The 461373-nt window shown below is 45.0% G+C and carries 414 protein-coding genes, 29 tRNA genes, 7 rRNA genes, 1 other RNA gene, 2 pseudogenes and 1 riboswitch (2 of these 454 only partly in view); of the genes and pseudogenes, 196 read left to right on the forward strand and 257 right to left on the reverse strand.

Annotation, left to right across the window (positions count from 1 at the left end):
* Both DUN60_RS11095 and DUN60_RS11100 read left to right on the forward strand, forming a co-directional pair.
* Positions 1-28: the 3' portion of a LysR substrate-binding domain-containing protein gene (locus tag DUN60_RS11095; RefSeq protein ID WP_054547530.1), read on the forward strand. 923 nt of this gene lie to the left of the window's left edge; only the last 28 of its 951 coding nucleotides appear in the window; the start codon falls outside the window, past its left edge; the stop codon is at positions 26-28.
* A gap of 45 nt (positions 29-73) precedes the next feature.
* Positions 74-292, forward strand: coding sequence for a VF530 family protein (locus tag DUN60_RS11100; protein ID WP_054547529.1), 219 nt, complete (start codon positions 74-76; stop codon positions 290-292).
* 110 nt (positions 293-402) lie between these two features.
* On the opposite strand, the gene fusA (DUN60_RS11105) is transcribed toward DUN60_RS11100, so the two are convergent.
* Positions 403-2490, reverse strand: coding sequence for an elongation factor G (gene fusA / locus DUN60_RS11105; protein WP_004734469.1), 2088 nt, complete (start codon positions 2488-2490; stop codon positions 403-405).
* Positions 2491-2724: 234 nt separating this feature from the next.
* On the reverse strand, positions 2725-4107 hold the full coding sequence (radA, locus tag DUN60_RS11110) for a DNA repair protein RadA (RefSeq protein ID WP_054541846.1): 1383 nt from the start codon (positions 4105-4107) through the stop codon (positions 2725-2727).
* Positions 4108-4267: 160 nt separating this feature from the next.
* Here radA and DUN60_RS11115 point away from each other — a divergent pair, with 160 nt between their 5' ends.
* Positions 4268-6616 (forward strand): PilZ domain-containing protein, encoded by a 2349-nt coding sequence (locus tag DUN60_RS11115; RefSeq protein ID WP_114633965.1) that lies wholly within the window; start codon positions 4268-4270, stop codon positions 6614-6616.
* A gap of 89 nt (positions 6617-6705) precedes the next feature.
* Here the strand turns inward: DUN60_RS11115 and serB are convergent, their stop codons facing one another.
* Positions 6706-7686: a phosphoserine phosphatase gene (serB, locus tag DUN60_RS11120; RefSeq protein ID WP_114633966.1), complete on the reverse strand. Its 981-nt coding sequence runs from the start codon at positions 7684-7686 to the stop codon at positions 6706-6708.
* Between the two features lie 109 nt (positions 7687-7795).
* Here serB and DUN60_RS11125 point away from each other — a divergent pair, with 109 nt between their 5' ends.
* Entirely contained in the window at positions 7796-8407 is a 612-nt protein-coding gene (locus DUN60_RS11125) for a YtjB family periplasmic protein (RefSeq protein WP_017080011.1), read from the forward strand.
* A gap of 214 nt (positions 8408-8621) precedes the next feature.
* Here the strand turns inward: DUN60_RS11125 and deoD are convergent, their stop codons facing one another.
* The 7 genes from deoD to DUN60_RS24565 all read right to left on the reverse strand — a co-directional run bounded on the left by deoD (position 8622) and on the right by DUN60_RS24565 (position 15876).
* Positions 8622-9341, reverse strand: coding sequence for a purine-nucleoside phosphorylase (gene deoD / locus DUN60_RS11130; protein WP_004734474.1), 720 nt, complete (start codon positions 9339-9341; stop codon positions 8622-8624).
* 64 nt (positions 9342-9405) lie between these two features.
* On the reverse strand, positions 9406-10626 hold the full coding sequence (locus DUN60_RS11135; RefSeq protein ID WP_114634320.1) for a phosphopentomutase: 1221 nt from the start codon (positions 10624-10626) through the stop codon (positions 9406-9408).
* A 76-nt stretch (positions 10627-10702) separates the two neighbouring features.
* Entirely contained in the window at positions 10703-12031 is a 1329-nt protein-coding gene (deoA, locus tag DUN60_RS11140; protein ID WP_026012373.1) for a thymidine phosphorylase, read from the reverse strand.
* A 111-nt stretch (positions 12032-12142) separates the two neighbouring features.
* On the reverse strand, positions 12143-12919 hold the full coding sequence (deoC, locus tag DUN60_RS11145) for a deoxyribose-phosphate aldolase (RefSeq protein WP_004734477.1): 777 nt from the start codon (positions 12917-12919) through the stop codon (positions 12143-12145).
* Between the two features lie 523 nt (positions 12920-13442).
* Entirely contained in the window at positions 13443-14705 is a 1263-nt protein-coding gene (locus DUN60_RS11150; RefSeq protein WP_004734478.1) for a NupC/NupG family nucleoside CNT transporter, read from the reverse strand.
* Between the two features lie 204 nt (positions 14706-14909).
* Positions 14910-15740, reverse strand: a complete 831-nt coding sequence (locus DUN60_RS11155; protein ID WP_114633967.1) for a TatD family hydrolase — start codon at positions 15738-15740, stop codon at positions 14910-14912.
* Positions 15721-15876 carry a DUF5363 family protein gene (locus DUN60_RS24565; protein ID WP_167409362.1) on the reverse strand — a complete coding sequence of 52 codons (156 nt, stop codon included), beginning with the start codon at positions 15874-15876 and terminating at the stop codon, positions 15721-15723. Before DUN60_RS24565 ends, DUN60_RS11155 begins: the two co-directional genes overlap by 20 nt.
* A gap of 250 nt (positions 15877-16126) precedes the next feature.
* Here DUN60_RS24565 and DUN60_RS11165 point away from each other — a divergent pair, with 250 nt between their 5' ends.
* Both DUN60_RS11165 and DUN60_RS11170 read left to right on the forward strand, forming a co-directional pair.
* Positions 16127-18034 (forward strand): hypothetical protein, encoded by a 1908-nt coding sequence (locus DUN60_RS11165; RefSeq protein WP_114633969.1) that lies wholly within the window; start codon positions 16127-16129, stop codon positions 18032-18034.
* Positions 18035-18129: 95 nt separating this feature from the next.
* Positions 18130-18843 carry a hypothetical protein gene (locus DUN60_RS11170; protein ID WP_114633970.1) on the forward strand — a complete coding sequence of 238 codons (714 nt, stop codon included), beginning with the start codon at positions 18130-18132 and terminating at the stop codon, positions 18841-18843.
* On the opposite strand, the gene DUN60_RS11175 is transcribed toward DUN60_RS11170, so the two are convergent.
* The 6 genes from DUN60_RS11175 to ubiT form a co-directional block, all read right to left on the reverse strand.
* Positions 18840-19670: a LysR family transcriptional regulator gene (locus DUN60_RS11175; RefSeq protein ID WP_114633971.1), complete on the reverse strand. Its 831-nt coding sequence runs from the start codon at positions 19668-19670 to the stop codon at positions 18840-18842. The two genes, DUN60_RS11170 and DUN60_RS11175, sit on opposite strands and share 4 nt — an antisense overlap.
* A gap of 106 nt (positions 19671-19776) precedes the next feature.
* The gene (gene prfC, locus DUN60_RS11180; RefSeq protein ID WP_004734481.1) at positions 19777-21357 is read right to left on the reverse strand and encodes a peptide chain release factor 3; all 1581 of its coding nucleotides are present in this window, start codon (positions 21355-21357) and stop codon (positions 19777-19779) included.
* 173 nt (positions 21358-21530) lie between these two features.
* Positions 21531-21986 (reverse strand): ribosomal protein S18-alanine N-acetyltransferase, encoded by a 456-nt coding sequence (rimI, locus tag DUN60_RS11185; protein WP_029222735.1) that lies wholly within the window; start codon positions 21984-21986, stop codon positions 21531-21533.
* A complete protein-coding gene (locus tag DUN60_RS11190) occupies positions 21979-22377 on the reverse strand; it encodes a DNA polymerase III subunit psi (RefSeq protein ID WP_114634321.1) in 399 nt (132 codons plus the stop codon). Before DUN60_RS11190 ends, rimI begins: the two co-directional genes overlap by 8 nt.
* A 154-nt stretch (positions 22378-22531) precedes the next feature.
* Entirely contained in the window at positions 22532-23035 is a 504-nt protein-coding gene (locus tag DUN60_RS11195; RefSeq protein WP_004734484.1) for a GNAT family N-acetyltransferase, read from the reverse strand.
* Positions 23019-23546: a ubiquinone anaerobic biosynthesis accessory factor UbiT gene (ubiT, locus tag DUN60_RS11200; RefSeq protein WP_004734485.1), complete on the reverse strand. Its 528-nt coding sequence runs from the start codon at positions 23544-23546 to the stop codon at positions 23019-23021. Before ubiT ends, DUN60_RS11195 begins: the two co-directional genes overlap by 17 nt.
* A 258-nt stretch (positions 23547-23804) precedes the next feature.
* On the opposite strand from ubiT, the gene DUN60_RS11205 reads away from it, so the two are divergent.
* The 3 genes from DUN60_RS11205 (at position 23805) to DUN60_RS11215 (ending at position 27933) form a co-directional block, all read left to right on the forward strand.
* On the forward strand, positions 23805-25844 hold the full coding sequence (locus tag DUN60_RS11205; protein ID WP_114633972.1) for a sensor domain-containing protein: 2040 nt from the start codon (positions 23805-23807) through the stop codon (positions 25842-25844).
* A gap of 178 nt (positions 25845-26022) precedes the next feature.
* Positions 26023-27036 carry a ubiquinone anaerobic biosynthesis protein UbiU gene (ubiU, locus tag DUN60_RS11210; protein WP_114633973.1) on the forward strand — a complete coding sequence of 338 codons (1014 nt, stop codon included), beginning with the start codon at positions 26023-26025 and terminating at the stop codon, positions 27034-27036.
* A gap of 18 nt (positions 27037-27054) precedes the next feature.
* Positions 27055-27933 carry a U32 family peptidase gene (locus DUN60_RS11215; RefSeq protein WP_162808221.1) on the forward strand — a complete coding sequence of 293 codons (879 nt, stop codon included), beginning with the start codon at positions 27055-27057 and terminating at the stop codon, positions 27931-27933.
* Between the two features lie 84 nt (positions 27934-28017).
* On the opposite strand, the gene DUN60_RS11220 is transcribed toward DUN60_RS11215, so the two are convergent.
* The 17 genes from DUN60_RS11220 to rlmE form a co-directional block, all read right to left on the reverse strand.
* Entirely contained in the window at positions 28018-29355 is a 1338-nt protein-coding gene (locus DUN60_RS11220) for an MATE family efflux transporter (protein WP_114633975.1), read from the reverse strand.
* An 89-nt stretch (positions 29356-29444) separates the two neighbouring features.
* Entirely contained in the window at positions 29445-29852 is a 408-nt protein-coding gene (locus DUN60_RS11225; protein ID WP_004734490.1) for a MarR family winged helix-turn-helix transcriptional regulator, read from the reverse strand.
* A 169-nt stretch (positions 29853-30021) separates the two neighbouring features.
* Complete coding sequence (gene nlpI, locus DUN60_RS11230; RefSeq protein WP_004734491.1) at positions 30022-30945, reverse strand: lipoprotein NlpI; 924 nt, start codon at positions 30943-30945, stop codon at positions 30022-30024.
* A gap of 124 nt (positions 30946-31069) precedes the next feature.
* Complete coding sequence (gene pnp / locus DUN60_RS11235) at positions 31070-33190, reverse strand: polyribonucleotide nucleotidyltransferase (RefSeq protein ID WP_086048817.1); 2121 nt, start codon at positions 33188-33190, stop codon at positions 31070-31072.
* A 379-nt stretch (positions 33191-33569) separates the two neighbouring features.
* A complete protein-coding gene (gene rpsO, locus DUN60_RS11240; protein WP_004734493.1) occupies positions 33570-33839 on the reverse strand; it encodes a 30S ribosomal protein S15 in 270 nt (89 codons plus the stop codon).
* A gap of 218 nt (positions 33840-34057) precedes the next feature.
* Positions 34058-35011, reverse strand: coding sequence for a tRNA pseudouridine(55) synthase TruB (gene truB, locus DUN60_RS11245; protein ID WP_004734494.1), 954 nt, complete (start codon positions 35009-35011; stop codon positions 34058-34060).
* Complete coding sequence (gene rbfA, locus DUN60_RS11250) at positions 35011-35424, reverse strand: 30S ribosome-binding factor RbfA (protein ID WP_004734495.1); 414 nt, start codon at positions 35422-35424, stop codon at positions 35011-35013. The genes truB and rbfA overlap by 1 nt, the downstream gene beginning before the upstream one ends.
* Before the next feature lie 134 nt (positions 35425-35558).
* The gene (gene infB / locus DUN60_RS11255; RefSeq protein ID WP_004734497.1) at positions 35559-38249 is read right to left on the reverse strand and encodes a translation initiation factor IF-2; all 2691 of its coding nucleotides are present in this window, start codon (positions 38247-38249) and stop codon (positions 35559-35561) included.
* 22 nt (positions 38250-38271) lie between these two features.
* Complete coding sequence (gene nusA / locus DUN60_RS11260; protein ID WP_004734499.1) at positions 38272-39759, reverse strand: transcription termination factor NusA; 1488 nt, start codon at positions 39757-39759, stop codon at positions 38272-38274.
* Between the two features lie 35 nt (positions 39760-39794).
* On the reverse strand, positions 39795-40250 hold the full coding sequence (gene rimP, locus DUN60_RS11265) for a ribosome maturation factor RimP (RefSeq protein WP_004734501.1): 456 nt from the start codon (positions 40248-40250) through the stop codon (positions 39795-39797).
* A gap of 237 nt (positions 40251-40487) precedes the next feature.
* A tRNA-Met gene (locus DUN60_RS11270) sits at positions 40488-40564 on the reverse strand.
* 53 nt (positions 40565-40617) lie between these two features.
* A tRNA-Leu gene (locus DUN60_RS11275) sits at positions 40618-40702 on the reverse strand.
* Positions 40703-40718: 16 nt separating this feature from the next.
* Complete coding sequence (secG, locus tag DUN60_RS11280; protein ID WP_004734504.1) at positions 40719-41051, reverse strand: preprotein translocase subunit SecG; 333 nt, start codon at positions 41049-41051, stop codon at positions 40719-40721.
* Between the two features lie 310 nt (positions 41052-41361).
* The gene (gene glmM / locus DUN60_RS11290; RefSeq protein ID WP_017087432.1) at positions 41362-42702 is read right to left on the reverse strand and encodes a phosphoglucosamine mutase; all 1341 of its coding nucleotides are present in this window, start codon (positions 42700-42702) and stop codon (positions 41362-41364) included.
* Positions 42703-42723: 21 nt separating this feature from the next.
* A complete protein-coding gene (gene folP / locus DUN60_RS11295; protein WP_114633976.1) occupies positions 42724-43554 on the reverse strand; it encodes a dihydropteroate synthase in 831 nt (276 codons plus the stop codon).
* Positions 43555-43644: 90 nt separating this feature from the next.
* Positions 43645-45615: an ATP-dependent zinc metalloprotease FtsH gene (ftsH, locus tag DUN60_RS11300; protein WP_114633977.1), complete on the reverse strand. Its 1971-nt coding sequence runs from the start codon at positions 45613-45615 to the stop codon at positions 43645-43647.
* 107 nt (positions 45616-45722) lie between these two features.
* The gene (rlmE, locus tag DUN60_RS11305) at positions 45723-46352 is read right to left on the reverse strand and encodes a 23S rRNA (uridine(2552)-2'-O)-methyltransferase RlmE (protein WP_004734508.1); all 630 of its coding nucleotides are present in this window, start codon (positions 46350-46352) and stop codon (positions 45723-45725) included.
* A gap of 114 nt (positions 46353-46466) precedes the next feature.
* Here rlmE and yhbY point away from each other — a divergent pair, with 114 nt between their 5' ends.
* The gene (gene yhbY / locus DUN60_RS11310) at positions 46467-46763 is read left to right on the forward strand and encodes a ribosome assembly RNA-binding protein YhbY (RefSeq protein WP_004734509.1); all 297 of its coding nucleotides are present in this window, start codon (positions 46467-46469) and stop codon (positions 46761-46763) included.
* Between the two features lie 125 nt (positions 46764-46888).
* Here the strand turns inward: yhbY and greA are convergent, their stop codons facing one another.
* The gene (greA, locus tag DUN60_RS11315; protein ID WP_017084249.1) at positions 46889-47362 is read right to left on the reverse strand and encodes a transcription elongation factor GreA; all 474 of its coding nucleotides are present in this window, start codon (positions 47360-47362) and stop codon (positions 46889-46891) included.
* A gap of 513 nt (positions 47363-47875) precedes the next feature.
* Here greA and DUN60_RS11320 point away from each other — a divergent pair.
* Complete coding sequence (locus DUN60_RS11320) at positions 47876-48907, forward strand: porin (RefSeq protein ID WP_114633978.1); 1032 nt, start codon at positions 47876-47878, stop codon at positions 48905-48907.
* A gap of 111 nt (positions 48908-49018) precedes the next feature.
* A complete protein-coding gene (gene dacB, locus DUN60_RS11325; protein ID WP_114633979.1) occupies positions 49019-50452 on the forward strand; it encodes a serine-type D-Ala-D-Ala carboxypeptidase in 1434 nt (477 codons plus the stop codon).
* Positions 50453-50589: 137 nt separating this feature from the next.
* On the opposite strand, the gene DUN60_RS11330 is transcribed toward dacB, so the two are convergent.
* Entirely contained in the window at positions 50590-51435 is an 846-nt protein-coding gene (locus tag DUN60_RS11330) for a magnesium transporter (protein WP_114633980.1), read from the reverse strand.
* Between the two features lie 416 nt (positions 51436-51851).
* Positions 51852-53039 (reverse strand): tyrosine--tRNA ligase, encoded by a 1188-nt coding sequence (tyrS, locus tag DUN60_RS11340; RefSeq protein WP_004734518.1) that lies wholly within the window; start codon positions 53037-53039, stop codon positions 51852-51854.
* A gap of 129 nt (positions 53040-53168) precedes the next feature.
* Between tyrS and shyC the strand changes: the two genes are divergently transcribed.
* Positions 53169-54458 (forward strand): peptidoglycan DD-endopeptidase ShyC, encoded by a 1290-nt coding sequence (gene shyC, locus DUN60_RS11345; RefSeq protein ID WP_114633981.1) that lies wholly within the window; start codon positions 53169-53171, stop codon positions 54456-54458.
* Between the two features lie 77 nt (positions 54459-54535).
* Here the strand turns inward: shyC and DUN60_RS11350 are convergent, their stop codons facing one another.
* The 3 genes from DUN60_RS11350 to erpA form a co-directional block, all read right to left on the reverse strand.
* Complete coding sequence (locus DUN60_RS11350; protein ID WP_114633982.1) at positions 54536-57643, reverse strand: efflux RND transporter permease subunit; 3108 nt, start codon at positions 57641-57643, stop codon at positions 54536-54538.
* A gap of 10 nt (positions 57644-57653) precedes the next feature.
* Complete coding sequence (locus tag DUN60_RS11355) at positions 57654-58778, reverse strand: efflux RND transporter periplasmic adaptor subunit (protein WP_114633983.1); 1125 nt, start codon at positions 58776-58778, stop codon at positions 57654-57656.
* 339 nt (positions 58779-59117) lie between these two features.
* The gene (gene erpA / locus DUN60_RS11360; RefSeq protein ID WP_004734539.1) at positions 59118-59459 is read right to left on the reverse strand and encodes an iron-sulfur cluster insertion protein ErpA; all 342 of its coding nucleotides are present in this window, start codon (positions 59457-59459) and stop codon (positions 59118-59120) included.
* A gap of 296 nt (positions 59460-59755) precedes the next feature.
* Between erpA and hemL the strand changes: the two genes are divergently transcribed.
* Complete coding sequence (gene hemL, locus DUN60_RS11365) at positions 59756-61051, forward strand: glutamate-1-semialdehyde 2,1-aminomutase (RefSeq protein ID WP_004734538.1); 1296 nt, start codon at positions 59756-59758, stop codon at positions 61049-61051.
* Between the two features lie 141 nt (positions 61052-61192).
* Here hemL and DUN60_RS24895 read toward each other — a convergent pair whose 3' ends face one another.
* Positions 61193-61318 carry a hypothetical protein gene (locus tag DUN60_RS24895; protein WP_004734537.1) on the reverse strand — a complete coding sequence of 42 codons (126 nt, stop codon included), beginning with the start codon at positions 61316-61318 and terminating at the stop codon, positions 61193-61195.
* Between the two features lie 76 nt (positions 61319-61394).
* Between DUN60_RS24895 and DUN60_RS11370 the strand changes: the two genes are divergently transcribed.
* The 13 genes from DUN60_RS11370 to DUN60_RS11430 all read left to right on the forward strand — a co-directional run bounded on the left by DUN60_RS11370 (position 61395) and on the right by DUN60_RS11430 (position 82566).
* On the forward strand, positions 61395-62480 hold the full coding sequence (locus tag DUN60_RS11370) for an AI-2E family transporter (RefSeq protein ID WP_004734536.1): 1086 nt from the start codon (positions 61395-61397) through the stop codon (positions 62478-62480).
* 110 nt (positions 62481-62590) lie between these two features.
* The gene (rsmC, locus tag DUN60_RS11375; RefSeq protein WP_054547510.1) at positions 62591-63613 is read left to right on the forward strand and encodes a 16S rRNA (guanine(1207)-N(2))-methyltransferase RsmC; all 1023 of its coding nucleotides are present in this window, start codon (positions 62591-62593) and stop codon (positions 63611-63613) included.
* 216 nt (positions 63614-63829) lie between these two features.
* Complete coding sequence (locus DUN60_RS11380; RefSeq protein WP_114633984.1) at positions 63830-67219, forward strand: response regulator; 3390 nt, start codon at positions 63830-63832, stop codon at positions 67217-67219.
* Positions 67220-67929: 710 nt separating this feature from the next.
* Positions 67930-69612: an ABC transporter substrate-binding protein gene (locus DUN60_RS11385; protein WP_004734533.1), complete on the forward strand. Its 1683-nt coding sequence runs from the start codon at positions 67930-67932 to the stop codon at positions 69610-69612.
* A gap of 169 nt (positions 69613-69781) precedes the next feature.
* On the forward strand, positions 69782-70768 hold the full coding sequence (locus tag DUN60_RS11390; RefSeq protein ID WP_004734532.1) for an ABC transporter permease: 987 nt from the start codon (positions 69782-69784) through the stop codon (positions 70766-70768).
* A gap of 2 nt (positions 70769-70770) precedes the next feature.
* Complete coding sequence (locus tag DUN60_RS11395) at positions 70771-71796, forward strand: ABC transporter permease (protein ID WP_004734531.1); 1026 nt, start codon at positions 70771-70773, stop codon at positions 71794-71796.
* 2 nt (positions 71797-71798) lie between these two features.
* Complete coding sequence (locus DUN60_RS11400) at positions 71799-72782, forward strand: ABC transporter ATP-binding protein (RefSeq protein WP_004734530.1); 984 nt, start codon at positions 71799-71801, stop codon at positions 72780-72782.
* Between the two features lie 87 nt (positions 72783-72869).
* Complete coding sequence (locus tag DUN60_RS11405; RefSeq protein WP_017080764.1) at positions 72870-73865, forward strand: ABC transporter ATP-binding protein; 996 nt, start codon at positions 72870-72872, stop codon at positions 73863-73865.
* A 97-nt stretch (positions 73866-73962) separates the two neighbouring features.
* Positions 73963-75684 carry a glycoside hydrolase family 9 protein gene (locus tag DUN60_RS11410; RefSeq protein ID WP_114633985.1) on the forward strand — a complete coding sequence of 574 codons (1722 nt, stop codon included), beginning with the start codon at positions 73963-73965 and terminating at the stop codon, positions 75682-75684.
* 2 nt (positions 75685-75686) lie between these two features.
* The gene (locus DUN60_RS11415) at positions 75687-76571 is read left to right on the forward strand and encodes a glucosamine kinase nucleotide-binding domain-containing protein (protein WP_114633986.1); all 885 of its coding nucleotides are present in this window, start codon (positions 75687-75689) and stop codon (positions 76569-76571) included.
* A 12-nt stretch (positions 76572-76583) separates the two neighbouring features.
* The gene (locus tag DUN60_RS11420) at positions 76584-78545 is read left to right on the forward strand and encodes a beta-N-acetylhexosaminidase (protein ID WP_114633987.1); all 1962 of its coding nucleotides are present in this window, start codon (positions 76584-76586) and stop codon (positions 78543-78545) included.
* A 128-nt stretch (positions 78546-78673) separates the two neighbouring features.
* Complete coding sequence (locus tag DUN60_RS11425; protein ID WP_114633988.1) at positions 78674-81079, forward strand: glycoside hydrolase family 94 protein; 2406 nt, start codon at positions 78674-78676, stop codon at positions 81077-81079.
* 74 nt (positions 81080-81153) lie between these two features.
* Complete coding sequence (locus tag DUN60_RS11430) at positions 81154-82566, forward strand: phosphoglucomutase/phosphomannomutase family protein (RefSeq protein WP_114633989.1); 1413 nt, start codon at positions 81154-81156, stop codon at positions 82564-82566.
* A gap of 152 nt (positions 82567-82718) precedes the next feature.
* Here DUN60_RS11430 and DUN60_RS11435 read toward each other — a convergent pair whose 3' ends face one another.
* The 6 genes from DUN60_RS11435 to DUN60_RS11460 form a co-directional block, all read right to left on the reverse strand.
* Positions 82719-83747: an ABC transporter ATP-binding protein gene (locus tag DUN60_RS11435; RefSeq protein ID WP_004734523.1), complete on the reverse strand. Its 1029-nt coding sequence runs from the start codon at positions 83745-83747 to the stop codon at positions 82719-82721.
* Positions 83747-85372, reverse strand: a complete 1626-nt coding sequence (locus DUN60_RS11440) for an ABC transporter permease (protein ID WP_114633990.1) — start codon at positions 85370-85372, stop codon at positions 83747-83749. The genes DUN60_RS11435 and DUN60_RS11440 overlap by 1 nt, the downstream gene beginning before the upstream one ends.
* Positions 85373-85617: 245 nt before the next feature.
* Positions 85618-86631, reverse strand: coding sequence for a Fe(3+) ABC transporter substrate-binding protein (locus tag DUN60_RS11445; protein ID WP_017084266.1), 1014 nt, complete (start codon positions 86629-86631; stop codon positions 85618-85620).
* A 293-nt stretch (positions 86632-86924) separates the two neighbouring features.
* Positions 86925-88154 (reverse strand): ammonium transporter, encoded by a 1230-nt coding sequence (locus tag DUN60_RS11450; protein WP_017088370.1) that lies wholly within the window; start codon positions 88152-88154, stop codon positions 86925-86927.
* A gap of 27 nt (positions 88155-88181) precedes the next feature.
* Positions 88182-88520: a P-II family nitrogen regulator gene (glnK, locus tag DUN60_RS11455; protein ID WP_004738200.1), complete on the reverse strand. Its 339-nt coding sequence runs from the start codon at positions 88518-88520 to the stop codon at positions 88182-88184.
* A 259-nt stretch (positions 88521-88779) separates the two neighbouring features.
* On the reverse strand, positions 88780-89148 hold the full coding sequence (locus DUN60_RS11460) for a YacL family protein (protein WP_017088701.1): 369 nt from the start codon (positions 89146-89148) through the stop codon (positions 88780-88782).
* Between the two features lie 94 nt (positions 89149-89242).
* Here DUN60_RS11460 and DUN60_RS24675 point away from each other — a divergent pair, with 94 nt between their 5' ends.
* Complete coding sequence (locus DUN60_RS24675) at positions 89243-89398, forward strand: hypothetical protein (RefSeq protein ID WP_208638343.1); 156 nt, start codon at positions 89243-89245, stop codon at positions 89396-89398.
* A gap of 4 nt (positions 89399-89402) precedes the next feature.
* Here DUN60_RS24675 and acnB read toward each other — a convergent pair whose 3' ends face one another.
* The 4 genes from acnB to hrpB form a co-directional block, all read right to left on the reverse strand.
* The gene (acnB, locus tag DUN60_RS11465; protein ID WP_114633991.1) at positions 89403-91991 is read right to left on the reverse strand and encodes a bifunctional aconitate hydratase 2/2-methylisocitrate dehydratase; all 2589 of its coding nucleotides are present in this window, start codon (positions 91989-91991) and stop codon (positions 89403-89405) included.
* A gap of 272 nt (positions 91992-92263) precedes the next feature.
* Complete coding sequence (locus tag DUN60_RS11470; protein ID WP_114633992.1) at positions 92264-94597, reverse strand: patatin-like phospholipase family protein; 2334 nt, start codon at positions 94595-94597, stop codon at positions 92264-92266.
* Positions 94598-94635: 38 nt separating this feature from the next.
* Positions 94636-97035, reverse strand: coding sequence for a penicillin-binding protein 1B (gene mrcB, locus DUN60_RS11475; protein ID WP_114633993.1), 2400 nt, complete (start codon positions 97033-97035; stop codon positions 94636-94638).
* On the reverse strand, positions 97032-99470 hold the full coding sequence (hrpB, locus tag DUN60_RS11480; RefSeq protein WP_244212218.1) for an ATP-dependent helicase HrpB: 2439 nt from the start codon (positions 99468-99470) through the stop codon (positions 97032-97034). Before hrpB ends, mrcB begins: the two co-directional genes overlap by 4 nt.
* Positions 99471-99564: 94 nt before the next feature.
* Between hrpB and sfsA the strand changes: the two genes are divergently transcribed.
* From sfsA to panC, 7 genes and pseudogenes are all read left to right on the forward strand, one after another.
* Positions 99565-100326, forward strand: a complete 762-nt coding sequence (gene sfsA, locus DUN60_RS11485; protein WP_054547498.1) for a DNA/RNA nuclease SfsA — start codon at positions 99565-99567, stop codon at positions 100324-100326.
* A 135-nt stretch (positions 100327-100461) separates the two neighbouring features.
* Positions 100462-100908, forward strand: coding sequence for an RNA polymerase-binding protein DksA (gene dksA, locus DUN60_RS11490; RefSeq protein WP_017073117.1), 447 nt, complete (start codon positions 100462-100464; stop codon positions 100906-100908).
* A 199-nt stretch (positions 100909-101107) separates the two neighbouring features.
* Entirely contained in the window at positions 101108-101983 is an 876-nt protein-coding gene (gene gluQRS / locus DUN60_RS11495) for a tRNA glutamyl-Q(34) synthetase GluQRS (protein ID WP_114633995.1), read from the forward strand.
* Positions 101984-102166: 183 nt separating this feature from the next.
* Positions 102167-103522, forward strand: coding sequence for a polynucleotide adenylyltransferase PcnB (gene pcnB / locus DUN60_RS11500; protein WP_004735460.1), 1356 nt, complete (start codon positions 102167-102169; stop codon positions 103520-103522).
* Positions 103519-104004: a 2-amino-4-hydroxy-6-hydroxymethyldihydropteridine diphosphokinase gene (gene folK, locus DUN60_RS11505; protein ID WP_114633996.1), complete on the forward strand. Its 486-nt coding sequence runs from the start codon at positions 103519-103521 to the stop codon at positions 104002-104004. The genes pcnB and folK overlap by 4 nt, the downstream gene beginning before the upstream one ends.
* Positions 104005-104026: 22 nt before the next feature.
* The gene (panB, locus tag DUN60_RS11510; protein ID WP_054547495.1) at positions 104027-104821 is read left to right on the forward strand and encodes a 3-methyl-2-oxobutanoate hydroxymethyltransferase; all 795 of its coding nucleotides are present in this window, start codon (positions 104027-104029) and stop codon (positions 104819-104821) included.
* An 8-nt stretch (positions 104822-104829) separates the two neighbouring features.
* Positions 104830-105721, forward strand: a pseudogene (gene panC, locus DUN60_RS11515) (pantoate--beta-alanine ligase).
* A 107-nt stretch (positions 105722-105828) separates the two neighbouring features.
* On the opposite strand, the gene DUN60_RS11520 reads toward panC, so the two are convergent.
* The 3 genes from DUN60_RS11520 to DUN60_RS11530 all read right to left on the reverse strand — a co-directional run bounded on the left by DUN60_RS11520 (position 105829) and on the right by DUN60_RS11530 (position 109470).
* Positions 105829-106599 (reverse strand): ABC transporter permease, encoded by a 771-nt coding sequence (locus DUN60_RS11520; RefSeq protein WP_004735456.1) that lies wholly within the window; start codon positions 106597-106599, stop codon positions 105829-105831.
* Position 106600: 1 nt separating this feature from the next.
* Complete coding sequence (locus tag DUN60_RS11525) at positions 106601-107518, reverse strand: ABC transporter ATP-binding protein (protein WP_054547493.1); 918 nt, start codon at positions 107516-107518, stop codon at positions 106601-106603.
* A 320-nt stretch (positions 107519-107838) separates the two neighbouring features.
* The gene (locus DUN60_RS11530) at positions 107839-109470 is read right to left on the reverse strand and encodes a SulP family inorganic anion transporter (RefSeq protein ID WP_029222729.1); all 1632 of its coding nucleotides are present in this window, start codon (positions 109468-109470) and stop codon (positions 107839-107841) included.
* A 287-nt stretch (positions 109471-109757) separates the two neighbouring features.
* Here DUN60_RS11530 and can point away from each other — a divergent pair, with 287 nt between their 5' ends.
* The gene (gene can, locus DUN60_RS11535) at positions 109758-110417 is read left to right on the forward strand and encodes a carbonate dehydratase (RefSeq protein ID WP_004735453.1); all 660 of its coding nucleotides are present in this window, start codon (positions 109758-109760) and stop codon (positions 110415-110417) included.
* 94 nt (positions 110418-110511) lie between these two features.
* Here the strand turns inward: can and hpt are convergent, their stop codons facing one another.
* Complete coding sequence (gene hpt, locus DUN60_RS11540; RefSeq protein ID WP_004735452.1) at positions 110512-111042, reverse strand: hypoxanthine phosphoribosyltransferase; 531 nt, start codon at positions 111040-111042, stop codon at positions 110512-110514.
* Positions 111043-111379: 337 nt separating this feature from the next.
* Between hpt and DUN60_RS11545 the strand changes: the two genes are divergently transcribed.
* Positions 111380-111985 carry a LuxR/HapR/OpaR family quorum-sensing transcriptional regulator gene (locus DUN60_RS11545; protein ID WP_017079965.1) on the forward strand — a complete coding sequence of 202 codons (606 nt, stop codon included), beginning with the start codon at positions 111380-111382 and terminating at the stop codon, positions 111983-111985.
* Positions 111986-112178: 193 nt separating this feature from the next.
* Here the strand turns inward: DUN60_RS11545 and lpdA are convergent, their stop codons facing one another.
* The 5 genes from lpdA to ampD form a co-directional block, all read right to left on the reverse strand.
* A complete protein-coding gene (lpdA, locus tag DUN60_RS11550) occupies positions 112179-113606 on the reverse strand; it encodes a dihydrolipoyl dehydrogenase (RefSeq protein ID WP_004735450.1) in 1428 nt (475 codons plus the stop codon).
* A 242-nt stretch (positions 113607-113848) separates the two neighbouring features.
* Positions 113849-115726, reverse strand: coding sequence for a pyruvate dehydrogenase complex dihydrolipoyllysine-residue acetyltransferase (gene aceF / locus DUN60_RS11555; RefSeq protein WP_114633997.1), 1878 nt, complete (start codon positions 115724-115726; stop codon positions 113849-113851).
* 26 nt (positions 115727-115752) lie between these two features.
* Positions 115753-118416, reverse strand: coding sequence for a pyruvate dehydrogenase (acetyl-transferring), homodimeric type (gene aceE, locus DUN60_RS11560; RefSeq protein ID WP_054547490.1), 2664 nt, complete (start codon positions 118414-118416; stop codon positions 115753-115755).
* 62 nt (positions 118417-118478) lie between these two features.
* Positions 118479-119240 (reverse strand): pyruvate dehydrogenase complex transcriptional repressor PdhR, encoded by a 762-nt coding sequence (pdhR, locus tag DUN60_RS11565; protein ID WP_017629813.1) that lies wholly within the window; start codon positions 119238-119240, stop codon positions 118479-118481.
* A gap of 480 nt (positions 119241-119720) precedes the next feature.
* Positions 119721-120269, reverse strand: coding sequence for a 1,6-anhydro-N-acetylmuramyl-L-alanine amidase AmpD (gene ampD / locus DUN60_RS11575; protein ID WP_114633998.1), 549 nt, complete (start codon positions 120267-120269; stop codon positions 119721-119723).
* 135 nt (positions 120270-120404) lie between these two features.
* Between ampD and nadC the strand changes: the two genes are divergently transcribed.
* From nadC to yacG, 8 genes are all read left to right on the forward strand, one after another.
* Complete coding sequence (nadC, locus tag DUN60_RS11580; RefSeq protein ID WP_114633999.1) at positions 120405-121295, forward strand: carboxylating nicotinate-nucleotide diphosphorylase; 891 nt, start codon at positions 120405-120407, stop codon at positions 121293-121295.
* Positions 121296-121550: 255 nt separating this feature from the next.
* Positions 121551-122024, forward strand: a complete 474-nt coding sequence (locus tag DUN60_RS11585) for a pilin (RefSeq protein WP_054547487.1) — start codon at positions 121551-121553, stop codon at positions 122022-122024.
* Positions 122024-123709 (forward strand): type IV-A pilus assembly ATPase PilB, encoded by a 1686-nt coding sequence (gene pilB / locus DUN60_RS11590; RefSeq protein ID WP_054547486.1) that lies wholly within the window; start codon positions 122024-122026, stop codon positions 123707-123709. Before DUN60_RS11585 ends, pilB begins: the two co-directional genes overlap by 1 nt.
* A gap of 14 nt (positions 123710-123723) precedes the next feature.
* Positions 123724-124953, forward strand: a complete 1230-nt coding sequence (locus DUN60_RS11595) for a type II secretion system F family protein (RefSeq protein ID WP_054547485.1) — start codon at positions 123724-123726, stop codon at positions 124951-124953.
* Positions 124954-125020: 67 nt separating this feature from the next.
* On the forward strand, positions 125021-125890 hold the full coding sequence (locus DUN60_RS11600) for a prepilin peptidase (RefSeq protein WP_114634000.1): 870 nt from the start codon (positions 125021-125023) through the stop codon (positions 125888-125890).
* Between the two features lie 2 nt (positions 125891-125892).
* The gene (gene coaE / locus DUN60_RS11605) at positions 125893-126507 is read left to right on the forward strand and encodes a dephospho-CoA kinase (RefSeq protein WP_054547484.1); all 615 of its coding nucleotides are present in this window, start codon (positions 125893-125895) and stop codon (positions 126505-126507) included.
* Positions 126508-126533: 26 nt separating this feature from the next.
* Positions 126534-127274: a cell division protein ZapD gene (gene zapD, locus DUN60_RS11610; protein ID WP_017087400.1), complete on the forward strand. Its 741-nt coding sequence runs from the start codon at positions 126534-126536 to the stop codon at positions 127272-127274.
* Positions 127275-127355: 81 nt separating this feature from the next.
* Positions 127356-127553 (forward strand): DNA gyrase inhibitor YacG, encoded by a 198-nt coding sequence (yacG, locus tag DUN60_RS11615; RefSeq protein WP_004735515.1) that lies wholly within the window; start codon positions 127356-127358, stop codon positions 127551-127553.
* 326 nt (positions 127554-127879) lie between these two features.
* Here yacG and rplS read toward each other — a convergent pair whose 3' ends face one another.
* The 5 genes from rplS to ffh all read right to left on the reverse strand — a co-directional run bounded on the left by rplS (position 127880) and on the right by ffh (position 131494).
* Positions 127880-128233 (reverse strand): 50S ribosomal protein L19, encoded by a 354-nt coding sequence (gene rplS / locus DUN60_RS11620; protein ID WP_004735514.1) that lies wholly within the window; start codon positions 128231-128233, stop codon positions 127880-127882.
* Positions 128234-128292: 59 nt separating this feature from the next.
* Positions 128293-129033, reverse strand: coding sequence for a tRNA (guanosine(37)-N1)-methyltransferase TrmD (gene trmD, locus DUN60_RS11625; protein WP_004735512.1), 741 nt, complete (start codon positions 129031-129033; stop codon positions 128293-128295).
* 26 nt (positions 129034-129059) lie between these two features.
* Positions 129060-129614, reverse strand: coding sequence for a ribosome maturation factor RimM (rimM, locus tag DUN60_RS11630; protein ID WP_004735510.1), 555 nt, complete (start codon positions 129612-129614; stop codon positions 129060-129062).
* 24 nt (positions 129615-129638) lie between these two features.
* Positions 129639-129887, reverse strand: coding sequence for a 30S ribosomal protein S16 (gene rpsP, locus DUN60_RS11635; RefSeq protein WP_004735508.1), 249 nt, complete (start codon positions 129885-129887; stop codon positions 129639-129641).
* 212 nt (positions 129888-130099) lie between these two features.
* On the reverse strand, positions 130100-131494 hold the full coding sequence (gene ffh, locus DUN60_RS11640; protein WP_004735506.1) for a signal recognition particle protein: 1395 nt from the start codon (positions 131492-131494) through the stop codon (positions 130100-130102).
* A 200-nt stretch (positions 131495-131694) separates the two neighbouring features.
* Here ffh and DUN60_RS11645 point away from each other — a divergent pair, with 200 nt between their 5' ends.
* The gene (locus DUN60_RS11645; protein WP_017079954.1) at positions 131695-132489 is read left to right on the forward strand and encodes a cytochrome C assembly family protein; all 795 of its coding nucleotides are present in this window, start codon (positions 131695-131697) and stop codon (positions 132487-132489) included.
* A 127-nt stretch (positions 132490-132616) separates the two neighbouring features.
* Complete coding sequence (locus tag DUN60_RS11650) at positions 132617-133888, forward strand: HlyC/CorC family transporter (protein ID WP_004735502.1); 1272 nt, start codon at positions 132617-132619, stop codon at positions 133886-133888.
* A 205-nt stretch (positions 133889-134093) separates the two neighbouring features.
* On the opposite strand, the gene luxS is transcribed toward DUN60_RS11650, so the two are convergent.
* The 24 genes and pseudogenes from luxS to pncC all read right to left on the reverse strand — a co-directional run bounded on the left by luxS (position 134094) and on the right by pncC (position 153295).
* Positions 134094-134612 carry an S-ribosylhomocysteine lyase gene (luxS, locus tag DUN60_RS11655; protein ID WP_017079953.1) on the reverse strand — a complete coding sequence of 173 codons (519 nt, stop codon included), beginning with the start codon at positions 134610-134612 and terminating at the stop codon, positions 134094-134096.
* A 24-nt stretch (positions 134613-134636) separates the two neighbouring features.
* Positions 134637-135287 (reverse strand): transglycosylase SLT domain-containing protein, encoded by a 651-nt coding sequence (locus DUN60_RS11660; protein ID WP_029406196.1) that lies wholly within the window; start codon positions 135285-135287, stop codon positions 134637-134639.
* A 10-nt stretch (positions 135288-135297) separates the two neighbouring features.
* Complete coding sequence (gshA, locus tag DUN60_RS11665) at positions 135298-136866, reverse strand: glutamate--cysteine ligase (protein WP_114634001.1); 1569 nt, start codon at positions 136864-136866, stop codon at positions 135298-135300.
* Positions 136867-136965: 99 nt separating this feature from the next.
* Entirely contained in the window at positions 136966-139824 is a 2859-nt protein-coding gene (locus DUN60_RS11670) for a M16 family metallopeptidase (RefSeq protein ID WP_114634002.1), read from the reverse strand.
* Positions 139825-139833: 9 nt separating this feature from the next.
* The gene (locus DUN60_RS11675; protein WP_004741880.1) at positions 139834-140295 is read right to left on the reverse strand and encodes a YqaA family protein; all 462 of its coding nucleotides are present in this window, start codon (positions 140293-140295) and stop codon (positions 139834-139836) included.
* Between the two features lie 6 nt (positions 140296-140301).
* Positions 140302-141255: an NADP-dependent oxidoreductase gene (locus tag DUN60_RS11680; RefSeq protein ID WP_065205149.1), complete on the reverse strand. Its 954-nt coding sequence runs from the start codon at positions 141253-141255 to the stop codon at positions 140302-140304.
* A 171-nt stretch (positions 141256-141426) separates the two neighbouring features.
* Positions 141427-142557, reverse strand: a complete 1131-nt coding sequence (locus DUN60_RS11685; protein WP_004735495.1) for a sodium ion-translocating decarboxylase subunit beta — start codon at positions 142555-142557, stop codon at positions 141427-141429.
* 9 nt (positions 142558-142566) lie between these two features.
* Entirely contained in the window at positions 142567-144348 is a 1782-nt protein-coding gene (gene oadA / locus DUN60_RS11690; RefSeq protein ID WP_065205150.1) for a sodium-extruding oxaloacetate decarboxylase subunit alpha, read from the reverse strand.
* 31 nt (positions 144349-144379) lie between these two features.
* On the reverse strand, positions 144380-144637 hold the full coding sequence (locus DUN60_RS11695; RefSeq protein ID WP_010435831.1) for an oxaloacetate decarboxylase subunit gamma: 258 nt from the start codon (positions 144635-144637) through the stop codon (positions 144380-144382).
* Between the two features lie 375 nt (positions 144638-145012).
* A tRNA-Arg gene (locus tag DUN60_RS11700) sits at positions 145013-145089 on the reverse strand.
* Positions 145090-145190: 101 nt separating this feature from the next.
* Positions 145191-145267 (reverse strand) — tRNA-Arg (locus tag DUN60_RS11705).
* 83 nt (positions 145268-145350) lie between these two features.
* Positions 145351-145427, reverse strand: a tRNA-Arg gene (locus DUN60_RS11710).
* A 100-nt stretch (positions 145428-145527) separates the two neighbouring features.
* A tRNA-Arg gene (locus DUN60_RS11715) sits at positions 145528-145604 on the reverse strand.
* A 101-nt stretch (positions 145605-145705) separates the two neighbouring features.
* Positions 145706-145782: transfer RNA gene (locus DUN60_RS11720), tRNA-Arg, on the reverse strand.
* A gap of 84 nt (positions 145783-145866) precedes the next feature.
* Positions 145867-145943: transfer RNA gene (locus tag DUN60_RS11725), tRNA-Arg, on the reverse strand.
* An 84-nt stretch (positions 145944-146027) separates the two neighbouring features.
* Positions 146028-146104: transfer RNA gene (locus tag DUN60_RS11730), tRNA-Arg, on the reverse strand.
* Positions 146105-146189: 85 nt separating this feature from the next.
* Positions 146190-146282: transfer RNA gene (locus DUN60_RS11735), tRNA-Ser, on the reverse strand.
* Between the two features lie 48 nt (positions 146283-146330).
* Positions 146331-146407 (reverse strand) — tRNA-Arg (locus DUN60_RS11740).
* 46 nt (positions 146408-146453) lie between these two features.
* Positions 146454-146546: transfer RNA gene (locus DUN60_RS11745), tRNA-Ser, on the reverse strand.
* A gap of 476 nt (positions 146547-147022) precedes the next feature.
* A complete protein-coding gene (gene csrA, locus DUN60_RS11750; RefSeq protein ID WP_004415691.1) occupies positions 147023-147220 on the reverse strand; it encodes a carbon storage regulator CsrA in 198 nt (65 codons plus the stop codon).
* Positions 147221-147312: 92 nt separating this feature from the next.
* Positions 147313-148495 (reverse strand): annotated as a pseudogene (locus DUN60_RS11755) (aspartate kinase).
* Between the two features lie 220 nt (positions 148496-148715).
* On the reverse strand, positions 148716-151298 hold the full coding sequence (alaS, locus tag DUN60_RS11760) for an alanine--tRNA ligase (protein ID WP_114634003.1): 2583 nt from the start codon (positions 151296-151298) through the stop codon (positions 148716-148718).
* 323 nt (positions 151299-151621) lie between these two features.
* Positions 151622-152662, reverse strand: coding sequence for a recombinase RecA (gene recA, locus DUN60_RS11765; protein WP_004735435.1), 1041 nt, complete (start codon positions 152660-152662; stop codon positions 151622-151624).
* 138 nt (positions 152663-152800) lie between these two features.
* Positions 152801-153295 carry a nicotinamide-nucleotide amidase gene (gene pncC, locus DUN60_RS11770; protein ID WP_114634004.1) on the reverse strand — a complete coding sequence of 165 codons (495 nt, stop codon included), beginning with the start codon at positions 153293-153295 and terminating at the stop codon, positions 152801-152803.
* A 123-nt stretch (positions 153296-153418) separates the two neighbouring features.
* Between pncC and mutS the strand changes: the two genes are divergently transcribed.
* Positions 153419-155980 (forward strand): DNA mismatch repair protein MutS, encoded by a 2562-nt coding sequence (gene mutS, locus DUN60_RS11775; protein WP_114634005.1) that lies wholly within the window; start codon positions 153419-153421, stop codon positions 155978-155980.
* A 144-nt stretch (positions 155981-156124) separates the two neighbouring features.
* Here mutS and rpoS read toward each other — a convergent pair whose 3' ends face one another.
* From rpoS to rlmD, 13 genes are all read right to left on the reverse strand, one after another.
* Positions 156125-157105 (reverse strand): RNA polymerase sigma factor RpoS, encoded by a 981-nt coding sequence (gene rpoS, locus DUN60_RS11780; RefSeq protein WP_004735404.1) that lies wholly within the window; start codon positions 157103-157105, stop codon positions 156125-156127.
* 98 nt (positions 157106-157203) lie between these two features.
* A complete protein-coding gene (nlpD, locus tag DUN60_RS11785; protein WP_114634006.1) occupies positions 157204-158118 on the reverse strand; it encodes a murein hydrolase activator NlpD in 915 nt (304 codons plus the stop codon).
* A 34-nt stretch (positions 158119-158152) separates the two neighbouring features.
* A complete protein-coding gene (locus DUN60_RS11790) occupies positions 158153-158779 on the reverse strand; it encodes a protein-L-isoaspartate(D-aspartate) O-methyltransferase (protein WP_004735402.1) in 627 nt (208 codons plus the stop codon).
* The gene (gene surE / locus DUN60_RS11795; RefSeq protein WP_102436062.1) at positions 158780-159523 is read right to left on the reverse strand and encodes a 5'/3'-nucleotidase SurE; all 744 of its coding nucleotides are present in this window, start codon (positions 159521-159523) and stop codon (positions 158780-158782) included.
* 77 nt (positions 159524-159600) lie between these two features.
* Positions 159601-160647: a tRNA pseudouridine(13) synthase TruD gene (gene truD, locus DUN60_RS11800; RefSeq protein WP_114634007.1), complete on the reverse strand. Its 1047-nt coding sequence runs from the start codon at positions 160645-160647 to the stop codon at positions 159601-159603.
* A 22-nt stretch (positions 160648-160669) separates the two neighbouring features.
* Positions 160670-161149, reverse strand: coding sequence for a 2-C-methyl-D-erythritol 2,4-cyclodiphosphate synthase (ispF, locus tag DUN60_RS11805; protein ID WP_004735397.1), 480 nt, complete (start codon positions 161147-161149; stop codon positions 160670-160672).
* A 2-nt stretch (positions 161150-161151) separates the two neighbouring features.
* Positions 161152-161853, reverse strand: coding sequence for a 2-C-methyl-D-erythritol 4-phosphate cytidylyltransferase (gene ispD / locus DUN60_RS11810; RefSeq protein ID WP_114634008.1), 702 nt, complete (start codon positions 161851-161853; stop codon positions 161152-161154).
* On the reverse strand, positions 161853-162134 hold the full coding sequence (gene ftsB / locus DUN60_RS11815; RefSeq protein WP_114634009.1) for a cell division protein FtsB: 282 nt from the start codon (positions 162132-162134) through the stop codon (positions 161853-161855). Before ftsB ends, ispD begins: the two co-directional genes overlap by 1 nt.
* A gap of 411 nt (positions 162135-162545) precedes the next feature.
* A complete protein-coding gene (gene eno / locus DUN60_RS11820) occupies positions 162546-163844 on the reverse strand; it encodes a phosphopyruvate hydratase (protein WP_004735393.1) in 1299 nt (432 codons plus the stop codon).
* 81 nt (positions 163845-163925) lie between these two features.
* Complete coding sequence (locus DUN60_RS11825; RefSeq protein ID WP_114634010.1) at positions 163926-165566, reverse strand: CTP synthase; 1641 nt, start codon at positions 165564-165566, stop codon at positions 163926-163928.
* Between the two features lie 132 nt (positions 165567-165698).
* Complete coding sequence (gene mazG, locus DUN60_RS11830) at positions 165699-166514, reverse strand: nucleoside triphosphate pyrophosphohydrolase (protein WP_114634011.1); 816 nt, start codon at positions 166512-166514, stop codon at positions 165699-165701.
* Positions 166515-166807: 293 nt separating this feature from the next.
* Complete coding sequence (gene relA, locus DUN60_RS11835; RefSeq protein WP_004735390.1) at positions 166808-169033, reverse strand: GTP diphosphokinase; 2226 nt, start codon at positions 169031-169033, stop codon at positions 166808-166810.
* Between the two features lie 136 nt (positions 169034-169169).
* Positions 169170-170489 carry a 23S rRNA (uracil(1939)-C(5))-methyltransferase RlmD gene (gene rlmD, locus DUN60_RS11840; RefSeq protein WP_114634012.1) on the reverse strand — a complete coding sequence of 440 codons (1320 nt, stop codon included), beginning with the start codon at positions 170487-170489 and terminating at the stop codon, positions 169170-169172.
* Positions 170490-170654: 165 nt separating this feature from the next.
* Between rlmD and barA the strand changes: the two genes are divergently transcribed.
* The gene (gene barA, locus DUN60_RS11850) at positions 170655-173468 is read left to right on the forward strand and encodes a two-component sensor histidine kinase BarA (protein WP_065205671.1); all 2814 of its coding nucleotides are present in this window, start codon (positions 170655-170657) and stop codon (positions 173466-173468) included.
* A gap of 125 nt (positions 173469-173593) precedes the next feature.
* On the opposite strand, the gene acpS is transcribed toward barA, so the two are convergent.
* The 11 genes from acpS to rpoE form a co-directional block, all read right to left on the reverse strand.
* On the reverse strand, positions 173594-173974 hold the full coding sequence (gene acpS / locus DUN60_RS11855; RefSeq protein ID WP_017077798.1) for a holo-ACP synthase: 381 nt from the start codon (positions 173972-173974) through the stop codon (positions 173594-173596).
* A gap of 95 nt (positions 173975-174069) precedes the next feature.
* On the reverse strand, positions 174070-174807 hold the full coding sequence (pdxJ, locus tag DUN60_RS11860; RefSeq protein ID WP_009847651.1) for a pyridoxine 5'-phosphate synthase: 738 nt from the start codon (positions 174805-174807) through the stop codon (positions 174070-174072).
* A complete protein-coding gene (gene recO / locus DUN60_RS11865; protein WP_012604785.1) occupies positions 174804-175532 on the reverse strand; it encodes a DNA repair protein RecO in 729 nt (242 codons plus the stop codon). The genes pdxJ and recO overlap by 4 nt, the downstream gene beginning before the upstream one ends.
* 102 nt (positions 175533-175634) lie before the next feature.
* Positions 175635-176606: a GTPase Era gene (era, locus tag DUN60_RS11870; RefSeq protein ID WP_004735384.1), complete on the reverse strand. Its 972-nt coding sequence runs from the start codon at positions 176604-176606 to the stop codon at positions 175635-175637.
* Positions 176599-177276, reverse strand: coding sequence for a ribonuclease III (gene rnc / locus DUN60_RS11875; protein ID WP_004735383.1), 678 nt, complete (start codon positions 177274-177276; stop codon positions 176599-176601). The genes era and rnc overlap by 8 nt, the downstream gene beginning before the upstream one ends.
* A 26-nt stretch (positions 177277-177302) precedes the next feature.
* Positions 177303-178199 (reverse strand): signal peptidase I, encoded by an 897-nt coding sequence (gene lepB / locus DUN60_RS11880; protein ID WP_114634013.1) that lies wholly within the window; start codon positions 178197-178199, stop codon positions 177303-177305.
* A 97-nt stretch (positions 178200-178296) separates the two neighbouring features.
* The gene (gene lepA / locus DUN60_RS11885; RefSeq protein WP_017084320.1) at positions 178297-180090 is read right to left on the reverse strand and encodes a translation elongation factor 4; all 1794 of its coding nucleotides are present in this window, start codon (positions 180088-180090) and stop codon (positions 178297-178299) included.
* Between the two features lie 137 nt (positions 180091-180227).
* Positions 180228-180698 carry a SoxR reducing system RseC family protein gene (locus tag DUN60_RS11890; protein WP_017084321.1) on the reverse strand — a complete coding sequence of 157 codons (471 nt, stop codon included), beginning with the start codon at positions 180696-180698 and terminating at the stop codon, positions 180228-180230.
* The gene (gene rseB / locus DUN60_RS11895; protein ID WP_114634014.1) at positions 180695-181657 is read right to left on the reverse strand and encodes a sigma-E factor regulatory protein RseB; all 963 of its coding nucleotides are present in this window, start codon (positions 181655-181657) and stop codon (positions 180695-180697) included. The genes DUN60_RS11890 and rseB overlap by 4 nt, the downstream gene beginning before the upstream one ends.
* Entirely contained in the window at positions 181654-182277 is a 624-nt protein-coding gene (locus DUN60_RS11900) for a sigma-E factor negative regulatory protein (protein ID WP_114634015.1), read from the reverse strand. The genes rseB and DUN60_RS11900 overlap by 4 nt, the downstream gene beginning before the upstream one ends.
* Before the next feature lie 26 nt (positions 182278-182303).
* Entirely contained in the window at positions 182304-182882 is a 579-nt protein-coding gene (gene rpoE, locus DUN60_RS11905) for an RNA polymerase sigma factor RpoE (protein WP_004735377.1), read from the reverse strand.
* Positions 182883-183271: 389 nt separating this feature from the next.
* On the opposite strand from rpoE, the gene nadB reads away from it, so the two are divergent.
* Positions 183272-184888, forward strand: coding sequence for an L-aspartate oxidase (gene nadB, locus DUN60_RS11910; RefSeq protein ID WP_102518303.1), 1617 nt, complete (start codon positions 183272-183274; stop codon positions 184886-184888).
* 110 nt (positions 184889-184998) lie between these two features.
* Here nadB and DUN60_RS24975 read toward each other — a convergent pair whose 3' ends face one another.
* Together DUN60_RS24975 and DUN60_RS11920 are read right to left on the reverse strand one after the other, a co-directional pair.
* Positions 184999-185427 carry a protein YgfX gene (locus DUN60_RS24975; protein WP_339373951.1) on the reverse strand — a complete coding sequence of 143 codons (429 nt, stop codon included), beginning with the start codon at positions 185425-185427 and terminating at the stop codon, positions 184999-185001.
* Positions 185375-185635 (reverse strand): FAD assembly factor SdhE, encoded by a 261-nt coding sequence (locus DUN60_RS11920; protein ID WP_004735374.1) that lies wholly within the window; start codon positions 185633-185635, stop codon positions 185375-185377. The genes DUN60_RS24975 and DUN60_RS11920 overlap by 53 nt, the downstream gene beginning before the upstream one ends.
* Positions 185636-185802: 167 nt before the next feature.
* Here DUN60_RS11920 and ygfZ point away from each other — a divergent pair, with 167 nt between their 5' ends.
* From ygfZ to DUN60_RS11935, 3 genes are all read left to right on the forward strand, one after another.
* On the forward strand, positions 185803-186774 hold the full coding sequence (ygfZ, locus tag DUN60_RS11925; protein ID WP_065682872.1) for a tRNA-modifying protein YgfZ: 972 nt from the start codon (positions 185803-185805) through the stop codon (positions 186772-186774).
* Positions 186775-186778: 4 nt separating this feature from the next.
* Positions 186779-187240: an aminoacyl-tRNA deacylase gene (locus tag DUN60_RS11930; RefSeq protein ID WP_114634322.1), complete on the forward strand. Its 462-nt coding sequence runs from the start codon at positions 186779-186781 to the stop codon at positions 187238-187240.
* A 561-nt stretch (positions 187241-187801) separates the two neighbouring features.
* The gene (locus DUN60_RS11935) at positions 187802-188008 is read left to right on the forward strand and encodes a DUF1107 domain-containing protein (protein ID WP_004735370.1); all 207 of its coding nucleotides are present in this window, start codon (positions 187802-187804) and stop codon (positions 188006-188008) included.
* Positions 188009-188163: 155 nt separating this feature from the next.
* On the opposite strand, the gene DUN60_RS11940 is transcribed toward DUN60_RS11935, so the two are convergent.
* Genes DUN60_RS11940 through DUN60_RS11950 form a run of 3 tightly spaced genes read right to left on the reverse strand, consistent with a single transcriptional unit; the run spans position 188164 to position 191178 of the window.
* Complete coding sequence (locus tag DUN60_RS11940; protein ID WP_102548043.1) at positions 188164-189387, reverse strand: FAD-dependent 2-octaprenylphenol hydroxylase; 1224 nt, start codon at positions 189385-189387, stop codon at positions 188164-188166.
* Between the two features lie 12 nt (positions 189388-189399).
* Entirely contained in the window at positions 189400-190578 is a 1179-nt protein-coding gene (gene ubiH / locus DUN60_RS11945) for a 2-octaprenyl-6-methoxyphenyl hydroxylase (RefSeq protein ID WP_114634016.1), read from the reverse strand.
* A 24-nt stretch (positions 190579-190602) separates the two neighbouring features.
* Entirely contained in the window at positions 190603-191178 is a 576-nt protein-coding gene (locus DUN60_RS11950) for a YecA/YgfB family protein (RefSeq protein WP_114634017.1), read from the reverse strand.
* A 307-nt stretch (positions 191179-191485) separates the two neighbouring features.
* Between DUN60_RS11950 and zapA the strand changes: the two genes are divergently transcribed.
* The 5 genes from zapA to serA all read left to right on the forward strand — a co-directional run bounded on the left by zapA (position 191486) and on the right by serA (position 194863).
* Positions 191486-191794, forward strand: coding sequence for a cell division protein ZapA (gene zapA, locus DUN60_RS11955; RefSeq protein ID WP_004735366.1), 309 nt, complete (start codon positions 191486-191488; stop codon positions 191792-191794).
* Between the two features lie 11 nt (positions 191795-191805).
* Positions 191806-191988: non-coding RNA, 6S RNA (gene ssrS, locus DUN60_RS11960), on the forward strand.
* Between the two features lie 6 nt (positions 191989-191994).
* On the forward strand, positions 191995-192594 hold the full coding sequence (locus tag DUN60_RS11965; RefSeq protein ID WP_114634018.1) for a 5-formyltetrahydrofolate cyclo-ligase: 600 nt from the start codon (positions 191995-191997) through the stop codon (positions 192592-192594).
* A gap of 121 nt (positions 192595-192715) precedes the next feature.
* The gene (gene rpiA / locus DUN60_RS11970; protein WP_017077789.1) at positions 192716-193372 is read left to right on the forward strand and encodes a ribose-5-phosphate isomerase RpiA; all 657 of its coding nucleotides are present in this window, start codon (positions 192716-192718) and stop codon (positions 193370-193372) included.
* 261 nt (positions 193373-193633) lie between these two features.
* Entirely contained in the window at positions 193634-194863 is a 1230-nt protein-coding gene (serA, locus tag DUN60_RS11975) for a phosphoglycerate dehydrogenase (RefSeq protein ID WP_017077788.1), read from the forward strand.
* Between the two features lie 120 nt (positions 194864-194983).
* Here serA and DUN60_RS11980 read toward each other — a convergent pair whose 3' ends face one another.
* The gene (locus DUN60_RS11980) at positions 194984-195697 is read right to left on the reverse strand and encodes an oxidative stress defense protein (RefSeq protein ID WP_108123496.1); all 714 of its coding nucleotides are present in this window, start codon (positions 195695-195697) and stop codon (positions 194984-194986) included.
* A gap of 110 nt (positions 195698-195807) precedes the next feature.
* Positions 195808-196704, reverse strand: a complete 897-nt coding sequence (locus DUN60_RS11985) for a LysR family transcriptional regulator ArgP (protein ID WP_029222260.1) — start codon at positions 196702-196704, stop codon at positions 195808-195810.
* Positions 196705-196846: 142 nt separating this feature from the next.
* Here DUN60_RS11985 and DUN60_RS11990 point away from each other — a divergent pair, with 142 nt between their 5' ends.
* Positions 196847-197476 (forward strand): LysE/ArgO family amino acid transporter, encoded by a 630-nt coding sequence (locus tag DUN60_RS11990; protein ID WP_004735360.1) that lies wholly within the window; start codon positions 196847-196849, stop codon positions 197474-197476.
* Positions 197477-197585: 109 nt separating this feature from the next.
* Here the strand turns inward: DUN60_RS11990 and mscS are convergent, their stop codons facing one another.
* From mscS to tkt, 5 genes are all read right to left on the reverse strand, one after another.
* Positions 197586-198452 carry a small-conductance mechanosensitive channel MscS gene (gene mscS / locus DUN60_RS11995; protein ID WP_065205680.1) on the reverse strand — a complete coding sequence of 289 codons (867 nt, stop codon included), beginning with the start codon at positions 198450-198452 and terminating at the stop codon, positions 197586-197588.
* 378 nt (positions 198453-198830) lie between these two features.
* Positions 198831-199907: a class II fructose-bisphosphate aldolase gene (gene fbaA, locus DUN60_RS12000; protein WP_004735492.1), complete on the reverse strand. Its 1077-nt coding sequence runs from the start codon at positions 199905-199907 to the stop codon at positions 198831-198833.
* 155 nt (positions 199908-200062) lie between these two features.
* Complete coding sequence (locus tag DUN60_RS12005) at positions 200063-201226, reverse strand: phosphoglycerate kinase (protein WP_065102942.1); 1164 nt, start codon at positions 201224-201226, stop codon at positions 200063-200065.
* Between the two features lie 166 nt (positions 201227-201392).
* Positions 201393-202442 carry an erythrose-4-phosphate dehydrogenase gene (epd, locus tag DUN60_RS12010; RefSeq protein ID WP_114634019.1) on the reverse strand — a complete coding sequence of 350 codons (1050 nt, stop codon included), beginning with the start codon at positions 202440-202442 and terminating at the stop codon, positions 201393-201395.
* Between the two features lie 214 nt (positions 202443-202656).
* Positions 202657-204651: a transketolase gene (tkt, locus tag DUN60_RS12015; protein WP_114634020.1), complete on the reverse strand. Its 1995-nt coding sequence runs from the start codon at positions 204649-204651 to the stop codon at positions 202657-202659.
* Between the two features lie 377 nt (positions 204652-205028).
* Here tkt and metK point away from each other — a divergent pair, with 377 nt between their 5' ends.
* From metK to ruvX, 8 genes are all read left to right on the forward strand, one after another.
* Positions 205029-206183: a methionine adenosyltransferase gene (metK, locus tag DUN60_RS12020; RefSeq protein WP_004735487.1), complete on the forward strand. Its 1155-nt coding sequence runs from the start codon at positions 205029-205031 to the stop codon at positions 206181-206183.
* Positions 206184-206551: 368 nt separating this feature from the next.
* Positions 206552-207349, forward strand: a complete 798-nt coding sequence (locus tag DUN60_RS12025) for a DUF2189 domain-containing protein (protein WP_017087219.1) — start codon at positions 206552-206554, stop codon at positions 207347-207349.
* A gap of 78 nt (positions 207350-207427) precedes the next feature.
* Positions 207428-207928, forward strand: a complete 501-nt coding sequence (locus tag DUN60_RS12030; protein ID WP_114634021.1) for a SprT family zinc-dependent metalloprotease — start codon at positions 207428-207430, stop codon at positions 207926-207928.
* Positions 207929-208025: 97 nt separating this feature from the next.
* Complete coding sequence (locus DUN60_RS12035) at positions 208026-208757, forward strand: endonuclease (protein WP_114634022.1); 732 nt, start codon at positions 208026-208028, stop codon at positions 208755-208757.
* Between the two features lie 159 nt (positions 208758-208916).
* Positions 208917-209648, forward strand: coding sequence for a 16S rRNA (uracil(1498)-N(3))-methyltransferase (gene rsmE / locus DUN60_RS12040; RefSeq protein WP_065205683.1), 732 nt, complete (start codon positions 208917-208919; stop codon positions 209646-209648).
* 9 nt (positions 209649-209657) lie between these two features.
* A complete protein-coding gene (gene gshB, locus DUN60_RS12045; RefSeq protein ID WP_004735482.1) occupies positions 209658-210608 on the forward strand; it encodes a glutathione synthase in 951 nt (316 codons plus the stop codon).
* Between the two features lie 116 nt (positions 210609-210724).
* The gene (locus tag DUN60_RS12050) at positions 210725-211288 is read left to right on the forward strand and encodes a YqgE/AlgH family protein (protein ID WP_114634023.1); all 564 of its coding nucleotides are present in this window, start codon (positions 210725-210727) and stop codon (positions 211286-211288) included.
* Between the two features lie 55 nt (positions 211289-211343).
* Positions 211344-211766 carry a Holliday junction resolvase RuvX gene (ruvX, locus tag DUN60_RS12055; RefSeq protein ID WP_017075420.1) on the forward strand — a complete coding sequence of 141 codons (423 nt, stop codon included), beginning with the start codon at positions 211344-211346 and terminating at the stop codon, positions 211764-211766.
* 331 nt (positions 211767-212097) lie between these two features.
* On the opposite strand, the gene DUN60_RS12060 is transcribed toward ruvX, so the two are convergent.
* Positions 212098-213207, reverse strand: coding sequence for a PilT/PilU family type 4a pilus ATPase (locus tag DUN60_RS12060; protein ID WP_114634024.1), 1110 nt, complete (start codon positions 213205-213207; stop codon positions 212098-212100).
* Between the two features lie 14 nt (positions 213208-213221).
* On the reverse strand, positions 213222-214259 hold the full coding sequence (locus tag DUN60_RS12065) for a type IV pilus twitching motility protein PilT (protein ID WP_004735478.1): 1038 nt from the start codon (positions 214257-214259) through the stop codon (positions 213222-213224).
* A 26-nt stretch (positions 214260-214285) separates the two neighbouring features.
* On the opposite strand from DUN60_RS12065, the gene DUN60_RS12070 reads away from it, so the two are divergent.
* The 7 genes from DUN60_RS12070 (at position 214286) to hemW (ending at position 219141) form a co-directional block, all read left to right on the forward strand.
* Entirely contained in the window at positions 214286-214990 is a 705-nt protein-coding gene (locus DUN60_RS12070) for a YggS family pyridoxal phosphate-dependent enzyme (protein ID WP_114634025.1), read from the forward strand.
* Between the two features lie 84 nt (positions 214991-215074).
* Positions 215075-215893, forward strand: coding sequence for a pyrroline-5-carboxylate reductase (gene proC, locus DUN60_RS12075; protein ID WP_114634026.1), 819 nt, complete (start codon positions 215075-215077; stop codon positions 215891-215893).
* Positions 215894-215968: 75 nt separating this feature from the next.
* On the forward strand, positions 215969-216526 hold the full coding sequence (locus DUN60_RS12080; RefSeq protein ID WP_004735475.1) for a YggT family protein: 558 nt from the start codon (positions 215969-215971) through the stop codon (positions 216524-216526).
* Between the two features lie 29 nt (positions 216527-216555).
* Positions 216556-216846 (forward strand): DUF167 family protein YggU, encoded by a 291-nt coding sequence (gene yggU, locus DUN60_RS12085; protein WP_050621014.1) that lies wholly within the window; start codon positions 216556-216558, stop codon positions 216844-216846.
* A gap of 28 nt (positions 216847-216874) precedes the next feature.
* Positions 216875-217306 (forward strand): DUF4426 domain-containing protein, encoded by a 432-nt coding sequence (locus tag DUN60_RS12090; RefSeq protein ID WP_004735472.1) that lies wholly within the window; start codon positions 216875-216877, stop codon positions 217304-217306.
* Between the two features lie 48 nt (positions 217307-217354).
* Positions 217355-217954, forward strand: a complete 600-nt coding sequence (locus tag DUN60_RS12095) for an XTP/dITP diphosphatase (RefSeq protein ID WP_114634027.1) — start codon at positions 217355-217357, stop codon at positions 217952-217954.
* Entirely contained in the window at positions 217954-219141 is a 1188-nt protein-coding gene (hemW, locus tag DUN60_RS12100) for a radical SAM family heme chaperone HemW (RefSeq protein WP_114634028.1), read from the forward strand. Before DUN60_RS12095 ends, hemW begins: the two co-directional genes overlap by 1 nt.
* Before the next feature lie 61 nt (positions 219142-219202).
* On the opposite strand, the gene glsB is transcribed toward hemW, so the two are convergent.
* Both glsB and trmB read right to left on the reverse strand, forming a co-directional pair.
* Positions 219203-220123, reverse strand: a complete 921-nt coding sequence (gene glsB / locus DUN60_RS12105) for a glutaminase B (protein ID WP_009847707.1) — start codon at positions 220121-220123, stop codon at positions 219203-219205.
* A gap of 188 nt (positions 220124-220311) precedes the next feature.
* On the reverse strand, positions 220312-221031 hold the full coding sequence (gene trmB, locus DUN60_RS12110) for a tRNA (guanosine(46)-N7)-methyltransferase TrmB (RefSeq protein ID WP_029222028.1): 720 nt from the start codon (positions 221029-221031) through the stop codon (positions 220312-220314).
* A 165-nt stretch (positions 221032-221196) separates the two neighbouring features.
* Between trmB and mutY the strand changes: the two genes are divergently transcribed.
* The 16 genes from mutY (at position 221197) to DUN60_RS12190 (ending at position 227429) form a co-directional block, all read left to right on the forward strand.
* Positions 221197-222258 carry an A/G-specific adenine glycosylase gene (mutY, locus tag DUN60_RS12115; protein WP_114634029.1) on the forward strand — a complete coding sequence of 354 codons (1062 nt, stop codon included), beginning with the start codon at positions 221197-221199 and terminating at the stop codon, positions 222256-222258.
* Between the two features lie 28 nt (positions 222259-222286).
* Positions 222287-222559 carry an oxidative damage protection protein gene (locus DUN60_RS12120; RefSeq protein WP_004735465.1) on the forward strand — a complete coding sequence of 91 codons (273 nt, stop codon included), beginning with the start codon at positions 222287-222289 and terminating at the stop codon, positions 222557-222559.
* A gap of 69 nt (positions 222560-222628) precedes the next feature.
* On the forward strand, positions 222629-223762 hold the full coding sequence (gene mltC / locus DUN60_RS12125) for a membrane-bound lytic murein transglycosylase MltC (protein WP_017084369.1): 1134 nt from the start codon (positions 222629-222631) through the stop codon (positions 223760-223762).
* Between the two features lie 103 nt (positions 223763-223865).
* Positions 223866-223941: transfer RNA gene (locus DUN60_RS12130), tRNA-Phe, on the forward strand.
* Positions 223942-224015: 74 nt separating this feature from the next.
* Positions 224016-224091, forward strand: a tRNA-Thr gene (locus tag DUN60_RS12135).
* 7 nt (positions 224092-224098) lie between these two features.
* Positions 224099-224174 (forward strand) — tRNA-Phe (locus tag DUN60_RS12140).
* A 56-nt stretch (positions 224175-224230) separates the two neighbouring features.
* Positions 224231-224306: transfer RNA gene (locus DUN60_RS12145), tRNA-Asn, on the forward strand.
* A 70-nt stretch (positions 224307-224376) separates the two neighbouring features.
* Positions 224377-224452, forward strand: a tRNA-Thr gene (locus tag DUN60_RS12150).
* A gap of 7 nt (positions 224453-224459) precedes the next feature.
* Positions 224460-224535, forward strand: a tRNA-Phe gene (locus DUN60_RS12155).
* 56 nt (positions 224536-224591) lie between these two features.
* A tRNA-Asn gene (locus DUN60_RS12160) sits at positions 224592-224667 on the forward strand.
* A gap of 376 nt (positions 224668-225043) precedes the next feature.
* The gene (locus DUN60_RS12165; RefSeq protein ID WP_114634030.1) at positions 225044-226669 is read left to right on the forward strand and encodes a methyl-accepting chemotaxis protein; all 1626 of its coding nucleotides are present in this window, start codon (positions 225044-225046) and stop codon (positions 226667-226669) included.
* Between the two features lie 235 nt (positions 226670-226904).
* Positions 226905-226980: transfer RNA gene (locus DUN60_RS12170), tRNA-Phe, on the forward strand.
* 56 nt (positions 226981-227036) lie between these two features.
* Positions 227037-227112, forward strand: a tRNA-Thr gene (locus tag DUN60_RS12175).
* 24 nt (positions 227113-227136) lie between these two features.
* Positions 227137-227212, forward strand: a tRNA-Asn gene (locus tag DUN60_RS12180).
* A 36-nt stretch (positions 227213-227248) separates the two neighbouring features.
* Positions 227249-227324, forward strand: a tRNA-Thr gene (locus tag DUN60_RS12185).
* Positions 227325-227353: 29 nt separating this feature from the next.
* Positions 227354-227429, forward strand: a tRNA-Asn gene (locus DUN60_RS12190).
* A 349-nt stretch (positions 227430-227778) separates the two neighbouring features.
* Here the strand turns inward: DUN60_RS12190 and DUN60_RS12195 are convergent.
* The 15 genes from DUN60_RS12195 to DUN60_RS12270 all read right to left on the reverse strand — a co-directional run bounded on the left by DUN60_RS12195 (position 227779) and on the right by DUN60_RS12270 (position 243257).
* The gene (locus DUN60_RS12195) at positions 227779-228174 is read right to left on the reverse strand and encodes a DUF2391 family protein (protein ID WP_017079303.1); all 396 of its coding nucleotides are present in this window, start codon (positions 228172-228174) and stop codon (positions 227779-227781) included.
* A 1018-nt stretch (positions 228175-229192) separates the two neighbouring features.
* Positions 229193-229269 (reverse strand) — tRNA-Asp (locus DUN60_RS12200).
* A 30-nt stretch (positions 229270-229299) separates the two neighbouring features.
* Positions 229300-229415: ribosomal RNA gene (gene rrf, locus DUN60_RS12205) — 5S ribosomal RNA — on the reverse strand.
* Between the two features lie 42 nt (positions 229416-229457).
* Positions 229458-229534, reverse strand: a tRNA-Thr gene (locus DUN60_RS12210).
* Between the two features lie 72 nt (positions 229535-229606).
* A 5S ribosomal RNA gene (gene rrf, locus DUN60_RS12215) occupies positions 229607-229722 on the reverse strand.
* Between the two features lie 98 nt (positions 229723-229820).
* Positions 229821-232714, reverse strand: a 23S ribosomal RNA gene (locus DUN60_RS12220).
* A gap of 340 nt (positions 232715-233054) precedes the next feature.
* A tRNA-Ala gene (locus DUN60_RS12225) sits at positions 233055-233130 on the reverse strand.
* 21 nt (positions 233131-233151) lie between these two features.
* Positions 233152-233228, reverse strand: a tRNA-Ile gene (locus tag DUN60_RS12230).
* 67 nt (positions 233229-233295) lie between these two features.
* Positions 233296-234850: ribosomal RNA gene (locus DUN60_RS12235) — 16S ribosomal RNA — on the reverse strand.
* 425 nt (positions 234851-235275) lie between these two features.
* Positions 235276-235391: ribosomal RNA gene (gene rrf / locus DUN60_RS12240) — 5S ribosomal RNA — on the reverse strand.
* A 95-nt stretch (positions 235392-235486) separates the two neighbouring features.
* Positions 235487-238380: ribosomal RNA gene (locus tag DUN60_RS12245) — 23S ribosomal RNA — on the reverse strand.
* A 395-nt stretch (positions 238381-238775) separates the two neighbouring features.
* Positions 238776-240330 (reverse strand): 16S ribosomal RNA (locus DUN60_RS12250).
* Together the 16S, 23S and 5S rRNA genes with 4 tRNA genes alongside form the textbook arrangement of a ribosomal RNA operon.
* Positions 240331-240950: 620 nt before the next feature.
* The gene (locus DUN60_RS12255; RefSeq protein WP_054548294.1) at positions 240951-242204 is read right to left on the reverse strand and encodes a cyclic di-GMP phosphodiesterase; all 1254 of its coding nucleotides are present in this window, start codon (positions 242202-242204) and stop codon (positions 240951-240953) included.
* An 83-nt stretch (positions 242205-242287) separates the two neighbouring features.
* Positions 242288-242695, reverse strand: coding sequence for a VOC family protein (locus DUN60_RS12260; RefSeq protein WP_004735357.1), 408 nt, complete (start codon positions 242693-242695; stop codon positions 242288-242290).
* Between the two features lie 477 nt (positions 242696-243172).
* Positions 243173-243257 (reverse strand) — tRNA-Leu (locus DUN60_RS12270).
* 195 nt (positions 243258-243452) lie between these two features.
* Here DUN60_RS12270 and DUN60_RS12275 point away from each other — a divergent pair.
* Positions 243453-243929 carry an RDD family protein gene (locus tag DUN60_RS12275; RefSeq protein ID WP_054548293.1) on the forward strand — a complete coding sequence of 159 codons (477 nt, stop codon included), beginning with the start codon at positions 243453-243455 and terminating at the stop codon, positions 243927-243929.
* 63 nt (positions 243930-243992) lie between these two features.
* On the opposite strand, the gene lptG is transcribed toward DUN60_RS12275, so the two are convergent.
* Both lptG and lptF read right to left on the reverse strand, forming a co-directional pair.
* The gene (gene lptG, locus DUN60_RS12280; RefSeq protein WP_017078773.1) at positions 243993-245063 is read right to left on the reverse strand and encodes an LPS export ABC transporter permease LptG; all 1071 of its coding nucleotides are present in this window, start codon (positions 245061-245063) and stop codon (positions 243993-243995) included.
* A 3-nt stretch (positions 245064-245066) separates the two neighbouring features.
* Positions 245067-246167, reverse strand: coding sequence for an LPS export ABC transporter permease LptF (gene lptF / locus DUN60_RS12285; protein WP_004735336.1), 1101 nt, complete (start codon positions 246165-246167; stop codon positions 245067-245069).
* Positions 246168-246359: 192 nt separating this feature from the next.
* On the opposite strand from lptF, the gene pepA reads away from it, so the two are divergent.
* The 3 genes from pepA to DUN60_RS12300 all read left to right on the forward strand — a co-directional run bounded on the left by pepA (position 246360) and on the right by DUN60_RS12300 (position 251413).
* Positions 246360-247880 carry a leucyl aminopeptidase gene (gene pepA / locus DUN60_RS12290; RefSeq protein ID WP_004735335.1) on the forward strand — a complete coding sequence of 507 codons (1521 nt, stop codon included), beginning with the start codon at positions 246360-246362 and terminating at the stop codon, positions 247878-247880.
* Positions 247881-247986: 106 nt separating this feature from the next.
* Positions 247987-248436, forward strand: coding sequence for a DNA polymerase III subunit chi (locus DUN60_RS12295; protein WP_114634031.1), 450 nt, complete (start codon positions 247987-247989; stop codon positions 248434-248436).
* A 103-nt stretch (positions 248437-248539) separates the two neighbouring features.
* The gene (locus DUN60_RS12300; protein ID WP_114634032.1) at positions 248540-251413 is read left to right on the forward strand and encodes a valine--tRNA ligase; all 2874 of its coding nucleotides are present in this window, start codon (positions 248540-248542) and stop codon (positions 251411-251413) included.
* Between the two features lie 149 nt (positions 251414-251562).
* Here DUN60_RS12300 and DUN60_RS12305 read toward each other — a convergent pair whose 3' ends face one another.
* A complete protein-coding gene (locus DUN60_RS12305; protein ID WP_065207446.1) occupies positions 251563-252570 on the reverse strand; it encodes a M48 family metallopeptidase in 1008 nt (335 codons plus the stop codon).
* Positions 252571-253743 (reverse strand): YjgN family protein, encoded by a 1173-nt coding sequence (locus DUN60_RS12310; protein ID WP_017096066.1) that lies wholly within the window; start codon positions 253741-253743, stop codon positions 252571-252573.
* A gap of 331 nt (positions 253744-254074) precedes the next feature.
* On the opposite strand from DUN60_RS12310, the gene DUN60_RS12315 reads away from it, so the two are divergent.
* The gene (locus DUN60_RS12315; protein ID WP_114634033.1) at positions 254075-254479 is read left to right on the forward strand and encodes a DUF2061 domain-containing protein; all 405 of its coding nucleotides are present in this window, start codon (positions 254075-254077) and stop codon (positions 254477-254479) included.
* Between the two features lie 79 nt (positions 254480-254558).
* Positions 254559-255464 carry a bifunctional helix-turn-helix transcriptional regulator/GNAT family N-acetyltransferase gene (locus tag DUN60_RS12320; RefSeq protein ID WP_114634034.1) on the forward strand — a complete coding sequence of 302 codons (906 nt, stop codon included), beginning with the start codon at positions 254559-254561 and terminating at the stop codon, positions 255462-255464.
* A 93-nt stretch (positions 255465-255557) separates the two neighbouring features.
* Here DUN60_RS12320 and DUN60_RS12325 read toward each other — a convergent pair whose 3' ends face one another.
* Together DUN60_RS12325 and rraB are read right to left on the reverse strand one after the other, a co-directional pair.
* A complete protein-coding gene (locus tag DUN60_RS12325) occupies positions 255558-256355 on the reverse strand; it encodes a glycosyl hydrolase 2 galactose-binding domain-containing protein (protein ID WP_114634035.1) in 798 nt (265 codons plus the stop codon).
* Between the two features lie 125 nt (positions 256356-256480).
* Positions 256481-256897 (reverse strand): ribonuclease E inhibitor RraB, encoded by a 417-nt coding sequence (gene rraB, locus DUN60_RS12330; RefSeq protein ID WP_004735324.1) that lies wholly within the window; start codon positions 256895-256897, stop codon positions 256481-256483.
* Positions 256898-257474: 577 nt separating this feature from the next.
* On the opposite strand from rraB, the gene arcA (DUN60_RS12335) reads away from it, so the two are divergent.
* From arcA (DUN60_RS12335) to DUN60_RS12355, 5 genes are all read left to right on the forward strand, one after another.
* The gene (arcA, locus tag DUN60_RS12335) at positions 257475-258695 is read left to right on the forward strand and encodes an arginine deiminase (protein ID WP_004735323.1); all 1221 of its coding nucleotides are present in this window, start codon (positions 257475-257477) and stop codon (positions 258693-258695) included.
* Between the two features lie 156 nt (positions 258696-258851).
* Positions 258852-259856 carry an ornithine carbamoyltransferase gene (locus DUN60_RS12340; protein ID WP_114634036.1) on the forward strand — a complete coding sequence of 335 codons (1005 nt, stop codon included), beginning with the start codon at positions 258852-258854 and terminating at the stop codon, positions 259854-259856.
* A gap of 288 nt (positions 259857-260144) precedes the next feature.
* Positions 260145-261074, forward strand: a complete 930-nt coding sequence (pyrB, locus tag DUN60_RS12345; protein WP_004735321.1) for an aspartate carbamoyltransferase — start codon at positions 260145-260147, stop codon at positions 261072-261074.
* 12 nt (positions 261075-261086) lie between these two features.
* On the forward strand, positions 261087-261548 hold the full coding sequence (gene pyrI, locus DUN60_RS12350) for an aspartate carbamoyltransferase regulatory subunit (RefSeq protein WP_004735320.1): 462 nt from the start codon (positions 261087-261089) through the stop codon (positions 261546-261548).
* A 135-nt stretch (positions 261549-261683) separates the two neighbouring features.
* Positions 261684-262073, forward strand: a complete 390-nt coding sequence (locus DUN60_RS12355) for a RidA family protein (RefSeq protein ID WP_009847729.1) — start codon at positions 261684-261686, stop codon at positions 262071-262073.
* Between the two features lie 124 nt (positions 262074-262197).
* Here DUN60_RS12355 and DUN60_RS12360 read toward each other — a convergent pair whose 3' ends face one another.
* The 8 genes from DUN60_RS12360 to mlaF form a co-directional block, all read right to left on the reverse strand.
* Entirely contained in the window at positions 262198-262923 is a 726-nt protein-coding gene (locus DUN60_RS12360; RefSeq protein ID WP_004735318.1) for a 1-acylglycerol-3-phosphate O-acyltransferase, read from the reverse strand.
* Between the two features lie 149 nt (positions 262924-263072).
* A complete protein-coding gene (gene murA / locus DUN60_RS12365; protein WP_065207449.1) occupies positions 263073-264338 on the reverse strand; it encodes a UDP-N-acetylglucosamine 1-carboxyvinyltransferase in 1266 nt (421 codons plus the stop codon).
* A gap of 8 nt (positions 264339-264346) precedes the next feature.
* Complete coding sequence (gene ibaG, locus DUN60_RS12370) at positions 264347-264601, reverse strand: BolA family iron metabolism protein IbaG (protein WP_004735316.1); 255 nt, start codon at positions 264599-264601, stop codon at positions 264347-264349.
* 13 nt (positions 264602-264614) lie between these two features.
* Positions 264615-264923: an STAS domain-containing protein gene (locus DUN60_RS12375; RefSeq protein ID WP_004735315.1), complete on the reverse strand. Its 309-nt coding sequence runs from the start codon at positions 264921-264923 to the stop codon at positions 264615-264617.
* Entirely contained in the window at positions 264923-265552 is a 630-nt protein-coding gene (locus DUN60_RS12380) for an MlaC/ttg2D family ABC transporter substrate-binding protein (protein WP_162838730.1), read from the reverse strand. Before DUN60_RS12380 ends, DUN60_RS12375 begins: the two co-directional genes overlap by 1 nt.
* Positions 265553-265604: 52 nt before the next feature.
* Positions 265605-266096, reverse strand: a complete 492-nt coding sequence (mlaD, locus tag DUN60_RS12385) for an outer membrane lipid asymmetry maintenance protein MlaD (protein WP_054548285.1) — start codon at positions 266094-266096, stop codon at positions 265605-265607.
* A 2-nt stretch (positions 266097-266098) separates the two neighbouring features.
* Entirely contained in the window at positions 266099-266878 is a 780-nt protein-coding gene (gene mlaE, locus DUN60_RS12390) for a lipid asymmetry maintenance ABC transporter permease subunit MlaE (protein ID WP_054548284.1), read from the reverse strand.
* 1 nt (position 266879) lies between these two features.
* Positions 266880-267674 carry a phospholipid ABC transporter ATP-binding protein MlaF gene (gene mlaF, locus DUN60_RS12395; RefSeq protein WP_004735311.1) on the reverse strand — a complete coding sequence of 265 codons (795 nt, stop codon included), beginning with the start codon at positions 267672-267674 and terminating at the stop codon, positions 266880-266882.
* Positions 267675-267939: 265 nt separating this feature from the next.
* On the opposite strand from mlaF, the gene DUN60_RS12400 reads away from it, so the two are divergent.
* The 12 genes from DUN60_RS12400 to mgtE all read left to right on the forward strand — a co-directional run bounded on the left by DUN60_RS12400 (position 267940) and on the right by mgtE (position 277222).
* Positions 267940-268905, forward strand: a complete 966-nt coding sequence (locus DUN60_RS12400; RefSeq protein ID WP_004735309.1) for a calcium/sodium antiporter — start codon at positions 267940-267942, stop codon at positions 268903-268905.
* A 34-nt stretch (positions 268906-268939) separates the two neighbouring features.
* Entirely contained in the window at positions 268940-269911 is a 972-nt protein-coding gene (locus tag DUN60_RS12405; protein WP_054548283.1) for a KpsF/GutQ family sugar-phosphate isomerase, read from the forward strand.
* Positions 269911-270468: a 3-deoxy-manno-octulosonate-8-phosphatase KdsC gene (gene kdsC / locus DUN60_RS12410; RefSeq protein WP_004735307.1), complete on the forward strand. Its 558-nt coding sequence runs from the start codon at positions 269911-269913 to the stop codon at positions 270466-270468. Before DUN60_RS12405 ends, kdsC begins: the two co-directional genes overlap by 1 nt.
* Positions 270465-271028: an LPS export ABC transporter periplasmic protein LptC gene (gene lptC, locus DUN60_RS12415; RefSeq protein ID WP_004735306.1), complete on the forward strand. Its 564-nt coding sequence runs from the start codon at positions 270465-270467 to the stop codon at positions 271026-271028. The genes kdsC and lptC overlap by 4 nt, the downstream gene beginning before the upstream one ends.
* Positions 271009-271503 (forward strand): lipopolysaccharide transport periplasmic protein LptA, encoded by a 495-nt coding sequence (gene lptA, locus DUN60_RS12420; RefSeq protein WP_004735305.1) that lies wholly within the window; start codon positions 271009-271011, stop codon positions 271501-271503. Before lptC ends, lptA begins: the two co-directional genes overlap by 20 nt.
* A gap of 2 nt (positions 271504-271505) precedes the next feature.
* Entirely contained in the window at positions 271506-272231 is a 726-nt protein-coding gene (gene lptB / locus DUN60_RS12425; protein WP_004735304.1) for an LPS export ABC transporter ATP-binding protein, read from the forward strand.
* A gap of 54 nt (positions 272232-272285) precedes the next feature.
* Positions 272286-273746: an RNA polymerase factor sigma-54 gene (locus DUN60_RS12430; RefSeq protein WP_004735303.1), complete on the forward strand. Its 1461-nt coding sequence runs from the start codon at positions 272286-272288 to the stop codon at positions 273744-273746.
* Positions 273747-273818: 72 nt separating this feature from the next.
* Entirely contained in the window at positions 273819-274106 is a 288-nt protein-coding gene (gene hpf, locus DUN60_RS12435; RefSeq protein ID WP_004735302.1) for a ribosome hibernation promoting factor, read from the forward strand.
* A 1-nt stretch (position 274107) separates the two neighbouring features.
* The gene (gene ptsN, locus DUN60_RS12440; protein ID WP_004738707.1) at positions 274108-274569 is read left to right on the forward strand and encodes a PTS IIA-like nitrogen regulatory protein PtsN; all 462 of its coding nucleotides are present in this window, start codon (positions 274108-274110) and stop codon (positions 274567-274569) included.
* A gap of 1 nt (position 274570) precedes the next feature.
* On the forward strand, positions 274571-275440 hold the full coding sequence (rapZ, locus tag DUN60_RS12445; protein WP_114634037.1) for an RNase adapter RapZ: 870 nt from the start codon (positions 274571-274573) through the stop codon (positions 275438-275440).
* A 2-nt stretch (positions 275441-275442) separates the two neighbouring features.
* Positions 275443-275718 (forward strand): HPr family phosphocarrier protein, encoded by a 276-nt coding sequence (locus tag DUN60_RS12450; RefSeq protein ID WP_004735299.1) that lies wholly within the window; start codon positions 275443-275445, stop codon positions 275716-275718.
* 148 nt (positions 275719-275866) lie between these two features.
* Positions 275867-277222 carry a magnesium transporter gene (mgtE, locus tag DUN60_RS12455; RefSeq protein ID WP_004735298.1) on the forward strand — a complete coding sequence of 452 codons (1356 nt, stop codon included), beginning with the start codon at positions 275867-275869 and terminating at the stop codon, positions 277220-277222.
* Between the two features lie 163 nt (positions 277223-277385).
* On the opposite strand, the gene pmbA is transcribed toward mgtE, so the two are convergent.
* Positions 277386-278729 carry a metalloprotease PmbA gene (gene pmbA / locus DUN60_RS12460; protein WP_017086694.1) on the reverse strand — a complete coding sequence of 448 codons (1344 nt, stop codon included), beginning with the start codon at positions 278727-278729 and terminating at the stop codon, positions 277386-277388.
* Positions 278730-278847: 118 nt separating this feature from the next.
* On the opposite strand from pmbA, the gene yjgA reads away from it, so the two are divergent.
* Positions 278848-279372, forward strand: coding sequence for a ribosome biogenesis factor YjgA (yjgA, locus tag DUN60_RS12465; RefSeq protein ID WP_017083748.1), 525 nt, complete (start codon positions 278848-278850; stop codon positions 279370-279372).
* Positions 279373-279480: 108 nt separating this feature from the next.
* Here the strand turns inward: yjgA and thiQ are convergent, their stop codons facing one another.
* The 5 genes from thiQ to mpl form a co-directional block, all read right to left on the reverse strand.
* On the reverse strand, positions 279481-280185 hold the full coding sequence (gene thiQ / locus DUN60_RS12470; protein WP_020477151.1) for a thiamine ABC transporter ATP-binding protein: 705 nt from the start codon (positions 280183-280185) through the stop codon (positions 279481-279483).
* Positions 280185-281798 carry a thiamine/thiamine pyrophosphate ABC transporter permease ThiP gene (gene thiP, locus DUN60_RS12475; RefSeq protein ID WP_061023522.1) on the reverse strand — a complete coding sequence of 538 codons (1614 nt, stop codon included), beginning with the start codon at positions 281796-281798 and terminating at the stop codon, positions 280185-280187. The genes thiQ and thiP overlap by 1 nt, the downstream gene beginning before the upstream one ends.
* Positions 281799-281922: 124 nt before the next feature.
* Positions 281923-282915, reverse strand: a complete 993-nt coding sequence (gene thiB, locus DUN60_RS12480) for a thiamine ABC transporter substrate binding subunit (protein WP_114634038.1) — start codon at positions 282913-282915, stop codon at positions 281923-281925.
* Between the two features lie 53 nt (positions 282916-282968).
* Positions 282969-283088, reverse strand: a riboswitch (TPP riboswitch).
* Between the two features lie 43 nt (positions 283089-283131).
* On the reverse strand, positions 283132-283755 hold the full coding sequence (locus DUN60_RS12485; RefSeq protein WP_016787846.1) for a flavin prenyltransferase UbiX: 624 nt from the start codon (positions 283753-283755) through the stop codon (positions 283132-283134).
* A 38-nt stretch (positions 283756-283793) separates the two neighbouring features.
* Entirely contained in the window at positions 283794-285152 is a 1359-nt protein-coding gene (gene mpl / locus DUN60_RS12490; protein ID WP_114634039.1) for a UDP-N-acetylmuramate:L-alanyl-gamma-D-glutamyl-meso-diaminopimelate ligase, read from the reverse strand.
* A gap of 270 nt (positions 285153-285422) precedes the next feature.
* Between mpl and fbp the strand changes: the two genes are divergently transcribed.
* Complete coding sequence (gene fbp / locus DUN60_RS12495; protein ID WP_004735289.1) at positions 285423-286433, forward strand: class 1 fructose-bisphosphatase; 1011 nt, start codon at positions 285423-285425, stop codon at positions 286431-286433.
* Positions 286434-286523: 90 nt separating this feature from the next.
* Here fbp and DUN60_RS12500 read toward each other — a convergent pair whose 3' ends face one another.
* From DUN60_RS12500 to tamA, 3 genes are read right to left on the reverse strand one after another with little or no spacing between them, the layout of a single operon-like run.
* A complete protein-coding gene (locus DUN60_RS12500; protein WP_114634040.1) occupies positions 286524-286877 on the reverse strand; it encodes a gamma-glutamylcyclotransferase family protein in 354 nt (117 codons plus the stop codon).
* A gap of 49 nt (positions 286878-286926) precedes the next feature.
* A complete protein-coding gene (tamB, locus tag DUN60_RS12505) occupies positions 286927-290685 on the reverse strand; it encodes an autotransporter assembly complex protein TamB (RefSeq protein ID WP_114634041.1) in 3759 nt (1252 codons plus the stop codon).
* The gene (tamA, locus tag DUN60_RS12510) at positions 290682-292394 is read right to left on the reverse strand and encodes an autotransporter assembly complex protein TamA (protein ID WP_065207460.1); all 1713 of its coding nucleotides are present in this window, start codon (positions 292392-292394) and stop codon (positions 290682-290684) included. The genes tamB and tamA overlap by 4 nt, the downstream gene beginning before the upstream one ends.
* Positions 292395-292589: 195 nt before the next feature.
* Between tamA and msrA the strand changes: the two genes are divergently transcribed.
* A complete protein-coding gene (gene msrA, locus DUN60_RS12515; protein WP_017092969.1) occupies positions 292590-293219 on the forward strand; it encodes a peptide-methionine (S)-S-oxide reductase MsrA in 630 nt (209 codons plus the stop codon).
* 109 nt (positions 293220-293328) lie between these two features.
* Here msrA and DUN60_RS12520 read toward each other — a convergent pair whose 3' ends face one another.
* Positions 293329-293529, reverse strand: a complete 201-nt coding sequence (locus DUN60_RS12520) for a DUF1107 family protein (RefSeq protein ID WP_004735283.1) — start codon at positions 293527-293529, stop codon at positions 293329-293331.
* A 252-nt stretch (positions 293530-293781) separates the two neighbouring features.
* Between DUN60_RS12520 and DUN60_RS12525 the strand changes: the two genes are divergently transcribed.
* From DUN60_RS12525 to DUN60_RS12555, 7 genes are all read left to right on the forward strand, one after another.
* Positions 293782-294333 carry a YtfJ family protein gene (locus tag DUN60_RS12525; RefSeq protein ID WP_017078800.1) on the forward strand — a complete coding sequence of 184 codons (552 nt, stop codon included), beginning with the start codon at positions 293782-293784 and terminating at the stop codon, positions 294331-294333.
* 90 nt (positions 294334-294423) lie between these two features.
* Positions 294424-294714, forward strand: coding sequence for a DUF2607 family protein (locus DUN60_RS12530; RefSeq protein ID WP_017078801.1), 291 nt, complete (start codon positions 294424-294426; stop codon positions 294712-294714).
* A gap of 41 nt (positions 294715-294755) precedes the next feature.
* The gene (zrgA, locus tag DUN60_RS12535) at positions 294756-295493 is read left to right on the forward strand and encodes a zinc uptake protein ZrgA (RefSeq protein WP_114634042.1); all 738 of its coding nucleotides are present in this window, start codon (positions 294756-294758) and stop codon (positions 295491-295493) included.
* A gap of 139 nt (positions 295494-295632) precedes the next feature.
* Positions 295633-296349 carry an ABC transporter ATP-binding protein gene (locus DUN60_RS12540; RefSeq protein WP_019824198.1) on the forward strand — a complete coding sequence of 239 codons (717 nt, stop codon included), beginning with the start codon at positions 295633-295635 and terminating at the stop codon, positions 296347-296349.
* Entirely contained in the window at positions 296346-297605 is a 1260-nt protein-coding gene (locus DUN60_RS12545) for an ABC transporter permease (RefSeq protein WP_054548270.1), read from the forward strand. Before DUN60_RS12540 ends, DUN60_RS12545 begins: the two co-directional genes overlap by 4 nt.
* Before the next feature lie 14 nt (positions 297606-297619).
* Positions 297620-298135 (forward strand): DUF3299 domain-containing protein, encoded by a 516-nt coding sequence (locus DUN60_RS12550; protein ID WP_114634043.1) that lies wholly within the window; start codon positions 297620-297622, stop codon positions 298133-298135.
* Positions 298136-298486: 351 nt separating this feature from the next.
* Positions 298487-299395 (forward strand): TIGR03899 family protein, encoded by a 909-nt coding sequence (locus DUN60_RS12555; RefSeq protein ID WP_114634044.1) that lies wholly within the window; start codon positions 298487-298489, stop codon positions 299393-299395.
* Between the two features lie 165 nt (positions 299396-299560).
* Here DUN60_RS12555 and cysC read toward each other — a convergent pair whose 3' ends face one another.
* The 4 genes from cysC to cysD all read right to left on the reverse strand — a co-directional run bounded on the left by cysC (position 299561) and on the right by cysD (position 304353).
* A complete protein-coding gene (cysC, locus tag DUN60_RS12560) occupies positions 299561-300181 on the reverse strand; it encodes an adenylyl-sulfate kinase (RefSeq protein WP_114634045.1) in 621 nt (206 codons plus the stop codon).
* A 24-nt stretch (positions 300182-300205) separates the two neighbouring features.
* Positions 300206-301930 carry an SLC13 family permease gene (locus DUN60_RS12565; protein ID WP_017080873.1) on the reverse strand — a complete coding sequence of 575 codons (1725 nt, stop codon included), beginning with the start codon at positions 301928-301930 and terminating at the stop codon, positions 300206-300208.
* 65 nt (positions 301931-301995) lie between these two features.
* The gene (gene cysN / locus DUN60_RS12570) at positions 301996-303426 is read right to left on the reverse strand and encodes a sulfate adenylyltransferase subunit CysN (protein WP_017083766.1); all 1431 of its coding nucleotides are present in this window, start codon (positions 303424-303426) and stop codon (positions 301996-301998) included.
* An 18-nt stretch (positions 303427-303444) separates the two neighbouring features.
* Positions 303445-304353, reverse strand: coding sequence for a sulfate adenylyltransferase subunit CysD (gene cysD / locus DUN60_RS12575; RefSeq protein WP_004735271.1), 909 nt, complete (start codon positions 304351-304353; stop codon positions 303445-303447).
* A gap of 450 nt (positions 304354-304803) precedes the next feature.
* On the opposite strand from cysD, the gene DUN60_RS12585 reads away from it, so the two are divergent.
* The 11 genes from DUN60_RS12585 (at position 304804) to DUN60_RS12635 (ending at position 314757) form a co-directional block, all read left to right on the forward strand.
* Positions 304804-306780 (forward strand): bifunctional 2',3'-cyclic-nucleotide 2'-phosphodiesterase/3'-nucleotidase, encoded by a 1977-nt coding sequence (locus DUN60_RS12585; protein WP_114634046.1) that lies wholly within the window; start codon positions 304804-304806, stop codon positions 306778-306780.
* A gap of 284 nt (positions 306781-307064) precedes the next feature.
* Positions 307065-307652 carry a DedA family protein gene (locus DUN60_RS12590; protein ID WP_114634047.1) on the forward strand — a complete coding sequence of 196 codons (588 nt, stop codon included), beginning with the start codon at positions 307065-307067 and terminating at the stop codon, positions 307650-307652.
* Entirely contained in the window at positions 307649-308782 is a 1134-nt protein-coding gene (locus DUN60_RS12595; protein ID WP_114634048.1) for a D-alanine--D-alanine ligase, read from the forward strand. Before DUN60_RS12590 ends, DUN60_RS12595 begins: the two co-directional genes overlap by 4 nt.
* A 19-nt stretch (positions 308783-308801) precedes the next feature.
* The gene (locus tag DUN60_RS12600) at positions 308802-309344 is read left to right on the forward strand and encodes a DinB family protein (protein ID WP_114634049.1); all 543 of its coding nucleotides are present in this window, start codon (positions 308802-308804) and stop codon (positions 309342-309344) included.
* Positions 309345-309346: 2 nt separating this feature from the next.
* Entirely contained in the window at positions 309347-310096 is a 750-nt protein-coding gene (locus tag DUN60_RS12605; RefSeq protein ID WP_102340810.1) for an NRDE family protein, read from the forward strand.
* Positions 310097-310108: 12 nt separating this feature from the next.
* On the forward strand, positions 310109-310546 hold the full coding sequence (locus DUN60_RS12610; protein WP_114634050.1) for a YHS domain-containing (seleno)protein: 438 nt from the start codon (positions 310109-310111) through the stop codon (positions 310544-310546).
* A 10-nt stretch (positions 310547-310556) separates the two neighbouring features.
* Positions 310557-311000: a hypothetical protein gene (locus DUN60_RS12615; RefSeq protein ID WP_004735264.1), complete on the forward strand. Its 444-nt coding sequence runs from the start codon at positions 310557-310559 to the stop codon at positions 310998-311000.
* 12 nt (positions 311001-311012) lie between these two features.
* A complete protein-coding gene (locus tag DUN60_RS12620) occupies positions 311013-312767 on the forward strand; it encodes a lysophospholipid acyltransferase family protein (protein ID WP_114634051.1) in 1755 nt (584 codons plus the stop codon).
* A 71-nt stretch (positions 312768-312838) separates the two neighbouring features.
* Positions 312839-313405 carry a Crp/Fnr family transcriptional regulator gene (locus DUN60_RS12625; protein WP_114634052.1) on the forward strand — a complete coding sequence of 189 codons (567 nt, stop codon included), beginning with the start codon at positions 312839-312841 and terminating at the stop codon, positions 313403-313405.
* Between the two features lie 57 nt (positions 313406-313462).
* Positions 313463-313915, forward strand: coding sequence for a GNAT family N-acetyltransferase (locus tag DUN60_RS12630; protein WP_114634053.1), 453 nt, complete (start codon positions 313463-313465; stop codon positions 313913-313915).
* A complete protein-coding gene (locus DUN60_RS12635) occupies positions 313915-314757 on the forward strand; it encodes a DMT family transporter (RefSeq protein ID WP_114634054.1) in 843 nt (280 codons plus the stop codon). The genes DUN60_RS12630 and DUN60_RS12635 overlap by 1 nt, the downstream gene beginning before the upstream one ends.
* 66 nt (positions 314758-314823) lie before the next feature.
* Here the strand turns inward: DUN60_RS12635 and DUN60_RS12640 are convergent, their stop codons facing one another.
* Positions 314824-315408, reverse strand: a complete 585-nt coding sequence (locus tag DUN60_RS12640; protein ID WP_114634055.1) for a LysM-like peptidoglycan-binding domain-containing protein — start codon at positions 315406-315408, stop codon at positions 314824-314826.
* A 213-nt stretch (positions 315409-315621) separates the two neighbouring features.
* Between DUN60_RS12640 and bamJ the strand changes: the two genes are divergently transcribed.
* On the forward strand, positions 315622-316242 hold the full coding sequence (gene bamJ, locus DUN60_RS12645; protein ID WP_017078817.1) for a BamJ family beta-barrel-assembly machinery protein: 621 nt from the start codon (positions 315622-315624) through the stop codon (positions 316240-316242).
* 134 nt (positions 316243-316376) lie between these two features.
* Positions 316377-316871 carry a DUF2780 domain-containing protein gene (locus DUN60_RS12650; RefSeq protein ID WP_114634056.1) on the forward strand — a complete coding sequence of 165 codons (495 nt, stop codon included), beginning with the start codon at positions 316377-316379 and terminating at the stop codon, positions 316869-316871.
* Positions 316872-317232: 361 nt separating this feature from the next.
* On the opposite strand, the gene rplQ is transcribed toward DUN60_RS12650, so the two are convergent.
* The 37 genes from rplQ to fkpA all read right to left on the reverse strand — a co-directional run bounded on the left by rplQ (position 317233) and on the right by fkpA (position 338781).
* The gene (gene rplQ, locus DUN60_RS12655) at positions 317233-317613 is read right to left on the reverse strand and encodes a 50S ribosomal protein L17 (RefSeq protein ID WP_004729812.1); all 381 of its coding nucleotides are present in this window, start codon (positions 317611-317613) and stop codon (positions 317233-317235) included.
* Positions 317614-317637: 24 nt separating this feature from the next.
* Entirely contained in the window at positions 317638-318630 is a 993-nt protein-coding gene (locus DUN60_RS12660) for a DNA-directed RNA polymerase subunit alpha (protein ID WP_004729813.1), read from the reverse strand.
* 22 nt (positions 318631-318652) lie between these two features.
* Positions 318653-319273 carry a 30S ribosomal protein S4 gene (rpsD, locus tag DUN60_RS12665; RefSeq protein WP_004729814.1) on the reverse strand — a complete coding sequence of 207 codons (621 nt, stop codon included), beginning with the start codon at positions 319271-319273 and terminating at the stop codon, positions 318653-318655.
* Positions 319274-319304: 31 nt separating this feature from the next.
* Positions 319305-319694, reverse strand: coding sequence for a 30S ribosomal protein S11 (rpsK, locus tag DUN60_RS12670; RefSeq protein ID WP_004738778.1), 390 nt, complete (start codon positions 319692-319694; stop codon positions 319305-319307).
* 19 nt (positions 319695-319713) lie between these two features.
* A complete protein-coding gene (gene rpsM, locus DUN60_RS12675) occupies positions 319714-320070 on the reverse strand; it encodes a 30S ribosomal protein S13 (protein WP_004738779.1) in 357 nt (118 codons plus the stop codon).
* Positions 320071-320219: 149 nt separating this feature from the next.
* The gene (gene rpmJ, locus DUN60_RS12680) at positions 320220-320333 is read right to left on the reverse strand and encodes a 50S ribosomal protein L36 (RefSeq protein ID WP_000868186.1); all 114 of its coding nucleotides are present in this window, start codon (positions 320331-320333) and stop codon (positions 320220-320222) included.
* A gap of 41 nt (positions 320334-320374) precedes the next feature.
* Positions 320375-321709, reverse strand: a complete 1335-nt coding sequence (gene secY, locus DUN60_RS12685) for a preprotein translocase subunit SecY (protein ID WP_004736759.1) — start codon at positions 321707-321709, stop codon at positions 320375-320377.
* Between the two features lie 20 nt (positions 321710-321729).
* Entirely contained in the window at positions 321730-322164 is a 435-nt protein-coding gene (rplO, locus tag DUN60_RS12690; RefSeq protein WP_004736758.1) for a 50S ribosomal protein L15, read from the reverse strand.
* 5 nt (positions 322165-322169) lie between these two features.
* Complete coding sequence (gene rpmD / locus DUN60_RS12695) at positions 322170-322346, reverse strand: 50S ribosomal protein L30 (RefSeq protein WP_004736756.1); 177 nt, start codon at positions 322344-322346, stop codon at positions 322170-322172.
* Between the two features lie 7 nt (positions 322347-322353).
* On the reverse strand, positions 322354-322854 hold the full coding sequence (gene rpsE, locus DUN60_RS12700) for a 30S ribosomal protein S5 (RefSeq protein WP_004736754.1): 501 nt from the start codon (positions 322852-322854) through the stop codon (positions 322354-322356).
* Between the two features lie 14 nt (positions 322855-322868).
* Positions 322869-323222 (reverse strand): 50S ribosomal protein L18, encoded by a 354-nt coding sequence (rplR, locus tag DUN60_RS12705; protein ID WP_004736752.1) that lies wholly within the window; start codon positions 323220-323222, stop codon positions 322869-322871.
* A 9-nt stretch (positions 323223-323231) separates the two neighbouring features.
* Entirely contained in the window at positions 323232-323765 is a 534-nt protein-coding gene (gene rplF, locus DUN60_RS12710; protein WP_004736750.1) for a 50S ribosomal protein L6, read from the reverse strand.
* Between the two features lie 10 nt (positions 323766-323775).
* On the reverse strand, positions 323776-324168 hold the full coding sequence (rpsH, locus tag DUN60_RS12715; protein ID WP_004736749.1) for a 30S ribosomal protein S8: 393 nt from the start codon (positions 324166-324168) through the stop codon (positions 323776-323778).
* A 29-nt stretch (positions 324169-324197) separates the two neighbouring features.
* Positions 324198-324503: a 30S ribosomal protein S14 gene (gene rpsN, locus DUN60_RS12720; protein WP_004736747.1), complete on the reverse strand. Its 306-nt coding sequence runs from the start codon at positions 324501-324503 to the stop codon at positions 324198-324200.
* Positions 324504-324519: 16 nt separating this feature from the next.
* On the reverse strand, positions 324520-325059 hold the full coding sequence (gene rplE / locus DUN60_RS12725) for a 50S ribosomal protein L5 (protein WP_004736744.1): 540 nt from the start codon (positions 325057-325059) through the stop codon (positions 324520-324522).
* A 24-nt stretch (positions 325060-325083) separates the two neighbouring features.
* Positions 325084-325401, reverse strand: coding sequence for a 50S ribosomal protein L24 (gene rplX / locus DUN60_RS12730; RefSeq protein WP_004736742.1), 318 nt, complete (start codon positions 325399-325401; stop codon positions 325084-325086).
* Positions 325402-325412: 11 nt separating this feature from the next.
* Complete coding sequence (gene rplN / locus DUN60_RS12735; RefSeq protein WP_004736740.1) at positions 325413-325784, reverse strand: 50S ribosomal protein L14; 372 nt, start codon at positions 325782-325784, stop codon at positions 325413-325415.
* 162 nt (positions 325785-325946) lie between these two features.
* Positions 325947-326201: a 30S ribosomal protein S17 gene (gene rpsQ, locus DUN60_RS12740; protein WP_004736739.1), complete on the reverse strand. Its 255-nt coding sequence runs from the start codon at positions 326199-326201 to the stop codon at positions 325947-325949.
* A complete protein-coding gene (gene rpmC, locus DUN60_RS12745) occupies positions 326201-326392 on the reverse strand; it encodes a 50S ribosomal protein L29 (protein WP_004736737.1) in 192 nt (63 codons plus the stop codon). Before rpmC ends, rpsQ begins: the two co-directional genes overlap by 1 nt.
* The gene (rplP, locus tag DUN60_RS12750; protein ID WP_004736736.1) at positions 326392-326802 is read right to left on the reverse strand and encodes a 50S ribosomal protein L16; all 411 of its coding nucleotides are present in this window, start codon (positions 326800-326802) and stop codon (positions 326392-326394) included. The genes rpmC and rplP overlap by 1 nt, the downstream gene beginning before the upstream one ends.
* Before the next feature lie 11 nt (positions 326803-326813).
* Entirely contained in the window at positions 326814-327512 is a 699-nt protein-coding gene (gene rpsC / locus DUN60_RS12755; RefSeq protein ID WP_004736734.1) for a 30S ribosomal protein S3, read from the reverse strand.
* 18 nt (positions 327513-327530) lie between these two features.
* A complete protein-coding gene (gene rplV / locus DUN60_RS12760; protein WP_004736732.1) occupies positions 327531-327863 on the reverse strand; it encodes a 50S ribosomal protein L22 in 333 nt (110 codons plus the stop codon).
* Between the two features lie 10 nt (positions 327864-327873).
* Positions 327874-328152 (reverse strand): 30S ribosomal protein S19, encoded by a 279-nt coding sequence (gene rpsS / locus DUN60_RS12765; RefSeq protein WP_004736729.1) that lies wholly within the window; start codon positions 328150-328152, stop codon positions 327874-327876.
* A gap of 19 nt (positions 328153-328171) precedes the next feature.
* Positions 328172-328996 (reverse strand): 50S ribosomal protein L2, encoded by an 825-nt coding sequence (gene rplB / locus DUN60_RS12770; RefSeq protein ID WP_017076297.1) that lies wholly within the window; start codon positions 328994-328996, stop codon positions 328172-328174.
* Between the two features lie 14 nt (positions 328997-329010).
* The gene (gene rplW / locus DUN60_RS12775; RefSeq protein WP_004736765.1) at positions 329011-329313 is read right to left on the reverse strand and encodes a 50S ribosomal protein L23; all 303 of its coding nucleotides are present in this window, start codon (positions 329311-329313) and stop codon (positions 329011-329013) included.
* Positions 329310-329912 carry a 50S ribosomal protein L4 gene (gene rplD, locus DUN60_RS12780; RefSeq protein ID WP_004736764.1) on the reverse strand — a complete coding sequence of 201 codons (603 nt, stop codon included), beginning with the start codon at positions 329910-329912 and terminating at the stop codon, positions 329310-329312. Before rplD ends, rplW begins: the two co-directional genes overlap by 4 nt.
* Before the next feature lie 16 nt (positions 329913-329928).
* Positions 329929-330558, reverse strand: coding sequence for a 50S ribosomal protein L3 (rplC, locus tag DUN60_RS12785; protein WP_004736763.1), 630 nt, complete (start codon positions 330556-330558; stop codon positions 329929-329931).
* A gap of 14 nt (positions 330559-330572) precedes the next feature.
* On the reverse strand, positions 330573-330884 hold the full coding sequence (gene rpsJ, locus DUN60_RS12790) for a 30S ribosomal protein S10 (protein ID WP_004736761.1): 312 nt from the start codon (positions 330882-330884) through the stop codon (positions 330573-330575).
* A 445-nt stretch (positions 330885-331329) separates the two neighbouring features.
* Entirely contained in the window at positions 331330-332514 is a 1185-nt protein-coding gene (gene tuf, locus DUN60_RS12795) for an elongation factor Tu (RefSeq protein WP_012604914.1), read from the reverse strand.
* A 146-nt stretch (positions 332515-332660) separates the two neighbouring features.
* Positions 332661-334757 (reverse strand): elongation factor G, encoded by a 2097-nt coding sequence (gene fusA / locus DUN60_RS12800; RefSeq protein WP_114634057.1) that lies wholly within the window; start codon positions 334755-334757, stop codon positions 332661-332663.
* A gap of 166 nt (positions 334758-334923) precedes the next feature.
* Positions 334924-335394 (reverse strand): 30S ribosomal protein S7, encoded by a 471-nt coding sequence (rpsG, locus tag DUN60_RS12805; protein WP_017073678.1) that lies wholly within the window; start codon positions 335392-335394, stop codon positions 334924-334926.
* 103 nt (positions 335395-335497) lie between these two features.
* Positions 335498-335872 (reverse strand): 30S ribosomal protein S12, encoded by a 375-nt coding sequence (gene rpsL, locus DUN60_RS12810; protein WP_012604917.1) that lies wholly within the window; start codon positions 335870-335872, stop codon positions 335498-335500.
* A gap of 181 nt (positions 335873-336053) precedes the next feature.
* The gene (gene tusB / locus DUN60_RS12815) at positions 336054-336329 is read right to left on the reverse strand and encodes a sulfurtransferase complex subunit TusB (protein WP_114634058.1); all 276 of its coding nucleotides are present in this window, start codon (positions 336327-336329) and stop codon (positions 336054-336056) included.
* A gap of 8 nt (positions 336330-336337) precedes the next feature.
* A complete protein-coding gene (gene tusC / locus DUN60_RS12820; protein WP_114634059.1) occupies positions 336338-336694 on the reverse strand; it encodes a sulfurtransferase complex subunit TusC in 357 nt (118 codons plus the stop codon).
* Complete coding sequence (tusD, locus tag DUN60_RS12825) at positions 336691-337080, reverse strand: sulfurtransferase complex subunit TusD (RefSeq protein ID WP_054548206.1); 390 nt, start codon at positions 337078-337080, stop codon at positions 336691-336693. The genes tusC and tusD overlap by 4 nt, the downstream gene beginning before the upstream one ends.
* A complete protein-coding gene (locus DUN60_RS12830; protein ID WP_004729851.1) occupies positions 337074-337799 on the reverse strand; it encodes a helix-turn-helix transcriptional regulator in 726 nt (241 codons plus the stop codon). The genes tusD and DUN60_RS12830 overlap by 7 nt, the downstream gene beginning before the upstream one ends.
* A 205-nt stretch (positions 337800-338004) precedes the next feature.
* Complete coding sequence (gene fkpA / locus DUN60_RS12835) at positions 338005-338781, reverse strand: FKBP-type peptidyl-prolyl cis-trans isomerase (RefSeq protein WP_004729852.1); 777 nt, start codon at positions 338779-338781, stop codon at positions 338005-338007.
* 131 nt (positions 338782-338912) lie between these two features.
* On the opposite strand from fkpA, the gene DUN60_RS12840 reads away from it, so the two are divergent.
* Positions 338913-339890 (forward strand): WD40 repeat domain-containing protein, encoded by a 978-nt coding sequence (locus DUN60_RS12840; protein ID WP_026012360.1) that lies wholly within the window; start codon positions 338913-338915, stop codon positions 339888-339890.
* A gap of 5 nt (positions 339891-339895) precedes the next feature.
* On the forward strand, positions 339896-340123 hold the full coding sequence (locus DUN60_RS12845) for a SlyX family protein (RefSeq protein ID WP_004729640.1): 228 nt from the start codon (positions 339896-339898) through the stop codon (positions 340121-340123).
* Between the two features lie 143 nt (positions 340124-340266).
* Here DUN60_RS12845 and DUN60_RS12850 read toward each other — a convergent pair whose 3' ends face one another.
* The 5 genes from DUN60_RS12850 to kefG form a co-directional block, all read right to left on the reverse strand.
* On the reverse strand, positions 340267-341232 hold the full coding sequence (locus tag DUN60_RS12850; protein ID WP_114634060.1) for an isoaspartyl peptidase/L-asparaginase family protein: 966 nt from the start codon (positions 341230-341232) through the stop codon (positions 340267-340269).
* A 235-nt stretch (positions 341233-341467) separates the two neighbouring features.
* Entirely contained in the window at positions 341468-342064 is a 597-nt protein-coding gene (gene slyD / locus DUN60_RS12855) for a peptidylprolyl isomerase (RefSeq protein ID WP_017083786.1), read from the reverse strand.
* A gap of 94 nt (positions 342065-342158) precedes the next feature.
* A complete protein-coding gene (locus DUN60_RS12860; protein WP_086048637.1) occupies positions 342159-342359 on the reverse strand; it encodes a YheV family putative zinc ribbon protein in 201 nt (66 codons plus the stop codon).
* A gap of 169 nt (positions 342360-342528) precedes the next feature.
* The gene (kefB, locus tag DUN60_RS12865) at positions 342529-344325 is read right to left on the reverse strand and encodes a glutathione-regulated potassium-efflux system protein KefB (RefSeq protein WP_004729644.1); all 1797 of its coding nucleotides are present in this window, start codon (positions 344323-344325) and stop codon (positions 342529-342531) included.
* On the reverse strand, positions 344312-344896 hold the full coding sequence (gene kefG, locus DUN60_RS12870; protein WP_004729645.1) for a glutathione-regulated potassium-efflux system ancillary protein KefG: 585 nt from the start codon (positions 344894-344896) through the stop codon (positions 344312-344314). Before kefG ends, kefB begins: the two co-directional genes overlap by 14 nt.
* A gap of 174 nt (positions 344897-345070) precedes the next feature.
* On the opposite strand from kefG, the gene DUN60_RS12875 reads away from it, so the two are divergent.
* The 6 genes from DUN60_RS12875 (at position 345071) to crp (ending at position 350860) form a co-directional block, all read left to right on the forward strand.
* The gene (locus DUN60_RS12875; RefSeq protein WP_004729646.1) at positions 345071-346993 is read left to right on the forward strand and encodes an ABC transporter ATP-binding protein; all 1923 of its coding nucleotides are present in this window, start codon (positions 345071-345073) and stop codon (positions 346991-346993) included.
* Complete coding sequence (locus tag DUN60_RS12880; RefSeq protein WP_004729647.1) at positions 346990-347460, forward strand: TIGR02444 family protein; 471 nt, start codon at positions 346990-346992, stop codon at positions 347458-347460. Before DUN60_RS12875 ends, DUN60_RS12880 begins: the two co-directional genes overlap by 4 nt.
* Before the next feature lie 276 nt (positions 347461-347736).
* Positions 347737-348729, forward strand: coding sequence for a hydrolase (locus tag DUN60_RS12885; RefSeq protein WP_102441707.1), 993 nt, complete (start codon positions 347737-347739; stop codon positions 348727-348729).
* 99 nt (positions 348730-348828) lie between these two features.
* Positions 348829-349041 (forward strand): YheU family protein, encoded by a 213-nt coding sequence (locus DUN60_RS12890; protein WP_004729649.1) that lies wholly within the window; start codon positions 348829-348831, stop codon positions 349039-349041.
* A 77-nt stretch (positions 349042-349118) separates the two neighbouring features.
* Positions 349119-349988 (forward strand): phosphoribulokinase, encoded by an 870-nt coding sequence (locus DUN60_RS12895; RefSeq protein WP_004729650.1) that lies wholly within the window; start codon positions 349119-349121, stop codon positions 349986-349988.
* A 239-nt stretch (positions 349989-350227) separates the two neighbouring features.
* The gene (gene crp / locus DUN60_RS12900; protein WP_004729651.1) at positions 350228-350860 is read left to right on the forward strand and encodes a cAMP-activated global transcriptional regulator CRP; all 633 of its coding nucleotides are present in this window, start codon (positions 350228-350230) and stop codon (positions 350858-350860) included.
* Positions 350861-351044: 184 nt separating this feature from the next.
* Here crp and DUN60_RS12905 read toward each other — a convergent pair whose 3' ends face one another.
* The 18 genes from DUN60_RS12905 to pilM form a co-directional block, all read right to left on the reverse strand.
* Positions 351045-351836 (reverse strand): DUF1338 domain-containing protein, encoded by a 792-nt coding sequence (locus DUN60_RS12905; protein ID WP_004729652.1) that lies wholly within the window; start codon positions 351834-351836, stop codon positions 351045-351047.
* Positions 351837-352093: 257 nt separating this feature from the next.
* Positions 352094-353551, reverse strand: a complete 1458-nt coding sequence (astD, locus tag DUN60_RS12910) for a succinylglutamate-semialdehyde dehydrogenase (protein WP_114634061.1) — start codon at positions 353549-353551, stop codon at positions 352094-352096.
* 39 nt (positions 353552-353590) lie between these two features.
* Positions 353591-354610, reverse strand: coding sequence for an arginine N-succinyltransferase (astA, locus tag DUN60_RS12915; protein WP_102575424.1), 1020 nt, complete (start codon positions 354608-354610; stop codon positions 353591-353593).
* 107 nt (positions 354611-354717) lie between these two features.
* Positions 354718-355929 carry an aspartate aminotransferase family protein gene (locus tag DUN60_RS12920; protein WP_114634062.1) on the reverse strand — a complete coding sequence of 404 codons (1212 nt, stop codon included), beginning with the start codon at positions 355927-355929 and terminating at the stop codon, positions 354718-354720.
* A 465-nt stretch (positions 355930-356394) separates the two neighbouring features.
* Complete coding sequence (locus DUN60_RS12925; protein WP_114634063.1) at positions 356395-356973, reverse strand: aminodeoxychorismate/anthranilate synthase component II; 579 nt, start codon at positions 356971-356973, stop codon at positions 356395-356397.
* A gap of 188 nt (positions 356974-357161) precedes the next feature.
* Positions 357162-359753, reverse strand: a complete 2592-nt coding sequence (locus tag DUN60_RS12930; RefSeq protein ID WP_114634064.1) for an ExeM/NucH family extracellular endonuclease — start codon at positions 359751-359753, stop codon at positions 357162-357164.
* Between the two features lie 385 nt (positions 359754-360138).
* A complete protein-coding gene (gene trpS / locus DUN60_RS12935) occupies positions 360139-361155 on the reverse strand; it encodes a tryptophan--tRNA ligase (RefSeq protein ID WP_004729658.1) in 1017 nt (338 codons plus the stop codon).
* A gap of 176 nt (positions 361156-361331) precedes the next feature.
* Complete coding sequence (locus tag DUN60_RS12940; protein ID WP_054548214.1) at positions 361332-362018, reverse strand: phosphoglycolate phosphatase; 687 nt, start codon at positions 362016-362018, stop codon at positions 361332-361334.
* A gap of 119 nt (positions 362019-362137) precedes the next feature.
* Positions 362138-362812 carry a ribulose-phosphate 3-epimerase gene (gene rpe / locus DUN60_RS12945; protein WP_029222055.1) on the reverse strand — a complete coding sequence of 225 codons (675 nt, stop codon included), beginning with the start codon at positions 362810-362812 and terminating at the stop codon, positions 362138-362140.
* Positions 362813-363012: 200 nt separating this feature from the next.
* Positions 363013-363861, reverse strand: a complete 849-nt coding sequence (locus tag DUN60_RS12950) for a Dam family site-specific DNA-(adenine-N6)-methyltransferase (protein WP_065207402.1) — start codon at positions 363859-363861, stop codon at positions 363013-363015.
* 69 nt (positions 363862-363930) lie between these two features.
* Positions 363931-365448, reverse strand: coding sequence for an AAA family ATPase (locus tag DUN60_RS12955; RefSeq protein WP_114634065.1), 1518 nt, complete (start codon positions 365446-365448; stop codon positions 363931-363933).
* Positions 365449-365527: 79 nt separating this feature from the next.
* The gene (gene aroB / locus DUN60_RS12960) at positions 365528-366616 is read right to left on the reverse strand and encodes a 3-dehydroquinate synthase (RefSeq protein ID WP_114634066.1); all 1089 of its coding nucleotides are present in this window, start codon (positions 366614-366616) and stop codon (positions 365528-365530) included.
* A 24-nt stretch (positions 366617-366640) separates the two neighbouring features.
* Entirely contained in the window at positions 366641-367159 is a 519-nt protein-coding gene (aroK, locus tag DUN60_RS12965; protein WP_004729664.1) for a shikimate kinase AroK, read from the reverse strand.
* A gap of 176 nt (positions 367160-367335) precedes the next feature.
* A complete protein-coding gene (locus DUN60_RS12970; protein ID WP_054542267.1) occupies positions 367336-369054 on the reverse strand; it encodes a type IV pilus secretin PilQ in 1719 nt (572 codons plus the stop codon).
* 35 nt (positions 369055-369089) lie between these two features.
* Positions 369090-369611: a pilus assembly protein PilP gene (locus tag DUN60_RS12975; RefSeq protein ID WP_422641389.1), complete on the reverse strand. Its 522-nt coding sequence runs from the start codon at positions 369609-369611 to the stop codon at positions 369090-369092.
* A complete protein-coding gene (locus DUN60_RS12980; protein ID WP_004729667.1) occupies positions 369595-370224 on the reverse strand; it encodes a type IV pilus inner membrane component PilO in 630 nt (209 codons plus the stop codon). The genes DUN60_RS12975 and DUN60_RS12980 overlap by 17 nt, the downstream gene beginning before the upstream one ends.
* Positions 370217-370816, reverse strand: a complete 600-nt coding sequence (locus DUN60_RS12985) for a PilN domain-containing protein (protein ID WP_114634068.1) — start codon at positions 370814-370816, stop codon at positions 370217-370219. Before DUN60_RS12985 ends, DUN60_RS12980 begins: the two co-directional genes overlap by 8 nt.
* Positions 370800-371825 (reverse strand): type IV pilus assembly protein PilM, encoded by a 1026-nt coding sequence (pilM, locus tag DUN60_RS12990; RefSeq protein ID WP_114634069.1) that lies wholly within the window; start codon positions 371823-371825, stop codon positions 370800-370802. Before pilM ends, DUN60_RS12985 begins: the two co-directional genes overlap by 17 nt.
* A gap of 151 nt (positions 371826-371976) precedes the next feature.
* On the opposite strand from pilM, the gene DUN60_RS12995 reads away from it, so the two are divergent.
* On the forward strand, positions 371977-374538 hold the full coding sequence (locus tag DUN60_RS12995) for a penicillin-binding protein 1A (protein WP_167409363.1): 2562 nt from the start codon (positions 371977-371979) through the stop codon (positions 374536-374538).
* 112 nt (positions 374539-374650) lie between these two features.
* On the opposite strand, the gene oxyR is transcribed toward DUN60_RS12995, so the two are convergent.
* The gene (gene oxyR / locus DUN60_RS13000; protein ID WP_114634071.1) at positions 374651-375544 is read right to left on the reverse strand and encodes a DNA-binding transcriptional regulator OxyR; all 894 of its coding nucleotides are present in this window, start codon (positions 375542-375544) and stop codon (positions 374651-374653) included.
* On the opposite strand from oxyR, the gene DUN60_RS24755 reads away from it, so the two are divergent.
* The 3 genes from DUN60_RS24755 to DUN60_RS13015 all read left to right on the forward strand — a co-directional run bounded on the left by DUN60_RS24755 (position 375543) and on the right by DUN60_RS13015 (position 378268).
* Complete coding sequence (locus DUN60_RS24755) at positions 375543-375743, forward strand: hypothetical protein (RefSeq protein ID WP_114634072.1); 201 nt, start codon at positions 375543-375545, stop codon at positions 375741-375743. The genes oxyR and DUN60_RS24755 overlap by 2 nt on opposite strands.
* A gap of 22 nt (positions 375744-375765) precedes the next feature.
* Entirely contained in the window at positions 375766-376494 is a 729-nt protein-coding gene (locus DUN60_RS13010) for a glutathione peroxidase (protein WP_004729672.1), read from the forward strand.
* Between the two features lie 307 nt (positions 376495-376801).
* Positions 376802-378268, forward strand: a complete 1467-nt coding sequence (locus tag DUN60_RS13015; protein ID WP_114634073.1) for a dihydrolipoyl dehydrogenase — start codon at positions 376802-376804, stop codon at positions 378266-378268.
* 329 nt (positions 378269-378597) lie between these two features.
* Here the strand turns inward: DUN60_RS13015 and DUN60_RS13020 are convergent, their stop codons facing one another.
* On the reverse strand, positions 378598-378945 hold the full coding sequence (locus tag DUN60_RS13020; RefSeq protein ID WP_102370802.1) for a RidA family protein: 348 nt from the start codon (positions 378943-378945) through the stop codon (positions 378598-378600).
* Between the two features lie 87 nt (positions 378946-379032).
* Between DUN60_RS13020 and DUN60_RS13025 the strand changes: the two genes are divergently transcribed.
* A complete protein-coding gene (locus DUN60_RS13025) occupies positions 379033-379281 on the forward strand; it encodes a DUF3624 domain-containing protein (protein ID WP_102495480.1) in 249 nt (82 codons plus the stop codon).
* Positions 379282-379542: 261 nt separating this feature from the next.
* Here the strand turns inward: DUN60_RS13025 and argH are convergent, their stop codons facing one another.
* The 4 genes from argH to argC all read right to left on the reverse strand — a co-directional run bounded on the left by argH (position 379543) and on the right by argC (position 384896).
* Complete coding sequence (gene argH / locus DUN60_RS13030) at positions 379543-381417, reverse strand: argininosuccinate lyase (protein ID WP_004729676.1); 1875 nt, start codon at positions 381415-381417, stop codon at positions 379543-379545.
* A 348-nt stretch (positions 381418-381765) separates the two neighbouring features.
* The gene (locus DUN60_RS13035; RefSeq protein ID WP_009848894.1) at positions 381766-382977 is read right to left on the reverse strand and encodes an argininosuccinate synthase; all 1212 of its coding nucleotides are present in this window, start codon (positions 382975-382977) and stop codon (positions 381766-381768) included.
* Between the two features lie 113 nt (positions 382978-383090).
* Complete coding sequence (gene argB / locus DUN60_RS13040; RefSeq protein WP_114634074.1) at positions 383091-383879, reverse strand: acetylglutamate kinase; 789 nt, start codon at positions 383877-383879, stop codon at positions 383091-383093.
* 12 nt (positions 383880-383891) lie between these two features.
* Positions 383892-384896, reverse strand: a complete 1005-nt coding sequence (argC, locus tag DUN60_RS13045; RefSeq protein ID WP_017077605.1) for an N-acetyl-gamma-glutamyl-phosphate reductase — start codon at positions 384894-384896, stop codon at positions 383892-383894.
* Between the two features lie 153 nt (positions 384897-385049).
* On the opposite strand from argC, the gene argE reads away from it, so the two are divergent.
* From argE to DUN60_RS13060, 3 genes are all read left to right on the forward strand, one after another.
* Complete coding sequence (gene argE / locus DUN60_RS13050; RefSeq protein ID WP_114634075.1) at positions 385050-386186, forward strand: acetylornithine deacetylase; 1137 nt, start codon at positions 385050-385052, stop codon at positions 386184-386186.
* A 252-nt stretch (positions 386187-386438) separates the two neighbouring features.
* Entirely contained in the window at positions 386439-389075 is a 2637-nt protein-coding gene (gene ppc / locus DUN60_RS13055; protein ID WP_017091990.1) for a phosphoenolpyruvate carboxylase, read from the forward strand.
* A gap of 373 nt (positions 389076-389448) precedes the next feature.
* Positions 389449-389988, forward strand: coding sequence for a PadR family transcriptional regulator (locus DUN60_RS13060; RefSeq protein ID WP_065207413.1), 540 nt, complete (start codon positions 389449-389451; stop codon positions 389986-389988).
* 115 nt (positions 389989-390103) lie between these two features.
* Here DUN60_RS13060 and metF read toward each other — a convergent pair whose 3' ends face one another.
* From metF to DUN60_RS13075, 3 genes are all read right to left on the reverse strand, one after another.
* A complete protein-coding gene (metF, locus tag DUN60_RS13065) occupies positions 390104-391003 on the reverse strand; it encodes a methylenetetrahydrofolate reductase (RefSeq protein ID WP_004729683.1) in 900 nt (299 codons plus the stop codon).
* Between the two features lie 275 nt (positions 391004-391278).
* A complete protein-coding gene (locus DUN60_RS13070; RefSeq protein WP_004729684.1) occupies positions 391279-393690 on the reverse strand; it encodes a bifunctional aspartate kinase/homoserine dehydrogenase II in 2412 nt (803 codons plus the stop codon).
* A 2-nt stretch (positions 393691-393692) separates the two neighbouring features.
* Positions 393693-394874 carry an O-succinylhomoserine (thiol)-lyase gene (locus DUN60_RS13075; RefSeq protein ID WP_029224093.1) on the reverse strand — a complete coding sequence of 394 codons (1182 nt, stop codon included), beginning with the start codon at positions 394872-394874 and terminating at the stop codon, positions 393693-393695.
* Positions 394875-395082: 208 nt separating this feature from the next.
* Between DUN60_RS13075 and metJ the strand changes: the two genes are divergently transcribed.
* On the forward strand, positions 395083-395403 hold the full coding sequence (gene metJ, locus DUN60_RS13080; RefSeq protein ID WP_004729686.1) for a met regulon transcriptional regulator MetJ: 321 nt from the start codon (positions 395083-395085) through the stop codon (positions 395401-395403).
* A gap of 199 nt (positions 395404-395602) precedes the next feature.
* Here the strand turns inward: metJ and DUN60_RS13085 are convergent, their stop codons facing one another.
* Both DUN60_RS13085 and rpmE read right to left on the reverse strand, forming a co-directional pair.
* Complete coding sequence (locus DUN60_RS13085) at positions 395603-396892, reverse strand: malic enzyme-like NAD(P)-binding protein (RefSeq protein ID WP_054548226.1); 1290 nt, start codon at positions 396890-396892, stop codon at positions 395603-395605.
* A 331-nt stretch (positions 396893-397223) separates the two neighbouring features.
* The gene (gene rpmE / locus DUN60_RS13090) at positions 397224-397442 is read right to left on the reverse strand and encodes a 50S ribosomal protein L31 (protein WP_004729688.1); all 219 of its coding nucleotides are present in this window, start codon (positions 397440-397442) and stop codon (positions 397224-397226) included.
* Between the two features lie 332 nt (positions 397443-397774).
* Between rpmE and priA the strand changes: the two genes are divergently transcribed.
* The 7 genes from priA (at position 397775) to rraA (ending at position 405724) form a co-directional block, all read left to right on the forward strand.
* Positions 397775-399976 carry a primosomal protein N' gene (priA, locus tag DUN60_RS13095; RefSeq protein ID WP_114634076.1) on the forward strand — a complete coding sequence of 734 codons (2202 nt, stop codon included), beginning with the start codon at positions 397775-397777 and terminating at the stop codon, positions 399974-399976.
* Between the two features lie 240 nt (positions 399977-400216).
* Positions 400217-401221 carry a DNA-binding transcriptional regulator CytR gene (cytR, locus tag DUN60_RS13100; protein WP_004729690.1) on the forward strand — a complete coding sequence of 335 codons (1005 nt, stop codon included), beginning with the start codon at positions 400217-400219 and terminating at the stop codon, positions 401219-401221.
* Positions 401222-401343: 122 nt separating this feature from the next.
* A complete protein-coding gene (gene ftsN, locus DUN60_RS13105) occupies positions 401344-401883 on the forward strand; it encodes a cell division protein FtsN (RefSeq protein ID WP_029222060.1) in 540 nt (179 codons plus the stop codon).
* A gap of 228 nt (positions 401884-402111) precedes the next feature.
* Positions 402112-402660, forward strand: a complete 549-nt coding sequence (hslV, locus tag DUN60_RS13110) for an ATP-dependent protease subunit HslV (protein ID WP_004729692.1) — start codon at positions 402112-402114, stop codon at positions 402658-402660.
* 58 nt (positions 402661-402718) lie between these two features.
* Positions 402719-404059, forward strand: coding sequence for an HslU--HslV peptidase ATPase subunit (hslU, locus tag DUN60_RS13115; protein WP_004729693.1), 1341 nt, complete (start codon positions 402719-402721; stop codon positions 404057-404059).
* Positions 404060-404214: 155 nt separating this feature from the next.
* Positions 404215-405132: a 1,4-dihydroxy-2-naphthoate polyprenyltransferase gene (locus DUN60_RS13120; protein ID WP_114634077.1), complete on the forward strand. Its 918-nt coding sequence runs from the start codon at positions 404215-404217 to the stop codon at positions 405130-405132.
* Positions 405133-405205: 73 nt separating this feature from the next.
* Positions 405206-405724 carry a ribonuclease E activity regulator RraA gene (gene rraA / locus DUN60_RS13125; protein WP_004729695.1) on the forward strand — a complete coding sequence of 173 codons (519 nt, stop codon included), beginning with the start codon at positions 405206-405208 and terminating at the stop codon, positions 405722-405724.
* Between the two features lie 112 nt (positions 405725-405836).
* Here the strand turns inward: rraA and zapB are convergent, their stop codons facing one another.
* Entirely contained in the window at positions 405837-406079 is a 243-nt protein-coding gene (gene zapB, locus DUN60_RS13130) for a cell division protein ZapB (protein WP_004729696.1), read from the reverse strand.
* A 324-nt stretch (positions 406080-406403) separates the two neighbouring features.
* Between zapB and glpX the strand changes: the two genes are divergently transcribed.
* The 3 genes from glpX (at position 406404) to DUN60_RS13145 (ending at position 408644) form a co-directional block, all read left to right on the forward strand.
* Entirely contained in the window at positions 406404-407411 is a 1008-nt protein-coding gene (glpX, locus tag DUN60_RS13135; RefSeq protein WP_004729697.1) for a class II fructose-bisphosphatase, read from the forward strand.
* Positions 407412-407573: 162 nt separating this feature from the next.
* Positions 407574-408194 carry a helix-turn-helix transcriptional regulator gene (locus tag DUN60_RS13140; RefSeq protein ID WP_114634078.1) on the forward strand — a complete coding sequence of 207 codons (621 nt, stop codon included), beginning with the start codon at positions 407574-407576 and terminating at the stop codon, positions 408192-408194.
* Between the two features lie 102 nt (positions 408195-408296).
* Positions 408297-408644 (forward strand): DUF3135 domain-containing protein, encoded by a 348-nt coding sequence (locus DUN60_RS13145; protein WP_017077594.1) that lies wholly within the window; start codon positions 408297-408299, stop codon positions 408642-408644.
* Positions 408645-408778: 134 nt separating this feature from the next.
* Here DUN60_RS13145 and DUN60_RS13150 read toward each other — a convergent pair whose 3' ends face one another.
* A complete protein-coding gene (locus DUN60_RS13150) occupies positions 408779-409201 on the reverse strand; it encodes a DUF805 domain-containing protein (RefSeq protein ID WP_010435371.1) in 423 nt (140 codons plus the stop codon).
* A gap of 86 nt (positions 409202-409287) precedes the next feature.
* Entirely contained in the window at positions 409288-409635 is a 348-nt protein-coding gene (locus tag DUN60_RS13155; protein ID WP_017077592.1) for a 5-carboxymethyl-2-hydroxymuconate Delta-isomerase, read from the reverse strand.
* 249 nt (positions 409636-409884) lie between these two features.
* Between DUN60_RS13155 and tpiA the strand changes: the two genes are divergently transcribed.
* Positions 409885-410655, forward strand: coding sequence for a triose-phosphate isomerase (tpiA, locus tag DUN60_RS13160; RefSeq protein WP_004729704.1), 771 nt, complete (start codon positions 409885-409887; stop codon positions 410653-410655).
* Between the two features lie 159 nt (positions 410656-410814).
* Here tpiA and pfkA read toward each other — a convergent pair whose 3' ends face one another.
* The 3 genes from pfkA to DUN60_RS13175 form a co-directional block, all read right to left on the reverse strand.
* Entirely contained in the window at positions 410815-411777 is a 963-nt protein-coding gene (pfkA, locus tag DUN60_RS13165; protein WP_004729705.1) for a 6-phosphofructokinase, read from the reverse strand.
* 316 nt (positions 411778-412093) lie between these two features.
* Complete coding sequence (gene fieF / locus DUN60_RS13170) at positions 412094-413002, reverse strand: CDF family cation-efflux transporter FieF (protein ID WP_026012358.1); 909 nt, start codon at positions 413000-413002, stop codon at positions 412094-412096.
* 163 nt (positions 413003-413165) lie between these two features.
* A complete protein-coding gene (locus DUN60_RS13175) occupies positions 413166-413675 on the reverse strand; it encodes a CpxP family protein (protein ID WP_065207420.1) in 510 nt (169 codons plus the stop codon).
* Positions 413676-413862: 187 nt separating this feature from the next.
* Between DUN60_RS13175 and DUN60_RS13180 the strand changes: the two genes are divergently transcribed.
* From DUN60_RS13180 to DUN60_RS13195, 4 genes are all read left to right on the forward strand, one after another.
* A complete protein-coding gene (locus DUN60_RS13180) occupies positions 413863-414552 on the forward strand; it encodes a response regulator (RefSeq protein WP_114634079.1) in 690 nt (229 codons plus the stop codon).
* Positions 414552-415931 carry an envelope stress sensor histidine kinase CpxA gene (gene cpxA, locus DUN60_RS13185; protein ID WP_065682698.1) on the forward strand — a complete coding sequence of 460 codons (1380 nt, stop codon included), beginning with the start codon at positions 414552-414554 and terminating at the stop codon, positions 415929-415931. Before DUN60_RS13180 ends, cpxA begins: the two co-directional genes overlap by 1 nt.
* A 76-nt stretch (positions 415932-416007) precedes the next feature.
* Entirely contained in the window at positions 416008-416625 is a 618-nt protein-coding gene (locus DUN60_RS13190) for a superoxide dismutase (protein WP_054548233.1), read from the forward strand.
* Positions 416626-416702: 77 nt separating this feature from the next.
* Positions 416703-417182 carry a tRNA (cytidine(34)-2'-O)-methyltransferase gene (locus DUN60_RS13195; RefSeq protein WP_004729711.1) on the forward strand — a complete coding sequence of 160 codons (480 nt, stop codon included), beginning with the start codon at positions 416703-416705 and terminating at the stop codon, positions 417180-417182.
* A gap of 179 nt (positions 417183-417361) precedes the next feature.
* Here the strand turns inward: DUN60_RS13195 and DUN60_RS13200 are convergent, their stop codons facing one another.
* Complete coding sequence (locus DUN60_RS13200; protein WP_004729712.1) at positions 417362-417886, reverse strand: FxsA family protein; 525 nt, start codon at positions 417884-417886, stop codon at positions 417362-417364.
* A 284-nt stretch (positions 417887-418170) separates the two neighbouring features.
* Here DUN60_RS13200 and aspA point away from each other — a divergent pair, with 284 nt between their 5' ends.
* The 11 genes from aspA to DUN60_RS13260 all read left to right on the forward strand — a co-directional run bounded on the left by aspA (position 418171) and on the right by DUN60_RS13260 (position 432930).
* On the forward strand, positions 418171-419622 hold the full coding sequence (gene aspA, locus DUN60_RS13205) for an aspartate ammonia-lyase (protein WP_004729713.1): 1452 nt from the start codon (positions 418171-418173) through the stop codon (positions 419620-419622).
* A 181-nt stretch (positions 419623-419803) separates the two neighbouring features.
* Positions 419804-421111 (forward strand): anaerobic C4-dicarboxylate transporter, encoded by a 1308-nt coding sequence (locus tag DUN60_RS13210; RefSeq protein ID WP_114634080.1) that lies wholly within the window; start codon positions 419804-419806, stop codon positions 421109-421111.
* 542 nt (positions 421112-421653) lie between these two features.
* Positions 421654-423102 (forward strand): YfcC family protein, encoded by a 1449-nt coding sequence (locus tag DUN60_RS13215; RefSeq protein ID WP_114634081.1) that lies wholly within the window; start codon positions 421654-421656, stop codon positions 423100-423102.
* A gap of 814 nt (positions 423103-423916) precedes the next feature.
* Entirely contained in the window at positions 423917-425140 is a 1224-nt protein-coding gene (gene arcA, locus DUN60_RS13220) for an arginine deiminase (protein ID WP_114634082.1), read from the forward strand.
* 73 nt (positions 425141-425213) lie between these two features.
* On the forward strand, positions 425214-426125 hold the full coding sequence (arcC, locus tag DUN60_RS13225; protein WP_114634083.1) for a carbamate kinase: 912 nt from the start codon (positions 425214-425216) through the stop codon (positions 426123-426125).
* Positions 426126-426337: 212 nt separating this feature from the next.
* The gene (locus DUN60_RS13230) at positions 426338-427348 is read left to right on the forward strand and encodes an ornithine carbamoyltransferase (RefSeq protein ID WP_004729719.1); all 1011 of its coding nucleotides are present in this window, start codon (positions 426338-426340) and stop codon (positions 427346-427348) included.
* Between the two features lie 492 nt (positions 427349-427840).
* Positions 427841-428770, forward strand: coding sequence for an aspartate carbamoyltransferase (gene pyrB, locus DUN60_RS13240; protein ID WP_004729720.1), 930 nt, complete (start codon positions 427841-427843; stop codon positions 428768-428770).
* 15 nt (positions 428771-428785) lie between these two features.
* Positions 428786-429250 carry an aspartate carbamoyltransferase regulatory subunit gene (gene pyrI / locus DUN60_RS13245; protein ID WP_004729721.1) on the forward strand — a complete coding sequence of 155 codons (465 nt, stop codon included), beginning with the start codon at positions 428786-428788 and terminating at the stop codon, positions 429248-429250.
* Between the two features lie 326 nt (positions 429251-429576).
* Positions 429577-430065 carry an arginine repressor gene (locus DUN60_RS13250; protein WP_009844705.1) on the forward strand — a complete coding sequence of 163 codons (489 nt, stop codon included), beginning with the start codon at positions 429577-429579 and terminating at the stop codon, positions 430063-430065.
* Positions 430066-430240: 175 nt separating this feature from the next.
* Positions 430241-432088: a protein-disulfide reductase DsbD gene (locus DUN60_RS13255; RefSeq protein WP_114634084.1), complete on the forward strand. Its 1848-nt coding sequence runs from the start codon at positions 430241-430243 to the stop codon at positions 432086-432088.
* A 212-nt stretch (positions 432089-432300) separates the two neighbouring features.
* Positions 432301-432930 (forward strand): response regulator transcription factor, encoded by a 630-nt coding sequence (locus DUN60_RS13260; protein WP_004729724.1) that lies wholly within the window; start codon positions 432301-432303, stop codon positions 432928-432930.
* Here DUN60_RS13260 and DUN60_RS13265 read toward each other — a convergent pair.
* Complete coding sequence (locus DUN60_RS13265) at positions 432927-434678, reverse strand: potassium/proton antiporter (protein WP_054548239.1); 1752 nt, start codon at positions 434676-434678, stop codon at positions 432927-432929. The two genes, DUN60_RS13260 and DUN60_RS13265, sit on opposite strands and share 4 nt — an antisense overlap.
* 426 nt (positions 434679-435104) lie before the next feature.
* On the opposite strand from DUN60_RS13265, the gene DUN60_RS13270 reads away from it, so the two are divergent.
* From DUN60_RS13270 to DUN60_RS13285, 4 genes are all read left to right on the forward strand, one after another.
* Positions 435105-435371 (forward strand): DUF4212 domain-containing protein, encoded by a 267-nt coding sequence (locus DUN60_RS13270; RefSeq protein WP_004729726.1) that lies wholly within the window; start codon positions 435105-435107, stop codon positions 435369-435371.
* Positions 435372-435381: 10 nt separating this feature from the next.
* Positions 435382-437085, forward strand: a complete 1704-nt coding sequence (locus tag DUN60_RS13275; RefSeq protein ID WP_054548240.1) for a sodium:solute symporter family protein — start codon at positions 435382-435384, stop codon at positions 437083-437085.
* A gap of 210 nt (positions 437086-437295) precedes the next feature.
* A complete protein-coding gene (locus DUN60_RS13280; RefSeq protein WP_114634085.1) occupies positions 437296-437682 on the forward strand; it encodes a hypothetical protein in 387 nt (128 codons plus the stop codon).
* 12 nt (positions 437683-437694) lie between these two features.
* Entirely contained in the window at positions 437695-439080 is a 1386-nt protein-coding gene (locus tag DUN60_RS13285; protein WP_114634086.1) for a class II fumarate hydratase, read from the forward strand.
* Positions 439081-439161: 81 nt separating this feature from the next.
* Here DUN60_RS13285 and DUN60_RS13290 read toward each other — a convergent pair whose 3' ends face one another.
* Together DUN60_RS13290 and DUN60_RS13295 are read right to left on the reverse strand one after the other, a co-directional pair.
* The gene (locus DUN60_RS13290) at positions 439162-442593 is read right to left on the reverse strand and encodes a hybrid sensor histidine kinase/response regulator (RefSeq protein WP_167409364.1); all 3432 of its coding nucleotides are present in this window, start codon (positions 442591-442593) and stop codon (positions 439162-439164) included.
* Positions 442594-442703: 110 nt separating this feature from the next.
* On the reverse strand, positions 442704-443894 hold the full coding sequence (locus DUN60_RS13295; protein WP_114634087.1) for a 3-phenylpropionate MFS transporter: 1191 nt from the start codon (positions 443892-443894) through the stop codon (positions 442704-442706).
* A 232-nt stretch (positions 443895-444126) separates the two neighbouring features.
* Between DUN60_RS13295 and DUN60_RS13300 the strand changes: the two genes are divergently transcribed.
* The 9 genes from DUN60_RS13300 to fis all read left to right on the forward strand — a co-directional run bounded on the left by DUN60_RS13300 (position 444127) and on the right by fis (position 453931).
* A complete protein-coding gene (locus tag DUN60_RS13300) occupies positions 444127-445959 on the forward strand; it encodes a DUF294 nucleotidyltransferase-like domain-containing protein (protein ID WP_114634088.1) in 1833 nt (610 codons plus the stop codon).
* A gap of 11 nt (positions 445960-445970) precedes the next feature.
* Positions 445971-446603: a 3'-5' exonuclease gene (locus DUN60_RS13305; protein WP_114634089.1), complete on the forward strand. Its 633-nt coding sequence runs from the start codon at positions 445971-445973 to the stop codon at positions 446601-446603.
* Between the two features lie 218 nt (positions 446604-446821).
* Complete coding sequence (gene acs / locus DUN60_RS13310; RefSeq protein ID WP_004729734.1) at positions 446822-448771, forward strand: acetate--CoA ligase; 1950 nt, start codon at positions 446822-446824, stop codon at positions 448769-448771.
* Between the two features lie 322 nt (positions 448772-449093).
* Positions 449094-449543 (forward strand): type II 3-dehydroquinate dehydratase, encoded by a 450-nt coding sequence (gene aroQ, locus DUN60_RS13315; RefSeq protein ID WP_004729735.1) that lies wholly within the window; start codon positions 449094-449096, stop codon positions 449541-449543.
* 74 nt (positions 449544-449617) lie between these two features.
* Entirely contained in the window at positions 449618-450067 is a 450-nt protein-coding gene (gene accB / locus DUN60_RS13320) for an acetyl-CoA carboxylase biotin carboxyl carrier protein (protein ID WP_017083823.1), read from the forward strand.
* Between the two features lie 15 nt (positions 450068-450082).
* Positions 450083-451426: an acetyl-CoA carboxylase biotin carboxylase subunit gene (gene accC / locus DUN60_RS13325; protein ID WP_065207430.1), complete on the forward strand. Its 1344-nt coding sequence runs from the start codon at positions 450083-450085 to the stop codon at positions 451424-451426.
* A gap of 188 nt (positions 451427-451614) precedes the next feature.
* Positions 451615-452502 carry a 50S ribosomal protein L11 methyltransferase gene (prmA, locus tag DUN60_RS13330; protein ID WP_114634090.1) on the forward strand — a complete coding sequence of 296 codons (888 nt, stop codon included), beginning with the start codon at positions 451615-451617 and terminating at the stop codon, positions 452500-452502.
* Positions 452503-452642: 140 nt separating this feature from the next.
* Complete coding sequence (dusB, locus tag DUN60_RS13335) at positions 452643-453611, forward strand: tRNA dihydrouridine synthase DusB (protein WP_004729742.1); 969 nt, start codon at positions 452643-452645, stop codon at positions 453609-453611.
* 23 nt (positions 453612-453634) lie between these two features.
* Positions 453635-453931, forward strand: coding sequence for a DNA-binding transcriptional regulator Fis (gene fis, locus DUN60_RS13340; RefSeq protein WP_004729744.1), 297 nt, complete (start codon positions 453635-453637; stop codon positions 453929-453931).
* Between the two features lie 89 nt (positions 453932-454020).
* On the opposite strand, the gene zntR is transcribed toward fis, so the two are convergent.
* Complete coding sequence (gene zntR / locus DUN60_RS13345; RefSeq protein ID WP_114634091.1) at positions 454021-454461, reverse strand: Zn(2+)-responsive transcriptional regulator; 441 nt, start codon at positions 454459-454461, stop codon at positions 454021-454023.
* Between the two features lie 325 nt (positions 454462-454786).
* Here zntR and purH point away from each other — a divergent pair, with 325 nt between their 5' ends.
* Together purH and purD are read left to right on the forward strand one after the other, a co-directional pair.
* The gene (gene purH, locus DUN60_RS13350; RefSeq protein WP_114634092.1) at positions 454787-456379 is read left to right on the forward strand and encodes a bifunctional phosphoribosylaminoimidazolecarboxamide formyltransferase/IMP cyclohydrolase; all 1593 of its coding nucleotides are present in this window, start codon (positions 454787-454789) and stop codon (positions 456377-456379) included.
* 283 nt (positions 456380-456662) lie between these two features.
* A complete protein-coding gene (gene purD, locus DUN60_RS13355; RefSeq protein WP_114634093.1) occupies positions 456663-457952 on the forward strand; it encodes a phosphoribosylamine--glycine ligase in 1290 nt (429 codons plus the stop codon).
* 170 nt (positions 457953-458122) lie between these two features.
* Here the strand turns inward: purD and DUN60_RS13360 are convergent, their stop codons facing one another.
* Positions 458123-458821 carry a DUF1481 domain-containing protein gene (locus tag DUN60_RS13360; protein WP_114634094.1) on the reverse strand — a complete coding sequence of 233 codons (699 nt, stop codon included), beginning with the start codon at positions 458819-458821 and terminating at the stop codon, positions 458123-458125.
* A 47-nt stretch (positions 458822-458868) separates the two neighbouring features.
* Positions 458869-459141 carry a nucleoid-associated protein HU-alpha gene (gene hupA, locus DUN60_RS13365; RefSeq protein ID WP_004729753.1) on the reverse strand — a complete coding sequence of 91 codons (273 nt, stop codon included), beginning with the start codon at positions 459139-459141 and terminating at the stop codon, positions 458869-458871.
* 270 nt (positions 459142-459411) lie between these two features.
* Between hupA and DUN60_RS13370 the strand changes: the two genes are divergently transcribed.
* The gene (locus tag DUN60_RS13370; RefSeq protein WP_017077566.1) at positions 459412-460563 is read left to right on the forward strand and encodes a CNNM domain-containing protein; all 1152 of its coding nucleotides are present in this window, start codon (positions 459412-459414) and stop codon (positions 460561-460563) included.
* 80 nt (positions 460564-460643) lie between these two features.
* Here DUN60_RS13370 and DUN60_RS13375 read toward each other — a convergent pair whose 3' ends face one another.
* Positions 460644-461231 (reverse strand): YjaG family protein, encoded by a 588-nt coding sequence (locus DUN60_RS13375; RefSeq protein ID WP_054548251.1) that lies wholly within the window; start codon positions 461229-461231, stop codon positions 460644-460646.
* 71 nt (positions 461232-461302) lie between these two features.
* Here DUN60_RS13375 and DUN60_RS13380 point away from each other — a divergent pair, with 71 nt between their 5' ends.
* On the forward strand, positions 461303-461373 hold the 5' portion of the coding sequence (locus DUN60_RS13380; RefSeq protein ID WP_065207437.1) for a D-2-hydroxyacid dehydrogenase. The gene runs 856 nt beyond the window's last position; only the first 71 of its 927 coding nucleotides appear in the window; the start codon lies at positions 461303-461305; its stop codon lies beyond the right edge, outside the window.

Here is a 461373-nt window from a genome sequence, read left to right on the forward strand (position 1 = left end):
CCAACTTAAATGGTCTGATAATTCATAAAGCGAAACTGGTATACTGAGCTCAAATAAATGGCGAGAACATCTCATGACACAAGAAAATAACCCGCTTCACGGCATAACACTGCAGAAGCTACTGACTGAATTGGTTGAGCATTACGGTTGGGAAGAGTTGAGTTATATGGTGAATATCAACTGCTTTAAAAAAGACCCAAGCATTAAATCTAGCTTAAAGTTTTTGCGTAAAACAGACTGGGCTCGAGTGAAGGTTGAGTCGATTTACATTGAGCTAAAACAGAACTCTTAAGTCTTAGTCTTAGTCTTAGTCTTAGTCTTAGTCTTCCAAGAGTCAGATAACAAAAAGCCCCGCAAGCTTTCACTTGCGGGGCTTTTTTAGTTAATTTAGAAAAGAGCTAATTACTTACCAGCTTCTTTTTCTGCTTTAACTTTAGCGATTACTTCTTCTGCCACGTTCATTGGACATGGAGAGTACTGTGCAAATTCCATAGAGAATTGGCCACGGCCTGAAGTAATTGTACGTAGGTGACCGATGTAACCAAACATTTCTGAAAGTGGTACGTCAGCTTTAATACGAACGCCAGTTACGCCAGCTTGTTGATCTTTGATCATGCCACGACGACGGTTAAGGTCACCGATAACATCACCAACGTGATCTTCTGGAGTAAATACGTCAACGTTCATGATTGGCTCAAGAAGTTGCGCGCCAGCTTTAGGCATAGATTGACGGAATGCACCTTTCGCTGCGATTTCAAATGCGATTGCAGATGAATCGACTGCGTGGAAACCACCATCGTAAAGTTCAACTTCAACGTCTAGCGTAGGGAAGCCAGCTAGTACGCCGTTTTCCATCATGCCACCAAAGCCTTTCTCAACAGCAGGCCAGAATTCTTTAGGTACGTTACCGCCAACAACTTTTGAAGAGAACGTAAAGCCAGAACCAGGTTCGCCAGGCTTGATACGGTAATCGATCTTACCGAATTGACCAGAACCACCAGACTGTTTCTTATGCGTGTAGCTATCTTCAATTGCTTGAGTGATAGTTTCACGGTAAGCAACTTGAGGAGCACCAACTGTTAGGTCAACGCCGTAAGTACGCTTAAGGATATCTACCTTGATGTCTAGGTGAAGCTCACCCATACCTTTCAGGATAGTTTCGCCAGTTTCTTCGTCAGTTTCAACTTGGAAAGATGGATCTTCTGCAACCATTTTACCGATAGCGATACCCATTTTCTCAGAACCGCCTTTATCTTTTGGAGATACAGCGATAGAGATTACTGGAGTTGGGAATACCATTGGCTCAAGCGTTACTTGATCTTTAGGATCACATAGAGTGTGACCTGTTTGCACGTTCTTCATACCAACGATCGCAATGATGTCACCAGCTTGTGCGCTAGTTAGTTCGTTACGGTCATCAGCTTGCATCTCAACCATACGGCCAACACGCTCAGTTTTACCTGTGAATGAGTTAAGAATCGTGTCGCCTTTGTTCAATTTACCAGAGTAAATACGAACGAAAGTTAGAGCACCGAAACGGTCATCCATGATTTTGAATGCAAGCGCTTTAAACGTTTCTTCAGTAGAAACGATAGCGTGGTTGCCAGTTTCTTCGCCGTTCTCGTCCATTAGAGGTTGAGGATCAACTTCAGTTGGAGAAGGTAGGTAATCTACAACAGCGTCAAGAATGATTTGAACACCCTTGTTCTTGAATGCAGAACCACAGTAAGTTGGGAAGAACGCTAGGTCACGAGTACCTTTACGGATACAACGCTTGATGTCTTCGATAGAAGGCTCTTCACCTTCCATGTAAGCTTCCATTAGGTCATCGTCTTGCTCTACAGCAGTTTCGATTAGCTCTTCACGGTATTGCTCTACGTCGTCTACCATGTCCGCAGGAACATCTAGAATTTCGTAGTTTTCAGGAAGACCAGTGTCATCCCAAACGTATGCTTTACGGCTTAGAAGGTCTACAACACCCACGAATTCATCTTCGCGGCCGATTGGTAGAACCATAACTAGAGGAGTTGCACCTAGAACGTTTTTAACTTGATCAACAACGTTGTAGAAATCTGCACCCATACGGTCTAGTTTGTTAACGAAGATCAGACGAGATACTTCTGATTCGTTAGCGTAGCGCCAGTTAGTTTCTGATTGTGGTTCAACACCACCAGAACCACAGAATACACCGATACCGCCATCAAGTACTTTAAGAGAACGGTATACTTCAACTGTGAAGTCAACGTGTCCAGGAGTATCGATAACGTTTAGACGGTGACCGTTCCAGAAACAGCTTACAGCTGCTGATTGGATAGTAATTCCGCGCTCAGCTTCCTGTTCCATGAAGTCAGTAGTTGATTCGCCATCATGTACTTCACCAGTCTTGTGGATCTGACCAGTTAGCTTAAGGATACGCTCAGTGGTAGTTGTTTTACCCGCATCAACGTGCGCGAAAATACCAATGTTTCTGTATTTCGATAAATCTGCCATTGTCTTACTCTGTTAATAGGATATAAAATGCGCGCAGAGTATATCACAATCTGTGAAGACTGATAGCTTTGCATGCATTTGGGACTAAAAAACTTTGCCTTTTTCTAACATATAGAAAAAGGCAATCTGTAGAAACAATCTAAATGATTGTTAAGTTTAGTGCTAACTTAAAGCGAAAATAGCGTTTAAGTTAGACTGAATTTCTGCTGTATAGATTAGCTGAAGTGAGCTCAATTACAACTCATCAAAAGCATTAATTGCTTCTGATAATTTTTTCACACCATGGATCTGCATTCCTGGAATGCCCCCTTTTGGCATGTTAGCCGCCGGAACAATCGCTCTCTTAAAGCCATGTTTAAATGCCTCATTTAAGCGCTCTTGCCCGCTCGGTACAGGTCGAATCTCACCCGCTAGGCCGACTTCGCCAAAAACCACCACATCTTTTGGTAATGCGCGGTCTCTGAAACTAGAAAGTAGTGCCATCACCAACGCGAGATCGGCACTGGTTTCGGTTACTTTAACACCACCGACGACATTCACAAACACATCTTGGTCAGCCATTTGTAAGCCGCCATGTTTATGCAGCACGGCTAATAACAGTGAAAGCCTATTTTGTTCTAGACCAACAGCAACACGACGTGGATTAGCGAGCTGGGAATAGTCCACCAGCGCTTGGATTTCAACGAGAAGTGGACGAGTACCTTCCCACACAACCATGACCGAACTGCCCGAGGTTTCTTCTTCACCGCGAGACAAGAAAATAGCCGATGGGTTGCTGACTTCTTTTAGGCCTTGGCCTGTCATTGCAAATACACCCAACTCATTGACCGCACCAAAACGGTTCTTGTGACTGCGCAGCGTTCTAAAGCGGCTATCCGTTCCGCCATCCAACAACACAGAGCAATCAATAATGTGTTCCAGTACTTTTGGCCCCGCTAATGTGCCGTCTTTAGTTACGTGTCCCACTAAGAACACCGCAACGTTGTTCTGTTTCGCATAGCGCGTTAATGCCGTTGCCGATTCGCGCACCTGCGCCACACTACCTGGCGATGACTGAACATCAGCGACATGCATAACTTGGATTGAGTCGATAACCATGATTTTAGGTTGCTCTTTTTCGGCAATCTGACAGATCTTATCAACATTGGTTTCAGAGAGCATTTTGAGATGTTCTTTCGGTAAACCGAGTCGAGAAGCACGCATCGCGACTTGTTGCAGTGATTCTTCACCAGTGACATAAAGTGTTGGCAACTGAGAAGAGAGCTGACACATGGTCTGCAACAACAGCGTTGATTTACCGGCACCAGGGTTACCACCAATCAGAATCGCAGCGCCAGGTACGACACCACCACCGAGTACGCGGTCGAGTTCTTTGAAACCACTGCTAAAGCGCGGAACTTCTTGCAGGTTAATTTCCGATAATGTCTGAACGCTCGATTCTGTTGCCCCACCCGCGTAACCACCACTGAGTCGTTCATTACGCGCAACTTGAGGTGAAGCCGCCAGCCTAACTTCTGTAATCGTGTTCCAAGCACCACATGCATTGCACTGCCCCTGCCAACGTGGAAAGTCAGCACCACAGTCATTACACACATAAGCTCGCTTTGCCTTAGCCATAAAACCTCAATAATTTGCTTGGTAACTGGAAATGTTGCTATTTTGTGACCCTGTTGACCGTACGCATGAAAATAAAAGTTGCAGTGGGGCCACGAATACCTAAAGATCAAATACAACTTGTCGATAACAATAATGCACCGTCCATTCTAACAAGAAAAGTATGCAGCAATCTGAAATTCTATCTGTAGCAGAACGACTTATCCCGGCCTACCACGCTGAGGACTTTGAATTCCTTCTTTCTCAAATGACAGAAGGCGAATCGCCGTCTCTAAAGCTGCTTGTTAAAATGGAATTGAATCGTATCATGGCTCCGTGCACAAAGAGCATTGATTTACGCGGACGTATTGACACTGAATGTCGTCAATTTACGTTAGATGGTCGTAAACACTGGCTTGATGATATTGCTTTGAACGCGTATCAACGTGGTACTAAAAAGTTTAAAGGCTATACAGAGGGCGCGTGGGAGTTAGTGATGACTCCGCGAACTCAGCCACTTCGTAATATCGTTAAAACCTCGTCTCAACATAATCAAGATCTCACTAACGCTAATAGCCCGTATGAAGCGGAAGCCATTAACCTCGGTTACGACTTAAAGCGTCAAGAAAACAGACTCAAGATTAGCTCACAGGTTGAGATCATCACATCTAAAGGCCAAAGCCTACACGGTGTGACGGTTGATATTTCCCCGTCGGGTGCAAAATTCAAGGTACCGAGCGCTTTTAAGTACAACCTCGGTGAGATCATCAGCGTTAAGTTCACAGAGCTTATCGAAAAGTCGCAAGAAAACGATGTTTACCAAGCGGTCGAATTCCGCGTTCTGGGCATTGATGAGTCTTACGAGAATAACGCAGTCAAATTTTTAAGAACCATCAAGGTAAGCAATAACAATATTGTAGCCCGCTTGCTTGATGAGTCTTTGAATAGCTCAAGCAAGAAAACCAGCCATGAGAATCAAGATAGAATCATTCGAACTCGTACTCGAGGTATCGAACACACCTATCTCAAGCACACCTGTAATCTTCCTCTTTTCTTTAGCGGCAGTGAACTAAAGCTAGCTCTACTTACGGATAACAACCATCCGCTGTGGCAATACTGGCACGATGAGCGAAACCAACAAGCACTGGGTACCCTGTTCAACGAACAACGAATGAACTTGCTGGCTAAACCTGGCGTAAAGGGAACCAGTAACGTTATTTACTCGTTTACTCATGAGCATCAAGACAAGACCTTGTTCTACTCAATGATGCTTCCTGAAGCCTCTCGAGAGCAAAGACAGTTGTTTTGGCACATCGGTGGTAAACGTAAAAGCTGGAAGGCGTTCAAGTTCTCGGTGTTCGAACTTTCAGACACCGAGCGACAAGCCTTAGCCAAGCACTCGGATACGTTAGCTCAAAGCTCAGCACAACTGACGCATTGTGGGATTTTGCAAGAGATTGGCGATCACGAAAGTGCAGCTGACTATCTATTGAGTGAAAAACCGCGCATTCCAAGCAGTGAACTGAACCGCTTCCGTCATCCGCGTTCTGTAGTGGGGAATATTCAAAGTATCTACTTCGACTCTCAAACTCGTCGTAAAGAACCGAGGTATCAATTTAAGTCACCGTTACAGCTCACCTCACAAGATGGCGCTGCGGCTAACGGACATACCTTAGATATCTCAAAACGTGGACTCAGCATTGCTCTTGAGCATCCGATGGTACTCAAGATTAATGATCCGGTATTAGTAAACTTCAATGAACTGCAGCTCTACGACAAAAACCTGCCATTAAGCACCGTGCCTTACCACGTGATTCGAGTCAGCCCGAATGGTCGCAACGTGCAGTTGGTTATCGCCGAGAACACAAAGACAATGCGTACTATCGCCTTTCTCAATGGGCTTATCGATCAAAACCAAAGCAAGTTGATTAAGAAGAAAGAGATACTGCCAACACATTCTCTGCTCGAGTCTCTACACAACATTTTGCTGAGCAAGATGGTCAGCAACCCAATATTCATTGATAAACCGGGCTCAACACTGCGTTGTAAGATCATTGGCGTAAACTTCCCGCTGAATAAACACTTAGCACTGCTCGCTAAGCTTGGTCACAACCAAAAGTTCTCACTCGAACCTATTTTCAAAGGGCACTCTAACTCGCTGTTGGCTGAACCACTGAAAAGAATTGAAGGTGCTGAGCCTAAACACCATGATGTCTATATTGCTGCGGTTAAGTTTGGCGACAAGATCCAATCCGTACACACGAAGTTGGTCAAAGACTTCGCCTCGGCAAAGGAACGCATCTTATTCATCAAGAAAGCTCAGCATTTAGGTGACGTGTATGTACTACGAGTCACTACTGCACCTATTTTTAATCCGCTAACGAGTTTATTCCAGTCTGATTTAGAAGAGCTCTCACGCATCAGCATGCACCAAGCTAAGAAGCTAGAAAATGAGGTCACAGCTTTTATTGGTTATGGTGAGATAGAAGATATTACCGATGAAGTGTTGATTCGATTGGAGCTGACTCGCTAACCTACAGCGGCGTCTTAACTTGAACATGAAATAGAAAAAGCAGGCTGATAGCCTGCTTTTTTGTATCCGTTATACCGTCTTAAATATGACTAAGGCTTCGCTTGCCAGCTGATTTTTTGCTGCTTAGCTAACACACCCGACAAGATGCAAAGTACCCCGCCTAAACCGGCATAACGCACAGCAGTTTGAGCTTGTTGCTCTACTTTTGGTTTCGCATGGTAGGCGATGCCTAAACCTGCAGAACCCATCATAACCAAGTCATTAGCACCATCACCAACGGCAACAGTGTTATGCAGTTCCAATTCGTACTCTTCAGCCAACTCTACCAAGACATCCGCTTTAGTCTGCGCCGAAACAACATCGCCTAAGACTTCACCCGTCAATTTACCATTGATGATTTCAAGCGTGTTTGACTGAGCGTGGTCAAGATCAAGCGTATCTTTCAGATAGTCAGAGAAGTAAGTAAAGCCACCTGAAGCAATTGCCGTCTTCCAACCAAGCTTATTCAGAGTATTCACTAGCTCAACCAAGTCTGGCATGAATGGCAATGATTGACGCACTTGCTCCAAAATAGATTCATCCGCACCTTTCAGTGCGCCTACTCGTTGGCGTAGGCTCTGTTCAAAGTCGAGCTCACCTTGCATTGCTCGCTCTGTGATTTCAGAGACTAACTCCCCCACTCCAGCTAGCTTTGCAATCTCATCGATACATTCAATTTGAATCGCTGTGGAATCCATATCCATTACAATCAAACCTGGCTTAGATAGGTCTGGGACCTCGCTAAGGCAAGCATAATCAAGCTTTAAGGCCTGTAGGATTTCTTCGTGTGCTGGTGTTAGGTTGCCTGACATCAAAGCCACTTCATAATGCCCTACCTTCCACGTATCAAGAATGGTGTTGTAAGTGCCTGTGAAAAAATCGATGTCATCGAATGATTGTGGTGATAGATACTCACCGAATACAATCCAGTTGGCTTTGGCTTTAGCGAGTTGAGAAGCGAAACGAGTCTCGGGGAGTCGAGTTAATAATGTCGTATGCCTTTTTATCGGCAGATATTTCTGAGCGTCCATGTGTATGATTCCTAATTAACTATGCTAAACGTTAACCTATTGCAATTTGAAAACGCAAGTCTCAATATGTCTTAATCATAACATTTGTTTATTTCAGGCTTCGTGAAACATGAATGAATCATTGTTCTCAATACGTAACGCTTTACGAATGCTAGCCCTCATTTTGCTGGCTACTATGTTCGTTGTAACGATTAAAAATACAGTCGTGATCAGTAAAGGTAACGAGAAGATCCAAGCAAAGCAGCTAGAAACGCTGACTAAATTGCTTATCTCTCAGGCATCGCTCTCTGCCAGTAAAGCGATCACACAACAAGACCAAGAGCGACTGCTTGATCTCACCAATCAGCTGTCTCAGGATCGCTTGGTATTCGATACCACGATATACGATGCAGAGGGGATTCGACTGGCTTCGAGTGAAAAAGCACTCTCAGTACGCGAAGTTCTAGGCTTAGATACGCCACTTTCAACAGCAAGTATCGGCAGACAGCAATTAGTTGAACCTATCTACTCTCCAGAGAAAGCGATCATTGGATTCATTCGTGTGACTTTTGAAACGGGTAAGATGACGGCGATTTCTGATCACCATTATCGTAAAAGTGATCGCTACATGATCGGCATGGTGTTGATGGGGTTTGTCAGTGGCGTGCTGTTTGTCATGCTCATTCGTAGAAGAAAAACAAAGTCTGGTGAGAACTTGCTGCTTAAGAATGCAAACTCATAAGCTTTGTCATAGAAACTTGGAAACTTGCGCTCTTGGAAACACGAAATAAAAACCTCGGATTAGGCAAGGTGAATTATTTCGATTGAAATCACATAGCCTTCAGAATCCAAGAAATAGCGCTCAGTAATACATCATTACCAATAAAAAGCCCCGACGCTCAGGCAGCAACGGGGCTTTTTGTTATCTGTTAGCTTATCAAACTATAGAAAAATGATTATTCTTGGTCACCAAGCAGCACAGAGTCTAGTGCGATAACCATCATGTCGTTGAAGGTCGTTTGACGCTCATCTGATGTGGTTTGCTCACCAGTTTTGATGTGATCAGAAACAGTACAAATAGTCAGAGCTTTTGCGCCGTATTCAGCACACACACCATAGATACCTGCAGCTTCCATCTCGACGCCAACAATGCCGTACTTATCCATCACCTCAAACATCTCTGGATCTGGCGTGTAGAACAACTCTGCCGAGAACAGGTTACCCACTTTTACGTCTACACCACGCGCTTTTGCTGCATCTTCTGCCGCACGCACCATTTTGTAATCTGCGATAGCCGCGAAGTCATGACCTTTAAAGCGAATACGGTTCACTTTTGAGTCAGTACACGCGCCCATGCCAATCACCACATCACGCACTTTGATATCTTCACTCACTGCACCACAACTGCCGACACGAATGATCTTTTTCACACCAAAGTCTTTGATCAGCTCAGTCGCGTAAATAGAACAAGATGGAATGCCCATACCGTGCCCCATAACCGAAACCTTACGACCTTTGTAAGTACCCGTGTAACCAAACATATTACGAACATCACACACCTGAACCACTTCTTCTAAGAAGGTTTCAGCGATGTATTTAGCACGTAGCGGATCGCCTGGCATTAGAACTACGTCAGCGAAATCACCCATTTCAGCATTAATATGTGGAGTAGCCATTGAAAATATCCTTAATCTCAAAACAAAAAAGAAGAGAGAAGTTTCCCTCTCTCTTAGTTAACCATTACAGAAAGCTTGTACCGTATCCCATTGGCGATGTGCCAAAGTATGACGCTAAGCTTTGACCGATATCAGCGAAGGTATCACGACAGCCTAGAGAGCCTGCTGGAACCTTGTTACCGTAAACAATCACAGGGATATGTTCACGAGTATGGTCTGAACCCGGCCATGTTGGGTCACAACCGTGGTCTGCAGTTAGGATAAGCACGTCATCTTCTTTCATCATATCGATGATTTCATTGATGCGGCCATCAAAGTACTCAAGCGCAGCTGCGTAACCTGCAACATCACGACGGTGGCCGTATGCTGAGTCGAAATCAACGAAGTTAGTGAACACGATAGTGTTGTCGCCCGCTTCAGTGATCGCTTCTTTGGTTGCTTCAAATAGCGCTGGAATACCTGTTGCTTTGGTTTTCTGAGTGATACCACAACCTGCGTAGATGTCAGAGATTTTACCGATTGAGTGAACGTTGCCGCCCTTCTCATCAACCAATTTCTGAAGTACCGTCGCCGCTGGTGGCTCAACAGAAAGGTCACGACGGTTACCAGTACGTTCGAATTGACCTTTACCAGCACCAATAAACGGACGAGCGATAACACGACCAATGTTGTAGTCAGCTAGCTCTTCACGAGCAATTTGACAAAGATCTAATAGGTTTTGTAGACCGAATGTCTCTTCATGACATGCGATCTGGAAAACAGAGTCTGCAGAAGTGTAGAAGATTGGCAGGCCAGTCTTCATGTGTTCTCCACCTAGATTGTCTAGGATTTCTGTACCCGATGAGTGGCAGTTACCTAAGAAGTCAGATAGACCAGCACGCTCAAGGATGCGATCAGTCAGTTCTTTTGGAAAGCTGTTCTCTTTGTCGGTGAAGTAGCCCCAGTCAAACAATACCGGTACACCTGCGATCTCCCAGTGACCTGATGGCGTGTCTTTACCAGAAGACAGCTCAGCAGCATGACCGTAAGCGCCAATGATCTCAGCGTCTGCGTCCATACCTGGAGCAAAGCGACCTGTCGACTCTTTGTGAGCCATAGCTAAACCAAGCTTAGACAGGTTTGGCAGCGTTAGTGGACCTTTACGATCCGCGTTGTCTGCAAGGCCTTGATCACAATGGTCAGCAATGTGACCCATTGTATCCGAACCTACATCGCCGAATGTGTCAGCATCCGCTGTTTCACCGATACCGAATGAATCTAAAACTAAAATAAATGCTCTTTTCATTTTCTTCACCAACTTATTGCTCTTTGCACCAGAACTCTGTTTATCGGTATACACGAGGTATACCGATACCTGTTATTTACACGTCTTCAGAACGAATCTGACGGTAAACATCTGGCGTTGCTGTATATTCTCCGCCCACAGTGATTGCATTTTGTAATGCCGTCGCAGCTTCTTGCCACTGTTGTTCATTGCGAGCATGAATCATTGCTAATGGTTTATCGTCGCTTGCTACTTCGCCAAGGCGAATGAAGCTATCAAAACCGACTGCGTAATCAATGCTGTCTGTTGCTACGCGGCGACCACCGCCCATACCAACGACAGCCATACCAATTGCACGCGTATCCATCGCTGATACTACACCGCTTTCGAGTGCGTACACTGGTTTAACAATTTCTGCTTTTTCTAGATAGTTATCGTAGTTCGTTACGAAATCCACTGGACCACCAAGGCCCGCTACCATCTTACCGAAGCACTCTGCTGCTTTACCGTTATCCAGTACTGCCATCAGTTTTTCACGCGCTTCATCTGAATCTTTTGCTAGGTTACCCAGCACCAACATTTCCGCACACGACGCTAGCGTTATTTCCAACAAACGTGGATTACGGTATTCGCCTGTTAGGAATTGAACCGCTTCACGGACTTCAACTGCGTTACCCGCTGAAGAAGCCAGAACTTGGTTCATGTCCGTTAGGATTGCTGTTGTTTTAGTGCCTGCACCGTTTGCTACTGCAACGATAGATTTTGCTAACTCTTCAGATGCTTCATACGTTGGCATGAATGCGCCTGAACCGACTTTTACGTCCATTACTAGAGAATCAAGACCAGCGGCCAGTTTCTTAGATAGGATTGAAGCGGTGATCAGTGAGATGTTGTCTACTGTTGCTGTGATATCACGAGTCGCATAAACACGCTTATCAGCCGGTGCTAGATCGCCGGTTTGGCCGATGATCGCCACGCCAGCTTCTTTGGTTACGGCACCAAACACATCGTTGGTTGGTGTAATGTTGTAACCAGGGATAGATTCTAGCTTGTCTAGCGTACCGCCAGTGTGGCCTAAACCACGACCAGAGATCATTGGAACGAAACCGCCACATGCAGCCACCATAGGGCCAAGCATCAAAGAAGTTACGTCGCCAACACCACCAGTAGAGTGTTTATCAACGATTGGGCCATCAAAGTTCATGTGGCTCCAGTCAATCACCATGCCTGAATCACGCATTGCACACGTTAGTGCGATACGTTCTGGCATCGTCATTTCATTAAAAAAGATAGCCATTGCGAATGCGGCAATTTGGCCTTCAGAAACCGTGTTTTTAGCGACACCTTGGATGAAAAAGTTAATTTCTTCTGTGGTCAGTACTTCGTTATCACGTTTTCTGCGAATAATTTCTTGAGGTAGATACATTAGTGCCTCCCAAACTCTAGTGAGTATGGTGTGTAGGGAAAGAGGTAATATGGAGTGACTTAACGCCACTCCATCAAACAGACTTAATTTTTATATACCCGAATGGGTAAATTAGTATGCTGCTGGATCAGCAGTCTGGTCTGTCACTTCTAATGTATTAAGAAGGTTAGTCAGTAGGCTTGAAGCACCAAAACGGTAGTGCATGTTGTCTGCCCACTCAGCGCCTAGTAGCTCATCAGCCATTGCTAGGTAAGCTTGAGCATCTTCAGCTGTACGTACGCCACCAGCTGGTTTGAAACCAACAGTTTTAGCCACGCCCATGTCACGAATAACTTCAAGCATCATGCGCGCGAACTCAGGAGTCGCGTTTACTGGCACTTTACCTGTTGAAGTTTTGATGAAGTCTGCACCTGCTTCGATACAGATCTGAGAAGCTTTTTTGATCAGTGCTTCTTCTTTTAGCTCACCAGTTTCGATGATCACTTTAAGCGTGATGTCACCACAAGCGGCTTTACATTGCTTAACTAGCTCAAAGCCAACTTCTTCGTTGCCAGCAATAAGAGCACGGTATGGGAATACTACGTCAACTTCGTCTGCGCCGTACGCTACCGCTGCTTTCGTTTCTGCAACAGCAATTTCGATGTCGTCATTACCATGAGGGAAGTTAGTTACAGTCGCGATGCGTACTTCTGGAGTACCTTGCTCACGCAACGCCTTCTTAGCGGCTGGGATGAAGCGAGGGTAAATACAGATTGCAGCGGTGTTACCAACTGCAGTCTTCGCGTCATGACAAAGCGCCACTACTTTTTCAGTAGTATCGTCATCATTTAGCGTCGTTAGGTCCATAAGTTTAAGTGCACGTAGAGCTGCTGCTTTTAAATCGCTCATTTCTATCTCCGATCAATATATTCAAATAGTTAACTACTTCGCCACCCATCCAGTATAGATGGATATTTTAGTAATGCTCAGTAGTCACAAATGAACGGACTTGGTTCCCTGAAGACTTGATAACTTTCGCTATCAATTGCAATCCTTGTCACCGCACAGTACCAGTTTGGTCTATGGCACAACAAATCAGTCATGTTGTGTCTAACATCTATAGCGTATCGCTAAGTTTGGCTTAATCCCAGAAGAATAACCTTTAGATAAATCCAAGCAGTTACTTTCTTGCCAACAAGAGACATCCTGTCCCTTAAGCTTATACATTATAGGTATCCATCAATAAATTGTAGTGCTCCTTAGAACGCAAACGGTTTGTATCTCAAAAAAACATTCTAGACCCATTTTCGACTCCAAGCATTCACTCATGCTAATGCTCAAAATCACTAGGCCCAAAAACAAAAAAGCCCCGCAGCAATTTCTTGCTACGGGGCGATATTATTATGGCGTCTATATATCGATTTCTAACTGATTAGAAAGACAGGAAGAAGCCAGCAATTGTTGCTGCCATCAGGTTAGATAGAGTACCAGCCACAACCGCTTTAACACCCATACGTGCGATGTCGTGACGACGGTTTGGAGCAATACCACCTAGACCACCTAGAAGAATCGCAATTGAAGAAAGGTTTGCGAAACCACATAGAGCGAACGAGATAATTGCTTGAGTCTTAACAGACATTACTTGACCAGTCGCTTCAACGATTTGAGCGTTGTCACCGATGTATGGTACGAAGTTTAGGTATGCAACGAATTCGTTAACAACTGTCTTCTGACCAATGAAAGAACCAGCAATAGTTGCTTCTTCCCATGGAACACCAATGATGAATGCTAACGGTGCAAAGATCCAACCTAGAAGAAGTTCTAGAGTTAGGTTTTCCATACCGAACCAACCACCGATGCCACCTAGGATACCGTTGATAAGAGCGATTAGACCGATGAATGCTAGTAGCATTGCACCAACGTTAAGTGCTAGTTGTAGACCAACTGAAGCACCGCCAGCAGCTGCATCGATAACGTTAGCAGGCTTGTCGTCGCCACCGTCGATGTCTGAACCTAGGTTCTCGTCAACTTCATCAGTTTCAGGCTTGATGATTTTAGCGAATAGTAGACCACCAGGTGCTGCCATGAATGACGCTGCTACAAGGTACTCTAGAGGAACACCCATAGATGCGTAACCCGCTAGTACACCACCAGCAACAGATGCTAAACCACCACACATTACTGCGAATAGTTCAGAGTTAGTCATTTTAGGAACAAATGGACGAACTACTAAAGGTGCTTCAGTTTGACCAACGAAAATATTTGCTGCTGCAGACATTGACTCGGCGCGAGAAGTACCTAGAGCTTTCTGAAGACCACCACCAAGAACCTTGATTACAACTTGCATCGCACCAATGTAGTAAAGTACAGAGATAAGAGCAGAGAAGAAGATTAGTGTTGGTAGAACTTGGAATGCAAAGATGAAACCGATACCGTCAACTGAGAAGTTAACAAGGCTACCAAATAGGAAGCCAGTACCATCTTTACCGTAGTCGATCACGTTTGCTACACCAGCAGAGAAACCTGCAAGTAGATCACGACCCCAAGGGATGTAAAGTACGAATGCACCAAGTGCGAATTGGATAGCGAAAGCGCCACCCACTGTTCTGATATTAATTGCTTTGCGGTTGTCGGATAGTAGTACTGCGATTGCAATCAGTGCAACCATTCCGACGAGGCTCATAAACAGGCTCATAGTTTATGACTTCCTTATTAGTTATTTATTGGCGTGTTACAAAATGGGGCTATAAAGCGGAGGCAATTATACTCATGCGACCACTAATAAAGTAATGCCGTCCTCACACTTTCGTACAAGATTCATGTACCATTCACACGCAAATGTGAACCAAATCACAAGCTCAGTGCAATTTACGCAAACGATAAACAAAAACCTTCGATTTTATTCACATATACCGAATGCTCGATGGCTATTTTGCCAAATTTGCGCTGCAACCGATTGCTTTGGCTCTTTTCTAAGCAAAAATAGTTCATTTAAGATCGTAACTAAATGTTTGGAATGATTAACATTTCCTTGGTTTCCATACATGGGCATATCCGGTGCATCCGTTTCTAATACCAGGCATTCAAGAGGCAGTTTTGCGATGGTTGTGCGTGTTTTTTGTGCTCTGGGGTAAGTGATTGTTCCACCGACACCAATATAGAAACCGAGCTTGATCCACGCCAAAGCTTGCTGTTCACTCCCTGAAAAACCGTGAATCACCCCACCAAAAGTGAACTTGTGCTGCTTTAATAGTTCAATGAGTCGGTTATAAGACTTCCTCTCATGGATGATCAAAGGCAGCTCAAATGCCTTCGCAAGCTCCATTTGTTGGATGAAAAAGCGTTCTTGTTTCTCCCGCTCGACATCGACAAAAAAGTCGAGACCACACTCTCCTATCGCAACGCATTGACGGCTTTTTGATGAGAGTAATTGGCGAAGATCTGAGAATTGCTCGCCATTGGCTTGATCTAAAAAGTAAGGGTGAAAACCTAAGGCGTAGTAAACATTGGGGTAAGATTTGGCGATTTTATCGAGCTTCCTCCAGTTACTTTGGCCAATAGAAGGAATAAGAATCTTCTCGACTTGAGCTTGTTTCGCTTCTTTAAGATAGCTATCAATACTTTGATCAGGTGTAGCTCCCTGATCAATTACAATATTTTGCTCAAACGCCTCAAAATCCGCATGGCAATGAGTATCAAACAGCGGAAAGTCACTTATTCGCTGTGTCATCTTCCCTACTCTCTATTTGTTGTTCTTGAGGATCACGGCGATACACCACGCAACTGCGCTTGTTTTCAGGTGTTAAACCAAGCTCCTCGAACCACTTATCGTATTTCTTAATCCAAGCTTTTATCCAACTGAACATACTTACCTCAAGTCTTGCCTCAACATTCAAAAATAACAAATAAAACAAATAAAACAAAGCATCAAAACAACACATACAAATTACACTAAAGCTCAAAATACAACCTAAAAACCTTAAAATCATAAATTACATTTATATATCAACACTAGCTGGCTATATTGTTGAAAATCTCACCACAGCGAATAATAAACGCACTTGCCAAGGAGGCATTGATAGCAAGACGCTCCATTCAATAACGAGATCCTACTTTATGAAAGCATCACTCTTAGCCATTTCAATTTCTAGCGTATTAGCTGCACCTGTTTTTGCTTCTGCACTTCAAATTGACGTAGAACTAGCAAACCAACAAACACTTCAACTTATTGACGGCCAGATGAACGCTATCGATGCTTCTGTTCAGTATAAATTAAACGAACAATATGCCAATGCCACTCCAGGCACGACGGCTACAGTCGATGACGTAACTTACGAGAAACAATCTAACGGTACTTGGGCTGCAGTTGGTGCGGCTTCGGCAACACTGGTAGCAGGGCTTTTGAGCACGTCGTCTAGTTCCAATAGCGACAATGGTGTGGATTATCTTCCACAACACCCAGACGTTGATGTTGACGCTACACCACGTTGGTCTCCTGAATTCGGTGAAGACCGTCCCGAGATGGAAGAGCGTGACCTGACAGTTAAGATCATTAACGGCGAAATCCACGTTATCGACGAAAACACCAGCGAATGGGTCGGAACAGTTCAACGCAAAGATGGTGAGATCATTTTCCGTGGCAACGGAGACTTCGAAAAAACTCTAGTAAAAATTGAAGGTGACCTAGAAGCTAACGGCAGTGCAGCCATCGTTAAAGGTAATGGCGAATGGTTAGCAACTGTTGAGCGTGTGGACAGTGGTTTTGAAATCACGGGAAGCAATGGAACTATTGTCGTTGATAGCTTGCGTCCTAGCCTACCTGCGTCTCCTGAACATCCGGACATGGACTATGATGATACTCCACGTTGGTCTCCTGAATTCGGTGAAGACCGTCCCGAGATGGAAGAGCGTGATCTGACAGTTAAGATCATTAACGGCGAAGTACACATCATCGACGAAAACAGTAGCGAGTGGGTAGGTACTGTTCAACGCAAAGACGGTGAGATCATTTTCCGTGGCAACGGAGACTTCGAAAAAACTCTAGTAAAAGTTGAAGGTGACCTAGAAGCTAACGGCAGTGCAGCCATCGTTAAAGGTAATGGCGAATGGTTAGCAACTGTTGAGCGTGTGGACAGTGGTTTTGAAATCACGGGAAGCAATGGAACTATTGTCGTTGATAGCTTGCGTCCTAGCCTACCTGCGTCTCCTGAACATCCGGACATGGACTTTGATGATACTCCACGTTGGTCTCCTGAATTCGGTGAAGACCGCCCCGAGATGGAAGAGCGTGACCTGACAGTTAAGATCATTAACGGCGAAATCCACATTATCGACGAAAACACCAGTGAATGGGTAGGTACTGTCCAACGCAAAGATGGCGAGATCATTTTCCGTGGCAACGGAGACTTCGAAAAAACTCTAGTAAAAGTTGAAGGTGACCTAGAAGCTAACGGCAGTGCAGCCTTAGTTAAAGGTAATGGCGACTGGTTAGCGACAGTTGAACGAGTTGACAACGGTTTTGAGATAACTAGTGGCAAAGGAACTATTGTAATTGATAGCCCTCGCCCTACTCTCCCAGCCTCTCCAGAGCACCCAGATATGGACTTTGATGATACACCTCGTTGGTCTCCAGATTTCGGTGAAGACCGTCCCGAGATGGAAGAGCGTGACCTGACAGTTAAGACCATTAACGGCGAAATCCACATCATCGACGAAAACACCAGCGAATGGGTAGGTACTGTCCAACGCAAAGATGGCGAGCTCGTATTTATTGGCAACGGAGACTTTGAAAAAACGCTACTTCGTGTGGAAGGCGATGTTACTTCTGACCAATTCTCTTTAGTAAAAGGCAACGGTCAATGGGTTGCGACTGTTTCAAAAATAGATGATGGTGTACGTATTCAAACAAAGAATCACGACCATGTGTTTGATGGTTCAAACATCGACCGTAGCAAACTTCAATCTATCGACCCAACCAAGCTACAGAAAGCTAAATCAGCAATTCAACAGCGTTTACGCAGCTAATAGTTAGCCTGATTTAACCCGCTCACCCGATAATAGTTACTCCTATTATCGGGTGTTCTACTCACTAGCTAAGGAAAGCGATTCGGAATTTGAATATGAAACGCCTTCTATTAATACTTGCTTCAACCTTCCCTTTTTACTCATCTGCAAATGACACCCTTATTGAATCTATTGAGCGTTTTACTGATATTTTTTCCGTCAGCTTATCTCAAAATCCAGACAACGAGAAAACAGTTGCCACTCTTGATATAAATTATCAAATCAATGATAAGTTGCGTGTTTTTGGAGAAGTTGATACTCAAGAATACTGGCAAGCCGGTGTTGGCTACTCTTTCTGGCAAGGCGATACGTACTACACTGAAAATACGGTAAAAGTCAGTGAGCATGAAATCACAACGGGAATCTTTGCCGCGAAGCTAATCCATGAACAATGGACATTAATCGGAGATCTTAATTACAACTACATGGATAGAGATTTCGATGCTTGTCTTCCAAACTTATGCGTGGAATATAGAGCCTCTGATACATTCGATTATAGCGCTGGCGCTCTGTGGAGCCCGATTCAATATGCTGATTTTCTTTACAAATTCAACCAAGAAATCGGATTCAAAAAAGATACCCAAGACTTTTACATTAAAGATGGTACCGCTATAGGGCCTGGATATATCAGAAATGAAACTAGAACCAACATCCACTATCACGAGGTAGCTATATTCCTTAACTTGAAGTATGTAAAACCGTCCGTGACCTACACGATATACCCTGAAAATAAAAACTATGTGGAATTCGGTTTAGCCTTCGATTTCTAACTATTTAATAAGTGTTTAAGCTCATTTCGCAACTCTTGATGCTGCCCATTAGTTTGATACTTCTTGTGATAGAAAAACTCAAACTCCACCGGGCGCATCGCAAATGGAGGTTCATGAATTTGTAAACCGATGGTTTTAGCCAAATGGATCATGCTAACCGGAACCGCAGCAATATAGTCAGTTCCTTTTACTGCTAAGATCAAGTTAGTTAGATTTCGAACTTCAATTGCCACATCACGTGTGAAGCTCTTTTCGGAAAGAAAGTCGACTATTTGAGTATCTTGACGAAGTAACTTTAAGGTTACATGCCGTGCTGCAAGAAACTCATCCATGGAAATCTGCTCACCAAACTGACTAACCTCGGGATCGCTCATCAATAACAGTCTATCTGTTGTCGCAAATTCAGAAGATAAGCTAGCTTGTTTCGGTAAACCGGTATCTACCACTAAATCGACTCTATTTAACCGGATATCTTCAACGACGTTATCAACGGAAATTGGTGATTCGACTAATTGGACACCATGAAGCATTGGCATTTTATGTAATAAGTTAGCTGGCATATAAACAGTAAAATCACGCTTTCTTGATACTGCACCTTCCATCAACTCTAAAGCATCAGATAATTGACCAGCCAATTTGTGAGCCATTGAGGTTGGCTCTATTGATCGCCCTACTCTTACGAACAACGCATAGCCAACAACCGCTTCAAACCTCTTGATTGCAGCACTGACCGCAGGTTGAGTTAGCTCTAACGATTCGGCAGCTTTGGTTATCGATCTTTGTTGATATACAGAGAGGAATGGCTTTACTAAATTGAGATCAAACACGCTTTACTCCATCAAAACGGTGTACTCTTAGTGTAACAAAAAAGCCGAATGCTAGAAGCAATTCGGCTTTATTATTATCCAACAGTGTTATGTGGAACTGTCGCTATTAGTGCTCGCGCGTCGCTCGGAACTGAACGTCAGGGAAACGTTCAGAAGCTAGGTTCAAGTTCACCATTGTAGGTGCGATGTAAGACAGGTTATCACCACCATCTAACGCTAGGTTAGCTTGGTTCTTACGTTTGAACTCTTCTAGTTTCTTCACGTCATCACATTCAACCCAGCGAGCTGTTGCAACGTTAACACCTTCGTAGATAGCTTCTACGTTGTATTCCGCTTTCAAGCGCGCTACAACCACGTCGAACTGAAGTACACCAACCGCACCAACGATCAGGTCGTTGTTCTGCATAGGACGGAATACTTGTACTGCGCCCTCTTCAGAAAGCTGAACCAAACCTTTTAGAAGTTGCTTCTGCTTTAGTGGATCGCGTAGACGAATACGACGGAATAGCTCAGGCGCGAAGTTTGGAATACCAGCGAACTTCAAGCTTTCGCCTTGAGTAAAGGTATCACCAATCTGGATTGTGCCATGGTTATGCAAGCCAATGATGTCACCAGCATACGCTTTTTCAGCTCGCGCACGGTCGCCCGCCATGAAAGTTACCGCATCCGAAATACTTACGTTCTTGCCAGTACGAACATGATTCATCTTCATACCTTGGTTGTAAGTACCCGAAACGATACGCATAAATGCGATACGGTCACGGTGCTTTGGATCCATGTTTGCTTGGATCTTAAAGACGAAGCCAGAGAACTTCTCTTCTGTCGCTTCAACATCACGCTCGTTAGCTTGACGAGTTTGAGGACCCGGAGCCCACTTAGTCAAACCATCTAGCATGTGGTCAACACCAAAGTTACCCAATGCTGTACCGAAGTAAACAGGCGTTAGTTCACCAGCAAGGAACAAATCGAGATCAAACTCAGGACATGCGCCAATAACCAATTCAAGCTCTTCACGAACACTGCTCGCCAGATCTTCGCCAACAGCTTCGTCTAGTTCAGGGTTATCTAAACCTTTAATGATGCGAACTTCTTGGATCTCATGGCCGTGGCCAGATTCATACAAGATCGTTTCATCACGATGAATGTGATAAACACCTTTAAACTCTTTACCACAACCGATTGGCCATGAGATTGGAGCACAAGCCATACCTAGCTCGCTTTCCACTTCATCAAGCACTTCCATTGGGTCACGAACGTCACGGTCAAGTTTGTTCATAAACGTTACGATTGGAGTATCACGTAGACGCGTTACTTCCATCAGTTTACGAGTACGATCCTCGACACCTTTCGCAGCATCGATAACCATCAAACAAGAGTCAACCGCTGTTAGTGTACGGTACGTATCTTCCGAGAAATCTTCGTGTCCTGGAGTATCGAGTAGGTTTACTAGGCAATCATTGTATGGGAATTGCATTACCGACGTGGTTACCGAAATACCACGTTCTTTTTCCATCTCCATCCAGTCAGATTTAGCGTGCTGGTTAGAGCCACGACCTTTTACGGTACCCGCTTTTTGAATTGCGTTTCCGAATAAAAGAACTTTTTCAGTAATCGTGGTTTTACCCGCATCCGGGTGAGAGATAATTGCAAACGTTCTACGTTTGCTCACTTCTTGTTGGAAAGACATAGTCGCCCTTTGCTGATCTAAAGCGTAAAAAGGGCAAGTAGATAATACTTGCCCTTGAATTCTGTGTGCGGATTATACAGAAAGCGAGTCACTTTCTAAAGGGTCAGTTTACACCCTATTTTGTGGCTAATTCTGTGGTTAGTTACCTAGTCGGCTAAAAGACGTAACACGCCCTAACTAAACGACATAAAAAGATAGCTCATAATGATCGCATCTTCGTTGCCTTGCTTGGTTGGGTAATAGTTACGGCGGCGGTCGACTTCATTAAAGCCAGCCTTCTCGTAAAGATTAAAAGCATTCACATTACTTTCGCGAACTTCCAACCAAGCACTTTCCGCGTCAGCTTGTTCACACATATCGAGAAAGTGCTCAACCAAAGCCTTGCCGTAACCTTTACCTTGCTGCTTAGGGTCAACCGCTATCGTCAGCAAAGTAACCTCACCGACAATGTTCTGAGCATAGAAATAGCCGACAACCTTTCCATCGACTTCTAAAACACGGTGGCTGCCTCCACGACTATTAAGATCACGGATCATATTTTCAGACCAAGGATGAGAATGCGCGGTCTGCTCAATTTGCCAAATTGCGTCTAGGTGTTGTTCTGAAGTGGGTAAAAGTTGATTAGTCATAAGCACAAATTTGTTGCCATAAGTCGCGGCGATGTTGGTTATTACCGTTAATGTCAGACAGTAATGGAGATTGAAGTGTTTTTGCCTTCAGTTCATGGGCAGATTCGCAACCAGCAAACCATACCCATTCAACCGAACCTAAATCCACAGCAGACAAGTGTTGTGGTTGAAGGTGTAAAGCCTGAGATAAGTCGAGCTTGATACTTTTAAGTACGCGTTCAAACATCACGGCGAGATCTTCCTGAGGTTTTTCAGGCGAAACCAGTAGCAACTTACAGTCGCTCGATAGTGGAATCAATTCAGATTCGTAGCCAACCAAACGCTCTGGGTGACTAAGCTCCCATTGGCTGATGTCCATCTCTTGCAGGTATTGTGCGTGTGTTTGTGACATATCTAGCGGTGTAACCTTAGGTTTGTTGGTATTGCTCTTCTTAGAGCGAACTGAAAAGGAGCTCATTGGGGCTGATACTAACAAAAAATAAAGGAGCATCAAGCTCCTTTATTTAGACTAAATCAGTTTGTATCGGATTACATGGTAAATCAGCTTATAAGTCGTTGAACTCTGGGCTGTAAGCAATCTCACCAGAATGCCCAGCAAACACACCCTCTACCAACTCAATCGCTTGGAAAGCACCTTCAGGTACATCCCAAACACAACTCAGGCCAAACTCGCTCGCAGCCTTAAAACCAAAGCGGCCGTAGTAAGCAGGATCACCAAGCACAACACAGGCTGGGTAACCGAAATCTACCAATGTAGAAAATGCGTCTTCAACCAGTGATTTGGCAATACCCTGATTGCGGTACTCTTCTTTCACTGCAAGAGGCGCAAGTCCCTGCCAGTTATGATCGTCACCATGGAGAGTGATAGGGCTAAACATCAGGTGACCAACCACCTCGCCCTCATCAGAACAAGCCACCAGCGATAGCGTTAAATGGCTATTCTCACGCAAACTCATAACCAAATTAGCTTCTGCATCTGTTTCAAAAACAGATTTCAATAAACGATCAATGACAAGTATATCTGCCGGTGCTTCAGTTCGAATAAGCATTCATTACCTCACTTTGTGTATCTGGGGATTGTACTCCCTTCTGCACAAAATCAGCTAATTGATTTAACAAAGTTTTCATAGGAGTCGGCAATACGTCTAAATCTACGCTATCCATCAAGTTTTTGACTTCTAAACCAAGCTCGGTATCGCCCTCAATAGACAGTCTACGTTGAAAGAAAAGCGTATCTGGGTCTTCTTTACGCCCGGCAATCAGCACAAGATCGTTAAGGTTTCCGCTAAAGCTTACATCTTCAACAACCTCGTTATCAGCTACAACTAGTTGCTCATTTTGATAGCTAATACACCAACTTAACCCCATATCTTTTATTGAGACTTTAAGCCACTTGTCTTCTAAGAATTCAAAGTCACCGTCCTCTAAAGCTTCCTTAAAGACATTCTTAAGCGCCTCCAATAAGGCTCTTTTTTGTACTGTTTTAGGCAATAACTGGACTGGAGATCGCAAAATTGATGCGGCATTTTGAACTAGTTGAGTGCGAATCTTGTTTATCACGTGACTTATCCGTAACTTTGTCAATAATATGGAATGCATCATAGATGATGTTGAAATCTCAGTTACTGTTATGTATCAAATTAACTTCGGTTTGATACTCGACCTTTAATATCCTGAAAATCACAGTTATAGTAACTCAGGTCATGAGAATTACAGCGGATCGCTGCACTCACAGGTAAATATCGATAGCCACACAAAAAGTAATAAATATTTATCGATAGTGAATATTCAAGCTCTTGGAGAATTGGTAGTACTTTGATGCCTCCCCAGCAACTACAACATTGGTTTACCCAGCTAACAGCAAACAGTCCGTTCTTTTTTGCGGTACTTGACGCCCAACATAACTATTTTATGGTTAATGAGCGTTACTGCGATATTGCTGGTTTGAGTAAAACCGAGCTTGCTGGCATGAATGACCGCCAAACATTAGGTGAGCAATTCTACCAACATCTTAAGCCTTACTATGAGCGTGCATTCAATGGCGAAACGATTGAGGCCGAAGTCACTCTCAACGAAACTGACCTCGATACCAGCCTTCATTTCAGCCTATCTCCGCTGACGAATGGCAACAAAACCGACTACATTGTCTTTCATGCCTTCGACACATCAGAAAACCAAGTACTTGCTCGTTCTTTAGAAGAATCCGAAGCGAAATTCCACAAGCTATCTCACCTACTCCCTGACGGATTACTGTTAGTTGAAAGTGACTACATCTTGTCATCAAACCCAGCAGCAGCACGCTTGCTCGGCTTTAACTCCACCACCGAGTTAATTGGCGAAGAGTTGGGACGATTATTCATCGATGAACAAACCAAAACAGTCTTCAATAATAACCTCAGTTCTATTATTTCTGAGTCTGGTTTGGTTTGCTTAACGGGTGCCCGATGCGGCTTTGAACGTAAAGTTCAACTCAACATCGACTCCACCACTATTCTTGGAAGTAACACTCAGCTTGTGCTTATCCAAGATGCACAAGAGACCACAAAGCAGTATACGCCAGCAAACAGTGAAGATGCCTACATCGATGCACTGACCAAGCTCTACAACCGAGTTGGGTTCACCAAACGTCTTGAGCAGTTCATTCAAAACGATACGCCAGTTGTGATGCTCTACTTAGATATTGATAACTTTAAGAATATCAATGATTCACTAGGTCATCACATTGGCGATAAAGTGATTAAAGAGGTTGCTTCACGCCTAAAACGTTTACTGCCTCGTCAGGCCGTTATTGGTCATTTAGGCGGGGATGAGTTTGGTATTATCCTGCCAGAACCTGAACATCAGCGAACACCTGAAATGCTCGCTGAAAAGATCATTTCCCTGATCAATCAACCCTTCGATCTTCACCACTTTAGTAAGCGCTTAGCCTGCTCGATTGGCAGCGTGAACTTTCCTCAAGATGGCACCGATGCTCGTATCTTGCTGCAAAATGCAGACACCGCAATGTATGAAGCGAAAGATCGTGGACGTAACCGCCTGATCAAGTTCAACGAACAGATGAACAAAGAAGCGCGTATGCGATTGTGGTTGGAGATAGAGCTACAAAAAGCACTGCAACAGAATGGACTTGAGGTTTGGTATCAACCTAAGGTCAACGCGCGTGATTTCACCATCAACGGTGCAGAAGCTTTAGTGCGCTGGAAGCACCCAGTAGAAGGCTACATCAGCCCTGCCGCATTTATCCCTGTAGCGGAACGAGCTGGCCTTATTGAACAACTTGGCCGAGTGGTGATGCGTGAAGTATTTGCCACGGTTAAGCGTTGGAAGATGCAAGGTATCTTGCCAGGTAGAGTGGCTATCAACTTGTCTCCAGAGCAATTTGGTAACCCGAAACTGATTGATTACGTTGAAAAGTTACTTCGTTCAACAGAGCTTGACCCTAGTGCTATTACGTTTGAGCTGACAGAAAGCGCGGTGATGAGTGATAGTGAACACACACTTCAAATGCTTAACGCTATAAAGAAACTCGGCTTTGCTTTATCTATCGATGATTTTGGTACGGGCTACTCTTCTCTGTCTTATTTGGCTCGATTCCCAATTGATGAGCTTAAGATTGACCGTGCTTTCATCTCTGATATCGATACGCTACCAAAGCAAATCACTGTGATTGAAAACATCATCAACCTGGGTAAATCTCTCGATTTAACTGTAGTGGCAGAAGGCGTCGAAACCAGTGAACAAGCGACCCTGCTTTCTAACCTCAACTGCAGTTCAATCCAAGGCTTCCACTTCTATCGCCCACAACCGAAACAAGACGTCGAAGAGCTGTTTGCCCAAAATCGTCGCCATAAGAACTAGTACACGATTCAACTATCCCCCAGTCAAAAGCCACGCCAAAGAACAAAAGCCTTACTAGTCAGTACCCCAAACGGAGTAAAAGCAGATTTATCCATCTAAACCTGCCTTACATCAATTCCGTCATTCATAATTCTTCATAAAATACTCGCTTCAATTTCATTCTACTGGTAGTGAGCAAATGGAACTCTTATGCCCAGCGGGTAACTTACCTGCTTTGAAAACAGCTATTGATTGTGGTGCGGATGCTGTCTATATCGGATTCAAAGACGATACCAATGCCCGACACTTTGCAGGCCTTAACTTTGCGGGTAAAAAGCTCGATCGTGCTGTGCAATATGTGCATGACCGCAACAAGAAAATTCACGTTGCCTTAAATACTTTTGCTCACCCAAATGGCTTCGAACGCTGGACAAATGCCGTAGACAACGCCGCAGCACTAGGTGTTGATGCGCTGATCATTGCTGATATCGCAGTACTTGAGTACGCAGCAAACAAATATCCAGAACTAGAATTGCATCTATCGGTTCAAGCTTCTGCGACCAATGCGGCTGCAATCGACTTCTACCACAAGAACTTCAATGTAAAGCGTGTGGTATTGCCTCGCGTATTGTCGATTCATCAGGTCAAACAGCTTTCTCGTAATATCACTTCTGACGTTGACCTTGAAGTATTCGCTTTTGGTAGTCTATGCATCATGGCGGAAGGTCGTTGTTACCTCTCTTCATATATGACCGGCGAATCACCCAATACCGTTGGTGCTTGTTCTCCAGCAAAATACGTTCGCTGGCAAGAAACAGAAACAGGTCTAGAGTCACGCTTGAATGAGATTCTTATCGACAAGTACGTAACTGGCGAAAACGCGGGCTACCCAACACTGTGTAAGGGTCGTTTTGAGGCGGATATCGATGGCGAGCGTAAGCGCTACCATGCACTTGAAGAGCCAACTAGCCTCAACACGCTGTCTATGCTGCCTGAGCTATTTGCTGCCAACGTTGCCTCAGTGAAAATTGAAGGCCGCCAACGTAGCCCGGCTTATGTTGAACAAGTGACTCGTACGTGGCGTGCGGCCATTGATCGCTACTTAGCGAATCCAGAACAATACCAAGTGGAACAAGCTTGGAATGCGACACTGGCGAATGTATCTGAAGGCACACAAACCACCCTTGGTGCTTACCACCGTAAATGGCAATAGCGCCAAATGGAGAACTCAATGAAATACGCATTAGGCCCTCTACTTTACTTTTGGCCAAAACAAGACGTTGAAAGCTTCTATGAGCAAGCAAAGTCTAGCTCTGCCGACATCATCTACCTTGGTGAAGCGGTGTGTTCAAAACGCCGTGAGATGAAAGCCAAACACTGGATGGACATTGCCAAAGAGCTGTCGGCTTCCGGTAAGCAAGTCGTGCTATCGACGATGGCGTTGTTGGAAGCGCCAAGCGAAGTCAACATCATGAAGAAGTACATCGACAATGGTGACTTTGCGATTGAAGCCAACGACGTATCTGCCATTCAATTAGCCAGCGAAAGCAAAGTACCGTTCGTGGTTGGCCCTGCAGTTAACACCTACAATGCACGCACTCTGAACCTGTTTTTGAAGCAAGGTATGACGCGCTGGTGCATGCCTGTTGAGCTTTCTCGTGAATGGCTGAGCAACGTCATGACACAATGCGAAGAGCTTAATATCCGTAATAAGTTCGAAGTAGAAGTATTTAGCCACGGCTACCTACCACTTGCTTACTCAGCACGATGCTTTACCGCTCGCGCAGAAAACAAAGCCAAAGACGATTGCGAAACCTGCTGCATCAAATACCCTACCGGCCTACAAGTCGATAGCCAAGAAGGCCAGTCTGTCTTTAACCTTAACGGTATTCAAACTCAATCAGGTTACTGTTACAACCTAGTCAATGATCTACCTAGCATGCATGACTTGGTTGATGTGGTTCGTTTAAGCCCATTGGGCATCGATACCTTCTCTGAGATCAACAACTTCAAAGCCAATGAGCATGGCCAAAAACCAATGACCATTGAAAGCCGCCAATGCAACGGTTACTGGCACCAACTTGCAGGTTTAGACGTTAAGAACATCTAACTCCTCATTGAATCAATCAGTAACAGATACAAAAAAGGTCTAGCATTCGCTAGACCTTTTATCATTCAGTTTAAGAAAAGCGACCTATGCCGTCGCGGTTTCCAGCGGCGCAACATCGAGCTTCTTTACGTCTTTGTAGAGCATGATCATAACAACTACGCTTAACGCGATATTGGACAATGGATAGGCAATCCAAATCCCCGGCACACCGTACAATTTAGGCATGATGTACAAGAAAGGTAATTGGATAAGCATATTACCTATCGTCACAAACATCGCCTTGCTGCCTTTGTTCACCGCCTGATAGTAAGCACCCGCTACCACCAAGAAGCCATCAAGCGCCAGTGCAAACATGTGCAGTCGGATACCCAACACTGTGTACTCGACTAGCTGTGGTTCATCCGAACTAAACACAGAAACGAACTCACGTGGGAATGCGTTCAGCAGCAATACAAACGCGACACCGATCAATACCGAACTCACCATCGCAATCTTAAGTAACTTACGAATGTTTGCTTGATTACGCGCACCATGGTTGTAGCTTACTAATGGCTGCATGCCGTTGGCGATACCTTCCGCTGTGAGATAATAAACCGTCACTATGTAGCCCAAAATAGCGTAAGCACCAATCATCAGCTGATCGCCATATTGAGAGAACAAGGCATTGTGCAGCGCCACCATCATCGAACCATAAGCGTACATAAAGAAGCTCGAGGTACCAATGGCGAAGATGTCAGGAATCACCGATAACTTCAGTCTCAGTTCACTCCAACGTAAACGTAAGTTTGCTCGACGTGAGAAAAAGTAAGCCAACCCCAAACCCGTTACCACAAACTGAGCAATTGCGGTTGCCAATGCAGCACCCTTCAATTCCCAACCAAGCTGCGCGATAAATAGGTAATCCAATACAATGTTAATCACCGCACCGACAATCATCAGTATGGTGGCCAAGTTAGGACTGTCATCGTTACGCAGTAAAAACGGCATCGCGATAGAGCCTAAAGTGAAGACACTAGCGCCAATCAGAATATGTAAGTATTGCAGGCCTAGTTCATACACTCGCCCTTCAGCACCCTGCCAAAGCAAGAAGTTATCGGCAAACAGAAACAACAATCCAGAAACAATGGGTGTTATCGCCAACAGCAAGGTTAGGCCGGTTGCTAAGATCTGCTTAGCACCTTTCGTGTCTTTTTCGCCTTGACGGATCGAGACAAGCGCCCCCGTCCCCACTCCCACGAGCATACCAATACCGAGGATCGCCCCAATAACAGGCCACGCAACGTTAATGCCCGCAAGTCCATCGGCCCCCACATAACGGCCAATGAAAATACCATCCACCACTTGGTAAAGGCCATTAACTAACATGGCCGCTACGGTAGGTATTGTGTATCGCCAGAATTGACGACTAATTGAGTTACTCATTTCTTACTCTACTTTCTTCAGTGAGTCGCATACCAATGGGATATGACTCGTAAAACTAGTTAACAAGACTAACTAAATATCTAAATTATTTATTTCAAAGCCTTGTTTAATAATAGGTTCAGCTGGTGGGATTCTTGCTCAGACAAGCGACTTTCCAGTATCTGTGCCATGACCTGATAGATTTTACTTTCTTCTTCCAAACCGACTTCAGCTTTTTGGGTCAAAATCACCAGCTTAGATCTCGCATCTTCAAGAGACGCTTTGCGCTCAACTAGACCTTTTCTTTCTAGCCTTTGAACCATAGTCGTCGCAGAAGGTTTTGTCACCTGCATCTCAATAGCAAGGTCTGTTAGTCGAATAGGCTCTAACGATGCTTGAATGACCTTCAAATAATCGTACTCATTGAAGCTCAACTGGCAGATAGGATCTTCATTAACTTGAGTTCGCCATATCTTAGAAGCAAAGCGTTCAATTTTTTCTAGATTTTGGTCCAGCATAGATTTCCAACCACAGAATTTGCATTTAGTTAGCAAGGCTAACTATTTTAGTGTTGTTTAAATAAAAAGCAATCAAAAACAAGACCCCCGTTTATAAAAAAGGAGCATAAAAAAGGGCCATAAAAAAACCGCTGATAGGCAGCGGCTTTTCGGAATCAAAATGTATCGCTTACTTAGCGTTAGCTTCTTCTTCGGCCTCAGCCAACTTAACTTGTGCTAAATGCTCGGCTTTAAGCGTAGTGAAGATACGACTTAACTCTAAAAAAGAGTAACGGTGTTCTACGTATTCATACACGTTAAAAGAAACTGCTAACTTGTACAAAGAGATCGCATTCGCGTAATCACCATTCATGTGGTGACGCTTAGCAAGGTAGAAGTACGTTTCCGTCAGACGTTGAGCTAGGAGCGTATTGTCACGAGTCCCGGTTAGGATAGCTTTGAATGCCTGCTCTTCGGTAATATCGTCAAGCATGATCGCAACTAATACCCAGCCCCACTGTTCGTCACGGCTCTCGTAACGCTTTTGAAGATCAAGCTTTGCTTGTTCTGGCGTGAGTTCATGCTGAATGATGTAAAGCCACAGAGCGCGAAACGGATCGCTAGGATCATCAGCGTAGTGCTTCATCATCTCTTCGTTAGCTAAATCATAACGCTCGCCATAGTAGAGAGCGATAGAGCGATTTCTTTCTGCATATGAGTTTGCAGGATCAAGCTCTAACGTAGAATCAAAAGATTCATAAGCGGCATCAAACTCCCCTACCTGCGTAAAGTAAACACCCAAAAGATTGAAGATATCAGGTTGAGCGGGGTTCAATGAAAGAGACTGATTGAAATCAAGACGCGCTAAATCGCGCAGGCCAACGCTGTCGTAATAATTACCACGCTCGAACAACATTTTAGCTCGAACTTCATCGTTCAAATCTGGGCGTTGTAATAGCTGACTAAGACGCGCTATTTGCACTTCTTGCTGAACACTTGGTTGAAGCGGCACAGCCATTGGTGGATAAACCCAACGTGAGGTGTTATCTGATGTTGTCGCACAACCAGTTAGTACAAGCAGTAAACACATACTCGCGGTTTGAAACCATTTCACAAATAATTACTCCTGTTATGACCGCAATAAAAAAGGGGAGCGATATGCTCCCCTTTATAACATGCTTTTTTACCAATGGGTTAGAAATCACTAAAAAGCGATAGTCCCATTAATAGGCTAAGAATTACTCAGCAGCAGGTGCTTCGCCTTCAGCTGGCGTTTCAACTGCTTCTTTCATGCTCAGACGTACACGGCCTTGACGGTCAATTTCAAGAACCTTAACTGGTACTTCTTGACCTTCAGTTAGGTAGTCAGACACTTTCTCAACACGCTTATCAGCGATTTGAGAGATGTGTACTAGACCATCTTTACCTGGAAGGATAGTAACGAATGCACCGAAGTCAGCTAGACGAGCAACTTTACCTTGGTAAATGCGGCCAACTTCAACTTCAGCAGTGATCTCTTCGATACGGCGGATAGCTTCTTGAGCAGCTGCGCCTTCAGTAGCAGCAATCTTGATTGTGCCATCGTCTTCGATTTCGATTGTAGTTCCCGTTTCTTCACAAAGAGCACGGATAACTGCACCGCCTTTACCGATAACATCTTTGATCTTATCAGAGCTGATTTTCATTGTGTGGATACGTGGAGCGAATTCAGAGATGTCTTCACGAGCACCAGAGATAGCTTCATCCATTACAGAAAGGATGTGCTTACGTGCACCTTGCGCTTGGTTAAGAGCAATTTGCATGATCTCTTTAGTGATACCTTCGATCTTGATGTCCATTTGAAGTGCAGTGATACCAGCGTTAGTACCTGCTACTTTAAAGTCCATGTCACCTAGGTGATCTTCGTCGCCAAGGATGTCAGAAAGAACAACGAAATCGTCGCCTTCTTTAACAAGACCCATTGCGATACCCGCAACAGAAGCTTTGATTGGAACACCAGCATCCATAAGCGCTAGAGATGTACCACATACAGAAGCCATTGAAGAAGAACCGTTAGATTCAGTGATTTCCGATACAACACGAACTGTGTATGGGAATTCGTCAACAGAAGGCATTACTGCTTGGATACCACGTTTAGCAAGCTTACCGTGACCAATTTCACGACGCTTAGGAGAACCAACGAAACCAGTCTCACCAACACAGTATGGAGGGAAGTTGTAGTGTAGAAGGAAGTTGTCTTTCTTCTCACCCATTAAGCTGTCGATGATTTGTGCATCACGTTGTGTACCAAGCGTTGCAGTAACAAGTGCTTGAGTTTCACCACGAGTGAATAGAGAAGAACCGTGTGTACGTGGAAGAACACCAGTACGTACGTCTAGCGCACGAACCATGTCTTTTTCACGGCCATCGATACGTGGGTTGCCAGCAATGATGCGGCTACGTACTACGTTTTTCTCTAGAGAACCAAGCATGCCGCGGATTTCGCGCTCATCTAGGTTTTCGTCTTGTGCAATTAGAGCTTCAACAGTGTCGTTCTTGATTGCGCCAACTTGCTCGTAACGAGCCATTTTCTCAGTGATCTGGTACGCGTCAGATAGACGAGTTTCAGCTTGCTCAGCAACTTTAGCTTTAAGCTCAGTGTTAACTGCTGGCGCTTCCCAGTTCCAAGATGGAGTTGCAACTTCAGCTGCAAATTCGTTGATCGCTTTGATTACAACTTGTTGTTGGTCGTGACCATAAACAACAGCTGAAAGCATTTCTTCTTCAGATAGGTTATCTGCTTCAGATTCAACCATAAGTACTGCGCCTTCTGTACCAGACACAACTAGGTCTAGTTTAGAGTTTTCAAGCTCAGTATTTGATGGGTTAAGAACAAGTTCGCCGTCGATGTGACCAACACGTGCAGCACCGATAGGACCATTGAATGGAGCACCAGAGATAGCAAGCGCAGCAGACGTTGCGATCATAGTGATCATGTCTGGGTTTACGTCAGGGTTGATAGAAACAACCGTAGCGATAACTTGAACTTCGTTTTTAAACGCACTTGGGAAAAGTGGACGAATTGGACGGTCAATCAGACGAGCTGTTAGCGTTTCGCCTTCAGAAGGACGACCTTCACGCTTGAAGAAACCACCAGGGATTTTACCCGCAGCGTATGTACGCTCTTGGTAGTTAACTGTTAGAGGGAAGAAATCTTGGCCTGCAACAGCTTCTTTCTTAGCAACAACAGAAACGAATACTGATGTATCGTCCATAGTCGCCATTACAGCAGCAGTAGCTTGACGTGCCATTACGCCCGTTTCTAGAGTAACGGTGTGGTTACCGTACTGGAACGATTTTACAACTGGTTTTTCAAACATTGTATATCCTTAGCTCTAAAGTCATGACTTTAGATTAAGTGAAGATTGACTCAAGATATTACCAATCGCGACTAGTGAAAAGAGACTTGGGAATGATGCTTCTTTGTATGAGTTCATACGCCGAATTAAGACCAAATCCGCCTTTGAATAGTCGCGACCTATTGGCCGACATCTGTGACTGTAACGTCTTGAGAGGTTGATTGCCCAGCGTTGAAAACGCATAGGCGGGCGTAGTATAAACTATTTTTATTAGGAGAGATATTTCCTATCAGAAAAAGCCAGATGATATTCTGTGCATCCGGCCAAACATTTTCTTACAGGCACAAAAAAAGGAGCATAAATGCTCCTTTTCTTCAAACTGTCTTTGCAGACATCGCTATTAGCGACGTAGGCCTAGACGCTTGATTAGGTCTTGGTAACGAGTAAGGTTTTTGCCTTTCAAGTAATCAAGAAGCTTACGACGGCTAGAAACCATACGTAATAGACCACGACGGCTGTGGTGATCGTGTTTGTGCGCTTTGAAGTGACCTTGTAGGTGGTTGATAGAAGCAGTAAGTAGTGCTACTTGTACTTCTGGTGAACCTGTGTCGCCTTCAGATTGTGCGTATTCTGCAACGATTGCTGCTTTAGTTTCTGCATTCAGAGACATAAATCTCTCCTGATAAGAGTAAGTTTATATTTGTAGCAGCCAATCTCTGATTCAGCCGCTACGCGAGCCGAGGATTATAGGGAAGTTTACGAGTTGGTGCAATAACAATCGAACTGATGGAAAACGAAAAAAGCGAACCATTAAAATTAAGGGCTCGCTTTCTATATTATTTACTCGTCTTTCACGACTCAGCGCTAATATCTGACTCGATTTAAACGTTACGCTTGTGGCTCTTCATCTCTGAAAACAACCAAACGTTTCGGTGCAACTCGGCCATCTTCAGCAATTTGAGCAACCCCAACAAACAGCTTCTCTTCACCGCTTGTCATGCGAACGGTACCTTCAGCAGGAGCGCCTGCGACTTGAACGGGCATACCGTGCTGAACAAGATCAGTCAGTTCCGCATTCAAGTTAACTTCAGGTAAGTCTTCTACAGCGGTGTCCATTGGCATTAACAATGGATCAAGCAACTCTTTAGGTGCAATCTCTTGCGCTTGTGCTTGCTCTAGAATTTCGTTCAGCTGTTCCAAGGTAACCATGCGTTCATACGGGTACTTTGCAACACCAGTACGACGAAGCATTGTCACGTGAGCACCACAACCTAGCATTTCACCAAGATCGTCGGTAATTGTGCGGATGTAAGTACCTTTAGAACAATGTACTTCCATCTCAACTTCATCACCTTCAAAGCGAAGTAGCTCAATAGAATACACAGTGATCTTGCGAGACTCACGAGGCACTTCGATACCTGCACGTGCATATTCATACAAAGGCTTACCTTGATACTTCAATGCTGAGAACATTGATGGAATCTGGTCGGTTTCACCTTTGAAGCTTGCAATGCAGCGTTCAAGTTGCTCTTGAGTAACGTTGATTTCACGCGTTTCAACCACTTCACCATCAGAATCTGAGGTGTTGGTACGCTCACCAAGCTTCGCGACAACAACGTAGCGCTTATCAGAATCTAGAAGAAACTGAGAGAACTTCGTTGCTTCACCAAGACAAATTGGCAGCATGCCAGTCGCAAGAGGATCCAGAGCACCGGTGTGCCCTGCCTTCTCTGCAAAGTAAATACGCTTTACTTTTTGCAGTGCGTCATTAGATGAAATGCCTGTTGGCTTATCTAATAGAATTACCCCATTTATAGGGCGACCTTTACGACGGCGAGCCATTACTCTTCATCCTTAGACTGAGTTTCGTCAGTGCGGCCAGATTCTTCTTGCTTACGCTTGTCATCGTTCAGTACTTCACTTACTAGGTTAGACATACGCATGCCTTCTACCAATGTGTTGTCGTAAGTAAAACGAACTTCAGGTGTTAGACGGTGACGAATACGCTTGCCAAGAGCCATACGAACTGGCACTTCATGCTCTTTAAGAGCAGCAAGACATGATTCAGGTGTTTGCTCACCGATACATAGGAAAGTCACGAACACTTTTGCGTATGCAAGGTCACGAGACACTTCGACATCTGAAATAGTTACCATACCAATGCGTGAGTCACGAACTTCACGTTGGAGGATAAGTGCGAGCTCTTTTTGAAGCTGCTGAGACACACGTTGTGTGCGGCTAAATTCTTTTGACATTTTCTTTTCTCACTTAGAAAGATGGGGGGCTTGGTAATTACCAGCCCCCCATGGTGTATTCAACAACCGATTACTTATTACCTTTACAGGTAATGTTAGTAACCTTAGTCAATATGTCGAGTCGTACTGACTGATTAGTCTAGAGTACGTTTAACTTCAACAATTTCGAATACTTCGATCTGGTCACCAACGCGAACGTCGTTGTAGTTCTTAACGCCGATACCACACTCGTAACCATTTTTAACTTCTTGAACGTCATCTTTAAAGCGACGAAGTGACTCTAGTTCACCTTCGTAGATAACAACGTTTTCGCGAAGTACGCGGATTGGGCTGCTACGCTTAATCGTACCTTCAGTAACGATACAACCAGCGATTGCACCAAGTTTAGGCGACTTAAATACGTCACGAACTTGAGCAAGACCAATGATCTCTTGACGGAATTCAGGAGCAAGCATACCGCCCATCGCCTGTTTCACTTCGTCGATCAGTTGGTAAATGATTGAGTAGTAACGTAGATCTAGGTTTTCATTCTGAACAGTACCACGCGCAGTTGCGTCAGCACGAACGTTGAAACCAAGGATGATAGCGTTAGAAGCGGCTGCAAGAGTTGCATCAGTTTCCGTAATACCACCAACACCAGAACCTACGATGTTAACTTTAACTTCGTCAGTTGACAGTTTCAGTAGAGAGTCAGCAATTGCTTCTACAGAACCTTGAACGTCAGCTTTAAGTACAACGTTAAGTTCAGCAACTTCACCAGCCGTCATATTCGCGAACATGTTCTCTAGTTTCGCTTTTTGTTGGCGAGCTAGTTTAACATCACGGAATTTACCTTGACGGTAGTTCGCAACTTCACGCGCTTTACGCTCATCGCGTACAACCGTTGCTTCATCACCTGAAGCAGGAACGCCAGAAAGACCTAGAATTTCTACAGGGATAGATGGACCTGCAGTTTCGATGTCTTTACCGTTTTCATCACGCATTGCACGAACACGGCCGTACTCTTGACCACAAAGAACGATGTCGCCTTTGTTTAGAGTACCAGACTGTACTAGTACTGTTGCAACTGGACCGCGACCTTTATCAAGACGAGATTCAACAACAACACCAGATGCCATGCCTTCTTTAACCGCTGTAAGCTCAAGAACTTCAGACTGAAGAAGGATAGCTTCTAGAAGACCATCGATGTTTGTACCTTGTTTTGCAGAGATGTGAACGAAGATGTTCTCACCGCCCCATTCTTCAGGGATAACGTCGTATTGAGCTAGCTCATTCTTAACGTTGTCTGGGTTTGCACCCTCTTTGTCGATCTTGTTCACAGCAACAATCAGAGGAACACCTGCCGCTTTCGCGTGCTGGATAGCTTCGATTGTTTGTGGCATTACGCCATCATCAGCGGCAACAACAAGTACAACGATATCTGTCGCTTGAGCACCACGAGCACGCATAGCTGTAAACGCCGCGTGTCCAGGAGTGTCAAGGAACGTGATCATGCCGTTGTCAGTATCTACGTGGTAAGCACCAATGTGCTGTGTGATACCGCCAGCTTCGCCAGACGCAACGTGTGCTTTACGAATGTAATCAAGTGTAGAAGTTTTACCGTGGTCAACGTGACCCATGATAGTAACAACAGGAGCACGACCTTCTGCGACAGCATCGCTATCACGGTCAGCTAGCACTGCTTCTTCTAGTTCGTTTTCTTTACGTAGGATAACCTTGTGGCCCATTTCTTCAGCAACAAGTTGTGCTGTTTCTTGGTCGATCACTTGGTTGATAGTCGCCATAGCGCCCATCTTCATCATTACTTTGATAACTTCAGTTGCTTTAACTGACATTTTGCTAGCCAGTTCAGAAACAACGATAGTTTCGCCAATAGCAACATCAGATTTAGCAACAGTTGCTGACTTATCGAAGCCTTGCTGCATTGAAGTTGGTTTAGCAAGCTTACCTTTACCGCCACGACCACGTTGGTTACGACCACCACGGTTGTTGCCAGGTTGAGCTGCTGGAGCAGGTTTCTTCTTGCGACGACGAGGAGCTTTCTCATCTTTTTTATCAGCCGCATCTTCTGCTTCACGAGCATAAGTAGAAGTAGTCACATGGTAATCCGCAGATTTCTCTTGCTCTTTCTTCTTCTTCTCTTCTTCAGACCAACGTTCTTGGTTTTCTTCTGCTAACTTACGAGCTTCCTCAACAAGCTTAGCTGCTTCAGCTTCGGCTTTACGAGTTGCTTCTTGCTCTTGACGAGTTTTAAGTTCATCCGCTTCTTTTTTCGCTTGTGCGTTAGCGTCTGCATTTTTTGAATTCATGTCTTTTTTAGCCTTTTCAGCTTGTGCGCGTTGAGCCTTCTCTTCAGAATCACGTTTTGCATCCGCTTCACGTGTTACTTTTTCTTCGGCTTCGCGCTGTGCTTTCTCTGCAGCATCACGTTTCGCTTGCTCTTCAGCATCGCGTTGTGCTTTCTCTTCCACTTCACGATTAGCTACTTCCTCAGCTTCACGTTTCGCTTCATCTTCAATAGTGCTGCGCTTCACGTAAGTACGCTTTTTACGTACCTCTACTTGAACATCCTTACTCTTACCGCCTCCAGCGGCAACACTTAGCGTGCTGCGGGTCTTGCGTTGAAGAGTTAAACGAGTCGGTTCTGTTTCGCCTGAAGTATCGCCATGCTCCTTTTTAAGGTGCGTTAGCAATGTTTGCTTCTCTGAATCAGTCACTTGATCCGACCCTGCTTTCTTCATTCCTGCATCAGCAAGTTGTTCAATTAAGCGGTCAACTGGCGTACCAATCTCTTCACTCAGTGCTTTAACTGTTAATTGTGTCATACCGCTTTCTCTCCTTGCTGAATTATTCTTCGTCGCCGAACCAACAGATGTTACGCGCAGCCATAATCAGCTCGCCTGCTCGCTCTGCAGTTAGGTCTTCGATGCCTTCTAGTTCATCAACGCCTTGGTCAGCTAGGTCTTCCAATGTCGCAACGCCTTTTGCTGCTAGCTTGTAAGCCATTTCACGCTCAAGACCTTCAAGTGCAAGTAAGTCTTCAGCAGGCTCAACACCGTCGAAAGTCTCTTCTTTCGCTAGCGCTAGAGTAGTCAGTGCGTCTTTCGCGCGGTTACGTAGTTCTTCAACGATACCTTCGTCTAGACCGTCTACTTCAAGAAGCTCGTTCACTGGAACGTATGCCACTTCTTCAAGTGTAGAGAAGCCTTCTTCAACAAGCATTTGAGCAAAGTCTTCTTCAATGTCTAGGTGCTTCATGAAGTTTTCAATAGAAGCAACTGCTTCTTCTTGGTGCTTCTTCTCTAGATCAGCAACAGTCATTACATTCAGTTCCCAACCCGTTAGTTGAGAAGCTAGACGTACGTTTTGACCGCTACGGCCAATCGCTTGTGCCAGGTTATCGGCTTCAACAGCGATGTCCATAGAGTGTGCATCTTCATCAACGATGATTGAAGCAACATCAGCAGGTGCCATTGCGTTAATAACGAACTGAGCTGGGTTATCGTCCCAAAGAACGATATCGATACGCTCACCGCCAAGATCATTAGAAACAGCTTGTACACGTGCACCACGCATACCAACACACGCACCAACAGGGTCAATACGTTTGTCGTTTGTTTTCACAGCGATTTTAGCACGAGAACCAGCGTCACGTGCAGCACCTTTAAGTTCAATTAGCTCTTCACCAATCTCAGGCACTTCAACGCGGAATAGTTCAGCTAGCATTTCTGGCTTCGAACGAGTAACGAAAAGCTGGAAACCGCGAGCTTCTGGTTTAACTGCGTAAAGAAGACCACGAACACGGTCACCTGGACGGAAGTTTTCACGAGGAAGTTGGTCGTCACGAAGGATTACCGCTTCAGCGTTGTTACCTAGATCTAGAATAACTGTGTCACGGTTAACTTTTTTAACTGCGCCAGTTACGAGCTCGCCTTCGTTGTCAATAAACTGTTCAACGATTTGAGCACGTTCTGCTTCACGTACTTTCTGTACGATAACTTGCTTAGCCGTTTGAGTCGTAATACGGTCAAACGTTACTGATTCGATATCATCTTCAATGAAACCGCCAAGTTCGATCTCTGGATCATCGTACTTTGCAGCTTCAATAGAGATTTCTTTTGTTGGGAATTCAACTTCCTCAACAGCTTCCCAACGGCGGAAAGTTTCGAAATTACCCGTTTTACGGTCAATTTCTACACGAACTTCAATTTCTAATTCGCTTTTCTTTTTTGTTGCCGTTGCAAGCGCGATTTCAAGCGCTTCAAAAATACGCTCACGAGGAACTGCTTTCTCATTTGAAACAGCTTCTACTACCGCCAAAATTTCTTTGTTCATTAATCTAGCCTCTTAAGCTCTTCTCTCTAGGAGAACTAAAATTTAGGGATCAGGTTAGCTTTCGCAATATTGCTCAGGACGAATTCTTCTTCTTGTCCTTCAACCAATACTTTCACTGTCTCGCCTTCGATAGATTGGATATCACCTTTCCATTTACGACGGTTGCCGACAGCCATTTTCAAAACGATGCTTACCTCGTGACCAATAAATTGTTGGTAATGCTCTGCTTTGAACAGTGGTCTCTCTAAACCTGGTGAAGACACTTCAAGGTTATAAGCCACTGAAATTGGATCTTCAACGTCCATTACGGCACTTACTTGGTGACTAACCTCAGAGCAATCATCTACATTGATACCATTTGGTGAATCGATGTAAATACGTAGCGTTGAGTGCTCACCAGCACGAATAAATTCTAATCCAACTAACTCATAACCTGATGCTGCTACTGGAGCGTCAAGCATTTCAGTAAGTTGTCTCTCTAAACCAGTCATTTAACCACTCCAGAAACAAAAAAAGGGCTCAAAGCCCAATTTAAATTCCAAGCAAACATTATCATCTAAAGGCATTTACAAATGCTTAGATAACAAAAAACCCCGTATAAGCCGGGGTTTTTGTTGCTGGACCCTTATATGTTAAGTGTCATCACATTCGATATCACACTTAACTCACAGTGAGGTTCACACTGTGCAAACTTGCTACCAATACAAGCTATATAATAGCATTGAAATTGGTTGCGGGAGCCGGATTTGAACCGACGACCTTCGGGTTATGAGCCCGACGAGCTACCAAACTGCTCCATCCCGCGTCCGACTTGTGAGCATTATACGCCCAACAAGATGTTTTACAAGTTTGTAAACATGGTGCCGAGAGAGGGACTCGAACCCTCACACCCTAAGGCACTAGCACCTCATGCTAGCGTGTCTACCAATTTCACCATCTCGGCATCAAATCTTTGCAGCTTATTGTGGAATTTCGTCGCCTTGCGTCGGAACTTCACTCACTGCATCTTCAGCTTGCTGAATTACCTGACCTTGAGTCGGGTCAATCCATTGTGACTCAGTTTTATGTGTAGACATATTACCAAGCACTAAGCTAAGGATAAAAAATGTAGTTGCAAAAACTGCAGTCATTCGGGTAAGGAAATTTCCTGAGCCACCAGCACCAAACACAGTGTTTGAAGCGCCAGCACCGAAAGAGGCTCCCATATCTGCGCCTTTACCTTGTTGAATCAACACTAGGCCAATTACACCAAGCGCTGCCAACAGGTAAATCACAAGTAGAACTGTAAACATTTTTCCACCTATGTTCCTAATTGTTGAGCCAGCGCCGTTCAAAAAACTATTTTTAAGAACAAGGCTAGCGACCTCCTAACTGAAGGCCGAGCAATACTAGCGAATGCGACGATGGCTGACAAGGGGAATTTGCTAAAAAATAAGCCTTTACCAAGTGAATGGTTAAAAAAAGGTCAAAAGCGACACAAAACTCATTTACGTCTCTTTTGACCGTGATATCTCATAACCGTGATATCTTTTGACCGTGATATAAGTCAATCACTTCTAATCACAGGCGCTATTCGTTTCGCCGGTTAAGTAAAAGGTTAAATTAGCAGTTTGCTTTTACTGCATCAGCGATCTTAAGCGCTGAAGATTGAACAAGCTCAGCATCTTCGCCTTCAACCATGACACGCAGTAGTGGCTCGGTACCAGACTTGCGTAATAGCACACGACCTTTCTCGCCAAGCTCTGCTTCTACTTCAACAACCGCTGCTTTTACCGCTTCGGCTTCTAGTGGGTTTGAATCTCCGCTGAAACGAACGTTTTCTAGAACTTGAGGGTATAACGTCATGCCCTGAGACAGCTCATTCAGTGTCATTTCGCTATCAACAACTGAAGCCAACACTTGCAGAGCAGCAACGATAGCGTCACCTGTCGTCACTTTATCTAATAGGATAACGTGACCCGAATTTTCTGCACCGATCTTCCAGCCTTTAGCAAGAAGTTGCTCCATGACGTAACGGTCACCAACAGCGGCACGTACAAATGGAATACCTAATTGCTTAAGGCCATTTTCCATACCAAGGTTCGTCATTAGCGTACCAACAACGCCACCTTTCAACTCACCACGACGCAACGCATCACGAGCAATGATGTAAGCGATTTGGTCACCATCAACCTTATTACCTAGCTCATCAACCATGATGATGCGGTCACCGTCACCATCAAAGCCTAGGCCTAGAGCTGCTTTTTCTTCAAGTACTTTAGCTTGCAGAGCACGCACATCTGTCGCACCCACTTCGTGATTGATGTTAGTACCATTTGGCTCAACACCCATTGCAATCACTTCAGCGCCCAACTCTTTAAATACCGCTGGCGCAATGTGGTAAGTCGCACCATGTGCGCAATCCACCACAATTTTCATGCCCGCTAACGTCATTTTGTGTGGGAATGTACTTTTACAAAATTCAATATAACGGCCAGCTGCATCATTTAAGCGTACAGCTTTACCCAATGCAGAAGATTCCACGCACTCGATATCTTTATCTAGTTCAGCTTCGATAGCCAACTCAATGTCATCCGACAATTTGGTGCCTTCAGAAGAGAAGAACTTAATGCCGTTGTCATAGAAAGGGTTATGCGATGCAGAGATAACGATACCAGCTTCAGCACGGAAAGTTTGTGTTAAGTAAGCTACAGCAGGTGTTGGCATTGGGCCAGTAAACGTAGCCTGAAGACCCGCAGCAGCAAGGCCAGCTTCTAACGCAGACTCAAGCATATAGCCAGAGATACGAGTATCTTTACCAATGATCACTTTCTTGGTGCCCTGCTTCGCAAGAACACGACCTGCAGCCCAACCAAGCTTCAGAACAAAATCAGGTGTAATCGGGTATTGGCCAACTTTGCCACGTACACCATCTGTGCCGAAGTAACGTCTTTTATCAGACATATTGATTTTCCTTAATTATTATTAGTGATTGTTATTCATCACTTCGATTATCTTCATCGCTTCCAATGTATCTTCAACATCGTGAACGCGAATAATTTGTGCGCCTTTCATTGCAGCGATAGTCGCGCAAGTGACACTGGCTACCATACAATCTGCTGGGGCCTTGTCCAGTAGCTTAAAGATCATCGATTTTCTCGACATCCCAGCTAAAACTGGCAACCCAAGCGTATGAAATTTTTCAAGGTGCGCTAATAGTTGGTAATTGTGTTCAATGGTTTTACCAAAACCAAAACCAGGGTCCAGAATCAGCTGTTCTTTTGAGATTCCTACAGCCTCACAAGCTTCCACTCTTTCTTGTAGGAATGCTTCAACATCCATTAGAACATCGTCGTAAACTGGGCTAGCTTGCATGGTTCTTGGTTGGCCTTTCATGTGCATCAAGCAAACAGGAACATTAGCCTCAGCGGCAGCTTGTAGGGCACCTGGCTCTTGTAAAGCGCGTACATCATTGATCAAATCAGCACCCGCTTCAACAGCTTGGCGCATCACTTCCGCTTTGCTGGTATCAATAGAAATCCAAACATCAAACTTGGCACGAATCGCTTTAATTGCAGGAATAACTCGAGCGAGCTCTTCCTCTAAGGAAACGTCCGGTGCTCCAGGACGAGTCGATTCACCACCAATATCAATAATGCTAACGCCGGCTTGAATCATTCGTTCAGCTTGCAGCAATGCATTGTCTAATGAGTTGAATTTTCCGCCATCAGAGAAAGAATCAGGCGTGACATTGAGGATACCCATTACATGTGGGCGATCTAAAACGAGCGTTTTATTATTTGCTTTTAATATCATGAAAGGCAGGTCTTAAAGAGTAAAAAACACCTTGGGCTATAAACAGAAAAACCCTGAGCGTACTCAGGGTTTTAATTTATAGCTTAGCGATTAAGAATCTTTGTTTTGAGTATCATCTGATTCAGATTTAACGTCTTCAACTTTCGATTCTTCTGGGTCGGCTTTAGCTTGTTCTTCTGATTTAGCTTCAGTTTCAGGCTTGGCTTCTTCCTTTGCAGGTTCTGCTTTTGCTTGATCACCCCAACCAGCAGGCTCGCGAATCTCGTCTTTACGTTCCATCAAGTCATCAATCTGACCTGCATCAATCGTTTCAAACTTCATCAACGCATCTTTCATCGAGTGCATGAGATCCATGTTCTCTTCAAGAATCTGCTTCGCACGAGCATAGTTACGGTCGATAAGAATACGAATTTCTTCATCGATAAGTCGAGTTGTATCGTCAGAAACATGTTTCGCTTGGCTCATGCCACGACCTAGGAAAACTTCGCCTTCTTCTTCAGCATATAGAAGAGGGCCTAGTTTTTCAGAGAAGCCCCACTGCGTTACCATCTTGCGAGCAATATCAGTTGCACGTTCGATATCGTTAGACGCACCAGTCGAAACCTTATCTTTACCGTAGATAAGTTCTTCAGCAAGACGACCACCGTACAAGCTAGAGATCATTGACTCTAGGTGTTGGCGAGACATGCTTACGCGATCTTGCTCAGGTAGATACATAGTCACACCAAGTGCACGACCACGTGGAATGATTGACACCTTGTACACTGGATCGTGTTCAGGTACCAAACGACCAACAATTGCGTGGCCTGCTTCGTGGTAAGCTGTTGACTCTTTCACTTCTTCAGACATCACCATTGAACGGCGCTCTGCACCCATCATGATCTTATCTTTCGCAAGTTCAAACTCAACCATCGATACATTGCGCTTGTTACCACGAGCTGCAAATAGCGCCGCCTCGTTCACAAGGTTCGCAAGATCTGCACCAGAGAAACCTGGAGTACCACGAGCAATCAGAGATGGTTCAACATCACCTGATAGTGGAACTTTGCGCATGTGCACTTTAAGAATCTGTTCACGACCACGTACATCAGGTAGACCAACCACAACTTGACGGTCAAAACGACCAGGACGAAGTAATGCAGGGTCTAGCACGTCGGGACGGTTAGTCGCAGCGATAACAATAATACCTTCGTTACCTTCGAAACCATCCATCTCAACCAGCATTTGGTTAAGTGTTTGCTCACGTTCATCGTGACCACCACCAACACCAGCGCCACGTTGACGACCTACAGCATCGATTTCATCGATAAAGATGATACAAGGTGCTGCTTTCTTCGCTTGCTCGAACATGTCACGCACACGAGATGCACCAACACCAACAAACATTTCAACGAAATCAGAACCTGAGATAGTAAAGAACGGTACTTTCGCTTCACCAGCAATTGCTTTTGCAAGCAATGTCTTACCAGTACCAGGAGGACCGACCAACAGGATACCTGTCGGGATCTTACCACCCAGTTTTTGGAAGCGACTTGGGTCACGAAGGTAATCCACAAGCTCTTTCACGTCTTCTTTTGCTTCGTCACAACCAGCAACATCAGCAAACATCGTTTTGATTTGTTCTTCGCTCATCATTCGAGCTTTACTCTTACCGAAAGACATCGCGCCTTTACCGCCGCCGCCGCCTTGCATTTGACGCATGAAGAAAATCCACACACCAATCAGTAAGATCATTGGGAACCAAGAGATGAAGATAGTGCCAAGCAGGCTCTGCTCTTCAGGTGGTGTACCCTGAACTTTTACGTTTTGATTAATTAAGTCATCAAGTAGCTTTTGATCATAAACAGGCATGTAAGTTACATACTTAGAACCACCGCCACGACGTGTGAAAGTAATTTCGCTGTTATTGAACTGTGCGTCTTGAATCTGGCCTTGGCCAACTTCCTGTACAAACGTGGTGTAATCTACTGCTCTGCCGTTACTTTCCCCAGGGCCAAAGCTCTGGAAGACCGACATCAACACAACCGCGATAACAAGCCACAGAATTAAATTTTTTGCCATGTCACTCAAGGTGTAAGCCTCTCGATAACTAATTGTAATTAAAGGTAGGGTACTACAGTTTGTAACCTGTAGCCATGTTGTTAACTCTCACTCTTGGAAGAGAATCGTTAACCTTTGTAACCAGTTGCTACGATAAACACTTCACGAGATCGAGCTCGAGAAGAGTCGGGTTTTCTCACTTTGACTGTTTTAAACATCTCACGGACGTCCTTAACATATTGGTCAAACCCTTCGCCTTGGAATACTTTTACAACAAAACTACCATTGGTAGCTAGAACTTGTCGACACATATCCAAAGCTAATTCAACTAAATACATAGCTCTCGGCTGATCCACAGAATTGTTGCCTGCTATATTAGGTGCCATATCAGACATCACGACATCAACCATGTTTGGTTGTATACGTTCCAACAAGGCATCTAGCACAGCTTCTTCGCGGAAATCACCTTGTAAAAAGCTCACTCCAGCGATCGGATCCATAGGTAGCAAGTCACAAGCAATGATTTGACCGTTGTCTCCGATAATCTTAGCAGCATATTGAGACCAACCGCCAGGCGCTGCGCCCAAATCCACAATGGTCATCCCAGGAGTCAGCAATTTATCTTTCGTTTGAATCTCTTCCATTTTGAAATAAGCACGCGAACGATAGCCTCTTTTTCTTGCTTCATTTGCATACTTGTCGTCGAAGTGTTCCTTCAACCAACGGCCTGAACTGGCCGAGTGTTTCTGTTTGCTCATTGGATACCTAAATTGGAGGAAAGTACTAATTGCTGAATAAATTATAGTCTTCAGCTTTAGATGGCGTTAAAATAGGTTTTTTCAACCCTAATACTAAATAAAATTGGCCGCGTAATGAACCTAAGTACCAAACAAAAGCAGCATCTAAAGGGCCTAGCTCACAGTTTAAAACCTGTAGTGCTAATGGGCGCAAATGGACTTACTGAAGCTGTTCTAGCGGAAATCGAATTAGCTCTAGACCACCACGAACTGATCAAGATTAAAGTTGCATCAGAAGACCGTGAGACTAAGCAACTGATTATCGATGCAATTGTACGTGAATCTAAAGCTGAGAAAGTACAGACTATCGGTAAAGTTCTAGTACTGTTCCGTCAGTCAGAAGCACGTAAAATCGAGATTCCACGCAAATAAGCTAGTTTGACATCAAGCTAGCTCCACAATAAGAAAGCCACTGTGCTTATCTTTTAGTGTAGCGTGAGAAACGAAAAAGGTCGCATTAGCGACCTTTTTACTTATTAAAACCAAAGTAAATTCAATTAGATGTATTCTACTTTGTCTATTTCGAAATCTTTATCGCCGCCAGGTGTAGAGATAATAACCTCGTCACCTTCCATCTTACCAATAAGGCCACGAGCGATCGGTGATTTCACCGAAATGCGGCCAGTTTTGATTTCAGCTTCATCTTCAGAAACGATTTGGTAACGGAACTCTTCATCAGTATCTACGTCAATCAAAGTAACCGTAGTACCAAAGATAACCTTGCCTGTGTTATCCATTTGAGTTACGTCGATGATCTGAGCTAGCGATAGCTTGTATTCGATATCTCGAATTTGAGCTTCACAGATACCCTGCTCTTCACGAGCGGCGTGGTACTCTGCATTCTCTTTCAAGTCACCGAGTTCACGTGCTTCACCAATAGCTGCTGAAATAATAGGACGTAGCTTAAGTAGGCGATCTAATTCGTCACGTAGCTGCTGAGCGCCACGCACTGTCATTGGAACCTTTTCCATTTTTTACCTCTATGCCAAAGCTTTCTTTGGCCAACATAAATACACCCAACGCATTTATTGGGTGATAGAAACAAAACGATTTGGCTTAGTGTAAACAAACTTTATGGCTAAATCACCTTTATTCCACTTTGCGTTATAAAAGCTTTATCTAGGTCTAAATTACAGACATCACAAAAATGAATAATAACTCCCTCATCAATAAGCAGAGAGTTAAATACCTAAAAAAACAAAAAACAAACAAAATAAACACAGATCACACTTTTATAAAAAACACTTTAAAACATATACTTAAACAACAAGAGATATAATAAAACAGTGTTCATTTTTTAGTTTTATATCATTTTACTAACTGACTATGGAACTTTAGAGGTAAAAAGTAACCCATGGATTGCACTGGCATTTTTCAGACTTCTGTTCTAATCATGATTATGAAGCCTGATTAATACAGGCAATACACAAAAGGGTTCAAATCCTTGATAAAACTTCTATGGACAGTAATTAGGAAATAATAACATGAACAAGACTATGATCGCGCTTGCTGTATCTGCTGCAGCTCTTGCTACTAACGCAGTGGCAGCGGACGGTAAACAAGCTGGTGGTATTGACGGTACTTCTGTATACAGCTCAAACGGCACTTCTCTAGAGATCGGTGGTCGTGCGGAAGCTCGTCTATCTCTAAAAGATGGCAAAGCACAAGACAACACTCGAGTACGTCTTAACTTCCTAGGTAAAGTTGAAATCCAAGACGGCCTATACGGCGTTGGTTTCTACGAAGCAGAATACAACGCAAACGACTACGAAGGCGATGCTGATTCTATCGATCACCGTTACACATACGCTGGTATCGGCGGTACATTCGGTGAAGTAACTTACGGTAAAAACGACGGTGCGCTAGGCGTAATCACTGACTTTACCGATATCATGTCTTACCACGGTAACTCAGCGGCATACAAAATTGCAGCGGCTGACCGTACAGACAACATGCTTTCTTACAAAGGTGAATTCCAAGACCTAGCAGTTAAAGCAAGCTACCGTTTTGCAGATCGTACAGATTCAACAACTGACACTGGTTTCGATGACAACAACGAAGATGGCTACTCTCTATCTGGTATCTACGCAATCGGCGATTCTGGCGTTAAGCTAGGTGCAGGTTACGCTGATCAAGCAGAGCAAAACGAATACATGCTAGCGGCATCTTTCCGTACTGAAGCTCTATACTTTGCTGGTGTATTCACAGACGGTGAACTATCGAAAGACAACGGCGACTACACTGGCTACGAATTCGCAACTGCTTACACGCTAGACAAAGCTGCATTCACGCTAACGTACAACAACGCAGAAACAGATGGTGATACATCAGCTGATAACGTTGCTGTAGATGCGACTTACTACTTCAAGCCTAACTTCCGTACTTACATCTCGTACAACTTCAACCTAATCAGTGAAGGCGACAAGTTCGGTACAGCTGATACTGTAGTTAACCGTGGTGCAACTAAAGCACAAGCTGAAGACGAGCTAGCTATTGGTCTACGTTACGACTTCTAATTCTGATTATCTAATTGATTAATTAGTTAATTGAGAATCAAAACGCCCGCTATCTAGCGGGCGTTTTTTATATCTGTATACTGAAAACATCAGCCATCCAAGAAATCTTCTATGCGCCTTCTATCCACTCTACTTCTATGTGGCTTATCACTTGGTAGTGACTCACTTGCCGCTTTCGCCTACGACCCTTTAAATAAACTGCCTGATGGCAGTAGCACAAGTTTAATATTGGAATCCCTAAGTGGCGATTCAAATGAAATGAGCATCAACAGTGATGGCTTTTATCCACCTGCCAGCACTTTAAAACTGGTCACAGCTTTAGCAGCCAAGTTGGAATTGGGGGATGACTTTCAATACTCGACCAGCATAGCTCGCTCTAATAAAGATGTTGTGATCTCATTCAGCGGTGACCCAACGCTACAACGAGAACACCTAAAAAACCTTTTAGCTCAATACGCTAAGTCGCAATCTAAAACCATCAAAGGCAACTTATACCTCGATAACTCAACTTTTACGGGTTATCAACGAGCTGTTGGTTGGCCTTGGGATATACTAGGCGTTTGTTACAGCGCACCTTCTAGTGCAATGACCTTAGACAGCAACTGCGCACAAGCCTCTATTTATACGAAAGATAACGGCAGCACTCGTGTCTATATTCCCGCTCACTATCCGATAGACGTGACAACCACCGCAGCCACCGTAACTCGCTCAGGGCAAAAAGCCACACAATGCGACTTAGAGCTCATTACTACTCCAGACAACGCTTACAAGCTGTCAGGTTGCTTAGTTGAGCGTAAGAAACCACTGCCGCTCAAGTTTGCGATTCAAAATCCAGAGCTTTATACCTCTCAAGTCGTGACCTCGCTTCTTAAAGAGCTGAAAATCCAAGTTAAAGGCGATGTGATTGTTGGTAAAAAAGATAAATCAGGCAAGACCACATTAGTCGCTAGTCACAACTCAGAGAAACTTCCTGAACTGCTCGATACCATGCTAAAGAAATCAGATAACCTGATAGCGGACAACCTGACTAAAACACTGGGTGCAACGTTTTATGTCCAGCCTGGTAGTTTCAATAACGGCACCGAAGCGATAAAACAGATATTACTGACCAAGGCCAACATTGACCTAAACAAAGCACAGTTGGTTGATGGTTCAGGGTTATCGAGGAATAATCGCATGACCTCGCAAACTATGGCTCAGGTTCTGCGTTACATCTGGGATAACGACAAACAGCTCAACCTGATTGAGGCTATGCCTACATCTGGCACTGATGGAACGCTCAAGTACCGTCAGAGTATGAGAAAAGCACCAATCCAAGGTAATATTATTGCGAAAAGTGGGTCTTTGTTCGGTAGCTACAATATGGCAGGTTTTGGTTTAGATAAAGCGGGCAATCCAAACTCTCTGTTTGTGCAGTTTGTGCGTGATTATTTCCCGGAAGAGCAAGATCCAGACAAACCTGTAGAAGCACCAATCACCCAGTTTGAACGTGCTTTCTACAAAGATGTGGTCGAGTTCAGTCAAATACAGAGTCAATCTCAATAGCGGCTTACTTGTAAAAGGCTGTTAATTAAACAATAAAAAATGGCGCTGAAGATCGTATGATCTTCAGCGCCATTTTTGTTTCTAAGATGTTTTTCTTCGAAAGTGCTTTTTGTTTCCAGTATCTTTATTTAAAGGCGTTAAGCAATGCCCAAGAATGAATTCACTACCGTGAAGTAAATCCACATCCCCGAAATGTCGACTACTGAAGCCAAAACAGGGCTCACCAGCACCGCAGGATCTAACTTGAATAACCGAGCAATAATCGGCAATCCAGCGCCAAGCACGGTTGATATTGTCACTTGAATAAACAGAGCGACAGCAATCGCGTAAGCAATCATATTAATGTCGTAACCACCCGTTGATTGGTTGTCACTGAACAGTAAGATGCGGCCTATCATCACCAAGGCAATCGCAAGCGCCAAGCAGATAGCAACTCTAAATTCTTTCCACAGAACGTTCGCCCATTGGCGCTTCTTCAACTCTCCTGTGGCTAAGGCCCTGATGACCAAAGTCGCGGCTTGTGTTCCGGTGTTACCACCAGCAGCAGCAATTACAGGCATGTAAATTGCCAAAAGTACCAACTGACTGAGAATGTCTTCATACTGAGCAATGATAAGCCCAGAGACAATACCCAGCAGTGCTAATGCAATAATCCAACCGATACGCTGCCTAACATGGCTAAACACTCCAGTTGAAAGGTAACCTTGTTGAGGCTCAACCTCTGAGTAGATCAGCCCTAGTTGGTGAGCTAGATGTCGAGAGCGCTTCTCAAAGCCCTGCTCTTCTAGCTCACTAAGTAAAGTCTGAATAATACTGAGAGAGCATTGCCCAAGTACTAACACCGCATCTTCAAGTGGCATTCGGTTTAAAAGGTTAATTTGTTGCTCACGTCCATACTGTTGAAATGCATTCGATACAGCTTGGATGTCTTGCTCTGTGTACAAAGCTTCGATAGATAAAAAAGTGTTGTTCATTACCGTCATGGCGAATCTCCCGATTGGCAAAGGTAACGACCATCAAAACAAATAGCATAAGTTTATAGATTTATAGATTTATAGATTTATAGATTTATAGATTTATAGATTTATAGATTTATGCGCACCAAAAGCTGAAAGCTACTGGTGTGTCTACTTGTTAGAATCTAGTGTGTGGAAAAGAATGAGGGGGAAAAACAAAGATACCCTACCCGAACGGCAGGACAATAGATCAATACCGAGACGGGTTATTCTTCTCCATTCAAACTAGGAGGATGGTCGGTATTGTTCATAAAAATCTCCAGAATTACTGTCAATATGACAGCGCGCATAGTGTAGCAATGCACGTTCAAAAACTTCGTCAACTTTGTGTCAATAAAAAAGGCATCCGTGGATGCCTTTTGTTCAATTATTGATGTGCGTTATTACTTAATAGTAATACGAGCAAACTTACGCTTACCTACTTGGTAAACTGCAGTACCAGCTTCAGGTACGAACTTGCTGTCTTCAATCTTCTCGCCTTCAAGCTTAGCAGCGCCTTGCTTGATCATACGCATCGCATCAGAAGTAGAGTTTACAAGACCCGCTTCTTTTAGAACGTTAGCAATCGGTAGGCCGGCTTCGAATTCAAATTCAGGCATCTCATCAGGAACTTGGTTTTTAGCAAAACGGTTAACGAACTCTTGCTCAGCCGCTTCAGCATCCGCTTCACTGTGGAAACGAGCAATGATCTCTTTCGCTAGAAGTACTTTAACATCACGAGGGTTTTTGCCCGCCTCAACGCCAGCTTTCAGTTCCGCAACTTCTTCAAGTGGACGGAAAGACAGTAGCTCGTAGTAGCTCCACATTAGATCGTCAGAGATAGACATGATCTTACCAAACATCTCGCTTGGTGCTTCGCTAATACCGATGTAGTTGTGCGCAGACTTAGACATCTTCTTAACGCCGTCTAGACCTACAAGTAATGGCATCATCAGTACCGCTTGTGGTTTTTGACCTGCTGCTTTTTGCAGTTCACGACCCATTAGAAGGTTAAACTTCTGGTCAGTACCACCAAGCTCGACATCACTCTCTAGTGCAACAGAGTCGTGACCTTGTAGAAGTGGGTACATGAATTCATGGATTGCGATCGGTTGACCACCAGCGTAACGCTTTTTAAAATCATCACGCTCAAGCATACGAGCAACAGTTTGGTTAGAAGCAAGACGAATCATGCCTTCAGCGCCAAGCTCAGATAGCCACTCAGAGTTGAAACGAATTTGTGTTTTCGCAGGGTCTAGAATCTTGAATACTTGCTCTTTGTAAGTTTCAGCATTCTTCAATACGTCTTCACGGCTTAGCGGTGGACGCGTTGAGTTCTTACCTGATGGATCACCAACCATTGCAGTGAAATCACCAATAAGGAATGTCACTTCATGACCAAGCTCTTGGAAAGCACGAAGCTTGTTAAAGATAACCGTATGGCCTAGGTGGATATCTGGAGCAGTTGGATCGGCACCCAGCTTAATGCGTAAAGGACGACCTTCTTTTAATTTAGCAATCAGTTCGTCTTCTGGAATCAGTTCTTCTACGCCACGTTTGATCTCGGCTAGTGCAGCTTCAATACTCGCCATTCTTGTTCACTCCCACAGATTTGGCAAAAATATAATAATTAGACATCTTACTTGAATAGCGATGTATTTTGAAACCAGTTACACTATTCCGTCGTCGATTTTCATAATATTTACAGAACGAACCGGAACATGTTGTCTATTTTTGCACGCCTTCCTATTTTGCACCGGGCTTTTATCGCATTTTTTAGTGCCGTAATTTTCGTCGCGATCTTCTTACTCCCCGATGTCAGCAGTTTGCGTGACGATACGGGCGCTTTAGTGGTGGGGAAACATTACCCACTGACTATCAATGCATCCGCGCTTGTTAGCTCAAGTGACGCACCGCCGACGGCAGTGCTTAATTGGGAGAAATACACCGTTCGTTCTGGCGAAAGCACCTCTGTCTTATTTGAACGTATTGGCCTCTCATACCGCTTGCTGATCACGCTACTCAATACCAATAATGATATTAAGAAGCAGCTGTCTAACCTAAGACCTGGCGATGTATTGCAGTTTGGTTTTGATGAAAACAACGACCTTATTCAGTTAAAACGACAACTTAGTGCGTTTGAAAGCTTCAAGATCACGAAGTCTGGCGATTCTTTCTCATCAAGTTTCGACAAAAAAGAAGTGGCCTACCAGTACAACTATGCCGAAGCCAACATCACTTCTAACTTCTGGAATGCAGGGGTCAATGCAGGCCTAACTGCAAACCAAATTATGGAACTGGCGGGTATATTCGGTTGGGATATCGACTTTGCGTTAGATATTCGCAACAACGACAGCTTCAAAATCTTGTACCAAGAGAAAGTGGTTGAAGGCGAAGTTGTTGGTCGCGGTAAGATCATGGCGGCCGTATTCAAAAACCAAGGTGATTCATTTACCGCGGTATTAGATGATAAGAGTGGCAACTATTTCGATGAGAACGGTCGCGCAATGAAGAAAGCCTTCCTGCGCTCACCGATTGATTTCCGTCGTGTGACATCGAACTTTAACCCTAACAGAAAACACCCAGTAACAGGCAAGGTTCGAGCTCACCGAGGCACCGACTATGCAGCTCCTGTTGGCACGCCGATATGGGCAGCCGGTGACGGTATTGTCCAGAAGTCTGGTTATAACCAATTTAACGGTAATTACGTGTTCATTCGACACAGCAACACCTACATCACCAAGTACCTACACATGAAACGACGTATGGTGAAAACTGGTCAGCGCGTAAAACAAGGCCAAACCATTGGTACTTTGGGCGGTACAGGCCGTGTGACTGGCCCGCACTTACATTATGAATTCTTGGTTAATGGCGTACATAAAAATGCGCGTACCGTGAAATTACCGCAATCTAAGTCGTTAACAGGTAAAGCAAAAGCAACATTTATTGCGAACTCAGAAGTTCGATTGAGTAACCTAGAGCGATACGGCCAGTTACTAGCAACTAATTAGACTAATAGCCATATAAACCAACGAAAAGAGCGCCCACCAAGGCGCTCTTTTTATTTCCGTCGAACTAGGACTTATCTTTAACCGTCGTTGCTTGGGAGCACATCGGGCTTCTTATCTCGCCCTAGCATCAGCAAACAAGGCGTCAGCACCAAGGTAAGTACTGTCGCAAACGCCAAACCTCCAGCAATGGCTGTAGCAAGTTGCGACCACCATTGGGTACTCGGGGCACCAAACTCTATTTTCTGGTTAATCAGATCGATGTTCATTTCTAACACCATCGGCATCAAGCCTAAAATGGTGGTAACCGTAGTAAGCATTACTGGTCTTAAACGCTGAACACCCGTCCTGAGAATCGCATCTCGCTTGTCCAAGCCGCGTTTTATCAGTTGGTTATAGGTATCAATCAGCACAATATTGTTGTTTACCACAATTCCTGCCAGCGCTATTACTCCAATACCGGACATCACAATGCCAAACGGACGCTGGAAGATAAGCAAACCAACAAACACACCAACCGTTGAAAACAGCACCGCACTAAGAATCAAAAACGCTTGATAGAAGCTATTGAACTGAGTAATCAAAATCAACGCCATCACCGCCAATGCAACTAAGAAAGCACTTTGTAAGAAGGCTGACGAGTTTTCTTGTTCTTCATTTTGACCACGAATACGAAACTCGACACTACTTGGTAAGCCTAACTCACTTAACGCTTGCTCAATCTTTGGCAGTTCGAGTGCAAGATTATAACCCTCTTCCATATCCGCCATGATGTTCACGACACGCTTACCATCAAGGCGCTTTATCGTGTCCTGCTTATGGTCTGGCACAATCTGAGCAAAGTTAGTGATCGGCACCAAGCCTGCTGGTGTTTTAACTCTTAGTTGGTCAAAGCGTCCAATATCTCTTTTATCGCTTGGATAGCGCACCAAGATATCGACCTCTTCTGAAGAATCATCAGGGAGGTAATCGCCAATCTTTAGCCCGTTAGTGACGAATTGAACCGTATTACCCACCAAGGTCGCATCAGCCGAAAAACGCGCAGCATCATCTCTGCGAATATCCACTTTCCAATCGATGCCATCTTTACTCGCGGTATCACTTATATTGGTCAGCGCCTGATTGCCATCCGCCCAGTTTCTTACAACTTTTGCAGCCTGATTAAGCTGCTCTGGTGTTCTTGCCGACAGCTCAATCACTAAGTCATTCTCAACCGGAGGCCCTGCATCTGGAAACTTATATTCAATCTCGACCCCTGCGTATTGATCGGTGTGCACCTTTAATTCTTCAATGATCGCCTTAACACTCCGACGGTATTGCCAATCCACAGGGGTAATCGATATCAAACCAATCTGATCGTCCCCACCCGTTCGCGTGTAAACGGTATCGAACTCATCATGATTTAGCATCATCTGCTCAATATCACGCATGATGACATCTTTCTCTTGGATGGATAGATCACCATGAGAACGAACTTTGACGTTAAAGAATGGCGGATCAACTTCTGGGAAGAACTCTGCACCTAGCCCCGCTTTTGAATATGTAAAACCAACCGCAACCGCAAGTAATATCGCACTGAAAAGAATCTTAAAGGGGTGCTTAATCGCAATCGACAACGTGTGGTAGTACGCTTTGGTTAAGCCTGTCGCTTGTGAAAAGTCGCCATTATGCAGTGCCACCATTCGAGCTTGGCTTTTGGGCGATACATATTGAGGTTTACCAATCAAACCACCGAGTACAGGCACAAACAACAACGCCATAATCAATGAAGCGGTTAAGGTTGCAATCAACGTTAATGGCAAGAACTTCATGAATTCGCCCGTCACATCCGGCCAAAACAGTAACGGAGCAAATGCCGCCAACGTTGTCGCAGTAGACGCTGTTATCGGCCATGCCATACGCTTAGCGGCATCCCGGTAAGCGGCTTTACGTCCTTCACCTTCTTGCATTCGCCTGTCGGCAAACTCGGTAACCACAATTGCGCCATCGACCAACATACCAACCGCCATGATCAACGAGAACAGCACCACGATGTTGACGGTTAGACCAAACACAGACAACACCAACAACCCCGTGAGGAATGATCCAGGAATTGAAATTCCGACCAATAGCGCGGTTCGAACACCAAGAATGGCGATGATCACGATCACCACTAAAATGATGGCGGATAAGATATTGTTTTGCAGATCGTTGAGCATGATCTTCACATCTTTAGATTCATCCCAAGTGTATTTGACCAAAAGGTTATTTGGCCACTCAGCTTGCTGCTGAGCACCTGCCATTACTGCCTTGACTAGCTCAACGGTTTCAATGATGTTTTCACCCGCTCGCTTCTTTATATCCAAGACAACCGCGGATTTACCATCTAAACGGGCAAAGCTTTCAGGATCTCGAAACGCTCGGCGAACCGTAGCCACATCGCCAAAAGTGACCACCTGTTTACCATCCACTTTAATTGGTAGCTCAAGCACATCTTTTAGAGAGTTAAACACCGAAGGGACTTTGACCGAGAAACGTCCGTAACCCGTATCAACAAAACCGGCCGCCACAACTCGGTTATTCAAAGCAATCAGATTATAGATGTCCGCTTGATCTAGGCTGTAACTCTCCATCAATAATGGATCAACGATGATTTCTACTATGTCATCGCGATCGCCTGCAATATCGACCTCTAGAATTTGGCGATAGCTTTCGAGTTTATCTCCGAGCTCTCGAGCGATTTGTACTATGGTGCGCTCAGGCACGGTACCAAACAGAACCACTGACAACACAGGCTGCTCAGAAGCAAGCGTCACCTCATTCACGGTTGGCTCATCGCTGTCTTCTGGCAATTTGGGCTTAGCCAGATCAACGGCATCGCGAACATCAGCCATTGCTTTGGTGAGGTCAACACCGACATTAAATTCCAACACAACAGAGGCATGGCCTTCTGCTGCCGTTGCCGTCATTTCTTTTACGCCTTCAATAGACCTAAGCTCTTGTTCTATTGGTCGAACTAATAAACGTTCGGCATCAGTAGGAGAGATACCTTGATGCCCTACAGAAACATAGATAATAGGAATCGTGATGTCAGGGCTCGATTCCTTAGGGATCGTAATATAAGTCGCAGCACCCGCGACAAGGATTAACGCTAAAAGGGAGAGCATTGTTCGAGCACGAGACAAGGCTGCATCAATAATTGAATACATCGGCTATCTCCTACTCAGCAATTACATTAGAGAGTTCAGCGCCTTGCTCAACAGCAATCACCGAATCACCATCACGTACAAACCCTTGGCCTACTGTAATGATATCGACGCGTTGTCCAAGTCCTGTGAGCCAAACTCCATCTTGCTCTGCCTTTACTAGCTGAATGCCTACAAATTTCACGGTTGCTGAGTCATCGACTGAAACCAAAGTTTTGACCCCAAGGTTACCTGCCTCATCCAGTGCCAGCATGGCAGGTGTAATCTTGATTGCATCTCTTGTTTCTAGGTTGAGTGTTACTTCTGCACTGACACCTGCAGGTAATAGGCCTTTGGAGTTATCGATTTCAATCTCTATTGGGAAGGTATTAGTAGCAGCAGAAGAGATTCGAGAAACATAGCGTAAGCGGCCTTCCGCTTCTTCTCGCCCTAACAAGCGAACCAAAGCAGATTGATTGACTAACAAGTGTTGGATATGACGCTCACTGACATCGGCCTCAATAACCAAAGGATCGAGGTCAATCACGCCTGCGACCGGATCGCCAACCCCAACAAAGTCACCAAGCTCCACCATCAAATGTTGAACCACACCCGAAAAAGGCGAAGTAATCACAGTATTCTTTAAAGCCAGTTCCGCATTGCGCTTCATGGCCTTTGCTTCCGTTAATGAAGCCTCAGCGGTGGTATAAGCTATCTCACCTTGCAGCCCTCTTTTCTTCAAAGATTGCGCCGCTTTGAATTCTTTCTGCTTCAAGCGATATAACGCAGATGCTCGCTCTAGTTGAATCTCTAAATCACCTTTATCTATCTGGGCAATGGCTTGTCCAAATTTAACCGCATCGCCCTTCACAACGTTCAATCTAACAACCTTGCCCGCAACTTCTGCTCCCAAACGAGCATGCCTATCGGGCGCCGTTCGACCATAGAGATCAATCGTTTTAAAGGTCGGTGATGAAGTAAATGTTTGAAAGGAAACCTTAGCCAACGGAATTTCTGTCGCTTTTTTTTCAGGTGACTCTTCCGCTTGCCCCACTCCTAAACCAAGCCAAATCGACAACAGTACAACTAGAATCAGAGAAACCAACCACGGCTGCTTCAGTTTCTGAAAAAGTGGAGAGTTAGAAAATAGAGTGGGCATAGCAAATCCTTTTGTCCGATGTTATTAAGGCGCGCTAATTAGCTTAACACTGTCATATGCAACATCCTGATGCACTGCGGTAACCTTAACAGACCCACACCCAACGAAATTGGACTCTATCGACAGTTTAAAAAATATGGCGTTTACTATAAGTCAGGCAGATGAAATTAAGATTACACATTCCCAACTTAAATACCTCTTAGTGTGTATGGCTAGAACAGGTCGAATTACTGTCTGTTTTATATGATGTATTTCTTAAAAACAAAAACGCCGAGCATGAGCTCAGCGTTTAAAATATTTCTAATGTAGCTCTCAGTTCAAGCTACCTTTCAGTTCACGTTAGACGCTAAATGATGCACCACAGCCACATGTTGTTGTCGCGTTCGGGTTGTTCACAAAGAAACGTGCGCCTTCTAGGCCTTCAGTGTAATCAACCATGCCGCCCATTAAGTACTGTAGGCTCATTGGGTCAACAACCAGCGTAACACCGCTGTTTACAATAGTAGTGTCGCCATCATTTACTTTTTCATCAAATGTGAAGCCGTATTGGAAACCACTACAACCGCCACCTGTAATGTATACACGCAGTTTTAGTTCTGGGTTTTCTTCTTCAGCAATTAGCGTTTGTACGCGTGTAGCTGCTGCATCAGAAAAAGACAATGGGATATTTACTTCGCTCACGACAACCTCTCTTACCTGTGTCAAAAACAACATGATACAAATCTAATTCGAGACCATAGTTGTTGAGTATTTTCTTATATTCTAGTGATTATCTAATACCTGACTGAAACGTTCAAGTATTCACCACAGGATCGTTCCTTTTACTGTCGTAAACTCGCCCATATCTGACAATTAAAACGTGTAACCACACAAAACAACCAGATTCGGGGGATTATATCGGCGAAAGCATTCCTAGTTGGATTCTGGATAGGTACAATGCGTGCCAATTGGTCCGACAGTCAAAAGAGGATATATCAATGACCAAATCAGCAGAACTGTATCAAAAGGCACAGCAAACTATTCCAGGTGGCGTTAACTCTCCAGTGCGCGCTTTTAACGGTGTAGGTGGTTCTCCAATCTTCGTTGATAGAGCTGACGGCCCACTTCTTTTTGATGCTGATGGGAAAGCATATATCGATTACGTTGGTTCTTGGGGCCCAATGATCCTTGGTCACAACCACGCAGTTATCCGTGAAGCTGTCATTGATGCAGCGCAACGCGGCCTTAGCTTCGGTGCTCCAACCGAAACTGAAATCAAAATGGCTGAACTTGTCTCTGAGATGGTTCCATCAATGGAACAGCTACGTATGGTGAGCTCAGGTACAGAAGCAACAATGAGTGCGATTCGTCTTGCTCGTGGCTTTACTGGTCGTGACAAAATTCTTAAGTTTGAAGGCTGTTACCACGGTCACGCAGACAGCCTACTGGTAAAAGCAGGTTCTGGTGCACTGACTTTAGGTCAACCAAGCTCTCCTGGCGTACCAGCTGATTTTGCGAAACTAACGCTAACAGCAACCTTCAACAATCTAGATTCAGTACGTGAAATCTTCGCAGCAAACAAAGGCGAGATCGCTTGTATCATCGTTGAGCCTGTAGCGGGTAACATGAACTGCATCCCTCCAGTCGAAGGCTTCCACGAAGGTCTACGTGAAATCTGTGACCAAGAAGGTGCGTTGCTAATCTTTGATGAAGTAATGACAGGTTTCCGCGTTGCTGAAGGTTGCGCTCAGGCTTACTACAACATCAAGCCAGACCTAACGTGTCTTGGTAAAGTGATTGGCGGCGGCATGCCTGTGGGTGCTTTCGGTGGTCGTAAAGACGTGATGCAATACATCGCACCAACTGGCCCTGTTTACCAAGCGGGTACGCTTTCAGGTAACCCTGTTGCTATGGCAGCTGGTTACGCTTGTTTGAACCTTCTAAGAGAAGAAGGCAACGAAAAGCGTCTAGCTTCAAAAACTAAGCAGTTGGCAAAAGGCTTCAAGCAACTTGCTGACAAGCACGGCATCCCGATGCTAGTTCATCAAGTTGGCGGTATGTTTGGTTTCTTCTTCACAGACCAAGAAACAGTAACCTGCTACGAAGATGTAACTAAGTGTGATGTAGAACGCTTCAAGCGCTTCTTCCACCTAATGCTAGATCACGGTGTTTACCTTGCACCTTCAGCATTCGAAGCAAGCTTTACTTCTCTTGCTCATGGTTCAAAAGAACTGGATGCAACACTAGAAGCTGCTGACCGCTCTCTTGCGATCATTGCTGCTGAAAGCAAATAGTCGAAAGCACTTTATAAGTCGCTAACCGATTGAATTTAGGGCTGCATTAGATGCAGCCCTTTTTTATACATCACGTTCATTAGCCACAAATATGACAGCTTATTTAGCCGTCGATTAAGGTCAAAGCTGAACCAAAAGCGACTAACGTTCCCAGAAAAGAAAAACCAACAACATCAAGGTGCCAAGGAACATTCTGAACCAAGGGATCTCTTTTTTTGTTTGCTGTTCTTCATCTTGGCATTTCTTATCTTTATTACAGCATCCCATTATCAAAACTCCTCATTGCTAACTCTCTGTTTTGCAGCCATTATAAACTCAGAACGCAAATATAGAGACCATTAACGTGTCAGAAAAACTCAAAATCAATACCAGCCACTGGGTGATCATCATCGCCCTACTTGCGGCGGCTTATGCTTGTTACTTGCTTATAGAGCCGTACGTCAACTCAATCGTGATGGCCTTTATCATTTCACTATTGATGTTCCCAATCCATGAGTGGCTTGAAAAAAAGCTCCCGAATAAAGAAAATATCGTCTCTCTGCTGTCTTGTGTGATTCTGACTTTCATTATTGTTATCCCTTTATTGGCAGTATTCGCAGCAATTGTTCAGCAAGGTTCTCTGTTCTCTCAGAACACCTACCAATGGGTGACCCACGGCGGTATTCAGACTCTTTTTGCACACCCATTAGTGGTCAAAGCGCTGTCATTTGTGAATAACTACTTGCCTTTCGACAACATTGAGCCTCAAGCCATCGCACAGAAAGTCGGTGAATTTGCGACCAGCTTTGGCTCAAAACTGGTTGGTATCAGTGCAAAAATCCTTGGTGATGCGACCAATTTCTTGATGGATTTCTTCTTGATGCTGTTTGTTCTGTTCTTCTTATTAAGAGATCACGACAAAATCATCAGCGTTGTTCGTCATATTTTGCCTTTATCTCGTAGCCAAGAAGACAAATTGCTAACCGAGATTGAGCAAGTATCGAAATCAGCTGTAATGGGTTCATTCTTAACCGCAATAGCACAAGGTTTTGCGGGCGGTTTAGGTATGTGGATTGCCGGTTTCCCAGGCCTATTCTGGGGCACCATGATGGGCTTTGCCTCTTTCATCCCAGTTGTGGGGACCGCTCTAATCTGGATCCCTGCGGCGACCTACTTGTTCCTAACAGGCGATACAACGTGGGCTATTTTCCTAACGGTTTACTGTGTAGCGATTGTTGGTTCGATTGATAATCTGCTTCGTCCGTTGCTGATGCAAGGCAGTGCAGGCATGAATACCTTGATGATCTTCTTCTCACTGTTAGGTGGTATTCAATTGTTTGGCCTAATTGGTCTTATCTACGGCCCGCTAATCTTTGCGATTACCATTGTCCTATTCAACATCTACGATGAAGAGTTTAAAGACTTTTTAAACCAGCAAGACAAGAGTTAACGAACTTGACGTCAACTTGATTGGCGAACCCGTATTAAACACTTCAAGCTTTGGGCGGATTATGCGAAAATCCGCCCTCATTTTTTGCTAACGATTCAATAGAGTGTCCTATGTCAGCTTATATTGCCCCAAGCCAGATTGCTCAACGCCAACTCGCCTACTTTGAAGGCAAACATGTTTTAGTTGCAGGTGAGGCAGAAGACTTATTCCCTGTTGAATTAGCGAAACATTGTGAATCAGTCACCGTGTTTACCTCTAATTACAGCTACTACCGTCAATTAGAAGGCTGCAACACCATCCAACGTTTTTATGGTGCGGAGTTTACCGAAGAAACCAAAGCCGACTTAGTGATGCTGTACTGGCCAAAGGCTAAAGCAGAAGCGGAATTTCTGTTGGCGATGTTATTTGCCAAGCTAGGTAAAGATACCGAAATCGTTGTGGTTGGTGAGAACCGTTCAGGCGTGAAAAGCATCGAGAAGATGTTTGCTCCTTACGGTAAAGTCGTGAAATATGATTCGGCACGTCGTTGCTCTTTCTACTGGGGTCAATGCTTCGAGCAACCACAAGCCTTCAATCTGCAAGACTGGTTTAAAACCTATACGGTTAACATTGATGAGCAGTCACTGACGGTAAAAAGCCTTCCAGGTGTGTTTAGTCACGGCCAATTTGATGTAGGTAGCCAACTGCTACTTGATACTCTGCCAAAGCTGAAAGGTAAGGTACTGGATTTCGGTTGTGGTGCAGGTGTATTAGGCGCGGTAATGGCATCTCGCAACCCTGATATCGAGCTGGAAATGTGTGATATTAGCGCTTTCGCAGTAGCGTCGAGTCAAGCCACCTTGCAAGCGAATGGTTTGACAGGTCATGTGTTTGCTTCAGATGTCTATTCTGACACGTCAAAAGACTACCAATTCATCATCAGTAATCCACCATTCCATTCTGGTTTGGATACAAGCTACAGCGCGACTGAGACCTTACTTGCTCAGGCTCCTAAGCATTTGAAGCGTTCTGGCGAGATGATTATTGTTGCGAACAGTTTCTTAAAATACGTTCCAATTATTGAACAAGCGTTTGGAAAATGCGCGACTCTAAATAAGACCACTAAATTCGCGATCTACCACGCAAACAAATAGCCTATCTAGCACAGCGCAGGGTCATTATCTGCGCTGTCTGTTCATATTTTTGTCAAAACTCTATAAAAATGAGCTTTTGCACACGCTTTAAATACCACTTACTTGTCAAAGTAAAAAAACTCGTTAATTTCGTTAAATTGGAACCCGTTAATTCTATTCTCTGTACTTGTTTTCACCCCTTTTAGCAGTACATCAAAGGAAAGTAGTACCCAATTTATGTTTAGATTCTATCGTAAGCAGAAGTTTAAGCGCCTTCAAAATACCCTAATGCTGGCATTTCTTGTCCTCAGTATTACCCCAGTGACACTTATCGCGATATTTTTCCTCCAGTCGCACAGTCAGGATCTTCAGGAACAAAGTACTTCGCACCTTGTTTCGGTCCGTGATACTAAGCAACAGCAAATTGTCGATTACCTACAAGCTCAAGAGTCCCAAGTCATGGGCTTTGTTCGCTCAGAACTTGCCAATGCCAGTGGCGGGCGATTCTATGGTTTAATCAATGCATTCCAACGCTTAGGGTTAGATATTGACGAAGCACGCAGTAATGCGCAGCAGCGTTACATTCAAGGCTCTGGCGATCAAATCAAGACATCGATTCTTCCAGAATCTAGTAGCTTTATTGGCAGCGAACGTTATCGACTGCTTCACAAGCGCTACCATAACTCATATCAGGAATTGCTTAAGCGTTCAGACTTTGATGACATTCTATTAGTCGACATTAACGGTAACGTCGCTTACTCAATCTTTAAGCGTGATGATTACGGCACTAACTTGCTAACAGGTAAGTACAAAGATTCAAACCTAGGCGTTACCTTTCAACGCTTAGCAAAAGACGTAAAAGACAAACGTAAATCCAACGAGGACTATACGCCGGTTATCGTTTCTGACTTTAAAGATGAGAACGGTAAGCAGACGGCTTGGTTAGGTGCACCTATTGTTCAACAAGGCTACCTGCACAGTTACGCCATGTTTAGGCTGCCAATCAATGGGATTACTAAGCTGATTGCGGATCTCAACAAGAGTTCAAATATTCAAACACTGCTTGTGGGTGATGATCACCTGCCACGCAGCCTCGCCCATTCGCAAGAGTCGATTAATTTAAGCTTAGACGTTGTCGACAAAGCATTGGCTGGCGAAACAGCCGTTGGTACGTTCAACAACACTCAAGATCAAGCGATCATCGCAGCATATACCCCAATTGAGCTGAAATACGCAACATGGGCTCTTGTCGTAGAGCTGCCAGAAAAAGAGGCGTTTGCCCGTATTCATCAGTTAGAGAAGATCTTCGTGATCGTGATGCTAACGGCGATCATTCTTGTGTTTGTTGCATCGCATTATCTGTCCAATTTCATCACTTCCCCTCTCCTCAAGCTCACATGGGCTGCCGAGAAAGTCTCTGCTGGTGATCTTGATGAAACCATGATCAATACCGAACGCAAAGATGAGATAGGTCGACTCGCGGTTAGCTTCGAAAGAATGCAGCGATCGATCCGTGAAAAAATGCAACTCATCAAGAGCCAAAACGGTGAGCTTGAGGACAACCTTAAGACCATTCAAAAGCAAAACGAAGAGTTACAACTGGCGAACAAACTTAAAGATGAATTCTTAGCCACCACCTCACATGAATTGAGAACGCCATTGCATGGCATGGTTGGTATCGCTGAAGCGCTAATATCTGGTGCTAACGGCCCTATTCCTGCCAACCAGAAGTACCAATTGGATATCATCATCAATAGTGGTCAGAGGTTGGCTACACTGGTTGATGACCTGCTTGATTATCACAAGATGCGCTATGGCAGCTTGGATATTAAGAAGTCTGCTGTTGATTTATCTGCTGCCACCAGCTTAGTGCTTGAGTTATCTCATCACCTGTTAGGCAACAAACCGATCCGTATTATTAACCAAGTGCCAAGTGACTTAGGTTTAGTCTCATCTGATCCACAACGCCTTGAACAAGTAATGTATAACTTGGTCGGCAATGCTATCAAGTACACATCCGAAGGTAAGATTGTTATCTCAGCGAGTGTTATCGACGACAATATTCGAGTTCAAGTTGTCGATACCGGCCAAGGTATCCCAGCAGAGTACCTAGAACACATCTTTGAACCACTGATTCAAGCAGGACAAGACTCAAGTAACTATCGCCAAGGTGCTGGACTTGGATTGTCCATTAGTCGTCAGCTGATTGAGCTAATGGGTGGCTCACTGTACGTAAGTAGCCAACCTATGCTTGGCACTACATTCAGCTTTACATTACCTTTAGCTACTCAAGACGAATTGGATAGTTACAATGAATCAGGGAGCTACTCACACTTCCAAGCGCCTGATTTGATTGATAACACTCAGCAAGAAAACAGCGCTATCAGTGAAGACCCGAATGGCCCGTTGTTAGTAATTGCTGATGATGAGCCGGTAAACCTACGCGTGCTAGACAGCTTCTTGAAATTGGAAGGTTATCGAGTTCGCACCGCATGTGACGGCCCAGAAACGATTGAACTGATTGAGAAAGAGAAACCAGAATTACTTCTGCTCGACATTATGATGCCAGGTATGAGCGGCTATCAGGTTTGTGAAGCACTGCGTAAGCAATACGATCATGCACAATTGCCAATCATCATGCTCACAGCTCTTAATCAAGCAGAAGACCGTGTTCGTGGCTTTGAAGCAGGTGCCAACGATTACTTGTCCAAGCCGTTTAACAAACAGGAACTGGCGGCTCGAATCACAGCGCACTTATCGGCAAGTAAGGCTGAACAAAGACGCCTTGAGAATGACCAGCTGCAACTGGAGCTCAAACACCGAGCTATGGTTGAAGCGAACTTACTAGAAACTCAAGGACGCTTGCTAGAACAATTAGAGTCAGCACCAGAAGCCATCATCTGTATTCGAGAAGACCAACGCATTCGCTTTGCCAACGAAGCGGCTGCTAAGCTGTTTAGACGCGGGCAAGAACAACTCAAGCGCTCAATGGCCGACGAGATCATCGCGCCTAAATACCTGAAGGTGGAACAAGCTCACTACTGTGGTGATATTGATATCTATATAGACGACACACGTCAGCGCATTCCAAGTGATATCCTTAAGCTACCTGAAGGCTCAGGGCTCGACACCATGTATATCTTCAATGTCGGTGGTGGAGTTAACTCAAACCGAGTCAATAACCTTGAAACAGCGGTTGAGGCACTTTCAAGCTACGCCTTTGAAGGTGACAAAGATAAGCTTCAACAACTGAAGGAGCTTGGCGGTGAATTTACTCGCCTTGCAGATAAGGCAACCGGTGAAGGTAAAAACAAACAAGAGCTGATGCGTGAAGTACTAGTCGATGTCATGACCAATGCCATTATCTACTGGGAGTCTGTTACTGGGGAGACCAAGTTTGCTTTCGCAGAAAAGAGTGGCTTATGGCGAGTCTACTTAGACCGCAGTACCCTACAAACTAGAACGCTAGACAAATACCTACGAGTAGAAACTCTACCGAAAACACCTCGCTGGCGAACGGTACTGAGCTCTATCGAATTCATACTTGAGCACTGTAAAGAACAAACACCAGAAAGAACTCATATCGAGATGCTAAGAGATAAACTGCAGAAACTACTGACCAGCTAACCCTGAAGAAATATCACGATACTGTAAATAATGGAGCCCACCTAGCGTGGGCTTTTTTATGAGTATCATTCACGAACAAAGCACAATAACGTCTATTCAGATACACTTATTTCACTGTATTAAACAAGCAAAGTGACACGTTACTCAAGCTTAAACAATCATCAGTTCAATCACTCTTTGGAAGCTTTTTCTTGGCTGAATTTCACATTCCTCTGACTCTTTGTTGCAGTTTGAGAAGCGAGTCACAACAGAACGGCAGATTTAATTTTCTAGGGAAATTTAACGTAAAATCGGCAAGTGACCAAGATCTACAATTACACCATTCCAGGCTAAGGCTTTATAGTAAAAAGCCTATACAGTTAGTAACCACTTACAATTAACCAACACAGCAAAACCAAATGCGAGTCACATCACCTTAACAATTACGCACAAAAAACCATCAAAGCACCCCATTTTGACGTTAATGACGTGGGATTGTGTCTTTTTAACGTTTTTGACGGGAAACGAGTTTGATTAATTCATCGATAAGGTGTTTTCTTACTCCTGCCAAAGGCCTACAGGCCACTCTTACCACTTCTCAGAATCAACGATAAATCTGGAGCAATGAAGAAGAGGTAGGCCTTTAACTAGAGTGTGTATCTACTAAACAATTTAGCGACAGATAACATTCAATCCATTAGTGAAATGAAAGCAAATAGTAAGGAACAGCTATGCTTGCCAATATAAAAAAAACAGCAATAGCAACAGCAATTATTGCAACTGCTACAACAGGTTTTGCATCAGTAGCAACAGCTGCAGAACGCAGTGAGTTGACTATTCACCCGAAAGAGTACACTACATTCGTACGTAACTTTAACCCGTACCTTGGTGCTACCAACCTACATACTACAACCGACTTCCTTTATGAGCCGCTAGTAGTATTTAACGAAATGCACGGTAACACTCCAGTGTTCCGTCTAGCTGAAAACTTCACAATGTCAGATGATCTGATGAGCGTAGTTTTCGACATTCGTAAGGGTGTTAAATGGTCTGACGGAGAAACTTTCTCTGCTGATGATGTTGTTTTTTCTTTCAACCTTGTAAAAGAGAAACCAGAGCTTGACCAATCTGGCATCAACTCTTGGGTAACTTCTGTAGAAAAACTGAACGACTACCAAGTTAAGTTCAGCCTAACAGAAGCTAACTCGAACGTACCTTACGAGATTGCTAAAGTACCAGTAGTACCTAAGCACATCTGGAAAGACGTGAAAGATCCATCAACGTTTACCAATGAGAACCCAGTAGGTTCTGGTCCGTTTACAGAAATCGATACGTTTACAGCTCAGCTATACATCCAGTGTGCTAACCCGAACTACTGGGATGCAGACAACCTAGATGTTGACTGTCTACGTGTTCCACAAATTGCGAACAACGACCAGTTCCTAGGTAAAGTTGTAAACAGTGAAATGGACTGGACGTCTTCTTTCGTTCCAGATATCGATCGTACATACGCTGCAGCTAGCCCTAAACACCACTACTGGTACCCGCCAGCAGGTACACAGGCATTCATCGTTAACTTCAAGCACCCAGATGCTGCGAAGCATGAAGCATTGAGCAACGTTGAATTCCGTCGTGCTTTCTCTATGGCTCTTGACCGTCAAACTATCATCGATATCGCATTCTACGGTGGCGGTACTGTGAACGATTTCGCATCGGGTCTTGGCTACGCATTTGAAGCTTGGTCTGATGAAAAAACTCACGACAAGTACAAGGGCTTCAACACTTACAACGCTGAAGGCGCGAAGAAGCTTCTTGCTGACGCTGGCTTCAAAGATGTAAACAAAGATGGTTTTGTTGACACTCCATCAGGCAAGTCTTTCGAACTAATGATTCAATCGCCAAACGGCTGGACTGACTTCAACAACACAGTTCAACTAGCGGTAGAACAGCTAAACGAAATCGGTATTAAAGCGAAAGCTCGTACACCTGACTTCTCTGTTTACAACCAAGCAATGCTTGAAGGTACATACGACGTAGCATACACAAACTACTTCCACGGTGCGGATCCATACACGTACTGGAACAGTGCTTACAACTCATCACTTCAATCTGGTGATGGTATGCCTCGTTTCGCGATGCACTTCTACCAAAACGACAAGCTAGATGGTCTTCTAAACAGCTTCTACAAAACAGCTGACAAGAACGAGCAGCTAGATATTGCACACGGTATCCAGCAAATCATCGCTGCAGACCAAGTGACAATCCCAGTGATGTCTGGTGCTTACATGTACCAATACAACACGACTCGCTTCACTGGTTGGTGGAACGAAGAAAATCCAAAAGGCCGTCCAAACATTTGGGCTGGTATTCCAGAGCGTCTACTTCATGTACTGGACCTAAAACCAGTTAAATAAGTAATCGTTCAATCTTTGCGGCGTAACTTCTTACGCCGCTTATAAAAATCCCCACACTATCAATTGAAAGTATGGCGCTAGTCGTCAGGGGATTTTTCGTTCCAAATTTCGCTAGGAGCGACCTGAATCCAGAAACAGGGAAACAATCTGGGTGAGTAAGGTGTGAGTTATGGGTTATTTTTTAAGACGTTTGTCATTTTATTTTGTCGCGCTATTAGTTGCAGCGACGTTAAACTTTATTATTCCAAGAGCAATGCCTGGTGACCCAGTTACCATGATGTTTGCGAACGCTTCTGTTCAAGTTACTCCTGAGCGTATTGCGGCAATGAAAGAACTATTAGGCTTCGTTGATGGCGGCTTACTGGTTCAATACGGCGCATACATGAAGAACATTCTAAGCTGGGAGCTTGGTACATCAATTCAATTCTACCCACTTTCAGTAAATACACTGTTAGGTGGCGCATTCGGTTGGTCGCTATTCTTAGCAGGCACTGCCGTTATTCTTTCTTTCTCGATTGGCTCAATCCTAGGTATTTTTGCAGCGTGGAAACGTGGCAGTAAATACGATGCCTTTGTTACTCCAGGGATGCTTATTCTACAAGCCGTTCCTCAAGTTGTTATTGCCATGCTTGCGCTATTTACCTTCGCAATTGGTTTGAAGTGGTTCCCAACTGGCTACGCCTATACCGCTGGTACGATACCTGACTGGACAAGTTGGGCATTCATCAAAGACGTTGCTTACCACGCTTTCTTACCTCTGGTATGTGCTTCGGTTGTTCAAATTGGCGGCTTCCTAGTAAACATGCGTAACAACATGATCAACCTACTCGCAGAAGACTACATCACCATGGCGAAAGGCAAAGGCCTTAGCGAAAACCGAGTGGTATTCAATTACGCAGCTCGTAACGCGATGCTGCCAAGTGTGACGGCGCTTTCGATGTCTCTAGGTATGGCAATCGGCGGTCAGTTAATTATCGAAATCATCTTTAACTACCCAGGTCTTGGTAGCGTACTTTTCAACGCAATTAACGCTCGTGACTACCAAGTATTGCAAGGCCAACTGCTTATCATGACGCTATTCATGCTGTTCTTTAACCTAGTTGCAGACATGCTTTACGTTGTTCTTGACCCTCGTCTTCGTAAGGGTGGTAAATAATCATGAAAGACATTCTAAAACTCATTTGGCGCAATCCGATGGCCCTAACCGGTGTCATTATCCTAAGTATTTTTATTCTTGGTGCTATTGCGGCTCCATTGATCACCAAACATGTACCAGACAAGCGTACAGGTAACCCACACGAGTACCCTGGCTTCGTCGTAAAGTCTGCACAAACGAACCCTGACGGCTGGGTTGCTCAAAACCTAGCAGACGACCGTCGCACACTTATCATGTCTAAGAAGGCAGACCACGTACTAGGGACAACTCGTATGGGGCGTGACGTTTGGTCACAAGTGGTATACGGCGCACGTGTATCTCTGGCTGTAGGTTTTGGTGCGGGCCTTACCGTATGTTTACTAGCAACGGTTATCGGTGTTTCCGCGGGCTACTTTGGCGGCCGTGTCGATGACATTTTGACAGCCGCAATGAACATCATGCTGGTTATTCCTCAATACCCATTACTGTTCGTAGTTGCAGCCTTTATCGGTGAGGCTGGGCCACTCACCATAACCTTAGTTATCGGCTTTATGTCCTGGGCTTGGGGCGCGCGTGTTGTTCGTTCCCAAACGTTAGCACTGCGTGAAAAAGAGTTTGTAAAAGCCGCTGAAGTTTTGGGTGAATCTTCATTCCGTATCATCTTCGTAGAGATTCTTCCAAACCTTATCTCTATCGTTGGCGCGAGCTTCATCGGTTCGGTGATGTACGCAATCATGATGGAAGCTACGATTTCGTTCCTAGGTCTTGGTGACCCGAACACAATCAGCTGGGGCATCATGCTTTACAACGTTCAAACCTCTTCATCAATGCTGATTGGCGCTTGGTGGGAACTGTTGGCTCCTTGTATCGCATTGACACTACTTGTAACTGGCCTCGCTCTACTTAACTTCGCGGTCGATGAAATTGCCAACCCGCAACTGCGTTCTCACAAAGGCATGAAGCGTTGGAAAAAACTAGCGGCTCAAGATAAAGAAGAACGTGAACCAGAACTACCACCACAAAATGCACTTTGGAGCGGAGATAAATAATCATGTCTGAACCACTAATTTCAATCCGTAACTTATGCGTGGATTACATCACAGAGTCTGGCGATGTTCGCGCGTGTAATAACGTAAGTTTTGACATCGCTCCGGGTGAAGTCTTCGGCTTAGCTGGTGAATCTGGCTGTGGTAAATCAACCGTTGCTTTCTCTCTTATGCGTCTTCATAAGCCGCCCGCTTACATCAGTGGTGGTGAAGTCATCTTCAATGGTGAGAACATCCTTGAATACAGTGACGAACGTATGCAAGCGTTCCGATGGAGCGAGATGTCGATGGTATTCCAGAGTGCAATGAACGCACTCAATCCTGTACTTCCAATGGAAGAACAGTTCTGTGATGTGATTATGCATCACACCAACATGACTCGTGAACAAGCTAAGCAACGTGCTGAAGGTCTACTTGAAATTGTCGATATTCACCCGAGCCGATTGAGTGACTACCCTCACCAATTCTCTGGCGGCATGCGTCAACGCTTAGTTATTGCTATCGCTTTAGCATTGAATCCAAAGCTGATCATTATGGATGAGCCAACGACCGCGCTTGATGTGGTTGTTCAACGCGAAATTCTACAAAAGATCTATGCACTAAAAGAAGAGTTTGGTTTCTCAATTCTGTTCATCACCCATGACTTGTCATTGATGGTCGAGTTCTCTGACCGTATCGGCATCATGTACTCAGGTGAGCTTATCGAGGTCGCGAACTCTCAAGATATTCTAGAAAACCCTTACCACCCTTACACCAAAGGGTTGGGTAGTTCTTTCCCTCCACTAACAGGGCCAAAGACAAAACTAGCGGGTATTCCGGGCAACCCTCTGAACCTCTTAGAGATTCCTGAAGGGTGTCGTTTCCAAGCTCGATGTGACCGTGTACATGAAGCTTGTACTAAGGTGCCAACCAAGCTGCGCTCTATCGACCCGGGACACTTGTCTAACTGCCACCTGTACGGTGACCCAATAGTACAAAGAAAGCTATAGCTTGCACGCTGAATCAGCGTGGATAACGAATAAGGCGGCTCGACCGTCGAAAAGCAAGCAAAGCGAACAAGGATTCTGGAGACAATTATGAGCAAAGATTTCGGTCAATTATTGGTAGAAGGCAAGAATGTCGTAAAAGACTTCCCAATAAGCAGTACCACCATTCAAACCCCAATGATGCGTGCGATTAACGACGTGTCATTCAAGATGTACAAAAGCCGTGGCCTAGCGGTAGTTGGTGAGTCTGGTTCAGGCAAATCAACAACAGCAAAAATGATCGCAAAAATGTACGCGCCTTCGGGCGGTACGATCGAATACAAAGGTCGCGATATCCAAGAGATCTCAAGCAGAAAAGATCTCATGCACTACCGTGAAGGTGTGCAGATGGTATGGCAAGACCCGTTTGGTTCACTGAACCCAACACACAATATCTTCCACCACATCGCTCGCCCTTTGTTGATCCACAAAAAAGTATCTCCGGGCAACAAGAAAGAGTTACAGGAACGTGTATACGATCTTCTAGAGCAAGTGGGGTTAGTACCACCGCAAGCGACGGCAGAAAAGTACCCTCACCAACTCTCAGGTGGCCAGCGTCAACGTGTCAACCTTGCACGTAACATCGCGGTAGGTGCGGAAGTGGTTCTCGCCGATGAGCCAACCTCAATGCTTGATGTATCGATTCGAGCAGGTGTCTTGAACCTAATGGAAGAGATGAAATTTGAGAAGCAAATGTCTCTACTTTACATCACTCACGACATCGCAACGGCTCGTTACATCGCTGAAGATCTTTCCGTAATGTACGTTGGACACATGGTGGAATGGGGCGATACCGATGACGTTATTGCTAACCCTCAACACCCTTACACTCAGCTATTGGTTTCGGCAGTTCCAGATCCTAAGAAATCGATCCACGACCAACTAGCAGGTAACAAAGGGGAGATCCCACTTTGGACACCAGTATCAGCAGGTTGCCCATTTGCAGGCCGTTGTACTCACGCGATGGACAAGTGTAAAGAACAGCTGCCTGGGGTTACACAGTTAGCTGATAACCACTTTGTACGTTGTTACCTACACGAAAGCTAAGCAATAAAACCAAGTTAGGGTCTGCGGGCCCTAACTATTTATGTCCAAAAAATTCAAGTACCTAGCCAATAGAAACTAGGACTGTCGGAGAATATTGATGCTGTTATTGACCAACCATATTGGCTATGAATCCACAGGCCCAAAGCAAGCTATCTTACAAACAAAGAAAGCTCGTCTATCGAGCACTACGGCTTTACTCGTCTGTGCAGACAATCATATGACTGTCGGAAATTTTGATGTGGCTAAACAAGGCTACGTAGCCAATTGGCATCAAGGGCAATTCTTCACCATCGATTTCAGTTCATTCGCTGAACCTGGTCGCTACTACGTGCGCTTTGACAATCTGCGTTCAGAAGTCTTCGAGATTGGTAGCAACCTATTAATGAACCACACGTTTTCTGATGTGCTTCATTACTTTAAGTCTCAACGTTGCGGCGGTACTTTCGACAAGAAAGATCAACAGGCACAAATTCTGGGCACTGACAGATACGTCAATGTCCATGGCGGTTGGTACGACGCATCGGGTGACGTAAGCAAGTACTTTAGCCACCTATCTTATGGCAATTACCTCAACCCACAACAAATTCCAATGGTCGTTTGGAACATGCTAAAAAGCGTACGCTTGACTAGCCATAACCCAGACTTCCCAAAATTCTCCATGACTCGTCTAACGGAAGAGGCTCTGTTCGGTACCGACTTTTTAGTGCGTATGCAAGACGCAGACGGATACTTCTATATGACGGTATTCGACAAATGGAGCAAAGATATCAATCAGCGCGACATATGCGGTTATGCCACTCAAGAGGGTCATAAATCAACGGACTTACAGGCGGGCTTCCGACAAGGTGCAGGCGTTGCTATTGCAGCACTGGCTGCTGCATCTGAGCTTGAAACCTCTGGTAGTTACTCTAGCCAAACCTATCTTGATACAGCTGTGAAAGGCTATTGGCATCTTAAAGAACACAACCTTCAATACCTAAACGATGGCGAAGAGAACATCATCGATGAGTATTGTGCCCTACTCGCTGCCAATGAGTTGTACCGAGTGACACAAGATTCTCAATATCTATCAGAAGCAAGAACTTGGGCGACTCGTTTAATCTCTCGCCAACAGTCAGATAATTCATTTGAACACTTCTGGTCTGCAAATTCTGATGGCTCTCGCCCATACTTTCATGCAGCAGAAGCTGGCCTTCCTGTGATTGCGCTATGCGAATACATCGCCAACGAAACCAATGCTGAATTAAAAGAACAGGCTCGTACAGCTGTTGAGCAAGCTTGCCAGTTCGAAATCAACATTACCGACAAAGTCATCAACCCATTTGGCTACCCAAGACAATACGTTAAGTCTGTCGATGGTGATAAGCGTGATGCCTTCTTCGTCGCTCAACAGAACGAAACTGGTTACTGGTGGCAAGGTGAAAATGCTCGCCTTGGTTCACTCGCCACCATGGCGTACTTAGTTCAACCACACATTAAGGATGTAGACCTTCAGAAGCGCCTAATTCAACTTTCGCAAAACAGCCTTGATTGGATTTTAGGTCTCAACCCATACCATATGTGTATGCTCGATGGTCACGGCCATAACAACCCAGATTACCTACCACAGCTTGGTTTCTTCAATGCAAAAGGTGGTGTCTGCAACGGCATCACGGCTGGTTTCGAAGACGAGCAAGACATCGCATTCAACCCACCAGCACAGAAAGACGACATGCTTCAAAACTGGCGCTGGGGTGAACAATGGATCCCTCACGGCGCTTGGTTCCTATTGGCAACGGCTTCGCAATTCAACTTCCTAGCACAAAGTAAGGAGCAATAATCATGACTCTTTACTACGTAGGTATTGATGGAGGCGGTACATCTTGTCGAGCTCGAATTCGAGATGCCCAGGGCAAACTGATTGGTGAAGCGAAAAGTGGCAGTGCCAACATCCTATTGGGCGTGGATGTTGCGATGAACTCTATTGTTGATGCCATCACAAAAGCGGCACAACAAGGGCAACTCAACTCAGACCATTTTTCAAATATGCATGTTGGCCTAGCACTGGCTGGCGCTGAGCAAAAATCAGCATGGTTCGACTTCATGGCTCAACCACAGCCTTTCGCAAGCGTGGCGCTAAATACCGACGCTTATGGAGCTTGTATTGGTGCTCACAACGGCCAAAACGGCGCAATCATGATTGGTGGTACGGGTTCTTGTGGAATCTACCTAAAAGACGGTGAGCAACATGTGGTTGGCGGTCGTGAATTCCCGATTTCAGATCAAGGCGGCGGCGCAGTGATGGGCTTACGTTTGATTCAACAAGTCTTGCTTGCAGAAGACGGTATTCGCAGTAAAACCCCACTGACTCTACATGTCATGAATCACTTTAATAATGATGTGGATGCCATTGTGGAGTGGTCGAAAGGCGCGATTCCAAAGGATTACGGTCAATTCTCGCCAGTGATTTTTCAACTCGCTAACGAAGGCGATGAACTGGCTATCGAGATGCTCAAGCAAACCGCGGCTGATATCGAAATGTTTGTCTTGGCACTTCATCGAAAAGGCGCTGACAAGGTGTGCTTAATGGGAAGTATCGCTGAGCGTATTCTCAACTGGCTATCACCACCAGTACAACAATGGATAGTTAAACCTCAATTCGACGCTATTGAAGGCGCATTGATGTTTGCCGGGAAACCACAACACAACTTGTATCAACAGGCTTAGCAGGGAAGTTATATGAATTATCGCATCGACTTAGCTGTTCTTTCTGAACAAAAAAATAACTGCCGATTTGGCCTTACGGTACATAACTTAAGTGATCTTGACGTACAAGATTGGTCACTGCATTTTGCCTTTGACCGATTCATCCTTCCTGAGAGTTTATCGCAAGGTGAACTGACTCAAGTTGGAAGCTATTGCTCGTTCAAACCAAGTTCGCCAGTGTTAAAGGCCAATAACCATTACTACCTTGAATTCAGTATTCAAAGTGCACCATTTCGTTTCTATTCGGATGGCTTGAATGATGCCTTTATCCAATCACATCATGATGGAGAAACATCGGTACTGCCTGTCGCGATATCACCCATTGTACTGGCTTCGCCATACCGTGAACGCAATCAAATTCCTGAAGTAAGCGCAGCTGAAGTGGCATTGATTCCTCAGCCGAATCAGATCGAATTTCAGCAAGGTAGTTTCGCGCTAAGTAGATTCGCGCTAAATAACGACTGCAGAATTGAGGTTCAATCTCACCTTGCTGATAAGGCGGTATCTTGGCTGCAACAAGAATTGCTTTCTACCTTTGAACTATCTCTTTCGAACGCGCTTTCAACTGAACTTTCAAAAGACGAAAGTTGCGACATTCTATTTCGCAGCAACCCGACGTTAGACGAAGCCGAGTACAAGCTCACCGTCACGGCACAACAAATAATGGTTGAATCAGGTAGCCAATCGGGCTTCACACACGCTGTAGCAAGCTTAATTCAATTGGTACAACAACTGGATGCCGAGAACTTCTCTGTGCCATGTTGCAAAATCGCCGATCAGCCTCGTTTCAAATACCGAGGCATGATGTTGGACTGCGCTCGTCACTTCCACTCGGTAGAGCAAGTGAAGCGCTTAATCAATCAACTGGCGCACTACAAGTTCAACGTTTTTCATTGGCATCTAACTGACGATGAAGGTTGGAGAATTGAGATTAAGAGCCTACCTCAGCTTACTGAAATCGGCGCTTGGCGTGGTCCTGATCATGCACTAGAACCGCAATACACCCACATTGCTGACAATTATGGCGGCTTCTACACGCAACAACAGATTCGTGAAGTGATTGAATATGCTGAGCAGCGCAGTATCACGGTTATTCCTGAAATCGATATCCCAGGACACTGTCGCGCCGCGATCAAATCACTGCCAGACATGCTAGTTGAGCAAGCAGACACCACACAATACAAGAGCATTCAGCACTACAACGACAACGTGCTAAATCCAGGTTTACCGGGTACTTACCAATTCCTAGATGCCGTTATTGAAGAAGTGGCAGAGCTTTTCCCTAGCAAATTGATCCACATGGGCGCAGATGAAGTGCCACCAGGAGTGTGGAGCAACAGCCCTGCTGCTCAAGCTCTGATGAAAGAGCATCAATATAAAGACAGTAAAGACTTGCAAGGTCACCTATTCCGTTATGCCGAGAACAAACTCAAGCAACTTGGCAAGCGCATGGTGGGCTGGGAAGAAGCGCAACACGGCGACAAAGTCAGTAAAGAGACCATCATCTACTCGTGGCTCAGTGAAGAAGCGGCAGTGAATTGCGCTCGCCAAGGCTTTGATGTGGTGCTGCAACCGGCACAATTTACCTATCTCGACATGACCCAAGATTATGCACCGGAAGAACCGGGCGTAGATTGGGCTGCCGTAATCCCATTAGAACAAGCTTATACCTACGAAGCGCTTGCTGAAATATCCGACACCGACCCAATTCGTAAGCGGATCCGCGGAATTCAGTGTGCTCTATGGTGTGAGATCGTCACCAATCAAAAGCGTATGGATTACATGGTATTCCCAAGAATTAGCGCTTTAGCTGAAGGATGTTGGACACATAAAAACAACCGAAACTGGCTAGATTACTTGTCTCGCCTAAAGGGTCACCTGCCATTACTCGACAGACTCAATGTTGACTATCGCAACCCTTGGAAAGCTCAATAAAACAAAACCAAAGCACACTCACACCGAGTGTCAGCTTAACCCTGATTAAGGTGTTCAGTCAGATAAGACTCAGCATCACTATTTAAAAATTAGCTGCATAGATGCAGTTTGTTAAAAAGGAAATGACAATGAAATACGGCTATTTCGATAACGACAATCGCGAATACGTCATCACTCGCCCTGATGTACCAGCACCATGGACCAACTACCTAGGTACTGAAAAGTTTTGTACCGTGATTTCGCACAATGCGGGCGGTTACTCGTTCTACAATTCTCCGGAATACAACCGTGTTACTAAGTTCCGTCCAAACGGTACATTCGACCGTCCAGGACACTATGTTTATCTGCGTGATGATGAGACAGGTGATTACTGGTCTATCTCTTGGCAGCCAGTGGCAAAAAGCCTAGATGAAGCGAACTACGAAGTTCGTCACGGCCTGTCATACTCAAAATTCAAGTGTGAATACAGTGGCATTACAGCAACCAAAACGTTATTCGTACCTAAGGGCGAAGATGCGGAAGTTTGGGACGTCGTGCTGAAGAACAACACTGACAAGCCAAGAACCATCAGCACTTTCTCATTTGTTGAGTTCTCTTTCAGTCATATTCAATCAGATAACCAGAACCATCAGATGTCTTTGTACTCTGCGGGTACGTCTTACCAAGAAGGTGTGTTGGAATACGACCTGTACTACAACACCAACGACTTTGAAGGCTTCTACTACCTAGCATCAACCTTCTCGCCAGACAGCTACGATGGTCAGCGTGACAACTTCCTTGGCATGTACCGTGACGAAGCAAACCCAATCGCGGTTGAAAATGGCAAGTGTTCTAACAGCGCTCAAACCTGTTACAACCACTGTGGTTCTCTGCATAAGCAATTTACAATTCAACCGGGTGAAGAGGTTCGCTTTGCGTACGTACTAGGTATCGGCAAAGGCAACGGTGAGCGCCTACGTGAGAAGTACCAAGACACAGCCAACGTAGATGCGGCTTTCCAAGGTATCAAAGATCACTGGGATGAACGCTGCAACAAGTTCCAAGTTAAGTCTCCAAACGAAGGCTTAGACACCATGATCAACACGTGGACGCTTTACCAAGCGGAAACCTGTGTGGTTTGGTCGCGCTTTGCATCCTTCATTGAAGTCGGCGGTCGTACTGGCCTTGGTTACCGTGACACCGCGCAAGACGCGATCTCAGTGCCTCATGCCAACCCACAAATGACCAAGAAACGTATTATCGACCTGCTTCGTGGCCAAGTGAAAGCGGGCTACGGGCTACACTTGTTCGATCCTGACTGGTTCGATCCAGAGAAAGCCGACGTTGAGCCTTCAAAATCACCAACGGTTGTTCCAACGCCTTCAGACGACGACAAGATCCACGGCATTGACGATACCTGTTCTGATGATCACTTGTGGATCGTTCCGACCATCATCAAATACGTGATGGAAACCGGTGAACATGACTTCTTTGACGAAGTAATTCCATACGCAGACGGTGGCGAAGCGACCGTTTACGAACACATGAAAGCGGCACTGAACTTCTCTGCTGAGTACGTAGGGCAAACCGGTATCTGTAAAGGTCTACGTGCTGACTGGAATGACTGTTTGAACCTAGGTGGCGGTGAATCTTCAATGGTTTCATTCCTACACTTCTGGGCTCTACAAGAATTTTTAGACCTGGCTAAGTTCCGTAATAACGATGTTGATGTCGCTAAATACACAGAAATGGCAGCTAACGTTCGCGAAGCGTGTGAAACACACCTTTGGGATGACGAGGGTGGCTGGTACATCCGAGGTCTAACTAAAAATGGCGATAAGATTGGTACCGCACAACAAACTGAAGGTCGAGTTCACCTTGAGTCAAACACACTAGCGGTTCTATCTGGTGCGGTATCTCAAGAGCGTGGCGAGAAAGCGATGGACGCAGTTGATGAGAACCTGTTCTCTGAATACGGCTTACACCTAAACTCTCCATCATTTGCTACACCAAATGACGATATCGGCTTTGTGACTCGCGTTTACCAAGGCGTTAAAGAGAACGGCGCTATCTTCTCTCACCCGAACCCATGGGCATGGGTAGCCGAAGCGAAACTAGGTCGTGGTGACCGTGCGATGAAATTCTACGACGCACTAAATCCATACAACCAAAACGACATGATTGAAACACGCTACGCAGAACCATACTCGTACGTGCAGTTCATCATGGGTAAAGACCACCAAGACCACGGCCGTGCAAACCACCCTTGGTTAACAGGTACCTCGGGTTGGGCTTACTTTGCGGTAACCAACTTCATTCTTGGTGTTCGCACAGGCTTTGAAGGCTTAACCGTCGATCCTTGTATCCCAACTGATTGGCCAGAATTCGAGGTAACTCGTCAATGGCGCGGTGCGACTTACAACATCACAGTGCAAAACCCGAATGCAGTAAGTAAGGGCGTTGCCTCTATCACGATTAACGGTGAGCAGATTGAAGGCGCAATCCCAGTACAAGCAGAAGGCAGCGTGAACGAAGTTATCGTTGTACTCGGCTAATCACTTAATTTGATGAACAGCTCCTATCTCAAGTCTTTACTGGCTTAAGATAGTGAGACTAAAAGGATTTTCTAATGATTAAATTTGGTACTGGCGGCTGGCGCGCGTTTATTGGTGAAGAGTTCACTAGAGAAAACGTTCGCTTAGTGGCACAAGCACTCTCTAACATCATCAATAATGAAGATGCAGCAAAGAACGGCTTCGTTATCGGTTACGACCGCCGCTTCCTTTCAGATAAAGCCGCGTGCTGGTTTGCTGAAGTATTGGCAGCCAACAACATCAAAGTGAGCTTTATCGACAAGTTCGTTCCGACTCCTATCGTGATGTTCCAAGCGAAAGAGATGGGATGTGTCTACTCAGCCTGTATTACTGCTTCTCACAACCCAGCAGACTATAACGGTATAAAGATCTTCATTGAAGGTGGCCGTGATGCAGACGAGATCATCACAGAAAAGATCGAACAACAAATTTCGAACCTAACCAGTGAGGATGTCGTCAGAGTCGATTTTGAACAAGCATTGAACGACAAAGAAATTGAAATCATCAATCCGATGAACGCCTTTGTTGACTCGATCATTAATGCTATTGATATTGAATCGATTAAACAAGCCAACCTAAAAGTTCTGATCGATCCAATGTTCGGTGTAGCGAAAAACGCACTGCAAACCGTGTTAATCAGCGCTCGCTGTGATGTCGACGTGATCAACGATGGTAAGAACCCAGATTTCGGTGGTCTCATGCCATCTCCTAATGCAGCTACGCTCTACCGCTTGAAGCATTTGGTAGCAGCAGAAGGCTATGACATTGGTATTGGTACCGATGGCGATGCCGACCGTTTAGGCATCATCGATGAGAAAGGTCACTTCATTCACCCTAACGAAGTGTTACTGCTTCTTTACTACTACTTATTGGAATACAAAGGCTGGAAAGGCTCTGTCGTGCGTAACATCGCCACCACACATCTGCTCGACAAAGTAGCGGCAGACCATGGTGAGAAGAGCTTTGAGGTTCCTGTAGGCTTTAAGCATATCAGCTCTCAAATGGAAGCCGATGATTCACTAATTGGCGGTGAAAGCTCTGGCGGTTTAACTATTCGAGGTCACATCAAAGGTAAGGATGGCGTGTTCGCATCGAGCTTACTGGTTGAGATGATCAGTGTGACAGGTAAGAAACTCTCTGAGCTGCTTGATGAAATCTACTCTAAGTATGGCTATGCGTATACGGCAGAAGGCGATTGCAAGTTTAAACCTTCAGAGAAGGAAGCGCTCTACACCAAGATCTACGTCGAAAAACAACTGCCTGAATTTGAATACGAAATTGAAAAAGTCAGCTATGAAGATGGTGCCAAGGTGTACTTCAAGAATGGCGGCTGGGTGATTGCTCGTTTCTCAGGAACTGAGCCATTGCTACGAATCTTCGCTGAAATGGAAGATAAAGACACTGCAGAACATGTTCTTCAAAAAGTGAAAGACTTCCTCTCTCTATAGGCTTATAGAGCGCAGCAGTCTTGTATGGGACTTAACAAATCACTGCCTTGTTAACCCCTATAGATGAAGAACTTTTGCCCAGTACTTTCGATTAAAGTGCTGGGCTTTTTTATGGTTCATCACGAATTATCGGTACTATGAGTTGTACCTAATTAGAAAGCCAATACGCCTTTGGTATCCACTTTTACGTTGACCGGCATACCAACTTCAAGCGCTTCTGACGAGGTTGCCAATAGCTTTTGACCATGTGCTTCAATAACATAACGACAGTGGTCGCCCATAAATTGCTGTTCTAGCACTGAAATAGCACTGTCTTGTTCGTAACTAGCTTGGATATGCTGTGGTCTTAAAAGAAGCTCACACGCACTGCCAAATTCAATCTCCGTTTGTGGTTTAGCTTCAACCACACCTAAGCTGGTTTCAAACTCCAGCTCTGAAATACGCTGTGCATTGAGGTAACTGCCGCCGCCCAAAAAGTCTGCAACAAACTTACTCGAAGGGTGGAAATAAAGCTCCGATGCCGAACCATACTGTTCAATCACACCATGGTTCATTACTGCCATCTTGTCTGCAAACGCGAACGCCTCTTCACGACTGTGAGTCACAAAAATAGCCGTCACACCCTGCTTCTTAAATATTTTACGAATCTGAGAGATCAACTCATGGCGAACCTGAGTATCGATATTTGAGAAAGGTTCATCCAATAACAATAAATCTGGCTTGTATGCTAAAGAACGAGCAATCGCTACGCGCTGCTGTTGACCACCAGAAAGTTGATGTGGGTATCGGTCACCGAATTCATCTAAATGAACCAGCTCCAACATCTCTTGGACTTTCTCTTTCTTTTGCTGATCAGAGAGATCTTTAAGGCCAAAACCAACATTCTGGTTTACCGTCAGGTGCGGAAACAGGGCGTAATCTTGGAAAATCATACCGATGTTTCGTTGCTCTGGTGGCAACCAATTATCACCATCATCAATGGTTTGACAGTTCAAGCTCATGATTCCGCTACTTAATGGAAGCAGCCCTGCAACCGCCTTAAGCAAAGTCGTTTTTCCGCAGCCACTGGCACCAAGAAGACAAACGATTTCACCATGCTCAACTTCTAACGAGAGCGATTCCAAGATGGTTTGCGACTCATATTTACAAGTCAGATCTTTAATTGATAATGCACAACTCATTAGTGTTTCTGCTCCAAAGAACGGTTGACGATGATCAGAGGAATTAAACCCACCAACACCAATAATACAGCAGGCATTGCCGCCAACTCTAGGTGCTCATCTGAGGCATAGTTATAAACATAGGTCGCCAATGTTTCGAAGTTGAAAGGACGTAACAGCAATGCCGCATTTAGCTCTTTCATTGATTCGATAAACACCAGTAAACCTGCGATCAACGCGCCGCGTTTAATCAAAGGTAAATGAACACGACGTAACATCTGGTTGGTATTACAACCCATGGTTTTAGAAGCCATATCCAATGAAGGAGATACTTTACTCAAGCTACTTTCGATACTGCCGATCGCCACTGCCGAAAAACGCACGACCATTGCAAAGATAAGCGCAAACATGGAACCAGAGAAGATCAAACCAGGTCGCCCCCACTCCATCACTTTAGCGATGTCATTGACCAAGTGATCCATAAACAACACGGGTACCATCACGCCAATCGCTAACACGGTGCCTGGAACGGCATAGCCCATCGAAGCAATACGCATGTAAGACTGATTTTTCTTACTTGGGCTAACACGTTGATTAAAATTCACAATCATCGCAATGATTACGCCAATAATCGCCGCGACTACTGACACATAAAGGCTGTTAACCGCATACTCTCTGAATTCAGGCGTCCAGCTTTGCGCAAAGTATTTGTAGGCATAGATCATCAACTGACCGAGAGGAAACAAGAATGCAACGCACACTAATCCCCAACACCAGAACAGTGCCAACCATTTTTTCCAACCGGACAAGTCGTAGCGAAAGTCTTCACGACTGCTGAATTGATTCTGGAACAGTTTCTGTTTACGACGGCTATAGCGCTCTGAACTCAACAGTAGGATCACGATAACCAGCATAATTGCCGATATTTTCGCTGCAGCCGTTAAACTTGAGTAACCTAACCAGGTATCGTAAACCGCTGTCGTTAAGGTATTGACTGCAAAGTAACTCACGGTACCAAAGTCACCGATGGTTTCCATTGCGACAAGCGATAGACCTACCGCCATAGAAGGACGAACAAGCGGTAAAGAAATACGACGAAAGCTTTCCCAAGGTGAACATTTTAGCAACCGAGCGGATTGCAATAAGGAGACGTTTTGCTCCATAAAGGCCGCGCGGCACAACAAGTAAACATACGGGTAAAGAACGAGGGACAGAACAATAATGGCACCCGATAAGGTTCTAATATCCGGGAACCAATACTCACCGGGTCCCCACCCAGTCAGATCTCGCAGTAGCACTTGAACAGGGCCTGCAAAGTCGAACCAATCGGTAAAGATATACCCGACAATATAGCCTGGCATAGCTAATGGCAGTACCAGTGCCCACTGTAAAACACGCTCACCCGGCACACGGCACATGGCCATAATCCAAGCAGACGGAATACCAAAAACTAAAGACAGGAACATGGTTCCTATGACTAAAACCACCGTATTGTAAGCATAGGTGGGCATCACTGTGGACATCAGATGAGAAAATAGCTCATCTGTTTCTCCAACAGCCGTCGTAAAAATCGCTAAGATCGGTAAAACCAGCAATACTGCAATAATGCCGCTACTGGTGTTCCATAAATAATTCTTTTCTTTCATCGCCTAACTACAACGAGGCTTAATGAAACACAAATGCATTTGCAAATACATCTCATATCCTTTTAATGGTGGGGTTATTTATACCCATATACTGTAACGACTTCAAGGTGAGATGCTAATAACTCAAGGGATCAACGACGAGCTTTGTATCAAAAAGTGATTTTCCAAAAACAAACAACCCCAAGTGACCGAAAATGGCGACTTGAGGTTGTCATTTTACTTGGGCCGAAGCCTACAGTAATAAATTAAAGATCGAACTTAACTTCATCTAATAACTTGATTGCTGCTGCGTGGTGGTCAGCGATCTGGTCTAGAGAAATTGTATCAGCTTTGAATTCACCCCATGAAGCAACAAGCTCAGAAGGTTTAACGTCTGCTTTCACTGGGTACTCGTAGTTCACTTCTGCGTACATGCTTTGTGCTGTGTTACCAGATAGGAATTCCATTAGCTTAACGGCATTCTCTTCATTTGGAGAGTATTTAGCCATTGCCATACCAGAGATATTCACGTGAGTACCTGTTGTCTCTTGGTTAGGGAAGTTAATGTAAACAGCATCAGCCCAAGCTTTTTGCTCTTTATCGTTAACCATCTTACCTAGGTAGTAGCTGTTGCCAAGAGCAACATCACATAGACCTTCTTTAATCGCTTTAACTTGTGCGCGATCGTTACCTTGAGGCTTACGTGCTAGGTTTGCTTTTACGCCTTCGAGCCACTCTTTCGTTTCAGCTTCACCTTTGTGAGCGATCATCGAAGATACTAGAGAAACATTGTATGGGTGCTTACCGCTACGAGTACAGATTTTGCCTTTAAATTCAGGCTTAGTTAGATCTTCGTAAGTAAACTCTTCACCTAGACGACCAACACGATCACGTGAAGAATAAACGCTACGTGTACGAGTTGTTAGAGCAAACCACTCGTTAGCAGTATCTTGGTACTGAGCAGGGATGTTCTTTTCAAGTACATCACTTTCAACAGATTGAACTAGACCTTGTTTAGTGAGTTCAGATAAACGACTGATATCGACAGTTAATACAACGTCAGCTGGGCTATACTCACCCTCTTGAGCTAACTTCTCTGCTAAACCTTTTTTAGCAAACTTAACGTTTACTTTAATGCCAGTCTCTTTCGTGAATTCCTTGAACATAGGCTCAACTAGGAAAGGTTGACGGTAAGAGTATACGTTCACTTCTTCCGCAGCCATTGCTGTCGGGGCAATCACACTACACGCTAGAGCTGAAAGTGTTAGCAGTTTTTTCATTGTAAAATCCTTTATATCGAAATGATAATCTATATCAGTTGCGTTATTATATTCATCAGTAACATAATTACAATGATGTCCGACAAAAAATTCGTCTGCTCAGCACCATCAAGCTCGCACTTTTGTAACAATGTATTTCAGAGGGTATTCATATCATCTCCTATCCAAAATACTCGCTCACTCTTGAGAGATCATTGTTGCTTAGACATAAATAACAAGAAACCCCATAACCAATGGTTATGGGGTTTCTTAAACTAGCTTACTCTTTATCTACATTAAGCTTTATTCTTTGATTACTTTACTGATACAAATTCAGGGTAAGCGCCAACACCACAATCATGCATGTCCATGCCTTCCAATTCTTCATCTTCGGTTACACGGATACCAATTGTTGCTTTAAGCACTGCCCATACCGCTAGGCTAGCTCCGAACACCCATGCAAAGATTACTGCTGCACCCAATAGTTGAGCACCAAACGTTGCATCCGCGTTGCTTAGAGGCACAGCCATTAGACCGAAGAAGCCACATACACCGTGAACTGAGATAGCACCCACTGGATCATCAATCTTCACTTTATCTAGAGCAATGATGCTGAATACAACCAAGGCACCAGATACCGAACCAATCGCTACAGAAAATAAAGGTGATGGTGATAAAGGGTCTGCAGTGATTGCTACTAGGCCAGCTAACGCACCGTTAAGAATCATTGTTAAGTCAGCTTTACCCCAAGTTGTTTTACATACTAGTAATGCTGCGATTGCGCCTGCTGCTGCTGCTGCGTTGGTGTTAAGGAAGATCTGACCAACCGCTGTCGCGTTTTCAAAGTCTGAAACCATTAGCTGAGAACCGCCGTTGAAGCCGAACCAACCAAACCATAAGATGAATGTACCTAATGTTGCTAACGGCATGTTTGAACCAGGGATTGGGTAAATTTCACCATTTTTACCGTATTTACCTCGACGAGCACCGAGTAACAATACGCCAGCAAGCGCAGCCGAAGCACCAGCCATATGCACGATACCTGAACCTGCGAAATCACTGAAGCCTGCTTCTGATAGGAAGCCACCACCCCAAGTCCAGTAACCTTCCATTGGGTAAATAAACGCTGTTAGAACCACAGAGAAGATAAGGAATGACCAAAGCTTCATACGCTCAGCCACTGCGCCCGAAACGACCGACATTGCCGTTGCAACGAACACAACTTGGAAGAAGAAGTCAGATTCTAGTGAATGGTCTGCGCCTTCACCTTGAGTGCCAATTAAAGTACCAAATGAAGGTAACCAACCACCTTCACCGTTATCTACGTACATAATGTTGTAGCCAACCACTAAGAAAGTCGTACAAGCAATAGCGTATAAACAGATGTTCTTAGTTAAAATTTCTGTGGTGTTCTTTGAACGAACTAGGCCAGCTTCAAGCATTGCGAAGCCTGCTGCCATCCACATGACCAACGCACCTGAAATGAGGAAGAAAAAAGTGTCTAGTGCGTAACGTAGTTCCATTACTGTTGTCGTAAGTTCCATATTAAAGTCTCCAGTCCTTGTAATTCTTTAAAGTGCTTCAGCATCCATTTCACCAGTACGAATACGTACGGCTTGGCTTAGGTCATACACAAAAATTTTGCCATCACCGATTTTTCCGGTATGTGCTGCTTGGCTAATCGCTTCAACAACTCGGTCAACGTTTTCAGCTTGGGTAGCAATCTCTAGCTTCACTTTTGGTAGGAAATCCACTTGGTACTCCGCACCACGATACAATTCAGTGTGTCCCTTCTGACGACCAAAACCTTTCACTTCAGAAACTGTCATACCTTCAATACCCACATCAGAGAGCGCTTCGCGTACATCGTCTAATTTGAATGGCTTAACAATGGCATTTATTAATTTCATATTCGTTCCTTAAATTCTTCACTTAATCCGTTAATTCTCTTATTACAATCCAAGTAGCGTGCCAAAATGTTAAGTTATTGATTTTAAATAATATGTAAATGATAAGGTCATAAAAACGAAAAAGGCCGCACCAATATGGTGCGGCCTTTTCACTATCTTAATGCGTTGCGCTATTGTTGCTCCAGTTTTGGGCAACCAAGCCTTCAAAGCTCTAAATGACTCAAGAATAGGGGCTAACTAGCGAGTAGAAAGTTAGACCTTAATAGCCTAAAAAGTCCATCCAGCGTTCGATAAGTCGCTCGAAATCATCGATTCCACAGCTTGCTTGGCTTTCACAGTTATAGAAGTCGAATTCACTGCCCTCTTCCATCTCTTGCTCATGCGCTAACACGTTTTCCTGAATCGTTACGTCATCTTCATTGATAGCAAGGCTGATCTCTTTGCCAAGCAGCGTCACTTCATTACTCAGATCCTGTCGAGATTGTTCAATCAACGCCATCACATGATCCAGTTTCTGCTTATCTTTCCCGATCTCTTCTTGAAGCCAGCGGCCAACAATCTCATGACCCATGCTGCACTTTACATAGTACTCGCCCATTAAAGTGTTTCTTGTAAATTCGAATTCCATAAGGCTCCAAAGTTCTAATAAAAAGAAGGTTCAATAAATAGGTAGTAGCAAAAATGAGGCGAGAGTATATAGCTAAGTCTACGAGAGATCGAGTGTGTTTAATGCTGCACTAAACCACCAAGAACAAATCACCAAGAACAAACCACCAGCAACGCGCATAAACAAAAACGCCCTCTCACAAAGAGAAGGCGTTGTATTAGCAGCGAGTGCTTTACTGCAGCGCAGTAGGCACTTTATCGCAATCCATTAACCGCTTACGCAGGCTCTTGGAAGATAACCGTGTCTGCTTTTTCCGTGTACTGACCCATTTTATGGAAATTCAGGTAACGGTATGTATCTGCAGCGGTTGCATTAATCTTCTCAGCGTACGCTAAGTACTCTTCTTTAGTTGGGATACGACCAAGAATCGCACCAACAGCAGAAAGCTCAGCAGAAGCTAGATAAACGTTCGCACCATTACCCAAACGGTTCGGGAAGTTACGAGTAGACGTCGACATAACCGTCGAAGCATCAGCAACACGAGCTTGGTTACCCATGCATAATGAACAACCCGGAGTTTCAATACGAACCCCAGCACGACCGAAGATGCCGTAGTAGCCTTCTTCTGTCAGTTGGTCTTTATCCATCTTCGTTGGCGGAGCAACCCATAGGCGAGTATTTAGTGAGCCGTTAAACTCTTCTAACATCTTACCTGCAGCGCGGAAGTGACCGATGTTGGTCATACAAGAACCGATAAACACTTCTTGAATCTCAGTGCCTTGAACGTCAGAAAGAAGACGAGCATCATCTGGATCGTTTGGTGCACATAGGATTGGCTGATCGATGTCAGCAAGGTCAATCTCGATAACATGAGCGTATTCAGCATCTGAATCAGCAGCAAGCAACTCAGGGTTCGCTAGCCACTCTTCCATTGCCGTAATACGACGCTCAATAGTACGAACATCACCGTAACCTTCAGCAATCATCCACTTAAGCATAACGACGTTCGAGTTCAGGTACTCTTCGATAGACTCTTGAGAAAGCTTAACAGTACAACCAGCCGCAGAACGCTCCGCAGATGCATCTGAAAGTTCAAATGCTTGCTCAACAGACAGGTGGTCAACACCTTCAATTTCTAGTACACGACCAGAGAATTCATTGATCTTACCGGCTTTTTCAACAGTCAGTAGGCCTTGCTTGATACCGTAAAGAGGAATTGCATGTACAAGGTCACGTAGCGTGATACCCGGCTGCATTTCGCCTTTAAAGCGAACCAAGATTGATTCTGGCATATCAAGAGGCATAACACCTGTTGCTGCAGCAAATGCTACTAAGCCAGAACCTGCAGGGAACGAGATACCTAGAGGGAAACGAGTATGTGAGTCACCACCGGTACCTACAGTATCAGGCAGAAGCATACGGTTTAGCCATGAGTGGATAACACCATCACCCGGACGAAGTGAAACACCCGCACGGTTCATGATGAAATCAGGCAGTGTATGGTGAGTGTTTACATCAACTGGTTTCGGGTATGCAGATGTGTGACAGAAAGACTGCATCACAAGATCCGCAGAGAAACCAAGACAAGCTAGATCTTTCAGCTCATCACGTGTCATAGGACCCGTAGTATCTTGAGAGCCTACTGTTGTCATTTTAGGTTCGCAGTACTGACCCGCACGCACACCTTCAACGCCACACGCTTTACCTACCATCTTCTGAGCTAACGTGTAGCCTTTATCAGAAGCAGAAGGATCGATTGGTTTAGCAAACAGATCGGTTTCAGCTAGGCCTAGAGCATCACGAGCACGGCCCGTTAAGCCACGACCAATGATCAGTGGAATACGACCACCAGCACGTACTTCATCTAGAAGTACTTTGCCTAGCTCAAAGCTTGAGATATCTGCACCGTCTTTACGAACAACACCTTCATAAGGATAGATATCAATCACATCACCCATGTTCATGTCTTGTACGTTCAGCTCAATTGGTAGCGCGCCTGAGTCTTCCATTGTGTTGTAGAAGATCGGAGCAATTTTACCACCAAGACAAACACCGCCAGTACGCTTGTTCGGTACGAATGGGATATCTTCACCCATGAACCAAAGTACTGAGTTTGTCGCTGATTTACGTGAAGAACCAGTACCAACAACATCACCAACGTAAGCCAGTGGAATGCCGTCTTTTTGCATTTCTTCAATTTGAGTAATTGGACCAACGTTACCCTGCTCATCAGGAGTAATACCATCACGTTCCATCTTCAGCATCGCTTTTGCGTGTACTGGGATATCAGGACGTGACCATGCATCTGGCGCTGGAGATAAGTCATCGGTGTTCGTTTCACCAGTGACTTTAAATACTTTAACGGTAATTTTTTCCGCTACTTTGTCTTTAGCTGTAAACCACTCAGCATCAGCCCAAGATTGAAGCACTTGTTGTGCTGAAGCATTACCTGCTTTTGCTTTTTCTTCTACATCGTAGAATGCGTCAAACATCAGTAGAGTATGAGAAAGCGCTTTAACAGCGATAGGAGCAAGCTCTGCATCATCCAGCAAAGAAACTAGAGATTCGATGTTGTAACCACCTTGCATTGTGCCAAGTAGTTGTGCAGCTTTTGCTTTGCTTACTAGTGGAGATTCAACTTCACCTTTAGTGATAGCCGTTAGGAAGCCCGCTTTAACGTAAGCAGCTTCATCTACACCTGGTGGAATTCGGTTTTCTAGTAGGTCAAGAAGGTATTCTTCTTCACCTTGAGGTGGGTTCTTTAGAAGTTCAACTAGGCCAGCGACTTGCTCAGCATCTAGTGGTCTTGGAACAACTCCCTCGGCAGCACGTTCTTCGACGTGTTTACGGTAGGCTTCAAGCACGACTTTTTTCCTCTCATTGCGGTTCACTTCTTATCTTCATAATTATTAGTAAAATAAAGAAGTGAACATCCTTGGAAACTTGGCTCTCCATTGCCATTTTTGTCATTCAATTTGTATTGATGAGCGGCATCATAGAGGCCAAACTGTGGGCGGTAGAATAGCAAATTTAACGTTAAATTAAAATCTTATCATTTTGACCAACATAGCAAGTTAAGACGAAAGTCCTACGATTTTTGCCTATTTAGTCGGAAAAAGAGCTATCCCACGCATGTTTATTTGTAAGACGTTCCGATAATTAAGTAGACCGAGTCGTAATTATCTTCGGTTCTACCATAAGCCAAAATAATCGGCCCTAATGGGGAGTCGACTCCGGCAAAGACCGAACCAGCGGTGAACATTGGCGCTTCGTCAATGTTCAAATCATTATTCGACCATACACCACCATGCTCAATGGACGCACCCACGTAGAACGGTGACTTAAACAAGCCAAAATCATTTTCAAACCATTTATAGCGATAAATTAAACTGCCATATGCCAAGTTTTGCCCAATAAGACTATTTCTTGGTATTCCCGATAAATTTAAGAAGCCTCCAAGCTCCTTTGGATCAATAGGGAATACGGAATTTTTACTCTCTACCATACCAAAATCGAACTTTGCGACTAAAGTATGCTTTTCAATACTCTGCGCAGCCATGACATTAGCTGAAATCTCATAAACCGTATCGCTTTCAGAGTTAAATTCAGAATCAGCAAGAGAAGAGTCATTATCGAAATCATCATGGGAAACGAGATACTCCAGATCAACGAAATACCCTTTGGTTGGCAAACTGAAGTTATCTAAAGTATCCAATCGATAACTCATAAACCCACCAATACGTGTATATCCACCGCTACCTAAAGACGGTAACGAGGCTACCTCAACATCACCATCGGTGTATCGAGCCCCCACTTTAAATTCTTGCCACAATGTTGGCTGGTAACCTAATGCCAGTTCACCAATATACTCTTGATAAGTCATTGGTAAGTAGTCTTTAGTTACGTCAAGAGTGGGCTCTTCGATATCGTCAATATTGGCGGGTAAGTTTCTCTTCTGATTGCTATAAACAAGTGATGCCGATGTAAATAACTTCTGGCTTGAGAAAAAAGGAGAATATAACTCAGCCTCAATGAGCTTATCAGTGCCCATTTCTACATTCGTTCTTAACTCTGCGCCATGCGAGTTAATATCCGTAAAATTAGCCGACATACCAATTGAATATTGGCTCTCGGTTGCAAAGTCATCTTCAAGATAAAATCGAAAGTTGAGGTAATTAGGACCCCATGATTTTTCATTTACATCTACCTGCAGTTGATCTTCACCGTCTACATTTCCAAATTCATAGGTGACCAATTCAAAACGATCGAGCGCATAGAGATCTTTAACCTGAGATTCAATTTCGCTGGTTTTAAGGATTTTGCCAGAATCGAGGTTCAAACGATTGGCAATCAACTTATCTGAATAGTGGGTGTTATTATTGATAACGACCTTATCCACCACCGTTTTATCACCATGCTTGAGCTGCTTTCGAGCTTTCTGTTTATCATCAATATAGTGTTGGTAGTCCGCATTCGAGAGCGACAACTTAGAGAGCTGATCCGTATACTGCCTTGTTGCTTCGTATCCTGCATGATAAGCCGTCGGCATTTTATCGAACTCTGTGGTCTCCATTTGCCCAACATCAGGACGTAGGAAAAAATCATCGTCTGTTAACGTAGCGGCTTGCTCTTGAGTACTGCGTTGAACAAGGTAATTAGAGAGTTGGTCTGCTGCGGCTAAAAAGTTAGTAAAGTCTTCTTTGCTTTTGTAGTTAGTACTGATATCAACGGCAATAACGATGTCGGCTCCCATTGCTCGAGCAACATCCACTGGCATGTTATTGGTGACACCACCATCAACCAGCATTCGTCCATCAACCTCATAAGGAGGAAGCGCGCCGGGTACCGACATACTCGCCATCATCGCATCAACAAGATGACCATGGTCGATGACCACTTCTTCAAGATCGATAATGTCGGTTGCAACAGAGCGATATGGAATCGCGAGGTTGTCGAAAGAATCGAGTGGAGATAAGTTACCTGTGGTCTCACGCAGAATACGCAACATATTCTGGCCTTGAACCACACCTTTTCTGGCTTTGATTTCACCCCAACCTAAACCGAGGTCGGTATTCAGTTGATAACGGTCTTCATACTCTTTGTCACGCACACGCCGATCACTACGGTTAACGCGATCGCGATAGCCACGATTCCAATCCACCGTATAAATAAAGCTCTCGATCTCATCTGCGCTCATCCCTGTCGCATAAAGACCACCAACGTAAGCGCCCATACTGGTACCGGTAATGTAATCAACCGGAATTTGCATCTCTTCTAAGGCTTTAAGCACACCAATGTGAGCCGCTCCTTTGGCTCCTCCACCAGCAAGCACGACAGCAACGGTTGGCCTTTTATGAGCTTGTCCAGCTTGCTGAGATTGTTCCACCGGTGTCACAGTAGATGCAAGCAGCTGAAAACTGATCACAGTACCGACAATGCCTAAGCCGCTCACTATCCAACGAGAAATCATTATTTAAACTATCCTTGTCATTCTTTTCTTTTACGACCTTACCATTGAAAAAGCTTTTTTAGCCACTGTTTTGGTTGACTTTCACAACCCTTTTTAATGTTTCCATTCTCATCCCAAACCGGCAGTTTAACCTTACCGTCACAGTCAAACTCTAAAGCCCCTTCAGAAGTCCGAGTAAAACTTGCCGTCGTAATGCCATTCGGCCAAGGCAACAATAACTGCTCTGGAGTTCGATGTTTCAAGTAATCGGCATAGACACGTAACGCACCACTAGAGCCCGTAAGTTTAGTCGGCTTATTATCATCGCGTCCTAGCCAGATGGTAGTGACTTCACGACCATCAACACCCACGAACCAACTGTCTCGGCTGTCATTACTGGTACCCGTTTTACCGGCTAATCCTGCCCATGCAAACTGGCCTTGTAGGAAACGTCCAGTACCTTCCGACACACCACGTTTCATGGCATAAGTTGTCAACCAAGCTGCTTGCTGGTCAACGCTTTGTGATACACGAGGGATCGACTGATATAAAACCTCACCATCGTTATCAACAACTGAACGAAGCGCAGACAAAGGTGCTATACGGCCAGAGTTGGTAATCGTTTGGTACATCTGCGCTACCTGAAATGGGGTCAATGAGAATGAACCCAAAAACATCGATGGCACTGGGCGAATTTCGTTTTTATCGACACCCAGTTTTCCAATCGTATCCGACACGCTATCAATACCTAACTGCATGCCCAAGCGAACCGTTGGTACATTGTAAGACTTAGAAAGCGCCACATACAAAGGCACCTCTCCGCGAAACTTGCGATCGAAGTTTCTTGGGCTCCATACGCTGCCTTTACTGCCTTTCAAGCTTAGTGGAGTATCCATCAAGGTTGTCGCCAATGTGTACTTCTGGGGTTGCTCTAATGCGGTTAAGTAGATTGCTGGTTTAACCAAAGAACCAATAGGACGACTCGCATTCAAGGCTCGATTGAAACCATCGTAGCCAGTGCGTTTACCACCGACCATCGCACGAATTTCACCAGTATTTCTATCCACTGCAATAGCAGCAGCCTCTAGCTTGTTACCTGCAGTTTTAGATAAATCAGGCACCTTACGAGCAATCGATGTCTCTAGCTTGTCTTGAGAAACAGGATCCAGAGAGGTAAATACTCGAATACCTTTCTGTGCTTCAAATCGATCACCGACATATCTCTTAAGCTCAATATTGACTTGCTGGAAGTAAGCGGGCTGACGGCTCGCAATGCGTGGGTTATCTTGAATATCCAAGTCTCGGCTTGCGGCTTCTTCGTACTGTTTCGGCGTCAATATGTCTTGTTGCATCAGCAAACGTAGAACCAAATCTCGTCGAGTCTTAGCTCGCTCAGGGTAACGAACCGGGTTGTAATACGAAGGTCCTTTGACCATACCGACCAGCAGTGCTAGTTGGTCGATTCGGAGTTCTTGAATCGGTTGCCCGAAATACAAGCGAGATGCTAACCCAAAGCCATGAATCGCTTGCCCACCATTTTGCCCAAGATAAACCTCGTTTAAGTAGGCTTCTAAGATGCGGTCTTTGCTGTAACGATGATCCAAGATAAGTGCAATATAGGCTTCGCGAACCTTACGCCATAATGTGCGCTCACTAGATAAGAACAGGTTTTTTGCCAACTGTTGCGTCAACGTACTACCACCTTGTACGGTTCGCCCTGCTTTTACATTGACCACCATCGCACGAGCGATTGCCAGTGGCGATACCCCATCGTGCTGATAGAAATTTCGGTCTTCGGTTGCCAGCAATGCATCAACCATCACCTCTGGGAACTGATTACGTTTTAAGAACAGACGCTGCTCATCGCTACTTTTTTCAAGCATGCCAAGCATTTTCGGTTCAACACGCAGATACCCCATGTCGCCTTTCTTCTCTAGCGACTGAATACGAGTTAACTCGTTGCCATTGAAATGCAGCATCACATGGCGATCCGATTCTGGTCCATCGACAAACTCGAACGGGCGACGAATCATTTCAATCTTGGTTGAGGAAGAAGAGTATTCGCCAGGGTGACGAGGAGCGTTCACCTTACGATAATTGAGTACATCCAGCTCATTCTTAACCTGTACCAAACTTACCTGAGTTCCCGGAGACAGGTCCAGCACTCGCGCATAAACCACGGTTGGCAAATCAAACAACTGACCTTCAAAACGCTGCTTGACCACGGAATCAAGATAAATACCGACGAACAACAGCAATGCAGCAAGTGCCAAGCCTGCTTTCCAAGAAATGCCCCACAGGATCTTCAACCAACCTCTCTTGCCAGACGGCTTAGCTTTAGGTTTAGTCTTTTTCGCTGCTGCTCTTGGCTTTCTAGGCTTGGCTTTGGTCGCTGGTGACTTCTTTGCTGGCGCTTTTTTAGGTGGTGCCTTTTTGGGCGTTAACATTTTGGTCATCATCGATTCAACTGTCGTTTAGTTTTAGTGGTTGCTACATGGTTAGCAGGGTCATCTGGCCAAGGATGTTTTGGGTAACGGCCTTTCATTTCTTTTTGTACTTCTTTGTACGCGCCAGCCCAAAAGCCAGCTAAATCTTGAGTAATTTGTAGTGGTCGCTGAGCTGGAGAAAGTAGCTCAAGCACCACTTTTTTACGCCCTTGCGCGATCAATGGCGAGTCTCGTTCACCAAAGACTTCCTGCATTCGTACTGAGATCACTGGCTCAGACTGATACTGGTAGCGAATTGCTTTTTTACTGCCCGTCGGCATCAGATAGTCGGTAGGCAGCCATTGTTCAACTTCTTGATTCAACGGCCAACCAAGGTATGCCGACAGTGCTTGTTCAATCGATACATTCGACAGCCCTTTGGCAGACTTAATGCCATTTAAATACGGCGATAGCCACTCATCAAGATGTTCAACTAAACTCGCGTCATCCATCGCTGGCCAATCATGCTCAGGCATCCAAAGCTCAGCACAGCGTACACGCTCAACTAACTGCTTAGCCGAAGATGTCCAATGTAAGCGATCCAATCCGCATCGAGCGATATAATTGAGCAGCGCTTGGCTCGCCTGATTCGCATCTGGTTCTGGTAAAGCTTTGGTGCTGATAATCAACTTGCCCAGAGACACTCGCTGCTCTGCCACTAAGCGGCCACGTTTCTCATCCCAATCGGCGTAATCTGAACGCACAAACAGTTTTGGGAATTCAGCTTCTAGCTGCGAAATATCAACGGCAGTGGCTAAGAAAATCTGACTGGCTCGCCCTGTGCTACGCATCAAATCAATCACTACGATATAGTCATTGTTCGCCAATGGGTCATCGTCACGAACTTCAGCCCCGTGGCCATTCGCAAGAAGGAAAGCACTGCTGGTTGAGCTTCTCACTTGTGCAATTCGGTCTGGGAAGGCAAAACAAAGCACTAATGGTAGCAATGATTCGTCAACTTGTGACAAATCCAGGTGATGATTAAGTTTACCTGCGAGACTTTTCGCTCGCTGCATCACAACGCTATTTTTTGAGTGTTTTCTTTGCTTCAGTCGATGCAACGAATGCTGCATATCTGTCACATTGCGCTCTGTCTCTTCCAGTAAAGCGGCAGCAACAATCGAGATGTTCAGTAGTTCTTGGCTGCTTTGCTGCGCTTTAACCAACATACTGGCGATGCGAGGTTCAAGTCCTAAGCGTTGAGCCTGTTTTCCTAGTGCCGTAAATTGACCATTACCGTCTAACAGTTCCAGGTTTTGTAAGAGTTGCTTGGCTTGTTCTGTTGAAGCTTTCGGTGGAATGTCTAACCATTGCAATTCATCAGCACTTGCGGCTCCCCATTGTGTCAATTCAGACACCAACGAAGACAAATCAGAATGAAGAATCTCAGGTTCTGGCACAGCAGGTTGCTGCATCAACTGTGTTTCGCTGTACAAACGAACACACAGGCCCTCTTCAATTCGCCCAGCACGACCTGCTCTTTGTTCAGCAGAAGACTGCGAGATTTTCACTTGCTCAAGCTTAGTAATACCGGTTTTCAGATCGAACTTCGCCACACGTTCAAGCCCGGAATCGACCACCAGTCGAATACCTTCAATGGTCAAAGAAGTCTCAGCAATATTGGTCGCTAACACCACCTTTCGACGCCCTTTCTCTGATGGCGCGATCGCTTTCTGCTGTTGAGGAAAACTGAGTTGTCCATACAGAGGACACACATCGATATCGCTGGCGAGTTGTTCCAGTTGAGATTCGACTTGCTTAATCGCCGAGACACCCGGCAAGAAAGCCAAAAGTGAGCCTGACTGTTTCTCCATCAGAGAACGAATCACGCTGGCCATCTTAGGGGCTAAATATTCATTCGAGCCTAATGGCTGATAACGGAAGTCGACCGGGAAAGTTCGCCCTTGTGATTCAACATACTTGGCATCAGGCAACAAAGATTGCAAAGCTTGTTGATCTAACGTCGCCGACATTACAATCACTTTTAGATCATCACGCAGTGCTTCTTGGATCTCTAAGCTAAAGGCCAGCGCGGTATCTGCATGGATACTGCGCTCATGAAACTCATCAAAGATCACCATATCAACCCCAGTCAATTCAGGGTCGGTTTGGATCATTCTCGTCATAATCCCTTCGGTTACGATTTCCAAGCGAGTCGCACTGCTGGTTTTAGATTCACCACGAACTCTAAAACCTATGCTCTCTCCCACTTTTTCTCCCAATTGGCTGGCTAAGTAAGTTGCGATATTCCTTGCCGCCAAACGCCTCGGCTCAAGCATAATGATTTTGCCTTGAACTGCGTTGGTCTTAACTAACTGTAATGGGAAGAATGTTGACTTACCCGCACCGGGAGCAGCCTTTAGAATAAGTTGAGTGTGTGTTTCTATGCCAGCGAGCAGATCTGGCATCACAGCTTCTATGGGCAGTTGTGGCAATGGGAGAACCTTGTGGTGTAATGTTGGCAACATTGTACATAAAAACCTACCTGTCTAAATAAGTAATATGCACTTCAATCCTCCATTAGAGCCAGCGACTCTTATTAAACGCTATAAACGTTTTCTCACTGACATCCAACTTCCAGACGGCAGCGAACGTACTATTCATTGCGCTAACACTGGAGCAATGACGGGATGTGCGACCCCTGGCAATACGGTGTGGTACTCAACATCCGATAATGCAAAAAGAAAATACCCAAACAGCTGGGAGATCTCAGAAACAGACAAAGGTCACCGTATTTGTGTAAATACTGCGCGAGCAAACCAGTTGGCAGTGGAAGCAATTGAAAATAATACTATAGTTGAACTCTTAGGCTATAACGCGTTACGAACCGAAGTGAAATATGGCAGTGAGAATAGTCGAATTGATATTCTGCTTGAAGATAACGAAAAGCCGCCTTGCTATATCGAAGTAAAAAGCGTCACTTTGCTCGACGAACAACAAACGTCCACGAAGCAACAAATATCAACTAAACAACAAGCGTCAACCAAAGGGCAAGGCTTTTTCCCTGATGCGGTCACCACCAGAGGCCAGAAACATCTGCGTGAACTCACAGAAATGGTCGAATCTGGAAATAGAGCCGTACTTTTATTCACTGTTTTGCATTCAGGTATTGAAAAAGTGTCTGCGGCACACCATATAGACGCCAAATATTCGTTATTACTAAAACAAGCACAAGACGCTGGTGTTGAAGTGCTTTGCTATAAAGCAGAGCTCAGCAGTACTCAAATACAACTAAAACAAGCTGTTGAATTTATCAATAGCTAAGCAAAAATGCTGAACTATTCACATTGATTGCAAGTTTGAGCAAGAGTATTTGCCACCATTCGTTCTTTCTGCTATAGATACCCGCCTTAAAATTAGCTGCTTTGCAGTTGACTAGGTGTAAATAGGAGATGCTGTATGCCAGAATCTAAGAAAAAAGCGCTAGGCATCCTAGCCATCGCAGGTGTTGAACCGTACCAAGCAAAACCAGGTGAAGAATACATGTCACCTGAGCAAACGGAACATTTTACAAAAATTTTAGCAGCTTGGCGCAACCAGCTCAGGGAAGAAGTTGATCGTACTGTGCACCACATGCAGGACGAAGCAGCAAATTTCCCAGACCCAGTTGACCGTGCTTCTCAAGAAGAAGAATTCAGCCTAGAGTTACGTAACCGTGACCGTGAGCGCCGTCTTATCAAGAAAATTGAGAAGACACTAGACAAGATCGAAGAAGACGATTTCGGCTTCTGTGACTCTTGCGGTGTCGAGATTGGCATTCGTCGTCTTGAAGCTCGTCCAACTGCTGACCTTTGTATTGACTGTAAAACACTTGCAGAGATCAAAGAGAAACAGATGCAAGGTTAATTCTTGCGGATGTAAAGAAAGGGAGCTTTGGCTCCCTTTTTTGTTTGTTATCCAAGCTGGATATTTCAAGATTTTGATAGCAAATCAACAGCTTTAGCTTGTTTTTACGTATTAATACGATGACTAAACGAACCAAAGCAATAGATAAACGTCTTAAGAATCGGCTACTGCGGTACCATCAAGATTAGGTTTTTCACTTATGAATTATATCGGGCGCTTTGCACCATCACCGTCAGGTCCTCTTCATTTTGGATCACTGGTTGCTGCTCTTGGTAGCTACTTTCAAGCGAAATCGAACCAAGGACAATGGTTAGTTCGCATGGAAGACCTCGATCCACCAAGAGAAATGGCCGGCGCTGCAGACCTCATTCTTAAGACGCTTGAGGCTTACCACCTATTTTGGGATGACGAAGTCGTTTATCAAAGCCAACGTCATGGCTTGTATCAAGCTCAAATCGATCAATGGGTCGCTGACAATCAAGCCTACTACTGCCAATGCACACGCAAGCAGATAAAGTCTCTGGGTGGGTTTTATAATGGTCACTGCCGAAACGCAGGTTTGATTGATTCAGGCGAACAAGCCGTGCGCTTGTGCATGGACTTTCCAGTCGAGTCTTTTGACGATGTTCGTCACGGTACGATTCAAATCCCTAAAGCATTGGCTGAAGAAGATTTTATTATCAAACGCAGAGATGGATTGTTTGCCTATAACTTGGCGGTTGTCCTTGATGACATCGAGCAAGGGGTAACAGAAGTCGTAAGAGGCGCTGACCTGATAGAGCCTACAGGTCGACAAATCAGTTTGTATAAGACACTCAAGCAAAAAACCGTGAGTTACTTGCACTTACCATTGGCAACCGATGGCTTGGGGAATAAACTGTCAAAACAGAACCATGCCACCGCGATCGATCTCGACAACCCAAAACCAACGCTGCTCGACGCTATGCGATTCTTAGGTTTTGGTATCCCGCATGCCCTCTGTGAGGCTTCAATGGATGAGATTTTGTTATGGGGAACTCAGCAATGGAACGTCAGCCAGTTACCTGATAGTTTACAAAAAGAGCACAGCGATTAGCTCAAAACTAACGGTAAATAGCAAAAACGACACATAAAAATGCCATAACCAACTGCAGTGGTTAAGCAGACGATGTTCTCAAATGGCTCGCGCTAAGCTATCATTAGCCGCAATTAAACTCTGCACTACCACTTTGGACTAAGAGAAAAACAAAGTTGGCGATACCTACTTTGTTCTAAACTAATGAATACAAACGACAATACCCCAAGCGAACAACGCGGATTCCACGAATTAGCTCTGAATATATATACTCGTCAAGAGCACAATATTTCACGCAAGCAGATCAGCGACAACGCACTAAAAGTGCTATATCGCCTGAATGGTGCGGGTTTTGACGCATTTCTAGTCGGTGGTGGTGTTCGCGATATCTTATTAGGCTCACAGCCAAAAGATTTTGATATTGCGACCAACGCAACACCAGAACAAATCAAAAACCTCTTCAGAAACTGTCGCCTTATCGGTCGCCGTTTCCGCTTAGCACATATCATGTTTGGTCGTGACATCATTGAAGTGGCAACTTTCCGTGGCCACCACCAAGAGCCATCGAAAAACGTTTCTGCGCAATCTGATGAAGGCATGTTGCTACGCGATAACGTGTACGGCAATGTTGATGAAGATGCAGAGCGTCGTGACTTCACTATTAATGCGATGTACTACAACATTGCAGACTACAGCATTCACGATTACGCGGGTGGTGTGGAAGATTTAGAAGACAAGCTGATCCGCTTAATTGGCGATCCAGAAACTCGCTACCGTGAAGACCCGGTACGTATGCTTCGCGCAATGCGTTTCGCCGCTAAACTGGATTTCGATATTGAAGAAGACACAGCAGACCCTATCGAAGAGCTGGCACACCTGCTAAAAGATATCCCAGCAGCGCGCCTTTACGAAGAGTCTCTGAAATTACTTCAATCAGGTCACGGTTTAGAAACCTATCACCTAATGCGTGAATACAACCTGTTCCAACAGATGTTCCCTGCAATTGCAGAGCACTTCACTGAAGGTTACGACTCTCATACAGAGCAGATGCTTGACTTAGTACTCGACTCAACCGACCTTCGCATAGAAGATGGCAAGCGAGTAAACCCTGCATTTATGTTTGCAGCGATTCTTTGGTACCCAATGAACAAGCTCGCAGACAAGCTTGTCGCTGAACAGGGTATGGCGCATTACGATGCGATCATGGAAGCGAGCAACATCATTCTTGACCAGCAAGTTAAGTCTATTGCTATTCCTCGTCGTCACACGGCGACCGTTCGTGAAGTTTGGCAACTGCAATTGCGACTGCCTCGTCGTAACGGTAAACGTGCCGTTCGTCTTATGGAACTGAATAAGTTCCGTGCTGGTTACGACTTCCTAGAAATGCGTGGCGAGATTGAGGGTGGCGAAACCAAAGAACTAGCAAAATGGTGGGAGCGTTATCAGACCGCAGGCCGCAACATGCGTCAAGCGATGGCTAACGACGTTGCAGCACCATCAAAATCTGGCCATCGTCGCCGTAAGACTTACCGAAATAAAAAGAGTAAGCAGTCCGAATGATAACGGCTTATATTGCGGTCGGCAGCAACCTTGCCGACCCAGTTAGCCAAGCAAACTTGGCTATCGAAACGCTAAAAAGCCTACCGCGATCAACGTTTGTTGCGACCTCTCAGCTATATAGTAGCACTCCAATGGGGCCGAAAAACCAACCTGACTACATCAACGCGGTAGTAGCAATCCAAACCGAATTAACGCCAATTGAACTACTTGATTGCACTCAAAAGATCGAGCTAGAACAAGGGCGCGTCCGTAAAGACGAGCGTTGGGGGCCAAGAACCTTGGATCTCGACATTGTGTTATACGGCAATGAGGTGATCGATTCAGAGCGCTTAATCGTTCCTCATTACGGAATGAAAGAACGAGAGTTTGTACTTTACCCGCTTGCTGAAATCGCACCAAGTTTACAACTCCCTGATGGGACTGAGCTGACAGAACTACTCAAAATAGTTGATAAGAACGGGCTCAATGTTTGGCAACAATAGCCAAGCGCATTAAGGAAAACCAATGAAAAAAGTAACCATTAACGACCTGATCAAATGCAAAAGTGAAGGCCGTAAATTCGCGACGTCGACAGCTTATGATGCGAGCTTTGCTCAGTTATTCGAAAGCCAAGAAATGCCAGTTCTACTTGTCGGTGACTCACTGGGTATGGTTCTACAAGGCCATAACGACACATTACCAGTAACCGTTGAAGACATTGCTTACCATACTCGCTCAGTGCGTGCAGGGAGCCCAAACTGTCTTCTTATGGCTGACATGCCTTTCATGAGCTACGCAACGCCAGAGCAAGCCTGTGAGAGCGCAGCAACATTGATGCGTGCTGGTGCGAACATGGTAAAAATCGAAGGCGGAAGCTGGTTGGTTGATACTGTGAAGATGCTAACAGAGCGTGCAGTACCAGTATGTGCACACTTAGGCTTAACGCCTCAGTCTGTGAACATTTTTGGTGGTTACAAAGTACAAGGTCGTGACGACGAGCAAGCCGACAAAATGGTTGCTGACGCTCTAGCACTACAAAACGCAGGTGCTCAAATCGTTCTCCTTGAATGTGTACCCGCTTCATTGGCAAAACGAATTACAGAAGCTTGTGACGTACCCGTTATCGGTATCGGCGCAGGTAATGTTACCGATGGTCAGATCCTGGTTATGCATGACATGTTCGGTATTTCTGCGAACTACATGCCGAAATTCTCTAAGAATTTCCTAGCTGAAACAGGTGATATGCGTAAAGCCGTCGCTCTATACAAAGAAGAAGTAGAGAGCGCACGTTTCCCTGATGATGCTCATACAATCGCTTAGGAGTAACTATGCAAACTTTTGCTGAAATAGCGGCTCTTCGTGAGCAGATTAAACAGTTTAAGCGTGATGGACGTACGGTTGCTTTTGTCCCGACAATGGGAAACCTGCATGAAGGTCACCTGACTCTGGTCAAGAAAGCTCGTGAACTGGCGGACATTGTTGTGGTAAGCATCTTTGTTAACCCGATGCAGTTTGATCGTACCGATGACTTGAACAACTACCCTCGTACGTTAGAAGCTGATTTAAGTAAGTTAACAGCCGAAGGTGTTGAGCTCGTGTTTACACCGACACCAGAAGTCATGTACCCAGATGGATTAGATAAACAGACGTTTGTTGAAGTTCCAGGCATATCTCACATGCTTGAAGGCGCGTCTCGTCCAGGTCACTTCCGCGGCGTATCAACGATTGTCACTAAATTGTTTAATATCGTTCAGCCAAACTTTGCATGCTTCGGTGAGAAAGACTTTCAGCAACTTGCTGTTATTCGCCAGATGACAACAGATTTAGCGTTAGACATTGAAGTTGTCGGCGTAGCGACCGTTCGTGAAATGGATGGCTTGGCAATGAGCTCTCGCAATAGCAACCTAACGATTGACGAGCGTCAACGAGCTCCTGTTTCTAGCGCGTACTATGCGTTGGGTCAGCAGCGCAATTCGTGGCGGTCGTGATGACTACGCATCTGTTATTGAAGATGCGACAGACCAGCTACGCGCAGCTGACTTACAACCAGATGAGATCTTTATCTGTGATGCGAAAACGCTGCAAGCGATCACATCAGAAACGACTCAAGCTGTGATTCTGATGTCAGCTTTCCTAGGTAAGACGCGTCTTATCGATAACCAAGTTCTAGATTTGGTTACGGAAACAAAAGAAGAATTAAAAGAAGAAACGGCTGAATAGTCGGCTTCTGCTTTTAACGCAAAACAAGAACACCAAACGAAAAACATAAAAAAAGGTCGATGTTATATCGACCTTTTTCTTTACCTGTTACTTAGATTAACCAAAGGTTAGCTGCGTAAGCCAATCCCCTTAGTCACTAGGTAGTGTGCAACGCCATACAGCGCTACGATAAACACACCCAATACACCAAACGACGTTACAATACCCACATCAGACACTCCCAAGAAGCCATATCTGAACGCATTAACCATGTACACAATTGGGTTCAGTTTCGACACACCTTGCCAAAATTCAGGTAATAAACTAATCGAGTAAAACACACCACCAAGGTACGTCAGCGGCGTTAAGATAAAGGTCGGGATAATAGAGATATCGTCAAACGTGCGTGCAAATACAGCGTTGATTAAGCCACCCAGAGCGAACACAACCGACGTTAGAAATACTGTCGCAATAATCACGCCCCAATGGTCAACTTGCAGGTCGACAAAGAAAAGCGATACGAATGTGACTATGGTACCCACTAACAAGCCACGCACCACACCGCCCATTACGAAACCAGCAATAATCACGTAGTTAGGAACTGGCGCGACAAGCAACTCTTCAATGTTCTTCTGGAATTTGGCACTAAAAAACGACGAAGCAACGTTGGAGTATGAGTTAGTGATCACCGACATCATGATCAGGCCGGGAACAATGTATTCCATGTAGCTAAAGCCGTTCATTTCACCAATACGCGCACCAATAAGGTTGCCAAATATGATGAAATACAGCGTCATGGTAATCGCTGGCGGGACAAGCGTTTGCACCCAGATACGAGTAAAGCGATTGATCTCTTTGGTCAACAAGCTACAGAAAGCGGTCCAATATAGGCTGTACATATTATTTACTCCCCTCACGGACAATACTCACAAATAGCTCTTCTAAACGGTTTGCTTTGTTACGCATAGAAAGGACTTTCACCTGCTGTTCACTCAATTGAGCAAAGATGGTATTCAAACCTAGGTTCTTGTCGATTTCGATTTCTAGCGAACCATTAACCATCACTTGGCTATTCACACCTTCAAGTTTAGGTTCAGTCACGCCCTCTTCAAGATCAAGAATAAAGGTCTCTGCACTCAACTTACCCAGCAGCGACTTCATTGTTGTATTCTCGATCAGCTCACCACGGTTGATAATACCAATGTTACGACACAGCATTTCCGCTTCTTCTAGGTAGTGTGTAGTCAAGATAATGGTAATACCCTGCTTCTCATTGATCTCTTTCAGGAACCCCCACATTGAACGGCGCAATTCAATATCAACGCCCGCCGTTGGCTCATCAAGAATCAACAAATGAGGCTCATGCATCAGTGCACGTGCGATCATCAAACGACGCTTCATACCACCAGACAAGTTACGTGCACGTTCGCTACGCTTTTCCCACAAATCGAGCTGAGATAAGTATTTTTTCGCTCGCTCTTTCGCCAGTGCTTTTGGCACACCGTAATAACCCGCTTGTTGCAGCACGATCTGCTCAACGGTTTCGAACGGGTTAAAGTTAAACTCTTGCGGCACTAGACCTAAGTTCTGTTTCGCCAACTCCAGATCGGTATCAATGTCGTAGCCGAACACTTTAACCTTGCCTGAAGTTTTGTTAACCAGTGAAGAGATAACACCAATGGTGGTTGATTTACCTGCGCCATTTGGACCAAGCAGAGCGTAAAAATCGCCTTTTTCTACTTGTAAACTAACGCCTTTAAGAGCCTCAAAGCCCCCTGCATAAGTTTTTCTTAATTGCTCAATTTCTAATGCATACATAGAGATAGACTGCCATTTGCTATAGATAAGATGTTGATGACCGAGCTTGAGGAAGAGAGTAATGCTTAAAACGAGCTAGCAGAAAACTAACCCAAACTTGTTTACTCGGCCATTTTGCAAACAAGTCTATCGTTGATTAACGATTAATACAAATACCGAGTGAGGGTTTCTTTCGAAAGCGAACAAGAATATTAGCTACGTAAAGACCAGTTCAGAGTTCAGTAAACATAAAAATGCCGTTAAGTTAATAACTTAACGGCATTAATACCAATACTAGATTTGGCGTCTATAACTAATTCATGTCAGATTATTGCTGAAAATTAAACTGACTCAAATTGATGTTCATCTCTATCAACATAGCTTGTTGCAGCTGTCAGAGCTTCATACCTGAATCGGTAAGTGTTAGATTCCGGCACAAGATCAAGCACGTGGAATTTCTCTAGCTGCTGACGAGTATTCTCATTCGGACACAGCAAGTACACTTCACACTGCGCATCCAACGCATCTTTAATCGCATTTTCTAGTGCAAGCCCAACCGTCACATCAATCATCGGCACATCTGTTAGATCTAGAATCATCGCTTCGTAATCAGAGATACTAGAGTGCTGGCGTGAAATCGCCTTTGAAACACTGAAGATCATCGGTCCAGAAAGGTAAAAGAACAGCACTTTACCATTAGCACTATCCAGTAGCTGACGTTCGCTATCGGTCAATGGGATATCATCTTCATCATCACCATCACTGATCGCCTTAACTTGTCTGGCTTGCTCTCGGCTCAATCTTTCAATAATCAGGATGTTCGATATAAAGACACCAAGACCAACAGCAATAATCAAGTCCACGAATACAGTCAACAGCATCACGCCGTACATTACACCCATGCCGGCATAACTCACCTTGTGTGCTCGCTGGATAAAGCTCCAGTCAAGAATATTGAAACCAACATACATCGCAATGCCAGCCAATACCGCCATAGGGATCGGTTCGGTTAAGCCACCAGCAACCAATACCACCAATGCCAAAACTAAGGCTCGAATAACACCAGAAAGTGGAGAACGAGCACCCACCTGAATATTGGTTACGGTACCCATGGTTGCGCCCGCACCAGGTAGCGCACCAAACAGACCAGAGATCATATTCGCGATGCCTTGGCCACGAAGTTCTTTATCTGAATCATGTTCTTTACGAGTCAGTGAATCTCCGATAACCGCAGTCAGAAGCGTATCAATGCAACCCAACGTACCCAGCACCAAGGCGTCGATAACCATGGTCGTAAATTGTTCAGAACTGATTGTCGGAATAACGAGAGAGGGCAAACCCGCGGGGATCTCACCGATACGGCGGATAGAGTCGGTATCAAAAATAATGACGGATAAAAGGGTGACAGCAACCAAAGCAACCAGTTGAGCGGGCACATACTTACGATATTTAGCCGGAAAACCAAACAAAATACCGAGTGTTAATGCCCCTAAAAACAGTTCGCTTATTTTCAGATGGGCTAACGTATCAGGCAATGCGGAAAGCGTGCCCATCACCCCGCCAGATGGAGCCGCATGTCCTAACAATGGTGATAGCTGCAAGATAATCAGAATAACGCCGATACCCGACATAAACCCAGAAATCACGCTATATGGCATCAAAGTAACGTATTTTCCGAGCTTTAAGGTGCCAAGTAATATCTGAAAAGCACCCGCCATCATGACCACGGTAAAGGTCATTGCCATTCCGGTTTCAGGGTACTTAGCCACCATGCTCGTCATCACAGCCGTCATGATCACCGTCATTGGTCCGGTAGGTTCTGATATCAGACTGCTCGAACCGCCAAACAACGCCGCAAATAGACCGACCATGATAGCGCCCCAAAGGCCAGCTTCCGCGCCCGCACCAGACGCAACACCAAATGCCAACGCTAAAGGCAATGAGATGATGGCTGTGGTGACACCGCCAAACATGTCTCCTTTGAGACTGATATCCGCAAAACGACTTCCAAACAAAACACACCTTCCTGATGATGAAAATGACAAACCTTATCACTTTAACAAATGAGTTAATCAGACAGAAAGTGTTAATTCAATCACATTATTCATGACTTATAACCAGATGGTAGTTTCTGTGCTAAGTTAATGATCTTAACGACTAGAACACGTCAGATGAGTACGTGTTGACGCAGTTTTTACGGGATTGAATTTGTAACATTGTGTATAGTTACAATTCTTAATGAAGGGATGTAAGACGCAAAATGCCAGAGATTAAACAGCTTTTTGAAAACAACTCTAAATGGTCTGAAGAAATTCGCTCTCAAAGACCTGAGTATTTTACAACGCTTGAAGAAGGGCAAAGCCCTGGCTTTCTATGGATTGGCTGCTCTGATAGCCGAGTACCGGCCGAGCGTCTCACTGGTTTGTATTCTGGCGAACTGTTTGTTCATCGAAATGTAGCAAACCAAGTGGTTCATACCGATCTCAACTGCTTATCCGTTGTGCAATACGCCGTTGACGTGCTCAAAGTTAAACACATTATTGTATGCGGTCACTATGGCTGTGGTGGTGTTAATGCAGCGATTGATAACCCTAAACTTGGCCTTATCAACAACTGGCTACTCCACATTCGCGATAACTACCTTAAGTACCGTAAGCAAATTGAATCTCTACCCCGTGAACAATGGGGTGACAAGTTGTGCGAAATTAACGTTGCTGAGCAAGTCTATAACCTTGGTAACTCAACCATCATGCAAACCGCATGGGAACGTGGACAAGATATTGAAATCCACGGTGTAGTTTATGGTATTGGTAACGGCAAGCTACAAGATCTTGGCGTTCGTTGTTCAAGTAATGACACGTTAGAAAATAGTCACTTAGAAGCGCTTGAAAAAATCCTATCGTCTCCCACTCTTGGTTAACCTTTAACGTCTAACCCGTTGATATAAGAAAAAATAGATATAAGAAAGGCTCGCATTGTGCGAGCCTTTTTTGTTTTTCTTCACAGAGCAGTGATTACTCTTGAGGTACTACTTTACCGATGTACGGTAGGTGACGATATTTTTGTGCGTAGTCGATACCAACACCAACAACGAACTCATCAGGAATCTCAAAACCAATCCACTTTGTATCGACAATCACTTCGCGGCGAGAAGGCTTGTCTAATAACGTACAGATTTCGATAGATTTAGGGCCACGTAGGCTCAAAATCTCTTTCACTTTAGTCAGTGTGTTACCTGTATCGATAATGTCTTCTACAAGCAGAACATCTTTACCTTGGATATCATCATCAAGGTCTTTCAAAATACGAACGTCACGTGAGCTTTCCATGCCGTTGCCGTAGCTAGACGCGGTCATGAAATCAACTTGGTGAGTTAAATCGATAGCACGAGCAAGATCCGCCATAAAGACAAAAGATCCACGTAATAAGCCAACTAAAACGAGATCTTCACTGCCTTTGTAGTGCTCCGTGATCTGCTTGCCTAATACGTTCACTCGATCCTGAACTTCTTGCTCAGAGATCATGACTTCAACTGTATGCTTCATACTGCTCTCATTTTATTTGGTGATTGCGACGAATGTTGACAATTTCGTCAGTTGTGTCGCTCAATTTTGTGAGTAAGTCTAGCACTGCTCAAATACCCACACCACCTTATGGTTCTAATTTACTGTGAGATTCTCAATTAAATGTGCGCTGATGCTCTATCCAATACTCGCTTCCTTTCACATCAATCCTGATCACGCTTTATGGATCTAGTTTGATGTAACTGCCTATAAAACAAGCTCAAAGGATTGACCATTCGCATATGCACCATTACACTCATCTTGGCTTAAATAATAATAAAATCATTAATATAAAAATTTCGTTGGCAAGGAAAATAAAATGGACTCAATATCTAAGAGACCTAGAACTAGGCTTTCACCTTTAAAAAGAAAACTTCAATTGATGGAAATCGCTCTTGAAGTATTCTCTCGCCGCGGTATTGGTCGTGGTGGACACGCTGATATTGCAGACATCGCTCAGGTGTCTGTAGCAACGGTATTTAATTACTTCCCTACCCGTGAAGATCTGGTTGATGAAGTGCTTAATCATGTTGTACGCCAATTCTCTAACTTCCTTTCAGACAATATCGATCTGGATATTCACGCAAAACAAAACCTACATAATATTGCGACTGAAATGGTGACGTTAGTGGCTCACGATAGCCATTGGTTGAACGTATGGTTTGAATGGAGCGCTTCGACTCGTGATGAAGTATGGCCTCTATTCGTAACCACCAACCGCACTAACCAAATGTTAGTACAAAACATGTTTAGTAAAGCGATCGAACGCGGCGAAGTTTGCGACGATCACGACCCTAAACATCTAGCGAACCTATTCCACGGCATTTGCTACTCACTGTTCATTCAAGCGAAACGTGTAGAAACGCCAGAAGAGCTTTCAAGCTTAACGGATAGTTACTTGAACATGCTGTGCATTTATAAGTAGATTCGAGATAAATGATTTAAGGGTTGGCCTAATCGGTCAACCCTTTTTTTGTAGAATGGAATGGCTCTTCGCATCCCGAAGCGCAGCGTACTCGCATCTCGGAGTGAAACGTTCCTATTCCTTACTTCAGATATAAAAAAACCGCTGACGAATCAGCGGCTTTTAAAAACATTAGCGAGTCGTTAAGAAAGAATTACTTCTTCTTTTTTACTGCTTTTTTGTTTGGAAGGTCAGTGATTGAACCTTCGAATACTTCCGCAGCTAGACCAACAGACTCGTGTAGAGTTGGGTGAGCGTGGATAGTCAGTGCGATATCTTCTGCATCACAACCCATTTCGATTGCTAGGCCGATTTCGCCAAGAAGTTCACCACCGTTAGTACCAACAACAGCACCACCGATTACGCGATGAGTATCTTTATCGAAGATCATCTTAGTCATACCGTCAGCACAGTCTGAAGCGATTGCACGACCAGAAGCAGCCCAAGGGAAAGTAGCAACTTCGTAGTTCAGGCCTTCCGCTTTCGCTTCTTTCTCAGTCTTACCTACCCAAGCAACTTCTGGCTCAGTGTACGCAATTGATGGGATTACTTTAGGATCGAAGTAGTGCTTCTTACCAGAGATAACTTCAGCAGCTACGTGACCTTCATGCACACCTTTGTGAGCAAGCATTGGTTGACCAACAACGTCACCGATCGCGTGGATGTGAGGAACGTTAGTACGCATTTGCTTATCAACATTGATGAAACCACGCTCATCAACTTCGATACCCGCTTTTTCAGCGTCGATAAGTGCACCGTTTGGAACACGACCGATAGCAACAAGAACAGCATCGTAGCGCTCAGCTTCAGCTGGTGCTTTTTTGCCTTCCATTGAAACGTAGATACCGTCTTCTTTCGCTTCAACAGCAGTCACTTTAGTTTCAAGCATTAGCTTGAACTTGTTCTTGATGCGTTTAGTGAAGACTTTAACGATGTCTTTATCCGCAGCAGGGATAACTTGATCGAACATCTCAACAACTTCAACTTTAGAACCTAGAGAGTGATAAACCGTACCCATCTCAAGACCGATGATACCGCCGCCCATGATAAGCAGTTTTTCTGGTACTTCGTTTAGTTCTAGTGCATCCGTAGAATCCCAAATACGTGGGTCTTCATGTGGGATGAACGGAAGTTTGATTGGGCGAGAACCCGCTGCAATGATTGCATTATCAAAGTTAATTGTTGTCGTTTCTTCGCCAACAACTTCGATGCTGTTAGGACCAGTAAACTTACCGAAACCGTTAACAACAGTAACATTACGCATCTTAGCCATACCGCCAAGACCGCCAGTCAGTTGATCAACTACTTTGTCTTTCCAGATACGAACTTTGTTGATGTCCGTTTGTGGCTCGCCGAATACAACGCCGTGCTCTGCCATCGCTTTTGCTTCTTCAATTACTTTAGATACGTGAAGAAGTGCTTTTGATGGAATACAACCAACGTTTAGACATACACCACCAAGAGTGCTGTAACGTTCAACTAGTACTGTTTCTAGACCTAAATCCGCACAACGGAATGCCGCTGAGTAGCCAGCAGGACCTGAACCAAGTACAACAACTTGGGCTTTAATTTCTTTGCTCATTGTGACCTCTTGTAGTCATTATCCCTAACAGGCTGAGTAGATGTTCTTAAAATTATTGGGCTTTCAAACAGGAAACATTTTACAGAGATGTTAACAGTGTGAAAGTAGCTTTAAGTTAGCCTGTGAGCTAGACAACAATTCCCCCGCAGTTTATGAGAAATGCCGGAAACTGTTCTCTAAAAATAGTCTTTATATAAAGAATTAAGGTGACCCGAAAGTCACCTTAATAATTACTTTCTCAATTACAGTACTAGACGACGAATGTCAGATAGTGCGCTGTTTAGGAAAGTAATGAAGCGTGCACCTTCAGCACCATCGATCACGCGGTGATCGTATGATAGAGACAGTGGAAGCTGTAGACGTGGTTGGAACTCTTTACCATTCCAAACTGGCTTAATCTCAGACTTAGATACACCTAGGATACCTACTTCTGGCGCATTTACGATTGGTGTAAATGCAGTACCGCCAATACCACCAAGGCTAGAGATTGTGAAACAACCGCCTTGCATGTCTGCCGCTGTTAGCTTACCAGAACGAGCTTTCTTAGAAACAACCATTAGTTCTTCAGATAGCTCGTAAATACCTTTCTTGTTCACGTCTTTGAAAACAGGAACAACTAGGCCGTTTGGTGTATCAACTGCGATACCCACGTTTACGTACTTCTTAAGAATGATGCTTTCGCCATCGTCAGAAAGAGACGAGTTGAATGCAGGGAATGCTTCTAGCGCTTTAGCAACAGCTTTCATGATGAACACAAGTGGAGTGATCTTCATGCCAGTGTCTTTCTTCGCTTCGATTGCGTTCTGTTCTTTACGGAATGCTTCTAGCTCAGTGATGTCTGCGTTGTCCCACTGTGTAACGTGCGGGATCATTACCCAGTTACGGTGCAGGTTAGCGCCAGAGATCTTCTTAATCTTAGAAAGCTTCTGAACTTCAGTTTCGCCGAACTTGCTGAAGTCAACTTTTGGCCATGGTAGTAGACCAAGAGCAGAACCGTCGCCGCCTTTGCCAGATGCCGCAGCACCAGACTCTAGACGCTTAAGTGCATCTTTAACGTAAGACTGAACGTCTTCTTTAAGGATACGGCTCTTACGACCAGTACCTTTAACCTTAGAAAGGTTAACGCCAAATTCGCGAGCAAGACGACGAACAACTGGAGAAGCGTGCGCGTAGTCACCGTTCTCTTGGAAGTCGCCAGCTGCTGGAGCTACTGCTTTAGGTGCAGGTGCTGCTGCCGGAGCTGCTGCTTGTGCTGGAGCCGCTACTGCTACTGGAGCTGCGCCTTCAACAACGAAAGTCATGATTGAAGAGCCTGTTGACACTTTGTCACCAGCTGCAATCTTGATCTCTTTTACTGTACCAGCGAATGGTGCAGGCACTTCCATTGAAGCTTTGTCGCCTTCAACAGTAATTAGAGATTGCTCTTCTTCTACTGTATCGCCAACCGCTACCATGATTTCAGTAACTTCTACTTCGTCGCCACCGATATCAGGAACGTTTACTTCTTTCTCAGCAGATGCTGCTGGAGCAGCTGCAACTGGTGCCGCCGCTGGAGCAGGAGCTGCTGCAACTGGTGCGCCAGAACCTGCCACTTCAAATACCATTACTAGAGAACCAGTAGATACTGAATCACCAGAAGCGATCTTGATTTCTTTAACGATACCAGCGAATGGTGCAGGTACTTCCATTGAAGCCTTGTCACCTTCAACAGTAAGAAGAGATTGCTCTTCTTCTACTGCGTCACCGATAGCTACCATGATTTCAGTTACTTCAACTTCATCACCGCCGATATCAGGAACGTGAACTTCTTTAAGCTCAGCTGCTGCAGGAGCAGCTGCAACTGGTGCCGCCGCTTCAACTGCTGGAGCAGCCGGTGCTGCTGCAGCACCTTCCGCTTCGAAGATCATGATAAGAGAACCAGTAGAAACAGAATCACCTTCTGAAATCTTGATTTCTTTAACGATACCCGCTTGAGACGCAGGAACTTCCATTGAAGCTTTGTCGCCTTCAACAGTGATCAGTGACTGCTCTTCTTCAACCTTGTCGCCAACGTTTACAAGAATCTCAGTTACTTCAACCTCGTCAGCACCGATGTCTGGTACATTAATTTCGATTGTCATTGTATTTACCTACCTTAATGCCAGTCTTATGCGTATTGCGGGTTAGTTTTTTCAGTGTCGATATCGAACTTAGCAATTGCTTGTGCAACTACAGACTTCTCGATATCACCACGTTTAGCCAGTTCAGTTAGAGCTGCAACTACGATGTAGCCAGCGTTAACTTCGAAGTGACGACGTAGGTTTGCACGGCTGTCAGAGCGGCCGAAACCATCTGTACCAAGTACTTTGTAAGACTCAGTTGGCATGTACGCACGTACTTGCTCAGCGTAGTTCTTCATGTAGTCAGTCACTGCGATTGCAGGTTCTTTACCAAGAACAGTCGTGATGTACGGTACTTTCTCTTCAGCTTCTGGGTGAAGCATGTTGTCACGCTCTACCGCTTGGCCGTCACGAGTTAGTTCGTTGAACGACGTTACAGAGAATACGTCAGAGGCTACGCCGTACTCTTCGCTTAGAATTTCAGCCGCTTTACGCGCTTCGTTCATGATAGTACCAGAGCTCATTAGTTGAACTTTGCCCTTAGCACCAGCGTGAGATTCAAGCTTGTAGATACCCTTACGAATGCCTTCTTCAGCGCCTTCTGGCATTGCTGGCATTGCGTAGTTCTCGTTCATTACTGTTAGGTAGTAGTAAACGTTCTCTTGGTTCTCACCGTACATGCGACGGATACCGTCTTGCATGATAACCGCTAGCTCGTAAGCAAACGTTGGGTCGTAAGAGATACAGTTAGGGATCGTGTTCGCTTGAATGTGCGAGTGACCATCTTCGTGCTGTAGACCTTCACCATTCAGTGTTGTACGACCTGCAGTAGCACCTAGTAGGAAGCCACGAGCTTGTTGGTCGCCTGCTAACCAAGCCATGTCGCCAATACGTTGGAAACCGAACATTGAGTAGTAGATGTAGAACGGGATCATCGGTAGATCGTTTGTGCTGTATGAAGTTGCTGCAGCAACCCATGAAGCCATAGAACCTAGTTCGTTGATACCTTCTTGAAGAACTTGACCAGACGTTGCTTCTTTGTAGTAAGAAACGATGCCTTTATCTTCAGGTGTGTATTCTTGACCGTGTGGGTTGTAGATACCAACCTGACGGAATAGACCTTCCATACCGAATGTACGAGCTTCATCACAGATGATAGGAACAATGTTCTTACCAATGTTCTTATCTTTAAGAAGGATGTTTAGCGTACGTACATAAGCCATAGTTGTAGAGATATCACGCTTCTGCTCACCTAGTAGAGGAGCGAATGCGTCTAGCTCAGGAACCTTGAACTCTTGAGTAAACTTAGGAAGACGTGCAGGCGTGTAACCGTGAAGAGCGTTACGACGAGCGTGCATGTATTCGTACTCAGGCGTACCTTCTTCTAGTTTCAGGTAAGGAAGCTCTGTGATTTTCTCATCAGAAAGAATGTCTTCTAGACCTAGACGATCACGTAGGTGTTGAACATGAGTCATGTCCATTTTCTTAACACCGTGTGCAATGTTCTTACCTTCAGCTGCATCACCCATGCCGTAACCTTTAACAGTCTTAGCTAGGATTACAGTTGGCTTACCGTTTGTCTCTTTTGCATTGTTGAATGCAGCAAACAGTTTAGAAGAATCGTGGCCACCACGCTTAAGAGCGAAGATTTCGTCATCAGTCATGTCTGCAACTAGTGCAGCTGTTTCTGGGTACTTACCAAAGAAGTGCTCACGTACGTATGCGCCATCTTTAGATTTGAATGTCTGGTAGTCACCATCGATAGTTTCATTCATCAGTTGAAGAAGCTTACCTGTCGTGTCTTTAGCCAGTAGTGAATCCCAGTTGCTACCCCAGATAACTTTAACAACGTTCCAACCTGCGCCTTTAAATAGGCCTTCAAGTTCTTGGATGATGCTACCGTTACCCATTACAGGGCCGTCTAGACGCTGTAGGTTACAGTTGATTAGGAAACATAGGTTGTCTAGCTTCTCACGCGCAGCGAAAGAGATAGCACCACGTGATTCTGGCTCATCCATCTCACCGTCACCTAGGAACGCGTATACGCGTTGCGCTGACGTTTCTTTCAGGCCACGGCCATCAAGGTACTTAAGGAAGCGCGCTTGGTAGATCGCAGAGATCGGACCAAGACCCATAGATACAGTAGGGAACTGCCAGAACTCAGGCATCAGTTTCGGGTGCGGGTAAGAAGGGATACCTTTACCATCAACTTCTTGACGGAAGTTATCTAGCTGTTCTTCAGTTAGACGACCTTCAACGAATGCACGAGAGTAGATACCTGGAGAGATGTGACCTTGGTAGTAAACTAGATCGCCACCGTCCGTCTCATTTGGAGCACGGAAGAAGTGGTTGAAACATACTTCGTAGAACGCTGCAGCTGACTGGTAAGAAGCCATGTGACCACCAAGGTCTAGGTCTTTCTTAGAAGCACGCAATACAATCATGATTGCGTTCCAGCGAATAATCGAACGAATACGACGCTCAAGAGTTACGTCACCAGGGTAAGCTGGCTCTTGTGCTGCTGGAATTGTGTTGATGTAGTTTGTGTTGATGCCTGTAGCCATATCAACACCATCTAAACGCGCTTTATCTAGAACTTGTTCTAGTAAATACTGTGCACGTTCTACACCTTCTTCACGTACTACTGACTCAAGAGCTTCTAACCAATCTTGAGTTTCCAGAGCATCAACGTCATGCTTCATGTCAGACATGGCGATCTATCCTTTTTGTTAGTTGGATTCTACTAAACACGTAAAAAGCCGAAGTATTACGGCTATTTACCCTGTTGAATTCGACGTAAAGAACGTTCGCGGCGCGATTCTTCTTTGGTCAAATCCAGCAATGTTTCTTCGATGTAAGCTAAATGAGAATGTGACATTTCACGTGCCTGTTCTGGCTGCCCTGAAACGATCGCATCTACAATGTTAGCTCGATGTATACTCACTTTCTCCACAACGTCTTTACGACGATGCAACAGCTTTAAATTTTCTAAGACGTTTTGTTCGAGTAACGGAGCCAAACTACGAACAATGTGCAATAACACCACATTGTGCGCTGCCTCTGTTAAAGCAATAAGAAAAGCCATCACCGCTGCAGATTCGGCTTCAATATCACCTTTATCTTGCGCACCATGAATCTTATCTTGGCATGCTTGAATTCGAGCAAAGTCTTCATCAGTACCACGCAATGCCGCGAAGTAAGCCGAAATCCCTTCCATCGCATGACGCGATTCCAACAAGTCTAGTTGGGTTTCAGAATGGGACGACAACAAATTAAGCAAAGGATCTGAAAAGCTTTTCCAGATATTTTCGCTAACAAACGTACCTCCACCTTGACGGCGAGTAAGCAAGCGTTTTGCTTCTAAACGTTGTATCGCTTCTCGGATTGAAGGACGAGACACATCGAACTGTTTCGCTAGTTCGCGCTCAGGCGGCAACTGCTGCCCTGGAGCCAGTGTTCCTTCCACTATCAACCTTTCTAACTCTTGTTCGATAACGTCCGAGAGTTTTGGCTGACGAATCCTTTGATAAGCCATAGTTTGTTGTTCTTCTTTTTCTTCGCTGACAATTGGTAATACCAATTTTAAGTTGGGCAGAAATTAACATAATTAAAACGCCACTGTCCAGTGCAAAATTGACCTGCATCATAGAACACAGCATGAATTAACCATGATTTAACAAATGAAATTTAAAACAGCAACTAAATTGGTCTTACCATTTACAGGGGTAATACTTTTGGGGAGGTTTCGTGCTAGAAAGTTTCAGGATAAAAATGAATTGTTTCAGAAAGATTAGTGCCACTTGTTTAAAAATCAAACCAAGCGCACATTTAGGATGGAAATTCTGTTCATAAGTTTTAATAAATTAGCGTTTGATAAGCTCGTCACACTCTCGATTTATTGATGCTCTCCTCTCCACCACTTTCTTTACATAGCAACAACAAAAATTCACAAGTCATTATGCCAGGCGTTGACTATTCAGCGCCTAACAGCAGTAAGGCTATCTAAAGTTGAGGCTTAGCCCTTGAGCTTTTCTTTAAATTTCTGCCAGTCGAAAACCAAGCCAGGATCGGTTTTGCGCAGAGGCGCAATATATTGGTGGCCTGTGATTCGTTCAGTGGTAATTTGAGGGAAACTCGATACCAGTGTTTCCGTTAATTGGGTAAGCGCTTGATACTGCTGCTCGGTGTAAGCCACAAAGTCACTACCTTCCAGTTCAATACCAATCGAGTAATCATTACACCTTTCACGGCCGGCAAAGCTGGACTGGCCAGCGTGCCAAGCTCTATCAAGGAACGAAACAAACTGCACAACCTCACCATCACGACGAATCAAGCAGTGTGCAGAAACACCCATTTGGTGAATCACTTGAAAAAACGGGTGTTCTTCTGGGTCAAGTTTGCCCGTAAAAAACTGTTCGATGTAAGGCCCACCAAATTTCCCCGGAGGTAAACTAATGTTGTGAACCACCAGCAGAGAGATATCGTCGACGCTAGGTCTAACATCAAAATACGGGGAAGGAACATGCCGAGCGTTGTCATACCATCCGTTGAAGCTGATCGTCATCTTGGTCTCACTTTCTTTTCTGCTAGCACAATAAGATTGTGACCTTACCCATAGAGCAGTCACGCTAGCCTCTTTAATTTGAAGTTAAGCAAGAGTATCATTCCATTCCCACTCCCTTTCAAGATTAGATTTGCGATGAAAAACACACATAACAGCCACCAACGCCTTGATTACTTAAAAGAGCAACTGCCTCTCGAGATCACTCGCTCAGTGGCTGAGACCATCAAAGAAGATCTAGGCGGAACGTTAGATCCAGCGGCTGATATTACGGCAAGTCTAATCCCAGCAGACGCAATCAACAGCGCGACCATCATTACCCGTGAGCACGGTGTGTTCTGTGGTAAAGCTTGGGCTGATGAAGTGTTTAAGCAATTGGGCGGTGAGGTGACTATCGAGTGGAACGTAGAAGATGGCGACAAGGTTGAACCAAACCAAACGCTTTGTAGCTTAACTGGCCCAGCACGTGCGCTATTAACCGGTGAGCGTAATGCAATGAACTTCATTCAAACGCTATCTGGCTGTGCGACAACAACAGCGATCTACGCAGATAAAGTTAAGCACACAGAATGCCGCCTGTTAGACACTCGCAAAACAATTCCTGGCCTTCGCAGCGCACTAAAATACGCTGTCGCTTGTGGTGGCGGTTTCAACCACCGTATCGGTGTTTTCGATGCCTACCTAATTAAAGAAAACCACATCATCGCCTGTGGTGGTATTGAAAAAGCTATCTCGACAGCAAAAGAGCTTAACCCGGGTAAAGCTGTGGAAGTTGAAACGGAAAGCCTAGAAGAGCTAGAGCAAGCGATCAGCGCTGGCGCAGACATCATCATGCTAGACAACTTCACCACAGACATGATGCGTGAAGCCGTGAAAATCAACGCTGGCCGCGCAGCATTAGAAAACTCAGGTAACGTCACTCTCGACACTATCGCAGAGTTCGCTGAAACGGGTGTTGATTACATCTCTGTTGGTGCACTGACTAAGCATCTAAAAGCGATGGACCTATCCATGAGATTTAAAGCGTAATCAACTGAATAATAAATATATTTCCGTCAAAGGCATTGTTGATAACAGTGCCTTTTTTATTACCTAAATTATCAATATTTCAATCACTTATTTAAGTTGGTCGCATAATTTTGCGCGCCATATGAAACACCACACTAATAAACACGAAACCACTCGCGGCCAAACCTGAACACCATTCCACTTCCCCATCTCGACTTCTATTCTTTCCATCAACCAGTGCTTGCGCTGAAACAAACTAAATAATGGAATAGAACAATGAATAACAAAAATAAAAGAACAAATCAGAAAGGTTTTACGTTAATTGAATTGATGATTGTGGTGGCGATTATTGGGATCTTATCGGCATTTGCTGTGCCTGCTTATCAAGATTACACAAAAAAAGCGACTCTATCTGAATTTCCAAAAGCCGCCGCTGCTGTAAAAATGGCTGTTGAATTGTGTGCTCATGAAAGTGCTTCCGATGCTGCGACATTTAAAACTAGCTGTATCTCTAACAATAATGGCGTCCCGAATGTGCTAACACTTAACAACATGGAAATTAAAGCTATCGGTGGGAGCGCTTCTGGTGCTGTCGATGTTCGCATAAAAGCATCGGCAACCAAAGGACCTATAAAAACTGGCGAGACCTATGTTATGACAGCAACTTATGCTGCTGTAGGTATTACTTGGGCAACTAAATGTTACACCGATGCCGCACTTGCTAATACACAAGATACTTATTGCCCATAATGCTAACCAACCTTCCAACCGTTCTACGTCAGGCTGATCTACTTAGCCTAACTCAAGAACAGGCCGTTGCGGAACATGTGCAAGTTTCAGGTGTTTCTACACCTGAAGCTTTACTCGTTCTTGATTTCTTCACCGGCGATTCCTTAGCAAACAATATCAAAACCATCTTCGGCTTACCGTTAGTGCAACTAGCCAGTACTGACTACGAAACCTTGTGTGAGCAATTGGGGCTTCGTGAGCTGATCACCAAATATCGAGCAATCCCGATTTCAGTTTCTAGTTCTACTCTTACGCTCGCCTCGGCTGATCCGACCGACTTACAAGCTGAAGACGACTTTCGATTCGCGACAGGATTGCAGATTGAATTGGTTGTCGCTAATTACTCTGAATTAGAAGGCGCAATACGAAAGCTGTATGGCCGTTCTATTTCCGGGCAAGATTCCAAGCGCAAAGAGATAACCCAAGATGAGCTAGCCAACCTTGTTGAGATATCTGACGACGAGATAACGTCCATTGAAGACCTCAGCCAAGACGACTCCCCGGTTAGCCGCTTTATCAACCAGATACTAGTCGATGCGGTACGTAAAGGCGCTTCTGATATCCACTTCGAACCTTACGAAGAGCACTATCGTGTACGACTGCGCTGTGATGGTATTCTTGTTGAGATACAGCAGCCCGCTTCTCACTTAAGTCGTCGTCTATCGGCGCGCTTGAAGATCCTCGCCAAACTTGATATCGCTGAACGGCGCTTGCCTCAAGATGGTCGTATTAAATTACGTTTAAATGACGAACTGGCGATTGATATGCGGGTATCGACGCTGCCAACATTATGGGGAGAAAAGATCGTTCTGCGTCTCTTAGACAGCAGCGCTGCCAATCTCGATATCGATAAGCTCGGTTACAGCGAGGATCAAAAAGCACTCTACCTTAATGCATTGAAACGCCCGCAAGGGATGATCTTAATGACCGGGCCAACCGGCAGTGGCAAAACCGTCTCTCTCTATACTGGCCTTCGAGTGCTCAACACCACTGAACGCAACATCTCAACAGCCGAAGATCCTGTGGAGATTAACCTGTGTGGCATCAATCAGGTACAAGTGACGCCTAAGATCGGCTTTGGATTTGCTGAGGCGCTGCGATCATTTTTACGACAAGATCCTGATGTGGTGATGGTTGGAGAGATCCGCGACTTGGAAACCGCAGAGATCGCGATCAAAGCCTCACAAACAGGCCACTTAGTGCTTTCGACACTGCACACCAATTCTGCAGCAGAAACCGTGACTCGCCTCTCTCATATGGGGATAGAACCTTTTAACCTCGCTTCATCATTAAGCCTGATTATCGCCCAACGACTGGCAAGACGATTGTGCAATCACTGTAAAGCCGCTGACGACTCTCCGGACATATTTCTGCGTCACTCTATCCCTAACAATCAAACGATCTACAAAGCCAATCCACAAGGATGCAATGAGTGTAATCAGGGATACTCGGGGCGAGTCGGTATCTATGAAGTCATGCCTTTTAGCGACCAATTGAAAAATAGCCTGATAGACAAGCCGAACGCGTTAGCCATTGAAAACTTGGCACGCCGAGAAGGCATGAGAACTTTACAAGAATCAGGGCTAGATAAACTGCTTGAAGGCACCACCAGCTATCAAGAGCTACAACGTGTTCTATACCTATAATTCACGGAGCGAAAATGAGTAGTAAAAGCAAACAATCACAACTAAAAAACTACCATTGGAAGGGAATCAATAGTTCAGGCAAGAAAGTATCAGGGCAGAGCTTAGCGCTCACCGAATTAGAAGTGCGAGAGAAGCTCAAAGAACAGCACATTCAGATTAAGAAAATCAAAAAGAAAAGCATCTCAGCAATCACTCGTTTAACCCATCGAGTCAAAGCCAAAGATATCACTATTTTGACTCGCCAACTGGCTACCATGTTGGCTACTGGTGTGCCCATCGTACAAGCCATCAAGCTAGTGTCAGACAATCACCGCAAAGCAGAAATGAAATCGATTTTATCGCACATCTGCAAAGGTGTAGAAGCCGGCACGCCAATCTCAAAAGCGATGCGAACCGCAAGCCGCCACTTTGATGACCTCTATACCGACTTGGTCGCGACAGGCGAACTCTCCGGCAACCTTGCACAAGTATTTGAACGCTTGGCGACCTATCGAGAAAAGAGCGAGCAACTAAAATCCAAGGTTATAAAGGCGCTCATCTACCCAGCAATGGTTGTAGCGGTCGCCCTTACCGTTTCCTATTTAATGCTGACCATGGTCATCCCTGAATTTGAATCGATGTTTTCTGGTTTCGGAGCAGACTTACCTTGGTTCACCCAGCAAGTGCTTTATCTTTCCCATTGGATGCAGGCTTATAGTTTCTATAGTGCCATCGGTGTTGGTTTATTAATTCTGTCTTTTCAGCAGCTGCGTCAGCGATCTTACTCGATTCGACTTTCAACCAGTCGTCTTGGTTTACGCTTCCCTATCTTGGGTGCTGTCATCACTAAGGCATCAATTGCAAAGTTCAGCCGAACGCTATCAACCAGTTTTAGTTCTGGGATTCCTATCTTAACCAGCCTTAAAACAACGGCTAAAACGGCGGGTAATCTACATTATGAATCGGCCATCATCGAGGTTCACCGTGAGACTGCTGCTGGCATGCCGATGTACATTGCAATGCGCAATACCAATGCCTTCCCGGAGATGGTTTTGCAGATGGTGATGATTGGTGAAGAGTCCGGAAATCTTGATGATATGCTCAATAAAGTCGCTTCCATTTACGAGTTCGAAGTAGACAACACCGTCGATAACCTAGGCAAGATTCTAGAGCCACTGATCATCGTATTTTTAGGCACCGTAGTTGGTGGACTTGTTGTCGCGATGTACTTACCGATCTTTAATCTTATGAGTGTGTTAGGATAGTTAAAAGCAACTAAACACCCATGAGCAGCCAACCTCTGCTCACCTTGATTAAGTGGTAAAGGACACTATGGAAGTATTTCACTACTATCCTTGGCTATTCCCCGTATTAGCTTTCATTTTTAGCCTTCTTATCGGCAGCTTCCTCAACGTAGTCATACACCGTTTACCGATAATGATGGAACGAGAGTGGCAACAAGAGTGCTCGGAGTATTTCTCTCAATATAAAATTCCAGCACCAGAGGGAAAGTTCAATCTCAGTATCCCTCGTTCTACCTGCCCGAAATGTAAAACCCAATTAAGAATCATCGACAATATTCCAGTATTAAGTTGGTTGTTCTTAAAGGGCAAGTGCCATAGCTGTGCTAACCCAATCAGCGCTCGTTATCCATTGGTCGAACTGCTTACGGCGATACTTTGTACCGTAGTCGCGAGCCACTTTGGTTTCAGTTACTACGCCATCGCTCTGATTTTTTTCACGTTTGCCTTGATTACCGCAACCTTTATCGATCTCGATACTATGCTGTTGCCTGATCAAATTACCTTGCCTTTAGTGTGGTCTGGTATCGCGTTAGCTCTGTTTAATATCAGCCCTGTATCGCTTCAAAATTCAGTGATTGGCGCAATGGCAGGCTACCTAGCACTTTGGTCGGTTTATTGGCTGTTCAAGCTGTTAACAGGCAAAGAAGGCATGGGTTACGGCGACTTCAAACTTCTGGCTGCACTTGGCGCGTGGCTTGGCTGGCAGCACCTACCAATGATCATTCTTTTGTCGTCGCTGGTCGGTTTAGTTTTCGGATTGATTCAACTTCGCTTGAAACAACAAGGCATAGATAAAGCCTTTCCATTTGGACCTTACCTTGCAATTGCGGGTTGGGTGAGTTTGATGTGGGGTAACGACATCATGGGTTGGTATTTCACTTCTGTACTAGGAATTTAACCATGGCAATCATTATCGGATTAAGCGGTGGTATCGCCAGTGGAAAAACCACCGTTGCTAACCTCTTCAATGAGCATTTTAATATTGATATTGTCGATGCTGATATCGTTGCACGCGAAGTCGTCGCAGTAGGTAGTGACGGCTTAAAGCAGATTACCGACCATTTTGGTGAGGCTATCTTACTTGAAGATGGAGCACTCAACCGAAGTAAGCTGCGTGAGTTAATCTTCTCGGATCCCACAGAGAAACAATGGCTCAATGACCTGCTTCATCCCATGATCCGTAACAAAATTGACAGTGACCTGTCTAAAGTCACATCCCCTTATGGTTTATTAGTCGCACCGCTATTGGTTGAAAACCAAATGCAAAGCATGGCCGATCGCGTATTAATCGTTGATGTGCCAACAGAAGTGCAAATAGAGCGTACGATGAGTCGTGATAATGTTTCTAAGGAACAGGTTGCATCAATTTTAAAATCACAGGCTTCAAGAGAACAACGCTTAGCAGTTGCAGATGACGTGATTAAAAACCATACTAAAAACCAAGAACTTTTGCCTCAAATCACAGATTTACATCAAAAGTATCTGGCAATCAGTACTGTAGATGGGTCAGAATAGAATAATGTTGAATGAAGGTTTGCTCGATGATCACCCACAAATTTGAACATCCTCTAAATGAGAAAACACGCATCTACTTAAGAGTTGAATCACTCTTGAGGCAGCTGCACTTGTCTTCTACATTTTCCGATGCTCAACAGTATCAACTCTTTTTCCGTTCCATCTTTGATCTGATTGAAATCTTTGAACAGATCCAACTCAAGAGTGAACTCGCAAAAGATATTGAGAAGCAGCGTGTAACCTACAAAAGCTGGTTAGATGTTGAAGGTGTCGATCAAGAGATGCTGACTTCATTACTCAACGATATTAGCAACATCTATCGTGAACTGATGCAGGCGGAGCGTTTTGGGCAGTCACTTAAAGAAGATCGCTTCTTGAGTGCTATACGTCAACGCTTTAACTTACCAGGTGGCTCATGCTGCTTTGATTTACCCGCACTGCACTATTGGCTGCATCTTCCTCTCGATAAGAGAATGCGAGATGCCAAAGCTTGGATGGATAGCCTACAGCCTTTGTATGAAGCGCTAACACTATGGTTAAAGCTCACTAGAGAGACTGGTCACTTTAAAGAGCAAATTGCTCGCGCTGGCTTCTTCCAGAGCGATGCTGATGAAGCGAATATCCTTCGCCTTTCTATTCCAATGCAATACGGTGCCTACCCGATGATCTCCGGGCATAAAAACCGTTTTGCCGTTAAGTTCATGAGCTTTGAAACAGGACAAGCCTGTACTCAAGACATCGAATTTGAATTGGCTGTCTGCAGCTAATTAATTTCCTTTTATAGTTTGGCTTGAGCCTTCACTCGAGCCTAAACTCTTTCTTACAATACCCTCTAATTAAGAATCACTATGTCGAAAAAAATCACCATCGTTAAATGCCCTCAATGTAATGCCGACGTTGAATGGGGCGAACAAAGCCCACACCGCCCGTTTTGCAGTAAGCAATGTCAGATGATTGATTTCGGTGAATGGGCAGACGAAGAGAACAGCATTGCTGGCGCACCAGACATGTCAGATAGCGATGGTTGGTCGGAAGACCCGCACTAAGCGAGTAACGAGTAACGAGTAACGAGTAACGAGTAACGAGTAACGAGTAACGAGTAACGAGTAACGAGTAACGAGTAAATTTTGAAGGGTTGGCGTTTTACGTCAATCCTTTTTTATTGCCTATAGCTTGGTACGAATAGAGATTCCCTACACCTTCCTTCGTCAGTCTAGGGAATGACGGTTAAATGTGAGTTTCGTTTTAGTCCGTCATCCTCAAGTGCGAGGAACGAGCAAATTGAGGCTCTTCTTCCTACTCAGCTCTAAATAGCAGACACAAAAAAGCGGAGCCAAATGGCTCCGCTTTTATCGATAGAATGCAAAAAGAATTACTTCTTAGTAAGCTTCTCTTTAATACGAGCTGACTTACCAGAACGCTCACGTAGGTAGTACAACTTGGCACGACGTACTGCACCACGGCGTTTAACTTCGATGCTATCAACCATTGGAGAGTGAGTTTGGAACGCACGCTCTACGCCTTCACCGTTCGAGATCTTACGAACTGTGAATGCAGAGTGTAGACCACGGTTACGAATAGCGATTACAACGCCTTCGAAAGCCTGTAGACGCTCACGGTCACCTTCTTTTACCTTAACCTGAACTACAACAGTGTCACCTGGTGCGAACTTAGGAAGGTCTGATTTTAGTTGCTCTTCTTCAAGAGCCTTGATGATGTTGCTCATTTGTATAAATTCCTAGAATAAACTGATACTAAATTTAATAGGTTACTGCTTGCTTTTCTTTAAGAGCGTTGCTCTTTAATGAATTCAGCCAGTAATTGTTCCTGTTCGTCAGTCAGAGCTAGGTTTTCCAGGAGCTCTGGTCTTCTTAGCCAAGTTCGGCCCAACGATTGTTTTAATCGCCAGCGACGAATGTCCTTATGGTTTCCAGACTTGAGTACCGATGGTACATCTTTATCGTCTAGCACCTCAGGGCGCGTATAATGGGGACAATCTAGCAAACCATTTGCAAAAGAATCTTCTTCTGCTGAAGCGAAATCTCCAAGTACACCCGGAACAAACCGAGAGACTGAATCAATCAACGTCATGGCTGGCAGTTCGCCACCCGTCATCACAAAATCTCCAATCGACCATTCTTCGTCGACTTCAGATTGAATAATGCGCTCATCTACCCCTTCATAGCGACCACAAATAAGAAGCAAGTTCTCGTTTGTTGCCAACTCTTCAACACCTTTCTGGTCGAGTTTACGACCTTGAGGTGAAAGATAGATTACTTTCGTCTTTCCCGGTGCTGCTTGCTTGGCAGTTTGGATAGCATCGCGCAAAGGCTGAACCATCATTAACATGCCAGGACCACCACCGTAAGGTCTATCATCAACAGTGCGATGTTTATCATGAGTGAAATCGCGAGGATTCCATGTCTCAATAGATAAAAGACCTTTTTTAACCGCTTGACCTGTTACTCCAAAATCAGTAACAGAACGGAACATTTCAGGAAACAGGCTAATAATGCCAACCCACATGTGTTCTCTCGCTCTGTAATTTGGAGTTAGAATCCAGGATCCCAGTCAACTTCGATCCGGCGAGCTTCGCGATCAACTTTCTTGATCACTTGCTCTTCAAGGTACGGTACTAACCGTTCCTTTTGGCCAAAAGCATCTTTAAGATTTGCTTTAATTACTAGAACATCGTTCGAGCCAGTTTCTAATAGGTCAGTGACCTCACCAAGGTCGTAACCTTTAGTGGTAAAAACTTGCATACCGAACAATTCGCGCCAGTAGAATTCATCTTCTGACAATTCAGGTAACGAAGCAGGGTCAATAGCAATTTCAAAGTTAGTCATCAGTTGCGCGTCTTCACGAACATCTAATCCCGCTAGCTTACATACATAACCTTGGCCATGACGTTTCCAGCTCTCAACTTTGTACTCAACCCACTTACCCTTTTGGTTTAAATACCAAGGGCTGTAATCAAATATGCTTTCAGCATTGTCTGTGTAGGAGAACACTTTAAGCCAGCCACGAATACCATAGGTAGACCCAAGTTTACCCATGACAATTCTATTATTTTGCTCGCTCATCGTTTCTTTACCCTTCATCGACATAAGCTATTTCTCTTTAAAAAAGAATTAAGCCGCTTTTTGAGCGTCTTTAACTAGCTTAGCTACACGATCAGATAGAGATGCGCCTTGACCAACCCAGTGGTTAACACGATCTAGGTCTAGACGTAGACCTTCTTCTTGACCTTGAGCAGTAGGGTTAAAGAAACCTACTTTCTCGATGAAACGGCCAGTTACAGAGTTACGGCTATCCGCAACTACGATTTGATAAAATGGGCGCTTCTTTGCACCGTGACGTGCCAAACGAATGGTTACCATGTCGTCCTCTTTGCTTTCTTAATAAAATAATTAACCCCAAGTATAAGTAAATAGCTTGGGGTCTCGTGCCAAATTAAAGCCCCGGAATTTTACTCTTATTCCGGTGCAATGCAAGGGCTTTAGCTATTTTTTCACCAACATAGCAACCGGACACTTTCTGTGACACGGCTAACACTATGAAAAGTAACGTAGCTAAAGCTTACATTTGTAGATTATCGACCAAACGGGTTAAAACCACCACCCATTCCGCCCATACCTCCACCGCCGCCCATCATGCCTTGCATGTTGCGCATCATGCCTTTCATTCCACCTTTCTGCATTTTCTTCATCATCTTCTGCATTTGAGTGAACTGTTTAAGCATACGGTTTACATCTTGTACCTGCGTACCAGAACCTGCAGCAATGCGCTTTTTGCGTGAGCCTTTGATTAGGTCTGGACGCTGGCGTTCTTTCATTGTCATAGAGTTGATGATCGCTTCCATTTGCTTGAACATCTTGTCATCAACTTTATCTTTAACGTTGTCTGGTAGCTGAGACATACCTGGAAGCTTATCCATCATGCCCATCATGCCGCCCATGTTTTTCATCTGACCAAGCTGCTCACGGAAGTCTTCAAGGTCAAAGCCTTTCTTCTCTTTGAACTTCTTAGCCAGTTTCTCTGCTTTCTCGGTATCAACGTTTTTCTGTAGGTCTTCAATAAGAGACAGTACGTCGCCCATACCTAAGATACGAGAAGCAACACGATCTGGGTGGAATGGTTCTAGTGCGTCAGTCTTTTCACCAACACCTAAGAATTTAATCGGCTTGCCAGTGATATGACGAACAGACAGTGCAGCACCACCTCGCGCATCACCATCAACTTTCGTCAAGATAACACCGGTTAGTGGGAGCGTATCACCAAAAGCTTTTGCTGTGTTCGCAGCATCTTGACCAGTCATTGCATCAACAACGAACAGAGTCTCTACTGGTTTAATTGCAGTATGAAGCTCTTTGATCTCGCCCATCATCTCTTCATCGATAGCCAAACGACCAGCAGTATCGACAATTAGCACGTCGTAGAATTTCTTCTTCGCATGATCGATTGCAGCGTTTGCAATATCAAGAGGCTTTTGATCAGCTGAAGATGGGAAGAAGTCGACGCCAACATCGCTTGCTAACGTTTCAAGCTGTTTGATCGCCGCTGGACGGTAAACGTCGGCAGACACAACCAAAACTTTCTTCTTGTCACGCTCAGTCAGGAGCTTAGATAGCTTACCTACCGATGTGGTTTTACCCGCACCTTGTAGACCAGCCATTAAAATAACGGCTGGCGGCTGCGCTGCTAGGTCAAGAGCCTCGTTAGACTCACCCATCACCGCTTCAAGTTCAGCTTGAACGATCTTAATGAATTCTTGACCAGGTGTTAGAGATTTAGAAACCTCAACACCCACTGCGCCTTCTTTTACGCGCTTAACAAAATCGCGGACAACTGGCAGTGCAACGTCGGCTTCAAGTAGCGCCATACGTACTTCACGCAGCGTCTCTTTTATATTGTCTTCGGTCAGACGACCTTTACCGCTGATGTTCTTCAGCGTTTTGGATAGACGATCCGTTAAATTATCAAACATAGTTTTCTCTTCGCTCAAAACTGCGACTATTACTGTGAGTATACATTAGCGCGGATTAGAGTCATACCCGTTGTAGAGCGTTAATCATCCACGCTTGTGATGTGAGACATTATTCACTTGGAATTGAATGAGGTTCACCATAGCCCCAAAGAGCGATGCGAGGTATAATTCGCCAATTAGTAATCATTTAAATGGATACCATGGACAGTCTTATTGCGATCGCAGCGGCCTTTCTTTATACAATGGCGATTTCCACGATCATTCCAGGTCTCGTGCACCAAACAGGAATCCGCGTAAAAACGGTGTTTATCAGCGCATTACTTGCTCTAGCTTTCCATGCTTGGTTGCTTGGCGATTTAATTTTTAATGCCAGTGGCCAAAACCTCAGTATCTTGAACGTTGCTTCATTGATCAGTTTAATCATCTCTTTGGTCATGAGCGGTGCGATGCTCAAAACCCGATTGTGGTTCATCTTGCCAGTTGTTTATAGCTTCGCTGCTCTAAATCTAATGGCTGCCACTTTTCTTTCAAGCACGTTCATTAAACATCTAGAGAATGACCCAAAGCTGCTACTGCACATCTCTTTGGCTTTGTTCTCATACGCGACGTTGACTATCGGTGCGCTATACGCCCTACAACTTGCGTGGCTAGATCACAAACTTAAAAAGAAAAAAGCGTTAGTGATAAACCCTAACCTACCTCCTTTAATGATGGTGGAAAGACAACTTTTCAAGATCATTCTGATCGGTAATGGCTTATTAACAGGTACTTTATTGACTGGCCTTATCTTCGTACAAGATATGTTTGCTCAAGGAAAAGCACACAAGGCTGTATTGTCTTTTATTGCTTGGGTTATCTACTCTATCCTTCTATGGGGTCACTATCAAAAAGGTTGGCGTGGACAAAAAGTCACTTGGTTCGCACTTGCCGGTGCCAGCATGCTCACATTAGCCTACTTCGGTAGCCGCTTCGTTCAGGAAATCATCCTGAATTAGTCTGTAAAATGAAGGCAAGGTCTCACACACCTTGCCTTTAAAATATTGAGTCCGTTAGATTCAATTGACATCTCGACCATGTTCGGTCATAAATTAATCAAGATACACAAATAGGAAAAGAATAGTTTTGGACGACATATCAACGGGTATCTTATTTGCGCTACTCGCGTGTCTCATTGTAATTTCTGGTTATTTCTCAGGTTCCGAAACGGGCATGATGTCCTTGAACCGCTACCGTTTAAAGCACTTGGCCAATACGGGTCATAAAGGTGCCAAACGCGTAGAAAAACTTCTGAACCGCCCAGACAGATTGATCGGCCTTATTCTCATCGGCAACAATCTCGTCAACATTCTTGCGTCTGCGATCGCGACTATTCTTGGTATGCGCATCTACGGGGATATCGGCGTAGCGATTGCTACCGGTGTCCTGACTCTCGTGATCCTCGTGTTTGCCGAAGTAACCCCAAAAACCATCGCTTCTCTGTTTCCAGAGCGTGTCTCTTACGCCAGTAGTATCCTTTTGATGATACTGATGAAGGTACTGTCACCATTGGTGATATTGGTGAACTTCATTACCAACGGTTTTATTCGTATCTTAGGTGTCAAAGCCCGCCACGATGCGACCGACCACTTAAGCTCTGAAGAGCTGAGAACCGTGGTAAATGAAGCGGGAAGCCTGATACCTCAACGCCACCAAGATATGTTGGTGTCTATTTTAGATTTAGAACACGTGACCGTGAACGACATCATGGTGCCTCGAAATGAAATCACTGGCATCGACATCAATGATGACTGGAAATCTATCGTTCGCCAATTAACTCACTCCCCTCATGGGCGTATTGTGTTATATCGTGACCAGATAGATGAAGTGGTTGGCATGCTTAGGTTACGAGAAGCTTACCGCTTGATGCTTGAAAAGAACGAATTCAATAAAGAGACATTGCTGCGTGCAGCGGATGAGATCTACTTTATTCCTGAAGCGACACCACTCAATATTCAACTACTTAAGTTTCAGCGCAATAAACAGCGCATCGGTTTGATTGTGGATGAGTATGGCGATATCAACGGCTTGGTTACCCTTGAAGATATTCTAGAAGAAATAGTTGGTGAGTTTACGACCTCCATTGCACCAAGCTTATCTGAAGAGATCACACCGCAAAGCGATGGCAGCTTCTTGATTGAAGGCAGCGCCAATATCCGTGACATAAACAAAGGCTTGCAGTGGACACTACCTACAAATGGCCCAAGAACACTTAATGGTTTAATACTGGAACACCTTGAAGACATTCCTGAGAGTCACCTGAGTGTTCAGGTTGCGAGTCATCCAATGGAAATTGTTGAACTCGAAGAGAACCGTATCAAGCTCGTTCGCGTGTTCCCGCAGATCGTTAACGGATAAAAGTGGTTTGCTGGACTGGGATAACTAAGTGAGTAGTCACAAGCTCACATGCGACAACTGCCTAGATCTAAAATATGTCTCGTCCTAAAACACGTTGACGAAAAAGGCCCGGTTCATTGAACCGGGCCTTTTAGTATCTAACTCGCTCTGTCTCTAGAGTGAAATGTATCTAGAGTGAAGCGTATTCAAGGTGAACTAACAATGACTAGTCGATCTTAAGCTCTTGCAGCATAGACTCTGGCAATGCCAGTTCATCATTTTTGTTTACAGAGATACCAGCAGCAATGATCGCGTTGGCGATATCTTTCGCTTCATCCAAAGAGTGCATTGCCGCAGTACCACATTGGTATTCGTTCAGTTCAGGGATCTTATTTTGATTCTCAACTTTCAGCACATCTTGCATTGCAGCCAACCAACCGTCTGCCACTTGCTGCTCTGAAGGCGTACCAATTAGGCTCATGTAGAAACCAGTACGACAACCCATCGGTGAAATATCGATGATCTCCACATCCGAACCGTTCAATTGATTACGCATAAATCCTGCGTATAGGTGCTCTAGAGTATGGATACCTTTCTCAGATAGAATGTCTTTGTTTGGCGCAGTAAAACGCAGGTCAAACACAGTGATGGTATCCCCTTTTGGGGTTTGCATTGTTTTAGCTACACGAACTGCAGGTGCGTTCATGCGCGTGTGATCAACAGTGAAACTATCTAATAAAGGCATTGCTCTTCTCCGTGACGGTTGGCTTTAGAAAAACCAACTTCTATTGTCTTCTAGTTCTTTACGACACTGTTTAAGCTGCCATCCATAATCTTTTGCTTGCTGTTCGACTTTGCGCGCCACCTTAATCAATGATGGTTTGCTATTGTATGACTTGCGCTTATAACCACCACGACCTTCATGATAAGCCAAATACTGGTTATACGGATCCCATAGTGAAATACCAAGCTGACGACGCGTCTCGCTGGTGTACCAACCGATGAACATCAATGCATCATCAAAGTTGGTTCTTGAGCCACCGTTATTCGTCGCCTTTTGGAAGTCTTCCCAAGCAGGGTCTTGAGCTTGTGCATAACCGTAGGCACTACTCACGCGTCCCCACGGAATAAAGCCAAGAATGTAATCTTTAGGCGGGCGCGCATCATGACGATAGCTACTCTCTTGTTTCACAAAAGCCATCGCTACGTTGATCGGCGTGCCCCACTCTTCTTGCATATCGAGAGCATCTTCATACCACGACGGGTGTTCTCTGAAGATGCTACACAAGTTATCTTGCTGCTTTGGCGGTGGCGTGGCACATCCAACCAATAGGCTAGAGACAACACCAACAGTCACTACTGGCAACCATTTTCCACTTACGCGTTTAGGCTGGCCTAATAAGGTTTGCTTCCTTTCCACCAAAGTCTCGCTATGCTTTTAAATACGAAAAATAATCCGTTAAGAAGCTGTCAAAATCTTGAGTGCTTGCTTCTTCACTTTGTTGCTGAGCAATAACAGAGCGTTGAACTTCCGCTTCCATCAACTCAGCTGAGTAAACTTTATATTGGTGTGCTTTGTGTTGCTGAGCGTACGTTTTTCCTAACGCACAACCCACTTTACCCAAGCCACCTAATTTTTTGGTCTCTTCTAGCAACTGGCCAGAAATGGTCAGCTCTGGGTTATCGATCCAAGTTTCAAGCGTATCGCACGTTTCTTGGTATGCACGACCACCTTGCTCAGCATCCATCAACTCAGCGATAACACGAAGATCTTTGAATACGCGTTTAGCCCAATCTTGCAGAGACAGTCTCTCGCCATCACAACCAATCTTGAGTTCTAAACCAACCTGACGACCTTCTAAGATCACCTTGTTCCAGTTATCGCGCCAGCATTCAAGTTCGCAGTTATCCATCTCAGCAGAGTCAGATAGAACACTCCAAGTTAAGAATAGATCGAGGAAGCGAACTTGTTGCTCATTGATACCAATTGAGCTGAATGGGTTTACGTCCAAAGAACGAACCTCGATGTACTCAACACCAGCACGAGCCAGTGCTTCCGATGGTTTTTCACCACTTTTCGCCACGCGCTTAGGGCGAATTGGCGCATAAAGCTCGTTCTCGATTTGAAGAACGTTACTATTCAATTGACGGTATTCACCATCAACCTTAGTGCCAATCTCAGCAAACTCTTCTGATGGCGTGCGAATCGCTTGGTTCAAACCTTCAAGGTACTGGTCTAGGCTGTTGAAGCCAATCTTTAATACGCTTTGAGCACTATTGGTGTAGCCAAGATCACTCAGGCGAAGTGCCGTTGCTTTTGGCAGATACAGTGTCTCGCCAATCTTTTCAAAAGGTAACTTTGTCTCTCTTCCTTTGATGAAAGAAGGACATAGTGCAGGTGAAGCACCGAAGAAATATGGGATTAACCAACCAAAACGGTAATAATTACGAATCAAACCAAAGTACGCATCTGACTTAGCTTCACAGCGCGCTTCTTCTGTTTGCTCTCCAAACAGGCTATCCCAAAAACTATCCGGGAAAGAGAAGTTGAAGTGAACACCTGAAATAATCTGCATCAGGCTACCGTAACGACGTTTTAGGCCTTCACGATATAGCGTCTTCATTTTGCCGTTGTTAGAGGTGCCGTATTGCGCTAGCTGAATGTAATCTTCACTGCCTACGTAACAAGGCATAGAAAGCGGCCACATCTTTTCGCCATCTAACTTGGTTTGTGTGAAATGGTGGATATCAGACAACTGATTCAAAAGCGTCGGAACGTCGTTAGAAACAGGCGTAATAAACTCCAGTAGCGACTCAGAAAAATCGGTCGTTACCCATCCGTTCATCAACGCAGATCCCAAAGCCTTTGGGTGCGGCCCAGTCGCAAGATGCCCATCTTCCGTGTAGCGTAACGTTTCCCTTTCAACACCACGACCAAATTGAGAGAAGGTCTTAGGGTTGGTTGCAACTTGCTTTAGTCGCGCAGCAAAATCAGTCAAAATTCAGTTCACTTATCTTATATCGTTCTGATTAGAACTATCATAAATTAGGTCGGAGGAGAAAAATAGAGTCTTTTCCCTCCCCCTTTAATGTGTACTCTAACGAATGATTTCAAGCTCTTCTATTGGAATATCTAACTTTTCTAGTTGAGGACGAAGCGAAGCCGCGTCACCAACAACAATTATTTGATAATCATTCGGGTCAAACCATTTCTTAGATAGCTCGTTTAAGGTCTCTTTTGAAACCGTTTCAACTATCTGATTACGCTGTTGTAGGTAATCTTCATCAAGGCTCAATGCAACAATATTACTCAACAATCCAGCCTTTTGACTTGGCGTTTCGTATTTAAGTGCATCTTGTTGACCGACGGCAAGGCGCATAAATTTCACCTCTTCGTCAGTTAATCCACTCTGACTAAATTCATTTAGCTCGGCGATAAACTCTTGAATCGATGGAACCGTCGCATTTGCTCTTACTTGGGCGCTAAAAACCACGGCACCAGTTTCTCGAGTACTTGCAAAATAACCGCTAGCACCGTAAGTGTACGCTTTGTCTTCACGTAAGTTTTGGTTAATGCGGCTATTGAAGTTACCGGCTAAGTTAAAGTTGGCTAGCTGGCTCAAATACAACTCACCAGTCGCGTCGAAAGGTAAACCTTTACGCACTAAACGAACAATACTTTGCGGCGCACCCGGTTTATCAACTAAATACAGATGCTGTCCTGAAAGCTCTTTGATGATCTGAGGACGCGTTAGTGGTGCCGCATCGCCTTGCCATTGTTCGAAGAATTGAAGCTGCTTGCTGACCTCTTTCTTCGAGATGTCGCCTACAATAACAATATTAGCCCCCTCAGGAGTATAGTGCTGACTGTAAAACAGTTTTACATCGTCTAAGGTTAACGATTCTAAAGAGGCCTTAGTACCATCACTCGCTCGACCAAAGATGCTGTTGCCAAACAAAACTTCACGTGTGGCTTGAGAAGCCATCCAGCTTGGTTGTTGATGCTGATAAACAACACCTTCAAGCATCTGCTTCTTCACGCGTTCGAAGTCTTGCTCATCAAACTTAGGCTCAAACAAAACCTCTTGTACGATCGCTAAGGTTTGAGGCAGGTTTTTCTCTAGCGTTGAAACCGAGATATCCGTGGTATAACTACCTGCGCCAATGCTAACGCTACTGCCAAGCTTATCTAAGGTCGCCTGTAGTTCTTCAACCGTTCGTTTAGTCGACCCCTCTTCCATCATCGAAGCCGTTAGGTTCGCTAAGCCTTCTTGCCCTTTACGAACATAGCGTTCGCCTGCAGGCAGTTGAATTTGCAGCTGTACTGTTGGCGTTTCACTGGTCACGGTACCAATCAAATCAGTGCCGTTTGCAAAATGCATGCGGTACAACTCAGGCATGGTCGCTTCAACACCAAAGTTCACTTCTGGCATCACACTGCGATCAAATGTGTTTGGCGCCTTTCTGAAATCCAGTTGGTCTTCCGTTACCTTACTGTATTCAGGAAGGGTACGTGCAGGTGTGGTAAAGGTAGCCTCACGAACCGCTAAGTCGAGTTTTTTCTTCGGAACCACACTCAAGGTAACCTTGTGCTTGCCTTCGATGAAATCTTGGTATGCCTTGCTTACGCTTTCTGGAGTAACCGCTCGAATTTGATCGAGTTGTGATTCAATACGATCCGGCTGACCATAGAAGGTTTGGTTAGACGCGAGCTGTGAAACCTTGCCTTTAACACTTTGCAGTTCAAAAACTGCATCCGCTTCTGCCATACCAGTGATCTGATCTAAACGCTCTTGTTCAACGCCCTCTTTCGAGAATTGATCTAAGGTATCCATCAGCTCTTTGTTTAGAACCGTCAAATCGCCTTTTTCACCTGAATTGCCCATCGCATAAACATACATGGTACAAGCCAATTCAGCACAATCATGGAATGAACCTGCACTCACCGCTTTTTGCGTCTTAACCAAGTTTTGATATAGGTAACTGTTGGTACCAGAACCTAAAACGTTAGACAGTGTATTTAACGAAGCTTGTGTTTCTTCACCACGATATGTCGTTGGCCAACCGACCAGTACCATCGGCTGACGAATATTATCTTTTAAGGTGATGTACTTGTCTTCAGTCAGCACTGCAGGTTGTTTCTCAGCGGCCTTAACTTCAGGGCCTTGAGGGATAGGGCCAAAGTACTTGTTAACCCACTCTAGCGTGTCATCAACGTCGATATCACCACCGATCGTTAACACGGCATTGTTTGGGCCATACCAACGTAAGAAAAATGCCTTAAGGTCATTCACATCAACACGGTCTAGATCTTCCACATAACCGATTGGTTGCCATGAGTAAGGGTGACCTTCAGGGTAAAGCGCTTCACCCATGCGTTCCCACATCAAGCCATAAGGACGGTTTTCATAACTTTGCGCACGTTCGTTTTTAACCGTGCCTCTTTGAACTTCGAATTTCTTCTGAGAAACCGCATCCAATAAGAAACCCATTCGGTCTGATTCTAACCACAACATTTTCTCAAGTTGGTTAGATGGAACGGTTTCAAAGTAGTTAGTACGGTCACGGTTAGTCGTGCCGTTTAACGAGCCACCAGCCTCGGTAATGATCTTAAAGTGCTGTTGGTCACCGACATTCTCTGAACCTTGAAACATCATGTGTTCGAAGAAATGAGCAAAGCCTGACTTACCAATCTGCTCACGTGCAGAACCTACGTGATAAGTGACATCAACATGCACCAACGGATCGGAATCATCAGGAGAAAGAATAACGGTCAAGCCATTTTCAAGCTGATATTTCGCATACGGAATCACGACTTTATCTTTAGAAGGCTTAACTTCTTCTAACAAGGTGACCCCTTCCGGAAGCGAAGAAAAGAAGGGTGTTGAGCTAGGTACATTGTAAGAACAGCCAGCGATGGCGATAAGAGAAAATGTACCAAGTAAAACCTTTTTCATAGGTTCTCCTTAGAAAAAACCGAAGTAGATAGCAGCAAGTAAGCTGTAGCGAGCGGCTTTGCCAATCGCTATCAAAATAACGCTAGGGATAAATTTCATTCTTAGCCAACCCGCCGCGAGACACAAAGGGTCACCAATAACGGGCAACCAACTGAATAACAGTGTCCAGTAACCATAACGGCTCAGCCAAGCCATAGCCTTATGACCATGCTTTTCAGATTGAGTTCGATTGGGCAACCACAAACCAATCCAATAATTAGTCAGGCCACCTAAGGTGTTACCGAGTGTCGCTATTAGAATAATCGACGATGTTGAGAATTGATCTAGGCTCAATGCTGCAACAAGGCTGGCTTCTGAACCGCCGGGCAATAACGTGGCACTTAAGAAGCCACTGATGAAGAGTACCCAAAGCGCCGAGTCAGAGAACCACAGCGCTATGTTTTCAAAAAGGGAATTAAAGAACTCTAGCACTGCCTATCAACCTTCTTGCATTTTAAGTAGTACCTTGCCTCTGGTGTGTCCGGTTTCAACCTGCAGATGCGCCGACTGCGCTTCATCTAACTGGTAGATACCTTGAATTTCTGTTTTGAGCAATCCGACACTGACCATGTACAACATAGTGTCCATTTGCTCTGGGTTTGGTTCAACCAGCATGCCTGATGCAGTAAAGCCTAATAATGTTGCTTTTTCGCAGATCAATTCAGCAGATAAAGTTGGGACTGTCACCACTCTTGCGCCATCTTTTAGGCACTTCAACGCATCGAGAGCGGTATCGCCACCAACCAAATCAATCAGCACATCGACATCAGAGACTCTTTCCGATGCTGGCGCAAATTTATAGTTAATCGCATGAGCGCCTAACGTTGCTAAGTAATCAAGATTCGCTTCACTACAAGTTGTGTAAACCTCGGCTTTCGCTGCCACGGCGATTTGAACCGCTAGATGACCAACGCCGCCTGCGCCCGCCAAGATAAGTACGCGATCGCCCTCTTTCACTTCAGCTTTGTTGAGCGCTTGGGCTGCTGTTTGACTGGCTAATGGTAATGCCGCAGCCGCTTCTAGAGTCACCGAATCAGGAACCATGCTTAATGCCGCTTCTGGGACACACACATATTGGCTGTAACCGCCACCTTGCAGTGGGAAACCAATAAAGCCTGCCACGTTGTCGCCAACCGTAAAGCGCTCAGCCTGCTCCCCTAGGGTGACAATTTGCCCTGAAATGTCATAACCAGGAACCCAAGGCAGGTTATCTTTGTTCTGTGCTGCAGCCCAACCTAGACCAGCACGGGTTTTAACATCAATCGGATTAATGCCCGAAAAGGAAACTTTAACCACGACTTCTCCAGCCTTAGGCTCAGGAATAGCACGGGGTTGAATACTGAGGTTTTCGACACCGCCGAATTGAGTAATCGCTATCTGTTTATTTTCCATTTCCACATTTCCTTGATTGATAAAAGCCCTAATGAGCAAGCACCCTAATTGATAAAAAGAAAGGGATGCGAAAGCATCCCTTTGACTATAAACCATTTAATAAGGCTAAGTTAACCGCTCATTCGTAAATTGACGACCAATTAACGTAACGATACGTGACCTAGGAACCTACTAGCCCACTAGAGCTAATAGAATACCCGCCGCAACCGCACTACCAAGTACACCTGCCACGTTCGGGCCCATCGCATGCATCAACAAGAAGTTTTGAGGGTTTGCCTCAAGACCAACCTTGTTTACAACACGAGCCGCCATCGGAACCGCTGATACACCGGCCGCGCCAATCAATGGGTTGATGTCTTCTTTAGAGAAGCGATTAAGCAACTTCGCCATTAACACGCCACCCGCCGTACCAATACTGAACGCCACCGCACCTAAACCTAAAATACCCAGCGTCTCTAAGTTCAAGAACGTGTCCGCTTGAAGCTTAGAACCAACACCTAGGCCTAGGAAAATAGTTACGACGTTAATCAGTTCGTTTTGAGCTGTTTTTGAAAGGCGATCAACCACACCCGCTTCACGCATTAAGTTACCCAAGCAGAACATACCTACTAGAGGTGTTGCTGAAGGTAGGAACAGAATCGTCATCAGTAGTACAGCAAGCGGGAAAAGGATCTTCTCGGCTTTACCAACGTGACGTAACTGCGCCATCTTAATCTTGCGTTCTTCCGGCGTCGTTAGCGCTTTCATGATAGGTGGCTGAATAATAGGAACTAAAGCCATGTAGCTGTAAGCCGCAACTGCAATGGCACCTAGTAGGTCAGGAGATAACTTACTCGCCAAGAAGATCGCGGTTGGGCCATCGGCACCACCAATGATCGCAATTGACGAAGCATCTGCCATTGAGAATTCCATACCTGGAACATAGTTCAGCAAGATCGCACCAAATAGCGTTGCGAAGATACCAAACTGAGCCGCAGCCCCTAGCCATAACGTTTTAGGGTTAGCAATCAACGCACCGAAGTCCGTCATTGCACCAACACCCATAAAGATCAGCAGTGGGAAAATACCCGTTTCAATACCAATGTAGTAAACGTAGTAAAGCAAACCACCGGGATCAGTAAACCCAGCATTTGGAATATTTGCTAATACAGCACCAAAACCAATCGGTAATAAAAGTAGCGGTTCAAATCCTTTACGAATTGCCAAAAACAACAATAAGCAACCGACCAGCATCATACAAATCTGGCCGAACTCAAAGTTAGCAATCCCTGTTTCAGACCATAAGGTCATCAATCCTTCCATGGTACTCCCTTACGCTAAGCTTAGTAGTGGAGCGCCTACAGTAACTGCATCGCCTTCTTTAACATTCAATTCCTGAACGATACCACCACGAGCAGCACGAACTTCCGTTTCCATCTTCATCGCTTCCAAGATCAGTAGCACATCGCCTTCAGCCACTTCAACACCTGGCTGAACGATAACTTTGAAGATGTTGCCTGCTAATGGAGCTGGAACTGCTTCTGCATCAGAAGCCGCTGCAGGTGCAGCTTGAGCCCCTTGTGCTGGCTTAGCTGATGGACATACTGATGTGAGTTCGCCTTGTGGCCCGACTTCAACATCATAAACTTGACCATCAACCTTCACGCTGTAGCTTTCAATGCTACCAGCAACAGGCTGTGGTGCCGCAACAGGAGCTGCCGTTTCTGCAGTTGGTGCAGGTTCAAATGCTTCAGGGTTACGACGGTTCTTAAGGAACTTAAGGCCGACTTGTGGGAAAAGTGCGTATGTCAGTACATCATCAACGGTATCTTCAGCGAGTGAAATGCCATCTGATTTCGCTTTTTCTAAAAGGTCTGTCGTTAACGTATCCATTTCAGACTTAAGTAAATCAGCAGGACGACACGTGATTGGCTCTGCACCATCTAACACTTTCGCTTGCAGTTCAGCATCAACCTCAGCAGGCGCTTGACCATATTCACCTTTCAGTAGACCCGCAGTCTCTTTAGTGATGCTCTTGTAGCGCTCACCCGTTAGAACGTTGATAACCGCTTGAGTACCAACAATCTGAGAAGTAGGTGTTACCAAAGGAATGTAACCCAGCTCTTTACGTACACGAGGGATCTCTTCGAGCACTTCGTCCATACGATCGGCTGCGCCTTGCTCTTTAAGCTGACCTTCCATGTTGGTTAACATGCCGCCAGGAACCTGAGCAATCAAGATACGTGAATCAACACCTTTTAGCTGACCTTCCCATTTCGCGTACTTTTTACGTACATCACGGAAGTAAGCCGCGATGGGTTCGATCTGATCAAGCTTAAGCTTGGTATCACGCTCTGTACCTTCTAACATCGCAACAACCGTTTCAGTTGGCGTGTGACCGTAAGTACAGCTCATTGAAGAAATAGCGGTGTCTAGAATATCGATACCCGCTTCAACGGCTTTAACCGCTGTTGCTGTCGATAGACCGGTTGTCGCGTGGCTATGCAACGCTAGAGGAACGTCACACGATGCTTTGATACGTGTAATCAGCTCTTCCGCTTCATACGGCTTTAATAAACCTGACATATCTTTGATACATAGTGAGTGACAACCTAGGTCCTCTAGGCGTTTAGCTAAATCAACCCAAGTATCTGAGTTGTGAACCGGACTGGTTGTGTAAGACAACGTACCTTGAGCGTGACCACCAACATCAATCGTTGCTTTCACTGCTGTTTCAAAGTTACGTACGTCATTCATCGCATCAAAAATACGGAATACGTCCATGCCGTTCTTATGGGCACGTTCAACAAATTTCTCTACTACATCATCCGCATAGTGACGGTAACCCAATAAATTTTGACCACGCAGTAGCATCTGCATTGGTGTGTTTGGCATCGCTTTTTTCAGCTCACGCAAACGCTCCCACGGATCTTCTCCTAGAAAACGAATACACGAATCAAACGTTGCGCCGCCCCAAGTCTCTAAAGACCAGTAACCGACTTTATCCAGTTCTGCCGCAATTGGCAGCATATCTTCGATACGCATACGAGTAGCAAATAGTGACTGGTGCGCGTCACGAAGTACCACATCTGTGATAGCTAGTGGTTTAGACATGCTCATAAACTCCTTTTTAATCCTTTAAATGCTACTTAGCAGTAGACGCACGGTATTGATGAACCGCGGCCGAAATTGCTGCCACTACCTGTGGACTAACAGCTGAAGGGTTTGATTGTGATTTTTTAATTTTTTTAGGTGCTGCGATCGGCTCTGGTACTTCTTCTGGTACCAGTTTTGACATCAACCGAACGAGGTAAACTAGAATAGTTAGGAAAATAAAGACAACGGACATCCCCGTTATCATTAGAGTCGCCGCATCTCCTAGCAGGCTTCCAATATTAGTCATGTTGCTTCCTTTCTTCGTCATCCTGACATACGTGCAGGATTTCAGCGAATAGTGATCCCGACCCATGGATTATCTCGATTGGTAAAAGTTTGTCAATTTTGTTTAAGGTTCTGTTACGGATAACGCACACATAAGGTTAATTATTCGCCTATCAGATCACATAAATCTGTCAAATACGTCATTTATAGATATTTAAACTGTGACTTAAACGGGGCTTTTCTTAGAAATGATATGAGAAAGGTGGAATAACAAAGAAGCAATCAAGAATTACTTTAAATACAACAAGTTAAATAACGACAAAATTTAACATTATCGCAACAAATTTACAGCAGACATAAAAAAAGCCTCGTATAAACGAGGCTTTCTTTAATAAGGTGGTGCGCCCTGGAGGATTCGAACCTCCGACCGCCTGGTTCGTAGCCAGGTACTCTATCCAGCTGAGCTAAGGGCGCAACGGTTTCGATATTAAATTGTTAGTTAAGGCAATAAAGCAGTTAAGACTATAAAGCAAAACTAAACATTCAACATCAGGATTAGTGAAAACCCTAAATAGTGGTGCGCCCTGGAGGATTCGAACCTCCGACCGCCTGGTTCGTAGCCAGGTACTCTATCCAGCTGAGCTAAGGGCGCAACGGTTTCGATATTAAGCTTTAGCTAAGGCAATAAAGCAAAACTAAACGTTCAACATCAGGGTTAATAAAAACCCTAAATAGTGGTGCGCCCTGGAGGATTCGAACCTCCGACCGCCTGGTTCGTAGCCAGGTACTCTATCCAGCTGAGCTAAGGGCGCAACGATTTCGATATTAAGCTGTTAGTTAAAGCAATAAAGCAGTTAAGGCAATAAAGCAAAACTAAACGTTCAACATCAGGATTAGTGAAAACCCTAAAAGTGGTGCGCCCTGGAGGATTCGAACCTCCGACCGCCTGGTTCGTAGCCAGGTACTCTATCCAGCTGAGCTAAGGGCGCAACGGTTTCGATATTAAGCTGTTAGTTAAAGCAATAAAGCAGTTAAGGCAATAAAGCAAAACTAAACGTTCAACATCAGGATTAATGAAAACCCTAAATAGTGGTGCGCCCTGGAGGATTCGAACCTCCGACCGCCTGGTTCGTAGCCAGGTACTCTATCCAGCTGAGCTAAGGGCGCAACGGTTTCGACACTGAGCTTTTAGCTAAGGCAATAAAGCAAAACTAAACGTTCAACATCAGGATTAATGAAAACCCTAAATAGTGGTGCGCCCTGGAGGATTCGAACCTCCGACCGCCTGGTTCGTAGCCAGGTACTCTATCCAGCTGAGCTAAGGGCGCAACGGTTTCGACACTGAGCTTTTAGCTAAGGCAATAAAGCAAAACTAAACGTTCAACATCAGGATTAATGAAAACCCTAAATAGTGGTGCGCCCTGGAGGATTCGAACCTCCGACCGCCTGGTTCGTAGCCAGGTACTCTATCCAGCTGAGCTAAGGGCGCACGGTATCTTCAAGCGAAGAAGTTGTGAAATATATCACATTCTTGTTTCTACGAAACAAAAAAAAGGCCATAGGCCTGTAATGAATGGCGGTGAGGGAGGGATTCGAACCCTCGATGCGGCTACAAACCACATACTCCCTTAGCAGGGGAGCGCCTTCGGCCACTCGGCCACCTCACCAAATTCATTATTCTTATCCATTACTTATTAACAAAGTAATCTAAAGAATGGTGCGCCCTGGAGGATTCGAACCTCCGACCGCCTGGTTCGTAGCCAGGTACTCTATCCAGCTGAGCTAAGGGCGCACATTGTTACTTCTGTGTTTGCTTGCAAATTCAAACGTGCAAGAAATGGCGGTGAGGGAGGGATTCGAACCCTCGATGCGGCTATAAACCACATACTCCCTTAGCAGGGGAGCGCCTTCGGCCTCTCGGCCACCTCACCGTCTTGCGGAGGCACATATTACGTTTTACCGAAAATATGTCAAACACTTTATTGAAAAAAACCGGACAAAAACATTCAACCGTTTGCAATTTAATCAAAGCGCTTGCAAATTGAACTTATAACATCCAATTAGCGCTTTTTCCCTTAAAAATTAAGGTGAAAGATTGGCAATAATTAACAGCGGAAAACAATTATCTAATTTATCTCGCAGCAAGTGTCACTGCTGTTTGCACCATACTACGGGATGCTCTATTTCGCCATAGGGAAAGTCAGTAAAACTTGAACTGCGGCAAACAAATATCATGCTGCCTCAATAAGAGTTAACTCAAGCGGTGTGGCTTTTCTATATCAAGCATTCAGCTCAGCATCTTCACCTAAGCCAGTTATTGAACTAACCAATCACTAAGTTGTGATTCTGCTGCCCCAAGATCAAAAAAGGCTAGCAACAATGCTAGCCCCTCTTCTACGCAAAAGTATTAGTAGTTGCCAGATGCAACGTTACCATTACCTTTTTCAGCTTGAATGCGCATGTAGATCTCTTCACGGTGAACAGATACTTCTTTAGGTGCGTTAACACCAATACGTACTTGGTTACCTTTAACGCCTAGTACAGTAACTGTTACTTCATCACCAATCATCAGTGTTTCGCCAACACGGCGAGTCAAAATTAGCATTCTTTGCTCCTTGAGTAATCTCTAAATTTATCTAGCTACGAGAGCATTATCCAACAAAAGTTATATTTTCGTAAACTATCGATTGAGTTTATTTAACCAAAATGCACTTCTTTTTTAAGATAACCCTGTGTTTCACGCGCTACGATGTATGCATTGTGTAATATGTTAGCAGCTATATCGACTTGCGTTGGTGATATCACCAAAGTTAAAGACTGCTGCTGCAATAAGTGATGTTGTACATCAATTTCGCCTTCAGACAACAATCCATGTGAACTGACCACAATTTCTTGCGTTCGGCTTCCTACCACAGTTAACAAACTAACATATTCACTATTACGGATTTTTTCAGCAAAAACTAGTTTTAATTTAGCACTTATGTCCGGTTTGATAATGAGCGCTGCCCGTTTCTGTTTCCTCGATCACACTACAGACTTCGATCCCTAACAACTGGCAATGCGACATGAGAGACGGTAAATCTTGATTCAAACACTCGATGAGAACCATATCTCTTTGAATGGCTATTCCAGCAATATCATTCAAACAATCATTACCCGCGATGAGAGTGCCCTCGCCTTCTTCAAAACTCGAAAGTACTCTCAGTGGTACATTGTGTCGCCACGCATGCTGAACACATGGCAGGTGCAAAACCTTAGCGCCTCTGCGAGCCATTTCTTCCATAGAGGGAAAGTCTAAGGTATCTAATTTTTTAGATTGCTTAACCACTCTAGGGTCGCAGGAATATACGCCATCAACGTCGGTATAGATCTGACACTCTTTAGCTTGAAGCGCGCCCGCTAATGCAACGGCCGTAGTATCTGAACCACCTCGCCCTAAGGTTGTGATATCACCTTTCGCGTTAACGCCTTGAAAACCTGCAACAATGACAATCTGGTCATCATCTAACAGCGCTCTAATAGGGGCGGTATCAATACGCTCAATCGTCGCATTATTATGATTAGAATCGGTGTGTATCTTGGCTTGATAGCCGGTCATCGATGTCGCTTCATAACCCAACTTGTGCAACGTCATCGCCAACAAAGCCATGGAAACTTGTTCTCCAGCCGTTAACAACACATCCAATTCTCTAGCGTTTGGTACGCTATCAACTTGTGAAGCTAAGTTAACTAACCGATTTGTTTCACCTGACATAGCAGAAACGACAACCAGAATCTGGTTCCCTTCATTTTTCGCTTCAATGATTTTTTCTGCTACATGATGGATTCGTTCTATTGAACCCACCGACGTTCCACCAAATTTCTGCACGATAAGAGGCATTTTCACCCGTCCTCACCTTCCCAAGACCAATGTCTATATATGACAAAAAAACACATACTCCGCGTCAGGGCGAAGCAATAAAAAATTAACCAAGGAGTCTAACGTTTCCATTGGACTTCTTGGTTAATCTCAATCAAACCTTGTTTAAACACGCTTCCAATAGGCAAAATAAAAGATGCCCAATCAACTGATTGGGCATCTTTGTATCAATTACTTAAGCTTAAAGACGCTCTTCTAGCCAAGTACGCACAGATTTAAGCGCTTCTGGCAGTGCTTCAACGTCGGTACCGCCCGCTTGAGCCATATCTGGACGACCGCCGCCTTTACCGCCAACTTGCTCAGCAACCATCTTAACGAGGTCACCCGCTTTTACTTTGCCGATAAGGTCTTTGGTTACGCCAGCAATCAAGCCAACTTTACCGTCTGCGATATTCGCAATCAGGATGATGCCGCTACCTACTTGGTTTTTAGCGTTATCAACCATAGTACGTAGGTTCTTGTTGTCTGCGCCTTCAATTGCAGCAACCAAAACTTTAGTACCAGAGATGTCTTCTACTTTGCCCATGATATTTGCGCTTTCTGCAGCAGCCATCTTTTCTTTAAGCAGTTGGATTTCTTTCTCTAGAGATTTCGCTTTCTTAGCTGATTCAGCCAATTTCTCTTCGTAAGCGTTAGCCTGAGCTTCTACTGCATCTAGAGCCGCTTCACCCGTTACCGCTTCGATACGACGAATACCTGCAGCGATACCACCTTCAGATGTGATCTTGAATAGGCCGATATCACCCGTATTGCTTGCGTGGATACCACCACAAAGCTCAGTAGAGAAATCGCCCATCGACAGAACGCGAACTTCATCATCGTACTTCTCGCCAAACAGTGCCATTGCACCTTTTTCTTTCGCTGACTCGATGTCCATGATGTTGGTTTCAATCACGTGGTTCTTACGAACTTGTGCGTTAACCAAACGCTCTACTTCTTTAATCTGTGCCGGTGTTACCGCTTCAAGGTTAGAAAAGTCAAAACGTAGGTTGTCTGGCTTAACTAAAGAACCTTTTTGAGCAACGTGCTCACCTAGAACTTCGCGCAGTGCGGAGTGAAGTAAGTGAGTTGCTGAGTGGTTTAGTGAGATAGCAACACGACGCTCAGCGTCAACCGTTGCTTCTACTTTATCGCCTTGAGCAAATACACCTTCAACTAGCTCACCGTGGTGAGCAAATGCGTTACCTAGCTTCTGAGTGTCTTGTACTTTGAATAGACCAGATGCTGTTTTTAGCGTACCAACGTCACCACATTGACCGCCTGACTCAGCGTAGAATGGTGTCTCTTCAAGGATGATGATTGCTTTGTCGCCAGCCGATAGTGAAGATACTTCTTCGCCGTCAACAAATAGCGCAGAGATTTCACCAGCGCCTTCAGTCGCTGTGTAACCACAGAACTCAGTGTTCGTGTCTACTTTGATCGTCGCGTTGTAATCAGTACCGAATTGGCCTGCTTCACGTGCACGCTTACGCTGTGCTTCCATCGCCTTCTCAAAGCCTTCTTCATCGATAGTAAAGTCGCGTTCACGAGCTACATCGTTAGTAAGGTCAGCTGGGAAGCCGTATGTATCGTAAAGTTTGAAGACTGTTTCACCATCAAGCTCTTTGCCTTCAAGTGCGTCTAATGCGTCGTTAAGGATAACCATGCCACGCTCTAGCGTGCGACCAAAGTTCTCTTCTTCGATGCGAAGTACTTTTTCAACAAGCTCTTGTTGTTTCTTAAGCTCTTCAGCTGCAGAACCCATCACTTCAGCCAGTACACCCACAAGTTTGTGGAAGAAAACGCCTTGTGCGCCAATCTTGTTACCGTGACGAACTGCACGACGAATAATACGACGTAGAACGTAGCCACGACCTTCGTTTGAAGGCATTACGCCATCAGCGATTAGGAATGAACAAGAACGGATGTGGTCAGCAATAACGCGCAGCGATTGGTTAGATAGGTCGTCGTGACCAACCACTTCTGCTGTCGCTTTGATTAGCTTTTGGAATACATCAATTTCGTAGTTAGAGTGAACGCCCTGCATGATTGCAGAGATACGCTCAATACCCATACCAGTATCTACAGCTGGCTTAGGTAGCGGTTCCATAGTGCCGTCAGCGTGACGGTTGAACTGCATGAATACGTTGTTCCAAATCTCGATGAAACGGTCACCATCTTCTTCAGGTGTACCAGGACGACCGCCCCAGATGTGCTCACCGTGATCGTAGAAGATTTCAGTACATGGACCACAAGGACCTGTGTCACCCATTGTCCAGAAGTTATCAGACTCAAACTTCTTGCCGCCTTCTTTGTCGCCGATGCGAACAATCTTGTCAGCTGGGATGCCCACTTTCTTGTTCCAGATTTCGAATGCTTCGTCATCTGTCTCGTAAACCGTTACTAACAGGCGATCTTTTGGCAGACCTAGTGTTTCAGTCAGGAATTCCCAAGCAAACCCAATCGCTTCTTCTTTGAAGTAATCGCCAAAGCTGAAGTTACCTAGCATTTCGAAGAATGTGTGGTGACGAGCCGTGAAACCTACGTTTTCAAGGTCATTGTGTTTACCACCCGCACGTACACAACGCTGAGCCGTAGTTGCTCGAGTGTAGGCACGCTTTTCGGCGCCTAGGAAGCAATCTTTGAATTGGTTCATACCTGCGTTAGTGAACAGCAGGGTTGGATCGTTATGTGGAACTAACGATGAACTGTCTACGATTTGGTGTTCTTTGCTCTCAAAGAACTTAAGGAACGCGTTGCGAACCTCATCAGTGCTCATGTACATGCAGCTCTTCCTGAAAATAGTCGAGTTAGAATTTTGCCGTATTGTAGATCATGGTTAAGGCTTCGACTAGTTTTCTTGTAGAAAAGACACCCTTGGGCAGGATTTTAGTTGGAAATCGATAAAATGAAGAATATTCCACTAGCTCAGATAGGGAACAAACAAAAAATTGGCAAGCTACCTCAAACAACCAAATAGATCTAGCAAGGCGCTGCAAGGATGGGGACAGATACTTTGACAAAAAAAGCCCCGCATAAAATATGCGAGGCTTCCTATTCTTTCAAAGCGGATGTTCCTTTCAAACACCCGCTCTATAAACCGTTAGCTTATAGCTCTTCGTTTTCTTCTTCTTTCTCTGCGCCTTTCTCTTCAAGAACAGCAGGAGTCAGTAGCAATTCACGAAGCTTAGTGTCAAGTTCCAGAGCGATCTCTGGGTTTTCACGTAGGTGCTTACAAGAGTTCGATTTACCTTGGCCGATCTTGTCGCCTTTGTAGCTGTACCAAGCGCCCGCTTTCTCTACTAGCTTATTCTTAACACCTAAATCGATAAGCTCACCTTCGCGGTTGAAGCCTTTACCGTAAAGGATTTGAGTTTCAGCTTGTTTGAATGGTGCAGCAATCTTGTTCTTAACAACCTTGATACGAGTCTCGTTACCAACAACTTCATCACCATCTTTGATTGCACCAGTACGGCGAATATCAAGACGAACAGATGCGTAGAACTTAAGTGCATTACCACCGGTTGTTGTTTCTGGGTTACCGAACATTACACCAATTTTCATACGAATTTGGTTAATGAAGATAGCCATACAGTTAGACTGTTTAAGGTTACCTGTCAGCTTACGCATTGCTTGAGAAAGCATACGTGCTTGAAGACCCATGTGGCTATCGCCCATCTCGCCTTCGATCTCAGCTTTAGGTGTTAGTGCAGCAACCGAGTCAATAACAAGAACATCGATAGCACCTGAACGAGCCAGTGCATCACAGATTTCTAGAGCTTGTTCACCGGTATCAGGTTGAGATACAAGCAAAGCATCGATATCAACACCCAACTTTTGAGCGTAGATAGGGTCAAGTGCGTGTTCCGCATCCACGAATGCACACGTTTTACCCACTCTCTGCGCTGCAGCAATAAGCTCAAGCGTTAGCGTTGTTTTACCTGATGATTCTGGACCGTAAACTTCAACGATACGTCCCATCGGTAAGCCACCAGCACCTAGTGCGATATCTAGAGATAGAGAGCCTGTAGAAATAGTTTCTACGTCCATTGTGCGGTTATCACCAAGACGCATGATAGAACCTTTACCAAATTGCTTTTCAATCTGACCAAGGGCTGCAGCTAACGCTTTTTGTTTATTCTCGTCCATTTCTATCTCCACATAATCGGTTGTCTCAACAAGCGACTTAGAATCTATTTCTAACCCACAAGGGGTGACTAATTGGCTTTTATTATACTGTTGATTCATACAGTGTCTATACCTGTATGAAAATAATTTGTACAAATGTTACTTGTCTTCCATTGATAGGTAATCATAAATAACTTGTAGGGCATGGTGCGTAGCTTGTTGGCGTACTTGTGATCTATCGCCTGTAAATACATGCGTTCCTACTTTGTTCCACCCATTTACTGCTTTCCAAGCAAAACACACAGTCCCTACGGGTTTATCTTCCGTGCCGCCGCCCGGGCCAGCAATACCGCTGATAGACACAGAAATAGTGCCGTTTGAATGTTGTAGCGCCCCGTGAGCCATTTCTATAACCACTGGCTCACTCACAGCACCAAACTCAACTAAGGTTTCAAGCTGAACACCGATCATCTCTTGTTTCGCTTCATTACTGTAGGTCACAAAAGCACGGTCAAACCATGCGGAGCTCCCTGCGATATCCGTTACCGCGCTAGCAACACCACCGCCAGTGCAAGATTCAGCCGTCACTAATACATGTTTATACTTCGCAAGTAAGTGTCCGAGTTTTTCACTAAGAGCTTGAGTCGTCTGCATCTTTGGCTTCCCTTATCTAGATGTATATCATTTGGATTTGCATCTTTTCGCATGTGTCGCTTTTCGCACGAAACGCTTTCACGTATCCTAAGCCGCAATAGAAATAAACGAAAGAAGTTAACTGTGAAAGCCGATCAAAAACATACTCCTATGATGCAGCAGTACCTAAAACTAAAAGCAGAAAATCCAGAAATTTTGCTGTTCTACCGCATGGGAGATTTCTACGAGCTTTTCTACGATGATGCAAAAAAAGCCTCTCAACTCCTCGATATTTCGCTAACCAAACGTGGCTCTTCAAATGGTGAGCCTATTCCTATGGCTGGCGTTCCATACCACGCCGTTGAAGGTTACCTTGCAAAGTTAGTGCAGTTGGGCGAGTCCGTAGCAATTTGTGAACAGATTGGTAATCCAGCAACTTCAAAGGGCCCGGTTGATCGCGCCGTCGTAAGAATTGTGACACCGGGAACCGTAACCGACGAAGCACTACTTTCTGAGCGTGTTGATAACCTGATTGCCTCTATTTACCACCACAATGGTAAATTTGGCTACGCGACGCTTGATATTACTTCTGGCCGATTCCAGCTATGTGAGCCGGAAACCGAAGAAGCAATGGCGGCAGAATTGCAGAGAACGTCACCACGTGAGCTGCTATTCCCTGAAGATTTCGAACCCGTAAATTTGATGGCAAGTCGTAATGGCAATCGCCGTCGCCCGGTATGGGAATTTGAATTAGATACAGCGAAGCAACAACTCAATCAACAATTTGGCACTCGTGACTTAGTTGGCTTTGGTGTTGAAAGCGCAAAACTAAGTTTATGCGCTGCGGGTTGTCTGATCCAATACGTTAAAGATACGCAACGTACTGCCCTTCCGCATATCCGTTCACTGACAATGGATAAGCAAGATCATTCTGTGATCCTTGATGCGGCTACTCGCCGTAATTTGGAGATTACCCAAAATCTTAGTGGCGGCACCGATAACACCCTATCTGAAGTGCTTGACCACACCGCGACGGCTATGGGTAGCCGCATGCTTAAGCGTTGGTTACATCAACCCATGCGTAATATTTCAGCTCTTGATCAACGTTTAGATGCGATTGGTGAGATGAAAGATCTGGCTCTATTTACTGAGTTACAACCAACGCTGAAACAGATCGGTGATATCGAGCGTATTCTTGCGCGTCTTGCCCTTCGTTCCGCACGTCCTCGTGATATGGCACGACTTCGCCAAGCGATGGAATACCTACCAGAGCTTGCTGAAACGCTAACGCAACTTAAACACCCATACCTAACTCAGCTTGCTCAGTATGCTTCGCCTGTGGATGAAGTATCTGAACTGCTTGAGCGTGCGATCAAAGAGAACCCACCGGTGGTTATCCGCGATGGTGGTGTGATAGCAGAAGGCTACAACGCCGAGCTAGATGAATGGCGCGACCTTGCCGCGGGTGCAACCGAGTTTCTGGATAAGCTTGAACAAGAAGAACGTGAACGTCACGGTATAGACACGCTTAAAGTTGGCTACAACAACGTCCACGGTTTCTTCATTCAGGTAAGCCGCGGACAAAGCCATCTTGTGCCACCACACTATGTTCGCCGCCAAACGCTGAAAAATGCAGAACGTTACATTATTCCTGAGCTAAAAGAGCACGAAGACAAAGTTCTCAGCTCTAAATCGAAAGCTCTAGCTATCGAGAAGCAGTTGTGGGAAGAGTTGTTTGATTTGTTATTGCCTTATTTAGAGCGACTGCAAAACATTGCATCTTCAGTGTCTCAGCTTGATGTTCTACAAAACTTAGCTGAACGTGCAGACACCCTTGATTACTGTCGTCCAACAATGACAGAGTCTGCTGGTGTACAAATTCAGGCGGGTCGTCACCCCGTAGTTGAACAAGTGATGGACGAACCTTTCATTGCTAACCCAATTGATCTGAATGATCAACGTAAGATGCTGATCATCACAGGTCCAAACATGGGCGGTAAGTCGACCTACATGCGTCAGACCGCACTCATTGCGCTGATGGCTCATATCGGTTGTTATGTACCAGCAGAAAGCGCGACGATTGGCTCTATCGACCGTATCTTTACGCGTATTGGCGCATCGGATGATTTAGCTTCGGGTCGTTCAACCTTCATGGTTGAGATGACAGAGACCGCGAATATTCTGCACAACGCAACACCAAATAGCCTTGTGTTAATGGATGAAATCGGTCGTGGTACCAGTACTTACGATGGCTTGTCATTGGCTTGGGCAAGTGCGGAATGGTTAGCTAATCAAATCAATGCGATGACACTATTTGCAACGCACTACTTTGAACTAACTGAGCTGCCTAACCAACTTCCAACACTGGCTAACGTGCACCTAGACGCGGTAGAACACGGCGACAGCATTGCCTTTATGCACGCAGTTCAAGAAGGTGCAGCAAGTAAATCTTACGGCCTTGCGGTTGCAGGATTGGCTGGCGTACCTAAAGCGGTGATCAAAAACGCACGTGCGAAACTGACTCAGCTAGAAGCATTGAGTATCGACTCTCCGACATCAAAGCCAAGTGGCGTTGATATCGCCAACCAACTGAGCCTGATACCTGAGCCGAGTGAAGTAGAACAAGCACTCGCAAATGTTGATCCAGATGATCTGACACCTCGCCAAGCGTTAGAAGAACTCTACCGTTTGAAGAAGTTGCTTTAGTCTCTTTCCAAGTAGCTTGTTATTGTCGCTTTGTACTGTCGTTTGAGTAAGCAGCATCAAATACAAAAGCCACAAACAAAAAAACGCTGACTTAGAGTCAGCGTTTTTATTTGTCTTCTATTCAAAGAAACATCATCAGTTCATTTAGTCGTTTTCTACATTGAACAGATTTTCCATATTCAGACCTTGCTTGATAAGAATCTCACGTAGACGGCGAAGGCCTTCAACTTGGATTTGACGAACACGTTCACGAGTCAGGCTAATTTCACGGCCTACTTCTTCTAGTGTTGACGGTTCGTAACCCAGTAGTCCAAAGCGACGTGCAAGCACCTCTTTCTGCTTAGGATTCAGCTCATCAAGCCAGAAAATCAACGAGTTCTTGATATCGCTATCTTGAGTTGAAACCTCAGGATCTGAATTGTTGATGTCTGGAATAATATCCAACAGTGCTTTCTCACCGTCACCACCAATTGGCGTATCAACAGAGCTCACTCTTTCGTTTAGACGAAGCATCTTACTCACATCACCAACAGGCTTATCTAGCTTAGAAGCAATTTCTTCCGCCGTTGGTTCATGGTCAAGTTTTTGTGATAGCTCTCTTGCGGTACGCAGGTAGATGTTCAGCTCTTTCACAACATGGATTGGTAAACGGATAGTGCGAGTCTGATTCATTAACGCACGTTCAATGGTTTGACGAATCCACCATGTCGCGTAAGTTGAGAAGCGGAAACCACGTTCTGGGTCAAATTTCTCTACGGCGCGAATCAAACCTAGGTTGCCTTCTTCAATAAGATCAAGAAGTGCAAGACCACGGTTACTATAACGACGTGAAATTTTTACCACTAAACGCAGGTTACTTTCGATCATGCGTTTACGTGCCGCTTCATCACCGCGTAGAGCTCGACGTGCATAAAGCACTTCTTCTTCAGCGGTTAGTAGTGGTGAGAAACCGATTTCGCCTAGATAAAGCTGAGTAGCATCTAAACTTTTAGACGTAACTTCAACTTCTTCTTTCGCTTCGGTTTTCTTTTTGACTGTTCGTTTTGCTTTTCCAAGAGCTTCCGGTTCCGTGGTTGCTTGGTTAAGATCGAACTCTTCTTTGGTTACTGCATTGCTTATACTCATAACGCCTCCCCCTGGCGAAATTAGCATGACATCACAACTTGATATGTCGCTAAATGACTATGTCACTCCATACAATACGTAATTTTTGCATATTGTATTTAAGGTAAATATCTTTTGGGATTAACCGATTTACCTTGGTAACGAATCTCAAAGTGCAGCCTAACACTGCTGGCTCCAGAGCTTCCCATAGTTGCAATCTTCTGCCCTGGTTTCACACTTTGCCCTTCAGATACTAATAGTCGGTCGTTATGCGCGTATGCACTTAAGTAATTATCATTGTGCTTCACAATCACTAGATTGCCGTAGCCTCGTAGTGCATTACCCGAATAAACAACCGTTCCCCCTGCAGTAGATACTATTGGCTGACCTCGCTGTCCTGCTATGTCGATGCCTTTATTTCCTTGTTCGCCTACAGAGAAATTCTTGATTACTCTCCCTTTAGTTGGCCATAACCATTTGGATACTTTATCACTTGTTGGTTTGGTGGACGGTGTAACATTCTGTTTACCTTTAGAACCAACATACTCCTTTGATTTGGATTGTTCAACCTTCTTTGGTGGATCTTTTTTCACCACTTTGGTGGTAGTTTGAGCTGGAGCAGGTTTAGAGTTTTTACTCTTCTGTGGCGTAGTTTTCGGTTTACTTGCCGCAGATGAAGTTGTGGATGCCGCGACAGGCGCCGCAACGGCTGCAACCGCTACTGTTGATTTACCATACGCTGGCGCATTGTAACTCGGGCGCCACAACTTAAGCTTCTGCCCCGGGTGGATAGTGTAAGGAGCAGCGAGTTTGTTATAACCGATGAGGTCTTTAACGTCTTTATTGGTGACATAAGCAATGAAGTAAAGGGTGTCGCCTTTTTTTACTTCATAGTAACTGCCGCGATAACTACCACGATCAATCGATGAGTAATTCTTGTTTAGGCTTGAAACGGGCGCAGGTGAATTCGCCGCACACCCAACAAGTACACAACTAAGCAATAAAGTACTTCCTTTTAACAACTTCGAACGCATCTACTCTCTATCCACCTACACCATTAGTCTTTTATTAAGCTAGCTCACCAGGGACGAGAGGTACAAATCTCACCATCTCGATAACACTCGATAAAAACTCGTCACCATGGCGAACAATCTTCAACAATTGCTGTTCGTCATCACCGACAGGAATCAATAAGCGACCACCATCTTTCAGCTGTTGCAAAAGCGCTTGAGGAATCGACTCTGCAGCAGCAGTTACGATAATCGCATCAAAAGGGGCTTTCGAAGACCACCCTTGCCAGCCATCACCGTGCTTGGTTGAAATATTGTAGAAATCGAGCTGTTTAAGACGACGCTTGGCATCCCATTGCAATGATTTAATTCTTTCAACCGAATACACATGATCAACCAGTTGAGCCAAGACCGCCGTTTGATAACCTGAACCGGTTCCGATTTCTAAAACACGGCTATCTTGCTGTAATTCTAGCAACTCTGTCATCTTAGCGACAATGTAAGGCTGAGAAATCGTCTGGCCCTGTCCGATAGGAAGCGCATTATTATCATAAGCTTGATGATACATCGCCTGTGATAAAAAACTCTCTCTCGGCAGTTGATAAATAGCATCAAGAACCTTTTGATCCTGAATGCCATTTTCAATCAGAAAAGTAATTAAGCGCTCTGCATGCGGATTACTCACTTACTTCTCCCCTAACCATGTTGTCATCGCACCTAACGACTCGTGTGCAGTCAGGTCAACTTGTAACGGTGTTACCGATACAAAGCCATGCTCGATAGCGTAAAAATCCGTGCCTTCGCCGGCATCTTGCTCTTTTCCCGGAGGACCAAGCCAATAGATATCATGACCTCGTGGGTCTTTTTGCTTAATCATATCTTCAGCATGATGACGAGCACCTAAGCGTGTCACCTGAGTACCAGACAACTGTTCTAAAGCTAAATCAGGGATATTGACGTTTAACAGGCGATTGGTTGGGATTGGGTTTACTAAATGTTGTTCGACGATACGACGAGCAATAGCCGCCGCTGTCTTAAAATGTTTTTTACCCACCAGAGAAAACGCCACCGATTGAACGCCTAAAAAGTGCCCTTCCATTGCGGCTGCCACTGTGCCTGAATAAAGCACATCGTCACCCAAGTTAGCACCATGATTAATACCCGTTAATACCAGATCAGGCATATCATTCTTTAGCAGTTCATTTAACGCAAAATGTACACAGTCGGTCGGTGTTCCTTGTACCGAATATGTATTTTCGGTAATTTCTTGAACACGTAAAGGCTGTTCTAAAGTTAATGAATTTGAAGCGCCCGAGCGATTACGGTCAGGTGCAACAATGATAATTTCAGCAAGATCACGTAATTCATTGGCTAGCTCATGAATACCTTGAGCATGCACACCATCATCGTTGCTGAGTAAAATCTTCATCTTGTATCCTTTCTTTTTGTTCCAATGCCAAGTCACTTAATTTCCGATATCAAGTGACTTCGCTCCAAGCAGAATCGTTATTGCTCGTAGCTTCTCTCTACGTGAACTTCTTCAACCAATTCACGAACAATAGCGGTTGCGAAACAACCTGCATCGAGAGAGAACTTAAGAGTGACATTGTCTTCGTTCACTTCCCACGCTAAACCCATCGGCTTCAGCGAAGCTTCACGGCGATCATGGCGCATACGGTTGCCACAAATCAGAGCCATTAGATCCGGTTCAGCATCAAGGTGTTTCTGCTCTAGAGCTTGAGACTCACCGCTCGTCGGTAACGCATTATCTCCAGCCAAAGCAACGGTAATAAACGCAGAACCGTTCGCGATATCTTGATTTACCGTTTCGATATTGTCTGCCGTCACAGCTAATTGCGCGCCGTCTTTAACGACGATATCGCCAACCAATGCCGACGCAAACGCATCTTGCTCAATACGGTCAGAAAGAATTAAGTTGTAAATCCAAGAACGAGCCGCAGAAAGATACAAGCTACGCTTATTTTGATTACGCGTACGAACGTTTTCACGACCCCAACGGCGAGCTTCAGATAAGTTGTTACCTTCATTACCAAAGCGCTGAGCACCGAAGTAATTTGGCACACCAACTTGAGCGACTTTTTCTAAACGCTTTACCACATCATCACAATCCGTTACTTCAGACAAAGTCAGCTCGAATTGGTTGCCAACTAAATCGCCTGGACGTAACTTTTTGTTGTGACGTGCTGTCGCCAAGATCTCAATGCTTGGGTATTGTGCGAGAAAAGCAGAAAAATCAGGTTCACCTTTTGGTAGATGCACGCTCAACCACTGTTCTGTCACAGCATGACGGTCTTTCAAACCAGCCCAGCTCACGTCTTTCGACTTAACACCACACGCTTTAGCCAGTTCGTTTGCTACGAAGCTCGTGTTCTCACCAGTTTTACGAATACGCACCATTAAGTGCTCGCCTTCACCAGTAAACTCAAAACCCAAGTCTTCATTAACGACAAAGTGTTCGGCTTTTGCTTTTAGTTTTGCTTTCGCAGTTGGTTTACCGTTTAGGTAAGCCAATGAAGATAAAATATCTGACATGCTGTTCTTTTCGTGTTGGTGCTTACGCACTTTTAGTAATTAGGACCACCGCTTCACATGCGATGCCCTCTTTGCGACCTGTAAAACCTAAACGCTCAGTAGTCGTGGCTTTTACATTCACATTGCTAATGCTTGTTTCTAAATCTTGAGCAATGGCTTGGCACATAGAGTCTATATGAGGAGCCATCTTTGGAGCTTGCGCCATGATAGTAATATCCGCATTACCAATCACATAACCTTGCTCTTTTACTCGACGGTAAACATCTTTAAGTAATTCGCGGCTATCTGCGCCTTTCCATTCATCATCCGTATCAGGGAAATGACGACCAATATCACCCGCTGCAATTGAACCCAGTAAAGCATCGCATAATGCGTGCAGGGCAACATCACCGTCTGAGTGTGCGATAAGACCCTGCTCATAAGGGACACTCACGCCACCAATAATTACCGGGCCTTCACCACCAAATTTGTGTACATCAAAGCCATGGCCAATACGAATCATCATTATTCCTTATTCTGACTTAAATAGAACTCAGCCAAAGCCAAATCTTCAGGCTGAGTAATCTTAAAATTATCTGAACGCCCAGCAATCAGTGCTGGTGATAAACCTTTCCACTCAAACGCAGACGCTTCATCGGTAATTGAAACACCTTGTTGCAAGGCTTCACTCAATACTTTCCGTAAAGGCTTAGATCGGAACATCTGAGGGGTAAGCGCATGCCAGAGATCGACGCGATCGACCGTGTGTTCAATTTGTCCTTGAGCACCGCGTTTCATTGTATCGCGAACAGGCGCCGCTAAAATCGCGCCAACATCATGGGTCATAGCACCAGAGATCAGTTTGTCGATATCACTCAATTGGATACAAGGCCTAGCGGCATCATGCACCATCACCCAATCACTGAGTTGCTGTTGGGCAATATAGCCCAAAGCAGAAAGCACCGAGTCGGCTCGTTCCGTCCCGCCGGACACTCTGATCACCTGTGGATTAAGGTTAAGCGGTAATTCAGGGTAATAAGGATCATCATCACTGACCGCTACCACGATTTTAGACACCTGAGGGTGAGACAACAGTTTCTCAACGGTGTGCTCTAAAATCGTTTTACCGTGAATTTGAAGATATTGCTTGGGACGGTCGGCCTTCATTCGGCTGCCAACGCCCGCAGCGGGTACCACTGCAATAACGCTTTGAAGTTGGTTCGACATTAATGAGATTCCTCACCAATAATACGATAAAACGTTTCGCCTTCTTTCACCATTCCAAGCTCATGACGTGCGCGCTCTTCAATCGCGTCTAAGCCTTGGCGTAGATCGTCAATTTCCGCAAACATCTCAGCATTACGAAGATGAAGCTTTTCATTTACTTGCCGCTGAACTTGGATTTCGTTGTTCACACCGTAGTAATCAGAAATACCATTTTTACCGAGCCACAGTGTGTGTTGTAGCCAGCCAAACACTATGAGCAGTACTAAAGCAAAAATTCGCATAACACCTTTCGCCGGTTGAAAAAGAAGGAACTAGAATAAGGCACATATATACCATAATGAGCTTATTGGTGCGAGATATGTGGTGTCAGGGAATCAATAAGTCGGGGAATTATTGTTGTTCGAAACCTGTGATGAGAGTCCCACCTCCCTCCTCCGTCAGCCTATGGAGTCACGTATTAGATAAACCAATACCTGCAAAAGAGAAAACAACACACACCACCCAACGACATCTAACCACGCCATTCCCAGAAGGAGGAACGACTGAATTGGGAATCTATCACTCTTAATGTAAACAAGAGATTCCCTATGCCTTCCTTCTTCAGTCTAGGGAATGACGTATTTTAGGCAAAAAAAAACGCCCTACCGAAGTAGAGCGTTTTCAAAAGCTTTAAGCTAATAATTCAGAGTGAATTATTGACCTTTAACTTCTTTAAGACCGTTGAAAGGAGCTTTAGAACCTAGAGCTTCTTCGATACGGATAAGTTGGTTGTACTTAGCAACACGGTCAGAACGGCTCATAGAACCAGTTTTGATTTGACCTGCAGCTGTACCTACCGCTAGATCAGCGATAGTTGCATCTTCAGTTTCGCCAGAACGGTGAGAGATTACTGCAGTGTAGCCAGCGTCTTTAGCCATCTTGATAGCAGCTAGAGTCTCTGTTAGAGAACCGATTTGGTTGAACTTGATAAGGATAGAGTTAGCTACGCCTTTCTCGATACCTTCAGCAAGAATCTTAGTGTTTGTAACGAAAAGATCGTCACCAACGATTTGAAGCTTGTCGCCTAGAAGTTCAGTTTGGTGCTTGAAGCCATCCCAATCTGACTCGTCAAGACCGTCTTCGATAGAAACGATTGGGAAGTTGTTCGCTAGTTCAGCTAGGTAGTGGTTGAACTCTTCAGAAGTGAAAGTTTTACCTTCGCCCTTCATGTTGTAGATGCCAGCTTCTTTGTCGAAGAACTCAGATGCTGCACAGTCCATAGCAAGAGTAACGTCTTTACCTAGTTCGTAACCAGCAGCTGCAACAGCTTCTGCGATAACTTCTAGAGCTTCAGCGTTAGATTTAAGGTTAGGAGCGAAACCACCTTCATCACCAACTGCAGTGCTGTAGCCTTTAGACTTAAGAACTTTAGCTAGGTTGTGGAATACTTCAGCGCCGATACGCAGACCTTCTTTAAGAGTTTTAGCGCCAACTGGTTGGATCATGAACTCTTGGATGTCAACGTTGTTATCAGCGTGCTCGCCACCGTTGATGATGTTCATCATTGGTAGAGGCATAGAGAACTGACCAGCAGTACCGTTTAGCTCAGCAATGTGCTCGTATAGAGGCATGCCTTTAGCAGCAGCAGCAGCTTTTGCGTTAGCTAGAGAAACAGCAAGGATAGCGTTAGCGCCAAACTTAGACTTGTTCTCAGTACCGTCTAGATCAAGCATAACTTGGTCAACGTCAGCTTGTGCTTTAGCGTCTTTACCAACTAGAGCGTCAGCGATTGGGCCGTTTACAGCTTCAATTGCTTTAAGAACACCTTTACCTAGGAAACGTGATTTGTCGCCGTCACGTAGCTCAAGAGCTTCGCGAGAACCAGTAGATGCGCCAGATGGAGCAGCAGCCATACCTACGAAACCGCCTTCTAGGTGTACTTCAGCTTCTACAGTTGGGTTACCACGTGAATCGATGATTTCACGACCTAGAACTTTAACGATCTTAGACATTGAATGTTTCCTTCTCGTTGAATATATAAATGTCAAATTTAAAGGTAGCAGCACAACTTACGCAGCTACCTGGATTCCTTTTTACTTTTCTAATTCGCCGCGCTGGAATTCGCCAGCCGCTTTAACGAAACCTGCAAACAATGGGTGACCATCGCGAGGTGTTGAAGTGAACTCTGGGTGGAACTGAGCAGCAACAAACCATGGGTGGTTCGGGTTCTCAATAACTTCAACCAGTTTCTTGTCCGCAGACAGACCCGATACTTTTAGGCCCGCTTTTTCGATTTGTGGACGAAGATTGTTGTTCACTTCGTAACGGTGACGGTGACGTTCATGGATCGTCGCGCTACCGTATAATTCGTAAGCTTTCGTCCCTTTCGCTAGGTGACAAAGCTGTGAACCAAGACGCATTGTGCCGCCTAGGTCAGATTTTTCAGTACGCTCTTCAACTTTACCTTCGCCGTCAATCCACTCAGTGATTAGGCCAACAACAGGGAATTTAGTTTCTTTGCAGAATTCAGAAGAATGTGCACCTTCCATCTTCGCAACGTTACGAGCGTACTCAATAAGAGCAACTTGCATACCTAGACAGATACCTAAGTAAGGTACTTTGTTTTCACGAGCGTATTGTGCAGCAAGGATCTTTCCTTCAACACCACGGTCGCCAAAGCCACCAGGAACTAGGATTGCATCTAGGTCTTGTAGAATTTCTGTGCCTTTAGATTCAACATCTTGTGAATCTACATATTTAATTGTGACACTTAGGCGGTTTTTCAAGCCTGCGTGTTTCAGCGCTTCATTTACTGATTTGTATGCGTCAGGCAGTTCAATGTACTTACCAACCATACCAATCGTCACTTCACCCGTTGGGTTAGCTTCTTCGTAAATTACTTGTTCCCACTCAGACAAATCAGCTTCTGGTGCATTGATACCGAAACGCGTACATACAAGATCATCAATGCCTTGAGCACGGATTAACTGTGGGATCTTGTAGATTGAATCTACGTCTTTCATAGAGATAACGGCTTTTTCTTGTACATTACAGAAAAGAGCAATTTTCTTACGTTCGTTTGCTGGGATAACACGATCTGAACGACAAACTAGGATGTCAGGTTGAATACCGATAGACAGTAGCTCTTTTACAGAGTGTTGCGTTGGCTTAGTTTTCACTTCACCCGCAGCTGCTAAGTATGGCACTAGAGTAAGGTGCATGAACATTGCGCGTTCACGGCCTAGTTCTACTGCTAACTGACGAATCGCTTCCATGAATGGTAGAGATTCGATATCACCAACAGTACCACCAACTTCAACAAGCGCGATATCGTGGCCTTTAGCGCCAGAGATTACACGTTCTTTGATAGAGTTAGTGATGTGAGGAATAACCTGGATTGTTGCACCTAGGTAGTCACCACGACGTTCATTACGTAGAACGTCAGCATAAACACGACCTGCTGTGAAGTTGTTACGCTTAGTCATCTTGGTGCGAATGAATCGCTCATAGTGACCAAGGTCAAGGTCAGTTTCAGCGCCATCTTCCGTAACGAACACTTCACCGTGCTGAGTCGGGCTCATAGTGCCTGGATCAACGTTGATGTAAGGGTCAAGCTTCATCATAGTCACTTTAAGACCACGAGCTTCTAAAATAGCCGCAAGAGATGCTGCTGCAATACCTTTACCTAGAGAGGATACAACCCCGCCAGTAACAAAAATGTAATTTGTCGTCATGTTTAACCTGAAATTGGTTGAATGAGGGAAATGGATTACTTCTGGACGGGATGAAAATATACCAGAAGCCCCTTATCGCCACAACGTGAAATCTATCACACTGCAATTTTTTATTTTTTGCTTCAAATCAATTCATGATAAAAGCTTTGATGATCTTTTCTCCGCCACTTTGACTTCATCCCACATGGAATCAAGCTGTTGTAGAGAAAAGTCGGTCAAAATTTTATCTTGCTGACCAACTTTTTGTTCCACACCTTTAAAGCGGCGTGAAAATTTCAGATTGGCTTTATTGAGAGCCGTTTCTGGATTTTTACCCAAATGTCGCACTAAATTGACGGTAGCAAACAACAAATCACCCAGTTCTTCTTCAACTAAATCTTCGTTTGGCGTTACTTGAAGTGCTTTTTCTAGCACCTCATCAACTTCCTCTAAAACCTTATCAGCGACGGGACCAATAGAGTCCCAATCAAAGCCAAACTTCGCGACTTGCTTTTGAATCTTTGTAGCACGCGAAAGTGCAGGTAGAGAGTTTGGTATTGAGTCTAGAATACTTTCTTGAGTTTTGCCTGCCTGTGCTTTTTCTTTGGCTTTTTCAGCTTCCCAGTTCGCATTAATTTCTTCATCACTGGCAAACTCAGTATCAGAGAACACATGCGGATGGCGGCGCGTCAGCTTCTCATTGATACCGTCGACCACATCAGAGAACTCAAACAAGCCCTGCTCTTTAGCTAATTGACTGTAGAAGATCACCTGAAACAACAGGTCACCCAACTCTTCTTGTAGGTTTGGCCAATCTTTGTTGTGAATCGCGTCCACCACCTCATACGTCTCTTCGATAGTATGCGGCACAATTGTTTCAAAATTTTGTTTCAAATCCCAAGGACAGCCACCTTCAGGATCGCGCAGCTTAGTCATGATCTGTTCAAGTTGTTCAATCGGGTGATTCATCTTTTTCTTCCTATTCACTGTCTTTGATTTTTAAACTTATAGCTTCACTGAAACTAAAAGGTACTAAAGCTAAAAAGTACTCAAACTAAAAGATATTAGAACTAAAAAAGGTGAGCGGCCAAACCACTCACCTTTGTTGATACTGTCTAATTCTCTAAATTACGCATCTTTCACTAAGCAGTTGTTACTTTAACAAAGCAACAAGCTTTCGCGATTCCTGAGCATAGCTCGCCTATGTGATGGAACAAGAAAGCGCAGTTAACGCAGTAAAAGTGACTAATGCAACGTGAAAGTTAGCCTAGGCGTTTTACGCTCATGACATCTTTGATCTGCTCTACTCGACTGGTCACTCGACTCAGAATCTCAATATTGGTCACTTCCAAATCAAAATCCATCACCGACAGTTGACGTTTATAGTCAATACGGCTCTTCATTGTCGTCACACTGACTTTTTCGTTCAAGAACAGTGATGTTATATCTTTCAACAAGCCTGTGCGCTCTAGGGCCTCGACACGCAGCGTTAAGATATACGAGCCGACAAAACCATCGCCCCACACAGTATCGATGATACGTTCGGGTGCATGTAGGTTAAGTTCACTTAACTGTTCGCAATCGCTACGGTGCACTGAAATACCGCGACCTTGAGTTATGTAACCTTTGATCACATCGCCTGGGATTGGCTGGCAACAACGAGCCAAGTGGGTCATTAGGTTATCGACACCTTCAACGACGACGGCATCCTTTTTCGGACGACTCTGATGAGCGGGCTTATTGTCAGACTCAAGCAACTTTTCGAGCGCTTTTTTATCTTCTTCTTCCGCTGTCGGCTTGTTGACCAAAGCATTGATGTGATTAACGACTTGGTTGATACGCATATCGCCGCTACCAATACCCGCATACAGTTCATCTGGAGTATTGACGTTGAATCGTTTCAGCGCGTATTGCTCGGCATCTTTCAGCGTCGCTCCGACTCTGCCTAGCTCGACTTCTAGAATATCTCGTCCAGCTTCAAGGTTTTTCTCACGACTCTGAGCGCGGAACCAAGCGTTAATTTTTGCACGAGCTCGACTTGAATGAACAAAGCCTGTGGTCGGGTTTAACCAATCACGTGATGGATTAGGTTCTTTTTGAGTGATGATCTCAACTTGATCGCCCATCGCCAACTTATGAGTAAACGGGACGATTCGACCTGCGACTTTGGCACCGATACAACGGTGCCCAACCATCGAATGGATGTGGTAAGCAAAATCCAACGGTGTTGCACCCATTGGTAAATCGACCACATCACCACGAGGTGTAAAGGCATAAACACGGTCATCAAAGACTTGGCTACGCACTTCATCCAGCATTTCACCAGAATCCGACATCTCTTCTTGCCAGTCGATAAGCTTACGAAGCCAGGTGATTTTCTCATCGTAGCCACTGCGTACGCCGCTTGAAGCACCTTCTTTGTACTTCCAGTGCGCAGCAACGCCCAATTCAGAGTCTTCATGCATCTGCTTGGTACGGATCTGAATTTCAATGGTCTTGCCTTCAGGGCCAAGAACTACGGTATGAATCGATTGATAACCGTTAGGTTTAGGGTTCGCCACATAGTCATCAAATTCACTTGGGAGGTGTTTATATTTGGTGTGAACCACACCTAAACCGGCATAACAGTCTTGCAGTTGGTCTGCGATAATACGCACCGCACGCACGTCAAAAAGCTCATCAAACTCTAAGCCTTTTTTCTGCATTTTACGCCAAATACTGTAGATGTGTTTTGGTCGACCGCTGACTTCAGCATTGATGCTTGAGCGGTTCATTTCTGACGTTAAATCGTCAACAAAGTCAGTGATGTATTGTTCGCGCACGATACGGCGCTCAGACAGCTGTTTAGCAATCTGCTTATAGATATCTGGTTGTTGGTAGCGGAAAGCGTAATCTTCAATTTCCCACTTTAGCTGACCAATACCTAAACGGTTTGCTAGAGGTGCATAAATGTTGGCACACTCTTTTGCTGCCGCACGGCGCACAGCATCAGGGGCCTTTTTTACTTCTATTAGGTTACAAATTCGCTCTGCTAGTTTGATGACGACGCAGCGGAAGTCATCCACCATCGCAAGCAGCATTCGTCGAACATTATCGACTTGACCCGAGGCAGCACTGCCTTCAAGGGTGACGTTTAGCTGGCCCAAAGCCGCCATTTCTTCCACGCCATCAATCAGCTTTACGGTTTCCTTTCCGTAACTTTCTTCAAACGCTTCACGCTCAAAAACACCGCTTGATACGACAGGGAAAAGTTGCGCTGCCACTAAAGTTGCGCGATCCATAGACAAGGTGACCAAGATTTCAATCATCTCGCGCCCACGCCAAAGCAAGAGTTCGCCTTGCTCATGATCTTTTAATAGCTCTTCACAGTGACGATAAACTTTGGTCAGTTTATTCGAGGTTTTTGCGTCTTGATTCAGTGACGCAATCCAATTATCTAGCTCAAACTGTTCGCTTGGGTTTAAATGTGCGCTTCGTACCGCAACCATCATGCCTTCCTAGTTATTATGTTTTATACCCAATTCAATATGACTAACTGATTCCAAGTTAGTTCGACTCATATTGATATCAGCGCAGGCTTCCCTGCACCTTTGTGATTCATTTTTAAGCCTTGTTTAAGGGCCTCTAAGCCTTGATAAAGAGAGCCATCGATTCTAGATGACTGGTGTGTGGGAACATGTCCAACATACCCAGCTTGGCTAATTGATAGCCTTGCTTTTCTAAGCTCTCTGAATCTCTAGCTAGAGTAGCAGGATTACACGAAACATAAACCACACGCTTCGCTCCTAACCCTGAAATTTGATCAACGATCCCACTCGCTCCAGCACGTGCTGGATCAAGTAAGATTTTATCAAATCTTTCTTTTGCCCAAGGCTGTGAAGATAGCTCTTCTTCAAGATTCGCTTGATAGAATTCTGTATTACTCAATTGATTTAAAGTTGCGTTAGATGTGGCCTGTTGAACCATTTCATCAACACCTTCAACACCCACTACAAACGCAGATTGTTGTGCAATAGGCAAACTGAAGTTCCCTAAGCCACAAAACAGGTCGAGCACTCGCTCATCGGCTTGAGGCTCTAGCCACTCAATTGCTTGAGCAACCATTTTCTGGTTCACTTTCTGGTTAACTTGGATAAAGTGGTTTGGCTCAAAAGGTAAAGTCACGCCTGTTTCGCTATAAGCTGGCGCATCACCGACTAAACGAACGAGCTTGTCCGTTTCAGGCATAGTATACAACGTGGCACCTTCCGCTTTAGCGAGTGCAATCAATGCTTGCTCATCTTTCTCAACCAAAGGCTTAAGGTGACGCAGCACCATCACCGGGCCAGTATCGCCCAACACCAATTCAACGTGTCCTAAAGACGTAAGGTTGCTGAAAGTATTGAGTAAACTTTTCAATTTTGGCAGCAATACATTAAGGCGAGGATCCAGCACGGCACAATCGGTGATGTTTTCAATCTGCTTACTTTGTTTCTTACGGAAACCGAACTGAAGCTGCTGTGTCTTCTTATCAACAAACAGGCTGATACGCGCGCGACGTCGATAACCGGTTTCATCACCCACAATCGGCTCAACAACTTCGGTGTTAGCCGTTTGGTATTGACTCATCAGGTGCGTCAAAGATTGCGATTTATGCTCAACCTGAGAAGCGTAACCAAGATGTTGAAGGTGACAGCCACCACACTGATTAAAGTGCTTACAGAATGGCTTTAAACGTAGCTCACTCGGTTTAAGTAATTTGATGAGTTTTGCTCGCGAAAACTTACTTTTGCTCTCAGTAAGTTGAATAACCACCTGCTCACCGGGCAATGCGCCATCAATGAAAACAGGTTTATTCTTCTGATAAGCGATGCCAGCGCCATTGTGATCCATTCGTTCAACCAAAACCGATTGATGCTTGGTCTCGAGTTGAGTTTTCTTTTTTGGTTGGAAAAAACGTGCCATTGCTTGTGCCTAATGTATCTTTTAATAAGTAATTGGTATCCAGGACTCACTATTATGTCTTGGAATCATTGTCGAACGTCACGGCTTTGATTAAGCTTACCGTTCACTTAACCGCCATTGTGTGCGTTATTTTCCCATATCCAGACCTCGATGTAATTAAAGAACATGACCAGATATGGCTTAAGAGCCCGTGTAATTACCTTAACTCTAGCTCCAACCTTGATTATTGGGTTGCTATTGAGTGCATTTTTCTCATTTAACCGCTATCAAGACCTTGAGGGCCAAGTGGTTAATACTGGTACTAGCATCATTGAACCACTGGCGATTGCGAGTGAGTCAGGCATGAAGCTCGAGAGTCGAGAGTCTGTTCGTCAGCTTATTAGCTATGCGCATCGAAAAAACTCTAAGCTGGTGCGCAGTATCGCGGTGTTTGATGAACGTCATGAGTTGTTTGTAACCTCAAACTTCCACCCTGATTTTGAAAGCCTGACCTATCCGAAAGATAAACCCATCCCGCATTTAAGCTCATCGAACCTGCTCGATAATACGCTAATTCTTCGGACACCCATCATCGCTGAAGGTCAATACATCAACTCAGCCAATGGGCAGTCTCAAGCCAACCAAGCGATCGGCTATATTGCGATTGAGTTAGACTTGTCGTCACTTCGATTGCAGCAGTATCAAGAAGTGTTCTCTGCCTTCTTGGTGTTGATTCTGGGGCTGGGACTTTCTGGTGTATTTGCTTTTCGCTTGATGCATGACGTAACCCAACCGATCACACATATGAAAAACATGGTCGACCGAATTCGTCGTGGTCATCTCGATGTGCGTATCGAAGGCAAAATGCACGGTGAGCTAGACTCACTGAAAAACGGTATCAACGCGATGGCGGTATCGCTATCAGAATATCACGTCGAGATGCAGCACAGTATCGACCAAGCTACGTCTGATCTGCGTGAAACCCTAGAACAATTAGAGATTCAAAACGTTGAGTTAGACATTGCGAAAAAACGCGCTCAAGAAGCGGCACGTGTTAAATCTGAGTTCTTGGCTAACATGTCTCACGAATTGAGAACACCGCTTAACGGTGTGATTGGCTTTACTCGTCAAATGCTTAAAACCCATCTATCGACCAGTCAAACAGATTACTTGCAAACCATTGAACGTTCAGCAAATAACCTACTCAGCATCATCAACGACATTCTTGATTTCTCGAAACTGGAAGCCGGTAAATTAGCACTCGAGAACATCCCATTCGAGTTCCAAGCCAGCCTTGAAGAGGTTGTGAACCTTCAAGCGACCAACGCCCATGAGAAAGGCCTAGAGTTAACTCTTAAGATAGACCCGAAAGTGCCACCAGGCGTTGTTGGTGACCCACTGCGTATTCAGCAGATCCTAACCAACCTCGTTGGTAACTCAATCAAGTTTACTGAACGTGGCAACATTGATATCAGTGTTGAACTTCGTTCACAAAGCGAAGACAGCATCGAGTTGCAATTCATGGTTCGCGATACAGGTATTGGTATCTCTGAGCGTCAACAAGCTCAGCTATTCCAAGCCTTCAGCCAAGCCGACGCAAGCATCTCTCGTCGTTATGGCGGTACGGGGCTAGGCCTAGTTATCACCCAAAAACTGGTCAGCCAAATGGGTGGAGAGATCAGTCTTACCAGTCGCCTACACCAAGGTTCAACCTTCTGGTTTACTTTGAGACTATCAACGACTGATATGCCGATGACTGAGCTGATTGAGACTCAGTGTCTGCAAGACAAGCAGCTGCTGCTTATCGAGCCAAACATGCAAGCGGCGTCGATTACTCAGCAAATCTTAACTCAAGAAGGCTTAGTGGTAACGTATCGTTCGGTTATGCCAGACGAGAGCACCTCGTATGACTACGTACTGTTGAACCTAGCTGCAAACCAAGAGTATCAATTTGATACCGTGAGTGGTTGGGCTATTGGTGCGAAGAAAATCGCTCAGAACGTAATTATTGGTACGCCGAGTACTGAGCTAGCGTTGGGTGAGCAACTAATGAAAGAGGTCGATGTTCAATGCATCACTAAACCTCTTTCTCGCAAGAAGTTACTGCAAACTCTGGTATCAAATCAGGCGCCAACCTTGATTGCACCCGCGATTGAAACACACTCAGAAGAGAAGCTACCGCTCACTGTATTGGCGGTCGACGACAACCCAGCAAACCTTAAATTGATCACCGCGCTACTAAAAGAGCGTGTAGAGACTGTCATCAGTTGCACCAGCGGACAGAAGGCCATAGACAAGGCGAAGGAGACCCCATTTGATATCATTTTCATGGATATCCAAATGCCTCAAATGGATGGTGTGACGGCCTGTAAGAATATAAAAGAGCTAGCGAATAATGCGAATACCCCCGTCATTGCCGTCACAGCACACGCGATGGTTGGCGAACGTGACCGTCTGCTTGAAGCCGGCATGGATGACTACCTAACCAAACCGATTGAAGAGCACGTGTTACAGCAGGTTCTGATTCATTGGAGCCCTACCTCTGAGGTTGAGCACATTGAAAAAATAGACCCAGCCCACCCAGCAGTCTCTGCGGAAGTAGACAATAGCTCAGTTTCAGATTCTGAGGCTAACGTGCATAAGAATATCATCATTGATTGGCAAGCAGCTATGAAGCAAGCCGCCAACAAAGAAGACCTCGCACGCGATATGCTGCAAATGCTAGTCGACTTTATTCCTGAGGTTTATGAGGCCGCAGAGAAAGCGATCGAAGACAGTGACTACCCCGTTGAAGCACTGACACACATCATCCACAAGATGCATGGCAGCAGCTCATACAGCGGTGTACCAAGGCTGAAGTCGGTGTGTGCGACGATAGAGAAAGAGCTGCGTTCCGGCACTTCCGTTGAAGACATTGAACCTGAACTTTTTGAACTTCAGGATGAATTAGATAAGGTTCAAGCAACCGCGATTCATTATTTGAAACCAGCTAAGACCTAGCGAACATTTCTTACTCACAAATATTCGTTAAACGGTTTACCAGCCAATAAAAAAGCAGAGCTCATGAGCTCTGCTTTTTTCTGTCTAGAACCTAGGGCACTAGATATAGAGTAACGGTAATCTATTTACGACTCGAGTAGTACCGTCGCCACCGCATAATGGCGCTCATCTGAGATAGTCAGATGAATCGACTTTGTACCACTCGCTTCTGCGATTTCACGCGCCTTTTTATGTAGGCTTAGAACTGGCTTGCCATGCTCATCGTTTGAAATCTCGAAATCGTGAAAGGTCACACCCAGCGCGATACCCGTGCCCAACGCCTTAGATGCCGCTTCTTTTGCAGCAAAGCGTTTTGCAAGGTAACGTCCTTTTTGCTTCAGTTGCTGAAATACTTCAAACTCAGAGTCGGTCAAAATACGCTGAGCAAAAGCGTCGCCACTTCGTGACAGCGCCTTTTCAACACGTTCGATTTCTGCGATATCTGTACCTAATCCAACAACAGCCATGTTTACCCTACTACCAAACTTCTATCTATTAACTTTATCGATTCTACTGATTAACCGCTTAACGCTTACTACTAAACTAATGACGAGTTAAAGAACTAAGCGTTGTTGCGTGCTGTTTCCATCACGGCTTTCATGTCTGCAACGGCTTTATTCAAACCATCAAATACTGCGCGTCCCATGATCGAGTGACCAATGTTCAACTCGTAAATCTCAGGAAGTGCCGCAATTGGCGCTACGTTGTGATAAGTCAGACCATGGCCCGCATTCACTGTGATACCAAGATCGTCTGCGTAGCTTGCGCCTGCAGCAATCTTTTTAAGCTCATCTTGCTGATCTTCTTCTGTTTTCGCATCAGCGTAATGACCAGTATGAAGCTCAATGAACGGTGCGCCACACGCTTTTGCTGCATCAATTTGCTCACGATCTGCATCGATAAACAGAGATACTTTGATACCCGCTGCCGACAGTTTTTCCGTCGCTGCTTTGATTTTTTCAAGTTGACCAACCACGTCCAAGCCGCCTTCCGTCGTCAGCTCTTCACGCTTTTCTGGTACCAGACAAACGAACTCAGGATTAGTATCGAGTGCAATTTGAACCATCTCGTCCGTCACTGCCATCTCTAAGTTCATGCGAGTCTGGATTGTCTCAGCAAGAATACGTACATCGCGATCAACAATATGACGGCGATCTTCGCGCAGGTGAATGGTAATGCCGTCAGCACCCGCACGTTCAGCAATTTCAGCTGCGTGTACTGGATCTGGGTATTTAGTACCACGTGCATTACGTAGTGTAGCAATATGGTCGATATTAACGCCTAAAAGGATTGAGCTCATTTTCCAATACTCCGTGCTCTAGAGAGGGCTATTGTGGGCATAAATAGCTCCCTACTTTTTAATGGTTTGCCGCCAAGATACGGCTTTAAGGCTATGCGTGTAAAGCGTTTTGCTGCTTTTAACTGCTCTTTAGTGATAAACCTACGTTCACTGATTGCGATAAGTTCATCGCCCATAAATGTCAGGTTATCTCGACGTACAGAAGCGATGAAACCTTTCTGCTCTCGATAGCGATAAGTCATACTTGGATCGATCGCTTCACCAGTACCAGCACAATGCAAAAAGTCGACGCCATACCCCATAGCGGAAAGTAGAGCCAATTCAAAACGACGTAGCGCTGGCTCAGGGTTCTCATTATGAGCGAGTTCTGTTAAAGCATGAAGATAGTCGTGAAAAAATGCGGGCATGGCTACTTCGGCCATCAACACACGGCCAACTAGTTCATTGACATACATAGCGGAATACAGATTAATACCGGCAAGAGGAAGCCCCAAGCTGATGGGTTCGGCTTGGCGTAACGTTTTCATTGAACCATTGCCAGACCACTTAAGCAGCAGAGGCGTAAAAGGTTGCAATGCACCTTTCAAATTAGAACGCTTACTCCTTGCTCCTTTAGACATCAACGTCACCCGACCGTACTCTTCACTGAAGACGTCCAGAATTAGGCTCGACTCACTATATGGTCGACGGTGCAACACAAAGCATCGCTGTAACCCTTCGCTCAATCACTTACCCTTCTTACAGATACAAAAAGAGAGAGTTCGCACTCTCTCTTGAAATTATATTCAGTTCAACTTTCTTAATATCAGAAAGTGACGTTCAATATATTATAGATCGTCGATGTAGCCTAACGAGCGAAGTGCACGCTCATCGTCAGCCCAACCAGACTTAACTTTAACCCAAGTCTCTAGGTAAACCTTACGACCGAACAATTCTTCCATGTCGATACGCGCTTCACGACCAATCGTTTTGATCTTCTCGCCCGCTTTACCAATCACCATCTTCTTCTGACCAGTACGTTCAACAAGAATCAAAGCATTGATGTGGAAACCATCGTTATCAGGGTTGTAATCGAAACGCTCGATTTCAACCGTTACTGAGTAAGGTAGCTCTTCGCCTGTGAATCGCATCAGTTTTTCACGGATGATTTCAGAAGCCATAAAGCGCTGTGAGCGATCCGTTACGTACTCTTCAGGGAAGTGGTGCGTCGCTTTTGGTAAAGAGTTACGAACGTGCTTACGCAGTACATCGATATTCTTACCTTGCTTCGCCGAGATTGGCACAACATCAAGGAAGTCCATCTTCTTAGACACTTCCATCATATGTTGCATCACGTCGGTACGATCTTGAACGTTGTCTACTTTGTTAATACAAAGGACAACTGGGAAATCTGTTTTTCTCAGTTTGTTCAGTACCATTTCATCGTCGTCAGTCCAGTGAGTACCGTCAACAAGGAAGAATACTAGGTTCACATCGCTCAGTGAGCTGTTCGCCGCACGGTTCATCAAACGGTTGATTGCACGCTTTTCTTCAATATGAAGTCCAGGAGTATCAACGTAGATCGCTTGGTAATCACCTTCAGTTTCTACGCCCATAATACGGTGGCGTGTCGTCTGAGGTTTACGTGATGTGATCGAGATTTTCTGGCCCAGAATATGGTTCAGAAGCGTCGATTTACCTACGTTTGGTCGACCCACGATAGCGATGAAGCCACAGTGTTGGTTTTCCGGTAGGCCCGTTTTTTTGCTATCAGATGAAAAGAATGCATCGATATCGAAATCTTGATTGTTATCAGACATTACTTAGTTGCTCTAATGCTGTTTCAGCAGCCGCTTGTTCTGCCTTGCGGCGGCTAGTGCCTTTACCGATAACAGGTTTATCCACACCTGCCACTTCACACTCAACCGTAAACTCTTGGTTGTGTGCTTCACCTTTAATATTAGTCACTGTGTAGACAGGTAGGGGATTTCTTCGACCTTGTAAAAACTCTTGTAAGCGAGTTTTTGGATCTTTTTGAGATACACCAGGCTGAATAGACTCTAGGCGAGATTGGTACCAGCTTAAAATAATACGGCGAACAACCTCGGTATCACTATCTAAATAGACAGCGCCGATGATCGCTTCAACCGCATCCGCTAGAATAGAATCACGACGGAAACCGCCACTCTTCAACTCACCTGGACCTAATTTTAAGTAATCTCCTAGTTCGAATTCACGACCTAGTTCTGCCAATGTATGACCACGTACTAATGTTGCGCGCATGCGGCTCATATCACCTTCGTTTACCTTAGGGAAACGGTGGTAAAGATCATCAGCGATAACAAAACTTAAAATTGAATCGCCCAGAAACTCAAGACGTTCGTTATGTTTACCTGCGGCACTGCGGTGAGTCAGTGCCAAATGGATAAGATCGGCATCATTAAACTGATAGCCAATCTTTCTCTCTAGTTTATCAATTGGAGAATTCATGCTCTCTCGATGTGTTATGTGATCGATTAGTGAATCCCACCGATGCGATTAAAACGCACACCAGTAGGAATCCATGTTGGAAGTACGCTGTCTGAACCGCGTTCGAATTCGAAGCTGATCCAAATAGCAACGGCCTTACCAACAAGGTTTGCTTCAGGGACAAAGCCCCAGTAACGGCTGTCAGCACTGTTGTCACGGTTATCACCCATCACAAAGTACTGGCCTTCTGGAACGACCCATTCGTTAACACCATTGCGAGGCTGATACGCTTGCACACGATCACGGCGTAATGGGTTAACTAAAATCTGATGTTCTACGTCTCCAAGCTGTTCATTCAGCTGAATCAGAGGCACACCATCTTGAATAAATTGGCTTTCTTCAACATTACTTAGTTTCACTGGGTCACAGCTACTTGTACCCTTCGCCTGAATACAGATCTCTTTACGAGAGCTGTAGCGAATGGTGTCGCCTGGCATACCTACAACACGCTTGATGTAGTCGATATTAGGCTGAGGTGGGTACTTAAATACGATTGAATCACCACGTTCTGGTTTGCCTGTTTCTACCAATTGAGTGCGCCATACCGGGTCTTTTAGACCATAAGCGTACTTTTCTACCAAGATGAAATCACCAACCAATAGTGTTGGCATCATCGAGCCAGATGGAATTTGAAACGGTTCATAAATAAATGAACGCAAAACCAAAACAAATGCAATTACAGGGAAAATGGACACACTGTTCTCAACCCACCAAGGCTGAGCCGTAACTTTTGCGCTGGTTTCAGCGTCTAGGCCATTCGATTGTGCTTCAACGTCAGCAAGCTTTTGCTGGCGTTTCTTCGCCCACACAAACTTTTCCAACGCCCATACAATGCCGGTCACTAGAGTTACGATCACTAAAATAAGCGAAAATGTATTAGCCATTGATATCCCTTAAATTTCATTTCTTTAAAAATAACGAAAGTGAAAGAATAGCGAGCTACTCTTCCACTTTCAATTATTCGTTTAATGCTGGATAAAGTTAGTCTTTACCAACATGAAGAATCGCTAAGAATGCTTCTTGAGGCAGTTCAACGTTACCGATCTGCTTCATACGCTTCTTACCTTCTTTTTGTTTCTTAAGAAGTTTCTTCTTACGACTGATATCACCACCGTAACATTTTGCGATTACGTTCTTACGCAGTTGTTTCACTGTAGAACGAGCAATGATGTGGTTACCAATCGCTGCTTGAATCGCGATATCGAACATTTGACGAGGGATGAATTCTTTCATCTTCTCAACCAATAGACGACCACGAGACTGTGCAATGTCTTTGTGCGTAATGATAGCCAGTGCGTCAACTGTTTCGCCATTAAGCAATACGTCTACACGAACCATGTTCGACATTTCAAAACGTTGGAAGTTGTAATCCAGTGACGCATAGCCACGAGATGTTGATTTCAAACGGTCGAAGAAGTCTAAAACCACTTCTGCCATTGGCAGGTCGTACGTCACAGCAACTTGCTTACCGTGATAAACCATATCAACTTGAACACCACGTTTTTCTACACATAAGGTAATTACGTTACCTAGGTAGTCTGACGGTACAAGGATATTACAACGAGCGATAGGCTCACGAATCTCTTCTACATCATTAGTTGCAGGCAGTTTAGCCGGGCTATCAACGTAAAGAATGCTGCCATCCGTTTTTACAACTTCGTACACTACGGTTGGTGCCGTTGTGATTAGGTCTAGGTCGTATTCACGCTCTAAACGCTCTTGAATGATCTCCATGTGAAGCATTCCTAAGAAGCCACAACGGAAACCAAAGCCAAGTGCTGCTGAACTTTCTGGTTCGTAGAACAGTGATGCATCGTTCAGGCTTAATTTGCCTAGTGCGTCACGGAAGTTTTCGTAGTCATCAGACGATACTGGGAATAGACCTGCATATACCTGAGGCTTCACTTTTTGGAAACCAGGTAGACGTTCTGTGCTGCCGCCTTTTGCAAGCGTCAACGTATCACCAACAGGTGCGCCAAGGATGTCTTTAATACCACAAACAACCCAACCAACTTCGCCAGTATTTAGCTCTGTTGTGTCGATTTGCTTAGGTGTGAAGATACCTAAACGGTCAACACCCCAAACTTGGTCTGTCGACATTACTTTAATCTTGTCGTTCTTCTTCAGCTTACCGTTCTTGATACGAACCAAAGAAACAACGCCTAAGTAGTTATCGAACCAAGAGTCAATGATCAACGCTTGTAGTGGCGCGTCTGGATCACCTTCCGGTGGTGGGATAGCTGTTACGATGTTTTCAAGAACGTCATCAACACCGATACCGGTTTTTGCAGAACAGCGAGTCGCTTCCATCGCATCGATACCAACGATCTCTTCGATTTCTTCAGCAACACGCTCAGGTTCAGCAGCAGGTAAGTCAATCTTGTTCAAGATTGGCACTACTTCCAGTTCCATTTCGATCGCGGTGTAACAGTTTGCTAGAGTTTGTGCTTCAACACCTTGACCAGCATCCACAACCAATAGCGCGCCTTCACAAGCGGCTAGAGAACGAGATACTTCGTAAGAGAAATCTACGTGTCCTGGAGTGTCGATAAAGTTAAGTTGGTAAGTTTCACCATCTTTCGCTTTGTAATCTAAAGTCACACTCTGCGCTTTAATTGTAATACCACGCTCGCGTTCTATATCCATAGAATCGAGGACTTGAGCTGCCATCTCACGTTCACTTAACCCTCCACAAACTTGGATTAAGCGGTCAGAAAGGGTCGACTTACCGTGGTCGATGTGGGCGATAATCGAAAAATTACGAATGTGCTTCATAGGCTTGGTGTGACTAAACTCTTTGAATAGGGATAATAAGAAAGCCGCGACGCGTCCAATCTACAGTCAGCATTGGTGGCGGCATTTCAATCAAGTTGGCAGATTCTACCCAATTTAAGGGCAAGAAGCATCATAAATTAGACGAGAGGCTCGCCTAGGATTCGAATCAAGACGACTTCTTGCTTGGATTTGTCTTCCATAGGTTTGGCTAACCGCTTCGCTAAGGCAATGCCACCAGCAGTAAACAGAGCAGCGCTTAAGATAACAATGCCCTCGCCCCCTTGGAGTAAGGGTTGCAACAAGAGTTGTCCAAAACCAGCACCAATCATCAACATGAAAAGTGGAATGAGGTAAACAATAGCCGCAGACTGCAGTAGGCTTTTTTCTGGAAAGCCAATTTCCACGATCTGTCCGGCTTTAACTAAACTTTTGGTTTTAAGCTGCCAAAACAAGGATTTATTGCCGACAGCTTTAGTGACAATACCCGTTCCGCAGCTTTTTTGAGATGAGCAACTGCTGCAACTGGTTTGTTGTTCGCAGCTCAGTTGAACAAAGTATTGTTGACCGCTTTGTTCAACCGAGCTAACGGTTGCCAGCGCCGTCATCATTGCGCTGGTACCGGTTTATTGAACGTAACTGATTGCGCAATACGTTTGGCCGTTGCTGGCGGAATATCACCCACCACAGAGATCTCTTTGTCACCAATCACTAAGCTGTGTAAGGTTCTGCGTCCTTGGCGTACCAACTGCCCTTTCAATGAATGTTCGTCTTTATCGGCGATATAAACTGAAAAGCTAAACAACCCATCACTGAAAAGTTGGCTTTCAACCATTTTATCGGTCGCAGCCATTGGATAACGACTAAGCTCTTTTGATTTAAACCCTTCAGGTATCCAAGAGGCTTGCCAATTAGTTTCACTCACTAGGCCTTCCGGCAGTGATAAAACTTTTGGCAGTTGAGCGCTATTCAAGCCCCCCATTGCCTCAGCAATCTTATCGTTCACCACGAAAGAGATAGTACGGTACTGTTCAAGCACTTCGCCATCACGATCCAACAGATCGGCACGTAAAGGAAGACTCGTTTTTTCATCTACCCAAACGACGTAAGAGTAACGAAGGCCATCTTTCGGTACCACGCGCAATACTTGCGTAGTACTTCCAGCTTCACGAGCACGGCCAACTTTAACGAAATCGTAATAGTCGTTGAGCGCGTCAATATCTCGATTAATCATCGGAATAACAGGGGCAACCATACTGCCAGATTGAATGGTAAACGGTTCTGTGCCCGGTTCAATATAACTGACTTCATCACCACGTCGAATAACTTCACGGATAGGCCCGCTCAAGTAAACAAGGTGTGCAAGTTGTTGGTCGTCGTTAACCGCATGGCGATAAACAAGAGGTTCAATACTGCTCTTCTTGATCAAAATGTAGGAGAGTTCGTAATTTAGATGCTGACTGGCCTCGTTCATCTGATGTAACAACGCCTTTGCAGTGGGTTCCTCTGCAAAGGCTGTTGGAGACATCAAGCTGAACAGTGTCAGTGCACTGACCAGGATTTTCTTCATTCAATGTCCGATTCTAGATGTGCATCTTGCATTGGCGATGCATCACTGTTTAATCTTAGCTGCAGCTCATAATCTTCTAGCATTGCATGAACGCGTTTGCGCTGCTCTTGCAAGTTAGCTTCAGATGCTGGCTTCTCAACAGAGTCTCGCGTTAAGCTTACTGGTTCCGCAGAACCCGCAAATGGAATCGTCTGGAGTACAGGCAACTGCTCTGGCGCAGCAGGGTCGCTGCCACCATATTGTTGAACACCTAGTACAACGACTAGTGAGACACACGCTGCCACGGCAACTTGTCCAAACTGTTGTAACCACGCCGGAAGCTGACGCTTCGCTTGCTGAGGTTTAGGCTGCTCTTCAATTGGAGCAACAGTTGGTTCAACACGCACTTGGTGCAGGTTCGGCATTACACTATGTGCAGGCTCATTATCAAGCGCTGCCGCAACACTGTTAGCAATGTTCCACTCTGGAGTTTCTGGCGCATCCCCACGCATAACATCACCAATTAGATGGTAACTCTGCCAGGTATCCATGCTTTCTTGATCAGATTCGAGATCTACAATGAGAGCTTTATCGATCGTTTCACCATCCATGAGTGCCGAAAGCTTTTCTTTATCAGCCATTATTTTCACCATAATTATTACAAGTTCTAGCGTTGCAAAAGAGGCTTAATTTTCTTTTCCACCGCTTCACGAGCTCGGAAAATACGCGAACGTACGGTTCCTACAGGGCAATCCATTACTTCTGCAATCTCTTCGTAGCTCAAACCTTCGAGCTCACGCAACGTCATTGCAGTTTTTAAGTCTTCTGGTAGCGCTTCAATCGCTCCAAAAACAACTTGTTTCAATTCGTTTGACAGCGTTAAGTTCTCAGGGTTCGATATTTCTTTTAACGCGCTGCCTGTTTCGTAATATTCTGCATCTTCTGCATCTACATCTGTTGCTGGCGGCCTACGGCTCTGGGCAACGATATGATTTTTAGCGGTGTTCACGGCAATTCGGTACAACCATGTATAGAAGGCACTCTCGCCACGAAAGTTAGGTATCGCGCGGTAAGCTTTAATAAAAGCTTCTTGTGCTACATCAGGTACATCACCGGAATTATTCACGTATCGAGAGATAAGATTACAAACTTTATTTTGGTACTTAACCACTAGTAAGTTAAAAGCCTGCTTATCTCCACTCTGAACTCGCTCAATCAACACTTGATCGGTTAGCTGCTCGTTCATTCGAGCGGGTACTCCTATTGTTATAACCCTTACCTTCACAGATATGGGTACTAATTATGCGAAATGTAGTATTGACACCACCGTCTACAAGAGCACTATTGTGACTAAGCCAAATACCGAAAGTTCCAACTTTCTTAAAATTATTTGCCATTATTGTTTCACAATGTGATGTAATAAAAATAGCTATCCCTATCAATTTGGGGAAACTTGAGCAAAAGCAATGGTATTGAGCAATTAAATATTTCTAGATAGCTGTCTGTACATTGATTTTGTGTAGCGTTTTAGTATGACTTTGGAGAGATTATAACAGTCTTAGCCAAACTCCTAAAACAAGACAACGTCAATTGAGAGTGGACAACTCGACTATAGCCCGGGATTTAATAAGTTTTATGAACGCAAACCGTGAACATCAGTGTGATGTATTAGTGGTAGGAAGTGGTGCGGCAGGCTTGTCATTAGCCTTACGTGTAGCAGAACATGCAAAAGTAATTGTATTAAGCAAAGGACCACGCAGCGAAGGATCGACGTATTACGCACAAGGTGGTATCGCCGCGGTGTTCGATGAGTCGGACAGTATTGAGTCTCATGTAGAAGATACTCAAATTGCTGGGGCTGGGTTATGCGAAGAAGATACAGTTCAATTCATTGCTGAAAATGCTAAAGAGTGTGTGCAATGGCTGATTGATGGTGGTGTTCCATTTGATAAAGATGAGAACAGCACGGAAGGCCAACCAAAATATCACCTCACTCGTGAGGGTGGCCACAGCCACCGCCGAATTCTGCACGCTGCCGATGCAACTGGCATGGCAATGCAAACCTCACTGCAAGATAACGTCAACAATCACCCCAACATCGAGATCTTCGAGCGCCACAATGCGCTAGATTTGATCACAGAAGATAAGGTTGGTGGTTCGAAAGACAAAGTTATCGGTGCCTACATTTGGAACCGTAACCAAGAACACGTTGAAACCGTGCGCGCTAAATTTGTTGTATTAGCTACAGGCGGCGCTTCAAAGGTTTATCAATACACATCAAACCCAGATGTCTCTTCAGGCGATGGTATTGCTATTGCTTGGCGTGCGGGTTGTCGAGTAGCAAACCTTGAGTTCAACCAGTTCCACCCAACTTGCTTGTTCCACCCAGAAGCGCGTAACTTCTTGCTAACGGAAGCACTGCGTGGTGAAGGTGCCTACCTGCGTCGTCCAGACGGTTCTCGCTTCATGAAGGACTTCGACGAGCGTGGTGAACTGGCTCCGCGTGATGTGGTTGCTCGTGCGATTGACTTCGAAATGAAGCGCCTAGGTGCTGACTGCATGTATGTTGATATCAGCCACAAGCCTGAAGAGTTCATCACAACGCATTTCCCAATGATCCATACTCGTTTGATGGATTTAGGGATTGATATGACCAAAGAGCCGATCCCGATCGTACCTGCTGCGCACTATACCTGCGGTGGTGTGATGGTGAATAAGCAAGGTCAAACCGACTTAACTAACTTATATGCGATTGGTGAAGTGAGTTACACAGGCTTACACGGTGCGAACCGCATGGCGTCAAACTCACTGCTTGAATGTGTTGTGTATGCTTGGGCAGCAGCAAAAGATATCGTTGAAAACATCGACCAATCTCAACTGTGCGCTGAACTGCCTGCATGGGACGAAAGCCAAGTCACCAACAGTGATGAAGAAGTGATCATTCAGCACAACTGGCACGAGCTAAGGCTGTTCATGTGGGATTACATGGGTATTGTTCGAACGGACAAACGTCTAGAACGTGCAATGCGCCGTATTCAGATGCTGCAGCAAGAAACTCATGAGTACTACAGCTACTTTAAGGTTTCGAACAACCTATTAGAACTGCGTAACTTGCTACAAGTTGCTGAGCTAATGGTTCGCTGTGCGATGCAACGTAAAGAGAGCCGCGGCTTACACTACACGTTGGATTACCCAGAACTTGCAGAAGACAGCGGCCCAACTATTCTCACACCAGAGAGAAACCAATCATAACCATTGGTTAAAAGTTATTAGCGGCTTGGTGCGTTAACTAAAAGCAATTAGATGAAAGGGAGCCAAGTGCTCTCTTTTCTTTTGTCTAACGCTTTCTTTTATTTGATGCTCTAGCTTATCTCGCGGGCTCGTTGTAGGTTTGCCAGAAAATGTCGATACTCACGCTCATCACAACTATCTCGCCATAACAGTACCGAATGCCCGCATTCAAAACTCAGCTTAACGAAAAATTGCGCCCAAACCTTATCGACGGTCTTGAGAACATAATGTTGGTCATTCAACCTAACTTCCCCATCGTGCTTGTAATCGAAACAACCTTGAGCCGCATTGACCACAACCGTATCGGTTTTGAATAAAGAGATCATGAGATACAAACAGTAGAGACTGGCAACAAGAGGGATGGAGGAGAATACGATGAAAAACAAAAGGCACCCAGAAACAATGCCTTTTGCAAATAATGCGGAATATGAAGGTTTAAGCTGAAGCTTAACGAACCTTGCTGAGGTTATGTGCGACAATTTTATCAACCATTGAAGCATGGCCTAGATTTTCACTGCGCCCATGTCCCATCACCCAAGTAAACAAATCTGGGTCATCACACTCAAGTAGAGAAACAAACTCACGCTGTTCCTGCTCTTGCAATGAATCAAAACACTCTTCAAAAAATGGCATGATGACTACATCAAGTTCTAACATGCCACGACGGCAACCCCATTTAATTCGTGCTTTCTGCTCTGCAGTGTACATTGGCTATCCTCACCTATAATTTTTCTTTCTCGGAGTGTAACAAGTCATACGCTCTGCAACTACTATGTGAGTCACAGTCCCTATCTAAGCTCACAAAAAAACCTAGGCTGACAAAGAAACAGAACCGGATTAACATAGAGCCAAATAAAATTCTTAGGAAAGATAAAATGGATTGGAAAAACACATTTCAGCCGCTCGCTCATACGCAAAATGAATCGCTTCCAGAACTGATGATCACACACGTGTCAGACTGGAGCGCAATCACCATGATAGGCGATGACAAAAAGTCGTACCTACAAGGTCAAGTAACGTGCGATGTCGTCACTCTTCCTAATGATGAATCTACATTGGGCGCGCATTGTGATGCGAAAGGAAAGGTTTGGAGTATCTTTCGTTTGTTCCACCACAATGGCGGCTACGCACTTATGCAGCCTAAATCGGCAATTGAAGTCGAGTTAGTTGAAATCAAGAAATACGCCGTGTTCTCTAAAATTGATATCGAGCAGACGTCTGACGTTGTTATCGGAATCATGGGGACTTCAGCGAACCAATACGTTGATTCGATTGCAGAGGGTCAAGGTAAAGTGCGTACTATCTCTGGTGGTACAGCCGTTCAAGTCTCAGACAACCGTTGGGCTCTACTTGTTACTCAAGAAGCAGCAGAAGCCTTGGTATCAAGCAGCTCAGCTGAAAAAGTATCAGAAGCGCTTTGGCAGTATCATGAAATTCTTGATGCTCAGCCGAACCTATCGAAAGCAGAGCAAAACGAGCACATTCCTCAAGCACTTAACCTGCAAGCGATTGGCGGTATCAGCTTTTCAAAAGGCTGCTATACAGGTCAAGAAACGGTTGCTCGTGCCAAGTACCGTGGCATGAACAAGCGTGAGATGCGCATTGTTTCTGGAACAACTTCAGATGTACTGTCTCTAGAGAATACGATTGAACTTGAACGTAGCGTGGGTGAGAACTGGCGTGGTGCAGGCCGACTATTAAATGTCTATCAATTTGCTAATAACCAAGCGATTGGTTTGATGGTACTGCCAAACAACCTTGATGACGATGTTCAACTTCGACTGACCGCGCAGCCTGATCAAACATGGAATATCCTGCCACTGCCTTACAGCCTTGACGACGAGTAACCACGTGGAAACACTGATTACACAATGGCTGGATCAACAGCAGGTGAACTATCGCCTGCTGATGCAAAGTAAACCAACCACCAGCATCGAAGAAACAGCTCAAGAGCGAGGCATCGACGCCTCTCAAATGGTGAAGTGTATCCTGCTCAAGGACATGGGCAACCAATATGCGTTGGCCTGTACTGCAGGTGATCGCTCTGTCGACCCCAAGAAAGTACGCTCGGTACTGAATTGCCGCCGAATGACCTGTGTATCAGTCGCTGATGTTGAAACGATCACAGGCTTTAAGGCTGGGTGTGTTGGCCCTCTTGCTCTAAAAAGATACATGCCGATCATTTTTGATCCTTCAATTCAAAAAAACTCGACGGTTACTATTAGCTCGGGTGATCGAATGGCTGGTGTTGCGCTGGATCCCAATGATCTTATGGCCCTTTGCGCACCAATCGTTGCTGACATCAGTCGATGACCTTTTCGATCGAGTCATCGTTCGCAAACTTAAGTACAACTTTTCATTGAATACATTTTTAGTGTGAAGTTCGTCATAAGAAGAACACACCAGTAATAAATAGTTACTCAAAATAAAAGCATAAGTAGTCACAAAGGCAAATTTACGTTATTGTGAATTTACTGACTCGCTTTTAAGCAAATCAGTACAAGTGAATCCACTGAGTAACATCAGTATCCACTTTTGTGTAATGCATCTGTGACTATTCGCCCGTTTTAGACGGGCTTTTTTTTGTCAAAAATTTACAATTTGATTACACAAACAAAAAAATCCCGCCTATTCTTATACTTGTAACATTATCACTGCTTAATACCGGACAGGAAAGTTCACAGCAGTTCACTACTCAGTATTATTTTGGGGAGGAGCTCACGTAAAAATAGATATTTACTGAAGAAAGTGCTTAGAACAGCACAAATATCTAATTCACGTCAACTCTACTGCATATTACTCCATGCTTATCACAATTATTATCTCGGAGTTTTTCTATAATATGCAGGCTAGGTAAATATAAGGATAATTAAAATGAGACTGTTTAAGCGCTATACACCGAGTATGATTGCTAAACATGTAAGTCGACTTTTCAAAGGACGAATCTACATTTACGGCGTAGGAAAATTTGAGTTTGATAACGGTAAACTCGTGCTGCCAGACCGAGCAGAAAGGCGTCATTTTCAAACGGTAAAAGAAATAAATAGTGAAATCATGAAACTGCGCTGCGCATACGCATGACCTGATTATCTACAGAATTAAAAACAAAAAGGGTTGGCATAATGCCAACCCTTTTTTCGTGTTCAGATTGAGTCAATGGCAATCAGCTCCAGCAGCTGACCATCAACAACGGCTCACCCGTGCGCGACTATTGATTTACGATTGTTGATTCACGATTATTGGTGCGTAACTGGACGCTTGGCTAGATCAGGAAGATTGCCTGACAAACCCAGTGCTCGCTTCATGATCTCATCTTTCGCACCCGGTAATTGGCCCGCGAGCTTCATACCGATACCACGAATTAGCTTCTTGGCTGGGTTATCGCCTTCAAACAGATCTTTAAAGCCCTGCATTGAAGCAATCATCTTCGCCGCCTCAGCTTTTCTCCAGCGTTCATAGCCACGAAGGTTACGTTTAGTACCAATGTCTTCGCCAGCAGCCCATAGCGTTAACAGCTCTTGCGCTAAGCTTGCAGCATCTAATAGCCCTAAGTTGACCCCTTGCCCCGCTAACGGGTGAATCGTATGAGCTGCATCACCAACCAAAGCGACACGCTCTACAGCAAAGTCACGTGCGTAGCGCATACGTAATGGGAAGGCAAAACGCTCACCAACCACTTCACATAAACCAAGTTTTGAGTCGAACTCAGCCGTCAGTTGCTTATTAAAATTAGCATCCGACATGGATACAAGCTTCTCAGCACGATTAGGCTCCGTAGACCAAACTATCGAACTCATGTGGCTTGGCTGCATTGGTAGGAATGCCAATGGCCCTTGTGGTGTGAATATCTGACGAGCAACGCTGTGATGCGGCTCTGTGGTCTTAATATTCGCGACAATCGCGCTGTGTCCGTAATCCCAATGTGTTAATGGGATATCTTGTTGTTTGCGAACCCAAGAGTTTGCGCCGTCCGCTCCAACAACCAACTTAGCGGTCAGTGCTTGGCCATTATCTAGCGTTAGCCATGCTTCGCTTTCACCAATCGCCATCGTTTTGCACGTCGCGGGCATGTACAGGCTGACATTATCTTGCTTCTTCACCTGTTCAAGCAGTGCGAGTTGAATCACACGGTTTTCAACAATATGACCGAGATTCGGCTGAGCCAAACGTGTCGAGTCAAACTCAATACGAGCAAAGCTATCTTGTTCCCACACCTCCATCGCTTGGTAAGGTGCCGCACGTCTTTGTTCAATGCCTTGCCATGCGCCTAAGTTACGAAGAATCACTTCACTAGAGCGGCTCAATGCCGACACACGCACATCAGGCAATTCGCTAAGCCCTTCACTGGGTGCCCTGCCTTCAATGACGGCAATTCTTAGGTCACTGTCTTTCAACGCAGCAGCAAGCGCTAGGCCAACCATGCCTCCACCAACAATCGCGATATCAACACTTTGCATCATTATTTTTCTACCTTATCTTTCTACTAGGCCAAGCGTATGACGCAAAAGTGGACCTTTAAGTGGTGGAAGGTTATCAATTACGGCTAACCCAAGATTACGCCCAATGCGAGCAGTCAAAAAATCGTTTGAGAATAAATGGACTAGGCTTGATGTCAGCGTAATCGTCGTGTCTCTATCTTGTTCTCTACGCTTTCTAAAGTTAACAAGACCATTGTAACGCCCAACATCATCGAGTTGGGTACACAACTCTTCCGCCAAGGAAGCCACATCACGGATGCCAAGATTAAAACCTTGTCCTGCAATTGGGTGAAGCGTTTGAGCGGCATTACCAATAATCGCAAATCGATGAGAGATATTTTGCTGACGATGACGAAGAATCAGTGGGTAACTGGCACGCTTGCCTACCTTCTCGAGTCGGCCAAGTCGCCAACCAAAGTCATTCTGCAACTGCTCAAGAAATTCATTGTCGTTTAGGGTCATCACTTTTTGCGCTTGCTCCGGTGACAAACACCAAACTAGCGACAAACGGTTGTCACTCATCGGTAATAGAGCGACAGGCCCATGATGAGTAAAACGCTCAAATGCGCGACCTTGGTGAGGTTCGCTAGCCACGATATTGGCAATCACAGCAACTTGTTCAAAGTCATGCTCATTCAATGAGATATTGAGTTGCTGACAACAGGTTGAGATAGCACCGTCAGCTGCAACCAGTAACTTAGTCGTTATGGTTTGCCCACTTGTCAGCTCAATCGTCGTTAGCGAGTCTTCACGTTCGACTTGACTGACAGACTCAGGGCAAAGCATCGTAATTGCAGCTTCGGACTCAAGCTTCTGCTGATAGATTCGCCCCACATCCGCCAACTCCACCACATAGCCAAGCGCATCAACAGCAAGCTCTTCACTGTAGATGTCCGTCATTCCGGCATGCCCTCTATCCGAAACATGGATATCTTTAATTGGGGTCGCTACCGGAGCGATAGATTGCCACAAATGCAAAGAATCGAGGATCTGCACCGTACCATAAGACAAAGCGATCGAACGAGAATCAAAACCAGGGTGAGCTTGATGATCAACCTGATAAGGCTCTACTACTGCAATAGACAGTGAACCTTGACTGAGGTGATTCAGAGCAAGGGCTAAGGTCGCCCCTGCCATTGCGCCACCAGCAATTACAACATCATACTGAGCCATTATAACCTCAAACCGACAAGCGGATTAATGAATGGTTGGAGCCGCATCTTCAGATGGGCGAGCACCGAATTCAGCATGAATCGTTAGTGCACACGCTTTTACGTGTTCAATAACGTGCTCTAGAAGCTGCGCTTGCTCTTCCATATCATCTTCTTCATCGATACCCAGCTTTGCCATCTCTTCAAGATCAGCCAAAGCTTCTTTGGTACTGTCAGACGCTTTATTCAATTGAGCGCCAACCAAGCCTAAACCAGAAATAAAGTGGTTAATCCAATCAGACACACCGTCCGCAAGATCAAACAGGCTTGCGCTTGCGTCTTCGTCCGGCAACAACATAGACAGCTCCATGCCTGAACCTGTGATTTCGCTGGTCGTTACTTTTAGCGTTGCTTCCGCAAGCGTTAATGCGCGATCTGGCCAGCCCATACCTTCATTGGTGTAATCAAAGATCAGTGGTTGCCAGCTTTTATCTGCCAGGTTTAAGCCTCCGCTCAACATACCCGTTAATAAACCATGCATCTCAGCAGGGTTTACGGCTAGGCTTGCCGATTGAAGTTCAGTCGCAACCGTTAGGTAGTCAGGTAAAGTAGTTTCGCTCATCAGATAGCTCGCTCAGTTATTCTTTATATCGATAGTATAATCGTACCACTTCACCCCAATTCTGATAAGCATCGATCCTGAGCAATTGAAGGATGACTGACTACCAATTGTTCAATTTGCTGAATTACTGTGTGCTCAAGCTCTCATTTACAAACAGTCACTCTGAAAAGCTTGAATCTTAATAGCGGTTTACCTATAGTTTCTCCCTCAGAGGAGATTGCTTCCTCATCGGTACTTGCACTTTTTCTTTGTAAAAATATGATAAAGGGCAACAGCCTTAAATAGTGCGTTAAAGAGTTCATCCATCATGAGTAATCAAGCGGTAGACGTTGAAATATTAGGAAAACTGACTCGAGTGAATTGTCCCCCAGGGCAAGAAGAGTCATTGATTGCAGCGGCGGCCGATCTTGATAATCGATTGAAAGAGATGGCTGAACGTACTAAGGTAACCAATGAAGTGAAGCTGCTAACGATCGCAGCTCTGAACATTTGCTATGAATTACAAACGAAGAAGTTTGAAGCAAATGATGAACAAAACGCACTGACCGAGCGAATGGAACAGCTCACGACATCACTTTCAGATGTCCTCAGTAAAGTTAAGCACGGACAGCAATAGCGTACACAAAATTTACCCTGGAGTGTTTGTCAGAGGATTCACGTCCCCGAGCCGATAAGCAATCCCTAAGGGTTAGTACTTGAGTGCTATTGAGCATGCTCGGTCCGCCGAGAAGCCTACGGTAATCATTGCTGATCCGCCTTGAACTCGCTGGTTCAAGGGCCATCTATTCTCAACGGCACTTTGGGGTATCCCTTCTTATGAAGACGCTCACACGCAGCGAATTTCGCAAACAGATCCGTATCAAACGCAATGCCTTATCTGGCGACCAACAAACTCAATCCGGTATAGACTTAGTTAAGCAGTGCTCTCAGCTTGATGAGATTCAGTCAGCTCAACATATCGCCCTCTATATTTCCATTGATGGCGAACTCGATACCCAGCCTTTAATTGAATGGTTATGGGCGCAAGGCAAGCAAACTTATTTACCAGTATTACACCCCTTCTCTGCCGGACATCTGCTGTTTCTACATTACTCTCCAACCACACTCACTGTTTTGAATAAGTACGGCATTGTCGAACCTCAGCTCAATCAGATGCTGGTTAAACCTTGTCAGCAACTCGATCTCATTCTGACTCCCCTTGTAGGCTTTGACTCTCAAGGGCATCGCTTAGGCATGGGCGGCGGATATTACGATCGTACCTTGGTTCGATGGTTTGAGACTGGTGAAGGCGCAACGCCAATTGGTTTAGCTCATGATTGCCAGCATGTCGATACACTGCCAATTGAAGAGTGGGACATTCCGTTACCTAAAATCGTGACTCCGAGTAAGACTTGGCAATGGGAAAACAGCCATTAAAGCGCTATAATCGCGCCGCAAACGTTAACCTCGATATCCAAACGTTAACCCAATATCCAAACGTTAACTTCAATACGCGAACGATTAATTCAAAGCGCAAGACCTTATTCAGGAGAATGGCATGACTCAAGATGAAATGAAAAAAGCAGCGGGCTGGGCAGCACTTCAATATGTTGAAGAAGGCAGCATTGTAGGTGTAGGTACTGGCTCTACAGTAAATCACTTCATCGACGCACTAGGCACAATGAAAGAAAAAATCAAAGGTGCGGTTTCAAGCTCTGTAGCCTCTACTGAAAAACTAGAAGCGCTAGAAATCAAAGTATTTGAGTGTAATGACGTATTCAAGTTAGACATCTATGTTGATGGCGCAGATGAGATCAACGGTTCACGCGACATGATCAAAGGCGGCGGTGCTGCTTTGACTCGTGAAAAAATCGTAGCGGCTATCTCTGATAAGTTTATTTGCATTGTTGACGGTACTAAAGCCGTTGATGTGTTGGGTAAATTCCCATTGCCTGTTGAAGTTATCCCGATGGCACGTTCATATGTTGCACGTGAACTAGTAAAGCTTGGTGGTGACCCAGTTTACCGCGAAGGTTGCACCACTGATAATGGCAACATGATCCTAGATGTATACGGCATGGCGATCGAAAACCCGAAACAATTAGAAGATATCATCAACGGTATCGCTGGTGTGGTTACGGTTGGTCTATTTGCTCACCGTGGTGCTGATGTGGTTATCACAGGTACACCTGAAGGTGCAAAAATTGAAGAATAAATAATAGAAGATTGAATTTTTCTGTTACTTCATTACATACGGTGCCCAAGGGCGCCGTTTTTTTTGCTTTTCGCCCGTAAAATTATGTCTTATTCCGTAATTTTCTTACCCAAAACATTTTTTTTTTGTTACTTTATTGTTCAGAAGACGCACAGGGAAAACGTTTGTCTCCTGACAAAATGGTGAATAAGTTCCTCTTTTAGCCGTTTTGTAGCACGTGCGCCGCATTTGCCCAACCTTTCCATTTTAAGGACGAGAACAATGGCCAAAGTTTCACTGGAAAAAGAAAAAATTAAAATTCTACTTCTAGAGGGTCTTCACCCTTCTTCTGTAGAAGTACTGCAAGCCGCTGGTTACACAAACATTGAGTACCATAAAGGCTCACTACCTGAAGATGAACTTCTTGAAGCAGTGAAAGATGCTCATTTCATTGGTATCCGTTCTCGCACCAACATCTCCCAAGAAGTTATTGATGCAGCTGAAAAGCTAGTTGCAGTCGGTTGTTTCTGTATTGGTACTAACCAAGTTAACCTTCAAGCGGCAGCAAAACGCGGTATACCTGTTTTCAATGCACCGTTCTCAAATACTCGAAGCGTTGCTGAGCTAGTTCTTGGTCAAGTTCTATTGCTACTACGCGGTATCCCAGAGAAGAATGCTCTTGCTCACCGTGGTATCTGGAAAAAGAGTGCTGACAACTCTTACGAAGCTCGTGGTAAGCGTTTAGGTATTATTGGCTACGGTCACATTGGTACTCAGCTAGGTATTATTGCTGAAAACCTGGGTATGCGAGTTTACTTTTACGATATCGAAAACAAACTGTCTTTGGGTAACGCAACTCAAGTTCATACCATGACTGACTTGCTGAACAAGTGTGACGTGATCTCTTTGCACGTACCTGAAACCAATGAAACGAAGAACATGATGGGTAAAGAAGAGTTCGAGCGCATGAAGCCTGGTTCTATCTTTATCAATGCAGCACGTGGCACGGTAGTAGATATCCCAGCTCTGTGCGGCGCTCTAGATTCTGGTCACCTTTCAGGTGCAGCAATCGATGTATTCCCAACAGAACCTAAAACCAATGCTGACCCATTTGAGTCACCATTGATGCAGTTCGATAACGTGATCCTAACGCCTCACGTGGGTGGTTCAACTCAGGAAGCACAAGAGAACATCGGTGTTGAAGTAGCAGGTAAGCTTGCAAAATACTCTGATAATGGCTCAACGCTATCAAGTGTTAACTTCCCTGAAGTATCATTACCATTGCATACAGGTGCTTCTCGCCTGCTGCACATTCACGAAAACCGTCCGGGTATCCTAACTCAAATTAACACCATCTTCGCAGAGGAAGGGATTAACATCGCAGGTCAGTACTTACAAACTGCAGCAGATATGGGTTATGTGGTTATCGACGTGGAAGCGAATCGTTCAGAAGAAGCTCTGCTTAAACTGAAAGAGATCGAAGGCACAATTCGTGCTCGTCTACTTCACTAATCATCGAATTAGATCATAAGTAAAAATAGAAAAGGCTCTCGTAATGAGAGCCTTTTTAGTATTTGGCCTACTGTAGGTAAATAGATCATGATGATCTAATCCCTTCCAGAGGTATGTTCACTACTCTTCTAGTTGGTAGATCACATTCACTCGATCACGAATAGTGATCGTTGAATCTTCATAAGAATTCGACTCGGTTCTCGCATCCATCGCCATTGAACGCATCAATACAGGCTGAGAAGATTGTGCGTTGTAATCCACGCGCCAGACATCACCTAACTCACGCTCAAAACCGCCAGCTAATGACTTAGCTTTCGATCGAGCATCCTTTATGGCTTCCAAGCGCGCTTGCTCTTGATACTTAGCTTGGTCGCGAACTTGAAGCTGAATATTATCGATTTGGTTAATACCTTGTCCGATAGCAATATCCATATACTCATTTAGATTCGCTAACTCATTTACTTGAACGGTCACATTACGTGACGCACGGTAACCAACCAGTTCAGGTTTACCATTTTTCGGGTAATGATACTGAGGAGATAAATACAGGTTAGAGCTGTGTACATTCGCCTCATCAACACCCGCTTGATGTAGCTTATTTAGAAAGCCAGTCACCACTTTATCAACTGTGTTTTTAGCCTGTTCAGCAGTCATCGTCGATTCCACGACTCTAACTGAAAATGTCGCCATGTCTGGTGTCGCGATCACTTCACCATAGCCTGTCGTTGAAATATGTGGAAAAGATGGCGAGTCAGCCAATGATGGAAAACTCACAGCACTCAATGCTGCAGTAAGAGTAAGAGACGTTGCTAACATCTTTGGTACAAACTTCATTAGGTAGACCTATGCTGAACAAATGTTCTTTTATCATAGAGCAATTTGTCACATAACCAATCCCGCGACAGGACTTCTAACACAACTTTGACGCTGCAAAAACCAACAGCTTACTGAGGTAAGTGGTTGTGGGCATAATTTAATATCGCTTGAGATATCTCTTTTAATACCCCGCTCTCTAATTGCCAATGGTGCCAATAGATTCGGTAAGACAATAAAAAGCCGGGCGTAATATCAATCAAAGCACCAGACTCTAGCTCCTCGATAATCTGCAATCGAGGAATCAAACAGTAGGCAACGCCCGACAATGCCAAGCGTACAAATGCTTCTGAACTACCGACAGTATGATTGATCACGCTATCTCTCGGGACGTTAAAATGATCATGCAAAAACTTCTTATGCAGATCATCGTATTGGTCGTACGAAACCGCTGGGGCTTTGGTTAGTGTCGAATAGTTCACTCCATCAGAGAAGTAACGTTGATGGAAGCTAGGGTTCGCCACACACACATAATCCATTCTTCCAAGATAGTCCGCACTGCAACCCGGAATAGGTTGAGGTTCGAGGCTGATTGCCCCAGCAACCTCACCACTTTTAATCTTCTCAATGGTTCTTGATTCACCATGAATCGCGAGGTTCAACTCAACTTGACGTGAATTCATCACATCAGATAACGCAGGAAGTAACCATGTCGCCAAGCTATCAGCATTGGTCGCAATAGACAGAGAAAGAGGTTGAGTTCCCTCTTCGTTCATCAACTCTGGGACAAGCTCGTGCTCTAACAAGCGAACACGACGATACAAACCCAACAGTTTTTTTCCTGCTGGTGTTGGCCTTGGTGGGCTCTCTCTTACCAGAGCAGGCTGTGCTAACCATTTTTCCAGTTGTTTGATGCGTTGAGACACCGCAGACTGGGAGATATATAACTGCTCGGCTGCCCTTTCAAAACTGCGTTGTTTCACCACAGCGTCCAGTGCTTCTATCCATTTATAATCCAATCCACGCATCAACTTGCTTCCTTTTTGACCTGATTACCGCCCACATTAGCAACTCTAATAATAGATTAAAATCATTAATTATACTTATTTAAGGGGTCGGAGTATCTTCGCCATATAGCACGTAAATATCGTTAAATAAGTGGAGGTTAAAATGAATTTTTGGGTTTTATTGCAAGGTTTTGGTCTAGGGGCGAGCATGATCATCCCTATAGGCGCTCAGAACGCGTACGTCTTAAATCAAGGGATTAAACGCAATCACCACCTAACCACAGCGACGATTTGTAGCCTACTCGATACCTTGTTCATTTCATTAGGTATCTTTGGTGGCGGAGCGATCCTGTCGCAAAATGAATTACTGCTCACCTCAGTGACACTGGGTGGTATCGCATTCCTAACCGTTTATGGTTTATTGTCATTGCGCAGTGCGTTCAGAACACGTACTAGTGATGAATCAAAGGGTGAGATACTGGCTCGTGGTAAGCGCACCGTTGTTTTAGGTGCATTGGCAGTAACCGTATTAAACCCGCATCTTTATTTAGACACTGTAGTGATTCTTGGATCCATAGGCGGGCAGTTTGAAGGCAACGATAGAATAGCTTTTGCTATGGGGACTATCTTAGCTTCATTCGTGTGGTTTTACTCTTTGTCATTAGGCGCTGCAAAGCTAGGCCCAACGCTATCGAAACCCAAAGTTAAGAAAGGCATCGATATCGCGGTAGCAACCATGATGTTCGCTATTGCACTTGTACTCGCCAATGGACTCATTGAGCAGTACGGCTAAATCCGTTCATATTGAGTCATCCACAAACTTAACTCATCAAAAAAGGCGGATAACCTAAGTTATCCGCCTTTCCTTATAAAAGCTTATAGCTAGAAAAACTAACTAGAAATTAAGCTTCTACTTTATTCATGTGTACATCCACTTGCGGGAATGGGATTTCGATACCTTCGTTATCCAAGCCTTCTTTGATTGCTTGCATCAGGTCGAAGTAAACATTCCAGTAGTCAGCAGTGCTGACCCAAGGACGAACAACAAAGTTAACTGAAGAATCCGCTAGTGTGTGAACACCAACTTGAACGCCAGGCTCTTTCAGTACACGCTCATCAGATTCACAGATCTTAGTCAGTAGCGCTTTTGTCTTTTGAAGATCGGCGTTGTAAGAAACACCAATCATTAGATCAATACGGCGCGTATCATGACGAGAGTAGTTAGTAATTGGGCTACCAATAACGCTGCCGTTAGGTACTACAACCATTTTGTTGTCTGGTGTTGTTAGAACGGTTTGGAAGATCTGAATTGAATCTACTGAACCCGCTACACCACCAATTTCCACGTAGTCACCAGACTTGAATGGACGGAATGCAACGATAAGTACACCCGCAGCAAAGTTAGATAGTGAGCCTTGTAGTGCAAGACCAACAGCCAAACCAGCCGCACCAATAACAGCAACCACAGATGCAGTTTGAACGCCTAGACGACCAAGTGCAGCAATTAAAACAATAACAAACAACAAGTAACGAACTAAACCATGGACGAACTCCACAACTGCTCGGTCCATTTTCTTCTTCTGAAGAACCTTAGACACGCTATTCGCTACTGCTTTAACAATAAGGTTACCAATAAATAGAATTATCAGTGCTGAGATAATGTTTACACCGTATTGAATAAACAGATCTGAGTTATTTGTTAACCACTGTTCTGCGTGAGACAGACCATCCACAAGTGGAGTCTCAATCGCTGTCGAACTATCAGCCATAATGTGCATCCTCTATATAATATGCTATGAGCTAAACTGCCTTAAGCCAAACTTACCCAACAACAAAATAAACCGTATAACTCATATTAAGTCGTTGTGTTAAAAGTAAATTAAAGCCAAGTCCTTTTTTATAAACTGAACCAAGTTCAATTTTTCGGCACGATATCCTATCTTTGACAGATTGCAAAGTCATATTTATGTAAGCTTTTGAATTAATAAAACTTACCAATAAGCACAAATACCGATAACTAAAAGACTACGAAATTTATTCACCGCACGCTAGGTTTTTTACATATTTAGTACAAGTTTTTATCAGACATAAAAAAACCCGCTCAATGAGCGGGTTTTTAAAACTTAAAGAGTACTTAATTCAAAGAATTACAGTACGTCTACAGCGTTAAGGTCAGCGAATGCTTTCTCAAGACGAGTAACCATTGAAGACTGACCAGCACGTAGCCATACGCGTGGATCGTAGAACTTCTTGTTTGGAGCAGCTTCGCCAGTTGGGTTACCGATTTGACCTTGTAGGAAATCACGGTTCTCAGCTTCGTAAGTACGAACGCCATCCCATGAAGCCCACTGAGTATCAGTATCGATGTTCATTTTGATAACGCCGTAACCGATAGACTCTTGGATTTCTGCTTCAGAAGAACCAGAACCACCGTGGAATACGAAGTTAAGAGCGTCAGCTGCAATGCCAAACTTCTCAGCACAGTATGCTTGAGAATCACGCAGGATAGTTGGAGTAAGTACAACGTTACCAGCTTGGTAAACACCGTGTACGTTACCGAAAGAAGCTGCGATAGTGAAACGTGGGCTAACTGCGTTTAGTTTCTCGTATGCGTATGCAACATCTTCAGGAGAAGTGTAAAGCTCAGATGCATCCATATCAGAGTTATCAACGCCGTCTTCTTCACCACCAGTACAACCAAGTTCAATCTCGATTGTCATGTTTAGTTTAGCCATGCGAGCTAAGTAAGCTGCACATGTTTCGATGTTCTCTTCTAGAGACTCTTCAGAAAGGTCTAGCATGTGAGAAGAGAATAGTGGCTTACCAGTTTGTGCGAAGAACTCTTCACCAGCGTCTAGTAGACCGTCGATCCATGGAAGAAGTTTCTTAGCAGCGTGGTCAGTATGAAGAATAACTGGAACACCGTAAGATTCTGCTACTGCGTGAACGTATTTTGCACCAGCTACAGCGCCAAGAATTTGTGCGCCTTGACCTTCAAGTTTAACGCCTTTACCAGCGAAGAAACCAGCACCGCCGTTAGAGAACTGAACAACAACTGGAGCTTTTGCTTTAGCAGCAGCTTCAAGAACAGCGTTGATAGTATCAGTGTTGATTACGTTTACTGCAGGAAGAGCAAATTTGTTTGCTTTTGCTACTTCAAATACTTTCTGTACGTCATCGCCAGAAATCACACCAGGTTTTACAAAATCGAAGATCTTAGACATGGAAATAGTCCTATTTATTCTATCGTTTTAAGATTAAAAAACTTAAGTTTAAAAATTTGCAATCGTTTGCTCACAACTTATGCCATTCTAGCAAAAAAGTGTGATATGCAGCAAACGTTAAAAGGCGAGATTCACATCTCGCCTTTCTAAATCAATTACGCTTTAGCACGCTCTTCAAGCATTGCTACTGCAGGAAGTACTTTACCTTCAACAAACTCAAGGAAAGCGCCGCCGCCAGTAGAGATGTAAGAAACATCTGCTTTGATACCGAACTTGTCGATAGCTGCTAGTGTGTCACCACCGCCTGCTACTGAGAAACCTTCAGAGTCAGCGATTGCTTTAGAAATACCCGCAGTACCCGCTTCGAAGTTTTTGAACTCGAATACGCCTACCGGGCCGTTCCAAAGAATCGTTTTTGCGTTGCCGATGATTTCAGCTAGAGCTGCAGTTGAATCTGGGCCAAGGTCGAAGATCATATCGTCGTCTTGAACTTCAGAAACGTGCTTAATTTCAGCTTCTGCGTTTTCGTCGAATGCTTTAGCACATGCAACGTCAGTCGCTACTGGGATAGCACACTCTTTCATTAGCTTCTGAGCTGTTTCAACTAGGTCAGCTTCGTATAGAGACTTACCTACGTTGTGGCCTTCAGCAGCGATGAACGTGTTCGCGATACCACCACCAACAACAAGTTGGTCAGCGATTTTAGAAAGAGATTCTAGAACGGTTAGTTTAGTAGAAACTTTAGAACCACCAACGATAGCCACTAGTGGGCGAGCTGGGTTGTCCATTGCTTTACCAAGCGCTTCAAGCTCAGCAGCTAGAAGAGGACCAGCGCATGCTACAGGAGCGTAAGTACCAACGCCGTGTGTAGAAGCTTGAGCACGGTGAGCTGTACCGAATGCGTCCATCACGAAGATGTCACATAGTGCAGCGTATTGCTTAGAAAGTGCTTCTTCGTTCTTCTTCTCGCCTTTGTTAAAACGAACGTTTTCAAGAACAGTTAGTTCGCCAGCGTTTAGCTCTAGGCCATTTACGTAATCTTTCGCTAGCTTAACTTCGCAGTCTAGTGCGTCGTTTAGGTAGTTAACTACAGGAGCTAGAGAGAACTCTTCGTTGTATTCGCCTTCAGTAGGACGACCAAGGTGAGAAGTAACCATAACTTTTGCGCCAGCTTCTAGGCAAAGTTTGATAGTTGGTAGAGATGCTAGGATACGTGCATCTGAAGTTACTTTACCGTCTTTTACTGGTACGTTTAGGTCAGCACGGATAAATACGCGTTTACCTGCAAGTTCCAGGTCAGTCATCTTGATCACAGACATGATTTGTCCTCTCAAATTTAAATAAAAATAAAGTTTTGGAAACTCAGCAACCCTGCTAAGCCTATAAATTATTCAACTGGTAATTCTTTAACTACTAGTAATATGTGGACACTTAGCATTTAATTCAAGCTAAAAAATAAATAATCCGCACATTTGCTTCTAGGTCTTACTTCTTGCCTTCAGAAGCTTCCATTGCAAGAACCGTATCCAGCATTCGGTTTGCAAAGCCCCATTCATTGTCACACCACACAAGCATTTTTACTAAGTGGCCGTTGCTCACTCGAGTTTGTGAACCATCAACAATTGCGCTATGGGGATCGTGATTAAAGTCGATGGAAACGAGCGGCGCTTCAGTATAGTCAACTATATTGTGTAATGTACACTGGGATGCATTAACAATGGTTTGATTTACGTCATTAACTTTCACATTTGCATTAATTGTGACACTTAAATCCATCGCAGTGACGTTTACCGTCGGCACACGCACAGATATAGCTTCAAATTTGTTAGAAAATTTCGGGAAGATTCTTTCAATACCTTTATGCAATTTGGTATCGACAGGAATGATGGATTGGCTTGCAGCTCGAGTACGACGCAAATCGCTATGGTATGCATCAATAACTTGCTGATCATTCATTGAAGAGTGAATGGTCGTAATCGTGCCGGACTCAATACCAAAGGCATCATCAAGCACCTTAATGATAGGGACAATACAGTTGGTGGTGCATGAACCATTAGAAACGATTCGATGATCAGCTTCAATGGTATCGTGGTTAACACCATAGATAATGGTGTTATCAAGGTCATTCGCACCAGGATGTGAAAACAGAACCTTTTTTGCCCCTGCAGCAATGTGCGCTAGGCCATCATCTCGACAACCGTAAACACCTGTACAATCGAGAACAATATCAACCTCAAGGTCACGCCAAGGCAACAACTCAATATCAGCAAGATGTAAGATACGAATCGTATCAAACTCTCCTTTATCTTCTGCACCAATGCCATGATGGACATAGATGTGCTCTTGATCGTTGGAGATCTTCTTACCGAAGCGACCGTGACTGGTATCGTATTGTAATAGGTGAGCCATAGCGTCAGGCTGAGCAAGCTCATTGACAGCTACTACTTTGATTTGTTGGCTTTTGCCACTTTCATAGATAGCGCGCAATACATTGCGCCCTATTCTTCCAAATCCGTTTATCGCGACTTTTAGCATAGTTCCGTACATCTAACCAAAATTTCGTGCAACAGATGATAACTGAATCCTACCTAAAAGGCATTACTTGAATAATTCAGCTTACTTATGACAGATTGATCTGTTGCTTGTAGGTATTAGTCTAAGTGAAAACAAATCCCAGATACAAAAAACCGAGCTTAGAGCTCGGTTTTTTCATTCATTTCATTGTTAGCACAAGGCTAGCAATCAATGATTAAGCAAGAAGCTCTTTTGCAGTGTTTACTACATTTTCAGTAGTGAAACCGAACATCTTGAATAGCTCGCCTGCTGGTGCAGATTCGCCGAACGTTGTCATACCGATGATCTTGCCACCGAAGCCAACGTACTTGTACCAGAAGTCAGCGATGCCAGCTTCTACAGCAATACGTGCTGTTACGTCAGCTGGAAGTACAGACTCACGGTATTCAGCGTCTTGCTTATCGAAAGCGTCAGTTGCAGGCATAGATACTACGCGTACTTTCTTGCCTTCAGCTGTTAGTTCAGTCGCAGCGCTAACGGCTAGTTCAACTTCAGAACCAGTCGCGATAAGGATAAGCTCTGGCTTGCCTTCACAATCTTTCAGGATGTAGCCACCCTTAGCGATGTTAGCCACTTGCTCAGCGTCACGATCTTGCTGTGCAAGGTTTTGACGAGAGAAAATAAGTGCAGATGGGCCATCTTTACGCTCGATAGCCAACTTCCAAGCAACTGCAGACTCAACTTGGTCACATGGACGCCATGTGCTCATGTTTGGAGTCAGACGTAGAGAAGCAATCTGCTCAACCGGTTGGTGAGTTGGACCATCTTCGCCAAGACCAATAGAATCGTGAGTGTAAACTTGGATGTTCTGAATTTTCATCAGAGCCGCCATGCGCATAGCGTTACGAGCGTATTCCATGAACATTAGGAACGTTGCACCGTACGGTACGAAACCGCCGTGCAGAGCCATACCGTTCATGATTGCGGTCATACCGAATTCACGTACACCGTAGTGGATGTAGTTACCAGAGAAGTCTTCACCGGTTAGCGACTTAGAACCAGACCACATAGTCAGGTTAGAAGGCGCAAGGTCAGCAGAGCCGCCCATAAATTCAGGTAGCATAGCACCGAACGCTTCTAGTGCATTTTGAGATGCTTTACGTGATGCGATGTTTGCTGGGTTAGCTTGAAGGTCAGCAATGATTGTGCTTGCTTTCTCTTCCCATTCAGCTGGAAGCTCGCCATTAGTACGACGTTTAAATTCTGCTGCTAGTTCTGGGTGAGCCGCTGCGTATGCGTCAAACTTAGCATTCCAAGCCGCTTCTTTCGCTGCGCCCGCTTCTTTCGCATTCCACTCAGCTGCGATATCCGCTGGAATTTCGAAAGGACCGTGTTCCCAACCAAGTGCCGCTTTAGTTGCTGTGATTTCATCAGCGCCTAGTGGAGCACCGTGACAGTCGTGCGTACCCGCTTTGTTTGGAGAACCAAAACCGATAATAGTTTTAGTACAGATAAGCGTTGGACGAGGATCCGCTTTAGCTGCTTCGATAGCCGCGTTGATAGCGTCAGCATCGTGACCATCAACTGCTGGGATTACGTGCCAGCCGTATGCTTCAAAACGCTTAGGTGTATCGTCAGAGAACCAACCTTCAACTTCGCCATCGATAGAAATACCGTTGTCATCCCAGAAAGCAACCAGCTTACCAAGACCTAGCGTACCTGCTAGAGAACATGCTTCGTGAGAGATACCTTCCATCAGACAACCATCACCCATGAATGCATAAGTGAAGTGATCGACGATGTCGTGGCCTTCTTTGTTGAACTGTGCAGCCAATGCTTTCTCAGCCATCGCCATACCAACAGCGTTAGTAATGCCTTGACCTAGAGGACCAGTAGTCGTTTCGATACCAGGAGCGTAACCGTACTCTGGGTGACCAGGAGTCTTAGAGTGCAGTTGACGGAAGTTCTTAAGGTCTTCAATTGAAAGCTCGTAACCTGCAAGATGAAGCAGAGAGTAAATCAACATTGAACCATGGCCGTTAGACAGAATAAAACGGTCGCGGTCAGCCCACTCTGGGTTTGCTGGGTTGTGGTTCAAGTGACCACGCCAAAGAACTTCAGCGATGTCAGCCATACCCATAGGTGCGCCAGGGTGGCCTGAATTTGCTTGTTGAACGCCATCCATGCTAAGTGCGCGAATTGCATTGGCTAGATCTTTACGAGAAGGCATGTCTGCTCCTGAGTACATAAGCGATTTAAAAAAGAGATTGATGCTAAAATTTTCATTTTTATTAGCGCGGGTATTCTCTCAAACGACTTTAGCGACTGCAAACGTTTTACTGGCATTTTAACGGTCACTTTTCGCAATTTTCGAACATTTACATCACTTAGCAATGTGTTATCTCGACCGATACGCAAACGATTAGTTATGACATATCATAAAAAAGAGCTTGTAATTCGACCGCTGGAATTTAAAATAGCCGTCTAGATGTAGAAACACCTACAAAATATACTGTATTTAATGGCGGCGCTTCCTAGCTTGCGACGCCTAAAATTATTTGCATTTAACTATTTGCAACTAAAAACTAAACTAAAAGTGGAGCTCTCATGGCTAAGCACCTATTCACTTCTGAATCTGTTTCAGAAGGCCATCCAGATAAAATTGCAGACCAAATCTCTGATGCTGTTCTTGATGCCATCCTGGAACAAGATCCAAAAGCACGTGTTGCTTGTGAGACTTACGTAAAAACCGGCATGGTTATGGTTGGCGGTGAAGTAACAACGTCTGCATGGGTTGATATCGAAGAAATCACTCGTGAAACAGTTCGTGAAATTGGTTACGTTCATTCTGATATGGGCTTTGACGCAGACTCTTGTGCTGTACTAAACACAATTGGTAAGCAGTCTCCAGACATCAACCAAGGTGTTGATAAAGCCGATCCTAAAGATCAAGGCGCAGGCGACCAAGGTATCATGTTTGGTTACGCGACTAACGAAACACCAATCCTAATGCCAGCTCCAATTACTTACTCTCACCTTCTTGTTAAGAAGCAAGCTGAAGTACGTAAGAGCGGCAAGCTTGACTTCCTTCGTCCAGATGCGAAATCTCAAGTTACGTTCCAATACGACCAAGGTAAGATTGTTGGTATCGACGCAGTTGTTCTTTCAACTCAACACTGTGATTCAGTAACAACACCTGACCTACGTGAAGCGGTAATGGAAGAGATCATCAAGCCAGTACTTCCTGCTGAGTGGATCAATAAAGACACTAACTTCTTCATCAACCCAACCGGCCGTTTCGTAATCGGTGGCCCAATGGGTGACTGTGGTCTAACAGGTCGTAAGATCATCGTTGATACCTACGGCGGCGCAGCTCGTCACGGTGGCGGTGCATTCTCTGGTAAAGATCCATCAAAAGTTGACCGTTCTGCAGCTTACGCAGCGCGTTACGTTGCGAAAAACATCGTTGCTGCTGGCATGGCTGACCGTTGTGAGATTCAACTGTCTTACGCTATCGGTGTTGCAGATCCAACATCTATCATGGTTGAAACGTTTGGTACTGAGAAAGTAGCTCACGAGATCATCATTGAAGCTGTTCGTCAAAACTTCGACCTACGTCCATACGGTCTTCAAGAAATGCTGAACCTTCTTCAGCCTATCTACAAAAAGACGGCTGCATACGGTCACTTCGGTCGCGAAGAGTTCCCTTGGGAAGCGACGGACAAAGCAGCAATCCTTGCGGACTTCGCTGGCCTAAAATAATTTAGCCACTGCGATTTGTTTCTTTAAAGCCCTTACTTCTTAGTAAGGGCTTTATTTTTATGTACTTACCAAACCTTCCCCTGCTAGAACATCCTGTCCAAGTCTTCTTTACCGTTAACCACTTAGTATAAAAATCCGCTGATAATTTGTGTTTTCTAGCACTACTGACAATAGTTAAGGTAACTCCTAGGCGGTCAAGCTCACATTTAACTCAAATTAATTCAGTCTGATAACGCTCGTTAAATGTACGCAAGAACAATAACTGGGATGACAAAGAGCAGTTTAGCTCAACACCATAACGCTCTCGTAAGCGATACTTCAGAGCCTTGTGGAATTATAACTAGGACGTTATTTAACTAGGGGGATCTATGCCTCGTACCGTGCACCCATCCGAACTAAACGATAAGAAACACAAGGTCAGCGATCAGGATTACGCTCGCACCATTCCTTGTAACCAAGTAAGCATATCCGCCCCATTCCACTGGTTATCGCTTGCACTGCATGACTTAGTGAAAATGCCAATAATCAGCGCATTTTACGGATTGTGTTTCATGGCTGCGGCCATCGCCATCGTGCAACTAGTCCAATGGCAAGGAACACACCTAGTCGTCATGCCAAGCTTGATAGTCTATATGTTGATAGGACCCTTTCTTGCTCTAGGCCTATATGACGCAAGCTGGGAAAGAGAGAAAGGACATTCCCCAAGTTTGTTCCACTCAATGAAAGCAATTACTCGCAACTCCACCCACCAATGGGCCTTTGCGATTGTGTTAATGGTTGCAATGATCTTTTGGATGCGGATTGCTGCGTTATTGCATGCGCTCTACCCTTCCGTACAAGGAGCACCATTAAGCGAGTTTGCACCATTCCTGATTACGGGTTCAGTGATTGGGTTGGTTATCGCTAGCCTGATATTTAGCATCTCAGCATTTTCGATTCCATTAATGATGGAAAGACGTGTAGATGTAATGAGTGCCATTTTTACTAGCTTCAACGCTGTTAAATCAAACATCCCTGCGATGGTCGTTTGGGCGGGTATCATTGGTACAGGTATCTTAGTCGGCTTCGCGACCTACGGTGTGGGTATGATTGTAACGATGCCATTACTTGGCTACGGAACATGGCATGCTTACCACGAAGTCATCAAAAAGAAACATCACGTTTAAATCGTTTCACGATCGATGAGCAATGTTATGATGAGGCCTTAGCTTAAACGCTGAGGTTTTTTTTGGAGTTAACAACGCTTGTCTTACACCCCGCAACAACATCGAGTAAATAAGAAACTGGGCGAATGCCTAGCTATTGCTAATCAACACTTTTCTCGTGAATTTCCATGCCCAACCGTCACTTACAAGTTAAGAGGAAAGGCAGCGGGAAAAGCCTACCTCCAGTTAAACGAGATAAAACTCAACCAAGTACTATTCAGCGAAAATGAAGACGCCTTTATTAGCGAAGTCGTGCCTCATGAACTCGCACATCTGATCACACATCAGGTCTTCGGACGAGTTAGGCCCCACGGGAATGAGTGGAAATACGTGATGGAAAAGGTATTCAATGTACCGGCCAGAACCACCCACAGCTTGGAGATCACCTCAGTTCAGGGAAAAACCTTTGAGTACTGCTGTGATTGCACTACTTATCCCCTGTCGATTAGAAGACACAACAAAGTCATCCGTAACCAATCAACGTATCGTTGCCAACAATGTCAGCAAACCTTAGCTTTTACCGGCCTTCAATTGAGCTAAGTCTTAATCTCACAAGGTAACATGAATAAATGTAATAGAGAGAACTAACATTTGAGTGCTAGACTGTTGTTTATCATACTTTCATCAGTCTTTTTCCATGCAAAAAACCACTCAAAAAGCATTTGGCCTATCGGTGCCTTTCTACTTATCAATGGTATTTGGCCTACTGGTAACTCAAAGCGTTTTCGCCGCTCCACCAAGCTCATTCTCTAAAGCTAAAAAAGAAGCAGTGAAGATTTATCTCGATCATCCGACTTCATTTTATTGTGGTTGTGACATTACTTGGAAAGACAAAAAGAAAGGTATCCCCGACCTCGACGGCTGTGGTTATCAAGTGAGAAAACAGCAAAAGCGCGCTTCCCGCATTGAGTGGGAACACGTAGTTCCAGCTTGGCAATTTGGCCACCAGCGTCAGTGCTGGCAAGATGGCGGACGTAAGAACTGCACTCGCAATGACAAAATATTTAAATCGATGGAAGCCGACCTTCATAATCTAACTCCGGCAATTGGTGAGGTTAATGGTGATCGCTCCAATTACAATTTCAGTCAGTGGAATGGAATGGATGGCGTGAGCTATGGTCAGTGTGAAATGCAGGTCAACTTCAAACAGCGTAAAGTTATGCCGCCAGACAGAGCAAAAGGTTCTATCGCACGGACTTATCTTTATATGAGCCAAGAGTATGGTTTCAAGCTATCTAAGCAGCAGACTAACCTGATGATGGCGTGGAACAAGCAATTCCCTGTCGATAAGTGGGAATGTACTCGTGATGAGCGAATCTATGCGATCCAAGGTAATCACAACCCATTTGTTTTCCCTGCTTGTAAATAACACGACTCAGGCAACCAACATCTCCAATTGCCTCCATCTCAAACAAGAGTTTCAGAATTGCCCCTGAAACTCTTGCTCTACCCTTGTTTTTTCAACTAAAAGCATCCATGTTAGGCAGAGACAAAATACCCAAATGACACTATTTATAGGTTTACCAGCATGAGAATCCCTCGTATCCATCACCCAGAACGCATTCATCAGTTAGGTTCACTCGCTTTAGGCGAAGATGCCGCGGGTCATGTTGGTCGAGTCCTTCGTATGAAAGAAGGTCAAGATGTTCTTCTATTTGATGGCAGTGGCGCTGAATTCCCTGCGACAATTGCTGAAGTATCAAAAAAGAACGTCACAGTTAATGTTACTGAACGTGTCGAGCGCAGCAGCGAATCTCCGTTAGACTTACATTTAGGCCAAGTGATTTCACGTGGCGACAAAATGGAATTCACGATTCAGAAATCGGTTGAGCTTGGTGTGAACACCATTACCCCTCTTATTTCAGAGCGCTGTGGCGTTAAGCTTGATACTAAACGCTTCGAGAAAAAGCTCGCGCAGTGGCAGAAAATTGCTATCGCTGCATGTGAGCAATCTGGCCGTAATACGGTTCCAGTTATTCGCCCAATCATGCAACTTGAAGAGTGGTGCAGCGAACCGAGTGAAGCGTTAAAACTAAACCTGCACCCTCGTGCAAAATACTCAATTAATACCCTTCCAGAACCCATCAGTAAGGTACGCCTATTGATCGGTCCAGAAGGTGGACTGTCAGCTGAAGAAATCGGTATGACAGAACAATACAAATTTGAAGAGACGCTACTCGGCCCACGTGTACTTCGTACCGAGACAGCAGCTCTAACCGCAATTACTGCCTTACAAGTCCGTTTTGGCGATCTAGGCTAGGAGAAAAAAATGATCAAACTTGGCATCGTAATGGATCCAATTTCATCCATTAACATCAAAAAAGACTCTAGCTTTGCCATGATGCTTGAAGCTCAGCGTCGTGGTTACGAAATCCATTACATGGAAATGGATGATCTACATTTAGATCAAGGCGTAGCCATTGCTGACACTAAGGTTGTTGAACTAAAAGAAGATCCAAACGGCTGGTACGAATTCAAATCAGAACAGACTATCGCTCTCTCTGATTTAGATGCGGTACTGATGCGTAAAGATCCTCCGTTTGATACAGAATACATCTACGCAACTTACATTCTTGAGCGTGCTGAAGAGAACGGCGCACTGATCGTAAACAAGCCACAAAGCTTACGTGACTGTAACGAGAAGCTATTCACGGCTTGGTTCCCTGAACTGACACCAACCACCATCGTGACTCGTAAAGCTGAAAAAATTAAAGCGTTCCGAGAAGAACACGGTGACGTGATTCTAAAACCACTTGATGGTATGGGCGGCGCGTCTATCTTCCGAGTGAAAGAGGGAGATCCAAACGTATCAGTGATCATTGAAACACTGACTAACCACGGTCAGAACTACGCAATGGCGCAAACTTTTGTTCCAGACATCAGCAATGGTGATAAGCGTATTCTTGTGGTTGATGGTGAACCTATGCCTTACTGTCTAGCTCGTATTCCTGCAAAAGGGGAAACTAGAGGTAACCTTGCTGCTGGCGGTACAGGTGAAGCTCGTCCGCTAAGTGAAACAGACTGGGCTATCGCAAGAGCAGTTGCTCCTGCACTGAAAGAGAAAGGCTTAATCTTTGTTGGGCTTGATGTTATCGGCGACAAGCTGACTGAAATTAACGTCACTAGCCCTACTTGTATCCGTGAAATTGAAGCCGCTTTTGATATTTCAGTTACAGGTAAATTAATGGATGCAATTGAGCGTCGCGTTAACGCTAAATAGCCTAAACTAAAGAAAGTCTTAGCTATTCGAAAACACAAAAATATCTAGGCAAAGAACAATGAGCGGCTTTACGCCGCTCTTTTTCCTTTACTGGGAACACACTGGCAGGAGGCTCTATGAATTTAACGAACCACTTTCTGGTTGCTATGCCCGGAATGAAAGATCCATACTTTCAAAATTCGGTGATTTACCTTTGTGAGCACAATGACGAAGGCGCGATGGGTTTGATGATCAACGCCCCTATCGATGTCACTGTCGGTAGCATGCTTAAGCAAGTTGAGGTTGATTCTGACCAGCCAAAATCCAACCAAGCAAGTCTTGATAAGCCTGTATTGAATGGTGGGCCAGTCGCAGAAGACCGTGGATTTATTTTGCACAAACCTAAAGGCAGCTATCAATCCAGTATCAGCATGACGGATCAAATATCGGTGACAACCTCAAAAGATATCTTGATGGTATTAGGTACAGAAGATGAACCGATGAATTATCTAGTCGCTCTTGGTTATGCAGGATGGGAACCTGGGCAACTGGAAATCGAACTGACCGAGAACTCATGGTTAACCGTAGAAGCAGATCCAAAGGTCATCTTCGATACGCCAATTTCAGACCGCTGGAAAGTCGCCGTGCAGATGTTAGGCATTAATGCGGCTCAGCTTTCAGCAGACGCTGGTCACGCCTAACTCAGACTCAGACTCAGTATATAAACTCTCAAACACAGATTAATTTGGAAACCCCATGTCACGAACAATTATGGCATTTGACTACGGTACAAAAAGTATCGGCAGTGCGATAGGACAAGAAATCACAGGTACAGCCAGCCCTTTAAAAGCCTTTAAGGCGAAAGATGGCATCCCGAACTGGGATGATATTGAAAAGCAAATCAAAGAATGGCTACCAAACCTTATCGTTGTAGGCTTGCCTACAGACCTTCATGGTAAAGATTTAGCAGCTATTACCCCTAGAGCAAAAAAGTTCGCCAATCGCCTCAAAGGTCGCTTTGGTGTGGATGTTGAGCTACACGATGAAAGGCTCTCAACAACAGAAGCAAGAGCGGATCTATTTGAAATGGGTGGCTACAAAGCGCTAAGTAAAGGCAATGTCGATAACCAATCTGCCGTTGTTATTTTAGAAAGTTGGTTTGAAGCACAATATTCTTAGAAAAATTAAGTAAGTAAAGTTTGAGCTAACTTATGATCCCACACGAATATCACGCCGTAGTGCCAGAGCAATTCATAATAAGGACGTGGGAGTTCATATGAAAATTATTCTAGCAATCTTCGCAGCTCTAACAATATCAGCATGCAGTTCAACTGGATCTAGCAATGCTGGTTATATGAATGATGGTAAAACTAATTCCAGCTTTACTAGCGGAAATAGATATTACGATGACAGTCGTCGACAACACGGTACGTTAAATGAAAATTGATTTAGCTCTTTGTAAACGCCTGAGTCTCTTAACTCGGGCGTTTTTCTTTAGGACCTACTCTATCTAACCCATATCAATCTTCACGCCAGCCAAAGCACCAGTTCCGTAGTCATCATCACCGCGTCTGGTTTTTAGCATTAAGCGTAAGTCATTAGCAGAATCAGCACAGTGGAACGCATCCTCTTCACTAATCTTGCCTGCTACGACTAAGTCATACAAAGCTTGGTCAAAGGTCTGCATCCCAATCTCTTTTGATTTAGCCATTGTCGACTTGAGTTCATGTAGCTCACCTTTACGAATCAAATCAGATACTCGTGGGCTGTTGAGTAGAATCTCAAACACACCATGACGACCGCTGCCATTCTTATCTCGGATTAATTGCTGAGCGACCACACCACGTAGATTCATCGACAGATCAAACAAGAACTGCTCTTTCTGCTCTTTAGGCACCAAGTGGAGAATACGCTCTAACGCTTGGTTAGCGTTATTGGCGTGCAAGGTTGCCATACACAAATGACCCGTTTCAGCAAAGGTCATCGCGTATTCCATGGTTTCACGGCTCCGGATTTCGCCAATCAAGATCATATCTGGCGCTTGACGTAACGAGTTCTTAAGTGCAACTTCGTAACTCTCAGTGTCTAGCCCAACCTCACGTTGAGTCACGATACACTTTTTATGTTCGTGAACGAATTCAATTGGGTCTTCAACCGTCAAAATATGCCCGGAACGATTAGTATTGCGATAACCTGTCATCGCAGCCATCGAGGTTGATTTACCGGAGCCCGTCGCCCCAACCACCAGCACAAGTCCACGCTTTGCAATTGACAGGTCTTGCAGTACATCAGGAAGCTTTAATTGCTCAAAGGTTGGGATGTTAGTCTCGATACGTCGAATGACCGCTCCTGGTAGCTCTCGCTGAAAAAACGCACTCACACGAAAACGACCAAAATCACGCACTATGGCAAAATTAGCCTCACGCGTTTGCTGATATTCATCACGTCGGTCTTGATCCATCATCGCGTCAAGCAACTGTGCGACCTGAGCCGAATTCAGCTTACCTCCTTGAGGGCGAAGTTCACCATCCACACGAAACAAGATCGGAGCATCGACAGTGATATAAAGATCCGAAGCCTTTTGAGAAAGCATCCCCTCAAGGATTTGATTCAATTCCATTTTGTTCACCTTGATTAAAACATTGAGGTTTCAATTTCGATCTTTTTCTCGACCTCTTCTGAATCAACCAGGCCTTGAGCCATCAACTGCTTCGCATTTTGCTCCATGGTCTGCATACCATGTGCCGCGCCCGTTTGAATAATCGAATACATCTGCGCGACCTTATCTTCACGGATCAAGTTTCTGATCGCAGGTGTCGCCATCATGATTTCATGACAAGCCACACGACCGCCACCGACACGCTTTAACAGCTTTTGGGCAATCACCGAACGTAACGATTCAGATAGCATTGAACGCACCATGTCTTTGTCGCTCCCCGGGAATACATCGATAATACGGTCTATGGTTTTTGCCGCAGAGCTCGTGTGCAAAGTACCAAAAACTAAGTGACCCGTTTCTGCTGCGGTTAGCGCTAAGCTAATCGTCTCTTGGTCACGAAGTTCACCCACAAGGATTACGTCGGGATCTTCACGTAACGCACTACGCAACGCCGCTTTGAAGCTGTGAGTGTCGCGGTGCACTTCTCGTTGATTGATTAGGCATTTGTTGTTGGTATGAACAAATTCGATCGGATCTTCAATCGTCAATATATGCTTATTATGGTTACGGTTAACATAGTCCACCATCGCAGCCAAAGTTGTCGACTTACCTGAACCAGTGGGCCCAGTGACCAATACTAGACCTTTTTCGTAATTAGATATTCTTTCAAATATCTCAGGAGCCCCTAGCTGTTCAAGGGTGGGAATCTCTACTGGAATGGTACGAAACACAGCAGAGCAGCCACGAGATTGGTTAAAAGCATTAACACGGAAACGACCAACGTTGGGTAATTCAAAAGAGAAGTCGACTTCCAGTTTTTCTTCAAATTCACCGCGTTGTGAATCACTCATGATCTCAAAAACCAAACGATGCACATCAGCATGGCTCAAAGCTGGTATTCCAAGCTTCCTTACTTCACCATCTATACGTACCATTGGAGATACACCCGCAGAAAGATGTAGATCTGACGCGTTATGCTTTACACTAAAATCTAGTAACTCAGTGATATCCATTTATTTTCCTTTAAGTAAAGTCAGCTATGAGTAGTATTCAACAAAATATCGAACAAATCACCTCACAGATTCGTAGTGCTGAGCAAAAGTGCGGACGAGCTCCAGTCTCCGTGCAACTTTTAGCCGTCAGCAAAACTAAACCTATTGATGCGATTCTAGAAGCCGCACTCGGAGGCCAAGTTGCCTTTGGTGAAAACTATGTTCAAGAAGGTGTAGATAAAGTAAAACACTTTTCAGAACAACATTCTAACCTAAATTTAGAGTGGCATTTTATTGGTCCAATACAGTCCAATAAAACTCGTCCAATCGCAGAAAGCTTCCAGTGGGTGCATTCCGTTGATCGCGATAAGATTGCGCAAAGGCTGAATGATCAGCGACCAAGCGGGCTTTTACCTCTACAAGTTCTCATTCAGGTAAATACCAGCGGTGAAGATTCGAAGTCAGGAACGTCAGAAGAGACAGTTTTTGCACTCGCAGAGTTGATTTCGTCGCTCCCTAACCTCACGTTAAGAGGATTGATGTCGATTCCTGCAAACGTATCTGACTATCAATCACAGCTTAATGCATTTTCTCAACTGGCAGAGCTTCAACAAAAGCTAGCCGCGAAATATCCAAACATCGATACCCTTTCGATGGGTATGAGTGGTGATATGGATGCAGCAGTTGAGGCTGGTAGCACCATGGTTCGTATTGGAACGGCTATTTTCGGTGCTCGTGATTACGCAAAATAGCAAATAGTCAGCGACCAAAAGTCGACGATAAGTATTGATACCGCTTCGCTTTAACCGCGCAGCGACACGCTCAGGATTTTATATATGGAACATAAGAACATCGCCTTTATTGGGGCGGGAAATATGGTTCGCTCGATTGTAGCGGGCTTAGTGGCGAGTGGTTACCCAGCGCAAAAGATTACTGCAACAGCGCCTTCAGACACCAGAAGGCTGCCGTTAGAGCAAGAGTACGGCATCAATACCACCTGCGATAATATTGCCGCAGCAGAACAAGCAGACGTTGTTGTGTTATCCGTGAAGCCACAAATGATGGCTGATGTATGTAAACCCTTACAAGATATCGACTTTAGCAACAAACTGGTTATCTCAATTGCAGCCGGTATTAATGCGAATCGACTCAATGAGATGTTAAACTGCCAACTGAACCTTGTGCGTGTTATGCCAAACACGCCATCACTGCTTGGTAAAGGGATGAGTGGCCTTTATGCTGACTCAACGGTTAGTCAGGGCGATAAAGAGTTCGCTTCTCAGCTAATGCAAGCCGTAGGTGAGGTAAGCTGGGTTGAACAAGAGTCTGGTATCAACAACATCATTGCAGCTGCAGGGAGTGCTCCGGCTTACTTCTTCCTGTTTATGGAAGCGATGCAAGCTGAAGCAATTAACCAAGGTTTTGACCAAGAAACCGCTCGTAAATTAGTGCAGCAATCTGCATTAGGCGCGGCAGAGATGGTGGTAGCGAATCCAAATACTGAATTATCAACACTGCGTGAGCAAGTGACTTCAAAAGGCGGAACGACCGCAGAAGCATTGCGCACGTTTAACGACCATCAACTATCAGACATCGTAGCGAAAGCCATGCAAGCGGCGGTTGCTCGAGCTGAAGAGATGGAAAAACTGTTTTAATACTCGTTACAGTACAAAAGCATTGTGCCGTTCGGGTTATACCTAGCGGCAAGTAAATCCGAAAAAGGAAACAATATGAATTCGATGAGCTTTCTGATCTCGACCGTTTTTGATCTTTACATCATGGTTGTGATCTTGCGTATCTGGCTACAAGCATCACGTGCAGATTTCTACAACCCATTCTCACAATTTATCGTAAAAGCGACACAACCGGTTGTTGCCCCGCTACGCCGAGTGATTCCATCAATAGGAAGCCTTGACCTTGCGACTGTTGTCTTCGCTTATGTGCTGTGTGTACTTAAGTTCGTCGCTCTAAACTTGATTATCTCTGGCGGTGCGGCTGTATTTGATATCAGCTTCCTGATCTTTGGCGCACTATCTCTGCTCAAAGCGGCTGGTGGGTTAATTTTCTGGGTTCTGCTAATCCGTGCAATCCTGAGCTGGGTTAGCCAAGGCCGTAGCCCAATCGAATACGTATTCCATCAGTTAACAGAACCAATGTTAACGCCAATTCGCCGTATCCTTCCTGATATGGGTGGCTTCGACCTAAGCGTGCTGGTTCTGTTCATTGTTCTGCAATTTGCGAACTTCTTAATGGGCGACATGATCGGTCCTATTTGGTATCAGCTATAGTTCAAGTACGAACATCAGGTACTTTGACGATGCCAAAAGCAGCTTGGGCCGAAGAAGACGATATTCTTCTTAGGCTCTATATCCAACCCAAGGCAAGCCGCGATAAAATCGTTGGCTTACACGGAGAGGAACTAAAAATTGCCATTACCGCACCACCGGTTGATGGCAAAGCAAATGCTCACTTAGCGAAATACCTTGCGAAACAATTTAAGGTCGCGAAAGGGCAAATTAAGATAGAAAAGGGAGAGCTCGGTCGGCATAAGCAAGTTCGAATATGCTCACCAAGTCAGATCCCAACTGAAGTCAAAGCCATCCTATGATGGCTTTTTGCTATTTATTGGAGTCATTATGCGTCTATGGATAACAGCACTACTCACAGCTCTGATTGCCCTACCAAGCTCGGCAGGACAGTTTAAAAGTATCAAGGATGTCGAGGTTCATTACTCGGCTTTCAATTCCACGTTTTTAACTGCGCAGGTCGCTAAGCAATATAAGCTGAAACGAAACGGATACTCTGCGATTCTAAACATCAGCGTGCTAGACAACGCTTCCCTAGGAAAACCTGCGACAACGGCTAAAATTACGGGAACAGCGAGAAACCTAGTAGGTAACACTCGTACGCTTAACTTCCGTGAAATAAAGGAAGGCGATGCGATTTATTACCTCGCTGAATTTCCTATCACTCACGAAGAAAACATCACTTTTAATATCGATGTTAACGCAGGTTTGAAAGGCACAGGTCCACTGCGTTTCACACAAAAATTCTATATAGAAGAGTAGCTTCAAAGCTCACATTTCTAGTCATTAACTTATTAGAGCCACATCCCCATGAGTAAGATTGTTTTAGCAACAGGCAACCAAGGCAAAGTTCGCGAGATGGCAGATATTCTGTCTGAGTTTGGTTTCGACGTTGTCGCGCAAAATGAGTTTAATGTTTCAGAAGTCGCTGAAACGGGAACAACTTTCATTGAAAATGCCATCATCAAAGCTCGCCACGCTGCGAAAGAGACGGGGCTACCAGCCATCGCAGACGATTCTGGCTTAGAAGTTGATTACCTTAATGGTGCACCCGGTATCTACTCAGCGCGTTACTCAGGTGAAGGGGCGACTGATAAACAGAACATCAAAAAGCTGTTAGATGCTATGCAAGGTGTCGACGTTGAAAAACGCACAGCTCGTTTTCACTGTGTATTGGTGCTAATGCGTCACGAAAACGATCCGACTCCATTAGTATGTCACGGTAAATGGGAAGGTCGTATTCTGACTGAAGAACACGGTGAGAATGGCTTTGGCTACGATCCTGTATTCTTTGTACCAGAAGATAACTGCGCCTCAGCCGAGCTTGAATCGTCGCGTAAGAAGCAACTGTCACACCGTGGTAAAGCCCTCGCGTCATTATTCAAGACTCTCAAGGAGCAAGCTCTGTAATGCACAATGCAGCGCTTATACCACCCGCACTTAGCCTTTATGTCCACATCCCATGGTGTGTACAAAAGTGTCCGTATTGTGATTTTAACTCTCACGCTCTCAAAGCCGAGATTCCTGAAAAAGAGTACATCGATGCACTGCTTGAGGATCTCGATACCGATATCGAAAAATACCAACTCAATGGCGCACCTCGCCCATTGCATTCGGTCTTTATTGGTGGCGGCACGCCGAGTCTATTTTCTCCAGAAGGAATAGGTCGATTACTACAAGGTATTGAACAACGCATCCCGTTCAAACCTGAAATAGAAATCACCATGGAAGCCAACCCAGGCACCATAGAGGCTGAACGTTTCGCAGGTTACCAAAAGGCAGGCATCACACGAATCTCAGTAGGCGTACAAAGTTTTGAGCAAGAGAAACTGGAAAGGCTTGGCCGTATTCATGGTCAAGATGAAGCAGTGAATGCGGCTCATTTAGCGCATAAGATTGGATTGAACAGCTTCAACCTAGATCTAATGCACGGCTTGCCCGATCAAAGCATTGATCAGGCCCTGGCTGATTTGGACAAAGCCATCGAGCTCGATCCTCCACATTTGTCTTGGTATCAGCTAACAATAGAACCTAACACCATGTTCTATTACAAAACGCCAAAGCTACCTGACGATGATGACCTTTGGGATATCTTCGACTTGGGCCATAAGAAGCTCGCAGACGCAGGTTATGTACAATACGAAATTTCAGGCTACAGCAAGCCGGGATATCAGTGTCAGCATAATCTCAACTACTGGCGCTTTGGTGACTACCTAGGTATTGGCTGTGGCTCTCATGGCAAGCTGAGCTTTGCAGATGGACGTATTGTTCGCACTACTAAGGTTAAACACCCTAGAGGCTACCTAGCAGCGTATCAGAACCTGGTGAAGCCCTATCTGTCGGATGAACTTGAAGTCCCTAACGAGGATCGCCCTTTTGAGTTCTTCATGAACCGCTTCAGGCTAATGGAAGCGTGTCCAAAACAAGATTTCATTGATACGACAGGGTTAGAGTTTGATTCGATTCAGCCAACGATAGAGTGGGCCAAAGAGCTCGGTTATCTTAATGAAACCGACAGCCATTGGCAGATCACTGAAAAGGGAAAACTCTTCCTAAATGATCTGCTTGAAGCGTTTATGGCTGAAGAAGACGAATAGTTCGAACGCTAGAATGCAAAAAGCCTCCCATCACGAGAGGCTTTTTTGTCGAGCTTAGAACTTAGAAAATAGAACGACCAATTCGCTCAGAGAGCAATTCTAAAGCCTGAGTTCCCGCCAGTGAATTACCCGACGCGTCCAGTTCTGGAGACCACACCGCGATCGTCATTTCGCCAGGAACAATTGCAATAATCCCGCCACCGACACCAGACTTTCCGGGCATACCAACACGATAGGCAAACTCTCCCGCCCCATCATACAAACCACATGTCGCAAGCAAAGCATTCAGCTGTTTGGTTTGAACTGGCGTGATGATCTCTTTCTTGGTCTGAACCGATACACCTTTGTTCGCCAAGTAGCTAAAGGTTTTCGCCAAGTCAACACAGGTCATTTTAAGCGCACAAGCATGAAAGTAGTTGTTGAGTACGGGGATAACATCGTTCTCAAAATTACCAAATGAACGCATCAAATAAGCGATAGCAGCATTACGATCGCTGTGCATCATCTCAGAAGCTGCCACAACCTTGTCATACACAATATGAGTATCACCTGATAGCTGACGCACAAATTCTAATAAACGGTGTCTTGGTGCTGATAGACGGCTTTGTAATAAGTCAGCCACGACAATCGCGCCAGCATTAATAAACGGATTACGAGGGATGCCGTGCTCCATCTCAAGCTGAATCATCGAGTTAAAGGCTTGTCCTGAAGGCTCCTTGCCTACTCGCTGCCATATCTCTTCAGGCTTATACAACACCATCGCCAACGTCAGGCTTAAAGCTTTAGAGATTGATTGCACAGAAAAGGCTTCATCGGCATCGCCAGCTTGAATAACTTCACCTTCATTGGTGTATACCGCAATCGCCAGTTTCTGGTTCGATACACGAGCCAATGCAGGAATATAATCTGCGACCTTTCCCTGACCAATTAAAGGGCGAACTTCATCTAAAATCTCGGCCAAAATAGCTTGAGTTGGTTTCATGTGTGCTTACTTCTTTATTGTTATTTTTGTAGGGAGTGTGACATTACTTTCTGTCCTTAAACCTTTATCGCAATAAAAGCCTAAGGACAAAAAAGCCAACATTACAATAATGTTGGCTTTAATCAATCCCATAAAGTGTAGGGTTTAAATCCTAAGTCGGATTCACCTTCACTTAATTTGATTCAGAATTACTTAGTACGCTTGAACTTAATGTCCCAAACACCATGACCTAAGCGGTGGCCACGCGCTTCAAACTTAGTCAATGGACGCTCGTCTGGACGAGGAATGTAATCCCCATCTTCAGCGATATTCTTGAAGCCTGGAGCTACGTTCATCACTTCAATCATATGTTCTGCGTAGTTTTCCCAGTCTGTTGCCATGTGGAAAATACCAGTATCAAGTTGCAGCTTACCGCGAACCATCTCTGCAAACTCAGCCTTAACAATACGACGTTTGTGGTGACGAGCTTTATGCCATGGGTCAGGGAAGAACAGTTGCAGTGTATGCAGGCTGCTGTCTGGGATCATGTGTTCAAATACTTCAACTGCATCATGACACATTACACGCAGGTTAGTTACGCCAGCATCGCGAGCTGTACCTAAACACGCACCAACACCTGGGCTGTGAACTTCAATACCTAAGAAATTTTTCTCAGGTGCGTTCTTTGCCATTTCAACTAGTGATGCACCCATACCGAAGCCAATTTCTAGTACAACAGGGTTGTCGTTGCCAAACACTTCTTTCCAATTAAGAAGTTCTGGATTGTAGTCGATACCCATTGTTGGCCAACATTCGTTCATCGCGTTTTCTTGGCCTTTTGTTAAGCGGCCTTCGCGGCGAACAAAACTACGGATCTTACGAACCAGTTTGCCGTCTTCAGTATATTCGTTAGTGGTCACTTCACTCATTGATTTTTGCCTGCACATTGATTAATCAAAGCGGGGATTATCCAAAGAATTGCCTCCGGTGCAAGTCTTTCCGTGGATAAATTCCCACACAATTTGTCTGTTTTACATCCAACCGTAAGTGTGGTGCAATTTCACTCCTAATAATAGCAAAGCATAGAGCATGTCGTGACTCCTTTCGCAACCGCCATATTAAAGTGGTATGACGCCTTTGGGCGTAAAGAATTACCTTGGCAACAAAACAAAACCGCCTACACCGTTTGGTTATCTGAAATCATGCTTCAGCAGACTCAAGTCGCCACGGTGATTCCATATTACCAGCGCTTCTTAGAACGCTTTCCAACGGTGATTGACCTAGCGAATGCCGAGCAAGATGAAGTGCTGCACTTATGGACAGGGCTTGGCTATTACGCGCGAGCTCGTAACTTGCACAAGGCTGCCAAGATTGTTGCCGAGCAATACGGTGGTGAATTTCCGCTTTCTATCGAAGAAATGAACGCACTACCGGGTATTGGGCGCTCTACTGCCGCTGCAGTGCTGTCCTCTGTGCATAAACTTCCTCATGCAATTCTTGATGGCAACGTCAAACGCACCTTGGCGAGAAGCTTTGCAGTAGAAGGTTGGCCGGGGCAAAAGAAAGTTGAAAATCAGCTGTGGGAACACGCAGAAGCACACACCCCCAACCAAGATGTTGATAAGTACAATCAAGCCATGATGGATATGGGTGCGATGGTTTGTACCCGTAGCAAGCCTAAATGTACCTTATGCCCGATTGAAAACATGTGTGAAGCTAAGAAGCTCGATAAACAGCTCGATTTCCCTGGTAAGAAGCCTAAGAAAGAAAAGCCAATAAAAGAAACATGGTTTGTGATTCTGTACCACAACAATCAAGTATGGCTCGAACAACGCCCTCAATCTGGTATCTGGGGAGGGTTATTCTGTTTCCCTCAAAATGAAAACGCAGAGATCGAACATCAATTAGATCTTCGTTCGATCAAAGACAATGAAACCGATTCGATCAAGACTATGATTGCGTTTCGACATACTTTCAGCCACTACCACTTAGATATCACGCCTGTATTAGTAAAATTAGATAAACAACCAGATTTGATAATGGAAGGGACTAAAGGTCTCTGGTATAACTTATCAAAACCGGAAGAAATTGGCCTAGCCGCTCCTGTAAAGCAGCTTATTGAGAGCCTACCCTTTGAACTGAACGACGACGTTTGAATCAACGAACGCGATAAGAGGAACCACTATGAGCCGCACTGTATTTTGTGCTCGCCTTCAAAAAGATGCTGAAGGCCTAGATTTTCAACTTTACCCAGGTGACTTAGGTAAGCGTATCTTTGACAACATCTCTAAAGAAGCTTGGGGACAATGGCAAAGCAAGCAAACCATGCTTATCAATGAGAAGAAGCTAAACATGATGGATCCTGAACATCGTAAACTTCTTGAAACTGAGATGGTTAACTTCCTTTTCGAAGGTAAAGATGTCGTTATTGATGGCTACACTCCACCAAGCGAATAAGACATTTATTTAAGCAAATTTTAATGACATCATGGTTAACGCTGCGATGTCATTTTTGTATGAGGAACTATGAAAAAGCTAAGTTACTTCCTAACAGCCATGTTGTTAACTGGCTGCAGTCGTGAATTTGTCGAAAGCATTTATGATGTTAATTACGAACCAACCAACCGATTTGTCAGTAATTTAGCGGAGCTACCCGGTCAATTTGAAAAAGACACAGGGGCGTTAGATTCTTTAATTAATAGCTTTTCTGGCAATATCCAAAAACGTTGGGGCAGCAGTGAAGTAAAGATGGCGGGTAAGAGTAACTATGTGAAATACATAGATAATTACTTGAGCCGTTCGGAAGTAAACTTTAGCCAAGGTCTAATCACAGTTGAAACCGTATCCTCAACTGATCCTAAAAAGCACCTCAAAAATGCAATAATGACGACACTTTTAACGCCAGATGATCCTGCAAATGTCGATCTGTTCTCTTCCAAAAGCATCAAGTTAGAAGGTCAGCCTTTCCTCTATAACCAAGTCGTTGATCAGGATAAGAAGCCAATCCAATGGACATGGCGCGCTAATAAGTTTGCTGATTACCTGATCGCCAATAACTTAAAAACTAAGGAAGTCGACTTTAAAAAAGCGTATTACGTCGAAATTCCAATGGTGGCCGATCACGCCAGCAAACGAAGCTATAAGTACGCAGATATCGTTCGTCGCGCATCTCAACGTTATGACATTCCTGAAGACTTGATTTACGCGATCATCAAAACAGAAAGCAGTTTTAACCCATACGCTGTAAGTTGGGCGAATGCCTATGGACTTATGCAGGTAGTCCCAAAAACCGCAGGTCGAGATGTCTTTAAGCTTGTCAAAAAGAAACCAGGAGAGCCGAGTCCTGAGTACTTATTCAATCCAGAAAACAACATTGATGCAGGCACTGCGTACTTTTACATCCTTAAAAATCGTTATTTGAAGGACGTGCAACACCCAACCACACTCGAATACAGCATGATCTCAGCATACAACGGTGGCACTGGTGGGGTACTCAATACCTTCAGTAAGGACAGAAAGCGGGCAATGCGTGACTTAAACTCATTGCAACCTAGTCAAGCTTACTGGGCACTGACAAAGAAACACCCAAACAAAGAGTCGCGTCGATACTTAGAAAAAGTAACAAAATTCAAGAAAGATTTTAACCAAGGTAAAACGTAAGCCTCACTTTTGAATAAAAAAACAACTAACGAACGTTTTTTTTAATTATTTTCAAAAAAGGTGTTGACGGTTATGCAGAAAATCCGTTTAATAGCGCTCCGTTGCCCGGATAGCTCAGTCGGTAGAGCAGAGGATTGAAAATCCTCGTGTCGGTGGTTCGATTCCGCCTCCGGGCACCACAATTTGATTTGTTGGTGTCATTACTCTTTAACAGGGAGTAGCAACACGAATAAAAGCATAAAGAATTTAGTGTGCCGACTTAGCTCAGTAGGTAGAGCAACTGACTTGTAATCAGTAGGTCACCAGTTCGACTCCGGTAGTCGGCACCATTCTTTTGCCTCGATAGCTCAGTCGGTAGAGCAGCGGATTGAAAATCCGCGTGTCGGTGGTTCGATTCCGCCTCGAGGCACCATTATTTGGTACTTAACAAATAATGGTCTTTATAGACCTGATGTTGAGACAAGTAATTCCCCTTTAGTTCAGTTGGTAGAACGGCGGACTGTTAATCCGTATGTCGCAAGTTCAAGTCTTGCAAGGGGAGCCATTTTAAAGAACTTCATTTTATATGAGGTTTTAATTAGAGAGTTTACTCTCTAAAGCAAAGAATTTAGTGTGCCGACTTAGCTCAGTAGGTAGAGCAACTGACTTGTAATCAGTAGGTCACCAGTTCGACTCCGGTAGTCGGCACCATTCTTTTGCCTCGATAGCTCAGTCGGTAGAGCAGCGGATTGAAAATCCGCGTGTCGGTGGTTCGATTCCGCCTCGAGGCACCATTATTTGGTACTTAACAAATAATGGTCTTTATAGACCTGATGTTAAGACAAGTAATTCCCCTTTAGTTCAGTTGGTAGAACGGCGGACTGTTAATCCGTATGTCGCAAGTTCAAGTCTTGCAAGGGGAGCCACATTCAAGAAAGCCAAGTCGAAAGACTTGGCTTTTTTTCGTTTGAGCAAAAGCTAACTCTATTCAGTATTGCCGCCAGCTCAACATCAAGCCCTGATCACCCCCATAAAGTTAAAGCATTTCCTATCTCGACAGTACCCATCCTTGAATTCGTTCAAACCCTCTCGATACAAACTAAACCACCTCTGAAATTAAGCACCTTTAGCCGCGTATCGTCACATGAAAATAAACAGCATGGCAAGCTGTTACTTTTTTTGCTTCGTAAATTTAATCTCCATCATGTTTTGATATCTTTCTGATATCTGCTCTACACGACTTAGATTAAGATTCGATAAATTATATCTAATACTAATTATTGAATCGCTACGCAGGAAAATATGAAATTAAAAACGCAAGCTTACTTATTATCGGGCATCATCTTGATCGCTCTGCTGGCGCTAACTGCTACTGGTTTATGGACCTTGAGAGTCGCTAGTAACATGGACAACAAAGCTCGTGTGACAGAGCTATTTAAGAGCGCATACAGCATTCTTACTGAAGTCGAAAAAATGGCTATTGATGGCACTCTAGAAGAGCAACAGGCCAAACAACTTGCTACTCGCCTACTACGTAACAACATTTATAAAGACAATGAATACGTTTATGTTGCGGATGAAAACATGACGTTTGTTGCTACACCTCTAGATCCACAACTACACGGAACTAGCTTTAATGATTTTAGAGACGGTGATGGAAACAGTGTTGGCCAACTCATTCAACGAGTACTTGGCAATCGCACTGGCCAGATCATTGAGTACACCTGGACACAAAAGCTTCCAGACGGAACGATTGAAGAAAAACTGTCTATTGCAGAGAAGACCCCGCATTGGGGTTGGGTTGTCGGCACAGGTATCGGCTTCAATGAAGTTAACGCGCGTTTCTGGTCAACGGCTCAATGGCAATTGTTTCTATGTGTCGTGATTGCTGGCCTTATTTTATCAAGCCTAATTGTATCCATTAAACGCATGTTAACGCTTCTTGGCGGCGAGCCTAAAGATGTAAGAGAAGCAGTACAAGCAGTCGCAGAAGGCCGTATTCAAACCTCTTTCGAGACTCAGGCGATAAACGGCAGTATTTATCATGCCGTGCAACAAATGAGTAAGTCGTTAGCCGAGCTGGTCTCAAACCTTAATGCATCAATGCTGGCATTAAGGGGCGAACTGCAGCGCGTAGAAGATCGTGCTGGGGCAATTGCTCAGCTAACAGAAACACAACAGCAATCAACAGAGATGATCGCAACAGCAATGACCGAGATGGCCTCTTCAGCCAACAATGTTGCTGATTCAGCGGGTGATACTGCGCGTAATACTGACGAAGCTGATAAACAGAGCCAACATACGCAGCAGTTAATTCACAACACGGTAGATAACATTCAAGGTCTAGCAGGCCAACTAGGAACGGCCAGTGAAGCCGTCGCTAACCTAGATAGCGATGTACATAACATCGTTAAGGTCTTAGACGTCATCGGTGATATTGCAGAACAAACTAACCTTCTAGCGCTAAATGCGGCAATTGAAGCTGCGCGCGCTGGTGAACAAGGCCGCGGATTTGCGGTTGTGGCTGATGAGGTTCGTAACCTTGCAGGTCGAACACAATCAAGCACGAAAGAAATCCAACTAATGATCAATAACCTTCAAGAAGGCTCTCGTAACGCAATAAAAACTATGGAAGTGTGTGCGACGACCAGTGAAAGCACCGTAACAGAGTCCCAGAATGCCTCTGAAGCTCTACAACAGATTGTTATCGCATTAGAGTCTATTTCATCGATGAGTCATCAAATCGCGACAGCCGCCGCTGAGCAGACTCAGGTGAGTGACGATATTTCGAAGCGTATCAATATGATCGAAGAAAGTGGCAACCAACTGAGTAATGTGGTGACAGAAAGTCATAACAGCACTCAAACTCTCGCCTCCCTTTCTAACGAATTAGAAGCTTGGGTTAATAGGTTTGAAGTAAAACACTAAACTCTCGAGTAAATTCTTAAATACAAAAGCACGTTTTCATACGTGCTTTTTTTGTTTCGGTGCCTATTCCGTCCAGTTAACCGTAGTTTCAGTATCTTTTAGAGCATGCTAGACCTAGGTTTTTAGCCCCAAACGAACAAAAACAATCCACTAAGTATAGAAAAACATCAAACGATACTTTTTTTGCAATTTAATGTTGACCCAGAACGCGAAAACACGTTTAATACACCTCGTCGCCCGGATAGCTCAGTCGGTAGAGCAGAGGATTGAAAATCCTCGTGTCGGTGGTTCGATTCCGCCTCCGGGCACCACAATTTATTTGTTGGTGTCCTAGACAACAACAGTAAAGCACAAAGAAATATTATGTGCCGACTTAGCTCAGTAGGTAGAGCAACTGACTTGTAATCAGTAGGTCACCAGTTCGACTCCGGTAGTCGGCACCATTTCTTTAAAGCTTTAAGAATAATTCCCCTTTAGTTCAGTTGGTAGAACGGCGGACTGTTAATCCGTATGTCGCAAGTTCAAGTCTTGCAAGGGGAGCCAAGTTAATCATCAAGCATAAGCTTTTTGATTCATGATGCCGACTTAGCTCAGTAGGTAGAGCAACTGACTTGTAATCAGTAGGTCACCAGTTCGATTCCGGTAGTCGGCACCATTCTCTTGATTAGAGACTAAACAATCAATTCCCCTTTAGTTCAGTTGGTAGAACGGCGGACTGTTAATCCGTATGTCGCAAGTTCAAGTCTTGCAAGGGGAGCCAATTAGAAAAGGCCGCATCATTGATGCGGCCTTTTTGCATTTAAAGATCCGAACTCATCCATACCAGTCTACTCACCTTTTACTACCTCATTTAATTCGAAAACCAACACTTTTAATGCTCTTCTAAAGCAATCAGACTTTTCTCTTTAATTCCGCTCAAGCTATCACAAGAACAAACTTGTCACTCTTGCAAGAAGCCAGTCATCACGAAGGGCTACTTTCGTTATCTATAGAAGTGCTCTGCTGAGAAATTCTAGTCGTAATGGGGGCGGGAATTAAAAGCTAAATAATGAATTCAAATAAGCTCTAGAAAGGCTCTGTTGGTTGCTTAAATTGAAATGACACACGACTCACTCTTTATCGAAACTATCCACTACAATCGCTCCCATAGACGCTGGCATAGAAATAACAATTACCCTTTTGATAGATACAATTGGATCGCTTAATAAAGGAAGCTTGTCCAAACAAGTCAGCACCAAAGCAACAACCAATGCAGTCATCACATAAGCAATAACAATTCTGAAAATAAACACTGGCAACCGAGCGACAATATCTTTCTGAAATACACTCTCATACGTGTAAAAGCCCAGGAATACAGCAGACAATAGAAACAACAACAGCAAGTTAGCTGTAGGCAAAGTCTCCCCTAACTTCCAGGCTTCCTCAGAAAAAGAAATCGGCACGGCCAAAGCAAAAGATCCAACAAAGATCTGGCTGGCATCTTCAAAGTTAAAGCTTAATTTCATAGTTCGACCCATTAGGTTTTAAGGCTTTATCTATTTTTTAAAATAATCACAAAATTATCCGCCGATGATTTGGGGAATTTTCTATTCTTACCAAGCAACAGAAATGACACTTCTTAGCTTAATATTAGTCGTAATAACCTAAACATAGCTTGAACTAACTAGCAAGAGATCAATATGTTCAGAGTAAAAGCTGTCAAAACAACTAATTCATATCGAGTCGACAAGCACATCAGAATCGAAGAGAGACCGGTAAACATCCTAAGATACTAGTGCCTAGAACCAGAAAATCTCAATCAGTTGGGTGATAAACATCACTGCACGGATCGAGGGATACTCTATTTCTTAGCTTATATATCCTTCCGGCATCACTTGGGGAGCTCAGTCTAGCGACTCTCACCTTCAAACTGAATCTAGTCCGCTTTCACCCTTTAAAATGCTTCGAACAAAGTGCTTAATGCTATCGAGAGTGATTTAAGCTCAATGCATAACAAGAGCTATTAAGTCTACTTATTAAGGACTCTAGCGTTCTTAGCAAAATCCTCTCGATGATGGAGTCCTAATTACACATTAGGCTATCCTCTAGATTCACTGATAGGCCAGAAGTCAGGTTTCCTAGACGAAGATCTATTAACTAATACTTGAGGAAGGCTCCAAGCACTGAGCAAGCGGGGTGAGTTGTAATGCTTGTATGGTTTCAGGTATTGAATAGGGGCGCTGAGTCAGAACAGTCTCATTAACCTAACTTACAACGTCGTATGGCTAGAGTATTTGATCAGTAAGCTTAAAGAGCTGCATGCGTTTGAAGCCTTTCTTGTGTCAAACCACAATTGGAATCAGAAATGATGTGATTCTAGTCGTAGGATTGGGATTTCTGATAAATGACGGAATAATGGGGACGCGTTGGCTAAGAGTTATGGGGTACGGGAAGCCTTATGTGGAAGTCATTAGATGGAAGGGCGAAGCACTATAATTTAGATGTAAAAAAGCCCCGCTATTTCTAGCGAGGCTTCTAAATAAATGGCGGAGTGGACGGGACTCGAACCCGCGACCCCCGGCGTGACAGGCCGGTATTCTAACCAACTGAACTACCACTCCGCAGTGTCTATTCAGCATAATGCAATTTAAGCCTGACGATGTCCTACTCTCACATGGGGAAACCCCACACTACCATCGGCGCTATTGTGTTTCACTTCTGAGTTCGGCATGGAATCAGGTGGGTCCACAATGCTATGGTCGTCAAACAAATTCTGTTGTCAATTTGATTAATCAAATCAACTAAATAGTGGTGCTGATACCCAGACTCGAACTGGGGACCTCACCCTTACCAAGGGTGCGCTCTACCGGGCTGAGCTATATCAGCAATTCAGGAGTCGTTTAAAAACGATTCTGAAAACTTTTGTCTTCACTTTTAAAAAGTGAAAATAAATTTGGAGCCTGGCGATGTCCTACTCTCACATGGGGAAACCCCACACTACCATCGGCGCTATTGTGTTTCACTTCTGAGTTCGGCATGGAATCAGGTGGGTCCACAATGCTATGGTCGCCAAGCAAATTTTAAAATTCGGAAAGCTTATCTAAAAGTTATTTCTCTTCAAACGCATTCAAGGTCTGGTACATCTGAGTCCACAAAACCCCTTGGGTGTTGTATGGTTAAGCCTCACGGGCAATTAGTACAGGTTAGCTCAATGCCTCGCAGCACTTACACACCCTGCCTATCAACGTCGTAGTCTACGACAACCCTTTAGGACACTTATAGTGCCAGGGAAAACTCATCTCAAGGCTCGCTTCCCGCTTAGATGCTTTCAGCGGTTATCGATTCCGAACTTAGCTACCGGGCAATGCCATTGGCATGACAACCCGAACACCAGAGGTTCGTCCACTCCGGTCCTCTCGTACTAGGAGCAGCCCCTTTCAATTTTCCAACGCCCACGGCAGATAGGGACCGAACTGTCTCACGACGTTCTAAACCCAGCTCGCGTACCACTTTAAATGGCGAACAGCCATACCCTTGGGACCGACTTCAGCCCCAGGATGTGATGAGCCGACATCGAGGTGCCAAACACCGCCGTCGATATGAACTCTTGGGCGGTATCAGCCTGTTATCCCCGGAGTACCTTTTATCCGTTGAGCGATGGCCCTTCCATTCAGAACCACCGGATCACTATGACCTGCTTTCGCACCTGCTCGAATTGTCATTCTCGCAGTCAAGCGGGCTTATGCCATTGCACTAACCACACGATGTCCAACCGTGTTTAGCCCACCTTCGTGCTCCTCCGTTACTCTTTGGGAGGAGACCGCCCCAGTCAAACTACCCACCAGGCACTGTCCGTAATCCCGATTCAGGGACCAACGTTAGAACATCAAAACTACAAGGGTGGTATTTCAAGGACGACTCCATCACATCTAGCGACGCAATTTCATAGTCTCCCACCTATCCTACACATGTAGGTTCAATGTTCAGTGCCAAGCTGTAGTAAAGGTTCACGGGGTCTTTCCGTCTAGCCGCGGGTACACTGCATCTTCACAGCGATTTCAATTTCACTGAGTCTCGGGTGGAGACAGCGTGGCCATCATTACGCCATTCGTGCAGGTCGGAACTTACCCGACAAGGAATTTCGCTACCTTAGGACCGTTATAGTTACGGCCGCCGTTTACCGGGGCTTCGATCAAGAGCTTCGACCGAAGTCTAACCCCATCAATTAACCTTCCGGCACCGGGCAGGCGTCACACCGTATACGTCATCTTACGATTTTGCACAGTGCTGTGTTTTTAATAAACAGTTGCAGCCACCTGGTATCTGCGACTCTCGTCTGCTCCATCCGCAAGGGACTTCACTGATAAGAGCGTACCTTCTCCCGAAGTTACGGTACCATTTTGCCTAGTTCCTTCACCCGAGTTCTCTCAAGCGCCTTGGTATTCTCTACCCGACCACCTGTGTCGGTTTGGGGTACGATTCCTTACAATCTGAAGCTTAGAGGCTTTTCCTGGAAGCATGGCATCAATGACTTCACTACCGTAGTAGCTCGACATCGTATCTCAGCGTTAATGAAAGTCCGGATTTACCTAAACTTTCCGCCTACATACTTGAACCTGGACAACCGTCGCCAGGCCCACCTAGCCTTCTCCGTCCCCCCATCGCAATTGTAAGAAGTACGGGAATATTAACCCGTTTCCCATCGACTACGCCTTTCGGCCTCGCCTTAGGAGTCGACTTACCCTGCCCCGATTAACGTTGGACAGGAACCCTTGGTCTTCCGGCGAGGGAGTTTTTCACTCCCTTTATCGTTACTCATGTCAGCATTCGCACTTCTGATACCTCCAGCAGCCCTTACAGACCACCTTCAACGGCTTACAGAACGCTCCCCTACCCCACATACCCTAAGGTACGTAGCCGCAGCTTCGGTGTATAGCTTAGCCCCGTTACATCTTCCGCGCAGGCCGACTCGACCAGTGAGCTATTACGCTTTCTTTAAATGATGGCTGCTTCTAAGCCAACATCCTGGCTGTCTGAGCCTTCCCACATCGTTTCCCACTTAGCTATACTTTGGGACCTTAGCTGGCGGTCTGGGTTGTTTCCCTCTCCACGACGGACGTTAGCACCCGCCGTGTGTCTCCCGGATAGTACTTACTGGTATTCGGAGTTTGCAAAGGGTTGGTAAGTCGGGATGACCCCCTAGCCTTAACAGTGCTCTACCCCCAGTAGTATTCGTCCGAGGCGCTACCTAAATAGCTTTCGGGGAGAACCAGCTATCTCCAGGTTTGATTGGCCTTTCACCCCTAGCCACAAGTCATCCGCTAATTTTTCAACATTAGTCGGTTCGGTCCTCCAGTTGATGTTACTCAACCTTCAACCTGCCCATGGCTAGATCACCTGGTTTCGGGTCTAATCCTAGCAACTGTACGCCCAGTTAAGACTCGGTTTCCCTACGGCTCCCCTAAACGGTTAACCTTGCTACTAAAATTAAGTCGCTGACCCATTATACAAAAGGTACGCAGTCACACCACGAAGGTGCTCCTACTGCTTGTACGTACACGGTTTCAGGTTCTATTTCACTCCCCTCACAGGGGTTCTTTTCGCCTTTCCCTCACGGTACTGGTTCACTATCGGTCAGTCAGTAGTATTTAGCCTTGGAGGATGGTCCCCCCATATTCAGACAGGATATCACGTGTCCCGCCCTACTCGTTTTCACTGATTATGAGATGTCGACTACGGGGCTATCACCCTTTACTGCGGCACTTTCCAGAGCCTTCGTCTGTCTCATTAAAAGCTTAAGGGCTAATCCAATTTCGCTCGCCGCTACTTTCGGAATCTCGGTTGATTTCTCTTCCTCGGGGTACTTAGATGTTTCAGTTCCCCCGGTTTGCCTCCTGTTGCTATGTATTCACAACAGGATACTTGCTTATGCAAGTGGGTTTCCCCATTCAGGAATCCCAGACTCAAAAGGTTATTACTACCTAATCTGGGCTTATCGCAAGTTATTACGCCTTTCATCGCCTCTGACTGCCAAGGCATCCACCGTGTACGCTTAGTCACTTAACCATACAACCCGAAAGGGTCTTAGTGTATGGCAACTAACCAAGGTTTTTGGTTGTCATCAAGAAGGGTTAATTCTCAATGACTGTTTGCCGGACTCAATTTACTTTTTGTTTCCACTTTTAAAAAAAGTAGAATCAAAAAATGAACAATCATTTCTGATCATTCGAATACAAGACACTTGAATGTGTTTGTTGTGTTTATCTAATGAAAGATAAACATTGAGAACTTTTAAACTTGATTGAATTACTCGTAAGTAATCAATCAGTCAGCTTTCCAAATTGTTAAAGAGCTAGATTTCTTTCGAAACCATTTTTAAATATTTTCAGATAAAAACACTTAAAGATGGTGGAGCTATGCGGGATCGAACCGCAGACCTCCTGCGTGCAAGGCAGGCGCTCTCCCAGCTGAGCTATAGCCCCATCTTTGTATCTAGTCGATATTGGTGGGTCTGAGTGGACTCGAACCACCGACCTCCCGCTTATCAGGCGAGCGCTCTAACCAGCTGAGCTACAGACCCAATATCGTCTCTTTTACTTTCTAAACCTAATCAATCTGTGTGGACACTCATCGTAAGTATCTTCGTATAAGGAGGTGATCCAGCCCCAGGTTCCCCTAGGGCTACCTTGTTACGACTTCACCCCAGTCATGAACCACAAAGTGGTGAGCGTCCTCCCCGAAAGGTTAAACTACCCACTTCTTTTGCAGCCCACTCCCATGGTGTGACGGGCGGTGTGTACAAGGCCCGGGAACGTATTCACCGTGACATTCTGATTCACGATTACTAGCGATTCCGACTTCATGGAGTCGAGTTGCAGACTCCAATCCGGACTACGACGCACTTTTTGGGATTCGCTCACTATCGCTAGCTTGCTGCCCTCTGTATGCGCCATTGTAGCACGTGTGTAGCCCTACTCGTAAGGGCCATGATGACTTGACGTCGTCCCCACCTTCCTCCGGTTTATCACCGGCAGTCTCCCTGGAGTTCCCGACATTACTCGCTGGCAAACAAGGATAAGGGTTGCGCTCGTTGCGGGACTTAACCCAACATTTCACAACACGAGCTGACGACAGCCATGCAGCACCTGTCTCAGAGCTCCCGAAGGCACACCTGCGTCTCCGCTGGCTTCTCTGGATGTCAAGAGTAGGTAAGGTTCTTCGCGTTGCATCGAATTAAACCACATGCTCCACCGCTTGTGCGGGCCCCCGTCAATTCATTTGAGTTTTAATCTTGCGACCGTACTCCCCAGGCGGTCTACTTAACGCGTTAGCTCCGAAAGCCACGGCTCAAGGCCACAACCTCCAAGTAGACATCGTTTACGGCGTGGACTACCAGGGTATCTAATCCTGTTTGCTCCCCACGCTTTCGCATCTGAGTGTCAGTGTCTGTCCAGGGGGCCGCCTTCGCCACTGGTATTCCTTCAGATCTCTACGCATTTCACCGCTACACCTGAAATTCTACCCCCCTCTACAGCACTCTAGTTCACCAGTTTCAAATGCAGTTCCGAGGTTGAGCCCCGGGCTTTCACATCTGACTTAATGAACCACCTGCATGCGCTTTACGCCCAGTAATTCCGATTAACGCTCGCACCCTCCGTATTACCGCGGCTGCTGGCACGGAGTTAGCCGGTGCTTCTTCTGTTGCTAACGTCAAGATATGCAGCTATTAACTACACACCCTTCCTCACAACTGAAAGTACTTTACAACCCGAAGGCCTTCTTCATACACGCGGCATGGCTGCATCAGGCTTTCGCCCATTGTGCAATATTCCCCACTGCTGCCTCCCGTAGGAGTCTGGACCGTGTCTCAGTTCCAGTGTGGCTGATCATCCTCTCAGACCAGCTAGGGATCGTCGCCTTGGTGAGCCATTACCTCACCAACTAGCTAATCCCACCTAGGCATATCTTGACGCGAGAGGCCCGAAGGTCCCCCTCTTTGGCCCGTAGGCATTATGCGGTATTAGCCATCGTTTCCAATGGTTATCCCCCACATCAAGGCAATTTCCTAGGCATTACTCACCCGTCCGCCGCTCGACGCCCATTAACGCACCCGAAGGATTGTTAGTGTCGTTTCCGCTCGACTTGCATGTGTTAGGCCTGCCGCCAGCGTTCAATCTGAGCCATGATCAAACTCTTCAATTTAAGATTTTGTGACTCAACGAATACTGACTTCAAAACTAATATTCATGTAAACATGAACATGTAATTCTAAAGCTATTACCATTCCAACAGAATGGTAATGAATTGACTGTGCCGAATAACTACAAGTAGTTAAACGTATTGGTCACTCAGTTCATTGAAATCATTGTGTTACCGAAGTAACTGTTATTACGCTCTTTCGAAAAAGAACCAATAACGTTTTGATATTCATCAACGAGTGCCCACACAGATTGATAGGTTTAAATTGTTAAAGAGCGTGTTCTCTAAAAAGAGAACGCTTTCAGTGCCTTAGCACTTAAGCAGGACGCGTATAATACGCTTTCCACTTTGAAAGTCAACATAAAATACTAAGAAAACTTAGAACTCTATGGTGACTTGTCTAGAAACTAGACAAAGTCGAAATTAAAGCCTGGCGATGTCCTACTCTCACATGGGGAAGCCCCACACTACCATCGGCGCTATTGTGTTTCACTTCTGAGTTCGGCATGGAATCAGGTGGGTCCACAATGCTATGGTCGCCAAGCAAATTTTAAAATTCGGAAAGCTTATCTAAAAGTTATTTCTCTTCAAACGCATTCAAGGTCTGTCTTTGAGTCCACAAAACCCCTTGGGTGTTGTATGGTTAAGCCTCACGGGCAATTAGTACAGGTTAGCTCAATGCCTCGCAGCACTTACACACCCTGCCTATCAACGTCGTAGTCTACGACAACCCTTTAGGACACTTATAGTGCCAGGGAAAACTCATCTCAAGGCTCGCTTCCCGCTTAGATGCTTTCAGCGGTTATCGATTCCGAACTTAGCTACCGGGCAATGCCATTGGCATGACAACCCGAACACCAGAGGTTCGTCCACTCCGGTCCTCTCGTACTAGGAGCAGCCCCTTTCAATTTTCCAACGCCCACGGCAGATAGGGACCGAACTGTCTCACGACGTTCTAAACCCAGCTCGCGTACCACTTTAAATGGCGAACAGCCATACCCTTGGGACCGACTTCAGCCCCAGGATGTGATGAGCCGACATCGAGGTGCCAAACACCGCCGTCGATATGAACTCTTGGGCGGTATCAGCCTGTTATCCCCGGAGTACCTTTTATCCGTTGAGCGATGGCCCTTCCATTCAGAACCACCGGATCACTATGACCTGCTTTCGCACCTGCTCGAATTGTCATTCTCGCAGTCAAGCGGGCTTATGCCATTGCACTAACCACACGATGTCCAACCGTGTTTAGCCCACCTTCGTGCTCCTCCGTTACTCTTTGGGAGGAGACCGCCCCAGTCAAACTACCCACCAGGCACTGTCCGTAATCCCGATTCAGGGACCAACGTTAGAACATCAAAACTACAAGGGTGGTATTTCAAGGACGACTCCATCACATCTAGCGACGCAATTTCATAGTCTCCCACCTATCCTACACATGTAGGTTCAATGTTCAGTGCCAAGCTGTAGTAAAGGTTCACGGGGTCTTTCCGTCTAGCCGCGGGTACACTGCATCTTCACAGCGATTTCAATTTCACTGAGTCTCGGGTGGAGACAGCGTGGCCATCATTACGCCATTCGTGCAGGTCGGAACTTACCCGACAAGGAATTTCGCTACCTTAGGACCGTTATAGTTACGGCCGCCGTTTACCGGGGCTTCGATCAAGAGCTTCGACCGAAGTCTAACCCCATCAATTAACCTTCCGGCACCGGGCAGGCGTCACACCGTATACGTCATCTTACGATTTTGCACAGTGCTGTGTTTTTAATAAACAGTTGCAGCCACCTGGTATCTGCGACTCTCGTCTGCTCCATCCGCAAGGGACTTCACTGATAAGAGCGTACCTTCTCCCGAAGTTACGGTACCATTTTGCCTAGTTCCTTCACCCGAGTTCTCTCAAGCGCCTTGGTATTCTCTACCCGACCACCTGTGTCGGTTTGGGGTACGATTCCTTACAATCTGAAGCTTAGAGGCTTTTCCTGGAAGCATGGCATCAATGACTTCACTACCGTAGTAGCTCGACATCGTATCTCAGCGTTAATGAAAGTCCGGATTTACCTAAACTTTCCGCCTACATACTTGAACCTGGACAACCGTCGCCAGGCCCACCTAGCCTTCTCCGTCCCCCCATCGCAATTGTAAGAAGTACGGGAATATTAACCCGTTTCCCATCGACTACGCCTTTCGGCCTCGCCTTAGGAGTCGACTTACCCTGCCCCGATTAACGTTGGACAGGAACCCTTGGTCTTCCGGCGAGGGAGTTTTTCACTCCCTTTATCGTTACTCATGTCAGCATTCGCACTTCTGATACCTCCAGCAGCCCTTACAGACCACCTTCAACGGCTTACAGAACGCTCCCCTACCCCACATACCCTAAGGTACGTAGCCGCAGCTTCGGTGTATAGCTTAGCCCCGTTACATCTTCCGCGCAGGCCGACTCGACCAGTGAGCTATTACGCTTTCTTTAAATGATGGCTGCTTCTAAGCCAACATCCTGGCTGTCTGAGCCTTCCCACATCGTTTCCCACTTAGCTATACTTTGGGACCTTAGCTGGCGGTCTGGGTTGTTTCCCTCTCCACGACGGACGTTAGCACCCGCCGTGTGTCTCCCGGATAGTACTTACTGGTATTCGGAGTTTGCAAAGGGTTGGTAAGTCGGGATGACCCCCTAGCCTTAACAGTGCTCTACCCCCAGTAGTATTCGTCCGAGGCGCTACCTAAATAGCTTTCGGGGAGAACCAGCTATCTCCAGGTTTGATTGGCCTTTCACCCCTAGCCACAAGTCATCCGCTAATTTTTCAACATTAGTCGGTTCGGTCCTCCAGTTGATGTTACTCAACCTTCAACCTGCCCATGGCTAGATCACCTGGTTTCGGGTCTAATCCTAGCAACTGTACGCCCAGTTAAGACTCGGTTTCCCTACGGCTCCCCTAAACGGTTAACCTTGCTACTAAAATTAAGTCGCTGACCCATTATACAAAAGGTACGCAGTCACACCACGAAGGTGCTCCTACTGCTTGTACGTACACGGTTTCAGGTTCTATTTCACTCCCCTCACAGGGGTTCTTTTCGCCTTTCCCTCACGGTACTGGTTCACTATCGGTCAGTCAGTAGTATTTAGCCTTGGAGGATGGTCCCCCCATATTCAGACAGGATATCACGTGTCCCGCCCTACTCGTTTTCACTGATTATGATGTGTCGGTTACGGGGCTATCACCCTTTATTGCGAGACTTTCCAGACTCTTCACCTGCATCATTAAAAGCTTAAGGGCTAATCCAATTTCGCTCGCCGCTACTTTCGGAATCTCGGTTGATTTCTCTTCCTCGGGGTACTTAGATGTTTCAGTTCCCCCGGTTTGCCTCCTGTTGCTATGTATTCACAACAGGATACTTGCTTATGCAAGTGGGTTTCCCCATTCAGGAATCCCAGACTCAAAAGGTTATTACTACCTAATCTGGGCTTATCGCAAGTTATTACGCCTTTCATCGCCTCTGACTGCCAAGGCATCCACCGTGTACGCTTAGTCACTTAACCATACAACCCGAAAGGGTCTTAGTGTATGGCAACTAACCAAGGTTTTTGGTTGTCATCAAGAAGGGTTAATTCTTGATAACTGTTTGCCGGACTCAATTTACTTTTTGTTTCCACTTTTAAAAAAAGTAGAATCAAAAAATGAACAATCATTTCTGATCATTCGAATACAAGACACTTGAATGTGTTTGTTGTGTTTATCTAATGAAAGATAAACATTGAGAACTTTTAAGTTTGATTGAATTACTCGTAAGTAATCAATCAGTCAGCTTTCCAAATTGTTAAAGAGCATAAAGCAAAAAGCTTTAATCAATAACTTACGTTATTAATTAAAGCTCTGGCTTTAACTAAATCTAAACCATCAATCTGTGTGGACACTCATCGTAAGTATCTTCGTATAAGGAGGTGATCCAGCCCCAGGTTCCCCTAGGGCTACCTTGTTACGACTTCACCCCAGTCATGAACCACAAAGTGGTGAGCGTCCTCCCCGAAAGGTTAAACTACCCACTTCTTTTGCAGCCCACTCCCATGGTGTGACGGGCGGTGTGTACAAGGCCCGGGAACGTATTCACCGTGACATTCTGATTCACGATTACTAGCGATTCCGACTTCATGGAGTCGAGTTGCAGACTCCAATCCGGACTACGACGCACTTTTTGGGATTCGCTCACTATCGCTAGCTTGCTGCCCTCTGTATGCGCCATTGTAGCACGTGTGTAGCCCTACTCGTAAGGGCCATGATGACTTGACGTCGTCCCCACCTTCCTCCGGTTTATCACCGGCAGTCTCCCTGGAGTTCCCGACATTACTCGCTGGCAAACAAGGATAAGGGTTGCGCTCGTTGCGGGACTTAACCCAACATTTCACAACACGAGCTGACGACAGCCATGCAGCACCTGTCTCAGAGTTCCCGAAGGCACACCTGCGTCTCCGCTGGCTTCTCTGGATGTCAAGAGTAGGTAAGGTTCTTCGCGTTGCATCGAATTAAACCACATGCTCCACCGCTTGTGCGGGCCCCCGTCAATTCATTTGAGTTTTAATCTTGCGACCGTACTCCCCAGGCGGTCTACTTAACGCGTTAGCTCCGAAAGCCACGGCTCAAGGCCACAACCTCCAAGTAGACATCGTTTACGGCGTGGACTACCAGGGTATCTAATCCTGTTTGCTCCCCACGCTTTCGCATCTGAGTGTCAGTGTCTGTCCAGGGGGCCGCCTTCGCCACTGGTATTCCTTCAGATCTCTACGCATTTCACCGCTACACCTGAAATTCTACCCCCCTCTACAGCACTCTAGTTCACCAGTTTCAAATGCAGTTCCGAGGTTGAGCCCCGGGCTTTCACATCTGACTTAATGAACCACCTGCATGCGCTTTACGCCCAGTAATTCCGATTAACGCTCGCACCCTCCGTATTACCGCGGCTGCTGGCACGGAGTTAGCCGGTGCTTCTTCTGTTGCTAACGTCAAGATATGCAGCTATTAACTACACACCCTTCCTCACAACTGAAAGTACTTTACAACCCGAAGGCCTTCTTCATACACGCGGCATGGCTGCATCAGGCTTTCGCCCATTGTGCAATATTCCCCACTGCTGCCTCCCGTAGGAGTCTGGACCGTGTCTCAGTTCCAGTGTGGCTGATCATCCTCTCAGACCAGCTAGGGATCGTCGCCTTGGTGAGCCATTACCTCACCAACTAGCTAATCCCACCTAGGCATATCTTGACGCGAGAGGTCCGAAGATCCCCCTCTTTGGCCCGTAGGCATTATGCGGTATTAGCCATCGTTTCCAATGGTTATCCCCCACATCAAGGCAATTTCCTAGGCATTACTCACCCGTCCGCCGCTCGACGCCCATTAACGCACCCGAAGGATTGTTAGTGTCGTTTCCGCTCGACTTGCATGTGTTAGGCCTGCCGCCAGCGTTCAATCTGAGCCATGATCAAACTCTTCAATTTAAGATTTTGTGACTCAACGAATACTGACTTCAAAACTATTCTTTATAAATAAAGAATGTAATTTTAAAGCTATTACCATTCCAACAGAATGGTAATGAATTGACTGTGCCGAATAATTTCTTTCTACAAGAGAAAGTCGTTAAACGTATTGGTCACTCAGTTCATTGAAATCAATTTGTTACCGAAGTAACTGTTTTATCCAAAGGATAAAACGTTTTGATATTCATCAACGAGTGCCCACACAGATTGATAGGTTTAAATTGTTAAAGAGCTTCACTTGTTGAGCGTTCCTTTTAAGTAAGGAGCCTCTCTAAGTGGACGGCCATTCTAGCGTTTTAATTCTCAGTGTCAAACACTTATTGGGAATTAATTTCTACTTTTTAAAAGTAGGAGCGATTAAACGCTTTAAGCTAGTTGCCTTACCAACATTCTGCGCTGAAGCCTTGTGGCGTCTGCCGTGTCAGTGAGGCGGCATTATAGAGATGCAGCTCTTATTGGCAAGCATTAAATGCGTTTTTTATTGAAAAAAGAGGTTAAGCGAAGACATTTCAACCAAGGGCTTATTTATACCACTTTCAACCCAAGTTTCGAACAAATTACCCACAACACCCTGTGGATAACTACTCACCATTATCAAAAAAGTAAGATAAACGAGCCCTAGGGTTTAGATATTCTCTAACTTGTTCCGGTAACTTACTTGGATGAACTGCATTGACAATTTTTATCTCTTTACTAAAGAGGTCAATGATCGGGGCTTGGGTTCTTGGCACGCTAGGATCATAGATCAGTACATTCGGGTAAAGCATGTGTTTAGCATTAACTGAAATCACTATTCCAATTGATTCATTTGAAAGCTGCACGACAGTGCCCGGTGGGTACACTCCCATAAACTTGACTAACAGACTCAAGTTATCCTGACTATATAGGTGTTTGCAGTTCTTATATAAATGAGAGAGTGCTAAGTAAGGGATCTTCTGCTGGGATTGCGCTTTACTGTGGCAAAGATTATCAAATGCATTTGCTACCGCGACTATTTTTGCAAACTCATCTATACCATCTTCAGTTAAGCCTTCTGGATAACCCGAACCGTCATTCATTTCGTGATGCTGACCAATAACTCTCTTCGCACTGTCAGGAAAACCCTCAATAGCCGTGACTATATCTACCCCATACTTAGTATGAAGTTTGAGATAATTCGCCTCTGGCACAGTCAAAGCTGCCTGCTTTCTTAGTATCGCTACGGGTATCTTTATTTTACCTATATCGTGAAACAACGCGGCAAATGAAAGGTCTTTCAACTGCTGCGTATTGTAGCCTTTTGCTTTACCAATCATTAACGCAACAACAGAGACATTTAATGTATGGAAGTAAATGTCTTCAAAGTCAGCTTTTGCATTCATGAGATGCAAGGTTACGTTATCGTCACTCACTAGCGTTTCAACAATATCATCAACAAGAGCTTTAACCTCCCCTACCGCATCTAATGGGCGATTACGGATTTTGGTCATCACAGAACGCATTCGGGCAAGCGAACGTTCGAACTCTTTCTCGCAATGACTCACCCTACGACGGTAAGAGCTTAGAGTTTCGATACGCTCATGCTTATCTTTCCACATTCTTTCCGCTTCAAGACTTACTTGTAAATCAGTATCAAGGTCTTGTTCACTCACATGATTAGCGGGTAAAGGTGATGTATCGCTTTGGTTCGGATTTATATAGACGTGCTTAATCCCAAGATGTCGAATTACTTGTACTTGAGCGTCATCTTTGATTTTAAAGCTGTTAAGTAGAAATGGGTGTTCATTCCATTTTACTGGGAGTCGTACATGTAGACCGGGCTGAATGCGATCTACGGTAATCTTTATGCTGCCCATTTTTATATATAATATTGATCAATAATCTCTATTTATAATTCTAATAAAACCGAGCAGCAATTTCACTATCCAATTTCACAGGTTCAACTTAAAGAATCACAGTGCACCATCCAACGTATGCCGAACTTATCTTCCACTTTGCCAAACCGAGCTCCCCAAAACGTATCCGCTAAAGGTGTCATTATTCGCCCACCTTGCTTCAGGTTTTCAAAGATTTGCTCTTGAGTCGCGGTATCCTCAGTAACAAGGGAGAGAGCGAGGTTGTTACCTTCGAGCTCTTTCGCTTTAACACCATCAGACATCATCAGCTTCATACCAAACGCTTCAAACTCAGCATGCATAATCCAATCAGGTTGAGCTCCCTCTATTACTTGTGGCGCATCACTAAAAAGTTGTTTCGATAAAACTACACCGCCAAAACATTTATGATAAAAATCCAACGCTTCGTTACAACGGCCATCAAAAAACAAGTAAGGGGTTACTGTCAGCATATATCTCTCCTCTATTATTCCTTTAAACATAGACAATAGATGAGAGAATGGTAGGTAACATCATGATTTAAGATGATTAATTTATTAAGGAATCGAATTGCGAAGGGAAACGGTGTGGTTTAGGAATGAAACAACAAGATCTGACTGATTAAAAAAGCGTTCCTGCCGTTAAAACAAAGGTAAGCTTTTCTATTCTCCAGATACAACAAAGCCCCGACCATTTCTGATCAGAGCTTTATCTAAATATGGTACCGGTAGGCCGACTTGACTGGGCTTGCATCCAAGCCGACACGCTGGATTTTAAATTCACAAACGCCTAAAACGACGAAAGGTCGCTATAAAAGCGACCTTTCTATGCTTGGTACCGGTAGGCGGAATGATTGGACAGGCATTCCTGCCGCCGCCGAGAAGGCAACGCTCCCTATACCCCAGATACAACAAAGCCCCGACTTTCGTCGAGGCTTTGTCATTTAAATATGGTACCGGTAGGCGGACTTGAACCGCCACGCCCGAAGGCAACGGATTTTGAATCCGTCGTGTATACCAATTTCACCATACCGGCATTATCTTGGGGCGTTGCCCTTTCGATGTCTGGCATTATACGTATGCGAACTGATGTGGCAAGTATAAAAACTTGAATTCATGTGTGTTTGCCGATAATTTCGCCACTAAGTCATAAGCTGTGCGTCATGTCTCTTTTCACGCCAGGCCTTAGACTATATTCTGACGCCTAAATTTTTGAAGAAGTAATAACACCATGACATCAACAAACACAATGCCACCAGCAGGAGTAATGCGCCGATTTGGTGCCTTGTTCTATGACGCCCTTATCGTAATCGCTATTGAGATGCTGGCGGCTGGCGTCATTGTCGCTCTGCTGCATGCGCTCATGGCACTTGGCGTTTTTAACCATAGCGGTTATGCCGATGTTAGTGACTTCTTGAGCAACCACCCGATTTGGAGCCCTGCATATACCTTTTACTTAGTCGTAGTTTGGGTGTATTTCTTTGTGTTCTTTTGGACAAAAGCAGGTCAAACGCTAGGCATGCGAGCTTGGAAACTGCGCATTCAAAACAAAGATGGCTCCGCTATTACTGTAACCCAAGCTCTGATTCGCTTAGGTACTTCAGGATTTGGATTAGCAAACTTATGTGTTCCATTCGACCCTCAAAAGCGTGGCTTTCACGACATCTGGGCGAAGACCGAAGTAGTAGTGCTACCACAAGCACGATAACGCGATCAAACTTGCTACAGTCAAGAGCAAAAAAGGAAGGCGTTATGCCTTCCTTTTTTCTATTTACAGTTTCCGCCTCAAGAGCATTATGGCTATTCCAAGGAACACCACGCTCGGGGCTAGCGCACCAAAGGCCGGTGGTATTTGATAGACCAAACTGACCGGACCAAAGAACTCACTGGATATATAGAAGGTAAAACCTGCAATAACCCCCGAAAGAATTCTTGCTCCCATAGTCACACTTCGTAATGGGCCAAAGATAAACGACAATGCCATCAACATCATGACCGCTATCGAAATCGGCTGAGTTATCTTTCTCCATAAAGCGAGTTCATAGCGTGATGCATCTTGCTCCGAGGCTTTAAGGTAGGAAACATAATCGTACAACCCACTTAAAGACAGCTCTTCTGGTTTAACCGTTACGATCGCAAGCTTATCCGGAGCGAGTGATGTTTCCCAAGTATAAGTTGGTAAGCTTTCTTTGGTAATCTGAAGCTCATTTTCGAAAGACGTGATCTCTACATCGTTCATAGTCCAAACGTTGTTTCCAACATAATCGACTTCTTTTGAATATATAGCTGTTTTCAGAGCCTTGTTCTCATCAAAGCGCCACATATTCATACCATATAACTTCTGATCATCGATTTTGACAATGAAGATGAAGTCATTGGCATCACGTGCCCATACCCCACTTTGGGTAGAGATAATATTACCACCAGCAATCGATATAGTTCTTAAGTCACGAGCCATCTTCTGTGCTTGAGGGGCTCCCCACTGACCAAGAAGAGTCACCACGATCATTAATGGAATAGCGGTTTTGAGTACCGATAGGCCAATATCTAACTTAGAGAAACCCGCCGCCTGCATTACCACCAGTTCGGAACTCGCAGCAAGCATACCCAGTCCAATCAATGCACCAAGTAATGCAGCCATTGGAAAGAACATCTCGATATCACGAGGAACACTCAATAGTACGAAATACAGCGCTTGTAATAGATCATAGGTACCACGACCAACCTTTCTCAGCTGTTCTACGTACTTGATAATCCCAGAGAGACCAACAAACGTCACCAATACCAGTGACGTAGTTGCGATGATGGTTCTGCCTATATATAAATCGAGAATCTTAAACACGGCTTAAGCTAACCTTTTATTCTTGAATTTTTCTTTCAAACGCCTTACTGGCACGCTATCCATAAAGTTTGCACCAATCGCGACAAATAACAATAACGCATTAATTGGCCACATGCCGACTACCGCAGGGATACTCCCCTCTTCAATCGAAGATTTGGTTGCACTGATTGCTAAGAAATAGGTTAGGTAGATTAGAATGGCTGGGCCAATTTTAGCGAAACGACCTTGTCGAGGGTTCACCGCAGACAGTGGCACAACAAGCATGGTCAACAATGGAATACAAAGCACCAATGAAATTCGCCATTGTAATTCCGCTTTGGCACTGTTTTCTGGATTACCAATCAGTTCGAGCGTAGGAATCGCCTCCCAATCACGACCTTTCTTCTCGACCTCACGCTGACCAATTAAGCCTTCGTACTCTTCAAAGTGCGTTACCATATAATCAAGACGTGTTGGAACCCCTTCATGACGAGTGCCATCGTACATCACAATCACTTGGCGACCATCGCTGAGCTCTTTTACATCACCCGACTTAGAGAACATCACACTAGGCAATACCGAATCACGTGGGCGCATTTGAGCAACAAACACATTTTCTAACTTATTACCGTCGATATCATCAATGAAAACGACAGAAGAACCATCCGGCGTACCTTCAAACTTACCTTTCGGAAGTAAATCAACGCTATTTTCTGCAGCCACTTCTTCATACATTTGCTCAACTTTGTCTTGCGACCAAGGAGACAACCAAAATGAGTTGAAGGCAGCAACAGATGCAGTAATCAAAGCCAAATAAAGCGCAGATTGGATAAGGAATTTATTACCAATACCCGTTGCGTTCATTACGACTATTTCACTTTCAGCGTAAAGACGGCCAAAAGTAAGCAAAATACCAATATAGATACTGAGTGGAAGCATCAATAAACCCATCGCTGGCATATTTAGACCAACAATCGACAATATGAGGCTCGCAGGAATATCACCATCAGAGGCGTCCGCTAAAACACTGATGAATTTTTGGCTGAGAAACACGAGAAAGAGAACAAAAAAGATCGCAAATTGGCTCTTGATTGTCTCGCGGATCAAATATCTAACAATAATCACGCTCAAATTACCTATACAAAACTTGTTTTTTTGATTGAATCACTATAATTTCCCGTTGAACCTTTTATTTTTTTAAATTTTTAGCTAAGTGTTAGCGTTCTTCTTTAAGGTTAGTTCCATTATAGGATCCAACAAGTAAGAACCCATTATCTAACATTTAGTTCGATTTGTCTTCAGGATGTAGGAGTACGCATGGAGTTCAGTGTAAAAAGTGGCAGCCCAGAGAAACAGCGCAGCGCATGTATCGTTGTCGGTGTATTCGAACCGCGCCGCCTTTCTCCAGTAGCCGAGCAATTAGATAAGATTAGCGATGGCTACATTAGTTCACTGCTTCGTCGCGGTGATCTAGAGGGTAAACCTGGCCAGATGCTGCTACTGCATCAAGTACCTGGTGTGCTTTCAGAACGTGTTCTACTGGTAGGCTGTGGTAAAGAACGTGAGCTAGGCGAGCGTCAATACAAAGAAATTATCCAAAAAACCATCAGCACACTAAACGAAACAGGTTCTATGGAAGCAGTATGTTTCCTTACAGAACTTCACGTTAAAGGTCGCGACACTTACTGGAAAGTTCGTCAAGCGGTAGAAGCGACTAAAGATGGTCTTTACACATTCGACCAATTTAAGAGCAACAAACCAGAGACTCGTCGTCCATTGCGTAAATTGGTATTCAACGTACCAACTCGTCGCGAGCTAAGCCTTGGCGAAAAAGCGATTTCTCATGGTCTTGCTATTGCTTCAGGTGTGAAAGCATCTAAAGATCTTGGCAACATGCCACCAAACATCGCAAACCCTGCTTACCTAGCTTCTCAAGCTCGTCGTTTAGCTGACGATTATGAGACAGTAAAGACTAAGATCATCGGTGAAGAAGAGATGGAAAAGCTGGGTATGACTTCATACTTAGCTGTAGGCCGTGGCTCTAAGAACGAATCTATGATGTCTATCATGGAATACAAAGGCGCTGCTGACCCAAATGCAAAACCTATCGTTCTAGTCGGTAAAGGTCTTACTTTCGATTCAGGCGGTATCTCGCTTAAGCCTGGTGAAGGCATGGATGAGATGAAGTACGACATGTGTGGTGCTGCATCTGTATTCGGCACAATGAAAGCACTAGCGAAACTTAACTTGCCAATCAACGTTGTAGGTATCCTTGCGGGCTGTGAAAACATGCCTGGTAGCAATGCTTACCGCCCAGGTGACATTCTAACAACCATGTCAGGCCAAACCGTTGAAGTATTAAATACTGATGCAGAAGGTCGCTTGGTTCTATGTGATGCCCTAACTTACGTTGAGCGCTTTGAACCAGATTGTGTTGTCGATGTTGCTACGCTAACTGGTGCATGTGTTATCGCTCTAGGTCACCACATCAGTGGCGTTCTATCTAACCACAACCCACTGTCTCATGAACTTGTTAATGCTTCAGAGCAAGCAAGTGACCGCGCATGGCGTCTACCTATGGCAGACGAGTACCATGAGCAGCTGAACAGTCCGTTTGCTGATATGGCAAACATCGGTGGCCGCCCTGGCGGTACTATCACCGCAGGTTGTTTCCTGTCTAAATTCACTAAGAAGTACCACTGGGCTCACATCGACAGTGCAGGTACTGCGTGGAAGTCAGGTGCAGCGAAAGGCTCGACAGGTCGTCCTGTCTCAATGCTAGTCCAATTCTTATTGAACCGCAGCGGCCAAGAGACTGAAGAGCAATCTTCAAAATAATGAAAAGGGCCTACGGGCCCTTTTTTAATAAGCGCTATTTGTTAGACCCTGTTAACCAAGTAATATTGATATCCACGATTTTCAGTTCAAGTTTTGAGTGTTAAGTATGCAGACTGCCACGTTTTACATTGTGCCTTCAGACAGCCCGCAAGCCAGCGAAGATGGTTTTGCTCGCTATGTGTTGTTTCTTGCTCAGCACTTTGCTAAACAAGGCGCTAAACTTTATCTCAACTGCAATGACAAAGAACATGCCGAACGTATCGCTGAGGTTTTCTGGCAGGTCGAACCCAATGAATTTATTGCACATAACTTAGTTGGCGAAGGCCCAAAGTATTCAACCAACATCGAAATTGGCTATCAAGGCGTAAAACATAATTGGAATCGCCAACTGGTAATAAATCTGGCCGATAATAATACAACCTTTGCGAACGCCTTTGCTCAGGTGATAGACTTCGTTCCTTACGAAGAAAAAGCTAAGCAACTCGCTCGAGAAAGGTATAAAATTTACCGTCAGGCTGGATATCAGCTACAAACTATCGAGATTCAACATCCATAGTCAAACCTCATAGTTAAAGCTATCTTTGGATTTAGATTCAAGAAGCTTCACTTATGAAGTTTGACCACGATTAACCATTCACAGTATCCGTTATAAGAGCACTATGGAAAAGACATACAACCCAACATCAATCGAACAAGCTCTGTATAAGACTTGGGAAGAGAAAGGCTACTTTAAGCCACACGGTGACACATCAAAAGAAGCTTACAGCATCATGATCCCGCCACCGAACGTCACTGGCAGCCTACACATGGGTCACGCGTTCCAAGATACGATCATGGATACGCTTATCCGTGCTCAACGTATGAAAGGCAAAAATACTCTTTGGCAAGTGGGTACTGACCACGCTGGTATCGCCACTCAAATGGTTGTTGAGCGTAAGATCGCCGCTGAAGAAGGCAAAACAAAACACGACTACGGCCGTGAAGCTTTCATCGACAAGATCTGGGAATGGAAAGGCGAATCAGGTGGCACAATCACTCAACAACTTCGTCGTCTTGGTGCTTCTGTAGATTGGGATCGTGAGCGATTCACTATGGATGACGGCCTATCGGCTGCGACTCAAGAAGTGTTTGTTCGTCTATACGAAGAAGACCTAATCTACCGTGGTAAGCGTCTAGTAAACTGGGATCCTAAACTGCACACGGCAATTTCTGATCTTGAAGTTGAAAATAAAGACAAAAAAGGTTTCATGTGGCACTTCCGCTACCCATTAGCGAACGGTGTTAAAACGGCTGATGGCAAAGACTACATCGTCGTTGCTACTACACGCCCTGAAACCATGCTTGGTGATACCGGCGTTGCGGTTAACCCAGAAGATCCTCGCTACAAAGATCTTATCGGTAAAGAAATCCTGCTTCCTATCGTAAATCGTCTTATCCCTATCGTAGGTGATGAGCACGCTGACATGGATAAAGGAACGGGTTGTGTGAAAATCACGCCAGCTCATGACTTTAACGATTACGAAGTGGGCAAGCGCCATAGCCTACCAATGATCAACATCCTAACGTTCAACGGTGATATCCGTGATGCGGCTGAAATCTTCACAACTAACGGTGAAGAGAGCGATGTGTATTCAACAGAGCTTCCTGCTAAATACCAAGGTATGGAGCGCTTTGCTGCTCGTCGTGCAACGGTTGCGGAATTTGAAGAGCTAGACCTACTTGAAGAAATTAAAGATCACGATCTAACCGTTCCTTACGGTGACCGTGGTGGCGTGGTTATCGAACCAATGCTGACTGACCAATGGTACGTGCGTACAGCGCCTCTTGCTGCTCCTGCTGTTAAAGCCGTTGAAGATGGTGAGATCCAATTCGTACCTAAGCAGTACGAAAATATGTACTTCGCGTGGATGCGTGACGTGCAAGACTGGTGTATCTCTCGTCAACTTTGGTGGGGGCACCGTATCCCAGCATGGTACGACAACGATGGTAAAGTTTACGTAGGTCGCACTGAAGAAGAAGTTCGTGAAAAGAACAACCTTTCACCGGTAATTGTTCTTAAGCAAGACAACGACGTTCTTGATACATGGTTCTCTTCTGCACTTTGGACGTTCGGCACACAAGGCTGGCCTGAAGATACTGAAGCAATGAAAACATTCCACCCATCAGAAGTACTAGTATCTGGTTTTGATATTATCTTCTTCTGGGTTGCTCGTATGATCATGATGACTATGCACTTCGTGAAAGACGAAGATGGCAAGGCTCAAGTACCTTTCAAAACCGTTTACATGACGGGTCTTATCCGTGATGAGAACGGCGACAAGATGTCTAAGTCGAAAGGTAACGTACTTGACCCAATCGATATGATTGACGGCATCGGCCTTGAAGAGCTAGTAGAAAAGCGTTGTGGCAACATGATGCAACCAAAACTGGCTGCTAAGATCGAAAAAGCAACACGTAAAACTTTCGAAGATGGTATCGAACCATACGGTACAGATGCACTGCGTTTCACTCTTGCTGCTATGGCTTCAACTGGCCGTGACATCAACTGGGACATGAAGCGTCTTGAAGGTTACCGTAACTTCTGTAACAAGCTATGGAACGCAAGCCGTTACGTACTGATGAACACAGAAGAGCACGATTGTGGCATGTCACTGTCTGTTGAAGACAGTGCAAACATGGAATTCTCTCTAGCAGACAAGTGGATTGAATCTCAGTTTGAAGTTGCAGCGAAAGAATTTAACGCTCATCTAGACAACTACCGTCTAGACATGGCAGCAAACACGCTTTACGAATTCATCTGGAACCAATTCTGTGACTGGTACCTAGAGCTAACTAAACCTGTTCTTTGGAAGGGTACTGAAGCTCAACAACAAGCGACTCGTTACACGTTGATCACGGTTCTTGAGAAGACACTACGTCTTGCTCACCCTGTTCTTCCTTACATCACTGAATCTATCTGGCAAAGCGTTAAGCCGCTAGTAGACGGCGTTGAAGGCGAGACAATCATGACTCAAGCGCTTCCTCAGTTTAATGAAGCTAACTTCAATGCTGAGATCGTTGACGACATCGAGTGGGTTAAAACTTTCATCACTGCTATCCGTAACCTACGTGCGGAATACGACATTGCCCCAAGCCAAGGCTTAGAAGTAATGATCAAAGTCGCTGATGAGAAAGATGCCGCTCGTATCGAAGCAAACAAGATCGTTCTTACTTCTCTAGCTAAACTAGACGATATTAAAGTTCTAGCAGACGGCGAAGCAACTCCAGCTTGTGCAACTAAGCTTGTTGGCAAATCTGAGCTGATGATCCCAATGGCGGGTCTTATCGACAAAGATGCTGAACTTGCTCGTCTAGATAAAGAAGTAGCGAAGACTCACGGTGAAATTAAGCGTATCGAAGGTAAGCTAGGTAACGAAGGTTTTGTTGCTAAAGCACCTGAAGCGGTTATCGCGAAAGAGCGTGAAAAGCTTGAAGGCTACCAAGAGACTCTTGTTAAGCTAGAAGAGCAAAAAGCGACAATCGCAGCTTTATAATCCATGCGATAGTTTTTAAGTAAGAAAAAGGGCAGATAATAATCTGCCCTTTTTATTGTTTAAAATTCGGTGGTAATTGTTTGATTAATATAAATTACAATTAGATAACAATGATTTAGGCATTAACACTAACCTTTTTCACTAAACAACTAATGTACGTCCCTCAATGATTCAATCCGTTCACCCAGTTCAGGATGAGAACTGAGCCATGTGGGTAGTTCAGCATGTCCATCAGAATCTTTTCCTAACAATTCAAACATCTCAATCATAGCTTGATTAGAACCATGCAGCTCGATCATCGAATAGGAAGCAAATGAATCCGCTTCTCGCTCTGCATCTTGTGATTGACCATTATTTGCAACAAACACACCAAGACCAGTAAGGTTATCAATGATCCCAGAGCTTTCACCAGTCAAAGCCGCTACAGTTACTGATAACAAACTTGATCGAACCAATACCTTCATTACATGCTGGTGCTGAACATGTCCTAATTCATGTAACAAGATACTGTCTAGTTGCTCTTCCGTTGTAGTCAATCTAACGAGATCATCTAATACGATGATTGTCCCAGCACTCAGCGCAAAAGCATTGGCGCCAAGCTCTGAAGAACGAAAAACCAACTGTACATCGCCTTCAATACTCATTTTTTGCAGCTGCCTTTCAAAGCGCTGTCGAATGTGGCGCTGTCGTTCTTCCGACAGAGTGGAGCTCTCAAAGAACTGTTCATCTAAAGACTCTAAAACCTGATTTTCAACCAGCCTAGGCACCGAATCAGGTAGATAAGTGACTATTTGATGAGTTAACCACGGGATCCCATGAGTGAACATAGAAATAGTAAGTAACATAAGAACAATACTACTAACTAAGATAGCCGTGATGTTCTTCTCTAATTTACCTAAGAAATTATGTTTACCTCTGTCTCTCAAATAGGTGTCCAATTCATCACTTGCCTCCGTGATAAATTGCCATCCATCGGGGAATTTGAGCTTTGTTGGAGCGGATCCAACGCCTCGCATAATTTCAACACGTTCAAAATATGCAGAAACAATAGAACCATCCCCATCCACACTCAGGAGTAGTTTATCAGGGTGAGAGATATCTAAAATGGCCTCGCAGCGTTCAGAACTACGAGGCGGGTGTGCAACACCAGAGATCATTTAGCCAATACCAAGATCAACATTAAACGCTTGAGCTATTTCATCAGAAATAGCCGATTCCACATCAGACGGTTGGTCGTTTGCTACTAGTAAATCTAAGTTACCTTGAACATACGTATTCTCCGACAAGTAGTTCATCGTTCTTACCATCACCCATGGTCTAGCTAACCCGAGGGTAATCACTTGAAGTAAGAAGTTAGTCAATACTAAAAACATGTAGCTTTTTATCGTTAATGTCGAAGCAAAACTTAACGTTGAATCGGCCTCATTTTCTTTTCCTTCAAGCACTAATTCAGAGAAGGTGTAATTTCTAATTTTTACTTGAATGTAAGCAGCAATCGCAATACTCATAACAATGAAAGCAAAGTAATAAGCAACCATCATTGAAGTCAAACTTCCGTTGTTAGCAATTTCGGATAACGACTCAGGGTTGCTGATCATGTTGAAGCCAACGGCACTGAAGAGAGCCAAGACGGCAACAATAGAGACAACCAGCCATGCAATCATACTGGTTAAGTATACTTTGAAATAAAAGCCATCTTGGTAATCAGCTTTAAACTGACGATCGCCATAGCGATAACCATTAGAAAAATAATTGGCGATACCGGCAAGTAACCAGGATTGTAAATAAACATAAGAAGGTATGGATATTAAAATGGCGATACCACCAGCAATCATGTTCATTTGCATCGTAAATATTATTGCCATGATTGCCGTAAATACGCCGACACCCACAACAAGACCACGCCCAAGAATTGCCCAGTAGGCTCCGGAAACAGTACCATGGAAAGAGAAGTGAACATTTCGAAAGCTTGTCATTGCCGAATCAAAACGAGCATTACTGCGAGATAACAATGGTAACAATGCAAAAAAAACCAGTAATAAAACCAATGCAACCTGAGGAGCAAATTGATTACTGATTCCCCAAGCGACTACACAAATCAACGCAATGATTCGCCCTTTCAATATTTGCATGGGCTTACCATGATATTCAAAGCTATCACTACCAATAAATGTATTCCCATAAAAGTAACGTTTATTTCGAACTTTCGCCCAAGCCGAATAAATACCGAGCGTGATCACTGATAGTAGAATGTTAACAATCCATATTCCAAAATACTCTTTCCCTTTTCCACTAAAGAGAACCTTAGTTTCCAACGCTTTGTTTTCCATTTTAACTCCATCTGACGTTCATCATTAAATCATGCGCATCTTGGTGCGCATTGAGAGATTGCACGCTATAGAAACACGCCGTGCTAATCAATAACCTGAATGGATAAATCAAAGGGAGGTATCATAATTTTTGCAAATAATAACAAGGAGTTGAACAAGCATTACTAAGATATTTATCACTATACAGTTACATTCAACCAGAGATTATTTTACCCCTAGAATCCTTTGATAGGTTTCATCTATCGAATTAATTCCTACAACCCATTTTAACTAATGATAATAATTCTCAATAATAGCTCTATCGAAACAACACAACGATTGAGTAATTATCATGAAAAAGACACTAACCTTTGCCGCATTACATTTTACTATCGCATTTAGTGTCGCTTATGCACTAACAGGCGACATCTTAATTGGTAGCTTGATCGCTATGATTGAGCCCTCTGTGAATACTGTGGCCTTCTATTTTCATGAAAAGGCTTGGGCTCAAGTTCCAGCGCTTAAAGCTCGTCAGTGGATGACTAAATTAAAAACAGCAAGCTTCGCTACTATCCACTTTAGTGTTGCCTTTACCGTTGTCTACTTATTGACTGGCGATGCCTTTGTTGGTGGTGTGATGGCAACGTTAGAACCCGCTTTGAATACCGTGGCTTACTACTTCCATGAGAAAGTTTGGCTACGAAAGGCAGAAAGCCAAACAACACAGCCACAGTTTTGTTTGCCCCAACACGCTTAACCTAGAGAGTTTATTGTTGACATAGTTGCGGTTCGCAATTAAATTGTAGTTGTACATCGCAACCATATTGAGAGGCAACATGACTTCAGCACAACTTAGAGAATTATCACGTCAGCTCGTTCGACAGCTTGGAATGCTCGACAAAGATTGTGGTGATATTGCCCTACCTCCGATTCAAGCACATACGCTTATCGAACTAGAGCAGCAGCCATTAACCGTGAATCAATTAGCGGATAAGCTCAATATTGATAAGTCCAACGCCAGTAGAGCAGTCAATAATCTAGCGAGGAACTCGTTAATCCAAACCTCGCCACACCCCAACGATAAGCGCAGTGTTGTTGCTTCAGTAACAGAACAAGGGATAAACACTCTTGCCCAACTTCACAGTCAACAGAATCAGTTTTATGACTCGGTACTTGAGCGTTTAACAGAAGCGGAAACTCAACAAGTTTCTGGGGGAATTAAGCACTACCTTAGAGCACTGCAACAAAGCCACGCTTCAAGTGATGTGGTGGTTCGTCCTCTACAACAGCAAGACAACACCGTAGTAGCCAATGTGATTCGCCAAGTCTCTTATGAGAACGGGCTAACCGAAGATAAAGGTTATGGTGTGGCAGATCCCACCTTAGAAGACATGTTCAGTGTTTATAACAATGAAAGATCTCAGTATTGGGTGATTGAACTTGATGGAAAGGTTGTCGGTGGTGGTGGGTTTGCACCATTAGCAGGGATGCCAGAAGTCTGTGAACTGCAAAAGATGTACTTCTTGCCTAAAACCAGAGGCAAAGGCTTAGCGAAAAAGTTGGTTAATATGTCGATGGAGAAAGCTAAGGAACTGGGTTATCAACATATGTATTTAGAAACAACCGAATGTCTTAATGCTGCCGTTAAACTTTACGAAAAATTGGGCTTTGAACACCTTGATTCTGCTTGGGGAGAAACAGGCCATGACGCTTGTGAGGTTGTAATGGCCAAAACGCTATAATGTGTTTTGAAATAGGGTTGGCGTCGGCAGTTCATCAGATGACAAGCAAGTGAGCGAATTGATTCCTTACGTAACGGGCTAATTAAATAACCGCTAACTACGCAAAAAATTACTGACGCAAGAAGCTGGATTCAAGGCGACAAAAGAGCTCTCTTCCTGGCCATCAAGTACCACTTCTAACGAGTATAAATGTTTAGGATTAGGATTCTCAATATCAAAAATGATCGGCGCCTCAACCTGGAAAACAACACCCGTATGTTCTGCTCGCACATCTATCGGCATCACCAATGTCATACCATTAAACTTGATTGATGCCGATATTAGCCCCGGCTTTAGCGTTTGATAGATAACATCCACTTTGAACTCACAACCACCACCGTAATGCCAGATCTGCTCTGTCACAACTTGCTCAAGCTTGACGTGACGAACGAACTGCAGATATGGCGCTTGCCAGATTCCGATACGAGAATCCGATTTAGCGACAGCCGATGAAGAGACTGACTCACCCATATCCTCTTCAAGCAATAAGCTCTCCTCTTCTTCAAGGAAAAGAATCTCAAAACGGTTGCGACCAGACTGCATGTAAGGTCGAATATCTTTACGATATTCGACTTGGCTACCATCACAATCAAACACAGCCACACCATTGAGTCGAACTTCCGCAAAGTAATCAACACCTGCCATTACTAACTCAACAAACGGGCACGCCAACATCGCATCATCCACTTCGATGTCATGCATCAGGTGCCACTCTTGCTCTGCGATTTCACTTTCACTCAAGCTATCCGGAAGCTTTGAACTTAACGGAGCCGGAAAAGTAATGTCATCTTGTGGAATAGAGAGGTCCGTCAGTGGCGATATTTGCCAAAGACCATCGAGAGGTAATCGCATAGCATTCCTTGAGCTAGATCAATTTTGACCGCATTATAATGAATGAATGCATATAAAGACATTTATTTTTCTGAGGATAAAAAAATGCCAGCTCAAGGCTGGCATTCTTTAAAACTGGGAAGAAATTACTCTTCGTCTTCATCATCTTCGTCTGGGTAGATAGCATCTTCACCTTCGTAGTAAGTGCCCCAACCGTCGTAGATAATGTCAAACTTCTCTGCAAGATTTACAAGCTTCTCAACTTGCTCATCAATCGCTTCTGCGTTCAGAGTACACTGCATCGTTGCATCACAACAAAGTAGCTTGTTGCCATCTTCGTCTTCTGTCTCTTCAGCTTCAAGCACTTCAAAGCCCATTTTGAATGCTTCAACAACGGCTTTCTCAAGTACTGCGAAATCTTCAGCAAAAAGGTGATGCTCGATATCGTATAGAGCTTCAGGATCGCTACCATCTTCGATTAGTGCTTCAATGATGTCGCGAGTCTCTCCTTTTTGAAATTCAATTAATTCCGCTACTGATAGATATTCATCTTCGTGAGACATGTGTCTGCTCCAGAGTGTTGACTATGAAAAGATCAAATTTGATTGCCACGAAATATGGCATGGATCGCCTAGAAAAGCCACCTAGATCAGGTATAGAAGAGTAAGTTTATCGCTAGATAACAGAGGGGATATCAATTAAAAAGTGAAATCAAAATCACAGAAACAAATTTTCAACATATTATTAACTAACGTGTGTTTTAGCATTTCATTTTTATTGTTACTTTTCGCCTTACTTCTCTAAAACTGAGTGGTTAGTCATATCAAATGCATACTGACGAACACTTCATTGGTGCATAAGAACTCATTTTAGAATCGATAATTGCATAAATTTTGAATGAAAAATCATGTTCACCAAGCAAAATGGATTATCGAGTTACTGAAATTTGAGCATAGAACCGCAAAAAGTTTGTTCTAGCATTGAGTCTTTCAATTGGATTTTAATATTACTAATTTTTAATTAATTAGCATTAAAAACCAACAATTGAGAAATAACACAACCTTTACACAATTTTCAAAACTTGCATATTACGAACAAGCTTGTCATAAATAGACGCTGGATTAATAGTAAGGATGCAAAATGAGTAAGCTGTACGTTGGCTCCGAAGTCGGTCAATTAAGACGAGTTCTCCTAAATCGACCTGAAAGGGCACTCACCCACCTCACCCCTTCTAACTGTCATGAGTTACTCTTTGATGATGTACTTGCAGTAGAAGCCGCAGGTGAAGAACACGATGCCTTTGCGACGACACTTCGTAACCAAGACGTTGAAGTGTTATTACTGCATGACCTACTGGTTGAGACACTCGCTGTGGCTCAAGCTCGTGAGTGGCTACTGACGACTCAAATCTCAGACTTCCGTTACGGCCCTACATTCGCACGTGATTTAAGAGAATACCTTGCTCAAATGGACAACGAGCACTTAGCCACGATCCTACTGGGTGGTTTAGCCTACTCTGAACTTCCTATTAAATCTTCTTCAATGCTACCGAAGATGCACCGCCCGCTTGATTTCGTTATTGAGCCGCTACCCAACCATCTATTTACCCGCGATACTTCTTGTTGGGTTTATGGAGGTGTCTCTCTTAACCCTATGATGATGCCTGCTCGTCAACGAGAAACGAATCACTTGCGAGCAATTTACCGCTGGCACCCTGTATTCGCAGGCCAAGATTTCATTAAACACTTCGGTGATGAAGATCTTCACTATGACAACGCGAATATTGAAGGTGGAGATGTACTGGTTATCGGTAAAGGTGCCGTGCTTATCGGTATTTCAGAGCGTACTAAGCCACAAGGTGTTGAAAACCTAGCCGCTAGTTTATTCAAATCCGGTCAAGCTAAAGAAGTGATTGCGATTGATTTACCGAAGCACCGCTCTTGTATGCACCTTGATACGGTAATGACACACATGGATATCGACACATTCTCAGTCTATCCAGAGATCGTTCGTAAAGACCTAGATACTTGGCGCTTAACGCCGAAAGAAAATGGCGAAATGCGAGTGGAGAAAGCTGAAAACTACCTAACAGCGATTGAAGGAGCACTGGATCTCGATCAACTGAAGATCATCACAACCGGTGGTGATAACTACGAAGCTGAACGTGAGCAGTGGAATGACGCTAACAACGTACTGACGGTGAAACCGGGTACGGTTATCGGCTATGAGCGTAATGTTTACACCAATGAAAAATACGATAAAGCAGGTATCGAAGTTCTGACGATTCCGGGCAATGAACTAGGTCGTGGCCGAGGTGGCGCTCGCTGTATGAGTTGTCCTATCGAAAGAGACGGTATCTAAGCCACAAAACTCAATAAAGCGAGCACACTAACTTATCTAGGCCAGTACCATTGTACTGGCCTTTTTTATCAAATTAACAAAATAAATATTCACAAATATAGCATTTTTATGTTTAACTGAGTTCTTCATTGATTCTATATACGCAAGGAGCGAGAGATGGCCTTTAATCTTCGCAATCGTAACTTTCTAAAACTTCTCGACTTTACTCCTAAAGAGATTCAGTTTTTACTCGACCTGTCTGCCGACCTTAAAAAAGCTAAGTATGCAGGTACAGAGCAGAAAAAGCTTAACGGTAAAAAAATCGCTTTGATCTTTGAAAAAGCATCCACTCGAACTCGATGTGCTTTTGAGGTAGCTGCTTTTGATCAAGGCGCTCAAGTCTCTTATTTAGGCCCTTCTGGTTCTCAGATTGGTCAGAAAGAATCAATGAAAGATACGGCACGTGTATTAGGTCGCATGTACGATGGCATTGAATACCGAGGGTTTGGCCAAAGCATTGTCGAAGACCTAGGCGCTTATGCTGGTGTACCAGTTTGGAATGGCTTAACCGATGAGTTCCACCCTACTCAGATCTTGGCTGATTTCCTCACTATGCTTGAGCATGGTCGCGGTAAACATCTGCATCAAATCAGTTTTGCTTACCTAGGCGATGCACGTAACAACATGGGTAATTCTCTGCTAGTAGGTGCAGCAAAAATGGGCATGGATATTCGCCTTGTCGCGCCTAAAGCGTTCTGGCCAGAAGAGCAGCTTGTCGAAGAGTGCCAAGCTATCGCGCAAAGTACAGGTGCAAAAATCACGCTGACAGAAGACGTTGCTGAAGGTGTGAAAGGCTGTGATTTCCTTTATACCGATGTTTGGGTTTCTATGGGTGAAGCGCCAGAAGCTTGGGACGAACGTGTGGCTGTAATGACACCTTACCAAGTGAATATGGATGTCATTAAGCTCACAGGTAACCCTCAAGTGAAATTCATGCATTGCCTGCCCGCTTTCCACAACAATGAAACCGTGATCGGCCAGCAAGTTGCAGACAAATATGGAATGAACGGTTTGGAAGTGACTGATGAAGTGTTTGAGTCGGACTACTCAATTGTGTTTGATGAAGCTGAGAATCGCATGCACACCATCAAAGCGGTAATGGTTGCGACCTTAGGTCAATAACGAAGAATCAAACATAAACAAAAGCTTGATGTAATCGCTTGCGCTCACAGATTGAAAGCGTATAATTCTCGGCAATTTGTCTGAGAGTAGTGAAAATGACGCCAAGCAATGTTGTGATAAAACATAATGATATTGTGAAAACACATAATAAAATTGTGGAAACACCAAATATTGCTCGCAAGCTAGCATGCTTGCCAGGCCGTCTATTCTGCTTTTCAGCACTTTTTTAAAGCCTCCCATTACGGGGGGCTTTTTTATGGCCAATACATTATTGTGGGGAAGAAGATCATGGCGAATTCGCTCTATCAAAAGCACATCATCTCAATTCCAGAGCTTTCTCGTGAAGAGCTAGAATTGATTGTTCAAACGGCAGGTCAACTAAAAGCTGAGCCAAACCCAGAGCTCATCAAGAATAAAGTTGTTGCAAGCTGCTTCTTCGAACCTTCAACGCGAACTCGTCTCTCTTTTGAAACGGCTATTCAGCGCATCGGTGGTGATGTGATTGGTTTCGACAGCGGTGGTAACACTTCACTGGCAAAGAAAGGCGAAACGTTGGCAGACTCAGTACAGGTTATCTCTTCATACGTTGATGCTTACGTAATGCGTCATCCTCAAGAAGGTGCTGCGCGTCTGGCTTCTGAGTTTTCTAACGGTGTACCGGTTATTAACGCAGGTGACGGCGCAAACCAACACCCAACACAAACGCTATTAGACCTATTCTCTATCGCTGAGACACAAGGCCGCCTAGACAACCTCAACGTTGCATTCGTTGGTGACCTTAAGTACGGCCGTACGGTTCACTCGTTGACTCAAGCGCTAGCGAAGTTCGATAACATCTGTTTCTACTTCGTGGCACCTGAAGCACTGGCGATGCCAGACTACATTTGCGAAGAACTTGATGAGGCGGGTATCAAGTATCAACTGCTGACAGACATGGAAGATGTCATTCCAGAGCTTGATGTCTTGTACATGACTCGAGTTCAAAAAGAGCGCTTCGATGAATCGGAATACGCGCACATCAAATCAGCGTACATCCTGACGGCTCCAATGCTGGAAAATGCACGTGATAACCTAAAGGTTCTTCACCCTCTTCCTCGTGTTGATGAAATTACTGTCGATGTCGATAAAACACCTTACGCTTACTACTTCCAGCAAGCAGAGAACGGTGTTTACGCACGCGAAGCACTGCTAGCCCTTGTTCTTAACGAAACGCTGTAGAGGAGAGATATCATGTCTAAAGAGACTCAATTAAAAGTTGAAGCAATCAAGAACGGAACGGTTATCGACCATATCCCAGCCAACATCGGGATCAAGGTACTCAAACTGTTCGACATGCATAACTCTAATCAGCGAGTAACGATTGGCCTAAACCTGCCATCTTCTGCTCTAGGCGGTAAAGACTTACTCAAGATAGAGAATGTGTTTATCACGGAAGAACAAGCGAGCAAGTTAGCACTTTACGCGCCTCACGCGACCGTAAACCAAATCGAAGATTACGAAGTGGTTAAGAAGCTACCACTAGAACTTCCTGAGCAAATCAACGATGTGTTCGAGTGTCCAAACACCAATTGTATTACTCACAATGAACCCGTTGAAAGCAGCTTTAAGATCTTTGAAAAGAAAGAAGATATTCGATTGAAGTGTAAATACTGCGAAAAAGTCTTCTCTCGTGAGATCGTGACAGAAAGATAACGTCATACGGCAACATCGATCGAACGCAAAAACTATTCAATACCTCGCCTGTGCGGGGTATTTTGCTCTTTACCTATCCTAAGTTTGAAGGCACACTAAAAATCGCTTTTTATCCAATAACTGATGGAATAACCAATGACTAAAGTACTTCACACAGAATCAGCTCCAGCTGCAATCGGCCCATACGTACAAGGTGTTGACCTTGGTAATATGGTTCTGACTTCTGGTCAAATCCCAGTAAACCCAGCAACTGGTGAAGTATCTGCTGATATCGCAGTGCAAGCTCGCCAATCTCTAGACAACGTTCAAGCGGTTGTTGAAGCTTCTGGCCTGACTGTAAAAGACATCGTAAAACTAACGGTATTCGTTAAAGACCTAAACGACTTCGGTACAGTAAACGAAGTTTACGGTAAGTTCTTTGATGAGCACGGTGTTGCAAACTACCCTGCACGTTCATGTGTTGAAGTAGCGCGTCTGCCAAAAGATGTAGGTATCGAGATCGAAGCTATTGCGGTTCGCAAATAGGTTTTAATATCTAGAATAAACGGTTTCTAGTAAACAAGTTGGCATAAAGCTGAGCGTTTATCAGATACAAAAAAGGTTGCCCAATTGGCAACCTTTTTTATTGTTCATCGTTTCGCTTAGATGATTACTTCTTATTAAGCTCAACCACTTCTTTGTCTAACTCTTCAAGCTTCGCAGCCATCTGCTCACGAGCTAGGTTAGCCAGTTGACGAACATTAGACTTATCGTAATCTTCAGTGCTGATTGGTGGCAGCATTTCAACAATCACATGACCATTGTTCCAACGGTTCAGCTTCACGCCACCTGTTGAGCTACACACGATAGGGATAATAGGTAAGCCAGCGCCAATCGCAGCATGAAAAGCACCCGTTTTGAATGGCAACAAACCACGACCACGAGAACGAGTCCCCTCAGGGAACATCCATACTGAAACATCACTCTCTTTAAGGCTAGTAACCACTTGATCGATCGTACCTACCGCTTTGCTGCGGTTAGCTCGGTCAATTAAGATATTACCCGTCAACCAGTACAGCTGACCAAAAAGAGGCATCCACGCTAGGCTCTTCTTACCAACAGTCACAACCTTAGGTGTTACCGCTGATGAAATCGTGAATAGATCCCAGCTATTTTGGTGGTTTGCAACGTAAACATGTTGGCCACGAGAATAAGCATCTTCCGGGATACGAAGCTCTAACTTCATACCAAAGATTTTCGACATGCGACCGAAATAACGACCAAAGGTAAATACGTGTTTCGGGTTGCGTGGGCTTAGTAAACAGTAACCACACCCAAATACAAACATAAGAATCGCAAATATCGCCACTGCGAAAATACGTAATATTGCTATCATTTTGTTCCTCACAACCGCCAAGTTGATTCATCTATTCACAAAAAATGGCAATAGATTCACTTGCGGTAAATACAACTATAAAAAAGCCGAAACCAAGGTTCCGACTTTTATGTTTTCATCTTACTGATTCATGAATCCACTAACCTAAGTTAGTTCGACTCACTAAATCGTGTAATGTTTGCGCCTAAAGCTGAAAGTTTATCTTCAATCTTATCGTAGCCACGATCGATGTGATAAATACGGTCAACAATGGTTTCACCTTGAGCAATACAGCCTGCAATAACAAGACTCGCAGATGCGCGAAGATCCGTTGCCATTACTTGAGCGCCGCTTAACTTCTCAGTTTCACCACAGATAGCCGTGTTGCCTTCGATTTCCGCTTTTGCACCCATTCGCTGTAACTCAGGAATGTGCATAAAGCGGTTTTCAAAGATAGTCTCAGTGATAACACCACTACCCTTCGCCATCATGTTGAGCAGAGTAAACTGTGCTTGCATGTCGGTTGGGAAACCTGGGTGAGGTGCTGTTACGATTTTCACCGCTTTCAGCTCACGATCTGTCATATCAAGGCTGATCCAGTCTTCGCCCGTTTCAACCTTCGCACCCGCTTCTTCAAGCTTCGCTAATGCAGCTTCAAGAAGATGAGCGTTGGTGTTGCGACAAACCACTTTACCGCCAGAAACAGCAGCAGCAACAAGGAACGTACCCGTTTCGATACGGTCAGCAACCACAGAGTGATGACCACCACCAAGACGCTCAACGCCTTCGATAGTAATCGTGTCTGTACCTGCGCCAGTAATCTTAGCACCTAGTTTGTTTAGGAAATCAGCCGTATCAACAATCTCAGGCTCACGCGCTGAGTTATCTAATACAGTTGTACCTTCCGCTAGCGTTGCTGCACACATGATAGTAATGGTGGCACCCACACTTACTTTATCCATCACGATGTGCGCGCCTTTCAAACGGCCGTCAACACTTGCTTTTACATAACCATCTTCCAACTTAATGGTCGCACCTAGTTGCTCTAGGCCATGGATATGTAAATCAACAGGTCGAGCGCCAATTGCACAACCACCAGGAAGTGACACTTGGCCTTCACCAAAACGAGCGACTAGAGGACCTAAAGCCCAAATAGAAGCACGCATTGTTTTTACTAAATCGTAAGGCGCACAAAATTCATTAATTTCGCTGCCATCAACATGAACACTACCGTTACGTGATACTTTTGCGCCTAAACGCTTAAGCAATTCCATCGTAGTATCGATGTCACGTAGGTGAGGAACATTACTCACTTCAACCGGCTCTTCAGCAAGGATTGATGCGAATAAAATAGGTAGCGCTGCATTTTTTGCGCCTGAGATCGTCACTTCACCGCTTAACGGCTTATCCGATCCAATAACTCGAAACTTTTCCATCATAAACCTTAAAGTGACATCAGTTTCTTATCACGTTCCCACTCTTCTGGCGTGAAAGCCTTAATAGAAAGAGCATGGATGTCATTGCGTTGAATGTATTCCATTAGTGGGCCGTAGATTAGTTGCTGCTTCTTAACTCGATTCATGCCGTCAAAACATGCATCAACCGCAACAACTTCGTAATGACTGCCTTCACCCTTCACGAAAATCTCCTGAAGGTTCAGTGCCGCTGCTAATAATTCTTGTACTTTTGTGCTGTCCACAAATAGCTCCTGCCTAATTTTTTATGTGTTCTGCCATCATTGGCTGGATATTGCTCAATTGGAACAACGTTCGTAATTGTTCTGGCACGAAACTGAGCATTATATGACAGTTTTGATTTTTTGCATGCTCTAATAAGTGAATTAGCATCACCATTCCTGCTGAATCGACTCGATTTATATGGCTAAGGTCAATTTCAACGCTCGATTCCGTCGTTTGCCACTTTTCCAATATACGCCAGATTGCAGGGACACTGTCTCGGTCTATGTCACCGAGCAGCTGATACTCTTTAGAGCTTAGTGCTTGCCATTGAGAGTGGCTCATTATTTATTACTCTCAAAACGAATCGGTTGTGCTGCAAGTTTCTCTAATTCATCGGCAACTTGTAAAATGCCTTCTTGACGAATTTTAGTATTCCACTCTGATTGCTTGCTCGATAACAGGCTAATACCTTCAGCAACCATATCAAACGCCTTCCACTCGCCTGACTTCTTGTCTTTGCGTAGCTTAAATTCAAGCTTAATGTTTGGTCGCGGCGTATCTATGATACTAACCTTAATACTGGTAATACGGCTATCTGCTTTGATTTTTGGTTCTGGACCAAATTCAATCGTCTGATCCGAGTACTGAGTCAGTACTTGAGCGTAAGAAGAAACAAGGTATTTACGGAACGCATCGATAAATACACGTACGTCTTTTCTGTCCGCCCCTTTTAGGTTAGGTCCTAACAACTTAAGTGCCGCATATTGCGCGTTCACATAAGGCATCAATTCATCTTCCACAATGACCTTCAATAACTCAGGATCTTGCTGGATATTCTCTTGCTCACTCTTTAAACGATCAAATGCCACTTCAGCAACTTGCGTCATCATCTGATAAGGCTGAGTGCGATCAATCGATTCTGCAGCAAAAACTTGAGCAGAAATAAGTGAAGCCATTACTACCATAAACATTGATTTCAAGTAACCGATAACTTTGAAGTGACTAATAGTTTTCAACATCATCTTATTCCTTAACTTCGCTGTCATCAGAGCCACCAACGCTATACAGCACTTGGCCAATCAAATCTTCTAGTACTAATGCTGACTTGGTGTCTTCAATAGAATCACCATCAACCAACATCTCTTCATCATCAAAAATGAAGCCAGGAACCAGACTGATGTACTGCTCACCGATTAAACCAGACGTTAAGATTTGAGCACTAGAGGTATCTGGAAATTGTGAGTACTTCGCATCAATAGATAATTCAACGACAGGAAGGTAACTCTCTGTATCAAGCTCAATACTTTTAACTCGACCGACAACGACGCCACCCACCTTCACTGGAGAACGAACTTTTAAGCTGCCAATGTTGTCAAAGGTCGCTTTTAGATTGTAAGTATGGTTCGAACCTAAGCCTTTTACGTCAGCGACTTGAAAGATCATGATTAAGATTGCGCAAATTCCGACAATAACAAAGGTGCCGACCCATAATTCTAATTTTCGAGTTTGTTGCATGATTAATTCCCAAACATCAATGCGGTAAGAACAAAATCTAGCCCTAATACCGCTAGAGAAGAGTGCACTACAGTGCGTGTGGTTGCCTGACTAATACCTTCTGAGGTCGGTACCGCATCATAACCATTAAAAAGTGCGATCCAAGTTACTGTGATAGCAAAGACCATACATTTGATCGTGCTGTTACCAATATCTCGACCTAGCTCAACGGAAGACTGCATCGCAGACCAGAAACTGCCGTGGTCAATGCCCTTCCAATCGACACCAACTAACTGAGCCCCCCAAATCCCGACCGCCATAAAGATCATAGCGAGCAGTGGCATTGAAATAAGCCCGGCCCAAAGGCGTGGCGCAATAATGCGTTTGAGAGGATCGACGGCCATCATTTCAAGGCTAGAGATCTGTTCGGTTGCTTTCATTAAGCCGATCTCAGCCGTTAATGCTGAACCTGCGCGGCCTGCAAACAATAACGCAGTCACCACTGGGCCCAACTCACGTAACAGTGAAAGCGCGACCATTTGACCAAGGTTACCTTCAGCACCGTAGTCGATTAACACGACATAGCCCTGCAGGCTGAGCACCATGCCAATAAACAAACCCGAAACTAAAATGATAGCCAATGACTGAACACCAACGCTATAAAGTTGTTTAACGAATAAAGGGAAATTCTTTAGTCTCGGGATGCCAAACAAAGCCCCAGATAACATCAGGCTTGCTCGACCAAATGACTCACAGATCGCAAGTGTTCGCTTACCGACACCCGCAATAGCTTTAACAATCATATTAAAACAAATCCTCTTTTAAGCTCTTCGCAGGAAATCTAAACGGCACAGGGCCATCCGCGTCACCTTGCAAAAATTGCTGCACTCTCGGATCGCTGTTGTTGTACAACTCATCAGGCGCACCAGCAGCAATGATTTTTCCATCAGCCATCAGATAAACCCAATCGGCAATACTCATCACCTCAGGCACATCGTGAGAAACGACAATAGAGGTTAAGCCCAAAGCTTGATTGAGATTACGGATCAGCTCAACCAAGACGCCCATAGTTATCGGGTCTTGGCCAACAAATGGTTCATCGTACATGATGAGTTCAGGATCCAATGCGATCGCACGAGCCAACGCAGCACGTCTCGCCATCCCACCAGACAATTCACTCGGCATCAATTGCGCAGCACCTCGTAACCCTACCGCTTCAAGCTTTAGTAATACGATGGTACGAATGAATTTTTCATTAAGTTCAGTGTGCTCTCGCAGCGGAAACGCCACATTATCAAAGACATTAAGATCAGTAAAAAGTGCACCCGATTGGAAAAGCATGCTCATTTTCTTGCGGGCTTGATATAGCTTACGACGTGATAATGCAGGGATATTGTCGCCATCAAACCAAATTTCGCCCTCATCTGGCGGTAATTGTCCGCCAATCAAACGCAGCAAGGTCGTTTTACCGATCCCTGACGGGCCCATAATTGCGGTTATTTTGCCTTGAGGCACCTCTAAACTGATGTCATCAAAGATAACGCGCTCACCGCGTGAGAAGCTGAGGTTCTTAACTTTCACAAGCTCAGTGTTCAACATATTTTTGTTGTTTCCTTGCTTTAAAATACGCCAATTATGGCTGCAATAATAATGAGTCTACTTTAGAATTAAAAGCACTGTTCAATTAATTCATATTAAACAGGAATCTATACAGGGATTTGAAAGCATTAGAAAATTATCTATTGAGCTCTCTTTCTTGCCTGCTAACTGGTAATTAATTTGCCGAGTGACTTCCCTTTTATCTAGCAACAGGTCAAAATTAGCGGTTAATTCTCCGTTTTTTATTAATTTTTTAGGAATCATCATGCTTGAAGCGATTGCGTTTCTTATTATCGGTCTAGGTTTTTTGGTGTGGAGTGCAGATAAGCTGGTTTACGGCGCCGCTGCTCTTGCTCGCAACTTTGGTATCTCACCATTAGTTATCGGTATGACGATTCTAGCAATGGGGTCTTCGGCTCCTGAAATGATGGTTTCAGCAACAGCTGCTCTTGATGGAAAAACAGATACGGCTGTAGGTAACGTTCTCGGTTCAAACATCGCCAACATCGCACTGATTTTGGGTATTACAGCGCTTATCAAACCGCTATCAATTAGCTCTGGTGTGATTCGCCGTGAACTACCATTGATGATTGGTGTCACTCTACTAGCGGGCGCTTTGCTGTGGGACAACCATTTAGGGTTCTACGAAGGCGTATTATTGTTTGTTCTTTTTGCCGCATTCTTATTCGCGATGCTGCAAATCAGCCGCAGTGAGAAAAAGAACGGCGATGCCTTCCTTGAAGAACAAGAATCTGAAGTTCCTGAAGGCGTGAGCAACCCTAAAGCCGCAATGTGGGTGGTAGTTGGTCTGATTATTCTGCCTCTAGCTGCCAACATGTTGGTTGATAACGCGGTTGTTATCGCGAAATTCTTTGGCATGAGCGACCTTGTTATTGGTTTAACCATTATTGCCGTTGGTACAAGCCTGCCTGAGCTAGCAGCATCACTTGCTGGCGTAATGAAGGGTGAGGATGATATGGCCGTGGGTAATATCATTGGCTCGAACGTATTCAACATCCTTGCTGTTATGGGTATCCCTGGCATCCTCAACCCTTCAGTCTTGAGCGAGTTTGCGATGGGTCGTGATTTCTGGGTAATGCTAGGTGTATCGCTACTTCTTGTCGTCATGGCACTAGGTAAATCACGTAGTGTGAATCGTATTGAAGGCGGCGTGTTAATAGTGACATTCGTGGCCTACCAAGCTTACCTACTTATGAACATGTCAGCTTAATTATTGATTTAACTTCCCGTACTTGGAGTATTTAATGTCTCAGTCATTCGATTATCGCAGTGTTGCAAAGCAAGTTTTGGAAACCGAAGTTGCAGGTCTTACTCAATTGGACCAATATTTTAATGATGACTTTTGCAAAGCTTGCGACCTTATCCTGAACAACAAAGGAAAAGTGGTTGTGATGGGCATGGGGAAATCTGGCCACATCGGCAAAAAAATCGCAGCAACACTAGCAAGTACTGGGACATCCGCTTTCTTCGTACACCCAGGGGAAGCTGCGCACGGTGACTTAGGAATGATCGGGGCTGGCGATGTTGTGATAGCAATATCCAACTCTGGCGAATCAGGTGAAATCCTAAGCTTATTCCCGGTATTGAAGCGTTTGAACATCAAGATTATCAGCATGACAGGTAAGCCAGCATCAAACATGGCGACTTTGTCTGATATTCATTTACAAATATCAGTACCAGAAGAAGCGTGTCCACTTGGTCTTGCGCCAACAACCAGTACAACGGCTACCTTGGTGATGGGTGATGCATTAGCCGTCGCACTGTTACAAGCCAGAGGCTTTACTGCGCAAGATTTTGCTTTGTCCCACCCTGGCGGCGCTTTGGGTCGACAACTATTATTGAAGCTTGAAGATATCATGCATACGGGCGATGCACTCCCAGTGGTAGCACCGGAAGCGTTGGTACGAGACGCTCTTTTGGAGATATCTCAAAAAGGCTTGGGGATGACGGCAGTCGTGAGTGAAGACGGTCTAATGGCCGGTATTTTTACTGATGGTGATTTGCGCCGTATCCTAGACAAGCGCATCGATATCCATGACACGCAGATCGGCGACGTGATGACGCTAAATCCGACGGTAGCAGAACCAAACATGCTCGCGGTTGAGGGTTTGAACTTGATGCAAGCTAAGAGCATCAATGGCCTAATGCTGTGCCATGAAGGCAAACTAGTCGGAGCGTTAAACATGCATGACTTACTGAAAGCAGGAGTAATGTAATGACACAGACAGTCGAAACTCTATACGGCACAGTAGATTCAGAAGTGTTTGCCGTAGCAAAAGAGATCAAATTGCTTATTTGCGATGTCGATGGCGTATTCTCAGATGGTCGCATCTACATGGGCAACAACGGTGAAGAACTGAAAACCTTCCACACTCGTGATGGCTATGGCATTAAGTCACTGATGAACGCTGGTATCGAAATCGCGATCATCACTGGCCGTAAATCTCAAATTGTTGAGAATCGAATGACCGCTCTCGGTATTAAGCTTATTTACCAAGGTCAGGATGATAAAGTTAAGGCCTATCAAGATATTTGCGATAAGCTTTCTGTAAATCCTGAAAATACGGGCTACATCGGAGACGATCTGATCGACTGGCCTGTGATGGAAAAAGTTGGCTTGAAGGTATGTGTAGCAGATGGTCATCCACTACTTGCAAAGCGTGCAAATTACGTGACAACCATTAACGGTGGTCACGGCGCGGTACGTGAAGTTTGCGACCTTATTTTACAAGCAAGAAATGAACTCGACGTGCATAAAGGTTTAAGCATATGAGTTTTACTCGTATTATCTATTTAATACTCATATTTATTGCCTCTTGGTCGACCTATTACTTGTACGACAAAGAGCAAACATCAACGATACAAGTGGCTCCAAATTTGGAGCTGCCCGCGTTTAGTGGCAAAAGTCTAAACAACATTAGCTATGATGAAAGCGGTATTCGTAGCTATCAGGTTGAATCGACGTATTTAGAGCACTACTCAGTGGTTGGCGATACGCACTTTCAAAACCCGGTTCTTTCGGTATTCCGAGAAGGGCATACGATTGAATGGCAAGTCACCGCTGATCGCGCGATTATGGATGAGAATCAAGTTGTCACGTTTTATGACAACGTCGTGGCAAAGAACCTGTTGCCAGAAGCTAGCTTCGATACTATGACCACAGATAAAATGGTTGTTGAGCTGCCTAGCCGAGATTTTTATTCAGAGACTCCGGTCCATATGATCGGTACATTTTTTGAAACTGAGGGACAAGCAATGAAAGGTAACTTCGGTACCAACAATGCAACCCTCTTTAATTCTGTTCAAGGTAGATATGAAACTCTTACACCTTAGTTTATTCGCTTTGACCCTTGCGGCGCCTAATGTCTATGCCCTTTCTTCGGATAGCGAGCAACCTGTCTACATTGACTCAGACAGCCAGCAATTGGATATGAAAAGTAACCAAGTGACTTTCCTTGGTGATGTAAACCTTAAACAAGGCAGCATCAATATCAATGCCGATAAGGTTATTGTTACCCGCAACGCCGTAAACGGTGAGATTGAAGAAATTCAAGGCTTCGGTAAGCCAGCGACGTTCTCTCAACTGACTGACGACGGGAAGACACTCTACGGTGAAGCTGACGACTTACATTACCAGCTTGTTGCCGACAAATTGATCATGACTAAGAATGCAATGCTATCTCAAGATGGCAGCATCATTCGTGGCTCTAAGATCACCTACCAGATCGGCTCTCAAAAATTAGTCGCTGACAGTGGTGAAAACAAACGAGTGTCAACGGTTTTACAACCAACGGAAGTGAATAAGTAACGATGGCTGTTCTTAAAGCAAAAAACCTAGCGAAAACCTACAGCAAGCGCAAAGTTGTTACCGATGTAAGCTTGCAGGTAGAGTCAGGCCAGATCGTTGGTCTGCTTGGCCCTAACGGTGCGGGGAAAACGACCTCTTTCTATATGATAGTTGGCCTGGTTGCGCGTGATGAAGGTACTATCAGCATTGACGACCGTGACATCAGTATCTTGCCAATGCACAGTCGTTCTCGTCTTGGTATCGGTTACCTACCGCAAGAAGCATCGATTTTCCGTAAGTTGTCTGTTGAGAACAACATCATGGCCGTTTTACAAACCCGTGATGAAATGACTAACGAACAGCGCCAAGATAAGCTGGAAGACCTTCTAGAAGAGTTCCACATCCAACATATCCGCACCAGTAATGGTATGGCTCTGTCAGGTGGTGAGCGTCGTCGTGTGGAGATTGCTCGAGCTCTAGCAGCAAACCCGCAATTCATTCTGCTGGATGAACCGTTTGCCGGTGTTGACCCGATCTCAGTTATCGATATCAAGAAAATCATTGTTCACCTACGTGATCGCGGCTTGGGCGTTTTGATTACCGATCACAACGTTCGTGAAACATTAGATGTGTGTGAAAAAGCTTACATCGTAAGCCAAGGACACCTGATCGCTGAGGGTACTCCTGAAGATGTTCTCAATAACGAACAAGTTAAACAAGTTTATCTAGGCGAACAATTCCGTCTATGATTATATAGAGAGTATCGAGAGTTCTAAGAATAATAACTAGGTAAGTCACACTGAATGAAACCCTCATTACAACTTAAGCTAGGCCAACAGTTAGCAATGACTCCTCAATTGCAGCAAGCGATTCGTTTGTTGCAATTGTCTACTTTAGATTTGCAGCAAGAGATTCAAGAAGCACTTGAATCTAATCCACTACTCGATGTCGAAGAAGGCAATGAAGATACGCCTACATCGGAAGAGAAACCTAGCAGTGACGAGAAAGAAACAGTTGAAGCCACAGAACAAGATTTACCTGATAGCTCAGACTTAATCGAAAAATCAGAAATTGGCAACGAACTAGAAATCGACACAACTTGGGAAGACGTCTACAGCGCAAACACAGGTAACACTGGTATTGCGATTGATGACGACATGCCTGTTTATCAAGGCGAAACGACTCAAAGCCTACACGACTACCTACTTTGGCAACTCGACCTAACACCATTCTCTGAGACTGACCGAAGCATTGCTTTCGCGCTGATTGATGCCATTGATGACTATGGCTACCTCACCGTATCTTGTGAAGATATCCTTGAAAACTTCGATAGCGAAGAAGTAGAGCTTGATGAGATTGAAGCCGTCCGCAAACGAGTTCAGCAGTTTGACCCGCTGGGTGTCGGTTCAGTGAATCTACAAGATTGCTTGTTACTGCAACTGGCAACCTTTCCCCAGGATACCCCTTGGCTTAACGAAGCTAAGTTAGTACTTACTAGCCACATCGACCAACTCGGTAACCGCGATTACAAATTAGTCATCAAAGAAACCAAACTGAAAGAAGCGGAACTACGTGAGGTTCTGCAACTGATTCAGCAACTGGATCCTCGACCTGGCAGTAAGATTACACCGGACGAAACTGAATATGTGGTTCCTGATGTAACTGTGTTCAAAGATCTTGGAAAGTGGTTAGTCACCATTAACCCTGATAGTGTCCCTAAGCTGAAAGTAAATCAGCAATATGCCGCTCTTGGTAGCAAGGGCAGCAGTGCAGACAACCAATTCATTCGCTCAAATTTGCAAGAAGCAAAATGGCTAATCAAAAGCTTAGAAAGCCGAAATGAGACGCTACTCAAAGTTGCGCGATGCATTGTTGAACATCAGCGTGATTTCTTCGAACATGGCGAAGAAGCGATGAAGCCAATGGTTCTGAATGATGTTGCGTTAGCCGTTGATATGCACGAATCCACGATCTCTCGTGTGACGACTCAAAAATTCATGCACACGCCACGTGGTATCTTCGAACTCAAATACTTTTTCTCAAGCCATGTCAGCACTGACAATGGCGGTGAATGTTCATCTACAGCAATTCGCGCACTGATTAAGAAGCTTGTCGCAGCGGAAAATACCGCGAAGCCTCTCAGTGATAGTAAGATTGCTGCTTTACTGGCTGACCAAGGAATTCAGGTAGCTAGACGTACCATAGCGAAATACCGTGAGTCTCTGGGCATTGCCCCATCGAGTCAGCGTAAACGCCTGCTATAAGCTAATTTAGTTAGCTATTTAGTTAACTATTAATTTGGTTATAACCTGGCAACCAACTGAAAAGGAAAGTCTATGCAAATCAATATTCAAGGCCATCACGTTGATCTTACCGATTCAATGCAAGACTATGTTCGCACTAAATTCGACAAACTTGAGCGCTTCTTTGATCATATCAATAGCGTTCAGGTTGTTTTAAAAGTTGAGAAAATCAATCAAATCGCGGAAGCTACCCTGCATATAAATCAGGGGGAAATCCATGCGACAGCAACTGATGAAAGCATGTATGCCGCGATTGATTCATTGGTTGATAAACTCGTCCGCCAACTCAACAAGCACAAAGAAAAGCTAAGTAGTCACTAACATGCAATTAAGCGAAGTACTTTCATTGGACTGCACCAAAAGTGCAGTCCAATGCACAAGCAAAAAAAGAGCCCTTGAGCTCATCAGTCAGATCGCTGCAGAAAGCTGTGGTCAAGATTCAACAGAACTGTTTGAGTGCATGTTGAGCCGTGAAAAAATGGGCAGTACTGGTATTGGTAATGGCATCGCTATTCCTCATGCTCGTATGAATGTCAGTGATAAAGCGATAGCTGTATTACTACAATGCCAAGACCCAATCGAATTTGATGCGATTGATAATCGTCCTGTCGACCTACTATTTGCCCTGCTTGTTCCAAGTGAACAGTGCAAGGAGCATCTAAAAACCCTTTCATGTATGGCAGAACGACTTAACGACAAGCAGACTCTTAAACAGTTGCGTAATGCTCAAAGCGATCAAGAGCTTTACGACATCATGATCCAAGTGCCAACTTGCGAGCAATAACATGCGATTAATCGTTGTGAGTGGCCAATCTGGGGCCGGTAAAAGTGTTGCGTTACGAGTCCTTGAAGACTTGGGGTATTACTGTGTGGATAATCTGCCAGTAAACCTGCTAAGCGACTTCGTCGAATCGGTACGCGAGATCAATCAAAACGTCGCTGTTAGCATTGATATTCGCAACCTACCGAAAGAACCGCAGTTAGTTACAGAGACACTAGAACAACTAGAAGCCGCCACTGATATTGATGTGAACGTTTTGTTCCTAGACGCAAGTAAGCAAACGCTACTCAAACGCTACAGCGAAACACGCAGAATCCACCCTTTATCGATCGGCCAAGAAAAGTTATCTCTTGAGCAAGCGATTGATTTAGAAAAGACACTCCTAACACCTCTCGCAGAGCAAGCAAGCATTGTGATTGACAGCAGTGACTGCAACCTCTACGAATTGAGCGAAAAGGTTCGATTTAAAGTTGAAGGCAAAGAGAAGCAAGAGCTGATCATTGTCTTTCAATCTTTCGGTTTCAAATACGGACTACCAAGTGATGCTGACTATGTGTTTGATGTTCGCTTTTTGCCAAACCCTCACTGGGAACCAGCACTACGACCATTAACGGGTCTTGACGCACCCATTCACTCTTTTCTTGAAAAACACTCAGAAGTTCTTGAACTCAAGCAGCAAATTCAAGGCTTTGTTAAGCAGTGGTTGCCAATGTTAGAGAAGAATAATCGCAGTTATCTAACGGTCGCGATCGGTTGTACTGGCGGTAAACACCGCTCGGTTTACCTAACTCAGAAAATTGGTGAATACTTCGAACAACTTGGCCATCAAGTTCAAATCAGACACGCCTCCCTAGAGAAGCACCAACAGGGCTAACCATGGAATTAACTCGAACTGTACTGATCCAAAATCGCTTGGGTCTTCACGCTAGAGCAGCCGTAAAATTGGTTGAGCTTGCACAAAGCTTTGATGCAACCATCACTATCCATAGTGAAGAAGATAAAACGGCAACAGCAGACAGTGTAATGGGGCTACTTATGCTGGAGTCGGCGCAAGGGCAACACATCACTATCCAAGCCGCAGGCACCGATTCACAGCAAGCGCTTGATGCCGTTTGTCACCTAATTGAAGACCGGTTTGATGAGGGCGAGTAGCAAAAACGCTTCACTCACAACATCTAAAACTCAAACCACGCATCAACCAATATTAATTCTTAGTTCTACCTAAGTTAATGATTTAAATAAGCCCCAGAATTAAGTTACTATTCCAAGCATTGTTAGAATAATGAGATAGGAGGAAAATATGGCAGAGCAATTAGAATTCGACCAAGCTCACCAAACCCTCCAAGAAGTCAGCGAAGCCCTAGAAAACGGCCGATTTGTTCACGTACGCCGACAACTTCAGGATATGGAACCTGAGGATATTGCACACCTTTTAGAAGCCTCCCCTCGCAAAAGTCGTGACGTACTCTGGCAACTCACCGATCCAGAAGACTACGGTGAAATTCTTGATGAGCTAAACGAAGATGTCAAAGATGCTCTTGTGTCAAAAATGGCACCAGAAACTTTGGCAGAAGCGACCGAGGGTATGGAAACCGATGACGTCGCGTACGTACTTCGAAGCCTGCCGGACGATGTTTCTCGAGAAGTCCTTTCCCAAATGGACTCTGTCGATCGTGCATTAGTAGAAACTGCCCTTTCGTACCCTGAAGATTCAGCGGGTGCGTTAATGAACACCGACGTAATCACGATCCGCGGTGATGTCGATGTTGAGGTCGTACTGCGTTATTTACGTATGCGTGGTGAATTACCTGACGCTACCGATGCATTATATGTTATCGATGACGACGAACGCCTCATTGGTAACCTATCGCTCAGCACACTGATTACAACCCAGCCTGATGTGTCTGTTTCAGAAGTGATGGAAGATGCCGACGAAGCGATCGCCGTTGAAACCAGTGCCTCTGATATCGCCAGCCTGTTCGAACGTCGTAACTGGGTGTCAGCTCCTGTTGTCGATGTAAATCAACATCTTGTAGGTCGTATCACTATCGATGACGTGGTTGATGTTATCCGTGAAGATGCCGAGCACTCAATGATGAGTATGGCGGGTATGGACGATGACGAAGATACCTTCGCACCGGTCGTAAAATCCGCTCGTCGTCGTAGTGTATGGCTAGGCGCAAACGTTTTGGCAGCACTCGCGGCAGCGTCTGTGTCGAATATGTTTGAGGCCACACTGAATGAGATGGCCGCGATTGCTGTTTTGATGACTATCGTACCGTCCATGGGTGGGGTTGCAGGTAACCAAACCGTCGCTCTAGTGATTCGTGGTTTAGCGCTTGGTCACATTGGTGACAGTAACAAACGCGAACTGCTACTCAAAGAAGCCTCTATCGGCTTCCTTAACGGCATTCTATGGGCCGTTATCATTGGCGGCATAGTGGTTGCTTGGAAAGGCAATTGGATCTTGGGAGGCATCATCTCAGCAGCGATGATGACAAACTTGATTGTCGCGGGTATCGCCGGTGTAACCATTCCTGTGATGCTGAAGAAGATGAATATCGACCCTGCCCTTGCAGGCGGTATGGCTCTGACCACAGTAACCGATGTGATTGGCCTATCGGTATTCTTAGGCCTAGCCACCATTCTTATCTAACTCATGCTTATCTAACTCATACTTATCTCGTGTGAATAAACAGATAGCCGATTCTAAGACGGGATGCTAAATACAAAAAGGGAGCCAGAGGCTCCCTTTTTAATAGGTCAGATTTACGCTTCAGGTTTGAGCTTCAGGTTTAAACTAAAGCAAATTAAGCAAATTACTCACCCGCGACTTTCATCGATTCAAGCAAGATAGAACCGGTTTGAATTTGTGAACGAGTTTCAACGTCGTTACCTACCGCTACAATCTGAGTGAACATATCTTTTAGATTGCCCGCGATCGTCACTTCCGATACTGGGTATTGGATCTCTCCGTTCTCAACCCAGAAACCTGCAGCACCACGAGAATAATCACCTGTCACGGTATTAACGCCTTGACCCATCACTTCAGTCACAAGAAAGCCTGTGCCTAACTCTTTTAGCATCTGCTCAAAGTTTTGACCGGTCGATTTAACGAACCAGTTATGAATACCACCCGCATGACCTGTTGGCGTCATATCCATTTTACGTGCGGCGTAGCTCGTTAGCAGGTAAGTTGCTAACACACCGTCGGTGATGATTTCACGATCTTGAGTGAACACACCTTCGCTATCGAATGGGCTTGAAGCCAAACCACGTAAGATATGTGGACGCTCAGAGATATTGAACCAATCTGGCAAGATTTTCTGACCTAGATGGTCCAGTAAGAACGAAGACTTACGGTAAAGATTACCACCGCTAATTGCCATCACAAGGTGGCCAATTAGACCTGTAGCGACATCGTTCGCGAACATAATTGGATATTGGCCTGTTGGTAGCTTTTTAGCATCCAAACGGCTGATGGTTTTTTCTGCCGCTTCTTGACCAACACGCTCAGGCGCCCATAGCTCATCACGATGACGTGCAACGGTATAGCTGTAGTCACGTTCCATTTCACCATTAGCGCCTTGTCCAATCACACAGCAGCTCGTGCTATGGCGGCTTGAGGCGTAGCTTGCTAGTAAGCCATGGCTGTTACCATAAACCTTAACACCATAGTGACTGTCGTAGCTTGCACCATCACTTTGTTTGATCTTGTCGCTATAAGCTAGCGCTTGCTTCTCAGCAGCAATCGCAATCTCAGCGGCATAGTCGGGGTTTGGTTCATCAGGGTGGAAAAGATCCAAATCTGGAATTTCTTTTACCATGTATTCTTTTGCTGCAGGACCTGCAAATGGGTCTTCAGAAGTGTACTGAGCGATATCAAGCGCAGCCGCGACTGTTTGAGCAATTGCCTTTTCACTCAGATCAGATGTAGATGCGCTGCCTTTTTTCTGGCCGCGGTAAACAGTAATACCTAGAGCACCATCACTATTAAATTCAACGTTTTCCACTTCACACATACGTGTTGAAACACTTAAACCCGTTGACTTAGTAATAGCGACCTCAGCTGCGTCTGCACTCACTGATGCCATATCCAACGCTTTAGCTACTGCGGCTTCTAGCTCAACTCTTTGCTGGGCGACTTGCTGTTTTACATCCATATCTATTCTAATTTTTTAGGTCAATATTACGTAGGATAACAAGAATTTCGCTTTCTCCCCAAGATTCTTGCTAAAATAGGCAATATATTCGTTTGAGATAGTGACATAGGCAGAAAAGATGGCTCGCAAAAACCAAAAAGCCCCATGGGAACCAGAAGAAGAAATCATCTGGGTAAGTAAGACAGAAATGAAAACGGACATGGATGCCCTGCAAAAGCTGGGAGAAGAGCTTGTTGAACTTAAGCCTTCTATTCTTGATAAGTTCCCTTTGTCTGAAGACCTGGCACAAGCGATTAAAGATGCACAACGCTTTAAAAATGAAGCAAAGCGCCGTCAGCTTCAATACATTGGTAAAGTAATGCGCAATGTAGATCCAGAGCCAATTCAAGCGGCTTTAGATAAAATTCGCAACAAACACTCTCAAGCAACAGTTGAACTACACAAACTAGAACAACTGCGTGACCGCGTTGTTGCAGAAGGCGATGCTGCCATTTCTGACGTTATGGAAATGTACCCTGAAGCAGACCGTCAACGTCTTCGTCAGCTAGCTCGCCAAGCTAACAAAGAGAAATCAGCGAACAAACCAGCGAAGTCTTCTCGCGAGATCTTCCAAATCTTAAAAGAGCTAAAGCAAGGCGACTAATCTTCGTCTCCCTTTACTCAGAAAGATAATAAAAGACCTAGCACATGCTAGGTCTTTTTGTTTTCGACTTACTCAATATCAAAAGCCATCAAGACCAATACTCAGTCGTCACTCACCCGCTTTAACAAACGAGCTTAATTCTTGCTGTGGATGAGTAGCGGTCAGTACCTCTATCGAGTCTTCAACCAACACCTTACCTAGCGCCACAAAAATAAACTTATTCGCGATACTGCGTGCATCACCTAAATGATGCGTCACCATCAATACCGTAATATTTCGTTCTGCCGCTAATCGCTTCACTAAGCTAAGCATCTCCTCGCGCAGCAAAGGATCAAGCGCAGAGAAAGGTTCATCAAGCAACCAGATATCATGAGGCTGAACAAAACAGCGGGCTAACGCGACACGCTGGCGCTGGCCACCCGATAAATGCTCAGGCAATCTATCTAAATACTCTGCAACACCTACTTGTGCGGCTGCTTGCTCAACTTTGAGCTTTTGGGTTGCTGTAAGCTTTAATCCTGGATGCAGCCCTAAACCAATATTTTCACGTACGGTGAGATGGGCAAAAAGATTGTGTTCTTGGAACAGCATAGCCAATGGGCGTTGATGTGCCTCTTTACCAATAAGCGATTGTCCTGCCACTGATATCTCACCCGATGTAGGCTCTATGAATCCCGCGACTAGCGCCAACAACGTTGATTTACCAGCGCCACTCGGCCCCATCAACGCGACAATGTCGCCCTGCTCAGCTTGGAAATCAAAGCGAAACAACTCTCGGTGATAGTGGTAGTCCACCTCTTTCATCACTAACATCATCGGTTCCTTAACTCTTTAGCATTGGGCTTTGAACTTCGAGTAAATAAAAATTCTATTAAGCTAAAACTGCCCACACTCAGCAGCAGTAAACTCACAGAAACCACCGCCGCAGCTTCCATTTGATAGCTGCCTAACAATTGGAATAGATACAAAGGCAGCGTTCTAAAATCTTGGCTACCAAACAAGGCAATGGCACTCAAGTCCCCCATCGCCAGCATAAAGCTAATAGAGAAGGCTTGCGCCATTGGTTTACGTAGTGCGCGCCACTCCACCAGTCTAAAACGTGTGAAACCTGTCATTCCCAAGCTTGCACACACGTATTGATACTGTTGAGATAAATGCAACATAGGTTGGGCTAAGGTTTTAATCACATAAGGCAGTGCCATTAAGCTATTCACGGCAATCACAATAAAGAAAGCTAAGCTAAATACATCGGTAAATGAACGCAGTAATAAGAAGAGTCCCGTACTGATCACTAACCCTGGTGTCACTAAGATAATGGTACCAATCAGCTCGATTTTATCGGCTCTAAAGTTCTTATTCTGCAAACGCCATGCACGACTGGTCAGCAGTATCGCAATACCAATACCGACAGCAATAACACTTGCTAAGGACGCAACTTTAACTGAGGTCATTAACGCAGCCCAAAACGGTTCGCTGCTGAGCACAATCAGTGCTTGTGAGTTAATACCACTGACGATAACCATGGCTAATGGCGGCAATACCAGCATTGAGACTACTATGATCCAAAAGCTATCCCAAGCTTTTGACCACCAGCTGTCCTTAACCAAATATTTCTCTTCCGACAGCTGACTGGCTGTCACGGAGATAGGCTTAGACAAGCGCTGAATACTCACCGCTAATACACCACACAGCAGCATTTGCCATATCGCGAGTAACGCACCAGCCTGTAGGTCAAAATCGAACTTAATCGCTTGATAGATTGCCAACTCGATAGTGGTCGATTTAGGACCTCCACCTAGCGCCATCACGGTAGCAAAGCTGGTGAAGCACAGCATGAAGACTAGGCCACACACATGAGGCAGTTGCTGTCTCAATCGCGGCCATTCGACCCATTTAAATTTATTCCAATGACTCATACCCAAATGAGCACACAGCTTATGTTGCTCGGCAGGCACGGTATCCAAAGCTTGTAAAAGTAAACGACTGGCATAGGGCAGATTAAAGAAGACATGTGCGAGTAAAATGCCATTCAATCCATAGATGGAGAATGGTAATTCAATATCGAAGTTCGCCAGAAATTTAGCTAACCAACCACTGTTGCCATAAATAGCAAGCAAACCAAACACACCGACTAACACAGGCAGAACCAAGGTCGATGCGAACAGCCTTAACAACAGAGCTCGCCCAAAAAATTGCCTGCGACACAAAGCATGAGCAATAGGTATAGCAAAGCCAACACTCAGCACAGTTGAGAGTGTCGCTTGATAAAAACTGAATTTCGTTACGTGCCAATAGTAAGGATCGGACCATACTTGGCTGATATCAAGAGAAGGGGCATTGCTAAGCAATGCCCCAACTGCTGAAACCACAAAGGCGGTAATGAGTATCGCAACCCAGATCCCGACCTTAGGTGTTTTCTTTATCATAAATTGATTTTTTACCGTAAGTGGTTCACTCAGTTAATATCGAACGAACCTTTAAATACAGAAAGTTAGAAAGCTGAGCTTTAGGAAACTCATCTTTAGAAAGTTAAGCTAGAAGGCTAATCCTTTAAAAAGTAAGTGCACTCTGCCATTCACGAATCCATGGCTTACGCTTAGCAGCGATTTCTTCAGGCGTAAAACTCAGAGCTTTCTGCGGTACTGTTAACTGCTCGAACCCTTTTGGTAGCTCGATATCCGTCACTGGGTACATCCAGTTGCCCGTTGGCATCGCCGATTGGAATTCATCACTTAAAATAAACGCCATAAACTCATCGGCCAGTTTTTCATTTTTGCTGCCTTTAACTTTCGCTGCCACTTCCACTTGAGTGTAATGACCTTCTTCAAAGCTTGCAGCTGCATACTTAGAATCACTTTCTGCAATGATGTGGTAAGCAGGAGATGTTGTGTAAGACAAGACTAAGTCCGACTCCCCATTTAAGAACATAGAGTAAGCTTCAGACCAACCTTTAGTAACCGTAACCGTTTTCTGAGCAAGTTTCTTCCAAGCTGCCGTCGCTTCATCACCGTATACCGACTTCATCCATAGCATCATGCCTTGACCCGGCGTTGATGTACGTGGGTCTTGGTAGATAACCTTAAGGTCGTCACGCTGCTCAACCAGTTCTTTCAAGCTCTTAGGTGGGTTTGCTAGTTTCTCTTTGTTATAGATAAACGCAAAGTAACCAAAATCATAAGGAACAAAGGTGCTGTCGTCCCAGCCGTTAGGAAGTGTCACTGAAGACGTATCAACATTGTGCTCAGCCAATAAGCCCGTCGCTTTCGCTTCAGCCATCAGATTGTTATCTAGGCCTAACACGATATCAGCTTTGCTGTTACCACCTTCAAGACGCAAGCGGTTCAGAATCGATACGCCATCTTCTAGCGCGACAAAGTTCACATCGCAGCCACACTTTTCTTCAAATGCTTTTTCAACGGCAGGACGAGGGCCCCAATCCGCAGCAAAAGAGTCATAGGTATAAACCGTTAGGGTATTGTCTGCAGCAAAGGCAGAAAAAGAGATGGCTGTAGTAACAGCAAGAGTTGTTAATGTAAATTTCACTGGACGCTCTCCATGGTCTGAGCGGCACAGGTTTGAGGGAGGAGAACGGTAGAAGTTGTTCCTAACTCAATTCCTACGCCAGCATTATCTGGTTCAGGTTTACGGGTCCCAAGCACTTGCTTGATCTCAGCTCGCATTCATTATTTGAATGGTTCGCTCCCCGATGAGTGTTCAGAATTGTAATTAGAATTTTAACAATAAGCTATCAAGTTTGGATCAATTACGTTGATCGTAACCCCAACGTGGCACTAAACCTTGCTCGATGCCAAGATGATCCAAAATGCGCGCCACCATAAAATCGACCAGATCTTCAATCGACTTAGGTTGATGATAAAAACCCGGAGCGGCAGGCATAATCGTCACGCCCATAGTCGATAGCTTATGCATGTTCTCTAAGTGCAGCGTCGAGAATGGCGTCTCACGAACCACCAACAACAGTTGGCCTCGTTCTTTCATGACCACATCTGCAGCACGCTCAATCAGATTATCCGATAAGCCATGAGCAATTGAAGCCAAGCTTCCCGCTGAACATGGACAAACGACCATCTGCTTCGGCGCTGCAGAACCAGAGGCAACCGGTGAGAACCAATCATCTTTGCCACACACCACCAGCTTTTCTGGGTCGCAACCTAAATGCTTAACCAAAGCTTGTTTCGCTGCATCGGGCCCTGCAGGTAACTTAAGTTCATGCTCGGTTGCCAACACCACTCTCGCTGCCGACGATATCAGTAAATAGACCTGATAATCCGCCGCCAAAAGGCATTCAAGTAAACGCAAGCCATAAGGCGCACCTGATGCACCAGTGAAAGCGAGGGTTATAGCTTTATCGTGTTTTGTCATGTTCTCAATTACTTCAAAATATAAGGTCGTGGATGCCGTTAGCCTTTGAGTGCCAACGCATCCAACAATTTCTGGTGAATACCACCAAAGCCACCGTTACTCATTACTAAGATTTGGTCGCCCGCTCGTGCTTCTGAGACAATTCTAGCAACGAATGCATCCATGTCATCACTTACGTGCGCGGGTTGATGGCACGCGTCGGCAACATCTTGTACAGACCAATCAATGTTATCTGGTTGGAATAAGTAGGTAGAATCCGCCTGTTTGAGCGAATCAGCCAAGGTTTCTTTATGCACACCACGCTTCATGGTGGCAGAACGAGGCTCTAAAACGGCAATGATTTTTTTCGTATCGACCTTATTACGTAAGCCACCCAGAGTAAGTTCAATCGCTGTAGGATGATGAGCAAAATCGTCATAGACGGAAACACCTGCCACTTCGCCTTTAAACTCTAAGCGACGCTTGGTATTAATAAAAGTTGCCAGTGATTCACATCCTAAGTCGGGTGTCACACCAACATGTCTTGCCGCCGCAATCGCCATCAAGGCATTACTTACGTTATGATCACCAACCAAATCCCAGTCTACGGTTCCAACACATTCGTCTTGGAAATAGACCTCAAATTTGGAGCCATCTTTAACCAGTTTCTTGGCATCCCAATCACCAAGTTCGCCGCTCGATTCAGTCTCACTCCAACACCCACGAGATAGAACATCTTCAATAGCCGTATCTTGCTTCGGTGAGAAAATACGACCATTACTTGGCACAGTGCGAACCAAATGATGAAACTGTCGCTTGATCGCTTCAAGATCATCAAAGATATCCGCATGATCGAACTCAAGATTATTCATGACCAAGGTTCTTGGGTGGTAATGAACGAACTTAGATCGTTTATCGAAAAAAGCACTGTCGTATTCGTCGGCTTCAACCACGAAGAACATGCTTTCACCAAGGCGAGCAGATATACCAAAGTTACCCAACACACCGCCAACTAAGAAGCCCGGTGCATAGCCACAATCTTCCAAGATCCAAGCCAACATGCTTGATGTAGTAGTCTTGCCATGCGTTCCCGAGACCGCAAGAACCCAACGGTCATGCAGTAGAAATTCTTGCAACCATTGCGGGCCAGATGTGTATCTAAGGTTATTATCCAATACATACTCAACACACGGGTTACCACGACTCATGGCATTACCGATAACCACGAGATCAGGCCTTGGCTCTAATTGACTAGGGTCGAACCCTTCAATAATCTCAATCCCCTGAGACTCCAACAAGGTGCTCATTGGAGGATAAACATTCGCGTCACTACCCGTAACCTTGTGACCTAATTGACGAGCCAATACCGCGGCACCACCCATGAAGGTGCCACAAATTCCTAAGATGTGAATATGCATATATTGCTTCCAAACGCTTGGCTAAATGAGCCATGTCTAAATCAAACTACTTGCACTCATTATCATTAAATGGCGATTAAAAGCGAGCAGCAATGCAAAACAAATTTAGTCGACATAGTAAGTGAGATCTGTGTCGCTTAGTTCATTACCATTAAAAAGATCTAACCTTTAGAATTTAGGTAAGCGTCTAGATGAATAAAGCCCACTCAAGAGGCCTAATCTACAGTGCTCAAATCCCCCCTAATATTGAGAGAAGTTTAAGGAAATAACATGTCTGAGATGCGCACCCTTGGTGAGTTCATTGTTGCAAAACAAAGTGACTTTCCCCATGCAAGTGGTGATCTATCATCCCTTTTGTCATCAATTCGTCTTGCTGCGAAAATTGTTAACCGTGAAATCAACAAAGCAGGTCTTGTCGACATTACTGGCGCTGTTGGTACAGACAACGTTCAAGGTGAAGAGCAACAAAAGCTAGACCTTTACGCGAACGACAAATTTAAAGCGGCTCTAGAAGCTCGTGACCAAGTTTGTGGTGTTGCAAGTGAAGAAGAAGACGAAGCTGTTGCCTTCAATAAAGAGCTCAACAAAAACGCAAAATACGTTGTTCTGATGGATCCACTTGATGGTTCTTCAAACATCGATGTGAATGTATCGGTTGGTACGATCTTCTCTATCTACCGCCGAGTGTCACCGATTGGTACCCCACCAACACAAGAAGATTTCCTACAGCCTGGACACAAACAAGTCGCAGCTGGTTACGTAATTTACGGTTCTTCAACCATGCTTGTTTACACAACAGGTGCTGGCGTAAATGGTTTCACCTACGACCCATCACTGGGTACCTTCTGTCTATCTCATGAAAACATGATGATCCCTGATGAAGGTAAGATCTACTCGATCAACGAAGGTAACTACTTCCGCTTCCCTACCGGTGTTAAAAAGTACATCAAGTACTGCCAAGAAGATGAGCCGAGTGATAACCGCCCTTACACCTCTCGTTACATCGGTTCTCTAGTATCAGATTTCCACCGTAACCTGCTGAAAGGCGGCATCTACTTATACCCAAGCACACAAAGCCACCCTCAAGGTAAACTGCGTTTGCTTTACGAGTGCAACCCAATTGCTTTCCTTATGGAACAAGCGGGTGGTATCGCTTCAGACGGTGCTCAACGTATCATGGACATCAAACCAACTGAGTTACACCAACGTGTACCTTTCTTTGTTGGCTCAACAGACATGGTTCGCAAAGTAGAAGAGTTTCTTGAGCTTAACCGAGACTAATTTTCTCGTTTATTTCTCAAAATAACGTCATTAAAAAAGCCAGCATTTATATGCTGGCTTTTTGTTTGATAACTCTAGGAGACATAACGGCTAACAGATGTCCCGCTTACACCAGTCACCCGAAAGTATTTCTTTATTAGCTGTTAGATCAAGCTGATACAAATATACCCATGCTAATCCAAATATAGTCTCTATTTGCTCGCGACGATACTCAACAGGAACATCTTCTAGCCGATCGAGCGACTCCAAAATTTCGTCGTTAATGATATAGACCTCGCCAGCGACACTTTTCTTTCCGAAAATCATCGCCGGATACGCAACTAAATCAAAAAGTGCGTATTCCTCAGGTGTGTCAAACCTTCCTAAACACTCACACTGTTTTAAATAGTGGTGGTTCGATTGATCTTTTCTCAATGTCCCATAAACAAAAACGAGGTGCTGCATACTCACTCCCTAGCATTCGTCATCCGCTAATCAATCACCGCTTAAAGTGTTACTCGAATTCAAACTGATAGAGAAGATCCACAGCACTGTCTAGACCCGATACAGCCTCAACGTAGAGATCCTGCATCAATCGATAACGAACGGTAAACTCGCCTAACGAGTTAAAGATACCCACACCATACTTCACCTGTAAACCAGGCAGAATGTAGCCACTTACCGTTACTTGTGAGTCATCCCCAGAGCCTGCTGTATCCAGTTGTAAATCTTGTACACCAAAGGCTTCACCGATTTCGCCAACAACCTTACCACTCTTCGCCAAACTCAAACCGATCAAGGTTGTTGTCATCGAACCGCTCGACTCGCCATCAATATCTTGGCCACGCAGAATATAAGACAGCGCGTTCGCTTGTGGCATCGCTGGATCAGAGTAAATCTCGATGGTCGGCTCTGTCGCAGGGCCTGTCACTCGAATACCTGCTGTCACATCATCCTGAGTATTATCAGGGTTACGAATCGCATTGATGGCTACATATGGCTGATCCGGTGGACCATTCATTAGAATTTTACCCTCTTCGATCAAGAGGTCTTGCCCGAATGATTGGTAAGTACCATCGACGATATTCACTTCACCAGTGATGAATGGGCCTTGGTCTTTTTGAGCTACATTGAGCTTACCAACCAAGTCGCCTTCAAGACCGAAGGCAGACAATTTAAAGTCATCACCAATGGAGATATTAATATTGGTCATCACATTGAATGGGATCGTATCTTCACTTTCAGGCTCAAGGTTTTTATTCAATATCACTTGATCGGAAGACACACCAACCGCTGACGGTGGTAAGTCTTCTACCACAATTCGTCCCCATGGTAGTGCTATGTCACCCGTAATTTTTGCCAGCTCGGGCGTGACGTCAATAGTCATATCAGGTACGACCTTAACCTTGACCATCGGCGGGATATCAACCATCAACTCATCGGCAAAAACTCTAACGCTAGAGTGCCATGCTTTAAGATCTTGCCAATCTCCGGTTCCCTCAATATCAAGGTGACCGTCAGGTGTTTCTACATTCGCATCCAGTTTTGCACTATAACCATCAAAATCGAGGTCGATGCGGCCATCTTTCACATCAACAGGCGTAACGTCACCTTTGACTTGAATACCATCAACCGAGAACTGACCAAAAACTTGAGGGTGCATCAAAGAGCCTTTAACTTGAAGGTCACTCTCGAGGTCAGCTTTCAACAGACTGTACTCACCTAGGATTGGTTGTAAGAAATCGAGATGGAACGTGGTCAGCTTAATTGCTGCATCGACCATTTTGTCTTCGGCAAGAATATCCGGTAACGACACCTTACCAGACAGGTCGCCATTGTCGGAAACATCCAACTTAAAATCGGCATCCAGTTTGTTGTCTTTCAGCTGGGCATTCAATGCAACGCTTTCCCAACCCAGTGTGATTGGCTCACCAACTTGTTGAACAACCTGACCTTTAGGCATATCAACGCTTACCGTAACCTCAGGTTCACCTTGTTCAGACCACTTAGCATGGGCATTTGCATTGACTAAGCCCTGTAATTGCGTCTCTTTAGGCACAAAGGCTTTAATCTGCTCGAAATCGAATTGATTGATGGCCACCTTGGCCTCACCCGATTTTCCGACACGAACGTCTTCATCCAAACACACACTCGAACCAGATTGTTTCCAACAGTGCGCTTGAACATCGGCAAACTGTTTATCGACATCCGCCTTTATCGCGACAGGTTGATCTAATACCCAAGGGCCTTGCTGAGTGGTTATTTTGACGCGGTCTAACGACCCATCCCAAATAATAGAAGGCTTTTGAATCAACTCACCAGAGATGGCCAAACTTGTCGACACGATGTCGGATATCACATCAAGTGTCACTGTGTGTTTCTTCTCGCCACCACTGACCGTGAGATCAATGCTTTCCACGCTTTGATCTTGATAGGTTAAGTTCTTAGCTTTGAGTACAAGATCAGCTTGTGCTTCAGGTAATGGAAGAGGAACCACAGAGCCATTAAGCGACAAAGATTCTAGTGTTGCTCCGTTATTCCAATCTACCTTATCCACATTTAGAGCGAGATCGACTTCCGGCTCTTTCGTTGGACCACTTAGCTGGATGTTACCAATCACTTTACCTTTCAAATCAGGGACACTTTTTACAAGCTCAGGGAAGTAGATCTCAATACCCATGTCCCATTTCTTATCAAGCTCACCTAAAGCCTTAATCGAGTTAACACCGTGAGCCAAGCTTAAACCGCTGGTTTTCAGCTTTGGTTCACCGCTCGCGTTGCGATCCGACGCAGACAACTGACCTTCGATATCCAGAGGGTACTCTCGCAAGATCCCTTCAATATCCAGTTTAGGCAATTCAATCGCCCAGCCGCCCGCTTCCGTCAACTCACCCGAGGTGACGATGCTTCCGCTAATGTTACCCTCGGCTTCTGGCCATTGCAGGCCCGGCTGAATGTCTTTGAGTGTCACGTCAGCTTGCCAGTTAACGAGACTCTTCCAATTCGCTTTAACGACACCGTTAAGTTCACCGCCTAGCGTGTTTAGCTTTAGACGCTCGAGCTCAATCTGTTCCGTCGTGCCTTTACCCTGTAGATCGATTGATAACTCAGGGATTTCCTTACCATCGGCCTCACCTTTAAGTAGAACATTGAAACCATCTAGTGAGCCATTAGCTTTGAATTGCTCAATTGTCGCTTGGTAATCGCTTTTTCCGGTAAGAGGCCACTGCGCTTGTCCGCCCTCTAAAAGAAGATCAAATGGTAGAGTTGGCTCTAAGGATTGAATATCCCCAGACAGCTTTGCCTCAATCAGCTGAGAAAACTCAGAATCTAAGTGCAGCTTAGCTACGCTTCCTTGTGCTTTTAGTGATAATTTCTGACCAGCGAGGTCGGTTTCTTTCACTAACGCATCCAAAGAAAGTTCTAGCGGATAGTCGCCCTTGAGCTCAACTTTCGTCGTTAGATTTGCGCTTACTTGTGGCATATCGAGTTCGAGAGTGGAAACATCAACCGTGTGTTTACCCGCCTTAGCTTCAAGGCCAAGGTGGTTGACAATAATTGGCGTTTCTTGTTCTAAGGTGAAACGGTTTAGGTCAAAACGCTCAAGTACAACCTGCAAAGGAATTAAAACTTCAGGTAGCTCGATCGCTGTTTTAGCGGCGGTTTCTGGCTCGACAGTTTCTGCTTGCGGTTCTTCTGTCGACTCCGCGAGTTTAACCTTCAGATCATTGAATAAGGTTGGCGATACCGTCAGCTTTTCACCTTGCATACTCAAAGCCGTAGAGAACAGGCTCCATTCAATTTCATGTCCCAAGATATTTAACTTGATATCAGACAAAGCGATACGGTTGATCACAATTGGCAACGGTGTTTTTACCGATGTTACGGGCGGAGTCGGTTCTGTTTCTTCTGTAGAGGGTGGAGGCAGTTCAGTAAATGCGAAGTCCAACCCTTGAATCGCTAAACGATCGACACACAGCTTAGGATCAAGCAAACAACGAGGATTAATCGCCAAGTTCAGCTTTTGAACCTTGGTGTCGATATGCAGGCTGTCATCTTTAAACTGAACATTATTAAGCGTAAAGCTTGGGAAAAGTGCCCCTTTGGTACTTTCCACTTTAAGTTGTGGCAATGCTTTTTCAGCGCCCCACAGCACAGTGTTCAACCCCGGGTTAGTGAACAAAACAAAACCGAGCAGGGCTATCAACAACAGCAAAATAGACGTCAATGAGATCGACGTCCACTTGATGAATTTGCCCATCACTTTGATCATAATTCTGGCCCTAAACTAAAGTGTAACTGGAACTCATCACCTTTTGCTGCATCTAGGCCCCAAGCAAAATCTAGACTCACTGGACCAACGGGGGACGCCCAACGCACCCCAACACCGGTGCCGTGCTTCCACTCTGGTTTGTCATTAAATGCATCACCAATATCGTAGAATGCTGCGCCCCACCAGTTTCCAACCAAGCGGTATTGGTATTCAAACGAGCTGGTTGCGATGAATTTCGCACCCGTTAATGCACCACTTTTATCGCGAGGAGAGATCGACTCATAACCGTAACCACGAATGCTGTTATCACCACCGGCAAAGAATCTTAGGGAAGGAGACAGCTTCTCAAACTCGTCGGCAAAGTTACCGCCAAATTGAAGCCGAGTTAGGCCTCGGTGGTTATCGCCAATGCTTCGAATCCAAGCGGTTTGGCCTTGAAAACGAACAACCTTAGTTTCGGATAACAAGGTATCATCGGCCGCTTCAAACATAATGGTTTGTTTATCGCCCCACATCGGCATCGAACCACCTCGCGTTCGAGTTCGTGAGAAAGAGAAACCCGGCAAAACAAACTGTGCCAAGTCATCTTGTAAACCTTGTTCATAGTTTTCGACCAAGTATCGAATGAACACCGTGCGTTGCCAGCCGTTATCTAGGCGCCAGTACCTTTCTAAGGCGAGGTTTGACTCCAAACTTTTGGTATCTCGGTTATCCAAGTTCTTCATACCGTACTTAATTTGATAGTAGTCATTAAGCACGTCATCCAATGGGATTTTATAAGCCGCGGTAATCGTCTGCTCGGGCTTGGAGATCGACAAGCTACTATTGAAGCTATGACCTTTCTCGTTAACCCAAGGTTTTTTCCATTTGAGAGTGCCTTTCACGCCCAAGTCTGTTGATACACCGATACCTGTTTCGATTTGGTTACGCGCTTGCGGAGCAAGGCTAACCTTCATCGGGATTTCTCGGCCTTCGCCTAACTGGCTTAAATCTGGTTCAACAAATACCGAGGAGAACCAATCCGTATTGGACAGGTTTTGGTTGTACTCGCCGACTTTGGTAATTGAGTAAGGTTCACCATCTTCAAACGGCTTGAGAGATTGCACTTTGTCATCTTCAATTTGACTGCCCGTCACAGTGGTTGTACCAAAGTGATAGCGGATGCCACTGTTATAATGAAGGCGGACATAAGCACGGTTTAATTCGGGGGCGACTTCTAGCTTGCTAAGATCATACGCCCCATCGAAGTAGCCTTTCGCTAATCCAAGGTTGCGGATCGATGATTTCAAAGAATCATAATTGCCATGATTCAGAATCGAACCTTTAGACAGCTTACTCCTAGCTATCAAAGCCAAAAAGTCAGGATCATCTTTGGCTTCACCAGTCAGAACAATATCTGAAGTATAAATAACAACAGGCTCTCCCGGCTCAACCGTAACGGTCATTTCGGTATCATCTTGGGAGTGAGAAAATGTGATCTTAGGGTGGTAGTAACCTAACGCATTCAGGGCTTCTTTTATCATAGACTCCAAGCGAGATTGGAACCTTAATGAAACCGAGTACTCTTCTTCAGGAATCGCACTCAGATAAGCATCAACATTATCCTCAAGCGCTCCATTAAGCCCTTTAATTTCAAGGGAAACATCAGCGAAAGCGAGCGTCGATGACAATAGAGTGCCAATCAGAACTGGTAAAGTTTTTCTTATCATGCTTAATTGGTGAAGAAGTTATCAATACGTTAATAAATGAAAAGAAATAATACCGCTAAAAAGACATTGAGTCTGTAATAAATCTTGGAATAACACGGTCTAATTTAAAGACTTAATCAATATGAACCAGCCGTTAATATGAACCTGGATCTAATGTTAACTTAAGCGGTAAACGTATGCGAAAAGGAATATAACATGCTAAACAAACAACAACTGGTTTCCGCAGCAACCGCATTACCGGGAAATGCAGACCCAATCCGAATCACTGAGCGCCATTTTGTCAATCAAACTGACTTGCTCGATGCTCCTATGGGTTCCCAACAAGAAGTCCTACTTGGTATGGGATGCTTTTGGGGAGCTGAGCGTTTGTTTTGGCAACTTGATGGTGTTATTTCCACATCCGTTGGCTACGCTGGTGGATACACAGTCAATCCCACTTATGAGCAGGTATGCAGCGGACAAACCGGTCATACCGAAGTCGTTCGTGTCATTTTTGATAGCGAACAAACATCTTTAGCTCGAATACTTGAGACCTTTTGGGAGCGCCATAACCCCACCCAAGGTATGCGCCAAGGCAACGACTTAGGGACTCAGTACCGCTCCGCGATATACACATTCAGCGAACAGCAACAAGCCGTCGCCGAGCACTCTAAACGTGAATATCAACGAGCAATGACTGAATCATTAGGCAACGAGATCACGACGGAAGTTCTGCCTGCTGGAAAATATTTTTTCGCAGAAACCTACCACCAACAATACCTAGCCAAAAATCCTAACGGTTACTGTGGGTTGGGTGGTACGGGTGTGTGCTTCCCTCCGCAATAATGTGTGTTAGGCATACAAACTAGAACAACATCCATTAAAAAAGGGCTCCGCTAGGAAGCCCTTTTTCATTGGGAATCTATTTTACGCAATGCCAATCTATAACAGTCAGTTACACCGGCAGCGCAGCAATCGTGCCGTTAACTTCTTTAAAAATAGTGAGCTTTTGTTTGTCTGAAACTTCAGGAAGAAGCACTTTGCCTTGGTCGAAGCGAAACTCTCCGATACCCTCAATAGCAAACTGGCCTTTGAATAGGACTTTAACGAAACGTGCCACCTGATGTGGACGGTAAGTAGAAAATTTTCTTAACATAATACAACCTCAATTCCATTTGAGTACTACAGTCACGTACCTAAACACTAACGTATTCAAAGCACATTCAATCGCTAATTCCTTTAGCAAACAGCAAGATAATCTATTGTTCATCTCGATATTGATGCATTATACCTTTTGGTAACAAGCCTGCAACTTATTTCTACGTCGTACGATAAAAAAGTTAAAGAGGCATTTTTCAAATTTCATATTATACTTCCAGAGCAAACCAATAAGCGGAACAAAAATATAATGAAAAACAAAACTCTACTGGCTTTTTTAGCCGCAGCCTCTCCACTCTTCGCCAATGCTCACAACCTATCTGTAGGTACAACTCTACCTGCTGTCGATGTTAGCAACTATGGTGAAATCGTACTAAACGACGGAAATACCGGATATCAAGCTTGGGCAACCAATGATCTTCTAGGTAAAGTTCGCGTCGTTCAAGCTATTGCAGGCCGTAGCAGCTCGAAAGAGCTCAACGCACCACTGATGGCAGCCATTACAGCATCTAAATTCTCAGAAGACAGCTACCAAACCACGACCATCATCAACCAAGATGATGCGATTTGGGGTACTGGGTCTTTTGTTAAATCGTCAGCAGAAAGTAGCAAAGAAGAATTTCCATGGTCTTCTATGGTGCTAGATGAAGACGGCACGGTAGCGTCATCATGGGCTTTAAAAGAAGAAAGCTCTGCGATTATCGTTCAAGACAAGCAAGGTAAAATCTTGTTTGTTAAAGAAGGGGCATTAAACGAATCAGAAGTCACTCAAGTCATTGAGTTGATTAAAGCGAGCCTTTAATAAGATATTCGCGTCTTTTTCGAGACCTGACCAAAGGATATTGTTATATTATAACAGTATCCTTTTTTAATTCTGTGGTTAATCATACTCATGTGGCAAAACACACCTAACAATGTGAAACGCAAAACAGGCTTCTTGCTTGGGCTGATGCTCATGTTAAGCGTGTTAGCGGCAACACATATGGTGGATATTGACCCCGATCACCACACTTCGCATCACTGTGAGCTGTTTTCGATAAATCAGTTCATTACTGCGCACTCACTGCCACAAGTTCCAGAGTTCCATTCAGAATTTACAGCCACTATTACAGAGTCAGTAATTTCGTTACAGCGCCTGTATTTCGCTTATTTAGCACGTTCACCTCCTGTAAATATCGCTTAATTACCACTACTTTTTAATTAACCTTTATTCAGGAAAAAAACATGAAACCTACTATTTTAGCCGTTGTTATCGGCATGACTGTCTCAACGAATGTTCTAGCTAACGAAGAATTCCGCTCTCACGAAGCACACGTGCACGGTAAAGTTGAAGTGAACATCGCTCAAGATGGGCAAGAGCTGCTTGTTGAAGTAACAGCTCCCGGCGCTGATGTGGTTGGCTTTGAACATGCTCCAGAAACTGCCGAGCAAAAGAAAGTGTTTGAACAAGCTATCGCGCAACTGAACAAGCCAGAAGAACTATTTGGTTTCAACAATGCAAGCTGTACTTTGAAGTTCAAGTCAGTGACGAACACCCTAGAAGACGATCATGATGACCGTGAAGGCCATGACCACGCTGAAGGCGAACATGACGACCACGAAGGCCATGACCACGCGGAAGGCGAACATGACGACCACGAAGGCCATGACCACGCTGAGCACGATCATGACGACCACAAAGACCATGACCACGCGGAACACGATCATGACGACCACGAAGGCCATGACCATGCAGAACACGGTCATGATGACCACGAAGGCCATGACCATTCAGAAGGTGGCCACGGTGAATTCACGGTTGAGTATCACTACCAATGTTCAGACATTGCGAAGCTAGATACGGTGAGCACTCAATGGTTCTCTAAGTTCAGCAACACAAAATCAATGACGGTAAACCTGCTAACTGACAGCGCTCAAATTCAAGAAGTGCTTAACGCAGATCGTATTAGTTTTCGATTCTAATCAGTATTAGATTGAATTAAACGTAGATAAGCAGCCAAGTAAGTATTCACTTACTTGGCTGTACAAATCGGTGTGCTCTGGGAATTTATTATTCGAATAACTGTCCAGTAGATACACCGCTTTAATTATTGGAGCTAATATGTCTTCTGACAGTTCATCACTTGTCGTCAAACTCGAAAATATCAGCTTTCGTTGGAAGCCTGAGTTGCCCCCAACGCTAGAGATCCCCTCACTGCATATCCAAGCCCAAGAGCACCTTTTCATCAAAGGGCCTAGTGGTTGCGGGAAATCAACATTGTTAGGGTTACTGACCGGAATCAACCAAGCTGAACAAGGCGAAGTATCTATCCTTGGCCAAGATCTCACACAGCTAACACCTCGCCAGAGAGACAAATTCAGAGCCGATCATATTGGTTATATATTCCAACAATTTAACCTGCTTCCTTACTTGTCAGTCATCGACAACGTGACGCTTCCTTGTCAGTTTTCTAAGATTCGTAAGCAGCAAGTCACTGAAAGTCAGAACAGCCTGCAAGCAACCGCTCAAGAGTTGTTGCTCAGATTAAAGCTACCTCAAGCTCTAATGGACAAGCCCGTTACCGAGTTGAGTATTGGTCAACAACAACGTGTTGCTGCCGCTCGTGCTTTGATCGGCCAACCCAAAATCATTATTGCCGACGAACCGACATCGGCTCTGGATCATGACAACCGAGAAGCCTTTATCGAACTGTTGCTAGAACAAGCGAATCAGGCGGGTTCTACCCTGATCTTTGTTAGTCACGATCCAACATTAGAAAAACTGTTCACTCGAACCATAGATTTAAAAACCGTTAACCAAGCTAAGGTTGTCGTATGAAAGTAATTACTCACTTAGCCTTAAAAAGCGTACTCAACCGTAAAGCCACAGCCATTCTAACTATTCTCACTGTGGCGGTGTCAGTCATTCTATTACTCGGTGTGGAACGTGTAAGAACCGAAGCTAAGAGCAGCTTTGCGAATACGATTTCAGGTACTGACCTTATCGTCGGTGGCCGCTCTGGTCAGGTAAACCTGCTGCTTTATTCCGTATTTAGAATCGGTAATGCGACCAACAACATCGACTGGAAAAGCTATGAAGAATTTAGCCAGCACAACGCTGTAAAGTGGGCGATCCCAATCTCATTGGGTGACTCACATAAAGGCTTCCGCGTAATGGGCACGAACCATAGCTACTTCGAGAATTATCGCTATGGAAGTAAGCAACCACTTACTTTTCAGCAAGGCAAAGAGTTCAATCAGCTATTTGATGTCGTGATTGGTGCCGATGTCGCGAAGAAGTTAGATTACAAGATTGGTGATCACATCATTCTGGCGCACGGTATCAGTGATGTCGCCTTCAGTCGCCACGACAACCTGCCCTTCACCATTGTCGGAATACTCGCGCCAACCGGCACACCAGTAGATAAAACGGTGCATGTTTCGTTAGAGGCCATTGAAGCGATTCACGTTGGTTGGGAATCGGGGGCTAACCTCGGGCACACACCGAATGCTGAAGCGCTAAAGCAACGTGACTTCCAACCGAAGCAGATTACCGCGATGATGGTTGGCCTTAAGTCGAAGATCCAAACCTTTGCACTGCAACGAGAGATCAATAACTACCGCCAAGAACCTTTGAGCGCCATTATGCCAGGCATTGCGCTTCACGAATTATGGGGAATGATGGCAGTAGCAGAACAAGCACTACTGATTGTTTCAGGGTTTGTTGTAATCGCGGGACTGTTAGGGATGCTGAGTAGTCTACTCACTAGCTTGCAAGAAAGACGTCGAGAGATGGCTATTCTGCGCGCGATGGGAGCAAGGCCTCGTCATGTGTTTGGTTTACTGATCAGTGAAGCAAGTGCCCTAACCTTCCTCGGTATCACATTGGGTGTTGCCGTGTTGTTTGCCCTGATCGCAGTAGTTGCTCCTATTGTGCAACAAAGTTATGGTATCAACATATCGATATCCGCAATCACACCTCATGAGTGGAAACTGCTTATTTTGGTGCAAGTTGCCGGAATCATTATCGGCTTTATTCCCGCTTTCAGGGCTTACCGTCAGTCATTGTCTGATGGCATGACTATTCGAATCTAAAATAGGAACCTACGATGCAACGCAAATTCCTACTGATACTTGGGTTACTTATGTTCCCATTTGTCAGCACAGCTCACGCTGAAACCACTCAGACTGACGAATCGGTATTAACACTCGATTGGATTGACTTGATTCCAGAGTCAGAGCGAGCACAACTCGACTCATTTGGCATGCCGATGGTTAACCACGACAGTATGGACAAACCTCAACAATCGACACTTGGCGCTGTTCGCCCAGAGCTGAATGGCAGCACAGTCAAGATTCCTGGCTTTGTGATTCCATTAGAAGGCGATGAGAACATGATCACTGAGTTTCTGCTGGTACCGTACTTTGGCGCATGTATTCACGTGCCACCGCCACCACCAAACCAAATCATCTACGTGAAGTTCCCTAAAGGTGCACCAATACAACAGTTATGGGATGTGATCTATTTAGTGGGTACGCTGAAAACCGAGTCAATAAGCCATGACTTGGCGCAAACTGGTTATCTTATTGAAGGTACTGCGATTGAAGAATATGACGACATGTAGTCATTAGAAGGGTGGCTCAAGGATGAGCTGCCGTCACTGAACGAGCGAAATCATTCAATAACAGTTTAATAACGATTGTTTTATTCTAAATTACGCGATGTAATTAGATAAGTACGCTAGAACAGCGACATAAGTGGCGAGTAATAACCCTATACTAAGCTGTTTCTTCAGCTTGTTATCATTGACTTGATTCATAACTCCTCCTTGAGAATTACAACAAATTTAACATTTTATTATCATTAGCAAAAGTAAAATTTTGTTGAAACCTTCAACTCTGCACGCAAAATCTAGCCACCAATAAGATAAAGAGTTACATTTTAGACAGTTAAGTCGTCTCCTAACGGTACTCTTATGTCAGAAACTAAACAGCCAGTGATCATTGAGCATGCTAGCGATACACAGCAAAAGCATGAGAAAAAGCCTCATATTGCCGACAGTGCAAGCAGAGTGCTGCACATCGCACAAAGCTTCGGCCTCGATTCCTTAATTAGTCATAGTACAACGCCAAACGATAAAGCTGAGAGTACGCTTATCGAACGGGCACTATTACGAGAGAAAAAACGTAGAGAGCTTCGCCAAAAGAACCTAGAACAAATTCTAAAGTTGGCACACTCTTCATGTAAGGATGAAGCGGCTGGAGACCCTGATCAGGACTGGCTATACCGCTTCTTCGATATGGCACAAGAGATCCACAATACATCGATGCAGAGGCTATGGGCTCAAGTACTGAAACGAGAAGTCACCAACCCAGGCTCGACGTCAATGAAGGCGCTTCAGATCTTAAAAGACATGACACCAAAAGAAGCGCTCACCCTGCAAAGAGCCGCGTCACTGGGTTGTAGCTTTGGTAGTGATAACAGCAGGAAACTATTACTCGGCTTTAAATCCCATGCTGGAATCTTCAGCTTTGGCAAAAGGGACACCACCAACACCATCAACCTTGGTGGACACAACCTGCCCTACTCTAGTTTGCTCCACTTGATTGAACTCGGGATTATTCTAGGAACAGAATTAGAATCTGGAGAGATTGATTTCGACCCAGCTCTACACCTAACTTATCAAGGTAAGGGCATGTCACTGGCACCGTTATCAAAAGGCGTGAAGCTGGTTTACTATCGATTCAGCCCAACAGGCAATGAGCTTTGTACCTTGCTTGGCAACAAGCCAAACACGCAATATTACGACCAACTGATTGCGCTATTGAGCCAGAAATTCACGGTTCAGACAGAAGTTAAAAGCAGCGTAAATTACACCGTCTAGACACTCGACGGTGCAAAAAATAGACGGTGTAAAAGTGGAGTGTATTGAAAGGAATAAAGAGAATCTAGAGGATAGGTTTCTTGTCTCGGTAAACCAAGGCTGCACGACTTATCAGTCATAAATCAATAGATAAGTAAGTGCTCAGCCTTAATCATACCAACGATCTCAATTGGCTAAAATATTACGCTTCTCTAACGCATCAATACACAGCTCGACCAATTCATCGAGTGTCTTCTCACCTGCGGGTAAATTAATCTCAGGGTTCTGAGGCGCTTCGTAAGCTGAACTAATACCAGTGAAGTTCGGGATCTCTCCAGCACGTGCTTTCTTATACAGGCCTTTAGGATCACGCTGCTCACAAACCTCAAGTGGCGTGTTCACAAACACCTCTAAAAACTCGCCTTCAGGTAGCAAGTCTCGCACTAACTGTCTTTCAGCTTGATGTGGGGAAATAAAAGCAGACAACACAATTAAGCCCGCATCTGCCATCAGCTTAGCGAGTTCACCAATACGACGGATATTCTCTCGGCGATCCTGCTCAGAGAAGCCAAGGTCGCTACATAACCCATGACGCACATTATCGCCATCCAATAGGTAAGTATGGTAACCAAGCTGTGCCAAGCGACTTTCTAATGCTCCAGCGACTGTCGACTTCCCAGAACCAGATAATCCCGTGAACCAGAGCACGGCTGGCTTTTGTGATTTCAGATCAGAGCGGAATGTTTTATCAATCGAGTGTTGATGCCACACAACATTCTCATCTTTTGGTTTGAGTACTGCGGTCATAATTAGTCCTTTAAATAAACAGCATTAAAATGGGAAAAAATAAGGAATTAGGGTCAGCACCAAACCCGAATAAACAATCGAGATTGGGATGCCGATGCGCAGATAATCCGTAAGGTGGTAATTACCTACGCTATAAACAAGTAAGTTGGTTTGGTAGCCGTATGGCGAAATAAAACTGGCACTGGCACCAAACAGAACCGCCATAATAAACGGCATTGGATCGACGCCATAGCCGACGGCCATGCTGTAGCCAATGGGAAATGAGAGTGCCGCTGCCGCATTATTGGTCACCAACTCAGTCAGGACCAGCGTCATGAAATAGGTCGCGACTAGCGCTCCAAACACGCCCCAGCCATTAAAGGCCTCCATAAACATCAGCCCCATTCGCTCAGACAACCCAGATGAAATCATCAGTTGAGCAATAGAGAGTGCCGAACCAACGATCACGACAATATCGACGGGGAAGCGGCGGCGAAGCTCACCAAGTTGTACTACACCAAATGCCACCAGCAATAATAAAAATCCCGCCAGCCCTTTAATAATCGGGACTACATCAGCGAGCGATAACCCAATCACACTGGCAAAACCGAGCAACACAAACGTCGATTTATCGGCATCAAGCTTAGCGCTTGAGTCTAGGTCGTTCATCAACACAAACTCTTTATTGTGTTGTTGACGCTGTTCTTCAAAACGTTTTCCTGGAACCAAAATCAAGGTATCGCCAGCGGTTAACGTGATGTTTCCAAGGCCACCTTCAAGGCGTTCATGACCACGACGAATGGCAACCACAACCGCATCGAAGCGATCTCTGAACTGGCTGGTTTTGAGGGTTTTATTACAGAAACTTGCAGACGAACTGACTACGACCTCAACAAAGCTCTGGCCGTTCAGGTGGTGCTGACCAAACAGAGTTAGCCCTTGGATCTCTTGCAGTGTCGCAACACTCTCGACATCACCACAAAACAGTAGTCGATCACGAGCTTGAAGAATAAAATCAGGGTCAATAGACGCGGTTGTTTTACCGTCTCGAATCACTTCCGCCAAGAACAGTTTTCTCAATGCTCTGAGGTTATTCTCGCTAACGCTGCGGCCAACTAAAGGAGAACCAGGTTCCACTCTTGCTTCTAAAAAGTAAGGCAGATCATCTTGAGATCCATCATCGTAGCTTGGTAGGAAGTAACTCAGCGGAATAAGGATCAACACACCACCGACCAACACCGCTAAACCGATCAAGGTCGGTGTGAAAAAGTTTAAACTTGGCAAACCCGCATCTTCAACAAAGCTATTGATGATCAAGTTGGTAGAGGTGCCGATCAATGTCAGCGTTCCACCTAAGATGGCAGCGTATGACAAAGGGATTAGCAGTTTAGATGGCGCATGCTGTTGATTACGTTTGATCGCCCCGATCAAAGAAACAACCACCGCCGTGTTATTAGTAAAAGAAGAAAGTAACGCTGTGGAAATACCCAACTTCGCAACCACGGTACCTAGCCTACCTTCAGAGATATTTCGGCTAACCCAACTGATTAAGCGAGTTTTCTCCAACGCACTTGATGCGAGGATAAGAAGAATTAAAGTCAGTAACGAGGAGTTAGTGAAGTTATTGGCTAAGCTCGACAAATCGATCATGCCAGCCATAAAAGCAATAAACGCCGCGCCAGCAAAGATAAAGCTTGGCTTAATACGGGTAACGAGCAGGCAAGTAATGATGCCGAGCAAAATCGCTAATACAAATCCTTGTTGCCACATATACCCGTCCTTTATGGCGGAAACGATGGGTTTCCGCCTGATTCAATAAGCTGTTACTTAGTCGTTTATGACTTCAGTAATTGGCTTAGATCTTTGGCATCCCAATGAGGGAAGTGCTTGCGTACCAATGCGTTGAACTCAAGTTCAAATGCAGAGAAGTTACCGACTTGCTGTTCAACAGAGTCCAAACGGTCTCGAATCAAACCAGCACCAACCGTCACGTTAGTTAGGCGGTCGATAACAATGAAACCACCGGTATCGGCACTCTCACGGTATTTATCCAGCGCGACAGTCTCGTTCAATGACCATTCACACAAACCAATACCATTCAGTGGCAACTCATCAACAGCGTAAGTCGACAAGTTGTTGATGTCATATTGGTGACGAACCGTTTCAACCTGACCGACGGTTTTCTTGCCTGCGATTTTGATGTCGTAGGCTTTGCCCGGTTGCAGTGGTTGCTCTGTCATCCATACGATGTCAGCCAATACATGGTTAGTTGATTCAATTTGAGCATTTTCCAGCACAATCAAATCACCACGGCTGATATCGATTTCATCTTCAAGAGTCAGTGTTACTGCCAAGCCCGCTTGTGCTGATTCAAGTTCACCATCAAAAGTCACAATGCTTGCCACCTTAGAGGTTTTACCTGAAGGCAACGCCTTGATTTCATCACCCACGCTGACACGACCAGAAGCCACGGTGCCGGCAAAGCCACGGAAATCTAAGTTAGGACGATTGACATACTGCACAGGGAAACGGAATTCGCCCGCAGAACGTTTTTGGTCAATGTCGACGTTCTCTAACACTTCTAATAGAGATGGACCTTCAAACCATGCAAGCTCTTTACTTGGCGCTGCAACGTTAATGCCTTCAAGCGCGGAAACCGGCAGAATTTGAATGTTAGTTTCGCCTTCTAGGTTTTCAGCAAACTCTAGATACTGATCGCGAATCTCTTCAAAACGATCTTGCGAGTACTCGACGAGATCCATTTTGTTGACTGCGACGATGAAGTGCTTCAAACCAAGCAGGTTAGAAATAAACGAGTGACGACGTGTTTGATCCAGAACGCCCTTACGAGCATCAATTAAGATCACCGCTAGATCACACGTTGAAGCGCCGGTTGCCATGTTGCGCGTGTACTGCTCATGCCCTGGGGTATCAGCAATAATGAATTTACGCTTTTGAGTCGAGAAGTAACGATAAGCCACATCGATAGTAATCCCTTGCTCACGCTCAGCCTGCAAGCCATCAACAAGCAGTGCTAAATCAGGCTTCTCACCTGTGGTACCCACTCGTTGGCTATCAGAGTGAACCGCTGCTAGCTGATCTTCATAAATCTGTTTTGTATCATGGAGCAAGCGACCGATTAACGTACTTTTACCGTCATCTACCGAGCCACAAGTTAAAAATCTAAGCATAGATTTATGCTGATGCTGACTTAGATAACCTTCAATCCCTAGTTCAGCCAATTCGGCTTCTACTGCACTATTCATTTTTCTTTCCTTAGATTCTTAGAAATAACCTTGGCGCTTTTTCAGCTCCATAGAGCCCGACTGATCATGATCAATCGCTCGACCTTGACGCTCACTAGACGTCGCCACCAGCATCTCTTCAATAATGCCTGTTAGCGTATTCGCCTCAGATTCAACCGCTCCGGTTAATGGGTAACAGCCTAAAGTACGAAAACGAACGCTTTTCTCTTCAATCACTTCACCTTCTTGCAGCTCCATACGGTCATCATCAACCATGATCAGCATGCCATCACGCTCAACCACAGGGCGTTTGTCTGAAAGGTAAAGTGGAACAATATCGATGCTCTCTAGGTAGATGTATTGCCAGATATCAAGCTCAGTCCAGTTAGATAGTGGGAAGACACGAATGCTTTCGCCCTTATTAACCTGACCGTTGTAGGTGTGCCAAAGCTCTGGACGCTGGTTTTTTGGATCCCACGTATGGTTCTTATCGCGGAAAGAATAAACACGTTCTTTCGCACGAGATTTTTCTTCATCACGACGCGCACCACCAAAAGCCGCATCGAACCCATACTTGTTTAACGCCTGCTTAAGGCCCTGTGTTTTCATGATGTCAGTGTGCTTCGAAGAACCATGTACAAATGGGCTACAACCCATCTCAATACCTTCTGGGTTCTTATGTACTAAAAGGTCGAAGCCGTACTTTTTAGCCGTACGATCACGAAACTCAATCATCTCGCGGAATTTCCAATCCGTATCTACATGCAATAGCGGGAATGGAATCTTGCCTGGATAAAACGCTTTGCGAGCTAAATGAAGCATCACAGAAGAATCTTTTCCGATGGAGTACATCATCACTGGGTTATCAAACTCAGCCGCTACTTCACGGATAATATGAATACTTTCCGCTTCGAGCTGTTTTAGGTGGGTTAAACGTTCTTGGTCCATTTCAGTGCTTCCTTTAAGGCTCGCGTTACGAGCAATTCATTACTTGGTCTTGCCAAGCAAGGGATTTAACTCATCCACTTGAGTGAATGGGAGTATTGGCACTAGAAGAAAACAGAAGCTTCGTTTTGAGCTATCCTTGCTATTCATCTGCCTGATACGTCCTTGATATAGGCATTATGACGAGCCTCTCATATTACTGGAAATTCTAAAATTTCATTTTTTATTCGAAAAGCTGATAAGGGATTGGATTTACCGATAAGCAGGTGAAATGAATGGACTAATATTATCGATATCAGTTGCGCATCGATTGAGCAGCTTTGGGAGGCGTCTTGCAGAACACCATAAAGTAATCGATCTAAGTCACGAATTAACATTCGTTGTAATCATTGTTTCATTCGGTTTTGTTACATTACGCAACGAATTTTCTACTATCCACTTTGGAGCTACAAAATGAAAGTTGCAATGAAACCTTTGTCATTAGCTGTACTTGCGGGTCTTGGTTTGACTTTAGCAGGCTGCACAACAACACCAGATACCGATGAAGTGATTAAATTACGTGTCGTAGAAACGACGGATATCCATACCAACCTAATGGATTACGACTACTACAAAGACAAGCCATCGAAAAAAATTGGCTTAGCACGTACTGCAACTCTAGTAAAAGAAGCTCAAAGCGAAGTAACCAACAGCGTATTAGTTGATAACGGTGACTTGCTGCAAGGTAGCCCAATGGGTGACTACATGGCAGACAAAGGCATCGAAGCGGGCGAAGTTCACCCTGCATACAAAGCTATGAACCAACTAAGCTACGACGCTGCAAACCTAGGTAACCACGAATTCAACTACGGTCTTGAGTTCCTAGAAGAATCGATCAACGACGCTGATTTCCCGTACATCAGTGCTAACGTTTACGACGCAGAAACCAAAGAACACTACTTCACGCCTTACATCATCAAGACGCACACGTTCAAAGATACTGCTGGCGTAGAGCACGAAGTAAAAGTGGGTTACATCGGTTTTGTTCCACCGCAAATCATGACGTGGGATAAGAAGAACCTTGAAGGTAAAGTGATCGCTCGCGATATCATTGAGACGGCTAACGAGTTAGTGCCTCAAATGAAAGCGGAAGGCGCTGAAGTTATCGTTGCTATCCCTCACTCAGGCGTATCAACTGACCCGTACAAAAATGGCGAAGAGAACTCAACTTTCTACCTATCTGAAGTAGACGGCATTGATGCGATCGCATTCGGCCACTCTCACGCAGTGTTCCCAGGTAAAGGTTTTGATGACATTCAAGGCATCGACAACGAAACTGGCACAATGAACGGCGTTGCGGCGGTAATGCCTGGTCGTTGGGGTAGCCACGTTGGTGTTATGGATCTAACACTTGCACAAAAAGACGGTAAGTGGGAAGTTGTTAAAGGCCAATCAGAAGCGCGCCCTATCTACGACAAAATCGAGAAGAAATCTCTTGCTGCAGCTGATGAAGGTATCGTAACAGCATTAGAAAAAGACCACGCTGGTACTCGTGAGTTTGTTAACCAACCGATTGGCAAAGCAGACGATGTGATGTACAGCTTCTTGTCTCTAGTACAAGACGATCCAACAGTTCAAATCGTTAACCTTGCACAGAAAGATTACGTTGAACAGTTCATCCAAGGTGACCCTGACCTAGATGGTACGCCAGTACTTTCAGCGGCTGCACCATTCAAAGCCGGTGGCCGTAAGAATGATCCAGCGAACTTCACTGAAGTTGAATCTGGTCAACTGACATTCCGTAACGCAGCTGACTTATACCTTTACCCGAACACACTAGTTGCGATGAAGGTAACAGGTCACGAAGTAAAAGAGTGGCTTGAGTGTTCTGCTGGTCAATTCAACCAAGTTGATGTTAACTCAACAGCACCACAACAGTTGATCGAGTGGGATAACTTCCGCACTTACAACTTCGATGTTATCGACGGTGTTGATTACCAAATCGACGTAACTCAACCTGCGAAATACGATGCAAACTGTAAAGTCGTTAACCCTGACTCACAGCGTATTGTTGGCCTAACTTACCAAGGTAAGCCAATCGACATGAAGCAAGACTTCCTGATCGCAACCAACAACTACCGTGCATACAGCGCTAAGTTCCCAGGCACAGGTGAAGACTTCATCGCATTTGATGCACCAGATGAGAACCGTACTGTTCTTGCAAACTACATCTCTCGCGTAAGCAAAGAGCAAGGTCAAGTGAGCCCAAGCGCTGATAACAACTGGTCATTTGCGCCAATCAAAACGGATAACAAACTGGATATCCGCTTTGAAACATCTCCAAGCGACAAAGCGGCAGAGTTCATCAAAGAAAAGGGTCAATACCCGATGAAACGTGTTGCGACTGACGATGTTGGTTTTGCTGTTTACCAGATTGACCTAACTAAATAGATTACCCAGTAATCCATAGTTAACGTTCTGAAAGGCTGAGTTTAACGACTCAGCCTTTTTCTTTTGTTATTTATAAATCGAATCCACTGCCCTACTTTTCTCACCGTAAACGCCCGCTAGTTCAATACCCAAACAACACCACTCAAACCGTCAATCGATTTAAGTCCACACAAAAAAACACTAATCAGCTGTAAGTTTTTCTCTGCTCCTCCTGTCTATTTAATTTACTACACTCAATGAATGGCCAATAAGCCATTCATCTATAGGATAGATAAGGGTATTTGATGAGCACCGTCGAGAGTATTCAAGCATGGTTAAATACAGGAGAAGAATCGCTGCTATGGCTGATGCTTGGCATTATCGCGCTTTCTTACTTGCTTGAAGATCTGGCGATTGTTACAGCGGCAGGTTTAGCCACTCAAGGACTCATGCTTCCTCAATATGCGTTGCTTGCTATTTTCATCGGCATTGCCACCGGTGATCTCGCTCTCTATTACCTAGGTAAATCAGGACGTTATTTCCGAGGCGTCCGTTACAAAGCCCTCACCAATCGATACTTTCGTGCACTTCGTACTAAATTACGTCAAAACGCTTTCAGCAGTCTTTTTGTCATCCGCTTTATTCCTGGGCTTCGTACCGTCGGTTTTACCTTAAGCGGCTTTTTCGCAATCCCACTGCCTACTTTCTTGTTTGCCGTTATTAGTGCCACTGCGCTCTGGACTGGCATTGTCTTCTCTGCCATCTACTATTTAGGGACATCAGCGTGGCTACAAGCCTCTGAATATCAATGGATCATCATCCCGTGTGCCATCGCTTTGCTGTTTATCGGCAATCGATTAATGAATAGAACCTACTCTAGAGGATTATCATGAGTTCACCGCAAGATATTCGCATCATTCCAGCACATCAAATCAATGCAGGTATGCCCTTGCTTGAAAAAGATACCGTGCGCAGTGTCTCTCCTTATGAGTTTCTTCCAACGTGGTTCTTCTACACGCCAGTGGTGATTCAAAGCCTGATGCAAGGGTTACGGCACTTTGACTGGGCGCTGCCGCTCATCGCCAACCCGAGTATTAAGTTAAGCGGCATGGTCGGCGAATCAAAACACGAGATACTGAGCCTTGCCGGATCATCGAGTCAGCGCTGGATCTCTCCGTTTATCACCTTAACCAAAACGGATCTTAGCAGTAAGAAACAAGCCGAAGATGCGCGCAGCGCACTCATACAGTCGGATCTCGATTTCCCGATTGTGGCCAAACCGGATCTTGGCTGTCGAGGTGTTGGCGTTAAGCTGATCAACACACAAGATCAACTTGAGCAGTATATTGAATCTTTCCCAAATAATGCTCGCTTTCTATTGCAAGAAAAGGCGCCTTATCAAGCCGAAGCGGGTGTTTTCTATGTTCGCTACCCAAACAAAAAGCAAGGCGAGATCATCTCGATCACACTCAAATACGCACCAATGGTGGTGGGCGATGGCAGCTCGACACTCAAGCAGTTGATTGAAAATAGCCCGCGTGCTGGGCAGCTTTGTCACCTGTATCTACCGAGACATGAAGATAAATTGGATCAAGTGCTCGCAGAGGGCGAAGAGTTCCAACTCGCGTTTGCAGGCAGCCATAGCCGTGGTTGTATCTTCCGAGACGGCAATCAATACATCACTCAGGCTTTAACCGAACGCTTAGATGAAATATTCGACGACTTCGATGGCTTTCACTTTGGTCGACTCGACGTCAAATTCAAGGACATGCACAGCCTAATGAACGGCGAGGACTTCACTATCCTTGAGGTCAATGGCGCAAGCAGTGAGGCCGGGCACATCTGGGATCGCAACACACCGCTGCGAGAGATATTTTCGACGCTACTCCTGCAATACCGCATTCTTTTTGATATTGGCGCTCAACAGAAACAAAGAGGCCACCAGCCTCCTTCTTTTAAGAGCTTATTTAACGCGTGGCAAGAAGAGCGACGTCTTGTTCAACAATATCCGACCACCGATTAACTTTGTACGAGGATCATGAATGAACCCCATAGCCCAACCGAGCGCCCTCACTTCTTTATCTCCTAGTATCAAGGGAGCGGTAGAGATATTGAATCAGGGTTTAGAGTTTTTGTTAGCCATATCGGACAGCGACTATCTGACACGAGCAAAGCCGCACGTCACAAGTTCTATTGGTGAGCATACTCGTCACACGCTCGATCTTTTTCACGCTTTGATTTTAAAAGAGAATGCGACCGTTGATTACAACACCCGTCGTCGTGGTCACCCCGTCGAATTCGATAGGTCTATTGCGTTGAAAGAGATCCATTACGTGATCAACTGGCTTGAACGATTAGACCGCAGAGATCTCGAAGCGCCTATCATGATCCAAACCGAAGTTTCAATGGATACACAAGTATTCGCCAACCTGCCCTCGACGCTAGAAAGAGAGGTCACCTTTGCCGCGCTGCATGCCAATCATCATTACGCGATGATCAAGGTGATCACGACCTTTCTTGATGTCGAAACATGCAACACCTTCGGTTATGCCCCAACCACCAGCAGCTATTTGAGGGAGCAATAATCATGTGTTCAGTATCTTGGCTGCTTGAAGACAATGGCTATCAGGTCTTCTTTAATCGTGATGAACAAAAGACACGGGCACTGGCGATGCCACCTAAACAATATCGAGTTAACGGCGTCGATATCATCATGCCACTCGACCCAACCGGTGGTGGTAGCTGGATCAGTATCAATGAGTTCGGGCTTTCGTTATGCCTACTCAATAACTATCAAGGCATCGTACCTGATGGCCTTTTAGTCAGCCGTGGTTTGTTGCTCAAGAACTTATCATCGAGTCGTAATATCAGTCAGCTCTCTGAAGCATTTCATAAGCTCGATCTGCACTCTTTTGCCCCATTTACCTTGCTGGCTTTCGCGCCGAACTTAACTCAACACCATGGTTTGGTTATCGCCTATATGTGGGATGGCATTCAACAAAAAATAGTCGAAACCGATTCTCCGCTCTTCTCATCCGGTGTTGATTTAGAGCGAGTACAAGCCTACCGACAAGCAAAATACGATCAGCTTATGGCAACGGGTAAGAATCAACAGAACTTACTTCAGTTTCACTCTCACCATCACAGCGAACAACCTCATTTAGCGACCTGTATGCATCGTGAAGACGCGCACACCGTGAGCTTTACACATTTACGCAATCTACACGGCCAAGCCTCGATGTTTTACGCACCCGGCTCGCCTTGTGAACCCATTAAACCATGCCAGATAAATCAACAGCGTTTTACCTTCGATTTATCACCAGCAATCAATCTATAGATGGAGTCCATCATGAGAAAACTATTAACCATGGTCATGCTACTTGTTAGCCCATATGTATTTGCCGCCGATGAAATCTACACAGGGTTCTTTAGCAGTAAGGCGCTCGATGGCTACGACACTGTGGCTTATTTCACTTCAGGTAAACCTATTGAAGGCAATAAAAAATTCAGCACCGAGTACAAAGGCGCGGACTGGTATTTCTCTTCTGAAAAGAATCTGACTTTATTTGTTAATAATCCTGAAAAATATGCCCCTCAATATGGTGGTTATTGCGCTTGGGCTGTTTCAGCAAAAAGTGATTTTGCACCCGGAGACCCGAATCAATGGACGATTGTTGATAACAAGCTTTACCTCAACTACGACCAAGAGATTAAACAGCGTTGGGAACAAGACCGAGCACAACATATTCAAAAAGCCGACACCATTTGGCCGCAACTGATCAAATAAGGGAATAACCATGACATTCACTCCAGCTAAACATATTCCTGCGGCATTTATCGCTTTCGTATTTGTTCAGTCGCTGTTTTTTAAGTTCACAGGCTCATACGAGACTGAGCATATCTTTGGCACCTTGGCGACATGGTCGGGCTTAAGTTGGTTCGGTTCATTTGGCGGTTACTTAATTGGGTTTGCTGAATTGATTGCTGCCATTTTGCTGTTTACTCGTTGGCATGGCCTAGGTGCAATCATGAGTGTGGGAATTATGAGTGGTGCGATTTTCTTCCACCTGTTTACACCACTCGGTATTCAAATGCCTGAGTTTAATGCAGCGGGTGAAATTGTCGGTTATGACGGTGGATTACTGTTTGGTATGGCATGCCTAGTGTGGTTATGCGGTGCATTTTTAAGTGTGAAAGATTTCAAGAATCAAGACGGTTTCCTAAACAACTTTAGTCAATAAGGTAGCTTCATTATGATTGATAGTCCTTTTCGTTTACCACGTTACACGCCTTTTGGTTTAGGTGAGTCTGTTGTCGAGTGGGCAACTGGGCTATCTAAGCTAGATAAACTCTATCAAGATAGACCTGATGAGTTGTCTAGTTTTGAATTCATGCATCACACCCTGTCGGCACTCAATATCGACTATTCTGTTTCCGCAGGCGCCACAGGTAATATCCCGGAAGAAGGGTCAGTGGTGATTGTGGCTAACCACCCGCTTGGCGCAATTGAAGGTGTGATCCTTGCCGATCTCGTAGGATCAGTAAGGAAGGATGTGAAGGTGCTGGCCAATGAGTTACTTAAGCGCCTGCCTGAGCTGGATGATCTTTTCATCGGTGTAGATGTCTTTAACAGTAAAGAATCAAAACGCACCAATGCCAAAGCCATTCGAGATGCCAATCGTCATTTGGCAGACGGTGGATTGTTGATTGTGTTCCCTGCTGGCGAAGTATCGAGTTACCGTAAAGGGGCAAAAACACTAACAGACATCGAATGGAGCAAATCGGTTGCCAAGTTTGTTAAGCGTCACCAAGCCACCACAGTGCCTATCTTCATCAATGGTAAAAACAGCGAGCTTTTCTACCAAGCCGGACGAGTTCATCCACTGCTAAGAACGGCTTTACTTGGTCGTGAACTTCTTAATAAACGAGCGACTACCATCTCTATCTCTATCGGCTCTTCAATCCCATACTCAGAGATAAAATCGTTTGAACAAGAAATGGATATCGTCAACTATCTGCGACTCAATACCTATCTGATGAGTCAACAAGATAGTCCTAGCACGCCAATCCATGCGCCCTCTTTTGACACTCAGGTTATTGCACCTATTCCATCAGAAGTACTCTCTATAGAAGTCGCGTCACTTCCTCAAGAAATGAGATTACTTGAACAGGGCGATTTTGAGGTGTATTGCACACCAAGCCAGTCGGTCCCCAATTTAATGCGCGAGATTGGTCGAGTAAGAGAAGAAAGCTTTAGAGAGGTCGGCGAAGGCAGCGGGCTTGCCTGTGATTTAGATGAGTATGACCTTTACTACCATCAACTGTTTGTGTGGAACAAAGCTAAGGCTGAACTGGTCGGGGCGTACCGACTTGGTATGGTCGACAAGTTGATCGCTGAGCACGGGCTTGATCAACTCTATTCCCGCAGTCTGTTTAACTACAATCAAGAATTCATCGATACCTTAGACAACAGCATTGAGCTTGGGCGTTCTGTGGTGAGCAAACCTTATCAAAAGAGCCTTAACTCACTGTTACTATTGTGGAAAGGCATCGCGGCCTTCGTGTATCGTCATCCTCAATACACTCACCTATTCGGCCCAGTCAGTATCAGTAATGATTACAGCCATAATGCGCGCCTGTTGATCGCGACCACCTTATCAATCCACCATTATGATGAGGAAAAGGCAAATCTGGTTTCTCCTTCTTCACCACTCAATACCAGTAATCACGTGTTCTGGCAAAATCATCTGTTATCGTCATTGGCAAGTGTTCCTCTGCTCTCTAAAGTGTTAGCACGTATGGAGCAAGGAAAAGGCCTACCAGTACTACTGCGCCAGTATCTAGGGATGAACGGTAAGTTGGTGTGCTTTAACGTCGACCCATCATTTAATGATGCTCTGGATGGCTTGATTGTGGTTAACCTTAAGAAAGTACCATTGAAAACTCTTGGTAAATACATGGGTAGAGAACTTGCTCAAGATTATCTAGAACAGCACGCTCGACGCTGATTTAGCCTGCTCTGTACCTATACTCAAATAAGTGCGATGATTTCGACACTTATTTGGGTTAGGTTATTTTCATGCACACCTCTTTTATCAAACAACTACAAAGCTTTGACTTCTCTGAGAGTCAGGTTGAATCTCTATTAGCTGTCGCGAAGCCGCTTGAGCTGCCAACCCGACACATCCTGATCAATCAAGGTGAGATGGCGAGTTCAATCTACTTTGTACTTGAAGGCTTATGCCACGCTTGTTATCTCACTAATGACGGTAAGCAATACAGCAAAGAATTCTACTGGGAACAAGACTGGATCATCGGCTTTGAGAGTTTGATAAAGAACCAAGCGTCCCCTTACCTACTAGAAACACTCACACCAATTACTATGTTAGAACTGCCAATGAATGCGGTTATTGAGTGGCGTGCAGCAAATAACCCTTTGTATTTAAAGCTGTTAGAAACTCAGCTGATGCATAAGGAAAACAAAGAACGCTTTATGCTGCTCTATACTCCAGAGCAACGCTATCAGCTTTTCTGCGAACATTACCCCGACCTTGAGCAGCGCTTGAACGACAATCAAATTGCGGCCTATCTAGGAATAACCGCCATCAGCCTGAGCAGAATTAAAGGTCGAATTAACAATAGTTAATGCCAACAATCATCGCACATAGTACATTCAGAGCATCGATAACCTCTGGATGTAAACATGATCACTTGGCACTCAATTCCCTTCTCTGAACTTTCAACACAACAGCTTTATCAACTACTTAAATTACGAGTAGATGTGTTCGTCGTTGAGCAAAATTGCCCTTATCCAGAGCTCGATGGTAAAGATACACTCGCAGGTGTTGAACACTTGCTTGGCTATGCTGATGCAGAGCTAGTGGCGTGTGCACGTTTGTTACCACCCGGCACCTCTTACGACAACACGAGCATCGGCCGAGTGGCGACCAAGCAATCGGCAAGAGGTGATGGCTTGGGTCATCAATTGATCAAAGAAGCGTTAACACGCTGTGAGTCTCTTTGGCCGAACAAGACCATCGATATTGGCGCGCAACAACACCTAGAAAACTTCTATGCGAGCCACGGGTTCGAAACTATCTCTGAGATGTATCTGGAAGACGATATTCCGCATGTAGACATGAGATTAGAAAAGTAATGACGAATATCACTGTCGGTATTCTATTGTTGGTTGCAGGTAACTTGTTTGCCTCGCTTTCCGACGTAGCGGTAAAACTATTGAATGGCGAAGTACCGCCCTTACAGTATATTTTTTTCCGACAGTTGATATCTCTGCTCATCATCACCCCTTTGTGGCTACAGCAGAAAAAAGAACAACGACGCTTACAACAAGCTAAAGTGACCTTTATTCGAGGACAACTGATCCTAATCGGCAGCGGATGTATGGTCGTCGCGATCACCCACCTTTCTTTAGCTACCGCCAACGCAGTATTTTACGTCGCGCCCCTGTTGATGTTACCTCTCTCTATGTTTCTACTCAAAGAGCAACCGGCACTTGGCAAGGTTATCGCCACCACTATCGGTTTTATTGGTGCATTGATTGTCTTGAGGCCATCACAATTTCATTGGGCAGCGCTGTTTGCTTTGGGTACAGCACTCACCCTCGCACTATTCAATGTATTGGTAAGAAAGCTTCCTAGTGAGCAAACGGTGGTTACTACGCTGTGGTGGACAACGTTATGCTCTATTCCAGCCTCATTAGTACTGTGCTTCTTATACTGGCAGCCGGTGTCTGTGGAGCATTTAGGATACATAGCATTAAGTGCGACGCTCATTTTAAGCTACAACGGACTTGCGGTCGCTGCCTACCAAAAAGCACACTCTAGTCAAATTGCCTTGGCTGAATACTCAGGCTTAGTGTTTGTCGCAATAATAGGCGCGATATGGTTTGATGAGATTCCAGATACGTTAACCTTTATCGGAATTATGCTCATCATCTTACCGCTTGCACCTTTCAAGCGACCAAAAAAAAAGAGCTAATCATTAGCTCTTTTCTATCGACTGTCTGTATCTGACGAAGCGCTTTAACGCAGGCTTAGTATTGAGCTATTTACTACGGCCAAAGCCACCGTCTGACAATCGGAAAAACATCACCGAAGTGTTGCCTTTTTCTAGCTGAAGAATGTCTAGTTTCCCGGTCTCGGCGAGTTTAAATCGAACTAGCTGGCCTTTACGAATCTGACTAAGTGGTTTGTCTGCCCCTTCAATACGCACTAGCGCGTTCAAGTCAGACAACGGTAAGTCGTTATTTCGAAAAACCTGCGCTAACGTATCCCCTTGCTTCACAAGATACTCTTGCCAATTGTTGTTACTCGGTTCTGATGAACTGCTCTTGGCATTTAGCTGTTCGCTTAAGCCAACCGTGTTTATCTCAAGCTCGACGCGCGATGTTGCTGGAGCTGCGTCTACTTTAGGTTCTGGTAGCGGCACAAAAAGTAAGATCAATACGATCGGAGAAATCACCATCAATAGTCTCTGGTGTAATTTTGGCAATGATCCCCAGGCCTGCACGGTTGAGGTTTTCATTTTCTTGATATCGATCGAACTTAATTTATCTTTGACCTGATTCAGTCGATCCTTGAACTCTGCTAAGTGGTCTACTTTCTGTTTTTTCTTTTGACGACGATTCATGCCACTGCGTCCTATACATTGAATAACTACAGTATAAAAACCAAAGTACCAACAGTATAGATCTTTCCGCTACAACAGAGACCAAAGCAAGAAAATTGACATAGCTGTGATTTGGACACCGTAAAGCGTAAGTGATCAGGGGCTAGCCGTTTATTCAGGCTGCTAATACTGGTATTCTTACCCTTTTCGTACTGACAAAAAGAGTGACTTTTCATGTCTGAAGTAAAATTTGAAACTGTAGAGCAAAAAGCTAGCTACGGTATCGGTCTACAAATGGGCCAACAACTTGCTGGTTCTGGTCTTGAAGGCCTAAACGTAGACGCAATCGCTGCTGGTATCGCAACAGCTCTAGTTGGTGACATGCCAGCTATCGAAGTTGACGAAATCAACAACGCACTACAAGAGCTACACACTCGTGGTGAAGCTGCACGTCAAGAACTAGCTAAAGCAGCTGCTGCTGACGGCGAAGCTTTCCTAACTGACAACGCTCTTCGTTCAGAAGTAACAGTTCTTGAGTCTGGTCTTCAGTACGAAGTACTAACTGAAGGTACTGGCGAAATCCCTACTGCAGACAAGCAAGTACGTGTTCACTACCACGGTGAACTAACTGACGGTACTGTTTTCGACAGCTCTGTATCTCGCGGTCAACCTGCTGAATTCCCAGTAACTGGCGTAATTCAAGGTTGGGTACAAGCTCTACAAATGATGCCTGTTGGCTCTAAGTGGAAGCTATACATCCCTCAAGATCTAGCATACGGTGAGCGCGGCGCAGGTGCTGCAATTCCACCATTTGCAGCTCTAGTATTTGAAGTAGAACTTCTAGCTATCCTTTAATTTTTATAAAAACCTTTAGTAAAACAAAATACTATAGGCAAATAAAATTAAAATAATCCAACGGCGATGTGACTACATCGCCGTTTTTCGTTTATAGTGAATAGGTCGATTACTTTATTACTTAAGGAAGAATAATGAAGAAAATACTCATCACTATGCTCAGCAGCCTTGCTGTAGTCTCTTGCGCTAGCACTAGCGACTCTGAACAAACCGGTTCAACATCAGATACCAACTATTCCCAACTATCACAAACTGCCCTGATGGCAGCTGTAAATATGTGGTCTCAACAAAACGAAACAACACCACTTGCTGATACCGTTGCTGACCAAGCATCTGTAACAAGCGATCAAGCGATTGGCGGTATCGGTTCAATGCTAGCACTTGCACAAAATTCGCTTGGCACTGCGGACAATAAAGAACTCGCATCACTCATTCCTGGAATGTCTTCACTTGAATCGACTGGCTTAACATCAGTTCTAAGCTCACAAGGTGCTGTTGAAAGTGCGTTTGCTGGGTTAGGTATGGATTCGTCAATGGTTACGACATTTGCACCCATCATTCTTCAGGCACTTCAATCACAAGGTGCAACGAGTGGCCTTATGGATTCACTTGCGGCTATTTGGCAGTAGGCCATCGCGATTAGCGATTAGCGATTAGCGATTAGCGATTAGTTGAAGAATATTGTAAGGGCACTTCGGTGCTCTTTTTTGTGCGTGGAAGAAAAGATATTTGAGATACGAGATACGAGATACGAGATACGAGATACGAGATACGAGATACGAGATACGAGATACGAGATACGAGATACGAGATACGAGATACGAGATACGAGATACGAGATACGAGATACGAGATATTTTTGAAAAATAGAGCAGAGCAGGCAAGCAAGCAAGCAAAAATGCCAAACATCGTGGTGCAATTTTTCAATTCGATAGAAACAAAAAAAGCCGAGCTAATGCTCGGCTTTTTGTATTAAGAATCTAGTCTAGATTACTCAGCAGCTTCTTCAGCAGCTGGGCGGTCTACAAGCTCAATGTAAGCCATTGGAGCTTTATCACCAGTACGGAAACCACATTTAAGAATGCGAGTGTAACCACCTTGGCGAGCCGCGAAACGCGGGCCTAGTTCATTAAATAGTTTTGCCACAACTTCGTTATCACGAGTGCGAGCAAATGCAAGACGACGGTTAGCAACACTGTCTGTCTTAGCTAGGGTAATCAATGGCTCAATTACGCGACGTAGTTCTTTTGCTTTAGGCACGGTAGTTTTAATAACTTCGTGACGAACAAGAGAGCTAGCCATGTTGCTGAACATCGCTTTGCGATGACTGCTGTTGCGGTTGAGTTGACGACCACTTTTACGATGGCGCATGACCTAATCCTTCTAACTTTTCGATTAATCTTCAGCGATTGACGCTGGTGGCCAGTTTTCTAGGCGCATGCCTAGAGAAAGACCACGTGAAGCAAGCACATCTTTAATCTCTGTAAGAGATTTCTTACCAAGGTTTGGCGTTTTAAGTAGCTCAACCTCAGTGCGCTGTACAAGATCACCGATGTAGTGAATCGCTTCTGCTTTCAAACAGTTAGCAGAGCGAACTGTTAGTTCAAGATCGTCTACAGGACGTAGTAGGATAGGATCGAATTCTGGCTTCTCTTCCTTCTCCTCAGGTACACGTACATCACGAAGATCTACGAACGCATCCAGTTGTTCAGCTAAAATAGTAGCTGCACGACGGATTGCTTCCTCAGGTTCTAGAGTACCGTTCGTTTCCATATCGATAACAAGCTTGTCTAAATCAGTACGTTGTTCTACACGTGCCGCTTCTACAGCATAGGCGATTTTATCAACCGGGCTGTAAGTAGCGTCAACTAATAGACGACCGATAGGACGCTCATCTTCTTCAGTATGGATACGAGCTGAAGCTGGAACGTAACCACGACCACGTTCTACTTTGATACGCATAGCGATCTCAGCATTGTCATCCGTTAGGTGACAAATTACGTGCTCAGGGTTAGCGATCTCTACATCACCATCGTGGGTGATGTCACCTGCAACAACAGGGCCTGAGCCTGATTTGTTCAGTGTAATAAACACTTCATCTTTGCCTTCAGCAACGCGTACAGCTAAACCTTTAAGGTTTAGAAGGATTTCCAGGATATCTTCCTGAACGCCTTCTTTAGTGCTGTATTCGTGTAGCACACCTTCAATTTCAACTTCTGTTACGGCACAACCCGGCATAGAAGATAGAAGAATGCGGCGAAGAGCATTACCTAGAGTGTGGCCGAAACCGCGCTCTAATGGCTCAAGAGTTACTTTCGCGTGTGTCGTATTGATCTGTTCAATGTCAACAAGACGCGGCTTAAGAAATTCTGTTACAGAACCCTGCATTGTGTCCTCTCTTTTTTTAACCTTACTTAGAGTAAAGTTCGACGATCAAGTGTTCATTGATGTCAGCTGATAGGTCAGAACGCTCAGGCATACGCTTGAATGTACCTTCCATTTTGCTAGCATCTACTTCAATCCAAGTTGGCTTTTCACGTTGTTCAGCAACTTCTAGAGCCGCTTTAATACGAGATTGCTGTTTAGCTTTCTCGCGGATAGAAACAACGTCGTTAGCCGCTACTTTGAAAGAAGGAACGTTTACAACTTTACCGTTAACTAGAACAGACTTGTGGCTAACTAGTTGACGAGATTCAGCACGAGTAGCGCCAAAACCCATACGGTAAACTACGTTATCAAGACGACCTTCAAGAAGCTGAAGCAGGTTTGCACCTGTGTTGCCTTTAAGACGTGCAGCTTCTTTGTAGTAGTTGCGGAATTGTTTTTCTAGAACGCCGTAGATACGACGAACTTTTTGCTTCTCACGAAGCTGAACGCCATACTCAGATAGACGACCGCGACGAGCGCCGTGTACACCTGGTGCGTTATCAATTTTACACTTGGTATCGATCGCACGGACACCAGACTTAAGGAATAAGTCAGTACCTTCGCGACGGCTAAGCTTCAGCTTAGGACCCAAATATCTTGCCATGATCTTTCTCCAATATTCCTAGAAACGAAACTTAAACGCGACGTTTCTTAGGTGGACGACAACCGTTATGAGGGATTGGTGTCGCATCAACAATGTTAGTGATACGGAAACCAGCAGCGTTCAGTGCACGAACAGTAGATTCGCGACCTGGACCTGGACCCTTAACCATAACTTCCAAGTTCTTTAGGCCATATTCTTTAGCCATTTCACCACAACGCTCAGCTGCAACTTGTGCTGCGAACGGAGTAGATTTACGAGAACCACGGAAACCTGAACCACCTGCTGTAGCCCATGCAAGAGCGTTGCCTTGGCGGTCAGTGATAGTTACGATTGTGTTGTTGAAAGAAGCATGAATGTGCGCTACGCCATCAGCTACTTGCTTGCGTACGCGCTTACGCGCGCGAGTTGGTTGTTTTGCCATTGTACTCTACCTTATCCGACTATTTCTTGATCGGCTTGCGCGGACCCTTACGGGTGCGAGCGTTGGTTTTAGTACGCTGTCCACGTAGTGGTAGACTGCGACGATGACGAAGACCGCGGTAACAGCCAAGGTCCATAAGACGCTTGATGTTCATCGATACTTCACGACGTAGATCACCTTCTACAGTGTATTTAGCTACACCATCACGCAGTTGATCGATCTGCTCTTCAGTTAGTTCACTGATCTTAGCATCTTCAGCAATACCCACTTCAGCTAGAATAGCTTGAGAGCGAGTTTTACCAATACCGTAGATTGCAGTAAGTGCAATTACAGAATGCTTATGATCAGGAATGTTAATGCCGGCTATACGGGCCATTATTCACTCCTAAGGGGGTTCATAAAAGAATTATCCGCAGCAAAGCCCGTTATGGATACGCTGCGGCATACTACTTCTTTTGCACGCAAAAGGTAGGCCGAGGAATATACTCGACTCTACCTAGTATTTCAAGTAAAAATTTCTGCTGATTAGCCTTGGCGTTGCTTATGCTTTGGCTCACTGCAAATCACGCGAACGACACCGTTACGCTTGATAACTTTACAGTTACGGCAGATTTTTTTAACGGAAGCACGAACTTTCATTGCTAAACTCCGTAAATGGAATCGAAATAATTACTACCGAATTAACGGCCGTAACCTTTCAGATTCGCTTTCTTTAACACAGAATCATACTGTTGTGACATCAGATGAGTCTGTACCTGTGCCATGAAATCCATGATAACAACCACTACGATTAGTAGGGAAGTGCCGCCAAAGTAGAAACGAACGTTCCACGCGACCATCATGAACTCAGGAATCAGACATATAAAAGTAATGTATAGAGCGCCCGCAAGGGTTAGTCTAGTCATCACTTTATCGATATATTTCGCTGTCTGCTCACCTGGGCGGATACCGGGTACGAATGCACCAGACTTCTTCAAGTTATCAGCTGTTTCACGTGGGTTAAACACCAACGCTGTATAGAAGAAACAGAAGAAGATTATAGCTGCTGCATAAAGCATTACATACAACGGTTGACCTGGGCTAAGAGCTAATGACACGTCAGTTAACCAACCGAACGCGCTGCTTTCACCATTTTGACCAAACCACTGCGCTAATGTTCCTGGGAACAAAATAATACTTGATGCAAAAATCGCTGGTATAACACCTGCCATATTAATCTTAAGTGGCAAATGAGAACTTTGTGCTGCAAACACTTTACGACCTTGTTGACGCTTCGCATAGTTAACGACGATACGACGTTGACCACGCTCCATGAAAACCACGAAGTAAATTACAGCAAAAGACAATACCGCGATAAACAACAGAAGAAGCACATGCAATTCACCTTGACGCGCTTGCTCGATTGTTTGACCGATTGCAGAAGGCAATCCAGCAACAATACCTGCAAAAATCAGAATGGAAATACCATTACCGATTCCTCGCTCAGTGATTTGTTCACCTAACCACATCAAAAACATGGTACCAGTTACTAAACTCACGGTAGCAATAAGCGTAAACATGGTTTGGTTGATAACAACCAGATTGTCGACCATGTTTGGTAAGCCTGTTGCGATACCAATAGCTTGGAATGTTGCAAGTACAAGCGTGCCGTAGCGTGTATATTGGCTTATCTTACGACGGCCTGCTTCACCCTCTTTCTTGAGTTCCGCTAACGCTGGATGAACTACAGTTAGCAATTGGACTACGATCGATGCCGAAATGTACGGCATGATACCCAATGCTAATATAGATGCACGCTCAAGAGCACCACCGGAGAACATGTTAAACATTTCTACGATGGTACCTTTTTGCTGATCGAACAAATCGGCAAGTACAGCTGCGTCAATACCAGGGATCGGCACAAAAGAGCCGGCTCGGAATACTAAAAGTGCACCAATTACGAATAATAAGCGCGACTTTAGTTCACTTAAGCCGCTTTGAGCACTACGAAAATCTTTTCCTGGTTTCTTAGCCATCTGTACCTCGTTCCTCGAGATTATTCCTCGATTTTACCGCCTGCAGCTTCGATTGCAGCTTTAGCGCCTTTAGTCACGCGTAGACCTTTAACAGTCACAGCTTTGCTTAGGTCACCAGAAAGAACGATCTTAACAAACTCGATGTTCTTAGTGATAACGTTAGCAGCTTTAAGGCTGTTAAGATCAACTACGTCACCTGTTACTTTCGCTAGCTCAGCTAGACGAACTTCAGCAGACACTAGGCTCTTACGAGAAGTGAAACCGAATTTAGGTAGACGTTGTTTTAGAGGCATTTGACCGCCTTCAAAACCTGGACGAACAGAGCCGCCAGAACGTGACTTTTGACCTTTGTGACCGCGGCCACCTGTTTTACCAAGGCCAGAACCGATACCACGACCTACACGCTTCTTAGAAGGTTTAGAGCCAGCAGCCGGTGATAGAGTATTCAAACGCATTCTGATTACTCCTCAATCTTAACCATGTAGTAAACCTTGTTGATCATACCGCGTACGCACGGTGTATCTTCAAGTTCTACTGTATGGTTGATGCGACGAAGACCTAGACCTTTAAGACACGCTTTGTGCTTAGGTAGGCGACCAATTGAGCTTTTAGTTTGAGTTACTTTAATAGTTGCCATCGTGTTCTTACTCCGAAATAGATTCAACAGTTAGACCACGTTTAGCAGCAACCATTTCTGGTGACTTAACGTCTACTAGAGCACCAATCGTTGCGCGAACAACGTTGATTGGGTTCGTTGAACCGTATGCTTTAGAAAGTACGTTATGTACGCCTGCAACTTCAAGTACGGCACGCATTGCACCACCGGCAATAACACCTGTACCTTCAGCAGCTGGCTGCATGTAAACTTTAGAGCCCGAATGACGACCTTTCACCGGGTGGTGAAGAGTGCCTTCGTTAAGCGCAACAGTAACCATGTTACGACGCGCTTTTTCCATTGCTTTTTGAATCGCAGCAGGTACTTCACGAGCTTTGCCGTAACCGAAACCTACACGACCATTACCGTCACCAACTACTGTTAGTGCAGTGAAGCTCATGATTCGACCACCTTTAACCGTCTTAGATACACGGTTAACAGCGATCAGCTTTTCTTGCAAATCATTAGCTTGTTGTTGTTCTTTAGCCATCTTCCAACCCTACCTTAGAATTTCAGACCAGCTTCGCGAGCAGAATCTGCTAGCGCCGCTACTCGACCGTGGTATTGGAAACCAGAACGATCAAATGCAACTGTAGCTACGCCTTTTTCAAGAGCGCGCTCAGCAACAGCTTTACCAACTGCTTTAGCTGCATCAACGTTACTAGTGTTCTTAACTTGCTCACGGATCGCTTTTTCTACAGTAGAAGCAGCTGCGATAACCTCAGAGCCGTTTGCCGAGATAACTTGAGCGTAAACATGGCGAGGAGTACGGTGTACTACCAAGCGAGTTGCGCCAAGTTCTGCAATCTTACGACGTGCACGTGTAGCACGACGGATGCGAGATGCTTTCTTATCCATAGTGATACCTTACTTCTTCTTAGCTTCTTTAGTACGCACATTTTCATCTGCGTAACGAACACCTTTACCTTTATAAGGTTCAGGAGCACGGTAAGAACGAATGTCAGCCGCAACTTGACCTACTACTTGCTTATCGCAACCAGTAATAATGATCTCAGTTTGGCTAGGGCACTCAGCTTTAATACCTTCAGGTAGAGCGTGCTCTACTGGGTGAGAAAAGCCTAGTGTTAGACCTACAGAGTTGCCTTTGATAGCAGCACGGTAACCAACACCTTTAAGAGTTAACTTCTTAACGAAGCCCTGAGTAACACCCACAACCATGTTATTAACTAGAGCGCGAGCTGTACCAGCCTGTGCCCATGCGTTAGTAACACCTTCTTTCGGACCGAAAGTTAGGTTGTTTTCTTCCTGTGCAATAACTACGGCGCTGTTAAGAACGCGAGTAAGCTCACCTTTGCTACCTTTTACAGTAACTTCTTGGCCGTTTAGTTTCACCTCTACGCCAGCTGGAATAGCGACAGGTGCTTTAGCAACACGAGACATAATCTACTCCTTAAGCTACGTAACAGATGATTTCACCGCCAAGACCTGCCTTGCGAGCAGCACGGTCAGACATCAGACCCTTGGAAGTAGAAACAACTGCAATACCAAGACCACCCATCACTGTAGGTAAAGAGTCTTTATTTTTATAAACTCTTAGACCAGGACGTGATACACGCTTGATTTGCTCGATTACAGGTTTAGCTTGGAAGTACTTAAGAGTAACTTCTAGCTCAGGTTTTACTTCGCTGTCAACAGCGAAGTCTACGATGTAACCTTCAGCTTTAAGTAATGCAGCAATTGCAACTTTAAGCTTTGAAGAAGGCATTTTTACAGCAACTTTATTTGCTGCCTGACCGTTACGAACTCGGGTCAGCATATCCGAAATCGGATCTTGCATGCTCATAAGATTTACTCCAAATGATTAAGTGGCAATTACCAGCTAGCCTTACGAAGACCCGGAATCTCGCCTTTCATGCAAGCTTCACGAACCTTAATGCGGCTTAGACCGAATTTACGTAGGTAACCGTGTGGACGACCAGTTTGGTTGCAACGGTTGCGCTGACGTGATGCACTTGAATCACGTGGAAGAGATTGCAGTTTAAGAACCGCATTCCAACGATCTTCTTCAGATGCGTTTACATCGCTAATGATAACTTTTAGCGCAGAACGCTTTTCAGCGAACTTAACTACTAGTTTTGCACGTTTAGCTTCACGTGCTTTCATTGATTGTTTAGCCATAACAGTAACCCTACCCTTACTTACGGAATGGGAAGTTAAAGGCAGCCAGCAGAGCTCGGCCTTCCTCATCGGATCCCGCAGATGTCGTGATAGTAATATCAAGACCGCGGACACGATCGACTTTATCGTAGTCGATTTCCGGAAAGATGATTTGCTCGCGAACGCCCATGCTGTAGTTACCGCGTCCGTCAAAAGACTTAGCGCTAACACCACGGAAATCACGTACACGTGGAAGTGCGATAGAGATTAAACGCTCTAAAAATTCCCACATGCGCTCACCACGCAAGGTTACTTTACAACCAATTGGGTAGCCTTCACGAATTTTGAAACCAGCTACAGATTTACGCGCTTTCGTGATAAGTGGCTTTTGACCAGAGATCGTTGCCATATCAGATGCTGCGTTTTCTAGCAGTTTCTTATCGTTGATTGCTTCACCAACGCCCATGTTTAGGGTGATTTTCTCAATCCTAGGGACTTGCATGACGCTTGTGTAGCTGAACTCTTTGGTAAGCTCAGCGACTACAGACGACTTGTAGTAATCATGCAGTTTCGCCATAGTAGAACTCCAAATTACTTCTAATTAGTTAGAAACAGTTTCGCCGTTAGATTTGAAGAAACGAACTTTCTTGCCATCTTCGATACGGAAACCGATACGGTCTGCTTTACCAGTAGCCGCGTTAAAGACTGCAACGTTAGAAGCATCAATAGCTGCTTCTTGTTCAACGATGCCACCTTGTTGACCTAGAGCCGGAACCGGCTTTTGGTGTTTTTTAACAAGATTGATGCCTTCAACAACAACTTTACCAGTTGTCAGAACCTTAGTTACTTTACCTTTCTTGCCTTTATCTTTACCAGCAAGAATGATTACTTCGTCGTTACGACGGATTTTAGCTGCCATGTTGCCGCTCCTTACAGAACTTCAGGTGCAAGTGATACAATCTTCATGAATTTCGCGTTACGAAGTTCACGAGTCACAGGACCAAAGATACGTGTGCCGACTGGTTGCTCAGTAGTGTCATTTAACAATACACAAGCATTACTGTCGAAGCGAATGACAGAACCGTCTGGGCGACGAACGCCTTTACGGGTGCGCACTACTACCGCCTTCAGAACATCACCTTTCTTTACTTTACCGCGAGGAATCGCTTCCTTCACTGTAACCTTGATGACGTCACCGATATGTGCATAACGGCGGTGAGAGCCACCCAGAACCTTAATACACATTACCTTGCGCGCGCCAGAGTTATCTGCTGCGTCAAGTGTACTTTGCATCTGGATCATTGTTAGTGCTCCGCTAAATATTAAAACTAGACCCTCTCGGGTCGGGCTGCCTCTTTAAAAGGGACGCGAATTGTACCACCCTTTTTTTAAATTGGGTAGACAAAAAACAAGCGGCTCCAAAAAATAATTTGGAGCCGCTTATAAGTTATAGAATTACAAAGATTAAATCTTCGCTTTTTCTAGAACTTTAACCAATGTCCAAGACTTAGTCTTAGACAGAGGACGACACTCAGCGATTTCAACTTTGTCGCCTAGGCCACAAGTGTTGTCTTCGTCGTGTGCGTGTACTTTAGTCGTGCGTTTGATGAACTTACCGTAAATTGGGTGTTTTACAGTACGCTCAATAGCAACAACGATAGACTTGTCCATCTTGTCACTTACTACACGGCCTTGCTGGATGCGGTTAGTTTCGCTCATTATGCGCCTGCCTTTTCAGTCAAAACAGTTTTCACACGTGCGATGTCACGGCGTACAGCTTTTAGAGTATGAGTTTGCTGAAGTTGACCAGTTGCAGCTTGCATGCGCAAGTTGAACTGTTCACGTAGCAAATTCAATAGCTCAGCGTTAAGCTCTTCAACGTTCTTTTCGCGTAGATCTTGTGCTTTCATCACATCACCTGCTTAGTTACAAAAGTAGTTTTAACAGGCAGTTTACGCGCCGCTAGGCGGAACGCTTCACGTGCCAACTCTTCAGGTACGCCATTCATCTCGTACATAACTTTGCCTGGTTGGATTTGAGCAACCCAGTACGCAACTGAACCTTTACCTTTACCTTGACGAACTTCAAGAGGCTTTTCAGTAATTGGTTTGTCTGGGAAAACACGGATCCAGATTTGACCTTGACGCTTAATGTGACGTGTCATAGCACGACGTGCCGCTTCGATTTGACGTGCAGTCAGACGACCACGGCCAACAGCTTTAAGACCGAATTCGCCGAAGCTTACTTCAGTACCTTTAGCTAGACCACGGTTACGACCAGTCATAACCTTGCGGAACTTAGTACGTTTTGGTTGTAGCATCGTTCGACTCCTTACTTACGGCCTTTACGCTGCTTCTTAGGCTTATCGCCTTTTGGCTCTACTGCGTTAGCAGCTGGCATACCGCCTAGAATCTCACCTTTGAAGATCCAAACTTTAATGCCGATCACACCGTATTGAGTGTGAGCCGAAGAAGTTGCGTAATCAATGTCTGCACGTAGAGTGTGTAGAGGCACACGGCCTTCACGGTACCACTCTGAACGTGCGATTTCAGCACCGCCAAGACGGCCGCCTACTTGTACTTTGATGCCTTTAGCGCCTAGACGCATAGCATTTTGTACCGCACGCTTCATTGCACGACGGAACATAACACGACGCTCTAGTTGAGACGCGATGCTATCAGCTACAAGCTGACCATCTAGCTCAGGCTTACGTACTTCAGCGATGTTAATTTGCGCTGGTACACCTGCGATTTTAGCTACAGCTGCGCGTAGCTTCTCTACGTCTTCACCTTTCTTACCGATAACAACGCCAGGACGAGCTGTGTGAATAGTCACACGGATGCTCTTCGCTGGACGCTCGATAACGATACGAGATAATGATGCTTTTTGTAGTTCCTTGGTAAGGAACTGACGTACCTTGAAGTCGCCGTCTAGGTTGTCAGCGAATTCGTTGGTATTAGCAAACCATGTAGCATTCCAAGGCTTGACGATGCCAAGACGAATACCATTAGGATGTACTTTCTGACCCATTGCTTACTCTCCTAGTCTTTAGCGATCTGCTACAACAATAGTGATGTGGCTTGAACGCTTCAAGATACGATCCGCACGGCCTTTAGCACGAGGCATAATACGCTTCATGATAGGGCCCTCATCTACGAAGATTTTAGCGACATTTAGATCGTCGATATCTGCACCTTCGTTATGTTCCGCGTTAGCGATAGCTGACTCAAGAACTTTCTTAACTAAAACAGCAGCTTTTTTGTTGCTGAAAGTTAGAATTTCTAGAGCCTGGTCTACCGACTTACCGCGAATTTGGTCTGCAACTAAGCGAGCTTTCTGTGGAGAAATACGAGCAAAGTTATGTTTAGCTAAAGCTTCCATCATCTACTCCTTATTTCTTCTTAGCTTTCTTATCTGCAGCATGACCGCGATAAGTACGAGTTGGTGCAAATTCGCCTAGTTTGTGACCGATCATTTCTTCGGTAACGAAAACAGGGACGTGCTGACGACCATTATGGACAGCGATGGTCAAACCAATCATTGTTGGGATGATCATTGAGCGACGGGACCAAGTCTTAATAGGCTTTTTGTCTCCGCTTTCCACCGCTTTCTCTACCTTCTTCAGCAAGTGTAGGTCAATAAAAGGACCTTTCTTGAGAGAACGTGGCATGGCGATTCCTCTTTATAAATTATTTAGTGCGACGACGTACGATGTACTTGTCAGTGCGCTTATTCTTACGAGTCTTGAAGCCCTTAGTAGGAACGCCCCAAGGAGATACTGGGTGACGACCACCAGATGTGCGGCCTTCACCACCACCATGTGGGTGATCCACCGGGTTCATTACTACACCACGTACGGTTGGACGTACGCCGCGCCAGCGTGAAGCACCAGCTTTACCAAGTTCACGTAGCATATGCTCAGAGTTACCAACTTCACCGATCGTTGCACGACCTTCAGAAAGTACTTTGCGCATTTCACCAGAACGTAGACGGATAGTTACGTATGCACCATCGCGAGCGATGATTTGAGCATAAGCACCAGCCGAACGAGCTAGTTGTGCACCTTTACCAGGCTTAAGTTCAACACAGTGTACAGTAGAACCTACTGGGATGTTGCGCATCGGCAGAGTGTTACCTGCTTTGATTGCAGCATCTACGCCAGATTGAATCTGGTCGCCTGCGTTAACACCTTTAGGTGCAATGATGTAACGACGCTCACCGTCTGCGTACAGAACTAGAGCGATGTTAGCACTACGGTTTGGATCGTATTCTAGACGCTCAACTTTCGCTGGGATGCCATCTTTAGTACGTTTGAAGTCAATCAGACGGTAATGGTGTTTATGACCACCACCGATGTGACGTACTGTAATACGACCGTTGTTGTTACGACCACCGTTCTTAGAGTTTTTCTCTAAAAGTGGTGCGTATGGCTTACCCTTGTGCAGGTCAGCGTTAACAACTTTAACGACGTGACGACGACCAGGGGAAGTCGGCTTACATTTAACAATAGCCATTTTTACTACTCCTGTTATTCCGCGCCGCCAACGAAGTCAAGATCTTGACCTTCTTTCAAAGTAACGTAGGCTTTCTTAACGTCTGAACGACGGCCTTCACGCATACCTTGACGTTTGGTCTTACCCTTTAATACAAGAGTATTTACAGACTTAACTTCAACTTCAAATAGCTTTTCTACAGCTGCTTTGATCTCTTTCTTAGTTGCATCTTTAGCTACTTTGAAAACGATAGTGTTCGCTTTCTCAGCTGCCATAGTTGCTTTTTCAGAGATGTGCGGAGCACGTAGAACTTTTAAGATACGCTCTTCAGTGATCATGCTAGCATCTCCTCAACTTGCTTAACTGCGTCAGCAGTCATCAGAACCTTGTCGAAAGCGATTAGTGATACTGGATCAACACCAGCAACATCACGTGCATCTACTTTGTATAGGTTACGAGCAGCTAAGAATAGATTTTCATCTACTTCGCCAGTCACAATCAGAACGTCGTTTAGCTCAAGCTCTTTAAGCTTAGCTACAAGTTCTTTTGTTTTTGGTGCTTCTACAGAGAAGTTATCAACAACGATTAGACGCTCTTGACGAATCAACTCAGACAGAATGCTCTTCATAGCACCGCGGTACATTTTTTTGTTTACTTTTTGGCTGTGATCTTGTGGTTTCGCAGCAAAAGTAACACCACCTGTACGCCAGATTGGGCTACGAATTGTACCAGCACGTGCACGGCCAGTACCTTTTTGGCGCCATGGCTTAGCACCGCCGCCTGATACTTCAGAACGAGTCTTTTGAGCACGAGTACCTTGACGAGCACCTGCTGCATATGCAACAACTACTTGGTGTACTAGAGCTTCGTTAAAGTCACGTCCGAAAGTAGTCTCGGAAACAGTTAGTGCATCAGCACCTTTAACCATCAATTCCATTACTTACTCCTAGACGTTATGCTTTAACAGCAGGTTTTACGATCACGTTACCGCCTGTTGAGCCTGGTACTGCACCTTTAATAAGGAGTAGATTGCGCTCAGCGTCAACACGTACGATCTCTAGGTTTTGAGTCGTTACACGCTCAGCTCCCATGTGACCTGCCATTTTCTTGCCTTTAAACACGCGGCCTGGAGTTTGACATTGGCCAATTGAACCCGGTGCGCGGTGAGACAAAGAGTTACCGTGAGTCATATCTTGAGTAGAGAAATTCCAACGCTTGATAGCGCCTTGGAAGCCTTTACCTTTAGATGTACCAGTAACGTCTACTTTTTTAATTTCGTTGAAAAGTTCTACGTTTAGCTCAGCGCCAACTTCAAACTCTTCGCCGTTTTCTAAACGGAATTCCCAAAGACCGCGACCTGCTTCTACACCCGCTTTCGCGAAGTGACCAGCTTCAGGTTTAGTTACACGGTTAGCTTTCTTAGCACCAGTAGTTACTTGGATTGCTGCGTAGCCGTCTGTCTCAAGAGTTTTAACTTGAGAAATACGGTTCGCTTCAACCTCAACAACAGTTACTGGGATAGAAACGCCTTCTTCAGTAAATACGCGGGTCATACCCACTTTACGTCCGACTAGACCAATCATTATTCTTATCTCCCTTAACCTAGGCTGATTTGAACATCAACGCCAGCTGCAAGATCAAGACGCATTAGAGCATCAACAGTTTTATCTGTTGGCTCAACGATGTCGATCAAACGCTTGTGAGTACGAATTTCGTACTGGTCACGTGCATCTTTGTTGACGTGTGGAGAGGTAAGAACAGTGAAACGCTCTTTACGAGTAGGAAGTGGAATAGGACCACGAACCTGTGCGCCAGTACGTTTTGCTGTTTCAACGATTTCCGCAGTTGAAGCATCGATTAGCTTGTAATCAAACGCTTTAAGGCGGATACGAATACGTTGGTTCTGCATGAGACAGAGCTCCAATTATTAAAAATTACACAAACAATATCGCCACTCAAGCTCGAAAGAACGAGAGAATGCCGATTGATTTATGTGAAACCGTAGCATCCAAAATCAGGACGCATTGTCAGTTAACTTTTGAAGTAAACACGAAGTTTACTATTTTTATTAACCGCGAACATAAGCTGAGTATACATTACTAGGTAAGACCTACTCCTCAGTGCTCATTGGTTCACAAACCGGCGTTAGCCAGTGCGATGCATTATACAGATCACGTTTTAGTATGCAAGTAGTGTTGGGAAAATAATCGGAATATATTGAAAAAGGAACTTGGGGAGGTATGGAGTATTGCGCGATAAAGGAATGTTTCTCTATAAATAATAAAAGGGAAGCCGAAGCTTCCCTTTTTAGATGCGTGCTCTTCAATGAAGAGTGTGCAAAAATCTAAATGCTATTAAGCGAAGATTTTAGCTACAACACCAGCACCAACTGTACGGCCACCTTCGCGGATTGCGAAACGTAGACCTTCGTCCATTGCGATTGGAGCGATTAGCTCAACAGTCATTTGAACGTTGTCACCTGGCATTACCATTTCTACGCCTTCTGGTAGAGTGATATCGCCTGTTACGTCAGTTGTACGGAAGTAGAACTGTGGACGGTAACCCTTGAAGAAAGGAGTGTGACGGCCGCCTTCGTCTTTAGAAAGTACGTATACTTCAGACTCAAACTTAGTGTGTGGGTTGATTGAACCTTTAGCAGAAAGTACTTGGCCACGTTCAACGTCATCACGCTTAGTACCACGTAGAAGTGCACCAACGTTCTCACCTGCACGACCTTCGTCAAGCAGCTTACGGAACATTTCAACACCAGTACAAGTAGTAAGAGTAGTTTCTTTGATACCAACGATTTCTACTTCGTCACCTACACGTAGGATACCGCGCTCGATACGACCAGTAACTACAGTACCACGACCTTGGATTGAGAATACATCTTCAATAGGAAGTAGGAACGGTAGATCAACAGCACGCTCTGGAAGTGGAATGTAAGAATCTAGTGCTTCTGCAAGCTCAACGATCTTGTCTTCCCACTGCTTTTCGCCGTTTAGAGCGCCAAGTGCAGAACCTTGAATTACTGGAAGGTCGTCTCCTGGGTACTCGTACTCAGAAAGAAGTTCACGTACTTCCATTTCTACTAGCTCAAGTAGCTCTTCGTCATCAACCATGTCACATTTGTTCATGAATACGATGATGTAAGGGATACCAACTTGACGACCAAGTAGGATGTGCTCACGTGTTTGTGGCATAGGGCCATCTGTAGCAGCAACAACTAGGATACCGCCGTCCATTTGAGCAGCACCAGTGATCATGTTTTTAACATAATCGGCGTGTCCAGGACAGTCTACGTGTGCGTAGTGACGTTCAGGAGTATCGTACTCAACGTGAGAAGTTGCGATTGTGATACCGCGCTCGCGCTCTTCTGGAGCGTTATCGATAGATGCGAAATCTTTAGCAACACCGCCGTACACTTTTGCAAGTGTAGTACAGATAGCAGCAGTTAGAGTTGTTTTACCGTGGTCAACGTGGCCGATAGTACCAACGTTTACGTGCGGTTTCGTACGTTCAAATTTTTCTTTAGACACAATCGTGTTCCTTCCTAGTTATGATTCGCCACGTTCATTATTGAGCGAGACGCGCCAGAAATTGCTATTTTATGCGCCAACTCTCGTTAGCGCAATATTTGGACGCATTGATCTTTCAAAAAATGAAAAAAATGCGTCCCTTTTGTTTAACCACGCTCTGCAATGATTGCTTTTGCAACATTGTTAGGCACTTCAGCGTACTCACTAAACTCCATAGAGTAAGAAGCACGGCCTTGTGTCGCAGAACGTAAATCAGTTGCGTAACCGAACATGACAGACAACGGAACTTGTGCACGAATTATCTTCAGGCCAGCTGTCCCCTCGTCCATACCTTCGATGATGCCGCGACGACGGTTAATATCGCCAACAACGTCACCCATCCAGTCTTCTGGAGTAGTTACTTCAACTTTCATCATAGGCTCAAGCAGAACCGGTTGCGCTTCAAGTGCACCCGTTCTGAAAGCCATAGAGGCAGCGATTGTAAACGCCATCTCACTTGAATCTACTTCATGGTAAGAACCATCATATAGTGTAGCTTTGATATCCAAAACTGGATAGCCAGCAAGTACACCATTGTTCATCTGCTCTTCAACGCCTTTAGCGACTGAAGCGATAAACTCTTTAGGTACGATACCGTTGGCAATTTCATCAACGAAGACAAAGCCTTCGCCAGCTTCTGATGGTTCAAGTTTTAGCCACACGTGACCGTACTGACCTTTACCACCATGCTCACGGATAAATTTACCTTCCGCTTTCGCAGTACCGCGAATCGTTTCACGATAAGCTACTTGCGGGTTACCAACGTTGCAGTTGACGTTAAATTCACGCTTCATACGGTCAACGATGATATCTAAGTGTAGTTCGCCCATACCAGAAATCAGTGTCTGGCCAGTTTCCGCATCCATATCAACGCGGAATGATGGGTCTTCTGCTGCTAGTTTACCTAGAGCGATAGTCATTTTATCTTGATCAGCTTGAGAGCGAGGCTCTACAACGATCTGAATAACTGGATCTGGAAATTCCATACGCTCAAGAACGATTTTATGGTTCTGATCACATAGAGTTTCACCAGTAGTAACATCTTTAAGGCCGATAATGGCTGCGATGTCACCTGCTCGTACTTCTTTTACTTCTTCACGTTTGTTTGAGTGCATTTGAACAATGCGCCCTAAACGTTCACGTTGTTTCTTCACAGAGTTGTAAGCTGTTTTACCGCTTTCAACAACTCCAGAGTAAACACGGATGAAAGTTAAAGTACCAACAAATGGGTCTGTTGCAATTTTAAATGCTAGCGCTGAGAACGGTTCTTTGTCGTCCGCGTGACGCTCAATTTCATTCTCGTCGTCATCAACACCTTTAATTGCCGGTACATCGACTGGAGAAGGAAGGAAATCAACCACTGCATCTAGAACAGCTTGTACACCTTTGTTTTTGAATGCACTACCACAAGTAGCAAGTACGATTTCATTATTAAGGGTACGAATACGAAGACCTTGCTTGATTTCAGCTTCTGTTAATTCACCTTCTTCAAGGTACTTATCCATCAGCTCTTCATTTGCTTCCGCAGCAGCTTCAACAAGTTCGGTACGATATTCTTCAGCCATTTCTTGCATGTCTGCAGGAATATCTTCGTACGTGAAAGTCATGCCCTGGTCAGCGTCGTTCCAGTTGATTGCCTTCATCTTGATAAGATCGACAACACCTTGGAAGTTTTCTTCAGCACCAATGTTCAGTTGAATTGGAACAGGAGTTGCGCCTAGGCGGTCCTTGATCTGTTCAACTACGCGCAAGAAATCTGCGCCTGTACGGTCCATTTTGTTAACGAAAACCATACGTGGAACTTGGTACTTATCAGCTTGACGCCATACTGTCTCTGACTGAGGTTCAACACCAGATGAGCCACAGAACACAACAACTGCACCATCAAGTACACGCAGAGAACGCTCTACTTCGATTGTGAAGTCAACGTGTCCAGGAGTGTCGATGATGTTGATACGGTGGTCCGAGAACTGAGCTTCCATACCACGCCAAAACGTAGTGGTTGCTGCTGAAGTGATCGTAATACCGCGCTCTTGCTCTTGCTCCATCCAGTCCATGGTTGCTGCACCATCGTGAACTTCGCCGATTTTGTGAGAAAGACCGGTATAGAACAGAATACGTTCACTTGTGGTTGTTTTACCTGCATCTACGTGAGCAACGATACCGATATTACGGTATTGCTCTATAGGAGTTTTACGAGCCACGGTTGAATCCTCTTATTAGAGACTTAGGGACTATTGCTATGTCTAGATTATGCGTTAAAAGCGATGCTTCGCTAAAAAGTGCTTGCCCTAGAAATAGCAATAGTTCCTAGCATAAGCATAGGAACTAAAGAAGTGCTGCAAGGAACCTTGCAGCACTAAAAAGGTATTACCAGCGGTAATGTGCGAACGCTTTGTTTGCGTCAGCCATGCGGTGAACGTCTTCACGTTTCTTAACCGCAGTACCTTTGTTCTCAGACGCGTCTAGCATTTCAGCAGCTAGGCGTTGAGCCATAGATTTTTCACCACGCTTACGCGCAGCTTCAACTACCCAACGCATAGCAAGAGCGTTACGGCGAACCGGACGAACTTCTACAGGTACTTGGTAAGTTGAACCACCCACACGGCGAGATTTAACTTCTACCGCTGGGCGAACATTTTCAAGAGCTTCTTCAAATACAGCTAAGTGATCTTTACCAGATTTCTCAGCCATAGTTTCTAGTGCAGTGTAAACAATCTTCTCTGCAGTAGATTTTTTTCCGTCAACCATAAGGATGTTAACGAATTTTGCCAGCAGTTCAGATTTGAACTTAGGATCTGGAAGGATCTTACGCTGGCCTATTACGCGACGACGTGGCATGGAATTTCTCCGTTGTCTTCTTCAGGTTTTTTCCAAAACTTTTCAGAATAATAAATAAATAGTGTTTGGCCTTACTTAACGCTTTCTTTTTAAAAAAGACGCATTAAGACTTAGGACGTTTCACACCATACTTAGAACGACCTTTCTTACGGTCGTTAACGCCTGCACAGTCAAGTGCACCGCGAACAGTGTGGTAACGCACACCTGGTAAATCTTTAACACGACCACCACGGATAAGAACAACACTGTGTTCTTGAAGGTTATGACCTTCGCCGCCGATGTATGAAGTAACTTCAAAGCCGTTAGTTAGACGAACACGACATACTTTACGTAGTGCTGAGTTCGGTTTTTTTGGAGTAGTAGTATATACGCGAGTACATACACCACGTTTTTGTGGGCACGCTTCTAGTGCAGGCACGTTGCTTTTAACAACCTGCTTTACACGAGGAGTACGTACCAACTGGTTAATAGTTGCCATTAACTAGCTCCTGATTTACTTGAAAGTAAGCTTGATGAAAAATCTAGCCCTATTACACATAGTGTAAATAGGGACGCAAAATTCTATTCAGCAGTGGGATGTGTGTCAAGAAATATACAGATCTTTTTTAGCCGTCTAGAGCTCAGGATGGTCTTTTTTTAACCATACTGATAAAACGCAGCTACCAAGTTACTGATTTGTCGTTCAAAACCGTCAGTTTGACGAATCCGTCGAAGTCCACTTGTTCCAGAGTGCTTGAAGCAAGTTGTTGTAAACCTCGGCTATCGAGATCTGTTTTTAATACCGACACATGATCAACATTTGAGATTTGATTGAATAACTCATGATTTGGAAGGCAAACATACACCGCATCTTCAACCAAAAGGATGTGATCCTTTTGTTGCGAGTACGCCAATGCAAGCTTGAGTTTGTCTACTGATTTTACAATATGAAGCATAACGTTCCCTAGAAAGTCAGTATTTTTTGGCTCTGAACTAACTTCTGCGTCAACTCATTCACTTCTAGCGCAGTCACATCGATCAGTAAGTTATCGGTCGAAAGACCAAACTGATTGAGGCTATGTTGACATACGTAAACCTGCTCAATGTCGTAGAGGTCCATAAGCTTGAATGCAGAAATATAGTCACGTGATAGGGATTCATCAGGCTGTTGAGCCTTGAGAAGCTGTGTAACGCCATTACCGACAAAGAACACGGTAATGTCTTCACTATAGGCTGAAGCCGCTAGCAGTGCGTCTAGCCCTTCCCTGCCCGCAGCCGTCGTATGAGGAAAAGTGTTAAATACAAAGGCCAATTTACTCAAAACTGTACAACCCTATCTTGCGTCAAAAGTGCTTCAGATAAGCTCCCTAACCCAGCTTGGGTAAACCCAGCCGCCAAGTTAGATGCACTCAATTGATGTTGCGTTGCTTCATCCGTGCTGATCACTCCGCGTCTAAGCGCAGCAGCCACACACGTTTCAAGGCTAACATTGTGCTCATCCGCCAGTTTTTGCCAAGCGGAAGCCAAGTCGAATTCATCATTAGCAGGCACAGTAATACCAGAGCCATTACTGACGCCATCTTGATAGAAGAATACACTGTGAAGTTTGTGGCCCTGATTAATAAGAGCCACAGCAAACTGGTAAGCACTTCTTGCCGATTGTGAACCGTAGACCGGTCCATTCACTAAAAGTGTATAGCTTAACAACCCTCTTCATCCTCTGTTTTACGTTGGCGGATGTATAGGTATACGGTGTGCTTAGAGATGTTCAATCGCTCGGCAACACGGTTAATCGCATCTTTGATATCGAAAATACCTTTGTCGTAAAGCTCCATCACGATTTGACGGTTCTTAGTATTGTTCGATACTGATTTGTCGGCATTGATTTCTTCAATGGTGCGTTCAACCGTCTGGTCGACAAGCTCTTCCACATCACTCGCAAAGTTTACTGATGATGCTGCTTCGTCCGCATCTTGGGTAGGCATGAAAGATTGCAGTACTTGTGAGAATGGCGCATCTAAGTTTACGTTAATACACAACAAACCAATCACTCGGTCTTCACCATTGCGGATAGCAACCGTGATCGACTTCATCAATACTCCGCCTTTAGCGCGAGTAAAGTATGAACGTGAGAAGTTACGCTTAGAACCTTCAATATCTTTCAGCATCTTCAATGCGAGATCGGTGATCGGCGAACCAACCTGACGACCTGTATTTTCGCCGTTGGCAATTTTAATCGCAGAAGTATTGAGGTCTTCTAAAGAGTGTAAAACGATTTCACAAAACGGACCGATAAGACTCGCAATACCGTCAACCACGGCCTCATAAGATCTTAGAATGATTTTATCGTGTTCACTGAATGGCATAACGTGGACTGATTCCATTTCAAGTAACACATCTGCATTGACTGTTTCTGTAGTAGTCACTTATTCCTTACCTTCGTGTGAAAAATCAACAAATTTATGTAAGTTTATCAGAAAATTTTAATTGCACACCTAGCTAACATTGCAACTAGTGATTTAGAACAAGTTTAAAAATCAAATACTCACCTTCAAATTATAAAAAAAGCCTAACTCAAAGTTAGGCTTTTTATTCAATCAACGTATTTTAGAATAAAACTTTTAGCTGATATTACTGAGCAGGAGCCGCTTCAGCGTTATCAATTTTAAGTAGTTCAACTTCGAATACTAGCGTTGAGTTAGCAGGGATAGTCGGTGTGTCTTGCTCACCGTATGCTAGCTCTGGCGGGATTACGAATTTGTACTTAGAACCAACTTGCATCAGTTGTACGCCTTCAGTCCAGCCTGGGATTACGCGGTTTAGTGGGAATGTTGCTGGTTCGCCACGATCGTAAGAGCTGTCGAACTGAGTACCGTCTGTTAGCGTACCTTTGTAGTGTACTTGAACGGTATCAGTGTCTTTTGGAGAAGCACCTTCACCAGCCGTCATTACTTGGTAAAGTAGACCAGATTCAGTTTGCTTAACGCCTTCAGTTTTAGCGAACTCAGCACGGAAATCATCACCGGCTTTCTTCACTTCTGCAGATTTTTCTGCCGCTTGTGCTTGCATTGTTTCAGCAACACGCTTGTCTAGAGCTTCAAGAGCTGCGCGAGTTTCTTCTTCGTTAAGTGCTGTTTTCTCTGCGAATACGTCTTCGATACCTTGAAGAACCATATCTTTGTCTAGGTTAATGCCTAGCTCGCTTGGCTTATCAATGCTTGTGCTTAGGTAGTTCGCGAAAGATACACCGATTGCGTATGCCGCTTTGTCATCTTCTGTTTTAAAGTTTACTGCTGCAACTTTAGCTTCTTCTACCTGTGGAGCTTCTGCCTTTGGTTCTTCTTTCTGACAACCAACTGCTAGCATAACCGTTGCGGCAAGCAGTGATACTTTTAAAACTGATTTCATTGAATTCTCCAATTAATGGCCAAGCCATTGGTTATTGTGCACAAATCTAATGATTAGATTGGTGTGAATACGTTAGTTATAACAATATACTAGTCATATGTCTTTCGACACAAACCGGATTATTAGATGTGATGCGAATATTTTTCCACTCATTGCTATGTACGATTGTCATCACCTTGTTAAATGGTTGCTTTTTCTTTCAAGATGATGAGCAACGTTGGGAAATTGAACCCAATGGTGCCACCAGCTTTGCACTAAGCAGAGATGGACGCTTCGCCCTGCTCTACTCTCAGCAAAAACAACTGTTACTCTGGGACCTCGTCCAAGATAAAGAACTCGCTCAACTCGGCCCGCAAGATCAATCAGAAAACCAAGTATCGCGTATCCGCATCTCTGACAATGGTCGCTTTGCGATTACCGCAAGTCAGATGAATTTCGCCGTTTGGGACTTATCTTGGACTCAAGCTGAGGGGCTATGGTCTATTTCCGATGGCTTGATTCGCGATGTCGACATATCCAGCAATGGTGAAAAAGTCTTACTTGGCCTGTCTAATGGCAAAGCTATCTATGTGGACTTAGTCACCGGACGCCGTCTTGAGTTCCTTGCTCACCGAGAAAAAGTTAATTCAGTCTCCCTCTCTTCTAATGGCCGCTACGCATTATCAGGCGGCAACGACTACAAAGCTTATCTTTGGGATACCGAATCAGGTTTGGTGTTACGTACCTTCGAGCATGAACAAAGAGTAGTACGAGTTGCGCTACAACGGGATGGAGAATTGGCTTTTACTTCCGATGGCGGCAACCAAGCGATGATCTGGAATTTGGAAACAGGTGAACCTCAAGCGCAATTGCAGAGCTGGTCTCGACAGCTGATATTCTCTAGTGCTCGCTTTTCTGACGACGGCAGTATGTTGGTGACGGGTACGCCATCCAGCCAAGTGAGTGTGTGGAATACTCAAGATGGAAAACGTATTTCTCGTCACGATGCCGAGCCATTAAAAGATGCTCGCCCTCCCCGTGCGGTAGTGTATGATGCAGCCTTTGATGAAAAGAACCGTGTGATATCGGGCACCTCTGCGGGCATCGCCCAAGCTTGGAATGTGGATTAAGAACGATGACAGAAAAGCGAATTGAACAACTAGAAAGCCGCGTGAATGACCTAGAATGTCAGTTGGCTTTCCAAGAACAAACCATTGAAGAACTCAATGAAGCGCTTAGCCAACAACAGATGTTGATCACGAGAATGCAAGATCAAATGAAGTTCGTGGTGGGTAAAGTAAAAAATATGGATGGCTCAAACCTCGCTGACGCATCAGAAGAGACGCCACCTCCACACTATTAAGTGCGGTTCCAAATAACGAATTGGTTCTAGTGACATGTATCGCTAGAAATCTGCAAACTAAAAGGGCGACAGATACTCATCTGCCGCCCTTTTGTTTATTTCATCTGAGTGAATAAGCTAAAGCCAATTAAGCCAATACAATCTTAGTCATCGGCATAAATCTTCACTTCCACGCAACCGTTAGTATCAACACTCGCACGATACATCCCTGAACTGTTCATACCGAAGTGAATATCACCTTGGCCATCGATAGCAATCAAGCCGCCTTCGCCACCCATGGTTTTCAGTTCACCTTGAATGATGTGTTCACAAGCCGTATGCACATCTTCCTTGAGATAACGCATTCTTGCCGCCACATCACTGGCGACCATCTTTCTAAGGAAGAACTCACCCATACCTGTCGTTGATACGGCCACGTTGCCATTTTCAGCAACAGTGCCTGCACCGATGATTGGAGAATCTCCCACACGACCGTATTTTTTATTGGTTACGCCACCGGTACTGGTCGCTGCAGCTAAGTTACCGGCCTGGTCTAATGCTACTGCGCCAACCGTGCCGTACTTTTTATCATCTGGATATTTTTGAGCTTGTTGCTCATCGTATTTTGCTTCAGACAAAGCAAAGATGCCTTTCTCTTTCATCGACTGAAGTTGGTCATAACGACGCTCAGTAAAGAAGTAATCTTGCTCGGTGAAGATATACTCATGCTCAAACGCAAACTTCTCTGCGCCTTCACCAATCAGCAGCACATGATCGCTTTTAAACATCACATCACGCGCAAGTTCAATTGGATTTTTGATATGGCGGACACCTGCAATAGCACCCGCATCCATTTCGCGACCGTGCATCACAGAAGCATCCATCTCAACAAATTCGTCATGAGTTAAAACTGAGCCTTTACCGGCATTAAAATGCGGACTGTCTTCCATCACCTTGACTGACGCAACCACTGCATCCAGCGCATCGCCACCCGATTGCAAAACTTGATAGCCAGCCAAAACCGACTTCTCCAAAGCCTCGGTAATACCCGTTTTTAATTCATCGCTCATTTGCTCTCGCAAGATAGTTCCTGCACCACCATGAATGGCAATTGAAAAAGGCTGTGACATGCAAAATCTCCACTGACGTCGTCTTATAATGTTGTGCTATCAATACCACATCCATGGTTTGATGTCTGATAGAGAAAACCAAACTTTTTACGAATGCTTAGATTTGCGGATGCTTAGATTTGCAGACACTTAGTTCGCTAGATTAAAAGTCAGCTCAAAAAGCGAGACTTCTAAACGAAGAAAGCCTCCGCAAGGGAGGCTTTCAGTATTCTTAAACTAAACCGCTAATTCGGTATTAGTGAGAACCACAGCTACCGCCGCCGCAGCAGCCGTCTTTTTTCTCTTCAGCGTGGTCATGGCCTTCGCCACCACAGCAACCGCCTTCGTGGTCATGATCATGGTCGTGACCGTGGCTACCACAGCCGCCTTCTTGGTGTACGTGACCGTGTTGAACTTCTTCTTCAGTCGCTTCACGAACGGCTACAACTTCAACGTCAAACGTTAGAGTTTGGCCAGCTAGCATGTGGTTACCATCAACAACAACTTCGTCGCCATCTACTTCAGTAACTTCAACGGGGATTGGACCTTGGTCAGTATCCGCTAGGAAACGCATGCCAACTTCGATTTGCTCAACACCTTGGAATACGTCTGCAGGAACACGTTGAACTAAGTCATCGTTGTGCTCACCGTAAGCGTCTTCTGGAGTAACCGTTGCTGAGAACTTGTCGCCAGCTACTTTGCCTTCAAGCTCTTTTTCAAGACCTGTAATTAGGTTGTTGTGACCGTGAAGGTAATCTAGTGGAGCTTCTGCAGTTGATTGGTCAACTACTACGCCATCTTCAAGTTTCACTTGATATGCAACACTAACTACTACGTTCTTTTCAATTTTCATGAGAGCTCCAAGGAGGTTTGGACTAAGCTCGAACAGTTGAGCTTAGGAAAAATTCTGTACCGGGATATTATGGGGATCAATTAACGAAACTCAATCATTCTGGCTTAAAAATACCGATCATTTCTTGATTCGCGTGTTCAGATTTCTCTACAGTTTTCGGTTTACGCTGCTCAGTGAAGTCACAATCGACGCATTCCACCAGCTCTATATTATTTTCAACCCACCAGCGGAGTGTGTCTTGAGTCTTGCAGCTTGGGCAGCTCGCCCCTGCAATAAAGCGTTTTTTCTGTTTCACGTTCATATCCTTTACTACTCTGGATTCGCAGTTCTTCCCACATGCTCTATTCGAGACTAAGCAGAGACCGCGTTTATTATTAGATTGATTCTTTAAGTTACAGTTTTTAAGAACAACTATAGAGCTAAGCTCAAGCGATTAGTTCTAAGTTCTAAGTTCTAAGCTCAGGCTATTGCCAATAGTTTCTAGATTGGTGATCATTTTCCATCTCATGTCCAAAGATCTCTTCAAGCTCTTTACGAGCTTCTTTCGCTCTCTGAGCTAACTCGGCATCTTCGCTATGCTGAGGAAGCAACTCTTTGAGCATACCATTATCCAATTTCCTAAAATGTGCTTCTGCTCGCTTCGCTTTATATGGATGCATACCAAGTTCAGTCAATGTTTGACGACCTAAATCTAGAGCCCCAAGGAAAGTTTCACGAGAATAGTTGCTCACACCATGGTTAAGTAATTGATACGCTTCAACACGGCTTCGAGCACGCGCTAAGATCTTCAACTGCGGGAAATGCTGCTTACACAAATCCACGGTTTTCATGATTTCGTCCGGAGAGTCGGTACACAGCACAATGGCTTCGGCCTTATCCGCTCCCGCAGCTCGTAATAGTTCAAGGTGAGTTGAGTCACCGTAGAATACCTTGTAGCCGAATTTTCTAAGGATATGGATTTGGCTGGCATCACTTTCAAGAACGGTGATACGAATCTTGTTGGCATACATTAGACGCCCAATGATCTGACCGAAACGACCAAAGCCGGCAATAATCACTCGAGGGCTACGATCGACAACATCAGAAGACATCGCGCTTTCACTGATTTGATTGAGTTGACGAGCAAAGAAACGATCTTGCAGCTTAAGCATCAATGGCGTGGTCACCATCGAAAGGCTCACAACAACCAGTAAGAACGACACTTGGTCACCACTTAGGATGCCTTGTGCACTCGCTGCGGTAAAAATAACGAAAGCGAATTCACCACCTTGGCTGAGAATCATCGCCATACGGCTGCGCGCTTTAGTTTGAGTGCCGAAGATACGAGCCAGCGTATACAGCACTAAGCCTTTCAATACGACCAGAGACGACACCGCGATCAATATTGCGAATGGACTTTCTGCCAGTAAACCTAGGTTCACCGCCATACCCACAGAGATAAAGAACAGGCCGAGCAGTAACCCTTTAAATGGGTCTATGGCGATTTCAAGCTCATGTCGATATTCACTTTCAGCCAGAAGTACGCCCGCTAAGAAAGTACCTAATGCCATCGACAAACCAATCTGCTGCATGATGACGGCAATACCAATCACCAATAATAGCGCCGCGACCGTGAACAACTCACGCACACCGCTCATGACTACGTATCGGAACAGTGGTCTCAATAAGAAGTGACCACCGACAAGCAAGCCAATGACACCACCTAGCATCCACAACATGTCAGCCCAACTGCCGCCCGTATTACCCGCAAGTAGAGGCAACATCGCTAGCATTGGAATAACAGCAATATCTTGAAAAAGTAGTACTGCAAAGCCGGATTGCCCCGCTTCTTTTCCGCCAAGCTCTCGCTCTTCAATAACACGTAAGGCTATGGCTGTCGAAGACAGCGCTAAACCCATACCTATTACCAGGCTGGTTTGCCATGTTAATCCGAACAAACAGGCGATAGCGGTAATAATCAAGGTGGTGATCAGCACTTGCGCTCCACCGAGTCCGAGAATAGGCGCCCTCATCTGCCACAGTTTTTTAGGGTTAAGCTCTAAGCCAATCAAGAAAAGCAGCAGCACCACCCCGAATTCGGAGAAATGTAGGATCGCCTCGACATCACTGATTAAACCAAGCCCCCACGGGCCAATCGCCACGCCAGCTAATAGATAGCCGAGTACTGAACCTAAACCAGCTCGCTGCGCGATAGGAACCGCAACCACAGCAGCCGCTAAAAATATAACGCTACTTTGTAGAAAATCATTAGTCAGAGCCATCATTCGCCCCTATATCTTGTAGCGGGTCTCGCAACCAATTTCGATACGCTTCTGCGTGTTGGTAAAGCGTCATATCCGAAACATTTCTCGCCCAGTGTAAAACTAAGGGGGATATCCAGTGCATCTGACACAAAGCAGCGGTTAGCTCGAATGGTTGCAAGATCTCTTGTAATGGATATTTATTATAGCCTGCGGCGCCAAACGCCTCTTCTTTACCACCGGTAGTAATAACGCTGCGCCAGTGTTTGCCTTTAAGCGCACTCTGCTCACCGAATGCAAATCCTTTTCCTAACACACGATCAAACCACTCCTTCAATAACGAAGGACAGGAATACATAAACAGAGGATGCTGGAACACAATCACATCGTACTCTAGGAGTAAATCATGCTCATAAGGCACATCGATAAAGAAGTCTGGGTAGATGGCGTAGAGATCGTGAATTTTGACATGACCGAGCGACTCGACCTTTTTAACCATCATTTGATTAGCAATAGAGGTGTGCGGCTCTGGGTGTGCGTAGATTATTAACACCTTTGGCACGGCTTTGTCTGTCGAGGGAGTATTACTCATTCCTTTGAAACATTCCTTTGAGGGCTAAACGGTGGCAAGGCCACAAGAATTTAAGCAAAAGTTATTAATATGTTATTGGCATCATAACGCAAATTGCATTGTGATCGACTTTTATCTGGTTTCAGCCTACTATGCAGGCGTCTGTTCACCTCTAATTTCTATGCTATTTCAATTATGATTACTTTCTCTGATATTCAATTGCTCCGCGGTGGTAAGCCACTCCTCGACCAAGCATCTGCGACTTTTCATCCTGGCGACAAGATCGGTTTGGTTGGTAAAAACGGCTGTGGTAAATCTACGCTGTTCGCCCTAATCAAGGACGAACTGTCTATTGATGCAGGCTCGTTCAGTAAACCAGCTCATTGGGAAATGGCTTGGGTTGCTCAAGAAACACCAGCATTAGAAAGAACAGCCATTGAATACGTGATTGATGGCGACCGTGAATACCGTGGCCTTGAAGATCAACTAGAGAAAGCGGAACAAGCCGACAACGGCACATTAGTCGCAGAGATCCACGGCAAGATTGAAACCATTGGTGGTTACAGCATCAAAGCACGTGCTGCCGAGTTATTGGATGGCCTAGGCTTTCGCCAAGAACAAATGACATGGAACCTAACCCAGTTCTCGGGTGGTTGGCGTATGCGTTTGAACTTAGCGCAAGCCCTTCTATGTCGCAGTGACTTACTGCTACTCGATGAGCCTACCAACCACTTGGATTTAGACGCAGTAATGTGGCTAGAGCGCTGGTTACAAAACTACCCAGGCACACTGGTTCTTATCTCGCACGATAGAGACTTCTTAGATCCTATCGTCAACCGCATCGTGCATGTTGAAAACCAGCAGCTCAATGAATACACAGGTAACTACTCGTCGTTTGAAACTCAACGAGCACAAAAGTTAATCCTGCAGCAGGCAATGTTCCAAAAGCAGCAGAAACAAATGTCTCACATGCAGAGCTACATTGACCGTTTCCGCTACAAAGCATCAAAAGCTCGCCAAGCGCAAAGCCGTATTAAAGCACTAGAGAAAATGGAACAAGTGCTACCCGCTCAGTTTGATAATCCATTCAGCTTTGAGTTTAGAGAGCCAGACGCGCTGCCGAACCCAATAATGATGATGGATGAGGTATCGGCGGGCTACGATGACAACCTGATTCTAGAAAAGATTCGCCTTAACCTCGTTCCGGGTAGCCGAATTGGTCTGCTTGGTCGAAATGGTGCTGGTAAATCAACGCTAATCAAGCTGCTTTCAGGTGAACTGAAACAGCAAGGCGGTGAGCTGAGCTATTCGCAGGGCGTTAAGATGGGTTACTTCGCTCAGCATCAATTGGAGACGCTGCATCCAGAAGAAACGCCACTTCAGCACATGATGCAAATTGCACCGAAACACACCGAGCAACAACTGCGTGACTACCTAGGTAGCTTTGGCTTCCAAGGTGAAAAAGCACTCGACAAGGTGGCCCCATTCTCGGGTGGTGAAAAAGCGCGTTTAGTATTAGCGCTACTGGTATGGCAAAAGCCGAACCTGTTGTTACTCGATGAACCAACCAACCACTTGGATCTCGACATGCGTCAGGCGTTGACCTTCGCCCTACAAACGTTTGAAGGCGCGATGGTTATCGTATCGCACGACCGCTACCTACTTCGTGCGACTACCGATGATTTATACCTTGTACACGACCGTCAAGTTGCACCGTTTGATGGTGACCTAAGCGATTACTACAAATGGCTAACCGAACAGCAGAAAGTTGAACGCAAAGAAGCACAAGCATTGGCACCAGCAAAAGACGGCGCCAACAGTGCAGCAGCGAAAAAAGAGCAGAAACGTAAAGAAGCCGAGTTCCGTAAACTGACGGCACCACTTCGTAAAAAGCTGACTCAATTTGAAAAGCAGATGGATAAGTTAACGCTATCTCTCGAAGAAGCTGAGCAAGAATTATCCGACACTTCACTGTATGAAGCTGAAAATAAGGCTAAACTGAATAAAGTACTCGCTCTGCAAGCGAGCAGTAAGTCACAGCTAGAAGAAGTTGAAATGGATTGGATGTCCACTCAAGAAGAGCTTGAGCAGATGGAACAGGATATGGATAGCTTATGAGCCCAGAGCACGCACCAATATCACTAACACTGGAACGACTATGGCAATTTAGCCTTCAGTATTACAGTGTGCGCGGTGTAAAGGATGCGTGCCTAGCTTTGCAAAACCAGTTCCACGGCAACGTCAATCTACTGCTGCTTCTCAAATGGCTCGATGAGCAGCAATTGTCTTTTGCCGAAGAAGAGTGGCACAAGGTACAACAGTGCTTAAGCCGCTCTGAAACCCTGCTTCATAGCTATCGAGAGCTGCGTAAGCACCTCAAACCTCAAGTCGTCGATTCCCTCTACCGTGAAGCTCTCCAATTTGAACTGCAGTTAGAGAAGCAACAGCAATCTGATCTCGTCGACTGCATTAATTCTCTTCAGCTTACGGCTAACCAGCAATCACCACTCGCTTTTCAATACTGTCGTTTATTAGGGGCAGAAAACCTCTACGACGCTTTTTCTGAACCAGCACCCCAACCCTAACGCGTTTCCTTTCTCTAATCTTCAATCAAGATCCAAGCTTACCTTGGTAGTATCGCTCTTCGTTTTCACACGGGAGTGGCGCGCATGACTGGCAATATGTTTGAAGCTCAATCTCGACAATATTCAACCAGTTACCTACACCCTGTTTTTGTAACCCGTATCAGTGAAACCCTTGCGCTTATACCGAGAATCAACCAAGCTCAAATAAAAACGTGGGCGTTTCGCTAAAAGCTCAACACTTTATCAAAGCCCATAAAAGAAGCATGGACTGTTTTTATGACAATATTTACCGCAGCCGCTGGTTTATCTAATCCGCACTTACAAACCTTAGTGCCACGATTTATTAGAAAGCAGGCATTGTTTGCCCCTCAATGGCAAACCTTAGAAACCCCTGACGGTGACTTTCTCGATCTTGCTTGGAGCGAATCGCCAGAGGGTGACACCCCAAGTAATGAGGCTCGAAGTAACAAGCCGATATTCGTTCTATTCCATGGCTTAGAGGGAAGCTTTGAAAGCCCTTATGCCAACGGACTGATGAATGCCTTTGCTAAAGATGGCTGGCTATCAGTGATGATGCACTTCAGAGGCTGCAGCGGAAAGCCCAATCGCTTGGCTCGCGCTTACCATTCAGGTGAAGTCGAAGATGCACGCTTTTTCCTAAGACATCTACACGCCCAGTTTCCCAATAACCCTAAGGTAGCGGTTGGTATCTCTTTGGGCGGTAACATGCTGGCGAACTATTTGGCTGAGTACGCGGACGACCCATTGCTGTCGGCGGCGACGATTGTCTCTGCACCTTTTGATCTGGCTTGTTGCTCTAGTCGTATTGAGCGAGGTTTCTCTAAGCTCTATAAAAAGTACCTGCTCAACTCTCTCAAATCGAATGCCTTGAAAAAGATTAAGCTGCTGCAAGAAAAGCTCGGTATCACCGCCGAAACCATTAAGAAGATAGACAAGCTGTATGAGTTTGATGAACGGATTACTGCGCCTCTGCACGGGTTCAAGAATGCTCAGGACTACTATGCTCAGTGCTCAGCGCTTCCAAAACTTAATAAGATTAAACTACCGACTCAGATCATCCATGCCAAAGACGATCCGTTTATGACAGACGACGTGATTCCAAAGTTCGTGTTGCCCGATAACATCGATTATCGCCTGTTTCAAAAAGGCGGCCATGTGGGGTTCATTACCGGTAGCACGCTCAAACCAAGGTTTTGGTTAGAAGAAGCGTTGCCTGCTTACTATGAAAGTATCCAAGATTCGGCATAATGACCGAGCCTTTTTTAAGGACTGAGTGGTAAACGTCACTAAACACAGTAATCAACACATCAATAAACCTATTTATGAACATAAAAGAGAGAAGTATTTATGATCATCCCATGGCAAGACATTGCGCCAGAAACACTGGAAAACCTCATTAAAGAATTCGTGCTGCGTGAAGGCACAGACTACGGCGACGTAGAGGTTTCACTGCAAAACAAGATTGATCAAGTGAAACATCAATTAGCCTCAAAGGAAGTCAGCATCGTGTTTTCTGAGCTGCATGAAACCGTTGATATTCAAGTCACAAAGCGCTTCTAAGCTGCGCTCATAAAGGAGCCGTGTTATAGTGGTAAACGATTGCTAACAAGTAAGTTACTCAAAAGACAAGGGTTGTCATGTCCGCTAAACATCCAATTATTGCGGTGACGGGTTCATCAGGAGCCGGCACCACCACTACCTCAGAAGCCTTCCGAAAAATGTTCAATATGATGGACGTGAAGGCCGCTTGGGTTGAAGGGGATAGTTTCCATCGCTTCACTCGACCAGAGATGGACGTCGAGATCCGTAAGGCTCGCGAGCAAGGTAAGCACATCAGCTACTTTGGTCCACAAGCCAACGATTTTGGCGCATTAGAAGAGTTCTTCCGTCAATACGGTAATGAAGGCACGGGTAAAGTCCGTAGTTACCTACATACCTTCGATGAAGCCGTGCCTTACAATCAAATGCCGGGCACCTTTACGCCATGGCAAGAGATCCCAGAAAATTCTGATGTGATGTTCTACGAAGGTCTTCATGGTGGCGTGGTAGATGGCGACATCAATGTCTCACAGCACGTCGACTTGCTGATCGGTATGGTGCCAATCGTCAACCTTGAGTGGATCCAAAAATTCGTTCGTGACACACGCGATCGTGGGCACTCACGCGAAGCAGTAATGGATTCCATTGTTCGCTCAATGGATGATTACCTTAACTACATTACCCCGCAGTTTTCGCGCACTCATATCAACTTTCAGCGAGTCCCAACCGTAGATACATCGAATCCACTGAACGCTAAAGGGATTCCAAGTTTAGACGAAAGCTTCGTGGTTATACGTTTGCGTGGCATCAAAAACGTCGATTTCCCCTACCTTCTGGCTATGATAGATGGCTCATTTATGTCACGCCACAACACGCTTGTGGTGCCAGGCGGTAAGATGAGTTTTGCTATGGAGCTCATTGTAAGGCCCATCCTACAACAGCTCATCGAAACCGGAAAAATAGGTTAACAAGACACCATTCTGGTTGATTACTTTTCATACCGTGATCATGTGCACAATTTTGCGTAAAAAATCGTAGCTTGGTCACGATTAAAATCAAGAAATAGTACCTGAAAAAGGATACTATTCTTAAACGAAACACAAGATAGCTTGCAGCGCTCAACGAGTGCTCTTATCCTACAAGTCAATCCAGGCTTAGCTAAAATACGGAAAGCGGCAAGCATACCCTGCAGAGGAAGTAAGATATTATGGTTCTAGGTAAACCCCAAACCGATCCAACATTAGAGTGGTTCCTTTCACACTGTCATATTCATAAGTACCCTTCAAAAAGTACTTTGATTCATGCTGGTGAAAAGGCAGAAACCTTGTACTACATCGTTAAAGGTTCTGTGGCAGTTCTTATCAAAGACGAAGAAGGTAAGGAAATGATTCTTTCTTACCTAAACCAAGGTGACTTCATTGGTGAACTTGGCCTCTTCGAAGAAGACCAAGAGCGTACTGCATGGGTTCGTGCAAAATCTCCTTGTGAAGTGGCTGAAATTTCTTTCAAGAAATTCCGTCAACTTATCCAAGTGAACCCAGATATCCTAATGCGCCTTTCAGCGCAAATGGCAAACCGTCTACAAGTAACTAGCCAAAAGGTTGGTGACTTAGCGTTCCTTGACGTAACAGGTCGTATCGCTCAAACGCTACTTAACCTAGCGAAACAGCCAGATGCAATGACTCACCCTGACGGCATGCAAATCAAGATCACTCGTCAAGAGATTGGCCAGATTGTTGGTTGTTCTCGTGAGACAGTAGGTCGTATCTTGAAGATGCTAGAAGAGCAGAACCTAATTTCTGCACACGGTAAAACTATCGTGGTATACGGCACTCGTTAATCTCGATTAACTGAGCCAAAAATTTGAAAGCCACCAAATGCAAATTTGGTGGCTTTTTTGTTTTCTAAAGATCTAGAGAGCAGATGCGAGATGCGAATGGAGCACCTCCCGCGTCCAAGCGCAAACACTCTCAAAGCGAAGCGTACCCGCATCTTTAGGGTAAAGCCCGTGCTCGTATCTTTCTTTAACCGTTGGTGCTCTCAAAGATCTTGTCAGCCGATGCTGCAACAAATCCTGTATAAAGCTCACCATTCGCCATCGCATAACGCTTAGCGAACTCGTAGAAGCCACCAGGAATCACCTCATTGCCTTCAACAAATGAAACTGGCACTTTGTCTGCCATTGTAGATGATTGCTCTAATAAGACCTCTGGAGAGCCTTTAACCTGACCGCCAGATGCATTGATAGTGAAACCTGAATCACTCAAATAGTCATTCACAGTCTGTACTTCATCGAACTCATTAAGCTGGTTCACACTCACCGTAAAGTGGTTTGCACCGTAACCATGAGCCGCTAGCCAAGACGCGTATTCACTCTCTTTTGCTAGGACTTGGAAATCCGCGAAACTCAGATCCCAAAGGCGACCACCAAACAAGAACTCATGACCTTGAAGCTTGCTTGCGTCTACTTGCTCAACCAACTTCGCAACGATCTGTTGTAAGTCACTTGAACACTCTTCTACCTTCAACTCACTAATGAACACTTTCGGTTGGTTTGGGTCTGGGTGCTCGTAGTGCTTAGCCACTAACTTCTTGCTCTCAAACAAGTAGTCGCCACAAGCCTTGTAGCCTAATTCAAGGAAAGGCTTAGCCAGTGTTTCAATACCTAGCGGTGCAACATTGAAAGTTCGCAGTGCAATGTGATCATTAATCAGGGCTTCGTCTTCTTTCAGCAGATGATGAACTTTCTCGGCCGATGGGCAAAGCCTGTGAATGTAATCGTCCCATAGTGATTTAAAGAGTAGATCGGGCGTCATGGTGACTCCTTGTCAGAGGTTCTAGCAAGCTAGTAATTTGGATTAGAGAGGGAGAGGCTGGACACAGAGTCAGCAGCCATCAGCCTGTGACATACTTGTTCTATTATTATCTACCGCCCAATCTAGGTGTCGGACGTGATGGAAAAAGGAAGCGATAACACCGCTTCCTCATTACACAATTAACCAATGAATCTGTTATTCATGAACCTAGAGCTCATAAGCTTATGATTCATGAACTTATAGCTTAAGAGCTTAAACTAGAGCTCAATACCTGGGCTAAATGTCGCTGGCAGTTGAGTTTCACCACCTTCCATTGATGCCATAGGGTAAGCACAGTAGTCCGCCGCGTAGTAAGCACTTGGGCGTAAGTTGCCTGAAGCACCCGGGCCACCAAATGGAGCATCACCACTTGCGCCTGTTAGCTGGCGGTTACGATTAACAATACCCGCACGGATATGGTCAACGAAGTATTCCCATTCTGAATCGTCTGTTGAAACTAGGCCTGCAGACAAACCAAAGCGCGTGTCATTAGCCAATTCAACCGCTTGCTCTAGCGATTGGTAACGAACCACTTGCAACAATGGACCGAAGTACTCTTCATCTGGTAATTCAGCAATGTTGGTTGCATCAATAATACCCGGAGAAACAAACGCCGCTTCACCCGCCTTTGCTTCTACTAGGCTTATACCGCCTAACGATTGCAGATTAGCTTGCGCGTCCAGAATGAATTTAGCCGCAGCTTCCGAAATTTGTGGCCCCATGAATGGTGCAGGCTCAGCGAATGGCTGATCGACACGAATCTTCAAGGTCGCAGCCACGAGCTTGTCCAGCAGTTGATCGCCCTTCTCTCCAACAGGCACATACAAGCGACGTGCACATGTACAACGTTGACCCGCACTGATGAAAGCCGATTGAATGATGGTATAAACCGTCGCGTCAGCATCACCAAATTGGTCAGTGATCACCATAGGGTTGTTGCCGCCCATCTCTAGCGCTAACATCTTGCCCGGTTGACCTGCGAATTGACGGTGAAGGATATGACCAGTATTCGCACTACCTGTGAATAGCACGCCATCAAGGCCTTTAGCATCAGCCAGTGCGATACCTGTCTCTTTAGCGCCTTGCACTAGGTTAATCACGCCAGCAGGAAGGCCAGCTTCTTGCCATAGCTTCATCGCAAACTCACCCGTCCAAGGTGTCTGCTCTGACGGCTTAAATACCACGGTATTACCCGATAGCAGTGCCGGAACAATATGACCGTTAGGTAGGTGACCAGGGAAGTTGTAAGGACCAAATACCGCCATTACGCCTAATGGGCGATGACGCAGTACGATTTGGTTGCCTGCGGCTTCACGTGAAGCTTCACCCGTACGTTCGTGGTAAGCACGAATAGAGATAGCGATTTTACCCGCCATCGCACCCGCTTCAGTGCGAGTTTCCCAAATCGGTTTACCCGTCTCTTTTGCAATAATCTGTGCAATTTCTTCGCTGTTCTCTTTTACCTTCTCAGCAAAGTTCAACACGATCGCTTCACGCTCTGCAAAGCTCATCTTTTTCCATACTAAGAAAGCGTCACGCGCCGCTGCTACTGCAGATTCAACCTGTGCTGGAGTTGCACTATCGCCTTGCCACACGACTTCATTATTGTATGGGCTTACTGATGTCATGGCGTCGCCTTGACCTGCCACCCACTGTCCTGCTATCCACTGAGTCATACTTCTATCCTTAAAATCTTCGACAGATAATCGCCGCTCTTATTGAGCCAACATGCGAACGAATTCGCCTTCTTTTACTTCAAGAGCGCTTGCTACTTCAGATGATAAAATCACTGTGTCGCTAGCTTGGTCATACGCGCCTTTCGCGGCTACTGCGCGGAAGTTCTCAAACGAGGTATTACCAATGAGGAAGTCTTTAGAGCTTGAATGCTCTGCAATTGTCACTTGAGCTCGAATCGCATGACGCACTGACTCGATATTTCTTAGATCACACTCAACCGTTGGGCCCCCATCAAAGATGTCAACATAGCCACGGTTGGTGAAACCTTCACGTTCCAGCAACTTAAGTGCAGGGCGCGTATTGTCATGAACCTCTCCAATCACCGCCTGAGCTTCTTTGCTCAGCAAGTTCACATAGATAGGTAACTTCGGCATTAGGTCAGCAATGAAGCCTTTCTTACCGATACCGGTTAGGTAATCTGCAAGCGTGAAATCAATTGAGAAGAAGTGCTCTTGCAGCCATTGCCAGAAAGGAGAGTTACCTTCCGCATCCGATACACCACGCATCTCAGCAAAAATCGTTTTCGAGAAACGCTCTGGGTGCTCAGACATGATCAAGAAGCGACACTTAGACATCAAACGACCATTCAATCCACCACGGAAAGCCGGGCGCAAGAACAGTGTGCAGATCTCGCTGCATCCGGTGTAGTTATTGCCGAAAGTCAGTAGCTTCACGACGTTATTAACGCCAAGCTTCTGCGATGAGTGAACCACTTTGCTGATGTGGTAAGAGTAAAACGGAACATCCCAGCCAATTGAGGCTTCGATACCCGTAGTGCCCGCAACTTCACCGGTTTCGGTATCAAAGCCAACCATTAGGTAGCCTTCGTCACCGGGCTCAGTCACGTCTGGTTTGGCAAAGCTGTATTCAGAGTGAGTAATACGGTTGGTTAACAGTTCTTCGTTAACCGGAAGAGATGTGAATCCGTGACCAGATTCAACCGCGCAGGTATGCAACGCATCGTAATCAGATAATTTTATTGGGCGAACAACTAGCATCAATATTCCCTCCAGATGCAAAACAGGCCCAAAACGAGAATCTTGGGCCTTTAGCAGTACGTCATGGGATCGCTCTAATGGCGATCATTCCTATGACGCCGCTCAGGCTAAACTAGCGTAGCGATTGCTTTGTCTAGTTTTGATAAACCTTCTTCAATTTCTTGTGTAGTGATAACCAATGATGGCGTGAAACGAACCACGTTTGCACCCGCAACCAGTACCATCAAGCCTTGTTCGCCTGCTGCTACTAATACATCACGAGCACGACCTTGCCATGCTTCATTAAGTGCAGCACCTAGCAATAAGCCTTTACCGCGAACTTCACTGAATATTTGGTATTTGTCGTTAATCTTAGCTAAACCATCACGGAACATAGCTTCGCGTTCTTTCACGCCAGCCAACGTTTCAGGTTGGCTTACTACGTCAACAACTGCTTCAGCAACGGCACACGCCAGTGGGTTACCACCGTAAGTAGAACCGTGCGTACCGACTTTTAGGTGTGTCGCGAGTTCGGTGGTCGTTAGCATTGCGCCGATTGGGAAACCGCCACCTAGTGATTTCGCTGTGCTTAGAATATCAGGTGTCACTCCTAGGCCTTGGTAAGCGTAAAAGTTACCCGTACGGCCATTACCCGTTTGCACTTCATCAAAGATAAGCAGTGCATTGTGTTTGTCACACAGTTCACGAACTGTGTTCACGAACTCAGATGTTGGAGAGATGATACCGCCCTCGCCTTGTAGAGGTTCCATCATGATTGCACATGTGCGATCTGAGATGTGCGCTTCTAGCGCGACAATATCGTTGTAAGGCAGGTGAGTTACATCGCCCGGTTTAGGACCGAAGCCATCAGAGTAAGCCTCTTGACCACCCACGGTTACGGTAAAGAAAGTACGACCGTGGAAACCTTGTTTGAATGCAATGATTTCAGATTTCTCAGGACCGTGAACATCCGCTGCCCAACGACGAGCTAGCTTCAATGCAGCTTCGTTCGCTTCTGCACCAGAGTTGGCAAAGAATACTTTTTCTGCAAAACATACGTCGGTTAGCTTCTTCGCTAGACGCAATGCAGGTTCGTTGGTCATGACATTACTTAAATGCCAAATCTTGTTTGCTTGCTCAGTAACTGCGTTAACCATTGCTGGGTGACAGTGACCCAAACAGCTCACAGCGATACCACCAGCAAAGTCGATATATTCTCGGCCTTGTTGGTCCCAAACGCGTGCGCCTTCCCCTTTTACCGGGATCATTTCCATTGGGTTATAACAAGGCACCATCACCTCATTAAACAGACTACGTTCTACTTTTTTTTCCACTGTCATCGTACATTCCTTTTCGATACCGCAAGCTTCGCAAATAAGCGTACTGGTTCATAAGTGAGACAAAGATATTTTCTCTCGCCATAATCCCGCTGCAGCATTATATTTACATTTAATTAACGTTTTCAATAGTAGATTATTCTTTAGCTATCCCTAACAACCAGCTAAACGTCACTACCTATGACTATTTATGCATCAATTAATCTGTTTTATGAAGCTTTTTTTACCTAAACGTATAACCTGCAACGGCAAAACCTTACTGGCATTGCGGTATATAGGGTTCGAGAGGAAATAAGGCGAATAATTTTGCATAGGCTAAAAACTTAGCCTTGAGAGAGAGAAATGTTATAAAAAGTGATCAGCGTCAGAGGAGTAAGAGACGCGTAGCGCCCGAATTTAAACGCTTAACGAATGGGCTAACAGGTTTAACTGGCTTATTTAGACGGAGAAAGGGTCAAATTTAAACACTCAACGCGCTAAGAAGTTAGCGAGAAGCTGGTGTCCTTGCTCTGTTTTAATCGACTCAGGGTGAAATTGCACCGCATCAATCGGCAAGGTTTTGTGTTGATACCCCATGATCTCATCCATGCTGCCATCTTCAAATTCCGTCCAAGACGTCAGTTCAAAGCAGTCAGGAAGCGTGTCATTTTTCACCACTAGGGAATGGTAACGTGTCACAGTCAGAGGGTTATTAAGCCCTTGAAAAACGCTCTTGCCATTGTGGCGTATTGGAGAGGTTTTACCGTGCATCACTTGTCTGGCTCGCACTACTTCACCACCAAACACTTGAGCAATGGCTTGATGACCAAGACACACACCTAAGATCGGCAGTTTACCAACGAAGTGTTCAATGACTTGCAGAGAGATTCCCGCATCATCAGGCGTACAAGGACCTGGCGAGATAACTAGATGGCTAGGATTCAGCGCTTCAATACCGACAATATCAATCTCATCGTTGCGAACAACTTTTACAGTGACCCCTAACTCACAGAAATACTGATACAAGTTATAGGTAAAAGAGTCGTAGTTATCGATGATAAGTAACATGGGTCGAAATCGTTTGCTAAATACTAAATGATTGGGAGATATAGGGGCGGTATTGTGCAATACCCATGGCGAAAGGCAAGTGGAAACTGCATTTCGCCAATAATTAAGGCCAACCTAAATTGACCTTAATTGTTTACAGATAACTTTCAGTTACCTGTATCAGCTGGCTTGCGCAGTTAACGATGTCGCTACTTGCGACGACGCCACATTGCTAAGCCAAATAGTGACATCAGAGCACCGAAGCCAAATGAACCACCTACTCGCAGTTCAAGAACAGCAGGATCATGATCCGATGAACGAAAGTGATCTTGGTACTTAGGTAGGTCACCTTTGAACTCTTCGTTGTAGTCAAACAACGTCGACTCACCACCATTGATATGCCAATCGGTAGCATCGACAACCCTATCTTTCAGGCTGTCACTGATCAACAAATGATCCAAGGCACCGACTTCATCATTGTATGAGTAGCTCCAGCTGTCTGGGTGCTTTTGAGCCACAGCATTAATGTAGCCGTAGTTCTTAGTGATCACAGCACCACTGTCACCAAACTGCTCAGCGCCGTCAATGTAAGTGTTACGCGCCGCTTTGATTTGCTTACCGTATTTCTCTTCAGAGTAATCCGTAAGCACCAGCATTGGATCTTCCATGCCGTACGAGTTCATATCCCCCAGAATCACTTTATGGCCTTTGATGCCGTCTAGTGCTTCACCCAGAGCAACTGCTGCAGCCACACGGAAGTTCTCACATGAGCCTTGCTTATCGGCGTCAACGCCACCTTGACCGCCCTGCTCGACCGGTGCAGCATCTTCCCAACACTTAGAACCTTTCGATTTAAAGTGGTTAATCGCAACGGTGAGTTTCTCTTTAGTGCCTTTAACTTTAAAGGTTGGCGCCAATGAGTCACGTTGGTAGTTCTTACCGTCTTCAATCACCTTGCCAGAATCGTCTAACACTTCTGGTGCTTGTTGGCTTGGCATCGCGATAACACGGCTGTCTTTAAGCTTAACTACTTTCTTGCGGTAGATAACGCCTGTTGTAATAACGTCGGTACCAATCGAGTCCATCTCGTCGGTCACGCCATCTTCGTTCGAATCGACAGCTACAAAGGTATAGCGGTCTTTCTTACGCTCAATGCGATCATTCAGTTGGTTAACAAGCTGGTGAATGGCTGAGCCTTCACCAAAGCCGTTGTTCTCAATTTCCATCAAACCAATGATGTCTGCATCTAAGCGAAGAATCGCGTTCACTATCTTCTCTTGCTGCATCTCAAACTCGGTGATGGTGTTCGCACCACGGTTGTTGCCGTGTTGGTTTGCGTCACCGCCAAATGGAGAGTTGAAGTAGTTCAAAACATTGAAAGTCGCGATGCGAAGGTCGCCTTCATCCATGTCTGGTTTGTCGGTACGCGGATCGTTACGAACGAAGTTTTCAGCCGAGATCTGGTTAGTTGTCACTAAGCGGTACTCACCGTAGCTGTAGATAAGTACGCCTTCTAGACCAACAATGGTGTCATCAATACGAATGTAGTCTTCTGTTGAACCATCTTGATCAATATCGGTACGGCCGAAGTCTGGATAGAAAGGAACCTGTCCGTCACCCGCTTTTTGATCGGTTTCAACGAAAAGACGACGGTCTGCGTTATCTTCCGTTTGTTGTTTCGCGTCTTCAGAACCTGCTGCGAAAAGCTGGTTCGGCTGCATGTTAATACGCTCATGTGCCAGTACCATGTTGTTACGACGACCTGAATAGTCATAACCAAAGGTACGAGTCACACGCATATCAAGCGCTTCGGTCGTTTTCACCAACATGCCTTCGTAGCGTTCAAGCGTTGCAGCGAAGTTCTCATCACTGTCTAGCGCTTCTATCGCCGTTGCTTCAGGTGCTTGTTGTTCGCCCTGTTTTAGCCATTGGTTTTCAACTTTAAGCTGAGTATGGCTGTAGTATTCTTGAACCTTACCTTTCACACACACTACGTCGCCCGCAGCCAGTTCTGAGCTCGATTGATTCGTGTGGATAAATAGACCTTCAGAAGTACTTGAATTGAAGTCATCCTCAAGTGCTTGCAGGTAGAAACCTTTGGTTATGCCCGTTGTCACCGCACTCACAACACCTTTAACGAAGTACTCATCGTCCGTGATGTACGGATAGCCATCAATGAACGGTGATGTTGCGCCCTCGCCTTGGATCTCTTGAATGGTTGTGAATACTGGGTCAGAGCCATCTTGTGTACAAGTGAACGCTTCTGGCAGTTCAACACTGTCTAATGAACCTAAGCCTTCAATGCTGTCTTTTGGTAACGACACCCACTGTGAAGCATCGAATGTTGCCGAAGGAGTTTGTGTCGCTCGAACCAAAGTAACATCTTTACCCCAATCCACATCACCCATCAAACCAACAATATCGTGTACCGAGTTATCTGAATTCAAGATAGCCAGCGGGTCGTCACCGTTATGGTTAGCAATCGACGCGTTGAGAATGTCAGCGACGGCTTTAATCTCATAACTCGCACTCGTATGAGCGACAACAAGTACCTCACCAGGCGCTAAAACGTGGCCATCTAAAGGTAAAGTGGCGCCCCATGAGCCGTTGCCATTCGCAGACTTCGCCAGCGAGTAACCATCTAAATTCATGCTGCTATCGCCGTTATTAGCAATCTCAACCGCTTTGTTGTAGCTGCCGCCTTCCACATATTGTGAAATAAACAAATCAGCGTGTGCACTTGCTGTTAACAAGCTACCAATTGCCACTGCTAGCAATGAAGGTTTGTGTAAAAGAGCCATCCGTTTCACCTGAGTTCATCGATTTATAGTTACTGCCGTCTATGGGCAGTCATGTATTTTGTGGTAACTATCAGGTTTATTTATGAAAGGAATAAGTCAGTTAGCAAGAAAATGAGGAACTTATCACTTAATGATCATCAATTGTTTGGCACGTTATGTATTTCCAACATAAATAGAAATAAGCAAGATTTTATAAACCCTAAGAAGAGGGAATAGGATCGTCTGCACAGCATTAATATTATGAATATGTTAGCGAGATAATGCTTGAATCATCAATTCAAACAAGAGATTTACTGGGAGAGCAAATGGAACGGGCACTAAAAAGCCCAAAGTAAACAGCATCTACTTTGGGCTTAAATTCTGAAACGAGTGGCTTTAGTTCACCCTACGGGCGAGTAACAAAACCGACTGCTTCGTATGCTTTTTTCAGTGTTACGGCAGCACGCTCAGAGGCTTTTTCAGCTCCCGCTTTCATTACTGCGTCCATGTAAGCACGGTCAGCACGGATACGGTGGTATTCAGCTTGAATTGGTTCAAGCATCTCAACCAATGCTGCGCCTACATCTTTCTTAAACGGACCGTACATTTCAACGCCTTGGTATTGCGCTTCAATCTCTTCAAACGTTTTACCCGTCGCTGCAGAGTACAGACCCATTAGGTTAGAGATACCCGCTTTGTTTTCCCAATCGTGAGCAATACGTGGTGGTGTTTCTGCGTCAGTCTGCGCTTTGTTGATCTTCTTGATGATCGACTTAGGCTCTTCTAGCAGAGTAATTACGTTCTTACGGTTGTCATCCGACTTAGACATCTTCTTAGTCGCATCTTGCAGGCTCATCACACGTGCATTCACTGTTGGAATGTAAGGTTCTGGTACTTGGAAGATTGGCGTTTCAGGGCCGTAGATGTTGTTAAAGCGATTTGCGATATCACGAGCTAGCTCTAGATGTTGTTTCTGGTCGCTACCTACTGGCACTTGGTGAGCACCGTAAAGCAGGATATCTGCAGCCATCAACACTGGGTAGTCGTATAGGCCTACGTTTACGTCATTTGAGTGACGTGCAGACTTATCTTTAAACTGAGTCATACGGCTCAGTTCACCCATTTGTGTGTAACAGTTAAGAAGCCAACCAAGTTGAGCATGCTCTGGTACGTGTGACTGAACAAATAGCGTGCTCTTCTTTGGATCAACACCGACAGCAAGACAGATTGCTAATGCGTCTAGAGTCGCTTCATGCAGTGCTTTCGGATCTTGGCGAACCGTAATTGCGTGAAGGTCTACAACACAGTATTGGCAATCGTAATCATCTTGCATCTGTTGCCATTGACGTAGAGCACCCAAGTAGTTACCGATACTTAGTTCACCAGATGGTTGAACACCACTCAATACGATGGGCTTGCTCATGGTTTTAATTCCTTTGCTTGTTCGCTAAGCTCGTTAACTTAGTTTCTTAACGTAGTATCTGAAAAACTTAGCTTCTTAACTTTAAAATAGAAAAGCCGCACAGCTCTTCTGTACGGCTCATCCAGTGTACTCATTGATAAGTATTTTGCTAGTAGGTTAGCTAACTTTTGTCCGCTTTATGCTGAAACTAGAACGACATCTAGTAATTGTGCAATGTTGTCTGCGACATAGTCAGGGTTTGATACTGAAATCGGCTCACCGTGGTTATAACCGTAAGTCAGACCAAACGAGTGGCAGCCTGCGTTCTTAGCCGCTTTGATGTCGTTGCTTGAATCGCCTACCATCAGCATCTCTTCAGCCTTCACATTATGCTTTTCCAGCAACCAGTTCAGCGCTACTGGGTTCGGTTTCTTCTCTGGGAAAGAGTCGCCACCCAACACATCAACAAAGTACTTATCGATACCGTGCTGCGCCAGAACATCTGGTACAAATTTCGAAGGCTTGTTGGTGACAAGAGCCATGGTGAAGCCCGCTTTGTCTAGCTCAGCTAACGTCTCTTTAACCGATGGATAAAGGTGACTCAGCTTATGGCCGCCCTGCTCATAGAAATCATCAAACAGGATACGCGCTTTCTTCAAAAGATCAGGCTCAAGGCTTGGATCAACCGTAAGATTGCGGCTCAATGAACGTCCAATAAGAACATCAGCACCATTACCCACATAGTCGCGAACTTGTTCTTCGCTTACTGAAGAAAAACCCAGTTCCTGACAAGCTTGGTCAGCGGCGACAGCCAAATCAGGCACGCTATCTAACAAGGTTCCATCCAAATCAAAGGCAATCAGTTTTATTGAGCTTAATGACATCTTACTTTCCTATTTATTATGTTCGTCTTATGAGTTGAGCTCCAAGACGTAAAAAAGGGGCCAATTAGCCCCTTAATTTAAATTTTTTGATTTTAGGTCAACAGACCCTAGTTCTACTTTTATGCGTTTACTTTTGCAAGCTCTGCACGCATCTCATCAATCACTTCTTTGTAATCTGGTTGATTGAAGATAGCTGAACCGGCAACGAACATATCTGCGCCCGCTTCTGCGATTTCACGGATATTATCTACCTTCACGCCGCCATCAATCTCAAGGCGGATATCACGGCCTGATTCATCAATAAGTTTACGAACAGCGCGCAGCTTATCGAGAGTGTGAGGAATGAAAGATTGACCGCCAAAGCCAGGGTTCACAGACATTAGTAGAATCATATCTACTTTATCTAAGATGTAATCAAGGCAAGAAAGTGGCGTTGCTGGGTTAAGTACGACACCCGCTTTACAGCCGTGTTCTTTGATTAGCTGTAGAGTACGGTCAACGTGCTCAGATGCTTCAACGTGGAAGGTAATCATTGATGCGCCGGCTTTAGCAAACTCAGGTACGATGCTGTCTACTGGCTTAACCATTAGGTGAACATCGATAGGAGCTGTGATGCCGTAGTCGCGCAACGCTTTACAGATCGGAGCACCAAAAGTCAGGTTGGGTACGTAGTGGTTATCCATCACATCGAAGTGCACAACATCGGCACCGGCTGCGAGTACTTTTTCTACGTCTTCACCAAGACGAGCAAAATCTGCAGACAAAATCGATGGAGCGATTAGAAAATCTTTCATACCAAACCTCTTAAGAGTGAGTAAATTGCGAATATCACCGCCTTGTGACATCTCGTACACGAATACAAGACTCAATCCCAAGACTATTTGGTGTGCAATTCTACCTAAGCACCTAAGCAGATTCTAGCAGTTCGAAAGATTAGTTTATGAAAGTACCCGTTGGTCACTCAATTTAATGAGTTTGGGGATTATGCTGACGACTACAATTCTGTTGAAACGTGTTGCTGGTTTTTCTCTTTATGAAAAAGTGCCAGTAACTCATCAACTTTATTACGCCCTGCGCCATTACGGCTAATGGTGCGCTTAACTTTGACCACGTTCAGTTCCGCACCATGGTATAAACGGCGCGTTAAGGTCGTATCATGGTTTGAAATCAAGACAGGAATGCCTCGTTCCATTGCCGCTCTTTCTGCAACATCAGCCAAGGCCGCTTGATCATCTAAGCTGAAGCCATTACCCGCATAAGAGGTAAAGTTAGCAGTACTAGACAATGGCGCATAAGGAGGATCACAATAAACCACACAGCCTTTACGGGCGCGGCTAAAGGTCTCGCTATACCCTTCACAAACAAACGTCGCTTTCTTCGCTTTCTCAGCAAAAAACTCCAACTCAGCTTCTGGAAAGTAAGGTTTTTTATAAGAACCAAATGGAACGTTAAAACCGCCCTTCTTGTTGTAACGACACAGGCCATTGAAGCCAAATCGGTTCATGTACAAGAAAGCTAACGAGCGATACATGACGTTATCTGTACCATTGAACTCAGCGCGAACATCTAAGAACACCTCTCTACGGTTATTCTCCGGACAGAACCAACGCTTCGCTTCAGTGATATAGGTTTCAGGATCGGTTTTAAGTAGATTGTATAGGTTGATAAGATCGGGATTGATATCTGCAAGCAGGTACTGTTCAAAATCAGTATTCAGAAATACTGAGCCGGCACCGACAAACGGTTCTACCAATTTACGAGCAGGTGGCAGGTGACGTTGGATGTCTTCAACTAGGCCATATTTACCACCAGCCCATTTTAGAAAGGCACGCTGCTTTTTCATTTACTGCTCTATCTATCAACTCAAAAATAAGGCTGCGGAATGTAACATATTTTGAGGCTAAGCTCAGGGTTATTTCGCACGTTCTATCTCTCGATGCACTTGATTCATCGATTTTGCCCAAGGTTCCAACTGCTGAAGTGGTTTTGATAACGCACTTACGGCATCTCGCGCGACTTGAATCGTTGGATAATCTTGATAAGTGATAATAAACCACTTAGTGTCATTGCGAAGTGTTGGGTAAATACGAACCTTGTCTTCGACTTCATATTCTTCAATAAAAGACTGAACATCTTCTAATGACGTCATCGCGCTCAATTGTAAGGTATACGCGCGTGGCGAGATAGCTTGTAACTCTTCGCGAGCAAATGAGAAGGTGATCTTTTTCGTCGGCGGTGTTGATTCCGTTAGGTCAGTATCTTCATCAACTGAAGCTTGTGACTCGTTTTTCGCCGCATCAGGTTGCGCGCTAACCGCGGCACCTGTGTTTTCTTCTACGGCAGCATCAATCGCACTGGTATCGGCACTTTTCGGCTTGTCATCAAGCAAAGCATCAACCACATCAGAAGTAATCACAACACGTTGCTGCTCTTGTTTCACCTCGCCAACACTGGCTGTACCTTCCACCACAACCGGTGGTAATGATGAACTGTCATCGTCAGCACCTTGATAGCTTATGTCAGCTTCGGCTTCAGAATCTGAAGATCCGTCGACTCCGGCTTGCTCGGTACCACTTTCCACTTCAAACGTTGGGATAGCTGTTTGTTCAATGGGAGCGATAAGTGATTGCGCTTTATCGTCAGGGGTTGGTTGACTGAACATCCACCAATAGCCACCACCAATTAAAACCAACAACAAGGCCACCACCATCGCGATATTGATGGGTGAGCCAATAATTGAGCGAATAATAATCCTTTTTTCCACTTTCAATTCTCCTAAAGCCATTAACTCACCGGGCAAAGGTTGCGCTTTATTAAACGCACGTCGCACGCGAGTTTCAGACTCATCATCAACATATCGAATCACTAGGGATTCAAAGAAATGTTCCGCTTCTGGTTGAGAAAGATCATCGATCTCGAGGTCGATAGGCTTGTGTGGTTGCCCGTAACTAAGACGTTTTAGTAGCGTGTCTAGATGGCCAATTTCCGAGAAGAGAACGATATTGATCGTCCATTGAGGGTTTGATTGAGCTTCAAGTACCAACATCCATAATTCGGATACCAATAACTCAGACAGTCGGTGGGCATCATCTACAACGATAACCACATTACACGACTCTCCATCCAGTAGCCTTGCGAGGCTATCTGATAAAGAATCATGTTGATTAAACAGGGGATCAGAAACAATTTGGCTAAGAATAAGCGCGCGACGTTGTTGATCGTCTTGGCTTGGGTGACAAAGCAGTAAACACTGATTTTTTTCTGTCGACCATGCTTCAAGGTAACGTTGAGCCAACCAAGATCGGCCAGAGCCAGCTTTGCCCGCAACCGTTACAAGGTTTGAACCAAAGTTAGTCAAAAGCTGTAAGCGCTCTAGCAACTCAACTTGAGACTCTAACTCTAATACTCTTAATTCATGAGCCAAACTCATTGGGGATCCCTACTGATAAGATCGATCAGTAAAACGCTTCAGCTGCCTAGAGTTTAGCTAGGCAACCTCACAACCAAATTTAAAGAGTACGGCAGAAATCAATCGCTTGTTTTATGATGTCTTGAGGCACATCAGCGACCACTTCAGCGGTACCAATACTTGTTGGTAATACCAAACGTAACTGACCAGACAGCACTTTTTTATCACGCATCATGTGCTTCATAAAGTCTTCAAAAGACATGCTTTCTGGCGTATGGATTGGCAGTTTCGCATTCTTGAGTATAGAAATAATTCGCTCAAGTTGCTGCTGAGAGATCAGTCCCTGTAATTGAGCGGTTTTCGCTGCCATTACAGTGCCTGACGACACAGCTTCACCATGTAGCCAATTACCATAGCCTAGTTCTGCTTCGATCGCATGACCAAATGTATGACCTAGGTTCAATAACGCTCTGATTCCTGACTCTTTTTCATCTATAGCAACCACTTCAGCCTTAATTGCACAACAACGAGCAATCGCGGTAATCAGTGCGTCTTCATCAAGTTGATAAAGTTTCTCTAGATGCTGTTCCAACCAATCAAAGAAGACTTCATCGTAAATGATGCCGTATTTGATCACCTCAGCAATGCCCGCTGCGAACTCACGCTCTGGAAGCGTTGATAAACAGTTAGTATCGATGATGACAGATTTTGGTTGGTAAAAAGCGCCGATCATATTCTTGCCAAGGGGATGGTTCACTGCAGTTTTACCGCCTACAGAGGAGTCCACTTGAGAAAGAAGGGTCGTCGGGATTTGAATGAAATCAATACCGCGCTGGTAGCAAGAGGCAGCAAAACCGACCAAATCACCGATAACACCACCACCCAAAGCAATCACCACCACATCGCGGCTGTAATTTCCTTCAAGCATGTAGCTCATCACTGAGTTGAACGTTTCAAGTGTTTTGTATTGCTCACCGTCTGGCAACTCTAAAAGAGAAGTTTGACAGCCTACTTGATCCAACAACGATAAAATTTTATCGGCATAAAGAGGCGCTACTGTCACATTACTGATAACAACAACTTTCTGTTTGCCTGATAAAAAAGAAAGGTACGCCGGGTCTTCAAATAACCCGGCGCCAATAGAGATAGGGTAGCTACGCTCAGCTAGATTGACCGTAATCCGTTCCATGGGTTTGCTCTCCGAAAAATGAACTTAACGTTCTTCTAGCATTTTTACGATCTGGTTGGCTACCACTTTTGCACTTTGATCGTCGGTACGAACTGTGTAGTCCGCCACTTCGTCGTATAGTGCGTTGCGAGATACAGCTAGATCTTCTAGCACATCACGCGGGTTGTCTGTTTGAAGTAGAGGGCGTTTCTTGTCGCGGTTAGTGCGAGCAAGTTGCTTTTCAATTGTTGTTTCTAGGTATACAACAATGCCTCGTGCAGATAGACGGTTACGGTTTTCTTTGCTCAGCACTGAACCACCGCCTGTCGCAAGAACAATACCTTGTTCTTCTGTCAGATCGTTGATTACAGATTCTTCGCGCTTACGGAAACCATCTTCGCCCTCAACATCAAAAACCCATGCGATGTCTGCGCCAGTGCGCTCTTCGATCACAGTGTCAGAGTCTAGAAACTCCATATGAAGTTGGGAAGCTAGGTGTCTACCAATTGTACTTTTGCCGGCGCCCATTGGGCCAACAAGAAAAATATTGCGTTTCTCAGCCATGTTTTTAGCAGTAATTTACAACGTTAATTCAATGACATCGCCACAAGGTAGGTCAGTACAAGTACTGAAATTAAAAGGCCCGTGGCACCGATTCCTCACAGATAATTCGTGATAAGACCCGAAATTATCAAGGTTAGGTGCCACTAATGCAACTTTATTTTTAATCTAATTGCTCATTACTGAATCACAACTTTGGGTGTAACAAAAATAAGTAGTTCACTTTTACCCACATTTTCATAGCTACGACGGAATAATGCACCCAAAACTGGCAGGTCTCCTAACAGAGGAACTTTGTCCACTGTACTGCTCACACTGTGTTGAAATATCCCGCCAAGCACGACTGTTTCACCATTATTAACAAGCACTTGCGTCCCTATGCGTTGAGTATCAATGGCAACAGCCTCACCCGTTCCTGTTTTCACTACTTGCCCTGGCCTATCTTGCGTCACGCTTAAATCCAATACCAAACGATTGTCGGGCGTGATTTGTGGTGTCACCTTAAGACTCAACACTGCTTTCTTAAATGCGACCGAAGTAGCACCACTTGAAGACGACTCTAAATAAGGAATTTCAGTACCTTGCTCAATATAAGCGGGCTTTTTATTGGTGGTGATTAAACGTGGGCTGGAAATAATCTCAGCTTTTGACTCTTGTTGTAATGCCGACAATTCAAGATCAAGCAAGGTATCTGAACCCAGTTTGGCCACCTGAAACGCAATGCTTGATGCATTAGGAGATGTCGCCCCTAGATTAACGTTGAGGAAATCGTCAATCGCACTATTCCCACCATTATCGTCATACGGCGTAATTTGCGATGGGTGGTTGCCCTCTATCGAGCCGCCAACTTTAAAGCTACCGTTGGTGGAAGAAACACCCCAACGCACCCCTAACTCATCAAGGTTACCCTCGGTAACGGTTACGATGCGCGCTTCTATCTGTACTTGCTTCACGGGAATGTCTAGCGATTCAATGATGCCTCGTATCACCGCAATGTTTTCTTCCAATTCACGAATGAGCAGTGAGTTGGTTCTCTCATCAATGGTAATCGAACCGCGGTCAGACAGCATACTTACCGCACCTTCACCGCCAATCATGTCGGCAATGTCGGTGGCTTTAGCAAAATTAATCTTGATGATTTCCGACTTAAGCTCCCCTAACTCCTCTTCCAAGCGAGATTTCTCTAACGCTTGTTGCTCTCGAAGATCGAGTTCTGCTTTTGGCGCCACCAAAATAACATTGCCATCAACGCGCTTATCTAGCCCTTTAACTTGCAAGATAATGTCGAGAACTTGCTGCCAAGGTACGCCATCTAAACGTAAAGTTAGGTTACCCGCTACCGAGTCAGACACCACTAGATTGAAATCGTTGTAGTCAGCAATCAGCTGCAGGACATTTCGTACCGGGATATCTTGGAAGTTAATCGATATCAGTTTGCCCTCTTTTTCTAAAACGCTTTTCTCTTTGGTCGCTTCATTGATAACAGGCTTGCTGATCACCACCTCTATGAAACGACCTTTTAGGTTATATTCATACTGATAGTCACCAGCGATCGTCGCCAACAGTCGTGTGCTGGACGTCTCTTTATAGACTTCAATACCTTCCACTAGGGTCGCGAAATCCTTCACATCCAAAAGATAAAGCTTATCGTCATTAACTTGAGTATTGAGTAATTCGATACTTAACCCTTCCTGAGCACGTTGAACATCCACCACAGCGGTGCTGGTTGCCAGCTCAATAATAATGACGGCGTCTTTATCTTTGTTTACCCTAAAATCAATATTCTCCAATTGATTAGGTAAGCTCTCGGCGTGACTGAGCACACTAAAGACCAACATCACAGACACAGCAAAACCTTGTAGAGCCTTGCTCACTAATCCACTTATTCCTTTAATCATATTTACATCTCATATCCACATCATGTGACATTGGTTTACTTCAGAGCCAGTCTAACGTTGCGCTTATGCCAACAACCTAAGCCATCTGGAAGAGTTTCATTAATCTGAACGTACTGGCTCGTCACTTTAGTAACTCGGCCATTGTTTAAGCCGATAAACTGGCCTTTTTTGACGTTTACCACGTTCCCTTTGGGTGTTTGCACTAACCCAAACACACTTGTTCCGCTTCCCATGACGCCTCTTAAACGAAGCTTACTCAACGGGTACTTCTCTAATTTCCCATTACGAGAACGCGTGCTAGGTTGCCAACAGTCTTTCTTAACTAAAGGCTGATTTTGCACGATGGCTTCTTTAGGCAGTTCAAACGGAGGACGAAAGGCTCGGCGCTGATAAGTAGCGGCCAAAAATTCAGTCGCAGGAACCAGTTGTTCCACCTCTTTTCTCGCTTTGGCCTCAACTTGCACTACAAAGTCTTCTAACGAATCTTCATTCGCTTTACAGCCCGTGAGCACAAGCAATAGTAATGTTGAATAAAACACGCTATTGGGTTTCATCATTGACCTCCGATTTAAATTGGTAGGTATAAGCTCGAACCCTGAAGTGCAGCGTGCTACTTTCTTGACTGACTCGCTGCCAATTCACGTCATCAAAGCTGATGATGCGCGGCAGCTTAGCAATGGCCGCAGAGAAATCACCAATCTCGTGGTAGTCACCCGTCAGCTCGATGTTGAGCGGTAAACGATAGAGAAACTCTTTGTTCTGTTTCTGCCCCCAGTCAATTCGCGTAAATGTCAGCTTATTATCCAATCCAAGCTCGTTCACAGAGGCCAACATACTGGCTAGCTCTTTTTGAACGGGCAATTGCTCCAATAGATAGTCATAACGGCTAGTTAGCTCATCCAGCTGGCTCTGGAGCTTAGGCAAGGCCGCAACCTTATTGGCCTTTATTCTCAAGGTCGCTTTTAAGGTCTGCTCTTGTTGCTTCATCTGTTGCAGTTCATCGTCGAGCGGCAGCACATAAAGCCAAGTGCCAACACCTTGGATTAACACTATCAACACCAGAATCACGAGAAGCTGAGGCAGCAATGGCCATTCGGTAATCTCATCAACATCGAGATCTTGCAAACTCATCCTGTTTTGCCAACTAATCTTATTTTGCAGGTTAGCCATGATGCGTCCCCTTCTCTTTTCTGCTCGCGGTTGTGTTTTCTAAAGACACAGGACTAAACACAAAAGAGACCTTGAAGGTCTGGAACTCTTTATTGAAGCGCTTGCGGTTATGAACGATGGAGTGCATCTCGACCCCTTCCAGAGAATCAGAACGCTCTAGATTGTCCAACATGGTGGCGAGACGAGCGGTGCTGTCGCTGATGCCCGACATTTCAATCTCCTGACCATTCATCTTTATCTTGTCGACATACACACCTTCAGGAATAAGCTCCGGCATCAGGTTCATAAAGTCGGTGGTCTTGTTGCGACCAAGCTGCAACGATTCGACTACATCAAGCCTAGTCAGAATCGCTTTATGCTCCTGCTCTGCGACCTTTAATGACTGAATCTGTCGGTCGAGCTCGGCAATATATCGATTGAGGTAACTAAGACGGGCTTGCTGCTTGGCTTGTTGGTCGGAAAAATAGTGACCAACCGCCCATTGCCCTGCAAGCGCGATGATGACACCAAGAATGATAAGATGAATAAAGCGCTTCTTGTGCTGAGCACGAATATCATCACGCCACGGCAGCAGGTTAATTTGATGCAACATGCTTTTCTCCCTGCCACTTGAGTCCACTCATCGCCATACCCGCCGCAATACCGAAATGTTGCCGATTCGTTGGTAATCGACGTCGCTTCGCCACCTTATTCTCAAATAGAGACAAAGGATTCAGAGACTCGCAACTCATCTGAAAATGACGTTCTAGCTCTTCGGTTACCATCGGAATGCTGGCGCCCTCGCCCATCAGCCAGATCCCGGAGATAGGTTGCTGCGCATTTCCCGAGGAATAGAGCTGCAATTGACGCTTGAGCTTCTCAATCAGGTTAACAATGAATTGATGTGTATCTTCAGTGGTGGCGAACACACTCTCGATATCACTTGCAGCACCATTGCTGCGAAGATCTTTAGTACCAAAAGCGATATCTTTATAAAACGGAGCCAAACCTTGTGGAATAATGCCTAGCGACGTTTGGTCGATTCCCACATCCACCAGCAGCCAGTTTTTCTTTTCGGGGTATAGGCGCGATGCCATTTGCCAGATGTTAAGCAGTCCATGCGCCTGCGTGTCTACCACCACAGGTTTAAAACCAGCTTTGGTCAAAGCATCCGCTCGGCTATCCACCACTTCTTTACGTGTGGCGTATACCTGGTAACTGCTTGTCGAACCTTTACCAAATCGTTTGTCTTCTAGCTTTACAAAATCTAAACTCAGCTCCTCTATCGGAAAGGGAGATTGATGAGCAAAGGTTTGATAGATCGAAAACTCTTTTTCTCTGTCTTCTAACTCACTCTCTATTTGCAGTACTTTGCTGATCACCGTGTTATCAGGTACTGAAATGGCGACGTTGCAACAGCCAAAAGGCAGACCTTTCCTAAGTTCTTTAAGTTTCTTAACAGTTTTCTGATACTCCAAAGTATGGTTAGCTGTAAAAATGTCGTCCGAAATCGGCAGCTCTTTGTATCCCACTAGGGCATACAACTCCCCCACGGGTTTTAGTACCACAGCTTTGATGCTGTGATGATTTATATCTATGCCTGTAATTAATGATGAACCCATGTGACCTAGCTCCTGAAGTGCCAAGCATTTCGTTGATTATCTAGGGGTTGTGATTATTAGTTAAATAAGCGTTAATAAACGAAAGCTAAGTTTTTAGCCTAGAGTACAAGGGTTTGCTGCTTATCAGCCTTAACTAATCAGGGATTATCCGGTGAAGTTCATAAAGCGATTATTCATATTTACATTGATTTGCATGATTCTTGGAGTCAGTACAATTTTTGGGTTTTATTATTACGTAAAACCAGAGTTGCCTGATGTTGCCACTTTGCGTGACGTGAAGCTCCAAACGCCAATGCAAGTCTTCAGTCAAGACGGTAAGTTGATCTCTCAATTTGGCGAAAAGCGTCGTAACCCAGTGACTTATGACGAGATTCCTCGCCACTTAGTTGAGGCCCTGATTGCCACCGAAGATAGCCGTTTTTACGAACACCCAGGTATTGACCCAATCGGTATCACCCGTGCAGCGCTCGTCGTTGCAATGTCGGGTTCAGCCAAACAAGGGGCGAGTACCATTACTCAGCAGCTTGCGCGTAACTTCTTCTTATCTAATGAGAAAAAGATCATGCGTAAGATCAAAGAGATCTTCATTGCAATCCATATCGAGCAACTGCTTAGCAAAGAAGAGATCATGGAGCTTTATGTAAATAAGATCTTCCTTGGTCACCGCTCGTACGGTTTTGGCGCGGCAGCGCGTGTTTATTTCGGAAAGGATCTCCCTGAGCTCACCCTGAGTGAAATTGCTACGCTGGCGGGTATGCCGAAAGCACCATCCACGATGAACCCTATCTATTCGCTTGAGCGCGCGACTCACCGTCGTAACGTGGTATTACGTCGTATGTTAGACGAGAAATACATCACTCAAGCAGAGTTCGATGAAGCTCGTAGCGAGACATTGATATCGAAATACCACGGTGCAGAGATTGAACTGAGCGCGCCGTATGTTGCTGAAGTAGCACGTGCGTGGATGGTTGAACGCTATGGCGAAGCTGCTTATACATCAGGCATGAAGGTTTACACGACCGTTGATTCGAAACTGCAAAAAGCAGCGAACCAAGCGGCGATTAAGAACCTACTTGGCTACGATGAGCGTCACGGCTACCGTGGTGCAGAAAAAGTATTGTGGCAGACGGCTCAATCAGCTTGGGATCAGGAACAAATCGTTAAACACCTTAAGTCTCAACCAACCTATGGTGACTTAGTCCCTGCTGTTGTTACCGCGGTTGATTCAAAAAGCGCTCAAGTTTGGGTTAAAAACCAAGGCGAAGGCACTATTGAGTGGCAAGGCATGAACTGGGCACGTAAATTCCTAACGGATAATCGCCAAGGACCAGCACCCTCTCAAGCGAAAGAGATTCTTGCTGTTGGTGAGCAAGTTTGGGTTCGCCATGAAGCAATTACAGGAGACGAAGTATCTGAAGAACCGACAGAAGAGTCAGCAGAGGCGAAGTCAGAAACACCTGTTGAATGGCGACTAAGCCAAGTACCCAATGCGAATACTGCCTTTGTTGCAATGAACCCGAACAACGGCGCAGTATTGTCGATGGTGGGTGGCTTTAACTTTGTTCACAACAAATTCAACCGTGCGACGCAATCTATTCGTCAGGTGGGTTCTGGTATCAAACCATTTATCTACTCAGCGGCCATTGATAAAGGCCTAACGTTGGCATCACTGATCAACGATGCACCTATCAATCAATGGGATAAGAGCCAAGGTACCGCATGGCGACCAAAGAACTCACCACCGACCTACGTGGGTCCTACGCGTTTACGTATTGGCTTAGCTCAATCTAAAAACGTAATGGCTGTGCGTGTGCTGCGTGAAGTTGGCTTAGATGATACTCGTAACTACCTAACTCGTTTTGGTTTTGATATTGACGAAGTACCTCGCTCTGAAACCATTGCTCTAGGTGCGGGTAGCTTAACGCCAATGAAGGTAGCTCAAGGTTACTCAGTATTCGCTAATGGCGGCTACTACGTTGAACCTTTCTACATCAGCCGCATTGAAACGCCATTTGGTGAGACTGAATTCGAAGCAACACCAAAAGTGGTTTGTAAGGACAATTGCGATCATAAGGTTGCCACAGACCCAATGGCCGATGAGTTTGCAGAGCAAGATGTGGATGCCAAAGTGCAATACGCGCCTCAAGTCATCTCTGAGCAAAACGCATTCCTTGTTCGCGAAATGATGTACAGCAACATCTGGGGCGGCGGTGACTGGAGTGCTGGCACAGGTTGGAATGGTACAGGTTGGCGAGCTCAGCCGTTGAAGCGTCGTGACATTGGCGGTAAAACCGGCACAACCAATGACTCGAAAGATACATGGTACAGCGGCTACGGCCCTGGCATGGTGGCAACGGTATGGGTTGGTTTTGATAACCACAACCGTAACCTAGGTCGAACTAAAGCGAACTCTAACCTTGGCAAGAGCCAGATTACCGGTGCCGAAGCGGGCGCTAAAACGGCAGAGCCTGCATGGGTTGATTTCATGGGTACAGCGTTAGCAGGCGTTCCTGCGCAACGTAAAGAGCTTCCAGAAAACATCATCCGTGTTCGTATCGACCGTGAAACGGGCCTACTGACCAACAAGTTCGATAGCTCATCAATGTTCGAGTACTTCGAGAAAGGCACAGAGCCAACTGAGTACATCACTGAACGTTTCAATGATGACATCTACTCAACGTCATCAGGCGAAGCAGTAGAAGAGCTGTTCTAGCTAGAGTTTGTTGAACCTAGCAAGATGAACCAACAAAAAAGGGTTGATATGAATTCATATCAACCCTTTTTTTATATCTACATCTGAACGAACTCCACTCTAAACTCGAGTGCTAAGCCGTTTTTTCCAATTGAGTTCGGATAGCCTCAGCCAGTTGCTCAAAACGCCCCTTTAGCGGAGAGCCCGGTCGGTAGGCAACAACAATGCGACGTGAAGGTGTTGGATTCACCGCTGGCACGTAACACACGCCATCTTTCTGCTTTTCCTTTGGAACCGATAACTGAGGTAACAAGGTAATGCCCGCCCCTGCCGCTACCATGTTACGCAGCGTTTCTAAGCTGGTCGCTTTAAAGCGTTCATCATCTTTTGCACCCGCAGCAAAACAGAAACCCAAGGCTTGGTCTCGTAAGCAATGACCATCGCCCAGTGCAAGTACGGTTTGTCCATTTAACTGCAGCATATCGACAGCGTCCTGTTGTGCCCATTCATGGTCACACGGTACGGCAACGCTTAATGGCTCGTCATAGACATCAATCTCTTTGAACGCTGCCGTTTCATCAACCGCAGCCAGCACCAAGCAATCAAGCTTGCCATCTTCTAGTTGGCTCACTAACTGATGGGTCTGCGCTTCGTGCAGGTAAAGCTCAAGATCTGGGAAACTCTCTTTTAGATGAGGAATAATCTTTGGCAAAATGTATGGGCCAACGGTCGGGATAAAACCAATGTGCATTGGTCCCGTCATCGCTTCACCGTGTCCACTCGCCATATCTTTAAACGTCTTTACCTCGTTGAGAATGCGCTTGGCTTGCTCAACAAGTTGTAAACCTGACTCTGTAAATATTACCTTCCTTGGGCTACGCTCGGTTAACTGAAGTCCAATTTCATCTTCCAGTTTGCGTATTTGACCGCTCAATGTCGGCTGACTTACAAAGCACGCTTCTGCTGCTTTTCGAAAATGTTTGTGCTCAGCGAGCGCCACCAAGTATTCAAAGTCACGAATGTTCATGCTCAGTCTCTTACCTCAGGTTTTAATAAGAACAAGGTTTTTAATAGAAACATTTAAAAGAAAAATGCTCTTGATAGAATTTACCTATCAAAACCATAACATCAAACGATTAGAGCTATCAAAGGATTTATCTAATAATGGGCTCAACGAAACGAAACAGAGCAAAGAAAAACGTTATGCTCTGATAGAAAAAAATTAAAATACTATTTAAGGAAATCAATATGTTTGCATCTAAAGAAGGTCAATCAATCCCTCAAGTAACATTCCCAACTCGCCAAGGCGATGCATGGGTTAACGTAACGACGGAAGAGCTATTCAAAGACAAGACAGTTATCGTATTCAGCCTGCCAGGTGCGTTTACACCAACATGTTCTTCAAGCCACCTACCTCGTTACAACGAGCTGCACTCTGTATTCAAAGAAAACGGCGTTGATGACATCCTTTGTGTTTCTGTAAACGACACGTTCGTAATGAACGCATGGAAAGCAGACCAAGAAGCTGAAAAAATCACATTCATCCCAGATGGCAACGGCGACTTCACAGACGGCATGGGTATGCTAGTTGAGAAAAACGACATCGGCTTTGGCAAACGTTCATGGCGCTACAGCATGCTGGTTAAAAACGGCGTGGTAGAAAAAATGTTCATCGAAGAAGACGTACCAGGCGACCCGTTCAAGGTTTCTGATGCTGATACTATGCTTAACTACCTTGCTCCTGAACACAAAGAGCAAGAGTCAATCACAGTATTCACTAAGCCAGGCTGTCCTTTCTGTATGAAAGCAAAACAGAACCTAATCGACAAAGGTCTAAACTACGAAGAAGTGGTTCTAGGTAAAGACGCAACAACAGTAAGCCTACGTGCAATCTCGGGTCGCACTACCGTTCCTCAAGTATTCATCGGTGGCAAACACATCGGTGGCAGCGAAGAACTAGAAACTTTCCTAGGTTAATCACTTAGTCGCTAATAAACGCTTAGTAATTAAATAGCTTAGTAATACCAGCTAACCCACCCTCTTGTGGGTTAGCTATTCCAAACCACTCTTATCTGAGCTTTGGAAAAAGATACAGCTTCTAACTCGCCAACTTTTAACTAACCTATAGTTAGTAACAAGAAGCAGTTAGTAACAAAAAGCTGAATCACAAGCTAAACCTAATAAAACAGAATCACAAAACTGACCCGCAATCCTGACTCTCAAAAAACCACCAGAGTTGGAGGGGTTCGTTCACACTAAATTTAGCCATTGCGAGAAAATTATTATGAAACAAGTCAATGTAGATGTAGCAGTTATCGGGGGCGGTACAGCAGGTCTAGGTTCTTACCGCGCTGCAAAAGCACACACTGACAGTGTCGTGATGATTGAAGGCGGCCCTTACGGTACAACCTGTGCTCGTGTTGGTTGTATGCCATCTAAACTGCTTATTGCAGCAGCTGAAAGCGTACACCAAATCGAGAAAGCTCCTGCTTTTGGCGTTCACCCACAAGGTGATATCGTGATTAACGGCCGTGAAGTGATGGACCGAGTGAAGTTTGAACGTGACCGTTTTGTTGGTTTTGTTTTAGAAGGTGTTGATGAAATCCCAGAGCAAGACAAGATCTCTGGCTACGCAAAGTTCTTAGACGACAACACGCTACAAATCGATGACCACACGGTTGTCAACGCTAAGCGTATTGTTATCGCGACCGGCTCTCGCCCTGCATACCCTGCAGTTTGGAATGAGCTTGGTGACCGCCTGATCATTAACGACGACGTGTTCAGCTGGGATGATTTACCGGAATCAGTCGCAGTATTTGGCCCTGGTGTTATTGGGCTTGAGCTTGGTCAGTCACTGCATCGCTTAGGTGTGAAGACCAAACTGTTCGGTTTGGGTGGTCAAGTTGGCCCAGTAACCGACCCAGAGATCATGGCTTATGCAGATAAAGCCTTCAATGAAGAGTTCTATCTTGATGCTGACGTAAAAATCGAAAGCATGAAGCGTATTACCATTGAATCGGGTGAAGCTCGTGTCGAAATCCAGTTCATCAATAAGCAAGGTGAACTAGAAACTAACGTCGTTGAATACGTACTGGCAGCGACAGGCCGTCGTCCTAACACTGATAAGCTTGGCCTAGAGAATACCTCTCTTGAGCTTGATGAGCGTGGTGTTCCAATTGCCGACCACTACACGCTACAAACATCGCTACCATCAGTATTTATTGCCGGTGATGCAAGTAACCAACTGCCTCTGCTACATGAAGCAGCAGACCAAGCACGTATTGCCGGTGATAACGCAGGTCGCTTCCCTGAGATTCGCGCTGGCTTACGCCGCTCTAAAATCTCTGCGGTATTCTCTGACCCACAAATCGCGATGGTGGGTGAAACATACAAAGAGATCATAACCCGCTTAGGCACCTGTGGCTGTTTCGCAACAGGTGAAGTGTCTTTCGAGAACCAAGGTCGTTCACGAGTGATGCTACGCAACAAAGGTATTCTGCACGTTTACGGCGAGCAAGGTACAGGCCGTTTCCTTGGTGCTGAGATGATGGGACCAAACGCAGAACATTTGGCTCACTTACTCGCATGGGCACACCAGAAAAAGATGACGGTTTCTGAAATGTTGGATATGCCGTTTTACCATCCAGTAATTGAAGAAGGTGTACGAACAGCGCTACGTGACCTAAATGCGAAACTGCACCTTGGTCCAGAGATGGTGAAACACTGTCTAGATTGTGGCCCTGGTTGTTAATCTCAGGTCGTTGCAAAACTAGCAGTTTGGTCTATTAACAGAGACTAGGTACTAAAAAGGAAAGCCATTGGCTTTCCTTTTTGTTTTTGGCCACGAGCAAATAATAGATTCCCGATTACGCTCCTTCGTCGCTTTCGGGAATGACGATAATTTTCCTATACCGTCAATCCGAAGCTAACCAGTATAACGATGCTTTTTAATACGCATCTAAGCTGAAGCAGACCAAAGTGACGCATCAGCTAAACCAAAACTTAACCGTCATTCCAGAACCGAGGGACGAGGTATCTGGAATCTCTTGAAGCCATTACTTGTCGCTAAAGGCTTAGCGATTACTTCTCAGCAGCAATCACAGAGATCTCAACAAGTAGCGCTTCGCGAGCCATGTCGCCCGTCACACATGCGCGAGCTGGAGCGTGACCTTCTGGAACCCATGCATCCCAAACTGCATTCATTTCTTGGAAGTCTTTCATGTCTTTCAAGTAAATCGTTGCTGACAGCATGTGTTCCTTGTCGCTACCCGCTTGCTCAAGTAGGGCTTCTACTTTATCTAGCATCGTCTGTGTTTGCTCAGTGATGTCTTTGGTTGCATCAGCACACACTTGGCCACATAGGTAGATAGTGCCGTTGTGTTTCACAATACGGCTCATGCGTTGTTTGGTGTCTTGGCGCTCAATCATCGACTTTCTCTCTCTGTGTCACCGTGATCCAATATCTTGTGACGTGTTATTATCAAGGCAACAAGCATAACGCGAATCAAACCCAAGATGACATGCATTCATTGCAATAAAAGTGAAAAAATCCGTAACAAACTCGGCCGCTGCCAGCGCTGCATGAATCAGCTGATGGTGTTGTCGATTTTAAGTTGGGGAGCATGGTGGTTGTTTTTCAAAGAAGACCCAAAAACCATCAATGCCATCGCTTTGATGATGGCCGCTTGCGCATTCAGTGGCTTGCTGTCGTTACATTGGATAATGAAGTTTGTCGTGCTGCCTTTAAGGAACAAAAAGCGTTAACAGAGAGGCTTTGCTAGATAAGTGATAAAGGCTAGATAAGCGATAAAGGCTAGATGCCCAATTAAATGACCCGACTTAGCAAGCCATCATCATTTCCCAAACAGCAGATAGAAAAAAGCCCCAGAACCAATCGATTCTAGGGCTTTCTTAGAAAATTCTAAGAAAAAGCAGTGGTACTTTAATAGACCGGACTTTTCTTAATTTGTTCCCAAAAAAGATCAATTTTTTGATCTTTTTTTTAGGGACTATAAAATCAATGCTTTATGCAACATTAACCTTAGCGATGATCTGCTCTACCAAGTTCACTTCCAAGGCCACTTCATCACACGCGTGTTGACGAGGACACTGGTCACAATCTTTCAGCACCTTCTCAGGTAGCAGAGATTTTGATGTCGGTAAGAAGTCATGCTTCATAAAGAACTCTGGAGTACGAGTCAGTACAAACACCTTCTTAATGGCCATTTGTCGTGCTTTATCAACCAAGTGCTGCACAATCGCTGTACCCTGCCCTTGACCTTGCCACCCAGCCTCAACACCGAGCGAGCGAATTTCCGCTAAACCAGAGTCATACACATAGAGTGATGCACAACCGGTCACCTCACCATGATGCTCTGCGACAGCAAACGAGCCAATATCACGCACCAGTTCATTACGAGAACGAGGTAGGTTTTCACCCATATTCGCCCAGTAGGCCACCATGCCTTCCAACGCTTCAATATCCGTCAGACGAGCAGGACGAACCTTCACGATGGAAGTGTCACGCTGTGATAAACGCTTCTCAGCTTGGTCAACCGCGTAAGCCACTTGCTGTGGTGATACACCGCCTAGCGCGCTACGTTTTTCAAGACACGATTCAATGGTCAGGATGTCATACACATCCTCTTCAATCACCTCAGAGAACTCTTTCATCTCTGCGATGGTTAACTCTTCTAATGCGCAACCTTTAGCAATCGCCGCCACTACCGTCACACCAACAATATGGTGAGCTTCACGGAAAGGAATGCCTTTCGCTACTAGGTAATCAGCCAGTTCGGTTGAGTTCGCGTAGCCTTGTTTCGCTGCTTCAAGTGTACGTTCGCCGTTCACTTTAATGCCGTCAAAACAAAGAGCAGCCATTTCCATACAATCATTCCAAGTGTCTAAAGCGTCGAACAGACCTTCTTTATCTTCTTGCATATCTTTGTTGTACGCCAAAGGCAGGGCTTTCACTGTCATCATCATTGCGGCTAATGAACCATAAACACGGCCAGTTTTGCCACGGATAAGTTCGAGCGCATCCGGGTTTTTCTTTTGTGGCATCAGAGATGAACCTGACGTCACGGTATCCGCTAACTCGATGAAGTTCGATTCACCTGAGTTGTAGAAAATCATATCTTCTGCAAGACGTGAAAGGTGAAGCATTGAAATAGAAGCGATCGACATCAGCTCCATCACATGATCACGGTCAGAAACTGAATCTAGAGAGTTGCGCGTAGCACGACGGAAACCTAAGTTGTGAGCTAACTCTTCACGGTCCATCGGGTAAGCAGTTCCTGCAAGGGCACCAGAACCCAGCGGACATGTATCTAGACGCTTAATCGCATCATTCAAACGTGAGTAATCACGCTCAAGCATTTCTACGTAAGCCAAACACCAGTGAGCAAAAGTTACCGGCTGAGCACGTTGTAAGTGAGTGTAGCCAGGAAGCACGGTTTCTTGATGCTGAGAAGCGACATTCACCATTTGGCTTTGCAGACGATCAAGCGCTAGTAGCAGTTGGTTACCTTGTTGACGACACCATAGTTTAAGGTCGGTCGCCACTTGGTCATTACGAGAACGGCCAGTGTGAAGTTTTTTGCCCAAATCACCGACTTTACCGATAAGTTGTTGCTCAACCCAGCTGTGAATATCTTCTGCATCAGAACGTAAGATCTGTTCAGGATCTTCCATCACCTCGAGTTTTAGCTCGTTCAGTGCTAGCTCTAGTCTTTGCTGCTCTTCTTCTGTTAGAACGTTGACCGACTGAAGAGCCTTTGACCAGGCAATAGAGCCCACAATGTCTTGCTCAGCCAATCGGTAATCAAAACGAAGAGAATCGTTAAAATCTTTGAACCGGGTGTCTGCTGCTTGGGTAAATCTACCGCCCCATAATGCCATTGTGTATCTCCTAATTGCACAGTGCTCACTGTTTTTTGCAAATGATAATTCTGATTAAGATTCAGTATTTTTCTGATGGTTTAAACTTACGGCAATTCAAAATGAAAATAAAGTATTAATTCATTATTTTCACATATTTATTCACCACAGGTTCATTCCCTTGATTATTTTCAGCGTGGAGCGCGAATTATATGCCATTCGACAGTAAAAACCGAAGCTGATTTATTAAACAAACAGAAAGCAAAAAGCCCACTCACTAATCAATAGTAAATGGGCTTTGCATAATGATGTCTGTTTACTGGCCTTCAACCTTTCGCTAAAGGCTAGCTCACTAACTCATTGTTCGGATTACTTTTGGCTATTCAGAGCACGGATACGGCTTGATAGCGAGTAAAGACGGATGAAGCCTTCAGCGTGGCTTTGGTCGTAAACTTCATCTTCGCCAAAGGTTGCAAACTCTTCTGAGTACAAGCTGTTGTCAGAACGCTTCTGAGTCACCGTTGCATGGCCTTTGTAAAGTTTGATAACCACTTCACCATTCACGTCTTGTGCTAGCTCATCTGTTGCTGCAAGAATTGACTTACATAGCGGAGTGAACCAACGGCCATCGTATACAAGGTGAGAAGCTTTAACACCCAACTCTTCACGGAATTCAAATGCCGCTTTATCAAGAACCAATTGCTCTACTGCACGCAGTGCTTCCATCATGATTGTGCCACCTGGAGTTTCGTAACAACCACGAGACTTCATACCAACAAGACGGTTCTCTACGATATCGATACGACCAACACCGTGTTTAGCACCCTTCTCGTTTAGGTAAACCAGCGCGTTGTATGGCGTCATTGTTTCGCCATCAACCGCAACCACTTCACCTTTTTCAACTTTAAGCGTCACTGTTTCAGATTCGTTTGGCGCTTGCTCTGGGTCTACAGTCCAAGCCCAGCAATCTTCATCAGGTGCGTTCCATGTGTTTTCTAGAACACCACCTTCTGTAGAGATATGCCATGCGTTTGCATCACGCGAGTAAATCTTGGTAAGAGAAGCCGTACAAGGGATGTTACGCTCTGCGAGGTAATCTAGACACTCTTCACGACTTACTAGATCCCATTCACGCCAAGGTGCAATTACGTGTAGGTCTGGTGCTAGTGCAGCAAATGCACCTTCAAAACGAACTTGGTCATTACCCTTACCTGTACAACCGTGACATAGAGCGTCAGCACCGACTTTACGTGCAACTTCAACCTGAGCTTTCGCAATGATTGGACGAGCCATTGAAGTACCTAACAAGTATTTACCTTCGTAGTAAGCACCTGTTTTAAGCGTTGGGTAGATGTAATCTGCCACCATCTCTTCTTTAAGGTCAGCGATGTAACACTCAGACGCACCAGAAGCTTTTGCTTTCTCTTCGATTCCAATCAGCTCTTCATCGCCTTGGCCTACATCAGCAACAAATGCGATAACTTCGCAGTCATAGTTCTCTTTCAACCATGGGATGATTACTGATGTGTCTAGACCGCCAGAGTAGGCTACTACAACTTTCTTTACGTTAACTTTGCTCATTTTCTTTCTCCTAGTTTCCATACTGCACATGGCGGTCAGCGTTGGAAATGACTTCATAATTATATGTTTATTTAGTTTGTCTAAATTCTTTAAGTAGTGACCCGCTGTGAGACCTACTGAGGTAAAAACTGTGTTCCGATGCTCTTACCTGAAAAAAGTTGTGTCAGTTTGTCTGGGTATCGCCAAGTGGCGACTTCGATTGGTCGTCCGAGGTCGTTAGCAGCTTCTAGTGCGGCTTTAACCTTAACGATCATGCCGTCAGTAATGACTTTTCCTGTGATGAGGTCATCGGCTTGTTGTTGATTCAGACTTGGAATCAGATGACCTTTACCATCCAACACACCACTTACATCAGAAAGCAGTACCAGTTCAGCATCAAGTGCGCCTGCAACGGCAACCGCGGCTTGATCGGCATTAACGTTCATCAGTTGGCCTTGCTCAGTCAAACCAATCGAGCTAATGATTGGCAGTGCGCCAGCATTAAGAATCGCTTGCAGGACGGTTGAGTCGCCCGGCTCCGCTTTACCTACTGCACCTAATTCAGGGTTCAGCTCGCTGACTTTACATAGACCACCATCAGCTAGGCTCAAACCAACGGCGTTGATGCCGTCTTTAATCGCCTGACCTTGAAGCAATTTGTTGGCCGTGCCCGCTAGCGCACCAGCGATCAAAGGAATCTGATCATAAGGAGTAACACGTAGCCCTTCTTTCTTAACGGTTTCAAGGTTCAACTTATTCATCAAATCATCAACAAGGTAACCACCGCCGTGAACAATCACGATTGGTCGCTGTGCCTGCTGTTGGTAAGCTGAAATCGCACCAAATAACTTGCTAAGTGTTTCACCACAAGATAGCGCAGCGCCACCTAACTTTATGATTAATGGTTGATTATTAGGGCTCATATCTAGATTTCCTTACACTAACGCAGTTAATGGTGCAAAACCATAACGTAAATTCAAACACTGCATCGCTTGACTAGATGCACCCTTTAATAAGTTATCAATCGCTGAAACAACGATGATGTGCTGACCTTGTACCTTCCAACCTAAATCGCAGAAAGGTGTTTGTTCTACATCTTGAATTCTTGGCAATGTTTCTTCGAGTAATCTCACAGCTGGTTTACCTTGATAAGCTTGCTCGAAGGCCTCTTGTATCTGTTGTTCTGTCACACCGTCAGCCAGTTTCATGGTAATGGTCGCTAAAATGCCACGCTTAAAGTTGCCTAGGTGCGGGGTGAAAATCACATCACATCCTAGGTGTGCAGCCATTTCAGGTTGATGACGGTGGTTGAATACACCATAAGCTTGCAGACTTACTTCGCAGAAGCTGTTGACCATACTCGCCTTGCGGCCTGCTCCGGTTACACCACTGGTTGCGTTAATCACCGGCCATTGGTTCTCATCCAGTAACTTTGCTTCAACCAAAGGCTTAATCGCTAATTGAGAAGCTGTTGGGTAACAACCCGCAACTGCAACAAGCTGAGCCTCTTTGATTTCTTGTTCGTTCCATTCAGCTAAACCGTAAGCAGCTTTGTCTAGCCATTGTTCGTGTTGATGTTCAAAACCGTAAAACTCTTGATAGAAGTTTTCGCCTTTAACTCTGAATGCACCCGACAGGTCGAACACTTGGCAATCGTTCTCAAGGAAGATTGGCGCTAGGTCGTGACTTACCTCGTGTGCAGTGGCTAAGAAAATCACATCAGACTGTTTAGCCACTTCTTCTGGATTCGTTAAAGGTTGCACTGGCATATCAATCAGGCCAGCTAACTTACCGTGCAGTGCAGCGATAGGTTTGCCTGCATCTACACTATTGGCTGAGACATATAAACCTGATAGCGTGAGCTCAGGGTGTCTATTTATCATTAGAGCCAGTTCTGCTCCTGTGTAGCCGCTTGCGCCAATGATCGTGGTTTTCAACATCTCAACACATCCATTCTTGAGGTAAGTTACATTTCAAATTTGACTATTCATACTTAATTTTTAGCTTTATTTGATTTCTTATGCATTAAATATGATTTAATATGTGTTTTACCGACTTATGGTTTTCCTGTCAATAGTAGAAGTGAAGTTATTATGCAATTACCGAGTTTTCTTGAGGTCTATAAAGGCCTAATTTCCACCGACTCCATTAGCTCCACCGATCCAAGCTGGGATCATGGCAACGAGAAAGTGATCGAAAAAATGGCTCAATGGTTTAAAGACGTGGGCTTTAGTGTTGAGGTGGTAGAGGTCGAACCCGGCAAGCATAATATGGTCGCAAAGATTGGTTCTGGCGAAGGGGGCTTATTGCTTGCAGGACACAGCGATACGGTGCCATTCGATGAAGGACGTTGGAACTTCGACCCTCACGAACTGACAGAACACAACAACCGCTTCTACGGATTAGGCACCGCCGATATGAAAGGCTTTTTCGCTTTCGTTTATGAAGCTGCGAAGAAGATGGATTGGAGCAAGCAAACCAAGCCGCTTTATGTATTGGCAACCTGTGACGAAGAAACCACTATGCTAGGTGCACGTCATTTCACTGAAAATGCACCGTTTAAACCGGACTACTGCATTATTGGTGAGCCAACCAGCCTTGTACCTATTCGTGGTCATAAAGGCCATGTCGCCAACGCAGTACGAGTAACCGGTAAATCAGGTCACTCTTCAGATCCCGCTTTAGGCGTTAACGCCATCGAGATCATGCATGAAGTGTTGTTTGCTTTAATGCAGCTGCGTGACAAGTTAGTCAAGGAGTACCATCACCCAGGTTTTGCGATTCCAAGCCCTACTCTAAACCTTGGTCATATCCACGGTGGCGACAGCGCTAACCGTATCTGTGGTTGTTGTGAACTGCACTATGATGTTCGTCCTTTACCGGGCATCAGCTTAGATGGCTTGAATAACATGCTGCGTAGCGCACTGAAAGAAGTAGAAGCAAAATGGCCGGGCAGAATTGAGATTACTCCACTGCACGAACCTATTCCGGGTTACGAGTGTCAGCACGATCATCCATTTATTGGTGGCATGGAATCGGTATGTGAAACTGAATCTCAAACCGTGAACTACTGTACTGAAGCACCTTTCCTTCAAGAGTTATGTCCAACCTTGGTGTTAGGTCCAGGCTCAATTGACCAAGCTCACCAGCCGGATGAGTTCTTAAGCTTCGATTTTATTGACCCAACAATTGATGTTCTGAGTAAATCTATCCGTAAATATTGTTTCTAGTTATTACTTCTCAATCCGAATATTCACATAAAAGCCACCCTAAAAAGTGGCTTTTATTCTGCCATCCCTGATATAGCCGCAATCTTGTAATTAAATTTCACTTTTTCCCTAAGTTTTGAAAAATTTACTTCTCCCGCATTTTTAAACCTAATAATTGCAAACTTAGAATGCTTTATTTGACTAGATACAGCACTTTTCGCTAGATTGTGTACTTAACAAGGAACAATGGATGTAATTTTTTTACGAGGCAGGATGACAATGAACGAGAAATACGCCGCTCTCAAGAGTAACGTAAGCATGCTGGGACGCTTGCTAGGTAACACAATCCAAGATGCACATGGTGACGTTATCTTAGAGAAAGTGGAGACTATCCGTAAACTTTCCAAATCCGCCCGCGCAGGCAACAAAGCTGACCGTGACAGCCTAGTTGAAGAAATTAAAAACCTGCCGAACGAACAACTCACTCCTGTTGCTCGTGCATTTAACCAATTTCTCAACCTCACCAACATGGCAGAGCAATACCACACCATCTCTCGCCACTGTGAGGAGCATGTTTGCGAACCAGACGTGCTGCAATCTCTATTTTCTAAACTAAATCAAAATGACATCAGCAAGCTAGACGCGGCTCAAGCCGTTCGCGACCTGAACATTGAACTCGTTTTGACCGCTCACCCAACAGAAATCACTCGTCGAACCATGATCAACAAGCTGGTTAAGATCAACGAGTGTCTGTCTAAATTGGAATTAAGCGACCTATCACACAAAGAACGCGTGAAAACAGAACGTCGTCTAGAGCAGCTTATCGCTCAAGGTTGGCACTCTGATGTGATTCGTCAGCAACGCCCGACACCACTTGATGAAGCTAAGTGGGGCTTTGCGGTTGTAGAAAACTCTCTATGGGAAGCCGTGCCTGATTTCCTACGTGATATGGATGGCCGACTAAAAGGTTACCTTGGTGAAGGCCTACCAATCGATGCACGCCCAGTTCACTTCTCATCTTGGATGGGTGGCGACCGCGATGGTAACCCATTCGTAACGCACACCATCACCAAAGAAGTACTGCGCCTATCTCGCTGGAAAGCCGCTGATCTGTACCTAGGTGACGTGAACGAGCTGATTACCGAACTGTCGATGACGAAGTGTAATGATGCCGTTCGTGAATTGGCTGGCGATGAGCACGAAGCTTACCGTGCAATCCTTAAGAGCCTACGCACTCTGCTGAACAACACGCTAGAAGTGCTTGACGCAAAACTGCATGATGCTGAAGTACCGAAGAAAGAAACACTACAGAACATCGACCAACTTTGGACACCACTTTACGCGTGTTACCAATCGCTGCACGAATGTGGCATGGGCGTAATCGCGGATGGTTCTCTGCTTGATACCCTACGTCGCCTAAAAGCATTCGGTGTGCATTTAGTTCGTCTCGATGTTCGTCAAGAAAGTACACGTCACTCAGATGTCCTATCTGAACTGACTCGCTACCTAGGCATTGGCGATTACGACCAGTGGAGCGAGCAAGACAAGATTGCTTTCTTAACCAATGAATTAAGCTCGAAACGCCCACTGCTACCGCGCGACTGGGAGCCATCTGAACAAGTCAAAGAGGTTTTAGACACCTGTAAGGTCGTTGCTGCTCAACCTCGCGAAGCCTTTGGTGCTTACGTAATTTCTATGGCTCGTACAGCATCGGATGTGCTGGCTGTTCACTTGTTGCTCCAAGAATGTGGTTGCCCGTACCGCATGGACGTATGTCCATTGTTCGAAACGCTGGACGACTTGAACAACTCAGAAGCAGTAATGAAACAGCTAATGAGCATCGATTTGTACCGTGGCTTTATCCAGAACCACCAAATGGTGATGATTGGGTATTCTGACTCAGCGAAAGATGCCGGCGTAATGTCTGCAGGTTGGGCTCAATACGACGCGATGGACAAGCTGGTTAAGGTTTGTGATGAAGAAGGCATCGAACTGACTCTATTCCACGGCCGTGGCGGTACAGTTGGTCGTGGTGGTGCGCCAGCGCACGCAGCCCTACTTTCTCAACCACCTAAGAGCTTGAAAGGCGGCTTACGTGTAACAGAACAAGGCGAGATGATCCGCTTTAAGCTTGGCTTACCAGATGTTGCCGTAAACAGTTTCAACCTGTACGCAAGTGCGATTCTAGAAGCGAACCTTCTGCCGCCACCAGAACCAAAGCAAGAGTGGCGCGACCTAATGGAAGTGCTTTCTCAAGTTTCTTGTGAGGCTTACCGCAACGTTGTTCGTGGCGAAGAGAAATTTGTACCTTACTTCCGTCAAGCGACACCAGAGCTAGAGCTCGGCAAACTGCCACTCGGTTCTCGCCCAGCAAAACGTAACCCGAACGGTGGCGTAGAAAGCTTACGTGCGATTCCATGGATCTTCTCTTGGAGCCAAAACCGTTTGGTACTTCCAGCATGGTTAGGTGCAGGTGAAGCTATCCAATACTCAGTCGATCAAGGCCATCAAGCGCTACTTGAAGAGATGTGTCGTGAATGGCCATTCTTCTCTACTCGTCTAGGTATGTTGGAAATGGTGTACTCTAAGTGCAACATGGAAATTGCGAAGTACTACGACCAGCGTCTTGTTGATAAAGAACTACTGCCATTAGGTGAGTTACTGCGTGAACAGCTGCAAAAAGACATCAAAGCGGTACTAAATGTAGAGAACAACGAGAACCTGATGCAAAGTGACCCTTGGGGACTTGAATCGATTCGCCTTCGTAACATCTACGTTGAGCCACTAAACATGCTTCAAGCAGAACTACTTTACCGTACTCGTAAGTGTGAAACACCACCAGCAGAGCTAGAAGAAGCACTAATGGTGACGATTGCAGGTATTGCAGCAGGTATGCGAAATACTGGTTAATTAGTGATCCCTACTATAACCTAATCAGCATTTACATCTACAAAAAGAACAAAAGGTCGCCATGTGCGGCCTTTTTATTTCACCAGATAACCTCCAGTAAGTATTTTGTCAGTTTTTTGGGTTATTTTGTCCATGTATTCTACTTTATGCTTATTATTTAGATATACTACTGCTCCGCTGCGGAAACACTCCAAAAAAATAATCTGCAGCAACTTGACCTATAAACTGGTCAACCTAGGTGATAAACGGCTTTGTAAGGTGACATAACCAACCGCCGAGTTGGTGCTACTTAGACATAACCAATATAACGTGCCATTAGAAGCACACTTGTTGTCTAAGTATTTGTTTACTGTTTACCATTTGGATTTCAGACATGTCATTACCACACGTAATTCTAACCGTTTTAAGTACACGCGATGCTACTGGTTACGATATCACAAAAGAATTCTCCTCAAGCATTGGTTACTTCTGGAAAGCTAGCCACCAACAAGTTTACCGCGAGCTAAATAAAATGGCTCAGAACGACCAGGTAACTTGCGTGCTTGAGCCTCAAGAAGGCAAACCTGATCGTAAAGTTTACTCTATCACTGACGCAGGACGTAGCGCGCTAGGTGAATGGTTTGAACAACCAACTGCACACCCAACCGTTCGTGACGAGTTCTCAGCTAAGCTAATGGCTTGTGCTGTACAACCAGCTGACGCTTACCGTGTACAACTTGCTGAGCTAGTTGAAGAGTCTCGCAAACTGGTTTCTCACTACAAAGAAATCGAAGCGGCTTACTACGCAACGCCATCTACACTAGACAAGCAAGCACGCCTAGAGCGTTTAACGCTTCGTCGTAACCTACTTATCCGTGAAGCATGGATTGTTTGGGCGGACGAAGTACTGCTTGAACTTGGTGCTCTTGCTTAAGTTAAGCTAGACGCTAGAAAAGCAAAAGGCTTGAACTCTTAGAGTCCAAGCCTTTTTTGTATCTATCGGATTTGAGATTTACAGCAAATAGCGCTTTAACAAGGCTGAAGCTTAATTACAGCGCAGCAACTTGTGGGCGAACACCTAGCGTATGGCAAAGTGCGTAGGTCATTTCTGCACGGTTTAGCGTGTAGAAGTGGAAGTCTTTCACACCTTCACGGCTCAGCGTACGAACCATATCGATCGCTTGGCTCGCACCGACTAACTGGCGGGTCGTTGGATCATCATCCAAGCCTTCGAATTGCTTCGCCATCCAGCCCGGTACTTTTACGTTATTCATCGCAGCGAAACGAGACGCTTGTTTGAAGTTAGAAACAGGTAAGATGCCCGGAACAATCTCAACATCCACACCAGCCGCTACACAACGGTCACGAAAGCGTAGGTAGCTTTCTACATCGAAGAAGAATTGCGTAATAGCACGGTTCGCGCCCGCATCCACTTTACGCTTTAGGTTAATAAGATCAGATTGAGCGCTTTTTGCTTCAGGGTGAACCTCAGGGAATGCCGCTACTGAGATATCAAAATCGTGGCGAGATTTAAGTAGCTCGACTAGATCAGATGCGTACATCTCTGGCGCACCGCCGCCTGCTGGGATGTCTCCACGCAACGCAACAATGCTTTCAATACCATTTGCCCAGTAGTCGTCGGCAATTTGAATCAACTCTTCGCGGCTCGCATCAATACATGTGAGGTGTGGTGCTGCCACTAGGCCAGTTTGGTTCTTAATTTCTTTAATGATTGAGTGGGTACGGTCACGTTCACCCGAGTTTGCACCGTAAGTTACCGATACAAATTTTGGTTGAAGTGTTTTAAGACGGTGAACAGAGTTCCACAAGGTCTCTTCCATCTTCTCACTGCTTGGTGGAAAAAACTCAAATGACACATTGATGTTGTCAGAAAGCTCAGCGATATTCTGATTTAAAGCGTCGATATGACTAGCGTGTGTGTATCCCATCTTACTCTCCCTGTGGCAAAATCAACCACTAAAACTCAAATCCTTAAACGACGTTTAGACGTCTATATGTCTGTAGAATGTATTGAATACGATTTAATGTCAACAGATCCATTATGAATTTTTCTCAAGTAGATCGTGAGTAAAACTCAAGTCGTTAGATGGGTCGCAAAGCAGAAATAATGTAGAAAAAAGGCTGACAAACACATCGTGCTTTCAGCCTTATTTATCTTAGTGAATAGTATGCTATTTAGACACTAAACCAACCGATCTGAAAATCAAAACAGGCTAGACATTCTGTTTAGGTCAGATTGAATTGCGCCAGCTGTTACTTCACGTCCAGCACCCGGGCCACGAATAACCAATGGATTATCTTTGTACCACTTGCTCTCAATCGCAAAGATATTATCACAGGGCAGTAAGTTCGCCAGTGCGTGCTCTTTCGATAGTGCTTCAACGCCTACGGTTGCTTTACCATTCTTCTCCAAACGCGCTACGTAACGTAGAACCTTTTGTTGAGAGTGCGCTTTTTCCAAACGCTCAGCTAACTCTTCGCTCAGCACAGAAGCCTTATCAAAGAAATCATCCACCGATAGCTCTTGCAGCTCTGCAGGTACTAACGATTCAACTTTGACGTTTTCAGGTTCAATATCCAAACCCGATTCACGCGCCAGAATCACCAGCTTACGCATGACGTCTGAACCATCAAGGTCAGCACGCGGGTCCGGTTCAGTCAGGCCTTGTTGCCACGCTAAGTCGACTAACTCGCTGAACGGCACCGTGCCATCAAACTGTTGGAACAACCAAGATAGAGTGCCAGAGAAGATGCCTGATAACGCAATAATATCATCGCCGCTTTCACGCAGGTCTCGTACTGTGTGGTTGATAGGTAAGCCTGCACCCACTGTCGCGTTGTACAACCAATGACGGCTGATCTTAGCGAAAGCATCTTGTACCTGATGGTAATACTCGCTCGATGCAGAACCAGCCACCTTGTTAGCCGAGATTAGGTGGATACCTTGTTGTGCAATTTGCAGATACTTTGCAGCAAGCACTGGGCTAGCAGTGACATCGAGTACTACTGCTTCATCGTAACCCTGAATAGAGCCCAAACGCTCTAACCAGTCGTTACCGTTGTTGGCAATCGCTTCGTCATCAAAACGCTTACCTACAGAAGTCGCATCAATACCTTGGTCATCGAACCAATAGGTTTGGCTATCAACCACCGCAACCAATTCAAAGTTCATCCCACGACGCTTTTCAAGTTCCGCTTTTTGCTCGGAAAACAGGCTTAACCAACTTGAGCCAATATTGCCCTTACCACACAAGGCAATCGCAACACGCTTCTGAGCTTGGAACAGTTGAGAGTGAATGCCTTTCACTAGGCTTGATGTTTCACTCTTACGAATCACGGCTACCAAGCTTAAGCCTGAGTTCGCTTCTGAGATAAACTCAACCGGCGAGCTCTTGAGCTGTTGGTAGAAACCGTAGCAATGGTTCGGGTTCTTAGTCACACCCGCCCCCACTGCAGCAATCAGAGAAAAACCTTCTTTCAGTTTAATCTCAGCTTCAATCGCGTGGTCTTGTAGATATTCTAATGCACCACCAGCGATCTCTTCCGTGTAAGCAAGGCGCAAGCAGTGTTGATCGGGTTCTAATTCATAAGCAAGCGGCTCTAATTGAGCACGCTTAAGCCCTTCAAGGACTTCACTCTCCAGACGGTCGAAATCATGGCCGTGACCAAAGGTCAGTTGCACGATAAGAACTTCATCCAAAGAGGTAATGATTTTTGCACCACGCCCCGATGCCAGTACTCGCTCTATCTGTGTAGAGCCTGCCTCCGGCTGGTAGCTGCAGCGCAAGCTGAGATCCATGGCACTTTGAGCGACAGGCTGTAACGTTCGGCTGTGTAGCACTGGAGCCGCAAGACGAGCTAATTCACTGGCTTCATCAAGGCGAAGCAGAGGTAATAAGCACGCATCCGAAACCAAACGAGGGTCTGCGCTGTATACGCCCGCCACATCACTCCAGATTGTCACGCGTTCAACTTCAGCTAGAGCACCAATCACGGTTGCTGAGTAATCCGAACCGTTACGACCAAGCAGCACCGTTTCGCCTTCGCAGTTCTGAGCCATAAAGCCAGTAATTACCACGCGGCAATGTGCATGCTGCGCCAAGGCTTCTTTAATCAGAGGATAAGAGCGTGCGCGGTCAACTTCAGGTTGAGCACCCGCTTCTGCACGTAAAAAGGCACGTGCATCTTGAGCAACCGCTTGTAAGTCATGCTGGCACAACAACGTCGCCAACAAACGTGAAGACCAAACCTCACCATGACCCAGTACTTGTGCTTTTTGTGCTTCACTCAAAGGAGCCGTTAGCTCACCCAAAGCGGTAAATTCTTGTTGGATGGTTGCCGTTAGTTGCGAGGCGGCTTCACCTTCAAGCAGAGCCTCAATCAGTTCAAGTTGAAACTGACGAAGGGTTTGCAGGCATTCATGAGCAATACGACCATCTTTGTCGAGCGCTTCGACAAACTCAATTAAGCGGTTGGTTGTTTTGCCTGCAGCCGATACCACCACCAAATCCGTCGCTGATGAATATTCTCTAAGAATGTTGACCACGCGTTGGTAACATTCAGGGTTCGCTAAACTGCTGCCACCAAATTTATGTAGCTGGCGAAAGGTTGCCATTATTAAGCCTCCCCTTCAGCAATAAAGCGTTGTGTTTTTTCAAACGCTTGTTTGAGATCGTCGATTAGGTCTTCCGCATCTTCAAGGCCAACAGAAAGGCGCAGTAGTTGTTGAGAAACACCCGCTTCTGCCAATGCTTCTTCGCCCATCGCACGGTGAGTCATCGACGCAGGGTGACAAATCAGGCTTTCAACACCACCCAGTGATTCAGCCAAAGAAAATAGCTCTAACTTATCTACAAAATATTTAAGTGCTTCAAAAGAGCCCGCAAACTCAAAGCTCAACATGGAACCAAAGCCCAACTGCTGTTTCTTCGCGATCTCGTGACCTGGGTGTTCAGGAAGGCTTGGGTGGTAAATAGTGCCCACCAGATCTTGTTGTTGCAGAGCCGTCAGAATTTCACGTGAACTCTCTTCGTGAACACGCATACGCGCACCTAGCGTACGAATACCACGTAGAGTCATGTAACTATCAAATGGTGTGCCGGTCGCACCAATACAGTTGCCCCACCATGCAAGCTCTTCAGCGTGCTCTTCAGTTTTCGTCACTACAACGCCACCAATAACATCTGAGTGTCCGTTGATGTATTTGGTGGTTGAGTGGATAACAAAATCAGCACCCAGCTCTAAAGGCTTTTGGAACACAGGCGTCAAAAACGTGTTATCGACAGCAACCAGAGCACCTACCTCTTTCGCTTTACGGCAAGTCTCTGCAATATCAACCACACGAACCAACGGGTTCGATGGCGTTTCTATTAAGATCAACTTTGGCTTGAGCGCGATCGCCGCATCCAACGCTGCTTGATCCGATTGATCAACGAACAAAACTTTGAAGTCACCTTTTAACGAGCGGGTATTAAACAGGCGGTAAGTACCACCGTAGCAGTCGTGTGGTGCGATAATAAGATCATCACCGCCTAAGAAAGCGGATACCCACAAGTTAAGTGCCGAAGTGCCGCAGTTAGTCACCACTGCACCTTTGCCAGATTCAAGCTCAAACAATGCCGTTTCTAATAAACCACGATTTGGGTTACCAGAACGGGTGTAATCGTACTTTGGCACTTCACCAAAAGCGGGAAACCCATAGTTAGTCGAAAGATAAATGGGTGGGACAACGGCATGGTGTTGCGTGTCTGACTCGATACCAGTACGTACTGCGATTGTTGCTGGCTTCCGGCTGCTCATAGGTGCTTCCTTACAAGTTTTGCGTCTGAGAATCACAGCGGCTTGTCGGCATTCTGCGGCTGTGTTAGATATATGTTATTCACTTTACTTTCATAAATGTGAGACGTCAACACTTCTGGACGTCTATATGTCTTTGCTTATGGCAGTAAATCCCGCTAAAATCACCACTACTAATTTATTCTAACAACTAAAGTGATGAAGGTACGCAATGGCCGACTGGAATGGTGAATACATAAGCCCATATGCTGAGCATGGAAAGAAAAGCGAACAAGTAAAAAAAATTACAGTTTCTATCCCTCTAAAAGTGTTAAAGGTTCTTACTGACGAGCGCACTCGCCGCCAGATTAATAACCTACGCCATGCAACAAACAGTGAGCTACTGTGCGAAGCCTTTCTACATGCGTACACAGGCCAACCACTGCCAACGGATGAAGACCTCCGTAAAGACCGTCCAGACGACATCCCGACTGAAGTGAAAAAGCTGATGACAGAGATGGGTATCGAATTCGAAGCGTTTGACGAAGAATAAAAACAACTCAGTCACTGCCTTCAATATTGATTCGCTATAGCTGAACCTTATTTGTCACATCACCCACTACGTTATCGGTAGCTGCTCTGTGAATGATAGACATAAAAAAACCGACTCCTATGAGTCGGTTTTTTATTATTCTTTTCGCTCAATAGAGCAACAAGCTATTAAGCTATTAAGCTATTAAATTATTAAAGCATTAAGCCATATAGTTAGCAGGCATCTCAATACGAGCTACGCCAGATTCAACGGCCGCTACTGCAACCGCTTTTGCTACGCGAGGAAGTAGACGTGGGTCCATTGGCTTAGGAATGATGTAGCCTTTACCAAACTCCAGTGCAGTCTCACCCGCAGCAGCGAGTACTTCAGCCGGAACTTCTTCTTTCGCTAGTTCACGAATCGCTTTAACCGCAGCCAGCTTCATCTCATCATTGATTTCGCTCGCACGTACATCAAGCGCACCACGGAAAATGAATGGGAAACAAAGTACGTTGTTTACTTGGTTCGGGTAATCGCTACGGCCTGTACCCATGATAAGGTCAGAACGAACTTCATGAGCGAGCTCTGGCTTGATCTCTGGATCTGGGTTTGAACATGCAAACACAACTGGCTTATCAGCCATCAGCGTAAGTGCTTTAGCTGGTAACAGATTAGGACCAGATACGCCCAAGAACAAGTCAGCGCCTTCGATAACATCTTCAAGCGTGCGCTTGTCCGTGTTATTTGCGAATAGCGCTTTGTATTCATTCAGGTCTTCACGACGAGTGTGGATTACACCTTTACGGTCAAGCATGTAAATCTTCTCACGCTGAGCGCCACACTTGATCAGCAGTTCCATACAAGCAACCGCCGCTGCGCCAGCACCTAAACAAACGATCTTACACTCTTCAAGCTTCTTACCTTGAAGCTCAATCGCGTTCAGCATACCTGCAGCCGTTACAATCGCTGTACCGTGTTGGTCATCGTGAAAAACAGGGACATCACAACGCTCAATCAGGCGACGCTCAATCTCAAAACAGTCAGGTGCTTTGATGTCTTCTAGGTTAATACCGCCGAATGTATCTGCGATATTCGCAACCGTATCAACGAACTCATCGATTGTGCGGTGTTTTACTTCAATATCGATAGAATCTAAACCAGCAAAACGCTTAAACAGTAGCGCTTTACCTTCCATAACAGGTTTAGAAGCAATAGGGCCAAGGTTACCTAGGCCAAGAATCGCTGTACCGTTAGAGATAACTGCAACCATGTTGCCTTTACCTGTGTACTTATAAACGTTATCAACGTTCTGTGCGATCTCGCGAACAGGCTCAGCCACGCCTGGGCTGTATGCAAGTGCTAGGTCTTCTGCAGAATTTGCAGGCTTCGTCAGTGCTACGGCTATTTTGCCTGGAATTGGGAACTCATGGTAATCAAGAGCTTGCTGACGGAATTGTTCTTGAGGCGATAACGCTTGAGAGGATTGATCTTGGCGGCTGTCTTCAGACATAGGTGTAGGTTCCTAGGATATTATTATTTGGGGATCTTGTTCATGTTAATAGATGTACTTCAAAGTTCCTAGGTGGTTAAAGCCTCTGTCTCATTAAAAAACGAGATTTCACTACTAATAAGACCAGTGAGCAGTTGAAATTACTGTCGCTTGTTGAACTTTCGAGCGGATTTCGAGAGTGGAGTATTGGGTGTAAGTTATGAAACAAAACTCAAGCGGGTTGCCTGTCGTTTTCGAGAAGTTGATGGTTGAATATGATTCAGCGTTTTCTTAGATTTCAGGCAACAAAAAAGGACACCGAAGTGTCCTTTTTATGTCTAAATAGCGAGAATTACTTCTTGCTAGAAAGAGCACCGAAACGCTTGTTGAAGCGATCAACACGGCCGCCAGTATCTACGATACGTTGCTTACCAGTGTAGAATGGGTGACATTTGTCACATACGTCTAGGTGGATAGATTCTTTTGCAAGCGTTGAGTTGAACTCAAATGTGTTGCCGCAAGAACAAGTTGCAGAAACTGCTTTGTATTCTGGGTGGATACCAGTTTTCATGGGATAACCTCAAGTAGGCCGTGTCGCTATACGATTCTAAGCCGCACACCACACGTAGTTAAAAAATAAAATAAAGACACCGCTGCATCACTAAACTGCGATAAAGCCATACCTTTAAGGCGCAGTATAGTAATGAATCTATAAGGCAGGATCAACTGATTTGATACATTTTTCACCAATAGCCTCTTTTATTTCCTTTGTCGGCCTGAGATTTCGGGCTTTCGTTATCTTCCTGCGTTAACTCGATACTCTCATCCAAACTGCTCCTCGAATTTAACGCCCTTATCCATTAGACTGTTCGCTCTCGTCAACTCAGATAAAGCTGTCCCTTTATGCGTCCAATGATTGCCCGCGTGGCACTGCCTGTTCCACTAGACAAGCAGTTCGATTACAAGATTCCTAACCACCTATTCCCGATTATTGGTGGACGAGTATCTGTGCCTTTTGGACGACAAACCTTAACAGGTATTGTTACAGCTCTGGTTAACGAATCTGAATTCGAGCTAGACAAGCTCAAGCCCATTAAAGCCTTATTAGACAACCAACCTGTTTGGCCAGAATCGGTCTACTCACTCTTGGTATGGTGCAGCCAGTTCTATCAGTATCCACTGGGTGAAACCTTGGCTAATGCTCTACCAAGCGCTTTACGAAAAGGCAAAGCTGCCGACTTCGCAACGCTTGTCGAGTGGCAATTGACCCCATCAGGCAGAGATCAACTGATGCAAGGCTTTGGTCGTGCGGTTAAGCAAGCCAAAGTGATGCACATGCTTGAACACGGCCCTGTTCCTCATCAAGAGTTCATTGACGAGGAAGTAGGCAGCGCGGTGCTTAAGACTTTGGAAGAGAAAGGTTGGATTGAGTCGGTAGAGAAAAAGCCAAAGCGCCAGCCGTGGCCCGTTGAACTTGAAAACGAACAAGACAAGCCGAAGCTCAATGCTGAACAAGCGATCGCGATTGCGACAGTAAATAGCCAAACCGATTTTAGTTGCTTCTTGCTAGAGGGGGTTACCGGCTCAGGTAAAACCGAAGTCTACCTCAATATGATCAAGCCGATTCTCGAGCAAGGTAAACAAGCATTAGTCTTGGTACCGGAAATAGGCCTCACTCCACAAACGATTAATCGCTTTAAGCGTCGTTTTAATGTGCCTGTTGAGGTGATTCACTCTGGATTAAACGATTCTGAACGATTGAATGCTTGGTTATCAGCACGTGACAAAATAGCGGGCATTGTGATTGGTACGCGCTCGGCTCTGTTCACGCCGTTCGCTGATCTGGGAATTATCATTGTCGATGAAGAGCACGACGCCTCTTATAAGCAGCAAGATAGCCTACGCTACCACGCTCGTGATGTCGCGATCATGCGTGCTCATAAAGCACAGATTCCGGTTGTGTTAGGCTCGGCGACTCCGGCCTTTGAAACGCTGCACAACGCACAGAACGGTAAATACAGTTACCTCACCCTGACCTCACGTGCAGGTGTCGCGCTGCCGACCACCAATAAAGTGTTGGATGTGAAGGGTGAATATCTAGAAAGTGGCTTGTCTGCTTCTTTGATTGCTGAAATGCAAAGACACCTCAAAGCGGGCAACCAAGTGATGTTGTTTCTCAACCGCCGTGGGTTCTCTCCCGCATTGATGTGTCACGATTGTGGTTGGACAGCGGAATGTAAGCGTTGTGATGCCTACTACACCTATCACCAATACAGCAATGAGATGCGCTGTCACCACTGTGGCTCTCAGCAGCATATCGTGCACAATTGCCAAGGCTGTGGTTCAGCGAACTTAGTGACGGTGGGTGTTGGTACCGAACAGCTAGAGGCTCAACTTGGTCAGCTATTCCCTGAATACAAAACCATTCGTATTGACAGAGACAGCACCCGCCGCAAAGGCAGCTTAGAAAGTGCGCTCGAGTCGATTCGTAAAGGTGAATACCAAATTCTTATCGGTACACAGATGCTTGCTAAAGGTCACCACTTTCCTGACGTGACACTTGTGGCGTTATTGGATGTGGACGCCTCTTTATATAGTAGTGACTTCCGCGCCTCTGAACGGTTGGCGCAACTGTTTACTCAAGTCGCCGGTCGAGCAGGCCGTGCCAGTAAGCCGGGTGAGGTTATCTTACAAACTCACCATCCAGAACATGGCTTGTTACAAGCGTTGCTGCACAAAGACTATAACCACTTTGCACAAACCGCATTGGCCGAGCGTAAACAAGCGATGCTGCCACCTTATACCTTTATGACTCTGTTTAGAGCGGAAGCCAATGACACACGTTTGGTGGAAGAGTTCTTGCGTCAGGTTCGTCATACATTAGAATCGCACCCCTTGTTTGACCAATATTGCATGGTTCTAGGCCCCACCCCAGCGCCACTGGCCAAGCGAGCGGGTAAATCACGCTGGCAGTTGATTCTACAAACTCAGACTCGTTCGTTAATGCAGAAGTTATTAATGAGTGCGAAGCCGGCAATTAATATGTTACCTGCTGCGAAAAAAGTCCGTTGGTCACTCGATATTGAGCCGCAAGATTTGAGCTAAACCTACTTGGGTTAAAACTAATGATAAGTTTGTTCACAAATATTTCATATTTCTCGTGAGCAACCTCACACTAGTCATGTGATTTTTGTTAATCTAGCCGTAACTTTACACGGATGAAACGAATAAAATATTGCAATAAAAAAAGTGTTAGCAACACTTTCATAATATCTATTCGATTGTATTAATTATTCACGCCTTAAATACTTAGGCGACAAAGGAACTTAAAAGAGGGTTTAATTTATGGCGACAATGAAGGATGTTGCCCAGCTAGCAGGCGTCTCAACGGCAACAGTATCACGTGCATTGATGAACCCTGAAAAAGTCTCGGTTTCTACTCGTAAACGAGTTGAGACAGCAGTGCTTGAAGCTGGATACTCACCCAATACATTAGCTAGAAATTTACGTCGCAACGAATCAAAAACCATCATCACTATCGTTCCTGATATCTGTGACCCTTACTTCGCCGAAATCATTCGTGGTATCGAAGATGCCGCTGTAGAGAATGACTACCTCGTTCTACTGGGTGACAGTGGTCAACAAAAGAAGCGTGAGTCTTCATTTGTTAACTTGGTCTTCACAAAGCAAGCAGACGGTATGCTACTGCTTGGCACTGATCATCCGTTTGATGTCAGTAAGCCTGAGCAAAAGAATTTACCGCCAATGGTTATGGCGTGTGAATTCGCACCTGAGCTTGAACTGCCAACGGTTCACATCGACAACCTAACCTCTGCATTTGAAGCGGTGAATTACCTCGCTCAGTTAGGTCATAAGCGCATCGCTCAAATCTCTGGGCCAACGACTGCAACCCTGTGTAAGTTCCGTCAACAAGGCTACCAACAAGCATTGCGCCGCGCTGGAGTATCAATGAACCCAGCTTACAGCACTGTGGGTGATTTCACCTTTGAAGCGGGTGCGCAAGCGGTTCGTCAATTACTAGCACTTCCTGAACAACCTACAGCGATCTTCTGTCATAACGATGCGATGGCGATTGGTGCGATTCAAGAAGCGAAGAAGCTAGGTTTACGTGTTCCTCAAGACCTATCGATTGTTGGCTTCGATGACATCCAATTCGCTCAATACTGCGATCCACCGCTAACCACTATTTCTCAGCCTCGTTATGAGATTGGACGCCAAGCGATGCTGATGATGCTTGATCTATTGAAGGGCAACGATGTGCAAGCAGGTTCGCGTCTGCTTGAAGCTAAATTAGTCGTTAGAGGCAGCACCGCACCACCTCGAATGTAACCCTCAGAAATACCCTTATAAATCTGCGGCACATTTTGATGTGCCGCTTCCATTTCTGCACTATTATCCTCGCGCAATCTGGATTACCATGAGGACAGAATCAGCAACTATTGAATTGTCTTGTGGCTAATAGAGATTATGTAAAGCGCGGTCGTGGCACGAAAAAACCGACCAAGAAACAAGCCCCTCGCCGTAAACCTTGGCGCAGTGGTCTTTTGGCGATCCTCCTTGCAGGTGGTTTTGGTTATGGACTTTACTTATTGAGTAATGATCCTGAGCCGCCAGCACCAACACCTGTGGCTACCAAACCAAAACCTAAGCCAAAACCAGCGAAAGTGATTCCACCGCCTCCAGAAGAGAAGTGGGACTACGTTGAAACGCTGCCAAGCCGCGAGATTGAAGTTAAAGCCAAAGAGCAAGAGATCTCTAAGATCCCTTACGTGATGCAGTGTGGCGCTTACAAAACGTCAGCACAGGCAGAAACGCGCAAGTTAGATATTGCGTTCCAAGGTATCTCGAGTGAAATCCGTAAAAAAGACGGCAGTAGCTGGTACCGTGTGGTTCTAGGGCCATACAAGTTGAAGCGTGACGCCGAGCGCGATCGCCATAAGCTGCAACGGGCGAAAATCGAACCTTGCGCTATTTGGAAAGACACCGATTAGATTTAGATTTAGCGATAGTCGCAGTCTTAATCTTAGCAAAAGCCGAAAACCAAACTCCGAAAGCCTCCCATTGTGGAGGTTTTCTTTTATTTACTCCCTTTAGTCAGTTTTCCTTACAACTTCCGCCGATAAGTTGCGCGACATCACTCGCCCTTCCTTGAATTATCCGAGCACCATCCTCATATACTTTTTATACCCAAAGATAAGAAATATTAAGAGGCCCTACTCGTGACTACCATTGTATCTGTACGTCGTAATAATAAAGTCGTCATCGCGGGTGATGGACAAGTATCTCTAGGCAATACTGTAATGAAGGGCAATGCCCGTAAAGTACGTCGCCTATACAACAATAAAGTACTGGCAGGTTTTGCTGGCGGTACGGCAGATGCTTTCACGCTATTCGAAAAATTTGAAAGCAAGCTGCAAATGCACCAAGGCCACCTAACCAAAGCTGCCGTTGAGCTGGCGAAGGATTGGCGTAGCGACCGTGCTCTACGTAAATTAGAAGCACTGCTAGCAGTCGCAGATGAAACCGCTTCACTGATCATTACTGGTAACGGTGACGTAGTTCAGCCAGAGAACGACCTGATTGCGATCGGTTCGGGCGGTAACTTCGCTCAAGCAGCAGCGACTGCACTATTAGAAAATACTGATTTAGATGCGCGTGAAATCGCAGAAAAATCGCTGAACATTGCTGGCGATATCTGTGTATTCACCAACCATCACCACACTATTGAAGAACTAGAAAGCACCGTTGAGCTGCCAAAGCCAGAGTAACGACCGCTTCCATCAATAACGTTGTATTCAACAGTGATTAAAGAATTAAGGAAAAACCATGTCTGAAATGACTCCTCGCGAAATTGTTCACGAACTCAATCGCCACATTATCGGCCAAGACAACGCTAAGCGTTCAGTGGCTATCGCACTGCGTAACCGCTGGCGTCGTATGCAGCTTGAAGAAAGCCTGCGTGTTGAAGTATCACCAAAGAACATCCTTATGATTGGCCCAACGGGTGTGGGTAAAACTGAAATTGCTCGCCGTCTAGCGAAACTCGCTAATGCGCCGTTCATCAAGGTAGAAGCGACTAAGTTCACCGAAGTTGGCTACGTTGGTAAAGAGGTTGAGACCATTATCCGTGATCTAACGGACGTTGCGATCAAGATGACGCACCAACAAGCGATGGAAAAAGTACAGTACCGCGCTGAAGAACAAGCTGAAGAACGCATTCTTGATGCCCTTCTACCACCAGCACGTGATGCTTGGGGTCAGAACGAGCAATCAACGGAAGACACCACCTCTTCAAACACTCGTCAGATTTTCCGCAAGAAACTGCGTGAAGGTAAGCTAGACGACAAAGAGATCGAGGTCGATGTAGCCGCACCGCAAATGGGCGTTGAAATCATGTCACCTCCGGGTATGGAAGAGATGACCAACCAGCTGCAAGGCATGTTCCAAAACCTAGCGGGCGACACCAAGAAAAAGCGTAAGATGAAAATCAAAGACGCATTCAAAGCACTGACGGAAGAAGAAGCTTCAAAGCTTGTAAACCAAGAAGAGCTAAAAGAGAGCGCGATTTTCAACGCTGAAAATAACGGCATCGTATTCATCGATGAGATCGACAAAATCTGTAAGCGTGGCGACAGCTCAGGCCCAGACGTATCTCGTGAAGGTGTTCAGCGCGACCTACTGCCTCTAATCGAAGGCAGCACAGTATCAACGAAACACGGCATGGTTAAAACTGACCACATCTTGTTTATCACATCAGGTGCTTTCCAAGTAGCTAAGCCATCTGACCTGATCCCTGAACTGCAAGGTCGTCTACCAATCCGCGTAGAACTTGAAGCACTATCAGCACACGACTTCAAACGTATTCTTACTGAACCAAAGGCGTCACTGACAGAACAGTACATTGCCCTGATGAAAACAGAAGATGTTGGCATTGAGTTCACTGAAGATGGCATCAACCAAATTGCAGACGCAGCATGGCGTGTGAACGAAACTACTGAAAACATCGGTGCGCGTCGTCTACACACAGTCATGGAGCGCCTAATGGATGAAATTTCATTTGACGCAACAGACCGAGCAGGCAGTAAATTGCTGATTGATGAAGCTTATGTAATATCTAAGCTTGGCGAGCTCGTGGAAGACGAAGACCTAAGTCGCTTCATCCTGTAGCACACAAAACTCCAACTTATTGCTCTATCTCAAAGAAATAGCAGCTAATAAGCGAATTCAAGGCCCACTTTCGAGTGGGCTTTTTATTACCCGAAAAATGGGCGTATACTCAAATCACAGTTTGAAACGAAGACTTACAAAGAAATAGACCTACGATGAAACAATCTCTACTGATTTGGCTTGATGCCGCACGACCAAAAACTCTGCCTCTCGCACTTGTCTCTATTCTTACAGGAAGTAGTTTAGCGTTCGCCGGCGGTCAGTTTTCTCTATCAATAGCCCTACTGGCTTTTTTAACTGCCACCTTATTACAAATCCTGTCGAACCTAGCCAATGACTATGGCGACGCAGTAAAAGGCACCGACAATGAAAACCGTCTAGGGCCAACACGCGCAATGCAATCCGGCGCGGTGACCGCGAAAACTATGAAGAAAGCCATCATCCTCAACATCGTGTTTACCATGCTCGCTGGGCTGATTCTTATTTTTCATGCCTTAACATCGATTGAAAGCATCTTATCTTTCATCGCGTTAGGCGTATTAGCCATAATGGCTGCCATCGCTTACACCGTGGGCAATAAACCTTATGGTTATATTGGCCTTGGCGACTTATCGGTATTTATCTTCTTCGGTTTGTTAGGCGTTTCAGGCACATACTTCCTACACACTGGTCATGTTGAGCCAAGCCTATTTCTTCCGGCTTTAGGCTGTGGATTAATGGCGGTTGCGGTACTCAACATCAACAACATGCGTGATATCGAGAACGACAGCGAATGTGGTAAGCGCACCATGGCGGTTCGCCTAGGGCAACGCAAAGCCAAACACTATCATTTTGCACTGCTTGGGCTCGCCCTTGCATCTTTCGCTATCTACCTACTGATTCAAGAAAAGCCAGTCTGGATCAGCCTGCCGTTTTTACTGAGCATTATTATTGTTTATAAGCATGGCAAGGCCGTTTGGGAAACCGAAAAACCAGCGCAGATTGCACCAATGATGCCGGTGATTGTGAAATGCTCACTGGTCACTAACCTATTGTTTGCAGGGGTTGTCGTAGCTCAAACTCTATTGAGTTAAATGAGACTAATCATTGCAAAGGGATCAAGCACCGATATACTCAAAGTAAGCTCATTGTTCAAAAGGTATACTAATGGAATACAACACTTCAGCACTGTGCGACATATATTTGGATCAAGTTGATGTCGTGGAGCCCATGTTCAGCAACTTCGGTGGACGTGCATCCTTCGCAGGACAGATCACGACATTAAAGTGTTTTGAAGACAATGCTTTAATTCGCTCCGTATTAGAGCAAGATGGCTTGGGACGTGTGTTGTTAATCGATGGTGGCGGCTCACTACGCAAAGCGCTGATCGATGCTGAGATTGCCCTACTTGCCGAAGACAATGAGTGGGAAGGTATTGTGGTTTACGGCTGCGTTCGTGAAGTCGATGAGCTAGAAGACATGAACATTGGTATTCAGGCTTTGGCTTCAATCCCTGTTGGTGCGAGCCAAGAAGGTGTCGGCGAATTGGACGTACCGGTCAACTTTGGCAGCGTAACCTTCTTACCGGAAGATTACCTCTACGCTGACAACACCGGCATTATTCTTTCGGCAGAGCCTTTAGATGTAGAACTTGATCTGGATGTTGAAGAAGAAGAGATCGAGTAACTCTCACTCAGCTTCAAATAATAAAACAAACCATAAGAACACGAAGCATAAGAATACAAACAAAAACGCCCGCTACTCAGTAGCGGGCGTTTTTTTAAATCTGAAGAGTCAATTACTCTACGTCATCCATTTTACCAAGAAGGTTACGGATGCGATCTTGCCACGCTGAATGCTCTTCCTGCATTTGCTGAGTTTTTTGCTCTAGCTCGTGACGGCTTTCTTTAAGCTCACCAGCTTCTGTTGCTAGTGCTTGTTTCTCTTCTTTAAGCTCTTCCACTTCCATTTGAAGAAGTGCAATTGTATCTACTGCTGTTTGAATTTTTGCTTCTAGCTGCTCTAGTACTTCAAAAGACATTCTGGCCTACCTTTAAGTTATCCGTTTGATGGTGAAGGTCTACTCCACTTATTTCCCCATTCTACTCAGCAGAGCAAGGATAAACACTCAATATATTCGATATTTTGCGCCATTCGATGAAAAAAACAGCGCTTTTTACCGAATATTGACGTGAATTATTACTACCGCGACAACAGACTGATTATTTTGATGAATATTACCTGTTTTCACCCGCAAATTGATCAAGAGCAATCCCCAAAAAACAAAAAGGCAAACGTTTCCTTTGGGATATGGTAAAATTCGCCGCGAAATTTCTATTCCCCTTTTGAAAATTTTGGAGTCCGCATGAAACGCGATTTAGCAATGTCATTCTCTCGTGTCACTGAAGGTGCAGCACTAGCTGGTTACAAGTGGCTTGGCCGCGGCGATAAAAACGCTGCAGATGGCGCTGCTGTAGAAGTAATGCGTAGCCTACTGAACAAAACCGAAATTAGCGGCGAGATCGTTATCGGCGAAGGTGAGATCGATGATGCACCTATGCTATACATCGGTGAAAACGTCGGTATTGGCGGTGATGCAGTAGATATCGCCGTTGACCCAATTGAAGGGACACGCATGACAGCAATGGGTCAATCAAATGCATTGGCTGTCTTGGCTGCAGGCGAAAAAGGTAGCTTCCTAAAAGCACCTGACATGTACATGGAAAAATTGGTTGTTGGTCCTGGCGCAAAAGGCGTGATTGACCTAGAACTGCCACTGACAGAAAACCTAGAAAACATTGCGAAAGCACTAGGTAAAACACTCGATACACTGGTAGTAACCACACTGGCTAAGCCACGTCATGATCAAGTGATTGCCGACATGCAAGCAATGGGTGTTCGTGTATTCGCAGTGCCAGACGGTGATGTTGCAGCTTCTATCCTCACGTGTATGCCAGACAGCGAAGTCGACGTAATGTACTGCATCGGCGGCGCGCCTGAAGGCGTGGTTTCGGCTGCGGTTATTCGCGCACTCGACGGCGACATGCACGCACGTCTGCTTCCTCGTCATGAAGTAAAAGGCGATACAGAAGAGAACCGCAAACACGGTGAGCTTGAGCTAGAGCGTTGTGCTGAAATGGGCGTAACGGCGGGTATCGTGTTGAAGATGGAAGACATGGCTCGTAGCGACAACGTTGTATTCTCAGCAACCGGTATTACTAAGGGTGACCTTCTAGAGGGCATCACACGTACAGGTAATATCGCAACCACAGAAACACTGCTTATCCGTGGTCGCTGCCGTACGATTCGCCGCATCAAATCTATCCACTACCTAGAGCGTAAAGACCCAGAAGTAATCGGTCACATCCTGTAGACCTAAACTCGCTCAAGCAGAACATTCGAAGGCTGATACCAAGTATCAGCCTTTTGTTTTATTGGTCATCAATAATCTGTGCATTTCACCTGCACCATAGTAAATGGTTTGCTTTATAAACACCTTGCCTCATAATAGTAAGGTTCATTAGGTAGAGATAGTATGAAAACAAGCGACAAAATCTTACAGACCATTAAGCGTCAAGGCGCGGTAACCGCGAAACAACTGTCAGAAGAATTTGGCATGACGACAATGGGTGCAAGGCAACATCTGCAAAGCCTGGAAGATGACGGTATTCTTGCGTTTCATGATGTTAAAGTAAAAGTGGGTCGCCCGACTCGCCACTGGTCCCTGACTCAACAAGGCCATGGTCAATTTTCAGATCGACACGGTGAACTCACCATTCAAGTGATCGACGCTGTCGAGAATCTGTTTGGTAAAGAGGGGTTAGCTAAGGTTGCGGCCGAGCGCGAACAACACACCCTTAAGCAATATCAAACCGCGCTGTCTGATTGTGACTCGCTGCTCAGCAAACTTAAAACACTCACCCAGCTGCGTGAAGACGAAGGCTACATGGCAGAACTTCAAGAGCATGACGATCACTACATCTTGATCGAGAACCACTGCCCTATCTGCAAAGCTGCAACTCGCTGCCCTAGCCTGTGCCAATCTGAGCTCAATGTTTTCAAAGAATTACTCAAAGATGAATGTCATGTGAGCCGCACTGAACACATCATTACTGGCGAGCGTCGTTGTACTTATACCCTAACGCCAAGTTACTGATCCTGTCTCAATATTGAGAAAACACCAATAGATCAAAATTTGTACAAATTTCTTTCTTAAGCTTAAAGCATATGAAACATGCTTAATGCTAAGGAAGGAATCATGGCACATCCACAGCCCAATCAAAAACTGCCCCCTTTTGATGAACTGGTCCAACTCGCGAAAAGCGATCCGAAAGCATTCGATCAATTCAAACACGAGATGTGCGAACAGATGATTTGCTCAGCCTCAGAGACCATGCAAAACAGGCTTCGCGCTCAACAAAGTCATATCGATTTAGTCGTCAGCCGCTGCAAGAATCCACATCACGCTAATGTTGTTCTGATGCAAGAGCTGCGCTGTCAGGTCTGTAAATTCCAAGATGCACTCAAAGGCCGCTGCGATTTTGAAGAATCTCTGCCTGAAAATGTCGTGCCTTTCAGGCCAAATACAGAGCCAAAAATGTACTAACCGTTAAAGTATACTAACTGTTGAAATGTACTAACCGTTGAAAGGGACTAGCGACAAAAACCATTCAAAGAAAAACGCCTTAAAAAGAAAAAGGGAGCACAATGCTCCCTTCTTATTTCTCAATCATTCAATCTTTACACTGGGTCGTCACCGTAATCATTACGGCCTTCAGTTCCCTTGAGCAATCCACATTCAATCAAAATCCATAAACCACATACTAATGCTGCAACGGTTGCCGCCATATGAACTGGCGATACCGACTCTGTTGTCGTTGCTACCATTGGCGAAGCCAAACGCCCAAGCACGAGTGGCACGTTCAACAACAGCCAGTAGTTCGACTTATTGCGGTCGTGCCAGCGTTTAGCGGTAATTGCAAGATCTGGGATAACCAGCAACAGTAGGAAGATTGGTAGCAGGATATAGGAATATGCAGGGAACAGAACAGAAATACCGGAAGCAAAACCAGTAATCGCTACATAGTAGAAAACATTCCAAATCCAGTAAGTCTTACGACCAATTCTCCCCTTGAAAGAGAGCAGTAAATCTTTCATCGACATCTTAAATACTCAAAAAATTAATACGCTACCAAAAAGTTAGCAGCAAATAGTCAGTTAATCACTTTTAGTTAGTTGATTCTTTTTAGCTAGTTCATCACTTTCTGAAAGCAACTTTTATCCATATCTCGTATGTTGACCGTTAGGCTACGGATATGGCTTGCCTGTTCTTGTAGGGTTTGCATCAACAAACGCGACAATTCTCTTTTCTGTTCTTCGGTACGTCCTGAAAGTAACTCAAAGCTAATATGAACAAAATCCACATTGTCCTCTTCATCACCGACCAACCAGTTATGACAGCGCAGTGAACGAGACTTCACAGAAGGTACATCAAACAAACCACAGTTTAATGTAACTTGATGAAGGTCTTCCAGTAAACCTTGGATATTCACTCGCTCATCCACTGAATTTGAGTACTCTAGAACTAGATTCGGCATTATTACTTCCTATTGTTAACGCAATCGTTTGTCCCTTAATAGCAACTAACGATGAAAAATCCGAGAAGTTAGCTATTATTCTGTCTGCCGGATCACTGATATATGCTCAAAATCTACTCTGACCATTGAGTAAGATCCAAGAAAGTCATGACCACAGTCATGATCTGTTGATATTATTCTGTTATATTATTTCGTAATAAAGTTTACTTTTTTACATTCGATTTATTTAAATACTTTGGAGATATTCCTATGCGTCATCCTGTAGTTATGGGTAACTGGAAACTAAACGGCAGCAAAGAAATGGTTGTTGATCTACTAAACGGTCTTAACGCTGAACTTGAAGGCGTAACAGGCGTAGACGTAGCAGTTGCTCCACCAGCACTTTTCGTTGATCTTGCTGAGCGTACGCTTACTGAAGCGGGCAGCGCGATCATCCTAGGTGCTCAAAACTCTGACCTAAACAACAGCGGTGCATTCACTGGCGACATGTCTCCAGCAATGCTTAAAGAGTTCGGCGCATCTCACATCATCATCGGTCACTCTGAGCGTCGTGAATACCACGCTGAGTCTGACGAATTCGTTGCTAAGAAATTCGCATTCCTAAAAGAGAACGGCCTAACTCCAGTTCTTTGTATCGGTGAGTCTGATGCACAAAACGAAGCAGGCGAAACTGTTGCTGTATGTGCTCGTCAACTTGACGCTGTTATCAACACTCAAGGTGTTGAAGCTCTTGAAGGCGCTATCATCGCTTACGAACCAATCTGGGCTATCGGTACTGGTAAAGCAGCTACAGCTGAAGATGCACAACGCATCCACGCTCAAATCCGTGCACACATCGCAGAGAAATCTGAAGACGTTGCTAAGAAAGTTGTTATCCAATACGGCGGTTCTGTTAAGCCAGAAAACGCAGCAGCTTACTTCGCACAACCAGACATCGACGGTGCTCTAGTTGGCGGCGCAGCTCTAGACGCGAAAAGCTTCGCAGCTATCGCTAAAGCAGCAGCTGAAGCAAAAGCTTAATTTAAACTTCACCGTTTAGATTAAATGAAAGGTCAACTTAGGTTGGCCTTTTTTATTGGCTGTAATTTGAGATTCAAGCTTAAAATCCAAATGGCAGGCACAAAAAAACCGCTGAACAATCAGCGGTTTTTAATATTTTAAGCGAACGCTAAGCGTGTCTTAGAACAACTCTTCTGCAACGCGGAACAGCTCAGAACGGTCTGGGTTCTGCATATTCTCGATACAGTCGATGATGTCGTGGTGAACAAGCGCTTCTTTCTCGATACCAACACAACGACCACCGTGGCCTTCTTGAAGAAGGTGAACAGCGTAGTTACCCATGCGAGAAGCCAGTACACGGTCAAATGCAGTCGGGCGACCACCACGTTGGATGTGACCAAGAACCGTTGCACGAGTTTCACGACCTGTTGAAGCTTCGATCTCTTTCGCTAGTTCATTCGCATCCATCATTAACTCAGTTAGAGCGATGATTGCGTGCTTCTTACCTTTCGCAATACCATCTTGGATATTGCTGATAAGCTGATCTTTATCTAGGCCAGTCTCAGGTGTGATGATGTACTCACAGCCACCCGCAATTGCTGACATAAGCGTAAGGTCACCACAGTGACGGCCCATGATTTCAACAATAGAAATACGTTGGTGAGAAGAAGACGTGTCACGTAGACGGTCGATTGAATCGATAACAGTGTTAAGCGCTGTTAGGTAACCGATTGTGTAGTCAGTACCCGCGATATCGTTATCGATTGTGCCTGGAAGACCGATACATGGGTAACCCATTTCTGTCAGTTTCTTAGCGCCCATGTAAGAACCGTCGCCACCGATAACAACAAGTGCTTCGATACCGTGTTTCTTAAGGTTCTCGATGCCTTTCTCGCGAACAGCAACGTCTTTGAACTCAGGGAAACGTGCAGAACCTAAAAAAGTACCGCCGCGGTTGATGACGTCAGATACGCTTGAACGGTCAAGCTTTTCGATACGGTCTTCAACAAGGCCTTGGTAGCCATCGTAAATACCGTAAACTTCAATGCCAACTGATAGCGCAGTACGAACTACACCACGAACTGCTGCGTTCATGCCTGGAGCGTCACCACCACTGGTCAAAACACCGATCTTCTTAATCATGCTCACCCTCGATTTTTGGGAATCTATTATTCAATTCTTATTCTTGCTGATTGTATATCAACAAGATTTTAAATCTATATTTGTGCGTTATGTTACATTTCCTCAACAGGAATAGCACTTAAATCGCGTAAAATTATGTAACATTTCTACTTCTGTAAGAGTATTACAGTTTTACTCAGTAACTTTGTTGATTCACATCAGAATCAACATTAATTGTTACTAAGGTGGTTTTTGAATCACCGAAGAATTAGTAATTTTTACTCACTTTAGTTCAAAAGCCACCTACTTACCATTTGCCTACCTTTTTTTAGCCCGCTTACCATGAGTGAAATTTCTGCTGCTTCTCGGGTCCAAATACGACCGAATACGGGTCTTGATGAATTAATACATCAGCATCAGGAAAAACGGAGATAAGCTTGTCTTCTACTTCGTCAGAAATGCGGTGCGCTTCAATAAGTGGGATATTATCTTCGAGTTCTAAATGCAATTGAATGAACCGAACAGGCCCTGAACGACGCGTTCTTAGTTGATGTACGCCAAGCACACCTTCCACACTCAGCGATGTCTCTTTTATCTGTTTTAATTCTTCATCTGGCAGCTTTCTATCAAGCAAAGATTGAATGGCTTCTGTTGCCATTTGGTAGGCACTGTAAAGAATGTAGATACCGATACCAATCGCGAATACCGAGTCCGCTTGACCAATGCCAAACCAGCTCAGTGCTAGCGCGAGCATGATCGCTGCATTCATATAAAGGTCGGATTGATAATGCAGTGAATCGGCGGCTATCGCTTGGCTGCCCGTTTTGCTGACAACATGTTTTTGGAATCGAACCAAACCAAAGGTCATTACGATCGCGAACAAGCTGACATAAATACCAATTTCAGGAGAGTTCAGTTCATGCGGTCGGAAGAAACGCTCAATACCATTAAGAATAAGGAAACAAGCGGAACCGGAAATAAACATTGCCTGCGCTAATGCAGCAAGAGATTCTGCCTTACCATGGCCAAAGGTATGTTCTTTATCGGCAGGCTGAAGAGAGTAGCGAACCACCACCAGATTGACGACAGAAGCGGCGATATCCAACAGCGAATCGACCACAGAAGCTAATAAACTGACTGAACCTGTCACCCACCACGCAGCAACCTTCACAACCAATAATATGGAGGCAATGATGGTGGCAGCCCAAGCGGCGAGCGTAACTAAACGTGCGTATTCTTGTTTCATAAATTGGCTATAAAGTGACTGATAGCACAAAGTATAACCCGCAAACAACCGATTGAATATGACAGCCATGATGTAATACATTCATTTTTAAAGATCAAAAAAGCGGCACTAGGCCGCTTCTTTCTAAACACTTTCAATCAATTCAGCTTTCTCAAGCCATGAATTACTTGTCTTTGTTCATGCGTTTTTCCATTTTGTCAGCACACTTCGCCATGCGCTCTTGTTGGATTTCTTTCAGCTGAGTCTTTTGCTCAGGTGTTAGTACGCTCATCATTTGGTGTTGCTTCTTAAGCATTGCTACGCGACGCTCTGTTTGCTTCTCAACCATTTGGCTTGCTAGGTCGTTTGCTGCAGCTTCATCAAAAGTATCCGCGAGAACTAGATCTTGAACTTTCTCGTGATGCGCTTTCATTTGCGCCATTTTATCGGCTTTGTTGCCTGAGTGTTTTGCTTTCATCTCAGCGCGGTTCGCTTCGCGCATCTCTTTTAGTTCTGTTTTTTGAGCATCCGTCAGGTCTAGTTGACGCATCACTTTCTTATCGAAGCCGCCACATTTACCGTGCATGCCTTTGTGGTCGCCTTTATCGCCGCCGCCATATGCGAATGCGCTTGCTGTACCTAACATTAGTGGAAGTGCCGCAGCTGCTAGTACAAGTTTCTTAGTCATTTTCATAATTGTTGCCTCAATTCGGTATAATAAGTCATGTGTTGCGTCTGTTTCTCAGCGCTTAGATATAGATTAGTCTTTCCCTCGTAAAGCGACGTTTAGAAAGCGTAAAGAATCGTAAAGAGTGAAAGTTGACGAATAATTAGCAGTATTATTAACGTGTAAATAGTAGATAACCGATTAAGGCTTCCCAATGGCGAACATTCTTCTTATTGATGACGACACAGAACTAACCAGCTTACTTAAAGACATCCTGAGCTTTGAGGGCTTCACTGTTTCCGAAGCCAATGATGGCTATGCGGGGCTTGACGCTATCAATGATGAGGTTGATCTGATTCTTTTGGATGTGATGATGCCGCGCCTTAACGGTATGGAAACGCTAAAGAAATTGAGAGAGAACTGGGAAACACCGGTATTGATGCTGACTGCCAAAGGCGAAGAGATCGACCGTGTTATTGGCCTTGAACTTGGTGCAGATGATTACTTGCCAAAGCCGTTCAGTGACCGAGAACTGCTCGCTCGTATTCGTGCCATCTTACGTCGAACACAGACTAACACTGCGCCTAAATCAGCCAGCGACACCATTCAATACCAAGACATCGAAGTCTTCCCTGGCAAACAAGAGGCTTACTGTAATGGACAGATTATCGATCTCACCACCACAGAATTCGCTTTGCTGAGCCATCTCATCCAAAACCCGGGACAAGTGATCACCAAAGAAGCACTGAGCTTGGATGTTTTAGGCAAAAGGCTGGCGGCGTTTGACCGTGCGATAGACATGCACATCTCCAACCTGCGTAAGAAAATTCCCGAGCGCAGTGACGGTAAATCACGAATCAAAACCTTACGAGGCCGTGGCTACTTATTGGTAGAGGAAGATTAATGCGTATACCTAAAATCACCAGCTTATATGGACGTATCTTTGCTATCTTTTGGTTCACCATGTTACTGGTGCTTTTGTCGGTGCTGTCACTTCCCCATTTAGACCCTCGAGTGGCGCGAGACGTGCCCGCAGATCACCTCGATAAACTCGAGCGTATCGCTAAAATCACAGAGAAACGCTACGCCAAAGAACCTAATCTAGGCAAAATTGTGTTCCAACTTGAGGCACCACGTAGCCGCAAGGATTCTCGTGCTCGTATCTATTTAACCGACCTTGAAGGTGCTGTCCTTACGTCGAAAAGACATTCGGACTATAAACTTAAGGCGATTCGCAACTTTGTTACCTCGATTGATAACCCTGAAGTACCAAAACAGAAACTATACGGACACTACATGGTGGCAGGGCCAGTACCTATCACACTCGCTGGTGAAGAATTACTGATGTATGCCGGAGTAAAATGGAACCAACCACCGCCATTTTTGCTACGACTATTTGATAGACCTTTACAGCTGTTGCTTGCGGTAATGCTAGCAAGTACCCCGCTATTGCTATGGCTAGCTTGGGCATTGAGTCAACCCGCACGTAGGCTTGAACGCGCAGCGCAGCGTGTAGCAAAAGGGCAATTTGAGGTTGATCCAACACTTGAAAAAGGCACATCAGAATTCAGACAAGCGGGTGAAAGCTTTAACCAAATGGTGGAAGCGGTAAACCAGATGATTTCTGGGCAGCAGCGACTACTTTCTGATATCTCACACGAACTGCGCTCGCCATTGACTCGTCTACGTATGGCCAATGCACTGGCAATTCGTAAGCAAGGTGAGAGCCAAGAATTAGAACGTATTGATACCGAAGCGCAGCGTTTGGAACAAATGATCAGTGAGCTACTGACGCTATCTCGTATGCAGGTCGACAGCCACATCACTCGCGAGGTGCAACCTATCTCGAGCTTATGGGAAGAGATCTTAAAAGATGCAGAGTTTGAAGCTGAACAGATGGGTAAATTACTGACGTTTTCAGAGATCCCAGAACGTTCTATTTCAGGTAATCCTAAGCTGCTGATGAGTGCCTTAGACAATATTACGCGCAATGCTATCTACTACGGTAAAGACCAAGTCGATGTGCAATTCCATGTTGTCCAAGATCAGCTGACGATTTGCGTCAATGACAACGGTGATGGTGTACCGGAGGATGAACTGGATTCTATCTTCAGACCTTTCTACCGAGTTTCAACGGCACGCGATCGTAATTCAGGTGGCACTGGGCTTGGCCTCACCATTACAGAAAGTGCGATTCGCCAGCACAGCGGAACCATCACTGCAAGCCGTAGCCAGCTCGGTGGATTACAACTCGAAATCACCCTACCAATCTTGCCGGTATAATACCCCCACAAAGATCACAGTTGATAATGATTGTTATTATCATTATGGTAAGTCCTCTAATTAAGGAGGATTTACCATGTCACACACTTTCCCTACTTTACCCTACGCTTACGACGCCCTAGAACCTTACATTGATGCTAAGACGATGGAAGTGCATTACAGCAAGCACCATAGAACCTACTACGATAAGTTTGTTGCGGCTATTTCTGGCAGCGAGCTAGAGCAACAGTCTCTGACCGAGATCTTCGCTAACATTTCTCAGCACAGCCCAGCGGTTCGTAACAATGGTGGCGGTTACTACAACCACATCTTGTATTGGAACTGCATGTCGCAAGACGGTGGTGGTGAACCCACGGGCGAGCTTGGCGAGGCTATCAAAAGTACTTTCGGAGATTTCGAGACATTCCAAGATCAGTTCGCTCAAGCGGCAATCAATACCTTTGGTTCAGGCTTCGCTTGGCTAGTGGTTGAAGAAGGACAACTGAAGATCATCTCGACTTCGAACCAAGACAATCCGTGGATGGATACGGTTGCCAGTAATGGCGAGCCCATTCTTGCACTCGATGTTTGGGAACACGCCTACTACATCAGCTACCAAAACCGTCGTCCTGATTACATCAATGCATGGTGGAACGTAGTGAATTGGAATGCGGTATCTGAAAACTACGCGCAGGCACTAGCGAATCAAGCCTAAGCTGAGGGTGGCGAACTGTACTCACTCAGCTTGCCACCGTATACTCTGGCTATCTTTGATTATTCTTGTGAACCAACATGTTTGATATCGCTCTATATGAACCAGAAATCGCGCCCAATACGGGTAACATCATCCGCCTATCAGCTAACTGCGGCGCAAACCTGCACCTTATCGAGCCGCTTGGTTTTGATTTCGAAGAGAAGAAAGTTCGTCGTGCGGGTTTAGATTATCACGACCTCGCACGAGTAAAGCGTCACAAGAATCTAGAAGCCTTCCTTGAGTATCTAGAGAATGAACGTGAGGGTGACTACCGTATCTTTGCTTGTACGACCAAGACCACTGGCCACCACGTTGATGCGAAATTCCAACAAGGTGATGTACTGATGTTTGGCCCTGAGTCTCGCGGTCTGCCTGCTGAGTTCATCGAAAGCATGCCAATGGAGCAACGCATTCGTATTCCAATGATGCCAGAAGCACGTAGCTTGAACCTGTCTAACGCAGTGGCCATTATTGCGTTCGAAGCTTGGCGACAAATGGGTTTTGAAGGCGCGGTATAACCGAACGCTCAAGCTTATCTGTTATCTGTTATCTGTTATCTGTTATCTGTTATCAATAATAAACATTAAGTAACAGTCGGCGACACTCAATAAAAAAGGCTCTTACCATTATCACTTTCTTGCGAAGGATAACGGTAAGAGCCTTTTCTGTTTGTCTCTCTATATAAAGAGACAAACCATTAATTTAAGCGGTTACGATCGTTGTCGTCGTCTTTCTTCTCAAACTCACCCTCAAAGGTGTTGCCGTCTTTTGATTGGTCAGATGGGCCTGAATTGAATGGGTCTTGCCCAAATGGGCTCTGGCCAAAACCAGCTTGTCCACCCGCATGGAAACCACCAGACATATTGGTCACCACCATTTTTTCCATCATTTTCTTGGCAATCATCGCTCTTGGTGCTGGTAACAATACCAACATACCGAGTGCGTCCGTCATAAAACCCGGAGTCAGCAGCAATACGCCTGCAACCGCAAGCATCACGCCTTCAAGAATCTGTTGTGCTGGCATTTCGCCTTGTTGCAACCGACCTTGAACAGACATAAGTGTCTGAATGCCTTGGCTACGAACCAGCGATGCACCCACAAATGCAGTGATCAGAACCAACGCGATAGTTGGCCACAATCCTAAGAAGCCACCAACTTGAATAAATAGCCCAATCTCAATGATGGGTACGAAGATAAAGAGTAATAATAAGATAGGAAACACACGCCCTCCTTTGTTACGTCCAGTTTACGCTGAAAGCCCTACCAATCTCAAATTTATCCTGTAAATAAGCGTGTTTATTGACCCGGAATAAGTTTGCTAAATATTGACGAAACAAAAACGAAAAAGGTGATCAAGTTAATATTTTTATGCGCTAAGTACAGTATCATGTGCCACATAAGTCAGGACGGATTTATCAGCCCAATATTCTAGCGAACGGAGTATTTGCACACAGAATAGGCTAATAACTAACTATATAATCAGAATAATTCTCTAAGGATCCTGTTATGGCTACTCAATCAGAAGCTCAAGTTGAAGCTCCTCAAGCTACTCGTCTCGAAGAAGATCTATTAGGTCAACGTCATGTTCCGGCTGATGCTTACTACGGCATCCACACTCTACGCGCAGTTGAAAACTTCAACATCTCAAATGTAACGATCTCAGATGTACCTGAATTCGTTCGCGGTATGGTGATGACAAAGAAAGCAGCGGCTTTAGCAAACAAAGAGTTAGGTGTAATTCCAAGCGAAGTGGCTAAATACATCATCGAAGCTTGTGACCTCATTCTAGACACCGGTAAGTGCATGGATCAGTTCCCATCGGACGTTTTCCAAGGTGGTGCTGGTACTTCTGTAAACATGAATGCTAACGAAGTTGTGGCAAACGTGGCACTTGAACTTATGGGCAAAGAAAAAGGCCAATATGAGTTCATCAACCCGAATGACCATGTTAACCGCAGCCAATCAACTAACTGTGCTTACCCAACTGGTTTCCGTATCTCTGTGTACAACAGCGTTCGTAAACTGATTGACGCTATCGAATACCTAAAAGGTGCATTTGAGCTTAAGAGCCAAGAATTCAACACAATTTTGAAGATGGGTCGTACTCAACTTCAAGATGCTGTGCCTATGACGGTTGGCCAAGAGTTCCACGCTTGGGCTGTAACCATCAATGAAGAAATCAAAAACCTAGAATACACTTCAAAGCTTCTTCTTGAAGTTAACCTAGGCGCAACAGCTATCGGTACTGGTCTGAATGCAGCTCCTGGCTACCAAGGCCTAGCAGTTAAACACCTAGCAGAAGTAACAGGCCTAGAATGTGTAGCGGCTGAAGATTTAATCGAAGCAACGTCTGACTGTGGCGCATACGTAATGACGCACGGCGCACTTAAACGTCTAGCGGTTAAACTGTCTAAGATCTGTAACGACTTACGTCTTCTTTCTTCAGGTCCACGTACTGGCTTCAACGAGCTAAACCTACCGGAACTGCAAGCAGGTTCTTCAATCATGCCAGCTAAAGTAAACCCAGTTGTACCTGAAGTAGTAAACCAAGTTTGCTTTAAAGTTCTAGGTAACGACAACACGGTTTCTTTCGCAGCAGAAGGCGGTCAGCTTCAACTGAACGTGATGGAACCCGTTATCGCACAAAGCATGTTTGAGTCTTTAGACATCCTAACAAATGCATGTGTGAACCTACGCGACAAATGTGTAGACGGCATTACTGTAAACAAAGAAGTATGTGAATCTCACGTATTTAACTCTATCGGTATCGTTACTTATCTAAACCCATACATTGGCCACCACGAGGGTGACATTGTAGGTAAGATTTGTGCTGAAACAGGTAAGAGTGTTCGTGATGTGGTTCTAGAGCGCGGTTTATTGAGCGAAGAAGAACTTGATGACATTTTCTCTGTTGAAAATCTGATGCATCCTCAGTATAAAGCTAAACGCTACGAATAACGGTAGCGAGAAAGGGCTCCAAACGGAGCCCTTTTTTAGGCTCCAATACGGTTAACCCTGCTGATCTTGTGGATTTCCGTTGGTTGCGTTTTTGCTTAATTAAACCTAAACCATAGAACTATTATGTGAACATTCCAGTGGCGAATGTTCACATAATAAAATCTAAAATGAGGTGTTACTTATGATTGCAGTAGAACTATTTGTCGTCCTGCTCTTTATCTTTTTGGGGGCCAGAATTGGCGGTATCGGTATTGGTTTTGCCGGTGGTGCTGGTGTTATTGCCCTTTCATTAATTCTTGGTGTTCCAACAAGCCAATCTTTTATCCCGGTCGATGTAATTTTGATCATCATGTCGGTTATCACCGCAATTGCAGCAATGCAGGTTGCTGGCGGTATGGACTGGTTGGTACAAATTGCAGAAAACTTCTTGCGTAAACACCCTGAACGCATCACCTTTTACGCGCCGATTGTGACCTTTGTAATGACACTAATGGCGGGTACTGGTCACACAGCATTCTCTACGCTGCCTGTTATTGCAGAAGTAGCAAAAGGCCAAGGTGTTCGTCCTTCTCGTCCACTGTCTATCGCAGTTGTAGCCTCTCAAATTGCGATTACAGCTTCGCCTATTTCGGCAGCAGTTGTGGCTTTCGCAGCGATGCTTGCACCCTTTGGTGTCGATTACCTAACGCTATTGATGGTTTGTATTCCAACAACCTTCATCGCTTGTATGGTTGGTGCGGTTGTCGCGAACTACATGGGCAGCGAACTGAAAGACGATCCTGTTTACCAAGAGCGTCTAGAGAAAGGTCTAATCAAGCTAGCAACAGAAGAGAAACGCGAAATTCTACCAACAGCGAAGAAAGCGACTTACATCTTCCTTGCGGCGATTGGTTTTGTTGTTTGCTACGCAGCCGCTATCTCTAGCTCTGTTGGCCTAATTGAAAACCCAGCACTGGGCCGTAATGAAGCGATCATGTCTGTGATGCTGGCAGCAGCAGCGGCAATCGTGATGTTCACTAAGATTGATGCAGCGAAGATTTCTTCGGCTCCAACATTCCGTTCAGGTATGACAGCGTGTGTTTGTGTACTGGGTGTGGCTTGGTTAGGTTCAACGTTTGTGAATGCACACGTTGCTGAAATCAAAGACGTTGCTGGTGCTCTACTGGCTGACTACCCTTGGATGCTGGCTCTTGTTCTGTTCTTCGCTTCTATGCTGCTTTACTCTCAAGGCGCAACAACGGTTGCACTGATGCCTGCAGCTCTAGCGATTGGCGTAGCACCACTAACAGCCGTAGCTTCTTTTGCTGCAGTAAGTGCACTGTTCGTACTTCCAACTTACCCTACGCTACTGGCAGCGGTTGAGATGGATGACACAGGTTCAACTCGTATTGGTAAGTACGTATTTAACCACCCATTCTTCATTCCTGGTGTAGCAACAATCAGTACAGCGGTAGCACTAGGCTTCGCATTCGGCGGTCTATTTATCTAACACTCGCTGAAAAACCAAACCTAAAAGGAAGCTTCGGCTTCCTTTTTTCTTTTCTGAACAATGTGTTTATTTGATACGTATCAAATAAACATTATAAACTTAAAAACCCGAACAAAAATAACATTTGAATAAAATTCCAAGAATATTCACGCCATTCATTAACAATGCCTGCCAACGCAACCACCCCTTGTTTCTATCTAATTCACATCGAATATTAATCCAAGCTAACTAACCAAAAAACCTTGCTCTTTTTCTAACGTTTTTCAGCCTATTCATTGGTCACTATTTTTGTGAACAATACCAAAATTAAATGGCGACGTAAGGAATAAAATAACTGCAGTTAAATTAAATCTTAATTCATTTGGATATATAAATATAAAGATACTTATATTTAAAGTCGGCAACGTCATATAGATGAACGCTCTATAAGGGCAATAATTTTATATCGTTGAATGCTTTATAAATGTCACTGTATTTACAATCTATAAACATTAGTCGCTAATTCACGTCAATTCTATTTAGGATGATGTAAGGAGATAGCCATGACGACTCAGACGATACCAAGCGAGAAAAAAAAGGGCGGCTTCTTTGCCAACTTTAAATTCCCTTCTGCCTACACCATTCTATTTATTCTAATTGCATTCGTAGCCCTGCTTACCTGGGTTGTTCCAGCAGGCCAATACGACCGAGCAATGAATGAAGAGCTAGGTCGAGAAGTACCGGTAACCGGCACCTATCAAGCAGTAGAAGGTAACCCTCAAGGTGTGATTGACGTACTACTCGCGCCCATTGACGGTTTCTACGACCACAATAGCTATGAAGCTGCAGCCATCGACGTTTCACTGTTCATTCTAATCATTGGTGGCTTCTTAGGACTAGTAACCAAAACTGGTGCTATTGATGCCGGTATCGAACGTGTCACCGCCCGCCTAGAAGGGCGAGAAGAGTTGATGATACCGATACTGATGGCGCTGTTTGCTGCTGGCGGTACCGTCTACGGCATGGCGGAAGAATCACTGCCATTCTATACGCTGCTAGTACCAGTAATGATGGCCGCTCGCTTTGACCCTCTGGTTGCTGCTGCAACGGTATTGCTTGGCGCAGGGATTGGGGTGCTAGGGTCAACGATTAACCCATTCGCAACCGTGATCGCTGCCAACGCCTCTGGTATCCCATTCACCGACGGTATCGTGCTACGTGTTGGAATGCTGATTATTGGTTGGGGTATTTGTGTCGCTTACGTTATGCGTTACGCAAGAATGGTTCAAGCTGACCCAACAACATCGATTGTCTACGACAAATACGAAGAGAACAAAGCACACTTCCTTGGTAACGCGAGCGGCGAAAAACTTGAATTCACCGCGACTCGTAAACTGATTCTGACCATTTTCGGTGGCTCTTTCGCTGTGATGATTTACGGTGTATCAGTTGCTGGATGGTGGATGGCTGAGATCTCCGCGATGTTCTTAGCAGCAACAATCATCGTTGGTATTGTATCTCGCATGAGCGAAGAAGAGTTTACCACTAGCTTCATTGACGGTGCTCGAGACCTACTGGGCGTAGCACTTATCATAGGTATCGCACGTGGTATCGTGGTCGTAATGGACCGCGGTATGATCACCGACACCATTCTCTTCTCTGCAGAACAAATGGTGACGGGGCTTTCTTCAGTTATCTTTATTAACGTGATGTTCTTCTTAGAGATTCTATTATCATTCTTAGTACCATCAACGTCTGGATTAGCGGTACTGACTATGCCGATCATGGCACCGTTGGCCGATTTTGCAGGCGTCGGTCGTGACCTTGTTATCACCGCTTACCAATCCGCTTCCGGCTTGGTGAACCTAATCACCCCGACCTCTGCGGTAGTAATGGGTGGCTTGGCTATTGCCCGCGTCCCTTATGTTCGCTGGGTTAAATGGGTAATGCCATTAGTCGGTATCTTAATGGTGTTCTGCATCGTTGTACTAAGTATTGGTGCGCTTATCTAACTTAAAGCACTTCACTCCGTTCTCATCCAAAGCCGCTTCCATAGCGGCTTTTTTTATTGCTATCTAATCCAATTCCAACCCAATCACCAAAACAACCTGCCGAGCTGCACACGCTTCATTTAACGCCTCTCTATGACCTATATCAGTAGCAAAGCTTAAACAAGCAAAAACCACTTGCGACAAAGAGTAAGCCAACGTTTAAACATCAAAGTTAAAGCTAATAAATCGCCAACTATTCTTCGCTCTTATATTTATAAAAATATTTAGTCATTTATTAGCGTTAATTATATTTAAAGTAATTTACGCAGTAATAACCAAAGAGGAAATAGTAGTGATTTTTATAGAAAACGGGCTTTAAAAACCCAATTATAAAGTGTGACCACAATAGCTTTATTCGCATTTAAATTGTTAAATAATAATTAATTCTACGTACAAAATTAAATATATAAATACTAACATTGCATACTTCCAATCTAAGCTCATTCTTATCAATAAAACCATTTTGCATATAATCCCTCACAAATTGGATTCTAGCTAGGCGAATGAAAAAAGCATGCATAATATTCCCAAGGAGTTAACTATTTAGAAAAGACTAGCAATAGTTGAAAGTGCATAAAGTTTGTTAAAACCCTTGATTTTAAAGGGCTGCGGGATAAAAAACGATTTGTGATAGATCTCTAAGAATACCTGACTAGCAGGCGTAATATTAATTCCAGACAAGAGATATGAATAAAATAATTCATTCTTCTCAACTGAAAATAAATAATTACTCTTAGCGATAAAAGTAATTCAAATATATAAGAGAGAGACGATCATGAGTAAGTTCTATGTAGGTTCTGAAATAGGTCAATTACGCCGCGTTCTAGTTCACCGTCCAAGACGCGCACTGACTCACCTAACACCCTCTAACTGTCACGATTTGCTGTTTGATGACGTACTGGCTGTTGAGCGTGCAGGTAAAGAGCATGACGCATTTACTCAAACGCTACGTGATCAAGGTGTTGAGGTTCTTCTTCTTACTGACTTGCTAGCCGACACACTAGCGGTGTCAGAAGCGAAAGATTGGCTACTAAGCTGCCAAGTATCTGATTACCGTTTGGGTAAAACATTCGCCAATGATGTGCGCTGCTACTTGGGCGACTTACCAAACCTAGAGCTAGCAAAAATTCTAACGGGCGGTTTGTCTTACGCTGAGATGCCAATGAAATCATCTTCAATGATGCAAGGCATGCACGCACCAACCGACTTCATTATCGAGCCTCTACCAAACCACCTATTTACTCGCGACACATCTTGCTGGGTATACGGCGGTGTATCTATCAACCCAATGGCGAAACCAGCTCGTCAACGTGAAACAAACCACGTTCGCGCTATTTACCGCTGGCACCCAACATTCGCAGGCCAAGACTTCATTAAATACTTCGGCGATGAAGAAAAAATCAATTACGACAACTCTACGATTGAAGGTGGTGACGTTCTTGTACTTGGTCGTGGCGCGGTTCTTATCGGTATGTCTGAGCGTACAACAGCACAAGGTGTTGAACACTTAGCATCTAGCCTATTCAAACACGGTCAAGCGAAACAAGTTATCGCAATGCAGCTACCAAAACACCGCTCTTGCATGCACTTAGACACCGTAATGACGCACATGAACGAAGATACGTTCTCTGTTTACCCTGAAGTCGTGAGTAAAGATGTGCAGTGTTGGAACCTAACTGGTGATGAGTCAGGCGCAGTGAAAGTGAAAGAAGAAGGCTACTTCGTAACGGCTATCGAAAAAGCACTTGACGTAGACAAGCTAAACCTAATCACAACTGGTGGCGACAACTTCCATGCAGAACGTGAACAGTGGAACGATGCAAACAACGTGCTAACGGTTAAACCTGGCGTCGTTATTGGCTACGAAGGCAACACATACACCAACGAAAAATACGACAAAGCAGGCATCACGGTTCTTCCGATTCCAGGAGACGAGCTTGGCCGCGGTCGCGGTGGCGCACGCTGCATGAGCTGCCCAATTGAGCGTGATGGTATCTAATCACTAAGACGAAAACGGCCAAGTTGAACGATCTTAAATAATCTCAGCTTGGCCAAAATGAGAGAACACAATTATGACTAAGCAAACTGTTGTTGTTGCACTCGGCGGTAACGCCCTACTTCGTCGCGGTGAGCCGTTAGAAGCCGACGTTCAACGCCGTAATATTGAAACAGCGGTTAAAACCATCTCTGAAATCGCGAAAGTGTACAACGTCGTGTTAGTGCATGGTAATGGCCCACAAGTTGGCTTACTTGCCTTGCAAGGTTTGGAATACAAAAAAGTAAACCCGTACCCGCTCGATGTTTTGGGCAGTGAAACTCAAGGCATGATCGGCTACATGTTGATGCAAGAGTTCAAGAACTACCTGCCTGACCGCAACATCTCATGCATGCTAACGCAAATGACCGTCGATCCGAACGACCCTGCATTTGCTGATCCAACGAAGCCAATTGGCCCGATCTACGAAGAAGCAGAAGCACGTGAATTGGCGGAAAAATACCACTGGATAGTAAAACCAGATGGCAAACATTTCCGTCGTGTAGTACCAAGCCCAAGACCGACAGGCATTGTTGAACACGAAGCGATCACACAGCTTATTGAGGCGGGTCACCTAGTCATTTGTACTGGTGGCGGTGGTATCCCAGTGAAAAAAGAGAATGGCAAATTAGTCGGGGTTGAAGCTGTTATCGATAAAGACATGTCGGCCGCTTTCTTAGCTAAACAATTGGATGCAGATGCGCTGCTTATTTTGACCGACGCTGACGCTGTATACCTTGATTGGGGCAAACCAACTCAACACGCACTGCGCAGTACCACACCAGGTGAATTGGAGAAGTTTGAATTTGATGAAGGCTCAATGGGGCCAAAAATTGAAGCATCATGCGAATTCATTCAACAAGGCGGCAAAGTGGTTGGTATCGGCGCACTCGAAGATGGCTTGCAAATACTGCAAGGCCAAGCGGGCACCAATATCACCAAAGATTAACGCACTAGCGAGCTTTATCATCTTGAAAAACTTAAAGCTTGAGAACCTTAAAGCTTAAGAAGCTGAAACCTTGAGAGCTTTTAAAACTTGCGAAAACAGAATTAAACGAAACAAACAGAACCGAACAAATTTAACTAAAAAATTGAATCGCGCTTTCTTGAATTTTCTTTCCCTGTAACAAGAAAGCGCCTAAATCTAAGAAGGAATACATCATGGCTTTTAACCTACGCAATCGTAACTTCCTAAAACTACTAGATTTCACTCCACGCGAAATTCAACACTTGTTAGATCTTTCTATGGAGCTAAAAAAAGCGAAGTACAACGGTTACGAACAGCCAACACTGACTGGCAAAAACATTGCGCTTATCTTTGAGAAAACGTCTACTCGTACTCGTTGTGCATTTGAAGTTGCCGCGTTCGACCAAGGTGCTCGAGTGTCTTACTTAGGCCCATCTGGCTCTCAAATTGGCCACAAAGAATCAATGAAAGATACCGCTCGCGTTCTTGGCCGTATGTACGATGGCATTGAATACCGCGGCTTCGGTCAAGAAATCGTTGAAGAGCTAGGCGCTTACGCTGGTGTACCGGTATGGAATGGTCTGACTGACGAATTCCACCCAACACAGATCCTTGCTGACTTCCTAACTATGACGGAATACGGTCGTGGTAAACAACTGCATGAAATCAGCTTTGCTTACCTAGGTGATGCTCGCAACAACATGGGTAACTCTCTGATGGTTGGCGCTGCGAAAATGGGCATGGACATTCGCCTTGTTGCTCCAAAACAATTCTGGCCACAAGAAGAGCTATTGGCTCAATGTCGTGAAATCGCAGAACACACTGGCGGCAAAATTACGCTAACAGAAGATGTTCAAGAAGGCGTGCAAGGTTGTGACTTCCTATACACCGACGTTTGGGTATCCATGGGCGAAGCGAAAGAAGCATGGGCTGAGCGCATTAACCTAATGATGCCTTACCAAGTCAACATGGACATGATCAAAGCGACAGGCAACCCACATGTGAAATTCATGCACTGCCTACCGGCTTTCCACGGCGAAGATACCACAGTAGGCAAGCAGCTTGCTGCTGAATATCCGCAGCTTAAAGATGGCGTAGAAGTGACAGATGAAGTGGTCGAGTCTGAATACTCTATCGTGTTCGATGAAGCAGAAAACCGCATGCATACCATCAAAGCAGTAATGGTTGCGACATTAGGCAGCTAAGAAGTTAAGAAGTTAAGAAGTTAAGAAGTTAAGAAATTAAGCACTCACTTGTTCGCAAGACGTTAATAAGTTAGGTGTAATGACAGGGAAATGCGGGTGGCGTTCTTGGGATTTTGACCTTGGATAAAGCTCGCATTTTTTTTCATGTAGTTGAATAGATTATTACCTAAAAAAGCCTGAGATTCTCAGTTCCAACAAAGGCTTAAACGGAAGCTTAAAACGGACGTTATTTCGCATAAAAATCCATTAAATGAATACTTTACAGAAAGTATTGCATGGACTTTTTATCTGAGTATAATCCTCCGCAATTTGTCTTAAGAGAGCAAAAAATGAACCGCAATTTTGTCGCACATGATTGTCAACCAATACGCCTTAGAATGGCGTTGGTGTCATTTTTATTTTGCTCTATTGATCGTTTCGAAGCCTCCTATTTTTAGGGGGCTTTTTTTTGTCCGCAATTTGACTGTATGCATAGAAAAAGGAAGACCCGTTATGGCGCATTCGTTATTTAACAAGCACATCATCTCCATTCCAGAACTCTCTCGTGATGAACTGGAGCTTATCGTCGATACTGCCGCAAGACTCAAAGCAGAGCCAAATCCAGAGCTGCTGAAAAATAAGGTTGTCGCGAGTTGCTTCTTTGAACCTTCAACTCGAACTCGCCTTTCATTTGAAACCGCAGTTCAACGCCTTGGCGGCACCGTCATCGGCTTTGATAATGGCGGAAACACATCACTGGCTAAGAAAGGCGAAACACTTGCCGATTCGGTGCAGGTCATTTCTTCTTACGTTGATGCCTTTGTGATGCGTCACCCGCAAGAAGGCGCAGCACGTTTAGCCTCTGAATTTTCTAACGGTGTGCCAATTGTGAATGGTGGCGACGGTGCGAACCAACACCCAACGCAGACCTTGTTGGATCTGTTCTCGATTTACGAAACGCAAGGCACGCTCGATAACCTCAATGTGGCATTCGTTGGCGACCTAAAATATGGCCGTACCGTGCACTCATTGACGCAAGCATTATCAAAATTCAATAACGTGCGTTTCTTCTTTATCGCGCCAGAAGTGTTAGCGATGCCAGATTATATCTGTGAAGAATTAGAAGAGATGGGCATCCAATACAGCACCCACAGCAGCATTGAAGAAGTGGTGCCTGAACTGGATGTTCTGTACATGACTCGCGTACAGAAAGAGCGCTTTGATGCGTCAGAATACGCACACATGAAATCGGCTTACATTCTGACGGCCGATACGCTGAAAGACGCTCGCCAAAACATGAAGGTACTTCACCCACTGCCACGCGTCGACGAAATCACAACTGACGTCGATAAAACGCCACACGCTTACTACTTCGAACAAGCCGAAAACGGTGTGTATGCACGTGAAGCTTTATTAGCCCTAGTTCTAAACGACACTTTATAAGCAGGAGATACAGTCATGGTTAAACAAACTCAGCTACAAGTAGAAGCGATCCGTAACGGCAGCGTCATTGACCACATCCCTGCTCATCTTGGGATTAAAATTCTCAAACTGTTCAAGCTGCATAAAACAGAGCAACGCATCACGATGGGGTTAAACCTGCCATCATCAGCGCTCGGCAATAAAGACCTAATCAAGATTGAGAACATCTTTCTGACCAAGGAACAAGCTAACCAATTGGCTCTGTACGCTCCACAAGCGACAGTGAATCAGATTGAAGAGTACAAAGTGGTCAACAAGCTCACACTTGTGCTGCCAGAACAAATCAACAGTGTGTTCGCCTGCCCAAATAGCAACTGTATTTCACACGGTGAACCTGTCGAAAGTAGCTTTAAAGTGCAGCTAAAACACGAAAACGTACAGCTAAAATGTCACTACTGTGAAAAAGTATTCTCTCGCGAGATCATGAGTGAAATTCGCTAACCCTTAGCGCTACTACCTCCGCAACAAAAACCCTTCATAACTTATGGATATTTATTCCCAACGCGGAATAAATATCCACTTAACCAAAGAATAAAACTCCACAATAAAAGCAATTAACCAGAATTTTGTTTGGTGATCGCCTTCAAAAAGATAACTATCCTTTAGTGGTAGACTCAATGCATAGATGATCATACATCTCGCATACCCTCCCTCTTATTTCGGGGTTCATCGGTAAGCCCTAATTAACAATCGTACTCTACGGCTTTGGGAGTGCGTTCTGCGCTATGGACAAGCGATATCAACACGTTGACCTTAAGGAGTTGTTCATGAACCAAATCACTGAGCACGGTTGCTTGTATTCAGCTGAAGATAAAACACTGACTGCCGCGTGCAAACGCTTACTGCAACAGCAAAGCTTCTCGACCCAGAACCAACTGCGCGAGAAACTCGTCGATATTGGCTATACAGGTATCAGTCAATCGACCGTCTCTCGCATTTTGTCACAGCTTGGCGTTGTCAAAATTCAGAATGCCTGTGGCAAAAAGGTTTACTGCATCACGGTTGAAAGCGCGCCTGTGCGTGTCGATGCCTCAATCTCATCACAAATCGAATTAATTACTCACAACCAAGCGATGGTGATTGTAAAAACAAACCCTGGTTGCGCACAGTTGGTCGCAAGATTAGTCGATATCGACCCACATACCGAGATTATCGGTACGGTTGGCGGCAATGACACAGTGTTAATTATTCCGAAAGACACCACGAATATAGATGCTTGCGAACAAGTAGTAAGAGCACGCTTAGGAGTGGCTTAAATGTCTTATTGGCAAGGGCTGTTCACTGCAGTTGCGCAGCTAACCCTCTCTCGACTGCCTAAGAAAGTGGCTCACCCGCCCTAGCGGATATTTGCTGGTCGATGAAACTAATCACAAACTATTACGGTCTGATTGAGTTAAGATACCTTCAACTCCATTTTGATGACTAAATAGTATGCGACGACTTGCCACATTACTTTTTGTTTGTGTTTCCCTGTTCACCCAGCCTGCGTGGGCGCTTTTTGGAAACGACAACGCCGAGCCAAGCTTCGGAGGCAATAACAACGGTTTTGTCCCTGTAGACCAAGCTTTTCCTTTCAATTACTACCAGCAAGACGGCAAGGTCCTTCTCGACTGGCAAGTAAAAGAGGGCTACTACCTCTATCAACATAGCCTCTCGTTCACAGGCCAAAACCTCGCTATCGGCAACGTTGAAATGGAAGATGGCCAACCACACCAAGATGAATTCTTCGGTGAGGTAAGCATTTATACTCAGCCGTTATTCGTGCAAGTTCCTCTACAGAGTTACCAAGATGGCTCACAGCTGATCGTTAAGTATCAAGGTTGTGCCGATGCTGGTTTTTGCTACCCACCAGAAATTCGAGTAATCGACATTGAACCGTTTACAGCAACAGGTTCTCCTAATTCGCAAGGTAGTGACTCACAAGCTTCATCTTCTGCTAGCAACGAGACCGATGTTTCTACGCAACCAACGTCTCCGAAAGCAGACGTTGTAAGTAACATGACTCAACAGCCAAATGCCCCAGTTTCAAAAGAAGCAGGCTTAGCCGATAAGCTCGGTGACAGTTGGTGGACCCCTCTATTATTCTTAGCACTCGGTGTTGGTTTAGCCTTTACGCCGTGTGTACTGCCTATGTATCCGATTCTAACGGGTATCGTTTTAGGTGGCGGCAAGCTCAGCCAAGGTCGTGCGCTGATGTTGTCGTTCATCTACGTGCAAGGCATGGCGCTGACTTACACCTTATTAGGTTTAGTGGTTGCTTCAGCAGGCATGCAGTTCCAAGCTGCCATGCAACACCCTTACGTACTGATCGCACTGAGTGTTTTGTTCGTGACGTTGGCGATGTCGATGTTCGGCGTTTATAACCTACAACTACCAAGCAGTATCCAAACCTGGCTCAATAATCAAAGCAACAAACAACAAGGTGGTAATACCTTGGGCGTGTTCGCGATGGGCGCTATCTCGGGCTTGGTGTGTTCACCTTGTACCACCGCGCCACTGTCAGGTGCGCTGCTGTATGTCGCTCAAAGTGGTGACCTATTAACGGGTGCGATTGCTCTGTATGCGTTAGCGATGGGTATGGGTATCCCGCTGATCTTAGTTGCGGTATTTGGTAATAAGCTACTGCCAAAAGCAGGTAGCTGGATGGACAAGGTGAAGATCGTATTCGGCTTTATCTTGCTGGCAGCACCTATCTTCCTGCTAGAGCGAATTATTCCTGAATTGTGGGCAACGGTACTTTGGTCTGGTCTTGGGTTCATCGCCTTTGGTTGGCTTTACCACAGCAAGAATGCACTGCCATTCGGTGGTTGGAAACAGAGCGCTGTGGGTATCATCGCGATGCTTGGCCTGTTCGCATCGGCTCAACCTGCACTCAATTACTGGTTCGCAGAAAAGAGCGTTGTGGTTGAGCAACAAATCCAATTTGCACGCGTCAACACGGTTGAAGAGTTAGAAATCCAGCTCATCGAAGCCAAGAAACTCGGCAAACCAGTGATGCTCGATTTCTACGCCGATTGGTGTGTGGCATGTAAAGAGTTTGAGAAGTACACCTTCCACCAAGCTGATGTTGAGAGCAAGCTTTCTGATTTCGTCCTGCTTCAGGCTGACGTAACGAGAAACATGCCTCAAGACATTGAACTGCTTAAACAATTACAGGTGCTGGGCTTACCAACAATTGAGTTCTGGGATGGTGAGGGTAACCATGTTCCAAATGCTCGTGTAACGGGTTTTATGGCTGCCGATGTATTCTTGAAACACATGCAAGACCACCAGCTATAAGGGCAATATTCACCGGAATATCCGCCTAAACGAAAACCGCACTGCCCCTCAGTAACGAGATGGCAGTGCGGCTTTTTTGCTATTCAGAGTAACGCTTTCTTATTCCGGGGATAAAAGTCGATATGGTTCAGACTTTTAATGCATAGATATTGTCCACATACTCAATCAGGATGATAATAAATATTAACTAAATTGTTAAAAGTATGAACGTCATGGACTCGACCTATACCATAATCATTGCTGATGACCATCCTCTTTTTCGCAACGCCCTGTTTCAGTCAGTTCATATGGCGATCAGTGGTGCGAACCTGCTTGAGGCTGATTCCCTCGATGCCTTACTGACTCTGCTAAAGAAAGAAGATGAACCAGACCTGTTGCTTCTCGACCTTAAGATGCCGGGTGCTAATGGGATGTCTGGCTTAATTCAACTGCGTGCTGAATATCCAGATTTACCGATTGTAGTGATCTCTGCCAGTGAGGATGCCAGCGTCGTAACTCAAGTAAAGAGCCACGGTGCCTTTGGCTTTATTCCTAAGTCGAGTGATATGCGTGAATTGGTCAGCGCACTCAATCAAGTGCTGAATGGCGACCCGTTCTTCCCTGAAGGGCTGATCACCAACAATGCAGCCTGTAGCGACCTTGCGGAAAAGCTTTCCACATTGACGCCTCAACAATACAAGGTGTTAGGAATGCTATCGGACGGTCTGCTGAACAAGCAAATCGCGTATGAATTGAATGTTTCGGAAGCGACCATCAAGGCACATATGACAGCCATCTTCCGTAAACTGGATGTGAAAAACCGAACTCAAGCAGTTATCTTGCTACAAGAAATCCACAATTAAGCTTCGTTTACATCCTCTTCTAAAGTCGTCTTAGGCAAACATAAACCCAGCTTGACGACTTTATGATCATCTATATCTGCCACCACCCAAGTGATGTCATGCCACTCAAAGCTATCGCCTAATACCGGGTGTGCCCCAAGCTCTTGATCAACCAATTGTTTTAGCGTCATTTCTCGCTCTTCTTCCGAGCCAAGTTCAATACCATAACAATCGCTTACCGCAGCGACCGATAACCCAACATCTAAGAAGAAGTCACCAAAGAATCGAGCGGCTTCTTCTGCCAAAGGTGCCTCACTGAACAGCTCACTTAGACTATTTAGATCTTTATCTTGACCAAGTACACAGAGAATATCGTTCGCCTCTAATATGGTACTGCCCGATGGGTGAAGCAAGGCATCTTGTCGAAACAGTGCGGTGATGCGCGTCCCTTCAGGCATCGATAAACGCTTGAGCGGTTCACCGACACACCACTTTTCCTCTTTCAGCTTGTAGACAAACATCTCCCACTCACTGGTCGGGTAAATCTCAATGCCGGTACGAGAAATCGGTGTCGGCGTTGGTGGTAAGGTCACTTTAGCGAGTCTCGCGACTTTCATTAAACTGCCGCCCTGAACAATCAGCGAAACCATAACCACGAAGAAGGCGATATTGAAATACAGCTGAGCATTTGGCAGGCCAGCCATCATCGGGAAAACCGCCAAAATGATCGGAACTGCACCACGTAAACCAACCCAAGAGACAAACCAGCGCTCCTTGGTGGTAAAGCTTCTGAACGGCAGCAAACCCAACCAAACCGACACTGGACGAGCAAACAAAATCATACCGAAAGCCAGTGCTAACGCAGGAAGTGCAATGTCCATTAAGGTCGATGGCGTAACCAATAGCCCCAGCACCAAGAACATCACGATCTGGCTTAGCCACGTCATGCCATCAAGAACATTAAGAATAGAGTGTCGAGAGCGAGTTGGACGATTACCAATGAATAGACCGACTAGGTAAATCGATAAGATGCCACTACCGCCCAGCATGTTAGAGAACGCAAACAGAGCCACGCCCCCACTGAGTACCAGAATGGAATAAAGGCCATCAGCCAGCTGTACTCGATTGATTAAGCTCCATAGAACCCAGCCGCCGCCGATACCAACAAGAGTACCGATACCAAACTGCATCGCAAAACTTTGCAGTAGGAAGTTCATTCCCATCTCTGCGTCAGGGTTACCTAACAGCGCAATTAAGGTCACCGTCAGGAAGACTGCCATTGGGTCGTTAGTGCCTGATTCGATCTCTAGAGTTGAACCCACACGCTCATTGAGACTCTGCCCTTTCAGCAAAGAGAATACCGCTGCCGCATCGGTTGAACCAACAATCGCCCCGACCAAGATGCCCTGCATTAATGACAAGTCAAACAGCCAAGCCGCCATTAATCCGGTTAAGGTTGCTGTACATGCGACACCTATCGTCGCCAGCGAGAGCGAAGGCCAGAAAGCGACCTTGAAGCTCGCCACCTTGGTTCGCATACCGCCATCCAACAGAATCACAGCAAGCGCAAGGTTACTCACCAAGTAAGTCAGTGAGTAATCATCGAAATGAATATTACCGGGTCCATCTTCACCCGCTAACATACCAACGAACAAAAAGATCAAAAGAATAGGAACGCCCAATCGAGAGGACACTTGTGAGAAAAGCACGCTGATGGCGATGAGTACGGCACCAGTCAAGAATAAGTGGTTAATGGTTATTGCGTCCAATTCGTTCCCCCAAAGAATAAAATCCGAGCTTTAAGCCTGTTGATCTTCTGCCGTTTAGCAAGGCACGGTCGGTGAAAGTGCCTTAGTTACTATAACAAACTTATGTTTCGCTTCGTGTCATAAGCAGAGCTAAATACCGTTTCTCGGTCATTTAGTTGTTAAATTTTATGACTCGCAGTCTAATTCATCCCTTTTTGTTAGACCTTTGGCTAATTTAACAATACTGTAACATCACATTTTTCTATGGTTATGTCTCCTAGCTCCCATATTTCAGTACATTAGCGCTAATACCATCCCGACTAAAGTTGCACAGATCCCTTGACTTATCCTTGCTACATTCTAAATCGTAACATTACGTTAACACGCTATTTTACAAAACGGTTTCACAAAAACGGTTTCTACGAAAACGGAATAAAGGAGAAGGCAATGGCGTTCGAATCTACGGAACATGCTCAAGCCTACTGGAAGGAAAACTTGGGAATAATGGGAACACTACTCGCAATATGGTTTGTGGTGTCTTACGGCGCTGGCATCTTATTTGTGGATGTCCTCAATACCATTCAATTTGGCGGATTTAAGCTAGGTTTTTGGTTCGCTCAACAAGGTTCAATTTATACCTTCGTGGCGTTGATATTTATTTACGTTGTTCGCATGAATAAGCTGGACAAAAAATACAACGTACAGGAAGACTAGAGGCTAGAACATGGATATTCAAACTTGGACGTTTATTCTCGTCGGTATTACTTTCGCAGTATATATCGGCATCGCAATCTGGGCTCGCGCTGGAACAACGAGTGAATTCTACGTTGCTGGCGGCGGCGTACACCCAGTAGCAAACGGCATGGCAACAGCCGCTGACTGGATGTCGGCAGCATCGTTCATCTCAATGGCAGGTATCATCTCATTCGTTGGTTACGACGGTGCGGTTTACCTAATGGGTTGGACAGGTGGTTACGTACTACTTGCGCTATGTTTAGCACCTTACCTACGTAAGTTCGGTCAGTTTACGGTTCCTGATTTCATCGGTGAACGTTACTACTCGAAAACAGCACGTATGGTAGCGGTATTCTGTGCAATCTTCGTATCATTTACGTACGTTGCAGGCCAGATGCGTGGTGTTGGCGTTGTATTCTCTCGTTTCCTAGAAGTTGATATTAACCTAGGCATCATCATTGGTATGGGTATTGTGTTCTTCTACGCAGTACTGGGTGGCATGAAAGGCATCACTTATACGCAGGTAGCTCAATTCTGTGTCCTCATTTTCGCCTTTCTTGTTCCAGCAATCTTTACCTCAATCATGATGACGGGTAACCCACTTCCACAAGTTGGTATGGGTTCAACGCTATCTGGCACGGATGTTTATCTTCTTGATAAACTGGATGGCCTAACCGAAGAGCTCGGATTTACCGCCTATACCGAAGGTAACAAGAGCATGGTGGATGTATTCTTCATCTGTGCAGCTCTAATGGTCGGTACTGCGGGTCTTCCACATGTAATCATTCGTTTCTTCACAGTACCAAAAGTACGTGATGCTCGTATCTCAGCGGGTTGGGCACTACTGTTCATCTCATTACTATACACAACAGCACCCGGCGTTGCAGCGTTCGCTCGTGTAAACATGATTGAAACGATTAACGGTCCTGACATGCAAGGTGTCGCAGCAGCAGACGCACCAAGCTGGTATAAAAACTGGGAAAGCACGGGCCTAGTAGGTTGGGAAGATAAGAACGGCGATGGCAAAATGTTCTACTCGGGCGATGAACGCAACGAGATGAAGATTAACCGTGACATCATCGTACTGGCTTCTCCAGAGCTAGCAAAACTACCTAACTGGGTTGTAGCACTACTCGCAGCCGGTGGCCTAGCAGCCGCACTATCAACAGCCGCAGGTCTACTATTGGTAATCTCAACGTCGATTTCACATGACTTGTTGAAGAAAGGATTTAGACCAAACATGACCGACAAGCAGGAGCTGTTAGCCGCTCGTTTGGCAGCCATGGTCGCGATTGTCGGTGCTGGTTACTTAGGTATTAATCCACCAGGTTTCGTAGCTCAGGTAGTAGCGTTTGCCTTCGGCTTAGCCGCAGCATCCTTCTTCCCTGCCATCATCCTAGGTATCTTCTACAAGAAGATGAACAAGGAAGGCGCTATTGCAGGTATGTTGTCAGGTATTGCCTTCACAGCAAGCTACATCATCTACTTCAAGTTCATTAACCCAGCAGCAAGCACACCGGAAAATTGGTGGTTTGGTATCAGCCCAGAAGGCATCGGTACGCTAGGTATGTGTCTAAACTTTGTAGTATCAATTGCAGTGAACAAAGTGACCGCTGAAGTTCCTGAAGATGTACAAGAGATGGTTGAGTCTATCCGTTATCCTAAAGGTGCTGGTGAAGCTCACGACCACTAAGAAGCTCGTGACTTAGTGACTAGGATAAGAAGTACTTAGAAAATGAATCAGTACTTACATTGTAGGGATTAGGTACTGACTCAAGAAAGCCGATACTTTATGTATCGGCTTTTCTTTTTTCCTGCCATTTTATAAAAAGACTAAAGAAAGGGTTGTTTTTAAATTCTCATTTGATAATAATTATCATTAACATCCATTAAAGAGATGCAAATGATGATGAAAGAGCAGCAGGTTCTCTATTCGAGATTTTACAAAGCACAGGATCGCTTTACTTCATTAGAGCAAGTTCAAGGTAACGAACCGTTTGTGATTCGAGACTATATCGAATGCGCACTCACGCTTTCGGCTTACTATGAAAAGCATGCCGCTCAAGAAAATATCCTGTTGTGTGAACTGTACCTACGCCAAGTTTTCTTTCATTTAATTGAAGCGATTGAGTCTCCTGACCACAGTTTCGCCTTTCGTCATATCTGCCTAGACTCTATTCACTCTCCACTATTTTATTTAAAACGCCACTACCGCCAGCAACCGCACGGCCAAGCGCGTTTTTTGAATATCAGCCAGACACTACAACAAGTCCAAGCCCCACTTGGCTAACAAGGATAGAACATGACCCAAGAATTTCGGATTGAGAAAGACAGCATGGGCGAAGTTAAAGTTCCTGCCGATGCGCTATACCAGGCACAAACTCAACGTGCCGCGGATAACTTTGCGTTTAGTTCGCACAAGATGCCAACCAGCTTTATTCAAGCACTGGCGTTAATTAAGCAAGCCGCCGCCGATACCAACGCTCAATTAGGCTTATTAGAAGGTGATATTGCGAACGCAATTGCCGAAGCAAGCCAAGAGATCATTGAGGCTAAACACCTCGAGCAATTCCCTATTGATGTTTACCAAACGGGCTCAGGTACTAGCTCCAACATGAATGCCAACGAAGTCATTGCCACGCTCGCTTCAAGAAGCTTACAAGGCGACGTGAACCCCAATGATCACGTCAACATGGGTCAAAGCAGTAACGATGTCGTGCCAACGGCGATCCAAGTGAGCGTTGCTTTGATGACAGAAAACAAATTGTTGCCTGCATTAACTCACCTTTCTGCAGCACTTACCGTTAAACAGCAAGAGCTTGCTGAGGTAGTAAAAACAGGTCGTACTCACCTAATGGATGCGATGCCGATTACCTTTGCTCAAGAGCTTGGTGGTTGGAAGTTCCAGATTGAACACGCCAAGCAAGCCATTGAAAGCAGTTTGCCAGCAATCAAGGCGCTTGCTCAAGGTGGCACAGCGGTAGGTACGGGCATCAATGCCGACCCACGCTTTGCCGATAAGTTTGCGAGTAACCTGTCTCAATCGACAAAGATCAGTTTTACCTCGAGTGAAAACTTCTTTTTTAACCTCAGCAGTCAAGACGCAATCGTTGCGTTTTCTGGTCAGCTTAAAACTGCAGCAGTTGCGATCATGAAGATCTCAAACGATCTTCGTTGGATGAACTCCGGACCGCTGGCTGGCTTAGGGGAGATTGAGTTACAAGCACTGCAACCGGGCTCGTCTATCATGCCAGGAAAGGTCAACCCTGTGATTCCAGAGGCTGCAGCCATGGCGGCGGCGCAAGTGATTGGTAATGACACCACCATTACGATTGCTGGCCAATCGGGTAACTTCCAATTGAATGTGATGCTGCCAGTTATTGCTCATAACGTTCTAGAAAGCATAGAGTTGTTAGCCAACAGCTCAGTCGCACTGGCTGATAAAGCGATAGCTACCTTCACCGTGCGCCAAGACAATCTCGATTTAGCGCTGTCAAAGAATCCAATTCTCGTGACAGCCCTAAACCCTGTAATTGGTTACCTCAAAGCGGCGGATATTGCCAAGAAGGCCTACAAAGAAGGCTTACCGATTCTTGATGTTGCGGAAAGAGAAACCGACCTTAGCCGAGAAGAACTCAGCAAGCTTCTTGATCCAACCACACTGACGCAGGGTGGAATCGCAGGCTAGTTAGCAAGAAAATAAGAACTAACAATCCTTACTGAAACAAAAAAGGCCTCATCCGAGGCCTTTTCTACATCCGTTCATTAATTAGCTCACCCGATTTAAGACCGCTCTGAGTTTTAGCGGCTTGACGGGTTTAGCGATAAAGCTGAAGCTATTGGCTTTTATCGCTGCCAGCATGTCATCGGTTCTATCAGCACTGATGATGACCCCTTCAAAAGAATCCCCAAGACGTAAACGACACTGCTGCAGGACTTCGAGTCCAGTTCGACCATTATCCAAACGATAATCAGAGAAAATCACATCCGGCTGCCAACCATCATCTAGGCACTTCAAACTTTCAACTAGATCAACGGCTGTCTTAACCTCACAACCCCAACGACCAATCAAGTTCTCCATACCGACTAAAATCTCTCGTTCATTATCGACACACAATATTTTCAAGTGCTCGATATCACTGGTCGCCATTGGCGTCGAAGCTTGTACAACCGGAGCCACCTTTTCAGCTCTCGCTAAGGTGATGGAGAAGACACTGCCTTGACCCGGCCATGAACGCATCGATATTTGGTGACCAAGCACATGGGCAATACCTTTGGAGATGGCTAATCCTAGCCCTAACCCCTGATCAGCACGCACTTGGCTACCACGAGTAAATTCTTCGAAGATCTCTTGTTGCTTGTCTTCATCGATACCGGTTCCGTTATCCCACACATCGATTCGAACCTGGCCATTCACTCGTCTCGCACCAAGTACCACTTTTCCTTCAGGGTTATAGCGAAACGCATTAGTTAAAAAGTTCTGAATCACGCGTCTTAATAACTTAGGATCAGAATGAATGAACAATGACGACGGGATCATTTGAAACTGGATTTTTTGTTGTATCGCTAAAGCGCTAAATTCCGCATTCAAATTGGTTAGTACATCATGCACGGCAATCGCATGAATGTTGGTTTCTAACTTGCCGGATTCCAAGCGCGAGATATCCAATAAATCACCAATCAGATCTTCAGCCGCACCAAGCGCGCTTTCGATATGAGAAGAAAGCTGTTTGACCTCTTGTTCTTTGGCGACCTCAGATAGCGAAGAAGCAAACAAGCGAGCAGCATTTAATGGCTGCATCAAATCGTGACTCACAGCCGCAAGAAAACGACTCTTGGATTGTGATTCTTGATCAGAGATTTGCGTCGCCTTTACCAAGCGATGGTTAAGCTTCTCGAGTTCTTGAGTTCGTTCATGCACTCTCGATTCCAAGCTTTCGTTAGCATCTTTTAGCGCTTGCTCTGCTTGTCGGAATACCGTGATGTCGGTAAAGCTCATCACAAAGCCACCACTTGGCATCGGGTTACCTTGCACTTCAATCACTCGACCATCAGGACGAATACGAGAAGAAGTATGTCGGGTGCCTTGTTCAAGGTGATAAACACGGCGGCGAACGTGATCTTCCGGGTCGCCAGGACCACACAAACCTTGCTCAGCATTATGGCGAATCACATCTGAAATGGGTCGACCAACCTGAATCAAGCCAGCAGGGAACTCAAACAGTTCTAAGTAACGTTGATTCCACGCCACCAGCCTCATTTGTTTGTCGATTACTGCAATACCTTGGCCAATATGTTCAATCGCACCTTGCAGTAAACCACGACTGAAGTCGTACAGCTCAGAGGCTTCATCAACGATAGTCGCAACCTCTTCAAGCTGCATGTTTCTGCCTTGTAAAGCAGAAGTGAGTACTAACTTAGCAGACGAAGCACCAAACACCCCAGCAAGCACGCGCTCTGCATGTCTAATCAGGCTTGCAGGTGCTTGTTGATTAGGAAGTAACGGCTGGCCGTGTTGTTGCCAATAGCTGTGTAAGGCGCTTTTCGCTCGCTTTCGACCCACAAAACGCGATGCCAACATCTCTAATTCTGCGACTGTCACACGGTTCTGATAGAGGCTGATGTTCTCATTTTCAGGCAGTGGTGTACCAACAAATGCTGCCGATTGTAAGCGCTCACTTAGGCTTGGTCTGGTCGTCATAGAGACCACGGCATAGCACAAGGTATTGAGTAAAATACTCAGCACTATGCCCCAATTGGAGCTGCTAACATCCCAACTTCTCAGCAGTTCTGGCGGCGTGATAATCCAAAGCAGTAAGTTACTTTCGCTATCGCCCGCTAGCATGCTGGTTTGACTCATCAGGGTAATCAGCCAGATCACCGAACCGACAAGCAAACCGACATAGACACCCTTTCGGTTTCCGGGACGCCAGTACAATCCACCAATTAATGCAGGAGCGAACTGAGCAATCGCAGCAAAAGAAAGAAAGCCAATCGCCGACAATGAATGGATAGTATCGAGGGCCTGATAAAACAACCAAGCACCAAGTAACAGCAGCAAAATTAACCCGCGTCGAATCACCAGTAACAGGCCAGAAAAATGTCGATGTGTTCTTTGGGTTAGACGCATACGGCGCAGCAGCAATGGCATCACTAAATCATTTGATACCATGATCGCTAATGCGATGGTCGATACAATCACCATGCCACTCGCTGCCGAAGTACCTCCGAGGAAAGCTAACAAAGCAATGTGATTCGCACCTTCTGCCATTGGCACGCTGATAACGTAAGTATCAGCCGGCATGTCAGTGAGCAACCCTTGTCCTGCCCAAGCAATTGGCAGCACGAACAGTCCCATCAAAATCAGGTAAAGCGGAAACAGCCAGCGAGCAGTATGCAAATCTTGAGGACGTTCGTTCTCAACCACCATGGTGTGGAATTGGCGCGGCAGACAGACAATCGCCAACATGGTTAAAACGGTATGAATAATTAAGGTCGGAATATTCGGCGATTCGTAGGTGGAAGCCGCTACATCAAGCAGGTCGATTTTGTCACTGCTCACCGCCAGGTACATGATGAACAAGCCAACAATCAAAAATGCCGCGAGCTTAACGATGGATTCAAACGCTACAGCCATCATCATGCCACGGTGGTGTTCAGTGTTATCGATGTGTCGCGTGCCAAACAGCATCGTAAAAATGGCCAATGCACCGACCACAAACCAAGAGACGTGATAGTCCTGATAACCAAAATCAGTGGCTAGGTTTGGCGCAACAATATCTAAGCCCATGGTAATACCGCGCAATTGCAGGGCGATATAAGGAAGAATGCCAACCACAGCGATAATGGTCACCGCCACCGCTAAGCCTTGAGATTTTCCATAACGAGCCGCGATAAAGTCGGCAATAGAGGTGATGTGTTCACGCTTGGCGATGAGGATCAGCCGAGCTAAGATCCGCCATCCCAACGTGAAAACTAAAATAGGGGCAAGGTAGATGGGCAAGAAGGACCATGGGTTATTGCTCGCCTGCCCGACCGTTCCATAAAAGGTCCAAGAGGTACAATACACCGCAATAGAAAGGCTATAGATCCATGGACGCCAGCGTGATAGCCAACGAACTTGCCTGTCTCCATACCAAGCGATCAAAAACAACACGCCCAAATAGGCTAAAGAGACTGGAATTACTATCCATCCTTGCATTAAAAACCCTTTTTCATCCATAAAAAAACCTCTCCATAAGGGAGAGGTTTCATTTAACTAGGGAAGTGCGTTTAACTCAATCGCATCGCTTAAATTCTGTGCTTTAGGCTTTAATTCTGAGCATCAGATTGAGCTGAGGCTGTTTGATTAACCTCAACGACTGAACTTCTTTCATCAACCTTAATGAACAGTGCAAGTGCGCCCATTGCGGCCATACCCCAGAAGATATTGGCACCCCAAAGCTCATATCCCCAACCACTTAAGGTGGTCATTAGTGCGATAAATGCACCCAATGGAATCGCATTATAGAGAGCTTGTAGCGCAACCATCTTGTTCTGTTCTTCAGATTGGATGTATTGAATCGCTGCGATGTGTGCCATAGCAAACGTCACACCATGCAGCAGCTGCACCGTAACCAGTGCGAAAATCGCTGTGGTAGACGCGGTAATACCCCAACGAGCCATCACCCCAATTGCCGCTACCACGAACAGAGTACGCAGTGACCAACCAGAGAATAAGCGCTTACTTAACGCAAATACGGCCACCTCAGCGACAACACCAAGGCTCCACAAATAACCGATGATCGCTTCTGAGTGACCGGCTTCTTTCCAATAAATTGCACTAAAGCTGTAGTAAGCCGCATGGCTACCTTGCAACAGTGCCATCAAGGCTAAAAATTTCACCACTGACGACTCGCGCAGTAACTCACCTAGTTTTGGTCGCACCGCTTGTTGCTCAGATTGTGTTACTGGCATCACATTGGGATTTCTCATCGCAAGAATCAACGACAACAACACACCGGCAAGCGCTGTATACAAAATCATGTCAGTGCCGAATTCAGCCACTAGATAACCAACCACGGTTGAACCCGCGATAAAAGCAACCGAACCCCAAAGGCGAGTTCGGCCGTAGTCGAGCATCTTAAGACGACTGTAATGGTTAGCCATTGCGTCAGAAAGAGGAATGATCGGCCCACAACACAGGTTAAACAGTACCGTTGCCAGCAACATCAGTATAAAACTGCCACCCGTGAAAAAGTGGAAGCCTACAAACAACAGCGCGGCGAAACTCAAACAGCGTAAAGCTGGCATCAAGTGTTCAACTTTATGGATACGTGGCGTAATCACTAGATTGGCCACACAACGCGTCGCAAAGCCGATACCAATCAATACACCAATATCACCAGCAGACACGCCTTGGTCTTCAAACCACAACGCCCAAAATGGCAAGTACACGCCATACGCAAAAAAGAAACCAAGAAAATACTGAGAGATCCAGCCATAGGGTGAAGGGCTAAACATAAATAACCTATAAAGTGTGCGGAAAAAGGCAGCACCAATTATGCCTATCTCGCATACGATGAAAAAGGGAATTATTACTGGGATGCTATTCCTATATTCAATTTACTTGGATATCGCATTTCAACGAGATATCTCAGGCTCATCGATACCCATACTCGCATTTAGACTAAAGTCGTCTGGAGCTTCGCTGGTATTTTGTCAGACTGATTAAAGACTCCCATTTCTTCTTGTGATGCTTATGCCTGACAAATTTAATATGCAGCACCCACCCTTCGATAGCCTGTCCGACACCGAACAGTTGAAGCTGCGCTCTTCATTAGACGTGGTGTATTACCGCTCTCAAGAAGTAATACTGGAAGCCGATAGGCCGAGCCGACACCTGCACATTTTGATCAAAGGGGCTGTTGAAGAGCGCGCGAGCAGTGATGGCGAGATTTACGCACACTATGCCAATGACGATATTTTTGATGTGCGCAGCCAATTTGAACCTCACACCAAACACCAATATATCGCGCTCGAAGATACATTAAGTTATCTGCTGCCCACTGATATTTTTCTCGAGCTTTACCACGCCAATGGCCAATTCGCCGCCTACTTTGATAGTAACCTATCAACACGTAAAGCACTGATCGAAGCCGCCCAACAACAGCAGAATCTAGCCGAGTTCATATTGACCAAAGTGGATGACTCTATCTATCACCCACCACTGATACTTGAACCGAACCAGCCTATCAACCAAGTCACTCAAACCCTTAAAGAACGAGGGTTGGACTCAGCTCTGATTCATTTGGAACATGATGATCCAAAAGCTTTTGGATCATCATGTTCCTTACCGTATGGAATCGTCACTCGAACCAATTTATTGCATGCTGTGATGCTCGATAATTTCCCACTGGATGCGCCCGTCGGCAAGATCGCGACGTTTCCGGTGATGCACGTAAATCAAGGCGACTTCTTGTTTAACGCCATGATCACCATGACCAGAAATCGAGTAAAAAGGTTGATGGTTTGTGATGGTCTAAATGCGGTTGGCATGGTGGACATGACACAGATCCTCAGTGCATTCTCCACTCACTCTCACGTTCTTACTTTGCGTATTGCGCGAGCCACCAGCATTGAAGAGTTGTCAATGGCCTCTAACAAACAGCGTCAACTGGTCGAGAGCTTGCTCAGTAACGGGATTCGCACACGCTTTATCATGGAGCTGATTTCTGCTGTTAATGAACAGATCATAGAGAAGGCTTTTGAGTTGGTGATCCCACCTGCACTGCATAATCATTGCTGCCTAATCGTGTTGGGTTCCGAAGGCCGTGGAGAACAGATTCTCAAAACCGATCAAGACAACGCGCTAATAATTCAAGATGGCTTGGAGTGGCATCAATGCCAAAGTGCCATGAACGATCTCACCCACACACTGCAGCAATTGGGCTATCCACTGTGCCCGGGCAATGTGATGGTCAACAACCCGAAATGGGTACATTCAGAAAAAGAGTGGAAACAAACGCTCACCCGTTGGGTAAAAAAAGCCACGCCAGACACCGTGATGGATATTGCTATCATGGCGGATGCACACGCCGTTGCGGGTAACAGAGAGTTATTAAAACCAGTAAAACAACACCTCAGTGATTTGATGCTCGGACAGGAATTGATTCTGACTGAATTCTGCCGCCCTGCTCTGAACTTCTCGGTTCCCCTCACCCTGTTTGGTAATGTAAAAAAATCCAAATCAGGGCTCGATATCAAACAAGGCGGCATTTTCCCTATTGTGCATGGTGTGAGAGCGCTCTGTCTTGAGCATGGTGTCACGGTCAACAACACCTTCGAACGCATTGAGCAGCTGGTCAGCAAGAAGGTATTAGAGCAAAGCACCGCAGACAATCTCAGTGAAGCTCTCAAACAATTCTTTAAGTGGCGCTTAGCCCAAAGGCTTTCTCAGCAGCACAGCAGCAACAAGATCAACGTCAAACTGATGGAGCGAGCAGACAGAGATCTGCTTCGTCATAGCCTACATGTGGTGAAGAAATTCAAGCAATGGCTAGGTTACCACTATCAGATAAGAGATTAGGCGGCTGAACGATGAATAGATTGGTTCGTTATTACTGGCATCACAAGCTCAAAGGCTCTCATTATCAGCCTCTGTTTGCTACGCCTACGCATAATGAATATGTATCGCTCGATTGTGAAACCACCAGCCTCGACCCTAATCAGGCGGAATTAGTCACTATTGCCGCGACAAAGATCATCGGTAACCGAATCATTACCAGCCAACCTTTTGAAGTTCGACTCAGAGCCCCTCAGTCACTCGATTGTAATTCCATCAAAATCCACCGCATTCGCCATCAAGATCTAAAGCACGGTATAGAAGAGAAACAAGCTCTAATTGAGCTACTGAACTTCATCGGAAATCGTCCTTTAGTCGGCTATCACATCCGCTATGATAAAAAGATTCTCGACCGTGCCTGTTTAAAACAGCTGGGATTTCCACTGCCTAACCGATTAATCGAAGTGAGCCAGCTCTACCAAGACAAACTCGAAAGGCAGCTACCCAATGCCTATTTTGACCTCAGTATCGATGCCATCTGTCGTCAGCTCGATTTACCTATCCCGGTCAATAAACATGATGCATTACAAGATGCTATCTCCGCTGCGCTGATTTTTGTTCGCCTAAAGCACGGCGACTTACCGCGCTTCAACTCTTCGTATACCTAATTCAACTACTGCCTTTCCACATAGAGAGCAATCTCTCAAAAATGAACTTAACTCGCTATTTTTTAAGTGAAAAGCGGCGTCTCATCCTAAAGTCTAATTGTGGAAATCGCCGTCCTAGCCGAGAGTGATAGCACAACGACGGTTCTGTAATAGACCTAGAAACTGAACACAAAGGAAGTTGCCAGTTCATTAGGAATGTAGGCACAAGGAGAGATGCAATGAGTGAAGCCCACGTTTATCCGGTAAAAGAAAATATTAAATCAACCACACACGCGGATAATGACACTTACCTAGCCATGTACCAGCAATCTGTTTCTGACCCTGAAGGCTTTTGGGGTGAACACGGAAAAATCGTTGATTGGATTAAGCCTTTCACACAGGTAAAAAACACCTCTTTCGACCCTGGCCACATTGACATTCGCTGGTTTGAAGATGGCACGCTTAACGTTTCAGCCAACTGTATCGACCGCCACCTTGCTGAGCGCGGTGATGAAGTCGCTATTATCTGGGAAGGCGATGACCCGGCTGATGACAAAACGCTAACTTTTAATGAACTACACAAAGAAGTGTGCCTGTTTTCAAATGCTCTAAAAGAGCAAGGTGTACGCAAAGGTGATGTGGTTTGTTTATACATGCCAATGGTACCAGAAGCTGCAGTAGCCATGCTGGCATGTACCCGTATCGGTGCGGTTCACACAGTCGTATTTGGTGGTTTCTCACCAGAAGCTCTGTCTGGTCGTATTATCGATTCAAATTCTAAAGTCGTTATCACTGCCGATGAAGGCGTGCGTGGCGGCCGTGCTGTTCCACTGAAGAAAAACGTCGATGAAGCACTGACTAACCCTGAAGTAAAGAACATCGAGAAGGTTGTTGTATTCAAACGCACCGGCGGTGATGTTGCTTGGCACGAACACCGCGATGTGTGGTGGCATGATGCTATCGCAAATGTATCGGCAGATTGCCCACCAGAAGAGATGAACGCAGAAGACCCACTATTCATCCTTTATACGTCAGGCTCTACAGGTAAACCGAAAGGTGTTATGCACACCACAGGTGGCTACCTTGTTTATGCAGCCATGACCTTCAAATACGTATTCGACTACCAAGAAGGCGAAACCTTCTGGTGTACAGCAGATGTGGGCTGGATTACTGGTCACACTTACCTTGTCTACGGTCCACTTGCCAATGGTGCAAAAACCATTCTGTTTGAAGGCGTGCCGAATTACCCGAACACAAGCCGCATGAGTGAAGTGGTCGATAAGCATCAAGTTAATATTCTTTATACTGCACCAACGGCGATTCGTGCCCTAATGGCAAAAGGCAATGAAGCGGTTGAAGGTACTTCTCGTGACAGCCTAAGAGTCATGGGTTCGGTAGGTGAGCCTATCAACCCTGAAGCGTGGGAGTGGTATTACAAAACAATTGGTAATGAGCAGTCTCCGATTGTCGATACATGGTGGCAAACAGAAACGGGCGGTATCTTAATCTCACCATTGCCAGGCGCAACGGACTTAAAACCAGGTTCAGCGACTCGTCCATTCTTCGGTGTGCAACCAGCGCTTGTTGATAACATGGGTAACATCATTGAGGGTGCAACAGACGGCAACCTTGTGATTCTTGACTCTTGGCCAGGCCAAATGCGTACCGTACATGGCGATCATGACCGTTTTGAACAGACTTACTTCTCAACCTTTAAAGGCATGTACTTTACGAGTGATGGTGCTCGTCGTGATGAAGACGGTTATTACTGGATTACGGGCCGTGTGGATGACGTGCTTAACGTATCAGGTCACCGTATGGGTACCGCTGAGATTGAATCGGCACTAGTAGCATTCGATAAGATTGCAGAGGCAGCGATTGTGGGCATTCCTCATGATATTAAAGGCCAAGCAATTTACGCTTACATCACGTTGAATGATGGTGAGTTCCCAACCGCAGAGCTTCATAAAGAAGTGAAAGACTGGGTACGTAAAGAGATTGGCCCAATCGCAACACCAGATGTACTGCATTGGACAGATTCTTTGCCAAAAACTCGTTCAGGCAAAATCATGCGTCGTATCCTACGTAAGATTGCCACAGGCGATACTGGCAACCTAGGCGATACGTCGACACTGGCAGACCCAAGCGTAGTTGATAAGCTGATTGCTGAGAAAGCAGAACTGGCATAAGCAACCCGTCACATTAGCTTATCACTGTTTAAAACAGCCATTAATAAACCGTCACCTATGTGGCGGTTTTTTTATGGCTGATCTTGATCTCAAATATCTTCGATAAAATTAAGGCAATCGCGGTTTTTTGTTAAGTTGATAACAATTTCATGCCGTACTTATAGGAGATTAGACCAGTAAATTGCTGCGATTTGCGCTGAATTAGCTATAATCTGGTTCTAATTTTTAAATTTGGGTTTTTCTTACTGGAAATTAACCCCAAATTTTCAATAAAATGGCAACATTCACATTCGTAAACACGATAAAGGAAGATAGCCCCACAATGTCTACAAAGTTTCGCATTCTAGTTTTAAATGGCCCAAACCTTAACCTGTTAGGCCTTAGAGAGCCTGCACACTACGGTTCTCAAACACTTGACCAGATTATTAGCTCTTTGACCGAGCAAGCGAAAACACAAGATGTTGAGCTGTCTCACTTACAGTCAAATCGTGAGTATGAACTGATTGAAGCTATCCATAGTGCTTATCAAAATGTTGATTTCATTATTATCAACCCAGCGGCCTTTACACATACCAGTGTGGCGTTGCGTGATGCACTACTTGGTGTTGCTATCCCATTTATTGAGGTTCATCTATCGAATGTTCACGCACGTGAACCATTCCGTCACCACTCTTATCTATCTGATAAAGCAGAAGGTGTGATTTGTGGCTTAGGTGCCCAAGGTTATCAATTTGCTTTGACGGCTGCGCTCAACAAGCTCAACGCAAAGTAAATAAAAACAACGAACTATTACTAACCTACTCAGTCAAAGAGTAAGTTCAATCAACAGATAAAGAGAAAGAAACAATGGATATTCGCAAAATCAAAAAGCTAATCGAATTGGTTGAAGAGTCTGGTATTTCTGAGCTAGAGATCTCTGAAGGTGAAGAGTCAGTACGAATCAGTCGTAACAGCCCTGTATCTGCAGCGCCTATTCAATATGCAGCGGCTCCAGCTCCTGTAGCAGCAGCACCTGCGGCGGCACCTGTAGCAGCAGAAGCAGCAGCTCCTGCGGTTCCAGCTGGTCACCAAGTTCTTTCTCCAATGGTTGGTACTTTCTACGGCGCTCCAAGCCCAGATGCAAAACCATTCGTTAAGGTTGGTCAATCTGTAACTGCTGGCGAAACGCTATGTATCGTTGAAGCAATGAAAATGATGAACCAAATCGAAGCTGATAAATCTGGTGTTGTAACGGCTATCCTAGTTGAAGACGGTCAACCAGTAGAATTCGACCAAGCTCTAGTAATTATCGAATAATAGAGAGCACTCATTATGTTAGATAAATTAGTAATCGCGAACCGTGGTGAAATTGCACTGCGTATTCTGCGAGCATGTAAAGAGCTTGGCATCAAAACAGTAGCTGTTCACTCAACAGCTGACCGCGATCTTAAGCACGTACTGCTTGCAGACGAAACCATTTGTATCGGTCCAGCTCGTGGTATCGATAGCTACCTAAACATCCCTCGTATCATCAGCGCTGCTGAAGTAACGGGTGCAGTCGCTATCCACCCTGGCTACGGCTTCCTATCTGAAAATGCAGATTTTGCAGAACAGGTAGAGCGCAGTGGTTTTATCTTCGTTGGCCCTAAAGCTGAAACCATTCGCATGATGGGTGACAAAGTGTCAGCTATCACGTCAATGAAGAAAGCTGGCGTACCTTGTGTACCGGGCTCTGACGGCCCTCTTGATGATGATGAAGTGAAAAACAAAGCGCACGCTAAGCGCATTGGTTTCCCTGTAATCATCAAGGCATCTGGCGGCGGCGGCGGTCGTGGTATGCGTGTTGTTCGTACTGAAAAAGAACTAACAGAAGCTATCGCAATGACTCGTGCTGAAGCAAAAGCATGTTTCAATAACGACATGGTTTACATGGAAAAATTCCTAGAAAACCCACGTCACATTGAAGTACAAGTGCTTGCAGATGGCCAAGGCAATGCTATCCACCTAGGTGAGCGTGACTGTTCAATGCAGCGTCGTCACCAGAAAGTTGTGGAAGAAGCGCCAGCACCAGGTATCACTGAAGAGATGCGTAAGTACATCGGTGACCGTTGTACTCGTGCATGTCTTGAGATTGGTTACCGCGGCGCAGGTACATTTGAATTCCTATACGAGAACGGTGAGTTCTACTTCATCGAAATGAACACTCGTATCCAGGTTGAGCACACGATTACTGAAATGGTAACGGGTATCGACCTAGTGAAAGAGCAACTTCGCATTGCTGCTGGTCAGCCTCTATCATTCACACAGGATGATATTAAGCTGCGCGGCCACTCAATCGAATGTCGTATCAACGCGGAAGATCCAGTTCGTTTCCTACCATCTCCAGGTAAGATCACGCGCTTCCATGCTCCAGGTGGTATGGGTGTTCGTTGGGAATCTCACATCTATACTGGCTACACAGTACCACCACACTACGATTCAATGATTGGTAAGCTGATCACTTACGGTGAAAACCGTGATGTCGCTATCGCTCGTATGAAGAACGCATTGGGTGAGATGATTGTTGAAGGTATTAACGTTAATACTGAACTTCAATTGGCTATTATGAACGACGAAAACTTCCAACACGGTGGTGCAAACATCCACTATCTTGAGAAGAAGCTTGGTCTACAATAGAAGCTAGCCTTCCGTAATGAGTTCGCTATAGAACACTAAAAAATGCTCACTTCGGTGAGCATTTTTGTTTTTAGTGCTCCGGAAAAGGCAAGCTAAAATCCCCATGATAATGCGTGGGGTTTTGATGAATTTGCTCATATTTTCTGCTAGACTCCCCATCCAATTTTTCTCATATAGAAGATGCAGCCATGCCTTGGATTCAAATCAAGCTTAATGCGACCAATGAAAATGCCGAACAAATCGGCGACATGTTAATGGAAGAGACTGGTGCTCTTTCCGTAACTTTCCTGGATGCACAAGATACCCCTGTATTTGAGCCTCTGCCGGGTGAAACTCGCCTTTGGGGTGATACTGACATTCTCGCGCTTTACGACGCTGAGACTGATACTGGTGTCGTTCTAGCGCAGATTAAAGCAAGCAACATGTTCCCTGCAGACTTTGCTCATAAAGTAGAGCAAATTGAAGACAAGGATTGGGAACGTGAATGGATGGACAACTTCCACCCAATGAAGTTTGGTGAGCGTTTATGGATCTGCCCGAGCTGGCGCGATATCCCTGAACCTGACGCTGTAAACGTAATGCTAGACCCTGGTCTTGCATTTGGTACAGGTACTCACCCAACAACAGCATTGTGTCTTGAGTGGCTTGAAGGCTTAGACCTGACAGGCAAAACCGTGATCGACTTCGGTTGTGGCTCAGGCATCTTAGCGATCGCTGCGATCAAACTAGGCGCGGAAAAAGTTATCGGGATCGACATTGATCCTCAAGCTCTGCTTGCTTCAAAAGACAACGCACAACGCAATGGTGTTGCTGAGCAGCTAGAGGTGTTCCTACCACAAGATCAACCGGAAGGTTTGCTAGCTGACGTTGTTGTTGCCAACATCCTTGCAGGTCCATTACGCGACCTTTCAGGCATCATCAAAGGCCTAATTAAGCCAAATGGTGTACTTGCGATGTCGGGTGTTTTAGATACACAAGCGGAAGATGTTGCGACTTATTATCGTGATGAGCTTCACATTGATCCGATCATTGAACAACAAGAATGGTGTCGAATCTCAGGTCAGAAGCAAGGCTAGGTAAGACTTTGAGCGCTAATTGACTGAAATTTAAACAAATTACAAAAACAAATTGTAAATGCTCAAATATTAGTCTTTTCACGCAGCGAAAAAATGCGTAAAATGCGCGCCCTTGCTGGTACAGAACTGTGATGACATTTTTGAAAATCGGAAATTATCAACTTAAGAACAATCTAATCGTCGCTCCTATGGCTGGCGTAACGGATAGACCATTCCGTGAGTTGTGTCTTCGTTACGGTGCGGGGATGGCAGTCAGTGAAATGATGTCCTCCAATCCTAAAGTTTGGAAAACGTCAAAGTCTCAGCAGCGTATGGTACATGAAGGCGAATCGGGCATTCGTTCAGTACAAATCGCTGGTGCAGATCCACAGCTTATGGCCGAGGCTGCTCAATTTAATGTCGATAACGGTGCGCAAATCATCGATATCAACATGGGGTGTCCAGCCAAAAAAGTGAATAAGAAGCTTGCGGGCTCAGCCCTACTGCAGCATCCAGAACTCATTGAAGACATTCTGAAAGCGGTGGTAAATGCTGTCGACGTTCCAGTAACGTTGAAAACGCGCACAGGCTGGGACACAGACAACAGAAACTGTGTTCAAATCGCGAAAATAGCCGAAGACTGCGGCATACAAGCTCTTGCCCTTCATGGGAGAACTCGCGCTTGTATGTACAAAGGTGAGGCAGAGTACAAACACATTAAAGCAGCGAAACAAGCAGTATCTATTCCGGTTATCGCTAACGGTGATATCGATAGCCCGGAAAAAGCGAAGTTTGTGCTGGAGTACACCGGTGCTGATGCTTTAATGATAGGTCGACCTGCCCAAGGACGTCCTTGGATTTTTAACGAAATCCTACACTATTTGGAAAACGGCACCACGATGGACCCGCTCCCGATTTCGGAAGTGAAAGACATCATGCTTGGTCATGTGAACGCTCTACATGAGTTTTATGGCGAGTTTTTAGGCCCCCGAATTGCTCGTAAGCATGTGGGTTGGTACCTAAAAGAACATGAACAAGCGAGTGAGTTTCGCCGTACCTTCAACGCATTCGAAGCAGGTGATCTGCAGCTTGAAGCGCTAGAAGGTTTTTTTGATAACGTTGCACCATAATTACGAGAAGAGCTAGACCGAATATGTTCGAACAAAATCTGACTTCAGAAGCATTGACAGTAACTACAGTTACATCACAAGACCAAATCACGCAGAAACCACTACGTGACTCAGTTAAAGCATCATTGAAAAATTACCTTGCTCAATTAAACGGTCAAGAAGTCAGCGAGTTATACGAATTAGTATTAGCTGAAGTTGAACAGCCACTACTAGACACTATCATGCAGTACACTCGCGGTAACCAAACTCGCGCAGCAACCATGATGGGTATTAACCGCGGTACTCTTCGCAAGAAACTTAAAAAATACGGCATGAACTAATCGTTCTTTCGTAATTTATTGAATGGAAAGCCAAGCTCATTTTTGAGTTTGGCTTTTTTTTGGCTTGTAGAACTGTAATAGGTGGCTGATTACTCTCCAGTGCGACAGCAGCGCTCTTTATCAACGTTTGCTGAATCCAAGGCTGCCAGAATAGAACAATGGCTTGCATCGTCGTCTACGTGGCCACAACACGCATCATTAATCTTTTTAAGCGCCGTGCGAATCTTGGTTAACTCGGTAATCTTTTCATCGATCATCTCTAGTTTTGCTGAGGTAATTGATTTCACTTCGGCGCAACTGTGCTGCGTGGCTTCGAGACGAATCTCAAGCAATTCTTTAATCTCGTCCAGACTCAGTCCCAACGCTTTAGATTTGAGAATAAACGTCACCTGTTTCTGGTTATTTTCATCATATAGACGATAACCCGACTCACTGCGACGGGCTGGCGCGATCAGGTTATTCTTCTCATAAAATCGTAAGGTATCGGCTGTCACACCACATCGTTTCGCTAATTCACCTATCTGAAACATGTTTTTTCCTACTGTTCCGTCCATTCCACAATTAACCTTATCGTTACTTTTCAGGCTGAAATGGCACTTTTCATAATTAATTTTGAGATGCCAAACGATTGCGCGAGCTTTTTTGTAATAAATTAGTTAGAATCTGCGCCATCAAATTTGGAGTTGGTTATCTTATAGCTTAATCATAAGACTAACCCAAAAGGTCTTTACCAAAACTGGCCAATATTTTATCTCTTACTGGTATCTAAGATAATCCACGCTAAGAAGATAGAAACAAGTTCTTTTTTGGCAAATATCTTTATTTTAACCCCATGAATTTGAGGAAGATGGAAGCATGAATAACGCTCGTCCAATTCGCCGCGCTCTCATCAGCGTATCAGACAAAACTGGTATCGTTGAATTTGCACAAGCTCTTGCTAACCGTGGTGTAGATATCCTATCTACCGGTGGCACTGCTCGCCTGCTTGCTGAAAAAGGCATCTCTGTTACAGAAGTATCTGACTACACTGGTTTCCCAGAAATGATGGATGGCCGTGTTAAGACTCTGCACCCTAAAGTTCATGGTGGTGTTCTAGGCCGTCGTGGCCAAGATGATGACGTGATGGAAACTCACGGTATCAACCCTATCGATATGGTTGTTGTAAACCTATACCCATTCGCAGAAACCGTTGCTAAAGAAGATTGTACCCTTGCTGACGCTGTTGAGAACATCGACATCGGTGGCCCTACAATGGTTCGCTCTGCAGCGAAAAACCACAAAGACGTAACGATCGTTGTAAACGCACACGACTACGAGCGCGTTGTCACTGAAATGGACGCTAACGAGCAATCTCTAACCCTAGAGACTCGCTTCGACCTCGCTATCGCCGCATTTGAGCACACGGCTTCTTACGACGGCATGATCGCTAACTACTTCGGCACTATGGTTCCTAGCTACGGCGCGAACAAGGAAGGCGATGAAGAGAGCAAATTCCCTCGCACGTTCAACCAACAGTTCGAGAAGAAGCAAGACATGCGCTACGGTGAGAACAGCCACCAAGCAGCAGCATTCTACGTTGAAGCGAACCCTGAAGAAGCATCTGTTTCTACTGCTCGCCAAATTCAAGGCAAAGCCCTTTCTTACAACAACATCGCTGACACTGACGCAGCGCTTGAGTGTGTGAAAGAGTTCAACGAGCCAGCATGTGTGATCGTTAAGCACGCTAACCCATGTGGTGTAGCATTAGGTACAGATATCCTAGAAGCTTACGACCGCGCATTCAAAACAGACCCTACATCTGCATTTGGCGGCATCATCGCATTCAACCGTGAACTAGACGCGGCAACAGCAACGGCTATCACTGAGCGTCAATTCGTTGAAGTTATCATTGCACCATCTGTTTCTGCTGAAGCAGTAGCAATCGTAGCGGCTAAGAAAAACCTTCGCCTGCTTGAGTGTGGTGAGTGGACAACTAAGACAACAGGTTTTGACGTGAAACGCGTTAACGGCGGCCTATTAGTTCAAGATCGCGACCAAGGCATGGTGTCAGAAGACGACCTGAAAGTAGTTTCTAAGCGTCAACCAACCGCTGAAGAGCTGAAAGATGCGTTATTCTGCTGGAAAGTAGCGAAGTACGTTAAATCTAACGCTATCGTTTATTCGAAAGGCGACATGACGATTGGTGTCGGCGCTGGCCAAATGAGCCGCGTTTACTCTGCGAAAATCGCAGGCATCAAAGCTGCTGACGAAGGTTTGGTTGTTGAAGGATGTGCAATGGCATCAGATGCATTCTTCCCATTCCGTGACGGTATCGACGCGGCAGCAGAAGCTGGCATCAAGTGTGTTATCCAACCGGGCGGCTCTATGCGTGATGACGAAGTTATCGCAGCAGCAGACGAACACGGCATGGCGATGATATTCACAGGCATGCGTCACTTCCGCCACTAATTTCCTCTTCGTATTTGGCACTGTGGCGTCGTTAGCTGCTTTCGCCCACCCCGGTCACATAGCGAGCTATGCTTCCGGGGGATGGGCTCAATTGCTGCCTAGCCACATCACCAACTACTTTGAGCAAAACTTATAATTTTGTTTTTTAAATATTCCGATATTTGAAATACGTAGAGCAAGTCAGTGACTTTAGTTCAAGGAAAACACGCGGAGCTTATAACCATAAGTGAGCATGTTTGACACAGAAATAAAGGCTCTGAAGCAGCTATAAGGATTTTAAAACATGAATGTATTGATTATCGGTGCCGGCGGTCGTGAGCATGCACTTGGTTGGAAAGCAGCACAAAACCCAAACGTTGAAACAGTATTCATCGCTCCAGGCAACGCAGGCACTGCGCTAGAGCCTAAACTTGAAAACGTAAAGATTGGCGTTGAAGACATCGCGGGTTTAGTCGCGTTTGCTCAAGAGAAGAAAATCGAACTGACTATCGTGGGTCCTGAAGCACCATTGGTTATCGGTGTGGTTGATGCATTCCGCGAAGTAGGTTTGCCAATCTTTGGCCCTACTCAAGCCGCAGCACAGCTTGAAGGCTCTAAAGCATTCACTAAAGACTTCCTAGCTCGTCATGAGATCCCAACAGGTTACTACTCAAACTTCACTGAGATTGAGCCAGCTATCGCTTACGTTCGCGAGCAAGGCGCTCCAATCGTAGTGAAAGCTGACGGTCTTGCCGCGGGTAAAGGCGTTATCGTTGCGATGACACTTGAAGAAGCAGAAGACGCAATCAAAGACATGCTAGCGGGCAACGCCTTTGGCGAAGCTGGCAGCCGCGTGGTTATCGAAGAGTTCCTTGAAGGCGAAGAAGCAAGCTTCATCGTAATGGTTGACGGTTCTAGCGTACTTCCTATGGCCACCAGCCAAGATCACAAACGTGTTGGCGACAAAGACACTGGGCCGAACACGGGCGGCATGGGTGCTTACTCTCCTGCGCCGGTTGTAACTCCAGAAATCCACAACCGTATCCTTGAGGAAGTTATCTACCCAACGGTACGTGGCATGGACGCGGAAGGCGCTCCTTACACAGGTTTCCTTTACGCTGGCCTAATGATCGATGCTGACGGCACACCTAAAGTTATCGAATACAACTGCCGCTTCGGTGATCCAGAAACGCAACCTATCATGATGCGTATGGAGTCAGACCTTGTTGAACTTTGCCTAATGGCTATCGACGAGAAGCTCGACGAAGCAGAATCGAAGTGGGATCCACGCGCTTCTATCGGTGTTGTTCTTGCGGCTGGTGGTTACCCTGCTGACTACGCAAAAGGTGACGTTATTTCACTACCAACAAGCGAAGTTGAAGGCCAAAAAGTTTTCCACGCAGGCACGACAAATAACGAAGCTGGCGATGTTGTGACTAATGGCGGCCGAGTACTTTGTGCAACAGCACTGGGCAATACGGTTTCTGAAGCTCAGGAGCGCGCTTACGCGTTAACTAAGCAAGTTAGCTGGAATGGTATGTTCCACCGCAATGACATCGGTTACCGTGCGATTGCGCGCGAGCAAGAACAGTAATCAACATCATCATTCGGCTAGATTCGAATATCAGCAAATGAATGACTGCAATTGAATAAAAGAAAAGGCGCCTCAACAGGCGCCTTTTTTATCGATTAGTGGTACTTGTACTGACTAATCAGCACTTGGCCTATAGTAGGCCAAATACTCTGATACTGTTCAAGCGATCTCTATTCTTTCAGCAATGAGGGCCTTGATACACACTCATGATTTTCATCTGCCAATATCAAAAACTCAGCAACCGACAATTTTCTCAAAGACGCTTTACCGACAAAAGCACCATAGCTCTCTACAGACGATAAACGGTTAATCACAAAATTAGGCAATGTTTGGTTGAACTCAAAGTTATCAAACTGTTTACCAGAACAAGTCTGAAACGTTTTGCCATTCCAATAGCCCTGCAAAAGTTCTAACCCTTCATCATTTTGCTTCTCGGTAACATCGAGAACGGATATCGCTTCCTGTTTATATCTGTCGAGTTGAACCGACTGTAACGGTAATACTTTTTTACCAATACGATACTGTTGATACACAGCCTCACCAGACTGATTAAAGCGCACATGTACACGATATGGAACCAACGCCAGTGAATCATCGCGTAGCTCACCTTCACGTACAAATTCACGAAGCACATATTCCGACCAAACATAGTCAGTTTTGTACCAGCCGTAATCGCCCATGGTGACATAGTCAGCAGAAGTATGAGGTTGTGTTAGCTTGTTGGTGACCCAGTAGAAACTTGTCGCGTCGCCCATGACTTGGCCGCCGGTGTGAGTTTCAAATTGCTCTAGGTTTTTGCTGGGGCTGGTTGATGAACAGCCAATGAGGAATGTAGATAATAGTGAAACGAGAAGAAATGCTTTTTTCATAAAAACCTGTACCGAGGTGGAATACGACTACCTCGGTACAGTTTAGATTATTTCACTGAATCTTTCAGCGCTTTACCTGCAACAAATGCTGGAACATTTGCAGCAGCGATTTGGATCTCATCACCAGTTTTTGGGTTACGACCAGTGCGAGCTGCACGGTGGTTTACTTTAAAAGTACCAAAACCAATTAGCTGAACTTGATCGCCATCTTTAAGAGCATCTGTAACACCGCCAAGAGTCGCTTCTAGAGCAGCTTTAGCTTGTGCTTTAGAAAGGTCCGCTTTTTCAGCAATAAAGTCGATTAATTGAGTCTTGTTCATTTTAGGTTTCCCTTCTTTGTATTTTTGAATTCAATTTACTCTAAAACATAAATGCCCCATCTGGCAAAGGTTTGTCGTCGATCTTTAGCTCTAATGCCGTAGTTTTAGCCATAATATGAGTAATAACTCACAATTTGTTACTGATTTTATTGAGCAAGCCCTTGTTTAAAAGGGGCTGAGAGGCAAATTAATGATGACCTAGCCACTACTTTATCTCTATAATCCACGCTGAATCGCTGCTAAAGCGTACAATTTAATTTAAGGGCAAACATGCTGCTGCTAACTATTTACGTCTCCATTGCTATTGGAGTTTCTTTCATTTGTTCTGTTTTAGAAGCTGTACTTTTGAGTATTAGTCCGAGCTATATTGCTCAACTAAAACAAAATGGGCACCCTGCAGCAGAGTCTTTAGACAAACTGAAAACAGACATTGACCGCCCGCTCGCGTCAATTTTAACGCTCAACACCATCGCGCACACAATCGGTGCTGCGACGGCAGGTGCACAAGCGGCTGTGGTTTTTGGTAGCCAATGGTTAGGTGTATTCTCTGCCGTACTGACTTTGGGTATTTTGGTTTTATCTGAGATTGTTCCAAAAACCATTGGTGCAACCTACTGGCGCCAACTTGCTCCAGCATCATCAAACGTACTTCGCTGGATGGTTTTCTTTCTAACACCGTTTGTCTGGTTCTCAGAACAGATCACCAAACGTCTTGCTCGTGGCCACCAAGCACCAAAAATGCGTGATGAGCTGTCTGCAATGGCTATTTTGGCAAAAGAAAGTGGTGAGTTTGCTGAAGGCGAATCAAAAATTCTGAGCAACCTATTAGGCATTCAAGATGTGCCCGTGACTCAAGTAATGACGCCGCGCCCTGTTGTATTCCGCGTCGATGCCGAAATGAGCGTGAATACGTTCCTAGAGCAACACAAAGACACACCATTCTCGCGCCCATTGGTTTACAGCGAGCAAACTGACAACATCATTGGTTTTGTACACCGTCTGGAGCTGTTTAGATTACAACAAGCGGGTTGTGGCGAGAAAGCTCTGGGTGAAGTAATGCGCCCTATCCACGTGTTGCTGAACAATATGGGCTTGGCTAAAGCCTTTGACCAAATGATGGCAAACCGCCTGCAGCTTTCCTTAGTGGTTGACGAATACGGTACGATTCAGGGCATCATCACCCTAGAAGATATCTTTGAGCACCTAGTGGGCGAAGAGATCGTCGACGAGGCAGATAAGACAACTGACATGCAAGAACTGGCATTTCAACGTTGGGAACAATGGAAAGAAACACACGGTGTTATCGAAAACCGCGATGAAGAGGACGAGCTAGAGGAAAAAACTCTAACAGACAACGACACCTCAGACTCAAAGTCAGCGGATGAAGACAAGGTTCAAAAAGAAGACAAAAAAGACGCTTAATCTCAATTTGATACCGTCAGATACAACAAAGGCTCCCTAGGGAGCCTTTGTTTTTATTCGTACTTTGATGCGATAGCGAATTATAACGCTACACCAATGTTACTTACTGGGTCTTCACGCAGTTCGTGGCGTAGATCTTTGATCAGATCTAGGTCACGCTCAGTCGTTTCACGTAGAGGTCGGAAGATGGCCCACTGAACGTCCCACTCTTCACACACCGCTTCGTTTTCTTTCTGGTTTTCGTTTGTCACTTCTTCAGCGCCTTGAGCAAACTCAAGCTCAGCAACCGTCTTCACCGATTGTTGACTCACTTTAATTACAGTTTCAAGCAGATGTTCACGATCAAGTAAGCCATGAATTAACGTTGCCAAGCCTTGGCACGCGTCCATCGCAGGGTAAACACCGTAAAAATCAAAATCATCTCCACTTGGGAATAGCTCTTCGACTTTCTCAAGTTGACGCTCAAAATTCACCTTTGCCGTTTTAACGGTTAGGATTTCCCAAATGCTATCCAAAACATCACGATAGATTCGAGCTTCCGCAAATTCTGTATTCTCACAAAACATGGCATAGTTAGGGTACATACGCTCACATAGACACGCCATAAAGGTAATTTGTTGCCAAGGTTCTAACTTTTCTAGACGAACCTGCAGTGGATTCTGAAGCATAGTCACTCAATAATTGCAGAAAAAGACAGCGAAAGTGTACTTGATAAACCTAGGATGGAAAAGGTAGGCCGATGAACAATTTTACGAATAAGCTCTATATTCTTACTGAGCATGACGATACTTATACGCAACTGATTCTAAA

This window comes from Vibrio splendidus (assembly GCF_003345295.1).
Classification (GTDB): Bacteria; Pseudomonadota; Gammaproteobacteria; order Enterobacterales; family Vibrionaceae; genus Vibrio; species Vibrio splendidus_K.

Bases quoted from the DNA above. Each gene is read 5' to 3' on its own strand.
- surE (WP_102436062.1), bottom strand. From the start codon at position 159,523: ATGAAGATTTTACTCAGCAACGATGATGGTGTGCATGCTCAAGGTATT.
- rsmC (WP_054547510.1), top strand. From the start codon at position 62,591: ATGTCAGCTTATATTGCCCCAAGCCAGATTGCTCAACGCCAACTCGCC.
- DUN60_RS11935 (WP_004735370.1), top strand. From the start codon at position 187,802: ATGAGACTGTTTAAGCGCTATACACCGAGTATGATTGCTAAACATGTA.
- astD (WP_114634061.1), bottom strand. From the start codon at position 353,551: ATGACTCAGTGGATAGCAGGACAGTGGGTGGCAGGTCAAGGCGACGCC.
- DUN60_RS12920 (WP_114634062.1), bottom strand. From the start codon at position 355,929: ATGACAGTGGAAAAAAAAGTAGAACGTAGTCTGTTTAATGAGGTGATG.
- DUN60_RS11900 (WP_114634015.1), bottom strand. From the start codon at position 182,277: ATGGCTGATAAAGAAAAGCTTTCGGCACTCATGGATGGTGAAACGATC.
- DUN60_RS13295 (WP_114634087.1), bottom strand. From the start codon at position 443,894: ATGTTTAGCCCTTCACCCTATGGCTGGATCTCTCAGTATTTTCTTGGT.
- metK (WP_004735487.1), top strand. From the start codon at position 205,029: ATGGCTAAGCACCTATTCACTTCTGAATCTGTTTCAGAAGGCCATCCA.
- DUN60_RS13275 (WP_054548240.1), top strand. From the start codon at position 435,382: ATGGATATTCAAACTTGGACGTTTATTCTCGTCGGTATTACTTTCGCA.
- DUN60_RS12380 (WP_162838730.1), bottom strand. From the start codon at position 265,552: ATGTTTATGGTAGTAATGGCTTCACTTATTTCTGCTCAAGTTTTTGCT.
- DUN60_RS11585 (WP_054547487.1), top strand. From the start codon at position 121,551: ATGAATAACAAAAATAAAAGAACAAATCAGAAAGGTTTTACGTTAATT.
- DUN60_RS12950 (WP_065207402.1), bottom strand. From the start codon at position 363,861: ATGAAAAAGCAGCGTGCCTTTCTAAAATGGGCTGGTGGTAAATATGGC.
- dksA (WP_017073117.1), top strand. From the start codon at position 100,462: ATGCCAGAATCTAAGAAAAAAGCGCTAGGCATCCTAGCCATCGCAGGT.
- rimP (WP_004734501.1), bottom strand. From the start codon at position 40,250: ATGACTGGTTTAGAGAGACAACTTACTGAAATGCTTGACGCTCCAGTA.
- lpdA (WP_004735450.1), bottom strand. From the start codon at position 113,606: ATGAGCAAAGAAATTAAAGCCCAAGTTGTTGTACTTGGTTCAGGTCCT.
- DUN60_RS12520 (WP_004735283.1), bottom strand. From the start codon at position 293,529: ATGTTAAGAAAATTTTCTACTTACCGTCCACATCAGGTGGCACGTTTC.
- pilB (WP_054547486.1), top strand. From the start codon at position 122,024: ATGCTAACCAACCTTCCAACCGTTCTACGTCAGGCTGATCTACTTAGC.
- secY (WP_004736759.1), bottom strand. From the start codon at position 321,709: ATGGCTAAGAAACCAGGAAAAGATTTTCGTAGTGCTCAAAGCGGCTTA.
- ftsH (WP_114633977.1), bottom strand. From the start codon at position 45,615: ATGGCAAAAAATTTAATTCTGTGGCTTGTTATCGCGGTTGTGTTGATG.
- rplE (WP_004736744.1), bottom strand. From the start codon at position 325,059: ATGGCGAAACTGCATGATTACTACAAGTCGTCTGTAGTCGCTGAGCTT.
- DUN60_RS12275 (WP_054548293.1), top strand. From the start codon at position 243,453: ATGACATCAACAAACACAATGCCACCAGCAGGAGTAATGCGCCGATTT.
- rplB (WP_017076297.1), bottom strand. From the start codon at position 328,996: ATGGCTATTGTTAAATGTAAGCCGACTTCCCCTGGTCGTCGTCACGTC.
- yhbY (WP_004734509.1), top strand. From the start codon at position 46,467: ATGAACCTAAGTACCAAACAAAAGCAGCATCTAAAGGGCCTAGCTCAC.
- cysN (WP_017083766.1), bottom strand. From the start codon at position 303,426: ATGAATAGTGCAGTAGAAGCCGAATTGGCTGAACTAGGGATTGAAGGT.
- era (WP_004735384.1), bottom strand. From the start codon at position 176,606: ATGTCTGATAACAATCAAGATTTCGATATCGATGCATTCTTTTCATCT.
- ubiH (WP_114634016.1), bottom strand. From the start codon at position 190,578: ATGGCTCAGTATGATGTTGTAATTGCTGGTGGCGCAATGGCAGGGGCG.
- DUN60_RS11940 (WP_102548043.1), bottom strand. From the start codon at position 189,387: ATGATGCAAAGTGTTGATATCGCGATTGTTGGTGGAGGCATGGTTGGC.
- rpsJ (WP_004736761.1), bottom strand. From the start codon at position 330,884: ATGCAGAACCAACGTATTCGTATCCGCCTTAAAGCGTTTGATTACAAG.
- DUN60_RS11135 (WP_114634320.1), bottom strand. From the start codon at position 10,626: ATGAAAAGAGCATTTATTTTAGTTTTAGATTCATTCGGTATCGGTGAA.
- tamA (WP_065207460.1), bottom strand. From the start codon at position 292,394: ATGATAAGAAAAACTTTACCAGTTCTGATTGGCACTCTATTGTCATCG.
- rplS (WP_004735514.1), bottom strand. From the start codon at position 128,233: ATGAGCAACATCATCAAGGCTCTTGAAGAAGAGCAACTAAAATCAGAC.
- DUN60_RS13015 (WP_114634073.1), top strand. From the start codon at position 376,802: ATGAAACAAGTCAATGTAGATGTAGCAGTTATCGGGGGCGGTACAGCA.
- gshB (WP_004735482.1), top strand. From the start codon at position 209,658: ATGATCAAACTTGGCATCGTAATGGATCCAATTTCATCCATTAACATC.
- rbfA (WP_004734495.1), bottom strand. From the start codon at position 35,424: ATGTCAAAAGAATTTAGCCGCACACAACGTGTGTCTCAGCAGCTTCAA.
- DUN60_RS12970 (WP_054542267.1), bottom strand. From the start codon at position 369,054: ATGATTAAAGGAATAAGTGGATTAGTGAGCAAGGCTCTACAAGGTTTT.
- arcA (WP_004735323.1), top strand. From the start codon at position 257,475: ATGAGTAAGCTGTACGTTGGCTCCGAAGTCGGTCAATTAAGACGAGTT.
- accB (WP_017083823.1), top strand. From the start codon at position 449,618: ATGGATATTCGCAAAATCAAAAAGCTAATCGAATTGGTTGAAGAGTCT.
- lepA (WP_017084320.1), bottom strand. From the start codon at position 180,090: ATGAAGCACATTCGTAATTTTTCGATTATCGCCCACATCGACCACGGT.
- DUN60_RS11695 (WP_010435831.1), bottom strand. From the start codon at position 144,637: ATGACTAATATTGGAAGCCTGCTAGGAGATGCGGCGACTCTAATGATA.
- serA (WP_017077788.1), top strand. From the start codon at position 193,634: ATGGCCAAAGTTTCACTGGAAAAAGAAAAAATTAAAATTCTACTTCTA.
- crp (WP_004729651.1), top strand. From the start codon at position 350,228: ATGGTTCTAGGTAAACCCCAAACCGATCCAACATTAGAGTGGTTCCTT.
- pdxJ (WP_009847651.1), bottom strand. From the start codon at position 174,807: ATGAGCTCAATCCTTTTAGGCGTTAATATCGACCATATTGCTACACTA.
- rsmE (WP_065205683.1), top strand. From the start codon at position 208,917: ATGAGAATCCCTCGTATCCATCACCCAGAACGCATTCATCAGTTAGGT.
- DUN60_RS12400 (WP_004735309.1), top strand. From the start codon at position 267,940: ATGCTTGAAGCGATTGCGTTTCTTATTATCGGTCTAGGTTTTTTGGTG.
- acs (WP_004729734.1), top strand. From the start codon at position 446,822: ATGAGTGAAGCCCACGTTTATCCGGTAAAAGAAAATATTAAATCAACC.
- DUN60_RS12430 (WP_004735303.1), top strand. From the start codon at position 272,286: ATGAAACCCTCATTACAACTTAAGCTAGGCCAACAGTTAGCAATGACT.
- ispD (WP_114634008.1), bottom strand. From the start codon at position 161,853: ATGTCGAACCAACTTCAAAGCGTTATTGCAGTGGTACCCGCTGCGGGC.
- rpsO (WP_004734493.1), bottom strand. From the start codon at position 33,839: ATGTCTCTGAATGCAGAAACTAAAGCAGCAATCGTTGCAGAATACGCA.
- trmB (WP_029222028.1), bottom strand. From the start codon at position 221,031: ATGAGTGAAGTGACCACTAACGAATATACTGAAGACGGCAAACTGGTT.
- trmD (WP_004735512.1), bottom strand. From the start codon at position 129,033: ATGTGGGTTGGCATTATTAGCCTGTTTCCTGAAATGTTCCGTTCTGTT.
- DUN60_RS11595 (WP_054547485.1), top strand. From the start codon at position 123,724: ATGAGTAGTAAAAGCAAACAATCACAACTAAAAAACTACCATTGGAAG.
- fbaA (WP_004735492.1), bottom strand. From the start codon at position 199,907: ATGTCTAAGATCTTCGATTTTGTAAAACCTGGTGTGATTTCTGGCGAT.
- DUN60_RS12630 (WP_114634053.1), top strand. From the start codon at position 313,463: ATGATCACTTGGCACTCAATTCCCTTCTCTGAACTTTCAACACAACAG.
- DUN60_RS12985 (WP_114634068.1), bottom strand. From the start codon at position 370,816: ATGTTGCATCAAATTAACCTGCTGCCGTGGCGTGATGATATTCGTGCT.
- pnp (WP_086048817.1), bottom strand. From the start codon at position 33,190: ATGTTTGAAAAACCAGTTGTAAAATCGTTCCAGTACGGTAACCACACC.
- DUN60_RS11525 (WP_054547493.1), bottom strand. From the start codon at position 107,518: ATGTATGCATTAGAAATTGAGCAATTAAGAAAAACTTATGCAGGGGGC.
- mazG (WP_114634011.1), bottom strand. From the start codon at position 166,514: ATGAATCACCCGATTGAACAACTTGAACAGATCATGACTAAGCTGCGC.
- DUN60_RS12120 (WP_004735465.1), top strand. From the start codon at position 222,287: ATGAGCCGCACTGTATTTTGTGCTCGCCTTCAAAAAGATGCTGAAGGC.
- DUN60_RS12005 (WP_065102942.1), bottom strand. From the start codon at position 201,226: ATGTCTGTGATCAAGATGACTGACCTGGAACTTGCAGGTAAACGCGTA.
- DUN60_RS13375 (WP_054548251.1), bottom strand. From the start codon at position 461,231: ATGCTTCAGAATCCACTGCAGGTTCGTCTAGAAAAGTTAGAACCTTGG.
- DUN60_RS11440 (WP_114633990.1), bottom strand. From the start codon at position 85,372: ATGAAAGAAAAGAATTATTTATGGAACACCAGTAGCGGCATTATTGCA.
- DUN60_RS13195 (WP_004729711.1), top strand. From the start codon at position 416,703: ATGTTTGATATCGCTCTATATGAACCAGAAATCGCGCCCAATACGGGT.
- prmA (WP_114634090.1), top strand. From the start codon at position 451,615: ATGCCTTGGATTCAAATCAAGCTTAATGCGACCAATGAAAATGCCGAA.
- pyrI (WP_004729721.1), top strand. From the start codon at position 428,786: ATGGTTAAACAAACTCAGCTACAAGTAGAAGCGATCCGTAACGGCAGC.
- rpsP (WP_004735508.1), bottom strand. From the start codon at position 129,887: ATGGTAACCATTCGTTTGGCACGTCACGGTGCAAAGAAGCGCCCATTT.
- purD (WP_114634093.1), top strand. From the start codon at position 456,663: ATGAATGTATTGATTATCGGTGCCGGCGGTCGTGAGCATGCACTTGGT.
- rplC (WP_004736763.1), bottom strand. From the start codon at position 330,558: ATGATTGGTCTAGTCGGACGTAAAGTGGGTATGACCCGCGTATTTACT.
- hslU (WP_004729693.1), top strand. From the start codon at position 402,719: ATGTCTGAAATGACTCCTCGCGAAATTGTTCACGAACTCAATCGCCAC.
- murA (WP_065207449.1), bottom strand. From the start codon at position 264,338: ATGGAAAAGTTTCGAGTTATTGGATCGGATAAGCCGTTAAGCGGTGAA.
- DUN60_RS13020 (WP_102370802.1), bottom strand. From the start codon at position 378,945: ATGATTGAGCGCCAAGACACCAAACAACGCATGAGCCGTATTGTGAAA.
- rlmD (WP_114634012.1), bottom strand. From the start codon at position 170,489: ATGGCACGTTTTTTCCAACCAAAAAAGAAAACTCAACTCGAGACCAAG.
- lptA (WP_004735305.1), top strand. From the start codon at position 271,009: ATGAAACTCTTACACCTTAGTTTATTCGCTTTGACCCTTGCGGCGCCT.
- rpsG (WP_017073678.1), bottom strand. From the start codon at position 335,394: ATGCCACGTCGTCGCGTAATAGGCCAGCGTAAGATCCTTCCAGATCCT.
- DUN60_RS12090 (WP_004735472.1), top strand. From the start codon at position 216,875: ATGCGTCTATGGATAACAGCACTACTCACAGCTCTGATTGCCCTACCA.
- cysD (WP_004735271.1), bottom strand. From the start codon at position 304,353: ATGGACCAAGAACGTTTAACCCACCTAAAACAGCTCGAAGCGGAAAGT.
- DUN60_RS11825 (WP_114634010.1), bottom strand. From the start codon at position 165,566: ATGACGACAAATTACATTTTTGTTACTGGCGGGGTTGTATCCTCTCTA.
- DUN60_RS11415 (WP_114633986.1), top strand. From the start codon at position 75,687: ATGACTCTTTACTACGTAGGTATTGATGGAGGCGGTACATCTTGTCGA.
- DUN60_RS12640 (WP_114634055.1), bottom strand. From the start codon at position 315,408: ATGAATCGTCGTCAAAAGAAAAAACAGAAAGTAGACCACTTAGCAGAG.
- DUN60_RS13215 (WP_114634081.1), top strand. From the start codon at position 421,654: ATGACGACTCAGACGATACCAAGCGAGAAAAAAAAGGGCGGCTTCTTT.
- pcnB (WP_004735460.1), top strand. From the start codon at position 102,167: ATGAATACAAACGACAATACCCCAAGCGAACAACGCGGATTCCACGAA.
- zapD (WP_017087400.1), top strand. From the start codon at position 126,534: ATGATCACCCACAAATTTGAACATCCTCTAAATGAGAAAACACGCATC.
- pfkA (WP_004729705.1), bottom strand. From the start codon at position 411,777: ATGATTAAGAAGATCGGTGTTTTGACCAGTGGTGGTGACGCTCCAGGC.
- rpsQ (WP_004736739.1), bottom strand. From the start codon at position 326,201: ATGAGCGAAACTAACCGCATCCAGCAAGGCCGTGTAGTAAGTGACAAG.
- ygfZ (WP_065682872.1), top strand. From the start codon at position 185,803: ATGGATTGGAAAAACACATTTCAGCCGCTCGCTCATACGCAAAATGAA.
- DUN60_RS13180 (WP_114634079.1), top strand. From the start codon at position 413,863: ATGGCGAACATTCTTCTTATTGATGACGACACAGAACTAACCAGCTTA.
- DUN60_RS12625 (WP_114634052.1), top strand. From the start codon at position 312,839: ATGCACACCTCTTTTATCAAACAACTACAAAGCTTTGACTTCTCTGAG.
- DUN60_RS11205 (WP_114633972.1), top strand. From the start codon at position 23,805: ATGCCTCCCCAGCAACTACAACATTGGTTTACCCAGCTAACAGCAAAC.
- DUN60_RS12940 (WP_054548214.1), bottom strand. From the start codon at position 362,018: ATGTCATTAAGCTCAATAAAACTGATTGCCTTTGATTTGGATGGAACC.
- DUN60_RS13145 (WP_017077594.1), top strand. From the start codon at position 408,297: ATGGCACATCCACAGCCCAATCAAAAACTGCCCCCTTTTGATGAACTG.
- acpS (WP_017077798.1), bottom strand. From the start codon at position 173,974: ATGGCTGTTGTTGGATTAGGTACAGATATCGCAGAAATCGAACGTGTT.
- rplX (WP_004736742.1), bottom strand. From the start codon at position 325,401: ATGGCAGCTAAAATCCGTCGTAACGACGAAGTAATCATTCTTGCTGGT.
- DUN60_RS11990 (WP_004735360.1), top strand. From the start codon at position 196,847: ATGAATTTTTGGGTTTTATTGCAAGGTTTTGGTCTAGGGGCGAGCATG.
- fbp (WP_004735289.1), top strand. From the start codon at position 285,423: ATGTCTGAGATGCGCACCCTTGGTGAGTTCATTGTTGCAAAACAAAGT.
- trpS (WP_004729658.1), bottom strand. From the start codon at position 361,155: ATGAGCAAGCCCATCGTATTGAGTGGTGTTCAACCATCTGGTGAACTA.
- DUN60_RS11890 (WP_017084321.1), bottom strand. From the start codon at position 180,698: ATGATGACGGCGCTGGCAACCGTTAGCTCGGTTGAACAAAGCGGTCAA.
- DUN60_RS12980 (WP_004729667.1), bottom strand. From the start codon at position 370,224: ATGGCTAACCTGCAAAATAAGATTAGTTGGCAAAACAGGATGAGTTTG.
- DUN60_RS12590 (WP_114634047.1), top strand. From the start codon at position 307,065: ATGAGCACCGTCGAGAGTATTCAAGCATGGTTAAATACAGGAGAAGAA.
- rpsL (WP_012604917.1), bottom strand. From the start codon at position 335,872: ATGGCAACTATTAACCAGTTGGTACGTACTCCTCGTGTAAAGCAGGTT.
- DUN60_RS12555 (WP_114634044.1), top strand. From the start codon at position 298,487: ATGTCAGAAACTAAACAGCCAGTGATCATTGAGCATGCTAGCGATACA.
- rnc (WP_004735383.1), bottom strand. From the start codon at position 177,276: ATGAATTCTCCAATTGATAAACTAGAGAGAAAGATTGGCTATCAGTTT.
- rpsN (WP_004736747.1), bottom strand. From the start codon at position 324,503: ATGGCTAAACAATCAATGAAAGCACGTGAAGCTAAACGTGCAAAACTA.
- DUN60_RS12925 (WP_114634063.1), bottom strand. From the start codon at position 356,973: ATGTTACTTATCATCGATAACTACGACTCTTTTACCTATAACTTGTAT.
- hemL (WP_004734538.1), top strand. From the start codon at position 59,756: ATGACCAAATCAGCAGAACTGTATCAAAAGGCACAGCAAACTATTCCA.
- DUN60_RS11445 (WP_017084266.1), bottom strand. From the start codon at position 86,631: ATGAAAAAACTGCTAACACTTTCAGCTCTAGCGTGTAGTGTGATTGCC.
- rplO (WP_004736758.1), bottom strand. From the start codon at position 322,164: ATGCGTTTGAATACTCTATCACCGGCTGCTGGCTCTAAACCTTCTAAG.
- rplN (WP_004736740.1), bottom strand. From the start codon at position 325,784: ATGATCCAGATGCAAAGTACACTTGACGCAGCAGATAACTCTGGCGCG.
- DUN60_RS12530 (WP_017078801.1), top strand. From the start codon at position 294,424: ATGTGGCAAAACACACCTAACAATGTGAAACGCAAAACAGGCTTCTTG.
- DUN60_RS12295 (WP_114634031.1), top strand. From the start codon at position 247,987: ATGCAGACTGCCACGTTTTACATTGTGCCTTCAGACAGCCCGCAAGCC.
- rpoS (WP_004735404.1), bottom strand. From the start codon at position 157,105: ATGAGTATAAGCAATGCAGTAACCAAAGAAGAGTTCGATCTTAACCAA.
- DUN60_RS12025 (WP_017087219.1), top strand. From the start codon at position 206,552: ATGCCTCGTACCGTGCACCCATCCGAACTAAACGATAAGAAACACAAG.
- fieF (WP_026012358.1), bottom strand. From the start codon at position 413,002: ATGAAACAAGAATACGCACGTTTAGTTACGCTCGCCGCTTGGGCTGCC.
- infB (WP_004734497.1), bottom strand. From the start codon at position 38,249: ATGACACAATTAACAGTTAAAGCACTGAGTGAAGAGATTGGTACGCCA.
- fkpA (WP_004729852.1), bottom strand. From the start codon at position 338,781: ATGAAATCAGTTTTAAAAGTATCACTGCTTGCCGCAACGGTTATGCTA.
- DUN60_RS11385 (WP_004734533.1), top strand. From the start codon at position 67,930: ATGCTTGCCAATATAAAAAAAACAGCAATAGCAACAGCAATTATTGCA.
- pilM (WP_114634069.1), bottom strand. From the start codon at position 371,825: ATGGGTTCATCATTAATTACAGGCATAGATATAAATCATCACAGCATC.
- pepA (WP_004735335.1), top strand. From the start codon at position 246,360: ATGGAGTTCAGTGTAAAAAGTGGCAGCCCAGAGAAACAGCGCAGCGCA.
- DUN60_RS12450 (WP_004735299.1), top strand. From the start codon at position 275,443: ATGGAATTAACTCGAACTGTACTGATCCAAAATCGCTTGGGTCTTCAC.
- rplR (WP_004736752.1), bottom strand. From the start codon at position 323,222: ATGGATAAGAAAGCATCTCGCATCCGTCGTGCTACACGTGCACGTCGT.
- ruvX (WP_017075420.1), top strand. From the start codon at position 211,344: ATGTCACGAACAATTATGGCATTTGACTACGGTACAAAAAGTATCGGC.
- DUN60_RS13255 (WP_114634084.1), top strand. From the start codon at position 430,241: ATGCGACGACTTGCCACATTACTTTTTGTTTGTGTTTCCCTGTTCACC.
- DUN60_RS11150 (WP_004734478.1), bottom strand. From the start codon at position 14,705: ATGAGCCTGTTTATGAGCCTCGTCGGAATGGTTGCACTGATTGCAATC.
- glsB (WP_009847707.1), bottom strand. From the start codon at position 220,123: ATGAAACCAACTCAAGCTATTTTGGCCGAGATTTTAGATGAAGTTCGC.
- DUN60_RS11545 (WP_017079965.1), top strand. From the start codon at position 111,380: ATGGACTCAATATCTAAGAGACCTAGAACTAGGCTTTCACCTTTAAAA.
- argC (WP_017077605.1), bottom strand. From the start codon at position 384,896: ATGTTGAAAACCACGATCATTGGCGCAAGCGGCTACACAGGAGCAGAA.
- msrA (WP_017092969.1), top strand. From the start codon at position 292,590: ATGCTAAACAAACAACAACTGGTTTCCGCAGCAACCGCATTACCGGGA.
- DUN60_RS11950 (WP_114634017.1), bottom strand. From the start codon at position 191,178: ATGAGCGAAACTACTTTACCTGACTACCTAACGGTTGCGACTGAACTT.
- DUN60_RS12310 (WP_017096066.1), bottom strand. From the start codon at position 253,743: ATGGAAAACAAAGCGTTGGAAACTAAGGTTCTCTTTAGTGGAAAAGGG.
- deoA (WP_026012373.1), bottom strand. From the start codon at position 12,031: ATGTATCTACCTCAAGAAATTATTCGCAGAAAACGTGATAACGAAGTA.
- DUN60_RS12050 (WP_114634023.1), top strand. From the start codon at position 210,725: ATGAATTTAACGAACCACTTTCTGGTTGCTATGCCCGGAATGAAAGAT.
- DUN60_RS11115 (WP_114633965.1), top strand. From the start codon at position 4,268: ATGCAGCAATCTGAAATTCTATCTGTAGCAGAACGACTTATCCCGGCC.
- pyrB (WP_004729720.1), top strand. From the start codon at position 427,841: ATGGCGCATTCGTTATTTAACAAGCACATCATCTCCATTCCAGAACTC.
- DUN60_RS12065 (WP_004735478.1), bottom strand. From the start codon at position 214,259: ATGGATATCACTGAGTTACTAGATTTTAGTGTAAAGCATAACGCGTCA.
- DUN60_RS12165 (WP_114634030.1), top strand. From the start codon at position 225,044: ATGAAATTAAAAACGCAAGCTTACTTATTATCGGGCATCATCTTGATC.
- DUN60_RS12600 (WP_114634049.1), top strand. From the start codon at position 308,802: ATGAACCCCATAGCCCAACCGAGCGCCCTCACTTCTTTATCTCCTAGT.
- pyrB (WP_004735321.1), top strand. From the start codon at position 260,145: ATGGCGAATTCGCTCTATCAAAAGCACATCATCTCAATTCCAGAGCTT.
- DUN60_RS11530 (WP_029222729.1), bottom strand. From the start codon at position 109,470: ATGTTTGGCGGTGTCACCACAGCCATCATCTCATTGCCTTTAGCGTTG.
- ubiU (WP_114633973.1), top strand. From the start codon at position 26,023: ATGGAACTCTTATGCCCAGCGGGTAACTTACCTGCTTTGAAAACAGCT.
- DUN60_RS12850 (WP_114634060.1), bottom strand. From the start codon at position 341,232: ATGTCACAGCCTTTTTCAATTGCCATTCATGGTGGTGCAGGAACTATC.
- slyD (WP_017083786.1), bottom strand. From the start codon at position 342,064: ATGAAAATTGAAAAGAACGTAGTAGTTAGTGTTGCATATCAAGTGAAA.
- DUN60_RS13360 (WP_114634094.1), bottom strand. From the start codon at position 458,821: ATGAAAAAAGCATTTCTTCTCGTTTCACTATTATCTACATTCCTCATT.
- DUN60_RS24755 (WP_114634072.1), top strand. From the start codon at position 375,543: ATGCTCAGTCTCTTACCTCAGGTTTTAATAAGAACAAGGTTTTTAATA.
- arcC (WP_114634083.1), top strand. From the start codon at position 425,214: ATGACTAAGCAAACTGTTGTTGTTGCACTCGGCGGTAACGCCCTACTT.
- pmbA (WP_017086694.1), bottom strand. From the start codon at position 278,729: ATGGATGTAAAACAGCAAGTCGCCCAGCAAAGAGTTGAGCTAGAAGCC.
- DUN60_RS11400 (WP_004734530.1), top strand. From the start codon at position 71,799: ATGTCTGAACCACTAATTTCAATCCGTAACTTATGCGTGGATTACATC.
- tusB (WP_114634058.1), bottom strand. From the start codon at position 336,329: ATGCTTCATATTGTAAAATCAGTAGACAAACTCAAGCTTGCATTGGCG.
- DUN60_RS12955 (WP_114634065.1), bottom strand. From the start codon at position 365,448: ATGAGTTTGGCTCATGAATTAAGAGTATTAGAGTTAGAGTCTCAAGTT.
- DUN60_RS11320 (WP_114633978.1), top strand. From the start codon at position 47,876: ATGAACAAGACTATGATCGCGCTTGCTGTATCTGCTGCAGCTCTTGCT.
- DUN60_RS11195 (WP_004734484.1), bottom strand. From the start codon at position 23,035: ATGCTTATTCGAACTGAAGCACCGGCAGATATACTTGTCATTGATCGT.
- DUN60_RS13250 (WP_009844705.1), top strand. From the start codon at position 429,577: ATGAACCAAATCACTGAGCACGGTTGCTTGTATTCAGCTGAAGATAAA.
- DUN60_RS12585 (WP_114634046.1), top strand. From the start codon at position 304,804: ATGAAAGTTGCAATGAAACCTTTGTCATTAGCTGTACTTGCGGGTCTT.
- rpiA (WP_017077789.1), top strand. From the start codon at position 192,716: ATGACTCAAGATGAAATGAAAAAAGCAGCGGGCTGGGCAGCACTTCAA.
- DUN60_RS12890 (WP_004729649.1), top strand. From the start codon at position 348,829: ATGATCATCCCATGGCAAGACATTGCGCCAGAAACACTGGAAAACCTC.
- argB (WP_114634074.1), bottom strand. From the start codon at position 383,879: ATGAGCCCTAATAATCAACCATTAATCATAAAGTTAGGTGGCGCTGCG.
- cpxA (WP_065682698.1), top strand. From the start codon at position 414,552: ATGCGTATACCTAAAATCACCAGCTTATATGGACGTATCTTTGCTATC.
- glnK (WP_004738200.1), bottom strand. From the start codon at position 88,520: ATGAAATTAATAAATGCCATTGTTAAGCCATTCAAATTAGACGATGTA.
- DUN60_RS13175 (WP_065207420.1), bottom strand. From the start codon at position 413,675: ATGAAAATGACTAAGAAACTTGTACTAGCAGCTGCGGCACTTCCACTA.
- rseB (WP_114634014.1), bottom strand. From the start codon at position 181,657: ATGAAGAAAATCCTGGTCAGTGCACTGACACTGTTCAGCTTGATGTCT.
- DUN60_RS13190 (WP_054548233.1), top strand. From the start codon at position 416,008: ATGTCACACACTTTCCCTACTTTACCCTACGCTTACGACGCCCTAGAA.
- DUN60_RS12650 (WP_114634056.1), top strand. From the start codon at position 316,377: ATGAAGAAAATACTCATCACTATGCTCAGCAGCCTTGCTGTAGTCTCT.
- DUN60_RS11155 (WP_114633967.1), bottom strand. From the start codon at position 15,740: ATGACACAGCGAATAAGTGACTTTCCGCTGTTTGATACTCATTGCCAT.
- DUN60_RS12315 (WP_114634033.1), top strand. From the start codon at position 254,075: ATGAAAAAGACACTAACCTTTGCCGCATTACATTTTACTATCGCATTT.
- hemW (WP_114634028.1), top strand. From the start codon at position 217,954: ATGCACAATGCAGCGCTTATACCACCCGCACTTAGCCTTTATGTCCAC.
- rraA (WP_004729695.1), top strand. From the start codon at position 405,206: ATGGAATACAACACTTCAGCACTGTGCGACATATATTTGGATCAAGTT.
- rplF (WP_004736750.1), bottom strand. From the start codon at position 323,765: ATGTCTCGTGTTGCTAAAGCACCTGTCGCTATTCCAGCTGGCGTAGAG.
- mlaD (WP_054548285.1), bottom strand. From the start codon at position 266,096: ATGCAACAAACTCGAAAATTAGAATTATGGGTCGGCACCTTTGTTATT.
- bamJ (WP_017078817.1), top strand. From the start codon at position 315,622: ATGTCTGAAGTAAAATTTGAAACTGTAGAGCAAAAAGCTAGCTACGGT.
- dacB (WP_114633979.1), top strand. From the start codon at position 49,019: ATGCGCCTTCTATCCACTCTACTTCTATGTGGCTTATCACTTGGTAGT.
- rpsM (WP_004738779.1), bottom strand. From the start codon at position 320,070: ATGGCCCGTATAGCCGGCATTAACATTCCTGATCATAAGCATTCTGTA.
- rplP (WP_004736736.1), bottom strand. From the start codon at position 326,802: ATGCTACAACCAAAACGTACTAAGTTCCGCAAGGTTATGACTGGTCGT.
- mlaE (WP_054548284.1), bottom strand. From the start codon at position 266,878: ATGATTGTTAAAGCTATTGCGGGTGTCGGTAAGCGAACACTTGCGATC.
- secG (WP_004734504.1), bottom strand. From the start codon at position 41,051: ATGTTTACAGTTCTACTTGTGATTTACCTGTTGGCAGCGCTTGGTGTA.
- yjgA (WP_017083748.1), top strand. From the start codon at position 278,848: ATGGCTCGCAAAAACCAAAAAGCCCCATGGGAACCAGAAGAAGAAATC.
- DUN60_RS11410 (WP_114633985.1), top strand. From the start codon at position 73,963: ATGCTGTTATTGACCAACCATATTGGCTATGAATCCACAGGCCCAAAG.
- DUN60_RS11980 (WP_108123496.1), bottom strand. From the start codon at position 195,697: ATGAAGTTTGTACCAAAGATGTTAGCAACGTCTCTTACTCTTACTGCA.
- DUN60_RS12525 (WP_017078800.1), top strand. From the start codon at position 293,782: ATGAAAAACAAAACTCTACTGGCTTTTTTAGCCGCAGCCTCTCCACTC.
- DUN60_RS11600 (WP_114634000.1), top strand. From the start codon at position 125,021: ATGGAAGTATTTCACTACTATCCTTGGCTATTCCCCGTATTAGCTTTC.
- DUN60_RS11470 (WP_114633992.1), bottom strand. From the start codon at position 94,597: ATGATTTCTCGTTGGATAGTGAGCGGCTTAGGCATTGTCGGTACTGTG.
- mpl (WP_114634039.1), bottom strand. From the start codon at position 285,152: ATGCATATTCACATCTTAGGAATTTGTGGCACCTTCATGGGTGGTGCC.
- DUN60_RS13085 (WP_054548226.1), bottom strand. From the start codon at position 396,892: ATGTCTGAAGACAGCCGCCAAGATCAATCCTCTCAAGCGTTATCGCCT.
- rplW (WP_004736765.1), bottom strand. From the start codon at position 329,313: ATGATCACTGAAGAGCGTATCTTAAAAGTTCTACGTGCTCCGCACATC.
- purH (WP_114634092.1), top strand. From the start codon at position 454,787: ATGAATAACGCTCGTCCAATTCGCCGCGCTCTCATCAGCGTATCAGAC.
- DUN60_RS13010 (WP_004729672.1), top strand. From the start codon at position 375,766: ATGTTTGCATCTAAAGAAGGTCAATCAATCCCTCAAGTAACATTCCCA.
- accC (WP_065207430.1), top strand. From the start codon at position 450,083: ATGTTAGATAAATTAGTAATCGCGAACCGTGGTGAAATTGCACTGCGT.
- DUN60_RS11215 (WP_162808221.1), top strand. From the start codon at position 27,055: ATGAAATACGCATTAGGCCCTCTACTTTACTTTTGGCCAAAACAAGAC.
- DUN60_RS13060 (WP_065207413.1), top strand. From the start codon at position 389,449: ATGTCATTACCACACGTAATTCTAACCGTTTTAAGTACACGCGATGCT.
- DUN60_RS24895 (WP_004734537.1), bottom strand. From the start codon at position 61,318: ATGGGATGCTGTAATAAAGATAAGAAATGCCAAGATGAAGAACAGCAA.
- pdhR (WP_017629813.1), bottom strand. From the start codon at position 119,240: ATGGCTTATCAAAGGATTCGTCAGCCAAAACTCTCGGACGTTATCGAA.
- tpiA (WP_004729704.1), top strand. From the start codon at position 409,885: ATGCGTCATCCTGTAGTTATGGGTAACTGGAAACTAAACGGCAGCAAA.
- DUN60_RS11460 (WP_017088701.1), bottom strand. From the start codon at position 89,148: ATGGAATTCGAATTTACAAGAAACACTTTAATGGGCGAGTACTATGTA.
- tyrS (WP_004734518.1), bottom strand. From the start codon at position 53,039: ATGGCGAGTATTGAAGCTGCACTAGCCGAGATCAAACGTGGCGTAGAA.
- truD (WP_114634007.1), bottom strand. From the start codon at position 160,647: ATGTCAGATATTTTATCTTCATTGGCTTACCTAAACGGTAAACCAACT.
- DUN60_RS13270 (WP_004729726.1), top strand. From the start codon at position 435,105: ATGGCGTTCGAATCTACGGAACATGCTCAAGCCTACTGGAAGGAAAAC.
- relA (WP_004735390.1), bottom strand. From the start codon at position 169,033: ATGGTTGCGGTACGAAGCGCACATTTAAACCCAAGCGAACAGTTTGAG.
- hupA (WP_004729753.1), bottom strand. From the start codon at position 459,141: ATGAACAAGACTCAATTAATCGACTTTATTGCTGAAAAAGCGGACCTT.
- radA (WP_054541846.1), bottom strand. From the start codon at position 4,107: ATGGCTAAGGCAAAGCGAGCTTATGTGTGTAATGACTGTGGTGCTGAC.
- deoC (WP_004734477.1), bottom strand. From the start codon at position 12,919: ATGAGCGATTTAAAAGCAGCAGCTCTACGTGCACTTAAACTTATGGAC.
- zntR (WP_114634091.1), bottom strand. From the start codon at position 454,461: ATGTTTCAGATAGGTGAATTAGCGAAACGATGTGGTGTGACAGCCGAT.
- epd (WP_114634019.1), bottom strand. From the start codon at position 202,442: ATGCTAAAAGTCGCGATAAACGGATTTGGAAGAATAGGGCGCAATGTA.
- gluQRS (WP_114633995.1), top strand. From the start codon at position 101,108: ATGAATTATATCGGGCGCTTTGCACCATCACCGTCAGGTCCTCTTCAT.
- aroK (WP_004729664.1), bottom strand. From the start codon at position 367,159: ATGGCTGAGAAACGCAATATTTTTCTTGTTGGCCCAATGGGCGCCGGC.
- nlpD (WP_114634006.1), bottom strand. From the start codon at position 158,118: ATGCGTTCGAAGTTGTTAAAAGGAAGTACTTTATTGCTTAGTTGTGTA.
- DUN60_RS12895 (WP_004729650.1), top strand. From the start codon at position 349,119: ATGTCCGCTAAACATCCAATTATTGCGGTGACGGGTTCATCAGGAGCC.
- DUN60_RS12070 (WP_114634025.1), top strand. From the start codon at position 214,286: ATGAGTAGTATTCAACAAAATATCGAACAAATCACCTCACAGATTCGT.
- DUN60_RS12095 (WP_114634027.1), top strand. From the start codon at position 217,355: ATGAGTAAGATTGTTTTAGCAACAGGCAACCAAGGCAAAGTTCGCGAG.
- DUN60_RS11425 (WP_114633988.1), top strand. From the start codon at position 78,674: ATGAAATACGGCTATTTCGATAACGACAATCGCGAATACGTCATCACT.
- nusA (WP_004734499.1), bottom strand. From the start codon at position 39,759: ATGAACAAAGAAATTTTGGCGGTAGTAGAAGCTGTTTCAAATGAGAAA.
- pyrI (WP_004735320.1), top strand. From the start codon at position 261,087: ATGTCTAAAGAGACTCAATTAAAAGTTGAAGCAATCAAGAACGGAACG.
- eno (WP_004735393.1), bottom strand. From the start codon at position 163,844: ATGTCTAAGATCGTTAAAGTTCTAGGTCGTGAAATCATCGATTCACGT.
- DUN60_RS12195 (WP_017079303.1), bottom strand. From the start codon at position 228,174: ATGAAATTAAGCTTTAACTTTGAAGATGCCAGCCAGATCTTTGTTGGA.
- DUN60_RS13035 (WP_009848894.1), bottom strand. From the start codon at position 382,977: ATGAGCAAAGTTAACGTAAAGAAAGTTGTAGTAGCCTACTCTGGCGGT.
- DUN60_RS11435 (WP_004734523.1), bottom strand. From the start codon at position 83,747: ATGAGTTGTGCATTATCAATTAAAGATCTGACTTGTAAATATGAGTCG.
- rpsK (WP_004738778.1), bottom strand. From the start codon at position 319,694: ATGGCAAAACAACCAACTCGCGCGCGTAAGCGCGTACGCAAGCAAGTA.
- rpe (WP_029222055.1), bottom strand. From the start codon at position 362,812: ATGAAAGATTTTCTAATCGCTCCATCGATTTTGTCTGCAGATTTTGCT.
- DUN60_RS12875 (WP_004729646.1), top strand. From the start codon at position 345,071: ATGATTACTTTCTCTGATATTCAATTGCTCCGCGGTGGTAAGCCACTC.
- proC (WP_114634026.1), top strand. From the start codon at position 215,075: ATGGAACATAAGAACATCGCCTTTATTGGGGCGGGAAATATGGTTCGC.
- aroQ (WP_004729735.1), top strand. From the start codon at position 449,094: ATGTCTACAAAGTTTCGCATTCTAGTTTTAAATGGCCCAAACCTTAAC.
- kefB (WP_004729644.1), bottom strand. From the start codon at position 344,325: ATGGCTCTGACTAATGATTTTCTACAAAGTAGCGTTATATTTTTAGCG.
- alaS (WP_114634003.1), bottom strand. From the start codon at position 151,298: ATGTACATGAGCACTGATGAGGTTCGCAACGCGTTCCTTAAGTTCTTT.
- priA (WP_114634076.1), top strand. From the start codon at position 397,775: ATGCGTCCAATGATTGCCCGCGTGGCACTGCCTGTTCCACTAGACAAG.
- DUN60_RS11520 (WP_004735456.1), bottom strand. From the start codon at position 106,599: ATGTACAGCCTATATTGGACCGCTTTCTGTAGCTTGTTGACCAAAGAG.
- DUN60_RS11225 (WP_004734490.1), bottom strand. From the start codon at position 29,852: ATGCTGGACCAAAATCTAGAAAAAATTGAACGCTTTGCTTCTAAGATA.
- zapB (WP_004729696.1), bottom strand. From the start codon at position 406,079: ATGTCTTTTGAAGTACTAGAGCAGCTAGAAGCAAAAATTCAAACAGCA.
- glpX (WP_004729697.1), top strand. From the start codon at position 406,404: ATGAAACGCGATTTAGCAATGTCATTCTCTCGTGTCACTGAAGGTGCA.
- DUN60_RS11430 (WP_114633989.1), top strand. From the start codon at position 81,154: ATGATTAAATTTGGTACTGGCGGCTGGCGCGCGTTTATTGGTGAAGAG.
- rplD (WP_004736764.1), bottom strand. From the start codon at position 329,912: ATGGAATTGATGGTTAAAGGTGCTGATGCACTAACTGTTTCCGAGACT.
- DUN60_RS11450 (WP_017088370.1), bottom strand. From the start codon at position 88,154: ATGGAACTTACGACAACAGTAATGGAACTACGTTACGCACTAGACACT.
- cytR (WP_004729690.1), top strand. From the start codon at position 400,217: ATGGCGACAATGAAGGATGTTGCCCAGCTAGCAGGCGTCTCAACGGCA.
- yacG (WP_004735515.1), top strand. From the start codon at position 127,356: ATGTCGAAAAAAATCACCATCGTTAAATGCCCTCAATGTAATGCCGAC.
- DUN60_RS12060 (WP_114634024.1), bottom strand. From the start codon at position 213,207: ATGGAATTGAATCAAATCCTTGAGGGGATGCTTTCTCAAAAGGCTTCG.
- lepB (WP_114634013.1), bottom strand. From the start codon at position 178,199: ATGGCTAATACATTTTCGCTTATTTTAGTGATCGTAACTCTAGTGACC.
- rpoE (WP_004735377.1), bottom strand. From the start codon at position 182,882: ATGAACGAGCAGCTAACCGATCAAGTGTTGATTGAGCGAGTTCAGAGT.
- rplQ (WP_004729812.1), bottom strand. From the start codon at position 317,613: ATGCGCCATCGTAAAAGTGGTCGTCAACTCAACCGCAACAGCAGTCAT.
- tamB (WP_114634041.1), bottom strand. From the start codon at position 290,685: ATGATCAAAGTGATGGGCAAATTCATCAAGTGGACGTCGATCTCATTG.
- zapA (WP_004735366.1), top strand. From the start codon at position 191,486: ATGAGTAATCAAGCGGTAGACGTTGAAATATTAGGAAAACTGACTCGA.
- ispF (WP_004735397.1), bottom strand. From the start codon at position 161,149: ATGATTCGTATTGGCCATGGCTTTGATGTACACAAATTTGGTGGTGAA.
- DUN60_RS12565 (WP_017080873.1), bottom strand. From the start codon at position 301,930: ATGTGGCAACAAGGATTTGTATTAGCGATTTTGCTCGGCATCATTACT.
- DUN60_RS12840 (WP_026012360.1), top strand. From the start codon at position 338,913: ATGCGAATATTTTTCCACTCATTGCTATGTACGATTGTCATCACCTTG.
- ffh (WP_004735506.1), bottom strand. From the start codon at position 131,494: ATGTTTGATAATTTAACGGATCGTCTATCCAAAACGCTGAAGAACATC.
- mltC (WP_017084369.1), top strand. From the start codon at position 222,629: ATGAAAAAGCTAAGTTACTTCCTAACAGCCATGTTGTTAACTGGCTGC.
- DUN60_RS12615 (WP_004735264.1), top strand. From the start codon at position 310,557: ATGACATTCACTCCAGCTAAACATATTCCTGCGGCATTTATCGCTTTC.
- DUN60_RS12300 (WP_114634032.1), top strand. From the start codon at position 248,540: ATGGAAAAGACATACAACCCAACATCAATCGAACAAGCTCTGTATAAG.
- hrpB (WP_244212218.1), bottom strand. From the start codon at position 99,470: ATGCCAGATCTGCTCGCTGGCATAGAAACACACACTCAACTTATTCTA.
- cysC (WP_114634045.1), bottom strand. From the start codon at position 300,181: ATGACCGCAGTACTCAAACCAAAAGATGAGAATGTTGTGTGGCATCAA.
- rraB (WP_004735324.1), bottom strand. From the start codon at position 256,897: ATGTCTCACGAAGATGAATATCTATCAGTAGCGGAATTAATTGAATTT.
- coaE (WP_054547484.1), top strand. From the start codon at position 125,893: ATGGCAATCATTATCGGATTAAGCGGTGGTATCGCCAGTGGAAAAACC.
- nadB (WP_102518303.1), top strand. From the start codon at position 183,272: ATGAACGCAAACCGTGAACATCAGTGTGATGTATTAGTGGTAGGAAGT.
- DUN60_RS11190 (WP_114634321.1), bottom strand. From the start codon at position 22,377: ATGTCACAAACACACGCACAATACCTGCAAGAGATGGACATCAGCCAA.
- kdsC (WP_004735307.1), top strand. From the start codon at position 269,911: ATGACACAGACAGTCGAAACTCTATACGGCACAGTAGATTCAGAAGTG.
- DUN60_RS11380 (WP_114633984.1), top strand. From the start codon at position 63,830: ATGTTTAGATTCTATCGTAAGCAGAAGTTTAAGCGCCTTCAAAATACC.
- DUN60_RS12080 (WP_004735475.1), top strand. From the start codon at position 215,969: ATGAATTCGATGAGCTTTCTGATCTCGACCGTTTTTGATCTTTACATC.
- DUN60_RS12930 (WP_114634064.1), bottom strand. From the start codon at position 359,753: ATGGCTCTTTTACACAAACCTTCATTGCTAGCAGTGGCAATTGGTAGC.
- DUN60_RS12405 (WP_054548283.1), top strand. From the start codon at position 268,940: ATGTCTCAGTCATTCGATTATCGCAGTGTTGCAAAGCAAGTTTTGGAA.
- DUN60_RS12610 (WP_114634050.1), top strand. From the start codon at position 310,109: ATGAGAAAACTATTAACCATGGTCATGCTACTTGTTAGCCCATATGTA.
- glmM (WP_017087432.1), bottom strand. From the start codon at position 42,702: ATGTCTGATAAAAGACGTTACTTCGGCACAGATGGTGTACGTGGCAAA.
- aceF (WP_114633997.1), bottom strand. From the start codon at position 115,726: ATGACAATCGAAATTAATGTACCAGACATCGGTGCTGACGAGGTTGAA.
- mlaF (WP_004735311.1), bottom strand. From the start codon at position 267,674: ATGTTGAACACTGAGCTTGTGAAAGTTAAGAACCTCAGCTTCTCACGC.
- rplV (WP_004736732.1), bottom strand. From the start codon at position 327,863: ATGGAAGCTTTAGCTAAACATAACTTTGCTCGTATTTCTCCACAGAAA.
- rpsH (WP_004736749.1), bottom strand. From the start codon at position 324,168: ATGAGCATGCAAGATCCGATTTCGGATATGCTGACCCGAGTTCGTAAC.
- pncC (WP_114634004.1), bottom strand. From the start codon at position 153,295: ATGCAGACGACTCAAGCTCTTAGTGAAAAACTCGGACACTTACTTGCG.
- DUN60_RS11670 (WP_114634002.1), bottom strand. From the start codon at position 139,824: ATGAAAAAGGTTTTACTTGGTACATTTTCTCTTATCGCCATCGCTGGC.
- DUN60_RS11680 (WP_065205149.1), bottom strand. From the start codon at position 141,255: ATGGAAAATAAACAGATAGCGATTACTCAATTCGGCGGTGTCGAAAAC.
- DUN60_RS24565 (WP_167409362.1), bottom strand. From the start codon at position 15,876: ATGTTCAGTTGGATAAAAGCTTGGATTAAGAAATACGATAAGTGGTTC.
- DUN60_RS11330 (WP_114633980.1), bottom strand. From the start codon at position 51,435: ATGACGGTAATGAACAACACTTTTTTATCTATCGAAGCTTTGTACACA.
- metF (WP_004729683.1), bottom strand. From the start codon at position 391,003: ATGGGATACACACACGCTAGTCATATCGACGCTTTAAATCAGAATATC.
- rpmJ (WP_000868186.1), bottom strand. From the start codon at position 320,333: ATGAAAGTTCGTGCTTCCGTTAAAAAAATCTGCCGTAACTGTAAAGTT.
- DUN60_RS12545 (WP_054548270.1), top strand. From the start codon at position 296,346: ATGAAAGTAATTACTCACTTAGCCTTAAAAAGCGTACTCAACCGTAAA.
- oxyR (WP_114634071.1), bottom strand. From the start codon at position 375,544: ATGAACATTCGTGACTTTGAATACTTGGTGGCGCTCGCTGAGCACAAA.
- rpsD (WP_004729814.1), bottom strand. From the start codon at position 319,273: ATGGCAAGATATTTGGGTCCTAAGCTGAAGCTTAGCCGTCGCGAAGGT.
- astA (WP_102575424.1), bottom strand. From the start codon at position 354,610: ATGCTAGTTGTTCGCCCAATAAAATTATCTGATTACGATGCGTTGCAT.
- hpf (WP_004735302.1), top strand. From the start codon at position 273,819: ATGCAAATCAATATTCAAGGCCATCACGTTGATCTTACCGATTCAATG.
- argH (WP_004729676.1), bottom strand. From the start codon at position 381,417: ATGGCATTATGGGGCGGTAGATTTACCCAAGCAGCAGACACCCGGTTC.
- ampD (WP_114633998.1), bottom strand. From the start codon at position 120,269: ATGACGATCAGCTTCAACGGATGGTATGACAACGCTCGGCATGTTCCT.
- DUN60_RS12660 (WP_004729813.1), bottom strand. From the start codon at position 318,630: ATGCAGGGTTCTGTAACAGAATTTCTTAAGCCGCGTCTTGTTGACATT.
- DUN60_RS12340 (WP_114634036.1), top strand. From the start codon at position 258,852: ATGGCCTTTAATCTTCGCAATCGTAACTTTCTAAAACTTCTCGACTTT.
- DUN60_RS11100 (WP_054547529.1), top strand. From the start codon at position 74: ATGACACAAGAAAATAACCCGCTTCACGGCATAACACTGCAGAAGCTA.
- DUN60_RS13075 (WP_029224093.1), bottom strand. From the start codon at position 394,874: ATGAGCAGCCGGAAGCCAGCAACAATCGCAGTACGTACTGGTATCGAG.
- mrcB (WP_114633993.1), bottom strand. From the start codon at position 97,035: ATGATGACCAAAATGTTAACGCCCAAAAAGGCACCACCTAAAAAAGCG.
- DUN60_RS12605 (WP_102340810.1), top strand. From the start codon at position 309,347: ATGTGTTCAGTATCTTGGCTGCTTGAAGACAATGGCTATCAGGTCTTC.
- rpmD (WP_004736756.1), bottom strand. From the start codon at position 322,346: ATGGCAACTATTAAAGTAACTCAAACTAAAAGCTCAATTGGTCGCCTA.
- DUN60_RS12360 (WP_004735318.1), bottom strand. From the start codon at position 262,923: ATGATAGCAATATTACGTATTTTCGCAGTGGCGATATTTGCGATTCTT.
- rpsE (WP_004736754.1), bottom strand. From the start codon at position 322,854: ATGGCTAAAGAACAACAACAAGCTAATGATTTGCAAGAAAAGCTGATC.
- barA (WP_065205671.1), top strand. From the start codon at position 170,655: ATGACCAGATATGGCTTAAGAGCCCGTGTAATTACCTTAACTCTAGCT.
- aceE (WP_054547490.1), bottom strand. From the start codon at position 118,416: ATGTCTGACATGAAGCATGACGTTGATGCTCTGGAAACTCAAGATTGG.
- shyC (WP_114633981.1), top strand. From the start codon at position 53,169: ATGTTGTCTATTTTTGCACGCCTTCCTATTTTGCACCGGGCTTTTATC.
- DUN60_RS11125 (WP_017080011.1), top strand. From the start codon at position 7,796: ATGAATGAATCATTGTTCTCAATACGTAACGCTTTACGAATGCTAGCC.
- prfC (WP_004734481.1), bottom strand. From the start codon at position 21,357: ATGTCTTTCCAACAAGAAGTGAGCAAACGTAGAACGTTTGCAATTATC.
- rpmC (WP_004736737.1), bottom strand. From the start codon at position 326,392: ATGAAAGCACAAGATCTACGCGAAAAGAACGTTGAAGAGCTTAACGCT.
- zrgA (WP_114634042.1), top strand. From the start codon at position 294,756: ATGAAACCTACTATTTTAGCCGTTGTTATCGGCATGACTGTCTCAACG.
- ppc (WP_017091990.1), top strand. From the start codon at position 386,439: ATGACAATGAACGAGAAATACGCCGCTCTCAAGAGTAACGTAAGCATG.
- DUN60_RS13300 (WP_114634088.1), top strand. From the start codon at position 444,127: ATGCTTATGCCTGACAAATTTAATATGCAGCACCCACCCTTCGATAGC.
- DUN60_RS13210 (WP_114634080.1), top strand. From the start codon at position 419,804: ATGATTGCAGTAGAACTATTTGTCGTCCTGCTCTTTATCTTTTTGGGG.
- DUN60_RS11165 (WP_114633969.1), top strand. From the start codon at position 16,127: ATGAAAGCATCACTCTTAGCCATTTCAATTTCTAGCGTATTAGCTGCA.
- DUN60_RS12595 (WP_114634048.1), top strand. From the start codon at position 307,649: ATGAGTTCACCGCAAGATATTCGCATCATTCCAGCACATCAAATCAAT.
- arcA (WP_114634082.1), top strand. From the start codon at position 423,917: ATGAGTAAGTTCTATGTAGGTTCTGAAATAGGTCAATTACGCCGCGTT.
- thiP (WP_061023522.1), bottom strand. From the start codon at position 281,798: ATGATAAAGAAAACACCTAAGGTCGGGATCTGGGTTGCGATACTCATT.
- DUN60_RS11220 (WP_114633975.1), bottom strand. From the start codon at position 29,355: ATGAGTAACTCAATTAGTCGTCAATTCTGGCGATACACAATACCTACC.
- DUN60_RS13155 (WP_017077592.1), bottom strand. From the start codon at position 409,635: ATGCCGAATCTAGTTCTAGAGTACTCAAATTCAGTGGATGAGCGAGTG.
- DUN60_RS12255 (WP_054548294.1), bottom strand. From the start codon at position 242,204: ATGGGCAGCATAAAGATTACCGTAGATCGCATTCAGCCCGGTCTACAT.
- DUN60_RS13070 (WP_004729684.1), bottom strand. From the start codon at position 393,690: ATGGCAACCTTTCGCCAGCTACATAAATTTGGTGGCAGCAGTTTAGCG.
- lptB (WP_004735304.1), top strand. From the start codon at position 271,506: ATGGCTGTTCTTAAAGCAAAAAACCTAGCGAAAACCTACAGCAAGCGC.
- recA (WP_004735435.1), bottom strand. From the start codon at position 152,662: ATGGACGAGAATAAACAAAAAGCGTTAGCTGCAGCCCTTGGTCAGATT.
- DUN60_RS12975 (WP_422641389.1), bottom strand. From the start codon at position 369,611: ATGATGAAACCCAATAGCGTGTTTTATTCAACATTACTATTGCTTGTG.
- DUN60_RS11645 (WP_017079954.1), top strand. From the start codon at position 131,695: ATGGACAGTCTTATTGCGATCGCAGCGGCCTTTCTTTATACAATGGCG.
- DUN60_RS12880 (WP_004729647.1), top strand. From the start codon at position 346,990: ATGAGCCCAGAGCACGCACCAATATCACTAACACTGGAACGACTATGG.
- DUN60_RS12540 (WP_019824198.1), top strand. From the start codon at position 295,633: ATGTCTTCTGACAGTTCATCACTTGTCGTCAAACTCGAAAATATCAGC.
- deoD (WP_004734474.1), bottom strand. From the start codon at position 9,341: ATGGCTACTCCACATATTAATGCTGAAATGGGTGATTTCGCTGACGTA.
- DUN60_RS12260 (WP_004735357.1), bottom strand. From the start codon at position 242,695: ATGCTGACAGTAACCCCTTACTTGTTTTTTGATGGCCGTTGTAACGAA.
- luxS (WP_017079953.1), bottom strand. From the start codon at position 134,612: ATGCCTTTATTAGATAGTTTCACTGTTGATCACACGCGCATGAACGCA.
- rpsC (WP_004736734.1), bottom strand. From the start codon at position 327,512: ATGGGTCAGAAAGTACATCCTAATGGTATTCGTCTTGGCATCGTCAAG.
- rapZ (WP_114634037.1), top strand. From the start codon at position 274,571: ATGCGATTAATCGTTGTGAGTGGCCAATCTGGGGCCGGTAAAAGTGTT.
- DUN60_RS12305 (WP_065207446.1), bottom strand. From the start codon at position 252,570: ATGATCTCTGGTGTTGCACACCCGCCTCGTAGTTCTGAACGCTGCGAG.
- rimM (WP_004735510.1), bottom strand. From the start codon at position 129,614: ATGTCGATGAAGGGTAAAGAAACGATGAGCGAGCAAAATAATAGAATT.
- DUN60_RS11170 (WP_114633970.1), top strand. From the start codon at position 18,130: ATGAAACGCCTTCTATTAATACTTGCTTCAACCTTCCCTTTTTACTCA.
- DUN60_RS13290 (WP_167409364.1), bottom strand. From the start codon at position 442,593: ATGCAAGGATGGATAGTAATTCCAGTCTCTTTAGCCTATTTGGGCGTG.
- csrA (WP_004415691.1), bottom strand. From the start codon at position 147,220: ATGCTAATTTTGACTCGCCGTGTTGGCGAAACACTGATGATTGGTGAT.
- DUN60_RS12485 (WP_016787846.1), bottom strand. From the start codon at position 283,755: ATGACAAAACACGATAAAGCTATAACCCTCGCTTTCACTGGTGCATCA.
- DUN60_RS13025 (WP_102495480.1), top strand. From the start codon at position 379,033: ATGACATGCATTCATTGCAATAAAAGTGAAAAAATCCGTAACAAACTC.
- DUN60_RS12375 (WP_004735315.1), bottom strand. From the start codon at position 264,923: ATGAGCCACTCTCAATGGCAAGCACTAAGCTCTAAAGAGTATCAGCTG.
- DUN60_RS12905 (WP_004729652.1), bottom strand. From the start codon at position 351,836: ATGACGCCCGATCTACTCTTTAAATCACTATGGGACGATTACATTCAC.
- DUN60_RS13370 (WP_017077566.1), top strand. From the start codon at position 459,412: ATGCTGCTGCTAACTATTTACGTCTCCATTGCTATTGGAGTTTCTTTC.
- DUN60_RS24975 (WP_339373951.1), bottom strand. From the start codon at position 185,427: ATGCTTCAATGGTTGATAAAATTGTCGCACATAACCTCAGCAAGGTTC.
- DUN60_RS12845 (WP_004729640.1), top strand. From the start codon at position 339,896: ATGACAGAAAAGCGAATTGAACAACTAGAAAGCCGCGTGAATGACCTA.
- DUN60_RS12885 (WP_102441707.1), top strand. From the start codon at position 347,737: ATGACAATATTTACCGCAGCCGCTGGTTTATCTAATCCGCACTTACAA.
- argE (WP_114634075.1), top strand. From the start codon at position 385,050: ATGCAATTACCGAGTTTTCTTGAGGTCTATAAAGGCCTAATTTCCACC.
- mgtE (WP_004735298.1), top strand. From the start codon at position 275,867: ATGGCAGAGCAATTAGAATTCGACCAAGCTCACCAAACCCTCCAAGAA.
- tkt (WP_114634020.1), bottom strand. From the start codon at position 204,651: ATGCCTTCTCGTAAAGATCTAGCCAATGCAATTCGCGCACTTAGCATG.
- DUN60_RS12550 (WP_114634043.1), top strand. From the start codon at position 297,620: ATGCAACGCAAATTCCTACTGATACTTGGGTTACTTATGTTCCCATTT.
- DUN60_RS12635 (WP_114634054.1), top strand. From the start codon at position 313,915: ATGACGAATATCACTGTCGGTATTCTATTGTTGGTTGCAGGTAACTTG.
- DUN60_RS13260 (WP_004729724.1), top strand. From the start codon at position 432,301: ATGGACTCGACCTATACCATAATCATTGCTGATGACCATCCTCTTTTT.
- DUN60_RS12355 (WP_009847729.1), top strand. From the start codon at position 261,684: ATGACTAAAGTACTTCACACAGAATCAGCTCCAGCTGCAATCGGCCCA.
- yggU (WP_050621014.1), top strand. From the start codon at position 216,556: ATGCCAAAAGCAGCTTGGGCCGAAGAAGACGATATTCTTCTTAGGCTC.
- mscS (WP_065205680.1), bottom strand. From the start codon at position 198,452: ATGGCTGATAGTTCGACAGCGATTGAGACTCCACTTGTGGATGGTCTG.
- DUN60_RS11965 (WP_114634018.1), top strand. From the start codon at position 191,995: ATGAAGACGCTCACACGCAGCGAATTTCGCAAACAGATCCGTATCAAA.
- DUN60_RS13230 (WP_004729719.1), top strand. From the start codon at position 426,338: ATGGCTTTTAACCTACGCAATCGTAACTTCCTAAAACTACTAGATTTC.
- DUN60_RS13150 (WP_010435371.1), bottom strand. From the start codon at position 409,201: ATGTCGATGAAAGATTTACTGCTCTCTTTCAAGGGGAGAATTGGTCGT.
- folP (WP_114633976.1), bottom strand. From the start codon at position 43,554: ATGATATTAAAAGCAAATAATAAAACGCTCGTTTTAGATCGCCCACAT.
- DUN60_RS13280 (WP_114634085.1), top strand. From the start codon at position 437,296: ATGATGATGAAAGAGCAGCAGGTTCTCTATTCGAGATTTTACAAAGCA.
- aspA (WP_004729713.1), top strand. From the start codon at position 418,171: ATGGCTACTCAATCAGAAGCTCAAGTTGAAGCTCCTCAAGCTACTCGT.
- thiQ (WP_020477151.1), bottom strand. From the start codon at position 280,185: ATGTTAGTGATGAAAGAGGTGGACTACCACTATCACCGAGAGTTGTTT.
- DUN60_RS12320 (WP_114634034.1), top strand. From the start codon at position 254,559: ATGACTTCAGCACAACTTAGAGAATTATCACGTCAGCTCGTTCGACAG.
- truB (WP_004734494.1), bottom strand. From the start codon at position 35,011: ATGGCTCGCCGTCGTAAAGGTCGCCCTATAAATGGGGTAATTCTATTA.
- rlmE (WP_004734508.1), bottom strand. From the start codon at position 46,352: ATGAGCAAACAGAAACACTCGGCCAGTTCAGGCCGTTGGTTGAAGGAA.
- DUN60_RS12325 (WP_114634035.1), bottom strand. From the start codon at position 256,355: ATGCGATTACCTCTCGATGGTCTTTGGCAAATATCGCCACTGACGGAC.
- DUN60_RS13285 (WP_114634086.1), top strand. From the start codon at position 437,695: ATGACCCAAGAATTTCGGATTGAGAAAGACAGCATGGGCGAAGTTAAA.
- greA (WP_017084249.1), bottom strand. From the start codon at position 47,362: ATGGAAAAGGTTCCAATGACAGTGCGTGGCGCTCAGCAGCTACGTGAC.
- DUN60_RS11405 (WP_017080764.1), top strand. From the start codon at position 72,870: ATGAGCAAAGATTTCGGTCAATTATTGGTAGAAGGCAAGAATGTCGTA.
- serB (WP_114633966.1), bottom strand. From the start codon at position 7,686: ATGGACGCTCAGAAATATCTGCCGATAAAAAGGCATACGACATTATTA.
- DUN60_RS11420 (WP_114633987.1), top strand. From the start codon at position 76,584: ATGAATTATCGCATCGACTTAGCTGTTCTTTCTGAACAAAAAAATAAC.
- oadA (WP_065205150.1), bottom strand. From the start codon at position 144,348: ATGTCTAAACCACTAGCTATCACAGATGTGGTACTTCGTGACGCGCAC.
- hpt (WP_004735452.1), bottom strand. From the start codon at position 111,042: ATGAAGCATACAGTTGAAGTCATGATCTCTGAGCAAGAAGTTCAGGAT.
- aroB (WP_114634066.1), bottom strand. From the start codon at position 366,616: ATGGAACGGATTACGGTCAATCTAGCTGAGCGTAGCTACCCTATCTCT.
- rpmE (WP_004729688.1), bottom strand. From the start codon at position 397,442: ATGAAAACTGGTATCCACCCAGAATACAAAGCAGTTTCTGCAACTTGT.
- nadC (WP_114633999.1), top strand. From the start codon at position 120,405: ATGAAAAACACACATAACAGCCACCAACGCCTTGATTACTTAAAAGAG.
- DUN60_RS11985 (WP_029222260.1), bottom strand. From the start codon at position 196,704: ATGCGTGGATTGGATTATAAATGGATAGAAGCACTGGACGCTGTGGTG.
- DUN60_RS12620 (WP_114634051.1), top strand. From the start codon at position 311,013: ATGATTGATAGTCCTTTTCGTTTACCACGTTACACGCCTTTTGGTTTA.
- DUN60_RS12035 (WP_114634022.1), top strand. From the start codon at position 208,026: ATGCAAAAAACCACTCAAAAAGCATTTGGCCTATCGGTGCCTTTCTAC.
- DUN60_RS11390 (WP_004734532.1), top strand. From the start codon at position 69,782: ATGGGTTATTTTTTAAGACGTTTGTCATTTTATTTTGTCGCGCTATTA.
- sfsA (WP_054547498.1), top strand. From the start codon at position 99,565: ATGCACTTCAATCCTCCATTAGAGCCAGCGACTCTTATTAAACGCTAT.
- DUN60_RS11350 (WP_114633982.1), bottom strand. From the start codon at position 57,643: ATGTATTCAATTATTGATGCAGCCTTGTCTCGTGCTCGAACAATGCTC.
- fusA (WP_004734469.1), bottom strand. From the start codon at position 2,490: ATGGCAGATTTATCGAAATACAGAAACATTGGTATTTTCGCGCACGTT.
- DUN60_RS11355 (WP_114633983.1), bottom strand. From the start codon at position 58,778: ATGCCCACTCTATTTTCTAACTCTCCACTTTTTCAGAAACTGAAGCAG.
- metJ (WP_004729686.1), top strand. From the start codon at position 395,083: ATGGCCGACTGGAATGGTGAATACATAAGCCCATATGCTGAGCATGGA.
- folK (WP_114633996.1), top strand. From the start codon at position 103,519: ATGATAACGGCTTATATTGCGGTCGGCAGCAACCTTGCCGACCCAGTT.
- ptsN (WP_004738707.1), top strand. From the start codon at position 274,108: ATGCAATTAAGCGAAGTACTTTCATTGGACTGCACCAAAAGTGCAGTC.
- lptC (WP_004735306.1), top strand. From the start codon at position 270,465: ATGAGTTTTACTCGTATTATCTATTTAATACTCATATTTATTGCCTCT.
- rimI (WP_029222735.1), bottom strand. From the start codon at position 21,986: ATGACTAATCAACTTTTACCCACTTCAGAACAACACCTAGACGCAATT.
- rpsS (WP_004736729.1), bottom strand. From the start codon at position 328,152: ATGCCACGTTCTCTCAAGAAAGGTCCTTTTATTGACCTACACTTGCTG.
- fis (WP_004729744.1), top strand. From the start codon at position 453,635: ATGTTCGAACAAAATCTGACTTCAGAAGCATTGACAGTAACTACAGTT.
- DUN60_RS13305 (WP_114634089.1), top strand. From the start codon at position 445,971: ATGAATAGATTGGTTCGTTATTACTGGCATCACAAGCTCAAAGGCTCT.
- DUN60_RS12500 (WP_114634040.1), bottom strand. From the start codon at position 286,877: ATGCAGCACCTCGTTTTTGTTTATGGGACATTGAGAAAAGATCAATCG.
- ftsB (WP_114634009.1), bottom strand. From the start codon at position 162,134: ATGCGAATTTTTGCTTTAGTACTGCTCATAGTGTTTGGCTGGCTACAA.
- DUN60_RS11395 (WP_004734531.1), top strand. From the start codon at position 70,771: ATGAAAGACATTCTAAAACTCATTTGGCGCAATCCGATGGCCCTAACC.
- can (WP_004735453.1), top strand. From the start codon at position 109,758: ATGCCAGAGATTAAACAGCTTTTTGAAAACAACTCTAAATGGTCTGAA.
- DUN60_RS13140 (WP_114634078.1), top strand. From the start codon at position 407,574: ATGAAAACAAGCGACAAAATCTTACAGACCATTAAGCGTCAAGGCGCG.
- kefG (WP_004729645.1), bottom strand. From the start codon at position 344,896: ATGAGTAATACTCCCTCGACAGACAAAGCCGTGCCAAAGGTGTTAATA.
- DUN60_RS11920 (WP_004735374.1), bottom strand. From the start codon at position 185,635: ATGTACACTGCAGAGCAGAAAGCACGAATTAAATGGGGTTGCCGTCGT.
- DUN60_RS13120 (WP_114634077.1), top strand. From the start codon at position 404,215: ATGAAACAATCTCTACTGATTTGGCTTGATGCCGCACGACCAAAAACT.
- DUN60_RS11685 (WP_004735495.1), bottom strand. From the start codon at position 142,557: ATGGAAGGATTGATGACCTTATGGTCTGAAACAGGGATTGCTAACTTT.
- panB (WP_054547495.1), top strand. From the start codon at position 104,027: ATGAAAAAAGTAACCATTAACGACCTGATCAAATGCAAAAGTGAAGGC.